This is a genomic window from Herbidospora solisilvae, assembly GCF_009901565.1.
GTDB classification, from domain to species: domain Bacteria; phylum Actinomycetota; class Actinomycetes; order Streptosporangiales; family Streptosporangiaceae; genus Herbidospora; species Herbidospora solisilvae.
Genome location: NZ_WXEW01000001.1, coordinates 115,344 through 572,099 on the forward strand (window position 1 = coordinate 115,344; position 456,756 = coordinate 572,099).

Genomic DNA, 456,756 nt, shown 5'->3' on the forward strand with positions numbered 1-456,756 from the left:
CCGGGGCTGGGCCCCAAGCGCACGAAGATGATCGCGGCCGCGTGGGAGGAGCAGAAGGTCATCAAGGAGGTGATGATCTTCCTGCAGGGGGTGGGCGTCTCGACGTCCATCGCGGTCCGCATCTTCAAGCAGTACGGCGAGACCTCCATCGACGTCGTGCGCGCCGAGCCCTACCGGCTGGCCGACGACGTGTGGGGCATCGGCTTCAAGACCGCCGACACCATCGCCCAGGCGGTCGGCATCGCCGCCGACAGCCCCGAACGCGTCAAGGCCGGCCTGCGCTACACCCTGTCCCAGGCGGCCGACGACGGCCACGTCTACCTCCCGGCCCCCAACCTGATCGCCGACGCCGTCAAGATCCTGTCGGTGCCGCCTGAGCTCGTCTCGGCCTGCCTGGAGGAGCTGGTCGCCGAGGAGGGCGTGGTCCGCGAGGAGGTCCCGGTCGCCGAGGGCGCCGTCCCGGCGGTCTACCTGGTGCCCTTCCACCGCGCCGAACGCTCGCTGGCCGCCACGGTGCTGGGGCTGCTGCGCTCCTCCCGCGACCGGCTGCGCGCCTTCGCCGACGTCGACTGGCCCCAGGCGCTGGCCTGGCTGAAGACCCAGACCGGCGCCGAGCTGGCCAAGGAGCAGGACCAGGCGGTCCGGCTGGCGCTGACGGAGAAGGTGGCGGTGCTCACGGGCGGCCCCGGCTGCGGCAAGAGCTTCACGGTGCGCTCGGTCGTCACGCTGGCCCGCGCCAAGCGCGCCAAGGTGATCCTGGCCGCCCCGACCGGCCGGGCCGCCAAACGCCTGGCCGAGCTGACCGGCCACGAGGCGACCACCGTGCATCGCCTGCTGCAGCTGCGGCCCGGCGGCGAGCCGACCTTCGACCGCGACAACCCGCTCGACGCCGACCTGGTGGTCGTCGACGAGGCCTCGATGCTCGACCTGCTGCTGGCCAACAAGCTCGCCAAGGCGGTCGCGCCCGGCGCGCACCTGCTGTTCGTCGGCGACGTCGACCAGCTGCCCTCGGTCGGCGCCGGGGAGGTGCTGCGCGACCTGCTGGCCGCCCCCGACGTGCCGCGGGTGCGGCTGACCCAGATCTTCCGCCAGGCCCAGCAGTCGGGCGTGGTCGTCAACGCCCACCGCGTCAACGCCGGCCAGCTCCCGCTGGTGCGCGACTTCCCCGACTTCTTCCTGTTCCCGGCTGAGGACCCCGAGGAGATCGCCGCCCTCACCGTCGACGTGGTCGCCCGCCGCATCCCGGCCAAGTTCGGGCTCGACCCGCGCCGCGACGTCCAGGTGCTGGCCCCCATGCACCGCGGCGCGGCCGGGGCCGGGGCGCTCAACGGGGCGCTGCAGGAGGCGCTCACGCCCTACCGGGAGGGCATGCCCGAACGCCGGTACGGCGGCCGGGTCTTCCGCGTCGGCGACAAGGTCACCCAGCTGCGCAACAACTATGACAAAGGCGCCGCCGGGGTGTTCAACGGGACGGTCGGCGTGGTGACCGCGATCACGCCCGACGACCACAAACTGACCGTCTCCACCGACGAGGACGAGAGCGTCGACTACGCCTTCGACGAACTGGACGAACTGGCCCACGCCTACGCCGTGTCCATCCACCGCTCGCAGGGGTCGGAATATCCGGCGGTGGTGATTCCGTTGGCGACATCCGCGTGGATGATGCTGCAGCGGAACCTGCTCTACACGGCGATCACCCGGGCCAAACGCCTGGTCGTCGTGGTCGGCTCCCGCCGGGCGCTCGGCCAGGCGGTCAGGGTGAAGGGGGCCGGACGCCGCCACACCGGGCTGACGCACCGGCTGCTCTGACACCGATCCGCAGATCGGCTGATCAGGACGTGAACCTTACTTGATCGTCAGACGTCTCAAGTGGCATCGCTACCGAATTGTGAGTCAAGTCAGGTGAAAGTGGCTCACAAGCCAGGTAAGCCCTAATAGGGTTTTAGATGCGCTTTGCCACTGTGGGGGAGTAGTTGTGAACAGCAAGTCTCGTCGCCGGAATCTGCCTTTCGTCACGGCCGCCGTCGTGATGTCGGCGGTCCTGACGGCATGCTCGGGGGGTACGACGCCGGCGCCGGCGCCGGGCGGCGGCGGGAACGTGACAGGCGGCGACAAGCCGTCCGTGGCGGCCCCCACCCTCAAGGTGTCGCCCGCCGAGGGGGCCCAGAAGGTCCGCCCCGACAAGAACGTCGTGGTGACCGCCGCCGGGGGCGAACTCGACGAGGTGACCGTCCAATCGCAGGGCGTCCCGGTCGAGGGCGAGTTCGACGCCACCCGCACCACATGGACCTCCAGCAAGCCGCTCAAGCCCTCCACCACCTACACGGTGTCGGCCAAGGCGACCGGCGCGGGCGGCCCGGCCGCGCTGACCAGCGAGTTCACCACGCTGAAGCCCAAGCGGGAGCTGCAGGTCATCGACATCACCCCCGGCATCAAGGGCGAGACCGTCGGCGTCGGCATGCCGATCATGGTGACGTTCAACAACGACGTCACCAACAAGGCCGCCGTCGAGGCCGCCCTGCACGTCGAGGCCGAGAAGAAGGCCGTCGGCGCCTGGCGGTGGATCTCCGACCGCCTGGTCATCTACCGCACCGCCAAGTACTGGCAGGCCCACCAGAAGGTCGTCTTCACCGCCGACCTGGCGGGCGTGCGCGGCGCGGGCGACATGTGGGGCACCAAGTCGTTCCGGCAGACCATCAAGATCGGCGCCGCCCAGATCAGCAAGGTCGACACCCGCACCCACCAGATGGTCGTCCGCGTCGACGGCAAGGTGAAGCAGCGCATGCCGATCAGCGCCGGCAAGGCCGACACGCGGGAGTACACCACCACCAGCGGCGTGCACCTGACGATGTCCAAGCACAACCCCGAGATCATGATCTCGCCCGGCAAGAAGGAGGGCGACCCCGGCTACTACAAGGAGATCGTCAACCACGCGGTGCGGATCTCCAACTCGGGCGAGTACGTCCACTCAGCCCCCTGGTCGGTCGGCTCGCAGGGCCGCGCCAACGTCAGCCACGGCTGCATCAACGCCAGCCCGACGCAGGCCAAGTGGTACTACGACAACTTCCAGCGCGGCGACGTCGTCGACATCGTCGGCACCGACCGCGAGCTGGAGTGGAACAACGGCTGGGGCTTCTGGCAGATGTCGTTCGCCAAGTGGAAGAAGGGCAGCGCCCTGGAGGCGTGAGGGGAGGCCTAGCGGACCCCCAGCTGCATCAGCAGCAGCGCCCCCGCGAACTTGACCACGACGACCCCCACGACGACGCAGAAGACGATGAAGGCGGGCCGGTGCTCGAAGTGCCGGCCCTCCTTCAGCGGAGGCCGCTTGGCGACACGGTCGGCGATCCGCTCTTCGAGGGGCTTACGCGCAAACATGACCCCAACGTTACCCTTGACCGCCACTATGGGGCGGTGAAGGTCCACCACCTCAACTGCGGCACGATGCGCCCTGCGGGCGGATTCACCATCGTCTGCCACTGCCTGCTCCTGGAAACCCCCCGCGGCCTGTGCCTGGTCGACACGGGCTTCGGCATCGGAGAGGCGGCCTTCGGCGCGCTGCCCGGCTACTACCGCCCCCTGATCCGGCCGGCGCTGCTGGATTCGGAGGCGGCCTACAACCAGGTGATCGGCCTCGGCCACGACCCGCGCGACGTGCGCGACATCGTGGTGACCCACCTGGACGCCGACCACGCCGGCGGCCTGCGCGACTTCCCGTGGGCCCGCGTCCACCTGCACGCCGCCGAGCACGCGGCCGCGACCCGCCCCGCCACCTCGGCCGACAAGGGACGCTACCGGTCGCGGCAGTGGGCGCACGGGGCCGACTGGATGACCTACGACGACCGCGGCGGGGAGACCCTGTTCGGCCTGTCGGCGATCCGGCCGCTGTGCGACCTGCCGGACCTGGCGCTGGTGCCGCTGGCGGGGCATTCGCGGGGACATTCGGGGGTGGCGGTCGACACCGGGACGGGATGGCTGCTGCACGCGGGGGACGCCTACTGGTACCACGGCGAGGTGGCCCCCTCCCCGCACTGCCCTCGGGCGCTGGCGCTGACCCAGCGGCTGGTCGCGACCGATCACCGGCAGCGGCTGGCGAACCTGGCCCGGTTGCGGGAGCTTCCGGCGGAGGTCCGGGTGTTCAGCGCCCACGACCCTCATGAACTGGACCTGGCGGTCGCGTAGGGGCCGTGGCGAGCAGGCGGCGCAGAGCGGCCCGGGCGGGCGGGCCCCACGTGGCCTTGCCGCCGGGACGGCCGTGCACACCGGCGTCGCCGATGAGGATCCCGCTGAGCGCCCGCGCCATCGCCCATCCGCGGGCGCGGCGCACCGTGGCGTCATCCGCCTGGTAGGCGGCCTGGACGTGGCCGGCCGCCCCGTCGGGCAGCAGCAGCCACGCGGCCGACAGGTCACACGCCGGGTCTCCCGCGCAGAGGTCACCGAAGTCGACGACGCCGCAGATCGTGCCGCCGGCGGTCAGGACGTTGGCCGGGTGCAGGTCGCCGTGCAGCCACACCGGCGGCCCCGCCCACGCGGGCGCGTCGAGCGCGTCGGCCCAGACGGCGCGGACGGCGTCCGGGTCGGCCACCGACCCCGACCGGGCCGCTTCGGCGAGCTGCCGGTCGAACCCGTCGGTGTATCCGGCGAGGGGTCCGCCGCGTCCCCGGCCCTGGGGGGCGTGGCCGGGAGCCGGCCGGTGCAGCGCCGTCAGGAAGGCGGCCAGGGCGCCGGCGCTTTGCACCCCGTCGGTGACGGGCGCACGGTCGGCGGGCTCGCCCTGCACCCAGGTGGTGACGATCCACGGGCGCGGGAACCGCGAGGAGGGCGCGCCGAGGCGTTGCGGGACGGGGACCGGGAGCGGCAGCCGCGCAGCGAGCCCGGGCACCCAGGTGTGTTCCTTGCGGAGCAGGTCGTCGGCGGACTCCGTCGCCCAGGGAAGGCGGACGGCCAGGTCGTCGCCGAGCCGCCACAGCTGGTTGTCCCAGCCGCGCGCACCGAGCCGGAGCGGGAGTTCGGCCAGGTCGGGGTGCTGGTCGCGGAGCAGATCCCGGACCAGCTCCGCGCTGACATCGGTTTGGGTGTGCGCCATGAAGATCAACAGTAGCCCCATTCGTGAACTCCCATGCCGTCACCGGCACCGGTATCCGGCCGCCGCGGTCGTGCGGTGGACGTCGGTCGGCGTAGGCTTGGGGGGCGCTCAGGGCGCGTCCGATCCGCGGGAAGGGCCGAGCCCACCTGATGCTCCTCCAACCACCCGGTCCGACCTCCTTTCCGGCCTGATCATGCGGATGCCAGGCCACACGGAAACGAGGTTGTGATGGTCGTCCGCCGTCTGCCCGACGATCCCAGCATCGCGTGGCTGCGCAAACAGGCCAAGACGCTCCTGCGGCAGGCGCGGTCGGGTGATTCCACGGAGCTGGTCGCCGAGTTCCATCCCCGCCCGCCCCGCACGCTCACCCTGTCGGACGCGCAGCTCGTCGTCGCGCGCATGTACGGTTTCGCGAGCTGGCCCCGCCTGAAACACCACCTCGACACCGTCGCCCGCTACTCCCGCTCACCGCACCTGGTCGAACCCACTGCGGACCTTGCGGCCGAGTTCCTGCGGCTGGCCTGCCTCACCTACGGCTCCGACCACCCGGGCCGGACGCGGGAGGCCGACCTGCTGCTGGCCCGGCATCCCGAACTCGCCACCGCGAACGTGTTCACGATGGCGGCCACCGGCTCGGCCGAGGCGCTCGCCGCCGTGCTGGCCGCCGACCCGGCGCTCGCGCGGGCCGAGGGCGGGCCCTTCGGGTGGGAGCCGCTGCTGTATCTCACCTACGCCCGGCCGGCGGCACCGGGTGACCCTGTCGCGGCGGCGCGGGTGCTGCTCCGGTATGGGGCCGACCCGGACGCCGGGTTCCTGTGGGAGGGGCTGACCTCGCCGTTCACGGCGCTCACCGGGGCGTTCGGCGGCGGGGAGTCCGATCAGCCGGCGCATCCGCGCGGCCTGGCGCTGGCGCGGGTGCTGCTGGAGGCCGGCGCCGACCCCAACGACGGCCAGACCCTCTACAACCGGGGGCTGGGCGGGTCCTTCTCCGACGACACCGCCCATCTGGAGCTGCTGCTGGAGTTCGGCCTGGGCCGGGGCGGCGGCGGGCCGTGGCATGCGCGGCTGGGGCCGACCCTGCAGTCGCCACGGCAGCTGATGCGGGAGGAACTGTCCACCGCGGCGCTGCGGGGCGGGCCGCGCCGGGCCCGGTTGCTGCTCGCGCACGGCGCCGAGGTGGACGGGCGGGGCGAGCATCCCGCCTACGGCGGGCACACACCCTATGAGCTGGCCCTGCTCAACGGGCACACCGAGGTCGCGGACCTGCTCACCGCCGCCGGGGCCACGGCGAACCTGGGGGAGCTGGACGCCTTCGTCGCGGCCTGCATGCGCGCCGACGCCGCGGCGGTCGCCGGTTTCGGGCCCGAGGTGCTCGCGCGGGCGCTGGCCCGGCATCCGGGGTTGATCAATCGTGCCGCGGGGCTGGGGAAGGCGGAGGCGGTGCGGTTGCTGGCGGGGCTGGGGTTCGACGTCGACCACCGGGGGCGGTCGACGCCGCTGCACGAGGCGGCGTGGAACGACGACGTGGAGACGGTGGGGGCGCTGCTCCAACTGGGGGCGGACCCGGCGATCACCGACACGCGGTTCGGGGCGACCCCGCTGGGGTGGGCCGAGCACGGCGGCAAACACCGGGCGGCGGCCCTGCTGCGCGAGGTGGGGGAGCGGCGGGAGACCTCGCCGGAACCGGGCTGAACGCGTCGGCTCCCGCCTGCGCCCAACTCCGTCTCCGCCGTGAGCGCGCGTCGACGTGGTCCCCCGGACATCATCCGGGCACCGGCGTCGTCGCGGCGGTTCGGGGCGCGGCCGGTTGGCGCCGGATGCGGCGCCCGGGCCGGGCGGGGGGCGGTGCCGGGTGGGCGGAGCCGTAACGGAAGGAAGGAAGCTAGCGCAGGGCGGCGCCCAGCGGGGTGTCCTCGGCGGGGTCGAAGTGGGGGTCGAGGGTGATCGGGAGCTGGGACATGAAGCGGGGGCGGGTGCCCTGGTGGGTCTGGGCGGCGTGGACGAGGAGCGGGTGGCAGATGTAGACGTCGCCCGGCTCGCCGGTCGCATGGGCCAGGGGGCGGTGGCGGCTGACCTCCTCCAGGCGGGGTCCGTAGGCCATCAGGTCGACCTCGTCGTCACCGAGCAGCGCGGCGACGTCGCGCTGGGAGCCGGCGCGGATGCGGGTGGGGGCGTCGTCGGGGCCGACCTCGGAGAACAGGGTGAGCAGCAGCAGGCTCCGCGACCGGACGGCGATCTTGGACCAGTCGGGGGCGGCGTTGAGGTCGATGTGCCAGCCGGTGTCGCCCGCGTCGGGCAGATTGGGGAACCGGACCGGGATGTTGCCCAGCGTGGTGCGCCTGCCCCAGCGGCCCTCGCCGGCGATCTGGTCGAGCCCGGCGGCCAGGCGGGGGGAGCCGATCATCTGGCCGAAGGGGCCGAAACCGGCGGGGTCGGCGGTCCACACGACCGTCTGGGTCCAGGAGGACGGGTCGTCGGGGGACAGGCCGATCTGCTGCCACAGCACGGCCCGGGCGGCGTCGGCGACCTCCCGGGGGACGATCGCGGGCAGTTTCAGGAAGCCGTCGCGGGCGAAGGCGTCGAGATCGGCGGCGGAGAAGGGCGCGGACATGGGGGCGACGGTAGCGAGGTGCCGCGCCGCCGACCATCCATTTAACTCGCCGTCGCGCCGGGGCGAGGGGCGCGATCGTGCGCTCAGACCAGGGTGAGCTGGCGGTCAGGGGAGCGGCGGCGTTTCCACTGCCGGGAGGTCTTGCCGATGCCGTAGGCGGCGGCCAGCGACTCGACCTGGGCGGCGATGCGGGCCCGGTAGTCGGCCGGGGTCAGCGGGCCGGTGCCGTACAGGTCGTCATAGCGCGGCACTAGGCCCGGGTGGTCGCGCCCCAGCCACGCCAGGAACGCCTCGCGCGCGCCCGGCGGCAGCCGCAGCACGCCCGGCACCAGGGAGACCGCGCCCGCCTCGGCGGCGCGGCGGACGGTCGCCTGCAGGCTGTCGGGCGAGTCGGTGATCAGCGGCAGGATGGGCGCCATCAGCACCCCGCACGGGACGCCCGCCTCGTTGAGGGCGGCGCAGACCTCCAGGCGGCGCTGCGGGGAGACCGCGCCGGGTTCCAGGCCGCGCCGCAGCCGGTCGTCGACGAAGCCGACCGACACCGCGACCGACACGCGGGTGACCTTGGCGGCCTCGCGTAACAGGGGCAGGTCGCGCAGCACCAGCGGGCTCTTGGTCAGGACGGTGAACGGGTTGCCGGCGTCGGCCAGCGCCTTGATGATCTTCGGCATGAGCCGGTAGACCTCTTCGGCGCCCTGGTAGCAGTCGCCGTTGAGGCCGAGCGCGACCGGTTCGCCCCGCCACCGGGGCGCGGCCAGCTCGCGGCGCAGCCGGGCGGCCAGGTCGGTCTTCACCACGATCTTGGTGTCGAAGTCGTCGCCGGTGTCCAGGCCCAGGTAGCGGTGGCCCCTGCGGGCGGCGCAGTAGCGGCAGCCGGTGCGGCAGCCGCGGTAGGGGCTGACGGCCCAGGCGTAGGGGAGCTCGGCGGCGGCCGGGACGGCCTCGATGGCGGTGCGGGCGCTCACCTCGTAGCAGGTGATGTCGCCGAACTCGCGGGTGATGGCCTGCCGCTCGACCCGGGGGCGCGCGGGCCCGGCCTCGTGCAGGGTGGGTGCGTCCCAACGCATGACGACCAGTAGAACACGCATTCGACCCTTCTCGCCAGTCGGACGCGCCCACCGATAACGTGTCACAAAAGGTGCAAATAACGTGAAAGGAACAGCTGTGGCGTGGATTTTCCTGGCGGGAGCCATCGTGTCCGAGGTGCTCGCCACCACCGCGCTGAAACTCAGCAACGGCTTCTCCCACCGGCTGTGGTCGGTCGTCGTCGTGATCGGCTACGTCGCCTCCTTCGCGCTGCTGTCGCGGGCGCTGAAACTCCAGATGCCCGTCGGCGTCGCCTACGCCGTCTGGGCCGGGGTGGGCACCGCCGTGATCGCCTCCATCGGCGCGCTGTTCCTCGGCGAGGCCATGACGATGGCCAAGGCGGGCGGGATCGCACTCATCATCGGCGGCGTGGTGCTGCTGAACCTGTCCGGATCCCACTGACAGAATCTCCCTGGCATAAGGTCGGAGAGTGATCTTTCATCTCGCGCTGGCCTCGGACTGGGCGCACGCCCAGAAAGACGGGGAATACCGCATCTCCACCCTGGGACGCACCCTGGAGCAGGAGGGCTTCATCCACGCCTCCCGCGACCTGCCGCAGGCCCGCGCCGTGGCGACCCGCTACTACGCCGACGTCACCGAGCCGCTCCTGCTGCTGCACATCGACGACACCCGGCTCCAGGTCCCGGTCGTGATGGAGACCCCCGAAGGCACCGCCGAGGAGTTCCCCCACATCTACGGCCCGCTCCCGGTCGCCGCCGTCGCGGCCGTCACCCCGTTCAGCCTCGCGACCTGACCCGATCGCACCCGATCTCACCCGATCTCACCCGTCGAAGGTGACCGCGCCCGCCTCGTAGGCGACGATCGCCGCCTGCACCCGGTTGGCCACCCCCAGCCGGGTCAGGATCGCGCTGACGTAGGTCTTCACCGTCCCCTCCGTCAGCCGCAGCGACCGGGCGATGGCCTGGTTGGACAACCCCGCCCCCACCAGCTCCAGCACCTCCCGCTCACGCGGCGTCAGCACCGCCACCCGGCCCCGCGCCGCCGCCGCCCGCCCCGAGTCGCGGTTGTTCAGCTCGGCGATCACCCGCGCGGCGACCTTCGGCGACAGGTAGGCCGCCCCGCCCGCCACCGCGTGAATGCCGGCCAGCAGCTCGCGCGGGTCGCCCGACTTCAGCAGGAACCCGCCCGCGCCGACCTTCAGCGCCCGCGCGATGTACTCGTCCTCGCCGAACGTCGTCAGCATCACCACCCCCGTCGCGGGGGAGACGCGGCGGATCTCGGCCGCGGCGGCCAGCCCGTCCATGACCGGCATCCGGATGTCCATCACGACGACGTCGGGCCGGTGCGACAACGTCCGCTCCACCGCCTCCCTGCCGTCGGAGGCCTCGGCGACCACCTCGATGCCCGCATCGGCGTCCAGGATCGCCCGCACCCCCGCCCGGATCAGCATCTCGTCGTCGGCCAGCACCACCTTGATCATGCGCGCGCCTCGTCGGGCAGGCCCGCGCTGATCTCGAACCGGCCCTCCTCGGCCCGCGCCGCGAACGTGCCGCCCGCCAGCCGCACCCGCTCCGACAACCCGACCAGGCCCGTGCCCGCCCGCGTCATCGGCCGCGTCATCGGCCGCACCGCCTCCGCGCCGGGTTCCAGGTCGTTGCGCACCGTCACCGTCATCCGCCCCTCCCGCCGGGTCAGCCGCACCACGACCGGCGCGCCCGGCGCGTGCTTGGCCGCGTTCGTCAGCCCCTCCTGCACGACCCGGTAGGCCGCCCCCAGCGGGTCGGCGCCCGCCGGATCCCCCTCCAACGTCACCGTCATCCCCGACGCGCGCGCCCGCGCCACCAGATCGGCGATCCCGCCCGCCCGCGCGTGGGGGAGCAGCGTCGCCGGTTCGTCCTCGGTCCGCAGCATCCCGATCACCCGCCGCAGCCGCTCGGTCGCGTCCCCCGCCGCCTCCCGCAACCCCGCCGCCGCCTCCCGATGCCGGGCCGGCAGGTCGGACGCCATCTCCATCGCCCCCGCCCGCAACGCGATCAACGCCAGCTCGTGCCCCAGCGAATCGTGCACGTCCTGCGCGATCCGCGCCCGCTCCCGCAGCCGCGCCTGCTCCTCGACCATCCGCCGCTCCCGCAGCCGCCCCTGCCGCCGATGCCGCACACTGCGCCCGGCCGTCCACGGCAGCAGACTGCAGATCAGCACCCCCGACAACCCCGACACCCACACGTTCGGCTCCAGCGACGGCGCCGGACCCAGCGTCGAGACCGCCGCGCACACCCCGCCCACCACGACGATCACCCCGTACAGCACCACCGCCGGCCGCGCCCGCTCCATCCGCAACCCGGCCAGGAAACTCAGCGTCACCACCGCCGGCGTGAACCCGTTCAGCGGGCCGATCTTCGCCGAATGGTTCATCGGCCACAACTGCACCGTCGCCAGCGCCTCACTGGACGCCCACGGCCCCAGCAGCAGCACCACCACCAGCGCTACAAGCGGCCGCGCCCGCGCGAGCGCCACCGCGCCCGCCAGCACCAGGCACCCGCCCGCCACCGACACCACCAGCGTGTTGCCCGACAACGGCCGCCAGTCATAGGGGTTGACCGGCGCGAACACCACCGGCACACACAACACCAGCCACAACGGCAGGTCTCTCAGGCGCAGCACCCCAGCACGCTACCCCGCCCCGCCACCACCCGCCCTCATCCCCAGGTCGCACCCCACCCCTGCCGAAAGTCAGCCCCGCCGGGCGACCATCGCCGGGGGCGCCCCCGCCCCGGGCCGCCCTAGGGTCGGCTGCCATGACCGATGCCATCATGACCCTCCTGCACGACGTGATGACATCCCCGTGGATCTACGCCGCCATCGCGGCCATCGCGGTGATCGACGCGTTCTTCCCCGTGGTGCCCAGCGAAACCGCCGTGATCACCGCCGGGGTCTTCGCCGCCTCCACCGGCGCCCCCCACCTCGGCCTGGTGATCGCCGCCGCCGCCGCAGGGGCGTTCATCGGGGACAACATCTCCTACCAGATCGGCCGCGCCGGAGGCGCCCGCTTCCAGAAGCGCGCCGCCATCCGCTGGGCCCACGCCGCCTTCGAGGAACGCGGCGGCCTGCTGCTCGTCGTGGCCCGCTACATCCCCGGCGGCCGCACCGCCGTCACCCTCACCACCGGCGTCGTCCGCTACCCGCTGCACCGCTTCGCCTTCTTCGACGGCCTGGCCGTCATCTCCTGGGCCCTCTACTCGGCCATGATCGGCTACATCGGCGGCGCCGCCTTCGAGGACAACCCCTTCAAAGGCCTCCTGCTCGGCCTCGGCATCGCCCTGACCGTGACGGCGATCGTGGAGATCGTCCGGTACGCCGTGCGCCGCCGCACCCGCCCCGCAACCGACGCCACCGAACAGCCGCGCGTCCCAGCCGGTCAGCCGTAGACGCGCAGGAACTCCGGCGGATCCTCCCGCCACTCGGGGATGTCGAGCCGGTTCAGCGCCTCGACGATCGTCCTCTCCTCGTACGCGAAATGCGAGGTCACGATCGCCGCCAAACCGGCCACCTCCCCGGCCAGCCGCTCCTCGCCCGGCCGCCCGGCCATCGCCGCCAGCCGCGCCAGAATGCCCGCGATCATCTCGTGGTCGCGGCGCAGCAACTCCAGCGCCGGCCCCAGCTCCGGGAAGTCCTCCTCCACCGCCGGGAAACCGCGCGTGTCCTCCCCGACGTGATGCCGCTCCAGCGCCGAACAGAAGGCCAGGCAGTGGGCCCGCAGATCACCACCCCCACCCTCACCGGCCACCAGCCGGTCAAGCTCCTCCCGCAACCACAGATGCACCTCGACGAGCTGGTTCCCGAACGCCGCCAACCGCCCCACAGGGCCTTCATGAGATGTATGCATACGGCCGCCCACTGTAGCCCGCCCCGACCAAAGTCACCCCCGGCCCCGCCTTCCGCCCGATCCGCCGAACCCGGCCCGCCCCCTACGGTTCCTGGACATGACCCGGATCGCCCTGGCCGTCGGGCTGTTCCTCCTGGCCCCGCTGATGGGCGAGTACCTCATCGGCAACATCCCCGCCACCCACCTGCCCGGCCTCATCGTCCTGGCCCCCATGTACGGCGGCGCCGCCCTCCTCATCCGCGAGGTCACCCGCCGCACCGGCCGAGGCTGGCCCACCCTGCTCACCCTCGCCACCGCCTACGGCCTCCTCCAGCCCGCCGTCATCGACCAGGCCCTGTTCAACCCGTCCTTCGACGGCCACGACTTCACCGCCGCCCCCACCCACCTGCCCGCCCTCGGCCTGGACCCGGGCCTGCTGCTCACCTTCACCGCCGGGCACGCCATCACGACCCTGGCCGTCCCGATCGCCCTCATCGAGGCCCTGGCCCGCCACCGCGCCGACCAGCCGTGGCTGGGCACCCCCGGCCTCATCGTGACCGCCCTGCTGTTCGCCGCAGGGTCATGGCTCATCTACGACGACCACCAGCGCACCTTCCAGGCCTCACCGACCCAGCTGACCATCTCCGCGCTCGCCGTCGTCGCACTGACCGCGGCGGCGTTCACCTTCCGCCCCGGGGGCGGCAGAAGAGACCACACGGGGGAGGGCCGCGGTCCGGCCGCCGCCAGGCACCTCAGACCGTCCGCCCCGAACCCAAGCACGAACTCCGTCCCCAGCACGGCCCCAAGCGTGAACCCGGGCGTGAACCCCGCGCCTGACCCGGCCCCCAGTCCGGCCCCAAGCCCCGACACGAGCCCAGCCCTCAGCCTTGGTGCACGCCCCGCGCCCCGTCCCTGGCAGGTCGCCCTGGCGGTGTTCGCCCTCGACACCGCCGAGACGCTGCGCCCCGAAACCTGGCCCGGCCTCATCGCCGGCGCCGGCATCCTGGCCGGCGCCGCCCTCGTCATCATCCGCTGGGCCGCACGCCCCGGCTGGTCACGCCGACACGTCACCTACCTGGCCGCCGGGGCCGCCCTCACCCCCATGTGGACCGGATTCCTCCTGCTCCACCTCACCGGCAACGCCACCCCCGCCAACCTCGCTGGGCAGTCCCTCGTCGCCGCCACCGCCCTGGCCGTCGTCACGGCGGCCGTGCGGGCCGCCCGCTAGACCAGCAGCAGCTTGCCGATCCGCCGCGACGCCACCCACAACCCGGCCACCGCCATCACCACCAGATAACCCGCGTGCACCAGCAGCATCCACCCCGCCGGCCCCACCGCCAGCCCCCGCACCAGCTCCACCGCGTGATAGAGCGGCGTCAGCGTCACGATCACCTCGAACACCACCGGATAGTCCTGCACGGGGGAGAAGGTCCCCGAGAACAGGAACAGCGTGAACTGCCCCGTCGTCAGCAGGTCGAAATCCTGCCAGCCGCGCAGGAACGTCGAGATCGCCATCCCCACCGCCCCGAACGCCAGCCCCACCAGCGCCGTCGCCGGAAACGCCGCCAGCGCCCCACCGGCCGACGTCAACCCCAGCACCACCATCACGACCAGGAACATGAGCGTGTAGAACAGGCACCGCACCAGCGCCCACGTCAGCTCACCCAGCGCGATCTCCACCGGACGCACCGGCGTGGCCAGCACCGCGTCATACGTCCTGGCGTACTTGAACTTGAAGAACACGTTGAACGTCGTCTCGGCCAACGCCCCCGACATCGCCGACACCGCCAGCATCGCCGGCGCCACGAACACCGCGTAATCGACCGGACGCCCCCCGACCGGCACCGCCCCCACCAGCGCCCCCACCCCGACACCGATCGACAGCAGATAGAGCAGCGGCTCGAAGAACCCCGACAGCAGCACCAGCCAGTAGGCCGGCCCCGACCGCAGCGCCCCCACGTTGCGGCCCAGCACCGCCCCCACCCGGCCCGCCGACACCCCGCCGAAAAGGCCACGCCGGACCGCCCGCCCGGCCGCCATCACCGTCATCATCAGCCGCTACACCGCCAACCGGCGGGCGAACCCGCGCATCGCGAACCAGCCGCCCGCCACCGTCCACGCCACCAGACACGCCACATGAGCCCAGACCGGCCACGGCGGCGCCACCCCCAGCGTCGCCGCCCGGCACAACTCCACCCCATGCCACAACGGCGACACCCACGCCAGCCACTGCGCCACCACCGGCAGCTGCGCCACCGGGAAGAACACCCCCGCGAACAACGTCATCGGGATCATCACGAACCGGAACAACAACGCGAAATAGCCGTCGTTGTCGATCCGCGCAGAAAACCCCATCACCGGCAGCGCCGAGGCCACCACCACCGCCGCGCACACCAGCGGCGTCACCACCGACCACCACGACCGCAACCCGCCGAACAGCAGCACCACCAGCAGGAACACCACCGCCTGCGGCAGCACCCGCACCACCATGACCAGCACCTGACCGGCCACCATGTCACCGATCCGCACCGGCGTCGCCCGCATCGCGTGATAGCCGCGCGTCCACTTGAAATCACCCAGCACCGGATAGGTCGTCTCACCGACCGCCATCTGGAACGCCGTGGACGCCATCACCCCCGGCACGATCCACTGCAGATAACTCACCCCGCCGAGGTCACCCACATAACCGCCGACCCCCAGCCCGATCGACACCAGGAACAGCACCGGCAGCAGAAACGACGACATCGCCGACGCCCAGAACAACCGCCGGTACAACGTCAGATGCCGCTCCAGCACCGCCACCGTCGCATGCACACCCGAACCCGCCATCAGTCGACCAGCGTCCGGCCCGTCAGATGCAGGAACACATCCTCCAGCGTCGACCGCCGCACCAGCACACTCGACGGCGCCAGCCCCCGCCGGTGCACCTCCGCCACCGCCGCGTCACCGTCACGCGCATAGACCAGCACCCGGTCGGGCAGCGGATCGACCCGCTCACCCACCCCATCCAGCTTCACCGCCGCGTCCGCGCCGCCCGCGAACCGCAACTCCACCACCTCCGGCGTCGAATAACGGGCGATCAGCTCCCGCGGCGACCCCTCCGCCACGATCCGCCCGCCGTCCATCACCACCAGCCGGTCGCACAACTGCTCGGCCTCATCCATGTAGTGGGTCGTCAGCACCAGCGTCACCCCCCGCCGCTTCAGCTGGTAGAGCCGCTCCCACAACAGATGCCGCGCCTGCGGATCGAGCCCCGTCGTCGGCTCGTCGAGCAACACGATCTCCGGATCGTTCACCATCGCCCGCGCGATCGTCAGCCGCCGCTTCATGCCCCCCGACAGCGGCTCCACCTTCCCCTTCGCCCGATCGGCCAGCTGCACGAACTCCAGCAACTCACCCGCCCGCCGCCGCGCTTCGGCCCGCGACAACCCGAAATAGCGCGCATACGTCGTCAGGTTCTCGAACACCGACAGATCGGTGTCGAGATTGTCCAGCTGCGGGCACACCCCCAGCCGCCCCCGGATCGCCACCCCGTCACGCACCGGATCCATCCCCAGAATCCGCAGCTCACCGGCCGTCGGCGCCGACACACAACTGATCATCCGCATCGTCGAGGACTTCCCGGCCCCGTTCGGCCCCAGGAACCCGAACGCCTCACCACGCTCCACCGACACGTCGATCCCGTCGACCGCCGTGAACTCCCCGAAACGTTTGACCAGCCCACGAGCGACAATCAACGGTTCCTCAGCCACGAGACCCGACCCTAGCCCCGCCCACCGACAGTTCCGCAACGCCTTTCCCCGCTTGACAACCGCGCCCCGCACGGCCACCCGAACCCCCCGGACACGGCCATGCCGAAAACGCCGCTAACTGTTCACCGTCCCGTTGATCGTCTTACATTGCACTTGACCACCCGCCAAGTGATCATCCGGATGACCACACCCCACCCCCACGGAGGCACCGTGCCCACCCCGCAGCGCCCCCACCTCACCTGGCCGGCCCGGCTCACCCTCATCCTGGCCACCCTGGTCTCCCTCATCGCCGTAAACGCCCCCGCCCCCGCCCAGGCCGCCGTCTACTCCACCTGCACCCAGACCCGCTGCGCCGACGCCCGCACCGCCAACACCATCTGGAAATCCAAGGGCTACCCGACCAGCGCCGGCTGGTACACCTGGACCGGCGGCCTCTACAACTACACCGGCGGCCGCCACTACAACCGCGAAGGCCAGCTCCCCACCAACGCCACCTACTACGAATACGACGTCTACCCCCGCCCCCGCGGCGCCGCCCGCGACGCCTACCGCATCGTCGTCAACCGCAGCACCGGCGCCACCTGGTTCACCCCCGACCACTACGCCAACTTCTACCGCCTCTAGGACCCGCCCATGACCGCCCGACCCCTGCCGACCTGGCTCACCCTCACCACCGGCCCGGCCCCGGCGGTCATCGACGGACGCGCCTGCCGCACCCGCGCCGCCCTCTTCGACGAAACGGCGCGGGTCCTGCGCTTCCCCGACTACTTCGGCCGCAACTGGGACGCCTTCGCCGACTCCCTCGGCGACGCCGTCCGCGCCGGCACCACCACCCTCATCGTCCGCCACGCCGAAGACCTCCTCAGCGCCGAACCCCCCGAGCAGTACGCCACCCTCCTCGACATCCTCGCCGTCGCCGCCCGCACCGGCCTCACCCTCACCCTTCACACCGACCCCGCCCACGAACCCCACCTGCGCGCCCGCACCACCGCCGCCCTCACCCCCTAGCCGCCAGCCGCGTCAACCGCTCCAGCGACACCTTCAACGCCACCGCCGCCACCGGCCGCGCCACCACCCACCCGACCCGGCCCACCACCCCGAACGGCAACTCCAGCTCCTCCACCCACTCCACCCGGCTGCGCCCATCCGGCAACGGCGACACCCGGAACACCCCTCCACCCCGCACCAGCGCCCCCGTGTGCCGCACCTCCACGATCGCCCCCGGCGTGTACGCCGTGATCTCCATCGTGTCGGTGAACCCCACCCGGCCCACCCCCGTGAACGCCGACAACCGCGACCCCACCCCACGCCCGTCACCCGACGTCACCCGCGCATCCGTCAGCACCATCCACTCCCGATGCCGCGGCCAGTCCGTCATCACCGCGAACAACCGCTCCGCCGGCACACCGGCCTCCGCCGCCACCCGCAACCGCACCACCGCCACGACGCCACCTCCACTCCGATGGCACACCCCTACCCACCACCTCCACGACCAGAAAACTGACACCCCTTGGCAGGAACCCCCGCCATCCTGGACCCCATGCACGCAACCGGAACCTTCGACATCACCAGCTGGGACACCCTCGCCACCGACGACCACCCCGGCGCCACCATCAGCCGCCACCGCCTCACCAAACACTTCACCGGCGACCTCACCGGCACCTCCACCACCGAGATCCTCACCGTCGCCACCACCGCCGGACCCGCCGCCTACACCGGCCTCGAACACGTCGACGGCACCCTCCACGGCCGCAAAGGCACCTTCGTCCTGGCCCACAGCGCCGGCGGGGGAGCGGACGGCACCCCCTGGATGCGCTGGGAGATCGTCGCCACCTCAGGAACAGGCGAACTGGTCGGCATCACCGGCTCCGGCCAGATCGTCAACGACGACGGCCATCACTACACCCTCGACTACACGCTGTAACCGACTGGTGCTTGAGTGCAGGTTCCGACTCGAACCGGGGGAGCAGCGGGTGTACGCCTCGATCGAGGCCTGAGCGGGCAATGCTCAACCGTGGGAGGGGAGTCCTCGAGCCGGACGTCGAGGAGGCCCAGACCTCCCACCACGGCTCACCCCCTCGACCGGCAGCGTTACACCGGGGGACGACACGCCAATGGGCCGTCGACTCGCCGTGTCGCCCCTCGGCGGCGCAGGAGCGGCCAGAGGGCGGTTGCGTCCCATCTGGACCCGACCTCCGGAAGCCGTGCATGCGCGGCTGAGACCCCAAGCGGGGGAGAGGCCCCACACCACCGAGTCGGGCGACGAACGGCGCGAGTTCTGGCAAAAGTCAAGATCCGCGCCGAACCCCGGACTCGTGACGGCGCGGCCCCCAGCGCCCGGTTGCGCCGGCCACCGGCCAGACCCCCTACGGCGGGAGGCGCCGGCCAGGCGGAGCCGTAACGGAAAAGGAGGAGCCCCCCTCCCAACAGACGGGAAAGAGGGCCCCTCATCACGCCACGGCACCGGCAGGCGACGGGGGACGGCACCGCGCGGGCCACCGCCGTAACCCGCGCCGCCGTCACCACCGGCGGCCCCGGAAGCAGGCGGTCGGCACCGCCGCGACCGACCACCACACCGGCGCCGCCCAATCCCGCCGACACGTCATGCCCGCCGAAAGCCGGACGAACGGCGATGTTCGTTCCCGCCGCCCACGCCGGTCAAAGCCGAGACCCGCTCACGACCGGCCCGGCACCCGCACCCACCAGCACAACCACGCCCGGCCGCGCCGCCCGGCGGGCTGAACCTTTCACCCCCGCCAGCCAACTTGACATAATGTTCATTATCGAGCAGGCAAAGCCGTCGTAAGATCACCGTCATGGGCACCGTCGGACCCGCCGAAATCCTGGTCCTGCTGATCCTCCTCGGCGTCATCGCCGGCATCGTCCTGCTCGCCGTCAGAGCCTCCGGCGGACGACCCCGCGCACAGGTCGCCTACTGGGCGCCCGGTGTCATCCCGCAGATCGCCGAACCCATCCGCGAACGCGTCCGCGAACTCGGCGCCGAGGGGCGTGTCGTGGAGGCGATCAAACTCGTCCGCCAGGAGACGGGCCTGGGGCTGCGCGACGCCAAGTTCGTCACCGAATCGATCATCGCCGGGCGCTACCTCCCCACCAGCACCGAACGCGCCCTGCAGACCGGCCCCGACCTGGCCGGCCGGGTCCGCGAGCTCAAGGAGGCCGGGCGGACCGAGCAGGCGGTCTTCCTGGTGCGTGGCGAGACCGGCATGAACCAGGAACAGGCCGAGGCGTTCGTCGACCTCATCTGAAACCGTCATACCGGGCAAAAGATGGCGATACCAGACAGAAGGTGAATTCTGTTTGGTATCGGATTTACTTCTCGTCGACCCAGAACGTGTCGTGCCGCACGAAGAACTCCTGGTCCTCACGCCCCGACGCGGCCCACTCGGCGATGCCCTCGAAGTAGCCCTCGCGCGGCGCCCCCGGCGAGAAGATCAGCAGCAGGCTGGCCGGTTCGCCCGATTCGTTGCGGAATCCGTGGACGCCGCCCTCCGGCACGTGCACGAAGTCGCCGGGCACCGTGGTGATCCACTCCTTGCCGTTGTAGATGCGGACCGTGCCGGTGAGGATGAAGAACGATTCGGTGAGGCTGCGGTGGAAGTGCGGGGCGGGCCCGCTGGGTTTGGCGCCCATGTCCCAGCGGTAGAGGCCGAACTTGCCGCCGGTGGTGGCGCCGGTGGCGAGGTAGGTGCAGGTGCCGCCGTTGGCGTAGGTGATGTCGGGCGGGGCGCCGTGCGGGAGGTAGGTGGCGGTGATCTCCCCGGTGTCCCCCAGGTAGCGCGGTTCCGGATATGTCATGTTATCGATCATGCCACTGAGCTGTGGAATTGTCGGTGGCCGGGGTTAGGGTCTGGGGTCATGCGTCCGGCGGAGCTGAATCGGTTGTCGGTGGAAGAGGCGGCGGATCGTTATGTGGAGCTGGTCCGCGCGAAGGTGGTGACGGGCGGTCTGTCGCGGGCGACCGCCGAGGTGTACGCGCGTGATGTGCAGACGTTCGTGCGGCTGACGCGGGTGTGCCGGCTGTCGGGGGTGCTCGACGATCTGTCGGGTGACGACGTCGACGCGGTGCTGCTGGCGTTCGCGCGTAAGCCCGACGAGCGGCGGCGGACGCCGTCGGAGGGCGGGGAGTTGCAGAGCGCGGCGTCGCAGGCGAGGTTCCGGCGGTCGGTGTCGGCGTTGTTCAAGCATGCGGCTCTGGCGGGGTGGGTGCAGCTGAATCCGATGGCGTCGGCGACGGTGGTGGCGCGGGAGCGGGGCGGGTTGCGGGCCGAGCGGCGGGCGTTGACGCGGGAGCAGGCGCAGGGGCTGGTGGGGGCGGCGGTGTCCCCTGCCGGTGATGAGGTGCGGGGGCGGCGTGATCAGCGTACGGAGGTGCGGGACGCGTTGATCGTGCTGCTGCTGACGATGGTGGGGCCGCGGGTGTCGGAGCTGGTGCGGGCGAATGTGGAGGATTTCTACACCAACGACGGGGAGCGTTACTGGCGGATCTTCGGTAAGGGCGGCAAGACGCGGGATGTGCCGCTCCCCCGGCTGGTGGCGCGGGTGCTGGCGGCGTATCTGGAGGTGCGTCAGCAGGCCCGTGAGGGGGATGACAAGGCGTTGTTGTTGTCGTGGCGGGGGCGGCGGCTGGCGCGGGGTGATGTGCAGGCGGTGATCGACCGGGTGCAGGCGCGGGTGGATCCGGAGCGGCGGCGGTCGGTGACGCCGCATGGGTTGCGGCATACGACGGCGACGCATCTGCTGGCGGGCGGGACGGACATGGACGCGGTGCGGCGGGTGCTGGGTCATGGGGATCTGAGCACGCTGGGCCGGTATCGGGATGAGTTGCCGGGTGAGCTGGAGGCGGCGATGCGGGCGCATCCGCTTGTGCACGATACGGGTGTCTAGGGCGGGCGGTAGAGGGCCGTATAGGGCTTGACTCTCACGTTACGGGAGGCCGCAGGCTGGGTCGCGTCAGGAAAGGAGGGGGAGGCGTGGCGGGTTATTCGGTGGGTCAGGTGGCGGCGTTCGCGGGTGTGACGGTGCGGACGTTGCACCATTACGACGAGATCGGCCTGTTGTCGCCGAGTGAACGGACGGCGGCGGGTTACCGCCGGTATTCGGAGCCGGATCTGGATCGGTTGCAGCAGGTGCTGTTCTACCGGGAGCTGGGTTTCCCCCTGGAGGAGATCACCACGATTCTCGATGATCCGGGGGTGGACGCCGCGACGCATCTGCGGCGTCAGCATGAGCTGCTGCTGCGGCGGATCGCCCGGCTGGAGGCGTTGGTGGTGTCTGTGGAGACCGCGTTGGAGGCGGCGAGGATGGGTGTGTCGTTGACGCCGGAGGAGCGTTACGAGGTGTTCGGGGAGTTCCGGCCGGAGGATCACGCGGCCGAGGCGGAGAGCCGGTGGGGTGGGTCGCCGGCGTGGGCGGAGAGCCGTCGGCGGACGTCGTCGTACACGAAGGCCGACTGGCAGGCGATCTCGGCGGAGGCCGGGGAGCTGGTGGAGGCGTGGCGGTCGTTGTTCGCGCGGGGGGTGGCGGCGGACTCCCCCGAGGTGACGGCGGTGGCGGAGCGGCATCGGGAGCACATCAGCCGGTGGTTCTATTCGTGCACGTCGGAGATTCATGTGGGTCTCGGGGAGATGTACGTGGCCGATGAGCGGTTCGCCCGCAATTACGAGGGGGTGGCGGAGGGGTTGTCGGTGTACATCCGGGATTCGATTGTGGCGAATGCCGGGGTCGTCCGGTAATTCCGGGTTTCGCCCGCGCGGGCCCGCGATCTTTGTCATGATGGGCGTGACTGGTTGTGGGTAAGCCCGGTTTCCCCTTTCACTTCGTGGAAACGCCGTCGTAATAGGGGTTCCGGAGGATGGGCGGCATGATCAGGGCCATTCTCTTCGACCTGGACGAGACGCTGTTCGATCATCGTGCGGCGGTGGCGCACGCGGTGACGGCGTGGACGGCCGAGCGGTCCCCGTTCCATCCGCTGCTGGCCGAGGGGCCGGGGTTGTGGTTGCGGCTGGAGGACGTCCACCTGCCGGCCTGGCACCGGGGCGAGTGCTCTTTCGGCGAGCAGCGGCGCCGGCGGTTGCGTGACTACTGCCGGCGGATGGGTGTGGCGGTGCCAGGTGACCTCGACGGGGCGTACGCGGAGTTCCTCGATCTGTACGAGCAGGCCTGGACGGCCTTCCCCGACGCCGCTCCGCTGATCGGGCGGCTGGCGGGCACGGGGGTGACGCTGGGGGTGCTGACGAACGGCCAGCCGGTGCAGCAGGAGGCGAAGCTGCGGCGGCTGGGCCTGCTCGACCGGCTGGACCCGGTGCTGACGCCCGACGCGCTGGGCGGGAACTTCAAGCCGTCGGCCGAGGTGTACACGGCGGCGGCCTCGAAGCTGGGCCTGGAGCCGGGCGAGGTGGTGCTGGTGGGCGACAACCTGAACCTGGACGCGATCGGGCCGACGCGGGTCGGCATGCACGGGGTGTGGCTCGACCGGTACGGGTCGGCTCCTCCCCCGGTGGGTGTGCCGACGATCCGCACGCTGGCGGAGTTGCCGGCGCTGCTGCCGACGCTGGCGGCGTCGCGGCCGTCGGCCCTGGTCTGAGGCCGGTCTGCGGCTGGTCTGAGGCCGGGTCGGGTGGTCAAGGTCCGCCGGGCGCTCTGACGGCGATGACACTGAGGGTGACCGGCCCCGACGCCCGGTGTGCATGACAAGCTGCTCAATGCGCCTTTTCAGCGGGCCGCGGCGGCCAGGTTGCGGGCTCTGCGGGGGTGGGTGAGGGCGTCGGTGTTGTCGGCGACCTGATCGACGGTGCCGACGAGGTCGAGGCGGGCGAGGGCGGGGTCGGTGACGGCGTCCATGAGGGCGCGGGCGAAGCGGTGGCCGCCGATGACCTGGAAGGGCCGGTCGTGGTAGGGGCGGGTGCCGGGTTCGACGGGTTCGGTGAGGTTCAGCCGGTTGTGGAGGGCGGCGACGCGGCGGTAAGCGGTGGACAGGTGGTGTTCGCGGCCCTGCCAGGTGGTCTCCCGCAGGGCGCCGGTGAGGGCGTCGCCGAGTTCGGCCGACCCGGACAGGCGGTTGAAGGCGCTGCCGAGCCACTTGGTGTACGGCGGGTAGCGGCGCCGCATGAGCAGGGTCAGGCGCATCAGGTCGCGGGCGATGCGGCCGGTGGCCAGGACCGACCCGAGGTCGTCGCCGACCTCCCCGGCGCGGCCGGGGAAGCTCTCCTCCTGGGCGATGCGGGTCCATTGGCAGGCCAGGACGTAGCGCCACACGTCGTCGGGGTACCAGCGCAGGCGGCGCCGGGCGGGGCACAGCTCGTCCAGGCCGTCGTGGAAGACGTCGCCGCCGGTGAACTCGGCCAGCCGCTGCCAGGGCACGCCGAGCCAGTCGTCGACGCCGATCGGGTCGCGGGGGTCGAAGCCGAGCAGGTCACGGGCCCAGGGGGTGAACTCGGTGACGGTGACGCCGGGCCGCACCGGATGGAGGTCGGATCCGAACGCGGTCGGGAAGCCGCCGTATTCGGCCGGCAGCCGCTTCCAGACGCGGTCGCGGATCTCCTCGGCGCGTCCGGCCGGGACGAAGACGATCGCGCGGGGGCCCCAGTCGTGGTCGGCGGAGCGGGCGGTGTCGAAGCCGAGCACCTCCGAGCCGGGGCCGATGAGCGCGGCGCTGTGGGGAACGGGATGGGGGCCGTCGTCGAGGAGGGGCCGCAGCACGTCGTGGTAGTAGGCGCGGCACAACTCCAGGCCGGGGACAAACGCGGACATCATTCCCTCACTGTGCATGGTCGGGCCGCGCCGCTCACCTGGTTTTATGTCTCCTGTACGGCCCGGGTCGCCGCCACCGGCCTGCGCGTGTAGCCGAGCCGCCGGTAGACGGCCAGCGCGGCGGCGTTGACGTCGTCGACCATGAGGGAGACCCGGCCGTGCCGGTCCAGGAGGTCCGCGGTGAGGAACCGGCAGATCGCCCCGGCCAGGCCGCTCCCCCGCGCCTCGGGCAGCGTGGCGACGCCGCCGACGAACCCGACGCGGGGCGCCGACCAGGCGTCGGCCCCGACGGCGACCAGCCGCCCCGCGTCGTCACGGACACCGGCCCAGCGGGTGACGCCGGGCATGCCGGGCCGGGCGTAGGCGTCGGGGTTGGCGACCGCCAGCACCGCGGAGACCTCGTCTTCTGCGCCGAGGGCGAGCCAGGCGACGTCGGGCTTCACCATCAGGGCCGCCACTCCTCCAGCCGGCTTTGAGGTGTCGGCCCCGATTCCGTCGGCCTGCACTCCGTCAGGTCTGCGGGCATCGGGTCTGCGAACGTCGAGGCGGACCTCGTCGGGGCCCACGGTCATCCACGTGAAGTTCCCGGCCGGGCCCAGTTCCCCCGGCATCGCCTCCACCAGCCGGTGGATCGTCTCCCGGTCGCCGAAGGGCCGGTAGCCGGTGCCCATCTCGCGCCACACCTGCCGCACGAGCCCGGCGTGCGCGGGATCCCCCGGAGCGCCGAAGACGGCCAGCCGGTCGTGTTTGGACACCGCCGGGCAGGCCACCACCACCGCCTCGCCGTGCGCCCACGCGCGCGCTCCCCCGAAGGGCAGCCGCTGGGCGGTCCAGACGACCAGGTCGTCGCCCCCGCAGGCGGCGGCGACCTGGTCGGCGTCGTGCAGTTCGATCACAGAATGGCGCCCGGGGTGTACCGGGCGGCCTGCGCGTACCGGGTGGTGATCTCCCCCACGCGGGCGACGACGGCGGCGACCTGGTCGGCGGCGGCGCCGGTGAAGGAGACCCGGTCGGCCAGGAGGGTGTCGAGGTCGGCGCGGGACAGCGGGAACCGGTCGTCGGCGGCCAGCCGGTCGAGCAGGGTGTTGCCGCCGCCGTCCTGGCGCATCGCGAGCGCGGCTGCGACGGCGTGTTCCTTGATGATCTCGTGGCCCGCCTCGCGGCCCAGGCCGGCCTTGACGGCGGCCATGAGCATCTTGGTGGTGCCCAGGAAGGGCAGGTAGCGGTCGAGTTCGGCCTCGATGACGGCGGGGAAGGCGCCGAACTCGTCCAGGACGGTCAGCATGGTCTCGACCAGGCCGTCGAAGGCGAAGAACGCGTCGGGCAGGGCGACGCGGCGGACGACCGAGCAGGACACGTCGCCTTCGTTCCACTGGTCGCCGGCCAGTTCCCCGGCCATGGAGGCGTAGCCGCGCAGGACGACGGTCAGGCCGTTGACGCGCTCGCACGAGCGGGTGTTCATCTTGTGCGGCATCGCCGAGGAGCCGACCTGGCCCTCCTGGAAGCCTTCGGTGACCAGTTCGTGGCCGGCCATCAGCCGGATCGTCTTGGCGAGGGAGGACGGCGCGGCGGCGAGCTGGACCAGGGTGGTGAGGACGTCGTAGTCCAGGGAGCGCGGGTAGACCTGGCCGACGCTGGTGAGGGCGCGGGTGAAGCCGAGGTGGGCGGCGACGCGGTTCTCCAGGTCGGCGAGCCGGTCGGCGCCGAGCAGGTCGAGCATGTCCTGGGAGGTGCCGACCGGGCCCTTGACGCCGCGCAGCGGGTAGCGGGCGATCAGGTCCTCCAGCCGCTCGTAGGCGACGAGGAGTTCGTCGGCGGCGGTGGCGAAGCGTTTGCCGAGGGTGGTGGCCTGGGCGGCGACGTTGTGGGAGCGGCCGGCCATGACGGTCGCCGAGTACTCCCCCGCCAGCCGCGCCAGCCGGGCCAGGAGGGCGACGACGCGGTCGCGGACCAGCAGGAGGCTGTCGCGGACCTGGAGCTGCTCGACGTTCTCGGTCAGGTCGCGGCTGGTCATGCCCTTGTGGACGTGTTCGTGGCCGGCCAGCGCGTTGAACTCCTCGATGCGGGCCTTGACGTCGTGGCGGGTGACGCGTTCGCGCGCGGCGATCGAGGGCAGGTCGACGGTGTCGGCCGCCTTCTCGTAGGCGGTGATCACGTCGGCGGGGACCGGGATCCCGAGGTCGGCCTGGGCCTTGAGCACGGCCACCCACAGCCGCCGCTCCAGCACCACCTTGTGGTCGGGAGACCACAGGCGGGCCAGGGCGGGCGAGGCGTAGCGGGTGGCCAGGACGTTGGGGATGCGCGGCTTGTCGGTCACGTTCCCCGAGCTTATCCAAGCCGCGCATCCATTCACGTTCACCGGGTGGGGGCCAGGGCCTCCTCGTCGTACACCTCAAGCCGGCGTTCGTGCTTGGGGGCGCGGCGGAAGCGTTCCTTGGTCCTCTCCACCATGACGTACAGCGTCGGGACCAGGATGAGCGTCAGCAGCGTCGAGGAGACCAGGCCGCCGATGACGACGATCGCCAGCGCCTGGGAGATGAACCCGCCCGAGCCGGTCAGGCCGACCGCCATCGGGGTGAGGGCGCCGATGGTGGCCAGCGCCGTCATCAGGATCGGCCGCACCCGTCGGCGGCCGCCCTCCATCACGGCCTCGGTGACGCCCATGCCCTGCTCGCGGTACTGGTTGATCAGGTCGATCAGCACGATCGCGTTGGTGACGACGATGCCGATGAGCATCAGCATGCCGATCAGCGCCGGCACGCCCAGCGCCGTGTCGGTGATCAGCAGCAGGCCGATGGCGCCGGTCGCGGCGAACGGGATCGACACCAGCAGGATGAGCGGCTGGACGAAACTGGAGAACGTCGCCACCATGATCATGAAGACGATCGCGATGGCCAGCGCCATCGCCAGCCCCAGGTCGGCGAACGCGTCGGCCTGGTCGGCCGAGGCGCCGCCCACGACGGCGGTGACCCCGGCGGGCAGCGTCAGGGCGTCGAGCCTGGTGGTGACCTCGGCGGTGACCGCGCCCAGGTTGGAGGCGTCGGCGTCACCCGAGACCGTCGCGGTGCGCTCACCGTCGAAGCGGCTGATCTGCGTCGGGCCGCCCTCCTTGACGACCTCGGCGACCTGCGACAGCTTCACCATGCCGGTCGCGGTCGGCAGCTCCAGATCCCTGACCGCCTCCAGGCTCTCGGGCGCGTCGCCCGTGCGCAGGACGATGTCGGCCGCCCGGCCGTCGATGTCGATCGACCCCACCGGCGCGCCGCGGAAGGCCGTGGCGACCTGCTGGCCGATCCCGGCCTCGGTCAGGCCACGCGCGGCGGCCTCCTCCCGGTCGACGTGGACCTCGATCCGCTCGCCGCTGTCGGCCAGGTTGGAGGTGACGTCCCGCAGGCCCGGCACCCCGGCCAGCGCCTGGATGACCGTCGCCGACGCGGCGCGCAGCTGGTCGACGTCGGGGCCCTGCAGCCGCACCTGGAACTGGTTGGACGACAGCCCGCCGCCTCCCCCGCCGCCGCCGACGGTGATCTCGCCCACGCCCGCGGCGAGCGCCGTCAGCTTCGCCCGCAGGCCGTCCTGCAGCGCCGTCGCGTCGACGTCCTCATCCAGCGTCACCGAGAACGAGGCCCGGTCGGCGCTGCCGCCCGCCCCGCCCATGAACTGGTTGCCGCCGCCGACGTTCACCTGGTAGGAGGCGACACCAGGTTCGGCGGCGATGACGTCCTCGACCTTGCGGGCGGCCGCGTCGGTCACCTCCAGGTTCGTGCCGACCGGCATCTTCTGGGTGACGTTGACGGTGTTCATGCCGGCCGAGTCGAGGAAGTTGGTCTTCAGGTTCAACCCCAGTGCCGCCGTCCCGGCGAAGATCACCAGGCCGATCGCCAGCGTGATCCAGCGGCGCTGGGTCGCGAACCGCAGCACCGGCAGATAGGCGCGCTGCAGCGGCGAGCGCAGCTCCTTGGCCTCGGCCTCCTCCCGCACCCGGCGCGCCTCCTCGGGCGAGAGCACCGGCGCCTTCAGGAACCAGTAGGCCAGCACCGGGATCACCGTCAGCGACACCAGCAGCGAGGCCAGCAGCGCGACCGTGACCGTCACCGCGAACGGGGAGAACAGCTGGCCGACCATGCCGCCGACGAACGCGATCGGCGCGAACACCGCCACCGTCGTCAGCGTCGAGGCCGTCACCGCGCCCGACACCTCGCGGACCGCGCTCAGGATCGCCTGCCGCTTCGGCTCGCCGTAGCCGAGATGACGTTTGATGTTCTCCAAGACCACGATCGAGTCGTCGACCACCCGCCCGACCGCGATCGTCATCGCGCCCAGCGTCAGGATGTTCAGCGAGTAGTCGCCCACCCACAACGCGATCAGCGCGATCACCACCGACAGCGGGATCGACACCGCCGTCACCAGCGTCGAGCGGATCGACAACAGGAACACCAGAATGATGATCACGGCGAACGCCAGGCCCAGCAGGCCCTCGGTCGTCAGGTCGTGGATCGACCGCTCCACATAGGGCGCCTGGTCGAACACCACCGTCAGCGCCGCGCCCGACCCCAGCGCCGCGGTCAGCTCCGGCATCGCGTCCTGGACGTCATGGGAGATCGCCACCGCGTTCCCATCGGGCTTCATCGTGATCGACACGCCCAGGCTCGGCTTGCCGTTGGTCCGGGTCAGCGTCACCGCCGTGTCGTCGACCACCTCGATGTCGGCCAGCGACCCCAGCGTCACCGGCTTGGGCGGCGCCGGCGGCCGCACCGCGGCGACCGGACGGCCCGGCACCTGCGGCTGCTGCGCCTGCGGCTGAGCGGCCGGCGCGGCCGGCGGGGTCAGGTAGAGGTTCTTCAGGTCCTCCACCGTGGCGACCCGGTCACCAATCTGGACGGTCAGGTTCCGGCCGTCCTCGGTGACCGACCCGGCCGGGATGGCCACGCCGTTGGCGCGCAGCAGCTCGGGGATCGCCGCCGGCGACAACCCCTTCTTCGCCATCTCGGCGATGTCGGGCGTGATCGTCACCTGCTTGCCGCGGGCGCCGGTGATCTGCACCTCCCGCACTCCGTCGATCCCCTGCAGCGACGGCACCACCGTCTGCTCCAGCCGGTCGAGCGTCGTCGCCTCGTCGCCGCCGGAGGCGGCCAGCACCACGACCGGGATGTCGTCGGTGCTGCCCGCGATCACCTGCGGGTCGACCGTGGCGGGCAGCGTCGCCTCGATCCGGGAGATCGACTGCTCCATCTGGCCGATGGCCTCGTCGATGTCGGTGCCGAACTCGAACGCCACCTGGATGGAGGCCAAGCCCTCACTCGACGTCGAGGAGATCTGCGTCACCCCGGCGATGCCCTGGAAGCTGTTCTCGATAGGCTTGGTGACCTGGTCTTCGACGATGTCGGGCGCCGCGCCGGCGTACCGCGCCACCACGAACGCCCCCGGGAACTCCAGCGACGGGAACAGCTGTTGTTTCAACGAGGGGATGGCGTAGGCGCCGAGAGCGCTGGCCACCACCGCAATCATGATCACCAGACTGCGGTTGGCGAGGCTCAGCCTGGCCAGGAAGGTCATGCGCGAAGGCTCCTTGACAGAAGGTGGGCCGGAAGATTAGTGCGGCTCACCCTAACACTTCGCGTCGCACGAATATTTAATGTCACATGGCGTTCCTGATAACCTTCTCAGGTTTGCGACCGCCCACCGAAGGCAAACGTGAGAAACCACGACACCACCGACGGCGCACCACCCGCCGATGAACGCGCCCAGCTCATCGACTGGATCGCCGACACCCAGCGCCTCCTCGGGCGCTTCTTCGCCCGCGACCGCTCCCTGCCCCTGCTCGCCACCACCCTCACCATGCAGCAGCTCAAGGTCATCGTCGCGCTGTCGTTCCAGGAATCGGCCTCCGGCCAGGAACTCGCCCGCGAACTCGGCATCGGCCTGGGCACCCTCACCGGCATCGTCGACCGCCTCGTCGCCCACGGCCTGGTCTCCCGCCGCGAAGACCCCGCCGACCGCCGCGTCCGCCGCCTCACCCTCACCACCGAAGGCCGCACCCTCACCGACGAGATGCTCGACGCCGGCACCGCCAACTGGCGCCAGCTCCTCACCCGCCTCGACACCGCCACCCTCCGCGACATGCGCCGCGTCATGCAACGGATCAGCGACGTCATGACCGAAGAACTCGGATCATCCGACGATAGAATGAGCGGTCATGAACAATGCGGCCGCCCCCTACCTCACTGACCTGTTCGGCCTCCACGGCCGCACCGCCCTCATCACCGGCGGAAGCAGCGGCATCGGCTACGCCATCGCCCGCGCCCTCGGCGGCGCCGGCGCCCACATCACCATCGCCGCCCGCCGCCAGACCCACCTCGACCAGGCCCTCACCCGCCTGCACGCCCACGGCGTCACCGCCACCGCCGTCCAAGCCGACATGGGCGACCCCGACGACATCACCCGCCTGTGCGAAACCGTCCCCGACACCGACATCCTCGTCACCAGCGCCGCCAACAACATCCGCCACCCCATGGGCGAACTCACCCCCGGCGACTACGAGCAGACCATCGCCGTCAACCTCACCGCCCCCTACCGCCTCGGCCAGCACCACGCACCCCGCATGGCCCGCCGCGGCTGGGGCCGCATCATCAACATCGGCTCCCAGCAGACCCACCGCGCCTTCGGCAACAGCGGCGCCTACGGCGTCGCCAAAGCCGCCATCGGCGGCCTGTCCCGCTCCCAGGCCGAAGCCTGGAGCCCCCACGGCGTCACCGCCAACACCATCCTCCCCGGCTTCGTCCTCACCCCCCTCACCGAAGCCGTCCAAGCCATCCCCGGCCGCGTCGAGGCCCTCGCCGCCCGCCACGCCATCGGCCGCAACGGCCTCCCCGACGACTACGCCGGCATCGCCGTCTTCCTCGCCTCCGACGCCGCCGCCTTCGTCACCGGCCAGAACATCTGCGTCGACGGCGGCTTCTCCATCACCTGACCCTCGACCACCCCGCACCCACCGGCCCGGCCGGGCAACCGGAAAACCAAACCCTCGGCACCCGGCAGGTCATCCCGGCGCCCGGTCAGGCCCGCTCCTCGAAAGCGGCCAGGCCCGCCTTGACGGAACCCGCACACCCCAGCAAAGAAACCCGGCCCACCGGCGAACGAACCCAGGCCGCCGGGCGAACGGACCCGCCCACCATCGGCGCATCGTCCCGGCCCCCGTCAGGCCACCCCGTCCCCGTAACCCGCCGAACCGGAACACGTCCGGTCGGCGCCGCCGGCGGCGCGGACCGGACACGGCCCTCGGCGCCGGCCAGGCGGAGCCGTAACGGAAGAAGAAAGACCCGTACCCATCGGCCGCCCGCAGGAGGGGAAGAACACGGGCGGCCGATGGGGCACTAGCGGCGGCGGACCACACTCACCCCACGGCCCGGCGCCCAGCTCTCGATCACCAGCATCGCGTCTTCGACCCGCGTGATCACCGCACCCTCGATCTCCACCCGGAACAGGTGCGACTCCCCCGGCTCCCCGCCCACCACCGACTTCACCACCAGCGGATCGGTCACCTCCACCGCGCGCCCCGACAGCTTCGCCTCACCCGGCCAGGTGCCCGACCCCTCCTCCCCCGGATCGGCCGTCGGGCCGTGGAGCGCCATGCGGCCGTCACGCAGCAGATCGGCCGCCTTCACCGCCTTGGTCATCGACCCCAGCCACAACTCCCCCTGCGTGAACTGCGTCTCGGTGCCGCTGATCCGCGGCGAGCCGTCGCGGCGCAGTGTCGCCATGGTCTTGTGCTTGCCCGCGTCGAACAGCCGCAGAAAGCGTGCTGCGAACTCCGGGGCGTCGTTCTCGATCTCCTGCCACGTGGCCATGCCCGCCATAGTGCACCCCGCCACCGACAAAATCGGCTCACCCGTCGTCGATAGGTTGTGGGGTGGGGGGTGGGTGAACGCTAACAGCCCACCGGCTTTACAAAGTAATGAAGGAGCAGACATGGAGACGCGCACACTCGGACGCCTCACCACTTCCGCCCTCGGGCTCGGCTGCATGGGCATGAGCGACTTCTACGGCCCCGGCGACGACGCCGAATCCCTCGCCACCATCCACCGCGCCCTCGACCTCGGCGTCACCCTGCTCGACACCGCCGACGCCTACGGCCCCTTCACCAACGAGAAGCTCGTCGGCCGGGCCGTGCGGGACCGCCGCGACCAGGTCGTCATCGCCACCAAGTTCGGCATCCAGCGCGCCGACGACGGCACCCGCCTGGGCGTCAACGGCCACCCCGACTACGTGCGCGCCTGCGCCGACGCCTCCCTGGCCCGCCTCGGCGTCGACCACATCGACCTCTACTACCAGCACCGCGTCGACCCCCGCGTGCCTGTCGAGGACACCTGGGGCGCCATGAAGGAACTCGTCAACGCCGGGAAGGTCCGCTTCCTGGGCATCTCCGAGGCCGCGCCCGAGACCGTGCGGCGGGCCCACGCCGTCCACCCGGTCACCGCCGGGCAGTACGAATACTCGCTGTTCACCCGCGACATCGAGGCCGACCTGCTGCCGACGCTGCGCGAACTGGGCATCGGCCTGGTCCCCTACAGCCCTCTCGGCCGCGGCCTGCTCACCGGCGCCGTCGACCTCGGCGACCTGCGCGAAGACGACTTCCGCCGCACCAACCCGCGCTGGGAGGACGCCAACCTCAAGGCCAACATGGCCCTGGTCGGCGAGGTAGCCGCCGTCGCCCGCGCCCACGACGCCACCGCCGCCCAGGTCGCCCTGGCGTGGGTGCTGGCCCAGGGCGACGACGTCGTGCCCATCCCCGGCACCCGCCGCGCCGCCCGCGTCGAGGAGAACCTCGCCGCCACCGGCCTCACCCTGTCGGGGGCCGAGCTGGCCACCCTGGGCGACCTGGCCGACCAGGTCGCCGGCGACCGCTACAACGCGGCCGGCATGTCAACCCTCAACCACTGAGATCGCCGAGCCGGTCCAGCAGCAGGCGCGTCACCTCGCCGGGCCGCTCGATCGACGGCAGGTGACCCGCCCAGGCGAGCTCCACCAGCTCCGCCGACGCCAGCCCCGCCGCGATCGTGCGGGCCGTGTCCTGGAAGTAGGGCAGGTCATGGGCGCCGGACACCACGACCGCCGGCGCGGTGATCGCCGCCAGGTCAATCGGCAGATGCCCGGCCGTGGGCTCCGGATCGGCGGCCAGCTGCAGCTCGAAAGCGGTGCGCTGCATCTCCGCCACCCAGATCCGCTCGGCCTCCCCCGCCTCGGGTCCCAGCCACGTGTCGACGTTCAGGCGCACGGCCCCCTCGACGTCGCCCGCCTCGATGAACGCGTCCTCGGCCTGGCCGAACGCGCGCAGCTCCGGCGTCGGCGGCAGGCCCATCCCGGCGGCCAGCAGCACCAGCCGCCCCACCAGGTCGGGGCGCGCGGTGGCCACCTCCAGCGCCACCCGGCCGCCGTGCGAGGCGCCGACCACGGCGGCCTCGCGCACGCCCAGCCCGTCGAGCACGTCGGCCACGTCACCGGCGTCGGTGTAGGGCTCCTGGGCCGCCCACGGGCTGCGGCCGAAGCCGCGGAAGTCCAGCCGGACCACGCGGAAGCGCGCGGCCAGCTCCGGCCAGAGCGGGTCCCACATGCGCGCGTCGGCGGCACTCGAATGCAGCAGCACGACAGGAGCCCCGGAACCGGCCTCCTCGAACCAGACATCCAACAGACGTCGGCCTCTCTGAAAAAGAGGCGCTCCGGCCCCCATGGCAGAGCGCCCGGCCCATCGTCGCCATCCGGCCCCGTCCGGAGCAAACCATTTACCGTCGGTGTGAGGCTTTTTGCAGGCAAAGGTTCGACCGCACTAACCCGCCACCTTTACAAAGTAAGTTCAGCGGTACATCTCCGCCATGCCGAGCGCCGCCTCGGCCATCATCGCGCGCAGGTCCGGCGGCCCGAGCACCTCGATCAGCGCCCCCATCCGCAACAGCGTCCAGCGCGCGCCGTTCAGCCCCTCGACGGGGATCTCCAGCACCGTCCACCCCGGCCGCCCGGGGTCGGGCTCGGCCAGGGCCAGCGCGGGGGCGGCCCGCTCCTCCCCGATCGTGTACGCCAGCAGCCCCTCTCCCCCGGGCGCGAGCCGGATGCGGGCCGTCCCGGTGTACAGGCGGGTGGCGAACTCGGCGGAGAACTTCTCCCAGAACGCCGGCAGGTCGAAGTCGGCCCGTTCGAAGCGACCCGGCAGCTCGGTCACCGACAGGATGCGGGCCACCCGGTAGGTCCGCATCGACCCCTCGCACTCGGCCGCCAGGTACCAGGACCCGCCCTTGAGCACCAGTCCGTAGGGCAGCACGTCCCGGGACACGTCGGCCGGCCCCCACCGCCGGTAGGCCAGCCGCAGCGGCCGCTGCTCCCACACCGCCGAGGCGACCTCGGCCAGGAACGGCGCGGCGTCGGCCCCCCGGTGCCAGCCCGGCACGTCCAGCAGGAACCGCTCGCGCATCCGGGCCGCCTGCGAGCGGGGGCCCGGCGGCAGCGCGGCCAGCAGCTTGAGCTCGGCGGCGGCCGCGACCTCGGCCAGCCCGAGTTCGGCGGCCGGGCCGGGGAGCCCGGCCAGGAACAACGACGACGCCTCGGCCTCGGTCAGGCCGTTCAGCCGGGTGCGGTAGCCGTCGAGGAGCTGGTAGCCGCCGGCGGGGCCCCGGTCGGCGTAGACGGGCACCCCGGCCGAGGACAGCGCCTCGACGTCGCGGTAGACGGTGCGGATCGACACCTCCAGCTCGGCGGACAACTCCGCCGCCGTCATCCGCCCCCGGGTCTGCAGGAGCAGCAGCAGGGAGAGCAACCGGCCGGCACGCATGGCGTCCAGTCTGTCCCATATTGCCGATCGAACATATCTCGTGTTCAAATGAACACATGGAAAGTGCCGAAAGGCTCAACGCGATCATGGGCACGCTGCGGTCGGCCGACAGCGTCACGGTGGCCGACCTGGCCGTCCACTACGGCGTGTCCGAGATGACCATCCGCCGCGACCTCGACGAACTCGCCCAGCAGGGCGTCGTGCGCCGGGTCAGGGGCGGGGCGCTCAGCCTGCTGCTGCGCGGCGAGGAACCGCCCTACGGGGCCCGCGAGCTGGAGGCGGTCGACGCCAAGAAGCGCATCGCCCAGGCCGTGGCCGGGTTGCTGGCCGACGGGGAGGCCGTCGTCCTGGACGGCGGCTCGACCCTGCTGGAGGTGGCGCGGGCGGTGCACGAGCGCCGGCTGACCGTGCTGCCGCTGGCCCTGCGGTGCGCCAACGAACTGGCCACCGCGCCGCGGGTGAAACTCGTCATGCCCGGCGGGGAAGTGCGGCCGGTCGAGCTCAACTTCGTCGGCCCGCTCGCCGAGGCGTCGCTGCGGGCGCTGCGGTTCGACACCGCCGTCATCGGGTGCTGCGGCCTGTCGGCCAAGCACGGCGTCACCGCCCACGACCTGGAGGACGTCGCGGTCAAGCAGGCCGCCATCGCCTCGGCCCGGCGCGTCATCGTGGCCTGCGACTCCGGCAAGTTCACCCGCACCGCCTTCGGCGCCGTCTGCTCCTTCACCGGGCTCGACGTCGTCGTCACCGACACCGGCGTCCCGCCGGACGAACACGACGCCCTCACCGGAGCGGGCGTCACCGTCATCACCGCCTGAGAGGGCAAACCCCCACATGTTGTTGCGCGCCCGCGTGGCCGTCTACGGGCTGTTCCTGATCTCCGGGGTCGCCCTGGGCACCTGGACCTCCCGCATCCCCGCCATCAAATCCGACCTCCACCTCAGCGAGGGCGAACTGAGCCTGGCCCTGCTGGGCATCGCCGCCGGCGCCATCGCCGGCATGCAGGCCGTCGGCCGCCTGGTCGACCGCTACGGCTCCCGCCGCGTCATGATCCCCGTCGCGCTGCTTCAAGGCCCCGTGCTGGTGCTGCCCGCCTTCGCGCCGGGCCTGATCGGGCTCGCCGCGGCGCTGCTGGCCTTCGGCGTCGTGCACGGCGTGCTGGACGTGTCGATGAACGCCAACGCGGTCATCGTCGAACGCCACTACCGCCGCCCGATCATGTCCTCCTTCCACGCCGTCTTCTCCGTCGGAGGGTTCCTCGGGGCCTCCACCGGCGGGCTGTTCGCGCACGCGGGCGCCGGTGTGGCCGCGACGTTCGCGACGGTCGGCGCCCTCATCCTGGTCGTCTCGATCGCCTGCGCCCGCATGGCGCTGCCCGACGAGCTGGACCTGTCGCGCGCCCCGGCGCAGCAGGCGCCCGGCAAGACCGGCAACGCGATGGCCGGATGGGTGCTGTTCCTGGGCGTGCTGGCCTTCTGCTGCCTGGTCGGCGAGGGGTCGATGGCCGACTGGAGCTCGGTCTACCTGGTCGAGGACCTGCTGTCGGACGAGAGCGTGGGCGCGGCCGGATACGCCGCCTTCTCGATCATGATGACGATCGGCCGGTTCGCCGGCGACCGGCTCGCGGCCTGGCTCGGCCCGGTCGTGCTGGTGCGCTGCTGCGGCGCGCTGGCCGGGACCGGCCTGCTGGCCGCGCTGCTGATCGGCCACCCGGTGGCGGGCATCGCCGGGTTCGGCCTGTTCGGGGCGGGGCTGTCGTGCATCATCCCGCAGGTGTTCTCCGCCGCCGGGCACCGCGACCCGGCCACCAGCGGCCGGGCGCTGGCCCGCGTCGCCAGCCTCGGGTACGCCGGCCTGCTCGCCGGCCCGGTCCTGATCGGCGGCCTGGCCGAGTTCACCGGCCTGCCGTTCGCCCTCGGGGTGCCCGCGGTGATGGCCCTGTTCGTGGCGCTGGCCGCGGGAGCGCTCCGGCCCGTCGCTACAGCAGATCCCAGCCCAGCCGCAGCACCAGCGCCGACACCACAGTCAGCAGAACGGCCCTGACGAAGCCGGCGCCCCGCTTGAGCGCCATCCGCGCGCCGAGCTGGGCGCCGGCGATGTTCGCCACGCCCATCGCCAGCCCCAGCGCCCACACCACGTGCCCCTGGGCGGCGAACACCGCGATCGCGCCCACGTTGGTGCCCATGTTGATGATCTTCGCGGTGCCGGAGGCGCGGACGAAGTCCATCCCGACGAGCGAGGTGAACGCGATGATCAGGAAGGTGCCGGTGCCGGGCCCGATCAGCCCGTCGTAGAAGGCGATCACCCCGCCCGCCGCCAGCAGCGCCGCCGCGAGCCGGCCCCGGGTCCGCAGCGCGGGGTCGGCGACCTCGCCGAAGGAGGGCCGCCAGGCCACGAACGCCGCCACCCCGACCAGCACCACGATGATCAGCGGCTTGAGCACCGCCGCGTCCAGCAGCCCCGCCAGCAGCGCCCCGCCGGCCGAGCTCAGCACCGCCGCCACCCCGGCCGGGACGGCGATCCGGTCGACGCCGGTCCGGCGGGCGTAGGTGTAGGCGGCGCTGGCCGTGCCGAGGACCGAGGCGCTCTTGTTGGTGGCCAGGGCCTCGACCGGGGTGAGCCCGGCCAGCAGCAGCGCGGGCAGCTGCAGCAGCCCGCCACCCCCCACCACGGCGTCGACCCATCCGGCCGCCATCGCGGCCACCAGCAGAAGTGCGATATGTCCCCAGGTCACGGCCGAGAACTATAGCCCCGCGTTCGCGATGATCTGCGCGCTGGGCAGGGCGGTCGACTGCGCGGCGGTCAGCCCGGTCGCCGCCAGGTGCGCCTCGACGATGCGGCGGCCGACCGGATATCCGGCCATGGCGGGCAGCCCGACGGGCGTGCCGCCGAACCGCGCCGCGGCCGCGTCGCCGTGGACGTAGGCGGAGAAGTTGTGCATCCCGGTCAGCGACAGGTTCTTCACGATCGTCGTGTACGCCCCCTCGAACTCCCCCTCGGGCAGCGGGCCCGCCCAGTAGCCGGGGGTCCCGCCCAGTTCGGCCACGAACGCGTCGGCCAGCCCCTCGGAGACGATCTGCTCGCCCAGCTGCACGGTCGGCGGGTCCCACGTCACGTTGGCGTAGCGCACGTTGTGGTGGAACTCGTGCACCGCGCAGTCCACGATCCCGGCCACGCTCTCCTCGGTCGGCCACACGGTGAGGTGGATCCAGCCGGGGATGCCGCCCATGCCGAAGTAGCCGTGGCTGGTCTCGGTCAGGTAGGCGTCGTCGGGGTCGCCGAGCACCAGCAGCACGTTCACGATGTCGGCGACCCTGATGCCGGGCACCGCGGCTGCCTGGTGGTCCCAGGCGCGGCGCAGGGCGGCCTCGATCCGGGCGGGCACGCCGTCGAGCCGGTCGAGCGCCGGCAGGTAGCGGTCGTCGTCGCGGTCGGTGCGGAACCCCGACCCCCGGTGGTGGAAGTCGGCCAGGTCCCCGGTGGTCAGCCACGGCATCGCGGCGGCCATCGGCCGCAGCAGCTCCCGCAGGCCGTCGGCCCGGCCGGGCAACGGGGTGGCGAAGATCTCGCGCATCCGCGTGAGGGTGTCGATCACGTTGAGTCTCATGCGGCCGACCCTAGGGACTCCCGTTACGTGAGGCTCAACGCATTAAAACCACCTGCCGGACGGCCTGGCCGCTCCTCAGCCGGTCGAAGCCCTCGTTCACCTGGTCGAGCCTCAGCCGGCCCGACAGCAGGCGGTCGACCGGGAGCACGCCTGAGGTGTACATGCCGATGAAGCGGGGCACGTCGCGGCGCGGCACGCACGACCCCAGGTAGCTGCCGCGCAGCGTCTTCTCCTCGGCGACCAGCGACAGGGCGGGGATGGTGAGCCCGGCGCCGGGGGCGGGCAGGCCGACGGTCACGGTGACGCCGCCGGGGGCGGTGGCCGCGTAGGCCTGCGCCAGTACCGGCGCGACGCCGGTGGTGTCGACGACCTTCACCGCTCCCCCGCCGGTCAGGTCCCGGACGTGCTCGACGGCGTGCTCTCCGCCCGGTACGGCGTGCGTGGCCCCCAGCGCCAGGGCCAGGTCGCGTTTGCCCTCCACCACGTCGACGGCGATCAGGGTGCCCGCCCCGGCCGCCTTCGCCGCCAGCAGCGCCGACAGGCCGACCCCGCCGAGCCCGAACACCGCCACGCTGTCACGCGGCCCGATCCCGGCGGCGTGCAGCGCGGCCCCCGCGCCGGTCAGCACGGCGCAGCCGAACAGCGCCGCCACCTCGAACGGCAGGCCCGCGGGCACCTTCACCGCCGAGCGGGCCGACACGACGGCGTACTCGGAGAAGGCCGACACCCCCAGGTGGTGGAACACCTCGCCGAGCCGCCGGCCGCCGCCCAGCAGGGAACCGGCCCGGTTGGCCGCCGCGCCCGGCACGCACAGCGCGGGCCGCCCGGACACGCACGGCGGGCAGGCGCCGCAGGCCGGGACGAAGGTGAGCACCACGTGGTCGCCGTCCGCGAACTCCGGCGAGCGCGACGCGGCGACGACCCCGGCCGCCTCGTGCCCGAGCGCCATCGGCAGCGGCCTCGGCCGTGACCCGTCGATCACCGACAGGTCGGAGTGGCACAACCCCGCCGCCTCGATCCGGACCAGCAGCTCCCCCTCGCCCGGCGGGTCGAGGGTCAGCTCCCGGACGTCCAGGGGCCGGCCCGTCTGCGCCAGCACGGCCGAACGGACCTTCACGCGACCACCAGCCTCTCCATCGCCGCCCGCATCCGGCCCTCGATCGGCGCGGGCCGGCGGGTGCGGCGGTCGACGAACACGTGGGTGAACTCCCCTTCGGCCAGCGCCCGACCGCCCTCGAACAGGCCCAGCTCGTAGCGGACCGAGGAGGTGCCGAGCCTGCCGACGCGCAGCCCGACGCGGATGACCGCCGGGTAGGCGGCCTCGGCGGTGTAGGTGCAGCGCGACTCGACGCAGAGCCCGATGGAGGGGCCGGTCATCGGGTCGAGGCCCGCCTCGGAGATCAGCCAGCGGTTGATCACCGAGTCCATCAGCTCGTAGTGGACGACGTTGTTCAGGTGGCCGTAGACGTCGTTGTCCCGCCAGCGGGTCGGCATCTCGTCCCAGTGCGCGTAGTCCATCTACAACCCCAGGTCCCGGCCGATGATCTCGCGCATGATCTCGCTCGACCCGGCCCAGATGCGGGTCACCCGCGCGTCGGCCCACGCCCGCGCGACCCGGTGTTCCCGCATGTAGCCGTACCCGCCGAACAGCTGCACGCACGCGTCCAGGACCCGCCACTGCACCTCCGACGACCACAACTTGGCCTTGGCCGCCTCGACGGCGCTCAGCTCGCGGGCGGCGTGGGCGGCGACGCACTGGTCGACGTAGGCGCGGGTCACCTCCAGTTCGGTGACCAGGCCGGCGAGGGTGAACTTGTTGTACTGGAAGGACCCGACCGGCTGCCCGAACGCCCGGCGTTCCCGCACGTAGGCGAGTGTCTCGGCCAGCGCCGACCAGGCGTGCGCCAGGTTGGCGACGGCCGCGCCGAGCCGTTCCTGCGGCAGGCGTTCCATCATCGCGACGAACCCGCCGTCGACCGGCCCGATGACGTTGGCGGCCGGGACGCGGACGTCGCGGAAGAACAACTCGGCGGTGTCGGCCTCGGGCTGGCCCATCTTGTCGAGCTTGCGGCCCCGCTCGAAGCCGGGCATGCCGGCCTCGACGCCGAACAGCGTGATGCCCTTCTTGCCGGGGCCGGTGCGGGCCGCGACGACCACCAGCCCGGCCTGGACGCCGTTGGTGATGAACGTCTTGGACCCGTTGAGCACCCAGTCGTCGCCGTCGCGTACGGCGGTGGTGGTCAGGGCCGCCAGGTCGGAGCCGCCGCCGGGCTCGGTCATGCCGATGGCGGTGACCAGCTCTCCGGAGCAGAAGCCGGGCAGCCAGCGCTTCTTCTGCTCCTCGGTGGTCAGGTCGACCAGGTAGGGGGCGACGATGTCGAAGTGGATGCCGAACCCGGAGGCCAGCGCCATCCCGTGGGCGGCCAGCTCCTCGTGCAGCACGGCGTTGAAGCGGTAGTCGCCGGCCGCGCCGCCGCCGTACTCCTCGGGGATCTCCAGCCCGAGCAGGCCCAGGCGGCCGGCCGCGCGCCACACCGGCGGCCCGATGAGCCGCTCCTCGGCGAACCGGGCGGCGTGGGGTTCGACCTCGCGGGCCACGAACTCCCTGACCGACTCCCGGAACGCCTCGTGGTCCGCCGTGTACACCGTCCGCCGCATGACACCCTCCCGCTAAGCGATCGCTTAGTCAGGGTAGCGCCCGGACCATCCGCAGGGCCAGATGGGCGTACAGCGCGCCGACGTCCTCGGGGCTGTCGGGGCCGCCGGGGCGGTACCAGCGGGCCACGTCCACGCACATCGACACGATCGCGCGGGCGGTGCCGGCGACGTCGGCCGCCTCGAAGACGCCCGCGGCGACCCCGGCGGCGACCTCGTCGCGGAACAGCGCCTCAACGCGGCGGCGCTCCACCCGGATCCGGGCCCAGTCATCGGGGGCCAGCGCGCCGAGCTCGTTCTGCACGACCCGGCATCCGCGCTGGTGAGCGGCGTGGAACCGGGCCAGCGTATAGACCAGGGCGCGGAGGCGGGCGGCCGGCGCGTCCGCCTGGGCGGCGGCCGCCGACACCGCCTGGAGGGCCGCCTCGTGCACGATCAGCACGATCCGCGCCAGCAGCTCGGCCTTGGAGGGGAAGTGGACGTACATCGCCCCCGGGCTCAGCCCGGCCGCCGCGGCGATGTCGCGCGTCGAGGCGCCGCCGAAGCCGCGCTCGGCGAACAGGTCCACCGCGCCCGCCACCAGGCGGCGCGCGGCCGGGGGCTCGACCGTGTCCCACAACTCCATGAGGAGTAAGCGTACGCTTAGATGGCGTCGCCGGGGTCGTCGGAGCCACCGGGAAGCGGCGTCGGGCTGCGTCCCTCGCTCGGACCCGGCGAGGGCGAGGGCTGCGTCGGCTCCGACTGCTCGGGCACCGGCGGCGGCGTCGGCACGAACACCGTCGGCGGCAGCGGCTGCGCCGGGATCGCCTCGTCGTCGCCCCGGAACAGGAACAACCACATCATCACCAGGAGCAGCAGCACCAGCACGGCCAGCACCGCCGAGGCCATCGCCACCTGACGCGGCGTCGCCGTCGGCGGCGGAGCCGGAGGAGGCGGCGCGGGCAGCGCCGGATTGCGGTCGCCCAGCCAGTAGGGCACGAAGTCGGGGCCGTGCCGGTCGCCGATCAGCATGCCCGACACCATGACCGGTTCGAGGAACTTCTCGGCCCCCGGCCCGCCCGGCACGAACGGCGTCGCCGCCCACGGCGCCTCACCGCCGTCCCACGCCACCACGAACGGCGTGGCCGGGCTCGCCCGCCGCACCCGCGACAGCAGGCCCCGCACCCCCGACCGGGCCGACTCGGCCTCCTTGATGCCGGTCACGAACCGGTCGCGGGCCGCCGCGTCGAGCGCCGCGCCGCGCGTCAGCACCACCACCGACACCGCCCGCCCGTCGGGCGCCTGCCCCAGGTAGACCAGACCCGCCGGAGCCGACTGCAGACGCGCCTGCAGGACGAACGGACCCAGTCGCGGCGGGTCGCCATACTGGAGAGGAGTGGCCACACCCCATCAAAACACAACGAGACGCGGACGGCCGAAGGCCGGTCGTGGCTCGTGCCGGAACCCGCCCAATGCACAGAGTGTTCCCGGCGATCGCAACGGGCAGGGTGAGACCATGGTCTTTCCCGCCAAGTCACGATTGAATAACACGCATGATGGTTGCTGATGAAGGGCCGGGCACGTCCGTCGTGCCGGCGAACATGCCCGCGGGTGGCGGCGCCTCGACCGACGCCGACATGGGCGCGCTGCGCGACGCCCTGGCCGAGGTGCGGCGGGTCATCGTCGGGCAGGATCACATGGTCGAACGGCTCCTGGTCGCCCTGCTCGCGCGCGGCCACTGCCTGCTGGAGGGCGTGCCCGGCGTGGCCAAGACGCTGGCCGCATCCACCCTGGCCACCGTGGTCGGCGGCACGTTCGCCCGCATCCAGTTCACCCCCGACCTGGTTCCCAGCGACATCGTCGGCACCCGCGTCTACCACCCCGGCACCGAGCGTTTCGACGTCGAGCTCGGGCCCGTGTTCGTCAACTTCCTGCTCGCCGACGAGATCAACCGCGCCCCGGCGAAGGTGCAGTCGGCGCTGCTGGAGGTCATGGCCGAACGCCAGGTCTCCCTGGCCGGCGTCACCCACCCGCTGCCGCGCCCCTTCGTCGTGCTGGCCACCCAGAACCCGATCGAGTCCGAGGGCGTCTACCCGCTGCCCGAGGTGCAGCGCGACCGGTTCCTGTTCAAGGTCCGCGTCGGCCACCCCACCGCCAACGAGGAGCTGGAGATCCTCCACCGCATGAGCGTCACCCCGCCGACGCCCGACCCGGTCCTCGACGCGCCGCGCCTGCTCGCGCTGCAGAAGTCGGCCGAGGCGGTGTCGGTCCACCAGCTGGTCGCCGACTACGTCGTCCGCCTGGTGATGGCCACCCGCGCGCCCGCCGACTACGGGCTGCGCGAACTGGAGGAGACCATCGAGATCGGGGTCAGCCCCCGCGCCACCCTCGGCCTGGTCGCCGCCGGCCGCGCCCTGGCGCTGCTGCGCGGACGCGACTACCTGCTGCCCGACGACATCCGCGACGTCGCCGTCGACGTCATGTCCCACCGGCTCATGCTCACCTTCGACGCGCTGGCCGACGGCATCGAACCCGAAGACGTCGTCCGCCAGATCCTCCACTCCGTGCCGCCGCCGCTGGTCGTCTGGAACCAGGGCCAGCGATGAAGGGCGCCGACTCCGCGCTGCGCAAACTGGAGCTGACCGTCGTGCGCCGGCTCGACGGTCTCCTCCAGGGCGGCCACCTGGGCCTGCTGCCCGGCCCCGGCAGCGAGTTCGGCGACACCCGCGTCTACGTCCCCGGCGAGGACGACACCCGGCGGATGGACTGGAACGTCACCGCCCGCACCACCGTGCCGCACGTCCGCGACCTCATCTCCGACCGCGAACTGGAGACCTGGGCGCTGGTCGACCTGACCGCCAGCATGGACTTCGGCACCGCCGACATGGACAAGCGCACCCTGGTCATCCACGCCGTCGGCGCACTCGGCTTCCTGTCCAGCCGCGTCGGCGACCGCTTCGGCGCCTACGTTCTGCACGGCGAGGAGGTCCACCGCTACCCCGCCCGGCCCGGCCGCGCCAACCTCTTCGGCCTGCTCCAGTCGCTCACCGACGCCCCGAGGTCCACGGGCAGCAGCAGCCTGGGCGGCGCGATCGAGATGCTCGCCGCCGCCCACCGCCGCCGCGGCATGCGCGTGGTCGTCTCCGACTTCCTCGACGACCCCGCCGACTGGGAACGGCCCGTCCGCCGCCTGGCCACCCGCCAGCAGGTGCTCGCCATCGAGGTCATCGACCCGCGCGAACTCGAACTGCCCGACGTCGGCCAGATCACCCTGCTCGACCCGGAGACCGGCCGCCACCGCGACATCCACCTCACCCGGCGCGTCCGCGAACGCTACGCCGAGGCCGCCGCCGAGCAGCGCGAGAACAACCGGGCCGCGCTGCGCCGCGCCGGCGCCGAACACCTCGTCCTGCGCACCGACCGCGACTGGATGACCGACATCGCCCAGTTCGTGCTCCGGCAGCGCCGAACCGCCCATCTGATGGCCCGGAGGGCCCGCGCATGATCTTCCTGTCCCCCGCGTGGCTCTGGTTGTTCGCCGCGCTGGCCGCCCTCGCCGTGGTCTACGTGATCATGCAGTACGTCCGGCGCCGCTACGCGGTCCGCTTCACCAACCTGGCCCTGCTGGCCCTGGTCGCGCCCGAGAAGCCCGGCTGGCGCCGCCACCTGACCGCGGGGCTGTTCCTGGCCATGATGAGCCTGCTCGTGCTCGGCGCCGCCCGGCCCGCCGACGAGGTGCGGGTGCCGCGCGACCGCGCCACCATCATGATCGCCGTCGACATCTCGCTCTCGATGGAGGCCGCCGACGTCGCCCCGACCCGCATGGTCGCCGCCCGCCAGGCCGCCGAACGCTTCGTCCAGGACCTGCCCGAACGCTTCAACGTCGGCGTCGTCTCCTTCGCCCGCTCCGCCGCCGTGGCCATCCCGCCCACCACCGACCACGCCGCCGTCATCAACACCATCCGCAACCTGACCACCCGGCCCGGCACCGCCATCGGCGAGGCCGTCTTCAACTCCCTCGACGCCATCAGGTCCTTCGACCAGCAGGCCGTCACCGACCCGCCGCCCGCCGCCATCGTGCTGCTGTCCGACGGCGACAACACCAGCGGCCGGTCGGTCAACGAGGCCGTCGAGGCCGCCGCCGGCGGCAAGGTCCCGGTCTCCACCATCGCCTACGGCACCCCCGAGGGCACCGTCGCCATCGACGGCCGCAGCGTCCAGGTGCCGGTCAACAAGCAGACCCTCCAGACGCTCGCCGACGGCACCAACGGCCGCGCCTACACCGCCGAGTCGGGCGACGAACTGCGCGAGGTCTACGCCCAGATCGGCACCAGCCTCGGCTACCGGGTCGTCCACCAGGAGATCACCCAGCGGTTCATCATCGGCGCCGTGATCGCCGGGCTGCTGGTGGCGGGGTCGGCGCTGGTGCTCGGCACCCGCATCCCCTGACGCGGGCGCCGAGCCCGGCTCACCCGCCCCGGCTCACACCCCGGCTCAGACCACGGCTCCGGTGCCCATCCGGCCCCGGCGGGGCGCGGGCGGCACGGGCGGCGGCTGCCCGCTGAAGCGTTCGAGCTCGACCGCGAGAGGACCGGCCACCAGCGACGAGGACGCGGTCCCGACCACGATCCCGGTGACGAGCGCGACGGCGAAGTCCCGCAGGGAGTCGCCGCCGAACACCGCCAGGGCCACCAGGATGAACAGCGCCCCCAGCCCGGTGTTGACCGTTCGCGGCACCGTCTGCAGGATCGCCGCGTTCACCACGTCGGGCAGCCGGGCCGCGGGGCTCGCCTGCCACAACTCGCGGACCCGGTCGAAGACGACCACCTTGTCGTTGACGGAGTAGCCGATGACGGTCAGCATGGCCGCCAGGAACACCCCGTCGACCGGCCGGCCCAGCCAGGCGAACAGGCCGACCACCGCCAGCGCGTCCACGACCAGCGCCGCCACCGACGCCGCGGCGAAGGTCCAGCGGAACCGGACCGACAGGTAGGCCAGCTGCGCCGCCAGCGCGACGCCGAGCGCGATCAGCGCGTTGCGGCGCAACTCCTCGCCCAGGCTGGGGCCGACCATCTCGTCGCGCTGCTTGGTCACCTCACCCACCCGCGCCTCCAGGGCCCGTTCGATCGCCGCGACGTCGTCCGGGCCGATCTGCCCGGCCCGCACCGACACCTCGGCGCCCGAGGCCTGGACGGAGGTCTGCACGGTGGCCGACGCGTGCCCCGCCTCGGCCACCGCCTGCCGGGCCACCTCCCCGCTCACCGGCCGCGCGGCGGTGAACTCGACCATCCGGCCCCCGGTGAACTCCACCCCGACGTTCAGCCCGTTCACGACCAGCCCCGCCACGGCCACCCCGGCCAGCAGCACCGATCCGGCCAGCCACCGCCGTCCGGCGGCCGTCAGCCGGGGGTCACGCCGCACGATCCACGTCCTGACCCGGCCGGGCGAGGCCAGCCCCGACCACCGCCCGCCGATCACGCCGGCGAGGGAGTGCGTCAGCACACGGGTGACGAGCATGGCCGAGACGAGCGCGGCGAAGACGCCGATCGCCAGGGTCACGCCGAAACCGCGCACCGGGCCGGACGCCAGCCAGAACAGCAGACCGGCCGCCAGCAGGGTGGTGACGTTGGAGTCGGCGATCGCGCTCCACGCCCGGGCGAAACCGCGATCCAGCACCGGCCGCAGGCCCCGGCCCGGCGCCCGTCCGTACTCCTCCCGGGCCCGCTCGAAGACCAGCACGTTGGCGTCCACCGCCATGCCGACCGCCAGGACGAACCCGGCCAGGCCCGGCAGGGTGAGCGTCGCCCCCAGAGCCACCAGCGCCGCGTAGGAGATCAACCCGTACGTCGCCAGCGCGACCGCCGCCATCAACCCCGACAGCCGGTAGACGACGACGATGAACAGCGCCGTGAGCAGCACCCCGGCGACGCCCGCCTCGGCGCTGGCCTCGATCGCCTCCGCGCCGAGCGTGGGCCCGACGGTCCGCTGCTCGATCAACGTCAGCGGGACGGGCAGGGCGCCTCCCTTGATCAGCATGGCCAGGTCACGTGCCTCCTCAGGGGAGAAGGAACCGGTGATCTGCGTCGAGCCGCCCGGGATGCCGGCCCGGCACCCCACGCTCGGATCGACCTGGGGCGAGGAGATGACCTCCTCGTCCAGCACGATGGCCACCCGCCGCCGGGGATCACCGGGGTCGTGGCACGCCGCCTCGGCCGTCAGCCGCCGCCAGGCGCCGGCGTCGTGGAAGTCCAGGCCGACGAACCAGCCGGGGCCCTGCGCCGGATCGGTGCGCGCGGCGGCGTCCCGCACGTCGCCGCCCGTGATCGCGGCCGGGCCGACGCTCAGCGGCTGACCCGACTCGTCGGCCAGGACCCGCCCGGAATGCCCGGCCGGTCCGAGCACGGGATGGAAGGTGAGCTGCGCCGTCCGGCCGATGACCTCGGCGGCCTGGCGGGGGTCGAGCACACCGGGCAGCTCGACGATGATGCGCCGCTCCCCGGAGCGGAGCAGGGTCGGGTCGACCACGCCGAGCGCGTCGGCGCGGCGGCGCAGCACGTCCAGCGCGGTCGGCGGCCTCGGCGTCGGCCTTGGCCGCCTGGCCGTCCCGGGTCTCGAACACGAGCTGGGTGCCGCCCCGCAGGTCCAGCCCGAGACGGGGCGAAAGGGTGAGCGTGAGCAGCAGAGCGGTGACGACGACGACACACGCCGCCACCGCGCGCCAAAAGGGCGCACGGAACATGAGAAAGCCTCCACGGCCATCGCAGAAGGGAAAAAGGGACCTCAGCGCGTCGTGGAAGGAGGGGCCCGTGCCGGAGCCCGGCCGGCCGCCGGTCGCGGCACGGCGGAGAAGGACGCGGCGACGGCCGCGACCACCCGCAGGACCGGAGCCGGCCACCCGGTGGACGGCACCACCGCCGACAGGAGCAGGGGCGCGGCCACACCCCACCCGGGCCGCAGCCGGGGCGGGGCGGTGTCACGATCGGCGTCCGGAACCGGATCGCCCCACTGGGCGAGCGGCGCGGAGCCGCCGGGCGCCACATTCGGGATCGCCACCGGGAGACCAGGGGCCGCGGTCGCCGGGGCCGGCCCCAGCAGGAAGGCCGACAGCAGCAGGAGCAGCGCGACGGGCAGTCTTCCGCGCACGTCTCCTCCTGCCGGCTCGGGGGGTTTGCGCCACCGTACCCCGCTACCGCGACCGGCGCGCTCCCCCGATGCGCTCGGCTATGGTCGGCATCATGACAGGACCGTGGAGAACACCACGAAGGCCCGTCGCGAGCGCCGCCGCGACGGTCCTGGTCCTGCTGTGCCTGATCGCGTCCTCACTGCTGACGACCGGCGCCTGGAGCGCGGTGAACGGCGGCTCCGGCCGGGTGTGGAGCCAGGGCGACGCGGGCGCCGACGTGTCGAGCCTGCCGCCGCAGACCGGCGCCGCCCGCGAGCACCACGCGCCGTCGTCGTGGCCGCTACGCGGCGGGTTCCACGACGCGCCCGCCTATCAGCCTCTCGTGACGCCGTCGGCCCCGGACACCGACGAGTTCCGTGATCCGCAGCGCCCGGCACACCGCACCGCGGGACCGCGCAGCCCGCCCAGCGCATAACCGGACCTTCACCGAGCCCCGTGGCCGTGAGCCGGGGCTCTTCTTCGGCGCGGCACCCGAGACGCCCCGTGCGGGCCGGTGCCGACGCCTCCCTGCGCGCGCAAAGGAACACACGATCATGAGCACTCGTCATCCCACCCCGATCAGCAGCGTCCAGATCCAGTCGCTGCGCGAGGAACTGCGGGACCAACTGGAGCAGCGCGGCCGCCACCTCGACGGGCTGCGCAGGCAGCAGCGCGACAGCAGCGGCGCCGACGACACCTGGCAGGAGCTGAGCGTCTCGATCGTCGTCGCCGAACGCGCCGTCGCCGAGTTGTCCCACGCCCTGGAGCGGCTGGCGGAGGGCACCTACGGCCGCTGCGCGGACTGCGCGGGCGTCATCCCCTTCGAGCGGCTCAAGATCCGGCCGCTGGCGCGCACCTGCATCGACTGCCAGCGGCGGCACGAGGCCGCCTGACCCGGCCGGCCCGGGGGCGGACCGCCCTCGGGCCGGCACCCGTGTCCGCGGAAGCTGGGGTAACGTTCCGGCCCGTGCACTACTTCGACGAGCGGCCGCAGGCCGAGAGCCGGCCCGCCACGGTCACGCTGGTGCTGCCCGACCTGCACCTGCGGCTGGAGACCGACCGGGGCGTGTTCTCCCCCGACCGCGTCGACACCGGCACCAAGATCCTGCTGGAGTCGGTGCCGCCCCCGCCGGCCTCCGGCGATCTGCTGGATCTGGGCTGCGGCTACGGGCCGATCGCGCTCACCATGGCGACCCGGTCGCCGCAGGCGACCGTCTGGGCCGTGGACGTCAACCGTCGGTCACTCGACCTCACGGCGCGCAACGCCGCGGCCGCCCGCCTTGACAAAGTAAGGTGCGTGCACGCCGACGAGATGCCGGGCGACGTGCGGTTCGCCGCGATCTGGTCCAACCCCGCCATCCGCATCGGCAAGCCCGCCCTCCACGCCATGCTCACCCGCTGGCTCGACCGGCTCCTCCCCGAGGGGGCCGCCTACCTGGTCGTGCAGAAACACCTCGGCTCCGACTCCCTGCAGAAGTGGCTCACCGAGCAGGGCTGGACCGCCACCCGCCACGCCTCCCGCGCCGCCTACCGCATCCTGAAAGTGACGCCCAACAGATGAGCACCCCGAACCCGCGCCGCCAGCTCCGCCCGACCGACGTCAAGCGGCTCAACCGCACCTGGCGGCGCAACACGGCCGGCCGCCTCGGGATGATCGTCGAATCGGTCACCGGGCCGTTCAACATCGGCTCCATCTTCCGTACGGCCGCCGCCTTCGGCGTCGACGTCATCTGGCTGGCCGGCAACGCCACCCCGCCGACCAACCCCAAGGCGCAGAAGACCGCCCTGGGCACCGACCGGCTGGTCGAGTGGCACGAGCCGGTCCCGGCCGCCCAGGCCGTGCGCGCGGCCAAGGACGACGGGTTCACCGTCGTGGCGATCGAGCTCACCGGCGACGCCCTCCCCCTCCACGAGGCCAAGCTGACCGGCGACGTGTGCCTGGTCGTCGGCAGCGAGGACCACGGCTGCTCCCCCGCCGTCCTGGAGTCGGCCGACGCGGTCGCCTACATCCCGCAGGTGGGCCGCGTCGGCTCCTTCAACGTCTCCGTCGCGGCGGCCATCGCCCTGGCCGAGGCCCGCCGTCAGGAGTGGTCGGCCCTCTAACCGGGACAACCCGCCACGCGGGCAGGTGAGTGGAACAGGGCTCGCACACCGGGCATACTCACGCTCGTGCAGCGACGGTTCGCCTTCCTCGACCATCCCGGGCCGCTGGCCTTCGCCCACCGGGGCGGGGCCGCCGAGGGGCGCGAGAACACGATGGCCGCCTTCGAGAAGGCCGTCGCGATGGGCTACGACTACCTCGAGACCGACGTCCACGCCACCGCCGACGGCGTGCTCGTCGCCTTCCACGACCACACCCTCGACCGGGTCACGGACCGGCGCGGGCGCATCTCCCGGCTGCCCTACCGCGAGGTCGCCAAGGCCCGCATCGGCGGGGTCGACGAGATCCCGCTGCTGGAGGACGTGCTCGGCACCTGGCCCGGGGTGCGGGTCAACATCGATGTGAAGGAGTCGCCGGCGATCGTGCCGCTGGCGCGGGTGCTGCGGCATACCGGCGCCTCCCACCGGGTGTGCCTGACCTCCTTCTCCGACATGCGGCTGGCGCAGGCCCGGCGGGCCTGCGGGCCCGAGGTGTGCTCGGCGATGGGTCCCCGCGCCGTCGCCGCGCTGCTCACCGCCTCGGCGCGCGCCGGCTCCGGGCGGCTGCTGGCGCGGCTGGCCCACTCGGGCATCCCCTGCGCGCAGGTGCCCGTCGGGTGGCGGGGGCTGCGCGTGGTCACCCCGGCGTTCGTCCGCACCGCCCACTCGATCGGCGTGCAGGTCCACGTGTGGACCGTCGACGACCGGCCGACCATGGAACGCCTGCTCGACCTCGGGGTCGACGGCATCATGACCGACAACATCACCGGGCTGCGCGAGGTGCTCACCGAACGCGGCCAGTGGCCCACTGGCTGAGAGCGAGTAGGAATGGCTTCCCCCCAGGTCATCGACGAGAGCCCGCAGGCCAGAACCCGCGAGCAAAAAGGCTGGTACTGGTACGACTGGGCCAACTCGGCCTTCCCCACCACGGTCATGACCGTGTTCCTCGGGCCCTACCTGACCGAGATCGCCGAGCAGGCCGCCAACGGGGCGCCGTTCGTCGACGTGATCGGGTTCGACGTCCGGCCCTCGGCCTACTACTCGTTCGTGGTCGGCGTCGCGGCGGTCTGCCAGATCGTCGTGATGCTGATCGCCGGCGCGCTGGCCGACCACACCGGGCGCAAGAAAGAGATCATGGGGTTCTTCGCCTACCTCGGGTCGGCGGCCACCCTGCTCATGTGGTTGGTCGCCGACGGGGCGTACCTGCTGGGCGGGGTGTTGTTCATCGTCGGCCAGACCAGCTTCGCGGCGGCCTTCGTGGTCTACAACTCCTTCCTGCCGCAGATCTCCACACCCGAGGAACGCGACAGCGTGTCGGCCCGCGGCTGGGGGTTCGGCTACCTGGGCGGCGGCCTGCTGCTGGTGGTCAACCTCGGGTTGTTCCTGAACGCCGAGGCGATCGGCATCTCGACCGGCACGGCCGTGCGCCTGGCGCTGGCCTCGGCCGGCCTGTGGTGGGGCGGCTTCACGATCATCCCGCTGCTGCGGCTGCGCAACCGGCGCGGGGAGGCCGCCGCCGACGAGGGGGCCGTCAGGGCCGTGGCGCTCAGTGTCCGCCAGCTGGGGCGCACCATCCGCGACCTGGTCACCCGCTATCCGCTGACGCTGGTGTTCCTGCTGGCGTACATCGCCTACAACGACGGCGTGCAGACGGTCATCAGCTTCTCGGCCACCTACGCCGACCAGGAGCTGCGCCTGGGCGAGACCGAGCGCATCGGCGCGATCCTCATGGTGCAGTTCGTGGCGTTCTTCGGCGCGATCCTGCTGGGCCGGATCGCGGTCCGGATCGGCACCCGCAAGACCGTGCTCTGGTCACTGGCCGGCTGGTGCGGGGTGGTGGCCGCCGCCTATTTCGTGCCGCCGGAGCGGCCGCTGCTGTTCTTCGCCCTCGGATTCGCCATCGCGATCGTGATGGGGGGAACACAAGCCCTGTCGCGGTCGTTGTTCTCCCACGTGATCCCAAAGGGGCGGGAAGCGGAGTATTACAGCCTCTACGAGATCAGTGACAAGGGTGCGACGCTCATCGGATCCTTCACCCTGGGCCTGGCCCTCCAGCTCACCGACAGTTACCGGTACGGCATCGTCTCGCTGGTGATCTTCTTCGTCATCGGCGGGGTGCTGCTCGCGTCGGTCAACCTGCCGAAGGCGATCAGGGCCGCGGGCAACGACGTGCCAGAACGGATTTGACGGCGAATCGGTTCACGAGCGCCGGAAAAAGCGCGATTGGATCACGTCTTGGGTGGGAATCCACACACGGTATCAGGCGTTGTACCCGGTGGAGACCAACCCCTCTATAGCTGTGTCGTATAGGGGGATCTCAGGAGGCTTAGAACATGGGCGAGCGTGCACTTCGCGGTACCCGGCTCGGCGCGACCAGCTACGAGAACGACCGCAACACCGATCTGGCACCCCGCCAGGAGGTGTCCTACACCTGCCCCAGGGGTCACCACACCACCGTTCCACTGGCCGCCGAGGCCGAGATCCCCGCGAGCTGGGAGTGCCGTCACTGCGGCTCCCCCGCCCTCCGGGTCGACGCCGAGCAGCCCCAGCAGAAGAAGGCCAAGCCCCCGCGCACCCACTGGGACATGCTGCTGGAGCGACGCTCGATCGAAGACCTCGAAGAGGTCCTGAACGAGCGGCTGGCCATCCTGCGGGCCCAGCGGCGCAAGAGCGCATAGGGACCCATCCCACCACCGACGCGAGGGCGCCCTCCGGACCATCCGGGGGGCGCCCTGTCGCGTCCGGTCCGGACGACGTCCGGCGGCTGGGGTCTCGCGTTTTACCCGGGCTATCGTGCCGTGGCCAGGCCGGCCACCCGCACGACGGTCACAGGAAGGCCGCGACCAGTTCGGCGAACTCCTCCGGTGTCGCCACCCGGACGCCCAGGGTCTCGGCCTTGGTGCGCTTGGAGCCCGCCTTGTCGCCCGCGACCACCAGCGACGTCTTGGCCGACACGCCCGACGACGCCTTGCCGCCCGCCCGTTCCACCAGTTCGTTGACCTCGTTGCGGGACAGCGCCGCCAGGGGGCCGGTCATCGTGCCGGTCACCACCACCGACATGCCCGACAGCGGCAGGTCGAGCGGCTCGCCCGCCGCTTCGGCCCCGTCGGAATCGCCGGCCGGGGGGCGGACCACGCCGGGCTGGGTCATGTTCACGCCCGCCTTGATCAGCTTGTCGATCAGGGGGTCGAGTTCGGCCAGTTCGGCGACGACCACGGGGGCCTTCTCCGGGCCGATGCCCTCGACCTGCTGGATCGCGGCGGCGTCGGCGGCGCGGATGGCGTCCATGGTGCCGAAGTGGGCGGCGATGCGGCGGGACATGCTGCGGCCGGTGCCGCGCACGCCGAGCGCGCAGAACACCCGGCTGAGCGGCTGCGCCTTGGCGCGTTCGAGGGCGGCCAGGAGGTTGTCGGTGCTGGTCTCGCCCATGCGGTCCAGGGCGAGCAACTGGTCGCGGGTGAGGAAGAACAGGTCGGCGAAGTCGGTGATGAGGTCGGCGTCGAGCATCTGCTTGATGCGGTTGACGGCCAGGCCCTCGATGTCGAGCTGGTCGCGGCCCACGGCGTATTCGATCGAGGCGATGGCGCGGCAGGCGCGGCCGCGCACGCACCGCCAGCGTTCCTGGCCGGCGTCGATGGCGTCGCCGCACGACGGGCAGACCTGCGGGATGTCGATCGGCGTCTCGTCTCCGGTGCGCAGGTGGACGACCGGGGCCTCGACCCGCGGGATCACGTCGCCGGCCTTGTAGACGGTGACCGAGTCGCCGATCATCAGGCCGCGCCGGGCGATGTCGGCGGCGTTGTGGAGGGTGGCGTAGGTGACGACCGAGCCGTCGAGCTCGACCGGCTCCAGCACGGCGCGCGGCGCGATGATGCCGGTGCGGCCGGTGTTCCACTCCACCGCCAGCAGCTTGGTGATCTTCTCGGTGGCGGGCAGCTTGTAGGCCACCGCCCACCGGGGGGCGCGCGAGCTGAAGCCCGCCGCCGCCTGGTCGGCGGCCAGGTCGCACTTGACCACGATGCCGTCGATGCCGAACTCCAGGTCGGCGCGGGCGGCGGCGATCTCCTCCACCCGCGCCTGCACCGCCGCCAGGTCGGAGACGAGCACCCCGGCGACCGGCGTCACCGCCGTGGTCTGCACGCCCTGACCGGCCACCCACTCCATGATCTGGCTGTGCGGCAGCTCCCGCAGCCGGACGGCCAGCGGCGAGTCGTCGCCGGGCGGCAGCGGCAGGGCGCCGTAGCCGAAGAACGTCAGCTCGCACACGTAGGGCCGGTCCTTGGTCCGCAACGTGCCCGCCGCCGCGCTGCGCGGGTTGGCGAACGTGGTGCCGTCGTGGGCCTGCCGTTTGGCGCACGCGTCGGCGAACTGCGCCGTGGTCATCATCACCTCGCCGCGCAGCTCCACGGTGACCGGCTCGGCCAGCCGCTCGGGCAGCCCCACGATCGTGCCGATGGAGTGGGAGACGTCTTCCCCCGCCTGGCCGTCACCCCGCGTGACCAGCTGCACCAGGCGGCCCCGCCGGTAGCGGGCCGAGACCGCCAGCCCGTCGAGCTTGGCCTCCACGCTCCACGCCGTCACGGGGCGGTCGAGCCGCCGCTCCAGCGACGCCGCCCACGCGGCCAGCTGGTCGGGGCCGAACACGTTGTCAAGGCTGAGCATCGGCACCGTGTGAGGCACGTCGCCCACGACCGCGCCGCCCGCCACCTTCCCGGTCGGCGACGTCGGGAGCACCTGGTCGGGATGCCCGGCCTCGTAGGCCTCGATCCCGCGCACCAGCCGGTCGTAGGCGTCGTCGTCAAGGGTGGAGGTGCCGTCGCCGTAGTAGGCGGCCGACGCGTCGACGGCCAGCTGCACGGCCTCGGCGTAGGCGGTCTCGTCGGCGATCGCCGTCATGGGGGGTGTCTCACTCATGTCCCTCATCATGGCGAACCCGACCGACAATCCCCGAAGGCCGCGCGGTAGGCCGTCGGCGTCACCCCGGCGACGCGTTTGAACCGGTCGCGGAAGGCCGCCGCCGACCCGAACCCGGACCGCGCCGCCACCCGCTCCACCCCCTCGTCGGTGCTCTCCAGCAGCAGCTGGGCCCGCCGCACCCGGGCCAGCAGCAGCCACTGCAGCGGGGTCGTCCCCGTCTGCTCGCGGAAGCGCCGGCTGAAGGTCCGCTCCCCCATCCCGGCCCGGCGCGCCAGCCGCGCCAGCGTCACCTCCCCGTCGAGGTTCTCCTCGATCCACGCCAGCACCGGCTCCAGCGACGACCCACGGGGCACGGCGGGCGGGGCGTGCGGGACGAACTGCGCCTGTCCGCCCTCCCGTTCCAGCGGCACCACCGACAACCGCGCCGTCGCCGCCGCCACCGCCGACCCGAAGTCGCGCCGGACCAGGTGCAGGCACAGGTCCAGCCCGGCGGCGGCCCCGGCCGAGGTGAGGATCTGGCCGTTGTCGACGTACAGGACGCCGGGGTCCACCTCCACCCGGGGGAACGACCGGGCCAGCAGGCCGGCGGCGGCCCAGTGGGTGGTGGCGCGCAGCCCGTCGAGCAGCCCGGCCGCCGCCAGCGTGAAGGCGCCCGCGCAGATCGACACGATCCGGGTTCCGGCGGCCGCCGCCGCGCGCAACGCGTCGAGCACCTCCGCAGGCGGCGGGGGCGCCCCTTCCGAACATCCCGGGACGACGACCGTGCCCGCCTCCCGCAGCGCCGACAGGTCGTGCGGCGCGACGATGGCGAAGGCCTCCCCGGTCACCTGCGGGGCGCGGGCGCAGACCACCACCCGGTAGGGGCGGCTCCCGTCGGCCAGCCGGACCCGCCCGAACACCTCCACCGGCGTCGCGAGATCGGCCACCACCACATGGTCCAGCGCCAGGACCGCCACCGTGTGCATTCCCCCACGCTAGTGCGGCGGGAACCCGGCGCAGATTGTCCGTTCACCCCATGGGGCGGCGTCGCCCGGCCGCCCTACCGTGGCGCTGCCACCCCGTAACCGCCGAGAACGGAACCCCACATGGCCGTCGTCATGCCGATCGTCATCGGGCTGATCTGCGCCGCCCTGCTGTCGCTGATCCCCGAACCGCACCGCCGCCCGGTCAACGCCGTGCTCGTCGCCGGCGCGGGCGCCGCCTACCTGGGCGGCGGCGGGCTCGGCTACGCCGAGTTCCTGATGCCCGCCGTCATGACCTACGTCGCCTACCGGGGCCTGACGAACTGGAACTGGATCGGGATCGGCTGGTTGCTGCACACCGCCTGGGACGTCGTCCACCACCTCCAGGGCGCGCCGATCATCCCCTTCTTCGCCGACTCCAGCTTCGGCTGCGCCCTGTGCGACCCCGTCATCGCGCTGTGGTGCTTCGCGGGCGGGCCGTCGATCACCCGCCTGTGGCGTCACAGGGGCCAGGACTCCCGCCGCCAGGCCGCGTCCCAGAACATCCACTCGTAACGGGCCGTCGCCGCGAAGTGCTCCGCCGCCCGCGCCCGCTGCGGCCCGGTCGCCTCCGCGCCCAGCCGGTCGGTCAGCGCCACCACCCGGCGCACCGTCTGCTGGAACTCCTCGTTCCCGTACGCCGCGATCCACCGCCGGTACAGGGGGTCGGGCGACGAGCGCGCCAGCAGGTCGGCCCCCACCCGCGCGTAGATCCAGTAACACGGCAGCACCGCCGCCAGCCCGTCGAGGAACGAACCGCCGTACACCGTGGCCAGCACGTAACTCGTGTACGCCCGCGTCGTCGGCCCCACCGGCTGGGCCGCCGCCTCCTCGGCCGACCCGCCCAGGTCGGCCATGAACGCGGCGTGCATCTCCCGCTCGGCCGCGATCGCCCCCACCGCGTCGCCGGCGAACGCGCGGGTGACCTCATCGTCGGGCGCCCTGGCCGCGCACACCGCCAGCGCGCGGGCGTAGTCGCGGAGATAGTGGGAGTCCTGGACGACGAAGTGCCGGAACGCCTCCCGGGGCAGCGTCCCGTCGACGAGCCCGGTGATGAACGGATGACGGAGGATCGCCTGGTAGACGGGGTCGACGGCGTCCCACAACCCGTCGCTGAACGTGGTGAGGGACGTCGGCTGATACGTCATGGTGAGACCTTCTCCCTACGCCGGCATGACCCGGTCAGGTTCAAGCGGTCTGCGGCCGTCCAGCCGCACTCTCAGCCCGGTCCGCCGGGCTCCCGCGATGTCATGATCAACCTAACCGACACGCCGCCCGCCGCAAAGAGGGTCAGCCGATGACGTCCCTCACCCACCCGAGGCTCACCAGGCCGCTCGCCGCCCCCGCCAGCTCCCCCGCCGCCGGACGCAACGCCTCCCGCGCCCGATCGAACACGACACCCTCGCCGCGCGCGCGGGCGGCCGTCGCCAGCAACGTCCACAACGCCTCGGCCAGCAGGTCGCCCGGCGGATCGGGCACCGCGCCCAGATCGGCGTCCGGCCGCAGAACCGTACGCACCCACGGCTCGAACGGGCCGTACACCCCCGGATCCGCCGGCTCGGGCGCACGGCCGTGCCGGAGCCGCAGGCACAACGACGCCAGCGCGGGCAACCCCTCGCTCAGTCCCGGCATCCCCGCGCCCTCCAGCAGCCCGGCCGCCTCCCGGTAGGCCGCCTCCTTGGCCGCGAACGCGGCCGCCGGATCCTCCGCCCGCCGCAGCGCCCGGTACCAGGCCGTGAAGACCGACGTCAGCGGCCGGTCATGCCGCGCCGCCAGCACGTCGAGACGCGCCGCCTGCCCGTCTGCCGCGGGGAAGTCGCCGACCGCGCACGCCGACTGCAGACCGATCAGCCGCCCCAGGATCTCGTAGTTCGCCAGACCGTGGCGGGCCGCCACCTCGACGATCTCGGCCCCGATCCGGGCCCGCCGCCCCGACAGGCCGGTGCGCCCGAACTCCTGCATGTAGGCGCCGTTCAGCGCGAACACCAGCAGCACCGGGTCCTCCAGCCCGCGCGCGATCTGCACCGCCTCGGCCGCCGCCGCCCGCGCCCGCGCCGACCTCCCGCCCCGCGACTCCACCGCGATGGTGGCCAGCAGCCGCGCCCGCGTCGCCGGCGCCGCCCCGGCCGCCAGCCGGTCGAGCGTGCGCGCCGCCGCCCCGGCCACCCGCGCGGCCTGCGCCGGGTCGTCGGACCGCGTCCAGATCGCCGGTACGTCGTAGGCGCCGATCACCCGCGCCACCAGTTCGGCGTCACCCAGCTCCTCGGCCGCCTCCACCGCCGCCGCCCGATGTTCCCGCGCCGCCACCAGCCCCTCGCCGCCGGTCACCGCCAGCCCGCGCATCAGCCCGACCGCCGCCTCCAGCCTCGGCCCGGCCCCCGGCGCGACCCGGTCGTGCGCCGCCGCCGCGCTCGCCCACACCCGCGCCGCCGCGTCGCCGAACGCCAGCCGGTCGTCGTGCCGCAGGATCGCCTCCTCCAGATCCCGCAACCCCGGCCCCGGATCGAGCCCCAGCCGCCCCGCCAGCTCGGCCCGCGCCGCCCGCAGCACCGCCAGCGCGTCGGCCTGCCGCCCCGACCGGTAGAGCGCCAGCGCCAGCAGCCGCCACATCTCCTCCCGCCACGGATGGGCCCGCGCGTGCGCGTCGAGATCGGGCACCGCCTCGGCGGCCCGGCCCAGCTCCAGCAACGCCTGCGCCCGCCGTTCCACCACCCGCAGCCGCACCTCCGCCAGCCGCGCCCGCTCCCCCTCGGCCCACGCCATCCCGGCGTACGCCGGCCCCCGCCACGACGCCAGCGCCGCATCGAGCCGGGCCAGCACGACCGACGGCGGCCCGCCCGCCCGGGCCGCCTCCTCGAACCGCCACACGTCCGCCTCGGCCCGCAACGCGTATCCCGGGCCCGCCGTCACGATCACCCGCGGCGGCGTGCGCGGCGGCCGGCCGGGCTCCAGCGCGCGCCGCAACGCCGCCACGAACGTCCGGATCGCCGCCACCGCGCCCTCCGGCGGGTCGTCCCACAGATCGGCGGCCAGCACCTCGACCGGCACCACCCGGCCCCCGGCCGCCACCAGCCGCGCCAGCACCTCACGATGGCGCGGCCCGCGCAACGCGATCGCCGCGCCCGCCGCGTCCCACGCCTCCACCGGCCCGAGGACCCCCACCACAACGGACACACCGCCACGCTAACGCTCATCGGATGCTCATCCGCACCCGGCAACCTCGACCCCGTGCTCGAGAACTTCACCCGCCACCGCGTCCCCGTCGCCGACGACGTCACCCTCACCGCCGCCGTCGGCGGCGCCGGACCCGCGATCGTCCTGCTGCACGGCTTCCCGCAGACCCGCCTCATGTGGCGGCACGTCGCCGCCGACCTCGCCACCACCCACACCGTCATCTGCCCCGACCTGCGCGGCTACGGCGACAGCGACAAACCCGCCACCGGATACTCCAAACGCGAGATGGCCGCCGACGTCGTCGCCCTCGCCCACGCCCTCGGCCACGAGCGGTTCGCCCTGGCCGGGCACGACCGGGGCGCCCTCGTCGCCTTCCGCGCCGCGCTCGACCACCCGGCCACGATCACCCACCTGGCCTGCCTGGACGTCCTGCCGACCCTCGACATGTGGGACGTCCTGCACGGCGCCTCCGCGGCCGTCGCCTGGCACCTCTACCTCATGGCCCAGCCGCCCGGCCTGCCGGAGACCCTCATCGCCGCCGACCCCCACGCCTTCTTCGGCCACTTCCTCGACGCCTGGGTCCGCGACCCCGAGGCCCTCCGCGACGTCCGCGACGCCTACCTGACCGCCGCACGGCACGCGATCCCCTCGATCGTCGCCGACTACCGCGCCTCCGCCGGCGTCGACGTCGACCACGACGCCGCCGACCGCGCCGCCGGAACCCGGCTCGCCATGCCCGTCACCGTCATCCAGCAGGACTGGGGCGCCGCCCTCGGCTACGACGCCGCCGCCCTGTGGCGGGCCTGGGCCCCGGACCTGCGCCACCACACCACCACGGCCGGCCACTTCATGGCCGAGGAGGCCCCCGCCGAGACCACCCGGCGAATCCGCGAACTGCTGGCCCGCTGACCAGGTGAAATTCCGGCAAACCCCGGCGCCCCCTGGCACGTCGGCAGGCCTCGCGGGCACCCGCCCGTGAACATCATGGAGCCCTTCGACAGAAGGGATGACCCATGCGTGCGATCCTGTGCGCCGCCGCCCTCGTGCTCACCCTCGCGCCGCTCCAGCCGGCCGCGGCCGACACCGGCGACATCACCTGCCACGGCGGCAGCCTCAGCCTGAACTACACCCCCGGGCTCACCTACCGGAAGGGTCCCGCCTGGATGGCCGGAACGGGTGACCTCGGCGTCTGCTCCTCCGCCCGCCACCCGGCCATCACCGGCGGATCCATCCGCGTCGAAGGCGGCCTCACCACCCAGTGCCCCGGCCCCATCGGCCCCGGCTACGCCCGCATCGCCATCACCTGGAACGACGGCACCACGACCACGGTCAACCACGTTCTCTACCGAGGCGACCTCACCGCGTACACCCTCGAAGGCGGCACCGCCCACCTCACCGGCCGCACCACCAGCAACCTCATCGACCTCGGCGCCGGCTGCGTCCTCAACGGCGTCGGCCACACCACCGCCACCATCGACCGGCTCACCACCGACCACGGGTGAACGGTCAGCGGCCGAACCGGCGGCCCCGGCCCGCGTACGAACGAAGCGCCCGCAGGAAGTCGATCTCCCGGAAATCGGGCCAGTAGCACTCGCAGAAGTGCATCTCCGCGTACGCCGACTGCCACAACATGAAACCCGACAGGCGCTGCTCGCCGCTGGTCCTGACGATCATGTCGAGCGGCGCCTGCGCCGCGGTGTAGACGTGCCGCGAGATCGACTCGGCGTCGAAGCCGTCCAGGATGTCCTCCAGCGGGACACCCGCCGCCAGCCGCTCACCGATCGCCGAGCGGACCGCGTCGGCGATCTCGCGCTGACCGCCGTAGCCGATCGCGACGTTCACCTTCGCCCCGCCCCGCCGGCCCGCCGTCCGGGCCGCCGCGTCCTTGATCGCCCGGGCGGTGGCGTCCGGCAGCAGGTCCAGGCTTCCGATCGGGGTGACCTCCCACCGGCGGCCCGGCGCGGCCAGCTCCTCGACGACGCCCTCGATGATGCCCAGCAGGGCGGCGAGCTCGTCCTTTCCGCGGCCCAGGTTGTCGTCGGACAGCAGGTAGATCGTCACCTGCTCGATCCCGTAGGCGTCGCACCAGCTCAGGAACGTCGGGATCTTCGCCCCGCCCGCCCGGTGCCCGTCGGCCGGATCACGGAACCCCGCCGACCGCGCCCAGCGGCGGTTGCCGTCGACCATGATCCCGATGTGCCGCGGCATCAGCTCGCGGGGCAGCCGCCCCGCCAGCCGCCGCACGTAGATCCGGTCGAGCACGCCCCTCAGCCGCCGTCGCATCCCCATCATGGGCTCATCGTCGACCGGTCCCGCTCCTCCGGACGCCTGCACCGAACCCCCACCGAAAAACGACAAGCGGTCCTCGCCGGTTGACGGGGGAAGGCCCGGCGGATCTAATGGGCCCCGATGTCGCGTGACTCCGGTCAAAGAGCAGTGGGCCGGCCGGTGATCGGGCGAACATCCTTCACGCGAAGGGTCTTCGGCACCCCGCCTCTCTTCTAGCACGCCCCCGGCACCGTTCCGGTGCCGCCTTCGGCGACCCCTTTTTCCCTTTCACCCCTTCGGAGACACGCATCCGCATGCCCACGTCATTCGACCAGTCCGTCATCGCCGAGTTCCGCGCCAACGGGGGAAAGGTCGGCGGCCCCTTCGCGGGCGGCGACCTGCTCCTGCTCACGACCACCGGCGCGAAGTCGGGAAAGGAGACCACCACTCCGCTGGGCTACGTCCGCCACGGCGGCTCGCTGCTGGTCGTCGGCTCCAACCTGGGCGCCGCGCGGCACCCCGGCTGGTACCACAACCTGCTCGCCCATCCTTCTGTACGGGTGGAGCTCGGCGCCGACACCTTCGAAGCCCTGGCGATCCCCGCCGAGGGAGCCCGCCGCGACGCGCTGTTCGAGCAGGTCGTGAAGGTCTCCCCCGGCTACGCCGACTACCAGGCCGCCACCACCCGGCTGCTCCCCGTCGTCGTCCTGGAACCGGCCCGGCCCGGCGAGGTCGCCACTCTCGCCGACAAGCTCCTGGAGGTCCACACCTGGTTGCGCGGGCAGCTCCGTAACGTGCGGGCGGAGGTCGAGGCGCACTTCGCCGCCGGGCCCGGCGACCCCCCGGGCCTCGGCCTGCAGATCCGCCAGCGCTGCCTGGCGTTCTGCCAGACCCTGGAGTTCCACCACGCCGGGGAGGACGGGCACCTGTTCCCCGGCCTGGCCCCGCACCATCCCCACCTGGCGGGCGCCTTCGCCCGGCTCGCCGCCGAACACCGCACGATCGCGCGGGTCCAGGGCGAGCTGGCCGCCCTCCTGGCCGACGTCGGCGCCGCCGACCCCCGGCGTTTCCGCGCCGAGCTCGACCGCATGTCGGCCGAGCTGAACGCGCATCTCGACCATGAGGAGGCGGTCGTCCTCCCGCTCCTGGCCGGGATCCCGTGGCCTCCGGCGCGCCCATGACCGCACCGTGAGCCGTCTCTGGGGTACTGTTCTAGAACAGCTACTGTTCTAGAACAGTCCGGAGGACGACGTACATGAGCGAACACGCCCTGATGAGCGACCCGGGAACCACCGGGCGGTTCGGCGACTACGGCGGGCGGTACGTCCCCGAGTCGCTGATCCCCGCCTGCCACGAGATCGAGGCCGCGTTCCGGGACGCCTGGGCCGACCCCGGCTTCCGCGACCGGCTCACCACCCTGCTCACCGTCTACGCCGGACGCCCCACCCCGCTGACCCCCGCCCGGCGGTTGTCGCGAGAACTCGGGATCACGCTGCTGCTCAAGCGCGAGGACCTCACCCACACCGGCTCACACAAGATCAACAATGTCGTCGGCCAGGCGCTGCTGGCCCAGCGGATGGGCAGACGGCGGCTGCTGGCCGAGACCGGCGCGGGCCAGCACGGCGTCGCCACGGCCACCGCCGCCGCCCTCCTCGGACTGGAGGCGACCGTGTTCATGGGCGAGCGCGACATCGAACGCCAGGAGCTCAACGTCCTGCGGATGAACGTGCTCGGCGCCGAGGTCGTGCCGGTCACCAGCGGCAGCCGCACCCTCAAGGACGCCTGCAACGAGGCCATGCGGCACTGGGTGGCCTCCGTCGGCGACTCCTACTACTGCGTCGGCTCGGTGATGGGACCGCACCCCTACCCGTGGATGGTGCGCGAGTTCCAGCGGGTCATCGGCGAGGAGGCCCGCGCCCAGTGCGCCGCCGAACTGCCCGCCGCGGTGCCCGACTACGTGGTCGCGTGCATCGGCGGCGGGTCCAACGCCGCCGGCACGTTCGCCGGGTTCGTCGGCACCACCGCCCGGCTCGTCGGGGTCGAGGCCCACGGCGGCGCGGCGGCCACCTCCGGCCGGTCGGGGGTCCTGCACGGCTTCCGCTCGCTCGTCCTCCAGGACGACGACGGCCAGGTCAGGGAGGCCCACTCGATCGCGGCCGGGCTCGACTACCCGGGCATCGGGCCCGAGCACGCCCACCTCCGCGACGACGGCCGCGCCCGGTACGCGACCGTCACCGACGACGAGGTCGTCAGCGCGCTCGTGCGTCTGGCCCGCACCGAGGGGATCCTGGCCGCGCTGGAGTCCTCCCACGCCCTGGCCTGGGTGATCCGGGCCGCCGAATCCGGCGGGATCGCGCCGGGATCGACCGTGCTGCTGACCCTCTCCGGCCGGGGGGACAAGGACATCGCCTCCATCAGGGAGCTGCTGTGACGCTCGAAGAGTTCCTGACCGCCCGCCGCGACGCGGGCCGTGCGCTGCTCGTGCCCTACGTCACCGGCGGGGTCGCCCCCGGGTGGACGGACGTCGTCCGCGCCTACGCCGACGCCGGGGCCGACGCCGTCGAAATCGGCCTGCCGTTCTCCGACCCGATGCTCGACGGCGTCACCATCCAGGAGGCCTCCGACCGGGCCATCGCGGGCGGGACCACGGTCACGCGCATCCTCGCGGAGCTCGCCGCGCTCGACGTGGAGGTGCCGCTGTTCGCGATGACGTACAGCAACCTGGTCTTCCAGAAAAGCGCCGCCGCGTTCTGCGCGGCGCTGCGGGCGAGCGGGCTGCGCGGCCTGATCGTGCCCGACTCGCCGCTGGAGGAGGTCGGCGAGCTGGCCGGCGCGGCGGCGGCCGAGGGGCTGGACCTGGCGCTGATGGCCGCGCCCTCGTCCTCCCCCGAGCGGCTGCGCGAGATCGCCGCGCGCAGCCGGGGGTTCGTCTACGCGGTGACGCGGATGGGCACGACCGGCGAGGACGGCGGCATCTCCGCGGAGGCGGCCCGGCTCGGCCGTGACCTGACGGCGCTCACCGACCGGCCGGTGCTGTTCGGCTTCGGGGTGTCCGACCCGGCGCGGGCCGCCGAGCTCGCGCGGCACGCCGACGGCGTCGTGGTCGCCTCGGCGCTGATGCGCCGGCTGCTCGACGGCGCCGGGCCCCGCGAGCTGGGAGAGTATGTGGCGAGCATCCGCCGCGCACTCGACCGCCCACTCGACAGGGAGCCCGATGAGCAGTACGCCCCGCTACCGCGCCATCGCCGACGACCTGATCGCCAAGATCCGGTCGGGCCACTACCGCGCGGGTGAGGCGCTGCCCGCGCAACGTGAGCTCAGCGCCTCCTACGGCGTGACGATGATGACGCTCCGGCAGGCGCTGCAGGTCCTCAGCGCCGAAGGGCTGATCGACCAGCGGGCCGGCCGCGGCACCTACGTGAGGCGGCCCAGCGCCGAATACCCCCTCGACACCCTGCGCAGCCTCGGCGACGACCTGCGCAGGCAGGGCCATCCCCTGCGGACCGAGGTGCTCTCGGCCGCGCTGCGACCGGCCCCCCGCGCGCTCACCCGGCTGCTCCCCGACGCGCCGGCCGGCCTGCGGGCCCTGCGGCTCGCCCGGGTGCGCCACCTCATGGAGCGGCCCGCCGTCCACCAGATCTCGTGGATCGTCGAGCCGTACGCCTCGGCGATCAGGGACGCCGACTTCACCGAGACCCCGCTCTACACCGCGCTCGCCGACGCCGGGGCGCGGGTGCACCGGGCGACCGAACGCATCAGGCCCGCCCTGCTCACCGCCCCCGTCGCGGCCCGGCTGGGGCACCCGGCGGGCAGCCCGGTGTTCGTCAGCGAACGGGTCACCTACGACGACCGGGGCGCGCTGATCGTCACCGACCACGCCACGATCCTCGGCGAGTGGATGGAGATCCGGGCCGAGCGCAAGGCCGCGGACCTGTCGTTGCACTGGTCCGGCGCCTTTACAAAGTAGATCCCGAGCGGGCTTGCGTCCGGGCGGGGCCGTCGGGTTATAGTTCCGGCGAAGGTCATGAGTGCCAGCGCACAGCCCCGGCTTGCTGGCCGGCAACCCTCGCGTCCGCGGCGGGGTGCCCCGGGTGAAGACCTGGTCCGTCGCGGGGTGCGACGGACAAGCGCGTGGCTCTCCTGGAGGCGTTGTGTCCCCTGTGTTGTCCCTTGACGTGCCCGTCCGCGACGGCGCCCTGGTCCCCTACGCCAACCTCGACTACGCCGCGAGCGCCCCCTGTCTCCAGGCGGTCAGCCAGGCCGTGGCCGAGGCGCTGCCCGCCTACTCCAGTGTCCATCGGGGCGCCGGGTACGCCTCCCAGCTCACCACCGCCCGCTACGAGCAGGCCCGCCACACGATCAAGGCGTTCGCCCGCGCCCGGCCCGACGACGCGCTCGTGTTCGTCCGCAACACCACCGACGCGATGAACCTGCTGGCCCGCGGCCTGCCCGAGGGCACCACCGTGGTGGTCTTCGACACCGAGCACCACGCCACCCTCCTCCCCTGGTCCGCGCCCGTCCGCCTGACGCCGCCCGCGCTCCCCGGCGAGGCCCTCCGCGCCGCCGACGAGGCGCTCGCCGCGATCGACGGCCCCGCGCTGCTGGTGGTCACCGCGGCCTCCAACGTCACCGGGGAACTGTGGCCGATCGCCGGGCTCGCGCACATCGCCCACCGGCACGGCGCCCGCATCGCGGTCGACGCCGCCCAGCTCGCCCCCCACCGCCCGCTGAACGTCGCCGCCCTCGACCTCGACTACGTCGCCTTCTCGGGCCACAAGCTGTACGCGCCCTTCGGCGCCGGCGTGCTGATCGGCCGCCGCGACTGGCTGGAGGGGGCCGAGCCCTACCTGAAGGGCGGCGGCGCGGTCGTCTCGGTCGGCGCGCAGGCCGAGTGGCAGACCGACGTCGAGGCCCGGCACGAGGCGGGCACCCCCAACGTGCTGGGCGCCATCGCCCTGGCCGCCGCCTGCGACCACCTGAGCCAGACCGGCTGGACCGGCCTGATCGCGGAGGAGGAGCGCCTGCTCACCCGCCTGCGGACCGGGCTGGCCGCCATCGAGGGCGTGCACGAGCTGGCCCTGTGGCCCTCCGACCACCCCCGGGTGGGCATCGTGTCCTTCGTCGTCGACGGCCACACCGCCCGCGAGGTGGCCGAACGCCTGTCGGCCGACCACGGGATCGGCGTCCGCGACGGCAAGTTCTGCGCCCACCCGTTCGTCCGGCACCTGCTCGGCGTGGGCCAGGGCGGCTGCGACGAACTCGGCGGCGCGGTCCGCGCCTCGATCGGCATCGGCAGCACCGAGGAACACGTCGACCGCCTGCTGTCGGCCCTCAGGAGCCTCCCGAAGCGGGTCCGGGCCGCCTGATCCGGCCGTCGACGGGGCTGAGCCCCGTTATGGCCAGGCCGAGGAGGCGGTTGGCCTCGGCCGCCGGGTCAGGGTGGTCTTCGGTCGCCAGGGCGATGCCGGTGATCAGGGCGAGCAGGTCGGTGACGGTGACGCCCGGCGCGAGGTCGCCGGCCGCCTGCCGGACCAGGGGTTCGCCCGCCTCCGTCAGCTGGGTCGTGGCGCAGTGTTCGTGTTCGGCGTCGGCCGTCCGGTCGCGGTTGAGGGCCATGGCCAGGCCGCGGATCGTCGCGGCCGAGGTGGTCACCGCGTTCAGCCACTCCAGGAGGGCCGCGCGGGTGTCGGGACGGCCGACGCGGTCGCGGGCGTGGGCGCACAGATTCTCCACGCGGTCGCGGAAGACGGCGGCCAGCAGGGCGTGCCGGTTGGGGAAGTGGCGGCGGACCGTGCCCGAGCCGACGCCGGCGATCCGGGCGATCTGTTCCAGTGACGCGTCGGCGCCGTTGAGGGCGATCTCCTCCTCGGCGACGGCGAGCAGGCGCGCGTAGTTGCGCTGGGCGTCGGCACGCATCGGTCCTGACCTCGGGGTTGCTAAACGGCGGGGGTCTCCGTATCGTACCGGAACAGAAACGGCGGGGTCCGCCGTTTTTGAGAGGAGTGTCATGTCCCACGTTCTGGTCACCGGCGCCACCGGGCAGCAGGGCGGCGCGACCGCCCGCGCCCTGATCGAGGCGGGAGTGCCCGTCCGGGCGCTGGTCAGGGATCCGTCGACCGCGAAGGCGAGGGCGGTCGAGGCGCTCGGGGCCGAGCTGGTGACGGGCGACCTCTACGACCGCGGCTCGCTGGTCGCGGCGGCGCAAGGGGCCAGGGCGGTGTTCTCGGTGCAGATGCCGCCGATGGACGAGAACGGCATCGACTTCGACGGCGAGCGTGTGCAGGCCGAGAACCTGGTCGAGGCCGCGCTGGCCGCCGGGGTGCCGCAGTTCGTGCACACGGCCGTGTCGGGGGCGGCGCAGAAGATCACCCGGGAGCGGTGGGCGCACCTGCAGCCCTACTACACCACCAAGTCCGGCATCCAGGACCGGGTCCGCGAGGCGGGGTTCACCCACTGGACGCTGATCAACCCGGGCTGGTTCATGGAGAACTTCCTGCCGTCGGCGGCCTACCTGCTGCCGCGCGGCGTCGAGGGCGGCCTGGTCACGGTGCTGAAGCCGCAGACCAGGTTGTCGCTCGTCGCGGTCGACGACATCGGGCGGGCCGCCGCCGCGGCCGTGCTCGACCCCGAGCGGTTCCACGGGATCGAGCTGGAGCTGGCGAGCGACTTCCTGTCGATGACGGAGGTCGCCGCGATCCTCTCCAAGGCGCTCGGGACCGAGCTGACCGCACCCGACCTGACCGAGGAGGAGGCGCTGGCCAAGGGCATGCCCGTGTGGGCGGGCGCCTCGCACGAGCGGACCGGGGCGGTCGGGCAGCCCGCGCGACCGGAGTACGCGCGGGCGCTCGGCATCCCGCTGACCACCTTCGAGGAGTGGACCGCGAAGTATCTCTAACCGGCGATCAGCTGGTCGCGCAGGGTGGTGCGGACGTCGCAGTTGGCCAGGGCGAACGAGTCGGCCAGGGCGATCAGCTCGTCGTCGGTGAGGCCGCGGAACAGCTCCGCGTACTCGTAGGCGAGCGGCTGGGCCACCGTCAGGTTGAGCAGCAGGGTGCGCACCCAGTCGTACTGGCCCCAGGGGTAGGGGTCGAAGCCGGGGAACTCCTCGGCGATCATCTGGTAGAACGGGCCGGTCACCTCGGCGACGCCCTTGCCGTCGCTGCCCCACTGGTCGGCGCCCAGGCGCACCTTCTTGGCGACGAAGTCGCCGAACCGCTTCAGGTACGGGGAGTCGGGACGCACCATGACCAGGCCCTGGCGGCCCAGGTCCTTGTACATCCAGATCGACCACCCGGCGCCGTCGCGCTTGAAGATGTCGAGCTGGTCGGCCAGCAGCCGGCGGAGTTCGGCGTCGCGGGGCTCGGAGCCGGTGTAGATGGGGCCGAACTCGCCGACCCACACGGGGGTGCCGGTGCGGGTGCAGTATTCGGTGCGCTCGGCGTACTTGGCCTCCAGGGCGGCCTTGTCCCAGTACTTCCCGGCGGTCTCGCCCGGGTAGGGGCCGCCGCCGCCCAGGCCGGGGGCGGCGTAGTCGTGGGCGACGTACACCGTGTTGTCCCACGGCTCGTCGAAGACGTCGAACTCGGTGGAGTAGGTGTTGCCGTCCAGGAACAGGATGTGCCGGTCGTCGATCGCGCGGATGGCCTCGACCAGGCGGGTGTAGAACGGGCCGACCACCTTGCGCGACTCGTCGGCGGGCTCGTTGATCGGGTTGTAGCCGGCCACCCAGGGGTTGTCCTTGTAGTGCTCGGCGATGTGCTCCCACATCTTCACCACACGGTCCTGGAAGTGGGGGTGGTCCCAGAACAGGGGACGGTGGGTGATGTTGTCGGAGTGCCAGTGGTGGTTCTGCGAGCCGGGCAGGGCGTGCAGGTCGATGACGGTGTAGATGCCGTGCCTGGCGCACGCCTCCACCGCCCGGTCCAGGTGTTTGAAGCCCTCGGGCTTGAACTCGAACGGCCGGGCGTCGTCCTCGAAGTGGCGGTAGTTGACGGGGAGGCGGACGCAGTTCATGCCCATCTCGGCCAGCAGCTTCGCGTCGTCCTCGTTGAAGAACGCGGTCAGCAGGCGGTCGAAGAACAGCTCGTACTTCTCGTCGCCGAGGACCTCGCGCACCAGGCTGCGCATCAGCGCCTCGTTGCCCGAGTAGCCGGTGATGAAGTTCTCCATGTTCAGCCAGCCGCCGACCGCGACGCCGCGCAGGCGGACGGGGGTGCCCGACTCGTCGACGAACTGGCGTCCTTCGACCCGGAGGAAGGTCATGTGAGGGGTTCCTTTACTTGATGGCACCGGCCGACAGGCCGCGTTCGAACAGGCCCTGGAGGCAGAGGTAGGCCACGATCTCGGGGATCGCGGTGATGACCGCGCTGGCCAGGACCTTGGTCTGGTCGTTGCTGAACTGGCTGACGAAGAACTGCGGCAGCAGCGTCACGGTCTGCTGGGCCGGGTCCTGGATGAGGACCAGCGGCAGCAGGTAGGCGTTCCACGAGCCGATCAGGGTCAGCACCACGATCGCGGCGGCGATCGGCCGCGTCATGGGGATGATGATGTAGCGGAAGGAGGTGAACGTGCTCGCGCCGTCGATGCGGGCGGCGTCGAACAGCGCGTCGGGCACGCCGTCGACGAACCGGCGGGCGATCAGCACGGTGAAGGGGATCTGCAGCGCGGCCAGCGGCAGCACGACCGCCCAGTAGGTGTCGTAGACGCCGAGGGCCAGCGTCGTGGCGAACAGCGGGGTGAGCAGGACGACCTCGGGCAGCGTGAGCGCGGCCAGGATCATCCAGAAGTAGACCTCCTTGCGGCGCACGCGCAGCTTGGAGAACCCGAAGGCGGCGAGCATCGTCAGGACGTACACGATGGCGATCGTCGAGACCGAGATGATGACGCTGCTCTTGAAGAACGTGCCGATCGTGCCGACCTCGAACACCGCCCGGTAGTTGCCCCAGCCCTCCCCCGCCAGCGAGCCCTGGACCATCACGACCAGGGGGAACAGGTAGGGGATGACCATCGCGGTGACCAGGATCTGCAGCAGCAGCCTGGCCGACGGGCGGCGGGCCTCAAACACCGCTCTCACCGTCCTTCCGGTTCGATCGGGCGGCGACGGCGATGGCGCCGAGCAGAGCCAGCACGAGGAGCATGATCGACAGTGCCGCCCCGTAGCCGACGTGGGCGCTGGGGATGCTGATCCGGTAGATGTAGGTGCCGAGGAACTCGGTGGCGTAGTTGGGGCCGCCGATCGTCACCAGGTAGGGGATGTCGAAGGTCTTCAGCGCGCCGATCACGCTGAGCATGGCGAGCGCCACCGTGGTGCTCCGCACGCCGGGCCAGACGATGCTGACCAGGGTGCGCAGGTTGCTGGCGCCGTCGGTGCGGGCGGCCTCCAGCACCTCGGGGTCGATCTGGCCCATCGCGGCGTAGTAGAGCACGAAGGTCAGACCGGTGAAGTTCCAGACGGTGATGAACATGATCACCGGCATGGCGGTGCTCGACTGGGCCAGCCAGGGCTGGGAGAGGAAGCCCAGGCCGACGTGGTCGAGGAACCAGTTGAGCTGGCCGTCGGCGGCGAACATCTGCCGGAAGACCGGCGCCATGGTCGCCGGCGCGATGACGACCGGGGTGAACACGATCACCTTGTAGACGGTGGCGAGCCGCACCTTCGAGTGCAGCAGCGCCGCGAAGGTGAAGCCGATCGCGGTCTGCGCGGTGAAGGTCACCAGGAAGAAGATCACGGTGTGCCAGATGGCCTGCCAGAAGATCGGGTCGACCAGGATGTCCTGGTAGTTCTGCAGGCCCACCGAGGTCGGGGTGGGGCTGGTGCCGTCCCAGTCGAGGGTGGACAGGTAGCCCGTCTCGCCGATGCAGTAGTAGAGGATGCCGACCACGAAGACGAACGCGGGCAGGATCCACGGAAGGCCGGAGGGGCGGATCGCCCCGCTCCGGGAACCAGGTCCCGGAGCGGAGGATCCGGAAGGACGGCGTGCCCCGGTCTTCGATGTGGTCGTGGAGGTCAAGGGTTCCGTCCTCGGGGGTTACTTGATCTTCGAAGCGGTGTCCTGCAGCGTGGCCGCGGCCTCCTCGGGAGTGGCCTCCCCGGCCGCCACCGTGGTGGACGCGACGCCGATCGCGGTCTGCAGGTCGGCGACCACCGTGGCGAGGCGCGGCTCGTCCGACTTGCCGGCGTCGGAGATCAGCTTCTCCAGCGCGGGCTTCTGCACCTCGGGGTTGACCAGCTTGACCGCGTCCCAGTTGGGCTGGGCGCTGACGAGGGCGGGGATGTCGTTGAGGATGTCGGCGACCGCCTGCTGGCCCTCGGCGGAGGTGCCGAGCCAGGTCGCGAAGGTGGTGGCGGCGGCGATGTTCTTCGACTTCTGGTTCACGGCCAGGCCGAAGTCGGCGTCGCCGTAGAGGGAGCCGACGTTGCCGGTGCCCGCGATGTCGGGGAAGGCGATGGGGAGCTGGGTGAACGGCTTGGGGTCGGCGACGCCGGCGCCGGAGATGGCGGCCGTCATGCCCTCGACGGTGGAGTACTGCATGTACCAGCTGCCCATCATGACCATGGCGTACTTGCCGGACATGAAGCCGTTGTTGGCGTCGGGGTACTGCTGGGTGCCGAGCGCGCCCTCCTGCATGATCCCGTCGTCGAACAGGCCCTTCCACAGGGTCAGCGCCTTGACGATCGTCGGGTCGGTCCAGGGCACCTCCTTCTTGAGGGCCTTCTCCCACACGCCCGGCTGGACGTTGTTGGAGATCGCCTGGAGGGTGTCCTCGTTGAACGCGGTCTGGGCGGCGCCCTGCACGAAGCAGCCGACGTTGTTGGCCTTGAAGGTCGCGCAGACCTTCTTCCACTCGTCGTAGTTCGTGGGGGGCTGCAGGTTGTACTTGTCGAACAGGTCCTTGTTGATCCAGACCGTGCCGGAGAACACCGAGCCGACCGACAGGGCGGCGAGCTTGTCGCCGTTCTTCAGGCTCGACACCCCGATCGGGGCCAGCTTCGACTCCCAGTCGGCGCCCAGCGCCTTCTCCACGGCGGGCTTCAGGTCGATGGCGTTCACGCCGTAGATGTCGACGGACCCGTTGGCCGCGCCGGGGGCGACGTCGAACACGTCGGGGCCGACCGACGAGGCGAGCGCGGGCCGGATGGCCGCGTCGTACCCGTCGATGGTGAGCTTCTTGAAGGTGACCTTGATGTTCGGGTAGACCTTGTTGAAGGCCTTGATGTATGCCTCGGCGGGCGCCGCGTCGGGGGTCCAGCCCCACCAGGTGATCTCGCCGGAGTCGGCGGATCCCTGATCCGCGTTCTGGGCGGCGTTCTGCCCCGGCGCCCCGCCGCCGGCGCACCCGGCGAGCACCAGCGCGCCGCTCATGAGCGCGGCGGCGAACCCGAGGGGACGACGCTTCCAGATTCGCGAAGATCCCAGCATGTGTCTCTCCTTGCGCGTGATAGGCACGCACCGTGGTACTGACGCCGTTCCGCGCCCTGTGAGAACTGTCGAGAGCCGGAGCAGGCAAGGCTTCCGAAAACTCCGAAAGTTTCGAAAGCGGTCTCGAAAGAGAGAAACACCGAGCTCTCGGCAGTGTCAAGAATTTCGGCTAAATTGTTTCCGTCGAGTTTCGAAACTCCGGATCTTGCCCAGTCGGCGGTCAGCACCGGTCCCTACGGACGGTCTGCGAATGCGACTAAGTCTTCGCAGTTCACAAGCGCTATGGACGGCACCGGCCCGGCCGGTGCTACGGTGAAGGAAAGTTTCGACAGATCGAATCTACGCATGATGAGGTGTCGTGCCGAAGCGGGTCGCAACCAGGCGCGCCGACCGGGTGACCATCGCGATGGTCGCCTCGGCGGCGGGGGTATCCGTGCCGACCGTGAGCAAGGTGCTCAACGGCCGTGACGCCGTGGGCCCGGAGACCCGACGACGCGTGCAGGATGCGCTGGAGGCCACAGGCTACCAGCGAAGGGCCAGGTCAGAGCCACGCAAAGTGGGTCTGGTCGACTTCGTGATCACCGAGCTCGACACCGCCTGGGCGAGCGAGCTGCTGCGCGGCGCCGAGCAGGAGGCCTACCGGCTGGGGGCCCGGCTGGTGCTCACCGTCACCCACGACCGGCAGGCCAATCCGCGCGAGTGGCTGGCGGCGATCGCCTCCCGGCCGACCGACGGCGTGGTCCTGGTCGGGTCGGGCACCCAGCACCTGGGGGCGGCCCGGCTGCGCACGATCGACGCGCCGTTCGTGGTCGTCGACCAGGTCGGCGGCTTCGACAAGGACATCCCGACCATCGGCGCGACCAACTGGGCCGGCGGTTTCGCGGCCACCGAGCACCTGATCGGCCTGGGCCACGAGCGCATCGGCATGATCACCGGGCCCGACGGCGTGCCGTGCAGCATGGAGCGCCTCGACGGCTACCGCGCCGCCCTGCGCCGGGCCGGGCTGCCGGTCGACGAGCGTCTGATCCGGCCGGGCGACTTCTATTCCGAGAGCGGCCGCCGCGGCGCGGCCGACCTGCTTGACCTGCCCGAACCTCCGACCGCCGTGTTCGCCGCCTCCGACCAGCAGGCCGCCGGCGTCTACGAGGAGGTGCACGCCCGGGGCCTGCGGGTGCCCGACGACCTCAGCGTGGTCGGGTTCGACGACACCGAGGTCTGCGAGTGGACGACCCCGAAACTGACCACCATCCGGCAGCCCCTGGCGCAGATGGCGATGCTGGCCGTCCGCAACGTGCTGGAGGCCGAGCACCCTGCCGAGGAGCCGTTGCGGCTGGAGCTGTCGACCAGCCTGGTGATCAGGGACAGCACCGCGGCGCCGTCCGAAACTTCCTCGAAACAGGCTTGACGTCCGGAAAAGTCAGCCCTACGGTGTCTCCGAATGCTCGGAGTTTCGGATAATTGCCGAAACTTTCTTTGAAGGAGTCCCCGGTGCCTCTCGTGCAGATCGACCTCGACCGTTCCCTCGCCGAACGGCTCGGCCCGCAGATCAGCGAAGGCGTCCACCAGGCTCTGGTGGACGGGCTCGGGATGGACCCGACCGACAGGTTCCAGATCTTCCGCACGCACGCCCCCGGCGAGCTGATCGCCGACCCCGGGTACAACGGCGTCGACCGCCGCGACCTGATCAGCATCCAGATCCAGATGGTCCACATGTACGACGTGACCACCAAGTGGGCGACCTTCGACCTGATCGCGAAGAACCTGGCCGACCTCGGCATCCGCAACGACGACCTGCTGATCAGCGTCGTCGAGAACGGCTTCGAGGACTGGTACGCCGGCAAGTCCCGCAACTAGGAGTACACAGTGAAGGTTCTCTACATCGGCGGCACCGGCACGATCAGCTCGTCGTGCGTGGCCGAGTCGGTCCGCCAGGGCCAGGACGTGTACGTCCTGAACCGCGGCCGGACCAGCAAGCGCCCCCTCCCCGAAGGGGTCACGCCCATCACGGGCGACGTGCAGGACCCCGAGTCGCTGAAGCGGGCGTTCGAGGAGACCGACTTCGACAGCGTCGTCAACTTCCTCAGCTTCGGCGCCGACGACGCCCAGGCCATGGCCGACCTGCTGGACGGCCGCGTCGGCCAGTACGTGCACATCAGCTCCGCCTCGATCTACCACAAGCCGGTGCGGCAGTGGCCGGTCACCGAGTCGACCACCCGGCGCAACCCCTACCTGGCCTACGCCCAGGACAAGATCGCCGCCGAGGTCGTGCTGGAGCGTGCCTACGAGGAGCGCGGCTTCCCGGTCACGATCGTCCGCCCGTCGCACACCTACGACGACGCCAACCCGCCGCTGCCCGGCGACTGGACCGCCTGGGACCGCATCGCGCGCGGCGACGAACTGGTCGTGCCCGGCGACGGCACCAGCCTGTGGACCCTCACCCACGCCCGCGACCTGGCCGTCGGCCTGGCCGGCCTGATCGGCAACTGGCAGGCGATCGGCGAGGACTTCCACATCACCTCCGACGAGTCGCTGACCTGGGACGAGATCTACGGCATCATCGCCAGGACCGAGAAGGTGCGGCCCCGGCTGGTCCACCTGCCCGCGGAGTTCCTGCCGAAGGTGGCGCCCGACTGGTTCTGGTCGACGCTGATCCTGGGCGACCTCGCCCACACGGCGGTCTTCGACAACAGCAAGATCAAGCGGTTCGTCCCGGCCTTCAACCCGACGACGACGTGGTCCGAGGGCGCCCGGCGGCTGCACGCCTGGCGGTCGGCCAACCCCGGGGAGACCCGCCCCGACGCGGCCACCGACGAGGTGCTCGGCCGGCTCGTCCGCGCCCACCACGCCGCCGTGGCGGCGATCACCCCGCTGGCTCCTTGATGGCGGACGTCTGGCTGGACGTCGGCGGCGTCCACCTGGAGGGCGTGACCTGGGACGACGTCGCGGGCCACCTGCGGTTCGTGGACATCCCCCGGGGCCGGGTCTTCGACGTGGGCGCTCCGGACGACGTCCACTGGGTCGACCTGCCGGCGCCGGTCACGGCCGTGCACATGACCACCGACCCCGGCACCCTGCTGATCGCCGACGGCGACGGCATGGCCCTGACCTCGGGCGGCGTCCTCACCGAACGGCTGGCCGCGCCGCTGGCCGGCCGGCCGGAGATCCGGATGAACGACGGCAACGTCGACCCGGCCGGGCGCTACCTGGCCGGGAGCATGGCCTACGCCTTCACGACCGGCGCGGCGGCCCTCTACCGGCTCGACGCCGACCGTTCGCTGCGCACCGTGCTGACCGGCGTGACGTGCAGCAACGGCATCGACTGGTCGCCCGACGGCACCCGCTGCTACTACGTCGACACCCCGACCCGGCGGATCGACGTCTTCGACGCCGACATGACCGGCCGCCGGACCTGGGCCGACACCTCCGACCAGCCCGGCATGCCCGACGGCCTGACCGTCGACGCCGAGGGCGGGGTGTGGGTGGCCTTCTGGGGCGGCGGCCGGGTGGTCCGATTCTGGGAGGGCGAGCCCGACGTGGTCGTCGAGCTGCCCGTCACCCAGGTCACCTCGTGCGCGTTCGGCGGGCCGGACCTCGACGTGCTCTACATCTCCACCTCCACCGAGGAGCTCTCCCCCGCCCAGCTCCGCGACCAGCCCGCCGCCGGTGCGATCTTCCGGGCCGTGCCCGGCCACCGCGGCCGACCCGCGAACAGGTTCGTGATCTGAGATGGACAGACGGCCCTTCGGCCGGACCGGCCTGCGCGTGACGCCGATCTGCGTCGGCACCAGCCCGCTGGCGAGCATGCCCGCCCTGTACGGCTACGCCGTCGACGACGCCCGCGCCGAGGCGACCGTGGAGGACGTGTTCGACGGCCCGGTCAACTTCCTCGACACCTCCAACAACTACGGCGCCGGCAGCGCCGAACGCCGCATCGGCGCGGTCATCCGCCGCCGCGGCCTGCCGGAGGGGTTCGTGCTGGCCACCAAGGCCGACGCCGACCCCGACACCGGGGACTTCTCCGGCGAGCGGGTGCGCCGCTCGGTCGAGGAGAGCCTGGAGCGCCTCGGCGTCGACCACGTGCCGGTCATGTACCTGCACGACCCCGAGTACCACATCACCTTCGAGGAGTCGATGGCCCCCGGCGGCGCCGTCGAGGCGCTGGTCGCGCTGCGCGAGGAGGGCGTGGTCGGCCACCTCGGCGTCGCGGGCGGCCCGGTGGACCTGATGCGGCGGTTCGTCGGCACCGACGTGTTCGACGCCGTGATCAACCACAACCGCTGGACGCTGGTCGACCGCTCCGCCGCCCCGCTCATGGACGACGCGGCCGCGAAGGGCGTCGCCTTCGTCAACGGCGCCCCCTACGGCGGCGGCATGCTCGTCAAGGGCCCCGACGTCCAGCCCCGCTACGCCTACCGGGAGACCGCCGAGTCGATCCGGGAGGCGGTCAGGGCCATGACCCGGGCGTGCGCCGCCCACGGCGTGCCCCTGGCGGCGGCGGCGCTCCAGTTCTCGCTGCGCGACCCCCGCGTGACCTCCACCATCGTCGGCGTCTCCGAACCCGGACGCGTCGCCGCGACGCTGGACCTCGCGGCCACCCCGATCCCCGCCGAGTTGTGGGACGAACTCGACCGCATCAACCGGAGATACACATGACCATCGTGACCACCCCCGCGCCCTGGAAAGACGCGGGACGGTCTCCCGAGGAGCGGGCCGAGGCGCTGATGGCGCGGATGAGCCTGCCGGAGAAGATCGCCCAGCTCTACGGGGTGTGGGTCGGCATCGACAACACCGACGGTGAGATGGCCCCCCACCAGCACGAGTTCACCGCGCTGCCGGTGCCGTGGGACGACCTGGTCAAGGACGGCATCGGCCAGCTCACCCGGCCGTTCGGCACCACGCCGGTCGACCCCGTCAAGGGCGCGGCCACCCTCGCCGCCGCGCAGCGTTCCCTCGTGACGGCCGGGCGGTGGGGCGTCCCGGCGCTCGTCCACGAGGAGATCCTGACCGGCGTGGCCGCCTGGCAGGCCGGCGTCTACCCCAACCCGCTGTGCTGGGGCGCGACCTTCGACCCCGACCTGGTCGAGGAGATGGGCGCCCAGATCGGCGCCACCATGCGCCGTCTCGGCGTCCACCAGGGGCTCGCCCCGGTCCTGGACGTCGCCCGCGACCTGCGCTGGGGCCGGGTCGAGGAGACCATCGGCGAGGACCCGCACCTGGTGGGCCTGATCGGGAGCGCCTACGTCAGGGGCGTGCAGTCGCAGGGCGTGGTCGCCACGCTGAAGCACTTCGTGGGCTACTCGGCGTCCAAGGGCGGCCGGAACCTCGCCCCGGTGTCGGCGGGCCGCCGCGAGATCGCCGACGTGCTGCTGCCGCCGTTCGAGATGGCCCTGCGCGCGGGCGCGGGGTCGGTGATGAACTCCTACTCCGACATCGACGGCACCCCCGTCGCGGCCGACGTGACTTTGCTGACCGACCTGCTGCGCGACGCCTACGGCTTCACCGGCACGGTCGTGGCCGACTACTTCTCGGTGGCGTTCCTGCAGACCCTGCACCACGTGGCCGAGTCGCCCACCGACGCGGCCCGGCTGGCGCTGACCGCCGGGATCGACGTCGAGCTGCCCACGGTGAACACCTTCGGGCCGGCGCTGGTCGAGGCGGTGGAGCGGGGCGAGGTCGACCTCGCGCTGATCGACCGCGCGCTGCGCCGGGTGCTGGTCCAGAAGGCCGAGCTCGGCCTGCTCGACGAGGACTGGGACCCCGAGCCGCCCATCCTGCACGAGGCCGACCCGGTGCTCGACGGGCCCGAGGTCCGGGAGCTGGCCGGCCGGCTGGCCCGCCGCTCGATCGTGCTGCTGCACAACCGGGACGCCGCGCTGCCGCTGGCCCCCGGCGTGAGGCTGGCCGTGGTGGGGCCGCGCGCCGACACCGCGCAGGCCATGATGGGCTGCTACTCCTTCCCGATGCACGTCGGCGTGCACCACCCGGAGACGGGCATGGGCGTCGAGATCCCCACGCTGCTCGACGCGCTCAGGGCCGAGTACGACGTGACGTACGCGCAGGGCGTGCCGGTGACCGGCGGCGACGACGAGGGCATCGCGGCGGCGGTCGCGGCCGCCGCCGGGGCCGACGTGGTCGTGGCCGTGCTGGGCGACCAGGCCGGGCTGTTCGGGCGCGGCACCTCCGGCGAGGGCTGCGACGCCCCCGGCCTGGCGCTGCCCGGCCGTCAGGAGGAGCTGCTGGAGGCGCTGCTGGCCACCGGCAAGCCGGTCGTGCTGGTGCTGCTGGTCGGCCGCCCCTACGAGCTGGGCCGGCAGATCGACCGGCTGGCCGCCGTGGTGTGCGGGTTCTTCCCCGGCGAGGAGGGCGCGGCGGCGCTGGCCGACGTCCTGTCGGGCCGGGTCGACCCGGCCGGGCGGCTGCCGGTGAGCTTCCCGCGTGACGGCGGCAACCAGCCGGCCACCTACCTCGGCGCGCCCCTCGCCCAGAAGAGCGAGGTCAGCAACGTCGATCCGACCGCGCTGTTCGCCTTCGGCCACGGCCTGTCCTACGCGCCCGTGACGTGGGGCGAGGTGACCGGCTCCGGAGCCTGGACCACCGACGGCACCTTCGACGTCACCGTGAGGCTGCGGAACGAGAGCGGGCGGGACTCCTCCGAGGTCGTCCAGGTCTACCTGCACGACCCGGTCGCCGAGGTGGCCCGGCCGGTGCAGACGCTCGTCGCGGCGCGGCGCGTGGACCTGGCCCCCGGCGAGAGCCGCGAGCTGACCCTCACCCTGCACGCCGACCAGACCTCCTACACCGGGGCGTCGTGGCGGCGGCAGGTCGACCCCGGCGACGTGGAGCTGCGGGTGGGCGCGTCCAGCGCCGACATCCGCGCCGTGCTCGCCGTGACGATGACCGGCCAGCGACGTTTTGTCGGTTTCGACCGAGTCATGGAAGCATCCGTCGTCTGACGGATCCGGGGGCGGTCCGTCGGCCGGGCCGCCCCCCTTTTTCTCTCCCTGGAGTTGTCATGACCTCTTCCCCTCCCCTGCGCTGGGCCGTCATCGGCACCGGAGGCATCGCCCGGCAGTTCGCCGACGACCTGCGCCTGTCGGAGTCCGCCGAGCTGGTCGCGGTCGGCTCCCGGACCGCGGCCCGCGCCGAGGCCTTCGCCGCCGAGGTGGGCGCGCCCCGCGCCCACGGCGACGTGGCCGCGATGCTGGCCGCCGACGACGTCGACGCCGTGTACGTCGCCACGCCCCACCCCGCCCACCACGCCGGCGCCCTGGCCGCGATCGAGGCCGGCAAGGCCGTCCTGGTGGAGAAGCCGTTCACCATCAACCGGCGGGAGGCCGAGGAACTGGTCGCGGCGGCCCGCGCGCGCGGCGTGTTCCTGATGGAGGCCATGTGGACGCGGTTCCTGCCGCACATGGTCCGCATCCGCGAACTGCTCGCCGAGGGGCGGCTCGGCGACGTCCGTCTCGTGGTGGCCGAGCACGGGGTGTGGTTCCGGCACGACCCCGTCCACCGCATGTTCGACCTGGCCCTGGGCGGCGGCGCGCTGCTCGACCTGGGCGTCTACCCGGTCTCGTTCCTGTCGATGGTCTTCGGCGCGCCCGCGACGGTGACCGCCTCGACGCAGTTCGGCGGCACCGGCGTCGACGGCCAGACCTCCGTCATCACGACGTACGAGGGCGGCCGGCAGGGGGTCGCGACCAGCAGCATGGAGGCGTTCCTGCCCAACCGGGCCTCCATCGCCGGCACCGAGGCGCACATCGACATCGACCCCTGGTGGTACCGCCCCACGTCGTTCACCCTGACCACCCGCGGCGGCGCGGCCGAGCGCTTCACCTTCGACGTGCCCGGAAACGGGCTGCGCTTCCAGGCCGAGGAGGTCGCCCGCTGCGTGCACGCGGGCCTCCTGGAGAGCCCGATCCTCACCCTTGAGGAGTCGTGCCGGATCATGGGCACCATGGACGAGGTCCGCGCCCAGGCCGGGCTGCGTTACCCCGGCGAATAGGGGGCGGTGCTGGCCCGCACCACCAGCTTGGTCGACAACTCGACCCGGCCCTCGGTCATCTCCGCGCCGTCCTGGTGGCCGAGCAGCGACCGGACCGCCAGCGCCGCCATCTTCGCGATCGGCTGCCGGACCGTCGTCAGCGGCGGGGCCATCCACTGCGCCATCGGCACGTCGTCGAACCCGACGACGCTCACGTCGGCGGGCACCCGCAGGCCGCGCTCCTGGATCGCGGCGTAGACGCCGAGGGCCTGCTCGTCGTTGCCCGCGAAGATCGCCGTCGGCGGTCCGGGCCGGTCGAGCAGGGCCTGGGTCAGCGAGAACCCGCTGTGGTAGTGGAAGTCGCCGTGCTGGACCAGGTCGTCGTCGAGCGTCAGCCCGGCCCGCTCGAGCGCCGCGCGGCACCCGGCCAGCCGCGCCTGGCTGCACAACAACCGCATCGGCCCGGTGATCATGCCGATGCGGCGGTGGCCCAGCTCGACCAGGTGTTTCGCGGCGGCCATGCCGCCGCCCCAGTTGCCCGCGCCGATGGACGGGATCGTGCCGTCGGCGTCGCCCACCGGGTCGACCAGCACCGCGGGCAGCCCCAGCTTCGCGATGCGGGTCAGGTCGGCCGGGGTCAGCTCCGACAGGGCCAGGATGATGCCGCCCGGCGCCCGGTCGGCGATGTCCTCCAGCCACTGCTGCCCGTGCCCCGGCGCGCCGTCGAACACCGACACCACGACGCCGACCCGGGCCGGCCGCGCCTCCTGCTCGGCCCCGCGGATCACCTCGGCCGCCCACGGCGAGTTCACGTCGCTCACCACCAGCTCCAGCAGCCCGCCCCGCCGGGCGGCGGGCCGGGGCAGCGGAAGGTGCAGCGGCCGTTTCGTGCGCTTGGTGGGCACGTATCCGCGCCGGGCCAGCAGCGTCTCGATCTGCGACCGGGTGGCGGGCGCCACGTCCGAACGCCCGTTGAGCACCTTCGAGACCGTCGCCCTCGACACCCCCGCCTCGGCGGCGATGTCGGCGACGGTGACGCGAGAATCTAACGAGTCGGACACCAACCGATCGTACCGAGGTCAGTGGGAGTCGCGCGGCACGTCGCTGCCACGACCACCCCGCAGGAAACCGAAGTCGGCCCCGTCGTCGGCCCCGAGCACGTGCTCCCGGTAGAGCCACCGGTAGCCGCCGACGTCCTCATGGAGCCGCGGCGTCCAGTCGGCCCGCCGCTTCTCCAGCTCCTCGTCCGGCACGAGCAGGGTCAGGCTCCGGTTCGGCACGTCCAGCGCCACGCGGTCGCCCGTGCGGACCAGCGCCAGCGGGCCGCCCACCGCCGCCTCCGGCGAGACGTGCAGGACGACGGTGCCGAAGCCGGTGCCGCTCATCCGGCCGTCGCTGATCCGCACCATGTCGGTCACCCCGGCGCGCAGCAGCTTGGCGGGCAGCGGCACGTTGGCCACCTCGGGCATGCCCGGGTAGCCCTTCGGCCCGGCCCCCCGGATGATCAGGACGTCGTCGGGGGTCACGTCGAGGTCGTCGTCGTCGCAGACCGCGTGGTAGTCCTCCGGCGAGTCGAACACCAGCGCCCGGCCGGTGTGGCGCATCAGCGCGGGCGAGGCCGCCGACTGCTTGATGACCGCCCCGTTCGGGGCCAGGTTGCCGCGCAGGATCGCGGTGCCGGTGCCGGCGGGCTGCAGCGGCTCGGTCATCGGGCGGATGACCTCGGTGTTCCAGTTGACCGCCGTCTGGACGTTCTCCCGGAGCGTGCGCCCGGTCACCGTGAGGGCGCCGGGGTTCACCAGACCGGCCTGGTCGAGCTGGTTCAGCACGACCGGCAGGCCGCCCGCGTAGCAGAAGTCCTCCATGAGGAACCGCCCCGACGGCATCAGGTCGACGATCGTCGGCACGTCGCGGGCCAGCGCGTCGAAGTCGTCGAGCGGCAGGTCGACGCCGAGCCGCCCGGCCAGCGCCGTCAGGTGGACGATCGCGTTGGTCGAACCGCCGATCGCCGCGTTGGCCCGGATCGCGTTCTCGAACGCCGCGCGGGTCATGATCTGGCTCGGCTTCAGGTCCTCCTCGACCATGGCCACGATCCGCTTGCCCGCCTCCTGCGCGACCTCGTAGCGGCGCGAGTCGACGGCCGGCCAGGTGGCCGACCCGGGAAGCTGCATGCCGAGCGCCTCGGCCAGGCACGCCATCGTCGAGGCGGTGCCCATCGTCATGCAGTGGCCGTTCGACCGCGCCATGCAGCCCTCGGCGACGTAGCCGTCCTCGACCGACATGCGGCCGGCCTTGATCTCGGCCTCGAACTTCCACACGTGGGTGCCCGACCCGACGTCCTGCCCCCGGAACTTCCCGTTCAGCATCGGCCCGCCCGTCACCATGACGGCCGGCAGGTCGACGCTGGCCGCGCCCATGAGCAGCCCCGGCGTCGTCTTGTCACACCCCGACAACAACACGACGCCGTCGAGCGGGTTGGCCCGGATCAGCTCCTCGGCCTGCATGGCCAGCATGTTGCGGTAGAGCATCGCGGTCGGCCGCAGCAGCGTCTCGCCGGTGGACATCACCGGGAACACGAGCGGGAACCCGCCCGCCATCCAGACCCCGCGCTTGACCGCGTCGGCGACCCGGTCGAGGTGGGCGTTGCAGGGGGCCAGCTCCGACCACGTGCTGGCGATGCCGATGACGGGCCGCCCGTCGAAGACCTCCGGCCCGAACCCCTGGTTGCGCATCCAGGAGCGGTAGAGCATGCCGGAGCGCCCCTCGGCCCCGAACCAGTGCTGACTGCGTCGCGTCACGTTCTCGTTCCCGCTCAAATCATCCACCCTGCGTCGACGATCCAGTTCTGTCCGGTGCACATGGCGCTGTCGTCGGCGGCCAGCCAGAGCACCAGGCGCGCCACGTCCGACGGCGCGAGGTTGTCGGGCAGGCACTGCACCTCCGCGAGTTTCTCGCGAACCTCCGGGGTGACCCAATGGGTGAGCTGGCGCTCGGTGAAGACCCAGCCGGGGATGACGCAGTTGACGCGGATGTGGTCGGGGCCGAGTTCGCGGGCCATCATCCGGGTCAGGCCCTCGATGGCCGACTTGGACGAGACGTAGGCGGGCAGGCCGAGCAGGCCGACGTGGGGGCTGACGGAGCCGAGGTTGATGATGGAGCCGCCGCCGAGCGCGCGCATGCCGGCCATCACGGCCTGGGCGGCGAAGAACTGGTGGCGGAGGTTGACCGCGATGCCCTGGTCCCATTCGGCGGGTTCGAGGGTCTCGATGCCGGTGCGGGTGTCGTTGGCGGCGTTGTTGACAAGGATCGAGACGGGGCCGAGGGCCTGCTCGACCATGACGATCGCGCCGCGGAGGGCGTCGATGTCGGTGACGTCGGCGTGGATGTAGAGGGCCTGGTCGGTGAGCTTCTGGGCGCCCTCGTCGTCGACGTCGACGAAGGCGACCTTGGCGCCCTGGGCGGCGAGCTGGGCGACGAACTCGGCGCCGAGGCCGGTGGAGCCTCCGGTGACGAGGGCGACCCGGCCGCGCAGGCTGGGGTAGACGGCGTACTCGCTCATGGCACGATCACTCCACGGCCGACGGCGCCGCCGGTGAGATCGGCGAACGCCTCGTTGATCTGGTCGAGCCGGTAGCGCCGGCCGACCAGGAGGTCGAGGGGCAGGCGTCCGGCGAGGTAGAGGTCGAAGATCTTCGGCAGGTCGACGAGGGGGTTGGCGGAGCCGTAGAGGCTGCCGACGATCCGCCTCTCGCGCTGGACCAGCAGGTTGACCGGCACGTTGAAGGTCTGGCCGACCTTGCCGAGGCCGACGGCGACGAGGGTGCCGCCGGGGCGGAGCGCCTCGAAGGCGGTCTCCAGGGTGTCGGGGCGGCCGACGGCCTCGATGGCCCATTCGGCGCCGCCGGGGCGGATGGCGGTCAGGGCGGCGGCGACGTGGACGGCCGAGGCGTCGACGACGTGGGTGGCGCCCAGGCGTTCGGCGGTCTCCAGGCGTTCGGCGACGACGTCCACGACGACGATGGGGTTGGCGCCCGCGAGCACGGCGCCGAGGACGGCCGACAGGCCGACGCCGCCGGCGCCGAAGACGACGATGCCGTCGCCGGCGCACTCGCCGATGGCGTTGAGCACCGCGCCGACGCCGGTGATGACGGCGCATCCGGCGATGGCGGCGACCTCCGGGGGGACCCCGTCGGGGACCGGGACGACGGCACGTTCGGACACCACGCAGTATTCGGCGAAGCAGGAGACGCCGAGCAGGTGGTGGACCTTCTCGCCGTCGGCGCTGAGCCGGGTGGTGCCGTCGAGCAGGCCGCCCGAGCCGACCATGACGCCGGCGGCCTCGCACAGGGCGGGGCGGCCCACCAGGCAGTTGCGGCACTGGCCGCACCGGGGCCGCCACATGAGGCAGACCCGGTCGCCGGGCCGGAACCGGGTCACCCCGGGGCCGACGGCCTCGATCACGCCGGTGCCCTCGTGCCCGGGGACGACCGGCAGCGGGCATCTGAGGTCGCCCGCGAGGTAGTGCTGGTCGCTGTGGCAGACCCCGGCCGCCTCGACCCTGACCAGCACCTCTTCCGGCCCGGGCGGCGCGAGGTCGAGGTCGCGCACGACGAGGGGCGCCCCGACCCGTTCCAGCAGCGCAGCTCTCATCTGACCCCGTCCCTCCGTCTGCCGTACTCGATCGCAGCAAACGTAGATGTAACGAACGTAGGGGTCAATAGTTTCGAAACTTTCACCTTCGCCCAGCCGCCGGTCAGCCCGGCCAACCAGGTCTCAGCTGCGGCGATCCGCCACTCAGGGGTTTCGGTAGCCCGCCGCCACATGACCGAAACTTTCCGTCAGGGCACCAGCACGACCTTCCCCCGGGCGTGCCGGGTCTCGACGAGTTCGTGCGCGGCGGCGACCTCGTCCATCGGGAACGCCGCCGCGACCGGCACCCGCAGCCGCCCCTCCCCGGCGAGGGCGACCGCGTCCGCGAGCCCGTGCCAGGCCAGGGGGTCGCCCGCGCCCACCTCGGCGGCGGGCGCGCCGTGGGACAGGTGCACCCCGTGGGCCCGCGCGGTGAAGTCGGCGATCGTCACCACCCGCGCGGGGTCGCCGGCCAGGGCGACGAGGTCGGGCAGCGCGCCTCCCGCGCAGTCGAGGACGGCGTCGACCCCGGCCGGGGCCAGCGCCCGGACCCTGCCGACCAGTCCCGGCCCGTACGTCGCGGGCACCACCCCCAGCGAGCGCAGGAAGTCGTGGTTGTGCTCGCTCGCGGTGCCGATGACCGTGGCCCCGCGCGCGACGGCGAACTGGACGGCGACCGCGCCGGTCCCCCCGGCCGCGCCCTGGACCAGCACGGTCTGCCCCGGGACGACGGCGAGCCGGTCGAGCACGCGGGTGGCGGTCTCGGCCGCGCCCGCCGCGCCGCCCGCCTCCTCCCAGCTCCACTCGACCGGTTTTGGGGCCCACGCGGTCAGCACCGCGAAATCGGCGTTGGCCCCGCGCCGGGCGGGGTCGGCCGCGCCAAACACCTCGTCGCCGGGGTGCACGCCGGTGACCCCGGCGCCGACCTCGTCGACCACACCGGCGGCGTCGAAGCCGGTCCGGAACGGGAGCACGACGGGCACCACCTCGCGCAGCCGGCCGGAGCGGATCGCGACCTCGCCGGGCGCGACCCCGGACGCCCGCACGGCGACGCGGATCTCCCCCGGCCCGGCGTGCGGTTCCGGGGCCTCGGTGACGTGGACGACGGCGGGCGGGCCGTATGCGGTGAACTGGACGGATCTCATGTCCGGGGACCGTAACGGAACACCCCGTCCGGTTGACTAAAGTGAGAGCGGTGACGGCGGAAGTGGGACCGAGGCGACGTTCCGACGCCCGCGACAACCGCGAGCGCATCCTCGCGGTGGCCCGCCTGGCGTTCGCCACCGAGGGCCTCGACGTGCCGCTCCGGGAGATCGCCCGCCGGGCCGAGGTCGGCGCGGCGACCCTCTACCGCCACTTCGCCACCAAGGACGCGTTGTTGTCCGAGGCGTTCGCCGAGCAGATGGAGACGTGCTCGGCGATCGTCGCCGAGGGGCTGGCGACGCCCGATCCGTGGCAGGGCTTCCGCCTGGTCGTCGAGCGGCTCATGGAGCTGCACGCCCTCGACCGCGGCTTCGCCCGCGTGTTCACCTCGCGGCTGCCCGAGGCCGTCTTCGCCGCCGACCGCGACCGCACGCTGCGGATGCTGCTCGAACTCGTCGGCCGGGCGAAGAAGGCGGGCCCGCTGCGCCGCGACTTCGTCATCGAGGACCTCAGCCTGGCGCTGATGGCCAACGAGGGCATCCGCGCCGAGTCGCCCGCGACGCGGGTCGCCGCCTCCCGCCGCTTCGCGGCCCTGATGCTCCAGTCGTTCATGGCCGACCCGGTCGCCGCGCCGCTGCCCCCGCCGGTCAGGCTGCCGCTGACGCGGGCTTAGGTCCCGATTTCGCATGTCGAGCCCGAGCGGAGGCCATTGGGCCTGCGCCTGGCGTTCGCGGCCGGCTGGCCTTCGCCCGGGCGCTCGTGCGCGAGCCCGACCTGCTCCTGCTCGACGAGCCCTTCGGCGCGCTCGACGCCCTGACCCGGCTGAAGATGCAGGCGCTGTTCGGCCGGCTGCGCGCCAGGCACGGCTTCGCGGCCCTGCTGGTGACGCATGACGTGGAGGAGGCGCTGCTCCTGTCGGACCGTCTCCTGGTGCTGGACCGGGGACGCATCGCCGAGGAGATCCAGGTCGATCTGGGCCGTCCCCGCGCGGTCGACGTACCGGGCTTCGGCGAACTGCGCCGCCGCCTGCCGGCCCTGCTCCACGTCCCGGCCGATCCGGAGGAGTAGCCGGGTCACTTCGGCACGAACAGGCCGCGGTTGAACGCCTCGGCGACGGCGGCGGCGCGGTCGTTGACGCCGAGCTTGGCGTAGACGTTCAGCAGGTGGCTCTTGACCGTGGCCTCGGTGATGAACAGCAGGGCCGCCGCCTCGCGGTTGGTGTTCCCGGCCGCGATCAGTTCGAGGACCTCCAGCTCGCGAGGGCTGAGCGGCGGCGGTGGCGTCCGCACCCGGCTCAGCAGCCGGGCCGCCACCGACGGCGACAACACGCTCTCGCCCCGGGCGGCGGCCCGCGCGCCGCGCAGCAGTTCCTCGCGGGGCGCGTCCTTCAGCAGGTAGCCGGTCGCGCCCGCCTCGATCGCGGGCAGGACGTGCGCGTCGGTGTCGTAGGTGGTCAGGACCAGGATCTTCGACGGCACACCCAGCCGCGCCAGCTCGGTGATCGCGCCCAGCCCGTCGAGCACCGGCATGCGCAGGTCGAGCAGGACGACGTCGGGCCGCAGTCCGGCCGCGAGCCGCACCGCCTCGGCGCCGTCGCCCGCCTCGCCCACCACCTCGAACCCGGGGGCCGCCGCGAACATGGCGCACAGCCCGTCCCTGACGACGGGGTGGTCGTCGGCGACCAGCAACCGGATCACGCGGACCTCCAGGGGACGCAGGCGGAGACGCCGGTGCCGCCGCCGGGCTCCGACTCGACGCGCAGGCTCCCGGAGAGCCCTTCGACCCGCTGCCGCATGATCGCCAATCCGAACCCCTCACGTCGGCGGGAAAGATCGAAACCCCGGCCATCGTCCCGTACGTCCAGCGCCACCTCCTCCTGCAGGTAGGAGAGCGTCACCCCGACTCGGGTGGCCCCGGCGTGCTTGGCCACGTTGGCCAGCGCCTCCTGGGCCGTGCGCAGCAGCGCGAGCTCGACGGCGGGGGCGAGCGGGCGGGCCGTCCCGGTGGTGGTGAACCGGACGGGGACGCCGTGCCGCGCCGACCACTTCCCCGAGACGGCCTCCAGCGCCTCGCCCAGCCGGGCGGTCTCCAGGTCGCCGGGCCGCAGCGCGTCGACCGACCGGCGGGCCTCGGCCAGGCTCTCCCGGGCCAGCCCCAGCACCGCGTCGAACGGCCGCCGCCAGGCGGCCGGCACCTCGTGCCGCTGCTCGGCGGCCTGGAGCTGGGTGATGATGCCGATCAGCCCCTGGGCGAGGGTGTCGTGGATCTCCCGGGCCATGCGCTGCCGCTCGTCGAGCACGCCGGCCTCCCGGGCCTGGACGAGGAGCTGGGCGTGCAGCCCGGCGTTCTCCTCCAGCGCGGCCTCCAGCCGTTCCAGGGCGGCCAGCCGCCGCTCCCGTTCGACGTCGGCGGTGTGCAGCACCCAGGCGGTGGTCACCATCATCACGACGTTGACGGTGATGATGACCCCCTGCAGGACGACCATCCCGGGCGCGGCCGACGCCTGCGCCACCCCGGCCACCACCGCCGTGAGGGTCACCCCGGCCAGCCGCCACGGCCAGGTCAGCACCGTGAAGGCGTAGACGTAGGGGACCGGGGTGAACAGCCCGTACAGCGGATTCTGGAGCACCATCACGGCGGTGATCACCAGCAGCCCGGCGAAGAACGTCGGCGTCGCGCGCCACCGGAACAGGACGATCATCCACGCCGCCGCCGGGAGCAGTTCGGTCACCGGGAAGCCCGCGGCCACGACCAGGACGGCGAGCCCGGCGAGCAGCGTGTACGGCACGACGGTGACGATGAGGACCGGCAACCCTACTCCCAGCGGAACCAGCGGACCGCGACGGCCGCGCACCCGACCGCGTAGGCCACCAGGATCACCAGCGGCGGCCACGAGGGAAAGCCGCCCAGGTAGGCGTCCTGGAAGGCGCCCATGCCCGCGCCGAGCGGCGTGTACGCGCTGATGTCCCGCAGCAGCGGCGGCATCTGCGCGATCGGCACCCACAGGCCGGCGAAGAACATCATCGGGAAGAACAGCAGCGTGCCGATCGCCGTGGCCGCCGACCGCGACGGCACCAGCGCGGTGACCAGCAGCCCGATCGAGAGCAGGGCGGCGGTGGCCAGCAACCAGGCGACCGCGAAGCCGAGCGGGTGGCGCGGCGGGTCGACCCCGAACCCGAGCCCGGCGACCAGAAGGAAGATCACCATCGCGATCAGCGCGATCACGAAGTTGGCGGCGAGCTGGGCGGCCAGGACCCGGACCGGCCCGACGGGGGTGGTCCGCATCCTCCGCAGCACGCCGTTCTCCCGGTAGCCCGCCAGGGTGGTGGGCAGCGCGGTCATCGCCAGGATGGCGACGTTGAACAGGATCAGGACCGGGACGTAGACGTCGAAGACGGTCAGGTCGGCGGTGAGCGGCTCCCGCAGCGCCGGGATGCTGCCCAGGATGACGAGCACCACCAGCGGACAGGCCACGCCCCAGACGGGGGCGACCTTGTCCCGGACGGTGAGCCTCCCCTCCACGGCGATCAGCCGCCAGGTCGCGTTGTTCACGGGAGGTCCTTCCTGGTCAGCTGGACGAAGGCCGCTTCGAGGCCGCCCTGTTCGACGCGCAGCCGCTCGGCCGTGATCTGGTTCCTGGCCAGCACGGCCATGACGGCGCCGACGACGGTGTCGTCGCCGGTGACGACGATCAGCTCGCCCCGGCGGGTGACGCCGGTGACGCCCGGCAGGTCCGCGAGCAGGGCGACGTCGAGCTCGCGCGAGGGGCGGAACTGGAGGCGCTGCTCGATCTGGGCCCGGTCGGCCAGCCCGGCGGGCGTGTCGACGACGACGACCCGGCCCGCGTCGATCAGGGCCACCCGGTCGCAGAGGCGTTCGGCCTCCTCCATGAAGTGGGTGACGAGCACGATCGTCACCCCGCGCGCCCTGACCCCCTCGATCAGCGCCCACGTGTCGCGCCGCGCCTGGGGGTCGAGGCCGGTGGTCAGCTCGTCCAGGACGGCGATGTCGGGATCGCCGATCAGGGCCAGCGCGATCGAGAGCCGCTGCTTCTGGCCGCCGGAGAGGGCGGCGTACCGGGACTTGGCGGGCAGGCCGAGGTCGTGGAGCAGGGCGCGCCAGTCGGCGGGGCGGGGGTAGAAGGAGGCGTACAACTCCAGGGCCTCGCCGACGCGCAGATTGTCGGGCAGCAGCCCGGCCTGCAGCTGCACGCCGACCCTGCGGGTCAGTTCGGCGCGGTCGCGCAGCGGGTCGAGGCCGAGGACGGACACGGCGCCCCCGTCGGGGGTGCGCAGGCCTTCGACGCACTCGACCGTGGTGGTCTTCCCGGCCCCGTTGGGGCCGAGGATGCCGAAGATCTCGCCTTGCTCGACGGTGAAGGAGACGTCGTCGACGGCGACCTTGTCGCCGTAGCGTTTGTGGAGGTGGTGCACCTCGATCACGGTGGACATGGCCCAAGAGTGCTCCGGCGGGCACGCCGCGCGGCACCGCCCGGCAGGCGGGAATCCGGCTCAGCCGATCGGTGGATTCCGCAGAGACTCCGGCCGTGCGACGCTTGACCGTCATGGACGACCAGCCGGCCCGCGTCGCGTTCGACCTCGACGGATACACCCGCCGGACGACTGAGGGGCCGTGCTTCGTCTGCTCCTTCGTCGCCGGCAGCTGCGCCTGCTTGCGGGTCCCGTGTCGAGCTCGACGCCGTCGCGCCACGGGCGGAGCGGGCCGAGGATGCGCAACCGCAGGGGCCCCTATGGCAGCACGGATTCGGGTGCCGAGTGTACTCAGGCTCGGGCATATCGCTCGGCCAGCCGGTGGAGGTGCTCCCTCAGTTCCGGCGGGTCGAGCACGGTGAAGTCGACGCCCAGGCTCCCGAGGAACGCCGCCAGGTCGCCCAGCGAGTCGCCGCCCGTCTCCAGCACGCCGTCGTCGGTGAGCACCCCGGCCGCCGGGGGGAGCAGTTCGGCCAGCCGCTCCATCGGGGCGTGCAGCCGGACCCGGGCCGGGTGGCGGTAGGAGGCCGAGCCGACCCCGCGCATGACGTGGGTCGCGGCGTCCGCCGGAGGTTCCCTCGGGACGAAGCGCGGCCCGTTCGGCACGCGGGGCCGCACCCGGTCGACGCGGAAGGTGCGCCAGTCGGCGCGGGCGACGTCCCAGGCGAGCAGGTACCAGCGGCGGCCGGTGTGGACGAGCCGGTGCGGTTCGACCTCGCGCACGCCGGGGGTGCCGTCGCGGAGCCGGTAGTCGAAGCGCAGGCGTTCGCGGTCGCGGACGGCGGCGGCGATGTGGGTGAGGACGTCGGCGTCGACGGTGGGGCCGCGCCGGGTGACCGACACCGTGGCCATGCCGACGGCGTCGATGCGGTGCCGCAACCGCGAGGGGAGCATCCGCTGCAGTTTCGTCAGCGCGCGCAGCGAGGTCTCCTCGATGCCGGTGACGGTGCCCCCGGCGGCGGCGTGCAGGCTGACCGCCACCGCCACCGCCTCCTCGTCGTCGAGCAGCAGCGGCGGCAGGGCCGCGCCCGCGCCGAGCCGGTAGCCGCCCGCGACGCCGGGGGTGGCGCGGATCTCGTAGCCGAGGATGCGCAGGCGCTCGACGTCGTTGCGGACGGTCCGGCCGGTCACGCCGAGCCGGTCGGCCAGCTCGGGGCCGCCCCAGCCGGGGCGTGACTGGAGGAGGGACAGCAGGCGGAGCAGCCTGACGGAGGTTTCCAGCATGGTCCCAGTCAATCGCGGAACCGCACGTTCCGCGATCGTCCCTAGTGTGCGAAGGGAGACGAAGGGAGCAACCCATGTTGCGCGGACCGGCCACCATCACGTTCTGGGCCGACGACCTGAAGGCCGCCACGGAGTGGTACACGGAGGTGCTCGGGATCGAGCCTTACTTCGCGGTGCCGGGGTACGTGGAGTTCCGGATCGGCGACCACCTGGCGGAGCTGGGCCTCGCCGACTCCCGGTACGCCCCCGGAGGCGCCCCGGCCCGGCCGGGCGGCGCGGTGGTCCACTGGCACGTCGACGACGTGGCGGAGTCGCTCGACCGGCTGCTGAAGCTGGGCGCGACGCCGCACCTCCCGCTGACCGAGCGCGGCGAGGGGTTCGTGACGGCGGCGGTCGCCGACCCGTTCGGCAACGTGCTGGGCGTCATGTACAACCCCCACTACCTGGAGATGCTGGGCCGATGATGCACTTTCCGGACGCGGCGGCGTGGGAGGCCTGGTTGTCGGCCAACCACGCCGGTGAGGGCGTGTGGTTGCGCATCGCCAAGAAGGGCGCGCCGCTGACGTCGGTCACGATCGGCCAGGCGCTCGACGTGGCGCTCTGCTTCGGCTGGATCGACAGTCAGCGCAGACGCCACGACGAGCACAGCTACCTGCAGCGCTTCTCCCGGCGGCGGCCGGGCGGCGCGTGGTCGCGGGTGAACGTCCGCCGGGCCGAGGCCCTCATCGAGGCCGGGCGCATGCGGCCGCCGGGGCTGGCGGAGGTGGAGGCGGCCCGCGCCGACGGCCGCTGGGACGCCGCCTACGCGGCGCAGAGCGAGTTCACGGTGCCCGCCGACCTGGAGGCGGCGCTCGACCCGGCCACCCGCGCGGCCTTCGAGGGCCTCGACCGGACCGCGCGCTACCTGCTGATCCTGCCGCTGCTCAAGGCGCGCGGCCCGCAGGCGCGGGCGGCGCGGCTGGAGAAGGCGCTCGGTGAACTCCGGACCCGTATGGCCGGCCAGGCGGAGCCGTAACGGAAGGAAGCAGTTCCCGGGTTGCGAAGCCGACGCTCACTCGTTATCGGGCGTTATAAAGGGACATTCGAAACCGGCGTGGCCTATGTGACCTGGTAATATGTCAGATACCACAGGTTCTGACAGTGTTTTGTTGAGTTTTCCTATCCCTTGTCCCTTTTTTACCGTTCCATTACCGTCCGCAGTGGCTTTCCACTCCCTCGGACGGGCTCCCTCTCCCGAGCGCCCCCGTCCCCTCCGCCCTGGAGGCGACATGCGGTTCCGCGCGTCAATGCGCAGAAAAACCCCCTACGTCGCGGCACTGGGCGCCGCGGCCCTGGTGGCGGCCGGCCTCACCCTGACGCCGACCGCCTCGGCGCAGTCGGCGGCGGCCGACTGCTCCAGCGACCCCACCGCCCACATCGCGTCGGTCCCGAGCCCTCAGCAGTTCTTCGGGTTCCCGCTCGGCACGGGCCAGACCCGGATCCTGACCACTCAGGAGCTCATCGACTACACCCACGCCGTGGGCGCCGCCTCCGACCGCGTGCGCCTGGGCGTCATGACGAACAGCGTGCTGGGCACCGAGATGCCCTACGCGATCGTCTCGAACGCGGCCAACGTCACCGACGCGCGGCTGAAGAAGATCGCGGACGACATCGTGTCGCTGCGGGACCCGCGCACCCTGACCGACGCCAAGGCCGCCAAGATCGCGCAGGACGCCCCCGCGATCGTCTACGTCGCCGGCAACGTGCACGGCGGCGAGAAGAGCGGCGCCGACGCCTCGCTGCAGACCCTCTACGAGCTCGCCTCGGGCCTGTCGTGCGACGTCAAGACGCGCAACGACAACCTGATCACGATCATCGTGCCGACCCAGAACCCGGACGGCCGCGACGCCAGCCGCCGGCAGAACGAGTACGGCTTCGACCTCAACCGTGACTGGTTCGCGCGCACCCAGAAGGAGACCGACGCCAAGCTGGAGCTGCTGCGGAGGTATCCGCCGCAGGTCTTCATCGACGCCCACGAGATGGGCGGGCGGCAGTACTTCTTCCCGCCGAACGCCGACCCGATCCACCACGAGATCGCCGACCAGCCGGTCGACTGGATCAACCGCATCGGCGAGGCCAACAAGGCCGGCTTCGGCTTCAACGGCGCCTGCGGCGGCTCGGTGACCGTCGAGTGCTACTTCAACTACGCCACGTACGACATGTTCTACATGGGCTACGGCGACACCGTCCCGGCCACCGGGTTCGGCGCCGCGGGCATGACGTTCGAGAAGGGCTCCTCCTCGGCCGTCCCCGACCGGGTGCAGCAGCAGTTCAACACCCAGTGGGCCACCACGGGCTGGGCCGCCGCCAACAAGCACGAGATCCTCGGCAGCTACTGGAACATCTGGAAGACCGCGCTGGCCGAAGGCGAGCAGGGCGTCCTGGAGCCGAACGAGGTCGTGCAGCCGACCAACACCGTCCAGTTCCCGGTCCCGGACGTCAAGATCCGCTCGTACTTCCTGCTGAACGACCGTCAGCTCGGCGACGTGCGCAAGCTGGTCGAGCGCCTGCGTCAGATGGACGTCGAGGTCTACCGCCTCACCAAGCCGCTCACGGTGCCCAACGCCAAGATCTTCGGCGGCCGGTCCGAGACGGACAAGGTGATCCCGGAGGGCTCGTACTACATCCCGATGGCCCAGCCGCAGAAGCACTGGATCCAGGCGACGCTCGGCGAGGACCCGTACGTGCCGTTCCCGTACTTCTACGACGTCTCCTCCTGGAGCAACCCGCTCCTGGCGGGCGTCGACACGGTCTACAGCGGTGACGTCGTGTCGCCGCAGGCCCAGCTGGTCCGCAAGATGGAGGGCGGCGTCGCCCAGGGCGCGTCGAAGAAGGGCTCCTTCTCCTACCCGCTCGACTCCGCCGCCGCCTCGGAGCTGACCTTCAAGCTCCTCGGCCAGGGCGTGGCGCTGAAGCGCGACCTGTCGACCGGTGTCGTCAGCTTCTCGCCCGGCGAGGTCGACCGCGCCGAGCTCGACGAGCTCGCCACCTCCCTCGGCGTGACCGTCGCCGGCAGCGGTGAGGCTCCCTCGGGCACCCTCCTGAAGACCCCCGACGTCGGCCTCTACAACGGCACGGGCGTCTCCACCACCTCCGGCTCCTACGGCGAGGCCCGCTTCGTCCTGGGCGCCAAGTGGGGCCTGACCCTCAAGCCGGTCACCACCGCCGACATCAACAACAACACCGCCGCCTTCACCGAGCGCGGCGTCCTGCTGATGCCCGACGGCAGCAACGCCACCGGCGGCCTGACCGCCCAGGGCCAGGCCAACCTCAAGGCGTGGGTCTCGAACGGCGGCACCTACATCGGCCTGCGCAACCAGGGCACCCGCGTCGCCCGCGCGGCCGGTCTGACCAGCACCACCGAGAAGACCAAGCCGACCGGCTACCAGGTCATCGGCTCGCACTTCCGCGTCGACACCGCGACGTCGGACCCGGTCGCCCTGGGCCGCCCGGCCGAGGACTTCCAGTTCAACAACGGCGACCCGATCCTCAACCCGTCGACCACCGGCGCCAACGTGCTGACCTACCCGAGCGACGGCACCTGGTGGGCCAACGGCACCACCAACGGCGCCGACGCCCTCAAGGGCTCGGTCGCACTGACCAACGAGCCGACCGGGGCCGGGCACGCGGTGCTGTTCGCCTACAACCCGCTGTTCCGGGCGTACAACGAGAACGGCATCCACCTGGTCGCCAACGCCCTGCTGATGCCGAAGGGCGCCGCCGCCCCCGCCGCGCAGAAGAGGGCGCTCGCCCGGACCGCCGCCCCCGCCGTCTCGGAGGAGACCCCGCTGATCGGCGGCGAGTGGCGTCCGTTCCAGATCCAGGTGGCCGACGCCGACCTCGCCCGCACCCAGGCCGTGGTCGCGAAGTACACCGACACCGCGACGGTCGCCAGCGCGGCCGGGTCGTCCTACCTGACGATCCCGAACCCGGAGGGGCTCGACATCCACGAGCACCCCTTCCTGCGTGACCTGGTCAACGAGCTGAACGTGGCGGGCATCCCGCTCCGCTCGGTCGTCGGCTGACCCATGGGAGACGGCCCGGCCGGGTGCCACCCCGGCCGGGCCTTTCCCTTTTCCTGTACGTCGCCTACGGGAGTCACATGATCACGCGGGGTTATCGTCGACACCATGATTCGTTTCGCCACCCTCGCCGGACTGATCGCCTTCGCCTCCCTGACCGCGGCCGCTCCCGCCGCCCACGCGAAGCCCGGTGACATCTGCATGTTCAGCGGCCGCGACTACAAGGGCTCGTCGTGGTGCTGGAACCCGGACAACGGCTACGTGGACATGCCCCCGGCCCTGCACGACAACGTGGGCTCCTTCCGGGCGACCTCCAACGGGTGCTTCATCAACTGGATCGAGGTGCCGTCGAAGAAGGAGACCCGGACCGTGCGCGGCGGCGACTTCCGCAGGGTCTACGACGACGACTTCGGCGCGAAGATCGACGCCGTCGCCCCCAAGTGCTGACGCTCAGGCCAGCAGCCGGTCGGTCAGCTCACACAGCCGCGCCCGATACTCCGGCCGGTACGCCTCCTCAGCCGCCCTGGCCTCCTTCTCACCCTCGAAGTAACGGCCGCTGACCCCGGCCAGGCCGGGCCCGTCCACCAGGCGGCGGGGGTCGCCGAAGTCGATCGGCTGCCGGCCGAGCGACGCCTGGAGCACGGTCGCGCCGGGCCTTCGCCTGGTCAGCTCAGCGCCTTCAGGAACTCGGCGGCGAGCGGGGCGGAGGAGGCGGGGTTCTGCCCGGTGTGGAGGTTGCGGTCGACCACCACGTGCGGCGCGTACGGCTCGCCCGGGACGAACTTCGCGCCCAGGGCGACCAGCCGGTCCTCCAGCAGCCACTTGGCCCGGGGGGCGAGCCCCGTCAGGGCCTCCTCCGCCTTGGTGAAGCCGGTGAGCCGGTAGCCGGCGAACGGCGAGCCGCCGTCGGGGGACTCGGTGGCCAGGACGGCGGCCAGGCCGTGGCAGACCAGGCCCACCGGCCTGCCCGAGGTGAGGACCGTGCCGAGCACGCGGGCCGAGTCCCGATCGGTCGCCAGGTCCTCCATCGGGCCGTGCCCGCCGGCGTAGAAGACCGCGTCGTACTCCTCCGGGTCCACGCTGCTCAGATCGGCCGGGTTCCGGAGCGCGGTCACGCCGGCGAGGGCGGCGGCCATCGCCCGTGCGCCCTCCGGCCCGCCGTTGAGATCCGGGGTGAGGCTCACCTGGTCGACCGTCGGCACGACGCCGCCGGGGGTGGCCAGGACCACCTCATGGCCGGCCTCGGTGAACGCCCGGTAGGGGGCCACCAGCTCCTCGGCCCAGAAACCCGTCGGGTGTTCGGCCCCGTCGGCCAGCGTCCAGTGGCGGGCGCCGGTCAGCACGAACAGAATCTTCGCCATCACTTTGGCCTTTCCGCGACCCCTCACGGGGCCGCCTGTCAGCGGAAACGTCCCGATCGTAGGATGCACATCCATAAGGGAACCAATAGCATGGCCTTTGTGAGCCATAGGCAGACCGATGTCTCAGACGGTGCGCCCCTCGATTTGATGCAGTTGCGGACGTTCCTGGCCGTCTACCGCGCCGGTTCGTTCACGGCGGCGGGCGCGCTGCTCGGCCTCTCCCAGCCGACGGTGACGAGTCAGATCCGGGCCCTGGAGGCGCGGCTCGACCACCAGTTGTTCGAGCGCCTGCCCCGGGGCGTGGCCGCCACGTCCGTCGCCGACGAACTGGCCGCCCGGATCGCCGCCCCGCTCGACGAACTGGCCACCGTCGCCGAACGGGGCCGCACCCACGACGAGCCCTCCGAGCCGGTGCACCTCGGCGGCCCGGCCGAGATCCTGAGCGTGCGGGCGCTGCCCGTGCTCGCCCCGCTGGTCGAGGAGGGGCTGCGGTTGCGGGTCACCACCGGCCTGGCCGACGACCTGCTCGACGGGCTGCGCGCCGGGCGCTTCGACCTGGTGTTGTCCGCGATCCGGCCACGCGGGCGCTCCGTCGTCGCCGTCCCTTTGATGGACGAGGAGTTCGTGCTCGTCGCCGCCCCCGCCTGGGCCGCCCAGCTCACCGGCCTGACCTGCGACGACCCCCGGCCTCTCAACGACGTCCCGCTCGTCGCCTACGCCGAGGACCTGCCCATCCTGCGCCGCTACTGGCGGCACGTCTTCCGCACCCGCCTGGCCGGGCCGCCCGCCGTGGTCGTCCCCGACCTGCGGGGCGTGCTCGCCGCCGTGACGGCGGGCGCGGGCGTCAGCGTGCTCCCCCGTTACCTCTGCGAACACGAACGGGGCAGCGGCGCGCTCGTGCCGCTGCTCGACCCCGACGACCCGCCGATCAACACCGGTTTCCTCGCCCACCGCGCCGGCGCCCCCGCGCGCCGCCACGTCACCCTCGTCCGTGACCGGCTCCTCCACGCGGCCCGGGACTGGTGACCCCTTAGCAGGAGCAGTCGCAGCAGCTACAGCAGTCGCAGCAGCCCGAGCACCCGTTGCAGCAGTTGGAGCACGCGTCGCACCCGCTGCAGTCGCAGCGCTCGGTGCATGACTTGTACCGCTCCTCGTCCCACGGCGGGCGGTAGAGCCCGCACGTGCAGCAGGCGGCCGACGTGCACAACAACGAGACCAGGCCACCGGGGTCCGGCTTGAGGCGGCGGTCCTTCTTGGGGGCCTCCGCCTCGGCGAAGGTGCGTTCGACGGCGCGGCCCGTCTCCCTGACGAGCAGCGCTCTGACCAGGCCGCGGCGTTCGAGGTCGAGGTCGGCCAGCGCCAGCCTCAGCCCGCCGACCGCGTCGTCGCAGTGCCGACGGGCGGTGGCGAGGTCGGCGCCGGAGGCGACGAGCGGGTTGTAGGCGCCCTGCGCGCGGTCCTGTTCGAGGTCCTCGACGGCGTCGAGCAGGTGGGCCAGCCGCCCGAAGTAGCGTCCGGCCTCCTCCAGCGTCTCCCTGTTGCCGGGCTTGCCGGCCAGGACGGCCGTGTGGCCGAAGGCCGCCGCGACGGCGTCCTCGGTCGGGGCGGTGAGCTGGAGCAGGGTTCTGTCCGGGAGACGTTCCACCCTCGTCTGTTCCTGTACGGCCGCCAGCAGCGGCCCCGGGTCGAACGCCAGCGCCCCGGCCGTGGCCGCGCCCGCGCGCGACCACCGCTCGGCGAGTCTCGTCCCGCCCGCGGCCACGAGGCGGCGGGCGAACGGGCCGTCGCCGTCCTCGACGTGGTCCTGGAGCTTGCCCGAGGCGAGGATCAGGGACACGGCGGCGGCCAGGCGGACGCCCTCCGCCTCGCTGATGTCGGCGCCCTTGAACCCGCGCAGGGCGCACGGGGCGGCGCGGCGGTGCCTGGTCTCCTTCGACTGGGCCTCGGTCAGCACCGAGACGAGCAGCCCGTCGTAGTTGGTGACGAGGCGGGCGGCGTGGCCGTGCTCGTCGCGGAGGGCCACGCAGAGGCCGCACAGGTGGGCCATCCACTCCGCGAACAGGCCGCCGCAGAGGTTGTGCTTGCAGGGGCGAACAATCCCGAACACCATGATCCTTCCCGAAATTCCGGGATCAGCATGCCAGCGCCGACTTGCACCCCGCTTGGAGATCGCCGGTCCGGAGGACGCGCGGGTCGTCCGAGATCAGGTCCGCCTTGTGATTCGCATGATTCGGGCCGGTACCCCGTTATGTCTATCGGTTTGGTAGGATATAGTCCGGTTCGTGACGATCACTACCGCACCCGCAGGGGTTTCGCTGCGCGGCGTCGGCCGGGCCTTCGGCGACCATGTCGTACTGCGCGACATCGATCTGGACATCGCCCCCGGCGAAGTGGTCGCCCTGCTCGGCGCCTCGGGGTGCGGCAAGTCCACGCTGCTGCGGATGGTCGGTGGGCTCGACCTCGCCACGTCGGGGACGGTGCGGGTCGACGGGCATGACGTCACCGGGATCGACCCCCGTTGCGCCGTCGTGTTCCAGGAACCCCGGCTCCTCCCCTGGCGCACCCTGGCGGGCAACGTCGCCCTCGGCCTGCCGCGCGACCTGCCGCGCAACCGGCGCGACGCCGAGAGCCGCCAGTGGCTCGCCGAGGTCGAGCTGCGCGGGTTCGCCGACCACCGGCCCCGGCAGGTGTCGGGCGGCATGGCGCAGCGCACGGCGCTGGCCCGCGCGCTGGCGCGGCGGCCCGGCGTGCTGCTGCTCGACGAGCCCTTCGCCGCGCTCGACGCGCTGACGCGGCTGCGCATGCAGGACCTCGTCGAGGACGTGCAGCGGCGGTCGGGCACCACCGTCATCCTCGTCACCCACGACGTCGACGAGGCGTTGAAGCTGGCCGACCGGGTCGTGCTCCTGGGCGGCGCTCCCACCGGAGTGAGCGTCGTCCTGGACGTGCCGGGTGATCGGCCCCGGGACCATCATCAGCCGGAACTGGCCGAGCTGAGGTCCGAACTGCTGGCAGGCCTCGGCGTGCCGCGACGTACCCCCCTGGAAAGAGAGACCCACGCACGATGAGCAGACTCCGGATCACGCTGACCCTCGCCCTGGCCGCGACGCTCGCCACCGCCTGCGTCAGCGGCGAGGACGCGACGGGGCAGCCCGCCACGGAGAACGCGGGCGGGCAGCAGACCGAACTGCGGCTCGACTACGCCTACTACAACCCCTCCAGCCTGGTCATCCGCGACCAGAAATGGCTGGAGACCGAGCTGGCCGCCAAGAACGTCAAGGTCACCTGGACGTTGTCGGCCGGCTCCAACAAGGCCAACGAGAACCTGCGCGGCAACGTGATCGACCTCGGTTCCACGGCGGGCGCCGCCGCGTTCCAGGCCCGCTCGAACGGGACGCCCATCAAGGCCGTCGGCATCTTCAGCCAGCCCGAGTGGGCGGCCGTCGTGGTGGCGAAGGACTCCCCCATCACCGACGTGGCGGGGCTGAAGGGCAAGCGGGTGGCCGCCACCAAGGGCACCGACCCCTACTTCTTCCTGCTCCAGTCGCTGCACGAGGCCGGCCTGGCGGCGACCGACGTCGAGGTGGTCAACCTCCAGCACGCCGACGGCAAGACCGCGCTGGAGCGCGGCGACGTCGACGCGTGGGCGGGGCTCGACCCGCTGATGGCGCAGAGCCAGATCGACGGGGGGTCCAAGCTCATCTACCGCAACGCGGGCTTCAACTCCTACGGGTTCCTCAATGCCCGCGAGGCGTTCATCACCGAGCACCCCGACCTCGTCCAGGCGACGATCAACGCCTACGAGAAGGCCCGCGACTGGATCCAGAAGAACCCCGACGCGGCCGTCGCGCTGCTGTCGAAGGAGTCGAAGGTGTCGCCCGAGGTCGCCAAGCTGGTGCTGACCGAGCGCACCAACCTGGCCGTCAGCCCGGTGCCGGGCGCCGACCAGCGCGCGGTGCTGGAGCGCATCCTGCCGACCCTCGTCGAGGAGAAGCAGGTCAAGACCGAGCAGGACGCGACGACCGCCCTCGACAGCCTCTTCGAGCCGAAGTTCGCCGAACAGGCGGCCAAGCAGTGACGGTCGCCGACGACGTGAAAACCGTCGCCGGCGCGAAGGACGGGCGACCGGCCCGGTCGCGGCGGTGGACGTCGGTCGCCGCCGCGCTGTCGCTGCCCCTCGTGCTGCTGGTGGTGTGGCAGCTCGCGGCGTCGTCCGGGGCGTACTCGACCGCGCAGCTCCCGCCGCCGCTGTCGGTGCTGGAGGCGCTGGGTGAGCTGGGCGGGGACGCGTCGCTCTGGACGCACATCGCCATCAGCGTGCAGCGGGTGCTCGTCGGCTTCGCGGCCGGGGCCGGGCTCGGGTTCCTGCTCGGGGCCGTCGTCGGCCTGTCGCCCGGGGTGCGGGCGGTCGTCGCGCCGAGCATCGCCGCGCTGCGGGCGGTGCCGTCGCTGGCCTGGGTGCCGCTGCTGGTGTTGTGGCTCGGCATCGGCGAGGGACCGAAGATCACGCTGGTCGCGATCGGCAGCTTCTTCCCCGTCTACACGACCATCTCGGCCGCCCTCGCGCACGCCGACCCGCACCTGGTGGAGGTCGGGCGCGCCTACGGGCTGCGCGGCGGCGGGCTGCTGGGCCGCATCATGCTGCCCAGCGTCGCTCCCGCGATCTTCTCCGGGCTGCGGCTCGGACTGGCGCAGGGGTGGTTGTTCCTGGTCGCCGCCGAGCTGATCGCGTCGTCGATGGGCCTGGGCTTCCTGCTCACCGACAGCCAGAACACCGGCCGGACCGACATCCTGCTACTGGCCATCCTGCTGCTCGCCACGCTCGGCAAGGTGTGCGACGCGATCCTCGGACTGGTCGAACGGCGGGTGCTGCGCACCCACACGTGACAGGTAGTCGCCGAGCCGCGCCGCCGCGCGGAGCGTGGCCAGCCCCTGGGCGGTGAGGCGGCGCCGCCAGTCGTCGAGGGCGCGGGCGAGCGAGCCGGCGCCGCCCCCTGTGCCGCCCCCTGTGCCGCTCGCCGTGCGCACCTGCCCGACGACCGTGGCGATGTGCGCCAGCGGGTAGCCGCCGCGCCGCAGCAGGTGGGCGAGTTCGGCGTCGCGGACGTCGTGAGGGCGGTAGAGGCGGTAGCCGGTGGCCGGGTCGCGGCCGGGGTCGAGGATCCCGGCCTCCTCCCATTTCCGCAGCGTGGCGGGGGTGGTCCGGAGCCGGCGCGCGAGCGCGCCGATGCTCCGCGCGCCCGGTCTTCCCGGCCCCTCCGTCAGGTGGTGGACGGCGCCGCGCACCGCGTCGAGGGTCTCCCGGTCGCGGACCAGCTGGACGTGGCCCGCGTCGACGAGGGCCAGCGCGTCGTCGAGCCGGCCGTCGTGGACGGCGTTCATGATCTGGACCGCGGTCGCGTGCCCGTACGCCGGGACGAGGGCCAGGAAGGCGCGCAGCGCCGCGGCGTGGACCTCGGTGTAGACGCGGTGGCCGCTGGGGGTGCGCCCGGCGGGCGGCAGGCACCCGGCCTGTTCGTAGTTGCGGACGGCCTGGGTCGAGATGCCGTGCTCGCGGGCGAGGTCGGTGGGACGCACGGTTGAGACTTCAGCCCCTTCGTCCTGCGGAAACACCGCGAAAGTCTCCACGGAGCCTTCAATGTTACGCTTGCGGCACATGAGTCAGGACATTCGCGACTTCGTCCCTCCGTCATGTGAACTCCTGGGCCTCGGCGAGCCGACCCACGGCGAGCCCGCCTTCGGGTGGTTGCGCAACGACCTGTTCGACCGGCTGACCGGTCTCGGCTTCCGCTCGATCGCCCTGGAGATCGACCGCGTCGCGGCGCTGGCCGTCGACGACTACGTCCAGGGCGGGCCCGGCTCCCTCGACGCCGTCATGCGCGACGGCTTCTCCCACGGCTGGGGCGCGTTCGCGCCCAACCGGGCCCTGGTCGCCTGGATGCGCGACCACAACGCGGCCCGGCCGCCGGAGGAGCGGCTGACCTTCCACGGCTTCGACGCCCCCACCGAGAACACCACCGCGCCCAGCCCGCGCGCCTACCTGGAGCACGCCCGCGACCACCTCGGCCTCGACCTCGACCTGGCCGGGCTGCTGGGCGACGACGAACGCTGGGGCCACACCGACGCCATCATGGACCCGGCCCGGTCGCCGGGCGCGACCCCGGAGGCCGACAGGGCGCGCGTCATCGCCGACGAGATGCTCGCCCGGCTCCACGAACGGGCGCCGGAGAGCCCGCGCGCGGCGTGGTTGCGGGCCAGGACCCATCTGACCGCCGGGATCGGCCTGCTCCGCTACCACCGGCAGGCGGCGATCCCGCTCGACCAGGGCGCGCGGATCTCCCTGCTGCTCGCCACCCGCGACGCCATCATGGCCCAGAACCTCTTCGACATCCGCGACGTCGAGGCCCGCCGCGGCCGGACCCTGGTCTTCTCCCACAACCTCCACCTGAAGAAGACCCCGAGCAGCTGGCACCTGGGCGACAAGGCGCTGACCTGGCACTGCGCCGGGGAGATCGTGGCCTCGTTGTGGGGAGACCGGTACGCCTTCATCGCCGCCGGCCTGGGTCGCAGCACCTCCCTCGGGCTCGGCGAGCCCGCACCGGACACCTACGAGGGCGACCTGGGACGCCGGTTCCCCACGTGGGGCCTGACCACCACGATGCCGACGGGCGTCACCCGCACCGACACGACCCCGCAGATGGGCTACTTCCCCCTGGCCGCCGACACCTTCGAGGGCGCGGACGCCCTCCTGCACATCGCCGACGGAACGTCTTTGGGAAGATAGCCCCCGAAGAACCACCCCAAAGGAGCAGATAGTGCACATCGTGCGGTTTATCGGCCCGGTCACCGGCCAGGCCACGATCGGTCTCGACGACGGCGTCGGCATCACCGAGATCGACGGGTCGATCGGCGAACTGCTCCGGCTGACCGTGGAGGAGCTGCGCGACCGGTGCGCCGCCGCCGGCGGTGCCCGCCACGACCGGTCCTCGGTACGCCTGCTCCCGCCGCTCGACGACCGCATGGAGGTGTGGGCCGCCGGGGTGACCTACGAGCGCTCCAAGGCGGCCCGCATGGTCGAGAGCGAGAAGGCGGCCGACGTCTACGACCTCGTCTACGACGCTGACCGCCCCGAGTTGTTCTTCAAGTCGGCGGCCTGGCGGGCGACCGGCCACGGCGGGCACGTGTCGGTGCGGCGCGACTCCGGGATCGACGTGCCGGAGCCGGAACTGGGCCTGGTCGTCAACCGGCACGGCGAGATCGCCGGGTACACCGTGGTCAACGACATGAGCTCGCGCACGATCGAGGGCGAGAACCCGCTCTACCTGCCCCAGGCCAAGATCTACCTGGGCGGCTGCGCGGCCGGCCCGGGGATCAGGCCGTCGTGGGAGGTGCCCGACCCGTACACGCTGGGCATCGAACTGACGATCACCCGCGACGGCGCGACGGCCTGGCACGGGCGGGCGAGCACCAGCCAGCTCCACCGCCGGCTCGACGACCTGGTCGGCTACCTGTTCCGCGAGGACGTCTTCCCCGACGGCGTGATCCTGGCGACCGGCACCTGCCTGGTGCCGGAGCTGCCGTTCACCCTCCGCGCGGGCGACGGGATCACCATCACGATCTCGGAGGTCGGCACCCTGACCAGCACGGTGGTGGCAGGAAAGGACGCGGTGCCCGGCTTCTGATCAGACGATCGACGGGAGCCGGTCGCCGAGGCCGGTGATCTCCAGCAGCCGGGCCAGCCGGGGCGAGACACCGGTCAGCGTCATCGTGACGCCCTTCGCCGTCGCCCGCCGCTGGGCGTGCAGCAGCACGCCCAGCCCGCCGGCGCCGCAGAAGTTCACCGCCGACATGTCGAGGACGAGCGGGCCGGCGCCGGCGTCGACGGCGGCGAGGATCCGGCGGCGCAGGGCGGCCGTGGTGAAGATGTCGATGTCCCCGGCCAGGTGGAGGACGGTGGGTGCCGTGGCGTCCATAACGGTCATGGCGGATCTTCCTTACTAGAGAAGGGTGAAGCGGAGATGCCTGCCGGCCGGAGATCGGCCCGCCGCCAGGACGGGCGGTCTCAGGGCCGCTCGATCCGGCCGGCAGGCGGTAGGTGGGGTGTCAGACCGCTGACTGGGCGGCCAGGAGGCGCAGCTCGTCGCCGGTGAGTTCCCCGGCGTCGAGCGCGGGCGCCGGGCCCGGCGGGGCGACCAGCAGGGTCACCTGCTGACAACCGTCGAGCGTGATTGTGATCATGCGCGGATCGGAGTGGCGCAACCAGTCGACGCGGACCTGCCGCCCACGGGCCGGGATGCGGCGGGGGATGTCGTCCCACGCGTCCGCGTGGAGGCCGACCCGCATGGTCGCGCGGCCCATCCGCTGGTCGACGGCGGCGATCAGGCCGGGCAGTTCGGCCGCGGCGTCGCGGGTGTACGGCCACCAGGCCCCGTCGGCCACCGACGTCCGGTTGAGCGCCGGGTCGAGGCTGAGCCGCTGGGCGCCGTCGGTATGCGGCATCGCCGACGCGACGGACTTGATCGGTGTTCGTCGAGTGGTCACTGAGGGCGTCATGTTCGCCTGGCCCGTCCAGCTCCCCTGAGGAGCCGTCATGGTTCGCCGGGGGCGACGCCGACCTGATGCCAACGCTCGAAATGTCCTCGGTTTCCCCAGCCTACCCCACCACTTCCGGAATTCCGCGTTTCCGGAAGTAATATGTACGAGTGACTCCTGGAAAGAGCCGGCCGGCGCCCCTCCCGCTGTCGGCCGCGCACACCCCCGTGCTCGCTGCGTACGCCGCCGCGCTCGAGACCGCCCCCCTGGCCGCCTCCACGAGGGCCAAATACGTTGCCCGCCTGCGCGGATACCTCGCCTGGCTGGCCGGACAGAGCTTCGACGGCGACCCGCTGACCGACCCGGCCACGGCGACCGGCGCCGTGCGCGGGTTCCGGCGGCACCTCAAGAACGCCCAGCGGGCGTCCACCACGATCGACACCTACCTTTCGGCCCTCGACGACTTCTACGCCCGCAGGGGCGTCGGGAAGCCCCGGGCGGGCCGCGAGCGCGACGCAGGGCGTCCGGCGCCCCGCACCCTCGACGCCCGGCGCGTGCGCCGTTACCTGGCCCAGGTCCGTCTCACCGCGACCCCGCGCGACAGGGCGATCGCCCTGCTGCCCTACCTCGCCGGCCTGCGCATCTCCGAGGTCGTCGGCATCGACGTGGCCGACGTGCGGCCCGACGGGCTGAGCGTGCGCGGGGCGCGGCCCCGGCTGGTGCCGATCCACCCCGACCTGCGTCCGGCGCTGACCGGCTGGCTGGAGGCCCGATCCGCCTGGAAGGGGGTCGACACCGAGTCGGCGCTGTTCGTCAACCACCGCGGCTTCCGCCTGAGCGACCGGGCGGCCCGCGACATCGTCACCGGGTTCACCGATCCCGCCGACCCCTCCAGCCCTCTGGTCCTGCGCCACACCTTCGCCACCCAGCTCATCCGCGACGGCGAGGACCCCGCCCTGGTCGCCGAGCTCCTCGGGCTCGAATCGCTCGACAGCACCCGCCGCTACGGCCTCGGTCCCACGGCCGGCCGGAAGGCCGTGCTGAACTCCCTGATCACCGACGCCTGACCCGCCGGTATGACATTCGTCATCCCGGCCGGGCTGATCGGCGGCACTACAGGCCGCCACCCCCTCCCGGCGAGGCTGGGCGCATGCTGGAACTCACCGGACTGAAGAAGAACTACGGGGAGATCACCGCGCTCGACGGCGTGAGCCTGCGCGTCGGCGAGGGTGAGAAGGTCGCGCTGCTCGGGCCCAACGGGGCCGGGAAGAGCACGTTGTTGTCGATCGCCCTCGGGCTGCTCACCCCCGACGCGGGCGCCGCCCGGCTGCTCGGACGGCCGCCCCGCGAGGCGCTGGCCGCCGGGCGCGTGGGGGTGCTGCTGCAGGACGCCGGGCTGCCCGACGACGTCCGGGTCGGCGACCTGGTCGCGGCCGTGGCCGGGATGTACCCGACGCCGTCGATCCTGGCCGACCCCGAGCTGGAGGCGCTGGCCGGACGCCGGGTGATGGGGCTGTCGGGCGGGCAGCGGCAGCTCGTCCGGTTCGCGCTCGCGCTGGCGGGCGACCCGGCGCTGCTGATCCTCGACGAGCCCACGGTCGGGCTCGACGTCGACGCCCGAAGGTCGCTGTGGCGGCAGGTCAGGGACCGCACCGTCGTGTTCGCCACCCACTACCTGGCCGAGGCCGACGACCACGCCGACCGGGTGGTGCTGCTGGCGGGCGGGCGGGTCGTCGCCGACGGCCCGGTCGGGGAGATGAAGGCGCTGGTCGGCGGCACGGAGGTGCGGCTCACCCTCGATACGATGGACGAACCCCGGCTGCGGTCGCTGCCGGGCGTGCACGACGTCCTGGTCGAGGGCGCCTCGGCCACCCTGCGGACCGGCGACTCCGACGCGACCCTCCGCGCGCTGTTCGCCGGGTTCGGCGACGCGCGGAACGTGCGCACGTCGGAGGCCGACCTGGAGAGCGTGTTCGTCAGCCTGACCGGGAAGGGGGCGTGATGCGGTCCTTCCTGCGCTTCGAGGTGCGGCGCGCCCTGTCCAACCCGGTCAACCTCGTGTTCCTGGCCGGCTTCCCGGTGCTGCTCTACCTGCTGTGGACGAAGGTGCTCGACCTGGCGTCCGGGCCCGTGTCGATGGTGTCGATGGCGACGTACGGCGCGATGGGCGGCGCGTTGTTCATCGGCGGGGCGATCGCCCTGGAGCGGTCGAGCGGGTGGTTGCGGCAGCTCGCCGTCACGCCGCTGCCCGCCCACGGCTACATCGTGAGCAAGCTGGCCGGCGGGATGCTGGCGGTGCTGCCGAGCGTGGTGATCGTGCTGGCGGCCGGGGCGCTGCTGGGCGGGGTGCGACTGCCCGCCGCCACGTGGCTGGCGCTGCCGCTGCTGATCTGGGCCGGGGTGGTCCCGTTCGCGGCGCTCGGGGTGGCGTTCGGCTACTCGCTGAAGGGCCAGTCGGCCACCATCGCCATGATGGTCGCCTACTTCGTGCTGGCGGTGCTCGGCGGGCTCTGGCTGCCGGTGTCGCGGATGCCCGGCGGGCTGCGGACGCTGGCGGAGTACAGCCCCGCCTACCAGGCGGGGTCGCTGGGGTGGCGGGCGCTCGACGGGCTGGCCCCGACCGGGACCTCGGTGCTGGTGCTCGCGGCGTGGGCGGCGCTGTTCGTCCTGCTCGGCGGGTGGCGCTATCGGAGCGCCGCGTGGAGGTGAGCCGCAGGGCACTGACCGCCGCGCGGCTGGCCTCCCAGGTCTGGCTGCTCGTGCTGGTCTGGCCGCTGTGGACGGCGTTCCGGACGGCCGGGCCCGCCGAGGTCGCCCTGATCGTGGCCCTCACCTGCGTGTTCGCCTTCTGCTGGGCGCGCGTCATGTGGCGGGTCATGGGCGTCGGCGGGCCCGACCTCCGGAGCGTGGCGCTGCTGCTGGGCTCGGCGGCGGCGCTCTATCCGCTGCTGGGGGCGCCGTGGGCGTACACCTCCTACGTGCTGGTGATCTCCGTGCTGGGCACGCTGCGCCCGGTGTTCTTCGCGGCCGGGCTGGTCGTGACCATGGTGGTGAACGTCGCGGTGCTGATCGCCCACGGTGAGGGGTTCGTGTGGTGGGTGCCGCTGGTGATGGCGCTGGAGGCGGGGGCGGTGCGAGGGATGGTCCACATGCGCGATCTGATCATGGAGCTCGGCCGGGCGCGGGCCGAGAGCGAACGGCTCGCGGTGGAGAACGAGCGGCTGCGGTTCGCCCGCGACCTGCACGACATCCTCGGGCACACGCTGACCTCGATCACCATCCGCAGCCAGCTCGCCGCCCGGCTGGCCGAGACCGACCCGGCGCGGGCCGCCGAGGAGATGGGCGGGGTCGAGCGCACCGCCCGCCAGGCCCTCGACGACGTGCGCGACGCGGTCGCGGGTTACCGCGCGGTGTCGTTGCCGGAGGAGCTGGGCAACGCGCGGGCGGCGCTCGACCTGGCCGGGATCCGGCTGACCGTCTCGGGCGCGGGTCCCGTCCCGCCCGGTTCCGAGTCGCTGCTGGCGTGGGTCGTCCGGGAGGCGGTGACGAACGTGCTGCGGCACAGCGGCGCCACCCGGTGCTGGATCACCCTCGGCCCCCGGTCCCTGGAGATCACCGACGACGGCCGGGCCGGCGCGGGGGCCGGGCCCGGCACCGGGCTGCTGGGCCTGGCCGAACGGGTCGAGGCGGCCGGTGGCACCCTGGAGGCCGGCGCCCGGCAGGCGGGCGGCTACCGGCTGCGGGTGGAGGTGCCGTGATCCGCGTACTCATCGCCGACGACCAGGACCTCGTGCGGGGCGGCCTGGCCGCGCTGCTCGGGCTCGAACCCGACATCGAGGTGGTCGCCGAGGTGGCCAGGGGCGACGAGGTGCTCGCCTCGGTGGCCGCCCACCGGCCCGACGTGGTGCTGCTCGACATCGAGATGCCGGGCCTGTCCGGACTGGAGGTGGCCGAGCGGCTCACCGGCGTGCGGGTCGTCATCGTCACCACGTTCGGCCGGCCCGGCTACCTGCGCCGTGCGCTCGACGCCGGGGTGGCCGGCTTCGTGGTGAAGGACGCCCCCGCCGCCGAACTGGCCGCCGCCGTCCGGCGGGTGACGGCGGGCGAGCGCGTGGTCGACCCCAAGCTCGCGGTGACCGCGCTGACGGTGGGGGCCAGCCCGCTGACCACGCGGGAGTGCGACGTCCTGCGCGCCGCCGACGGCGGGGCGAGCGTCGCCGACATCGCCCGGTCGCTGTTCCTCACCGAGGGGACGGTGCGGAACTACCTGTCGTCGGCCATCGGCAAGACCGGGGCGCGCAACCGCGCCGCGGCGGTGAGCACGGCCCGCTCTCGGGGCTGGCTCTGAGACCTGGTCCTATACCGCGCGTATACGCGGGTGCCGGATGCTCTGAAGTGCTCCCGCCCGGCGTTCCCACCGCCGGGCGGGGGCCTCAGCCGTCGAGCAGCCGTTCGGTCTCCCGCCACAACCGCGCCCGGAGCCCGGGGTCGTCCGCCGGGGGCGCGGGGCGGATCGGGCGCGCTCCCGGGACGGAGTAGTAGCCGCCGGTCCGGCCCGCGAAGGCGGGGTCGGCGGCGAGCGCGACGATGAGGGCCGCGCCGCGCGCGGGGTCGCCGATCGACAGGCGGGTGAGCAGCTTCTCCAGGGGCGCCGCGAAGCGCAGTTCGCGGCCCAGGCCCGTGGTGTTGAAACCGGGGTTGAGGCAGTTGGCGGTGACGCCCGTGCCGGTCAGGCGGCGGGCCAGTTCGAGGCTGAACATGATGCCGAGCAGCTTGCTCCGGCCGTAGTCCGCGGAGGATCCGCGTGCGGTGAACGGGACCGTCTCGGTCAGGTCCTCGGGGAGACGCAGAGTGCCGTGGCGTCGGGCGGCCTCGGAGGCGACGGTGACGACCCGCGCGGCCGGGGCCCGGCGCAGCGCGGGGAGCAGTTCACGGGTGAGCAGCCACGGGGCCAGGTAGTTGACGGCGACCATCTCCGGGAGGCCGTCGGGCGTGGTGCGGGACGTGAAGGCGTGCAGCCCGGCGTTGTTGACGAGCACGTCGACGTGCCCGTGCCGGTCGGTGATCTCGCGGGCGAGGCGGCGGACGTCGGCCAGGCGGCCGAGATCGGCGAGGAGGACCTCGACGCCGGCGCCGCCCTCGGCCCGGAGCCGTTCGGCCTTCCCGGGGTCGCGGGCGACGGCGACGACGTGGGCGCCCTTGCGGGCCAGGTCGAGCGCGGCCAGGCGGCCCAGGCCGCCGGTCGCGCCGGTGATGACAACAGTAGTTTGCATATGCCCATCACTTTAGGACGATATAGTTTGGATGTGCAAACTACTCCGGATGGACGGCGGGACCTCGAACTGGCGCTGGGCGAGCAGCTCAACGCCCTGCTGAGCGCCGGACGGGCGTTGAGCGAGCGCAGCGCCGCCCACTTCCATCCCGGGCTGCAACCGGCCGCGTTCCACATCGCGCGCTGGCTCTACGCGTTCGGTCCCGCCACGCCCAGCGCCGTCGCGGAGGCCGTCGGCATGGACCGCAGCTCCACCAGCACCCTGATCGGGAGGATGCGGTCACTCGGGCTACTGGAGAGCACACCCGCCCCCGGCGACCGGCGCAGCGTCATCGTCGGGCTCACGGAGAAGGGACGCGGGCGGGTGGCGGCGACGCTGGAGGAACGCGGGCGCGAGTTCCACGCCCGCACCGAGGACTGGTCCGACGACGATCTGGCCCGCCTCACCGAGCTGCTCGCCCGGCTCACCGGCTCCGGGCGCGGTAGCGCAGGCCGTCGATGAGCAGGGCGACCATGCGCCTGCTGTAGTCGACGCCCGTCTCGGCCGACGGGACGCACAGGGTGGCGACGGCGTAGAGCAGGTCTTGCGGGCTCACGTCGGAGCGGATCTCGCCACTCGCCGCCGCGGCGTCGAGCAGGGCTCCGAGGGTGGGGCGCAGGCGGCCCATGAAGTAGCCGGGCAGGGCGTCGAAGGCCGGGTCGCCCGAGTGGAGGGCGGCGGCCAGGCCCCGCTTGGTCGCGATGAACTCCGTGTAGCGCAGGACCCACCGTTCGAGGGCCCCCCCCGGCCCGTGTGCGGCGCTCAGGGCCGGGGCGGCGTCGGCGCAGGCGTCGACCTCACGCTGGAACACCGCCTTGACCAGGTCGGACCGCTGCGGGAAGTGGCGGTAGAGGGTGCCGACGCCCACGGAGGCCAGGTCGGCGATCTCCTTGGCGGGGGCGTCGACCCCGGACGTGCCGAAGACGGTCTTCGCCGCCTCCAGCAGGGCCTCGACGTTGCGCTGCGCGTCGGCGCGCAGCCGTCGCGGCGCTCCGTTCGTTTGCATAAGCGGAAAAACTTTCCATATAGTTCCGGAAAGGCGTTCCACTTAATCTACCGCCTGTCAGGAGAGACCGCATGCACTACCGCACACTCGGGCGCACCGGGATCAGGGTCAGCCCCTACGCGCTCGGCGCGATGATGTTCGGGGCCATCGGCAACCCCGACCACGACGACGCGATCCGCATCGTCCACAAGGCGCTCGACGCCGGGATCAACCTCGTCGACACCGCCGACGTGTACTCGCGCGGCGAGTCGGAGGAGATCGTCGGCAGGGCGCTCAAGGGGCGCCGGGAGGAGGTCGTCCTGGCGACCAAGCTCGGCCTTCCGATGAGCGACGACCCCAACCACCGGGGCGCCTCGCGCCGCTGGATCACGACCGCCGTGGAGGACTCGCTCCGGCGTCTCCAGACCGACCACATCGACCTCTACCAGATCCACCGGCCCGACCCCGGGACCGACGTCGAGGAGACCCTGTCGGCGCTGACCGACCTGGTCAGGAGCGGGAAGGTGCGGGCGGTCGGCTCGTCGGCGATGCCCGCCTCCGACATCGTCGAGGCCCAGTGGACGGCCGAGCGGCGCGGCCTGGAGCGGTTCCGCACCGAGCAGCCGACCTACTCGATCCTGAACCGGGGCATCGAGGCGGAGGTGCTGCCGGTCGCCCGGCGCTACGGGATGGGCACGCTGGTGTGGAGCCCGCTCGCCAAGGGCATGCTGACCGGCCGGATCAGGAAGGGCCAGGCGACCGATCTGCGGCGCGCGACCCGGTTCCGCAGCTTCGCCGACGAGCGGCGGCTCGACGCCGTCGAGCGGCTCGTCCCGCTCGCCGAGGAGGCGGGGCTGCCGATGACGCACCTCGCGATGGCCTTCGCGACCGCCCACCCGGACGTGTCCAGCGCCATCATCGGGCCGCGCACGATGGAGCAGCTCGACGACCTGCTCGCCGGCCTCGACGTGGTGCTCTCCCCGGAGATCCTCGACCGCGTCGACGAGATCGTGCCGCCCGGCACCGACGTCGGCGACCGCGACGAGTCGGCCTACCTGCCCCCGGCCCTCGTGGAGCCGGGCCTGCGGAGGAGGGCCGCCTAGGAGCCGGCCCGCGACGGCGGACCGGCTCCTAGGGTCGGGGATCAGTCGTCGTCGGTGACGACCAGGCGGGCGAAGCCGTCGCCGATGGTCGCGCCGGCCGAGACGCCGGCCACGACCTGGTACGACTGCGCGGCCGTCGCCTTCACCGTGTTGCCGGTGACCGGCACCGTGAACGTGCCGCCGGTCGACCCGGCCGGGATCGTGACCGACGCCGCGAGCGAGGTGATCACCGGGTTGGTGCCGCTCTGGAGCGCCTGCACCGACACGGTCACCGGCCGGTCGGAGACCCGCGACAGGGTCAGCGGGATCACCGCCGTGCTGGTCTCGTTCCCCTCGACCACGGTCACGTCGCCGACCGAGACCTGCGGCAGCGTGGCGATGGTCTCCTCGCCAACGCGGTAGCGGGTGAACGACAGGTCGGCCAGGTAGACGCCGCCGGTCGGCGAGGCGCCGGTCAGCGACACCTCCTTGACGTCCTTCTTGTCGAGGCCGCTGAGCCCGGACAGCGGCAGGCGGACCGTGCGCAGCCACGTCTTGGGCAGCGGCGACGCCAGGCCGGGCAGCGCCTCAAGGGCGGTGCTCAGCGAGGAGACCGGCACGCTGACGCTGCGGTCGCGGCCGTCGACCAGGGTGAGGGTGAGGTCGAGCGGCTGGGCGGCCGGGATCGTCTCGTCGCGGGCGACCCGGAAGGTCAGGTACTCGGCCTTGGAGATGTTCCGCTCGGGCAGCGTGACGGTCAGCTTCCCGGTGGTGTCGGTCCAGGCGAACCGCATGAGCGAGGTCGCCGTGGCGTTCGGCAGGTACGTCGCCGGGGTCCACGACGGCGCCTGCGAGGTGGTGAGCCGGGTCGCGCACGACGGCAGCCCGCTCTGCGGGGAACGGTCGAGCATGCTGGCGCAGACGACGCCGGTCGCGCCTCCGGAGACCGTGGAGATGGTGGAACCGGAGAAGGTGTCGACGTCGATCCGGCTGGAGGCCGGGGCCTGGGCGACCGAGTACACGACGGCGCGGCCGGCCGAGGCGACCGTCTTGTTGCTGCCGTCGAACAGCGGCAGCAGCGCCGTCTCCTGACCCTGGACCAGCCGGAAGAACCCGGCCATCAGGGCGGTGCCGACGGCGTACTGCTCGCCCGCCGACAGGCGGGAGGGCGCCTGGTTGCCGCAGACGGGGTCGTTGTTGTTCGACCAGTCGTCGGAGGCGGGGGCGGTGGCGACGCCGGGCGTCCACTCGGTGTTGAAGAAGTTGTGGTCGGTGCCCATGACCATCTGGACCGAGCGGAAGGCGGTGTCGCCGGGGACGGCGTACAGGGAGTCGTCGTAGAAGTGCTGGCCCTGCTGGTTCGACACGTCGCCGTCGCAGTACGGCAGGATCGTCAGCGTCGGGATGCCGGGCAGCGAGGCCCGCGCGAAGTCGGTCGGCGCGAGCGGCAGCACGGCGCGGATGCCGTACGGCCTGGCCCGGCCGGCGTTCATCAGCACGGCCTTGGCCACGCCCTCGCCGCCGCGCGAGTGGCCCATCAGGCCGACGTTGTCCAGGTCGACCCGGCCGGCGAACAGGGAGACCAGGCGGGGGTCGCCCTTGCCCTTCTCGGCCTCGTTGATGAGGTCGAGGTGGCGCATGACGACCTCGCCGCGCGCCAGCGCGCCCCGGTCCTCGGAGAAGTTGGCGTCGAAGGCGTTGACCGCGTTGGCGCTGACCGAGACGACGACGTAGCCGTGGCTGGCCAGCGCGTCGGCCGGGCCCTTGTAGCCGGTGTAGCTGTCGATCGGGATCTGCGGCGCGGGGCACGGCCAGGCGTTGTTGCTGGTCCGCCGCGTCGCCGCGTCGTAGCAGGCGGAGTGCCGCCCGTGCAGGAACAGCACCAGCGGACGCCGCCCGGTGGCACCCGACGGCGCGTAGACCCTGGCCTTCAGCTCGCCGAGCCGCCCGCCGAGCCCTTCCAGGGCGATGGCCTGCGAGCCCAGGTCGTAGTCGGTCTCGGTGACCGGGAACGGTCCCGGCACACCCGGGTCGGTGGGGATGGTCGACGGCTGCGGCTCGGCCGGCGGGGTGTAGACCGCCCGCGACCTGGCCTGCGCCGCCGACTCGACGACGCCGTTCCAGGCGACCTCGACGCTCTGCGCCCCGGCCGCCCGCGGGTCGTCGGTGAGCAGGGTCAGGGTGTGGCCGTCGGCGCTCTCGGTGGCGTAGCCGAGCGACTCTCCGTCGACCGCCAGCTCGGGGACGGCGTTCCGGACGGGCAGGGGCTCGTCGAGCGTCAAGGTGATCTTGTATCCGCCGTCGACCTCGACGACCGACCAGGTGTCGGCGGCGGCGGGAAGGGGCAGGGCGAGCAGCCCTGTCACCACCGCCAGGATCGCGGTGGCCCTAGAAAGCCTCATGGCATTCCTCTCGTGCATTTATGTCCCGCAAGCCACACAAAGCTCACGAAACAGCACGAGTTAAACTTTCAACTATTGTCCCGGCATTAACCTCCGTTGCGCGGACGTAAACGATCTAGCGCATCGGCGGATGCGATCAGGTGAAGACGCACTCCAGCGCCCGCCGGATGACGTCGGCGAAGGGCCGGTTGGCGGCCGGGGTGAGCCAGTGCCGTCCGGCGACCCTGATGGCGGCGACCACCGCCGCCGCCGTGACCTCGGGCCGCAGGCCGCTCTCCCCGGTGCGTTCGGCGATCGCCTCGGCGAGCGGGGTCTCGCCCACCGTGAAGGCGCGCAGCGCCTCGCCCTCAAGTTCGGGGGTCAGCATGATCATGCGCAGCCCGGCCCGGTCGGGCTCGGGATCGGTGAACAGGTCGACCATCGCCTCGGTCAGCGCCACGTCGAGGGGCTCGCCGGCGGGCCGGGCGCGGAGCGCGTCGCCCGCGCGCCGCGACTGGTCGGCCTGCCCGCCGCAGATGGCCTCCTCCCTGCTGGAGAAGTAGTTGTTGTACGTCCGGGGCGACACCCCGGCCGCCGAGGCGATGTCGTTGACGCGGACGAGGGCGAGGCCGCCGGGGCCCTGTTCGACGGCCAGGCGCAGCGCGGCGGTGGTGATCGCCTCGCGGGTGGCCTGCCGGTTGCGGGCCCTCAGGTCGGTCATGAGGGCAGCATATTCACGACACGTAGCGCCCGACGCAGTCGGTGAAGGCGCCGCCCGCGACCGCGCAGTCATAGGTGAACCGCTCCTCGCCGCCGGAGCCGGTCGTGAAGTCGTAGCGGGCGACCACCCGGTCGCCGTTGGGGGCGACGTCGAGCAGCGTGTACCTCCCGCCGGCCCCGATCACCTCCGGCACCAGGAAGCGGTCCATGATCTCGGCCCGGCCCGAGTAGATGCGCCCGACGCTGTCGAACCGCGCCGCCTCGGTGAACATCGCGCCCACCCGCTGGGCGTCGCCCGCGTTGATCGTCTTCACGAAGCGGTCGACCACCTCCCGGAGTTCGGGGGCGACGGCGGCCGGGGCCGTCGTCGCGGGAGTGGTCGTCGCGGGAGTGGCCGCCGAGGGCTGTTCGTCGCCGGAGCAGCCGGTCAGCAGGGTCGCCGTCAGGACGCCGATCATGAGTCTCTTCATGACCACGAGTGTGCGGAGACCGGCGGGAGGGCGTCCAAGACCTGCTTTCATAACCGGTGGTTATGGCAGGCCAGGAACTCGCGCACCGCCGGGCGGCGGTCGGCGGCCCGCCAGGCGATGACCAGTTCCGCCGGGGGCAGCCCGGCGACCGGGCGGCAGACCACTCCCGGCCGCCGATAGAGGTCGGCGTTGCCCTCGGCGACCAGGGCGATTCCGAGCCCGCCCGCGACCGCCTCGAACACCTCGTCGGCCGAGGCGACCTCCGTCCCGACGACGGCCGAGGCACGCCCGTCGAGGCCGAGCCAGAAGTCGCGCAGCGGCCCGGCCGACGCGGGCAGCGCGAGGAACGGCTCGTCGCGCAGGTCGTCGAGGCCGACCTCCTCCCGGGCGGCCAGCCGGTGGCCTTCGGCGAACGCGGCGAACCTGCGCTCCCTGGCCAGCACGCGGAAGTCCAGGCCGGCGGGCGCGGGGAGCCAGACGTAGGCGACGTCGCTGGTGCCGTCGGACAGGCCCGCGCTGGGGTCGTCCCAGGGCACCAGGCGCAGCGCGACCGACCAGCCGGGCATGCGGTCGCGGAAGCGGCGCAGCGTCGCGCGATGGAGGTCGCGGCCGACCGAGGTCTGCATGCCGATGACGAGCGTGCCCGCCGGGGCCGCCTCGCGGGCCGACTCCAGGCCCTCGGCCCAGCGGCCGAGCAGGTCGCGCGCGACCGGCAGCAGCGCGGCGCCCTGCGGGGTGAGGGTCACCCCGGCCGCGTCGCGGTCGAACAGGGGGAAGCCGAGTTGCCGTTCGAGCGCGCGGATCTGCTTCGACAACGCGGGCTGCGACACGAAGAGGCGTTCGGCCGCGCGGGTGAAGTGGAGGTCGTCGGCGACCGCGACGAAGTAGCGGAGGTCACGCAGGTGTGCGTCCATAGATGTGGGCGAGGGCGTGGAAGGACGCCTTCGGCTCCCACCGTAGACCGTCGTCGAGCACCTTCACCACACCGCCGCTCGCCACGTCGAAGCCGCCCCGCAGGTCCCACCGCGCGAAGGTGTACCAGAACGCCCCGTCGACCCCCTCCCCGTCGAGGACCGCCAGCACCTCGCGCAGGTAGCGGGCCTGCTCCTCCTCGTCGCGCACGACCTCCCTGTTCAGCCGCGCGGGCGCGCCGTGGTCGCTCCACTCGACGATCGCGTCGCCGCGCTCGCCCGCGTCGGCCGCGCCCCGGAAGGTCACGCAGCCGAACTCGTTGACCGAGACGGGCTTGCCGAGTTCCCTCCCCTGCTCGACCAGGGCCCGCACCGTCTCGCGGTAGGTCGCGGCGGTGGCGGCCGACCGGTATCCCGCGTCGGTCGCGACGATGTCGAAGATCGTCCAGTCGACCCGCTCGAACGGCAACGACGAGTAGGTCACGCGCCCGCCGAACCGTTCACGCACCAGCCGCACCGCCTCGGCAAGGAAGGTGTTCACCTTCTGCGGCACGTCCGCGACGCCCTCACGCATCCGCGCCACCCGCTCCCCCAACGTCTCTCCCGGCAGGAAGCCGGTGGTCATCAGGCTCACCTCCGACCCGGTGACCATGACGACCTCGGCGCCGTCCCGTCGCAGCCGCTCGGCGTGCTCAGCGCAGTCGGCGATGACGTCGAGCACCTCCTCGGGGGTGACGTCGCAGGTGAACGGGGACAACCAGACCTCCAGCCCGGCGTGGGCGGCGGCGGTGGCGGCGGCCTTCAGCCGGTCGGCGTACTGCCCGCTGATCCGGACGGCCGTGCAGTGCAGCTCGTCGCGGATGACCCGCATGTCGCGGGCGACCTCGGCGGGGTCGAAGGGTTCGTGGGTGCTGTGCCCGGCGGCGCGGGCGTGGACGTCGGCGAAGCCGGTGTCGTAGTTGATGCCTCTCGTGCGCATGCCGCCGAACCTACCAATAACTTGCGTGTCACGCACTATTTGCGCGATACGCAATCTACTTCGCCTCTGTCATCATGTCCCGACGAACGCGGAGATCCGGGGGCTGACGATGCTGTTTGATGTGCTGCTGGGGGCGGCCGACGAGGCGCCCGGCCAGGTCGTCGTGCACGTGCGCGGCGACGGGAGCGAACGGGTCGTCACCCACGCCGAGTTACGCGACGAGGCTCTCCGGGTGGCCGGCGCGCTGCTGCGGGAGGGCATCCCGCCGGGCACCCCGATCCCGCTGGTCGCCGACCGGAGCGAGGAGTTCCAGCCGCTCTTCTGGGGGCTGGTCGCCGCCGGGCTCGTGCCGGTTCCGCTGGCCCCCGATCCGCGCCGGGTCCGGCCGGTGTGGGAGTTCCTCGGCCGCCCGCCGACGGTGGCCGGAGAACCGCCGATCCCCGAGGCCCGCACGCTCTCCCCCGCCGCCCTGCTGCGCGGGGAGAAGGCCGTCGACCTGCCGGTACGGTCCCCGCACGACGTGGCCTTCCTCCAGTTCTCCTCCGGCAGCACCGGAGACCCGAAGGGCGTCGAGCTCACCCACGCCGCCGTCGAGGCGAACCTGGCGCAGATCCGGGCCGCCGCCGCGATCACTCCCGGCGACGTCTCGGTGAGCTGGATGCCCTACTTCCACGACATGGGGCTCATCGGCACCCATCTCGTGCCGCTGGCCGCGCGGATCAAGCAGGTCAAGCTGGGGCCGCTGGCCTTCGCGAAGCGTCCGGCGCTCTGGCTGGAGACCGCCGCGCGGCACCGGGCGACCGTGCTGACGGCGGCCAACTTCGCGCTGGCGCTGGTGGCGCGGCGGGTGCCCGACGAGGTGCTCGCCCGGCTCGACCTGTCGAGCGTGCGGCTGATGCTGGTCGGCGCGGAGCCGATCTCGCCGCGCGTCTGGCGGGCCTTCCTCGCCAAGACGGGGCTGCCGCCGCACGTGCCGCAGCCGGTCTACGGGCTGGCCGAGGCGACGCTCGCGGTGACCGTGCCGCCGCCGGGCTCCACGGCCGAACCACTGGTGCTCGACCGGCGGGCGCTGGCGGAGGGCCGGGTCGAGCTCACCTCCACCGGACCGCACGCGGTCGAGCTGATGGACGTCGGCGTGCCGGTGCCGGGCTGCGAGATCCGCATCGCCGGGGACGACCGGGTCGGGCCCATCCAGGTGCGGGGGCCGCAGGTCGCCCGGGGCTACCACCGCGACGTGCCGTTCGGGCCCTGGCTCGACACCGGCGACCTGGGCTTCCTGCACGAGGGCCGGTTGTGCGTCACCGGCCGGGCCAAGGACGTCGTGTTCGTCAACGGCGCCACCTTCCACGCCGCCGACCTGGAGGAGGTCGCGGCAGGGGTGGTGCGGGGATCGGTGGCGGTCGTCGGCTCGTCGGGGGCCGAGGGCGAGCGGGTCGCGGTGTTCGTCCAGGCGCCCGTCCCGGCCGAGGTCGCCGCCGAGGTGCGGCGGCGGGTCGCGGAGGCGTGCGGGCACGACGACGTCACCGTCGTGGCGGTGCCGTCGACCGCGTTCGCCCGCACGACCAGCGGGAAGCTGCGCCGGTCGGTGCTGCGGGCGCGGTTCGAGGCCGGGGAGTTCACCCCCGCCCCGCGCTCCCGGGCCGACGTCGAGGCGGCCGTCACGGCGATCTGGGCCGAGGTGCTCGGGGTCGAGGCGGTCGGGCCGCACGACCGGTTCGCCGCGCTCGGCGGGTCGTCGCTGAAGGCCATGCAGATGCTCGCCGCCGTCGAGGACCGGTTCGGGGTGACCCTGCGGCCCTCGGACGTGCGCGACCACGACACCGTCGCCGCCCTCGCCGCCCATCTGCTGGCCCCGCCCGCGCCCGACGACCGCCCGGCCCGGCCGGGCGGCGCGTCTCCGGTCGCCGTCGTCGGCATGGCCTGCCGGTTCCCCGGCGCCGACACCCCGGAGCGGTTCTGGGAGCTGCTCGAAAGCGGCTACGACGCCGTCACCCCGATCACCCGCTTCGACCACCCCGGCCACGGCGGGTTCCTCGACGACCCGGCCCTGTTCGACGCCGGGTTCTTCGGCCTGTCCGACGAGGAGGCCGCCGCCACCGACCCCCAGGCCCGGCTGCTGCTCGAACTCGCCCACGAGGCGCTCGAACGGGCCGGGTACGCGGGCCCGCGCCGCCACGGCCGCCGGGTCGGCGTGTTCGCCGCCGCCGGGGAGAGCGGCTACCGGGAGGTCCTCGAGGCCGCCCACGGCGCGGGCGGCCTCCCGGCCGAGGCGCTGACCGGGAACCTGCCGAACCTGCTCGCCGCCCGGGTCGCCCACACGCTCGACCTGACCGGTCCTGCACTGGCCGTCGACACGGCCTGCTCGTCGGCGCTGGTCGCCCTCCACCTGGCCCGGCGCAGCCTCCAGCAGGGCGAGTGCGACCTCGCGGTGGTCGCGGGCGTCAACCTCACCCTCACCCCGGCCGGCTACCGCGCCCTCGGCAAGACCCGGGCGCTCTCCCCGACCGGACGCTGCCGCGCGTTCGGGGCGGCGGCCGACGGCTTCGTGCCCGGCGAGGGCGGCGCGGCGCTGGTGCTGGCCCGGCTCGACGACGCCGGCCGGTCCGGCGACCCCGTCCTGGCCGTCGTCAGAGGCACCGCCGTCAACAACGACGGCAGGTCGCTGAGCCTGCTCGCGCCGAACCCGCTCACCCAGCGCGAGGTGATCGTCCAGGCCTACGCCGAGGCGGGCGTCGACCCCGCCGAGGTGACCTACGTCGAGGCCCACGGGACCGGCACCCCGGTCGGGGACCCGATCGAGCTGCGGTCGCTGCGGCACGCCTTCCCGTCCGGCTCCCGGCTGCTGGGCTCGGTGAAGACCAACGTGGGCCACCTGCTGAACGCCGCCGCGATGCCGGGCCTGGTCAAGGTCGTGCTGGCGCTGGGCCACGGGAGGGTGCCGCCGTCGCTGCACGCCGCTCCCCCCGCCGACGGCCTCGACGGGTTCACCGTCCCGGCCCGGCCGGTCGAGTGGCCCGGCCCGCGCACGGCGGGGGTCAACGCGTTCGGCTTCGGCGGCACGAACGCGCACGCCATCCTGTCCGAGGCCCCCGCCCGCGAGGTCGGGCGCACGCCCCACGAGGGGCTCAGCCTGCTCACCCTGTCGGCGTGGTCGGCGTCCGCGCTGCGCCGGGCCGCCGACGACCTGGCCGCGTTCCTCCCCGGCCACGACGAGGGCGACGTCTGCGCGTCGGTCGCGCTGGCCCGCGACGAAGGGCCGCACCGCCTCGCGGTCGTCGCGGACGGCGACCTGGCCGACCGGCTGGCGACCGCCGAGGGGCGGGTCGCCGGGCCGCGTCCCCGGCTGGTGTTCCTGCTGCCCGGCCAGGGCGCGCAGGGCTCCGGGGCGGACCTCTACGCGAACGCGCCGGTGTTCCGCCAGGTCATCGACGAGGCCTCCGACCTGGTCGGCCCGGTCGGCGGGCGCACCCTGAGGGACTGGTGCGCCGATCCCGCCGCCGACGTCGTGCGCACCGACGTGGTGCAGCCGCTCATGGTCGCGTACGGCGTCGCGCTCGCCCGCCAGCTCCGCGCCTGGGGCGTGCGGCCGGACGCCGTCGCCGGGCACAGCGTGGGCGAGCTCGCCGCCGCCTGCGTGTCCGGGCGGCTCAGCCTCGCCGACGCCGTCACGTTCGCGGCCGCACGCGGCCGGTCGATGCACGACCTCTGCCCGCCGGGCGCGATGGCGGTCGTGCCCGACGGCACCGATCTGCCCCCCGGGGTGACCGTGGCGGCGGTCAACGCGCCCGGCCAGGTCGTGGTCGCCGGGCCTCCCGAGGCGGTGGAGGCGCTCGGCGGGCGGCGCGTCGCCGTCACGCGGGCGTTCCACTCGCCGCTCATGGACCCGGCGCTCGGCCCGCTGGCGGAGGCCGCGGGCCGGATCACCGTACGGCCGCCGGAGATCCCGCTGCTCAGCACGGTCACCGGCGAGTGGAACCCGCCCTTCGACCCGGCCTACCTGCGCGACCACGCCGCGCGCCCGGTGCGGTTCGCCGACACGATCGCCCGGCTGGTGGCCGAGGGATATGACACGTTCCTGGAGCTCGGGCCGTCCCCCGCGCTCGGCGGCGCGGTGCGGGCCGCCTCGGGCGCGGTGACGACGATGGCGGCCGGGCACGCGGGCGGCGCGCGGGCGCTGCTGGAGACCGTGGGCACGTTGTGGCAGCGGGGCCTGCCGATCGACCGCACCGCCATGGACCGGGGGCGGACCCGGGTGGACGTGCCGGCGTACCCGTTCGAGCGCCGCCGCCACTGGCCGTCGTCACGGCTGCTGCACCGGCTGGTCTGGCGCGAACGGCCGGTCGACGGTCCCCGCGTCACCGTCGACGGACTGGCGCAAGCGCTCGACGCCCCCGGGGCGACCGTGCTGACCGGCGGCGACGTCACGATCCTCGTGGCCGGAGCACCCAAGCGGGCCGAGTCGGCCGACGCGCTCGACGCCGTGCACCGCGAGCTGGCGGAGGCGCTTCTCCCGCTCGCCGCGACGCGGGTGCTCGTCGTCACCCAGGACGTGCACGTCGACCGGCCCGAGCAGGCGGTGCTCGAAGGTCTGGCGGCGGCGCTGGCCGGGGAGACGGGCTTCGAGGTCAGGGTCGCCGACCTGACCTCCCGGGAGCCCGTGGAGCAGCGGGTGGCCGCGGTCGAGACCGAGATCGCCGCCCGGGGTTGCGGCCTGGTCAGGTGGCGCGGAGGCAGGCGGTCGGAACGAGAGCCGGAGTCGATCGTCCCGGGCCGGAGTGGCGGCTCAGGGTCGGAGCGGGAGCCGGAGGCGGTCGTCCCGGCTGGGCGGGACCTGCCCGCCGACGGGGTCTATCTGATCACCGGCGGCGCGGGCGGGGTCGGGGCCGCGCTCGCGCGGGAGCTGGCCGATCGGGGGCGGCCGACGATCGTGCTGGCCGGGCGGTCGTCCCGGCCGCCCGCCGGGCTGCTCGCCGACCTGCGCTCCCGGGGCGCGACCGCCGACTACCACGCCGCCGACGTGTCGCGGGAGGCCGACGTCGAGGCGCTGCTCGCCCGGCTGCCCCGGCTCGACGGGTTGTTCCACGCCGCCGGGGAGGCGCGTCCCGGACCGCTGCGCGGCGGGTCGCCCGAGGAGATCGTGGCGGGCATGGCGGCCAAGACCCGGGGCGGCCACCTGCTCGCCGAGGGGGTGCGCCGCCACGGGTTCACGCCGGTCGTGTGCGTCGCCTTCTCGTCGGTGTCGTCGGTGCTGCCCGGCCTGGCCGGGGGGCTCGGCGGGTACGCCGCCGCCAACGCCTACCTCGACGCGCTCTGCCGGGCCGAAGGGGGGCCGTGGATCGCGGTGAACCTCGCCGCCCTCGCGGAGGTGGGCCTGGCCGCCCGCGCCGGGCTGACCCGGGGCGCGCTCGACCCGTCGGCGGCGCTGGCCGCGCTGCGCGGCGCGATCGGCTCGGGGTCCGCGCAGGTGGTGGTGGCCGATCTGGCCGCCGTACCGGAACCGGCTCCGGCGCGGCCGCCGGGTGACGTCCGCACGGTCGTCAGACGGCTGGTCGGCGGCGCGCTCAAGCGGGACGACCTCGGCGACGACGAGTCGTTCCTCAGCCTCGGGCTCGACTCGCTGACCGCCGTCGACCTGGTCAAACGCCTGGAGAAGGAGCTCGGCCGCACCCTCCCGGTCACCCTGTTCTTCGAGTTCCGCACGCTGCGCGAACTGTCGGCCCACCTCGACGCCGACGGGTCGTTCCCGCTCACGCCGGTGCAGGTCGCCTTCCAGACCCAGCAGCGCCTCTATCCCGAGATCTCGGCGTACGGGCACGTCCGGCAGACGATCACCGGCCCCCTCGACCCGTCGCTGCTGGAGAAGGCGCTGGGCCACCTCGTCGACCGGCACCCCATGTTGCGCCTGCGCATCCACGCCGACGGCACGCAGTCGGCCGCCGCGTCCACGCCTCCCTTCCTGGAGGTCCGCGACGCCGACGACCTCGACGCCCTGGAGAGCGGCCTGCGCAACCGGCCGTTCGACCTCACGCGGGAGAGCCCGCTGCGGGCGGTCCTGGCCCGCACGCTCACCGGGACCCACCTCGTGATCGTGGTCAGCCACGTCGCCGCCGACGGCTTCAGCCTGAACGTGCTCGGCGAGGAGCTCTGGACCGTCTACACCGCCCTGTCGCGCGGCACGACCCCGGTCCTGCCGCCACCCGGCCCCACGTTCGCCGAGTACGCCGCCGCCGCGGAGCCCGCGAGCGCGGCCGATCTGGCGTACTGGACGAAAATCCTGAAGACCACCCCCGACCTGCGCCTCCCCTACGACGGCGACCCGGCGGGGCCGCCGCTCGACACCGTCCAGGTCGCGCTGACGGGCGAGCGGTCGGCCGCCCTGCGGGCGCTGGCCGCCGCGCACGGCGTCTCGCTGTTCCACCTGCTCCTGGCCGCCTACGTCCGCTGCCTGGCCCGGTGGACCGGCGGCGAGGAGGTCGCGGTGAACGTCGCCAGGGCGCGCCGCGAGATCCGCCTGCCGGGCGTCGACCGCCTGGTCGGCCCGCTCGCCGACACCCTGCCGCTGCTCGCGGCCGTGCGCCCCGGCGAGCCGCTGCCCGGGCTGGCCGCGCGGCTGCGCGACCTCTGGCAGGACGCCGAACGCCACGCCACCCCCGCCTCCGCCGACCTGGCCCGGCTGCTGCCCGCCGCGGACGGCCCCCGCACGGCGAGCCCGGCGTCGTTCAGCTTCGCCCGGTTCCCCGCCGCCGACGATCCGGACCGCCCGGTGGAGGTCACCGTGACCGCCGCCGGGACCGCGTCGGCCGCGACCCGGCTCGGCCTGCTGTGCTGGGAGTCCGGCGGTGAGCTGCGGTTCTCGTGGAACTTCCCGTCGCGGCTGTTCCACCGGGCGACCGTCGACCGGCTGGCCGCCGAGCACCTGGCCGAGTTGTCCGCCGCCGAGTCGTCCGCCGCCGAGAGGCCGGGGCTGGCCGCCCGGTTGCGCGCGCAGTTCAAGGCCACCCCCGACGCCGTCGCGGTCGACACCGGGACCACCCGGCTGACCTACGCCGAGCTCGACCGGCGGTCCGCCGCGCTGGCCGCCCGCCTGCGCGGCGCCGGCGACCTGATCGGGCTGATGACCGAACCCGGCGTCGACACCGTCGTCGGCCTGGTCGGCATCGTCCGCGCGGGCGCGGGCTGGGTGCCGCTCGACCCCGCCCATCCGGAGGCCCGCCGCCGCGACCAGCTGGCCCGCTGCGGCGTGACCACGGTCGTCACCGGCACCTCGGGCGAGGGCTCCTACGACGCCCCGGACGTCTCCCCGGACGCCACCGCCTACGTCATCTTCACCTCCGGCTCGACCGGCCGCCCCAAGGGCGTGCCCATCACCTGGCGGTCGCTGGAGAACTACCTCGACTGGGCGCTGGACACCTTCGGCTACCACGCGGGCGACCGGCTGGCCCAGACGGCGTCGATCTGCTTCGACGCCTCGGTCCGGCAGCTGCTGGCCCCGCTGCTGGCCGGCGCGACCGTGGTGACGTTCACGCGGGAGGAGGTGCGCGACCCCGCCCTGCTGGCCGGGCGGCTGCGCGACGTCACGGTGTGGAGCTCGGTGCCGAGCCTGTGGTCGCGGCTGCTGGACGCCGGGCCCGTCGAGCACCGGCTGCGCTGGATCCACGTCGGCGGCGAGGCGCTGCCGCCCGAGCACGTGCGCCGCTGGTTCGACCTGTACGGCACCGGCGCCCGCATCGCCAACCTCTACGGCCCGACCGAGTCGACCATCAACACCACCTGCCACGTCATCGACGAGCGCCCCGCCGACGACGTCACCACGATCCCGATCGGCCGGCCCGTCGCGGGCACCTTCGTCGACGTCGACGCGTCGGGCGAACTCCTCATCGCCGGGGCCGGGCTCACCCCCGGCTACCTCGACGACCCGGACACGGCGTTCGTCGAACGCGACGGCGTGCGGTGGTACCGCAGCGGCGACCGCGTCCGCCGCGAGGCAGGCGGTGACCTGGTCTTCCTCGGGCGGCTCGACGCGCAGGTCAAGGTGCGGGGCCACCGGGTGGAGCCGGGCGAGGTCGAGGCGGCCTTCCACGCCCATCCGGAGGTCGCGCGGGCGGCCGTGGCGCTCACGGGCGACCGGCTGACCGCCTTCGTCGAGCCGCGGCCCGGCCGCGACCCCGATCCCGTGGCGCTGCGCGGGCACCTGGGGACGACGCTGCCCGCGTACATGATCCCGGCCCGGATCGAGATCGTGCCCGCGCTCCCGCAGACCGGCACGGGCAAGATCGACCGCCGCGAGCTGCACGGGACGCCGCCCGCGACCCCGACCGAGGAGCTGGTCGCCGAGGTGTGGCGCTCCCTGCTGGAGGTGCCGCGCGTGTCGCGGGAGGACGACTTCTTCGCGCTCGGCGGCGACTCGATCCTGATCCTGCGGGTGTTCGCCCGGCTCGCCGAGCACCTCGACCCGCTGCCGCGCCCGACGGTCGTCTACGAGCACGGCACGCTGGCCGCCCTGGCCCGGGCGATCGACGAGGCCGAACCCGCCGCCTTCCTCCCGCAACCGGCCGGCGGGCCGTTCCCGCTGACGCCGGCGCAGCGCGGGTTCCTGCTGGCCGGCCAGACGTGGCTGGCGACGCTGCGGGTGCACGGGCGGGTCGACCGGGAGCGGTTCCAGCACGCGGTCGACGCCTGCGTGGCCCGGCACGGGATGCTGCGCACGATCTTCCCGGGCGACGTGCAGCAGGAGCTCCCGGACACCCTGCGGCTGCCGGTGATCTTCGAGGAGGCCGCCGACCCGGCCGCGTCGATCGCCGCCGAGCGGGCCCGGGTCCTCGAGCCGTGGGCGTGGCCGCTGCTCCGGCTCCGGCTGGTCACGCTGACACCCGTCGAGCACGTGCTGGTCGTGCACGCCCACCATCTGATCGGCGACGGCTACAGCGCCGCGCTCCTGGCGCGTGAGCTGCTCGATTCATACGACAGGGTCGACCCGCCCGCGCCGCGCAGCACCTTCCGCGACCACGTGGCCCGGCTGCGGCCCCCGGACGGCGCGCGGGAGGCGTACCGGAAACCCGTGGTGGCGGCCGGACCGGCCCGCACGACGGCGTTCACCGTCGGCGCGACAGCGCTGCGGCGGGCCGCCTCGGAGGCGGGCACGACGCTGTTCGTCGCGGTGCTGGCCGCCTACCACCGGGCGCTGACCGCGTTCACCGGCCACGACGACCTCATGCTCGGCGTCGCGCTGTCCGGCCGCGACGACGCGCCGCCGGACGCCCACCGGGTCTTCGGGCCGTACGCGCACGCGGTGCCGGTCCGGCCCGCCGCCGGAGACCCTCGGGCGGTGGCCGCCGCGGTGACGGCCGCCCGCGCGGCGAACGCCGAGGACATCAGGGCGGCCCAGTTCTTCTTCAGCCACCTCGACTTCACCGCCCTGGGCCCGCTGGAGGGCCGGGAGCTGCGGCTGACCTGGGACCTCGACGGGGAGATCGCCCCCGTGGGCGCGCAGACCTTCCTGTCGGTCCGGCCCACGCCCGGCGGCGACCTGCGGATGGTGCTGCGCACCGCCGTGGCGGACGCGGAACGTTTCGAGCGGCTGCTGCGCGCCGAACTCCCCGCGCCGGACGCGGCCCCGACCGCCCCGCCGCTGTTCGGCCGGGAGACCGCCGCCCTGGACGCCGCCCTGGTCGGCTACCTGCCCCCGTTCGACCAGGTGCGGGCCGTCGCCGGAGACGCCGCCCTGACCAGGGAGGACGTGCGCGCCCTGCTGTTCCCCGACGGCCGCCCGCGCCTGGCCGAGGAGCTGGAGACCCCGCTCGGCCGGTCGGGCTTCGTCTGCCTGCCGCTGTTCGCCGACGAACTGGCGGGCACACCCGACCTGGCCGCGCGGACCGCCGGGGCCGTCGAGCACGCCGCCGCGCTGGGCGCGCGGACCGTGTCGCTGGCCGGGATGATCCCGTCGCTGACCGGCTACGGCTTCGACGTGACGCGGCGGACCGGCGTGCCCGTCACCACCGGCCACGCCGCGACGGCCGTCTCGGTGGTGCTGACCGTCCAGAAGGCGCTGGCGGGCCGCCGGCTGAGCGAGCTGACCGTCGCCTTCGTCGGCCTCGGCTCGATCGGCCGCTCGGCCCTCGGCCTGCTGCTGACCGTGGCCGGACCGCCGGGACGGCTGCTGCTGTGCGACGACGCGGCCCCGCTCGACGGCCTGTACCCCGGCGCGGAGCGCTGCGCCGTCGACCGGGTCTACGAGGCCGGCCTGATCGTCGCGGCGGTGAGCGGCCACGAGATCGTCATCGACGTCGACCGGCTGCGGCCCGGCACGGTCGTCGTGGACGACTCCTTCCCCCACTGCTTCGACGTCGCCAGGGCGCGGGCCAGGCGGGACGTCACAGTGGTCGGCGGCGGCCTGTTGTCGATGCCGGGGATCGAGCGGCGGCTGGCCCAGGACGTGCCCGCGCCCTGGTTGCCCGGCACCATCGCCTCCTGCCGCCTGGAGTCCCTCCTGCCGGATCTGCCGCCCGTGCTCGGCCTGGTGGACACCGGGACGGCCCTGGCCTGCCTGCGCGCGATGACCGCCGCCGGGGTCGAGGCCGCGCCGCGCCACCTCGCCGGGGAATGGACCTAGACGGCCGTGACGGCCACGAGTTCCCGGTGGTGGACGGGCCGCTCGAACTCGTCGACCACCGCCGCCGCCAGGTCGGCGTAGCCGAAGGTCTCGTCGGCGGGCACCGCGCGCCCGCCGATCCGGTGCCGTCCGGTCGCCGGTTCGTCGTCCAGGAAGAGCGGCGGCGGGGCGAGCACCACCCAGTCGAGCCCCGACCCGCGCAGGACGCCGAGCTCCTCGACGTGGCCGAGGGTGAAGGCCCGCGCGTCCTCCGGGAAACCGGGCGTCTCGTACAGCGGCACACCCTCCGGCGTCTCCAGCGTCGTGCCGATGCCGACCGCCACGAGCCGGGTCACCCCGGCCTTCGCCATCCCCTCGGCCAGCGCCCCGGCCGCCCGGGGGAAGAAGCCCGGTTCGAACCGGCTCGCCGCCATCACGACCGCCTCCTGACCGGTGACCAGGGAGGCCACCGACGCGGGGTCGGTGACGTCGCCGACCGTCCAGTCGCCCGGACGGTGGGAGACGCCGGTCACCTCGTGCCCGCGCGCGCCCGCCTCGGTCACGATCCGGCGGCCCGCCCGGCCGCCCGCTCCGAAAACCACGATTCTCATGGGGCGTGACGCTAACCTGCGCACCCTTGGTTTCCGCAACGATACTGACGTACCCTCCCGAAGGTGGCAGAGCCTCTCGACCCCGACATGTTCGCCGGGTGCGCACCCGTCACCCCGCCCGTCCGGATCGGCGACAAGTGGACCGCGAAGATCATCCGCTGCCTCCAGGACGGCCCCCGGCGCTACTCCGAGCTCAAGGTCCCGCTGACCGGCATCACCCCGAAGGTGCTGACCGAGTCGCTGCGCTCGATGGAGCGCGACGGGCTGCTGACCCGGACCGCCCATCCGGGGATCCCGCCGAAGGTCGTGTACGAGCTCTCCCCCCTCGGCCACTCGCTGGTCGAGCCGCTCGACACCATGTGCGCGTGGTCCCGGGCCAACCTCCCGAAGGTGCTGTCGGCCCGGGACGCCTACGACCTCACCTGACGTACCGGGTGAGGACGGCGGCCCCCGCCCGTTCCGCGCCCGCGCACGTCAGGTGGACGGGCGGCCCGCCCGCCGGGAAGAGGCGCTCACCCTCGCCGAGCACCGTCGGGAAGACGAGCAGCCGGTACTCGTCGACCAGGTCCTCGGCCATCAGGGCGCGGACGACGCTGAGACTCCCCGCGACGACCACGTCGCGCGGCTCCCCTTTCACGCGGCCGGCGAGGTCCTCCCCGATCACCCATGAGTTCGCCCACGCGGACGTGTCGGTGAGCGTGCGGGAGGCGACCAGCTTCGGCACGGCGTTCATCCGCGCCGAGAACGGGTCGTCGCGGTGCGGCCAGAGCCGGGAGAACGACTCCCAGGTGGTACGCCCGAGCAGCAGGACCCCCTCGTCGAGGGTGCGGCCCAGCCGGAACTTGTCCCCGGCGACCGTCTCGGGGCCGTGCCGGAAGGCCCAGCCGCCCGACGGCGTGCCGCCGCGGCCGTCGGGGTCGGACACGATCCCGTCGAGGGTGATGAACTGGATGACGACGACGCTCATGGCGGAGGTCCTTTCGGTCGGATGCTCGCCCGTACGTACCGGCGGCGCCGCCTCCGCTCATCGCTCCCGGAGGTAGATCTCTTCCGGCAGGCCGAAGACCGTGAACACGTCCGGGTCGGCGAACACCACGTTGCGGGTGATCCGGCCCCCGGCGACGGTGAAGACCTGCAGGCTGTGCGGGCGGAGCCCGGCACCGGGCGCCGGCGCGTAGGCGGCGAGGGCGGGCTGGCCGTTGGCGGTCAGCCGCGTCATGGCCCAGCCGCCGCCGCGCAGCTCGAACACCCGGCGCATGAACGCCCCGTAGTCGCGGCGGCCCCGGAACCACAACGGCACCGGCGGCATCTCCATGGCGACGTCGTCGGCGAGCAGCCGCACCAGCCCCGGCACGTCGGCCGCCTCGAACGCCCGCATGTAGCGGTCGATCACCGCGCGGGTCTCCGGGTCGCCGGGCTCGGCGATCTCGGTGGCGTCCGCCATCCCGGCGAGCGCGGCGCGGGCCCGCTGCAGGGCGCTGTTCACCGCCGGCACGGTGGCGCCGAGCTGCGCGGCGACCTCGGCGGCGCTGAACTCCAGCACCTCGCGGAGCACCAGCACGGCCCGCTGCCGGGGCGGCAGCACCTGCAGCGCCGCCACCAGCGCGAGCCGCAGGTCCGCCCTGGCCGCCACGTCGTGGCGCGCGTCGGGGAACGGCTGCAGCCAGGGGACGTCGCGCGCCGGGATGAGCGGGGCCCCGGGGTCGCCCCCGGGCGCGCCGAGCCCGGAGGGCAGCGGCCGGCGCGCCCGCCCGTCGAGCGCGGTCAGGCAGACGTTGGTGGCGATCCGGTAGAGCCACGTCCGGACGGACGCCCGCGCCGGGTCGTACCGGTCGCGGGCCCGCCACGCCCGGGTCATCGTCTCCTGCACCAGGTCCTCGGCCTCGTGGAAGGAGCCCAGCATCCGGTAGCAGTACGCCACCAGCTCCGCCCGGTGAGGCTCGAAGTCCACGGGATCAGCCCCGGCCCGCCCCGGTGGACATGTCGGGCGTGCCGCCCTGGCCGGGCCCGCCGGGGCCCGGGTCGTCCGGGCCCTGGTCGCCGGGACCCGGGTCGTTCGGTCCCGGGTCGGCGGGCGGGTCGTTCTGGCCGGGGTCGTTCGGCCCGGGGTCGTTGGGCTTGGGGTCGTTCTGCCCCGGACCGTCGTTCCCGGGGTCGGTGGTGCCGGGGTCAGTGGTGCCGGGATCGGTCTGGTCCCAGCCGTCCGGGGGGCCGTACTGGTCCCACGGGTCCTCGCCGTAGGGGTCGTCAGACCACGGGTCGAAGCGCTCCACCGCGCCGAACCGCTCCTCGTTGATCGGGGTGAACGGCGTCGCCGGAACCCCTTCCAGCGCGGCCAGCATGGTCGCCTTCCAGATCGGGCCCGGCACCGTCGCGCCGAACACCGAGCCGTACCAGCGTCCGCCGATCGTCACGTTGTTCAGCTTGTGGGTGCTCGCCCCGCGCGGGTCGGCCAGGCTGACCGCGCCGGCCAGGTCGGGCGTGAAGCCGGCGAACCAGGCGCTCGACTGGTTGTCGTTGGTGCCGGTCTTGCCGGCCGCCGGGCGGCCGATGCCGCCGACGCCGCGCATCGTGCCCTTGGTGAACACCCCGGACAGGATGTCGGCGGCCGCGTCGGCGACCTCGGCGTCGATGGCCTGCGAGCACTCGGGCGCGAACGACGTCTTCTTGCCGTCGCGGTCGACGACCTCGGTGATGGCCATGGGCTTGCAGTACTTGCCGCGCGCGCCGATCGCCGCGTAGGCGTTGGCGACGGTCACCGGGTCCATCTCGTTGATGCCGAGCGTGAAGGTCTCGAACTCCTGGAGCTTCTTGCCGTCGGCGCGCTTGATGCCGAGCGACTTGGCCGTCTTGACCGTCTCGCACAGGCCGACGCGCTCCTCCAGTTCCATGAAGAACGTGTTGACCGAGCCCCACGTCCCGGTCTGGAGGGTGGTGTAGCCGGGCGAGCCCTCGTCGTTGGTCACCGCGTGGTTCGGGTCGCCGACGGCGTTGCCGGCGCAGTCGGTGAACGCCGAGGGCGACGGCGCGGTGTACGACCCGCCGACGTTGAACCCGTCGCTCAGCCGCATGCCCTGGCTCAGCGCCGTGAGCAGCGTGAACGTCTTGAACGTCGAACCCGCCTGGACGCCGCCGAGCCCGCCGTGGGCGCGGTCGGCGACCACGTTGTAGTCGAGGTCGTCCCGGCTGGCGGCCATCGCGCGGATCGCGCCGCTGCCCGGTTCGACGAGCGCCTGGGCGGCCACCGGGCCGTCCTTCTTGCCGACGTAGGCCGCGATGCCCTTCTGGGCGGCGTCCTGCATCTTCGGGTTCAGGGTGGTGCGGATCGTCATGCCGCCCTGCTTGAGGGCGCGTTCGCGGTCCGACCGCGTCTTGCCGAAGCGCTTGTCGGCCAGGACCTCGGCGGAGACGTACTGGCAGAAGTAGCGGTACTCGCTCGTCTCGCAGCCGCCGGGGATCGGCACGCCCTTGTAGCCGAGCTTGCTCTTCTTCGCCTTGGCCGCCTCGGCGGGGGTGATCTTGCCGAGTTCGGCCATCCGGTCGAGGACGACGTCGCGGCGGGCGACCAGCGCGTCGCGGTTGCTCTTGCCGCCCTCCGGGTCGGTCGCGGTCGGCAGCCGGACGGCCGCCGCCAGCGTCGCCGACTGGACCAGGTTCAGCTTGGCCGCCGAGACGCCGAAGAAGCGCTTGGCCGCGGCCTGGATGCCGTGGGCGCCCGCGCCGAAGTAGGCGATGTTCAGGTACTTCTCGAGGATCTGGTCCTTGCTGTACTTCTCCTCGACCGACAGCGCGTAGCGCAGCTCGTTGAGCTTGCGCACGTAGCTCGGCGCGAGCGCGGCCTCCTTCTGCTCGTCGGTGGTGGCGCTGTTGAGGAGGACCTGCTTGACGTACTGCTGGGTGATGCTGGAGCCGCCCTGGGCGACGCCGCCCGCGCTGAGGTTGGCGGCCAGGGCGCGGATGGTGCCCTCGATGTCGATGGCGCCGTGCTGGTAGAAGCGGTCGTCCTCGATCGCCACGATCGCGGTGCGCATGACGGGCGCGACCTTGTCGATGGTGACGTTCTCGCGGTACTGGTCGTAGAACTGGGCGATGCGCTTGCCGTCGGCGTCCAGGAGCGTGGTCTTCTCGGCGAGCGGCGGTTCGGCCAGTTCCATGGGGCTCAGGTCGATGGTCTCGGCCACCCCGCTGAGGGCGATCCCGGCGGGGAGGGCGAGGCCGGCGGTGATCACCCCGGCGGCGATCCCGGCGACGAGCAGGCCGGGCATGGTACGCAGGCGCATCACAGCTTCCCGAGGCCTCGTGCCGCGATCGTGGCGGCCCTGGCGATGACGGACTCGTCGGCGGCGGCGTTCCTGTCGGTGCGGTTGGTGTAGATCGCCATGATGATCGGTTTCTTCGATCCCTTCGGCCAGATGACGGCGTAGTCGTTGGCGGTGCCGTAGGTGCCGCCGGTCCCGGTCTTGTCGCCGATCCGCCAGCTCTTGGGCAGGCCGGCGCGGATGCGCTTGTCTCCGGTCTCGTTGGCGACGAGCCAGCCGGTGAACGTGCGGCGGTCGCCCGCGTCGAGGGCGCCGCCCACGGTGAGGGCCTTCAGGTCCGCGGCGATGGCGGCCGGGGTGGTGGTGTCGCGGACCTCCCTCGGGTGCCAGAGGTTGAGCCCGGGTTCGTTGCGGTCGAGGCGCGAGACGTGGTCGTCCAGGCTCCGGAAGTATCCGGTCAGGCCCTTCGGGCCGCCGATCTGCCGGAGCAGCAGGTTGGCGGCGGCGTTGTCGCTCTTGGTGACCGCCGCCCTGGCCAGCGCGGCCACGGTCATGCGGGAGCCGACGTGCTTCGCGGTCTCCGGCGAGTTCGGCAGCAGGTCCTTCTTCCTGATGAGGATGCGCTTGCCGAGGATGTCGGGCTTCTTGTCCAGCACGGCCGCCGCGAGCACGCCCTTGAAGGTCGAGGCCAGCGGGAAGCGCTCGCCCGACCGGTAGGCGACGGTCCGGCCGGTGGCGGTGTCGAGGGCGTACAGGCCGATCCGGCCTTTGAACGCGGTCTCCAGCGCGCGCAGATCCGCGACCGCCGAGGTCGGCGGCGCGGTGACGCCACCGGAGAGCAGGGCGAGGGACAACACGAGGGGAAGCATGCCGAAGAGTCTGTTCTGTCAGCGTAAATACCGTCAAAGACACTTGAAGCCTACATTATGCGTTCATGACATAATCACTGGTCGTGGACCTCCTCGCCGCCTGGAGAGTGTTCGTCAACGTGAGCGAACGCGGCAGCTTCACCGAAGGCGCCGCCGCCTCCCAGGTGCCCCAGCCCGTGGCCAGCCGCCGCATCGCCGCGCTGGAACAGCACCTCGGCGCCAAGCTCTTCGACCGGTCCGCGCGCGGCGCGCTGCTGACCGACTTCGGCCGTGACCTGCTGCCCTCGGCGCAGCGTCTGGTCCGGCTCGCCGACGACATGGAGTGGGAGGCGGGCCAGGCCCGGCTCAAGCCGCTGCGGCTGGCCGTCCCGGAGATCTGCGCGGTCCGCGACCTGGCCCTCCTGACGGTGGAGGCCCGGCAGGAGGGCGTGCACCTCGACGTGGTCGGCGCCGCCGCCGGGATCAGGGCCGAGCTGGCCCGCTCCCGCGAGGTCCGCGCGGCGCTGGTGGCCACGCCGGAGGACGGCGCGACGTGGGTGGTCGACCTGGGCCTGGCCGGCGTGGGGGGTCCGCCGGGTCCGGTCGTGTACGTCGAGAGCCTCCGGCCCGCCCGCGCCGACAGGTCGGCCCGCAGGCCGAGGATCTGGATCCAGCCAGAGGACGACGTCCCGCACATCAGGGACCGCCTCCTCCGGATCAGGGACGCCGCAGGCCTGCTCCCCTCCCAGGTCGCCGTCGCCCCCTCGCTGGTGACGGCCGCCGCCGAGGTGATGGTCTCGGCCGACCTGCTGCTCTGCTCCCCCCGCCAGGCCGCCGAGCTCGGGCTGGCGTGGCGGCCCGTCGGCGAGCTGCGCCTCACCCGCGGGTACGCTGTGGCCTCCGCCATCGGGGACGACGCCGAGCGGGTGCGGGGATGGCGTCGGGTGGCCGCCTGCCTGGGGGTTGACGCGTGATCCGTGACCTGCGCCGGATGCTCGACGACGGAGGGCTGCGAGGCTCGTTCCTGGTCCGCGACCTGCGTACCGGCGAGGAGCTCGGCATCGACCCCGACGACGAGTACCCGACCGCGTCCCTGGTCAAGGTGCCGCTGGCCGCGGCCACCCTCGACCGCATCAGGCGCGGCGAGCTCGACGGGGCCACCCGCCTGACGGTCGGCCCCGGCGCCCGTTTCTCGCCCGGCCCGACGGGCACCAGCCGGTTCCGGCACCCGGCCGAGATCGCCGTCGACGACCTGCTCCTGCTGACCATGACGGTCAGCGACAACACCGCGGGCGACGCCCTGTTCGAGCTGACCCCGCCCGCGATGGTGGCCGCCTTCCTGGAGGAGCACGGCCTGCGCGGCATCTCCGTCCGCCACACGCTGCGCCACCTGACCGAGAGCCCGGTGCAGGCCCTCGGCGGCCACCTGGCCCACGTGCTGGCCATCGAGGGCTCCACCGCCGGGCGCGGCCACCCGGTCCCCGAGCTCGACGTGACCCGCGGCTCGTCGGGGTCGGCCCGCGCCTTCGTCGACCTGCTGGCGGCGTTGTGGCGGCCGTCCAGGATCGACCCCTGGGTGGCCGGGCGGGTGCGCGAGCTGATGGGCGACAACGTGCTGCGCCAGCGCCTGGCCCCCGACTTCACCTCCGACCTGACGACGTGGTCGTCCAAGACCGGCACCATGCTCAACCTGCGCCACGAGGTCGGCGTGGTGGAACACGTCGACGGCCAGGTCCACGCGGTGGCGGCGCTGACGGAGTCGCGCGTCGCGGCGGTCCGCCAGCCGGGGGCCGAGGCGCTCATGGCTCAGGTGGCGCGGGCGTTACGGGACGAAATCCGGTCGCGCTGACCGTGCCCGCACTGCGACGATCACGGCAAATGAGCACCCGACTGCGGGCGGTCGCCCGCGAGACCATGGACATCGTCGCGAACGGCGGATACCGCGCCCCCTCCGGCCGCTGGGTCGAGGTGACGGTCGACCCGGCCCTGACCCGCCTCCACCTGCCCGGCGAGCGGCTCGACCGGCGCGGCGACCGCACGCCGCTGATCGACGTGCGCAACCAGACCACGCTCCAGGGGGCCCGCGAGCTCGGCGGCGAGCCGGCCTGTCTCGTCTTCGCCTCGGCCAAGAACCCCGGCGGCGGCTTCCTCAACGGCGCGAAGGCCCAGGAGGAGGACGTGGCCCGCGCCTCGGCGCTCTACACCTGCCTGACCGCCGCCCCCGCGTTCTACGCCTTCCACCGCGAACAGGGCGATCTGCGCTACAGCGACCGGGTGATCTACTCCCCCGGCGTGCCGGTCTTCCGCGACGACCGCGGCGACCTGCTCGACGAGCCCTACCGCGTGGCGTTCCTGACCTCCGCCGCCCCCAACGCGCGGGCCATGGGGCAGACGCGGCGCGAGTCGCTCGCGGAACTCCCGGAGCTGTTGCACGCGAGGGCCGCGCGGGTGCTCGACGTCGCGGCGGCGCACGGGCACCGGCGGCTGGTGCTCGGCGCGTGGGGCTGCGGGGTGTTCGGCAACGACCCCGCGATGGTCGCCGCCGCCTTCGCCACGGCCCTCGCCGGTCCGCAGCCGTTCGACCACGTCAGATTCGCCGTGCTCGACCGCCATCCGGGCACCCCGACCTTCGCCGCGTTCAGGGCGGCCCTCACCGGCTGAGCGGCACCGGCACGGGCACGACGACCCGTTTCCCGGCGGTTCCCGGAGCCGGTCATCGGTCAGCCGGACGGCACGACGTCGGTCAGCGCGGGCCGCTTGGCGTGGCGGCCGTTGCCCGAGGAGCGGCCGGTCAGGCGGCGGATCAGCCACGGCCCCAGGAAGGTGACCACCCAGACCACCTCCGCGCGGCACCGGGCCAGCCGGTTCGGCGGCTCCAGCGGCGGCAGCGGCGTGGTCCAGGAGTCGTCGGCGCCCGGCAGGCCCAGGGCGTGCGCGGCGCCCGCCGCGATCAGCGAATGGCCCAGCGGGGTCGCGTGCACGCGGTCGCGGCACCACAACCTCGGGTCGACCCCGATCGCGTGGGACTCCGTGTCGACCACGATCACCCCGAGGCGCAGGGCCGACTCGCGGATGCGCCGGTTGAACTCCAGCAGCCTCGGCCGCAGGTGCCGGGTCATCGCGGAGATCCGGGTCACGTCGGGATAGGTGAACGTCAGGACGGTCGCCCCGGCGCCGGCGAACGCGGCGTAGACGGCGTCGAGGTCGGCCATCACCGCGTCGACGTCGAACCCGGGGCGGACCAGGTCGTTCATGCCGACCATCACGGAGACCAGGTCGGGCCGCATGGCCAGGGCCGGGCCGAGCTGCGTCGCCCTGACGTGGCGGGCGCGGTGGCCGCGGACGGCGAGGTTGGCGTACCGGAGGCCGGGATGGTGGACGGCGAGCATCTCGGCGAACCGGTCGGCCCAGCCCCGGTAGCCCGCCGACTCGTCGCCGTCGTTGAGGCCCTCGGTCTGGCTGTCGCCGACGGCGACGTAACGGAGATAGCGCATGCCGGCTCCTGCGCTCAGGTGGTCGTGCGAAGTGATCGCACCAGTGCCGCCTGTCCGGTTCTCACCACCCAGATGACCGCCGTCTTAAGGCCGGGTGAGCCTTGCCCTCAGGCCACGTACTCCCGCAGATGCCGGGCCGTCAGGGTGTCGGCGTCGGCGACCAGGGAGGCCGGCGGGCCGGTGAAGACGACCTCGCCGCCGTCGTGGCCGCCGCCCGGCCCGAGGTCGATGATCCAGTCGGCGTGGGCCATGACGGCCTGGTGGTGCTCGATCACCACGACCGTGTTGCCGTCGTCGACCAGGCGGTCGAGCAGGCCCAGGAGCTGGTCGACGTCGGCCAGGTGGAGGCCCGTGGTCGGTTCGTCGAGGACGTAGACCGACGACTTCTCGGCCATGTGGATGGCCAGCTTCAGCCGCTGGCGCTCGCCGCCCGACAACGTGTTGAGCGGCTGGCCCAGGCGCAGGTAGCCGAGGCCGACGTCGACCATGCGGTCGAGGATGGCGCGGGCCTGGCCGGTGGTGAAGAAGTCGCGGGCCTCGGTCATCGACATGCCGAGGACCTCGTGGATGTTCTTGCCGCGCAGCGTGTAGCCGAGGACCTCGGCGGTGAAGCGCCTGCCCTCGCACTGCTCGCACACCGACGACACCCCGGCCATCATGGCCAGGTCGGTGTAGATCAGGCCGATGCCGTTGCAGCCGGGGCAGGCGCCCTCGGAGTTGGCGCTGAACAACGACGCCTTCACGCCGTTCTCCTTGGCGAAGGCGGTGCGGATCGGGCCGAGCAGGCCGCTGTAGGTGGCGGGGTTGCTGCGCCGCGAGCCCCTGATCGCGGTCTGGTCGGCGACGACCACGCCCTCGCGGCCGGACAGGTAGCCGTGGATGAGGGAGCTCTTGCCCGACCCGGCGACGCCGGTCACCACGGTCAGCACGCCGAGCGGGACGTCGACGGCGACGTTCTTCAGGTTGTGGAGCGTGGCCCCCGAGATGGAGATGTGGCCGCGCGGGGCGCGCACCCGGTCGCGCAGTCTGGCCCGGTGGTCGAGGTGGCGGCCGGTCAGGGTGCCGGAGGCGCGCAGGCCGGCGACGTCGCCGGTGTAGCAGACGCGGCCGCCGTTCTCACCGGCGCCCGGTCCGAGGTCGACGACGTGGTCGGCGATGGCGATGACCTCGGGCTTGTGCTCGACGACCAGCACCGTGTTGCCCTTGTCGCGCAGCATGAGCAGGATCTCGTTCATGCGGCGGATGTCGTGGGGGTGCAGGCCTACGGTCGGCTCGTCGAAGACGTAGGTGACGTCGCTGAGGCTCGACCCGAGGTGGCGGACCATCTTCACGCGCTGCGCCTCGCCGCCCGACAGGGTGCCCGAGGGGCGGTCGAGGCTCAGGTAGCCGAGGCCGATGCCGACCAGGGAGTCGAGCAGGTCACGAAGGCCGGTCAGCATCGGCCCGACGCTCGGGTCGTCGATCGTGCGCAGGAACGCGGCCAGGTCGTTGACCTGCATCGACGAGCACTCGGCGATGTTCAGCCCGTTGATCCTGGACGACAACGCGGCGCGGGTCAGCCGGGTGCCCTCGCATTCGGGGCACGGGGCGAACACCACGGCCCGATCGACGAACGCCCTGATGGCGCCCTGCATCGACTCACGGTCCTTGGTCAGGTAGATGCGGTTGACCTTGACGACCAGGCCCTCGTAGCTGAGGTTGTTCGAGCCGACCCTGACCTTGGTGAGCGGCTTGTGGAGGAAGTCGTCCCACTCCTGCTCGGTGAAGTCCTTCAGCTTCTTGTCCGGGTCGTAGAAGCCGGAGTTGGCCATGATCTGCCAGTACCAGCTGTCGACGTGGAACTGCGGGACGGTGATCGCGCCCTCGTTGATCGACTTCTCGCGGTCGACGAGCTCGTCGACGTCGATCGTCGAGACCTGCCCGAGGCCCTCGCACCGGGGGCACATGCCGTCGGGCAGGTTGAACGAGAACGCCGTCGACGGCCCGATGTGGGGCCGCCCCAGACGGCTGAAGACGACGCGGAGCATGGTGTAGGCGTCGGTGGCGGTGCCGACCGTCGAGCGCGAGTTGGCGCCCATGCGCTCCTGGTCGACGACGATGGCGGCGCTCAGGTTGTGGAGCGCGTCGACGTCGGGGCGGCTCTGCGACGGCATGAACGACTGGATGAACGCGGTGTAGGTCTCGTTGATCATCCGCTGCGACTCGGCCGCGATGGTGCCGAACACCAGCGACGACTTGCCGGACCCGGAGACCCCGGTGAAGACGGTGATGCGGCGCTTGGGGATGTCGAGGGAGACGTCGGCCAGGTTGTTCTCCCTGGCGCCCCGCACCTGGATCACGGTGTGGGAGTCGGCCGCGGGCGATTCGTTGAGGGGAGGCAGCACCCGGGAGAGCCTAGACGACCGGAGCGACGCTCCGGCCCGCCCGCGCCCAGACCGCCGGCACCGCCAGCCCGGCCCAGGGCCGACGGGCTCCAGCCCGCGCTTCAGGGGATGACGTCGAAGGTCGCCATCATGGCCATGTCCTCGTGTTCGAGGTTGTGGCAGTGGAAGACGTACCGGCCCGGATAGCCGTCGAACCGGGCGATCACCTCCACGGTCTGCGCCTCCCGCAACTCGACGGTGTCCTTCCACTCCGGGTTCGGCGTACCGTCGGCCATCACCTGGAAGTGCGCCAGGTGCAGGTGGATCGGGTGGCTGACGTCGCTGGTGAAGCGCCAGATCTCGGTCGCGCCCAGCTTCACCGTGGCGTCGACCCGGTCGGCGGCGTACGGCCTGCCGTTGATCAGCCAGCCGGTGCCGCCGTGCATGTTGCCGCTGGTGAACTCGAAGTCGCGGGTCACCGTGGCCGAGGCCGGGTCGAGCCGGTCGACCCGGGAGAGCACGGCCGGGACGGCGGAGTCGTCGGGGGCGTCGCGGTCGACGTCGAACCGCATGACGCGGCCGTCGCCGGCGAGGTCGCGCAGCTCGACGCGGTCGCCGATCCGGTGGGCGGCGAAGTCGACGACGAGGTCCGCCCGTTCGCCGGGCGACAGGCGTACCGAATCGAGGGTTCTCGGCGCGGGCAGCAGGCCGCCGTCGGTGCCGATCTGGACGATCGGGCCGCCGGTCGACAACTCGTAGGGCCGGGCGTTCGACGCGTTGACCACCCGCAGCCGGTAGCGGGCGCGGGCCACCTTCAGCACGGGCCACGGCGCGCCGTTGACCAGCGTGACGTCGCCCAGCACCCCGCCCATGTAGGCCTCCTTGGCGCCGGGCCTGCCCGGCACTCCCGGGTAGGGCATGGTGCCGTCGGCCGCGAAGGAGCGGTCGCAGATCACCAGGGGGATCTCGCGTTCGCCCTTCGGGAGCGGCAGCGCGTCCTCCTCGTCGTCGCGGACCAGGAAGAGCCCGGCCAGCCCGCGCCAGACCTGCGGGCCGGTGTAGTCCATGCGGTGGTCGTGATACCAGAGGGTGGCGGCGCGCTGCGTCATCGGATAGTCGTATTCGCGGATCGCCCCCGGGTGTACGAGGTCGGTCGGATGCCCGTCCGAGGCCGCCGGGGTGTGGCCTCCGTGCAGGTGCAGCACGGTCGGCGCGGCCAGGCCGTTCCTGAGCCGGACCACGGTCCTGCGGTCGCGGCGGGTCTCGATCGTCGGGCCGGGGAAGACGCCGTCGTAGCCCCAGATGGGCGTGCGCAGCCCCGGGAGGATCGTGGCGACCGCCTGGCGGGCGGTCAGGTCGTAGTGGTCGGCGTCGCCGCGCCGGACCGGGCGGGCCACCGGCGGGACGGGCAGCGGGACGGCGAACGGCCGAGGCAGTGGAGCGGTGCTGCGCAAAACCTGCGGCACCGGGGTGCCCGCGAGCAGCGAGCACCCCGTGACCAGAGCGAACCCGCCCAGGCCGATGGTGGCCAGGGCCTCACGCCGGGTGAGCCTCACGCCGCCGCCGACACGTTCCGCCGGGCCGGGTAGAGGTAGCCGAGCGAGTGGACCACACCGCCGAACATGAGCATGCCGATCGGCACGTGCAGCGCCTTGAAGTGCGCGAATCCCAAGTACATCTGCACGAAGACCAGCAGCAGCGTCAGCGCCGCCGGGACGATCACCTTCCGGTCCTTCGTCATGATCGAGACCACCAGCGAGGCCAGCGCCGCCAGCAGCACCAGGATCGCGCTGGCGCGGTGCATCCCGCGCCCGCCCGGTGAGGCCAGCAGCAGCCCTGCGGTGATGCCCTGGATGAGGAGTGCGGCCGCGAGGACCAGCGTCACGATCCGCCGCGCGCCCAGATATGCCGTGTTCATGGGCCGATCGTGGCGGCCGGGGGTGGTCGCGCGCGTCATGCCGGGGATGGCCGGTCGGCTACGTCCGCCGTGGTAGCCGCCGCGTGTCAGTGCCGCGACGGTTCCATGTCAGCGCCGCCCGCGACGGTTGACCCATCGATCACCGCGGATGCGAGGAGCACCCAATGACCACCACCACCGCCACCCTCCAGGCGACCATCGACGAGCTCGTCGGCGCCGGCGTCCTCAGCGCGCAGCTGCGCCTGCACGACCAGGGGGAGGTCTGGGTCGGCACCGCCGGGGTCGCCCGCCTGGGCGAGCCGGAGGGGCCCCCGGCCGACGGCCGGTTCCGGATCGGCAGCGCCACCAAGACCTTCGCCGCGACCGTGGTGCTGGGGCTGGTCGCCGAGGGCAGGTTCGGCCTCGACGACTCCGTCGCCGCCCATCTGCCCGGCTTCGGCCTCGACCCCCGGATCACGGTGCGCATGCTGTTGCAGCACACCAGCGGGGTGTTCGCCTTCACCGGCGAGTACTTCGAGGACGGCACCGTCGTCCCCGGCATCCCCGTGCTGGGCCAGGAGTGGGTGGAGGCCCGCTTCCGGTCGTACACGCCCGAGGAGCTGGCGCGGTTCGCGCTGAACAAGCCCGCGCGGTTCGAGCCGGGCGCCGACTGGAGCTACTCCAACACCAACTACGTGCTGGCCCGGCTCCTGGTCGAGAAGGTCACCGGCCGCTCGCTCGCCGAGGAGACGCACCGCCTGATCCTCGGCCCGCTCGGCCTGACCGGCACCTTCCTGCCCGGCGAGGACACCGCCATCCCCGGCCCGCACGCCCACGCCTACTACCGCTACGAGGAGGACGGCGTCGAGAAGACGGTCGACGTCACCCGGCAGAACCCCTCGTGGATCTCCACTGGCGGTGACATGATCTCCACCACCGAGGACCTGCACACGTTCGTCTCGGCGCTGATGGGCGGCCGCCTCCTGCCGGCCCCGCTCCTGGACGAGATGCGCACCCCCCACCCGAAGGCGGGCTACGGCCTCGGCCTGTTCGTCCTGCGGGACGGCGCGCTCCTCAACCACAACGGCGGCCTGTCGGGCTACGCGACGCTCATGTACAGCACCCCCGACGGCGGCACCACCCTGACCGGTTCGATCACCTTCGTGGACGACGCCGCGATGTCCCAGGCGGCGACCTTCCAGAAGTTCGTGGAGCGGATCCTGGACGAGGTCTTCAGTCGCTGATCCGGTAGTGGTAGGCGTGGGACCGGGTGAACCCGTGCTGCTCATAGAGGGCCCTGGCGCCCGGGTTGTCCTCCTCGACCTGGAGGTAGAGACGCCGGGCGCCCTCCCCCTCGGCCCAGGCGGCCCCGGCGGCCAGGATCCGCGACGCGATCCCCCGGCGGCGGTGGTCGGGGCGGGTGGCCATGCAGAAGACGCCCGCGTAGCCGTCGTCCACGGCGACGACCCCCATGCCGGCGACCTCGCCGCCAACGGTGGCGGCGAAGAAGGCGACCGGTTCGGGGATGCGCAGGATGACCTCGGCGGTGCTGACCCGGTCGTCGAGGGCCGCGAAGACCTCCGGCCAGCGGGCCCGGTCGCGGACCCGCGCCACCGAGGCGGCCTCGCCCGCGACGGCCGAGGCGGGGGCGGTGAGGATCAGCGTCGGGGCGTCGCGGCGGTAGCCCCGGGCGGCCAGCGCCCGGTCGAGGCCGGTGTGGACGTCCGCCGGACTGACCTGGACGCAGACGGCCCGGCCGCGATCACGGTAGTAGCGCTCGACCGCCTCGATCGACGGGGCCGATCCGGGCAGCGGCAGCGCCGAGTTCGTGCGGCGGCGCGGCACCGAAGGGGTGTGCCGGAGCAACCAGCCGTCCCGCTCCTCCACGTGGACGGCCGGCCAGGCGCGGGCCGCGCGGCGTTCGAGCCGCCACCATTCGGGCTGGTCCATGGGCGGCACCATACACATACCGGGAGGCGGGGAGTTCGCCCCGTATTGTCTAATGGCCAGCATGGAGATCGGGTGTGACGAGTCGGGGGCGGAGGGCGAGAAGCTCATCGGCGGGGTGACCGACGTGTTCGCCCACGCCGGCGTCGCGCTCACCCTCGGCGAGGCCGAGGCCTGCATGGACGAGGTGCGGCGGCGCGCCCCCTCGCCCATCACCGAGTACAAGGCCTTCGTGATCCGGCGGGCCAAGCACCGGCTGGCCCGCCAGTGGCTGCTGGGCCCGACGGGCCCGCTCCAGGGCCGCGCCCACGTCCACCTGACCGACAAGACCCTCCACATGACCCGCCGCGTCGCCGACCTGATCGGCGAGGACGGCGACCGCCTCTACCAGCTGGGCCCGGCCGCCTTCGGCGCCCGGTGGCGGGACCTGCTGGAAGGCTTCAACGACCTGATGCGCCCCTACGCCGACCGGTCGATCGACGCGGTGTTCACGCTGGTCGACGACCTGGCCCAGGCGCCCGGCGAGGCCGGCGACCTGCTGCGCCGCCTGGCCAAGACCCGCCCTCAGATCGAGGACCTGCGCGACCGGCTGGCCCGCGACCCGGGCACGGCCGCGCCCCTCGACCCGCTGCTGCCGGCGATCGTGCGGGCGGTGGAGTACTGGGGCCGCGGCCGTCCGGTGACGGTCGTCCACGACCGCCAGACCAGCCTCACCGAGGAGCGGATCGAGCTGCTGCGGCGGGCCTGTCCCCTGGAGGAGCTGCGGCTGGAGGAGTCCCACCTCGACGCCCGCATCCAGGTGGCCGACCTGCTGGCCGGGATCGCCCGGGGCATCGCCGCCGACGAGCTGCACGGCCGGGGCGACCGGCTGCTGTCGGGCCTGCTCGCGCCCTACGTCGACGAGCGGTCGGTCTGGGCCGACGGGTCGATGTGGATCTTGGGCGGCTGACCGGGATCCCGCTCCCCCGCCAGCGCTCCGGCCACCTCGTCGAGCCCGACCGTGGCGGCGATCAGCGGCGTCGGGTCGACCGCGCCGGAGGCGTAGCGCTCGATGGTCCCGGCCAGGCCGCCTGACGCGCTGAGCACGCCGGTCACCCGCAGGTCCTTCAGCGCGATCACGCGGCTGTCGACCAGGCTGGGCTCCCCGGCCAGGCCGATGAAGACCACCCGCCCGCCCGGCTCGACCTTCTCCACGGCCAGCGCGGGCAGGCGGGCGGCGTTGGAGGCGTCGATCACCGCGTCGAACGGCAGGTCGGGCACCTCCGTGTGGCAGGCGAAGCCGAGCGACCGGGCGAAGGCCGTCGACAACCCGAGCAGGTGCACCTCGGCGCCCTCGGCCCGCGCGAACATGGCCGCCAGCAGGCCGATCGTGCCCGGCCCGAGGATCAGCAGCCGGTCGCCGGGCCGCAGAAGGGCCGCCCGGACGGCGCGCAGCGCGTTCCCGCCCGGCTCGACCAGCGCCCCGAGGGCGGGCCCGACGCCGTCGGGCAGGGTGTGCAGGGCGAAGACGGGCACCGGCAGGAATTCGGCCAGGGCGCCCGGACGTCCGTGCCGGATCCCGATCTCGAACCGGTCGGCGCACAGGTGCTGCCGTCCGCCGCGGCAGCGGTGGCAGGTCTGGCACCCGAGCATGGTGTCGCCGGTGACCCGCCGGCCGAGCCACTCGCGGGAGACCCCGGCCCCGAGGGCGGTGACCACGCCGCACCACTCGTGCCCGATCCGGAGGGGATAGCTGGCCTGGCCGTCGTGCAGGTAGGCCATCTCGCCGGTGAAGAACTCGGCGTCGGTCCCGCAGACCCCGGCCCGTTCGACCCGGACGACCACCTCGCCGGGTGCCGGCACGGGCGGCTCGACGTCCAGGACTTCGCCCTGGAACGGACCGGTGATGACGAACGCGCGCATGATCCCCTTTCTCCCGGATCTTACGGTGACGTACCGTTTTCGGCCATCCCAAACCGCAAAGGGTTCTTTGCAAAGAGTTCTTTGCGGTTTATGGTGGCTCTCATGAACGAGTCCGTCTTCCTCGACGCCAAGGGCCTGCGCGCGCTGGCGCACCCGGTCCGCGTGCAACTGCTCGGCCTGCTGCGGCTCCACGGCCCCCAGACCGCGACCGGACTGGCCGACCGGCTGAGCCTGACCTCCGGCGCGACCAGCTACCACCTGCGCCAGCTCGCGGGCGGCGGGCTGGTCGAGGAGGACGTCAACCGGGGCAACGGCCGCGAGCGCTGGTGGCGGGCGATCCACCGCATCACCCACTTCGACGACACCGAACTGGCCGACCAGGAGCCGGAGGCCGCGTTCATGTACCTCCAGTCGGTGATCGACGTCCAGGGACAACGCGCCCATCGCACCCTGGCCGCCCACCAGACGATGCCCGGCCCCTGGCGCGACGTCTTCGACCTCAGCGACTGGGCGCTGCGCCTCACCCCCGAGGAGGCCCACAGCCTGATCGAGGAGCTGCACGCCGTCGTCGGCCGCTACCGCCTCGACGGCCCCGACGCCGAGGCCCCCGGCGGCGCGGAGCGTGTCGTGCTCGTCATCCACTCCCTGCCGGAGCCGTCATGACCCGCTCGTGGCGCCCGGTCGCGGGCCTGTTCGCCGCCTCCCTGATCGCCCACACGGGCACCCGCGTCTCCGCGATCGCCATCCCCTGGTTCGTACTGGTCACCACCGGCAGCGTCACCCAGACCGGCCTGGTCGCGTTCTGCGAGATGGCTCCGTACGTGCTGGTCAAAGCCCTCGCCGGCCCGGTCGTCGACCGGATGGGCCCCCGGCGGATGTCGTGGCGGGCCGACGCGGTCAGCGCCGTGGCGGCCACGCTGATCCCGATCCTGCACTTCTCCGGGGGGTTGTCCTTCCCCGTGCTGCTGGTCCTCGTGGCGGTCATCGGGGCGGTGCGCGGGCCGGGCGACCTGGCCAAGGAGATCATGGTCCCGGAGGCGGCGGAGCTCGGCCGCATCCCCCTGGAGCGGGCGGCCGGCCTCGCGGGCGTCGCCGAGCGCCTCGCCTCCACGGTCGGCCCGGCGGTCGCGGGCGCGCTGGTGGCCCTGACCGGCCCCATGGTCGCCCTGATCGCCAACGCCGTCTGCTTCGCCCTCGGCTCGGTGATCGTGGCGACCGTCCTGCCCAAGGACATGGGTCACCGCCCCGCCGAGACGGGCCCGAAGACCGGCTACTGGCGGCGCTTCGGCGAGGGCTTCGCCTTCCTGAGGAACGAGCGCCTCATGCTGACCATCACGATCATGGTCGGTCTCACCAACTTCCTGGACGCCGCCTTCTCCTCCCTGCTCCTCCCGGTCTGGGCCAAGGAGACCGGCGGCGGCCCGGCCGCGATCGGCCTGGCCACCAGCGTCATGGGCGTCTCGGCCGTGGCGGGCTCCCTGATCGCGGCGATGGTCGCGCACCGGCTGCCCCGCCGCCTGGTCTTCTTCCTCGGCTTCCTCGTCATCGGCGCCCCGAGGTTCCTGATCCTGGCGGTCGACGTGCCGTTGTGGGCGGTCATCGCCGTCTTCGCGGTCGGCGGCTTCGGCAGCGGCTTCCTGAACCCGATCATCGGCGCGATCTACTTCGAGCGGGTGCCGAGGCCGATGCTGGGCCGCGTCAACTCCCTCAGCGACGCGGTGGCCTGGTCGGGCATGCCCCTCGGCGGCCTTGCGGCCGGCGCGGCGGTGGCGGCGGCCGGCCTGGTGCCGGTGCTGGCCTTCTGCGGGGTCGCCTACTTCCTGATCACGACCCTCACGGGCCTGCGCCCCGAGTGGCGGGAGATGCGCTCAGCGCCAGTGACCGGGCCGGTCGAGGTCGAGCCGGGTCTCCCGGTCACCCCGGGCGGCGGCGACCTGCGGACGGGTCAGGAACAGCGCACCCCGTAGATCGGCGCCCCGCACGTCGGCCCCCCGCAGGTCGGCGCCCAGCAGGTCGGCCCCGCGGAGGTCGGCGCCCCGCAGGTCGGCCCCGATGAGCAGCCGCCCCCGGAGGCTGACGTTCCGCAGGTCGTGCCCGCGCAACCGGGCCCCCGCCAGGTCGCGGCGCACCTCCTTGGCCGGCCCGCGCGCCTGTTCGCTGATCTCCCCGAGCCGCGCCCCGACCCGCGCCCGCAACTCGCCGATCGCGAAGGCGTCGATCACCGGGGACGCGGCCAGCGCCTCGGTCTCCTCGCGCAGGTCGGCGGCGTGGCCGTACCGCCCGGCCTCGTCGAGGTACCAGAGCAGCTCGTGGAGCTGCCGCAGCAGCGGAAAGAGCGCGACGTCACGCTTCTCCTGGGTGACCCGCTGCCCCGCCCCGAAGCAGTCGAAGGTGACGCAACCCTGGTAACCGCTGTCGAGCAGCCGGTCGTGGATGCGGCAGCGGAAGTCCCCGGTCAGATTGACGCAGGGTTTCCCGGCGGGCTTGTCGACGGCGAAGTCGGCCGATCGGGTGAACGGCAACTCCACGCAGCACAGCCCCGCGCAGGAGGCGCAGTCGGAGCGCAGGTCGATCACACGTGCTCCATGACGATCACGGCGGTGGTCTCGGGTTCGAGTGCCCGGAAGACATGCGGCACGTCGCCAGGGTAGGTGATGTAGTCGCCCGGCCCGAGCTCGACGGGCCCCTCGGTCGGCCCGACGAGGGCCCGCCCGTGCCCGATGATCGCGTGCTCCGTCGTGCCCGGGTTGTGCGGATCGGACACCCGCGCCTCCCCCGGCTCGGCGTCGATCCGGAACAGGTCCCGCCGCGCCCCGGGCGGACACGAGGCGAGCAGCGTCGCGGCGTAGTCGGCCCGCTCGGAATGGGTCACCGGCCCCTCCCCCGCCCGGATCACCCGCACATGCGGCCGGGGCGGGTCGATGAGCCGGCTGATCGGCACCCCCAGCGCGACCGCGAGCGCCCACAACGTCTCCACGCTGGGATTTCCGGCCCCCGACTCAAGCTGCGACAGCGTCGACTTGGCGATCCCGGCCCGTTTGGCGAGCTCGGTCAGCGACAACCCGACCCGCTCACGCTCGCGGCGTATCGACGCGGCGATGAGGGTGATCAACGCGGCGGAGGTGTCCAAGCCTGTTCGCTCCATCAGTCCGATTGTTCGCCTTGACGAACATTGTCGTGTGTGTTCATTCTAGTGGCCATGCGTTCGATATCACGAACGGCTTTGCGCGACATAGCCCTCGTCTGCGTGGCCGACGCCATCGTCGGAGCCTCCTTCGGCGCCATCGCCGTGTCCGGAGGTTTCGAGCCCTGGGTCCCGGTGGTGATGTCATTGATCGTGTTCGCCGGAGGAGCCCAGTTCGCCGCCATCGGCATCGTGATGGCGGGCGGCGGCGCCGTGGCGGCCGTGGCGACCGGCCTGGTGCTGAACGCCCGCCTCCTCCCCTTCGGCTTCGCCGTCGCCGACACGGTGAAAGGCCGCCTGTACGGCGCCCAGCTCATCACCGACGAGACGGTGGCGTTCGCCCTGAAGGGGCGGGACGCGCGGGAACGGCACGACTACTTCTGGGTCAGCGGCCTGGCCCTCTTCGCGGCGTGGAACGTGTCGGTGGTCGTCGGGGCGCTGGCCGGGACCTTCATCGGCGACACCGACGCCCTGGGACTGGACGCGATGTTCCCGGCGGTGCTGCTGGCGCTGATCACGCCGGCACTGTCGGAGCGGGGGGTGCGGGCGCCGGTACTGGCGGGCGGGGCGATCGCCTTGGCGGCGTCGACGGTACTGCCGGCGGGGGTGCCGGTGCTGCTGTCACTGCTCGGGTTGCTGGCCCGCCCGAAGGAGGCCTGAGATGGACATGCCGATCGTCGCGATCGTGGTGCTGGCCGCCGGGACGCTGGCGTTCCGGCTGGCGGGCCCTCTTTTCCGGGATCGGGTACGGATTCCGCCCCGCCTGGAGGACCTGCTGTCGCTGGCCGCGCTCGTTCTGCTGTTCGCGCTGGTCGTGACCTCCTCGTTCGCCGGATGGGCGCGGCCGGCCGGGGTGCTGGTGGCGGGGGTGCTGGCCGTCCGGAAGGCGCCGTTCCCGGTGATCGTGATCGCGGCGGCGGCGACCACGGCCGTGCTGCGGCTCATCGGGGTGCCGTGACGCGGGCGTCGAACTCCTCGCGCGTCGGCAGGAACCACGTCTGGTCGCCGCGGTTGCATTCGCGGACCAGGTCGCGGAAGGCGTCACTGGCCGCGATGTGGCGGGAGACGTCTCCGATGACGGACAGGCGGAGGCCGTACTGGACGAACTTCTGCAGGATCGCGCCCGCGAGGCCCGTCCGCAGGGAGAAGAAGGCGTCGGGCAGCCGCTCGGCCGGGATGACCACCCAGGTCACGCCCTGCCCGAAGGTGGCGCCGATGACGTCGAGCGCGTCGGCCTCGCTGGCGATCGGCGGCCCGTCGGCGGGGAGGGTGAAGTGCACGGTCACTCCTTGGTGAGGGCGTCGACGATGGTGAGCAGCGCGGCGGTGTCGGCGACCCCGCCGATCACGACGATCTTCAGCGAGGCCCGGACCTCGTCGTAGATGGCCTCGACCCGGAGCTTTCCCTCGGCGCTGCCGCTGTTGGCCAAGGCGATCACCGCGTTCGAGATCCGATCGGTCTGCTCCCGGCTGATCGCGTCGACCTGGACCACACTGGAGACCTCGACCGCCCGATGCCGCCGCACCGTCTCGGGGACCACCGGCTGGCCGGTGAAGGCTTCGAGGTCCTCGCGGGTGATCCGGTACTGCTTGCCGATGCGGACGGCCTTCAGCTTGCCGTCCCGGACGTAGTTGCGCACGGTTTTGACGTGAAGCCCGAGTAGGTTCGCTACCTGTTCGACCGAATATGGCTGCATGTTCCCCATTATAGGGAACAATAGGGAATATCAGCGCCGGAGCGAGAACGCGACCAGCACGACGCCGACGAACGCGAGCGACAGGTTGGCGAAGACCTCGCGGCCCTCGAAGAGGTCCATCCGCTCGAAGATCCAGCGGTTGGGAGCGTTGAACAGTATGCCCATGATCGGCTGCGTGGCCAGGTGGTCGACGGTGCCGCTGACACCCATCATGAACAGGAGCAGACCCAGAAGCCGGGGACCTTTTCGCATGCCGCCGAGATTAGGGGCGGCGACGGTCGGGAGGACTCGGCCGAAGGTCTTCCCCGGTCCGACTTTGGGGTGGTGCGTGGCCGGCGACGACACTGGCCGCAACTGGGACGCCTTCGCCGACTCCCTCGGCGACGCCGTCCGCGCCGGCGTCGTCAGGCGAGGCGTGACCTGCTCGGGGACGACCGGGACGACGATGGTCACGATCCCGGTCAGCAGGGCCCGACCCGCTCCCAGGCGGCCTATGACGACGACGCCGTACCACCTGGTCAGCGGCCTCTGAGGTAGGCCAGCACGGCCAGCACCCGGCGGTGGTCGTCTTCGGCCGGAGGCAGGTCGAGCTTGGCCAGGATGCTGGCGATGTGCTTGGCGACCGCCGCCTCGGTGACCACCAACGCGCGCGCGATGGCCGCATTAGAGCGGCCTTCGGCGACCAGACCCAGGACCTCGTGTTCACGCGGGGTCAGCCGGGCCAGGGGTTCGCGGCGGCGGCCGAGCAGTTGCCGTACCACCTCCGGGTCGACGACCGTGTGCCCCTCCGCGACGCGTTCGACCGCCTCGACGAACTCGCGCACCTCGCCGATGCGGTCTTTCAGCAGATATCCGATGCCGGCGCCGCCGCCGGAGTCGAGGAGTTCGGCGGCGTAGGTCTGCTGGACGTACTGACTGAGCACCAGCACCGCGAGCCCCGGACGGGTGGCGCGCAGGGCGAGGGCGGCCCGCAGTCCCTCGTCGGAGAAGCCGGGCGGCATGCGGGCGTCGGTGACGACGATGTCGGGCTCGTGGGCGGTGACGGCCTCGACGAGCGCGGCACCGTCGCCCACGGCGGCGACGACCTCGTGGCCGAACCGCTCGAGGAGCCCGGCGAGCCCTTCACGCAGCAGCACGACGTCTTCGGCCAGAGCTACCCGGAGACGGGGCACACGACCTCCACGAGGACCTTCACCCCGGCTGCCCGGAGTGGGGACACGAGACCTCCACCACGGCCGCCCGAGAACGGAACGAACCGCTCCCCGGAGAGGGGAGGCCGTCCTCTAGAGATACGCGGCGGAAGCGGGCGACCACATCGCACGCCATCTCCCTCCCGACCGTTCGGCGACACGAGACGACAACCTCCGCCAGAGCCACCCGAGATTGCCCGAAGATGCTCATCCGAGCCTCCCGGGACTAACCGGGCGCGGGACACGGAATCTCCACACGTAACAAGGTCGGGCCACCACGCGGACTCGACAGGCTCATCACGCCGTCGGTGACGGCCACCCGGTCGGCCAGGCCGGCCAGGCCCGAGCCCGCCGCCGGGTCGGCGCCGCCCACTCCGTCGTCGCGGACCTCCAGGACCAGGGCGCCCTCGTGAAGGCGGCCGTAGACGTGCCCGTGCCGGGCTCCGCTGTGCTTGGCGATGTTCGTCATCGCCTCGGACACGACGTAATAGGCCGCCGCCTCGATCGGGGCGGGCAACCGCCCGGGCAGCGAGACGTCGACGTCGACGGGGACCGGCGACCGGCCCGCCACGTCTTCGACGGCCGCGCCGAGCCCTCGGTCGGTGAGGACCTGGGGATGGATGCCACGGATCAGTTCGCGCAGTTCCGCGAGCACACGTTTGGCCTCCTCGTGGGCCTCGGCGACCTGGGTCTCGGCGGGCGAGCCGGGCGGCAGGTCGAGGCGGGCCAGGCCGAGTTTCATGCTGAGGGACACCAGCCGCTGCTGGGCGCCGTCGTGGAGGTCGCGCTCGATGCGGCGGCGTTCGGCCTCGAACGCGTCGACCAGCCGGGCCCGCGAGCGGATGATCTCGGCGTCGCCGGGCGCGAGCACCGCCCGCGCGATCATGGCCCTCGTGCCCGCCCACGCGGCCAGCATGTAGGCCGACAGCGGCACCAGCAGCAGCCCGCCCGCGGCCAGCGGCAGGCCGTCGACCCAGTGCATGCTCGGCTGGAGCGGCGCCGACATCAACAGCACCGGCAACCAGAACGCCGACGAGACCAGCCCGAGGTCCATCCAGCACAACACCGACAGCGCGACGACCGTGAACCCGAGATCACGCCAGGTCGCCTGCTCCCGCACGCGTGTGGTGAGCCAGGCCCGCAGACCCGGGTTCGGCGGCTTCACATGCGGGTTGCCCGCGGGGGTGCGGTCGACCAGCCGCATCCGCGCACGCTCGAACGCCCCGACCGGCAGCGCCGCCACGATCAGGGTCAGCAGGGCGGCGGCGAACGCCGTTCCGGTGCCGAAGACGTAGGCCGTGTAGATGAGCAGGCACATGGCCACCGCGTAGACCGCGCTGCACAGCAGATAGGCGAGCGCGCGCCACGGCCACGACGAACCCAGGAACGCCAGTGGCCGGCGCGTCATCGCGGCCATCGCGGTTCTGGTCAGCACGCCCCGACCGTAACCGATCGACCCCGACCGGCACGGTAGTGCCAGGACTACTCTCACTCCTCGCCGCAGCACCAATGCGCCGGGCTGAGCCGGTCGGCTTCGCTTGACGCCATGAAGGTTCGATTGGAAGCGGTACGCCGCACCTACGGAACGGTGACGGCGCTCGACGGGGTGACGGCCGGCTTCGCGGCGGGCACCCTCACGGCGATCATGGGCCCGTCGGGGTCGGGCAAGTCGACGCTGCTGCACTGCGCGGCCGGTCTCGACCGCCCGACCGAGGGCACGGTCGTCATCGACGGCACCGACCTCGGCTCGCTGAACGAACACGGCCTGACCGTGTTGCGGCGCGAGCGGATCGGGTTCGTCTTCCAGGCGTTCAACCTGGTGTCGGCGCTGACCGCGGAACAGAACGTCGCGCTGCCGCTCCGCCTCGCCGGGCGGCCCGCCGCCCCCGAGCTGGTTCGCCGGGCGCTGGCGCAGGTGGGGCTCGCCGATCGGGCCGGTCACCGGCCGAGCGGCCTGTCGGGTGGCGAGCAGCAGCGGGTGGCGATCGCGCGGGCGCTGATCACCAAGCCCGCCGTGGTGTTCGCCGACGAACCGACCGGCCAGCTCGACACCCAGACCTCCCGCCAGGTGCTCGGCATGCTGCGCCGCCTGGTCGACGACCACGCCCAGACGATGATCATGGTGACCCACGACCCGGTGACGGCGTCCTACGCCGACCGGGTGATCTTCCTGGAGGACGGGCGCGTCGTCGACGAGTTCACCGGCGCCCTGACGGCCGAGACCGTCGCCGCCCGGATGGCGGGCACATGCTGAGCTTCGCGACGGTGCGAGAACGGTGGCAGTCGTTCGCCGGTGGTTTCGTCGTGTTGTCACTCGGCATGGCGCTGGTGTCGATGAGCGCCCTGGCGCTGGCCTCGGCGGGGCCGAGAGTGCCCGACCGGCTGGCGGGGACGCCGGTGTTCGTCTCGGCTCCGAGGCTCGATCGGGCCGACGGCAGCTTCGCCCCCGACCGCCCGTGGTCGCCCGAGACGGTCGCGTCACTGGTCGAGGAGCTCTCCGCGATCCCCGGGGTCGCGCAGGCCGTTCCCGACCGCGCGTTCTACGCCCAGCCCGTGATCGGCGGCAGACCCGCACCGTCCGAACGGGGTCACGCCTGGTCCACGGCGACGCTGGCGCCCTACCGGCTGACAGCGGGCACCGCACCCCGAAAAGGCGAGACGGTCGTCGACCGGTCCCTGGGGTTGACGCCGGGGACCGAGGTGTCCGTGCTGACGGCGCGCGGCCCGGTGACGTTCACGGTGTCCGGCACGGTCGACGGGCCGGGGGTCTTCCTGAACGACGCCGAAGCGGCCCCCCTCTCGACGGGCGTACGCGCCATCGGCCTGGTCGCCGAACCGGGGGCCGACGTCGCCGCGATCGCCAAGGCGGCAGGGAGGTTCGCCGACGTGCTCACCGGAGACGGCCGGAGCGTCCTGGAGTCCCGTGACGACGAGCGCACCCGCTGGATCGGCATGCAGATCCTCACCGGCATGGCCGTGCTCTCGGCGCTCGTGTCGGTGCTGGTGGTGGGGTCGACGTTCGCCGTCGGGGTGGCGCAGCGGCGCCGCGAGTTCGGGCTGCTGCGGGCCGTCGGGGCGACGCCGCGTCAGATCCGGGCCATGGTCTACGGCGAGGCCCTCGTGGTCGGCGTCGCCGCGACGGCGGCGGGTGTGGCGGCCGGTGCGCTGCTCGCGCCGGTGCTGGGCGCCGTGCTGGTCGACGTCGGGTTCGAGCCGGCGGGCTTCGCGGTCGCTCTGTCGCCGCTGCCGCTCGCGGGGTCGTTCGCCGGTGGGGTGGTCCTCACGCTGGTGGCGGTCTGGTCGGCGTCGAGGCGGGCGGCGCGGGTGGGTCCGCTGGAGGCGCTGCGCGAGGCCGAGGTCGACGACCGGCCGATGCCGCGGCTGCGGTGGATCACCGGGCTGGCGTCGTGCGCGCTGGGGGTGGCGTCGGCGGTGAGCTCGGACGGCGAAGGCGCGTTCGTGATGTCCGGTCTGGTCGCTGCGGTGGGCGTGATCGCCGGTCTGGCGCTGCTGTCCCCCGTGGTGGTCCCGCCGGTGGCGCACTACGCGTCGTGGCCGTTCACCCGGGGCCGGGGGGCGGTCGGCATGCTCGTCAGGGAGAACGCCAGAACCGCGGTCCGCCGGACCGCCGCCACGGCCACGCCGGTGCTGGTCACCATCGGGTGCGCGGTGCTGATCACCGGGATGGTGCAGACGACCGCCGCCGGTTTCGCGGCCGTCCGGGCCACGACGATCCGGGCCGACGCGGTCATCGTGCCCGACGGCACACCGGGCCTGACCGATGTGTCCGGTGGAGAGTCGTCCCTGTTCAGCGCGGTGTTCGAGGCCAACGGCGACCCGCTGAGCACCATCGGGGCGACGCCGGAGCTGCTGAAGACGGCCGGTGACACCTCCGGCCCGCTCGACGAGCTCCGCCACGACGACCGGGTCCTGATCGCCGAGTGGCTGGCCGAGGACCGGGGGCTGCGGCCGGGCGCGGTGCTGCCGGTGTCGTTCGAAGACGGCACCTCGGCGAGGCTGACCGTCGCCGGCACCGTCCGGAACGCCGACGCCGACGTGCTCGTGTCCCGTGACCTGCTGAGGAGCCATGACCCGGCGGTCCTCGCCGACGAGGCCTACGTCGTCGGCACCGCTCCCGATCCCGGTCCGGGGGCGCGGGTGGTCGACGTGGCGGCCTACGCGGCCGAGGCCGACGCCGAGGAGGACCGGCTGGTGTGGATCGCGACCCTGCTGCTGGTCGTGGTGTCCACCGCCTACGCGGGCGTGGCGATCGTGAACACGATGGTGATGTCGGCCGCCGGGCGGGTGCGCGACCTGGAGGTGCTGCGGCTGTCGGGGGCGACGCCACGGCAGGTGCGCGGCACCGTCGCGGCGGAGTCGGCGCTCGTGGTGCTGCTGGGCGCCGGGCTGGGGACGGTGGTCGCGTTGCCCGCGCTCTTCGGCATCCGCGGCGCGTTCGCCGAGGCCATGAACACCGACGTCCCTCTGGTGATCCCCTGGCCGCTCATCGGGGGGCTGGTCGCCGTCTGCCTGGTGCTGGCGGCCGGCGCGTCGGTGCTCGCGGCCACGACGAAAGTCGGGCGTTGACCGACCATCGTCGCGTAGCCGGGGGAAAGCCGGCGTGGTTACGCTCGAACGCGATGGACGTCTCCCCCCGCCGCCCCCGTGACTGGATCGTCGACTCGCTGCTGTTCGGGTTCGCGGTCGGCTTCGGGTTGTTCACCGCGTCCGTGCGGATGCCGATCCTGCATCTGATGCCGCATCCCGCCCTGTTCCACCTTGACCAGGTGCTCGGTGTGGCGGGCTGCGCGGCCATCTGGTGGCGGCGGCGGCACCCGACCGGGCTGGCGCTGGTGCTGGTGGTCGTCTCGGCCTGGTCCGAGCTGATCGCCGGGGCGACGATCGTGGCGCTGTTCAACGTGGCCGTGCACCGGCCGCCCCGCGTCACCGCGGGCGTGTTCGGGCTCAGCGTGTTGTCGTGTGTCGTCTTCGTCGTCCTGCGGCCCGATCCGGTCGATCCGGGCGGGGCGGTGTTCCTGCTGGGTACGTCCATCTACGGCATGGCGACCGGCTGGGGCATGGTGATCCATCATCGGCGGCAGCTGGCCGCCTCCCGCCGCGACCGGGAGGCCCAGATGGCGACCGAGGTCCGGCTGCGGGCCGAACAGGCGCAGTTGCAGGCCCGCGAGGCCATCGCGCGCGAGATGCACGACGTCCTGGGCCACCGGTTGTCGCTGCTCAGCGTGCACGCGGGCGCGCTGGAGTTCCGTCCGGACGCGCCGCCCGACGACGTCGCCCGCGCCGCCAAGATCATCCGCGAGAGCGCCCACCAGGCGCTCCAGGACCTGCGTGACGTGATCGGGGTGCTCCGTGCCCCCGTACGCGAACTGCCGCAGCCGACGCTCGCCGAGGTCGGCCGCCTCACCGAGGAGTCGGCGCGGGCGGGCATGCGGGTGACGCTCACGGAGCAGGTCGAGGGTGAGGTGCCCGGCCTGACCGGGCGGACCGGCTACCGCATCGTCCAGGAGGGCCTGACCAACGCGCGCAAGCACGCCCCCGGCGCCGAGGTGGCGGTGTCGGTCAGCGGCGCACCGGAGGCGGGTCTCACGGTCGAGGTCCGCAACACGCCACCACCCGGGGAACCGGCGGTTCATCCGGGCGGGCAGGGGCTCACCGGCCTGGCCGAGCGGGTGGCCCTGGCGGGCGGCACGCTTTCCCATGGCGGGCGGCCTGACGGAGGGTGGGTGCTGAGGGCTTGGCTACCCTGGCCGGCATGACCATCGCCGTGCTGATCGTCGACGACGACCCGCTGGTCCGCGCGGGCCTGACGATGATGCTCGGCGGCTCTCCCGACATCCGGATCGCCGGCGAGGCGGGCGACGGCTCCCAGGTCGCCGGTCTCGTCGAGACGCTGGCGCCCGACGTGATCCTCATGGACATCCGCATGCCGAACGTCGACGGCCTGGCCGCGACCGAACGGGTGCGCGCCCGGAAGGACGCGCCCGAGGTCATCGTGCTGACCACCTTCGACGCCGACGAGCACGTGCTGCGGGCGCTGCGGGCCGGCGCGGCCGGGTTCCTGCTGAAGGACACCCCGCCGGCCGAGATCGTCGAGGCCGTCAGAGAGGTGGCGCGCGGCAATCCGGTGTTGTCGCCGGGGGTGACCCGCCGCCTGATGGACCGGGTGGCCGAAAGCGGGCCTGACCGCCGCAGGTCGGCCGCCGTGGCGAAGCTGGAGGGCCTCAACACCCGCGAGCGGGAGGTCGCCGTCGCGGTCGGCCACGGCCGGTCGAACGCCCAGATCGGGGCTGAGCTCTATCTGAGCGTCCCGACGGTCAAGACCCACGTGTCGAGCATCCTGGCCAAGCTCGGGTTCAACAACCGGGTGCAGATCGCGCTGCTCGTCCACGACGCGGGCCTGATCAGCGAACCGCCTCGATGAGAATGCGCTGCGAGTGGGCCACGAACGGCCCGTGCCGCTCGATGAAGTCGTGCAGCGTCTCCAGGCGGTCGCGGTAGGCGTCGACGGTGAAACCGGGGACCGTCCAGATGACCTTGCGCAGGAACACCACGACGGCGGCGGCGTCGAAGAACTCCATCCGCAACGCCTCGTGCCGGACGTCGGCCACGTCGAGCCCGGCCCGTTCGGCGGCGGTGACGAGGGTGACGACGTCCACGCCGGAACGTGTGGTGCGGGGATCCACGTCCCGGCGTCCGCCGGTGACCGGGCCCATCATGAACTCGGTCAGTTCCCGCACCGTGCCCGACCCGACGTGCTGGGCCAGGTAACGCCCGCCGGGGGTGAGGACGCGGGCGACCTCGTCCCAGCGGGTGGCGACGGGGTGGCGGGAGACGACGAGGTCGAAGTGCCCGTCGGGGAAGGGCAGGTCGGCGTCGTCGGCGACGTGGGCGACGACGTCGCCGAGCCGCCGCCGGGCCAGGGCGAGATTCGGCTCCCACGATTCGGTCGCCGCCACCACCGGCGGCAGGACCGGGACGGACGCCAGCACCTCACCGCCGCCGGTCTGCACATCGAGCAGCGCCTTCGCCGAAGCGGCCCGGCCGGCGAGCAGCCGCGCATATCCCCAGGAGGGCCGCTGCTCGGTGGCCCGCCCCTCGAACCAGGAGAAGTCCCACCCTTCGACGGGAACGGCCGATCCTTCGGCCAGACGATCGGAGAACATGCCGTCCACCTTGCCGGTCATCAGGTGACCTTCCCACCGAATTAAACGCCCGCCGACCCTCCTCCAGCCCAACCGGCCCGGCCGTCAGATGAGGATCCACGGACGCCTAAGGTCCACCCCGTGTTGACGCAGACGACGGATCCGACCGCAGAGGCCTCCAGCCGACGCCGCAGGTCACAGGCCTCACCGCTCTCCCCGCGCCCGTTCCTCCGCGATCCGTTCGTCGAGTTCCGGCACCTCGAACACCTCCCGGATCTCCACCCCCTCCTCCCCGTCCTGGACATACGGCATCTTCAACGCCCAGGCCACCGCCTCCTCCTTCGACTCCACCTCGATGATCCAGAACCCGGCGATGACCTCCTTCGTCTCGGTGAAGGGACCGTCGATGACCACGGCCTTGCCCTTCCGGTACGAGATCCGCGCCCCCCGCGTCATCGGATGCAGCGCCTCGGCGGCCACCAGGACCCCGGCCTCCGTCATGGCGGCGTTGTAGGCGTGCATAGCCGCGATGAGTTCGTCGCTGGGCAGCACCCCGGCCTCGGTCGCCTCGTTTCCCAAGCCCATGATCATGAATCGCATCCGCCCAGTCTGGTGGAATGGCGCGGTGACCAACAAGGCGCACCACGTGGTGGAAGAGGTCTGGCGGAGCGAGGCGGCCCGCGTCATCGCCGGGCTGACGCGGCTCACCGGCGATGTCGGCCTGGCCGAGGAACTGGCCCAGGACGCCCTGGTGGCGGCCCTGGAACAGTGGCCCCGCGACGGCGTCCCGGCCAACCCGGGGGCCTGGCTGACCACGGTCGCCAAACGCCGGGCCGTCGACGTGTTCCGGCGGCGGGAACGCCACGACGAGAAGCTCGCCGAACTGGCCCGGACCGCCGTCGACGTCGAGGAGCAGCCCGATCCGGACGCCATCGAGGACGACGTCCTGCGGCTGCTGTTCGTGGCCTGCCATCCGGTGCTGACCACCCAGACGCGGGTCGCGCTGACGTTGCGGCTGCTCGGCGGGCTGAGCACCGACGAGATCGCCCGCGCGTTCCTCTCCCCTGAGGCCACGATGGCCCAGCGGATCTCCCGCGCGAAGAAGACCCTCGCCGTCGAGCGGATCCCGTTCGAGGTGCCGGCCCGCGAGGAGCTGGGCGAGCGCCTGGAGGCGGTGCTGGAGGTCGTCTACCTGATCTTCAACGAGGGTTACACCGCCACGGCGGGGGACGACTGGGTCAGGCCGCACCTGTGCGAGGAGGCGCTGCGGCTGGCCCGCCTCCTGGAGGACCTGCTGCCGAAGGAGCCCGAGGTGCACGGCCTGCGGGCGCTGCTGGAGATCCAGGCCTCGCGGCTGGACGCCCGCACCGACGAGCACGGCGACCCCATCCTCCTGCTCGACCAGGACCGCACGAAGTGGGACCGCCGCCGGATCGCCGCGGGGCTGGCGGCGCTGGAGCGGGCGGGCACGGGGCCGTACGCGCTCCAGGCCGCCATCGCCGCCTGCCACGCCCGGGCCGAGACGGCGGAGGCGACCGACTGGCGGCGCATCGCGGGTCTCTACGACCGGCTGGCCGAGGAGGTCCCGTCGCCGGTCGTCGAGCTGAACCGGGCGGTGGCCCTGGCGATGGCCTACGGCCCCGCGGCCGGGCTGGCCCTGGTCGACGAGCTGGCCGACGAGCCCGCGCTGCGGGACTACCACCTGCTGCCGAGCGTGCGGGGTGATCTGCTGGCCAGGCTGGGCCGCGACGAGGAGGCGCGGGCCGAGTTCCGGCGGGCGGCCGGGCTGACGCGCAACGAGCGCGAGAGGGCCCTGCTGCTGGCGCGTGCCGGAGTATCCTGACGATCATGAGTCTGCCCGAACGTGTGATCGACGGCGTGGTGGCCCGTGACGGCGAGGCGGTGCTCGACCGGCTCACGCAGGCGTGGTTGTTGTCGTTCTCCTCCCCCCACACACGTTCGGCCTACGGCTCCGACCTGGCGCAGTGGCTCGCCTTCTGCGAGCGGCACGAGATCCATCCGCTGCGGGCCGTCCGGGTGCACGGCGACGCGTTCGCCCGCTGGCTCGAACCGGTCTCGCCGCGCACCCTCGCGCGCAAGTTGTCGGCGATCTCGTCGTGGTACGCCTACGCGACCGACGAGGGCGTCCTGGAGTCCAACCCCTTCACGCGGGTACGCCGCCCCAAGGTCGAACGGTTCCAGTCGGAGACCGTCGGCCTCACCGAAGAGGAGGCGCGTGCCCTCGTGGCGGCGGCCGACGCCACGACGGGGCCCACCGCCCTGCGCACGGCCGCGTTCGTCCGGCTGATGATCGAGCTGGGGCCGCGTGTGTCCGAGGCGCTGGCGGCCACCATCGACGACCTGGGTCACCAGCGCGGCCACCGTACCCTCAGGATCGTCGGGAAGGGGCAGAAGACCCGCGTGCGCAACCTGCCGCCCGCCACCGCGGCGGCGCTCGACGCCTACCTCGACGACCGCGCCCGCCGGGCCGGGGTCACCAGAGACCGGCTGACCGGCCCGCTGTTCGCCACGGCGGGCGGCCGGGCGCTCGACCGCGCCGACGCCTACCGCCTGGTCGTGAAGGTCGCCAAGGCCGCCGGCCTGGAGTCGAAGGTGACCCCCCACGCGCTGCGTCACACGTTCGCGACGGTCGCCAGCGACCGGGGCGCCTCGGTCAAGCAGTTGCAGCAGGCGCTCGGCCACTCCAGTTCGTCGACCACCGACATCTACATCCACAGCCGCGACAACCTCGAACGCGACCCGTCCCAGATCGTCGCGGCGGTCATCGGATGACACCCGGCGAACACGACCTCGCCACCCTGCTGGCGACCCTCGACCCGGTCCTGCACGACGGCGTCCACGTCTTCGCGACCGCCGCCGAGCCGCCGCCCGGGCTCACGCCGGTGCTGACGTTCACCGAGCCCGAGGGCGTGACCCTGGTGGTCCCGGAGGGGCAGGCCGAGGGCGTCTTCCCGTGCCGCTGGATCACGTTGCGGGTGCACTCGTCGCTGGCCGCCGTCGGCATGCTGGCCGCGATCACGGCCGCGCTGGCGGCCGAGGGCATCCCGTGCAACGCGGTGTCGGCCTACTTCCACGACCACCTGTTCGTGCCGCCGGAGCGGGCCGGCGACACGATGCGGGTGCTGCGTCAGTTGTCGGCGAACGTCCAGGCCAGGTGGGACAGGCCCTCTTCGGCGTAGAAGCGGGCGCCCGGCCGGGTGAGGCCGTAGGCGATGTCCTCGATGATCGCGCAGCGCGCGTAGAACCGGGCGCGCGTCTCCACCGTCGGCCCGGCGTCGCCGCCGTGGTCGCGGTAGTGGCGCAGCGTCTCGGCGAACACCTCGGGGCCGAGGTCGCGCAGGACCAGCCCGAGGTCGTGGGCGGGGTCGGCGATGGCGGCGTCGGTCCAGTCGATGACCCCGGTGACGGTCGCGCCGTCGGTCAGCACGTGTTCGGCGCCGAGGTCGTTGTGGCAGAACGCCAGCGTCTTGGTCTCGTCGCGCGGCGGGTTCTCGCGGAGGAACCTCTCGACGGGCACCCGCAGGTCGCCGGGCACGTGCTCCTGGACGACCTCCTTGTACTCCTCGATGGTCCCGGCCAGCCAGGCGTAGAACGGGTCGTCGTCGACCTCGACCAGACCGGCGACCCGCTCCTTCGGCACCGCGTTCATCGCCGCGAGGAAGGCCCCCAGCGGCTTGGCGACCGCGAGCCCGAGCCGGCTGTCGAGGGGTTCTCCCGCCAGTTTCCGGTACGCCATCACGCCCGCCTCCCCGTCCACGAAGAGGACCTGAGGGGTGGGCACGGGCGAGACCTCCGCGACGACGGCGAGCAGCGCGGCCTCGCGGCGGACCTCCGCCGCGCCGCCCTCCTTGCTGCCGCGCACGATGAGGTCGCCGTCGACCTCGTAGGCGACGTTGTCCCAGCCTTCGCCGAGCTTGACCACCGACCGGGCCGGACGCCCCAGATGACGCGCCGCGACGGCGCCGATCTCGTCGATCACGGGCCTGAGGTTATCCGCCTCAGGTCGATGAACACCAACGTGTCGTCACCGGTCCGATGCACGCTGAGCATGTCCCGGTCGTCCGCGGTGAGGCCCATCGTGGTGTAGGACCGCTCGCCGCCGTCCAGGGTGACGTTCAGCTCCAGGCTGCCGGACCGCCCGGTGACCACGTCGACGACGTACTGCTCGACCTCGTCCCGGCCGGTGACCGTCACGGCCATGAACCGGTCGGCGGCCAGCCCCTGCGGCGCGAACGGCACCTCCCGTTCGCCCGACCCGTCCCGCGCGCGCACGAAGGACGCGCCGTCGGCGTGCTGCCCGGAGCAGGTGGTCACCCCGCAGACGACGTAGCGGTCGCCCGGGGTGAGGGCGGCGTGGCGGACCTCCCCGGTCTCCAGGTTGACGAGCCGCCGGAAGCGGACGTCCTTCTCGCCGTCGGCGGGCAGGTGGGGGTCGCCCGCCCAGGGCCACTCCAGCAGGTGCAGCCCCTCGCCGCCCGGCACCGGCGTGGGCGGCCCGCCGGTCACCGGGACGCTGAAGACGCCGGTGTCGCCCGCGGAGTAGACGAGGCGGTCACCGGCCAGGTCGGTGGCCCACGGCACGTGCGGCAGCGTGCCCGGCAGCCGCTCGGCGCTCCCCCCGGCCAGCGGCGCCCGCCACAGGGTCGCGGAGGTGTCGGTCTTGACGTGCCAGACCAGCCGGTCGCCCGCGACCACGAAGCCGTCGGCGATCTCGCCCTTGCGGGAGGGCACGAGCGTGACCTGGCGCAGCTCGCGGGTGCGCTGGTCGTAGGCGTAGACCGCGCCGGCCCTCTCGTGGGAGCTCCATGTCGTCAGCAGCGTGGTGTGGTCGTCGGCGATGAGCAGCGGGCGCAGCCGTTTGCCGTTCTCCAGGGAGGCGGGGGCGATCTGGACCGCGCCGGGCCACACCTCCTCGACCGGCGGCGACCCCGCCACCTGCTCCTCGGTGATGGCCGGCGGGGGCGGGGTGACCACCACGGGCTCGGGCCGCTCGTGCCGGACGGCCAGCATCGTCCCGGTCGCGACCAGCACGACGGCGGCCGCCGAGGCGAGCAGCCGGGACCGCGCCCGGCGGCGGCGACGGCGGGCGACCCCGTCGAGCAGGCCGGGCGGGGCGGGGGGAGCCTGGGTCGCGGCGCGCGCCAGCGTGGCCCGCAGGTCGTCTTCCAGCGTCATCGCGGGCTCCTGTCGGTCGCGGTGTCTCCGATGACGGTGCGCAGGCGGGCCAGGCCGTGGCTCGCGTGGCTGCGGACGGTGCCGCGCGCGATGCCCAGCACCCGGGCGATCTCGGCGTCGGTCAGGTCCTCGTAGTACCGCAGCACCAGCACGGCGCGCTGTTTGCGGGGCAGGTCCGCCAGCGCCCGCCACAGCCCTTGCTCGCGGTCGGAGGGACGCGCGTCCTCCCACGCGCCGTCGGGCGGGTCGACGGCCAGGCTCTCGCGGCGGCGCCGCCGCCAGACGCTGATGTGCAGGCGGGCCATGACGACCCGCACGTAGGCCTCCGGGTCGTCCTTCCGCCGCACGCGCGGCCACGCCCGGTGCAGCCGCGCCAGCGCCTCCTGCGTGAGGTCGGCCGCGTCGTGGGGGTCGCCGCTCAGGACGTAGCCGTACCGTAAGAGCGCGTCGGCGCGTTCGGCGGCGAACGCGGCGAAGTCGGGGTCGGGGTCCACATCACCTAGACGGCCGAGGGCCGCGAAGTGTTGAAGCCGGGCCGCTCACGCTCCGGCCAGCACCGTCAGCGTCTCGCCCAGGGGCGCGTCGAGCTTGAGGAGCGCCTGGTCGTCGCCGCCGGTCGGGCCCTGGTTGACGATCGCGATCGGGATGCCGAGCGCCTCGGCCCGGTCGACGAAGCGCCGGCCCGACCGCACGGTCAGCGAGGAGCCCAGCACCAGCAGCAGCCGGGCCGCGGCGACCATGCCGAAGCACTCGTCGACGCGCGGCTGGGGCACGTTCTCGCCGAAGAAGACGACGTCGGGCTTGAGCAGGCCGCCGCAGCCGTCGCAGTCGACCACGGTGAACCCGGCCACCAGCTCGTCGGGGACGACGGCGTCCCCGTCGGGGTTGATGGGGCCGACGGCCGCGTCGAAGCCGGGGTTGGCCGCCTTCAGCCGGTCGTCGAGTTCGGTGCGGGGGATGCGGGCCCGGCAGCGGAGGCAGGCGACCCGGTCGAGGCCGCCGTGCAGCTCGACCACGCGGCGGGTGCCGGCGGCCTGGTGGAGGCCGTCGACGTTCTGGGTCACGACGCCGTCGACCAGGCCGAGCCGTTCGAGGCGGGCGACCGCGTGGTGGCCGGAGTTGGGTTCGACGCGGCCCATGTGGCGCCAGCCGACGTGGCTGCGGGCCCAGTAGCGGCGCCGGGCGGCGGCGCTGGTGGTGAAGGTCTGGTAGGTCATCGGGTCGGCGCGGCGGGCCCGGCCGGTCTCGCCCCGGTAGTCGGGGATGCCCGACTCGGTCGACAGTCCCGCGCCGCTGAGGACCACCACTCCCCCGTCGCCGACCAGGCCGGCGAGTTCTCGCATCACCTGTCCATTCTGCGGTCCGCCTGGCGTGCCTTGTGCTCCAGGTAGCGCCGTTCGGGCTGGTTCGCGGTCTGGCGCGCGGCCTTGGCGTAGGCGGCGCGGGCGCCGTCGAGGTCGCCGGCCATGTCGAGCAGGTGGGCCCGGACCGCCTCCACCCGGTGGTGGCCCTTCAGCCGGGCGTCCCGCTCGACCTCGGCGAGCAGGTCGAGGCCGGCGGCGGGACCGTCGACCATGGCGACGGCGACGGCGTGGTTGAGCGACACCATGGGGCCGGGCCAGAAGCGCTTCAGGGTGGCGTACAGGACCAGGATCTGCCGCCAGTCGGTCTGGGCGGCGCTGGGGGCCTCGTCGTGCACGGCCGCGATGGCGGCCTGCACCTGGTAGGGGCCGAGCGAGGCCGAGCGCAGAGTCTCGGTGATCAGGTCGGTGCCCTCGGCGATGAGGGCCCGGTTCCAGCGGGACCGGTCCTGCTCGGCGAGCGGGACCAGGGTTCCGCCGGGGCCGGTGCGGGCCGGACGCCGCGCGTCGGTGAGCAGCATCAGGGCCAGCAGGCCGGACACCTCGCCGTCGCCGGGCAGCAGCGCGTGCAGCCGCCGGGTCAGCCGGATCGCCTCGGTGGTCAGCTCGACGTCGAGCAGGCCCTCTCCGGCGCTGGCGGCGTAGCCCTCGTTGAAGATCAGGTAGAGGACGTGCAGGACGACCGCGAGCCGGGCCTCCCACTCGGCCGCCGGAGGCGGCTCGAACCGGGCTCCGGCGGCCCTGACCGACTGCTTGGCGCGGCTGATGCGCTGGCCCATGGTCGCCTCGGGGACCAGGAACGCCCGCGCGATCTGCCCGGTCGTCAGCCCGCCCACGGCCCGGAGGGTGAGGGCGACCTGCGACGACGGCGAGATCGACGGGTGGCAGCAGAGGAAGAGCAGGGTGAGGGTGTCGTCGTGGTGCTCCACGTCGTCGCCGGGGCCGGGCATCGCCGCGACGCGTTCCTCGCGGCGTTCGCGCGCCTGCTCGCTGCGCGCCTCGTCGGCCAGGCGGCGGGTGGCGACGGTCACCAGCCACGCCTTCGGGCTCGCCGGCACGCCCTCCACGGGCCACTGCAGCGCCGCCGCCAGCAGGGCCTCCTGGACGGCGTCCTCGCACGCGTCGAAGCGGCCCCAGCGGCGGACCAGCACCGCCAGCACCTGCGGCGCCAGCTCCCGCAGCAGGCGGTCGGTCACCGCGTCGACGCCGGTCATGAGCCCTCGAACACCGGTCTCACCTCGACGGCGGAGAACTCGGCCTCGGGCAGCCCGGCCGCCAGTTCGACGGCCCGTTCGGCCGAGCACTCGACGATGTAGAGGCTGGCGAGGAACTCCTTGGCCTCCACGAACGGCCCGTCGGTGACGACGGGGATGCCGTCGCGCACCCGGACCGACCTCGCCTGGTCCTCTCCTTCGAGGCCCTGCGCGGCCACCAGCTCGCCGGTCTCGCGGAGTTTCGCGATCCAGGCGTCGTGGCGGTCGACCAGGGTCTGGAACTCCTCCGGCGAGAACGCCGCCCAGCCCGCCTGAGTGCCGTAGATCATCAGCGCGTACTTCATGGACCCGACCGTATCGCCCCCGATCAAAAAATCTTCAAAAACCGGTTGCCGCCCAGTTCAAGGGCTGTCTCACGATCGGTGCCCCCCCGCCACTTTCTGGCGTTTCCGCAGGTCAGACCGAATGTGAATGTACATTTCACGTTTGCCTGGGGCCGCCTGGGCCGGTCAGGATGGAGCGATCCCGAAACGCCCCCGACCAGGGGTTTCTTCGGTGTGCCCAAAACCTGGAGGGTTCATGATTCACGCCCGTGGCCTGACCAAGACGTACACCCTCAAGAAGACCTCCGTCGACGCCGTGCGCGGCGTCGACCTCGACGTGGAGCCCGGTCAGCTCGTGGCCTTCCTCGGGCCCAACGGCGCCGGCAAGTCGACCTGCCTGCGGATGCTGACCGGCCTGCTCCCGCCGACGTCCGGGACGGCCCGGGTGGCCGGTCACGACGTCACGACCGAGGCGGCGGCCGTGCGCGCCCGGATCGGCTACATCGGCCAGAAGGGTGGCGCCGGGGAGGCGTTCCGGATCGGCGACGAGCTGGTCACCCAGGGCCGCTGCTACGGCATGACCCGCCGCGCGGCCCGCTCGCGCGCCGAGGAGCTGCTGACGGTGGTCGGCCTCGACGGGATGTTCGCCCGTAAGCCGTCGACGTTGTCGGGCGGCCAGCGCCGCCGCCTGGACATCGCGCTCGGCCTGATGAACCGCCCGCCCCTTCTGTTCCTGGACGAACCCTCGACCGGCCTCGACCCGGCCAGCCGCGCCGACATCTGGTCGCACATCCTGCGCCTGCGCGCCGACCACGGGACCACCCTGTTCCTGACCACCCACTACCTGGAGGAGGCCGACGCGATGGCCGAACGTGTCGTCGTCATCGACCAGGGCCGCATCATCGCCGACGGCACCGCCCGCCGCCTGAAGGCCGACCTGGCCGGCGACCGCCTGACCGTCACCCTGCACGACCCGGCCGACGTCCCCCGCGCGGCCGAGATCGCGGCGGGTCTGCCCGGCGCGGCCGGCCTCGCCTCCGACGGCCCGAGGCTGACCCTGCGCGTGGCGGCGGCCGACCGCGCGCTGCCCGAGTTCGTGCGGGCCCTGGACGCGGCCGGGCTCAAGATCGACACGGCCGAGAGCTCCCGCCCGACCCTCGACGACGTCTTCCTGGCCCTGACGGGCCGCACCATCCAGGACGAGGAGGCCTGACCCGTGACCTTCCTCCGCGACACCGCCACGATCTTCAGCCGCGAGTTCGCCCCCGTCTGGCGCGATCCCCTCTCGCTCGTCTTCACCATGGCCCAGCCGCTGCTGTTCCTCTACCTGTTCGGCCCCCTGCTGGAGAACGGCACCGACACGCCGGGCCCGGCCTGGCAGTGGTTCGTGCCCGGCATCCTGATCATGATGTGCCTGTCGGGGCCGCTGATGGCCGGGTACTTCCTGCTCCTCGACCTCATCGGCGGTTCGATGGAACGCCTGCTCGTCACCCCGGTCAGCCGCACCGCCCTGCTGGTCGGCCGCACGCTCAAGGAGTTCGTCGTCCTGCTGGCCCAGGCGGTCCTGATCATCGGGCTGGCCGTGCCGCTCGGCCTCGACCCGCACGTGCCGGGCGTGCTGACCGGGCTGACGCTGCTGGTCGTGTTCGGGATCGGGCTCGGCGGGTTGTCGTTCGTGCTGGCCATCGTCTCGGCGCCCGGCGGGGAGTTGTTCTACGGCGTCACCCAGGTCGTCATGTTCCCGCTGCTGCTGCTGTCGGGCGTGCTGCTGCCGGTCGAGAACGGGCCGGGCTGGCTGCAGGTGGCCGCCGCCGTCAACCCGGTCACCTACGTCGTCGAGGCCGAACGCGCCCTGTTCGCCGGGAGGTTCCTCGACGCGCCGGTCCTGTGGGGCGCGGCGGCGGCCGTCGTGACCGCCCTCCTCGGGCTCCACCTGGCCCGCCGCCGCATGGCACGCGGGCTCTAGCCCCGGAACACCACCTCGTGGGAGGTCGCGGCGGGGTGGGCGAACTCCAGCAGCCGCTTGGCCTCGGCGACCAGCTCGGCCTTGGCCAGGATCGGGACCTGCTCCAGCGGGGTCAGCACCAGCGTCACCGCCCCGCCCTTGGCCGTCGTCATGGTCCAGAGCCCGGCGACCCTCCCGTCGACCAGGAACGACGGCTTGAGCTGGCCGTTGGCCTTCACGTAGACGTGGTCCCTGTGGGCGTCGGGCAGGATGCGGGTGCGGCGGCCGGGGGCGTAGGCGAGCAGGGTGCTGTCGAACCACGGCAGCAGCCGGACCGGCGCCTCGGCGTCCTCGCCCGGCCGGGGCGCGCCGGGCAGGTCGTAGAGGGTGCGGCCGTCCTCGTCGGTGAAGGTCACCAGGTCGGGCATGGCCTCCAGCGCCGCGCGGACCGGCGTGATGTTCCAGGCGATCCACGATGCGACGTCCTCGGCGGCGGCCGGGCCGAACGCCCTCAGGTGGCGGCGGACGACGAAGTCGAGCGCCTCCCGCAGCGGCGGGAACTCCTTGGCCGGGCCGAGCGCGAACAGCACCGGGGTGCGCTTGGACCACGTGCCCTCGGCCGGGACGCGGATGAACCCGACCCGCATCATCACCGACGTCCACCGATAGAGGCGCTGGAGCTCGATCTCGCGGTCGGACAACACGCCCGGGTGCGCGACCACCCATTCGTCGATCGCGGCCACCAGTTCGGCGGCCGGACGCGGGGTGGCGCCCATCTCGCGCACCAGGTCGAGCAGCTCGCCGATCTCGGGTTCAGGGCCGGCCCGGAACGCGCCCACCTTCGAGGCGGCCGACACCGCCGCGTAGGCCGGGTAGTCGGCCGGGGTGACGGTGTGGATGGTGCCGCGCAGCAGGGTGCCGGTGACCAGGTCGCCGGTGGAGTGGGCGTGCCAGGGCGACTCGGGCGCGAGCTCGTGGGCGCGGCTCCACAACGCCGGTCCCAGCGCGGGCCAGTACTGCATCTGCAGCGCGCCGATCCGCTCGGCCACATCCGGCAGCGGGAGCCGCATCCGCTCCAGCAGACCCTGGCGGGCGAGCAGGGCACGGTTGAGGGCGCGGGTGGTGATCGGCATGCGGCCAGCCTACGGGGCGGGAACACCGAGCCCCCGCGTGTGGTTAACTACGTAGTGCCGGTGTGGATGTGTCCCCCGGGCCGCATATACCGCCTTCACGGAATACCGTTCGGCTGGAACCGTGTTGTGCATCTCGCCGAGGAGGCGACCACCACACCGGCCTAAAACGTTCTCCAGCGATGCCCCGCCCGCGCGCGGGGCATCGTCGTCTCTCGGTCCAGGCGACATCTAGGCTTGGAGCGGTCAACCGAGGGAGGAGCCCCCTTGTCGTCGCTGTTCTACCGCGTCGCCAAAGTCGTCAGCGTCCCCGTGATGCACGCGCTCTGGCGTCCGCGCGTCGTGGGGATGGAGCACGTCCCGGAGACGGGCCCGGCGATCATCGCCGCCAACCACCTGTCCGCGCTCGACTCCTTCTTCCTGCCCGCGCTGATGCCCCGCCCGGTCACCTTCGTCGCGAAGAACGAATACTTCACCGGCAGCCCGATCACCCGCCTGATCATGAGCGGCAACATCGCGATCGACCGCGACAGCGCCGGCGCCGCCCAGGCGATGCTCGACGCCGCCGCCGGCGTCCTGAACGACGGCGGGTTGTTCGGCATCTACCCCGAGGGCACCCGCTCCCCCGACGGCCGCCTCTACAAGGGCAAGATCGGCGTGGCCTGGCTGACCCTGACGACGGGAGCGCCCGTCCTGCCGGTGGCGCTGGCGGGCACCGACAAGGTGCTGCCGCCGGGCGCGTCGGTGCCGCGCGTCCACCGCATCGACGTCACGATCGGCAAGCCGATGACCTTCGAGGGCGACGCCGCCAAGGCCCGCGACCGGCGCGAGGTCACCGACCAGATCATGGACGCCATCCGCGAACTCTCCGGCCAGGAGTACGTGCCCAGCTACGCCAAACGGCCCAATTCGTAACGAATTCGCTAAGCTCGTCGCCGTGCGGGGACGAACGATAGCGATCATTTCGGTGGCGTGCGTGGTCGCCGCCGCGGGCGGCGGGGCCGGCGCCTGGTGGGTGCTGCACACCCGCGGCACCCCTCAGGAGACCGCCCGCCTCTACGCCGCCGCCTGGGCGGCCGACGACCTGGCGGCGATGAAGACGCAGCTGGTGACCCCGGTCCCGGCGACGTTCGACACGGTGACCGCCTCGATCGCCAAGGATCTCAAGGCGACCGTGAAGAACGTCGAACTGGGCCAGGTGGCGCCCGCCGGCGACGACCGCTACGAGGCCTCCTACACGGCGACCCTCGACATCGCCGACGTCGGGCCCTGGACGTACACGGGCACCTTCGACCTGGTCGTGTTCGACCGGCACTGGAAGGTCGATTGGAAGCCGCAGGCCCTGCACCCCGGCATCGACGGCACCGCCAAGCTGGCGCTGAAGACCACCTGGCCGCAGCGGGCCGCGCTGACCGACGCCGACGGCAACCGCATCGACGGCACCGACGTCGGCGGGTCGGTGCAGCAGCTGGTCGGCTTCCTCGACAAGGCGAACGCCAAGGACGTCGCGAAACTCGGCCCCGCCTACCGGAAGAACCAGGCCATCGGACGCGGCGGCCTCCAGGAGACCTTCCAGAAACGCCTGGCCGGCACCCCCACCACCGACGTCATGGCCGGCGACACGCCCCTGGAGTCGATCAAGGGCAAGGAGGGCGAGCCGGTCAGGACCAGCCTGGACATGACGATCCAGAACGCCGCCGCGAACGCCGTCCGCGACCTCGACAAGCCCGCCTCACTCGTGGCCATCCGCCCCTCGACCGGCGAGATCCTGGCCATCGCCAACAACCGCGGCGACTTCAACCGGGCGCTCAACGGCCAGTACGCCCCCGGCTCGACCTTCAAGACGGTCACCGCCGCCGCCCTGCTGGCCAAGGGGGTCGGCCCGGGCGAGAACGTGACCTGCCCGGAGAACGCCGTCGTCGGCGGCCTGAAGATCCGCAACAGCGACAACGCCGAGTACGGCACGATCACCTTCAGCGACTCCTTCGCCTACTCCTGCAACACCACCTTCGCCCCGCTGGCGCAGGAGCACCTCGGCGCCGAGGGCCTCTACGACGCCGCGGGCGACCTCGGCTTCAACCAGCCGCTCAACATCGGCGTGCCGGCGAGCGAGGGCAGCATGCCGAAGGCCACCTCCGACGCCGAGCTCGCCGCCGAGTCGTTCGGCCAGGCGAAGATCATCGCCAGCCCGCTGATCATGGCCTCGGTCGCCGCGGCCGTCGCCGACGGCACCTGGCGGCCCCCGACGCTGGTCCCGGGCCTGAAGCAGAAGGCCAAGGAGAAGCCGCTGCCCGACGGGGTGGCCGACGACCTGCGCGCGATGATGCGGGCGGTGGTGTCGAAGGGCACCGCCAAGTCGGCCGGGCTGCCCGGCGGCGCCTACGGCAAGACCGGCACGGCCGAATACGGCAGCGGGCCCGAGCTGCCCTCCCACGCCTGGTTCCACGGCTACCGCGGCGACGTGGCGTTCGCGGTCGTGGTGGAGGGCGGCGGAGGCGGCGGCAAGGTGGCCGCGCCCGTGGCGGCCGACTTCCTGCGGGGCCTTTGACAATTTTTCTTGTCGGTGAGACTCTGAGGCCATGTTCGAAGTGGCGGTCATCGACGACCCCGCGGCCGCCGAGGTCTCCCTCGACCCGGTCCGCGCCCGCATCCTGGCCGAACTGGCCGAGCCCGGCTCGGCCACCCAGCTCGCCACCAAGATCGGCCTGCCCCGGCAGAAGGTCAACTACCACCTGAAGACGCTGGAGAAGCACGGCCTGGTCGAGCTCGTCGAGGAGCGCCGCAAGGGCAACGTGACCGAGCGGGTCATGCGCGCCACCGCCGGGTCCTACGTCATCTCCCCCGCCGCGCTGGGGGCGGTCGAACCCGACCCCTCCCGGCGTCCCGACCGCCTGTCGGCGGCCTGGCTGCTCGCCGTGGCGGCCCAGCTCGTGAAGGACGTCGGCACGCTGATCACCCGCTCCGAACGCGCCCGGCAGAAGGTCGCCACGTTCGCGATCGACGGGACCGTGCGCTTCGCCGGCCCCCGCGACCGGGCCGCCTTCGCCGAGGAACTGTCGGCCGCCGTGGCCTCCCTCGTCTCCCGCTACCACGACGAGCAGGCGCCGGGGGGCCGCGACCACCGGGTGGTCGTCGCCCTCCACCCGGCCATCACCCGCCAGGAGCCCTAGCCCGGCGCCTCGGGCACCATCGCCCGCACGATCGTCTCCACGCCCTCCCGGGTGACCGTCCCCTCGGGGGCCGTGACCAGGGTGAACAGCGCGCCGCCATAGAGCGCGATCAGCCCCGGCACCCGCTCGGGCGGGATCGCGAGCCCGAGCTGGGCGTGGTGCCCGGCCGTGAACACCGTCGCCGCCGCCTGGAGTCCCTCCAGGGCCCGGTTCAGCTCCGGGCGGCGGACGGCCTCCAGCCGTAGCTCGAAGATGGCCAGGTAGCGGTCGCGCAGCACGGTCGCCGCGCCCAGCAGCGAGTCGGTCAGCAGGCCGACCAGGTCGGGCTCGCCCGTCTGGCGCCCGGCGGCGGCGTCCATGTCGGCCAGGTGCAGCTCGACCACCCGTTCGGCCGCGGCCACCAGCAGGGCCTCGCGGTTGCGGAAGTAGTTGGACGCCGTGCCCGTCGGCAGGCCCGCCGCGCGTTCGGCGGTGCGGTGGGTCAGGCCGTGCACCCCCGACGAGGCGAGCAGCCCGATGGCGGCGTCGGTCAGGGCCCGGCGGCGGTCCGGATTGGTGGGCGGCACCCGGCCATGCTACCAATAACGGTAGTAGTACGACCGTAGTGAATGACGGGACCCCCATGCGAATCGCGATCATCGGAGCCGGGCTCGGCGGCGTCACCGCCGCCACCGGTCTCCACCTGACCGGCCACGACGTCACCCTCTACGAACGCGCCCCCGAGCTGCGTGAGACCGGCACCGGCATCGTCGTCATGCCCAACGGCCTGGCCGCCCTCGACACCCTCGGCCTGGGCGCGCCCCTGCGGGAGCACGCCGCGCCCACCGCCCAGGGCGGGCTGCGCGACCGCGCCGGCCGTCCGCTCCTGGTCACCGACGCCGCCAAGGCCCAGGAACGTTACGGCCCGACCGTCGTCGTCGACCGCGCCGTCCTGCACCAAACCCTGCGCGAGCGGCTGCCGGCCGACCGGATCCGGACGGGCGTCGCCGTCGGCGGCCTCGCCGAGGAGCCCGGCCGCGTGCTCGTCGACCACGTCGACGCCGCCGACGCCGTGGTCGTGGCCGACGGGATCGGCAGCCGCCTGCGCGCCCGCCTGTTCCCCGCCCACCCGGGCACCGAGCGGACCGGCCGCCTGGACCTGCGCGGCACGCTCGGCCGGATCCCCGGCGTCGACGACCTGCTCACCGCGATCCTCCTCGACCGGCACAGCGGCGCGATGTTCGGGCTGTTCCCGATGGGGTCCGGCGGCCTGTACTGGTTCACCGACACTCCTCTGCCCGCGACCGTCCCGGGGCCGGAGCAGGCCCGGGAGCAGGTGGCCGAGCTCATGGCGGGCTGGCACCCGGCCGTGCCGGCCGTCCTGCGGGCGACCGCCGTGGCCGACGTCCACGTCGATCCCATCACCCGGCTGGCCAAGCCGCTGGCGACCTACACGACCGGCCGGATCTGCCTGCTCGGCGACGCCGCCCACGGCATGCCCCCCGATCTGGGGCAGGGCGCGAGCCAGGCCTTCGAGGACGCCGCGGCCCTGGTCAGGCACCTTGAGAGCGCGACCCCGGCCGAGGCGGCCGAACGGCTCGGCCGCTACGACGCCGAAAGGCGGCCACGAGCCAACAGGCTCATGGCCGCCTCCAGCCGTCAGTCGCGGCTCACCACCCGCACCGGGCCGGCCGCGTGGCTGCGCGACACGCTGCTGCGCGCCACCCCGCCGTCGCTGGCCGCCCGGCAGCTCGCCTCGATCTGGCTCGCCTGAGCTCAGTGCAGGCACCGCCAGAGCGTGACCCACTGGTCGGGGTGGACGTGTCCCACGACGGCGTCGCGGGGCACCCCCGCGGCCGACAGGGCGGCGTCCACCCCCGCGTAGCGGGTCCTGAGCGACGCCCGCACCGAACCGCCGGTCCCGCCGAAGCCGAGCTCGACCAGCGCGCGGTAGGAGCGCCGGTCGGGCACCAGCGGCTCGGGCCTGCGCTCGATGCGCAGGATCGCCGAGTCGACCGAGGGCACCGGCCGGAACGACTCCCGGAAGACGGTGTGCCCGAGCCGCCAGTGGAACCACGGCCACGACTCGACCGTGACCAGGCTCCAGCGGCCGTAGTCGCCGGTGCGCTTGCGGGCGTACTCACGCTGGGTCAGTAGTGTCGCCGACGATAGATCCGGCGCCCGAAGACACCAGTCGACGATCTTCGAAGTGACCGAATACGGAATGTTCCCCACCACCGCGAACGGTTCCCGTGGTACCCGCGCACGCGTGAAATCACCTCTCACCACTTCGATGACGGAATCGTCCTTCGTACGGGAGGCGAGCCGCCCCGCGAGCCGGGGATCGATCTCGTAGGCGATCACCCGCGCGGCCACCTCGGCCAGCGCGAACGTGAGCGCCCCCTCCCCCGCGCCGGGCTCCAGCACGAGCCCCTCGGGCGCGGCGGCCTTCACCATCAGGTCGACGGCGTGCCGGTCGACCAGGAAGTTCTGCGAGAGCGTCCGGCGCGCGCCGTCGGCGGGCGTGCGACCGCCACCGCTGTTCCTGGCCTTCTTCTGGGTATGCGAATAGTTTCCGTGCGCGAAATTCTGCGCCACAGCACTGCCCTTCTGGGTCTTCGAGATTCATGGGGTCTCGAAGGGCCCTGGGCGCGCCCGGGACGCGAAATGCCCTCAGTTCAGAGAATGAATCGCGTCCGCTAGCGGGCCAGAGCCCGGCCGCGGCGGATGCGAATGAAGAAGGGGCAGCAGAATGCAGAAGCCATGCGGGTCACTGTAGACATCGGGGAATGGCGCGGACAAAGCATTTAACCCGTGACGGCGGGCCGCCGGGAGCGGGCGGCCGGCGCCGGTGGAGGGCCCGCACCGGGGGCGGCGGGCGGTGGCGGCCGGGCGGAGCCGTGACGGAGCTAGAAGGGAACCGCCGCCGCGTCGTTGTGGAAGGCCATCACCAGCAGCGTCGCGATCAACGTCGCGATCAGCAACCAGCTCACCGCGATCACCACCGTCGACCGCCGCCACCGGCGTCTCTTCTTGTCGGTGCGGCGGCGATTGCGCTCGCCCCGCTCCACCCGTTCGTTGAACGACTCTAAACGGGCGGCCAGCCGCGGATCCTCGTCTGTGAGGTGCCGCTCGATCATCGCCAGCATCCGCTCCTCGTCTTGCGACCAGGACATGGCGCACCTCCCAGGGATGCAAGGTGTGTGCGGACGTCGTTCCCCCTAAAGAAGATCGTTAGCCGTTTGGTGGGGTGCGATTTGCCCCCGCTTTCCGTTGCGATCATGATCGAACAGGTGTTCCAATCATGGAATGCGCTGGGACAACCTGCAACTCATCCCCGAACGGCCCGACAACGCCCTGATCACCAAGGGTGCGGTCGTCCGCACGATCGACACGCCCGAGTTCCGCGGCGTCACCTTCTACGAGATCCACGCCCGCTCGATCGTCAACCGCGTCCCCGGCGCCAGTCGCGTCCCGTTCGAGTGGACCCTCAACCCCTACCGCGGCTGCACCCACGCGTGCGTCTACTGCTTCGCCCGCAACACCCACACCTACCTCGACCTCGACGCGGGCCACGACTTCGACACGAAGATCGTCGTGAAGACCAACGCCGTCGAGCTGCTGCGCCGCGAGCTCGCCGCGCCGCGCTGGCGGGGCGACCCCATCGCGATGGGCACCAACGTCGACCCCTACCAGCGGTGCGAGGGGCGCTACCGGCTGATGCCCGGCATCATCCGGGTCCTTACCGAGTTCGCCAACCCCTTCTCGATCCTGACCAAGGGCACGCTCATCCTCCGCGACCTCGACCTGCTCGCCGAGGCGGCCCGGCGGACGCGGGTGTCCACGGCCATGTCGATCGGCACCACCCACCCGGCGGCCTGGCGGGCCACCGAGCCGGGAACGCCGAGCCCGCGCGCCCGGCTGGGCGCCGTGGCCGCGCTCAACGAGGCCGGCGTCCCGTGCTCGGTGCTGATGGCGCCGATCCTGCCCTACCTGACCGACTCCCCCGCCCAGCTCGAGGCGACCGTGAAGGAGATCGCCGAGGCGGGGGCGACCGGCGTGACCCCGCTCGTGCTCCACCTGCGCACCGGCGCGCGCGAGTGGTGGCTCGAATGGCTGGCGCGCGACCATCCGCGCCTGGTGCCGCGCTACCGCGAGCTCTACGGGCGGGGAGCCTACGCGCCCCAGGCCTACCAGCGGCGCATCACCGACCAGGTGGCCGAGTTGGCCCGCAGGCACGGCATCAGGGAGCGCGCGGGCCGCCCGGCCGCCCTTCCGGCGCGCGCGCCGGACGCGGAGCAGCTCGGGCTGTTCCGTTAGGACATTTGTCCCGCCGATCTCGGGATCCGGCTCCCTACGGCCGCGCGAGCGCCGCAAATAGCGTCGTCGTCATGACCGACGCCATCGTCATCCGGGGCCTGCGCAAGGCCTACCGGCACGTCCTCGCCGTCGACGACCTCAGCCTGACGGTCCCCCAGGGGCAGCGCCTGGCCCTGCTCGGGCCCAACGGCGCGGGCAAGACCACCACCATCAGCGTGCTGCTCGGGCTGCTCGCGCCCGACGCCGGCGCCACCTCCCTCTTCGGGCGCGACTCCCGCTCGGCGGTCAACGACGGGCTCGTCGGGGTCATGCAGCAGGAGATCGGGCTGCCGCCCCGCGTCACCGTCCGCGAGCTGGTGCGGTTCGCCCGCGCCGTCTTCCCCGCGCCGCTCCCCTACGACGAGATCGTCGCCCAGACCGGGCTCACCGGGCTCGACCGCGCCCGCGTCGACCGGTTGTCGGGCGGACAGCGCCAGCGGGTGCGGTTCGCCATGGCCCTGGCCGGCGACCCGAAGCTGCTCGTGCTCGACGAGCCCACCGCCGGGCTCGACGTCGAGGCCCGCCGCGACTTCTGGGACGGCCTGTCGACGAGCGGCCGCACCGTCGTCTTCTCCAGCCATCACCTCGACGAGGCCGACCGGTTCGCCGACCGCATCGTCGTGCTCAACCGCGGCCGGCTCGTCGCCGACGGCACCAGCGCCGAGATCAAGCGGGGCGGCGACCTGGAGGACGCCTTCCTGGCCCTCATCTCCGGGAGGATCGCATGACCGCCTACATCCGCCTCGAAGTCCGCAAGATGCTGCGCGACCACGGCTTCATCGTGATGAGCCTCACCCTGCCGGTCGTGCTGTACCTGATCTTCAGCAACCTCGCCATGGGCGCCCAGGGCGACGAGGCGCGGGCCGCCGCCGCCGCGTGGAGCATGGTGGGCATGGCCGCCTACGGCGCACTCGGCGGCGCGTTCAGCAACGGCACCGGCACGAGCGAGGACAAGGCCCTCGGCTGGCTGGCCCAGCTCGCCGTGCTGCCCATCGCGCCGTGGCGGGTCATCGCCGGGAAGGCCGCCACCGGCGCGATCATCGTGGTGCCCTCGATCCTGCTCGTCCTGACCGCCGGGGGGCTGGTCAACGGGGTGCCGCTGACGCCGTCCGCGTGGGTCGCGGTCACCCTGCTGCTCTGGGCCGGCACGATCCCGTTCAGCCTGTTCGCCCTGGGCAACGCCTACCTGCTGAGCCCGCAGAACGCGGCCGCCGCCAACCTCGCCGGTTACATCTCCCTGTCGGTCGTCGGCGGCCTGTGGTTCCCGGCCGCCGGCTTCCCCGGCTGGTTGCAGGCCGTCAGCGAGTGGAGCCCGGTGGCGGCGTACGCCAACCTGCCCTGGGCCGTCCTCTTCGGCGAGGCCCCCTCACCGCGATCGGTGCTGCTCCTGCTGGGGTGGACCGCCGTCTTCACCCTTTACGCTTTGTACGGTTTCCGCCGTGCCGGGAGGAGTGCATGACGAACCGTCAGGGAGGATTCGCCTTCTGGGTCCTCCTCATGGCCCTCCCCGTCCTGGAGACGGTCGCCCGGCCCTCGATCGTCCGCTGGGCGGCCGTGGTCGCGATCACCGCCCTCTACCTGTGGACCGCCCGCCGCCAGTCGCGCCTCACCCTGGCCCTGCTGGGCGTCACGAGTTCGGCGGCCGCCCTGGCCTTCGGCGGCGCCTTCACCTTCGCGCTCACGATGAGCGCCGTCCTCACCGGCGCGATCGTCCGCCGATGGCCGGGAGTGGCGCTGCTGGTGCCGCTCACCGCCGTCGCGGTCGCCGCCGCCGTCAGGAGCGACGTCGGCGGCCTGAACGTCGCCTTCTCCGGCTGGGGGGTGTTCGTCGCCGGGCTGGTGCCGTGGATCATCGTGCAGCTCTGGGACACCATCGCCGAACTCCGGGCCACCCGGAAGGAGCTCGCCCGGGTGGCCGTCTCGGAGGAGCGCCTGCGCTTCTCCCGCGACCTGCACGACCTGCTCGGCCACACCCTGTCCGTCATGGTCGTCAAGGCCGAGGCGGTCCGGCGGCTGGCCCCCCGCGACGGCGCGGCCGCCGCCCGGCAGGCCGCCGACATCGAGGAGATCGGCCGCCAGGCCCTCACCCAGGTCAGGGCCGCCGTCACCGGCTACCGGGGCCGGGGGCTCGACGCCGAGCTCTCCTCCGCCCGCGACGCGCTGGCCGCCGCGGGCATCGAGCTGACCGTGCGCGGCCCCGACAGCCCGCTCACGCCCGAGACCGACGCGCTGCTCGGCTGGGCGGTGCGCGAGGGCGTCACCAACGTGATCCGCCACAGCACCGCCCGGACCTGCGCCATCACCCTCGTCGTCGGCGACGGTGACGGGGCCGAGCTGACCGTCGCCGACGACGGCGCCGGGGTCACCGGACCCGCGTCCGGGAACGGGCTCGGCGGCCTGCGCGAACGCGTCGAGGCGGCGGGCGGCCGGTTCACCGCCGGGAACGCCCCCGCCGGGGGCTTCCGGCTCACCGTCGGCCTCCCGGAAGGAGCCACCCCCTGATGATCCGTGTGCTGCTGGCCGAAGACCAGGGCATGATGCGCGGCGCCCTGGCCCTGCTGCTCGGCCTCGAACCGGACATCGAGGTCGTCGCCCAGGTCGGCGACGGCACCCAGGTCGTGCCCGCCGCCCTGGAGGCGCGGCCCGACGTCGCCCTGCTCGACATCGAGATGCCCGGCCGCGGCGGCCTGGAGACCGCCGCCGACCTGCGCGACCGGCTGCCCGCCTGCCGGGTGCTGATCCTCACCACGTTCGGCCGCCCCGGCTACCTGCGCCGGGCCATGGACGCCGGGGCCCGCGGCTTCCTCGTCAAGGACGGCCCGGTCGAGGACCTCGCCGACGCCATCCGCCGGGTGCTGCGCGGCGAACGCGTCGTCGACCCCGCCCTGGCCGCCGCCGCCCTGTCGGCCGGGCCGAGCCCGCTGACCGAACGGGAACGCGAGATCCTCGCCATCGCCGGCGACGGCGCCACGATCGCCGACCTGGCCGCCCGCCTCCACCTGTCGGAGAGCACGGTCCGCAACTACCTGTCGTCGGCCATCGGCAAGACCGGCACCCGCAACCGGGTCGAGGCCGCCGGGGTGGCCCGCCACAACGGCTGGCTCTAGACCGGCGACTCCACCCGCTGGAACGTCAACCGGGCGATCGTCTTCTGCCCCTCGGCGTTGGGGTGGAAGAAGTCCCACTTGCTCACCATCGACACCGGGAACTGGTAGCGGAACACCTCGCCGTTGTCGTACCGGCAGAGCGGCCCGTACGCGGCGCAGGCCTTGGCCATCTCGTTGTTGTACGCCATCACCCGCGCCCGCACCCGGTCGCGCCGGGCCTCGTCCTTCGGCGCGGTCGAGGTCGGGTTGGCCAGCATCGTCTGGCAGATGCGCGCGACGCCCCAGAACGCCCGCGCGACGGGGTTGTCCTTGGCGACCCGCCACAGGCGCTTCAGGTCGGGGATGCTGGTGATGCGCACCTGCGCGCCCGTCGGGGCCAGTTCGGCCAGCGCCGCGTCGACGCGCGCCCGGTAGGTCGCCACCGGGGTCATCTGGCTCTCGGTGCGCACGCACGCGTCCTGCGCGCCGACGAGGATCGTCACGTAGGTGGCCTTGGCCTCGATGGCCTTCTCCATCTGTTCCATCAGGTCGTCGCTGGTCGCGCCGTTGTACGCGAAGTTGCGGTTGCGGCCCTTGACGTCGGCCCCGTCGGCCAGCAGGCGCAGGTAGTGACTGTTCACGTCCTTGTGGTCGCCGGCCGCCCACGAGCGCGACGTGCAGGCGACGTACCAGCCGCAGGCGTTGAAGCCCGCGGTGATCGAGTCGCCGAGCGCCGCGATGGTCATCGGCGGGGTTGCGGCCTGGACCGTTCCAGGCCACACGAGCAGCGCGACGGCAGCGGCCACCGGCGTGATCTTCTTGATCATGGACACCTCCGGGAGCCAAAGGTAGAGATCACGAACGCCAAGGCTCTATTACCGAGGCGGCAGGCGTCTCTTCCATGACCAAGCTGCTATCGGGGCTTGACACCGGCGTACCGACGAAAGGGACCCGATGTCGAACACGTTCAGTTTCTGCGTAAAGTGGGTCAGGTGAGCGTCGCCCTCGGACTTCATCCCCCGCTCGTGGTCCGCACGGTCCCGGTACGCGACCCCGGTGACCTCATCTCCCTGCTGCCGGGTCCGGCGTCCTACACGTGGGTGCACCACGGCGACGGGCTGGTGGCGTGGGGCGAGGCGCTGCGGGTGACCATACCGCCGGGGCCCGGCCGGTTCGCGTGGGCCCGCGACTGGCTGGCCGGCGCGTTCGGGCACGCCGACATCGACGACCAGGTCAGAAGGCCCGGCTCCGGGCCCGTCGCGTTCGGCAGCTTCACCTTCGACCCCGCCTCGGCGGGGTCGGTCCTCGTCGTCCCCCGGGTGGTGGTGGCCCGGCGCGACGGGCAGGCCTGGCTGACCACGGTCGGTGAGGAGAACCTGGGGCTGGTCACGCCCGCCGTCCCGCCGGGGCGCATCCGCTACTCCGACGGCGCGCTGACCGCGCCCGGCTGGGAGCACGCCGTCGCCACGGCCGTGCGGCACATCACGTCCGGGGAGCTGGAGAAGGTCGTGCTGGCCCGCGACCTGATCGCGACGGCCGACACCGACATCGACCCGCGGGTCCCGCTGGCCCGCCTCGCGGCCCGTTACCCCGAGTGCTACACCTTCTCCGTCGGCGGCCTCATCGGGGCCACGCCCGAGCTGCTCGTGCGGCACACCGGGCGGGCCATCGAGTCGCTCGTGCTGGCCGGCACCATCCCCAGCGGCGCCGACCCGGCCACCCTGTTCGACTCGCCGAAGGACCGCTACGAGCACACCTGCGCGGTGGCCTCGGTCGAGGCCGCGCTGAAGCCGCTGTGCGCCGAGCTCGACGTGCCGGCCGCACCCGAGCTGCTCTCGCTGCCCAACGTGCAGCACCTCGCCAGCCGGGTCACCGGCAGGCTCGACGACGGCGCGTCGGTGCTCGACGTGGTGGCCGCCCTTCACCCCACGGCCGCCGTCGGCGGCACCCCGACCGACGACGCGGTCGCCCTCATCCCCCGGCTGGAGCGCATGGACCGGGGCGGCTACGCCGGGCCGGTCGGCTGGATCGACGCCCAGGGCGACGGCGAGTGGGGCATCGCACTGCGCTGCGCCCAGCTCGACGGCCCGCGTGCCCGCCTTTTCGCAGGTTGCGGCATCATGGGCGGGTCCGACCCGGCCGCCGAGCTCGCGGAGGCGCAGTCGAAGTTCCGCGCCATGCAGTACGCCCTCGAAGGCTGACAAAGGGCGAAGTTACGCATTAGCGGACAATCCTGAAAGGCTGGGCCCGGACCGACCCATCGCAAGCACCACGCACGACCTCCTGGAGGGCCGACCCCTGATCTCCCCCGCCGACCGCCGTGCCCGGGTCGCGGTCGCCCTGCTGTTCCTGACCAACGGCGCGATCTTCGCCAACCTGATGCCGCGCTACCCCGCCATCATCGAGGCCCTCGACCTGTCCAACGCCCAGTTCGGACTGGCCGTCGCCGCCGTGCCCGCCGGGTCGCTCGCCTCCGGGCTGCTGGCGGGCATCCTCATCCGGCGGCTCCGGTCCTCCCGCGTCGCGGTCGGCGGCATGATCCTCACCAGCGGGTTCGTGCTGCTCGCCGGGCTCGCCCCCAGCTGGGCGCTGCTCGCCGGGGCGCTGTTCGCCGTCGGGGCGCTCGACTCGGTCGTGGACGTCGCCCAGAACACCCACGGCCTGCGCGTGCAGCGGCTCTACGGCCGCTCGATCATCAACTCCTTCCACGCCATCTGGAGCCTGGGCGCCGTCCTGGGCGGGCTCATGGGCGGCGGCGCCGCCGCGCTCGGCCTGTCGCTCGGCCTGCACCTGACCATCTCGGCGGTCACGTTCGTCATCGTCAACGTGGTCGCCTACCGCTTCCTGCTCCCCGGCCCCGAGCCGCGCGAGCCCGTGGAGGCCTCGAGCTCCGACCGGCCCGCCGCCCCGGCAAAGTCGGTCGCCTACGGCGCGCTCGCCCTGCTCGCCGTCATCGCGATCTGCGGCGCCACCGTCGAGGACGCCGGCGGCACCTGGGCCGCCGTCTACCTGTCGGGCTCGCTCGGCGCGGCCCCCGGCATCGCGGCGTTCGGCTTGGTCGCCGTGGTGGGCGCGCAGTTCGTCGGGCGCGCGCTGGGCGACCGGTTCGTCGACCGGTGGGGCCAGGCCGCCGTGGCGCGGGCCGGCGGCCTGCTGATCGCGTTGGGGTTCGGGCTCGCGCTGGCCTTCCCGAGCGTGCCCGGCACCGTCGCGGGCTTCGGCCTGGCCGGGTTCGGCAGCGCCACCCTCATCCCGGGTGCCATGCACGCCGCCGACCAGCTGCCCGGCTTCCGGCCCGGCACCGGGCTGACCCTGCTGTCGTGGCTGCTGCGGGCCGGCTTCCTGCTCACGCCACCGCTGGTCGGGCTCATCGCCGACGCGAGCTCGCTGCGGATGGGGCTGCTGGTCGTCCCGGTCGCCGGGATCATCGTGGTGGCCTGCTCAGGCGTCTTCCGCGCGCACGAACAGAAGGTCGCCCGCTGAGGCGGTCGCCCGTCCGGCCGTCGCGGTGGCCAGCCACTCCTCGAACCCGGCGGGGTCGGCCACCGCGACGTCGAAGGCCACTCCCGAGCCGTAGGTGACCCCGCGCACGTCGTAACGGCCACGCAGGTCGTTCTCCAGCCGGCCCGCGTGGGCGTGGTCGATCGACACCGTCACCAGGCGGGCCTCGACCATCGTGACCGGTCTCACCCGGTCGAGGGTCTCCCCCACCGCGCCGCCGTAGGCCCGCACCAGCCCTCCGGCGCCCAGCAGCACGCCGCCGAAGAAGCGGGTCACCACCGTCACCACGTCGGCGTAGCCGCGCCGGAGCAGCACGTCGAGCATCGGGGTGCCGGCCGTGCCGCCCGGTTCGCCGTCGTCGTCGGAGCGGCGCGCGCCGGCGCCGATGACGTAGGCGGTGCAGTTGTGGGTGGCGTCGGCGTAGAGGGCGCGGCGGGCCGAGATGAACTCGCGGGCGGCCTGTTCCGAGGGGGCCGGCGCGACGGCGCAGACGAACCGCGACCGCCGCACCTCCGTCTCGTGTTCGACCACGTCGTCGAGGGTCTTGTACGGCACCGCGACAGACTAGCCCCGCCCCGGCGCCTTTACAAAGTAGATCCCAATGACGGGAGATTGACCACGATCGCCTCCTGCGACGACCGCGCGATCACCACCACCGCCTCCTCGTCGGGCGAGGGGTTCTCCTCCCGGTGCGGCGTGAACGGCGGCACGTACACGTAGTCGCCCGGCGAGGCGTCGATCCGCCGCTCCGCGCCGTCGTCGCCGAGGAAGACGAACGACGGGTGCCCGCTGACGACGTAGATCGCGGTCTCGGAGTCGCCGTGGTGGTGGTCGGCCGATCGGGTGGACGGGGCGACGTGGGTCTGCCCCATCCAGAGCCGGGCCGAGCCGACGCTCTGCCCGCTGATGGCCGCCCGCCGGTACATCCCGGACGTCTGGGCCGTCTCGTCCGACAACCCGGCGGGCACGACGTGGTGCAGCGGTTCGTGGAAGGACAAACCGGGTCTCCTAGGTGAAGGATCCGAAAGTTCCGTCATGGTAGAGCAGCGGCCGCCGTCCGGGGATCGTCTCCCCCTCGGTGACCAGGCCGACCACCAGCCGGTGGTCCCCCGCCACGAACCGTTCCCTGATCTCGCACCGCAACCACGCCGCCACGCCGTGGAGCACGGGTTCACCGGTGTCGAGGACGTCGTACCCGGTCTCCGGGCCGAAGCGGTCGGCGCCGCTGCGCGCGAACAGCACGGCCAGGTCGCGCTGGGACTCGCCCAGGATGTGGACGACGAAGCTGTCCCGGTCGCGGATCGCGGGCCAGCTCGACGACCCCAGCCCGATGCCGAAGGTGACCAGCGGCGGTTCCATCGAGACGGATGCGAGGGAGGTGGCGGTGAACCCGACCGGCCCCGCCGTGGTGACGACGGCCACGCCGGCGGCGTGGCGGCGGAAGGCGCTGCGGAACAGGTCGCGGGTGTCGGTCTCGACGTCGGGGGGGATTCTCATGGTTCCACCTCTGAATGGTTCCGGCGCATCGCCGATCCGGGGGCGCGGCAAATCCGACACGGCCGTCACGGTGTTCCTCTCGTTCAGGTCCCTTCATCGTAGAAATACCCCTAATACCTGTCAATATTGTAGGGAATTGGCCCGCGCGTAATCCCGAAGAGACCGGCCCCCTACGAACGGGCCCGCCGCCGCACCCACACCATGGTCACCAGGCCGACCACGACCGCCACGGCCAGCGCCGCCCAGGACAGCTGCTTCAGCCACCGCTCGGCCGCGACGCCCACGTAGTAGACGACCGCCGTGGTCCCCCCGGCCCACACGATCGCGCCCAGCACGTTCGCGGCCAGGAACCGCCAGTACGGCAGGTGCAGCGCCCCCGCCAGCGGCCCCGCCAGGATCCGCAGCAGCGCCACGAACCGCCCGAAGAACACCGCCCACACGCCCCAGCGCCGGAACAGCGCCTTGGCCCGCCCGACGTGCTCGTCTCCGAAGTGCCGGGGGAACCGCCGCCCCAGCCGGTCGAACAGCCCCTGCCCGCCCCGATGGCCGATGGCGAAGCCGATGGAGTCGCCCACGATGGCCCCGGCGGTCGCGCACCCGCCGACCACCAGCGGGTCGACGATGCCCTGGGCCGCCATGAGAGACGCGCTGACCAGCACGATCTCCCCCGGCAACGGAATGCCGAGGCTCTCGATCCCGATGACCAGACCCACGACGACGTAGATCCAGAGATCCGGGATCGACTGCAGCCAGTGTTCGACGCCCATCCGACTCCCTCTAGCCGATCGCCGCCCGGACGGCGTCGCGCATCGCCACGTGGACCGCCGCGTTGGCGTTCCGGTCGGTGCGGGCCTCCACCAGGCGGGGCCCCTCGCCGCGGATCGCCTTGGCCAGGTCGTCGGGGTCGCTGACCACGCTGTAGGGCGTGCCCGTCGCGGCCGCGAGGTAGCCGAGGTCGACGCCGTGGGGCGTACCGAAGATGCGCTCGAACGAACCGCCGAGCGACGACTGCGGCAGCAGGGAGAAGATCCCGCCGCCGTCGTTGTTGACCACCACGACGCACAGGTCGGGCCGGGGCTCCCGGGGCCCGATGACCAGCCCGTTGTGGTCGTGGAGGAAGGACAGGTCGCCCATCAGGGCGTAGGCGCGGCCGTGGTGGGCCAGCGCCGCCCCGGCCGCCGTCGACACCAGGCCGTCGATTCCGGACGCCCCCCGGTTGGCCATCAGCCGCACCCCGCGCCGGGGCCGCATGGCCTGGTCGAGGTCGCGGACCGGCATCGAGGAGCCGCAGAACAGCAGCGACCCGTTCGGGATGATCGCGGCCAGGTCGCGGGCCAGCCGGGGCTCGCTCAGGCCGCCCGCGTCGAGCACGTCGTCGACGGCGTGGCGGGCCGCCATCTCGGCCCGCCGCCAGGCGTTCAGCCACTGGTCGCCGCCGGCCGCGACGGGGATCTCCACCGCCTGCGCCACCTGGGTGGCCGACCGCGTCGGATCGGGCCAGCGGGTCAGGTCGCGGGCGACCACGACGTGTTCCTGGGCCCGCTTCAGCCAGGCCAGCAGGGGCCGCGACAGGCCGGGCCGCCCGAGGGTGACCACCACGTCGGGCCGGTGGGCCTCGGCGAAACCGGGGGTGCCGAGCAGGAAGTGGTAGGTCGAGATCGCCGTGTCGCCGTAGCGGCCGCCGCCGTTGGGCTCCGAGAGCACCGGCCAGCCCGCCATCCCGGCCGCCGCGACGTAGCGCCGCACGTTGGTCGCGCCGTCGCCCACCACCAGGACCCCGCGCCGGGTCGCCGGGATGTGCAGCGCCGACGACGGCGGAGCAACCCGGGCCCGCACCCACGGCCCGTTCGCGTCGAGCGTCTCGGGCCAGTCGTCGTTCCCGTCGGGGACGAGCGGCTCCCGGAACGCCACGTTGAGGTGCACCGGGCCGGGGTCGCCCGGCCCCTCGGCCCGCTGGTAGGCGCGGCAGGCCAGCGACCGCCAGTAGGCCACCTGCCCCGGCCGCTCCTCGGGCACCCCGACCTCGGCGAACCACCGCACGGCCGAGCCGAACAGCTTCACCTGGTCGATCGTCTGGTTGGCGCCGGTCCCGCGCAGCTCCGGCGGCCGGTCGGCGGTGAGCAGCAGCAGCGGCACCCCCGACTCGCTCGCCTCGATCACGGCGGGATGCAGGTTCGCCGCGGCCGTTCCGGACGTCGTGACCACCACGACCGGCTTCTCCAGGCGCCGGGCCAGCCCGAGCGCGAGGAACCCGGCCGAGCGTTCGTCGGTGCGCACGTGGAGCCGGATCCGCGGGTCGTCGTGGAGCGCCAGCGCCAGGGGCGCCGACCGGGACCCGGGTGCGACCACCGCCTCGGTGACCCCGCACCACGCCAGTTCGTCGACGAGCACGGTCGCCAGCGCGGTAGCCGGATTCACGCGGCGGCCCCCTCCATCCGCCGAATCCACTCCGGCGACTCGATCTCGAAACGCGCCAGGGCGTCTTCGTCCACCTCGGGACGCCGCACGCGCAGGACCCCCTGCTCCTCTGCCAGCGGATCGGCCACGACATCCCCGGCCAGAAGCGACATGGTCCCGAGTCCGCAAGCGTACGGCAATTCGGGCAGCGCGGCGGCCAGCGCGAGCCCCGCCGCCAGGCCCACCGAGGTCTCCACGGCCGACGACACGACGGCCGGCAGACCGCACGCCTCCACCACCCGCAGGGCACTGGCGACCCCGCCGAGCGGCTGCACCTTCACGACCGCGATGTCGGCCGCCCCGGCGGCCCTGACCTTCAGCGGGTCCTCCGCCCTGCGGATCGACTCGTCGGCGGCGACCGGGACGTCGACCCGCCGCCGGACCCGGGCCAGCTCGTCGAGGGTCGCGCACGGCTGCTCGACGTACTCCAGGGCGAACCGGTCGAGTTCCTTGATCGCGCGGACGGCGTCGTCGACGTCCCAGCCGCCGTTCGCGTCGACCCGCACCTTCCCGCCCGGCCCCAGGGCGTCGCGCACCGCCTCCACCCTGGCCAGGTCGTCGGCGAGCGTCTGGCCCGCCTCGGCGACCTTGACCTTGGCCGTGGCGCAGCCCGAGGCGCGCACCATCGCGGCGGCCTTACCGGGCCCGACCGCCGGCACGGTCGTGTTCACCGGCACGACCGCGCGCACCGGTTCGGGCCAGCCCTCGAACGCGGCCTCCCGCGCGCAGGCCAGCCACCGGGCGCACTCGGCCGGACCGTACTCGGGGAAGGGGGAGAACTCCCCCCACCCGTGGGGGCCCCTGATCAGGATGCCCTCCCGTGCGGTCTGCCCCCGGAACCGGACCACCATGGGAATCCGGAACACCCGCAGCTCCACGCCGCCCTCCCCGCTCTCCGGCACCGGCCCGGCTACCCTGACCAGGTGGTCGATCGTCCGGTGCACGCACTCATCCTGCCGCCAGGTCCCGCCCTCGCCGAGGCGGTGGCCGCCGCGCTCGACGGCGGCGGCCCGGCGATCCTGCCAGTCGCGCCATCGTTGCCCGACCGGGCGGTCAGGGCCCTGTTCGACACGCTGCGGCCGACCCATGTCACCACACCCGACGGCACGAGCGTGCTCCCGGAGGGCGTGCCGGCAGAAGACGACACGGCCGTGATCATCGCCACATCGGGGTCCACCGGGGTCCCGAAGGGCGTCGAGCTCTCGGCGCGCGCCCTGCTGGCCTCGGCGCGGGCCTCGCTCGACCGGATCGGCGCCCGGCCCGGCGACCGGTGGTTGTGCTGCCTGCCGCCCTCCCACGTGTCCGGGCTCCAGGTCATCACGCGGGCGCTGCTGTGCGGCACCGACCCGATCGTCCACGAGTCCTTCGACCCCGGGAAGGTGCTGGCCTCCGGGGCCGACCACGTCTCGCTGGTGCCGACCCAGCTCCGCCGGCTGCCCGACGTGTCGGCGTTCACCACGATCCTGCTGGGCGGCGCCCCCGCGACCGCCGAGCTGAAGGCCCGGCATCCGCGGATCTTCCACACCTACGGCATGACGGAGACCTGCGGCGGCTGCGTGTACGACGGCCGCCCCCTTGACAATGTAGATCTCAAACTCGACGCGGAGGGCCGCGTCATGATCGCCGGCCCGATGCTCATGAACGGCCACCGTCTCGGCCCCCGCCTGACCGGCCCGTGGTTCACCACGAGCGACCTCGGCGAGATCGAGGACGGGGAGCTGCGCGTCCTGGGCCGGGCCGACGACGTGATCAACACCGGGGGCCACAAGGTCGTCGCCGGGGTCGTCCAGAGCGTGCTGGCGACGCACCCCAAGGTGCGGGAGGTCGTCGTGGTCGGGCGTCCCGACCCGGAGTGGGGGCAGATCGTGGTGGCGGTCGTGGCGGGCGAGGCGACGCTGGAGGAGCTGCGCGGCCATGCCAAATCGGAACTGCCCGCCTATGCCGCGCCGAAGGCGTTGGTGCAGGTCACGGCACTTCCCCTGCTCCCCAACGGCAAACCCGATATGGTTACCATACGGAACCAAGTATGACAATCATCCGTCATACGATCAGGTAGCCCGACGAAAGGAAGCAGACCATGATCCCGACCCCGAGGATGCTGATCTCCGCAGGGATCGTCGGTGTCATCGTCGTCGGTGGCGTGGCCGTGGCGGCCACCGCGTCGGCCGGGCGCATCGAATTCGAGCAGCAGCGCCTGCTCAAGACCGTCGGGGAGAAGGCCGAGGAGACCACCTCCGCGCCCACCCCGGAGCCGGTCCCCTCCAACGTCGTGGTCAGGGAGCTGGAGACCGACCCCGAAGAGGTCACCGGCTACTGGACGCCCGAGAACCTGGAGCAGGCCGAGCCCATGACCATCCCCCGCGTCGAGGTCGAGCTCAACTGAGGAGACCGCCCATTTCCGTGCGGTTTAGGTAACACGGGAACAAATATCCGGCGTTGGCGTTCTTACTAAGGCAGCCGTGTTGGCGCGAGGTCGCCCGGGCGTGCCTGAACCCATTGACGACGAATCTTTGATCTCCGCGAAGGAGGAGGTGTCCTCATGCCCCGAACCGCCGTGGCGTCTACCTCGCCCGCGCGCGAGGCCGTTCCGACGACTCTCGACCAGCTCCTGGAGCGGGGACGTAAGCAGGGCCGCCTTTCCCTGTCAGAACTGCGCGAGGCGTTCGTGGACGCCGGGGTGAGCGCGACGAAGGCCCGCGGGATCCTGCGCGGCCTCACCGAGGCCGGAGTGAGCCTCGCCGAGACCACCGACGACACTACGAAGGTTACGACCCCTGTCAAGGACGACGAGGAGATCTCCGAGACCGACATCGAGGCCGAGGCCGCCGCGGTCGACCTCGACGACACCTCCTCGGCGATGGGCGACTCCGTCCACACCTACCTGAAGTCGATCGGCCGCCGCACCCTGCTCACCGCCGCCCAGGAGGTCGAGCTGGCCCGCCGCATCGAAGCGGGCCTGTACGCCGAGTACAAGCTCGACCTGGCCGAGGAGACCGGCCGGCGACTGTCCGCCGTCGAGCGCGAGGACCTGGAATGGGTCATCGAGGACGGCCGGCGGGCCAAGGACCACATGCTGGAGGCCAACCTCCGCCTGGTGGTCTCGGTGGCCAAGAAGTACACCGACCGCGGCATGGCCCTGCTCGACGTCGTGCAGGAGGGCAACCTCGGCCTCATCAGGGCCGTGGAGAAGTTCGACTACACCAAGGGCTTCAAGTTCTCCACCTACGCCATGTGGTGGATCCGGCAGGCCATCCAGCGCGGCTTCGCCGACTCCGCCCGCACGATCCGGCTCCCCGTCCACGTGCTGGAGATGCTGTCCAAGCTCTCCCGCGTGGAGCGCGACATGCACCAGCGCCTCGGCCGCGAGCCCACGCCCGAGGAACTGGCCGTGGAGCTCGACAAGACCCCCGACCAGATCGAGGAGCTGCTGCGCACCAGCCGCCAGCCGATCAGCCTCGACAGCACGATCGGCGAGGACGGCGAGACCCGGATCGGCGACCTCATCGAGGACGTCGACTCGCTGGAGGCCTCCGAGGTGGTCGACCGGCAGCTGCTGGCCGAGCAGCTCAAGGGCGTGCTGAGCAACCTGTCCCCGCGCGAGGCCAAGATCATGGCCCTGCGCTTCGGCCTGGCCGACGGCAAGCCCCACACGCTCGACGAGATCGGCAAGCACCTGGGCCTGACCCGCGAGCGCATCCGCCAGCTGGAGAAGGAGTCCCTCTCCAAGCTCCGCCACCCCAGCAACGCCCGCCCGCTCCTCGACTGGGCGAGCTAGGAAACCTCCCGGTACGGGGTCTCGCTCCCGACCCGCACCGCCCCTTGGCCGGCCCGGCCGTCACCTCGCTCGACCGGGCCGGCTTTCTCATGACGTCAGCTCGATCAGCGACAGCACCGCGCCCGCCGGGTCGGTCACCACGGCCGCCCAGCCCGAGGGCAGGTCGAACGGCGGGACCTGGACGGCTCCGCCCAGGTCGGCCACGATCCGGCAGGCCTCCTGGCAGTCGGCGACCGCGAAGTAGACCATCCAGTGGGGCGGGATCTCCGGCGGCCACGCGTCGGTCATCTCGACCATCCCGGCCACCGTCGTCTTCGACCGCTTGAGGTCGAACTCGGTGTAGCTGCCGCTGCCGCTCAGGAACGGCGCCCGCCGGGCGTGCCAGCCGAACAGCCGGCCGTAGAAGGCCGCGGCCTCCTCGACGTCGCGGGCGGCCAGTTCCGTCCAGCAGAAGGCCCCCGGCGCCCCGCGCACCCCCGCCCCTTCGAGGGCGACCGGCTCCCACAAGGCGAACTCGGCCCCGGAGGGGTCGGCCAGCACGGTCCGCCAGCCCTGTTCGCGGCCCTCGTCGAAGATCTGCTCGGGTCCGGCGAGCACGCGGGCCCCGGCGTCGTCGGCGCGCCGTGTCGAGTCGTCGATGTCGTCGGCGGCGATGTGGACCAGCCAGGCCGGTCCGCCGGGACGGGCGGGCCCGAGCCCGGCGACCGGTTCGCCGCGCAGCAGCGCCGTGGAGTGGCTGCGTCCGCGCGGCTCGAAGTCCCAGGCGAAGACGCCGTGGTAGAACGCCTCGCTGAGCGCGAGATCGGCGGTGCCGACCTCGACCCAGCACGGCCGGCCCGCCGCGTACCTCACCCGTCCGGGCATCTCTCCGGCCTCCCTGACCCCAAGGTAATCCTTAGACGGCGCAGCGTGCCGGTCCGTTGACGCCCCGGACATGCCCGAAGGGTATTTGTCAGCGGGCCGAAGCGGTCACCGGCCGCGGCAGCCGCACGATACCGGTCAGCCGGTTCTCCTCGCGGAGCGTGCGCAGTTTGCTCACCTCGGTGGTCCACTTGGCGCCCTCGGGGGTCGCCCGGCCCTTGCGGCGGCGGATGCGGTCGTCGTAGGCCTTCACGCCGAAGGTGGCCCGCTGCGCCGCCTCGGCGGCCCGGAGGGCGGCGGTGAGCGCGTGGTCGTAGGCGAGGCCGGCCTCGCGCAGCTCGGGGCCGGACGCGTGGGCGGCCTGGCGGGCGCGCAGGTGGACCTCGGCCTGCCGGGCCTTGTCGAGCAGCTCACCGTAGCTCTTGGAGATCTCCTGGTCGGCGTGGAACCTGACCTCCGCCTCCCGGCTCACCCGCGGACGGAAAAACGCCATCGTCAACCTCTCAGTCCTGATTGAAACGCACTGGTCGACAGCGTAGACCCTCCCCTGTCCGGCCGGGATGGCAGGATGATCCGCATGCCTGCCAAGCGACCTCCGACCCCCCTCTCACGCGAACGCATCATCGACGCCGCCCTCCACATCGCCGACGGGCAGGGGCTGCGCCGGCTGACCATGCGGCGGCTGGGCGACGCGCTCCAGGTCGAGGCGATGGCCATCTACCACCACCTCCCCCGGGGCAAGGAGGCGCTCATGGACGCCCTGGCGGAGCACGTGACGGCCGTCCAGGTGGAACCGAGGGAGGCGCCCTGGCCGGAGATCGCCCGCGACTGGGCGCGGGCCGCCCGCGCCGCCCTGCTGGAGCACCCCGGCGTGTTGTCGCTGGCGCTGACCAAGCCACCCAAGGGCACCGCGCTGATGTCCGTGGCGAGCCAGGTCGAGCAACTCCGCGACGCCGGCCTCGACCGGGCCCAGGAGGCGGTGCACACCCTGCGCGCCTACGTCTACGGCGCGGTCGCGGTCGAGATGCAGGCCTCGGGCTGGGCCGACCCCGACGCCGACGTGGCCAAGGCGCGGGTGGCGACGGGCGACGCCGACTTCGAGCGCGGCCTGACCGCGGTGCTCAGAGGGCTGGAAGACTCGTAACGGCCCTGTCGTCTGAGGCAGATTCCGTGGCGCGAGACGCGGGCGGCCTTCGGCCGCCCGCGTCTCGCTTTGCCGAAGTGACGGCGTGTCGCGCTTGGGGTGTTATCGTGCATCGGGCACCCTTGTGTCGTAGGTCACACGCATGACCACACCCCCCTACCAGGGTGTGGGCGAAATCGTCCGAACGGGCTATGTCCTTGTGGAGTGACCTGGCGCACACTGGTGTAGGCCGACAGTGGTGTAGGCCAATTTGCGTCAACTCAACCCCATACGCTCGTCCCCCACATGGCTGGGCGGATCCACGTCACGAGCGACACGAGAAAGACACGGAGCCCCGGCGATGTGCCCTCATGAGCCCGGCTGTCCCAGCGCGGAAGCGCAGGACCGCGAAGCCGCCCGAACGGTCGCGGCCCACCCCGAACAAGGGTGGAGCCTCCTCTGCAACGGTGTCGTCCTCTTCGAGGACACCGGCGAGCTGCTCCCCAACGGGGCGATCATCGCTCCGCACCGGCCGACCGACATGGCCATCACCGCCGCCTGACGCGGCGTCCACGGGGGATCACCGGCGCGCGGTCAGCCAGCGCGCCACCTCCGCCCCGATCAGGGCGGGGTTCTTCCGGAGATCGTGATTCTCTCCGGGCAGCACGACCAGCCGTTCCGCGTCCGCCTCATCAGGCACCCCGAACGGATCACGGTCACCGTTGATGACCAGCACCCCCGCCTTGGCGCCGCGCAGCTCGGCGGCCCGTGACCTCTCCGGGTGACCGGGCGGATGCAGCGGAAACGCCAGCGCCACCACCCCGACGGCCCCGACGTCACCGGCCGTGCGGCAGGCGACCCGCGCCCCGTTGCTCCGCCCCCCTTGGGCGACCGGCAGACCCGGGAAGCGCTCCTTGACCGCCGCGGCGATGGCCACCCAGCTCTCGTCCTGCCGCACGGCCGACCCCGGCGCCCGCGCCCCCCGGAGCCGGAACGGCTGGGTGATCCGGGCGACGGCGATGCCCTCGGCCAGGCAGGCGTCGCGCACCGCGACCAGGTCGGGCGCGTCGACTCCCCCGGCCGACCCGTGGGTCAGCAGCAGCACCAGGCCCGCCGAACCGGGGTCGTCGATCTCCGCCAGCCCCGGCCCGTGAGGTGTGTCGATCCGCATAACCGCACGTTATCGCGGGTCCATCCGCCGCATGACCGCCGTGTCATCCGAATGGATGATGACGCCCCCGGGGGGTTGTGCCACATTTGTGGACGTGCCTGACACATCTCTTCCGCATGAGGACCTGCGCGCCACCCTGGCGGCCCGCCGCGATCTCGGCCCCGCCTACGAAGACGCGTTGGTCGACTCGTTCATCGAGAAACTCGACAACGAGATCACCGCGCGCGTTCAGGCCGAGGTGGCCCGGCGCGGCGAGACCAAGCCCGCCAAGCCCGACAACAGCCACATCCCGATCGCCCTGGGTTCGCTGGGCATCGGCGTCCCGCTGACGGCCATCGCGGTCAGCCAGGCGGGCAGCTTCGGCCTGATGCTGGCCTGGGGCGGCATCGTCCTGGTGAACATGGCGGCGGCGATCCGCCGCAAGCGCCCCTAGATCTCACCGACGGCTCAGGGCCGGTCCTGGCGCATCTGGACCTGGGCCGCCAGGTCGGCGTCCTGGTGGTCGAGGCCGTAGCGCCAGACCGTCTCGGCGTCGGCGTCGCGACCGCGCAGCGGCAGCGTGCGGGCCAGCAGTTCGATCGCCAGGGCCGCCGTGTCGGCGTCGGGGCCGGCCTCGACCGCGACCTCGAACTCGGCGCAGGCCATCTCCAGGTGGGCGATGCCCAGCAGGACGCGCAGCCGCGCCGCGTCGGCCACGCCCGGCACCGACAGGGCCTGCAGGAGCAGGTCGGCCGCCTCCGCCGGGGCGTTCTCCTCCAGGAGGGTCTGGGCCATGCGTTCGGCCGTGACCGACAGGCCGACGGCGGCGCTGGCCTGGTCGGGGGCCGCCGCGTCGGCGGCCAGTGTGGCGAAGATCGCCGCGGCGGCGTCGAGATTCCCGGCGTCATAGAGGCGCCGGGCCTCGTCGATCTGCCGTCCGGAGTCGATGGCCGTCATCTCGGGGGGCCTCCAGAGGGAACCGGGCCGAAAGGGTTGCGAAGATCCTAACGACCCGGTCCGCCCCACGGCGGCAGACATGCGGAAGGTGATGGGTTTCTGTCCCCTTCCCCGGGGAAGGGCCAGGCCGTTCAGTCCTCGTAGGAGGAGAGCGGCGGGCAGGCGCAGACCAGGTTGCGGTCGCCGTAGGCCTGGTCGATGCGGCGGACGGGCACCCAGTACTTCTGGTCCCGCAGCGTGGCCACCGGGTAGGCGGCCTCGGTGCGGGTGTACGGGTGGTCCCACGCGTCGGCGGTGAGCACGTCGGCCGTGTGGGGGGCGTTGCGCAGGGGGTTGTCCTTGGCGTCGTACCCGCCGGAGGCCACCTTGTCGATCTCGCCGCGGATGGCGACCATCGCGTCGACGAAGCGGTCGAGCTCGGCCAGGTCCTCCGACTCGGTCGGCTCGATCATCAGCGTGCCGGCCACGGGGAAGGACATGGTCGGGGCGTGGAAGCCGTAGTCGATGAGCCGCTTGGCGACGTCGTCGACGGTGACGCCGGTCTCCTTGGTGATCGCGCGCAGGTCGACGATGCACTCGTGGGCGACCAGGCCCTCGCGCCCGGTGTAGAGGACCGGGTAGTGCGGCGCGAGCCGCCGGGCCAGGTAGTTGGCCGACAGGATGGCCTGCTCGGTGGCGGCCTTGAGCCCGTCGGCGCCCATCATCCGCACGTACGCCCACGAGATCGGCAGGATGCCCGCCGAGCCGTACGGCGCGGCCGAGACCTGGCCCACGACGCCGCGTCCCGGCAGGAACTCGGCCAGGTGGGCCTTGACGGCGACCGGCCCGACGCCGGGGCCGCCGCCGCCGTGCGGGATGCAGAAGGTCTTGTGCAGGTTCAGGTGGGACACGTCGGCCCCGAACTCGCCCAGCTTGGCCAGGCCGACGAGGGCGTTGAGGTTGGCGCCGTCGACGTAGACCTGGCCGCCGGCGGCGTGCACCCTGGCGCACAGCTCGACGATGGTCTCCTCGTAGACGCCGTGGGTCGACGGGTAGGTGACCATGATCGCGGCGAGCCGGTCGGCGTGCTTGGCGATCTTGGCGTCGAGGTCGGCCATGTCGACGTTGCCGTCGGCGTCGCAGGCCACCACGACGACGCGCATGCCCGCCATGACGGCGGAGGCGGCGTTGGTGCCGTGGGCCGACGACGGGATCAGGCACACGTCGCGCCCGGCGTCGCCGTTCGCCCGGTGGTAGGCGCGGATGGCCAGCAGGCCGGCGAACTCGCCCTGCGACCCGGCGTTGGGCTGGATGGAGACCGCGTCGTAGCCGGTCACCTCGGCCAGCCAGCTCTCCAGGCCCTGGATCAGGTCGACGTAGCCGCCGGTCTGGCCGGCGGGCGCGAACGGGTGGATGGAGGCGAACTCCGGCCAGGTGATCGGCTCCATCTCGGTGGTCGCGTTGAGCTTCATCGTGCAGGAGCCCAGCGGGATCATCGACCGGTCGAGCGCGATGTCCTTGTCCTGGAGTTTGCGCAGGTAGCGCAGCATCGCGGTCTCGGAGCGGTGGGCGTGGAAGACCGGGTGGGTCAGGTAGTCAGTGGTGCGCTGGAGGTCCTGGGGCAGCGCGTCGTCGGTCGAGATGTCCAGGTCGTCCACCGACGGCCCCTCGACGCCGAAGGCCGCCCAGACGGCCTCCAGGTGCGCGGAGGTGGTCTTCTCGTCACAGGCGACCGCGACGTGGTCGGCGCCGTCCTGCCGCACGTTGACGCCGCGCCCGCGGGCCGCCTCGGCGATCTCGGCCGCGCGGCCGGGCACGTGGGTGGTCACGGTGTCGAAGAACTCGTCGTGGACGACTTCGACGCCCCCCGCGCGCAGCCCGGCGGCCAGCACGGCGGCGTGCCGGTGCACCCGCTGGGCGATCCGGCGCAGGCCCTCGGGGCCGTGGTAGACGGCGTACATGGAGGCGATCACCGCCAGGAGCACCTGGGCGGTGCAGATGTTGCTGGTCGCCTTCTCGCGGCGGATGTGCTGCTCGCGGGTCTGCAGGGCCAGCCGGTACGCCGCCCGCCCGTCGGCGTCGACCGACACCCCGACCAGACGGCCGGGCATCTGCCGCTGCAGGCCCTCGCGGACCGACATGTAGGCGGCGTGCGGGCCGCCGAAGCCGAGGGGCACGCCGAAGCGCTGCGACGAGCCGATCGCGATGTCGGCCCCGAGGGTGCCGGGCGCCTCCAGCACGGTCAGCGCCAGCAGATCGGCCGCCACGGTCACGACCGCGCCCGCGGCCTTGGCCCGGCCGGCCAGCTCGCGGAAGTCGGCCACCCGGCCGGAGGCCCCCGGGTACTGGACCAGGACGCCGAAGCACTCGGGCAGTTCGCCGGTGTAGTCGGACTCGACGAGGGTGATGCCCAGCGGCTCGGCCCGGGTGGCCAGCACCGCCTTGGTCTGCGGGAGGGCGTCGGCGTCCACGACGAAGACGTCGCTCTTGACCTTGGAGGCCCGGCGGGCCAGCGTCATCGCCTCGGCCGCGGCGGTGGCCTCGTCGAGGAGCGAGGCCCCGGCGACGTCGAGCCCGGTCAGGTCGCTGACCACGGTCTGGAAGTTGAGCAGCGCCTCCAGGCGCCCCTGCGAGATCTCCGGCTGGTAGGGCGTGTACGCGGTGTACCAGCCCGGGTTCTCCAGCACGTTGCGCAACACGACGCCGGGCGTGATGGTGTCGTGGTAGCCCAGCCCGATCATCGAGGTCAGCACGGTGTTGCGGGCGGCCAGCGCGCGCAGTTCGGCGAGCGCCTCCGGCTCCGACACGGCGGCCGGCAGGTCGAGGGCGCGGGTGGTGCGGATCGACTCGGGCACCGCCACGGCCACCAGGTCGGCGATCGTCTCGTAGCCGACGGCCTCCAGCATGCGCGCCTGAGCGGCGTCGGAGGGCCCGATGTGGCGGGTGGCGAACGGCGGGGCGTCCAGGTCACGGAGCGGTGTGCGATCGGTCATGACAGGAACTCCAGGGCAGGCGAGACCAGGGCGGTCTCCCCCTCTGTCATGGAACCTGAGAGCTTCACCGGACGCCTTCGGCCGGTTTTCCCCTTCGGTGAGGCGCCGCCTGGACGGCGGACCTGCTTTTCAGAGCTGCCTCGCCTGGCGGTACCGGGTGCCTGAGAGATTCCGGGGAGGTTTGCTCCTTCGGCGCCTCATCCTTCGGACGAGGACTCTCCCGCGCAGGGTCAGTGGCTGTGACAACCCTACCCGTACCCCGGACCTGGGGCCTCAACCGGTGCGGCGGGCCCGCCTGCGCTGGGCCAGTTCGTCGGAGGGGTGGTCGGCCTCGTCAGTGTCGGGGCCGACCGCCAGTTCCCCCGGCAGCTCCGCGAGCGATCCCTCGACCTCGCGCCAGACCCGGCCGAGGGCGATGCCGAAGACCCCCTGCCCTCCTTGGAGGAGGTCGATGACCTCGTCGGCGGAGGTGCACTCGTAGACGCTGACGCCGTCGCTCATGAGCGTGATCTGGGCCAGGTCGTTGACCCCGCGGTCGCGCAGGTGCTGGACGGCGGTGCGGATCTGCTGGAGGGAGACGCCGGTGTCGAGGAGCCGCTTGACGACCTTGAGCACCAGGATGTCGCGGAAGCTGTAGAGCCGCTGGGAGCCGGAGCCCTGGGCCGCCCGGATCGTCGGCTGCACCAGGTCGGTGCGGGCCCAGTAGTCGAGCTGGCGGTAGGTGATCCCGGCGGCAGCGCATGCCGTGGGGCCGCGGTAGCCGATGTCGTCGCGCACCGCCGCGGGCCGCTCGTCGAACAGCAGACCCTGCTCGCCGGCGCGCTCCCGCGCCGACTCACGCTGAGCCGAGTCGTGCTGGTCGGCCTTGTTACCCTCGCCGCTGCTGACCGCCACTGCGGACCTCCGGCTTTCTCTCATCCCACGGTCTGATCTGGGGGTACGCGAACTACAACCGTGGATTCCCTTGCACCGTAGGACTGGGGAAAGGCACAGTCAACGACCGCCCCCGGCGCGTCGTGAAGGTGAGATAACCCCTCAACTCAACCGGCACGGCCGAAATCCTCGGGGCTGATGTTGTCCAGGAACTCCCGGAACTTCTCGACCTCGTCCTCCTGGTCATCGGCCATGCTGACGCCGTTCTCCCGCATGACCTCCTCGCTGGCGAAGATCAGCGCGTCGGTCCGCAGAGCCAGCGCGATGGAGTCGGAAGGACGTGCGCTTACCTCTACGCCGTTGGAGAACACGAGGTCGGCGTAGAAGATTCCGTCACGCAGCGCGACGATGTTCACCCGTTCGAGTGACACCTTCAACGCGCCCAGCACATTGCGGAACAGATCGTGGGTCAGCGGCCGGGGCGGCGGTTCGTCGGCCTGGGCGAGCGCGATCGCGGTCGCCTCGGTCATGCCAATCCAGATCGGCAGGTAGCGGTCGCCGTTCGCCTCCTTGAGAAGGACGATCGGCTGGTTCGAGGGCATCTCCACCCGGACCCCCACGAACTCCATCTGCAACACAGGCGCTCACTCTCCGGGATGCGGCATTTCACCAGGTATTCAACTCACCAGGCATTCAACGTAACACCCGCGCGCCGGACCCGCGTCAACGGCCGAGAGAGCCGCGGACGGCCCCTTCCAGCAGCGCGGCGTGGATACGTAATAACAACCCGGAGATCTCCCGTGCCGATTCCCCGGCATGGTCGACGGCCCCCGGGGCCCGGCGGCGCAGCAGCGGCGCGACGGCCTGTTCGACCAGGCCCGCCTCGCGTTCGGCGGCGGCCTTGACCGCGCGCAGGTGACGGGCGTGGAGGCCGAAGGCGGCCAGCGCCCCGACGGTGCGGGCGATCTCGAGGGCGGCCTCGTCGTAGAGCCGGGCCGTCGGGGCGATCAGGCCGTAGTCTTCGAGCTCGGCCAGCGTCTCGTCGTCGATCTCGGCCGCGGCGAGCAGCTCCTCGCGGCTGAGCCGCACCGACACCGGCTCGGCGTCGACCGCCCGGGGGCGGGCCGACTCGTCGAGCTGGGATTTGATCACGCGCAGCGGCAGGTAGCGGTCGCGCTGTGCGGTCAGGATGAACCGCAGGCGCTCCACGTCGCCGGGGGTGAACTTGCGGTAGCCGGAGGGGGTGCGCTCGGGCTCGATGAGCCCTTCGCCCTCCAGGAACCGGATCTTGGAGATCGTCACGTCGGGGAACTCGCCCTGAAGCTGGGCGAGCACCTCCCCGATGCTCATGAAGGCCCTGGCCGCCTCGGCGCCCATGATCAGCCCCGGGTGAGGAACACCAGCCGGAACTTCCCGATCTGCACCTCGTCGCCGCCAGCGAGGGGGAACTCCTCGATGCGCTCCCGGTTCACGTAGGTGCCGTTGAGGCTGCCGACGTCGCGCGCGGTGAACTGGCCGCCGCGCCGGTAGAACTCGGCGTGGCGCCGGGAGACGGTGACGTCGTCGAGGAAGATGTCGCTCTCGGGGTGGCGGCCGGCGGTCGTGAGGTCGCTGTCGAGCAGGAACCGGCTGCCGGCGTTGGGGCCGCGCATCACGACGAGGAGGGCGGTGCCGGGCGGGAGCTGCTCGATCGCGGAACGGTCCGGAAGCAGGCCCTGGCCGGTGGCCTCCTCGATCGCCTCAAGCGAGATCGTGGAGGTGTTGTCGGGGACGAAGCCCTGACCGGTCGTGTAGGGGTTGGGAGGTGCCGGGGTGTGGGCCGCGGGGCTCAGCGGCGAACCGCATCGCGAACAGAAACGGGCATCCTCGGGGTTGGGGTGACCGCACTGCGTGCAGTAGACGCTGGGCATCGAACGGCTCGGCCTCTCTCACGACTAGCTCAAACTTGCGAATGCCGAAACTTACGCTGATCAGGCACAAAGGTCAAGGCAGACGCGCCGGACAATGGCCACCCAACGTTATCGTCAGGCACCGGCCACGGTCCATGGCGCCACACCAACCACATGTGATCACCGTTTCCCGGCCAGGCTATCGTTTCATGCCGACCCGGCGGCACGCTCGACCACGTCGGCCCATCGTTCGAGAAGCGACTGCGCGGTGTCCATGTCGTGTCCCTCGGCCCACAGATGGGTGACCGCCTCCGACGGGTCGGGCAGCACCAGCGCCCAGCTCCCGTCCTCTCCGACGACCCTGACCCCGTCGGTGGTGTCGATGCGGTCGCCCTCTGCGGCCTCGACGACCGAGCGCATGACGGTGCCCTTGTGGGCCCACGGGGTGGGCACGGTCCGGCGCAGCAGCTTGGTCTCGGGGATGCGGGCGTCGATCTGGCTGAGCGACAGGCGGGTGCGGGCGACCAGGCCGAGCAGCCGCAGGAAGACGGCCAGGCCGTCGACCGTGGGACCGAACTCGGGCACGATGAAGCCGCCCCGGCCGTCGCAGGCGAACACCATCTCGGGATGGCGGGCCGCCGTGGTCAGCGCGTCGGTGCTGGTGGCGGTCCAGTCGACGTGGACGCCGTGGAAGCGGCAGACCATCTCGGCGACCCTGGTCGTGGTGACCGGCAGGGCGACCCGCCCGCCGCGGCGTTCGGCGGCGACCAGGTCGAGGACGACCAGCAGGGCCCGCTCCTCACTGATGAGCTGGCCCTTCTCGTCGACGAGGGAGACCCGCTCCCCCACCGGGTCGAACCGCACCCCGAACGCGGCCCGCGAGGAGGCCACCAGCTCGGCCAGGCGCTGCAGGTCGCGGCGGCGTTCGGCGAAGGTCTCGGTGGGCGAGGCGTCGTCGAGCCGGTTGTTGACCGTGAGGACGCCGACCCCGACCCGGCCGAGCAGGCTGGGCAGCACGAGCGAGGCGGTGCCGCCGGCGCAGTCGACAACGACCTTCATCTCGGCGTCCTTCACGCCGGTCATGTCGACGCAGCGGACCAGGTCGCGGCTGTAGGTGTCGAGGGCGCGGGCCGGGAAGGACAACTCGGCGATCTCGCCGGGGAAGGCGCGGCGGTACTCCTGGCGGGAGAAGACGCGCTCCAGCTTGCGCTGCGCGGTCTGGGAGAGGTCGGCCCCGGTCTCGTCCATGAAGACGATGTCGACGCTCTGGGGGTCGCCCGCGGTGGTCCGGAGGGCGATGCCGCCCTTCACGGTCTCGCGGGAGGTGTGGAAGCGGGCCACCGGCATGGCGGCGGCCTCCAGGTCGACCACGTTGATCGCGCTGGCGTTGAGCGCGCTGATCACGGCCCGCTTGAGGGCGCGGGCGGCCCGGGAGCCGTCGCGGGAGGTGACGACGGTGTCGCCCTTGCTGAGGGTGGTGGCGTAGGCGCTGGCCAGGCGGACGCAGAGCTCGGGGGTGATCTCGACGTTGACCAGGCCGCTGACGCCCCGGGGGCCGAAGAGGCTGCGCTGGCCGCGCGACTCCCAGATGACGCTGGTGTTGACGACCGCGCCCGCCTCGACGGTCTTGAAGGGGTAGATCTTGACGCCGCTGGAGACGTAGGCCTCGGCCTCGATGACGCACTCGTCGCCGACGACCGCGTTCTCCTCGATGCGGGCGGCGGCCATGACGTCGGTGTTCTTGCCGATGACGCAGCCGCGCAGGTTGGCGGCCGGGCCGACGTAGACGTTGTCGTGGACGACCGCCCGGTGGAGGAACGCGCCCTCCTTGACCACGGCGTTGCTGCCGAGCACGGTGTATTCGCGCAACTCGGCCCCGGCCTCGACCTTGGCGTAGTCGCCGATGAACAGGGGGCCCTTGAGCACCGCCTCGGGGTCGACCGAGGCGCCCTCGGCGGCCCACACGCCGGGCGAGAGCTCGAACGCGTCGAAGTCGACCTTGACCCGGCCCTCCAGGACGTCGGCCTGGGCCTTCAGGTAGCTCTCGTGGGTGCCGACGTCCTCCCAGTAGCCCTCGGCGACGTAGCCGAACAGCCGCTCGCCGCGCTCCAGGAGCTTGGGGAACACGTCGGAGGACCAGTCGACCGACCGGCCCGAGGGCACCTCGTCGAGGACGGCCGGCTCCATGATGTAGATGCCGGTGTTGACGGTGTCGGAGAAGACCTGGCCCCAGGTGGGCTTCTCGAGGAACCGCTGGATGCGGCCGTGGTCGTCGACGATGATGATGCCGAACTCCAGCGGGTTGGGCACCCGCTTGAGGCCGATGGTGACCAGGGCCCGGTTCTCGCGGTGGAACCGCAGCATGTCGGTCAGGTCGATGTCGGTGAGCGCGTCGCCCGAGATGACCAGGAAGCGGTCTTCGCGCAGCCGGTCGGCGGCGTTCTTGACGCTCCCGGCGGTGCCGAGGGGGCTCTCCTCGGTGGCGTAGTGGAGGGTCATGCCGAGTTCGTCGCCGTCGCCGAAGTAGTTGCGGATCAGCGCCGCGAGGAACTGGACGGTGACGACGGTCTCGGTGAAGCCGTGGCGTTTGAGCAGCCGCAACACGTGTTCCATGATCGGCCGGTTGATCACGGGGAGGAGGGGTTTGGGCTGGTTGGCGGTCATCGGCCGCAGCCTGGTTCCTTCCCCGCCCGCCATCACAACGGCCTTCACGGGATGATCACCCTCTTCAGGAAACGCGTGCGAGCTGCCGCACCTGCACCACGTACAGCACCCCTGCCCACCAGTACAGACCCGTACCCCAGATGACGAACGCCCACCCGAAAACAGCGCAGATCTCCGCATACCAGCTGGGGTGAGAGGCCAGGAACAGGAGAGGGAAGGCGTACATGAGGTTGGCCGTGGCGGCCTTGCCGAGGAAGTGGACGGGCAACGCGTAGCCGTAGCCCATGCGGCGCAGGAACGGCACGGTGAACAGCAGCAGGACGTCGCGGCCGATCACCAGGGCGGCCAGCCACCACGGGATGATGTCGCGCAGCACCAGGCCCGCCAGGGTGGCCAGGATGTAGAGGCGGTCGGCGGCGGGGTCGATGAGGCGGCCCAGCTTGCTGGTCTGGTTCCAGGCGCGCGCGAGCTTGCCGTCGAGCCAGTCGGAGAAGCCGGCCACCATCAGCAGGGCGACGGCCCAGCCGTCGGCCTTGGGGCCGAGGATGAGCCAGAGGAAGACCGGCACGCCGAGCAGCCGCAGGAAGCTCAGCAGGTTGGGGATCGTGAAGATCCGGTCCTCGCTGGTTGTCACGACCCCGACCCTACATGTCGGCGGGACGGAAGTCGGGGCCGACCAAACCCAGACGGTGGGCGACCACGGCGACCTGGGTGCGGTTGCGCAGCCGCAGCTTCTCCATGAGCGCCGCCACGTGGGTCTTGACCGTCGTGACGCCGACGTGGAGGCGGGCGGCGATCTCCTGGTTGGACAGTCCGGTGCCGACCAGGGTGAGGACCTGGATCTCCCGTTCGGTCAGGAACGGGGGCCGCTCGGGCGCGCGCTGCTCCTCGGCCGCCAGGGCCTTGGCGACGACGCGGCGCAGCACCGAGGGGGCCAGCAGCTGCTCGCCGTGGGCCGCCCGGCGGACCGCCTCGACCATGCGGTCGGGCGGATCGTCCTTGACCAGGAAGCCCGTCGCGCCGGCCCGGAGGGCGGCGTACACGTTCTCGTCCTCGGCGAAGGTGGTCAGCACGACCACGCGGGCCGACGGGTGGGCGGCCAGGATGCGCCGGGTGGCCTCCAGGCCGTCGACGCGCGGCATGCGCAGGTCCATCAGCACCACGTCGGGGCGTTCCCGTTCGACGACGCGGACGGCGTCGCCGCCGTCGGCCGCCTCGCCGCAGACCGACACGTCTCCGGCGGCCTCCAGCATCATGCGCACCCCGGCCCGGACCAGCGCCTGGTCGTCGGCGACCACGACCCTGATCATCGGGCCGCCGCCTCGACCGGGAGGACGAAGGTGGCCACCAGGCGCCAGCCGCCGTCGGGGAGCGGGCCGGCGGTCAGCCGTCCGCCGAGCGCGCGGGTGCGTTCGCGCATCCCGGCCACGCCGTGCCCCGACGACGGCAGATCCGTCGGGGCCTTGCCGGGGGTGTTGCGGATCTCTACGACGAGCTCCTTCTCATCGGCCGTGACGCTCACCGTCGCCCGGCTTCCCTCTCCCGCGTGCTTCAGCACGTTGGTCAGTCCCTCCTGGACGATCCTGGCCGCCGACGCGCGGGCCACCAGGGCGGCCCTGGCGGTCGCGGGGGCGATGTCCAGGACCACCTCGACGCCCGCGGCGGTCACCCGGGCGGCGGCGTCACGCATGACCTCGTCGGGGTCGGCGACCGGCAGCGTCGTGTCGGGGCCCGGGTCGCGCAGCACCGCGAGCAGGCCGCGCAGGTCGTCGAGGACCTGGTGGCCGGTGTCGCGGATGTCGGCCAGCGCCTCGGCGGCCGGGCCGCCCGCGCCGGCGTACTGGGCGGCGCCCGCGCGCAGCACGATCGCGCCGACGTGGTGGGCGACGATGTCGTGCACCTCGCGGGCGATGCGCTCGCGTTCGGCCAGGCGGTCGCTGCGGGCCCGTTCGGCGCGCAGCTCCTCCTCCCTCCGGGCGGCGGTACGGCGGACGCCCACGTAGGCCCCGATCGCCGCCGGGGCCACGACCATGGTCGCGACGACGCCGTAGGTCAGGCCGGTGACGTCGCTCGTGGAGTCGATCACCGTGGCCAGGGTGACCCCACAGGTCAGCAGGTAGCCCGCGCCGAGCCACCGCCACGTGGCCTGGCTGGCGAACACGGCCAGCGCGACGAACAGCACGACCCGGAGGGTGTCGGCGACCGGCGGCACGAGGTTGTCGGCCAGCAGCACCAGTCCGCTCTCGAACAGCAGCACCGACCCGGGCAACCAGCGGATCGCGCCCAGCGCCAGCCCCGACAACACGGCCAGCAGGCCGACCCCGCCGACCCGCAGGTCGTGGCCGTCCCAGTACGACCAGGTGCCGAGGACGGCGTAGGCCACTCCCCCGGCGGCGAACAGCACGTCGAGCAGCGGGGCCGGCTCCTCCCCGTGGTCGCGCCGCCCGGCCGCGCCCCGGAGGTAGCGCCCGATCAGCACCGGCAGCAGCACGACGCCGACGACGTAGTACCAGTAGTTGCTGGTGAACGCGATGCCGGGATCGGCCAGGTTGACGCCCGTGGCCAGGCACGCCGCGACGGCGGCCAGGCCGGTCCAGAGGAGGGTGCGCTGCCGGGCCACGACGCCGACCACGATCGGCAGCAGGATCTGGATGCCGTCGACCAGGCCCGACCCGGCGTTGTCGAACACGACCAGCAGGGCGGCCAGCGCGAACGCGACCGCGACCGGCCGGTGGCGCAGGAAGACCAGCGGCAGGCCGGTGCAGACGGCGATCAGCAGTACCAGCGGGCCGGACGCGGGCGAGGCCCCCGCCCACGACTCGCTCGCGAGCACCGAGAGCGCGACACCGGCGGCGGCCAGGACGAGGTCCGGCCACCAGGTGACGTGCCACCGGAGGTATGACATGAATGCACGGTAGCGGCCCAAATAGACGCGGTGGTCCGCTTCGCCTCCGCCAAGTGGCCGGTCACTCGGGCCGTTTGGACGGCTCGGGCACTCCCCTCCGCCTCATACCTTGCAACCCATGGCCAACGAATCAGCCCTTTTCTTCGGGCAGTTCATGCGCTCCCCCGCCTCGGTCGGCGCGATCGCCCCCAGTTCCCGCCGGCTCGCCGAGGCCGTGTGCGCGCCCATCCCGGAGCAGGGCGACCCCGTCGTGGTCGAACTCGGGCCTGGAACGGGTTCCTTCACCGCGGAGATCCAGCGCCGGCTCGGCGGCCGGGGTCGGCACCTGGCCGTGGAGATCAACCCCGCCCTGGCGGCCCACCTGTCCGACCGCCACCCCGGGGTCGAGGTCGTCGTCGACGACGCGTGCGGGCTGCCGACGCTGCTGGCCGACCGGGGGCTGGCGCGGGCCGACGTGATCATCAGCGGCCTGCCGTGGGCCGCGTTCTCCCCCAAGCTGCAGGACAGCCTGCTGAACGGCATCCTCGGCTCGCTGAAGCCGGAGGGGGCGTTCACGATGTTCGCCTACGTCCACGCGATGATGCTGCCGCCCGCGCTACGGATCCGGCGGGCGCTGTTCGCCTCGTTCGAGGAGGTCGTGATGGGGCGGACCGTGTGGCCGAACCTGCCTCCGGCGTTCGTCTACCACGCCCGGCGGCCCCGCGACCGACGATAGAGAACGCGTTCTAGAATGCGGCATGGATTTCAGGCTGCCGGAGAGCGCGCAGGCCGTACGGGACGGCATCGGCGAGATCTGCTCCCACTACGACATGTCCTACTGGGAGCGGTGCGAGGCCGAGAAGCGGTGGCCTGAAGAGGTGTGGGCCGAGCTCGCCAAGGGCGGCTGGCTCGGCCTCGCGGTCCCCGAGGAGTTCGGCGGGGGCGGCCAGGGGCTGCTGGAGCTCACGGTGGCGACCGAGACGTTGTCGGCGTCGGGGTCGGCCGGAGGGTCGGCCTTCACCTACGTGCTGACGCCCGGCTTCGGGGCGATGACCATCGCCCGCCACGGCTCCCCCGAGCAGCGGGCCGACCTGCTGCCCCGGCTGGCGGCCGGGGAGATCGAGACCTGTTTCGCGCTGACCGAGCCCGACGCCGGGTCGAACTCGCTGGCCATCACCACCTCGGCCCGCCTCGACGGGTCGGAGTTCGTGGTGAACGGGCAGAAGATCTGGATCACCGGGGTGCAGCGGGCGACCTGGATGCTCCTCGTCACCCGCACCATCCCGGCCGCCGAGGCGAGACCCCGCACCAACGGGCTCACGGTGCTGCTGGTCAACGTGCCCGAGGCGGTCGCGGCGGGCACGTTGTCCTACCGGCCGATCCCGAAGATGGGGGCCAACACGACGCCGTCCAACATGGTGTTCTTCGACGACCTGCGGGTGCCCGCCCGCAACGTGGTCGGCGAGGTGCACGGCGGGGCGGTCGTGCTGTGGGACATCCTCAACCCCGAGCGCATCCTGCTCGGCGCCTCCGCGCTCGGCGGGGCCGAGGTCGCCCTGCGGGTCGGCGTCGAGTACGCCAGGCAGCGCGAGGTGTTCGGGCGGCCCATCGGCGCCAACCAGGGCATCGCGTTCCCCCTGGCGGCGGTCAAGGCCAAGATCGAGCTGGCCCGGCTGATGCTCTACAAGGCGGCGTGGCTCTTCGACCGGGGCGAGCCGTGCGGGACCGAGGCCAACATCGCGAAGCTGACCGCCTCCCAGGCGTTCTGGGAGGCGGCCGACGCGGCGTTCCAGACCCACGGCGGCATGGCCTACTCGCTGGAGTATCCGGTGGCCCGGCTGCTCGCCGACGCCCGGATCGGGCTGGTCGCCCCGGTGACCGAGCAGTTGCTGCTCAACTACCTGGCCACGCAGGTGCTGGGGTTGCCCCGGTCGTTCTAGAACGACGCCCTGAGGCGGTCGGCGGCGTACCTCCTGGCCTCGGCCGCCTCGGGGAAGAAGCCGGGCAGGCCGAAGAAGCCGTGCAGGGAGCCGGCGAAGCAGCGGTACTCCGCGCCCAGCTCGGCCGCGTAGCGCTCACACTCGGCGGTCAGCGGGTCGTGCTCGGCGGTGATGACCGTGGCGGGGGCCAGGCCCGTCTTGTCCGGCAGCAGGGCCGGGGCGAAGCGGGGGTCGGTGCGGTCGGCGGCGCCGGCGTACTGGTCGAAGAGCCAGGCCACGCGGGCGGTCTCCAGGTTGTGGTGGCCCTCGTCGGCGAAGCCCTGGGTGTCGGTACGCATCTCCGTGCAGGGATAGACGAGCATCTGGTGCGCGAGGCGCAGCCCGGCGTCGCGGGCCAGGGCGGCGCAGACGGTGGCGAGGTTGGCCCCGGCGCTCTCCCCCATGACCGCGACCGTCGGGTGCTCGCGCAGCACCGCCTCCACCACGGCCCAGCAGTCGTCGACGGCGGCCGGGAACGGGTGTTCCGGCGCGAGCCGGTAGTCGACCGAGACGACCAGCGCGCCCGTCTGGGCCGCGAGGTCGCGGCACATCGGGTCGTCGACGTCGGCGCTGCCGAAGACGAAGCCGCCGCCGTGGACGTAGACGACGACGGGGAGGTCGCCGGGCGCCGGGCGGAAGATCCGGACCGGCACCCCGGCGACGGCGGTGTCGGTGACCTCGTGCAGCGGGATGCGCGGGCTCCGGCCCTCGGCGTCGCCGTCGACGGGACGGCTCTCCTGGATCTCGGCGAGGGTCGGCGGGACGTAGTCGACGGCCGGGGGGAATCGGTCCAGGTACACGCGGGCGCGGTCGTGCAGTGTCATGCACCGCACCCTAGTTCCATGCTTTCCCTACTATGTTCCCGGAGAATGGGGGGGACATGGCGGAGATCGTGCTGGCGCTGGCGGCCGGCTTCCTGGTGGCGGCGCTCGGCACCCCGGTCGGGGTCTCCGGAGCGGTATTCCTGCTGCCGCTGCAGGCGAGCGTCCTGGGGGTGAGCGGGCCCGCGATCAGCGCGACCAACCTGGTCTTCAACGCGGTGTCGACCCCGTTGGCGCTGCTGCGCGCGCCGGCGTTCCGCGGGCGGGCGGCCGAGCTGCTCGTCGTCGCGGGCGCGTGCGTGCCGGCGGCGGTGGTGGGGGCGTACGGGCGGGTGACGCTGTTCGCCGATCCGGCGCGGTTCCGGCTGCTGGTGATCGCGGTGCTCGCGCCGCTGGGCGTCCAGTTGCTCGTGCGGGCGGTGCGTGGAGCGCGGGCCCGGGGCGGTGACTCCCGGCCCGTCCGGGCGCTGCCGCTGGCGGTGCTCGCGCTGGTGACCGGGGCGATCGGGGGCACGATCGGGATCGGCGGCGGGTCGATGCTGGCTCCGGTCCTGGTGGCGGCGGCGCACCAGAGCGTGGCGCGGGCCGCGCCGCTCGCCCTCACCTCGACCCTGTCGACGTCGCTGAGCGGGCTGGTGGCCTACAGCCTGTTCGACGCCTTCCACATCGGCACGCCCCCGGCCGCGCCCGTCTGGCACGTCGGGATCGCGACCGGGCTCGGCGGCGTCGCCGGGGCGCTGCTCGGCGCGGCGGTGGCCCGGCGGGCCGGGGAACGGGTGCTGACGCTGCTGCTCGGCACGACCGCGACGGTGACGGCCGCCACGTACGTGATCCAGCTGGCCCGGTGAGGGTCACCACCAGGCGGCGGACGGTCCCACCCGCCGCGCCCCCGCAGGCGGCAGGTCGAGCGACCGGTCGGCGTGCACCATCCGGTCGTGCACCTCGCCGAGGCCGCCCGTCGGTTCGAGGCCGAGCTCCCGGGCGAAGTCGCCCCGCGCCCTGCGGTAGGCCGCCAGGGCGTCGGGACGGCGGCCGTCGCGGTAGAGGGCCAGCATGTACGCGCGGATCAGCCGCTCCCGCAGCGGGTGCTGCCGCACCAGGTCGGCGAGCTCCGGGAGCAGCTCCCGGTGCCGCCCGCACTCCAGCTCGGCCTCCACGCACGACTCGACCGCCGACAGCCGCAGCTCCTCCAGGCCCGCCCCCAGCCGGTCGCGGACCCGGTCGGTGGCCGCGCCGGCGAGCAGCGGCCCCCGCCAGTGCGCCAGGGCGGCCCGGAGCAGGCGGGCCCGGCCGCCCGGACCCGCCAGGCCGGCCCGCCCGACCAGGTCGCGGAAGCGGTGCACGTCGACAGCGCCCGCGTCGGTCTCGGCCACGTAGCCGTCGCCCCGCAGCAGCAGCCGGAAGCCCCGCGACCCCGTGCGGTCGGGATCGAGGGCGCCGCGCAGCCGGGCGACGTGGCTGTGCAGGACGCCCCGGGCGTGCGCGGGCGGGTCGTCGTCCCACAGCAGTTCCAGCAACCGGCTCACCGGGACGACCCGGCCCGCCTCCAGCAGCAGCAGGCCCAGCAGGCAGCGCTGCGCGCGGCGGGGGAGCCCGATCCGCCCGCCGCCGTGCCACACCTCGACCGGCCCGAGCAGCCGGAACTCCCAACCCCGGTTCGACATGACCGGGAGCGTCCGGCACCTCGGTATAGGTGGGGTATAGACGCAGGTCGGAGCGGCAAGCCGGTGTCAAGACGGGCCGCCGACACTCGGCGGGTGCTGCGCATCCACTTCACCGCCGAGGACATCGCGCGGACCCGCCTGAGCACCGTCGCCGACCCCCTGTGGGAGGTCCTGCTGAGCCACTTCCGGCTGGGCGACCCGGCCCCGCCGGCCCACCTCCGCCCGTGGACCGCGCGGCTGCGCGCCCGCCCCGACCTGACGGACCTGATGCGGCCCGGCGCGGCGCTCCTCGCCGCGCTCGCCCCGCGCGGCCGCTACGTGCCCGACTTCCTCACCCCCGCCGAGTCGGCGGCCGGGCTCGACGCGGGCCTGGACGCCGTCCGCGCGACGGACCCCCGGCGGCTGCGGCGTGAACTGGACACCGCCGCGCGCCGGCTCCCCGCCGGCCTGCCCGAGCTGGCGCGCGCCCTGGGCGACTTCCACCGCGCCGCGGTGGGCGCCCACGACGACCTCGTCCGGGCGAGCGTCGAGGCCGACGTCGCGACGCGGACGGGCACGCTGCTCGCCGGGGGCGTCGAGGCGCTGCTGCGCGGCTTCGCGCCGATGATGCGCTGGCGGCGTCCGGTGCTGGAGGTGCGCCACCCCGCCGACCGCGACCTCCACCTCGGCGGCCGGGGACTGCGGTTCGTGCCGTCGTTCTTCTGCGACGGGACGCCGGTGTCGCTCGCCGACCCGGACCTGTCGCCGGTCGTGGTCTACCCGATCGCGGCCGAACACCGGGCCGCCGGGACCGGGACGGACGGCTCGCTGGCCGAACTGATGGGTCCGACCCGCGCCGCCGTGCTGGCCGCGCTGCGGCACAGCTCCTCGACCACCCAGCTCGCCACGCGGCTGCACGCCTCGCTCGCCTCGATGAGCCGCCACACCAAGACCCTCCGGCAGGCGGGCCTGATCACCAGCACCCGGCGCGGGCCCGCCGTCCTGCACGGCCTCACCCCGCTGGGCCGCCGCCTCCTCGACGGCGGCTGACGGTCCGCGCCGGTCAGAAGGGCCGGGCCGCCTCGACCAGGGCCTCCATGAGACGGTTGTCGGCGCCGCGCTCGGGGTGCCACTGCACGCCCACGCAGAAGCGGTGCCCCTGCAGTTCGACGCCCTCGACGATCTGGTCGTCGGCCCAGGCCACCGCGAGCAACCCCTGGCCGAGCTTCTTCACCGCCTGATGGTGCGGCGCGTTCACCTCCAGACGGTCGCCGACCGCCTTGCCGATCTTGCTGGACACGCTGATGATCACGGTGTGCCGGGCGCCGGTGTGCCGGTCGTGCGCCACCACGTCGGGCAACCACGGGATCAGCGAGCCGCCGAGCGCCACGTTCAGCACGTGCATGCCGCGCGACACCGCGAGCACCGGCTTGCCGGCCGCCACCGCCGCCTTGGCCAGGGCGATCTCAAAGCGGTCGCGGTGGGCCTGCGGCTCGTCGACGCGCGGCTCGCGCGGCTCGCCGTAGAGACCGGGGTCGACCTCGATGCCGCCGGCGAGCAGGACGCCGTCGAGGCCGCGCAGATGGTCGTCGACGTTGGCCGGCAGCAGCGCGGGCAGCACGACCGGGACGCCCCCGGCCTTCTCCACGGCCCGCGAGTATCCCTGCGGGGAGACCACGGCCTCCCGCACCCACGCGCCCCAGCGGGCGGCCTCAAGGTAGCTGGTGATGCCGATGATCGGACGGGCCATGGAGTCTCCAGTAGGTTGCGCGCGACGGCATGCCCATCATGGCGCACTTGATTTCGGTTTTGTCACGTATCCCACGTATCAGTCAGCGCCCCTCGTAACAACACGAATGACATTCGCGTTTCTTGTCCGAAAATGTCGAGACCTGAGCTCACGGAGGATGACGTACCGACTACCAACAGTCGCCTTTGGGGTGAATCAGTTGTGACGTGCATCTCAGAGTGGAAGACTCCCAAATGAGCGAAGGTTGTGCCGGGGGGCCGCCGCGCTCGTTCACCCGGAACCGTCAGGGAGGTGGATCGGCAGACCGGAAGAACCTATTCCGGTCACTCAGGGTGGGACCATTACATGTCGTTGAATCCGCGCCTCGTCAAAGAGAGTTTCTCCGTCGTCGAGCCTGTCGCGGAGCGAGCAGCCGCGTACTTCTACGGCCGCCTGTTCGCGCAGAGTCCGCATCTCCGGGGCATGTTCCCCCCGGCGATGGACATCACGCGAGACCGTCTTTTCGGCTCGCTGACCCGGATCGTCTGGATGCTGGACAGCCCGGACAGCCTGGGGGGGTATCTGGGACAACTCGGGCGTGACCACCGTAAGTACGGGGTCGTGGCCGAGCACTACACCGCCGTCGGCAACGCGTTGCTGGCGACGATCAAACGCTTCGCGGCCGAGATCTGGAACGCGGAGATCGAGGCGGCCTGGGTGGCCGCCTACACCGCCGCCGCCGACGCGATGATCGGGGCGGCCGACGCCGACGCGGGCAGGAACCCCGCCTGGTGGCTGGCCGAGGTGGTCGACCACGACCGCCGCGCGCCCGACATCACCGTCGTCACGCTCCGGCCCGGCCAGCGCATGGACTTCGTGCCGGGCCAGTACGTCAATGTGCAGGTCGCCCGCTGGCCCCGCGTCTGGCGGACCTACTCCATCGCCAACGCGCCCCGGGCCGACAACACCATCACGCTGCACGTGCGCACCCTGCCGGGCGGCTGGGTGAGCACCGCGCTCGCGCAGCACACCAAGATCGGCGACCAGATCCTCCTCGGCCCGCCGGTCGGCACCATGGCCCCGCCCGACGGCGAGCGCGACATCCTCTGCGTGGCGGGCGGCACGGGCCTGGCCCCGCTCAAGGCCATCGTCGAGCAGGTCATCTCCTCGGGACGGCGGCCCAACATCTCCATGATCGTGGGCGCCCGCCGGGCGTCCGAGCTCTACGACCTGCCCGACCTGCGCCGCCTGGAGTCGGGCTTCCCGTGGCTGAGCGTGCTGCCGGTGGTGTCGCACGACGACTCGTACACGGGCATGCGGGGCGATCTCGACGAGGTGGTGCCGAGGATCAACACGTGGACCGGCCACGAGGTGTACGTGTGCGGACCGGCGACCATGGTCAACACGACCGTGCGGCGGCTGCTCGACAGCGGGGTGCCGCTGTCGTCCATCCACCGGGACGCGATCCAGGGCGAACCCTGAACCGCGCCCGCGAACGCCGCGGGCCTGGCACGATGAACGGATGAAAGCCCGGCCGGTCACCCTGGTGACCTTCGTGCTGCCCACCACCCTGCGCCACTGGATCGGCGACGACACCCAGGTGCGCGTGTTCGCCGTGGCGCCCGGGGAGTCGGAGACCCCGACTCTCGGGGGCGCGCTCGACACGCTGCGCCGCACCCACCCGGACCTGGAGGGGCGGCTGCGCGACGAATACGGCGCGCTTCGGCGGCACATCGGCATCTTCGTGTGCGGGGAGAACGCCCGGCGCCTGGGCGGGCTCGACTGCGAGCTCCCCCCGGGCGCCGAGGTCTACGTGCTTCCCGCGCTGAGCTAGTACCGTTCCGCCACCCCGGCGTTGACCTCGGTGAGGACGACGCCGGTCTTGGCGTACCGCACCAGGTTCGGCACCGACGGCGGCTGGGCCAGCGTGGTCTGGGCGTAGCGGACGGTGTCGCCGACCGTGCCCAGGCCGAGGGCCCTGGTCGTGGGCGTGCTCACGACGGTGCCGGCGTTGATCCTGCGGGTCGCCGTGTTGAGCAGGGCGGCCAGCAGGTCGGCGCGCAGCGTGCGCGGCTGCGTGACCGGCAGGAAGAACACCGCGTCCGCCTCCTGCTGCGACAACCTGCCGTCGGGGGCCGATCCGTCGGCGCCGTCCCAGCGGGTGTCGGTCGCCTGCACCCGGGCCAGGACCTCGGCCGTGCGCAGGTCGTCGCGGAGCGCCCACAACGCCCGTACCATCGGGTTCCGGCCCGGCGCGACGACGGTGACCGTGGTCGACGACGAGGCGGTGACCGGGGCGAAGACGCAGGCCCCGCTTCCGTTCTTGTACGCCACCGACACGGTCGCCGTGAACACCGCGCCCTGGAGGGCGAGCAGGGTCGGCCGGGCGGTGAAGACGATCGCCCGGTCGCCCGAGTCCGCGGCGAGGTCGCCGGGGTTCCAGGTGAGGGTCCGGGTGCCGTCGGCGTTCAGGGTCACCGTGGCCGGTTTCGGCCCGGCGCCCAGGTCGAGCGGCGTGCTGTAGTAGACGTCCTTCGGCAGGGTCGCCGTGACGGCCACGTTCGAGGCGGCGTCACCGCCCGCGTTCGCGTAGGTGATCGTGTACGTGATCGCCTCGCCCGCGCGCACCGACGGGGTCGCCGTCTGGGCCACGGTGAGCTTGGGCGCCCGCGCGGTCGTCTCCACCGAGGCGGTGTTGTCGGTCCGCGACGGGTCGGGCACGCCCTCGGCGTCGGTGCCGGTGACCGTGGCGGTGTTGGTGATCACCGTGCCGTCGGTGACCTCACACGGCACCTGGTAGCTGAACGGCGTGGTCGTGGTCGCCCCGGCGGCCAGGTCGGGCAGCGTGCGGCGCTGGACCGTTCCGTCGGGCAGGGTGTCGGTGACCTCGATCGCCTTCGCCGGGCCGGGGCCGAGGTCGGTGACGCCGACGGTGTAGGAGATGGTGTCGCCGCCCGTCGCCGTCGCGCGGTCGGCGGTCTTGGCGAGCTTCAGGTCGGCCTGCTGCGCCATCGCCTTGTAGTCGGTCTCCGTCAGTTCCACGGGCAGGTTCCGCCGCAGGCCGTCGGCGAAGAAGCCGACGTGCAGGCGGGGGTTGTACTGGATGCCGGCCCAGTCGTCGTGGCCCTTGAGCTCGGTCTTCTCCTGGATGTTGCAGCCCTTGCCCGGGTCGCCGATGGAGTCGATCCAGTTGATGTCGGCATCGGCGTCGGTTTCGAGCGTCTTGTCGTCGTTCCAGTCGAGGGCCTGGTCGTTGGCGTCGTCGAGCCGCCACTTGCCGTTGAGGCCCCAGATCATCTTGCGGGCCGGGTTCGCCGTCGCGTGGAGGCGCTTGTTCTCGTCGAGTTCGGTCTCCTTCAGCGGCACGCCGAAGGCGGTGCCCTTGGCGGCGCTGCTGTAGTCGAGCGGACGGTTCGGGTCGCGGCGCGGGAACTGGAAGACGTAGCTCATCACGCTCAGGTAGTTGGGCTTGCAGTTGACGTGGTCGCCGCCGCCGTGGCCGAGGCTCAGCGTGTGGCCGAGCTCGTGCATGAACGTCGAGCCCTCGATCACCCGCCGCTCGGCGTCGTCGTCGAAGTCCCAGGTGGCGACGGTGACGATGAAGTCGTTGCCGCCTTCGAGGGTGACCTCGTCGATCTCGGCCTGGCCCGAGGAGTCGGGGTCGGCCTCGTACTGATGGCCGAAGATCATGTAGCGGTAGACCTGGCGGCGCGCGTTCAGGATGTTCGCGCAGTTCGGGCTCGCGCGATCGGCCGCGGTGCCGAAGTGGCCGTCGCAGGGGAGGTCGGGTTTGCCGCTCTTGAGGTCGTTGAAGTCGTCGAGGTCACCCGTCCCGGGGTCGTGGAACTTCACGACGTCGATCCGGGGCACCTCCTCCCCGCTGAGCACGTGCAGGTTGACGCCGCGGTACTTGCCGGGTTCGTACTGGTCGACCGGGGCGGCGGCGAACGCGTTCACCACGTCGGTGATCGCCCCCGCCACGGGAGCGGCGTCCTTCATGTGGTCGGCCTCGACGAACAGGTCCTTGCGGTAGGGCAGCGCGCCCATGTCGCCCAGGGGCAGGTCGACGGTGCCGTCGCCGTCGGCGTCGAGGCCGCGGCCGGGGGCCTCCCAGACGTCCATGAGGCCGTCGCCGTCGCCGTCGGTGGTCTTGGCCTTCTCCAGGCAGTCGGGGGTGGTGATGGTGAAGTAGCCGCGCGCCGAGTCGACGGCGCTCTGCTCGCTCTCCCCCGCCAGCGACGTGACGCCCGCGCCCTGTTGCGCCGTCAGGCCGCTGCCGGTGAACCGGCACGTGTTCAGGTCGAACTTCAGGTCGACGTGGTCGCCCGGCGCGCCCCAGTCGATGGCGTCGTCGGCGCTGAGGTCGTCCTGGTCCCACAGTTCCATGTGGATGTCGACCGGGTTCTGGCTGGTGTCGACGTCGGCGGAGTGGATCCAGTTGGTCCGGAAGTCGCCTCCGTGGGCGCAGCAGAAGTCGTCCTTGCCGTCGTAGAGCTCCTCATTGCCGATCTTGAACTTCGGGTAGTAGTCGTTGCCGCATGCCTCCCCCTCGCCCTCGTCGCAGGAGATCTCGACGACGCGGTAGAGGTGGACGGTGACCTTCACGGTCGCCGCGTGGGCGGGCGGGGCGACGAGAACGGCCGCCACGACCAGTAACCCGGTCAGGGCGGCCTGCAGTCTTCTCATTTCGGGGTGCTCCTTCCGCGATGTTCGTCATCGCAGGATGGAGCCGCCCGGCGGCGGGCGCCTGAGCACCCGGGTACTCAAATCAGGGGGAGACGCGCCCGTTGGCGTTGAAGGCGGCGTGGGTGAGCGGCATCAGCCCGGCCCACAGGGCCTCCATCTTCTCGGCCACCATCTCGATCTCGCGCTGCGGGAACGACGGGACGACGGCCCGTTCGTCCTTGGTGCGCAACGACAGGAAGTGCATCAGCGCGCGGGCGTTGCAGGTGGCGTACATGGAGGAGAACAGCCCGACGGGGAGCACGGCCCGCGCCACCTCGCGGGCCACCCCGGCCTCGAGCATCTTCTGGTACGCCGCGTAGGAGGCCCGGTAGGACTCCTCCATCGTCTCGGAGACGAGGGTGTGCTGCTCGGGGGTGCCGTCGACGAACACGTACTTGCCGGGGCGGCCCTCCTGCACCAGCTTGCGGTCGGGGCCGGGCACGTAGAAGACCGGCTGCAGCTCCCGGTAGCGGCCGCTCTCCTCGTTGTAGGACCACACGCGGTGGCGGTGGAACTCGCGGAAGACGAAGATCGGCGCGCTGATGAAGAAGGTCATCGAGTTGTGCTCGAACGGCGACCCGTGGCGGTCGCGCATCAGGAAGTTGATCAGGCCCTTCGACCGCTCGGGGTCTTTGTGGATCTCCTCAAGCGACTGCTCCCCCGCCGTCGAGACCCGGGCCGCCCACAGCACGTCCGAGTCGGACGCGCTGTGTTTGACCAGTTCGACGGATACATCACTCTGCAGCTTCACCATGGGCCATGAGCATAACGACCTCAGGTGATGTCTCTCCGGGTGGTGGTGAGGTTGGCGATGACGGCGAACAGCAGGGCGTAGCCGATCAGGACCAGCGCGCCGCCCCAGGCGGGCAGCAGGTTCGACTCCCCGAGGCCGGTGTCGAAGTCGATGCTCATCAGCGCCTGCGCCGCCCCGCCGGGCAGCCACTTGCCGACCGCCTGGAGGGCGGGGAAGGAGCTGAGGATCGACTCGATCACGAACGCCCAGACGACGCCGCCGATCAGCGCGGCCACCTGGTTGCGCACCAGCGCGCCCAGGCCGATGCCGAACAGGGCGTAGAGGATCATCGTGGCCAGCACCCCGACCGCGAGCTGCGGGATGCGGTTGGCCGTCAGGTCGACCGTGCCGCCGCCGATCAGCACGGCGGTGACGGCGACGACGGCGGTGAACAGCAGCGAGACGACCGCGAAGAACGCGCCGATGATCACGCCCGCGCCCAGCTTGGCGGCGATGACCCGGCCGCGCTTGGGTGTGGTCAGGAAGGTGCCGGTGATCGTCTGGTAGCGGTATTCACCGGTCATCAGCACGATGCCGAGGATCATCGTGAAGATGTTGCCGTTGGCGTTGCTGAGGGCCAGCGGCAACCACGCCGGGTCGTCGAGGGCGGGCAGCGCGGGCTGGCCGTTGGGCGCCGGGGCCCCGGCCTGGGCGATCAGGAACGCCAGGCCGAGCGTGGTCAGGGCGAGCATGACCAGGGCCATCGCCCACCACAGGCGGGTGGTGAAGAGCTTCTGGAGCTCCGCGCGGATCAGGTTCGTCATGCCGGGGCCCCCTCGCCGGTCAGTTCGAGGAAGACGCTCTGCAGGTCGGAGCGCTCCTGGGCGACCTCGGTGAGGAGCACCCGCTGGTCGAGGGCGAGGCGGCCGATCTCCTCGGCGTCCAGGCCCTTGACCCGCAGCACGCCGGGTTCGACCTCCTCGACCTCGGCGCCGGCGGCGCGCAGGGCCGGGGCGAAGTCGTCCTTGGTCTTCACGCGGACCGCGCCGCCGCCGTTGCCGGTGAGTTCGGCGAGGCTGCCCTGGCGGACCAGCCGGCCCTTGGCGATGATCACCACGTTGTCGACGGTCTGCTCGACCTCGGCCAGCACGTGGCTGGAGACCAGCACGGCCGCGCCCAGGTCGTGGGCCAGGTGGCGCAGGAAGCCGCGCAGCCACTGGATGCCCGCCGGGTCGAGGCCGTTGGCGGGCTCGTCGAGGATGAAGATCTTCGGCTGGCCGAGCAGCGCGCCCGCGAGGGCCAGCCGCTGGCGCATGCCGAGGGAGAAGCCGCCCACCCGCTTGCGGGCGGCGTCGGCGAGGCCGACCTGTTCGAGCGCCTCGTCGGGCCGGGAGGCCGGCAGGCCCGCCGCGGTGGTCATGATGCGCAGGTGGTCGCGGGCGGTGCGGCCGGGGTGGAAGCTGGTGGCCTCCAGGACCGCGCCGACCTCGTTCAGCGGGTGGTCGAGGCTGGCGTACCGCCGCCCGTTGACCAGCGCCTCCCCCGAGTCGGGGGTGACCAGGCCGAGCAGGGAACGCAGGGTGGTGGTCTTGCCGGCGCCGTTGGGGCCGAGGTAGCCCGTGACGGTGCCGGCTTCCACCGTGAAGGAGACGTCGTCGACGGCGCGGACGGCGCCGAACGACTTGCTGAGGTTGCGGATCTCTATGGCAGTCATGGCGTTTCAAGTCTTTCTGCCAAGATCTGCTGATTCCTCCTACCTGAAGACGATTTAGAGTCGGTAGATCCGACGAGCGTTCCCCGACCCGATCATCCCCGCGACCCGTTCCGCGTCTGCGCCCGACCAGTCGCCCGCGTCGATGCGGGCGGCCAGTTCGCGGGCCAGCACGGTGCGGTGCCGCAGCGCCCCCAGGTAGACGGTCTCGGCGACGCCCCACCCGCCCGAGCCGAACATGATCTTGTGGAACGGCGCCAGGCCGAGCACCTCGGGGAGCCCGTCGCGGACGTCGATGTGCACATGGGGGAAGGCGGCGGCCAGGAACGCGGCGGCGCGCTCGTACGGCGAGCAGTGCAGCAGGATGACCGGCACCCCGAGCGGGCCCAGCGCCCTGATGAAGGGGACCAGCGCGGTCGGGTCGGACCGGTGCAGCAGGCCCAGCTCGACCCCCGAGTGGCCGCACGGGATCTGCAGCGGCATGGCCCGCTCCCGCGCCACGTCGACGCCGGTCCAGAGCAGGTGGCGCAGCAGCACCGGGTCGGCGAGCGGCTTCTTCGGCTCGGCGGCCCGCCGCCCGGCCGCCGCCAGCACCGCCCCGCGCGCCGGCCGGACCGGATCGACGTCGAGCCCGCAGCGGTAGCCGATCACGGTCGACAACCCGACCGCCCGGGAGGCCCGCGCGGCCACCTCGCCCCGCAGCCGGTCGAGGTAGGCGGGCGCGCTCAGCCCTTCCTCCGCGACGTCCTGCTCGACCCGCTCCAGCCGGACGATCTCGTCGGAGGCCGCGCCCCCGAGCCGTCCGGTCTCGGCCACCGACAGCAGGTCGGGCGAAACATCGGTGCCGGTGTCGACCAGGAACGCGACGACCCCGGCGGCCCGCAGCAGCGTCCGGTTGACCTCGGCGGCGCCCAGTTCGGCCCGCCGGGCCAGGTAGACGGCGGCCGGGGTGTGCGGTTCGAGCCCCAGGACGGGCGCGCACCAGCGCCGGATCGCCACCCCCTCGGGGGTGTCGAAATGGGTCGTCCCGGGCGGCGCGGGATGGCCCGCCCGGGTGATCAGCGTCTCGAACTGGGCCCTGACCAGGTCGTCGCGGCGCACCCCCTGGCAGTGGTGGTCGACCAGGGGCGCCGCCAGCGCCGCCCGGACCGGACCCGGCAGCACCGGCGTCATTTCCCTCGTCCCCCTTTTACGACAGGGACAGGACTTTAGAGCCGGGGACGCCGGGCGGTCAGGCGATCGGTGCGATCTTTACCGGGTCAGCCGGAGCACGTTGGCGATGATCTTCGCGCCCGCGCCGCCCTCGGTGGTGAGGATCGACTCGGGGTGGAACTGCACCCCGAACCGGCGGTTGACGGGGTCTTCGATCGCCATGACGGCGCCGTCGGCGGTGGCCGCCGTGACCGTGAACCCCTGCACGCCCGGGTGCTTGGCGTGCACCGAGTGGTAGCGGGCCGCGGTGAACGCCTCGGGCAGCCCGTCGAGCAGCGCGCTGTCGCCCTCGCGCTTGATCTGCCCGCGCTTGCCGTGCTCCGGGTAGGGCAGCAGGTCGAGCTGCCCGCCCGCCTGCTCGACCATGGCCTGCAGGCCGAGGCAGACCCCGAAGACCGGCAGGCTCCGCTCGTAGAGGGCGGCGATCAGGCGGTCGGTGCCGAAGTCGCTCGGCCAGCCGGGGCCGGGCGACAACACGACCAGGGTCGGCGCGACCTGCTCGATCATCGCGAGCGGGAAGCCGTGGCGCAGCGTGACGACCCTGGCGCCCTGCTGGCGGAAGTAGTCGGCCAGGGTGTTGACGAACGAGTCCTCGTAGTCGACGAGGAGGACGGTGTGGCCCTCGCCCGGCTGCTCGGCCGCGACGGCCTCCTGGGCGACCTCGCCCCGGCCGACCGCGGCCAGCGCGCCCAGCAGGGCGCTGGCCTTGAGCTCGGTCTCGCGCTCCTCGGCGTCGGGGTCGGAGTCGAACAGCAGCGTCGCGCCCGCCCGGACCGTCGCCACGCCGTTCTTGATCTGGGCGGTGCGCAGGGTGAGGCCGGTGTTCATGGAGCCGTCGAAGCCGATGAAGCCGACCGCGCCGCCGTACCAGCGGCGGGTGGTGGCCTCGTGGTCCTCGATGAACTGCATCGCCCACGTCTTCGGCGCGCCCGTGACGGTCACCGCCCACATGTGGGTGAGGAAGGCGTCGAGGGCGTCGAACTCGGGGCGCAGGTAACCCTCGATGTGGTCGACGGTGTGGATCAGCCGCGAGTACATCTCGATCTGGCGGCGGCCGATGACCTTGACCGAGCCGGGCACGCAGATGCGCGACTTGTCGTTGCGGTCGACGTCGGTGCACATGGTCAGCTCCGACTCCTCCTTCACGCTGGACAGGAGGGTGCGGATCGCCTCGGCGTCCTCGACCGGGTTGGCGCCCCGGGCGATGGTGCCGGAGATCGGGCAGGTCTCCACCCGCTCGCCGGTGACCCGGACGTACATCTCCGGCGAGGCCCCGACCAGGTGCTCGCCGTCGCCGAGGCTGAGGATGAACTCGTACGGCGCCGGGTTGCTGGTGCGCAGCCCCCGGTAGAAGGCGGGCGGGTCGTCGCACGGGGCGTGGAAGACCTGGCCGGGCACGACCTCGAACAGGTCGCCGCGCTTGAACTTCTCCTTGGCCTTGGCCACGACGTCGGCGTAGGCGCCCCGGACGGGGTCGGCCGGGATGTCGACGGCCTTGACCAGCTCACGGGAGTCGCCGGTCCGCGGCAGGCCCTTGGTCTCGCGGCCCTCGTAGGCGAACTCGTAGGAGTACTCCAGCACGGTCTCCTTCACCCGGTCGATCACCACGAGGCGGTCGGGCAGGTGGAGGACCAGGTCGCGCTGGTCGTCGGGGCGGGTGAGCTGGTAGCGGATCGGCTCGAACTGGAAGGCCAGGTCGTAGCCGAACGCGCCGTAGAGGCCCAGGTGCTGGTCGTCGCCCTTGAACGCGGCGATGACCTCGCGGATCGCGGTGAAGACCGTGGGGCGGCGCGAGCGCATCTCCTCGGGCAGCCACTCGTCGGACTCGGGCACCTCGACCTCGGTGAAGGTGGCGGTGGGCGTGCCGACGACCTCACCGGCGGCGCGGAGACAGGCCGCGACGGCGGGGAGCACGACGGCGCCCCGGTCGTTGAGCGCGCGGGCCGAGATGCGCCGGCCCCGCGCGACGAGCTCCAGGCAGGGATCGGCGTAGCCGAAGGCCCATCGGCTGTACCTGCCCGGATAGTCCATCCCCGAGGAGAACGCCCCGCCCCGGCGAGTGCCGAGCGAGTCGACGATCTCGTCGAGGGCCGCCTCGGGGACGGCGCGCACCACGCGCTCGACCCCGATGCCGCCCGCCGTGGTGTAACCGCTGGTCTCCACTGTCGCCCCTTGATCCGTTCATGCCCCGGGGGCGGAAACGCAGAAGGCCGCCCAATCCCGGGGCGGCCTGTTTCGATTTCGCGAAAACCTGAGCTGAGGGCCGCCTGCTAGCGGCGCCACCACTGCTGCTGAGGAATTCGCATGCGGCACACAATAACACGCCGGACTCCACATGTCGGGCGAATGGCCGGGCACATGACCACTCGGCGCGTCCAGGCTGCCGCTCGTCGATGGGAGCTCCACCTGTGACACCCGTCACTTTACGCTCCAATCGACAACCTGTCGGAAGGAGAGTCCGTTGACGGATCCACGTTCCCCCAGATCGGACCGCAGCCGCTGGAACTGGGTGTTGCTGCTCGCCGTGGTCATCCCGCTCGTACCGGCCCTGTTCAACCATGAGGAGCCGCGGCTGTTCGGCGTTCCGCTGTTCTACTGGCTGCAGCTCGCCTTCCTCGTCGTCAGCGTGTCGGCGACCCTGATCGTCTACCGGGTGACCCGCCGATGAACGAGCACATCACCGAGATCGTCATCTTCACCGTCCTGTTCCTGCTGGTCAGCGGCATGGGCTTCGTGGCCGCGCGGTGGCGGCGGGCCGACAATCTGGCCTCGCTCAACGAGTGGGGGCTGGGCGGGCGCAACTTCGGGTCGTGGATCACGTGGTTCCTGGTCGGCGGGGACCTCTACACGGCGTACACGTTCGTGGCGGTGCCGGCGCTGCTGTTCGGGGCCGGGGCGACCGGGTTCTTCGCGGTGCCCTACACGGTCATCACCTATCCGCTGGTGATGCTGGTGCTGATCCGGCTCTGGTCGGTGTCCCACGTGCACGGGCTGGTGACGCCGGCCGACTTCGTGCGGGTGCGGTTCGGCTCGCCGACCCTGGCGCTGCTGGTGGCGATCACCGGGATCGTGGCGACGATGCCGTACATCGCGCTGCAGCTCATCGGCATCGAGGCCGTGCTGAAGACGATGGGCGTGACCGGCGACCTGCCGCTGATCATCGCGTTCGCCATCCTGGCGGCGTACACCTACCAGAGCGGCCTGCGCGCGCCGGCGCTGATCGCGTTCGTGAAGGACATCCTCATCTACCTGGTGATCCTCGTCGCGGTGATCTACATCCCGGCGCGGCTCGGCGGGTTCGGGTCGATCTTCGACGCGGCCGAGGCGAAGTTCGCCGGCACCCCCGCGCCCGGTGACGGGATCCTGCTGAACGCCAACAACCAGCTCCAGTACGTCACCCTGGCTCTGGGCTCGGCGATGGCGCTGTTCCTCTACCCGCACAGCGTGACCGGGGTGCTGGCCTCGCGGTCGCGCGACGTGATCAAGCGGAACATGTCGGCGCTGCCGGCCTACAGCCTGTTGCTGGGGCTCATCGCGCTGCTCGGCTACATGGCCATCGCGGCCGGGATCACCCCGATCGGGAAGGACGTGAACACGGTCGTGCCACAGTTGTTCGACCGGATGTTCCCCGACTGGTTCACCGGCGTCGCGTTCGCGGCCATCGGCATCGGCGCGCTGGTCCCTGCGGCGATCATGTCGATCGCGGCGGCGAACCTGTTCACCCGCAACATCTACAAGGAGTACGTCCGGCGCGACGCCACCGACGCGCAGGAGGCCCGGGTCAGCAAGCTGACCTCGCTGGTCGTCAAGGTGGGCGCGGTGTTGTGCATCCTGCTGATCGACCCCCAGTTCTCGATCGACCTGCAGCTCATCGGCGGGGTGATCATCCTGCAGACGCTGCCGTCGGTGGCGCTCGGGCTGTTCACGCGGTGGTTCCACCGGGTGGGGCTGATCGCCGGCTGGACGGCCGGGATGACGGCCGGGATGGTCCTGCTCTACAACATCGCGAACCCAGCCAACAACCACGCCCACTTCGGCGGCTCGGCGTTCCCGCTGAGCAAGCTCGGCTTCGACACGCCGATGACGATCTACGCCGGGTTCCTGGCCCTGATCGTCAACCTGGTGGTCGCCGCCCTGGTGACGGTGGTGGCCCGCCGCCTGGGGTCGTCCGAGGGCGTGGACGGGACCCGGCCGCGCGACTACACCGCCGACGCCGGGGACCCCGAGGTGAAGGACGACCTGGAGCCGGCGGGCTCGACCTGAATCCCTCTCCCCGTGCCGTCCTCGTGGCGCTCGTCCCGGCCACGCGGAAGCTGGCCCCTACCCCGTCATCTCTGCGATCATCGGCGAGCACCGAACGTCACGGGGAGGGACGCCGATGGCACATCCGGCGGAGGAAGGGGACGGCCTGACGAGGGCCGCCAAGACGGCGGGGCGGATCCTGATCCTCATCGCCCTGACAGCAGTGATCCTGTGGATGGTCTACCAGGTCAAAACCGTCGCCATCAGCATCATCCTGGCGGTCTTCATCACCACGCTCATGATGCCCCTGGCCCGCGCCCTGCGCGACATCGGCCTGAACCGGACCCTGTCCACCATGGGCGCCTTCATCGGCGTGATCGTCGTGCTGGCCGCCTTCATCGCGCTGCTGGTGCCGCCGACCATCGACGGGTTCGCCGAGCTCAACGCCAGCATCGGCCAGGTGGTCACCGACCTGCAGAAGACCGCCGCGGGGTTCGGCCTGGACCAGGCGAAAATCCAGGAGATCGTCGTCGACGTCCAGACATACCTGTCGGAGCGCGGCCAGGAGATCGCGTCGGGGGCGCTCACGGGGGTCCGCACCGCCGGCGAGATCGTGGTCGGCGGGGTGCTCGCCCTGATCCTGGCGGTCTACCTGGTCCACGGCGGCGACCACCTGGTCCACTGGGTGGCCGACCTGGCGCCGCGCGGCAGCCGCGGCCACATCCTGAACACCTGCCGCATCGTGTTCGACGTGATCGGCCGCTACGTCCGCGGCGTGGCGGCGGTCGGGTTCGTCGACGCGTTCTTCATCGGCATCACGCTGTGGGTCCTCGGGGTGCCGATTGCACTGCCACTGGCGGTGCTGACGTTCGTCGGCGCGTTCCTGCCGGTCATCGGGGCACTGTTCGCGGGCCTGCTGGCGGCCGTGGTGGCGTTCGTCGCCAAGGGGTGGATCGTGGCCGTGATCGTGATCGCGGTGACGATTCTCGTGCAGCAGCTCGAGGGGCATGTCCTGGCGCCGTTGATCTACGGGAAGGCGCTCGACCTGCCCGGGGCGGTGATCCTGGTGGCCTTGGCGGTGGGCAGTGTCGTCGCGGGGATCATGGGCGCGTTCCTGGCGGCCCCGGTGGCCTCGGTGATCGTGGCCCTCATCCGCAACGCCAAGGGCCGCTCCCCCGACGAGGGCCCGCCGGCGGCACCGCCGGAACCGCCGCCCCCCGCCAGGCCCGCGGTGACCTGACCCCGTCAGCGCCCGGTCAGCTCCCGCAGGGCGGCGGCGAGGCGGTCGACGTCGGCGGCCGAGGTGAACAGGGCCGGGGTCACCCGCACGCAGTCGCCCTTGGCGACGCCGTCGCGGTGCACGGTGAAGATGCGGTGCCGGGTGTAGAGGTGGTCGACGACGGCGGTGTTGTCGGCCTTCGACGTGCGCCCGGCGAGGCGGAAGGCGGTCATGCCGCCGTACATGGCCGGGTCGTCCGGGGTCAGGATCTCGATGGGCAGGTCGCGCATCTGGTGGACCCAGCGGTCGCGGAGGTAGCGCAGGCGGGCCTCCTTCGCCGGGGCGCCGAGGCTCTCGTGGAAGTCGAGGGCGGCGCCGACGCTGAGGATGGGGGCGACGTCCATGGTGCCCGAGTGCACCCGCGACCGGATGTCGGCCGCCTGCGACTCGTCGCCGAACACGGGGGCGACGTCGGCCAGACGCTCCCTGCGGATGTAGAGGAAGCCGCTGCCGAGGGGCGCGCCCATCCACTTGTGCAGCGAGAAGACGCCGAAGTCGGCCTTCAGCGCCGGCAGGGTGAAGTCGAGGTGGCCCCAGGAGTGGGCGGCGTCGACGATCACGTCGACGCCCCGGGCGCGGGCCAGGTCGACGATCTCGCCCACGGGCACGACCAGGCCGGTGCGGTTGTTCATGTGGCTGAGCAGCAGCAGCCGCAGCCGCGGGGTCGTCTCCAGGGCGGCGGCGTAGGCGTCCAGGACCGCCTGGCGGGTGGCCGGTTCGGGGATCACCAGGCGTTCGACGCGGGCGCCGTGCCGGTCGGCCAGCCAGTTCAGGGCCGACTGGCCGGTGTGGAAGTCGAGGTCGGCGTACATGACCGCGTCGCCGGGGGCGAGGCGGCGGTAGCCGGTGATCAGGTTCTGCAGGGCCTCGGTGCCGCCCCGGGTGAAGGCGATCTCCTCCTTCGTCACGCCCAGGAGCCCGGCGATCCGCGCCGCCGCCTCCTCCGCGTGCTGCCGGTAGGCCGTGCGCAGCAACCGGCTGTTCTCCGCGTTCAACCGGTCGGAGTGGGCGTGGTAGGCCAGCCTGACGGGTTCGGGCATGCTGCCGAAGTAGCCGTTCTCCAGGTTCACGAAGCCGGGGTCGACCCGGAACGCCGCCGCCACCGACCGCCAGAACACCTCGTCGTGGGCGAGCCGCCCGGGAGGGCCCGCGGGCGCCGCGAGAGCGGTCGCGGGGCGGGCCATGAGCGACAGCGGCAGGCCGGTGAGCATCGCGCGGCGTGACAGGGTCACGTCTCCCCCTTCGGTACGGCTGGGGGGCTGCTCGATTATGCGCCGCCCCGGCCGCCGGGACCGGCGGGGCACCACCAAACACGCGGAAAGTTCGGTTACTTTGCGTGACGACATGTCTTCTCAACTGGTGGGCGGCACCCCGGTACGCCTGATCACCGAGCCCTTCGCCCCCGCCGGGCGGGGCTTCTGGGCCAAGCTGGAGGCGGTCAACCCCGGCGGTCTCAAGGACCGGGCCGCCCTGCACATCGTCGGGCGGGCCAGGGAGCGCGGCGAGCTCGCGCCGGGCGCGATGATCGTGGAGTCGACGTCCGGCACGTTCGGCCTGGGGCTGGCGCTCGCCGGGATCGTGTACGGCCATCCGGTCACCGTCGTCACCGACCCCGGCATGGAGCCCCTCGTCCACCGGCTGCTCTCCGCCTACGGCGTGCGGGTCGAGACGGTGACCCGGCCCCATCCCGACGGCGGCTGGCAGCGGGCCCGGCTCGACCGGGTGGCCGAACTGCTGGCGGAGCACCCGGGGGCCTACTGCCCCGACCAGTACGCCAACCCCGACAACGTCGGCGCGTACGCGGGCCTGGCCGACGAGCTGGTCGAGCAGCTCGGGCGGGTCGACGTGCTGGTGTGCAGCGTCGGGACCGGCGGCCACTCGGCCGGGGTGACGCGGGCGCTGCGGCGGCGCGACCCGCGCGTCGGGCTGGTGGGGGTCGACGCGGTCGGGTCGAGGATCTTCGGCCAGCCGGCCCGGCCCCGGCTGATGCGCGGCCTGGGCAGCAGCATCCACCCGCGCAACGTCGCCCACGGGGAGTTCGACGAGGTGCACTGGGTGGCCGCCAACGAGGCGGTCTGGGCCTGCCGGACCCTCGCGGCCACCCACTACACGACCGGCGGGTGGAGCGTCGGCGCGGTCACCGTCGTCGCGTCGTGGCTGGCCCGCACCCTGCCGCCGGACACCCGCATCGCCGCCGTCTTCCCCGACGGCCCGGCCCGCTACGGCACGACGATCTACGACGACGGCTGGTGCGCCGCCCACGGCCTGCTGCACCGGCCGCCGGCCCGCGAACCCGACGAGATCAAGACGGCCGACGAGGCCGAGGTGACCCGCTGGACCCGGATGGTGATCCGGTGACGGCCTGGCGCTCCTTCGACCCGACGACGCGGCTGCTGATGGTCAACCAGTTCACCATCAACGTGGCCTTCTACCTGCTGATGCCGTTCCTGGCCGGGCACCTGTCCGGCGGGCTGGGCCTGGCGGGCTGGACCGTCGGGCTGGTGCTCGGCGTGCGCAACCTCAGCCAGCAGGGCCTGTTCCTGCTCGGCGGCACCCTCGCCGACCGGCTCGGCTACCGGCCGGTCATCATCGCCGGATGCCTGCTGCGCACACTCGGGTTCGCGCTGCTCGGGTTCGCGCACACCCTGCCGGTGCTGCTGGCGGCCTCGGCGATGACCGGGTTCGCGGGGGCGCTGTTCAACCCGGCCGTGCGCGCCTACCTCGCCCATTCGGCCGGGGACCGGCGGGTCGAGGCGTTCGCGCTGTTCAACGTCTTCTACCAGGCCGGGATCCTGCTCGGCCCGGTGATCGGGCTGGCCCTGATGGCGGCCGACTTCCGGCTGGTCTGCGCGACGGCCGCCGGGCTGTTCGCGCTGCTGACGGCCGTGCAGATGCTCGCGCTGCCGCCCGGCCCCGAGACGCGGACCGGGCCTGCGGGGGTGCTGGCCGACTGGCGGGCCGTGCTGGCCAACCGGCCGTTCGTGTTGTTCGCGGGGGCGATGACGGGGTCGTACGTGTTGTCGTTCCAGGTCTACCTGGCGCTGCCGCTGGCCCTCGGCGACCCGGGCGCGGTGACGCTGCTGTTCGTGGTGTCGGGCGGGATCGCGGTGCTCGGCCAGCTGAGGATCACCGCGTGGGCGCGGGCCCGGTGGACGCCCGCGCAGGCCATGACGTGGGGGCTCACCCTGATGGGGACGGCGTTCGTCCCGCTGACGCTGACGACCTGGCCGGGCGCGGTGCTGCTGTGCGCGGCGCTGCTCGGGGTGGGCACGGCGCTGACGTACCCGTTCGAGATGGACACCGTCGTGGCCCTGTCAGGCGGGCGGCTCGTCGCCACCCACTACGGCCTCTACAACTCGATCGCCGGAATCGGCATCACGGTGGGCAACCTGGCCGTAGGGGCGCTGCTCGACCGGGCGGCCCTGTTGTGGGTGGCGCTGGCCTGCCTGGGCGGGGGGTGCGCGGCGGGCGTCCACCTCCTCGGCCGCTCGGGACTCACCCGGCCGCTACCGTGGGCCCATGGCTGAGGGATGGCGCTGGGACGAGACCCTGTTCGCGGGCGCCGCGCCCCACTACGAGCGCGGCCGGCTGCCCTACGCCCCCGGCTACGCCGAGACCCTGGCGGCGGCGCTCGGCCTCGACGACCGGAGCCGGCTGCTCGACGTCGGCTGCGGCCCGGGGATCGTGACCCTCGCGGCGGCCCCGTTCGTCGGAGAGGCGGTCGGGCTCGACCCCGACCCCGGCATGCTGGCCGAGGCCCGTCGGCGGGCGGAGCGCCGGGGCGTCGCCAACGTCCGCTGGGTGGCCGGGCGGGCCGAGGACCTGCCCGGTGACCTGGGCGCGTTCCAGGCGGTGGTGTTCGCCCAGTCGTTCCACTGGACCGACCGCGACCGCGTCGCCGCGGCCGTCCTGCGGATGCTGCCGCCGGGCGGCGCGTTCGTGCACATCGGCAACGTCCAGAGCCCGCTCGCCGCCCCCTACGCCGAGATCGGCGACCTGGTGCGGCGTTACCTGGGCCCGGTGCGCCGGGCCGGGCAGGGCGTGCTCGTCGACGGGACGCCGGGGCGCGAGGACCTCGTGCTGGAGCGGGCCGGGTTCGGCCCGGCCGAACGTGTCGTCGTCCCGGCCGGGCAGACGGTCGACCGCACGGCCGACGACCTCGTGGCCTGGACGTTCTCCCGTTCCGACTCCGCGCCGCACCTGTTCGGCGACCGGCTCGCCGCCTTCGAACACGACCTGCGGGCGCTGCTCGGCGCGGGCCCGTTCCCCGAACGCCTTCCCGCGACCGAGATCAGGATCTGGCGCCCGGCCCGGCATACGTATGCTCATGTGCATACGGAGGAGGCCGACGATGCCCAACAAGACGATCTACGTCTCGGATGACGACCTGCCGCTCTTCCAGCGGGCCACCGAGCTCGCTGGCGGCAAGCTCTCGGCCGCGATCAGCACCGCCCTGCGGCGCTACGTCGAGATGGAGGAGGGCCGGCAGGAGGGCTACGACGAGGTCGTCGTGAAGGTCGGCCAGGGCACGGCGGTGCGCAAGCAGCGTTTCTCCGGCGTGCTGCTCGGCGAGTGGAGCCGCATGGTGGGCCAGCGGACCGAGACGTTCCGGGTCTACCGGTCCCGCAAGGGCAAGTACGTCCTCCACGTCGAGCGCTCCCCCGAGTGGACCGACAGCATGACCCGCGACGCCGACAACTGGTTGTCGGGCCTGTTCTCCCGCGAGGCGTTGCGCACCTACCTCGGCCTGGCCGACTCCGACTACGGGTTCATCCAGGGCGAGGCCACCCTGGAGGTCCTCGACACGTTCGAGGGGCTGCGCGGCCGGGTCCCCGACGAGTTCTACGACATGATCACCGGTCTCGGCCGGCCGCCCGTCGTCGAGGACCTCGACATCTAGCCCCGTCAGGCGTTCGGGCCCAGCGAAGCGGGGAACCGCGACCAGACGCGGTGGCCGCCCAGCAGGGTGACGACCTCGCCCAGCACCTCCGGTCCCGCCTCGCCGACGACCACGCCGGGCGCGCCGGGCGGGATGCCCGCCGAGGCGAACGCGTCGGCCGCGCCGTCCCAGCCGCCCAGCGGCTTGCCGTGGCGGTAGGCCTCGTTCAGCATCAGCGAGACGCGCGGGTCGACCGGGCCGCTCAGGCCCGCCTTGGCGTCGCGGGCGCCGACCGCGTCGGGTCCCGGCGCGGGCGCGCCCGCCACCACGATCGCGTCGAACTCGACGGAGCGGGCGGCGGCGAAGGTGCGCTGCACCGAGATCGGGTCGCCGGGGCCGGGCAGCACGCCGCCCGCGGGCGCGATCACCAGCGGCACCATCCCGCCGTCGAGCACGGCCTGGCGGACCGTCCGCAGGGCGTCGAGGTCGCCGCCCGCGACGATGCCGACGATCCGGCCGGTGGTCGGCCACTGGCGGCCGACCTGCGACAACGCGGGGCTCGGCTCGACGTACACCTCGGGTTTGCCCTCCGGGACCGGCAGGCCGAGGCCGAGCGCCACCTGCTCGCACAGGTAGGGGTCGACACGCGCCAGCACCTGGAGCTGGCGCTCCCTGATGGCCTGCTCGAACACCTTGCTCAGCTCGAAGGTGTACGCGGCGATGATGTGCGCCTGCTCCACCGGCGACATGCTCAGCCAGAACAGGCGCGGCTGGCTGAAGTGGTCGGCGTAGGAGGCGGGCGCGGTCCGGCCGCGGGCCGCCGCCTCGACCGGGACCGGCACCTCCACGTAGCCGCCGGGCGCCTGGAACGGGCAACCCCCGTCGAGCGAGTTCGGCCGGTAGGGCGCGACCCCGGTGTGCACGGCGGTCTGGTGCATGCTGTCGCGCAGCATGTCGTTGACCGGGGCGTGCGGCCGGTTGATCGGGAGCTGGACGAAGTTGGGGCCGCCCAGACGGGTGATCTGCGTGTCGAGGTAGGAGAACAGGCGGCCCGCGAGCAGCGGGTCGTCGGTCACGTCGATGCCGGGCACGAGGTGGCCGACGTGGAAGGCGACCTGCTCGGTCTCGGCGAAGAAGTTGGCCGGGTTGGCGTTCAGCGTGAGCAGGCCGATCGGCTGCACCGGCGCGAGCTCCTCGGGCACGATCTTCGTCGGGTCGAGCAGGTCGATGCCCTCGAACGTCTGGTCCGGGGAGTCGGGGAAGACCTGGATGCCGAACTCCCACTCCGGGTAGGCGCCCGCCTCGATGGCGTCGGCCAGGTCGCGGCGGTGGAAGTCGGGGTCGACCCCGTTGACGATCTGCGCCTCCTCCCACACCAGGGAGTGCACGCCCGCCTTCGGCTTCCAGTGGAACTTGGCCAGCACGGTGCCGCCGTCGGCGGCGACCAGGCGGAAGGTGTGGACCCCGAACCCCTCCATCATCCGGTACGACCGGGGGATGCCCCGGTCGGACATGTTCCACATCGTGTGGTGGGTCGCCTCGGTGTGCAGCGAGACGAAGTCCCAGAACGTGTCGTGGGCGCTCTGCGCCTGCGGGATCTCGCGGTCGGGGTGGGGCTTGCCGGCGTGGATGACGTCGGGGAACTTGATGGCGTCCTGGATGAAGAAGACCGGGATGTTGTTGCCGACCAGGTCGAAGACGCCCTCGGAGGTGTAGAACTTGGTCGCGAACCCCCGGGTGTCGCGGACGGCGTCGGCTGAGCCGCGCGAGCCCAGCACGGTGGAGAAGCGCACGAAGACCGGCGTCTCCACGTCCTTGGCGAGGAAGGCGGCCTTGGTGACCTTGGCGGCGGAGCCGTAGCCGCGGAAGACGCCGTGGGCGCCCGCGCCGCGCGCGTGCACGACCCGTTCGGGGATGCGCTCGTGGTCGAAGTGGGTGATCTTCTCGCGCAGGTGGTGGTCGCGCAGCAGCACCGGCCCGCGCGGGCCCGCCTTGAGCGAGTGGTCGGTGTCGGGCAGGCGCGTCCCGGTCGCGGTGGTCAGGTAGGCGCCGCCCTGCGCCCGCGTCTCGGTGGTGTCACCCGACGGCTGACCGGTCGCCGTGAACGGGTCGGGGCCGCGCTGGTCGGGTTTGGGCGGCAGCGGCCCGCGTGGCTCGACCGGTTCGGCGACCTGCGGAGGGGCGCTGCCCGGCCGGCCCGGGATCTCCTCCCCGCCGTTGTCGGAGATCGCGTCGATGACCTTGTCGACGGCCTTGGCGACCGGGTTTTCCTTCTTGTTCACGGTGTCCCCTCAGTGGCGGCGCCTGGTCCGGAGATCTTCCCGGTGCTGCGGAGTGGCACGCGACACAAGGGACGAAAATGACCATTTCACTGTCTGAGGACGACGTGGGCCGCCCGGAGGCGTTCGGCCTCGGGCCGGTCGGGGACGCCGCCCGAGACGTCGTCGGCCCAGCCGAGCAGGCGGTGCACGTGGGCGTCGGCGAGTTCCGCGGTCACGGCGGGCTCGCCCAGTGCCACCTCTCCGCTGGTCCCGTCGAGCGTGACCAGCGCGCCCTCGGGGATCGTGCGCCCGCCGGCCCGCACCGACCCCGGCGACACCACCAGCCCGGCCGCGCCGACCACGGCCGGTCTGCCCATCGCGCGGGCGACGACGGCCGCGTGGCTGGCCGGGCCGCCGCGGGCCGTGACGATCCCGGCGGCGGCCGCGATGCCGCGCAGGTCGAGGGGGGAGGTCTCCGGGCGCACCAGCACGACGGGCCCGGCGGCGGCCATCCGGACCGCCGCCTCGGCGCTGGTGGCCACCCGTCCGGTCGCCACCCCCGGGCAGGCGCCCAGCCCCCGGGCGACGACGTCGGCGGGGCCGGTGACGCGGGCCACCCGCCGGAGGTCCTCCGGGGCGACCCGCAGCAGCGCCTCGGCCCGCCCGATGACGCCCTCGTCGGCCAGGTCGGCGGCCACCACGACGGCGGCGGCGCCGGTGAACCGGCCGGGACGCACCTGGAGGAACCACAGGTCGCCGCTCTCGTAGGTGAACTCCAGGTAGCAGGCGTCGCGGTAGTGCGCCTCGACCCGCGCCATCGCGTGCGTCAGCCCGGCCCACACGGCGGGTTCGCGCCCGGCCAGCTCGCCGAGCGGCACGGTCGCCTCCCGGCCGGAGACCACCGCGTCGCCCCGCCGCCCGAACAGGACGTCGCCGAAGGGGGCGGGCGCGCCCGTCGTCGGGTCGCGGGTGAAGGCGACGCCCGTTCCGCTGCGGGGGTCGCGGTCGCCGTACACCATGGCCTGGATGGTCACGGCGGTGCCGAGGTCGTGGGGGACGCCGTTCAGCTCCCGGTACGTCCGGGCCCGGGGGGTGTGCCACGAGGCGAAGACCTCGGTGACCGCGTCGAGCAGGGGCCCGATCGGGTCGGCGGGCAGGCCGAGGACGGTCGTCATCATGCCGGGCATCGAGACGCCCGCGCCCGACCGCACCGCCACCTCGCCGTCGGGCAGCCCCGCGAGGGCGGCCGACACCTCGGCGGCCAGTCCGCCCGGCAGCCGGCCGTCGCGCAGATAGGCGCGGCAGGCGTGGGCGCCGATCACGAACCCGGCCGGCACGGCCAGCCCGAGCCGCATCAGGACGCCCAGCCCGTGGGCCTTCCCGCCGATCACCTCCACCGGCTCCCCGGACGGCAGGGGACGCACCCACCTCACCGCGGGATGCCGAGGGTGAGCAGCAGATCCTCGTGGAGCTGGAACCAGATGACGTGGTAGGACGCCATGTCGTCGGTCACGTAACGGGTCTCCCCCACCCGGACCCGCGCCAGCGCCTCCGCCAGCCGCACGCGGTAGCGCCCGAACCGGGGCAGCGCCCCGGCCAGGTCGGCGAGGACCGGCTCGGCCCGCCGGTCGAGATCGCCGAGCAGCGCGAGCACCCGCGCGTCGGGGCGCAGCTGCCACGCCTCGCACAGGTCGAGCAGCTCGGCGTTGAGCGGCAGGAACCGGTCGAGGGCCCCGGCCACGGCCGCCTCGGTCCCGGCGGCGGCCAGCTCGTCGGCGATCCAGGCCGCGTGGGCGGCCCGGCCCGCCGGGGTGATGCCCCATCCGCCGAAGGGGCCGGGCTCGAACGTCACCAGCCCGGCCACGGCCAGGTCGATCAGCTCCGACTCGACGTCGGGCTCGGCCCGCCCGGCGACCTCGGCCAGCCGCGCGAGCGTGGTGGAACCTGCGCAGCGGAGGGTGTGGAGGGTCAGCACAGAGGAAGCATACGCCGACCATCCGGATGTTATGAACATTCGGATCGGCCGTTAGGCGATCGAGGTCACGGGCACGGCAATAGGAGGGCCACGACCTTCCGTCGCCGAAGGAGGCAACCCATGAAGGCAGTCGTCTGGCACGACACCGGGAAGATCTCACTCGATCAGGTCCCCGACCCGAAGATCCAGGATCCCGAGGACGCGGTCGTCCGCATCACCACCAGCGCCATCTGCGGCACCGACCTGCACATGGTCCGGGGCACCATGCCGGGCATGCGCCCGGGCACGATCCTCGGCCACGAGGCGGTCGGCGTCGTCGAGGAGGCCGGTCCGAAGGTCCGCAACTTCAACGCCGGCGACCGTGTCCTGGTCTGTTCCACGATCAGCTGCGGACGCTGCGTCTACTGCCGGGCGGGTTACCACGCCCAGTGCGACGTCGCCAATCCCAACGGGCCGGCGGCCGGGACCGCGTTCTTCGGCGGCCCCGAGGCGACCGGCCCCTTCGACGGGCTGCAGGCGGAGTACGCCCGCATCCCCTACGCCCACACCGGCCTGGTCGCCATCCCGCCCGGGGTCAGCGACGAGCAGGCCATCACGGTCAGCGACATCTTCCCGACCGCCTGGTTCGGCGCGCGCCTGGCCGAGGTCGGCCCCGGGGACGTGGTGGTGGTCCTGGGAGCAGGCCCGGTCGGGCAGCTCGCCGCCCTGTCGGCGCGGATGCAGGGCGCGGGGCGCGTCATCATCGTGGACGGCAACGCCGACCGCCTGGAGACCGCCCGGCTCCAGAACGCCGAGACCGTCGACTTCAACGCCGAGGACCCGGTCGAGGCCGTCAAGGACCTGACCGGCGGCGTGGGCGCCGACCGGGTGATCGACGCGGTCGGGGTGGACGCCGAACCGCCCGCCCGCGACCGCGAACGTCCCGGCCACGATCTGTGGGAGCCCGGCGAGGCGCCCGACCAGGCGCTGCGCTGGGCCGTCGAGATGGCCGACAAGGCCGGCACCATCGGCATCGTGGGCGTCTACCCGCCGGGCTTCGGCAGTTTCCCGCTCGGGACGGCCATGAACCGCAACCTGACGGTCAAGATGGGCAACTGCCACCACCGGCGTTACGCGCCCGGCCTGCTCAGCAGGATCGCGGCCGGGTCCGCCGACCCGACGACGATCCTCACCCAGCAGGAGACGATGCCCGGCGTGCTGGAGGCCTACCAGGCCTTCGACCGGCGCGAGCCCGGCTGGACCAAGGTCGCCATCGAACTGGGCTGACCGGCTTACCCGAGGGCCTTCGGCGCACTCGTCCCGATTCGCGGCTATGGTCGGCACGTGATTCCCACGGATCGGGAGATCCGCGCGCTGCACCGCGCGCACGCCCCCTCGCCGGAGGCCTTCGAGGTCGTCTTCACCCACTGCGAGATCGTGTGGGCGATCGCCGAGCAGCTCCTCGCCCGCTGCCCGGAGGACCTCGACGCCGACCTGGTCCGAGCCGGCTGCCTGCTCCACGACATCGGCGTCTACCGGCTGCGCGGCGCCCCCTACGTGCGCCACGGGGTGCTGGGCCACGAGATCCTCGCCGAGGCCGGGTGGCCCGAGCCGATCCGCCGGTTCGCCTCCTGCCACACGGGCGTGGGCCTGCGCCGCGCCGACATCGTGGCGCAGAACCTGCCGATCCCGCTCGGCGACTACGTGGCCGAGACGGGCGAGGAGGCGCTCGTCATGTACGCCGACAAGTTCCACAGCAAGAGCGACCCGCCCACGTTCTACACCCCCGCCGCCTTCGCCGCCCGGATCGCGCGGTTCGGCGCCGACAAGGTCGACCTCTTCGACGCGCTGCGGCTGCGGTTCGGCGATCCCGACCTCGCGCCGTTCATCGATCGTTACGGGCACCGCCTGGTGTGAGCCCGGGTTCCACGACCACGCGATCTTGCCGCGCACCCCGCCGCCTTGAGCGCCGCCAGGCCCGCGTTGATCGCCTCGACGCCGCTGGCGACCGTCCGGCCGACGTGCGCACGGTCCATTGCGCCCGGGAAGGTCGCCGGAAGTGGTGCTGCCGGGCGAGGGCGCGGGATGGCTCCATGGATTCCATGAGGAGATCCATGAAGATCGTGAACGCCGGGCTCGTCCTGCTGTCCGGCCTGCTTCTCGCCGCGGTGCCCGCGGCCCCCGCCAATGCCCGCGCCGCGAAGTGCACCCTGTCCATCCTCGACCTCCCGGACGGATTCCACCGGATCGACGTCCGCTGCACACCGGTGCCGGGTGAGCAGCTCGACGTCATCCGGCTCATGGGCTCCGACGGCTGGAGCGGCGACGACCGGCTGTACACCTACTACACCCACCGGACGGTTTTCAGCCGGACCATTCACGGCAACTACCTGGACGAGGACCAGCCGGCGGCCCAGGACGACATCTACGCCAAGGTGTGGTTCAGGCGGCCCAACGGCTCGCTCTACACGGTGAACACCAACCAGTGGCACGGCTACTACGGCGGCTGGGGCCTGTGCTGCACCTACCCGGGCGAGTGGACCGAACCCGGCTACTGACGAACGGATCCGGCCGTCGCGACGACGCTGTCCGCCGACGGCGGGGGCGCGGTGGTCGTTCACCTGCTGGAGCGGGCAGGCTCACCGTTCCCGGTCCAGCGTCTCGCCAGTATCGCCCCTCGTGGTCGGGCGACGGCGAAAATGCGTTGCGGGGGCCGTCCCCCGCGACGGATCGTGGCTCGGTGGCCATCCTTGAAGCCCAATCCCTGACCAAACGCTTCGGGCCGGTTCAGGCCGTCGACGGGGTCAGTCTCACCGTCGGCCAGGGCGAGATCACCGCTCTGCTCGGGCCCAACGGGGCCGGCAAGTCGACCACCCTGCACATGCTGCTCGGGCTCGTCACCCCCGACTCCGGCGGGGTCACGATGTTCGGGCTCGACCTGCAGAAGCACCGGACCGAGGTGCTGAGCCGGGTGAACTTCTCGGCCAGCTATCTCGGGTTGCCGGGGGTGCTGCACGTCCGGGAGGTGCTGAACTCCTTCGCCCGGCTCTACGGGCTCCGCGACCCCCGTGCCCGGGTGGCCGAGGTCGCCGAGCTGCTGGAGATCGGGCCGCTGCTGAAGCGGCGGACCGCCGACCTGTCGTCGGGGCAGCACACCCGCGTCCAGCTCGGGAAGGCGCTGCTCAACGATCCCGAGCTGCTCATCCTCGACGAGCCCACGGCGGCGCTCGACCCCGACGCCGGGGAGCGGATCCGGCACCTGCTCGTCTCGGTCGCCCGGGAGACCGGGACGGCGCTGCTCATCACCTCGCACAACATGCGGGAGGTGGAGCGGATGTGCGACACCATCCACTTCCTGTCGGCGGGGCGGATCGTGGCCAGCGGGTCGGCCGCCGAGCTCGCCGCCCACTTCGGGGTGGTCGACCTCGAAGAGGTGTTCCTCAAGGTCGCGCGTGAGGGGGTGCCGGCGTGACGGCGATCGCGTTCGAGCCGCACAGCACACAGGCCCGGTGGCGGCGGGTCGCCGGCGTGGTCTACCGCGACCTGGCCGCGATGCGGCGCAGCCCGATCCGGGTGTTCGAGATCCTTTTCTGGCCGGTCATCGAGCTGGTGGTGTGGGGGTACGTCACCCTGTTCCTCCAGGCCAACAAGGTGCCGTTCATCGTGTCGATGCTGCTCGGCGCGGTGCTGCTGTGGCAGGTGCTGCACCGGGCCTCCAACGAGGTGTCGATCGGGTTCCTGGAGGACGTCTGGAGCCGCAACCTCATCAACCTGCACGTCACCCCGGTGAAGCCCGGCGAGTACGTCACGGGGCTGATCCTCTTCTCGCTCATCAAGATCGCGGGCGGGCTGGCGGTGATGGTGACGCTGGCGTACGTGCTCTACGGGTTCGGGCTGTTCAGCGTCGGGATCGGGCTGATCCCGTTCATGGCGGTGCTGCTCGTGCTCGGGTGGGCGCTGGCGCTGGTGGCGATCTCGGCGGTGCTGCGGTTCGGGGAGGGCGCGCAGGTCATCGCGTGGAGCCTGGTGTTCGTGTTCCAGCCGGTCGCCGGCGTCTTCTACCCCGTCTCGGTGCTGCCCGAGCCGTTGCAGTGGCTGGCGACCGCCGTTCCGGCCAGCCACGTGTTCGAGGGGATGCGGGCGGTGCTGGGCGGCGCCCCGGTGCCGTGGGACACGCTCGCGCTGGCCGCCGGGCTGGACGTCCTCTACGTCGGGGTGGCCCTGTGGCTCTACACCGCGACGTTGCGGCATGCCCGGTCCAAGGGCCGGTTGTCCCGCTTCGGAGAGTGAGCTTGTACGGTAATGTCCCGGATCATGAGTGAGGCGAGCGCCCCGCTCGTCCAGGGGTACGAGGTGCTCGGCATCCTCGGCCAGGGCGGGTTCGGCATCGTGTACCGGGCCCGGCAGCTCGCCGTCGGCCGCGAGGTCGCACTGAAGATCGACAACCGGGTCCTGGTCAACGACCGTGACCGGCGGCGCTTCATGCGCGAGGTCACCTCGGCCGGGGCCCTGTCGGGCCACCCCAACGTCGCCGACGTCTACGACGCCGGGGTGCTCGGCGACGGGCGTCCGTTCATGGTGCTGGAGTTGTGCCCCGGCGGCAGCCTGGCCGACCGGCTCAAGGACCGGGGTCCCTTCTCGCCCCGCGAGGTGCGCGACATCGGGATCAAGATCTCCGACGCCGTGGCCGCCGCGCACGCCAACGGGGTGCTCCACCGCGACATCAAGCCGGCCAACATCCTGATGAACGGATACGGCCAGGTGGCGCTGTCGGACTTCGGGCTGGCCACCATGCCGTCCAAGGGCGAGGGCGCCGAGTTGTCGGTCACCCGCGAGTCGCTGACCCCGGCCTACGCGCCGCCGGAGGCGTTCGAGCTGGTCGAGCCGACCGCGCAGGGCGACGTCTACTCGCTCGCCGCGACGTTCTACGCGCTGCTGAACGGGCGGCCGCCCCGGTTCCCCGCCAACGGCGTGGCGAACATCGCGGTCATCATGGCGCTGCACCGGCAGCCGGTCCCCGACGTGCCGGGGGTGCCGCAGGGGTTGCTGAACGTGCTCCGGCACGCCCTCGTCACCGACCCGACGCAGCGCACCCAGACCGCCGCCGAACTGCGCGACGCCCTGGCGGCGCTCGACGCCGACGGCAACGCGACCGCCGCGCGCCCGGTCGCGCCGGTGCCCCCTCCCCCGCCCTACCAGCCGCCGCCGCTGCGGCCGCCGTTCCAGGACGTCCGGGTCGGCGGGCCCGCCACCCTGAACCCGAAACACGGGCCGGTGCAGCACTACGCCTCCACCCGGCCGCCCGCCTACCGCCCGCCGTCGCCCCCTCCGGTACGGCGGACCTCGCCGGTCGGATTCATCATCGCGGCGGTGTTCTTCGCGTTGCTCCTGGGCGGCGGCATCGCCTACTGGGTCATCGAAGGTCGGACCGCCGACCCGCCGGCGACCTACGAGCCGACCGGCGCCGAGGGCGGCGCGCCGAAGGAGCCCGGCATCCCGGCCAACGTGGCGACGTTCACGGAGAACTGCGCGGCGGCCAAGGTGGCGGCGGGGGCCGCCTGCGTGCGGGAACCCGAGTGCTGGGAGAGCATTCTCAGCCTGGCGGGGGCGGTCAGCGCCCCCCGCGTGGGGTGCGAGGCGCACCACGCGTGGGAGACCTACGCCATCGCGCCGATGCCGTCGGACGCCGTCACCTGGAACGGCGACACGCTGGAGAAGCACCCCACGGTCGCCAAGCTCTGCTCGATGGCGACGCTGCTGGCGTCCCGGCAGGGAAAGGCGCGGAAGGTGACGGCCGACCAGTGGTCACCCAGCGTGCTGCCGCCGACCAAGGAGGCGTTCGCGGCGGGTGACCACTCCTACCGGTGTGTGGGCTCGGTCATCGGGAAGTCCGGCGACGGGACCTACTTCGCCTACTGAGGCCAGCCGGCGATGATCTCCGGCGTGATCTTGTCGGTGTGGCAGCGGGAGGTCTTCTTGTTCGCGTACAGGCAGACCTTCACGTCGACGCGCCTGATCCGCCCGTCTGAGCTCAACCGGAACGACGTCGCGGAGCACGTCGTCTTCGCCCGGCTCCAGCCGGTGCCGCCGCCCGTGTAGTGGAAACGCGCCCGGATGTAGGCGCAGTGCGACGACGACCGGTCGCGCAGTTTGCCGTACACGACGAAGGTCTCGGCCGTGAACGGGGTGATCCGGACGTCGGCCTCGGCGCGGCCGTCGGTGGACTTCACCGGGCCCCAGTGGATGCCGGCGGCGGCCTCGGCGGGGCTCCCGGCCGCGAGCGCGAGGGCGGTCAGACCGGCGGCGATCAGTGTCTTCTTCATGGATCCGACGGTAGAGATCGCGACTTGGAGCACCCTTGCGAGCGGCTTGGTCACGGGATTGGGCGATACTGCCCTGTGCACGTTGATCTGCTCGGGCCGTTCGAGGTCCGGAACGAGGCCGGTTCCCCGGTGGAGGTGCCCGGGGCCCGGTTGCGGGCCCTGCTGGCCGCGCTCGCCCTGGAGCCCGGCCGGATCGTGACCCGTTCGCGGCTGGTCGACTGGATCTGGGGCGAGCGGCCGCCGGCCGACGAGGTGAACGCCGTGCAGGCGCTGGTCTCGCGGCTGCGCCGGGTGCTGCCCGACGGGGTGATCGAGGCCGACTCCGGGGGCTACCGGCTGGCCGTGGCCCCCGACGCGGTCGACGTGGCCCGGTTCGAGCGCCTGGTCGTCCAGGCCCGGTCCGCCGAGCCCGCGGCGCGGGCCGAGCTGCTGCGGTCGGCCCTGGCGCTCTGGCGTGGCCCCGCCCTGGCCGACGTCGCGCCGCACGGCAGCGCGACCCTCGACGCCGCCGCCGCCCGGCTCGACGAGCTCCACCTCGCGGCGCTCGGCGACCGGATCGACGCCGACCTGCGCCTCGGCCACGGATCGGAGCTGGTCACCGAGCTGACCGGCCTGGTCGCCGCCCATCCGCTGCGCGAGGGGTTCGTCGGGGCGCTGATGCGGGCGCTCGCCGAGGCGGGACGCGGCGCCGAGGCGCTCACCCTCTACCAGCGCACCCGCGAGCGGCTCGCCGACGAACTGGGCGTCGACCCGTCGGCCGAGCTGACCGCCCTGCACACCGCCGTCCTGCGGGGCGAGGCGGGCGGCGAGCGGCGCACGACCAACCTGCGCGCCGAGCTGACGACCTTCGTCGGCAAGGACGACGAGATCGCCGCGGTCGCCGCCCTGGCAACCGGCCACCGGCTGGTCACCCTGACCGGCATGGGCGGCGCCGGCAAGACCCGGCTCGCCACCGAGACCGCCCGGCGCCTGCTGCCCGGCCTGCCCGACGGGGTGTGGCTGGTCGAGCTGGCCCCGCTCCGGCCGGGCGGCGACCTGGCCCAGGCCGCGCTCACCGCGATCGGCCTGCGCGACCAGGCCCTGCTCGGCGGGGTGCGCGCCGGGGAGCCCGCCGACCGGCTCGTCACCGCGCTGCGGGACCGCGAGATCCTGCTGGTGCTGGACAACTGCGAGCACGTCGTCGAGGCCGCCGCCGCGTTCGCCGACCGGCTGCTGGGCGAGTGCCGGCGGTTGCGGATCCTGGCCACCAGCCGCGAGCCGCTCGGCATCACCGGCGAGGTGGTGTGGCAGGTCGAGCCGCTCGCGCCCGAACCGGCGCTGCGGCTGCTGCGCGACCGCGCCGCGCTGGTACGCCAGGACGTCGGCGCCGACGAGCCCACCCTGGCCGCCATGGCGCGGATCTGCCGGGCGGTCGACGGCATGCCGCTGGCGATCGAGCTGGCCGCGGCCCGGTTGCGCACCATGTCGGTCGACCAGCTCGCCCGCCGCCTCGACGACCGGTTCCGGCTGCTGACGGGCGGCAGCCGGACCGCGCTGCCCCACCACCGGACGCTGCGCGCGGTCGTCGACTGGAGCTGGGACCTGCTGTCCGACGACGAGCGCCGCGTGCTGCGGCGGCTCTCGGTGTTCGCGGGCGGGGCGAGCCTGGAGGCGGCCGTGGAGGTCTGCGGCGCGGAGGACCTGCTGACCGCGCTGGTGGAGAAGTCGCTGGTGCTCGCCGACGGCGCGGGCGCGCCCCGCTACCGCCTGCTCGGCGTCATCGCGGAGTACGCCGCCGACCGGCTCGCCGAGGCCGGGGAGACCGAGGCGGCCCGCCGGGCGCACCTCGCCTATTTCACCGAGCTGGCCGAGACGGCCGACCCTCACCTGCGGCGGGCCGAACAGCTCGACTGGCTGGCCGCGCTGGAGGCCGAGCACGACAACATCGCCGCCGCCCTGCGCGGGGCCATCGCCGACGGCCGGCCCGAGGAGGCGATGCGCCTGGCCGCGGCGGCGGGCTGGTACTGGTACCTCAGCGGGCACCGGGCCGAGGGCACCGAGCTGAGCCTCGCGGCGGCGTCCCTGCCGGGCGAGGTGTCCGACGAGGTGCGGGCGCTGGCGTACACGATCGTCACGGTGTTCGTCACCTCGGGGCTCGGCGGCGACCACTTCCAGGCGGAGAAGTGGATCCTGGAGGCCCACCGGCTGGCCCGGCGCGGCGGCTACCGGCACCCCATGCTCGGGTTCATCGAGCCGCTGGAGCGCATGCTGCGGGAGCCGTCGGGGTTCCTGTCCGCGTTCGACCCGCTGATCCTCGACGACGACCCGTGGGTGCGCGCGCAGGCGCGGCTCAGCCGGGCCCGGCTGCGGCTGACGCTCGGCGGCGACGAGACCGGCGTCGACACCGACGGCGAGCTCGCCCTGGCCGGGTTCCGCGAGGTCGGCGACCGGTGGGGCGTCTCGTCGGCGCTGGCGTTCGTGGCCGACCGGCTCGCCATGCGGGGCATGTTCGAGCGGGCGTGCGCCCACTACGAGGAGGCGGTGACCGCGCTGACCGAGGTCGGCGCGATCGAGGACGTCGTGGGCCTGCGGGCCCGGCAGGCCCAGCTCTACTGGCTGCTCGGCGACGAGGCGCGCAGCGCCGCCGCGATGGCCGAGGCGCAGCGGTGCGCGGGCGGCATCGCCTGGCCCACCGTGCTGGCCGAGCTGGCCGTCGCCAAGGGCCAGCTGGCCCGCTGGCGCGGCGATTCGGAGGAGGCGCTGCGGCAGCTCGCCTCGGCCGGGGCGCTGCTGGGCGACGACGACCCGAGCGGCTGGGTCCGCGCGCTGGCCATGGACGCGCAGGGCGGCCTCGCCGACGACCTCGCCGAGTCCCGCCGTTACCGGGCGGAGGCCTTCCGTGTGGCCGTGACCGGCGGATACCCGCCGCTGATCGCCACCGTGCTGATCGGGATCGCCGACCTGGCGCACCGCCAGGGCGAGCACGCGCAGGCCGCCCGGCTGCTCGGCGCGGCCGAGGCCGTGCGCGGCACCGCGGACCACTCGCTGCCGGACGTCGCCAGGATCGCCGCCGCGACACGCGACCACCTCGGCGACGAGAAGTTCACCGAGGCGGTGGGCGAGGGAGGACGGCGCGACTGGCGGGAACTGGCAGAGGTCACCCTCGCTTCGTGAACGCGGCCCGCGCCCCACACATAGCCGACCACCGCGATGGCGAGGCACCATCAAGAAGATCGGGAAGACCAGCAGGAGCAGGGCGTTGATGACCGCCACTGGGTTCCGCACGAATGCCTCATCGCGCACCGCCGACGAGGAGGTCGTCGACCGAGGAACTGTCTGGTGACGCCGATCGCGGCGCGGACCGCCCCGGGTCTGGGTGGTCATGTCGTGCCCGGCGACGAGTACGGTGCCGGAGCCGAGGAGCAGCAGCGTGGTCAGGACGTTGACCGTGATGGTCTTGCCGTCGAGCACGACCTTTCATGGTCCTACATTCGCGGGCCGTGCTGACACGAGACCGTCGCCGTGCTGATAGCGGCGATCCTGGATCACCAGGCACTGCTGGCGCCCCCTAGCCGTATTGACGTCGTCCTCCCCAGGATCCACCGTGACACCAAGGGCTTGGCGAACACCCGGGCTGGGGGCGGACCCATGAGCCCAGGCAGTCTCATTCCACCGGGCGATCCGCACCGTGCCCGCGGCCCCGTCTTCTATGTGTGGTGCGATACGTGCGCTGCGGGCTCCGAAAGGGACCGCGACCTCGATACGTGCCCCTGGAACTCCAGACACCGCGCGCGACAAGTGCGGGTCCTTCTCAGATGCGATGTGTGCGATCGCACCTTCGAACGCCTCTTCCAGAAACTTCCCCGGTGCCCGAAAGCCGTCTCCGATTATGACCACCCGCTGACGGTTGTGGAATACTTCCCCTATGATTGAAGGGCTCTTCGACAGGGCGGCTTCAATCTTCGAGCGGCGATTTCTCAAGAATGCCTTCCTCCCCGTCCTTCTGCTCGGTCCTGCCGTGGCGGCGCCCATCTTGATGCAGGGAGACAGGCTTTCAGCTTTGGTTTCCTGGTGGAACGCCCAATCTCTCACCGTGCAGTTCATCGCGCTGGCGGGGTATTTCACCATCTCCTGGTTCGGCGCGGCGATCGTTTCCAGCCAATGGCGCAACATCATCCGGCTCTACGAGGGCTATCCGCTGACGCGCCTGCCCACGTTCTTCTTCGCCCGGCAGGCGGAGGAACGTCATCGCGCCGCGCGCCGCCGGATCATCGATTCCAGCGTCAACGCCGACCTCGCCGTTTATCGCGTCTATCCCGACGAGCAACATGTGTTGCCCACACGCCTGGGCAACGTCCTGCGCGCCGCGGAGCTCTACCCGATGCGGCGATACGGAGCCGACCTGATCATCGTGTGGTCGCGCCTCTATTACGTTCTCCCCCGAGACATGATCGATGATGTGGAGGACGCCCGTGCCACGCTGGAGTTCTCGCTCGTCCTGTCGCTGTGGTTCGCCGCATTCGGGTTCGGTGGCCCACTGGTCGCGTACACCACCGGGTCGTCGATGTCCGTTGGTTTTCTCTGCTTCTTCGGCGGGATACTGCTCGCCTATTTGCTATATCTTTCGGCCATCTCGGCGGCCACCGAATACGGTGAGCATCTCAGAAGCGCCTTCGAGCTCCACCGGTTCGACCTGCTCGCCCGTTACCGGCTGCCGTTCCCGAACAATCTGCAGGAGGAGAGGGCCCAGTGGCGTCACCTCATGAGTTTCATTGTGAGTGGCGCCGAGCCGAACTGGCGCTACATCTCCAACGACGCCGTCGCCTTCGATGACCGGCAACCACTTTGACCAGCCGATCGGCGAGAGCGAACCGATCCCGGAGGGCGCCATCGGCCACCGGGTGGCCCCCGGCGCATTCGCGAGACTCGCCCCAGAGGCCGCGCGTGAAGACCGCCCGGCCCGCCCTCGGGCGTTCGGCAGCAGAGCGGGCACCATCTCCGGCTACGTCCTGGTCGCGCTTGCCACCGGCATGGTGATGATGTTCCTTTGGCGAGACGCCGATGCCGGCCAGATGCCGGTGCTGGTGCTCAAGGAGGACCTTCCCGCCCACCGCATGCTCACCGAAGACGACGTGACCCTTTCGACTGCGACGTCCGCGGGAAAGGACGGCTACGTCTCCCTGCCAGTGACGGGGCGGCTCACCCTCAGAGCCGTCAAGAAGGACCAGCCCCTCACCAAGGCCGATCTCTCACCGGACGTGACCAAGGTCCTGGGGACTGCCCCCGTTGTCGTCGGCGTCTCGGTTCCGCATCCCGGTGGTCTCAACGGCGCGCTCCAGTCCGGCGACCGGGTCCGGTTACTGCTGTCCGGCGCGACCGGCGTGCGTGCCGAGGTCGACGCCTTCGTCTTGTCGGTCGCCTCCGGCGGCGCGGGCAGACAGGCCTCACTCGTGGTCGCGCTCCGGCGAAAGGACGCGGAAAGGCACGCCGCCGCTCTCCTCGAAGGAAACATCCTCGTCGTGAAGCGGGTCCGCGCGTAGCTAGAGCTCGGCCAGGGCGTCTTTCAGGTAGTCGATGAAGTCCCAGACGTCCGGGACCATCTCGCGGTCGACGACGATCCCCACGTCGAGGAACCCGTCGTAGGAGAACACCGTGATGTTCATGCCGCCGCTCACGTCGGTGATCACCGACAGCGGGTAGTGGGCGACGATCCTCGACCCGAGGATGTAGAGCGGCAACTGGGGTCCCGGCACGTTCGACACCATCAGGTTCATCGCCGAGACCGTCCCCGAGGCCAGCCGGAACGCCGCCCGGTCGGCCAGGCCGCTCAGCGCCGCGGGCATCGCCTGGCTGAAGTCGAGCAGCCAGCGGGCCGGGGCGACCGAGAAGCGCTCCTTGACGGTGGCCATGTTCGCGCTGATCATCCGCAGCCGGGTCTCGGCGTCGGAGACGTTGGTCGGCAGCGTCGTGGTGGCCAGCAGCACCTGGTTGCCCAGCTCGGGCCGCACGTTCGAGGAGAACGGGATGCCCACGACCAGCGGCTCGACCGGCAGTTCGTCACGCTGGGAGAGCCAGCGGCGCAGCGCCGTGGCGGCCACCGCCATGACGACGTCGTTGACGGTGACGCCGTACTCGTTCTTCACCTTCTTGACCTCGTCGAGGGGCAGCCGGCCGAAGGCGAACCGGCGGTGAGGCGAGATCGGGCCGGAGAACGGGGTCGCGGGCACGGTCACCCTCGGCAGGTCGGGCAGCACCGAGCCGGTGTCGCCCGGCCAGCCCGCGCCCCGGATGAAGCGCGACAACATGCCGGTGCCGGGGATCTGCGACACCACCGGGATCTCGTCGAGCCTCGGGATCGCGCCGGCCACGAACCGGAGCAGCGCCTGCGGGCTGTCGAGGAACCGTTCGACGCCCTTGCTCAGCATGATCGCCGGCTCGGGCGCCTTGACCGGGAGCTCCTCCGACGGCGGCACCTCCCGGGGTTCGGGGGTGAGGTCCATGAGGGTGGCCAGCACCTCTGCGCCGGCGATGCCGTCGATGGCGGCGTGGTGGACCTTGGTGTAGACCGCCGAGCGGCCGCCCTCCAGGCCGTGGATCAGGTACATCTCCCACAGCGGCCGGCTGCGGTCGAGCCGGCGGGCGTGCAGCCGGGCCACCTGCTCGGCGAGCTGGTGGTCGTCGCCGGGGGCCGGGAGGGCCAGTTCGCGTACGTGGTAGTCGAAGTCGACGTCCTTCGACTCATCCCAGTAGGGGTGGTCGAGCCCGAAGGGGACACGGACCAGCCGGCGCTTGAGCGGGGGCGCCAGGTGGAGCCGGGAGCGGAGCAGGCCGATGATCCCGGCGCGGGTCACCGACGCGTCCTCCAAAACCGCCAGGCTGGCGATGTGCGCCACGTTCGTGGCCGTTTCGAAGTTCAAGAACTGTGCGTCGAGCGCGCTGAGTTGCCGTCCCATGCTGGGATCATTGCCCATCCGGCGGCCCGGCGAGTCATGAAATGCACGACTCAGTGACGGTGTGTCGCATCCGGCTGACGCGGGTCGCCGGGATGCTCGAACCCGGGCATCAGCGTGACCTTCTCGCGGTGCCGCGCCTCCAGCCACCGGGCGAAGAGGATCTCTCGTCTGGTGTGGACGAGACGCGCCTCGATCCGGGGCGACTCGTCCTCGAACCGGCCGGGGTGGCGGTCGCGGTTGCGGTCGTAGTAGCCGCGCACCTCCTCCGGCGGCACGTCGGCGCGCACGCGGTCGAACAGCGCCCGGCCCGCCGGGGTGGCCAGGACGGCGGCGACGACGCCCCCGGTCCGCAGCGCGACCGGCAGTTCCACCGGCACCGCCTCCCCGCCGGCGTCGCACTCCTGGGCGACCACCCGTTCCATGGTCATGAGCTGCACCAGCCAGCGGCGCAGGTTGCGGCCCTCGGGCGAGGCGGGGTGCGGCAGGCGGGCGGCCAGCGGGCCGTCGTACAGGGCTGCCAGGCGCGCGTCGACCTCGGCGACCGAGACGACCTCGCCGCCCACGGTCGCGGCGATCACGGGAGCACCTCGACGGTCACCGGCTCGGTGTAGTGGACCCGTCCGGCGGAGGCGAGCTTGACCAGGGCCCACCACGTTCCGGGCAGGTGGCCGCCGACGACCGGGAACCGCAGTTCACGGCTTCCCGGGCCCACGCCGGTGTTCCAGACGGGGAGCAGGTCGTAGGTGTGCCACGGGCTGACGAGCTGGGCCTGGACCGGCGCGTCGCAGGTCAGCCGGATCACGATCTCCGCCCGCTCGCCCGCGCGCACGGCGACGTGCGGGGTGACGGTCGCCGCTTCGAGGGCCGCCGGGCCGAGGCGGTCTTCGAAGGTCTGGCCGTCGAACTCCAGGCGGGCCGTCGTCCAGCCCTCGTTGGGCCAGGCCCGGAACGCGCCCGGCTCCAGGGTGAACGCGCGCGTCTCGATGCCGTCGAGCGTGACCACCCCCTCGACCACCCCTTCCACCAGGGACGACGCCACGGTGACCGTCTCCTCGGTGAGGTGGACGGCGACCGGCAGGTTACCGACCGGGGCGGGTCCGGTGTTGTGCAGCCAGTAGCGGGTGAAGACCGGCTGGAACGGCTCGGCGCCGGGGGCCGCCCCGCCGCCCTCGGCGTCGCGGGTCAACGTCACCACGTCCATGCCGGTCACCGGCCCGCCGGGCAGCTCGCGGGTCTCCAGGAGGTCGGTGCGCCGCCATCCGGGCAGGTCGAGGTGTCCGGTACGCCCATGCGGCTCGTACAGCCGCATCGTCATGCCGGTGACCGGGCCCGGCAGCCGGCCCGTCGCGATCGGGTTGCCCGCGGGCTTCAGCGCGGTCAGCACCAGGCCGTCGGGCACCTCCAGCAGCGACCCGGCGGCGGGTTCGCCCCGCACGCCCTGGTCGCGCGCGATCAGCGGGTGGTTCACGTCGTGGCCCTCGTGGACCAGCCCGGTCTCGCGCCAGTCGCCGGGGCCGGCCACCAGGGCGTACTCGAAGCGGTGGGTCCAGTGCTGGAGCTGGAAGTTGCTGCCGTCGGGGACGGTCCGGCGGGGCGGGTCGATCCAGATGCCGGACGGCCAGCCCGTGCACGACCGGAGCAGCGACAGGTTGAGCGCCCCGTTGGGCTCGACCGCGAAGCCGGGCACGCCCCGGTTGATCAGCCCGACCGTGTAGGGCTCGTAGCTCTCCCCCGCGACCTCGACGACCGCGTCGGCCAGGTCGTCGATCAGCGCGTCGACGTCGCCGGCGCCGATCGACAACACCGGCAGCGCGTCGTGTGCCTTCAGGTCGGCGCTCGGCACCCAGACCTCGGTGAGCGGCCTGGCGGCCGGATGCCAGCCTTTCGGCCAGGCCGTCTCGCCGACGGCGATCCGGACGTCGGGCAGGTTGGAGTCGACCGCGAGGTCGCCGTACCGGGGGCCGTTGGCGCGCGAGACCGTGGCCGTGACGCCCTGCTTGACGAGGGCGACCGCGAGCGCGCGCAGGGCCGGCACCGGCACGTCGGGCCCGGCGACGATCTCGGCCACGCCGATGGGCCGTCCGCCGATCCGGCAGGTGGCGGAGAGGGCGAACCAGTTGTGGGCCGGGTTGTCGAGGGTCCACGGGTGCTCGGCGGTGTCCGCGTCGATGAGCGCGAACCCCCGTCCGACCACGGCGTTCCCGACCTCGCTGACCGGCAGCGCGTGGTCGATCGCGACCGGCCAGCGGAGCCGGACGAGCTGGTCGGCGCCGTCGAAGTCGAGGCGGGTGGCCAGGTCGACGCGCCGCAGGCCGTGCCAGAGGGTGATCTCCTGCACGTACCGGACCGGCCCGAACGCCCCGCGCACGACCAGCCGCTCCCCGGCGGCCGACCGCTCGGCCACGACCTCGGCGGCGCTCTCCGACGACCTCGTCCGGGTCCCTTTGGGCACCAGGTGCCAGGGGCCCTCGTGGAACTTCGGATGGGCCGGATATTCGTCGTGGACGACCAGCTCGTTGCCCACCTGGCCCGGCTGGAGCAGCTCACGGCCGCCGGTGACCCAGCTCGACACGCCGCCGCCCCGCGCCGGGTCGGCGGTGACGACGTGGGTCTCGTTGGCGATCGAGGTGCCCCCGGCGGGCAACCATCCGGCGTTGACGCCGGGGGTGAAGGAGAAGGTCCGGTAGCCGAGCGGCGGCACGTCCTCGGCCAGGAACACGACGTCGGCCTCGGTGACGAACCCGTCGGCGTCGACGACCGCGTTCTCGACCACCACGGGCTCGGCGATGCCCCGCCACCCGGGCGGGAGCGTCAGCCGCACCCGCACGACGTCGGTGCGCGGCCACGACGACGGGTTCCAGACCACCACCCCGCTCAGCTCCGCGCCGAGCACCCGCAACGCGCCGTCGAGGACCTGCGAGCCGATCGTGTACGCCTCCCGCCACCCCGTCAGCAGGTCGAGGTAGACCTGGTCGGACTCCGACCCGGTGATCGCGTCGTGGTGGGCCCCGTAGACGAGCTGCCGCCAGGCCTTGTCCATCAGCGCGAACGGGTAGCCGGCCCGGTCGCGGACGGCGGCGAGGGTGGCGAACTTCTCCGCGTCGGCGACCACGACCTCGGCCCGGCGCTGCACCTGCTTGGTGTCGACGAACGAGACGTCCTTGCCGGTGTAGACGGGGTTCATGTCACGGGTCTGCGGCAGGAAGTCGGCCCGCTCGGCCCGGACGGCGGCGAAGAACTGCTTCGGCAGCCCGCAGACGAACCGGGGCCAGACGTAGCGGGCGTTCCACTCCCGCTGGATGTCCATGATCCACTTGTTCGGCGGCGTGTAGTCGGTGCCGACCGGTAGCAGCACGTTGCGCGTCGCCGCGACCTGCTTGAGCGCCAGGAACCAGGTGTAGACCTGGGCCGCCGCCTCGTCGACGGTCGTCGAGGAGTCCATCCACCACCCGGCGCTGTAGTGGCCGGGCATGTAGTGGGTCAGCACCCCGTCGCCCGACGGGGCGACCCAGTCGAACTCGGCCGGGAACTGCATCCGGCGCGGGTCGCCGCCGCCCAGCATCGGCCCCCACTGGTGGAACGGCCCCCGGGCCCAGGAGCTCGACGTCAGCCCCGCCGCGGCGGCCAGCCCCGGGAACTGCGGATCGTGCCCGAACGCGTCGAGCTGCCAGGCGGTGTGCGGGTCGCCGCCCAGGACCTCCCGCTGGAACCCGGTGCCGTGGACGAGGTTGCGGATCGTCGACTCGGCGCTCGTGAGGTTGGTGTTGGGCTCGTTGTAGGTGCCGCCCATGATCTCGACGCGGCCTTCCCGGATGAGCCCGCGCAGGTAGGCGCGGTGCTCCGGGCGGGCGTCCCAGAAGGGCTTGAGGTAGTCGACCTCGGCCAGCACGAACGTGTAGCCGGGCTCCCTGCGCGCGGTCTCCAGGTGGAGCTCGACGAGCTCGAAGCCGGCGTGCTGGAAGGCCGACCGGCTGGCCTGGGCGGCGTCGCCGGCGGTGTCCCACGTCGTGGTGTAGGCGGCCTGGGTGTTCCACCAGACCGGGTCGTAGTGGAAGTGGGAGACCATCCAGACCGTCCAGCCGGGCTCGGCCACGACGAACTCCGCGGTCCTCTCGTCGCCGCCGGCCGTCACGGTGACGGCGGCGGTCTCGCCCGGCGCCCTTTCGGTCTCGACGGGCACTTCGACCACGCCCGTCCCCGTCGCGGACCCGGTCGCGTCGCCGGTGATCACCACCTCGGCGGGGGCTCCCTCTTCGAGGGTCACCCGCACGATCTGGCGCGGTCCCTCGGCGAACAGTTCCGTACCGGCGATCTCGGCGATCCGCATGCGCCAATGATCACACAAGGGGAGGATCCGGTCACGGGTCGCTCAGGGGCGCATGCGCATCAGCGTCTCGGCCACCGGCACGACGGGTTGGCCCAGGTCGTACTGGCTGAACAGGTGGACGTCGTCGCCGGTGTCGATCTCCAGGATGGTGGTCCGCAGGCCGTACCGGGCGCGCTCGTCGACCTTGATGCGCTCGATCTCGCCCCAGGCGATGCGACGGCGGCCGGCGAACCCCTCGACCACCGTGATGCCGCCCTGGTCGGCGCTCAGGCGGACGCGGGCGACGACGTCGCGGGCCGTGACGGCGGCCAGCACGACCGTGGCGACGCCCGCGAGGATCAGGGCGCGGAGGTCGTCGGCGAGCAGGCCGTAGAGGACCAGGAGCAAGCAGATCAGGGTCCCGGCGGCCTTCACGGCCACGACTTTGGCGGGGACCTGCCACACGTTCATCACCGCAGGTTACTGCGACGGCAGACTTTACCTGCCCTAGGTGCGAAGCGGGGTATACAGGGAAGAGCGTGATGAATGTGCGCGCCGCCCGGCGTGCGAGTCGATATTCCGCCCGCCGGAGGCACCATGAGCAGGCAGATCGCCAACGGGTACCAGCAGGTGACGCTCGCCGAGCTCGAAGCCCGCGTGAGGGGGCTGGAGACTCAGGTCGCCCATCTGACCGAGATGCTGGAGGTCCTGACCGAGGAGCGCGACTAGCGAGCCGTGATCAGCCGTCCGGAGCAGGCGCGGGAACCACGTGACGGAAGATCAGGCTCTCGGCTTCCACGGCGGCCTGCCTGATTCGCCGAGCCTCGTCCCCCCCATAGAGGCAACTCGCCGAATCGATCCAGGAGAACAACCCGACCAGCGCGTTCACCCCCGACTTGGGCAGGTGGCTCTCCGCCTCCCACGCGGCCCCGAAGGCTTTGATCGCGTCGGCCAGCCGGGCGAAGGCTGTCTCGTCCATCCCCCGGGCGAGGCGAAGCGCGCCGATGAACTCATCGGCGGCGTCCTGTAACTCCCGTCCGGCCTGAATCTTGTCCGCGTCACTCATGGTCACCTCACTACCCTGACGGAACCGCTGGCCCATACAACCGATGGGTGGTCGGATCTGACCTGCCGAAACCGCACATTTCCTCTTTTAGTGCGGGGCATTCATCCGATATCTCGTGACCGAATTGCCGACAAGCTCGGAAAATGCCGGGAAATGGCGTACTCGGTTAGGGTTGGCGTGGCACTATCTGCGGGTCCATTCAAGCCGGTCAGCATCTGGGGGAACACGAGCGATGCCGCCTGTTCACGGAGCCGGTGAGGATCTCGGCCACGCCGGCCCGACCGCGCTGCGCATGCTGGTCGGAGCCCAGTTGCGGGAGCTGCGCGAGGCGCGGGAGATCAGCCGGGAGGACGCCGGCTTCGCCATCAGGGCCTCCGCCTCGAAGATCAGCCGCATGGAGACCGGCCAGGCCACCTTCAAGCCGCGCGACGTGGCCGACCTGCTCACCCTCTACGGCGTCACCGACGACAGGGAACGGTCGGCGATCATGATTCTGGCCGGAAGGGCGAACGAGCCCAGCTGGTGGCATCCGCTGCGCGAGGTCGTGCCCCACTGGTTCGAGGCCTGCCTCGGCCTGGAGCAGGACGCGGCGCTGATCCGCACGTACGAGATCCAGTTCGTCCCCGGCCTCCTCCAGACGCCCGCCTACGCCCGCGCGGTCGTCTCCCACGCCCACCGCGTCTACGACGAGGACCAGGTCGCCAAGCGGGTCGAGCTGCGGATGCGGCGGCAGCGCATCCTGGTCGGGGCCGCGCCGGTGAAGTTGTGGGCGGTCGTCGACGAGGCGGCCCTGCGGCGCAGGATCGGCGGCCCGGCGGTGATGCGCGAGCAGCTGCGCCACCTCGACGAGATGAACCGGCTGCCGAACGTGACCCTCCAGGTGGTCCCGCTCGAATCGGGCTACGTCTCGCGCGGGATCGGGCCGGTCACCCTGCTGCGCCTGGCCCAGGGCGCCTTGCCCGACGTCATCTACCTGGAACGGCTCGGCGACGCGCAGTACCTGACCAAGGACCACGAGGTGCAGCCCTACCTGCACCTGCTGAACGAGGCCGGCACCGAGGCGGAGCCGGCCACCGCGACGAGCGAGATCCTGCGGCGCTGCATCGAGGATCTCTGAAACCGGGGCTCTAGGGCTTGCGGGCCACGCCCACCAGCGCGTCGACCGGCGAGGGCGGGCCGAAGGGGTCGGGGTCGGGCCGCCACTGGGTGATCGGCACGACGCCCGGCTCGACCAGTTCCAGGCCGTCGAAGAAGCGGCTGATCTCCTCGTGGTTCCGCAGCGTGTACGGCGCCCCCGGCCCCTCGTTGAGGTCGTCCTGGGCCTTGTCGAGGGCCTCGCCCGTGACCACGTTGGAGCCGTCCCAGACGGCCAGGTAGCTGCCGGAGGGCAGCGGCTCCATCAGGGTGCGGACGATCGCGTAGGCCTCCTCGTGGTCGCCGACGTAGCCGAGGATGCCCATCAGCATCAGCGCCACCGGGCGGTCGAAGTCGAGCGACTTGGCCGCGCCGGCCAGGATGCGGGCCGGGTCGCGCAGGTCGGCGTCCATGTAGTCGGTCACGCCCTCGCGCGTGCCCACTAGGAGGGCGCGGGCGTGGGAGAGCACCAGGGGGTCGTTGTCGACGTACACGACCCGGGCCTCGGGGTTGATCCGCTGGGCCAGGTCGTGGGTGTTGTCGACCGTCGGCAGGCCGGTGCCGACGTCGAGGAACTGGGTCACCCCCGCCTCCACGCTGACATGGCGGACGATGCGGGCCAGCAGGTAACGCGACAGCCGGGCGATGGCCACGATGTCGGGGAAGGCCGCGGCGAACTGGTCGCCCGCCACCCGGTCAACCTCGTAGTGGTCTTTGCCGCCCAGCCAGTAGTTCCACATCCGGGCCGAATGGGGGACGGTCGTGTCGATCTTGGGGTCGTTCACCGGTGCTCCTGTCAGGTCGGCTCCCCAAGAACCTACTGTTTTCCGGCGGTTTCAACTGGTGTCCGGATATTTCCCGATGACTGCGGCGGATGGGCACTTTCGTGCTCAGTGCCATCAGGGCGAGCCCCACCAGCATCAGCACGGAGATGATAAAAAGTGCCGCGATCGCCATCGCCAGAATCGATGCGAGCATGGCGGCGACACCCAGTAGCTCGATCATGCGGCCGTTTTGCCCGGTATGACCATTCTCATTCCTTACTCAGGGGCGAGGTCGGAACCCCCCAGGACGTCCAGCCGCCGGAAGATCACGCCCTCGCGCAGCGCCCAGGGGCAGATCTCCAGGGCCGGCACCTGGAACAGGTCCATCGTCGCATCCGCCACGAGTGCGCCCGCCAGCAGCTGACCGGCGCGGCCCGCCGACACCCCCGGCAGGGCGGCCCGGCGGTCGGCCGTCATCTCGCCCATCCGCGCCGCCCACGTCGAGACCGCCTCGTGGCTGAGGTTGCGCCGGACGTAGAGGCCCTCGCTCGACGGGGCGGCCCCAGCCATCCTGGCCAGCTGCTTGAAGGTCTTCGAGGTGGCCACGGCGTGGTCGGGGGGACCGTAGCGGGTGACCTCGCCCACCCGGCGGCCGATCTCGGTCCGGATGTGGCGGCGCAGGGCGCGGATCTCCTCGGGGCTGGGCGGGTCTTCGGTGAACCAGTCGCGGGTCAGCCGCCCGGCGCCCAGGGGCAGCGAGACGGCCGCGTCGGGGGCCTCGTCGATGCCGGAGGCGATCTCCAGGGAGCCGCCGCCGATGTCGAGGACGAGCAGGCGGCCGGACGACCAGCCGTACCAGCGCCGGACCGCCAGGAAGGTCAGCCGGGCCTCCTCCGCGCCCGACAGGACCTGGATGTCGACCTGGGTCTGGCCCTTGATCTCGGCGAGCACCTCCTCGCCGTTGCGGGCCTCGCGGACGGCGGAGGTGGCGAACGCCACCAGTTCCTCACAGCCCTTGTCCTCGGCGAAGCGCAGCGCCTCCTCGACGAAGTCGCGGAGCTTGCCGGCCCCCTGCTCGGAGAGGTGGTGGTCGTCGATGTGCTCGGCGAGTCTCATGTCGACCTTGTGGGAGAACGCCGGCTGGGGGCGGGCCCCACGGTGCGCGTCCATCACGAGGAGATGCACCGTGTTGGAACCCACGTCGAGGACACCTAGTCGCATGCCCATGACGGTATCGCCCTTTACGGAACGTTCCTGTCGCCGTTACCCCGTCGGAATGACGAAAAGTCACACTCTGGCCCGAAAAGCAGCGGTTTTCGTACGATTCTGACACGCCGTGGAGCAGAAGCGCCGGGTGCCGTTGCGGGAGACGTCCACGAAGACCCGGTCGCAGCGGTCGGCCGTGCAGACCCCCAGACGGTCGCGGAACTCCCCGCCCAGCACGATCGCGAGCGCCGTGGCCCCGGACGCGGCCCAGTTGGCCGCCCACGTGCCAGTCGTGCCGTGGAAGTGGAGATGCCAGGGCTCGCCGTCGTGGCCGCTCAGGTGGGGACGGGCGTCGGTGGCGTCGAGCACCCGGTTGATCACGGTGCAGGCGTGGTCGAGGTCGCCGGAGAAGGCCGCGCGCAGGTCGGCGGCGTAGCCGGCCAGCTCGGCGACGTCGGACCCGGCGATCTCGCCGCGCTCGCGCAGCGCCGCGGCCACCTCGGCGGCCAGCTCGGGCCCCGTCGGCACGAGATAGGGCCGCCCCCGCCGCTCCCCCGGGGTCAGCACGTTCACCAGGGTCACGAACATGGCCACAACGGCATCGGTGTGACTGTTGAAGTTCACTTGACCAGTTACATCCTTCGTGATTACGGTAACTGACATAAGCCTAGACGACAGTTACAAGGGAGATGGCCGTGACACTCACCCGTGACCACGCCCGGCAGTGGCTCGACCGCTGGGACGTCCAGCAGGAGGGCTACCACCCCGCCCGCGAGGAGCGCTTCGCGGTTCTCATCGACGCGGTCGTGGAGACGGCCGGGCGGCCCGATCCGCTCGTCCTGGACCTGGGCTGCGGGCCCGGGTCGCTCGGCGCCCGGCTCAAGGAGCGGCTGCCGGAGGCGACCGTGGTCGGCTTCGACACCGACCCGCTGCTCACCGCGCTCGGGAAGACGGCCTACGACGGGCTCCGGTTCGTGGACGCCGACCTGCGCGTCCCGGGGTGGAGCGCGGCCGCGGGTCTGCCCCGCCTCGCTGACGCCGCGGTCAGCACGACCGCGCTCCACTGGCTCCCGGAAGGGCCCCTGACCGACCTCTACCGGGAGCTGGCCACGGTGCTGCGGCCAGGCGGGGTGTTCCTCAACGGCGACCAGATGGCCTCCCCTGACGGCACCCGCCTGGCCGCGCTCGAGCGCGCCCTGGCCGGCCGTGCCACCGACCGGCGGTTTCCCGGGGAACGCCCGGAGAACTGGGCCGACTGGTGGGCGGCGGTGGAGCGGGACCCCGTGCTCACCGCCCTCCACGCCGACCGCGAGAAGCGCCGCGAGATGGCCGCGCACCACGGCTCGGAGTCGCTCCACCTGGAGACCCACGTGACCGCGCTGACCAAGGCGGGCTTCGCCGAGGTCGGCACGTTGTGGCAGGAGGGCGACGACCGGCTGCTCTGCGCGTTCCTACCGTAGGCATCGGCCCGTATAGCGGGCGTATTTCTCAGACCGTCCCGGTGTAGTTGAGTGCCAGCTCCGCCGCCGCGGCCTCGGAGGTCGCGATGCGGTGGAGCTGGGCGAGCTGCAGCCGGGTCTCGTAGTCGGACTGGCCGGGGGCCAGGTGCAGCATCGTGGTCATGAACCAGGAGAAGTGCTCGGCCCGCCAGACCCGGCGCAGGCAGATGTCGCCGTAGTCGTCGAGCAGGTCGTCCTTGCCGGTACGCCGCCAGTGCTCCAGCGCCCGCGCCAGCACCACCACGTCGGCGACGGCCAGGTTGAGGCCCTTGGCCCCGGTCGGCGGCACGATGTGGGCGGCGTCGCCGGCCAGGAACAGGCGTCCGTGCCGCATCGGCTCGGTGACGAAGCTGCGCATCGGGGTGACGGCCTTGGCGGTGATCGGCCCCCGGGCCAGCTTCCAGTCGCCGTCGATCGCGAACCGCAGGTCGAGCTCGTCCCAGATCTGCTCGTCGTCCCAGGCGGCCGGGTCGGTGTCGTTGGGCACCTGGAGGTAGAGGCGGCTGACCGTCGGGGAGCGCATGCTGTGCAGCGCGAAGCCGCGCGGCGAGTGGGCGTAGATGAGCTCGTCGGTCGAGGGGGCGACGTCGGCCAGCACGCCGAGCCACGAGTAGGGGTAGTCGGCCTCGTAGACCCGGCCCGAGGGCACGACGGCCCGCGAGATGCCGTGGAAGCCGTCGGCCCCCACGATGAAGTCGCAGGTCAGGGTCTTCTCCTGGCCCTCGTGGCGGTAGGTGACGTAGCCGTCGCCGATGGCGGTCGCCTGGGCCTCGAACAGGAGCGGGCCGCCCTCGTCGAGCTGGAGGGCGACCAGGTCCTTCACGATCTCGGTCTGGGCGTAGATCATGACGGAGCTGCCGCCGGTCAGCGCCGGGAAGTCGAGGCGGTGGGCCCGGCGGTCGAACCGCAGCTCGATCCCGTTGTGCGGGAGCCCCTCGCGGTCCATGCGGGCGCCCGCGCCGCACTCGCGCAGCGCGTCGACCGTGCCCTGTTCGAGCATGCCGGCGCGCTGGCGCTGCTCGACGTAGGCCCGGTCGCGGCTCTCCAGCACGACGGAGTCGATCCCGGCGTTGTGCAGCATCCGGGCCAGCAGCAGGCCCGCCGGGCCGCCGCCGATGACGGCGACCGTGGTGTGGGTCATTCCAGGCTCCCTAGCGTGCGTTGGGCGACGGCGAAGGCGGCGTTGGCGGCCGGGACGCCGCAGTAGATCGCGGTCTGGAGGAGGACTTCCTTGATCTCATCTGGCGTGAGACCGTTGCGGATCGCGGCTCTGACGTGCATGGCCAGCTCGTCGAGGTGGCCGCCCGCGACCAGTGCGGTGAGGGTGACGCAGCTGCGGGTCTTCCGGTCGAGACCCGGGCGGGTCCAGATCTCGCCCCAGGCGTAGCGGGTGATCAGGTCCTGGAAGTCGGCGGTGAAGCCGGTGGTGTTCGCGACGGCCCGGTCGACGTGCTCGTCGCCCAGCACGGCCCGGCGCACCGCCATCCCGTCGAGCCGGGGCAGGTGGGCGCGCATGGCCGCCACGACGGCGTCGGGCCGCTCGACCGGGGCCAGGTGGGCGGCGCCGGGGAGTTCCTGGAGGGCCGCGCCCGGGATGCCGTCGGCCAGTTCGCGCGCCACGGCCGGCGGTGCGGCGGGGTCGTCGCGGCCCGCGACGACCAGGGTCGGGGCGGTGATGGCCGGGAGTTCGGCGCGGACGTCGTACCCCGCCAGCGCCTCGCAACATTCGGCGTAGCCCTCGTCGTCGGCGGCCAGCAGGTCGTCGATCATGGCCTGGCCGGCGGCCTTGTCGGCGTTCCCGGTGAACCACCGGCCCCACGCCAGGTCGGCCAGGGCGCGGGTGCCCTCGCCCCGGACCAGCGCCGAACGCTCGTGCCAGCTCTCCTCGGTGCCGAACTTGGCGGCCGAGCAGACCATCGTCAGGGAGAGCACCCGGTCGGGGTGCCGCAGCGCCAGCCACGCGCCGATCGCGCCGCCCAGGGAGATCCCGCCGTAGTGGAAGGCGTCCGCCCCGGCCGCGTCGGCGACCTTGATCACGAGCGCGGCCAGCGCCTCCATCGAGGTCGCTCCCGGCACGACCGGGGAGTCGCCGTGGCCTGGGAGGTCGTACCGCACGATCCTGAAGTGCCGCGACAGGGCGGCGGCCGGGGCGTCCCAGACGCGGAGCGAGGTGCCCAGGGACGGGCCCAGGATCAGCGCGGGCGCGTGCGCGGGCCCGTCAACGCGGAAGTTCAACATCGGCGATCTCCTTGAGACGACGGTCGAGGGCTCGATCGACGAATTCCCCCGCCGCACCGGAATAGCCGGTCGGATCGAAAAGCGCGGGATCGATGCGAATCACCCCGGGCCGTCCATAAGGGCTTTCCGCCGCCGGATCTGGACGGATCGCACCTGCCGGTCCGCCTTGGTGATCGGGAGTGGCCGGATGGGGCTGCCCGTCTTCTTGATCGGTCGTGGCACCGGGCCGACGCACGGCCGACCCGGTGATCTCGACGGAGACTCCGGCATGCGCGCAGGCGAGCTCCAATGCCTGGCGGAGGGGCATGCGGAGGCGGGCCGCGTCGCGGGAGGCGGTTTCGAGCAGGTCCCGCGCGACCTTCTTGCCGATCTGCCGTGACAACTCGCCCATGACGCGTTCGGCCACGATCAGGCCGCCCGTGAGCGACAGGTTCTCCCGCATCCGGGCCGGGTGGACCCGGAGGCCGCCCGCCAGCGCGGCCGTGTGGAAGGCCGCTCCCCCGGCCAGGCGCAGCAGGGTGCGGAGCGGTTCCCATTCGGCGTGCCACGCCCCGGCGGGGCGTTCGTCCTCGGCGGCCATGGCGCCGTAGAGGATCGCGGCCAGCGCCGGGGCCTGGCGGGCGCAGGCGGCGACCAGGGTGGCGTGGACGGGGTTGCTCTTGTGCGGCATCGCCGACGAGCCGCCGCCCGATCCCTCGGCCACCTCGCCGATCTCCGTCCGGGACAGCACCAGGACGTCGGCCGCGATCTTGCCGAGCGCCCCGCAGCAGAACGCCAGCGCCCCGGCGAGGTCGGCGACCGGGGTGCGCAGCACGTGCCAGGGCAGCACCGGCACCGCCAGCCCGAGCTCGCGCGCGAACCGCTCCATGAGCGGCACCGAGAACGTGGCCAGGGTGCCCCCCGCGCCGCCGAGCTGGGCGGGCAGGGTCACCGCGCCGAGCCGCTCGTGGGCGTCGAGCACGAGCGACCGCCACCCCGCCGCCTTCAGGCCGAACGTCGTCGGCACGGCGTGCTGGGTGAGGGTGCGGCCCGGCATGGGGGTGTCGCGGTGCTCGCGGGCCAGCTCCTCCAGCGCCCCGGCGGCCGAGGCGAGGTCGAGCAGGACCAGCCGCCGGGCCCGCGCGGCGACCAGCATGAGCGCGGTGTCCATGACGTCCTGGCTGGTCGCTCCGTCGTGGGCGCCCTCGGGCAGCGCCTTGACCAGCGGGATCACGGGGTTCCCACCGCCGTGCCCGAGGTCCCCGGGCTCCGCAGAGTCGATGGCCTCGGCCAGGTCGGGGCGGTTCTGGGCGCGGGCCAGCGCCGCCTCCGCGTCGAGCAGGGCGCGCCGGACCGCCGGGTCGGCGGTCGCCCCGTCGACCGGGGCGCCCGACCAGGCCGGGCCCAGCAGCCCGTCACCCGTGATCACGAGAGCCTCCCGGTTCAGCCCAGGTCGAGGAAGACCGTCTCGCCCTCGCCCTGGAGGCGGACGTCGAACCGGAACACCCCGTCGCGCTCCGGGGCGGCGACCAGGGTCGCGCGCCGGTCGGCGGGCAGCGACGTCAGCAGGGCGTCGCCGGCGTCCTCCAGGTAGACGCGGGTGTACAGGTGGTGCAGCAGCCCCCGGGCGAACACGCACACCGCGATGTAGGGCGGCCCGCCGGGGCGGACCGTGCGGAGCGTCCAGTGCCCGCCGAGGTCGGTCGCCACGCGGGCGAACCCGGTGAAGGTGACCCCGTCGCGGCCGGCGAACGAGCCGTCGACGTCGTCGCGGCGCATCGAGCCGGGCCTGCCGTCGAGGTTCCCGGCCTCGTCGGCCTGCCAGAACTCCAGCAGCGCGTCGGGGACGGGGTCGCCCGCGCCGTCGTAGACGTACCCGTGGACGGAGACCGCGCCCGGGTGGCCCGGCGGGACCAGGTCGCCGCCGCCGCGGAAGGGCAGGGCGTAGCCGTAGAAGGGGCCCACGGTCTGCGAAGGGGTGGGTCTCATCGGCCTTCCTCCATCCAGGTCGCCGACGGTCCGTCGAGGACGATGTCCCATCTGTACCCCAGGCTCCACTCCGGCCGGGAGAGCTCGTGGTCGTAGGCGGCGACGAGGCGCTCGCGGGCCTTGTCGTCGGTCACCGACTGCAGGATCGGGTCGTACGGGAACAGCGGGTCGCCCGGGAAGTACATCTGGGTGACCAGGCGCTGGGCGAAGGCCGTGCCGAAGACCGAGAAGTGGATGTGGGCCGGACGCCAGGCGTTGACGTGGTTCTTCCACGGGTAGGCGCCCGGCTTGATCGTGGTGAAGGCGTAGCGGCCGTCGTCGTCGGTCAGGCAGCGGCCGGTGCCGGTGAAGTTGGGATCGAGCGGCGCGGGGTGCTGGTCGCGCTGGTGCGGGTAGCGGCCGGAGGCGTTGGCCTGCCAGACCTCCACCAGTTGCCCGCGCACCGGGCGGCCGTCGCGGTCGACCACCCGGCCGGTCACGGTGATGCGCTCCCCGAGCGGCTCCCCGGGGTGCTGGCGGGTGAGGTCGGCGTCCAGGGGCGTGACGTCGCTCGCCCCGAAGACGGGCCCGCGCAGCTCGGCGTAGGCCTCGGGCGGGGCGACGAGCGGGCGGTGCGGGTGCCGCAGGCCGCTGGAGCGGTAGGGCGGGTAGTCGCGCGAGGGGTGGTCGCCGCCGTCGGACCTGGCGGCCAACTCTGCGATCTCCCGGGAGATCGTCTCCTGGGACAGCGGTTCAGGCATCGGGTGCTCCTTGGGCGAGGCGGCGCAGGGCGGTCAGCTCGGCCTCCGTGGGGGGTTCGGTGACGCGCAGGCCGGGGGCGACGGCGAGGGGCCAGCCGGTGGCGGCGACGGCCTGTTCCGGGGTCGTGCCGGGGTGCACCTCGGTGAGGGTCAGCTCGGCGGTCTCCGGGTCGGGCCGCATGATGCCGAGGTCGGTGATCACGGCGACCGGACCCGCCCCGGGCAGGCCGAGCCGGGCGCGTGACCCGGGCCCGTCGCCGTGGCCGACGGTGGTGACGAAGTCGAGCCGCTCGACGAGGTTCCGGGTGGAGTGGCGCAGCACGAGCAGCACCTTCCCGCAGCTCGCGGCGATCTCCGGGGCGCCGCCCGCGCCCGGCAGCCGGCCCTCCGGCCTGCCCGGCCCCCGGTCGACGACGGTCGTGTTGACGTTGGCGAACCGGTCGACCTGGGCGGCGCCGAGGAAGCCGACGTCGATCCGCCCGGCCTGCAGCCAGTAGTTGAAGATCTCCGGCACCGACACCACCGCGTCGGCCGTGTCGGCCAGCTCGCCGTCGCCGATCGACAGGGGCAGCCGCGACGGCTTGGAGCCGAGGGTGCCCGACTCGTAGATGAGCACCAGCCCCGGTTCGGTGGTGCGCCGGGCCAGGTTGGCGGCGGCGCTCGGCAGGCCGATGCCGACGAAGCAGGTCCGGGCCCCGGCCAGGGCGCGGGCGGCGTTGACGGTCATCAGCTCGTCGGAGGTCCAGCTCATCGGGCGGCCTCCAGGACGTTCTCGTCCATCCAGCGCAGGAAGGCGTCGCGGTCGCGGGAGACGGCGTCCCACGCCTGGTAGAAGCCGTTGTCGCGGACGGTGTAACCGGCGGCGTAGGAGGGGTGGGCGCCGTTCGGGACCACGGCCACCGCGTCGACCGTCCACGACGGCAGCACCACCGCGCCGGGGGCGGGCGCCAGGTCGTCCACGATCTCCTCGACCGTCACGAGCACCCGCGAGGCGGCCAGCGCGGCCTCCTTCTGCACCCCGACCAGGCCCCAGAGCTGCACGTTCCCGTCGCGGTCGGCACGCTGGGCGTGGATCACGGTCACGTCGGGGTTGATCGCGGCGACCGCCGCCAGCTCCTCGCCGGTGAACGGGCACACCACGGTGGAGATCGTCGCCGACCGCGACGGCAGGTCGCTGCCCCGGTAACCGCGCAGCACGGCGAACGGCAGCCGGGACGCCCCGGCGACGTAGCGATTGGCCATGCCGGCGTGGCTGTGCTCGTCGAGTTCGAGCGGGCGCGGCCAGCCGTTCTCCACCGCGTCGCGGAAGCGGTGCAGCGAGCCCACGCCGGGGTTGCCACCCCAGGAGAAGACCAGTTTGCGGGCCGCGCCCATGCCGATGAGCTGGTCGTAGATGACGTCGGGGGTCATCCGGACGAGCGTGAGATCGCTCACCCGCTGCCGGATCATCTCGTGCGCGGCGGCGAACGGGATGAGGTGGGTGAACCCCTCCATCGCCACGGTGTCGCCGGAGTGCACCAGCCCGGCCACCGCGTCCCGCAGGGTGAGGATCTCCGCCATGTTCTCCCTGTTCGGAGTGGACTTGTTCGTCTGATGAACTATTGTTCACATTTAACGTAGTTCAGGAGTCTGCTACCCCCTTTGGACGTGTGTCAATGACCGAGGCAGTCGTGGGGCCGCTGGAGCGCGGGCTCGCCGTGCTGCGGGCGATGGCCGGCGGCGAGCCGTGCCGCCCGAGCGATCTGACCCGCGTCACCGGCCTGGCCCGCTCGACCGTCGACCGGGTGCTGGCCACCCTCGTCGCGACGGGCCTGGCTCGCCCGGCCGGGGCCGATCGGTCGGTACGGCTGACGCCCCGCGTCCTGGCCGTCGGGAACGCCTACCTGTCCGGCAGCGGCGTGCCCGACGCGCTGGGACCCGAGGCGAGCAGGCTCGCGGAGACCCTCGACGAGTCGGTGTCGCTGGCCGTGGCCGACGGCGCGGCGGTCCGGTTCGTCACCCAGCTCCCCCGGCGGCGCAGCCGCTCGCTGACGTTCCGGGTGGGCGACCTGGTGCCGGCCGAACGGTGCGCGGCGGGCGCGCTGCTGGCCGCCGAGTGGACCGAGGCGGGGTGGGCCCGCTGGCGGGCGGCCCGGCCGCACACCGTGGTCGCCCCCGACCCGGAGGCCGAGCCGGAGTTCCGCGACCGGGTCAAGGCCGCGCTGGAGGCGGGCTGGGCCCGCGACGACGAGCTCATCGAGCCGGGCCTGATCGCGGTCGCGGTGCCGGTGCGCTCGCGCGGCCGGGTGGTGTGCGCGGTCAGCGTGGTCTCCCACCGCAGCCGCCACACCGTCGAGTCGCTGGCCGCGCTGGCCCTCCCCCGGCTCGACGTCGCCCGGATGGAACACCTCCTGGCCGCCCGCACGCCCGCGCGACCGACGCCGATCGAGATCCCCGGCGACACCCCGGTCCAGTCGCTGGCCCGGGGGCTGGCGGTGCTCACCGCGCTCGGCGGCACGCTGTCGGAGATCGCCGAGGCGACCGGACTGGCGCGGGCGACGGCCCGGAGGGCGCTGCTGACCCTGGTCGAGCTCGGCTACGCGGTGAAGACGGGCAACCGGTTCGTCGCCCTGCCGAGGGTCCTGGAGCTGGGCTACGCCCGGTTGTCGTCGCTGACCCTGGGCGAGCTGGCCACGCCCCACCTCGCGGCGCTGGCCGAGGCGGTGGGCGAGTCGGCGTCGGTGGCGGTGCTCGACGGGACCGACATCCGTTACGTGGCGCGGGCGCCGGCGTACAAGATCATGAGTGTGGACATCACCGTCGGCACCCGGTTCCCGGCCTACGCCACGTCGATGGGCCGGGTCCTGCTCGCCGACGACGCCGACCTCGGCGACCCCGTCGCCCTGACGCCGCGCACCGTGACCGACCCCGAGCGGCTGCGGGCGCTGATCCGCCGGGCCCGCGCCGACGGCTACGCGATCGTCGAGGACGAGCTCGAAGAGGGCCTCCGCGCGCTGGCCGTGCCGATCCGCGACCGGGGCGGCCGGGTGGTCGCGGCGGTGAACGTCGCCATGACCGGCCAGGTCAGGCCGGGCCTGCTGGCCCATCTCCAGGCCACCGCGCACGCCGTGGAGACCGATCTGGCGCTGGTCGCGGAACGAACCGCGCCCCGCCCGGCCTGAACCGCCCCAGGCCGGGCATAGAGGGCGGCCATGAGGAGAGCGCTCGCGAGATTCCGGCTCGGGTCGACGGCCCGGCGCGTGTTCGGCTGGCAGGGGCTGCGGCCCGGGCAGAAGGAGGCGATGCGGCATCTGGTCGCCGGGCGCGACGTGCTGCTGGTGATGCCGACCGGGGGCGGGAAGTCGGCCGTCTACCAGGTGCCCGCCCTGCTGCTCGACGGCCCGACGGTCGTGGTGTCGCCGCTGATCGCGTTGCAGCGCGACCAGGTGATGAGCCTGCTGAAGGCGGGCACCGGCGCGGTGGCGGTCAACTCGACGCAGTCGGTCGACAAGGGCCTCGACCAGGTCACCGCCGGGACGGCCGAGTTCGTGTTCCTGTCGCCGGAGCAGCTCGCCAAGCCCGAGGTGGTGGAGCGCCTGGCGGCGGCCCGGCCGTCGCTGGTCGCGATCGACGAGGCCCACTGCGTGTCGTCGTGGGGGCACGACTTCCGGCCCGACTACCTGCGGCTCGGCCAGGTGATCGAGAAGCTGGGGCATCCGCCGGTGGTGGCGCTGACCGCGACGGCGGCGCCGAACGTGCGGGCCGAGATCGTGCGGTCGCTGGGGCTGCGCGACCCGGTGGAGATCGTGCGGGGCTTCGACCGGCCGAACCTGACCCTGTCGGCCCGGCGGTTCACCTCCGAGGACGACCGGCGCAGGGCCCTGGTGGAGCACGCCCTCGCGGGCGAGGGCCTGACGCTGGTCTACGTGCCGACCCGGCGGGACGCCGAGGAGTACTGCGCGCTGATGGAGGGCAAGCGGGCCGAGCCGTACCACGCCGGGCTGAAGACGGCCGACCGCAACCGCACGCATGCGCGGTTCGCGGCCGGGGAGCTGGACGTGGTCGTGGCGACCTCGGCCTTCGGCATGGGCATCGACCGCCCCGACGTGCGCCGGGTGCTGCACGCGGGCCCGCCGGAGTCGCCCGACGCCTACTACCAGGAGATCGGCCGCGCCGGACGGGACGGCCGCCCCGCCGAGGCGGTCCTGTTCTACCGTCCCGAGGACCTGGGCCTGCGCCGGTTCCAGGCCGGCGGCCGGGCCGACCCCGACCTGCTGCTGCGCATGGCGGTGCTGATCCGCGAGCACGGCGGGGTGGTCCCGGCCGGGGAGCTGCGCGACCTGCTCGGCGTCGGCACCACCCGGCTGACCGCCCTGGCCAACCTGCTGGAGCGCGCGGGCGCGCTGGTCCCCGGCGAGCTGCGCTGGGCCCGCCGGCGGCTCACCGCCGAGCGGGCGGCCGAGAGGGCCGTCGAGCTCGACGAGACCCGCCACCGCGTCGACGAGTCGCGCCTGGACATGATGCGCGCCTACGCCGAGACGACCGGCTGCCGCCGCCGTTTCCTCCTGGAGTACTTCGGCCAGCCCTACGGCCGTTCCTGCGGCACCTGCGACACCTGTCACGGGGTGGTCCAGGAGGCGGTCCAGGAGGTGGACGACGGCCCCTTCCCGCTCCAGTCGAAGGTCGAGCACACCGCCTGGGGCGCCGGGACGGTGATGAGCGCCGACCCCGACCGGGTGACCGTCCTGTTCGACTCGGTCGGCTACAAGACGCTGGCCCTGGCCGCCGTCGACGGCCTGTTGAAGAAGATTTAGAGAACTGTTCTAATTTGTCGCCATGAACGTGGTGGTGACCGGAGGAAACCGGGGAATCGGGTACGCCGTCTGCGCCGAGCTGGCGCGGCGGGGGCATCGGGTGGTCGTCGTCGCGCGCGACGCCGCGCGGGGAGAGCAGGCGGTCCGCTCGCTGCCGGGCGAGGCGGACCTCGTCGTCGGCGACCTGTCGGCCGTGTCGGGCATGCACGAGGTGGCCGGGCGGCTGGCCGAGGCCTGCCCCCGGATCGACGTGCTGGTCCACAACGCGGGCCTGTGGCCGTCGCGGCTCACCCTCACCGCCGACGGCCTGGAGGAGGCGTTCGCGGTCAACCACCTGGCCCCGTTCACCCTGAACCGCCTGCTCGAAGACCGCCTCACCCGGGTCGTGCAGGTCAGCGCGGGCCTCTACGTGAAGGGGAAGGCCGACCCCGACCGCACCCCCTACGGCCACGACTTCCACCCGCTGCGCACCTACGCCGACACCAAGCGCTGCAACGTGGAGACGCTGCCGCTGTTCGCGGAGCGCTGGCGGGAGCGCGGCGTGACGATCGACGCCGTCCACCCCGGCGTGATCAACACCGGCCTGGGCGCGCGGGGCGGGCCGGTCGGGCTGCTGCTCAAAGTGGCCAAGCGGTTCTGGAAGACTCCCGAGCAGGGCGCGGCCCCGGTGGTCGCGCTGACCGAGAGGTCCACCACGGGCCGCTACTACGACGAGCTGAAGGCGATCCCGATGAACGTCGACCGCGACCTCGGCCTGCGGTTGTGGGAGCAGGCCGGGAAGCTCTCGGGAGTCGCGTGAGGCAGGCCCGCAGCGAGGCCACGATCCGCCGGCTGCTCGACACGGCCCTGGAGGCGTTCACCGACGACGACTTCACCCTGCGCGCGGTGACCTCGCGCAGCGGCGTCAGCACGGGCAGCCTCTACCACCACTTCGGCAGCTTCGACGGGCTGGCCGCCGCCCTCTACTCCGAGTGCATGGACGACCTGCTGACCGGCCTGATCGAGGCGGTCGAGCGGGCCGAGGGCACCGAGGAGGGGGTGCGCGCGATCGTGCGCGCCTACCTCGCCTTCGCCCGCGACGAGACCGCCCGGGCCCGGTTCATCCACGCCGCGCCCTTCGTCGAGCCGCACGCCGCCGCCGTCGCGGCCCGGAAGGCGCCCCGCATGGACCGGCTGACGGCGTGGTTCGCGCCGCGCGTCGCCGCCGGGGAGATCGCCGACCTGCCCCCGGCGCTGATCGAGATGCTGCTCATCGGGCCGCTCGCCGAGACCACACGCCGGGTGCTGGCCGGCGCGCCGGGCCTCGATCTGGACGAGGCGGCCGCCGCGCTGCCCGGTCCGATCTGGCGTTCCCTGCGCGCCCATTGACGGGATCTGTGGCGCGGGTTACGTTCGCCCTAATTAAAAGGAAAGCTTCCTATTAGTTGGACGGGAACCCCCTGTTCCCGGCGCGTCCCGCCGCATTCCCCTTCCCCCCGGACGTGGAGTAGCACGATGAGAAGAGTCCTGACCCTCTTACTGGCGATCGGTGCGCTGATCCTGCCACTGATGTTCGCGCAGTCCGCGGCGTACGGCGCGGTGACCGTGCCCCTGCGGGCCAACGCCAACGGCCCGGCCCTGACCGACGGCGGCGGCAACGCCTGGCTCGCCGACAAGGCCTACTCCAGCGGCAGCTGGGGCTACGAGACGTCCTACGGCTCCGGCTCCACGGGCAGCGCGATCGGCGGCACCACCGACGACGCGCTCTACCAGAACTACCAGCTGTTCAGCGGCTGGGGCGGCTACAAGTTCGACGTGGCCAACGGCACCTACCAGGTCACCCTGAAGATGGTCGAGGACTGGGCGAACGCCGCCGGGCAGCGCAAGTTCGACATCCGGATCGAGAACACCGTGGTGGCCTCGGCGTTCGACGTGTTCGCCTCCTGCGGCGCGCTCACCGCCTGTGACCGCACCTACACCGCGACCGTCTCCGACGGCCAGCTCAACGTGCAGTTCAACATGAACGGCGGCGCCAACTACGCCATCGTCTCGGCGATCCAGGTCACCGGCGGCACCGGCGGCGGCGACACCACCGCGCCGAGCGTGCCCGGCAACCTCCAGGTGACCGGCGTGACCAGCAGCAGCGTCTCGCTGAGCTGGAACGCCTCGACCGACAACGTCGGCGTCACCGGCTACCTCGTCTACCGGGGCGGCACCCTGGTCACCACCGTGACCGGCACCAGCTACACCGACACCGGCCGGGCGGCGAGCACCGCGTACACCTACCAGGTGCGCGCCCGCGACGCCGCGGGCAACCAGTCGGGCCTGTCCGGCAGCGTCACCGGCACCACGTCCGGGACCGGCGGCCCCGACACCACCGCGCCCTCGACGCCCGGCGGTCTCCAGGTGACCGGCGTGACCAGCAACTCCGTCTCGTTGTCGTGGAACGCCTCCACCGACAACGTCGGCGTCACCGGCTACCTCGTCTACCGGGGCGGCACCCTGGTCACCACCGTGACCGGCACCAGCTACACCGACACCGGCCGCGCGGCGAACACGGCGTACACCTACCAGGTCCGCGCCCGCGACGCCGCGAACAACCAGTCGGGCCTGTCGAACAGCGTCACCGGCACCACCTCCCAGACCGGGACCGGCGGGAACAAGAAGCTGCTCGGCTACTTCGTCCAGTGGGGCGTCTACCAGCGGGCCTACCACGTGAAGAACATCGTCACGAGCGGCTCGGCGGCGAAGCTGACCCACATCAACTACGCCTTCGGCAACGTCCAGAACGGGCAGTGCACCATCGGCGACAGCTACGCCGACTACGAGAAGGCCTACACCGCCGCCGAGAGCGTCGACGGCGTGGCCGACACGTGGGACCAGCCGCTGCGCGGCAGCTTCAACCAGCTGCGCAAGCTCAAGCAGCAGTACCCGCACATCAAGGTCCTGTTCTCCTTCGGCGGCTGGACCTGGTCGGGCGGCTTCGGCCAGGCGGCGCAGAACCCGACCGCCTTCGCCAACTCCTGCTACAACCTCGTCGAGGACCCGCGCTGGGCCGACGTGTTCGACGGCATCGACATCGACTGGGAGTACCCGAACACCTGCGGCCTGTCCTGTGACACCTCGGGCTTCGCGTCCTTCAAGAACCTGATGCAGGCGCTGCGCAACCGCTTCGGCCAGAACTACCTGGTCACCGCGGCCATCACCGCCGACGGCACCACCGGCGGCAAGATCGACGCGGCCGACTACGGCGGCGCCGCGCAGTACCTCGACTGGTACAACGTCATGACCTACGACTACTTCGGCGCCTTCGCGGCGCAGGGCCCGACCGCCCCGCACTCGCCGCTGTACAGCTACACCGGTATCCCGACGGCCGGCTTCTACAGCGACAACGCGATCCAGAAGCTCAAGTCCAAGGGCGTGCCGGCGTCCAAGCTGCTGCTCGGCATCGGCTTCTACGGCCGCGGCTGGACCGGCGTCACCCAGGCCACCCCGGGCGGCACCGCGACCGGGGCCGCGCCCGGCACCTACGAGGCGGGCAACGAGGACTACAAGGTCCTGAAGAACACCTGCCCGCCCACCGGCACCATCGCGGGCACCGCCTACGCCAAGTGCGGCAGCAACTGGTGGAGCTACGACACCCCGTCCACGATCACCGGGAAGATGACCTACTCGAAGGACCAGAGCCTCGGCGGCGCCTTCTTCTGGGAACTCAGCGGTGACACGAGCAACGGCGAACTCATCACGTCCATGAAGAACGGCCTCGCATAACACCTCATAACCAGGAACCCCGGGCATTTCCGCCCGGGGTTTCTTTTTCTGATCTTTTGGTTGAAATATCTACTACGATCATCAGCTTCGGGACCCCCGGACACACTGGAGGAGAACCAATGCGCGCGGTGGTCGTCAGGAAATACGGGGGCCCGGAGGCCCTCGAGACCGTGGAGGTCCCGGCCCCCGAGCCGGGCCCCGGCCAGGTCCGCATCAGGGTCGAGGCGGCGGCGGTCAACCCCGTCGACCTGTTCATCCGCGGCGGCGGCCTGCTCATGCACGGCGCCCCGGCCCGGGAGCAGACCGGCATGGGCTGCGACGTCGCCGGCGTCGTGGAGGCCCTCGGCCCGGACGTCACCGGGGTCGCCGTCGGCGACCGCGTCCTGGCCGCCTCCACCTGGGGCGGCTTCAACCGCGACTTCGGCCCGTACGCCGACCAGGCGGTCATCGCCGTCGACGAACTCGCCCCCGCGCCCGCCGACTGGCCCGCCGAGCGGGCCGCCGGCCTCCCGCTGCCCGGCCTGACGGCCTGGCAGTGCCTCGACATCCTGAACCTGCCGGAGGGCTCGACCCTGCTGGTCACCGGCGCCGCCGGCAGCGTGGGCGGCATGCTGGTGCAGCTCGCCGCGCTGCGCGGCCTCACGGTCGTCGCCCTGGCGCGTTCCACCGACGAGGAGGAGCTGCGCGCCCTCGGCGCGCACTACGTGGTCGACGACGTCGCGAAGGTCCGCGAGCTGCTGCCCGAGGGCGTGGACGCGGCCGTCGACCCGGCGAAGCTGGTGGAGGCCGCCCACGACGCGGTGCGCGACGGCGGGCAGTTCGTGGCCGTGGTCGTCGACGGCGCGCCCGGCGACGGCCGGGGCATCACGTCGCAGGTCATGTGGGCCCACCCGGCCCGCGAGCAGCTCGACGCGCTCGTGGAGCTGGTGGACGCCGGCAAGGTCAGGGTCCGGGTGGCCGCCACCTATCCGCTCACCGAGGCCGCCGCCGCGCACACGCGGATGGCCGAGGGCGGACTGCGGGGACGGCTCGTTCTCCTGCCGTAATCCTGACAATCTGGAATGCTGCCGGTCATATGCGCCTACGAGTCACGCCCATCGGCGAACCGCTGACCGGCCATTCCGCCCCCGTCGCCGGGGTGGCCCTCCATCCCGGCGGCGACCTGGTCGCCACCTCCGACGACACGGGCCTCATCCGCTACTCCACGGGCGTGGAGATGAGCGGGTCCCCGTACACGATGACCCTGGCCTTCCACCCCGACGGCCACCTGCTCGCCTCCGGCGGCGAGGACGGCGTCGTCCGCCTGTGGGACCTGTCCGGGGTGCCGGCCGGCGAGCTGAAGGGCCACGACGACGTCGTGACCGCCGTCGGCTTCCACCCCGACGGCCACCTGCTGGCCAGCGCTGGCTGGGACCACACGATCCGCCTCTGGGACCCGGTGACCCGGATGCCGGTCGGCGACCCGCTGACCGGCCACACCGGCCGGGTCGTCGACCTGGCCTTCCATCCCGCGGGGCACCTGCTGGCCACCGCCGCCCAGGACGGCACGGTCCGCCTGTGGGACGCCGCCACCGGCCAGCCGGTCGGCGACCCCGTCCCCGGCGAGGGCGTCGCCTTCCTGGCCGGACGCCTGGTCATCGTCGGCCCCGACCGCCTCGCGCGGGCCGACGACGAGGTGATCGTCCCCGAGCCGGTGTCCGGGCTGGCCGCCCGCGGCGACGTGCTCGCCGCCGTGAACTGGGACGGCTCCATTTCCCTGTACGACCTGAGCGCCGCCCCCCTGGCCCGGGTGAGCGGCCACACGGGCGCCGTCCAGGCGGTGGCCCTCGGCCGGTCGTCCATGGTGAGCGTCGACGACCGCGGCGAGGTGCGGCGGTGGCGGGTCGACGGGCCGCCCGAGGAGGAGCCCTCCGACCACGTCGCCCGGCTGCGCCGCTCGCTGGTCACCCTCCAGCACACCCACGCGGTGGCCCGGCGGGTCCGCGACGACCTGCACCGCCGCCTCGAGGAACGCGACGACCTGGTGCGCCGGCTGACCGCCCGGGTCGACGAGCTCGAGGCCCGGATGACCTCGGCGGCCGTCGCCCGCCGGTTGACCGGCCACGACGCGCCCGTCCACGGGGTGGCGTTCCACCCGCGCGGCCACCTGCTGGCCACCGCCGACCGGGCGGTCCGGTTGTGGGACCCGGTGACCCGCGACCAGGTCGGCGACCCGCTGCCCGGCGGCCCCGTCGTGGCCTTCCACCCCGGCGGCCACCTGCTGGCCGCCGCCTGCGCCGACCACACCGTCCGGCTCTGGGACCCCGGCACCCGGCGCTCCTTCGGCGAGCCCCTGACCGGGCACACCGGCCCGGTGACCTCGGTGGCCTTCCACCCCTCCGGCGATGTCATCGCGACCGCGAGCGCCGACGGCACGGTCCGGGTCTGGGACACCGTCATGGGCCGGCAGCTGAGCGAGCGGCCCGGCACCGGCGCGGTCTTCGCCGGCGACGAGCTCGTGGTCGGGGCGAGCGCCGCGTGCGGCCATCTCGTGGCGACCGTCCTGCCGGGGGGCGCGGTGGCGCTGGAGAACCGGCGGACCGGCGCGACGCGCGAGCTGACCGGCCACACCTCCGACGTGCGCGCCGTGGCCTTCGACGGCACGGGCGAGCTGCTGGCCACCGGCGGCGGCGACCGTACCGTCCGGATCTGGGACACCGCGAGCGGCGCGGAACTGGCCGTCCTCACCGGCCACACCTCCGCCGTCAACGGCGCCGCCTTCCATCCCGACGGCCACCTGCTGGCCACCACCTCGGACGACTGCACCACCCGGCTCTGGCCGACCAGGCTCGGCGGGCACGCCGGTCCGGCAGAATGGGCCGGAGCCTAGGGAGAAGGAAGATCGTGATCCAGTCGATCAACCAGCGGATCGCCGAGGAACTCGGCGTACGTGAGCGGCAGGTCGCCGCGGCCGTCGATCTGCTCGACGGCGGCGCGACGGTGCCGTTCATCGCCCGCTACCGCAAGGAAGCGACCGAAATGCTCGACGACGCGCAACTGCGCGCGCTGGAGGAGCGGCTGCGCTACCTGCGGGAGATGGAGGAGCGCCGCACCGCGATCCTGGAGTCGATCCGGTCGCAGGGCAAGCTCGACGACGCGCTCGAGGCGCAGATCATGGCGGCCGACTCGAAGGCCCGGCTGGAGGACATCTACCTCCCCTACAAGCCGAAGCGCCGCACCAAGGCCCAGATCGCCCGCGAGGCCGGCCTCGAACCGCTGGCCGACAAGCTGCTCGCCGACCCGAACCTCGACCCGGCGGCCACGGCGGCCGGCTTCGTCGGCGAGAACGTCGCCGACGCCGCGGCGGCCCTGGAGGGCGCCCGCGCGATCCTGATCGAGCGCTTCGGCGAGGACGCCGACCTGATCGGCACCCTCCGCGAGTCGATGTGGACCCGGGGCCGGCTGATCTCGGCCGTGCGTGAGGGCAAGGAGGAGGCCGGGGCCAAGTTCTCCGACTACTTCGACTTCGCCGAGCCGTTCGCCAAGTTGCCCTCCCACCGCGTCCTGGCGATGTTCCGGGGCGAGAAGGAGGAGGTGCTCTCCCTCACGCTGGAGCCCGAGGAGCCCCAGGAGGGCCCCTCGACGTTCGAGGTGCGCATCGCGACCCGGTTCGGCATCTCCGACCAGGGGCGTCCGGCCGACAAGTGGCTCTCCGACACCGTGCGGTGGGCCTGGCGTACCCGCATCCTCGTGCATCTCGGCATCGACCTGCGCATGCGCCTGTGGCAGGCGGCCGAGGACGAGGCCGTTCGGGTGTTCGCGGCCAACCTGCGCGACCTGCTGCTGGCCGCCCCGGCCGGCACCCGGACGACGATGGGCCTCGACCCCGGCCTGCGCACCGGCGTGAAGGTCGCCGTGGTCGACGCGACCGGCAAGGTCGTCGACACCGCCACCATCTACCCCCACGAGCCGAAGCGGCAGTGGGACCAGTCGCTCGCCGTGCTCGGGGCGCTCTGCCAGAAGCACAAGGTCGAGCTGGTCGCGATCGGCAACGGCACCGCCTCCCGCGAGACCGACAAACTCGCCGGTGAGCTGGTCGGCCTGGTGCCCGGCCTGACGAAGATCATGGTGTCCGAGGCCGGGGCGTCGGTCTACTCGGCGTCGGCCTTCGCCTCGCAGGAACTGCCCGGCCTCGACGTGTCACTGCGCGGCGCCGTCTCCATCGCCCGCCGGCTCCAGGACCCGCTGGCCGAGCTGGTCAAGATCGACCCCAAGTCGATCGGCGTCGGCCAGTACCAGCACGACCTGGCCGAGCAGAAGCTCTCCCGCTCACTCGACGCGGTGGTCGAAGACTGCGTGAACGCCGTCGGCGTCGACGTCAACACCGCGTCGGCCCCGCTGCTGACCCGGGTGTCGGGCATCGGCTCGACCCTGGCCGACAACATCGTGCAGCACCGCGACGCCAACGGCCCGTTCCGCTCGCGGTCGGCGCTCAAGCAGGTGCCGCGCCTGGGCCCGAAGGCGTTCGAGCAGTGCGCGGGCTTCCTGCGCATCCCCGGCGGCGACGACCCGCTCGACGCCTCCAGCGTGCACCCCGAGTCCTATCCGGTGGTCCGCAAGATCCTCACGGCGACCGGCAGCGACCTGCGCACCCTGATCGGCAACACCGCCGCGCTGCGCTCGCTGAAGCCGGCCGACTTCGTCGACGGCACGTTCGGCCTGCCGACCGTGACCGACATCCTCGGCGAACTGGAGAAGCCCGGCCGCGACCCCCGCCCGGCGTTCAAGACGGCCGCCTTCAGGGAGGGCGTCGAGAAGATCTCCGACCTGCAGAAGGGCATGATCCTCGAAGGCGTGGTCACCAACGTGGCGGCCTTCGGCGCGTTCGTGGACGTCGGCGTCCACCAAGACGGGCTGGTCCACGTGTCGGCCATGTCCAACACCTTCGTGAAAGACCCGCGCGACGTCGTCAAGCCCGGCGACATCGTGAAGGTGAAGGTGCTGGAGGTCGACATCCCCCGCAAGCGCATCTCGCTGACGCTGCGCCTCCAGGACGAACCGGCCCGCCAGCAGGCCCCGCGCCAGGAACGCGGCGAGCGGCAGCCGCGCCAGGACCGGCAGGACCGCCAGCCCCGTCAGGGCCGTCAGGACCGCCGTCAGTCGTCGCCGCCGCCGGGCGGCGCGATGGCCGAGGCGCTGCGGCGCGCGGGCCTGACCGACGACGGCCGCAAGAAGCGCTGACTCCGCCGAAGGGCCGGCCATGGGTGATGGCCGGCCCTTCGTGTTCGATGCCTAGGCCGAGCAGGAGGCCTTCGAAGGGCGGTCTGTCCGGGTACACCTGCGCCGACGCCATTCCGGCGTGCGTGGCTCGTCCGCCGGAGGGTGCGACACCACCGACGAGCAGAACCGCCTGGAGGACATCACCGTCTTCGACACCTCCAACGTGGGAGCCGCCGGAGCGATCGTCTCCACCGCCGCGGGCGTCAACCGCTTCCTCCGCCTGCCGTACGGCCGGATCGTGCCCGGCCCCGGAGATGAAGCTCACGCTGCCCTGCGGCCGCCAGGTCTGGGGACACAAGGGCCACGTCCCCGGCTACGCCACCTACAGTTTCCACGAGGACCGGCGCAGTCTCACCGTCGCCGTCACCGCCCTGCGCTCCGGCACGCTGACGCCCTTTATGGGGCCCTCCCCTCGTGTGAACCCCTAGTCGACGGAGAAGCTCCCGGTGACGGGCGGAACACGGCTGCCGTGACCGGGCTGAACCGTGATGCTCGGGGTCAGGCAGAACGGATCGAGATAGACGCGGACAGGCCTGTCGGTCTGGTTGTTCAGCTGGGTGCTGGCGAGCGGCAGTTTGTGACAGCCTTCGGGGTCGTTGTAAATCGACAGCGGGGTGAACTCGGTGCTGAACACGACCACCTGGCCGGTGGCGGCGTGGGCCGGGATCGGCGCGCCCAGCACACTCATGACGGAACCCGCAGCCACCACAACGATGAACCCCAGCCGGGACTTCGAAGACATCCGTGCTCCAGTGAGAAGGGCCCGCGTATCGGGCCGGCACCACTGGTATTCCATGATCTTTTGCTCCGTCAGCCGGCTACTGGAGATCTTGGTCAAGTCAATACCTCCGACGAGGAGGCCGCCTGACGTGACGCGGATCAGGGGGCCACTTCACCCCGACGTGAGCCAGGCCCGCGCCTGCCGGAAGTGGGCGTCGCGGATGCCGCGGCTTGAGCCGACGTGCAGGAGCCGGAACCGGCCGACGTTCGGGTGGGCCTCCAGCCAGAGCCGGTCGGCCCGCCCGAGGTCGTCGTCGAACCAGACGAAGGGGCGGCGGTCGACGAACTCGGCGACGGCCGGGATCTTCCAGCAGCAGCCGGGGCCCTCCGCGCCCCGGCCCTTGTCGACCTCGATGACCGGCAGTGCGGGCAGCCCGAGGATCGGGCCGATGCTCGTGTTGGCGTCGTGCTGCCAGGTGGTCGCCCACACCAGTTCGGCCCCGGTCGCGTGGGCGAGCGCCAGCAGCAGCGGGCCGTGGGCCGGGTTCAGCCACAGCAGGTAGGGCTGCCCGGCGGCCGTGCACGTGTACGGCCCCCACTCCGGGCCCGGCCGCCGGAACGGGTTCAGCACCCCGTCGACGTCGAGCAGGATGAGGGGCCGGCCGGTCGTCAGGCGGCGCGCTCCGCCGTGGTGATCTCGGCGAGGACGTCGAGGGAGATGCCGAGCGCGGCGGCCAGGGCGGCGATGGTGAAGAACGCCGGGGTCGGCACGCGGCCGGTCTCGATCTTGCGAAGGGTCTCGGGGCTGATGCCGGCGGTGGCGGCGACCTCGGTCATGCTGCGGTCGCCGCGCGCCTGGCGGAGCAGGGCGCCCAGGCGGTTGCCGCGTTCGTGGTCGAGTTCGGTGAGCGGTGGTCGGACCATGCACGCGATCATAGCAACACGTGATAACAATACCGGTATAAGTATTGGATCCACGGGAGCAGACCATGGTTGAGATCAAGACCGCCACCGAACTGGACGCCATGCGCGAGGCCGGCCGCGTGGTGGCCAGAGCCCTGAAGGCCGTCCGCGAGGCCATCGTCCCGGGAGTGCGTCTCCTGGAACTGGACGAGGTCGCCGCGACGGTCATCAGGGAACACGGCGCCAAGCCCGCCTTCCTGCACTACCAGCCCCGCTTCGCGCCGACCCCCTTCCCCGCCGTCATCTGCGCGTCCGTCAACGAGGTGATCGTGCACGGCATCCCCGACCGCTACCGGGTGCGCCAGGGCGACGTGGTCAGCATCGACTGCGGCGCCTACCTCGACGGCTGGGCGGGCGACTCGGCGTTCACGGTGATCGTCGGCCCCGGTGACCCGGCGGACCAGGCCCTCGTCGCCACCGCCGAGAAGGCCCTGGCGGCGGGCATCGCCGCCGCCGTGCCCGGGAACCGGCTCGGCGACATCGGGGCGGCGATCGGGGCGGTCGGCCGGGCCGCCGGGTACGGCATCCCGCAGGACTTCGGCGGCCACGGCATCGGCCGGCACATGCACGAGGACCCCCACGTCGCCAACGAGGGCCGCCCCGGGCGGGGGCTGGTGCTGCGGCCGGGCATGACGCTGGCGATCGAGCCGATGTTCATGTCCGGGGGGAAGGACCGCTACCTGACGGCGGCGGACGGGTGGGCTCTGCACACCGTCGACGGCAGCCGGGCCGTGCACGTCGAGCACAGCATCGCGGTGACCGACGACGGGCCCCGGGTGCTGACTTCCCTCTGAAACCCGTCCGTTCCGGGCTCCGCTCCGAATGAGATGTCATGGAGAGCATGCCGTACACGACCGTCCATCCCGCCCGGGGCACGACGCGCCTCGTCACGTTGGTGCTGCACGGCGGCAGGGAGGTCGGGCCGGGGCCGACGAGCGCGTGGCAGCTCGCCGTCCTGCGGATGGTGCCCTTCGCCTGGGCGATCCGGAACGCGGGGGCGCGCCGGGGGGTCGCGGTGTGGCGGGTGCGGTACCGGGTGCGCGGCTGGAACGGGCCGGCGGCTTCTCCCGTCGGCGACGTGGAACGGGTCCTGGAGCAGGTGCGGCTCGCGCACGGGGACGACGTGCCGGTCGTGATGGTCGGCCATTCGATGGGCGGGCGGACGGCGTTGCGGGCCGCGGGGCACCCGAACGTGCGCGGGGTGGCGGCGCTGGCGCCCTGGTTGCCCAAGGGCGAGCCGGTGGAGCAGCTCAGGGGGCGGCGGCTGCTGCTGGCCCACGGGAGCGACGACCGGATGACCTCTCCCAGGGCGACCCACCACTACGCCGACCGGGTGCGGGAGGTGACGAGAGACGTCCGGGTGGTGGACGTGCCCGGGGAGAACCACGCGATGGTGCGGAAGCCGGGCTACTGGCATGACCTGTCGGCGGACTTCGTGCTCTCGTTCCTGCCCGGCTAGCTCGGCCAGGCCCGCACCGCACTTCGCGGGAGAAATCCGCGGAATGCCGTGATCGGTCGGACAGTGCCTGTGTATGGACATGTCACTGCGCACCCGAATACGTGACGGGGACGCCGAGGCGTTCGAGGCCCTGCTCGGGGAGATGACCCGGCCGGTGTTCAGCCACGCCTTCCGTTTGACGGGAGACTGTCGGCCGCCGAGGACGTGCTGTCGCTGGCCTTTCTCGAAGCGTGGCGGCTGCGACATCGGATCGACGCCGACGGCGGGTCCTTGCGGCCGTGGGTGCTGGGGATCGCGACCAACGTGGCGCGCAATCTGCGCCGGGCGGCGAGGCGGTACGACCTCGCACTGCTTCGGCGAGAAGGGGACCGTGACCACTTCAAGTAAGGATGAGTGAACCATGGCCGGTGGCGCGTGCGTAGGTGCCCAGTTCGTCGAGCGCGACGGCGGGGACGAGATCCAGTTGACGTGACACGCGCTCAAGGAAGCCGACGACATCGGCAGTGGCACGACGGCTGGCCGAGGCATAGGCCAGCGCCCGGGCGAGGGCGGCTCGACGCCGTACCTGCGGATCGGAGCACCACAACTGCAGGACGTGCCCACGTGGCGCGATGTAGGAGCCGACCTGGGTCAAGGAGAACATCCCTCTGGCTCTATTCGCAGGCGGGTCCGAGGGGAGACGGGAGGCGGGCAGACTGAGGCGAGCCTGCAGCGCATCGAGCCACTCAATCGACCGAGGGCTTATCTGCTGCTCACGCAACCAGTCCCCGAACATGTCACGGGGACTCTCGCTGTCGCCGAGTTCCAGAAGCCGACCCGTCGTCGGCCACTCCCCGACCATGGCCTCCACGTGCTCATCGCGTTGGCTGGCTACGGCGGAGTAGACAAGCGTGCGGAAGCCCCCAGACGTGCGGGCCCGGATGAGATAGCAGGGCAGGAACGCCAATCCGACTGCGTGTACGGCCACGTCGGTCAGTTCGTCGGGCAGGTCGTAGCTCCCGCGGTCGGGACGTCGCGCAAGGTCGTGCACGGCGTCGTTTCGGAAATCACAGGAATGACTGAGCAGTTTGAAGATGCGCTGCTGGTTGGCGTGTGCCTGATCCATGACGCGGACGCCGCGCGCGTAGTGCGCCGAGGTGAGCGGTCCGCATCGCACGCCATCGAAGTAGAGGCGGAGCTTCTCGGCCTTGGCGGTATATCGCTGATCATCACGAGCTGACCGCATACCCCTCTCTGTAAGCGCAAGAGCACCGTCCGCCCCAGTGAGGTGACCGATGCCTCCGAGGAACCGCAGGACCCGGTCGATCATCGGCTCGCTGACGCCCAGAAAGTCGGCGATGCCACTGACGGACCGGAAGCCGCCATCGCCGATGGCAAGTCCTACGTATCGGTCAAGCAGATCGAATGGGGCATGCTCCTCAATCGTCGCGGTCAACTGGGCGATGAAGAGGGGAAACCCGATGGGATGGATTCGGAGCGGAGTCACATCGTCGAGGGCGGCTGCGTGTTCCAGGGCGCGGCTGGTCGAATACAGCAGCCGCTCGGTCGTGGCCGTCACCGGAAGGTCTCCCCCGCCAGTTGGGTCATGACCTCGCTGGCGGCTCTCAAGTCGCCGTAGTCGCGGACATGGTCGATCAACGCCCGCGTCATGTCCCGGAAGGGTGGGTGGGTGGCATTGAGGAGCGTGCCGGCGTCTCCGACGAGGATCAACCGGTGCTTGGCACGGGAGAACGCCACGTTGGAACGGCGAACGTCGTCGAAGAACCCGATGTCGCCCTTGGCGTTGCTGCGCGTGAACCCGAAGAGGATCGTGTCGTGCTCTCCTCCTTGGAAAGAGTCCACGGTCGCCACCCGCCGTGCCACGTCCGTGTCATCACGGAGCCGCTTCGACAGCAGATCGCCGACCAGCCCTATCTGTGCCGAGTATGGAAGGATCACGGCCCAGTCGCCACCGCGTGCCTGGTAGTAACAGGCCAGTTCGGTGAGTATCGCGGCCTCCAGATCGTTCAGGGTGCTCTTCTGAGGCCAAGGTTCGTCGGGTCGTGGTCTGCGTTCCCGCCGCCGTGACGCCGCTACGGCAGAGGTGTCGACGAACGCCATCGGGGCTGCGAACAATTCGTCGCGGTGCGGACGATCCACGTCGGTCACCAGAAAACCTCCGTAGAACTGACGCGAGATGAACCGGGCCAGCATCTCGGGCATACGCCGCTGGTACCGCAGCACCTCACGATGGCCTGCCGGTACATACGGGAACAGCAGCTCGAACGCACTTTGCGTGACCAGGTGCGCGAGAGTGGGGTCATCCGGGCGTTCTCTTCGCACCCAGGCGAGCAGTTCCCGATCCTCCAGCGGAGGCAACTGGACGTGGTCCCCTACCAGCACCGCCCGTCGTGCCCGCACCAACGGAACGAGCAGGTCCTGGGTGGCGATCTGACCGGCCTCATCGGCGACCACCAGGTCGAAGCCGACGTCTCCGAGGTGTCCGGCGGTGGCAACCCCGATACACGTCGCCCCGATCACATCGGCATAGCGGACGAGTTCGGCGTACAACTGTTCAGTGCGCCGCTCCAGCGCGCCCCGCCATCGGGTCAGCAGGTCAAGTCGGCGCCGCATGAGGGCCAGGCAGTCCTGTGCGGCTCGGGCGAATGCGACGAGGGCGGCTTCGTCGGCTGTGACCGGCGGTAGAGGGGCCACGTCCGCCAGTTGCATTCCCAGCGCTTCGGCGACCTCTGCGGTCTTCCCGACCAGCACCTGGTGCCGGGCGACGTGCTCATCATGCCGCTTTCGCAGCCGCAGCAGTTCAGGGTGGCCTGCGCGCAGTGTGGCGATCTCTTCCTGCACGGACCGGCGGTCCCGGTCGATCGTTTGGAGCGTGCGCCGTATCCGTTCCAGGCCTGCGGCGACCTCACTCTGTTCGCCCCGCACACGCTCGGCGCGGCGCCGGAACAGCGCGCCGACCACCGGCCATTGCCCTGCCCGTGCGGCACGGGCCTCCGCCTGCCCAAGAGCTCGATGCCGACTATCGATCTCGGCAAATTCCTGGCGATATCTGTTACCGAGGTCTTCCATCTCGGCCAACCGGCTCCGTCGATCGAGGGTGATGACCGCGTCGTGCCGGGCCAGCGTGGCGGCGCTGCGGCGGGCCTGCTCAGCAGCGGCCGAAATGCCGTCGAGGTCATTCAGAAGCTGCCGCAGCAGGGCGTCGCCCGTGCCGGTCTCAGGGTCGGCGACCGCATACCTCGTGAGCTTCGGCTCCGTACGTTCGCGAATGCGCTGTTGCAGTTCGACGGCCCGCGCCTCCAACGTCAGATGATCACAGTCTGCGGTGACCCCCTCACCGATGCGCAGGATCAGCAGATCGGAGGGGAGCTCCTTGAGAACGTTGTCAACGCCCCGGTTGGTGTAGGAGGTGACCAAGACCTTCTGACCCTGGTCGGCGCAGCCGCGCACCAGCTGTCGGATCGTTCGTGTCTTGCCCGTCCCCGGAGGGCCCTGAATCACCGCGAGATCCGGCACCGTCAGTGCCTTGGCGAACGCGGCTCTCTGGCTGTCGTCCAACGGCTCTGCAGGTTCACAGTGGCTGTCGGGCTCGAATGGCTGGAACCTCCGGTCGACAAGAGCAGTCAGCAGTCGTGGATTGCGCGACTCACCCCGGCGCACCATCGCGATGGCCTCGGCCTGTTTGTCGAACTGGAGAGTGTTCGGAGACTCCACGAACGAGCCCATCTGCGGGATCCGCCCGAAGTCGACCGGCCGCTCAAACCGAATGGTCGCCAAGTCCTCCTCTATTTCCGCAACGCGGCCCCGCAGGTCTGGTTCACCCTCGATGTGAACACGTGCACCGACATTCAGCCTGCTCCTCCCAACAAGCTGGAAAGAGTGCACGGATCGGGCCGATTTGCGCAACGCCGCCACGGAGTTGACACTCCGGTAGGCCGAGAGCCGCGCAGACCCCTTACCGGACAGCTCAATGCGTCGGCCCTCTTCTACCAGCGTCTCCAGCCGATCAAGGAACTGGCTGTGCGGTCCGGGCATACCCGGGTCGTCGCCAGCACGGCCTTCGATCTCGGTTCGCCAGGCCTTCTCGATCCAGTCCCACCCTGAAGCGGCCCGCAAGTCGTTGGGATGGTCGTATACGGACCACCGGCCGGCCCGCACCAGAAGTCCACCACGCGCGATCTTGTCATGGTCATCGAAATGCATCGGGTGGATGCCACCGACCCAATACCCGCGTTTGTCCTTCGTCTCGTTCAGGGAGAGGCCGTACCGGCCGTCGATGTAGATCTTCAGGAAGTCGCCCCGCCCTTGCCTGCCACGCTCAAGCCGGGCAGGAATCGGCTGAGCGGCCAGTTCCCACAGGTCGCGGGCGATCCCGTTGAGGTCCGGCAGCATCGGATAACGTTCACGCTGCTTGAAAATCTTGGTCGGCAAGTTCTGCGACCAGACCAGGCCGACCTCCGGGCCTAGCTCCACGAACGTACGCGTCATCCACATCTCCTTGTCGTGGTAACGAGCCTGTTCCAAGTCGCGCCCGGATCAGCTCCGCATTCCGGCGCCGAACTCACGGATGTCAGGGCGGTCTCGGGGACGATCCACAACCGCACGGGCGAGCATCTCCGACACCGCCCGCGGTACGGCCGGATTCAAGGTGGACGCCGCCACAAACGGAAGCGACGGTCGCCCGGTGACCAACCGGTGGACGATTTCGGCGAGATCCCTCACGTCATCGGCAGGAACACCTGGGCACAGGATGGCGTCGCCGATGTCGCGCAACTGCCATCTGCCGTGCTCCCCGACGAGTATCGAGGCTGAGCTCAACCGCCCGTGTCCCCCGACCGCGTGCAGTTCTCCCAGCGCGGCGCACAACCCACCCAGGCCGGCGAGCAACGCGTGCACACCCTCCGGGGTACGGCCTCTACCGGCGAAGTAGGCTTCCACGGACGTCAGTGATGACGGCCCCGTGACCAGAACCGCAGCGTTCGGCGACATGCCCACGGCGACTGGGCGCGGCAACCCCGGTAGCCCTCCCGCCAGCAGATCCACCTCATCGGCAAGCGCGGCCCGCCACCGCGCACCCTCCGGCGAACCCCCACGATTGACGACCCCACGTAGCCAGACCAGATCACCGGACTGCTCGTCATGCGCATACGTCTCATATCGCACAGCGGTACGGTCAGCTGACCACCACGGCACGGACTCATGGCCATCGGCCGTCCGGTAACGACCTTCACCTGCTTCGATCGTCTGACCAGGTTTGATAATCGGCGGCATCGGATCTGACCCGGCAGGCCCGAATACAGGACGCGTCCGCTGCACGGCGATCCAGGCCTCGTGCTCGGCCTTGAGGTCAAGGAGCCTGCGCACCGGCCAAAGCTTCGGCCCCAAAGGCTCCTTGTCGATCAACGTATGATCGGAGGGGCACAGCAAGATAAGGTTGTCGACCCCATCGACATCCCCGGGCCTGATACCACCACTACGTGGGCCGGTCTCGGATGACGGCACGATGTGAGCCATCTCCGCAATGTGCATCGACGAGTTCGAGTTCTGTTGCGGATCGGGCAGGTCTGGATCCTGTATCCGCAGACTCCGCTGACACATCGCGCACTGCATACCGGCAGCCATGAACAACGCGTCTCTGGTTGCAGGAGCAATATTCCTGCGCCGTGCGGCTGACATCCCCAGAATGATAACGACAGCGTCGGGATTAGCTACGATAATCTGCGACAAAGATGCGCTACAGGCAGCACATTAGGAAATTTGAGTCGTACAGCGGCAGGAGCACGGAGACCCGTGCTGAGGTTTCGGCCAGCATGTGTGATCTCAGCCGATCATCCGAAAGACACCACCCCTATACGGAAGTTCAGGCGCTTCCTTGATCGCCGTTCACGCCCCGGGAGCACGGGACATCATCGAGCCGGCGCTGGTCGCACGCGTTGCCGAGCATCCGAACCTCCAACCGGCCTCCTAACCGCCCGCGCACACTCGACGCCTCGGTTTTGCACCACCGCCCGAAGTGATGGATTCCCCAGCAAGTCGCTGTCAGCCCTGCAAAACCGGTCAGATCATGGCAACAGCACCCACCTCTACCCAATTCACCCATGAGCGCCGCAGGTAAACTCACCAAGATCCCCTCAGTCCACGCGACGATCATAGACAGTGGGTGGAGCATGGACTCCCCATGATCACTTCACCCCGCCGAAAGCACGAAATGATCTCACCATGCCCATTCTGAACATCACGGTGCACTTCTCGAACCTTAGATTTCGGGAACTGTACCAGTTCGTGGACGCAGTCCGCGCCGCTGGAATCGATCCGTCGACAGCGGTTTCGAAACTAGTAGACGACGACTACGAATACTCGACAACAGGATTTCAACTATCCGTGGATGCGACCCATTTTCAGGGTTTTCTCGAACCGTTGACATTTGATGAGAGCCGACGACTCGCCAGCACGCTCGACAGCCTACTGACCGAAGAAGACCCCAGCCGCTTCTTTTCCGAACTCAAGGCTTGGCGAGATCGTCTTTGGACATTCAAACCATCGCCTCCACGTTGACGTCGCGCAAGGAATTCACACCTAGCGCGCGGTCGACATGCGGTTGCCGACTTCGCCTGGACGAAAAGCGGTCCAGCCGCGCGGATCATTCAGAAATTTCCCAGACGCACGGCCGGGCCTCCGCGAGCCCGGCTTCACTCTTCAGATTCATGATTTGGGCACGCGCTGATTCCATTTCCCAACCGCGACTTCGGGTGTTCCGGTAGTCGCCGGATCACAGCGGCGATTCACTGTGGACACATGGAAATCGCCGCCGCGCCGGATTCTCCTCGGCACGCGCGTTCGTGGGCGGTGAGGTGCAGTTCCCCCCGGGATCACATAATGCCGGCGTGGCCGAATAAGCCTTGGGCCACCCACTGCTCGTGCGACCAAGCCGGCGGCGACCACTTGCGATCACCAGCGTATGGAAACGGTGGATTAGGAGATTCGGGTGGTTCCCGAACCGCCGTTGTCGATTTAAACGATCTTGCCGACGGGCAGGCTCAGTTTTCGCTTCTGGCCCCGCTCGTGGTGCGCAGCAGTCGCGGCGTCTCTCTTTCCGGAGTCTGGCTGCCCTTCGTGTGGGGACCCCGACCGCCCACCCGAGTCACCTTGCGGGCTCTGTGGCTCTGCATGGCCTTCTTCGCCGTGCAGAGCCAGATGCATACCAACGTCACCACTTATCCGCGTCCGCTTGAAGTCGGCCCGGCCATCTGAGTCAACGGCGCCCGCGCCTTCCCACATCTTGATCCGCCACGGCGAGTCGTGGCGCATCCTCCTCGGCTACCTCGGACAGGGATTCCCCGGACCCTGAACAGGTGCCAGCACCCTGGGGGACACCGGTCGCGGCTGCCTATGGTTCCAGTGATCCTCTCGCAGCCAGGAGCGCGTCATGACTCAGGACAACCGGCCGCAGTCATGGCGGCCGACCGCCGCGGAGCGGAGCGCATGGACCCGCGACGCCTTCCGCGCCGCCGCCGGCCTGATCGCGGGCCCCGGCGGCTTCTTCCTCTACCTCGCCGGAGAGTACTTCTACGACCGGCGGCACCTGCTGTTCGGAACCGGCGGGACTCCCCAGCGGGCGATGAACCCGGAGGGCGAGTCGATCGCCCTGCGTGGCGGGATCACCAACCTCGACGCCGTCCCACTGCTCGGCGGACGAGGCCGGGCCACGCAGGTGCTCTCCATCACGCCGAGCCTGACCCCCTCCACCCGGGCGATGGGCCTGCGCGACGGCGACCCGGTCTCGGTGGCGCTGTCGAGCCGTACGGTCAGCTCGACGAGGAGCGGGCTGATCGTGCCGGGGCGGATCGGGACCACGACACGCATCACCGTGCCGAGCGACGACTACTCGGTCGCCGCTCTGGGCACCCGCGCCTCGGCGCTGTTCACCAGCAAGGATCCGGTCATCGGCACCGGGACGGGCACGGTGATCGGAAGCGGCCTGCAGGTCGACGCCCTGCGGCGGGGCGGCATCGTCGTTCCGGGAGCACGCCAGGTGAATCTGCCGCTGGCCGGGCGCACGCCGTTCCCGTCGCCGCAGCGGCCGAACATTTTGGTCGCGCCTCGGTGCCCGTGGTGCGGGGAGAGGGTGACCGGTTCGGCGTTCGTCGCGATGGCCGACTGCCCGAACCGAGCGGGGACGGCGCAGGCCCTTCGGTCGCTCAACGGCTACCGGCCTCCCGCCGTCGCCACGGTCACCCGCCGGTACTGCTCGGACTGCCACCGCTATACGTCCAAGCCCGAGGATCACAGCCTGTGGTGCCGGTTCATGACCTTCATCGGCGACTTGTGAGGCTCGCGAGCCGCGACCGCCACGGCGTCAGGTGCGGCTCGGGACCGCGTCGAGCAGTGCCTCGTAGGCCTCCGGCGCCGTCGTCTCGCAGCCCAGCCGGTGCCCCGTCAGCTCCCCATGGTCGTCGCTCGACCCGGTCACGACCAGGCCGAGATCCTTCGCCAGGCCGCGCAGCTCCTCGCGCGCCGTCGTGGTGTGGTCGCGGTGGTCGACCTCGATCCCGGTCAGCCCGGCCGCCGCCATGTCGGCGATCCACTCGTCGGGGACCACCCGGCCGCGCTTGGCCGACCGCGGATGGGCCAGCACCGCCACGCCTCCGGCGGCGCGGGTGAGTTCGACGGCGCGGACCGGGTCGAGGGCGTAGCGGGCCACGTGGGCGCGTCCGCCCGATCCGATCCAGCGGTTGGAGAAGGCCTCTTCGATGTCGGCGACTGCGCCCACGGCGAGCATCGCGCGGGCCACGTGGGGGCGGCCGACGACGCCGCCGCCCGCGATCCGCTCGACCATCTCCATGGTGATCGGGACCCCCAGGTCGATCAGCCGGGCCACCATCTCGGCGGCCCGGCCGTCTCTGGCCTCGCGGATCAGCGCCGTCTCCCGGGCCAGGCCCGGGTGGTCGGGGTCGAACAGGTAGGCGAGCATATGGATGCTCATCCCGTCGCGGCGGCACGACAACTCCATGCCGGGCACCAGGGTCAGGCCGTCGGGCAGGTTCGCCAGGGCCTCGGCGTGGCCGCCGACACCGTCGTGGTCGGTGAGGGCCAGCACGTCGAGACCGGCCTCGCGGGCCCGCCACACCACCTCGGCGGGGCGGCTGGTCCCGTCGGAGGCGGTGCTGTGGCTGTGGAGGTCGATCCGCACCCGCTCAGCTTTCCACGGGCTCCCGCTGCGCCGCCACGAAGGCGTCGATGACGTCTTCGGGCAGTTTCCCGCGTGCGGGGACCTCCATGCCCTGGGCCTTGGCCCAGTCGCGGACGTCGGTGTTGGTGAAGCCCTGCAGCTTGCTCGGCTCGGCCGGCTTGCGGCCCCGTCCGGCCTGCTTGACCTCACGGCCCTTCTCGATCGCCAGCTCGATCAGGCCGACGGCCTCGGCGAGGCGTTCGTGGTTGGCCTCGGACAGGTCGATCGCGAACAGCTTGTCGAGCAGGCGGAACTCCCGCCGCGAGACGTCTTCCCCTTCGGACGCGTCGAGATCATCGATCAGGACGACCTTCTCGGCCACGTGGCTACTCCCCCGGTCTTCACTTTTACGGAAGCCGACAGCCTATTCGATCTGCTGCCACCACCCGTCCACAAGCGGAGGCTCGTCGACCGCGAACCGCTCGCCGGGCCTGGGCACGGCCAGGTGGACGCCCCGGCCCTTCGCCTCGCGCCACAACCGGTCGACCGGCTCGCCCCACGAGTGGAAGGCCAGCGTGAACGTGCACCAGTGGACCGGCACCAGCAGCCCGGCGTTCAGGTCGAGGTGGGCGCGGACCGCCTCCTCGGGCGTCATGTGGATGTCGGGCCAGCTCTCGCTGTAGGCGCCGATCTGCACCAGCGCCACGTCGAACGGGCCGTGGCGGCGGCCGATCTCGGCGTACCCCTCGAAGTAGCCGGAGTCCCCGGTGTAGAAGACCTTGCGGCGTTCGCCTGCCACCACCCACGAGCCCCACAGGGTGGTGTTGCGGGTGAAGGAGCGGCCGGAGAAGTGGCGGGCCTCGGTGACCGTGAGGGTGAGGCCGCGGACGGTGACGCTCTCGTTCCAGTCGAGCTCGACGATCCGCGACTCGGGCACGCCCCACCGCTCCAGATGGGCGCCGACGCCGAGGGGGACGACGAAGGGCGCGTCCTGGAAGCCGGTGAGGGCCTGGACGGTCCGCATGTCGAGGTGGTCGTAGTGGTCGTGGGAGATCACGATGGCGTCGAGCCGGGGCAGCATGTCGATCGGCTGCGGCGGCCTGTGGTTGCGCCGGGGGCCGGCGAACGGCACCGGCGAGCATCGGTCGCTCCACACCGGGTCGAACAGGACCCGGCGGCCCTCGACCTCGGCCAGCACGGTCGCGTGGCCGTACCAGATGATGTCGAGGTCGCTGATCGGGTCGGGCGCGGGCGTGACCACGGGGATGACGCCGCGCGGGCGGCGCTGCTCGCGGCCGAAGAGAAGGTCGCGGAGGATCTTGGTGGTCTCCTCGCGCGGGGTGACGACCGCGGGCGCCGAGTTGGCGAACGCGGTGCCGCGGAACTGCGGGGAACGGCGGACCCTGTCGGCGCGCGCGCCTGTGGGGTCGGCGCCCATCGCCTCGGGGACGTCGCGCAGCTTCCACGCGACTCCAGCGGCCAGTGCCCCCGCGACAAGCCATCCGGTTTTTCGCATACGAGGAATGGTGTCACAGCACCTTGATCAGCCGGTCGGGAGACACCGTGTCGCGGCGCGAGTGGCTACAGTGCCAAGGGATGAACCAGGAAAAATCCCGCCACGTCATGTCGACGGCGCCCTACGCGTGCAGTTGCGGGGCCGACCTGCCCGACCAGATGTCGGCCGAACTCCACGCCTCCGAGGCCAATCTGTGTACGGTCTGCCTCGGCACCCTCGAAGAGGAGCCCTTCCCCGGCTGGCGGCGGCGCTGCCTCGCCTGCGCCGGAACCGGCCGCCGCGGCCCGCAGCTCGTGTGGGAACTGGCGCACGCCGAGGCCGAGACCGCCATCCCGGTCCGGGTCGTCCTGGCGCTGCTGCCCGGACGGCCGTTCCGCCTGTCCGAACTCGCCGACCTGGTGCGCGAACGCCTCAACCTGCCGCCGGGCCGGTTGCCGGTCGGCCCCCGGGTCCGGGACATCCTGCTCCAGCTCCAGCAGGAGGGCGAGGTCGCCCTGATCTCGGCCCCCGAGCAGCTCCTGGACGATTCGGGAGCGGTCCTCTATGACGACCCATACTGGGTGAAGACCGTCCGATAGGGTACCTATCGTGCGTGATCATGGAGAGGACCCGCGCCCGTCGCGGGGCGCCGTCCGCGAGGTCCACCGGATCGACCGTGCGGCCCGCATGGAGTACTCGCCCGACCTCGACGGCATGGCCGACCCCGGTGAGGTCGTCTGGACGTGGGTCCCCTACGAGGAGGACCCGTCCCGGGGCAAGGACCGCCCCCTGCTCGTCGTGGGGCGCCACGGCCGCCGCCTGCTCGGCATGATGCTCTCCAGCAAGGGCGACGAGTCCGCCGACTGGCTGCCCCTGGGCGTGTGGGGCGGGGATTCCCGGCCGTCTTACCTGCGCCTGGACCGGGTCTTCGAGATGAACGAGGACGACATCCGGCGGGAGGGCGCGGTGCTCGACCCGATGCGCTTCGCCAGGGTCGCGGCGGTGCTGAAGAAGACATGGAGCTGGGCGGCCGACGGCTGACTTCCACCCGCCTTGGGGACGGACGATCCTTCCCAACCTGACCGGTGGTGCCGGCCACAGCGGCGCGGCCTCAAGACTTTAATCCGTAGGTCAGGTTCGAATCCCTGGCGCCCCACCATTTATGACCCGATTTGACCGGTGGTTTTGCGCCGGTTTCGGGGCCTCGGCGGCGAGGCGAGATCGGCTGTGGTCGCTCGCCGATTGCTCATTGGTACGTCCCCACACCGGGCGAAGATCGCCAAGTTGGCCGACGTCATGTCCGGCCCTGTGGGTTGCGAAAACCGGAAGCCGGCCTCTGACCTGTGATCATCTCTACTTCGTCTATGCGGCCCGCCGGTACTGGTTGATCAGGCCGCCAAGTAGCTCACTGCGTTGCAGGCTTACCTGATCGAGATCAGTGGGTGTAGCCGGTCATGTGGTGGTTGAGGTGGCCGGCGGCCTCGTGAGCGATGAGGACGGTGCTGGTTGTAATGCCGTTGATATCCCTGCAGGACTTGACGGAGATGGCCTTCGTCGTAGATCAGCAGCCGGTCGATGCATTCCCTTCGAACGGTGCCGACCCAACGCTCGGCTATCGCGTTGGCCCGCGGGGCGCGCACCGGCGTCATGATGACGCGGGCACCGAGTGAGGTGAACACCTCGTCGAAGACCGCAGTGAACATGGCGTCGCGGTCGCGAATGAGGAATTTGATGCCTTCGGCTCGATCCGTCAGCTTCATGACCAGGTTGCGGGCCTGCTGAGCAACCCAGGCTCCAGTCGGAGGCGCCGTGACGCCCACGACGTGAACCGCGCGGGTGGCGTGCTCGATGAAGAACAACGTAGAGCCGCTTGAGAAAGACGGTGTCGACGTAGAACAGATCGCACGCCCAAATACCCTCGGCCCGCGCCTTAAGGAACTGACTCCAACTCGGGCCGATACGACGTGACGCCTGATGGAGCCCCGGCTCTTGTGTACGGTGCTGGGCGGTACCGACGCCGGCCAACTCTCCGCTGATGCGTTGATAGCCCCACGTGGAATTCTCCCCGCCAGGTCGCAACACTGCCTCCCGGATGTCCGCACGGGTGGAGGGACGACCTGGGCCTTTGGACGGGTAGGTCCATCGGCGCGTCACCAGTGCACGGTGCCAGCGCAGCAACGTCGCGGGGGTGACGAAGAAGACGTCCCCACGACGAGCGGGGAAGCAGGCGCGAGCACGACCCGATCCCCAGGTTGAAGATCGGGACGGTTCGCCTGACGGCGCAACACGACGATCTGATGACGAAGCACCACAATCTCGGCCGTCTTGGCCCGATCACCGCAACCCAGCAAGACCAAAAGCTGAAATACACGCCCGAGGACGAGGTAGAGGAAGGATCACAACACCGTCAGGAGGAAGCCCGAGACCTCATCATGCTCAAGCCACGAACCCCCAAGTCAACCCTGGCAGCTGAGTTTCCGCATCCCCACAGGCACCTTCCGCCAGCGCGCCGAACTGACCAAGCCCCAGCGCGACATCCTGGCCAAACTCGACATCCCGACCCCGAAAGAAGATCGTCGAGGCTACACCCGCCGCAGACGCCGGACCAGGCACAACACCTACGCCTAGTGACACGCCGCATCAGCGCGCCCCGACAACCTTCCGCAGCTCACAGCCCAGATTCATGTGCTTTTCCACTACACATCTGCGGAACGCAGGTCCCCCGGCCATGCTGGCAGTTCGCCGGATTTGCCCTACTCACGCCGAGTTGATCAGGTACGTATTGGAGCGTGTCCTCTCCCTTACCTCGGCGCAAAATCACCTTCCCGGTAGCCTCCAGCCGTAAAGAAGACCCAGCCGCCCGCGTTGTCTCCTGGTGGGCCATGGTCGGCACGATGATGGCAGGAATTTCCGCCATGGCGGCCCTTGCTGTTTCACTGTTGGCTCTCGACCTCCAACTTCGACAGCAGAGCGAGCAGCAGGGAATGCGTAAAGCTCGCTTCGCGTCGAAGGTTACCTGGTGGGGCGAGAAATCAAAAGACGGAGTTCGCGTCATCGCAGTTCAAAACAGCAGCTCCGAACCCATGCGAGCCACCATCGTTCTGCATGCTGTCAAATTCACCGAAAACTCATCAAATCCTACGTCATCTACCAGCACAATAACTCAGTCCGAAAAATCCAGGGACGTAAAAATCGATCTCGGCACGCTCTCCCCCTGCGCCATAAGTCGCTATAACATTGGAGCGTTCATGTCACGCCGCGTCGGAGAAGATGGCAACTTCAGGTTTACAGGTTACGGACCATCCACCTTGACGATCATCGACCCTTCCGGAACGGCATGGGCACGCAAATCCTCAGGCGAGCTCGCACTGGCGGATACATCTTCAGATAAACCGATTATTGATTTACGCGACGAACTCGACGATCCACGAATTGTGGACTCAAGCGATACTGCAGCCAGAGAACCATCTCTGGCTTGTTCAAGCGATTGATGGGGGATTCGCCGCGACGCCAACCGGACCAAGATCACCGAATGGGCCGACTTCTCCGGTGTAGGCAGTGATGGTTCTGCCCAATGGGCGACTTCGTGTACGTCATCGAAGCCCTTACAACCGAAGACGGAATTCGACTTGAGTGTTGTTCGCATCTACGGCCCGTTCTGGCTGGTTCATCACACTCCAGCCCGCCGGGCGCCCGGTAAGATCGTCACCATCCCCACGCGTAACGCGTGGAGCCTTGGATCCGCACAGGTAAGTCCTTACACTCCTCCAGAGAGGCACGCCAACCGCGCGTATACAAACGTCTACGGAGCTCGGGTCCAGGCCCGGATCCACTTTTGGATGACAGCAGAGTTGTTGTCTCATATACCGTTAGCACAAGAGCACGAACTTGAGCTGCTGGACACGCGGCTTCTATAGTCCAGACAACCAGCATCCGCGTTTCTTCGACATTCCCGTCACTAAGTTCTTCAGCGCGATGGCCCCATGAACTCTGAAACTGTCTACGCTGGCACTGGGTTGGCGCGCGAGAGTAGAAGTGCTGCCTCGTCGCGCCTACCTAGAGTGCAACCATGTCGACAGGATCCGATCAAAGAATGGAGGTGCTGAGTAATGAGTGAATTAGTCCTTAGGACGGTTGCAGCGATCACGGCGGGCGCGATCGCCTTGAGCGCCTGCCAGCCCCGGCGAGACGAAGAGTTCCAGATCGTCAACAGGACACAGGAGACGATCGCGGTGAGATGGAAATCAAACGACACACCACTCGCTACGCTCACTCCTGGAAGCAGTACGTCCATGGGCGCCCCTGATGGCTGGTGCGATGGAAAATCGGATACGGCGCTGATCGCCACCAGCGAGAAGGGAAATACATACTTCTACGGCCCGAAGATCTGTGGAGGGGAAGACTGGTTTATAGAAGGGTGATGTTCCTTCGATGGAATCGTTTTACTTGACACGTCTGCCGTGCACCCCATCTAGTCCCATATATCTCTCACACCTGTCCGAGAACAATTGCACCACCATCATTGCGTTCTTCGGGTCCGGGCATGCCGAGGACGCCCCGAAGGCACGGGTTCACCCTCGCCATCGGCAAGCAGGAGCAGGGAAGGTCGAGGCCCCCCGGGCGGCCTACCAGCTCGTCATCGAGTCCGGGCACCCCGATCACGCTCCGGCCGCGGCCCTGAACCTCGGCTGCCTGCTCGCGGGTCAAGGGGATCGGAGGGCGCGCGGGCGGCCTTCCAGATGGCCGCCGACGAGTCGCCGTGGGCGGAGTTCAACCTGGCCCTCGTGCTCGCGAAGATGGACGACTTGAGGGAGATCGCGGCATACCGGCGGGTGATCGACTCCGGGCATGCCGAGGACGGGCCGAAGGCGGCCTACAACCTGGGGTAGGTGCTCCGCGAGCAGGGCGATCACGACGGTTCGCGGGCGGCCTACCAGATTTCCATCGACTCCGGGCATCCACAGGCGGATGACGCCAGAGAGGCGATGGGCAATCTGCCCCGGTTGTGAGCGGACCAGCGCGGCGTGGGGTGCTCACTCGACACGGCAGTCTCCTGAGGAAGGGCAGCCCCACGGCTACTCGTACGGCCGGGAGCGCCGACGCGGCACCGTCTCCCCCGGCGCCGACGACGATCTGATCGCCACGGCGGCCAGCGGCCGCTCCTCCGGTTCCACCGGAGGCTCCGGCGGGGGCGTCGATCTGCGGTGCTTGCCCACCGAGAAGGCGAGCTTGCGCACGTGGAACCCGCCGAAGATGAGGCTCACCCCCACCGCCACCACCAGCACCCCCGTCGCCATCGCCGCGACCGGGTCCACTCCGGTCGCGTGGCTCGTGGTCGCGCTGACCGCGTCGGGCCGTAACGCCAGTGTCACGTCGGCCGGTTCGACGGTCAGGTCGGGCTTGACCATCCGGGGGATGCCGTAGCCGACGACCTTGCTCTCGTCGCGGACCTTTCGCTTCAGCCAGACCTTGTCGACGTTCGCCTCGATCGTGTGGATCTTGTCGCCGTCGACCCTCTCGACGATGCCCACGTGGTCGATGCCCTTGATGTCGTCGCCACCCGCCCAGTCGAAGAAGACCAGGGCTCCCGGCTCGGGTTCGTCCGTCCACGCCTGGCGCTGTTCGAACCAGCGCGCGTGGGAGGGCGTCCAGGCGAAGGCGCCGACGTAGTCGGTGACTCCGGCCTTGTCCGCGGCCCAGGCGATGAACATGTCACACCACGCGGCGTTGCGGTACTGGGGATCCTTGACGGTCTGGGCGTACCACGCGCCGTATTTGGTGTGCTGTCCGGGCTTCTCCCGGTATCCGAGCTCTCGGGTGACGACGGCTAAAAGGTCGTTGGTGATCGTCTCTGGGGAACGTTCCACCCGCTCTGTCCTCCATGCCTCCCGATACCTGGACTGTAATTCGGAAATCGGAAGTACGCCCCCGATTCACCAGAAAGGGCGAGCAATACCCCCCAACCGTAACTGTGCGGATGATCTCCTCCCGTATGATCACGTTCAGTTCGTTTTGGGAGGGTCGTGAACCACCGTGTCCTGTTCGCGGCGGCCGGGATCGCCGTGGTGGGCGCGGTGACCTGGGGTTTCGCGCTGCCGTCCGAGGAGGTCCCGGAACCGGTGGCCCAGGTCGGGACCGTGCCACCGCCGGCCTCCCCCCGGGCGACGCTGCCGTACATCCCGCCGCCCGCCCCGACGCCGCCGCCGAGCACGCCGAAGAAGGTCAAGGTGCCGGAGAAGGGCTCGGGGAAGTACCGCGTCGCCGCGGGCGAGGCCGAACCCCGCGCGGGCAGGGCGCAGGTGATCAGGTACATGGTCGAGGTCGAAAAAGGGCTCCCCTTCGACGTGGACGAGTTCGCGACGGCCGTGCACGAGATCCTGAACGACCCCCGGGGCTGGGGGCGGTTCGAGCGGGTCTCCAACGGCTCGGCCCGGCTCCGGGTCACGCTCGCCACTCCCGGTACGACCAACCGCGAGTGCCTCCCGCTGCGCACGTTCGGCCAGCTCTCCTGCTGGAACGGCCGCCGGGCGGTGATCAACGCGCGCCGCTGGGCCTACGGCGCCGACACGTACAAGGACCTGGAGCTCTACCGGAAGTACGTCATCAGCCACGAGGTCGGCCACGGCCTCGGGCACGGCCACCGCGACTGCCCCGGCCGGGGGCGCGCGGCCCCGGTGATGGTCCAGCAGACGATCTCCCTGCGCGGCTGCAAGCCCAACCCGTGGCCGAACCCCGGGCGCGAGCCCTGATGAACGTTTCGCGGGCGACCTCGGACACTGACAGCGGAGCTTGACGGCCCGTCCACAACCCCCTGACACTGAGCCCCCCGCGGGCCGATCAAGAACGCTCCCGGCGGTCTGCGCCCAACGGACGAGCGGGAGGATCTGCGATGAAGCGTGTCCGGTTACTGGTGGTGACGGTGCTCACCGTCGCCCTGCTGGGGGTCACGCCGGCCCTCGGCCAGGGCAGGCCCGACTGGGTGCACAGCTGGACGTCGATGCCGCAGCTCACCGAGCCGCACAACCTGCCCCCGGCGCCCTTCACCCAGGACAATCTGGTGATGGACGACACGACCCTGCGGCAGACGGTCCGGGTCACCACCGGCGGCCGGCAGGTGCGGCTGCGGTTCTCCAACGCCTTCGGCGGGGTCGCGCTGCCCATCACCAAAGCCGCGGTCGCCCTTCCGGCGGACGGCCGGGCGGGTGTGGCGGCGATCCGGCCGGGGTCCTCGCGGCCGGTCACCTTCCAGGGGCGCGCGTCGGTGAGCGTGCCGGTCGGCGCGCAGGCGGTCACCGACCCGCTGAACTTCCCGGTCGCCCCCGGGACCAACCTCACGGTCACGCTCTACCTGGCCGAGGGCCAGGCGAGCAACCTCGTGACCTCCCATCCCGGCTCCCGCACGACCTCGCACCTGCTCGCCGGCGACCACGTCGCCGACGCCGACCTGCCGGGGGCCACCCCGACCGACCACTGGTACTTCCTCAGCGGCGTCGAGACCGTCTCCGACGCCAGGGCCCTCGTCATCGTCGGCGACTCGCTGACCGACGGCCGCGGCTCCACGACGAACGGCAACGACCGCTGGCCCGACGTGCTGGCCGACCGGCTGCGCGGCACCCCCGTGCTGAACCAGGCGGCGGGCGGCAACCGGGTGCTCAACGACGGCCTCGGCCCGAACCTGCTGGCCCGCCTGGACCGCGACGTGCTGGCCGTCAGCGGCGCGGCGTGGCTGCTGGTCTTCGAGGGCGTGAACGACATCGGCACCGCCGAGGCGGCTGAGGCCGCCCAGAACCAGGTCGGCGCCGACCTGATCGCCGCCTACGAGCAGATCGCCGTCCGGGCCCGCGCCCAGGACCTGCGGGTGTACGGCGCCACGATCACCCCGTTCGGCGGCAACACCGGCTATGACGACCCCGCCGGCCTGCGCGAGGCCACCCGGCAGCGGGTGAACCACTGGATCCGCACGAGCGGCGTGTTCGACGCCGTGCTCGACTTCGACCGGGTGACCCGCGACCCGGCCGACCCGCGCCGCATGCTGCCCGCCTACGACACGGGCGACCACCTGCACTTCAACCCGGCGGGTTACCGCGCCATCGCCGACGCGGTCCCGGCCCGGCTGTTCCGCTAGGCCGACTCGCGGACGACCAGTTCCGGTTCGAAGATGACCGACTTCGGGCGCCGGGACGGGTCTTCGATCTGGGCCAGCAGGAGCCGGGACATCTCCGCCGACATGTCCTCGACCGGGTGCCTTATGGTCGTCAGCGGCGGGCGGCAGGCCAGGGCGGCCGTGCTGTCGTCGAAGCCGACGACCTTGAGGTCGGCGGGGATGCGCAGGCCGCGGGCGGCGGCGACCTCCAGGGCGCCCTGGGCCATCAGGTCGTTGGCGACGAACAGGCCGTCGATGTGGGGGTGCTCGTCCAGCAGCCGGGTCATCGCCGCCGCACCGCTCTCCTTGGTGAAGTTGCCCGCGACGCTGGGCACGTAGGCGTGGCCGTGACGGGCCATCGCCTCGCGGAAGCCCGACAGGCGTTCCATCGAGGCGAGCACGTCGAGGGGGCCCGAGATGGTGGCGACCCGTTCGCACCCGCGCGCGACCAGGTGGTCGGCGGCCATGCGCGCGCCGGCGCCGTGGGCGAGGTCGACGTACGAGATGGGGATGGGCTGGTCGGGGCGGGCGAACAGGACGACGGGGGTGCCCGACTCGGCCAGCATCGCCGGGAGGGGGTCGTCGGCGTGGGTGGTGACCAGGATCGCGCCGTCGACGTGGCCCTGCCGGACGTAGTCGACGACCTGGGCCCGCGCGTCGGCGGCCTCGGCCAGCATCAGCACGAGGTGCACGCCGAGCGGGCGCAGGTGGCCGCTGATGCCCTCGACGACGCGGCCGAAGAAGGGGTCGGTGAAGACGCGGGCGAAGAACTGGCCCGCCCCGGAGACGATCAACGCGATCGAGCCCGTCTTGCCGGTGACGAGCTGGCGGGCGGCCCGGTTCGGCACGTAGCCGACCTCGGCGATGGCCCGGCGGACCACCTCCTGGATCGACGGGTCGACGTTGCGGATGCCGTTGATCACGCGGGAGACCGTCGCGCGGGAGACCCCGGCGGCCCGTGCCACGTCTTCCAGCGTGGGCGAAGCCACCCGATCTTCCCTCATATCCGCCACTTTAGCGGAGAGCGCTCTCCATCAGAGGGGTAAGAGGCGCACGGCGTCCAAGGCGAGGGTGAGGTCCACGATGTCGCGCGGGCGCGACAGGGAGCGGCCGGTGAGCTGCTCGATGCGGCGGATCCGGTTGATGATCGTGTTGCGGTGGCAGTAGAGCCGCCCGGCCGCGCGGGCGGCCGAGCCCTCGCAGAGCAACCAGGTCTCCAGCGTCGTCAGCAGCACGTCGCGGTCGGCGCCCTCCAGCGCCAGCAGCGGTCCCAGCACTCCCCCGACCAGGTGGCCCGACAACTCGGGCTGGCAGATGACCAGCACGGTGGCGAGCCGCTGGTCGAGGCGGGCGATCTCGGGGCCGGCGTCGGCGCAGGTGCGCATCGCCAGTTCGGCCAGGCGGTGGGCGTCGCCGAGCTCGACCAGGCTCTCCACCACCGGGCTCACCCCGGCCACGCCGCTGACGACCAGGCGCAGCGCCTGGGTCAGGTCGTCGAGCGAGGCGTCGCCCAGGGCGACCACGCCGACCTCGTGGCCGGTCCGCATGCGCCACATGAAGCGCATCTGGCCGATCTTCTCGGGCAGCCGCGTGCCCTCGTGGTCGTGGCGGATCGGGAAGCGCACCGTCACCACCGCGAAGCGGGCCCGTTCGGGCAGGTCGAGCGCGGCCGAGGCGCCGCGCACCACGCCCGCGTCGGCGGTGCCGTCGAGGAGGGCGTCGAGCAACGCGTTCACGCGTTCGTGGTTGCGGCCGAGCAGCTCCTGCTCCCTTCTCCGGTAGGTGTTGCCGGCGACCAGCGCCTGCCGGTCGATGGCGTGCCAGACGTGACCGGCCACCCGGACCAGCACGCCGATGCGTTCGGGCTGCTCCCGCTCGACGTACTCGACGATGGCCGACCACATCACCTGGGCGGCCAGCCGGTACATGCGCATCAGGGAGTCGACCGGGAGGCCCTGTTCGGCCCGGCGGCGGGCCATCGACTCGGTGAACGGCAGGTCGCGGCGCTCGTGCCGGTCCTGCAGGATCGTGGTGATGCCGATCCGCAGGCCCTCGCGGGTGCTCTGCCAGTGGTCGTCGGCCGGTACGAACGTGCAGTAGGCCTCGTCGCCGCCGCGGACCCGGGTCACCAGTTCGTCGGTCAGCTCGGGGAGCCGGGCCAGGAGGGCCCCGGCCGCGCCGCGCAGCAGCTCACGGACCTCCGCGTCGTGGTTGGACTGCGTAAGGGAGCGCATCTCCCCAACCTGCCACCCACCTCGTTCCGGAACAAGGTTCGGTTTCGTTTCGTGACACGCCGTTGTGCGGGTGCACAACCGGGTCCCGTCATGAGTGGGCAGGGGTCGCGACTTCACCGGACGCTCTGGACGGCCGTGCGAGCGCGGGGTTTGGTGTGCACCACCGACGCTCTTGGAGGAATCACGTAATGGCCGATCTCGCTGTCAGCGATCTGGTGGTGGGCTACGGGCCGGTGCGGGCGCTGCGCGGGGTGTCCATGCGGGTGCCGTCCGGGTCGATCGTCGCCGTGCTGGGCGCGAACGGCGCGGGCAAGTCGACCCTGCTGCGGGCGATCTCCGGCACGCTCCGCTTCCACCGGGGCGCCTGCCAGGGCGCCGTGACGCTGGGCGACCAGCGGCTGACCGGGCTCGACGCCGCCTCGGTGGTGGCACGCGGGGTCGTGCAGGTGCCCGAAGGGCGGCGGGTGTTCGCCCGGATGACCGTCGAGGAGAACCTGCGGGCGGGCGGCCTGGGCCGGTCGCGTCGCGAGAACGCCAAGGCGCACGACCAGGTGGTCGAGCTCTTCCCCGTGCTGAGGGATCGCGCCCGCCAGCGGGCCGGGCTGCTGTCCGGCGGCGAGCAGCAGATGCTCGCGATCGGGCGGGCGCTGATGGCCGGGCCGACGACGCTGCTGCTCGACGAACCCACCCTGGGACTGGCCCCGCTGATGGCCGCCCGCATCGCCGAGACGATCAAGGAGATCAACAGTTTGGGCACCTCGGTCCTGCTCGTGGAGCAGAACGTGGCGATGGCCCTGTCGCTGGCGTCGCACGCCTACGTCCTGGAGGTCGGCGAGGTCGCCCTGGAGGGCACCGCCGCCGAGCTGCGGGACAGCGACGAGGTGCGCCGCCGCTACCTCGGCGTCGCCGACGCCGTGGAGGGCACCCTTGAGACACGCACCCTCTCGAGGTGGTCGTAGCATGACGACGGCATACCAACCGGACGGTATGGAACCGCTCGAAGTCCGCGACGTGACCGTCCGGTTCGCCGGGCTCACCGCCCTCGACGGCGTCAGCTTCACCGTGGCTCCCGGGACCGTGCACGCCGTCATCGGGCCCAACGGGGCCGGCAAGTCGACGTGCTTCAACGTGTTGTCGGGGGTCTACAAGGCGACCTCCGGCTCGGTCAGGTTCGGCGGCGCCGAGCTCACCACGCTCCGGCCGCACCGGATCGCGGCTTTGGGCGTGGCCCGCACGTTCCAGAACATCGCGTTGTCGCCCCGGCTGCCGGTGCACGACAACCTGATGCTGGGCCGGCACCGGCTGACGTCCTCGGGGTTCGTCTCGGCGGGGCTGCGGCTGCCGCGCGCCCGGCGCGAACAGCGACGGCACGTCGCGCGGGTGGCGGAGATCGCCGAGTTCGTCGGGCTGACCGGCAAGCTGGCGTTCCCGGTGGGGCTGCTGCCCTACGGCGTGCAGAAGCGGGTGGAACTGGCCCGCGCCCTGTGCATGGAACCCCGGCTGCTGCTCCTGGACGAGCCGGTGGCCGGGATGAACAGCGGTGAGCGCCAGGAGATGGCCGAGCTCATCCTGTCGGTGCGCGACAGCCTCGGCATCTCGATCGTCCTGGTCGAGCACGACATGGGCATGGTCATGCGGCTGGCCGACCGGGTGACCGTCCTGGACTTTGGCAGGCGCATCGCCGACGGGACCCCCGCCGAGGTGCAGGCCGACCCCGCCGTCATCGGCGCCTACCTCGGGACGGAGGGCACGTGACCACGTTCGTGGAGCTGCTGGTCAACGGCATCTCGATCGGAGCCGTGTACGCGCTCATCGCGCTCGGCTTCGTCATCATCTTCAAGGCGACCGAGGTGGTGAACTTCGCGCACGCCTCGCTGCTGCTGGCGGGCGGCTACCTGGTGGCGCGGTTGTGGCCCCTGGTCGGCTTCTGGGCGGCGCTGCTGATCGGTGTCGCGGCGGCGGCGCTGGTCGCCGCGGCCATCGAGTTCCTGGTCATCCGCCGGGCCAACGTGGCCTCCCACAGCGTGCTGGCGATCGTCACGATCGGCGTCGACATCGTCATCACGACCGAGCTGACCCGGCAGATCGGCACCGACGTGCTGGCCATGGGCGACCCGTGGGGCAGCGAGGTGGTGCGGTTCGGCGGGGTGACGCTGGCGGAGACCCGGATCGTGGCGCTCGTGACGGCGGCGGCGCTGATCACCGTGTTCCTGCTGGCGTTCAAGTACACCGGCTGGGGCGTCGCGATGCGGGCCGCCGCCGAGGACGCCGAGACGGCCGCGCTGATGGGGGTGCGGCTCGGCCGGGTGTCGATGAGCGCGTGGGCCGTGGCGGGCGGCCTGGCGGCGGTGGCCGCGCTGTTCCTGTGCGTCTTCCCCACCCCCGGGCTCGACCGCAGCACCTCGCTGGTGGCGCTGAAGGCGTTCCCGGCCGCGATCCTCGGCGGGCTCGACTCGACCACCGGAGCGCTGGTCGGCGGCCTGGTCATCGGCGTGACCGAGTCGATGATGAGCGGCTACCAGAACGACATGGCCTTCCTCGGCCGCGGCATCGGCGACGTGGCGCCGTTCCTGGTGATGCTCGTGATCCTGCTCATCCGGCCCGCCGGGCTGTTCGGGACGAAGGAGCTGGCCCGTGTATAGGTACCTCGCCTGGACCGGCGTCGCGGCGGTGCTCTGCCTGGTGCCGTTCTACCTCGACGGCTTCTGGCTGCAGACCGGGCTGTTCGCGATGTCGGCCGCGATCGGGGCGATCGGCATCAACCTGCTCACCGGGGCGACGGGCCAGCTCTCGATGGGCCACGCGTTCTTCCTCGCGGTCGGGGCCTACGCGTACGTGTTCTTCTCCGCCGAGCCGACCGCGCGGCTGGGCGGGCTGGGCCTGCCGACGGGGCTCGCGGCGGTGCTGGCGGTCGTCGTGGCGGGGGTCGCGGGCGGGTTGTTCAGCCCCATCGCGGGCCGGCTCAAGGGCGCCTACCTGGGCATCGCCACGTTCGCGCTGATCTTCGGGGGCCAGCACGTGCTGTTCAACGCCGAGCACCTGACCGGCGGCTTCAACGGCCGGGCGGTGCCGGAGCTCAACCTGTTCGGCTTCTCCTTCGGCGACACCCCGGAGCTGATCGTGCTCCAGGTGCCGTTCGGGACGCTGGAGCGCCTGTGGTTCCTCGGGCTGGCCCTGGTGGCGCTGTCGATGGTCTTCGCCCAGGGCGTGCTGAAAGGGCGGCCCGGCCGGGCCATGAACACCATCCGCGACCACGAGATCGCGGCGGGCGTGATGGGGGTGCCGGTCGCGCGGTACAGGGCCGGGGTCTTCGTGCTCTCCAGCATGTACGGCGGCCTCGCCGGCGTCCTGCTGGCACTGGTCTTCCAGCGGACGGTGCCCGAGTACTTCGGCGTGCTGCTGTCGCTCGACTACCTGGCCATGATCGTCATCGGCGGCCTGGGCTCGGTCGGCGGCGCGGTCGTGGGCGCCCTGTTCGTGTCCCTGCTGCCGCAACTGCTCACCAAGTACAGCGACTCGATCCCGCTGGTGGCCGCTCCGGGGACGCCGGGGGGCGTCTCCCCCGCCGAGGCGGCCCGCATCCTCTACGGCGCGGCCGTCGTGACGGTCGTGCTCTTCCTGCCGGGCGGCCTGCTCGGGCTGATCCGGAAGATCCGCCTGAGACCGCCGCGCCTGCGGCTGCCCCTCTCCTCCCCCTCCCCCTCACCAGAAACCAGGAGTCCGCATGTCCCTTAACCGGAAGGCCGCGATCGTCATCGCGGCCCTGGCGCTCGCCGCGTCGGCCTGCGCCAGCGACAAGGCCACCGGCGGGGCGGCCCCGGCCACCGCGACCGGCGGCGACGGGGTGAAGACCGGTCCCGGCGTGACCGAGACGACCATCACGCTGTCTCTGCTCACCGACCTGACCGGGCCCTACGCCTCGCTCGGCAAGAGCGTCACGCAGGCCCAGCAGATGTACTTCGAGCAGCTCAACGCCGCCGGGGGCGTCTGCGGCCGGACCATCGAGACGGTGGTCCGCGACCACGGCTACGACGTCCAGAAGGCGATGGCGGCCTACGCGGAGGTCGCGCCGCGCACCGCCGCGATCCCGCAGTTCATCGGGTCGCCGATGGTGACGGCGCTGAAGGAGAAGATCACCGCCGACAAGATCCTCACGCTCCCGAACGCCTGGGCGACCAGCCTGCTCGGCAGCGACGCGATCCAGGTCACGGGCACGACCTACGACGTCGACATGATCAACGCCGTCGACTTCCTGACGAAGGAGAAGGGCATCAAGTCCGGCGACAAGATCGGGCACCTGTACTTCGAGGGCGACTACGGCGAGAGCGCGCTCAACGGCTCGAAGTTCGCCTCGCAGAAGGTCGGCCTCGAACTGGTCGAGCAGAAGATCAAGGCCACCGACCAGGACATGACCGCGCAGGCCACCGCCTTCAAGAAGGCCGGCGTGAACGCGATCCTGGTCTCGGTCGGCCCCCGCCAGGCCGCCTCGCTGGTCGGCGTGGCGCTCGCCTCCGGCCTCGACGTGCCGTTCGTGGGCAGCAACTCCGCCTACAGCCCGCTGCTCCTGGACACGCCCGCCGCGCCCGCCCTGCTGAAGGACTACTACGTGGCCACGGCGGGGGCGCCGATCTCGGCGCCGCTGCCCGTCTACCAGAAGCTCATCAAGGACTACGAGGCCAAGTTCCCCGGCGAGCCCCTCGACAGCGGCGTGGCCTCCGGCTACACGCAGGCCGTCATCATCGGCGACGCCCTGAAGGCCGCCTGCGCGGCCAAGGACCTGAGCCGTGAGGGCATCATCACGGCCCACCGGTCGCAGAACGCCTGGGAGGGCGGCTTCGGCGGCACCCCGATGGACTTCTCCGTGTACGACAAGCCGGCGTCGCTCTCGACGTACATCGTCAAGCCCGACAAGGAGGCGATCGGCGGAGCGGTGATCTTCAAGGAGCACACGATCTCCGACCTGGCCAAGGAGTACCAGGTCCCGCCGCCCGCGTAGGTCAGCCGCCCTCCTCCGCCACGAGGTCGCGGGCCAGCTCCGGGACGGGCTCCCCGGTGAGCTCCCGCCACCGGTCGCCGATCTCGCCGGGCCCGGCCGGGGCGACGCAGCGCACGACCCAGTCGAGCGCGGCCTCCGCGTCGCCCCGGATCTCGGCGACCCGGACGAGCTGGCGGTAGGTGGCGGTCGTCATCCGCCGGTCGCCGAGAGGCCCGTTGGCGTCCAGCGACCGGCGCAACCACCGGTCGGCCTCGTCGAGCCGCCCGCGTTCGCAGGCCACCCGGCCGAGCCCGTGGCAGCTCCCGGCCATCACGGGCCGGTAGTCGATCTCCTCGCCGGTGGCCAGCGCGGTGCGGTACCACGTCTCGGCCTCGTCCCACTCCCCCCGCTCCTCCGCCACCCGGCCGAGCTGGTGCTGGACGGCGGCGAGCTGCGCGCCGGCGGGCCGCTGCGGGAGCGCGGCGAGCAGGTCGCGGTAGCCGCGGCCCGCCTCGTCCAGGCGGCCCGCGGCGAGGTGGCGTTCGGCGTCCCCGGCCACCAGGGAGAACCACAGTTCCCCGGCGGGGCCGTCGAGGGCCGGGGCGATGCCGCCCGCGAACTCCAGGGCGCGGCGGCCCCTGGCGGTCCACATCCGCCCCTCCTCGTCGAGGTCGCCGGACCATCGGGTGGTGAGCACCGTCGCGATGCGCTGCGCGGTCCGCCACTGTCGGCCGTCGAGGGCCGCGCCGAACACCCCGGCCAGGCTGTCGTACTGGACGCGCAGCACGCGGGCGGCCAGTTCGGCGTCGCCCTCGGTGAGCTGGTGGTGCAGCCGTTCGGCGAACTCGGCGGTGGCCTCCATGAGGGCGAACCGGGTGGTGGCGTACTCCTGGTCGAAACCGCGCTGACCGGCGGCCCGCCACTCCTCGACGAGGTGGGGGCGCAGGGCCGGGTGGAGGGCGTACATGCCGAGCGCCATGGCCAGCGCGGGGCCGGTGCCCAGGCCGTCGGCGGTCTCGGTGCTGACGCGCACGCGGGTGAGCAGCCCGGTCGCGACGGCGCGGTCGAGCTCCGCGCGCCAGGCCGCGGGACCGAGGCCGCGGAAGGCGTCGGGGGCCGACCAGAACCGCGACACCACGGCGAGGACGTCGGTGATCACGACCCCGGGGAACAGGGCCACGGCGCCCAGCCGCCGCCGCTCGTCGGCCGACAGGTAGGTCAGGGCGTGGTGCACGCCCGCGCCGAGCAGGTCGCGGCCGAGGCCCCGGTGGCGGAGGGCGTCGAGCAGTTCCTCGGGCTCGGTGTCGGCCAGCCGGGGCAGGGTCAGCCGCATGGCCAGGGGGTGCCCGGCCAGGGCCGCCATCAGGTCGGAGAAGACCCACCGCCGGCGGCGCGGCGCCGCGCCCGGCACGGCCGCCAGCAGCCGGTCGGCGTAGCCGGTGGCGTCATCGGCGTTCAGCCCGGCCACCTCGATCCTCGGCAGGTCGCCGAGCCGGGTCTCGGAGGTGCGGCTGGTGATCAGCACCGCGCCGCGCGCCGACGCGGCCACGTCGGCCACCAGGTCGCGCAGGGCGGCCGGTCCGTCGTCGTCGGGGGAGCCGAGGGAGTCGAGGGTGTCGAGGCCGTCGAGGATCAGCAGCAGCCGCCGTTCGCCGAGGAGCCGCCGCACCAGGTCGCGGCGCCGGTCGCGGCCGGCGCGGGCGAACTCGGGACCCAGGCGGGGCAGGCCGAGGGCGGCGACGATCGTGTCGGGGCCGGCGGCGGCGTGCCGGACCACGTCGGCGGGGTCGGCCCCGCCCGTGCGGGCCCACCAGCGGCCGAACGCCTCGGCCAGCTCGGTCTTGCCGATCCCGGGAGGACCGTGCAGCAGGGCGGCCCCCCGGTGGTGGAGGTGGTCTTCCAGGTCGTGGAAGAGGTCGTCGCGGCCGACGAACGTCTCCCGCGAGGTGACGGGGTCGCCCTTGGGGTCGAGCAGGTCGGGGAAGCGCGCGTCGTGGCGGAGGTGGTGGACGGGGACCAGCCAGTCGTCGAGGCGCAGGGGCCCACGGAGGCTGGGGCGTTCGGGCCGTCCGGCCAGGCGTTCGCGGCCGGCCGTCACGGCGGCGGTGACGGTGTCGCCGGCGATCAGGCGGTCGTACAGGCAGGCCAGGAACCCGGCGGCGGCGGCCGCGTCGAGGCGGTGGGGCAGGGCCACCGCCGACCCGGCGGCCCCGGCCAGCACGGCCGCGGCCTCGGGCGGGCACGCGCCGGCGATCACCAGCGGCACGTCGCACCCGCCGAGCGCCTCGGCGACCTCCTCGGGCGGTCCGGGCAGGCCGCCGCCGTCGAAGTGGACGACGTGGCAGCCGGACGCCTCCTCGCGGAGCCGGGCCAGGGTGGGCGGGCGCAGGACGACGAGGTCGACGTCGCCGCCGAGCCGGTCGAGCAGCGGGCGGGTGACGATCGGATGGTCCCCCCGGGAGAGCACGACGAGCACCCGCAGCCGTTCGCCGGGCACGCACACCGGCTCGCCCGGCTCGGTTCCGGGCGTGGCGCGCACCACCGCGACCTGGTCGAGGACCAGGAACCGGCCGCGCACCGGGTCGCGCAGCAACTCCCACGGCAGGCCGGCCTCCCCCCGGATCACCAGCTCGACCGGGCCCTCCCCGGCCCGTGCCGCCTCGTAGGCGGCCCGCCGGTCCTCCGCCGCGAAGAGGGCCGCGAACAGCGCCTCGCCCCACGCGGCCATCTCGGCGGAGAGCTCGGCCCCCCGCGCGGCGCCGACGCCGTAGGGCACACGCCGATAGTCCTCCAGGTACCACCGGAGGTCGGGCGGGTCAGGCGGGCACGCGAAAGCGGCGTCGCCGACGTCGAACAACAACCGATCAACCACCGCGGCTCAGTTCGCGAACTTCCGGGCCGTCTCGCGCGCCCGCTCGGCGGCCTCGCCGGCCTGGGCGGGGGTGATGACCGAGCCCGTCATCCGGCTCAGGCGCGTCACCTGGTCGGCGTAGCGCAGGTGCTCGGCGGCGGCGTGCTCCCGGCAGGGCAGGCAGGTCACGCTCTCGGGCCGGACCGACGTCTGCGCGTAGGGCACCCGGGCTCCGCAGCCCGTGGTCACGACCGTCGGCTCGTCGGGCACCAGGCCGGTCGACGACACGAGCAGGTTGCGGTAGGCCGCGCCCGCCTCCAGGATCTTCCGGTCAACGTGAATGTGAGACATCGCAAGTCCGATTAAACCGCCTCCCACCCCGAGTCGCCGAACCGGAACACGCGCAGGTCCTCCACCGGATAGGGGTCGCCGGGGCCGGTCGAGACGGTGATGCCGGGCAGCAGCGTGCCGATCTCGACGTCCCGCAGATCCCGGGCCGCCGCCATCAGGCCCTCCCGCGACGGGCACTCCATCCGCTCCAGCGCCGCCGCGAAGGCCGCCGCCGACGTCCAGCCGAACATCACCTGCGAGCTCGACGGGTCGGCGCCGGGCACGTGCCGCCGGACCGCGTCGGCGAACGTCCGCACGGCCGGGTCGGTCTCCCACGTGACCGGGTCCTTGTAGAAGCCGGTCGTCAGCACGCCCCGCAGCGCCGACGGCCCGAGCGCGGCGATCAGGGAGGGCGTGTTGGCGACGCCGTTGAGCAGGTGGAGCGGGTTCCACGTCGTCATGGCGGCGTCGGCGGCCAGGGCCTGGGCGGCGAACTTGGGCGTGCCGACGTTGAGGAAGACCCCCGCCTTCGACTCGGCCAGGCTCGCCATCTGCGCCTGGACGTCGGCGTCCATCACCTCGTAGCTGCGCCGGGCCACCACCTGGACCCCCGTCCCGGCGACGGCCTCCTCGAAGGCGGTCAGCAGCTCGTGGCCGAAGTCGTCGTTCTGGTAGAGCACGGCGACCGTCGCGTGCGGGCGGGTCTCCAGCAGGTGGCGCGCGTAGACGCGGGCCTCGGCGGCGTAGGTGGGCTGGAAGCCGATCGTCCACGGATAGGCGGCGTCGCCCCATTCGGAGGCGCCCGAGGCGACGAAGAGCTGCGGCACGCCGCGCTGGTTGGCGTAGGCGCGCACGGCGGCCGTCGACGGCGTGCCGAGGGTCTGGAACAGCGCGAAGACGCGGTCGGAGTCGACCAGCCGCCGCGCCTCCTCGACCGCGCGGGCGGGCTGGTAGCCGTCGTCGCGCACCAGGAACTCGACCTGGCGTCCGGCCACGCCGCCGCGCGCGTTCGCCCAGGCGAAGTAGGCCGAGACGCCCTGCGCGACCGCCGCGTAGGCCGAGGCGGGCCCGGACAGCGGGTACACGCCGCCCACGAGCACCTTCCCGGGGGTGAGGCCGTCGGCGCGCTGCCCGGCGCACTCGGCGGGGCTGCTCACGGTCACCTCCGCCGAGGTCAGCCGGCAGGCCGAGACCAGGAGGAGCGCCACCAGCACCAGTCGTCTCATCGCCGGTCCTTCCTGAGGAACGCCGGCGCGCGGCGCGCCAGTCCGGTCACCCCGCTGGGCGCGACCGCCAGCACGAGGATGAGCGCCAGGCCGGAGACCAGCCCCGGCGCGGGGAGGAAGGTCACCACGACCGCCCCGATCACCGCGCCCGAGACGGTCCCGAGGCCGCCGATGACGATCCCGGCCAGCAGGGTGATCGACAGGGTGACGGTGAACGACTCGGCCGCCACGAACCCGGTCGTCCAGGTGAACAGGCAGCCGGCCAGGCCGGCGTACAGGGCCGAGCACGCGAAGGCGTGCGCCCGGATCGCCGCGGGCCGCATCCCGAGGATCTCCGCCGCGCCGGCGTCGCCCCGCAGCGCCACCAGGGCCCGCCCCCAGCTCGACCGCACCACCGAGCGCATCAGCGTGAACGCGGCCGCCGCGACGGCGAGCACGAGCAGGTAGACCCACTGGTCGTCGGCGAGGCCGGTGAGGGAGGGCGCGGCCGGGGTGCGCACCGGCAGCCCCATCGCACCGCCCGGGGCGAGCCGCCGGATCAGCGGCGGCACGGCCACCGCCACCGCGAACGTCACGACCGCCAGGTAGACCCCGCTCAGCCGGACCGCCGGCCGGCCGAAGGCGTGCCCGAGCCCGTAGGCGACCAGCCCGGCCACCGGCAGCGTCACCGGATAGGGCACGCCGGAGGAGAGCAGGATCGCGGCGGCGTACGCGCCGACGCCGAAGAAGGCCCCGTGCCCCAGCGAGATCAGCCCGCCGTGCCCGGCCACCAGGTCGAGCCCCAGCAGCGCCACGACGTAGACCAGCACCAGCGTCACCTGGTGCAGCGGGTAGGGCGGCACCAGGAACGGCACCGACACGGCACCGGCGACGGCCACGCCGAGCGACCACCGGGGGTAGGGCCAGGCCCTCCGCCGGTCGCCCGCGTACTGCCCGACGGCCGGGCGGCGGTGCCCGGTGCCCGGGTCGTGACCCGTGCTGACGCCCGCGCTCATGTCCGCACCCGCGCGAGCCCGCCGCCCCGGACGACCGGCAGCGCCAGCAGGACCGCGAGCGGCACCAGCACCCGCAGGTCGGCCCACAGGTAGGTGCCGGCCAGCGTCTCGGCCACCCCGATCAGCAGCCCGCCCGCGACGGCCGTGACGGGGTCGGCGAACCCGCCGGCGGCCGCGGCGGCCAGGGCCGCGACGAGCGCGCCGCCCATCATGCCCGGCTCCAGGAACACGACCGGGGCGACCAGCACGCCCGACACCGCCCCGGCCACGGCGGCCAGGCCCCAGCCGAGGGCGTGCACGCGGCCCACCCGGACGCCCGACAGGCGGGCCGCCCGGGGGTCGGCGGCGACCGCGCGCAGCGTCAGCCCGGCGCCGCTGTGCCGGATCACGAGGTAGAGCAGCGCCAGCACGGCCCCCACCACGGCCAGCGGTCCGGCGACGCCGAGCGGCCCGGCGGGGAAGGGGTTGGGGAAGGCGCGCAGCGCCGAGGTCCAGATCTGGTCGGCCAGGGCGTGCACCAGGACGTACAGGCCGATCGTCATGATCAGCGCCGCGTCGGCGGCCCGGCGCGTGACGAGCCGCTGCGCCAGCGCGCCCGCGGCGAAGGCGGCGGCCATGGTGAGGGGCAGCGCCAGCCAGTAGGACAGTCCGGCGTCGACGAGCTGCCAGGCCACGTAGGCCGACACCATCGCGAGCTCGCCCTGGGCGAAGTTGACCACGCCGGTGAACCGGTGGACGAGCACCAGCGCCAGCGCGAGCGCGGCGTAGACCGCGCCGGTGCCCAGCCCGTGGAAGACCTGCCCGATCATGCGACCAGCCGCCCGCCGTCGAGGGTGTGCACACGGTGCGCGACCAGCGTGGCGGCCCGCGCGTTCTGCTCGGCGACCACGATCGTGCCGCCCTCGCGTCCGGCGATGGCCGCGAGGGTCTGGAACAACCGGCCGGTCACGCCGGGAGACAACCCCCGCGACGGCTCGTCGAGCAGCAGCACCCGGGGCCGCCCCATCAGCGCCCGCCCGATGGCGAGCATGCCCTGCTCGCCGCCGCTGAGCGTGCCGGCGGGCTGCCGCAGGTGGGCCTGGAGCACGGGGAAGTAGGTGAACACGCGCGCGAGGTCGTCGTCGATCCCCCGGCGCGGCCACCGCCGCGCGAACGCGCCCACCCGCAGGTTCTCCTCCACGGTCAGCGGCCCGAACACGCCGCGTTCCTCGGTCACGTGGCCGAGCCCCCGCCGCACGATCTCCTCGGGCGCGAGCCCGAGCACCGGCGTGCCGCCGACCCTGACCACGCCCCGGGCCGCCACCAGCCCCGACAGGGCCCGCAGCAGGGTCGTCTTCCCAGCGCCGTTGGGCCCGAGCACGACGACGACCTCCCGCTCCCCCGCCACCAGGTCCACCCCGTGCAGCACCCGCACGGCCCCGTATCCGGCCCGCAGGCCGCCGACCTCCAGGCCGCTCATCGGGCCCCCAGGCAGGCCGCGATCACGGCCGGGTCGCGGCGCACCACATGCGCCGGGCCGTCGGCGATCTTGTGGCCGAGGTCGAGGCAGACGATGCGCCCGCACAGGCCCAGCACGAACTCCATGTGGTGCTCGACCACCACGACGGTCATCCCCGTCGCCCGGTGCAGGTCCCTGATGAGGCCCGCCAGGGCCGCCGCCTCCTCCGGGCCGAGCCCGCCGGCCGGTTCGTCGAGCAGCAGCAGCGTCGGCTCGGCGGCGACCGCGCGGGCGATCTCCACCCGTTTCAGCACCCCGTAGGGCAGTCCGGCGGCCGGGTGGTCGCCGAGGCCGAGCAGGCCGAACAGGTCGAGCACCCGGTCGGCGTGCGCGCGCAGCCGCCGTTCGCCGTCCCGGGCGAAGGCGGCCCGCCAGAAGCCGGCGGGCGCGAACCGGTACGCCCCGGTCATGACGTTCTCCCGGACCGACAACCCGGGGAACACCGCCGGGTGCTGGAAGGTGCGCGCGATGCCGCATCCGGCCACCTGGTGGGGTGGTCGCGCGAGCACGTCGTGCCCGGCGAAGCGGATGACGCCCTCGTCCGGGGCGCGGCGGCGGGTCACGCAGTCGAACAGGGTGCTCTTCCCGGCGCCGTTGGGGCCGATGAGGCCCACCACTTCGCCCGGGCCCGCCGTCAGGCCGACGGCGTCGAGTGCGGTGACCCCGCCGTAGCGCACGGTCAGCCGGCCGATTTCCAACATGGGCACCATCGCCTTGTCGCATGCCGACGGAACGGTGCACGAGTCTTGGCAGCGGCGACCGGGTCGCGCATCGGTGAAATCACCAGTCTTGCCCTGCGCGCCGCAGGTGGCGAAAGGTGTCGCGACTTTTCCGGCATGTCCCTCTTTCAGCGATGTCATGCGGCCGTAACACTGAGGAGATGCCGGCAGCCCATCACGTCACATCCGTCCCCCTGCGGGGCCGTGCGGCCGAACTCGCCGCCTTGCGGGACGTGCCGGCCGCCGCGCGGGCCGGGTCGGGTGGCGCCCTCCTTCTCGTCGGCGCGGCGGGAACGGGCAAGTCGGCGCTGCTCGACCTCGCCGCCGCCGAGGCCGGCGACCTGCTGGTGCTCCGCGCACGCGGGGTGGCGTGCGAACACGACCTGCCCTACGCCGGGCTGCACGGCCTGCTGCGCCCGCTGCGCGACCGGCTGGCGGCGCTGCCGAAGGCGCAGGGCGAGGCGCTGACCGAGGCCCTGGACCTGGGCACGCCGACGGGCCGCCTGGTCGTCCCGGCCGCCGTGCTCACGCTGCTGTCGCTGGCGGCGGCCGACCGCCCGGTCGTCGCGGTCGTGGACGACCTGCACCGGTTCGACGCGCCCAGCCGCGAGGCCCTGCTGTTCGCCGCCCGGCGCCTGGCCGGCGAAGCGGTGGCCCTGCTGGCGGCCGCGCGCTCCGACGTCTGGGCGGGGGCGGTGCCGGTCCGGCAGCTCGACAACCTCGACGAACGGGCCGCCAGGGAGCTCACCGACGACCTGGTGCCCGGCGGGCTGCCCGACGACCTGCGGGCCGCGCTCGACCAGATCGCCCGGGGCAACCCGCTGGCGCTCACCGAACTGGCCGCCGCCCTCACGCCCGAGCAGCTCGCCGGGACGGCCGCCCCTCCGGCGACCCTGCCGCGCGAGGGGCGGTTGTGGCGGGCGTACACCGACCAGATCGGCGACCTGCCCCGCCCGACGCGGGACCTGCTGCTCCTGCTGGCCGCCGATCCGCGCCTGGACACGGCCACGCTGGTGAAGGCGTTCGACGGCGACCCGTTCACCGCGCTGGAGGCGGCCGAGGAGGCCGGGATCGTCGAGGTCGCCGGTGACCGGTTCCGGTTCCGCGACCCGGCGGCCGGGCCGGTGGTCTACCACGACGCGTCGCTGCTGGCCCGCCGCGGCGCTCACCGGTCGCTCGCCGGGGCGCTGGCCCACCACCGGCTCCGGCGGGCCTGGCACCGGGCCGCCGCCCTCGACGGGCCGCCCGAGGAGCTGGCCGACGAACTGGAGGCCGCCGCCACCGCGACCGGTTCGCCCTGCCCGTTCCCGGAGTTGTCGCTGGCCTACGAACGGGCCGCCGAGCTGAGCACCCGCGGCGACGTCAAGGCGACCCGGCTGGCCGCCGCCGCCCAGTACGCCCGCCTCGAAGGCCGTCCCCACCGCGCGCACGCCCTGCTCGACCGGCTGCGCAGCGGCGCGGTCTCGGCCGAGCTGCGGCAGCAGGCCGAGAGCATCCGGGCCCGGCTGGAGTTACGCGGCGGCGAGACCAGCTTCGCCCGCGACGAGCTCCTCGCCGTCGCCGCCTCCCTGCTCGACCGCGACCGCACGATGGCGGTCCGGGCGCTGGTGCGGGCCGCCGAGGCCAGCTACCTGGCGGGCGACCACCACCGCTTCGTCGGCATCGCGCGCGACGCCCTGACGCTGCGGCGCGACGACGACCCGCCCGCGATCCGGCTGATGTTCGAGTATCTGACCGGCATGGCGGCCTCGTTCCGGGGCCGCCACGACGAGGCGGCCGGTCCGCTGCGCCGGGTCGTCGAGCTGGCGCCCCACGTGCACAGCCCGTCGGTGCTCGTGTGGGCGGCCGTGTCGAGCCTGATGCTGGGCGACGACGCGCAGGCCTTCCGGCTCTCCACCCGCGCGGTCGAGACGGCCCGCGCGCTGGGCGCGGTCGCGACCGTGCCGCAGGTGCTGGAGTTCGCGATCAACAGCGAGTTCTGGCTCGGCCGGTTCGCCTCGGCCGCCGCCAACGCCTCGGAGGGCCTGCGGCTGGCGCAGGAGACCGGCCAGCGCGGCAGCGCCGGGCAGCATCTCGGCTGGTTGTCGATGATGGCGGCCGTCCAGGGAGACGAGGAGACCGTGCAGACCCGGGCGCGGGCCGCGATCGAGGTGGCCGGCGCGCACGGGGTGAGCATCGCCGGGGCCCTGGGCAACTGGGCGCTGGCCCAGATCGACCTGGCCTCGGGCCGCCCGGCGGCGGCGGTGCAGCGGCTGCGGCCGACCGCGCGGGCCGACGTGCGCAACACCCATCTGGTCGTCCAGGTGACCGCGACGCCGCACTTCGTCGAGGCCGCCGCGCGGACCGGCGACCGCGACCAGGCCGCCCGCGCCCTGCGCGTCTTCGAACGCTGGGCCGAGAGCACGGGCAGCCCCGACCGGCGGGCGCTCGCCGTGCGCTCCCGCGCCCTGCTCGCCCCGCCGGGCGAGGCCGACGACCTGTTCCGCGCCGCGCTCGACCTGCACCATCAGGGCTTCTCCGAGTTCGAGACGGCCAGGACCGAGTTGTTGTACGGCTCCGCCCTGCGCCGCGACCGCCGTCCGGGCGCCGCGCGGGAGCACCTGTACAGCGCCCTCGACACCTTCGAGCGTTACGGGGCCCGGTTGTGGGTCGACCAGGCCCGGAGCGAACTGCGCGCGGCCGGCGAGCCGGTGCGCACGACCCGGCCGAAGGCGGCCGAGGAGCTGACCGCCCAGCAGTTCCAGATCGCCCGCATGGTCGCCGACGGCGCGACCAACCGGGAGGTCGCGGCGCAGCTCTACCTGAGCCCCCGGACGGTCGAGCACCACCTGCGCAACATCTTCGCCAAGCTCGACATCCGGTCGCGGGTCGAGCTGGTGCGCCTGCTGACCTGAACGGCCCGCGCGCGGCGACCAAGACGGGAGCGGGTGGGGGGCTCCTCCTTCGCGCACGGGCCGTCCGCTCAGGCGCCCGCGTCCAGCACGTAGTGGTGGTCGCGGGCCAGATGGAGGAAGCCGTCGGCGTCGAGGCGGCCGCGCTCGCCCGTGCGCAGCACCCCGCGCAGGTCGTCGCCCCGGGCCAGGTCGCGCGCCGAGCGGGCCGGGCCCATGCCGACCGTGTCGCCCTCGTAGACGACCTCGCCGCGCACGACCGACAACCGCCCGCCGGGCAGCGCCGGGCCCACCGAGCCGGGGCGGGCCTGGCCGGGCGGGGTGGCGGCGACTCCGTACAGGAGAGAGGCGAAGCCCTCCGGCGGGGCGCCGCCGACCATGGTGAGCGTGCGCAGGGAACGGTGCCGGACGGGCGCCCAGCCGAGCCGGTGCAGCAGCGCGAACACCCGCGGGGAGGCGGCGAACGACCCGCACGCCCACCGTTCGGCGGCGGCCCAGAACTCCGCGCCCGCGACCGAGCCCTCGGCGGCGACGACGGCCGCCCCGGCGGCGAGGTGGGCGTTGAGGAGCGCGAGCCCGGCGCCGGTGAACAGGGGCGGGCTGGTCAGCGTGGCCTCGCCGGAGCGGATGCGCAGCGCCCGCGCCACCGCCTCCCCCTCGGCCTGCACGGCCCGGCGGGACAGCCGCATCCCGCCGGGCCCGTCGAGGAGCACCACGGCCAGGTCCGGGTGGACCGGGGCGCCGGGGTCCGTGCGCACCCATGCCCGCCCGTCGGCGCGGTATCCGGGCGGCGGTGCCCCCGGCGCCCCGAGCAGGGCGGCCGGCGTGAACCGGGTCACGAGGTCGCCCGCGCGGGAGCGGACGAGCCGGGGATCGAGCGGCGCGACCGGCCGCCCCGCGCGCAGGGCGGCCAGGTAGGTGACGATCACCTCGGCGGTCGCCGGCGCGGCCAGCATCAGCAGCCCGCCGGGCAGCCGCGCCAGCCGCAGCGCGGCCCGCTGGACGGCCCGCCGCAGCACGGGCCCGTAGAGGATCTCGTCGGTCCGCGCGTCGATCACCCGGGTGTCGCGCGCGCCGGGCGCGGGACCGTCCTGACCGGGCCCGCCCGGCCGCGCGGATGCCCGGCCGCGCGAAGGGGTCGGGGCGGGCCCGGACAGGAGCCGGGGGTGGGGAATCGCTGCGCAGATCCGCTGCGGAGGCATGGGACGCTCCTCGGTCGGAGAGGGGGGCGTGCTCTCGGGCCGAGAGCGTAAGCCGGGCTTTTTCCGGGATGCCACGACATGTTCCAAATATTGGAACAAATGGCCTCTAAGCCGGCGGCGGCTCATCCGGCCAGCCGGGCCGTCCGCAGCGTGACCGTGAGTTCGTGGCCGGCCCGCCGCACCGCGGCCTCCGCCGGGCCGGCCTGCAGGAGCGTGATCGGGCCGGACACGCCCACGGCCACCACGCCGAAGTTGGGCACGCCCAGAACCGGGACCGCGATGGCGCTGAGCCCCGGGACGTACTCCTCGACGCACCACGCCACCCCCTGCCGACGGACCACGGCGAGCCGGCGTTCGAGCACGCCGGGGTCGGTGATGGTGCGGTCGGTGTGGCGGCGCAGCGGGATTCGCAGGTCGGGCGGGCCGCCCTGGTAGGCCAGCAGGACCTTCCCGGCCGCCGTGCAGTGGGCGGGCGCGAGTTCGGCGGTCCGCCACAGCGCCTTGGTGTGGGTGCGCGGGCAGAGCGTCATCACGTACTCCGCCTGGCGGTCGGTCAGCACCGCGATGGAGACGATCTGGCGGGTGTTCTCGTACAGCTCCAGCAGGTGGGGCGTGGCCATGCGGCGCAGCCACTGGAAGTGGCGGGCCCGCTCGGGCTGCGCGTAGGGGCGCAGCGTGGCGGCGACGCGGTAGTCGGCTCCGGTACGGCCCACGAGGTCGTCGGCCTCCAGGGCGGCGAGCAGCCGGTGGACCGTCGACTTGGGCATCTGGACCTGGCGTGCCAGGGTGGTGAGGCTGACCGGCTCCGACGACGTGGCCAGAGTGCGCAGCACGATCATGGCTTTGGCCAGCGTGCCGATCCGTTCCATGACGGCTCCTTCAGCGCGTTAGACGTCCCCGAAAAAAACCGACCGGAATGTATTTTTATAGGGCCGGCTCGGGGCGAACTGAAGGGGGGACAGCAGAACCTGTCGCTCAGGTGAGGGCGAGCGCCTCGGCCCGGCGGACGGTGGTGCGGGGCGAGGGTTCGGCCTGGATGCCGAACAGCACGACGCGCCACATCTCGCGCAGCCGCTCCTCGGTGTCGGCCCGGCCGAGCGTGTCGCTGACCTGGAAGACCCCGAAGAACGAGCTGACGACGACCCGCGCCGCCTTCTCGGCGGTGACGCCCTCGGCGAGCTCGCCGGCCCGCTCGGCCGGGTCGAGCACCTGGGTGAACGCGGCCTCCCAGGCGCCGACGTTGCGGTCGAGGGCCAGCCGGGCCCCCGCGCGCATGACCGGTTCGTCGCGGAAGGCCCGGGTGATGGCGAAGGTCAGCGCGACCACCACCACGACCGGGTCGGACTCCTCGGCGCAGAAGCGTTTCACGAGGGCGGGCCAGCGTTCGAGCTGACGCTCGACGATCGCCTCGGCCACCGACTCCTTGTTCGGATAGTGGAAGTAGATCGCGCCCTTGGTCACCCCGGCCCGCTCGTGGATCTCGGTCAGGCTGGTCCCGGCGTACCCGTTGGCCGCGAAGATCTCGGCGGCCGCGCGGAGCAGCCGTTCACGGGTCGCCAGTGCACGCTGCTGCACGGCCCTCGCCTCCTACGGGCCCCGACCCCACAGACGCGGCCCTTTCAGAGGTTAACACGGGAAGAATCTACCAAATCGGGTAACGGACCCACTACGGATAATCACCGTCTATTTCGGTGTTTTATGGCCGGGTCATTCGAATGCAAACTCGTAATTGACACTCCGAAGATCGCCCCTGCATTATTGATCCGTTCGGCCAGCCCAATGAGGTTTCTCGCGCGGGCCCCCCTGAATTTCTTTCGCTTCGCCGCAGGAACAGGAGTCGAGTTGACCGTTGAGAACGAGCAATTGAGCCTGGGCACGGCGGCGGCCAGGAAACTGGCCACCACCACCAAAACCGTCCCCCAGATGCAGGGCATCAGCAGCAGGTGGCTGCTGAAGGTGCTGCCCTGGGTCCAGGTCTCCGGCGGCGCCTACCGCGTCAACCGCCGCCTGTCCTACGCCGTCGGCGACGGGCGGGTCACCTTCACCGTCCAGTCGGGCCAGGTGCGGGTCATCCCCGCCGAGCTCACCGAACTCCCCCTCCTCCGCGGTTTCGACGACCCCGACACGCTGACCGCCCTGTCCGAGCGCTTCACCCAGCGCGACTTCTCCTCCGGCGACGTCATCGTGGAGGCCGGCCAGCCCGCCGACCAGGTCATATTGGTGGCCCACGGCAAGCTGACCAAGATCGGCACCGGCCCCTACGGCGACCAGGTCGCGCTGGGCCTGCTGGCCGACGGCGACCACATCGGCGACCAGTCCCTCCTGGCCTCCGGCACCTGGGACTACACGGTCAGGGCCACCACGGCGGGCACCGTGCTGACCCTCCCCCGCAGCGAGTTCGAGCGGCTCGTCGACCAGTCCGACGCGCTCCGCGCCCACGTCGAGTCCTACCAGGCCGGCTCGGGCCGCCCGCAGGACGAATACGGCGAGGCCGCGATCGAGGTCTCCTCCGGCCACCACGGCGAGCCCTCGCTGCCCGGCACGTTCGTCGACTACGAGACCTCCCCGCGCGAATACGAGCTGAGCGTCGCCCAGACCGTCCTGCGGGTGCACTCACGCGTCGCCGACCTCTACAACGACCCGATGGACCAGATCGAGCAGCAGCTCCGCCTCACCATCGAGGCGCTGCGCGAACGCCAGGAACACGAGATCGTCAACAACCGCGAGTTCGGCCTGCTCGCCAACGCCGACCTCAAGCAGCGCACCCACACCCGGTCGGGCCCGCCGACCCCCGACGACGTCGACGAGCTGCTGTCGCTGGTGTGGCGGGAGCCGTCGTACATCCTGGCCCACCCCCTGGCCATCGCGGCCTTCGGTCGGGAGTGCAGCGCCCGCGGGGTCTACCCGACCAGCGTCGACGTCGGGGGGCACCACTTCCCGTCGTGGCGCGGGGTGCCGATCCTGCCCTGCAACAAGATCCCGGTGACCGACACCCGCACCTCCTCGATGATCGTGATGCGGCTCGGCGAGGAGAAGCAGGGGGTGGTCGGCCTCCACCAGGTCGGCATCCCCGACGAATACCAGCCGAGCCTGTCGGTGCGCTTCATGGGCATCGACGAGAAGGCCATCATCAAATATCTGGTGAGCGCCTACTATTCGGCCGCGATCCTCGTCCCCGACGCACTCGGAATTCTGGAGAACGTCGAAGTCGGTCATTGACGAATGGTTCCCCCAGGGCGGCCCGTGCGGAAATTCTCGGGCCGCCCTTTTTAATTCCCACCAGTAAGGGAGTGGCGTGAACGATCAACTCAGCCTGGGCACGGCGGCGGCCAGGAAACTGGCCACCACCACCAAAACCGTCCCCCAGATGCAGGGCATCAGCAGCAGGTGGCTGCTGAAGGTGCTGCCCTGGGTCCAGGTCTCCGGCGGCGCCTACCGCGTCAACCGCCGCCTGTCCTACGCCGTCGGCGACGGGCGGGTCACCTTCACCGTCCAGTCGGGCCAGGTGCGGGTCATCCCCGCCGAGCTCACCGAACTCCCCCTCCTGCGCGGATTCGACGACCCCGAGGCCCTCGAGGCGCTCGCGGGCCGGTTCGCCCAGCGCGACTTCGCCGCCGGCGACGTCATCGCCGGGCAGGGCGACCAGGCCGACGAGGTCATCCTGGTCGCGCACGGCAAGCTCACCAAGGTCGGCACCGGCGCCTACGGGGGCGAGACCGCGCTCGGCCTCCTCGCCGACGGCGACCACGTCGGCGACCACGCCCTGCTCGCCCCCGGCACGTGGGACTTCACCGTGAAGGCCACGACGGCGGGCACGGTGCTGACGCTGGGCCGGCGCGCGTTCGAGGAACTGGCCGACCGGTTCGAGACGCTGCGGGCCCACGTGGAGGCCTACCGCAGCAGTCCGGAACGACCGCAGGACCGGCACGGCCAGGCGGAGATCGCGCTCGCGGCGGGCCACCACGGCGAGGCGGCGCTGCCGGGCACGTTCGTCGACTACGAGACCTCCCCCCGTGAATACGAGCTGAGCGTGGCGCAGACCGTGCTGCGGGTGCACACGCGCGTCGCCGACCTCTACAACGACCCGATGGACCAGGTCGAGCAGCAGCTCCGGCTCACCATCGAGGCGCTGCGCGAACGCCAGGAACACGAGATCGTCAACAACCGCGAGTTCGGCCTGCTCGCCAACGCCGACCTCAAGCAGCGGCTCCAGTCGCGGTCGGGCCCGCCGACCCCCGACGACATGGACGACCTGCTCTGCCGCCGCCGCAAGACGCAGTACTTCCTGGCCCACCCCCAGGCCATCGCCGCGTTCGGCCGCGAGTGCACCAAGAGGGGCGTCTACCCGACCACCGTGGAGGTCGAGGGGGCCCGCCTGACGGCCTGGCGGGGGGTGCCGATCCTGCCGTGCAACAAGATCCCCATCAGCGAGGCCCGCACCACCTCGATCATGGCGATGCGGCTCGGCGAGGAGAACCAGGGGGTGGTGGGCCTGCACCAGACCGGCATCCCCGACGAATACCAGCCCGGCCTGAACGTGCGGTTCATGGGCATCGACGAGCGGGCGGTGATCAACTATCTGGTCAGCGCCTACTACTCGGCGGCGATCCTGATCCCGGACGCGCTCGGCGTCCTGGAGAACGTGGAACTCGGCCATCGATGACGACGACCGAGACGGGGGCTCGCGACGTCGCGGAGGTGCTCGCCTGGAGCCGCGACCTGGTGCAGCCGGCGATCCGCGAGGCGGCGGCCACCCTGCCGGCCTCCATGCGGCACATCTCCGGCTACCACATGGGCTGGTGGGACGAGCGGGGCCGCCCGATCACCACCGGCTCCGGCAAGTCGGTGCGGCCGGCGCTGGCGCTGCTGGCCGCCGAGGCGGTGGGCGGGACGGCCGAGGGGGCGCTGCCGGCCGCGGTGGCGGTCGAGCTCGTCCACGACTTCTCCCTGCTGCACGACGACGTGATGGACGGCGACGCCACCCGGCGCCACCGCCCCACGGCGTGGCGGGTGTTCGGGGTGAGCCAGGCGATCCTGGCCGGTGACGCGCTGGTGTCGCTGGCGTTCGCCCGGCTGGCCGAGAGCGGCCAGCCGCTGGCCCACGAGGCGGCGCGGCTGCTGAACGCGACGGTGCTCGACCTGCTCGACGGGCAGAGCGCCGACGTCGGGTTCGAGGACCGGTCCGACGTGACGCTGCCCGAGTGCATCCGGATGGCGGGGTCGAAGACCGGCGGGCTGATCGCGTGCGCCTGCGCGCTCGGGGCCCTCTACGGGGGAGCCGACGCACGGGCGATCGAGCACCTGCGGACCTTCGGCGCCGAACTGGGGCTGGCCTTCCAGCTCGCCGACGACCTGCTGGGCATCTGGGGCGACCCCGAGGTGACCGGCAAGCCGGTGTTCTCCGACCTGGCCAACCGGAAGAAGTCGCTGCCGGTGGTGGCCGCGCTCACCTCCGCGACCGGGGAGGCCGCGGAGCTGGCCGAGATCTACCGGTCGGGCACGGTGTTGTCGGACGCCGAGCTGGCCAGGGCCGCCGACCTGGTGGAGCGGGCCGGAGGCCGCGACTGGTGCCGCGAGACCGCCGACGGCCTGCTGGCGCGGGCCCCCGCCCACCTGGCGGAGGCGGGCTGCGCGGCCCGCCCGGCGGCCGAGCTCACGGCGCTCTCGACGCTGATGGCCCGGCGCACCCTCTGAGACGGCGGTGCCGGGCGGTGACGAGGACGCCCGGCACCCGCTTCCTCACGTGTACGTGTCGAACGCCAGCTTGACCGCCACGATCAGCCCCGCCACCGCGGTCAGCACCCGCAGCGACCGGCCGGGCAACCGCCGGGCGATCAGCGGCCCGATCCAGCCGCCGACGACCATGCCGGCCGCCAGCGGCACGACCACGTCCCACCGCACCGGCCCGAACAGGGCGAACCCGAGGGCCGCCACGCCGTTGGAGGACATCGCGATCACGTTCTTGACCGCGTTGACGCGGGCCGGGCTCTGGTCGAGGGCCGCCGTCAGGACGGCGAACATGATCACCCCGCCGGCCGCCCCGAAGTAGCCGGTGTAGATCGCGACGGCGTACACGCCCAGATGGAACGCCCACCCGCGCAGCGCCGCGGATCTCGGGGCCCGCAGCAGCACCAGCGACGCGCCCGCGACCAGCACGGGCGCGACCAGTTCGAACGCCCTCGGCGGGGTCAGCAGCAACAGCGCGGCCCCGGTGGCGCCGCCGAGCGCGGTCACCGCGCACAGGCGCAGCACCAGCGGCGCCTGTCCCTTGAGCTCGGGCCGCGACGCCGCGGCCGATCCGACCCCGGTGAACGTGAGCGACACCGTGTTCGTGACGTTGGCGGCCAGCGGCGGCAGCCCGAAGGCGAGCAGGGCCGGGTAGGACACGATCGACGCCAGGGACACGACCGTGCTCACGATCCCCGTCGCCACCCCCACGAGGGCAAGGACGAGGATCTCCACGCACCGAACTCAACCACAAGATCGTTTCAGTACGCGGCCGGGGCGGACGGCACCGCCTTCGGGGTCACCCGGTGGTCGCTGAGGTGCAGGTCGCCGCCGAGATCGGGGCGCAGCTTGTCGAGGGTCTCCCGGGTCCCGAGCACGGTCCAGAGCCGGCCCACGAGATGGGGGTTGTACTCGGGCGCCTGGTCCATCCAGGCGTCCTTGCCCTTCTCGGTGGCGAAGGTGTTGACGAAGAAGTCCCCGGCCTCGGTCGAGCAGGCGCCGGTGCGCAGCTCCTCGGCGTCGACCTGGATCTTCACGTCGCACCCGACCTTGGCGGCGAGCTCCTCGACGGTCGGGGCGGGCCCGGCCTCGACCGGGGCGGCGGCCGCGGCCGGAGCCGGGTCGGACACCTGGTAGGCCCCTTCTCCGGGGGCCGGAGAGCCGCCCGAGCAGGCGGACAGCGACACGACGGCCAGAGCGGCGGCGGCGAGGGCGGCATGGCGCGAAACAGTCAGCACGCCCGGGGATACGCGGCGGGGACGGAGGAGGTTCAATCCGGTGAACCGAAGTGACCCCTGGGGCGTCATGTCTGGCAAGGGAGGCCCGTATGGACGTCCTGGACAACCTCCTCGACGGAGATCTCCGGCTGGAGCTCGTCCTCGTGGAGGCCCTCCATTGGGAAGCCGATCGGCTGGCCGCCCCGGCCGATCGCGAAAGGCACCACTGAAACTGCGGTCCCGCCCCTCGATCAGGTGAGGGGCGGGGCTCGTGCATGCGGGCCCCTTTTGCGGGAAGTTCCGCACCATTCGCTTTGAGGAGGTCGTCGTCGATGGCGCAGCATGCCGATGTCGTCGTGGTGGGGGGAGGCGTCGTCGGTCTCACGACCGCGATCGCCCTGAACGAGGCCGGGCTCCGGGCGGTCGTGTGGACCGCCGAGGTCCCCCGGCTGACCACCTCCGCCGTCGCGGGCGCCCTGCTGGGCGGCCCGGTCATGACCGAGCCCCGCGACGACGCGGTGCGCTGGCAGCAGACGGGTCTGGAGATCTTCGGCGAGCTCGCCACCCACCCGCACACCGGCGTCACCACCGCGCGCGGCCGGCTGGTCACCCGCCTCGACGGCGGCACCCCGCCGTGGGCCCGCGACCTGCCTGGCTTCGCCGAGTGCTCCCCCGAGGAGCTGGCCGGGTTCAAGGCGGGCTTCTGGATCACCAGCCCGATCGCCGACATGCCGTGCTACCTCGACTACCTCGTCGACCGGTTGTGCCGCTCGGGCGGCGACATCGAGGTGTGCACCGTGGCCTCCCTGGAGCAGCCGAGCTCCCACGCGCCGATCGTGGTCAACTGCGCCGGCGTGGCCGGGGGCACGCTGGCCTGCGACGACTCGGTGACCCCGGTACGCGGGCAGCACGTCGTCGTCGAGAACCCCGGCCTGACCGAGTTCTTCTACGAGGGCGGCGCCGACGACGACTGGACGGGCTTCTTCCCGCACGGCGACCGCGTCGTCCTCGGCGGCAACGCCCGCAAGGGCGACTGGAACCTCGAACCCGACGAGACGCAGACGGCCGACATCCTCCGGCGCTGCGCCGAGGTCGAGCCCCGCCTGGCCGACGCCCGCGTGGTCAAGGTGGACGTCGGCCTGCGGCCCGGCCGCCCGTCGATCCGCGTGGAGGAGCAGCAGGTCGAGCAGGGGCGGCTCATCCACAACTACGGGCACGGGGGCGTGGGGGTCAGCATGAGCTGGGGCTGCGCGCTCGACGTGGTGAAAATGGTGTCCGCCTGAAGCGAGCGTTCCGGACGCCCGCCTGTTACCGCAGCCGTCAATTGGCGACCGCACCGGCGCGAGTTTCGGCTTCCCCTCAAGGGCGCAGGTCAACGACCTGAGCCGCCTTTCCGCGTGGAACTCTGTCCGCTCCCGCTATCTGGTGGCGGATTTCCACCGCGCCAGAGACGATATACGCGGGGAAAGCCGGAATGCGGTCCATGGGGATGGGTTCATGTCGGTCGAGCACAACGGGGGCGATCCGCGCAGGCAGTCGTGGGCGGAACGGTTCTCCTGGCTGCGCGACGAGCCCGAGGTCGTCATCGCGTTCCTGGTCGCCGTGGGCGTCGCCGTCTACGGCCTCACGGACAACGTGAACCAGCCGGTCCAGGAGGCCACGCTCGTGGTCCTCGCCCTGATCGCCAGCACGCTGGTCCGCAGCCGGATCCGCACCGGCGCCGTCGAGACCGAACTGCGGAGGGCGCTGACCGACTCCGGTGAGGCGCTGCACCAGGTGCCCGAGCGGCTCGCCGAGGTGACCGAGCTGCTGGAGAGGTCGCGGCAGGCGATCGACCAGATGTCGGTCGTCTCGCTGCTGCCCGGCGCGCAGGTGCGCACCGAGCTCGTGGCGGCGACCCAGCACACCAACACCTGGATCTTCAAGGGCGGCACCGGCACCTTCATCCGCGCCTTCACCCTGCCCGAGTGCGTGGAGAACTCCCGGGCCGCCCGCCGCCAGCTCCAGGTGCAGCTGGAGATCATCGACCCGGAGAACGACACGGCCTGCGCGGTGTACGCCCGGTTCCGCCAGTCGCTCGTCACCGGCCGCGCCGACCCCTGGACGGCCGACCGCGTCCGCAAGGAGGCGTACGCGACCATCCTGGCCGCGAGCTGGTACCGGCGGCACAACGACTTCCTCACCGTCCGGGTCGGGTTGTCGTCGACGATGACGACCTGCCGGTGGGACATGTCGGCCTCGCGCGTCATCGTCACCCGGGAGGATCCCACCGCGCCGGCGCTGGTGGCCTACCAGGGCAAGCTCTATTACTCCTGGTGCGAGACCGAGCTGAACAGCAGCTACGCGCAGTCGAGGAGGCTGCCCGTGGAGAACGTGCTGATGGTTCCGCTGAGCGACGAGCCGACGGTCGAGGAGGTGCGCGAGCTGTTCGAGGTGCTGGGGTTGTCGCTCGACGCCCTCGACGACTCCGAGGTGGCCGACGTGACCCGCCGCGCGCTGCGGCCCGCGGAGCCCTACCGCTGAGACACCACAGAGGGGCGACATGCGCTACTCCGATCTACGGCACGAGATCGACCAGGGCACCGCCGCCTCGACGATTCCGGCGTGGGCCGGATCGGTGCTCCGGGCGGTCGCCGCCGGGGCGGTGCGCATCCCCGCGGTGCGCCATCCGCTCGGGTTCTTCTGCCTGCCCGTCGAACGCGACGGCGACCTGGGCGTCTGCCTGCACGTCTGGTCGCCGCAGCTCACCACCTCGGGCAGCACCACCTCGCTGGTGCACTGCCACAGCTGGGACCTGCTGAGCTTCGTCCTGTACGGCCGGATCTCCAACGTGCTCGGCCGGATCTCCGACGGGGCCGTCCACCGGCTCTTCGAGGTGACCGGCCGCGGCGACGAGGACGCCGTCACGGCCACCGACCGGCTGGTCGACTACCGGCCCGAGCGTCTGGAGCGGTTCGGCGCGGGCGAGAGCTACTCGCTCGCGGCGGGCCTCTTCCACAGCACGGTGATCGAGGGCTCGGGCGAGGCCGCGACGGTCGCGCTCGGGCGGATGATCCGCACGGGCGCCGACCTGTCGCTCGGGCCGCTCGACACGCCCAGCCACACCCAGCGCCGCCACGTGTGCGGCGCGGCCGAGTCGGCCAGGGCCGCCGCGGTCGCGGCCGCCGGCCTGGCCGCCCGGTACGACACCTACTGAAGGGGCGCGCGGTGGACGTCTCGGCGGAACTGGCGGTGGCCGTGGCCGCCGCTGAGGCGGCGGGCGCGCTGCTGCGGCGCGAGCCCGCCTGGATCGGCGCCAAGGGCGCGGACGGCGATCTCAGCACCGACCTGGACCTCCGCTCGGAGGAGCTGATCGTGAGCCGGGTCAGGGCCGCCTACCCCGGCGACCGGATCGTGGCCGAGGAGTCAGGCGGGGAACCGGCTGGGGACGGCGACCGCGTCTGGTTCGTCGACCCGCTCGACGGCACCAACAACCTGGCGATCGGCCTGCCCGTCTACGCCGTGGGCATCGCCTTCTGCGTCGCCGGGCGGCCCGTGGCCGGAGTGGTGCACGACCCGGTCAGCGGCGGCACGTGGTCGGCCGTGCGCGGCGGCGGCGCACGCGGGCCGGGCCTGCCCGCCGCGGTGGCGCCGAGCGGGCGGCCGTTGCTGCTGGCCTGGACGCAGGGGCACGGCCTGGCCGCCGATCCGGTCGCCGGCGCGCTGCGGACCGCCCTGGAGGCGCGGGCCGGCCGCCTGCTGCAACTCTGGGCGCCGCTGGTCGCCTGGATCCTGCTGGCCCGGGGGCGGATCGACGGCCTGGTCGGCTACCGGGCCGAGCTCGTCGACTTCCCGGCGGGCGCGCTGATCGCGGCGGAGGCGGGGGTGGCGATCCACCGGTTCGACGGCGAGCCGTTCGACCTGCGGGTCGACCTGCCGGAGTCGGAGCGCAACTTCGTCGCCTGCCGGGCCGGCCGGTTCGCCCGGATCTGGCCGTCAGGCGGCTGAGCCCAGCCCGACGGCCTCGACGACCTCGACGCAGGTGCCGTGCTCACCCATCACGCACAACGCGAGGGTGCGGTAGACCTCGTCGAACGACCGGGCCGGCGGCAGCAGGTCGGCGGGCACCTGCCGGCCGCGGTCGCGGAACCGGGTCATGGTGATGTGGGGGCGGAACAACCCGCCGATCTCGTCGTAGCCGTGGCGGTCGAGGTTGGCGCGGACCTCCGGGGGCGCGACGAGGCGGTGGTCGGCCAGCACCCGGCCGACCGGGTCGCGTTCGCGCAACCCGGTGCGCAGCGGGCCGAGCCCGGCGACGAGGTCGTCCTGGAGCCGGGTGACGGCGGCGGTCTTCCGGTAGAACAACTCGAACATCCCCTGGTCGTTGGCGGCGAAATGGCCGCCCTCCAGCGGGATTCCAGGGGTTCGCGCCGCGACCCGGCGGAGCGTCTCGCACACCTGGCCGAGGCGGGCCGATTCGAAATTCGCCATGTAAAGCGAGATGTGCGGATAGAGCGCGCCGCTCCGCAGCGTGAATTCGACCGGGGCGAATTCCGCGCACCACGCGCTCAACCGCACCGAACGCTCCTCGACATCGGCGCCGGGTAACAGCACCGCGTCGTAAACCGGAAGACCCGACATGCGGCCACTCTATTTCAGGCGAGCGCCAGCACCCATACGACCGAGGGGAGCAGGAGAATGGCGAGCACCGCGCCGGTCAGCACGAATTTCCCCAGGGGCACCCGGACGCCCCGGCGGCGGCACCATTCGAACCAGAGCAGCGTGGCCAGTGACGCCCACGGCGTGATGACCGAGCCCACATTGGTGCCGACCAGAAGGGCCAGCAACTGGTCGAGATTGGCGGCCGGCACGACCTGTTCGCCCGCGACGTAGGCGGGCAGGTTGTTGACCGTGTTCGACAGGCCGGCGCCGGCCGCGGCCGTGCGCAGCAGCCCGGCGAACCCCTCGCCGGTGCCGACGAGCCAGGTCATCAGGTCGCCCAGGCCGTGGCGCATCAGCGTCGGCACGACCAGGAACAGGCCGGTGACGAACACCAGGAGCTGCCAGGGGATCAGCGAGGGACGCAGCGACCGGCGGTCGCGGACCAGGTAGGCGGCGACGGCGAGCGCGGCGGCGACGATCGCGGCGACCTCGATCTGGAGCCCGGCCAGGATGGCCGCGATGAACAGCAGGCAGGCCGCGCCGGTGCCCCAGAACAGCACCGGGTCCCTGATCGGCTCGGGCGGGGCGGGCTCGTAGCGGTCGGCCCCCCGCACCCCCCGCCGCCAGTAGAACACCCAGAGCAGCGCCATCGTGCCCGCGATCGCGACCGTCTGCGCGAGCCACATGCGGACCGCGAACTCCGGCGCCGACAGGCCCAGCTTGTTCAGCGCCAGCAGGTTGGTCAGGTTGCTCACCGGGAGCAGCAGGCTGGCGGTGTTGGCCAGCCAGACCGTGGTCATCGCCAGGGGCAGCGGCGCGATCTTCGCCCGGGGCGCGAGCGCCAGCATGACGGGGGTGAGCAGGACCGCCGTGGTGTCGAGGTTGAGGAAGATCGTGGTGGCCGAGGCGAACGCGACGCACAACAGGAAGAGCGCCGGATAGGCCCCCCGGCCGAGCAGCGCCAGCCGCGCCGCGATGACGTCGAATACCTGCGCCTCTTTGGTGAGTTCGGCCAGCACGATAACGCTGACCAGAAACAGCATGAGCGGAGCTATTCGCTCGACGCTCGCCCGCGCCTCGGCAATCGGCAGCAGACCCGTCAATACGCAGGCGACCCCGATGAAAAGCAGGCCGATGCGAATCCAGTCGAGTACACTCGGTGCTCGTACGGCCCGTTTCCACAACGGCACGGACGGTGACCCCTTGTCGCCCACGGTAGAAAATATCATGGCTTCATTCCGGCGAGGCGGGTGATACCGGCGTCATGGAGCGGCCGATCGACATTTTCATCAGCTACTCTCCGGCCGACGAACGGTGGGCGTCATGGCTGGGCTGGGAACTCGAGGCAGCAGGATACCGCACCATGCTGCAGGCCTGGGATTTCGTCCCCGGCACCAATTTCGTCGACTTCATGGACCGGGGCGTCCGGGAGGCCGCGGTCGTACTGGCGCTGCTGACCGAGAACTATTTGGGTTCGCGTTACGGGAAACTCGAATGGCAGGCCGCGCTCCGCGCCAATCCGGATAATCCAGAAAACAAACTCGTCACCGTGCGGATCGAGGACTGCCGGGTCGACGGGCTTCTTTCGACCATCACCTGGGTCGACCTCGTCGGGGTGACCACCCCCGACCACGCGCGGGGGCTCGTGCTCACCCGCATCCGCGAGGCGCTGGCCGGGCGGGCCAAGCCCGAGTTACGCCCCGCCTTCCCCACCGGCTCCGAGGCCCGGCCGCCCGCGCCGCTCACCTCGCCCCGGCCGGCCGTGCCGACCGGGCAGCGCCGGGCCCGCCGGGTGCCGGTGGTGCCGCCGGGATATCCGGCCGACTTCGAGCCGCCCGCCCGGCGCGACAGCCTGAGCGTGCTCCACGTGGCGGGCCCCCGGTTCGGCCGGACGATGGGGGCCGAGCCGCCCCTGAGCCCGGCCGGTCTGCAGTCCCACATCTTCGCCGAGCTGACCCGGCTGACCGACGCGGGGGTGCCCCGGCCCGAGCTGATGGTGGTGGCCGGAGACCTCACGGCGGCGGGCAGCCGCAAGCAGATGACCGACGCGCTGACCTTCCTCACCGGGCTGCGCGCGCTGGCCGGGCTCGAACCCCAGCGGGTGGTGCTGGTGCCGGGCGCGCGCGACGTCAACCTGGCCGCCTGCGAGGCCTACTTCAACGACTGCAAGGCCGACGACGAGCGCCCCGAGGCGCCCTACTGGCCGAAGTGGCGCCACTTCGCGTCGTTGTTCCGGGAGTTCTACCAGGGCGTCGACTCGGTGATGTTCGACAGCGCCCAGCCCTGGACGCTCTTCGCGATCCCCGAGATCAAGGTCGTGGTCGCCGGGCTCAACTCCACGATGGCGATCAGCCACCGCACCGAGCACCGGTTCGGGCTGGTCGGCGAGTCGCAGGCCGCGTGGTTCGCCGAGCGGGTCCGCGCCTTCGAGCGGGAGGGCTGGTTGCGCCTCGGCGTGGTGCACCACGGCCTGACGCCGGGTCACCCCGAGTCGCTCACCGACGCGGCCGTCGTCGAGGGGCTGCTCGGCGGCAAGCTCCACACGATCCTCCAGGGCGGCGGCCGTGCCGGCGACCCGTCGGCACTGGGGGCCGGGGCGCTCGTGCTGCCCCCGCTGGAGCCCGGCCGCCAGCAGGTGCTGGAGTTCACGCCCGACGGGCTGGTCGTCCATCGCACCTCCGCGCCCCCCGCCACGATCGAGCGGCGCTGGATCTCGGCCGGCGGGATCTTCCCCGAGCCGGGGGCCGTGCCGGCGCCGCTGGCCGTCGGCGGCCCCGAGCCCGACCGGCAGCCGCCGGCGCGGGCGCAGGGGCCGCGGGGCCAGCTCCTCGACCGGGTCGCCGAGGCCTGCGAGACCCGTTTCGACCACGCCGTCATCCGGACCGTCGACGACGACCCGCCCCACCTGCGGGTGAGCTACCGCGACGGCGGGTTCGTGCGGGAGTTCTGGGTCGGCGTGATCGTCGGCGAGCCGACCGCGGGCGAGGTCGACGAGTTCGTCCGCCATGTCCACGCGGGCCACATGGGGCAGTCGGCCGAGCTGGTCTACCTCGGGCCGACGCCGCCGCGCAGCCTGCGCGAGGACGCCGCCCGGCGGGGCGTGCGGCTGCGCAGCCTGATCGAGTTCCAGGGCCTGGTCGACCTGTCGGGCTACGTCGCGGCCCAGACCCGGCGGCTCGACGCCGACCCGACCTACCCCGCCCGTCTCTACGTCACCCAGGACTACCGCGAGCTCGACCCGACCGGCGGCGAGATCCGCCACGACCTGGCGGGTGAGCTGATCTCCCAGCTCCACGGCGACCAGGGCAGGTTCGTGCTGGTGCTGGGCGACTTCGGCCGCGGCAAGACGTTCGTGCTGCGCCAGGTCGTGCGGCGGATGGCCACCGAGACCCCCCACCTGACGCCGGTCCTGATCGACCTGCGCACCCTCGACAAGGCCCACTCGGTCGAGACGCTGATCGCCGCCCACCTGGCCAACCACGGCGAAGACCAGATCGACCTGAAGGCCGTCCAGTACATGCTGCGGCAGGGCCGGATCGTGTTGTTCTTCGACGGGTTCGACGAACTGGTCACCCGGGTGACCTACGACCGGGCCGCCGACCATCTGGAGACCCTGCTCCAGGCGGCGCAGGACCAGGCGAAGATCGTCGTGGCGAGCCGGACCCAGCACTTCAAGTCCGACGCCCAGGTGTTCACCAAGCTCGGCGAGATGGTCGGCGTCCTGCCGCAGCGGCGGGTCTTCAGCATCGAGGGCTTCTCCAGCGAGCAGATCCTGGCCTACCTGATCAACGCATACGGCGACCGGGCGGCGGCCGAGGAACGGCTGCGGCTGCTGCGCAGCATCCAGGACCTGAGCGGGCTGGCCCGCAACCCCCGCATGCTCACCTTCATCGCCGACCTGGCCGACGACCGGCTGCGCGCGGTCGCGCACGCCCACCGCACGGTCAGCGCCGCCACGCTCTACCAGGAGATCCTCGGTTCCTGGTTGCGCTACGAGCAGCGGCGGCTGGGCGACCAGCGCGGCGCGCAGGCCGGGCTCGACGAGGCCGACCTGTGGCACGCCGTGCGCACCCTGGCGATGCGGTTGTGGGAGACCAACGAGCCCTACCTGCGGCTGGCCGAGCTGGCCGAGGTCGCCGAGACGCTCTCGGGCCTGGCCGACGGGCGCATGTCGGGCGAGCAGGCCACCCACACCGTGGGCACCGCGAGCCTGCTGGTGCGGACCTACGACGGCCTGTTCGGCTTCATCCACGGGTCGGTGGCCGAGTGGCTCGTCGCCCACTTCATCGCCGACGAGTTCGGCCGCGACCGCGCCGACCCGACCGCGCTGAGCCGCCGGGAGTTGTCGCAGCTGACCGTCGACTTCCTGTGCGACCTGGCCGAGGCGCACGACTGCCAGCTCTGGGCCGACCGGGTGCTGGCCGACCCGGAGGCCGGGAACACCGCGCGCAAGAACGCCCTCAAGATCATCACCCGGCTGCGCACCCCCGCCCAGACGAGCCTGCGCGGCGCGCGGCTGCGGGGCGAGGACCTCTCCCACCGCGACCTCCAGGAGGTCGACCTCACCGACGCCGACCTGACCGACGCCCGGCTGGTGGGCACCAACCTGTCGCGGGCGATCCTGCGGGGCACCAAGCTGGCCGGCGCCTGGCTCGACGAGGCCCGGCTGACCGGCGCCGACCTGCGCGGGGCCGACCTGACCCGGGCCCGGCTGGCCCGGACCGACCTGCGCGACGCCGTGGTCTCCGGCAGCCGGTGGACCCGCGCCACGCTGGTCAACGTGGCGGCGGGCGAGCGGGTGCTGCGCGCCCCGGAGCTGCGCGACGCCGCCGTGGTGCCGGGGTCGTCGATCGAGGTGCAGGTCGCTCCCCCGGCGGTGGGCGTGCCCTACGGGTTCGACCCGCTGACGACGCGGTTGCCCAACCCGATCGCGTACAACACCGACGGGCAGATCTTCGCGGTGGGCTGCGACAACGGCGGGGTGATGGTGTTCGAGGCGCCCTCCGGGCGGCCGATCCGCACCCTGTGGGGGCACCGCGACCGGGCCTACGCCCTGGCCTTCGGCGCGCAGGACCTGCTGGCCACCGGGTCGGCCGACGGCGACGTGCGCATCTGGGACACCGCGACCGGGGAGTGCGCCCACGTGCTGCCGGTGCATGCCAAGGGGGTCTGGCCGCTGCTGTTCGACGAGAGCGGCACGCTCCTGGCGGCCGGTTCGCCCGACGGAACGGTGCTGGTGTGGGAGACCGCGACCGGCACGCTGCGCTGCGCGCTGCCGGGGCACACCCCGCCGGTCTACACGGCGGTGTTCGGGCCCGACGGCACCAGCCTGATCACCGGCGACGCCTCGGCCAACGTCCGCGTCTGGGACCTGACCACCGGCGAGTTGCGGGTGGTGCTGTCGGAGGGCACCGGCCCGGTCTACCGGCTGGCGCTCAGCCCCGACGGGTCGCTGCTGGCCGCCGGCGACCACTACGGGCTGATCCGGCTGTTCGAGACGGCGAGCGGGCGGGTCGTGCACGAGCTGCGCGGCCATCCCGGGCGGGTCTACGCCGTCGACTTCCATCCCGAGGGCACCCACCTGGCGACCGGCGACACGATGGGCACGATCCGGGTCTGGAACCTGCGCGCCCCGCTGGTGCCGCGCCAGCTCGCCGGGCACACCGGGGCGGTCTACCAGGTGTCGTACACCCCCGACGGGAAGAACCTCGTCAGCGTCGACAGCAACGGGTCGCTGCGCATGTGGCAGGGCGAGCTGGGGCAGCCGAGACCGGGGCTGGCGGGGCACCGGGGGTCGATCTGGCCGTTCGCGATCCACCCCGACGGCGCCCAGCTCGCCACCACCAGCAACGACGACTCGATCCGGTTGTGGGACCTGGGCACCGGCCAGCTCACCCGCACCCTGCGCGGGCACGGCCGCCGGGTCACCTCGGTGAACTTCAGCCCCGACGGCACGATGCTGGCCAGCAGCGGCAACGACGGGGCGGTCCGCATCTGGGAGCCGCCGACCGGCCGGCTGATCAAGGAGTTCAGCGGGGTCAACGACCAGCTCACCTCGGCGGTGTTCAGCCCCGACGGCGAGCGCATCGCCACCACCACCAACGACGGCGCGGTGCACCTGCGGCAGACCGCGGGCTGGGACTTCGAGCGCGAGCTCGACACCAACACCGAGTCGGTGTGGGCGCAGGCCTTCAGCCCGAACGGCAAGGTGCTGGCCACCGCCAACGACGACGACACACTCCAGCTCTGGTACCGCACCAGCAACACCCACGTCACCCGGCCGGCCCCTCACCAGGGCCGGGTGCGCTCGATCGACTTCAGCCCCGACGGCCGCCTGGTGGCGACGGGCTGTGACGACCGGCTGGTCCGGATCTGGGACGCCGCCACGGGCGAGTGCCTGCGCATCATGCCGGGGCACACCGACCGGGTCTACCGGGTGGTCTTCAACCCGATGGGCACGGCGCTGGCCAGCATCGGCAACGACGGCGTGGCCCGGATCTGGGACCACACCACCGGCCGTGAGCTGCAGGCGCTCGACGCCGGTTCGGGCCGCCTGTGGACGGGCGACTTCAGCACCGACGGCTCGATCCTGGCGACGGCGGGCGACGACCGGCTCATCCGTCTCTGGGACGTCGCCACCGGCCGCCACCTGCACACCCTGTCGGGCCATTCCCGCCGGGTCGTGTCGGTCGCGTTCAGCCCGGCCGGGCCGCTGCTCGCCTCGGCCGGGAACGACGGCATGATCATCCTGTGGGACCTGTCGGGCCCCGAACCGGCCCGCAAGGTCACCCTGCTCGGGCTGCCCGGCGGGTGGGCCGCCTTCGCCCCCGACGGGCGTTACAAGCAGGAGGGCAACGTGCACGGCGAGTTCTGGTTCGCCATCGCCATGTGCCGCTTCGACCCGGGCGAGCTCGACCCCTATCTCGACGACGTGCGGCTCATGGTGCCGCAGGAGGAGTTCTGAGTCAGGCGAGGTGGCGTTCGACCGACGCCACCTTCGCCTCCATCCGCCCGGGTTCGCCGGTCCGGATGTCGGCCTTCAGCACCAGGCTCACCCGGTCGCACCGGGCCTCCACGGCGGCCACCGCCGCCTGGACGACGGCCATCACCTGATCCCAGCTCTCCCCCTCGACGGTGGTGAACATCGCGTCGGTCCGGTTCGGCAGGCCGGAGGCCCGGACCACCCGGACCGCCTCGGCGACGTACTCCCCCACCTCCTCGCCCTTGCCGATGGGGGTGACGCTGAAAGCGACGAGTACGGACATGGCCTGACCTGCTTCCTTTGGTACCGTGGACCAACGTGGGCGATCTTGGGCATGAGCTGTGGTTCGGAGTGGGGCCGGAGCCCCGGACGGACGGCGCCGCGAGGCTGGTCGACGTCGCCGTCCTCGCGGAGGAGGCCGGGCTCGACCTCGTCGCCCTCCAGGATCATCCTTATCAGCCCCGCCATCTCGACGCGCTGACGGCCCTGGGCCAGATCGGCGCCCGCACCCGGCGGATCCGGCTGCTGCCCGACGTGGTGAACCTGCCCCTGCGCCCGCCGCAGGTGCTGGCCAAGGCCGTGGCCAGCCTCGACGTCATGACGGGCGGCCGGGTCGAGCTGGGGCTCGGGGCCGGGTTCTTCTGGGACGCCGTCGCCTCCTACGGCGGCTCCCGGCGCTCCCCGAAAGAGGCGGTGGACGCCGTCGCGGAGGCCCTCGACGTGATCCGGTTGTTGTGGACGCCGGGCGGCCCCGTCTCCTACGACGGCGCGCACTACCGGCTCGACGGCGCCCGGCCGGGGCCGTTCCCGGCTCATCCGATGGGGATCTGGGTGGGGGCCTACCGGCCCCGGCTCCTGGAGGTCACCGGGGCCAAGGCCGACGGGTGGATCCCCTCGAAGGGGTACGTGACCCGCGAGGAGCTGCCCCGCCTCGGCCGGATCGTCGACGAGGCGGCCCGGGGGCGCCCGATCAGGAAGGCGTTCAACGTCAGCGGCAGCTTCGACCCGCACGGCACCGGCTGGTTCGAGGGCCCGCCGGACCTGTGGGCCGAGCAGCTCGCCGAGCTGGTGCTCGACGTGGGGATGAGCGTCTTCGTCCTCGGCACGTCCGACGAGCGCCAGATCAAGGTCTTCGCCGCCGAGGTGGCCCCGAGGGTGCGCGAGCTGGTCGCGGCCGAACGCCGCGCGCCGGCTCCCCCGGTCGCGGCGGTGATCGACGACGCGTCGCGTCCCCGCTCGGCCAAGCGCGACGTCGCCTCGTTGTCGCCGCGCCAGCGGGAGATCGGCAACCGGCTGGTGCTCATCCACGACCACCTCCGGCAGGAGCTCGCCCGCATCGGCGACGCCGTCGAACAGGTCGCGCAGGGGCGGGCCGAGGCGGCGGCGGTCCGGTCGATGATCAACGACCTGACCATGCGGCAGAACTACTGGACGCTGGGCGGCTTCTGCGCCTCCTACTGCCGGGTGCTGACCGCCCACCACTCGATCGAGGACGCCCACATGTTCCCCGGCCTGGTCGCGGCCGAGGCGTCGCTGGCCCCGGTGATCCGGCGGCTGGAGGAGGAGCACGAGGTCATCGCGGAGATCCTCACCGGCCTCGACGCGGACCTGGTGGCGATGGTGACCGACCCGTCGGGCCTCGACGAGGTGCGCCGCCGGGTGGCGACCCTGACCGAGGCGCTGCTGTCGCATCTGGCGTACGAGGAGGAGGAGCTGGTCGAGCCGCTGTCGCGCCTGGAACTCGACGTCTGACCTCAGGCGCCCGCCGCCCACGCCGCCAGCAGCACCAGGGCGGCCACCACCAGGACGACCGCGCTCGCCCGCTGCCACAACGGCCCGAACCCGCGCGAGGGCCGGGCGATCCGGGCGAGCATCTCCTCCCGCATCGCCGGGAGCAGCACCGGCACCAGGCCGGGCAGGTGGCGGCGCACCGCCTCCTCGGCCGTCTTCTCACAGGCGTCGCACGCCCTCAGGTGCCGTTCGACGGCCAGCCGGACCTGGCGCGTGAAGGCCATGCGGTCCCAGCCCGCGACGGGCAGGCAACCGGGGGCCTCGCGGGCCAGCAGGAGGAGCCGCAACCCGCCGGTCAGCGCCCCGCGCAGGTCGCGCAGCAGCATCCCCGCCCGGGGCAGGTCGACGCACCGGGCCTCGGCGACCTCGCGGCCACCGGCGCCGCGCCGGACCACCAGGTCGTAGAGCCGCCGGTCGCGCCCCGGCAGCCCCGCCGCGACCTGGTCGAGGAGGCGGCGGACCTGGTCGTCGGACGGCCCCCGCGACGGCGGGCAGCCCGCGTGTCCCCGCGACGGGCCCCAGGGGGCGTGGTCGTGGTAGGCGGCGATCAGGTGCTCGTGGAGGTCCTGGACGTCCACCTGGCCGCAGCGGCAGGCGGCGATCCCCCGGACCTGCCGGTCGTAGATCGCGGTGAACGCGCGCTCGCGCGGGGATCGGTCCATCCCTGCCAGCGTGCGGCCCCCGGACCGGGGGTTTCCGTTCCTGTACGAATCTTTCCGCCGCCAAGTGGGAGCGAAAGGAGGAAGATTGCGTCATACCCGCATGAAAGGAGTTTCCATGGAGGTCACACTTCGCCCGGTCCGGGCCAAGGATCTCGAGCTCTTCGAGCGGGAGCGCGCCGACCGGGAGGGCACCGGCCCCCACCAGTGGTTCGGGCACCGGCCGCCGCAGCCGTTCCACCGCGAGTTCGCCGAGAACGGGTTCCTCGGGCCCGACTCCGGCCGGATGACCATCGAGGGCGACGGGGTGCCGGTCGGGTGGGTGTCGTGGTGGATGAACTCCTGGGGGCCCGATCTGACCTCGTGGTGCTGGTCGACGGGGATCTGCGTGTTCTCCGGCTACCGCGGCAAGGGCATCGGCACGCAGGCGCAGGCCCAGCTCGCCGCCTACCTGTTCGCCCACACCCGGGCCGAGCGCATCCAGTCGTTCACCGACGCCGAGAACGTGGCCGAGCAGCGGGCGCTGGAGAAGGCCGGGTTCGTCCGCGAAGGGGTGATCCGCCGGGGGCAGTGGCGCGAGGGGGCCTGGCACGACCAGGTGCTCTACTCGGCCCTGCGGCCCTGAAAGGCCCCGATCAGCGTGTACGGCACCGCGAGCACGGCGAACAGCACCCACGGCGGCGCGAACTCCGACCCGAACCCGTAGGAGGCGAAGGTCAGCACCGCCACGACCTCGGTGCCCAGGCCCGACATCGAGGTCACGGTCGCGCGTGACCGGTCCGACAGGCCGTGCTGCAGGCGGGTGTCGGCCGCGGTGATCGCCCACTGGATCACCCCGAACGCGGCGGCGACGAACACGAACCCCCACGGGTGGCGCACCGCCGCCCCCGCGATCAGGAGCAGGCCCCCGGCGCAGGTGACCGGGCCGGTCCACCGCAACCCGCGCCCGGCCAGGAAGCCGCCGGCGGCGAACCCGGCCGAGACGAGCACCATCAGCGGAGGCACCCACGCGTCGCCGACGCCGGTGCCCTGGGCCAGGAGCGGCAGGTACTCGTCGAACGCGCTCAGCCCGGTCACGGCCGAGACCAGCAGCAGCCGCCGCCCGAGCGTCTTCGATCCCCTGACCTCGCGGAAGCCCGCCTTCAGCACGTCGAGGTAGCCGCCGTCGTCCTCGCCGGGCTCCTCCCTCGTTTCCGGGAGGGTGCGGGCGACGAGGGCGGCGGCCACGAGGGTGGCCACGGAGGCGACGCCGACCGCCTGGTAGCCGCCCCAGGCCATGGCGGGGGCGGCTATGCCGCTGGCGATCATCATCGCGGTGGTGCCGACCGCCTCGGCGCGTCCGGTGACGCGAGGGTAGGCGTCGGCGGCGTCGAGGCGGGCGAGTTCCTCGTAGACGAGGGCCTCGGCGGTGCCCGAGCTGATCGCGGTGGCGACTCCCCAGAGCACGAAGCCGGCCACGAACGACCAGTAGCCCGGGACGAGGGTCCACAGGCCGAAACCCGTGGCGGTGAGCAGCGGCGAGGCCACCAGCAGGCGGCGGCGCGAGAACGTGTCGGCCCACGCGCCGGAGGGGATCTCCAGCAGGAAGGAGGTCAGCGACCAGATGACGAAGAGCGTGGAGATCTGGCCCGCTGAGAGCCCGTGGTCGGCGAACAGGAGCGCGTAGACGGGGTAGAGGAGGACGAACTCCTCGAAGAACGCCAGGGCGTAGAGACGCCGGGCGAATCGGGACGCAGGTGTGGATCAATGTCGCCAGGTCATGTCCCCGACCATAACGGGTCAGGGCGAACGGCCGCACGCGGGTTTCCGCCGACGGCGGCCGTCGCGGTGCGGGACCCGAGCGGCCGGTTGGCGCCGGGTGCGGTGGGGGCTCCGGGCGGTGGGCGGTGCCGGGGTGGGCGGAGCCGTAACGGAAAGTGCTTATCGGGGGCCGGGTGCGCGGCGGAAGGTGAAGGGTTCGCTCTCCCGGCCGGGGACGACGAACCAGCACTCTCCGGTGCCCTCGCTCGCGACGACCTTCTCGAAGGCGTCGACGACCTGGTCGACCTCCATGATGGGGAAGCCCTCGGCTTCGAGGAGGACGCGGGCGTCGCCCAGGATCGCGGTGTCGGCGAACGACGGGCACAGGGCCTGGACCTTGATGCCGTCGGGGGCCAGGGTCACGCCCAGGGAGCGGACCAGTCCGACGACGGCGTGTTTGTTGGCCGCGTAGATCGGGTCGAGCGGGATGCCGACGATGCCGGCCATGGACGCGGTCGCGACGATGACGCCGCCTCCCGAGGCCCTCAGCGCGGGGATCGCGGCGTGCGCGCCGAAGACGACGCCGTCGAGGTTGACGCCCATCGCGCGGCGGTAGAGGGCCGGGTCGAAGTCGTCGCCCACGCCGCAGCCCGAGGCCACGCCGGCGTTCAGGAAGGCCAGGTCGAGGCGGCCGTGCTCCGTCATCACGAAGTCGACGGCCCGCAGGTTGTCCTCCAGGACGGAGACGTCGCACCGCACGTCGGCCGGTTCGGCGACGTCGGCGACCACGACCTTCACGCCGGACGCGCGGAGGCGGCGGGCGACCCCGGCGCCGATGCCGCTGCTGCCTCCGGTCACCAGTGCTACTTTCACAGCGGCAGTCCTCCGGTCGCGGCCCGCGTCGAGCCGGTGTCACGATAGGCGGCGATGGTGCGTTCGGCGATGCGCATCTGGTGGATCTCGTCGGCGCCGTCGGCGAAACGCGCCCAGCGGGCGTGCTGGAACATGCTCGCCAGCGGGGTGTCGGTCGAGTAGCCGAGCGCGCCGTGGACCTGGATCGCCCGGTCGACGATGCGGTTCAGCGAGTTCGCCACGAAGTGTTTGGCCATGGAGACCTCGGTGCGGAAGTCGTCCCCCTTGTCGATCTTCGAGGCGGCGTGCAGCACCATGAGCTTGCACTGGTAGAGCTCCATCGCCGAGTCGGCGATCAGCCACTGCACACCCTGCTTGTCGGCCAGCAGCGACCCGTGGCTGTAGCGGTTGAGCGCCCGGTCGACCATCATGTCGAGCGCGGTCTCGGCCTGGGAGATCCACCGCATGCAGTGGGCCAGCCGCGCCGGTCCGAGACGGTACTGCCCCAGGCGGTGGCCGTTGCCCCGGCCGCCGAGGATCTGACCGCCGGGCAGCCGCAGGTCCTCGATGAGGATCTCGCTGTGCCCGGTCGAGCCGTGCATCGTCTCGACCTCGCGCACGTCGGTCCAGCCCGGCGAGGGGATGTCGACCAGGAACGCCGTGGTGGCCCCTCGTTGCCCTTCCGGCACGTCGGGTTCGGTGCGCGCGATGAGGATCGCGAAGTTCGCGCGGCGGGCGTTGGAGATGAACCACTTGTGGCCGTTGACGACCCATTCGTCGCCGTCCTGTACGGCCGTCGTCCGGATCAGCGTGGGATCCGACCCGGCCACCTCGGGCTCGGTCATCGCGAAGCACGACATGGCCCGCCCCTCCAGCAGGGGCCGCAGGTACTTCTCCTTCTGCTCCTCGGTGGCCCAGTGGTGCAGCGTGTGCATGTTGCCCTCGTCGGGCGCCTGGCAGTTGAGCACCCACGGCCCGAGCCGCGTCTTGGCCGCCTCCGACTGCACCATCGCGAGCGCGACGTGCCCCAGCCCCATGCCGCCGACCTCGACGGGCATGTGCGGCAACCACAACCCCTCGGCCTTGGCCCTCTCGCGCAGGCCGAAGATCGTGCGCAGGTAGTCGTCGCGCGGCATGCCCTCGGTCGTCGCCGGGACGATGACGTCCTGGACGAACGCGCGGACCCGGCGGCGGATCTCCTCGTGCTCGGGAGCGAGCGTGAAGTCGATGGCCATGGGCCGTATATTAATGCGATCGCCTTAATCCGCCCAGGGGGTGCATCGTGGACGGCCGCCTGCGGCTGGTGCTGGCCGCCGAGGAACTGTTCGCCGACCGGGGCATCGACGCCGTGTCGCTCCGGGAGATCAACGCCGCCGCCGGGCAGCGCAACTCCTCGGCGCTCCAGTATCACTTCGGCGACCGGGAGGGCCTGCTCAGGGCCGTCATGGCCCGGCACCACCCGTCGGTGGAGGCCGCCCGGCACACGCTGCTCGACGCCTTCGACGCCGACCCGCCCGCCGAGCCGCTGCGGCCCCTGGCCGGGGCGTTCGTGCGCCCGCTCGCCGCCCACCTGGCCGAGCCCGGCGGGCGGCGTTATCTGCGGCTGCTCGACCAGGTGGTCCGCCGGGCCTCACCCGGCGCGCTGCGGGCCTCGACTCAGGAGCCGACCAGCGTCAACCGGTGGCGGGAGACGGTCGGGCCGCTGCTGCCGGAGATCGCCGTGACGCGGCTGCACCGGCGGTTCACGGCGATCCGGGTGACGTACACGGAACTGGCCCGCCGGGCGGAGAGCGGCGAGGGCCGCGACGAGCGGCTCTTCACCAGTCACCTGGTGGACGTCGTCGCGGCCGTGCTCGCCACCCCGGTGTCGGCCGAGACCGCCGCGCTCATGAACCCGTGACCCACGTCTTCAGCCAGGCCAGCTGCACCGGCAGGTGGGCGTCGGCGCCGCCCTCGTGGTCGTTGAAGGCGTACTCCTCCATGTGCTTGGCCGCCCCGGCGTAGGCGTTGTAGGCGGCGTAGACGGTGGAGGGCAGGCAGACCTCGTCCATGAGCCCGACCGAGAACAGCGCCGGGGCGGCGGCGCGCTTGGCGAAGTTGACGCCGTCGAAGTAGGACAGGGTGCGCTCGACCCGCTCGACCTCGGTGCGGCGGATCTTCAGGTAGCGGGCGATCTCGGTGTACGGGTCCTTGCCCGTCACCCGGATCGAGCGGGGGAAGTCCGACAGGAACGGCACGTCGGGCATGGCCGCCGCCACGTCGGGGAGCAGCGCCGACACGGCCAGGGTGATGCCGCCGCCCTGGCTGCCGCCCGTGATCGCGACCTTGGCCGGGTCGACGAGCGGATGTTGCCGGACGGTCTCCACGGCCCGCACCGCGTCGCTGAACACGCGGCGGTAGTAGTAGGTCGCCGGGTCGCCGATGCCCCGGGTCATGTAGCCCGGATGCGCCGGGGCCGAGCCCTCGGGGTCGGGGGTGTCGCCGAGGGACCATCCGCTGCCCTGGCCCCGGGTGTCCATGACGAGCAGGGCGTATCCGGCGCTCGGCCAGTAGAGCCACTGGTGCGGCAGCCCCCGGCCGCCGCCGTAACCCTGGTACTGCACCACGCACGGCAGCGGCCCCTCGGCGCCGGCCGGGACGAGGAACCAGCCCCGCACCGGCTGCCCGCCCCACCCCTGGAACGCCACGTCGAAGACCTCGACCGTGGTCAGGCCCGTGGCGACCGGCGAGAAGACGGGGGCGAGCTCGTGGGAGCGGGTCTCGGACAGGGTCGCGGCCCAGAAGTCGTCGAAGTCGTCGGGCTCGGCGACGGCGGAGACGTAGGTGCGCAGTTCGGGCAGCGGCAGATCGAAGTACGGCATGAGCCCATCATCTGGGGTTTCGTCCCCGATTGGCGATCGATCTCGCCATTTGGGCGGCGGTGCCGCCGCTAGGCTTCCTGGCCGTTCCGGTGGTCCCGGGCCGCGCGCATGATGGCGCGGCGGATGGGTTCGTAGCCCGTGCAGCGGCAGAGGTTGGAGCCGACCAGGGCGGCCACCTCCTCTTCGCCGAGCGCCGGATCCCGTTCCAGGGCTCCGGCCGCGAGCATCAGGAAACCCGGGGTGCAGAAGCCGCACTGGAGGCCGCGTTCGGCGGAGAAGGCGCGTTGCAGGGGGTGGGGTTCGCCGTCCGCGCCGGCCAGGCCCTCGACGGTGCGGATCGGGACGCCGTCGCACTGGACGGCCAGCAGCAGGCACGACCGCACCGCCTCGCCGTCGACCAGGACCGTGCACGCGCCGCAGACGCCCTGTTCGCAGCCCAGGTGGGTGCCGGTGAGGCCGCAGTCGTCGCGGAGGGCGTCGGCCAGCACCCGGCGGGGTTCGACGTCGAGCGGGTAGGCCTCGTCGTTCACGGTGAGGGTGATCTTCATACCGGGGCGGCCTCCCTCAGGGTTCGCGCGACCAGGACGGCGATGACGTGGCGGCGGTAGTCGACGTCGGCGTAGGGCTCGGGCACCGGGGCGGCGTCCTGCTCGGCGGCGGTCTCGCCCGCTCTGGCGAACACGGGCGAGGAGGGGCCGGAGCCGACGAGGGCCCGTTCGGCCGCGTGGGCCCTCAGGGGGCGGTCGGCGCAGTTGGCCAGGCCGATCCTCGCCTCGGTGATCACTCCGTCCCGGATCGTGAGGGCCGCGCCGACGGCCACCTGGGCGAAGGAGAAGCCGGTGCGGCGGTGCTCGGTGAAGGCGACGCCGGTGTCCGGGGCGAGCAGGGGGTAGCGGACGGCGGTGAGGAGTTCGTCCGGTTCCCTGGCGGTCCGGAAGGGGCCCAGGAAGTAGTCTCCGGCCGGTACCTCGCGCGTGCCCCGGGTGCTGCGCAGTTCGACGACCGCGTCCAGGGCGACCGCCAGGGCGCACCACTCCGAGGCCGGGTGGGCCCACGCGAGGCTGCCGACCATGGTGCCCCGGGCCCGGATCGGCGGGTGGGCGATGTTGGCCACGGCCCGCCCGAACAGGTCGCCGAGCGGGCCGGGGACCGCGCCGGGCGATTCGAAGGTCTTGTGGCGGACCAGCGCGCCGACCGTCAGGGTGCCGTCGGCGACGGTCAGCGCGTCCAGGCCCGGGATGTGGTTGATGTCGGCGACCAGGTTCGGGTGGACCCGCTGGAGGTGCATCTCCAGGAGGAGGCTCTGCCCGCCGGCGAGCACCTGGGCCCCGGCGGCGAGCGCGTCGACGGCCTCGCCGACCGTGCCGGGCGCGAGGTAGTCGAACGCGGTGGGCTTCATGCCGCCGCCCGCCAGACCACGTCGGGGGTGAGCGGCATCTGGAGCCGGTCGGGGTGGTCGAGCCGCAGGGCGTCGGCCACGGCGTTGACGATCGCGGGCGGGGTGCCGATGCAGCCCGACTCCCCCGCGCCCTTCGCGCCCAGCGGGGTGCGCGGGGTCGGGGTGCGGGTCTCCCCCAGTTCGATGGGCGGGATCTCGGCGTACGTCGGCAGCAGGTAGTCGAGCAGCCCGTTGCCCAGCACCGGGACGCCGTCGTCGCCGAACGGCACGCCCTCGTAGAGCGCCTGGCCGAGACCCTGGACGACGGAGCCGAACGCCTGTCCCCGGACCACGGCGGGGTCGAGGGCGCGGCCGCAGTCGTCCACGGCTACCAGCCGCAGCACGCGGACGGTGCCGAGGTCGGGGTCGACCTCCACCACGGCCGCGTGGGTGCCGAACGGGAAGGCCATGTCCGCCTCGTAGCGTTCGTCGATCCGCAGCGGGCCGGTGCGTTTGACCAGTTCCGACAGGCCCATGGCGGCGGTGCCCCGGACGGGGTGGACGGCCCCGTCGGACCAGGCGGTCTCCTCCACCGGCAGGTCCCACATGCGCGCGGCCCGTTCCCTGGCCTCCTCGATGAGGAGGGTGGCGGCGTGCTGGAGGCCCGCGCCGTCGATCTGGGCCGACCGGCTGCCGAAGGAGCCGACGCCACCGGGCAGTTCGTCGGTGTCGCCCTCGACCAGGCGGACCCGGGCCGGATCGACGCCGAGCGTCTCGGCGACGAGCGCGGGGAAGACGGTCGCGTGACTCTGGCCGCTGGAGGAGGCGCCGCAGCGGGCGACGACACCGCCGTCCTCGCCCGCCTCGACGCCGACGTAATCGTGGAGGGAGCCGCGTTCGCCGCCGGACCGCTCGACGTAACAGGACAGGCCGACGCCCACGGGCAGGGCGCCCGGGTCGGCGCGGCGGCGGGCCTGCTCGGCGCGCCAGCCGTCGTAGTCGAGGGTGCGCAGGGCCAGGTCGAGGGCGGCGAGGTGGTCGCCGCTGTCGTAGACGCGGCCGGTGGGAGTGCGGTAGGGGAACTGCTCGGGCGGGATGAGGTTGCGGCGGCGCAGCTCGGCCGGGTCGAGGTCCAGCCGCCTGGCCAGCACGTCCATGGTGCGTTCGAGGGGGCTGGTGGCCTCGGGCCGGCCGGCGCCCCGGTAGGGGTAGGTCATCATGGTGTTGGTCAGCACCGAGCGGACCGTGGCGTGCACCTGCGGTGTGGTGTACGGACCGGTCGCCATCCACGCGGTCTGCATCGGGAAGGCGACGCCGAGGTGGGGGTAGGCGCCCACGTCGGCCTCGACGGTCAGCTCGTAGGCGACCAGCCGCCCGTCGGCGTCGGCGGCCAGCCGCACGTGCTGGTCCTGTCCCCGGCCCCGGGTCGCGACGAGCAGGGACTCCCGCCGGTCCTCGATCCAGCGGACCGGACGGCCGAGCCGCTCGGCGAGCCAGGCGACGACGATGAATTCGGGGAACACGGCGCTCTTCGAGCCGAATGCCCCTCCGGTGTCGGGCACGACGACCCGGATGCTCTTCTCCGGCCGGCCGAGCAGCCGGGCCAGATCGCTCCGCAGCCGGTGGGGGGCCTGGTGACCCGACCAGACGGTCAGCCGGTCGCCCTCGGGCACGCACAGGATGGTCCGGCACTCCATGGGCGAGGGCATCAGCAGCTGCTGCCGATAATCGCTCTCGACCACGACGGCGGCCCGTTCCCACACCTCGTCGTCGATCGGCTGCCCGGCCTCGCCGTGCAGGGCGACGTTGCTGAGCCCGTCGAACAACCGGACCTCGTCGCCGGCCGCCTCCTCCGCCGTCACCACGGCGGGCAGCGGGTCGATCCGCACCAGGACCCGCCCGGCGCCGTCCTCGGCCCGGTAGCGGTCGTCGCCGAGGACGACCGCCAGCGCCTCGCCGGGGTAACGCACCCGGTTCTTCACGAGCGAGGGCCACTCGCGGGTGGCCTCCCCCTGGCGGGTGTCCGGCATCGGCGGCAGGCCGGGCAGGTCGGCGGCCGACCAGGCCCCGGCCACCCCCGGCGTCTCACGGGCGGCCGAGCAGTCGGCCTCCCGCAGCACGCCGTGCGCGACCTCGCTCCGGACGAAGACGGCGTCGAGGCATCCGGGCACCCGCAGGTCGGCGACGAAGCGGCCCGCACCGGTGAGCAGCCGCTCGTCCTCGCGTCTCAGCCAACGATCCACCATTCGGACACTAGCTGGCCGAAATATCCAGGAAGAGTGGCCTTTAGGGGGATTTTCAGGCGGTGAGTGCGGCCGAGACCACACTCTTTGCCTCCTGCTGAACCTGGGCCAGGTGCTCCGGTCCGAGGAACGACTCGGCGTAGATCTTGTAGACGTCCTCGGTGCCCGACGGCCGGGCCGCGAACCACGCGCTGGCGGTCTCGATCTTCAGGCCGCCCAGCGCCGCGCCGTTGCCGGGGGCGTGGGTGAGCACGTTGGTGATCGGCTCGCCCGCCAGGCTGCCGGCCGTCACCTGCCCGGGCGAGAGCCTGGCCAGGATCGCCTTCTCCTCCCGCGAGGCGGGGGCGTCGACCCGGGCGTAGGCGGGGTCGCCGAAGCGGTCGGTCAGGTCGCGGTAGTGGGCGCTGGGGGACTTGCCCGTGACGGCGGTGATCTCGGAGGCGAGCAGCGCCAGGATGATGCCGTCCTTGTCGGTCGTCCAGACCCGGCCGTCGCGGCGCAGGAAGGACGCGCCCGCGCTCTCCTCGCCGCCGAAGCCGAGCGAGCCGTCGAGCAGGCCGGGGACGAACCACTTGAAGCCCACCGGGACCTCGACCAGGCGGCGGCCCAGCCCGGCCACCACACGGTCGATCATGCTGCTGCTGACCAGGGTCTTGCCGACGCCCGCGTCGGCCCGCCAGCCGTCGCGGTGGGCGTACAGGTAGGAGATGGCGACGGCCAGGTAGTGGTTGGGGTTCAGCAGGCCGCCGTCGGGGGTGACGACGCCGTGGCGGTCGCTGTCGGCGTCGTTGCCCGTGGCGATGTCGTAGCCGTCCTTGGACGCGATCAGCGAGGCCATGGCGTACGGCGAGGAGCAGTCCATGCGGATCTTGCCGTCCCAGTCGAGCGTCATGAAGCGCCACGTCGGGTCGGTCAGCGGGTTGACGACCGTCAGGTCGAGGTGGTGGCGGTCGGCGATCTCGCCCCAGTAGGCGACGCTCGCGCCGCCCAGCGGGTCGGCCCCGATCCGGACGCCCGCGGCCCTGATCGCGTCGAGGTCGACCACCGAGGGCAGGTCGGCGACGTAGGAGCCCATGAAGTCGTAGCGCCCGGTGGTGTCGGCCTTCAGGGCGCGCTCGAACGGGATGCGGCGGACCTCCTTCAGCCCGCCGGCGATCAGCTCGTTGGCGCGGTTCTGGATCCAGCCGGTCGCGTCGGTGTCGGCGGGGCCGCCGTTGGGCGGGTTGTACTTGAAGCCGCCGTCCTGCGGGGGGTTGTGCGACGGGGTGACGACGATGCCGTCGGCCAGGCCCGAGGTCTTGCCCCGGTTGTGGGCCAGGATGGCGTGCGAGATCGACGGGGTGGGGGTGAAGCCGTCGTGCACGTCGATGAGCACCCGCACCTCGTTGGCCGCCAGCACCTCCAGCGCCGACACCCGCGCGGGCTCCGAGAGCGCGTGGGTGTCGATGCCGAGGAACAGCGGGCCGTCGACGCCCTGCGCGCGGCGGTATTCGCAGATGGCCTGGGTGGTGGCCAGGATGTGGTCCTCGTTGAAGGCTGTGTTCAGCGACGAACCCCGGTGGCCCGAGGTGCCGAAGGCGACCCGCTGAGCGGGCTGCTCCACGTCGGGGCGCAGCGCGTAGTAGCTGGTCAGAAGGCGGGGGACGTCGACCAGGTCGGTCGGCAGCGCGGGCTGCCCAGCTCGCTGATGCACCATAGGCCTAAGTTTGCCGCACTATGCCCCACTAACAGATCACCAGGGGCTCAGAAATGGTCCACGAGTTCGGTGAACCGTCCCAGGGTCAGCACGCCGTCGTCGAGCGGGTCGAGCTCGGCGTGCTCCAGCACCCAGGTGTGCTCGTGGGGGATGAACACGGCGCCCATCCCGGCCTGGCGGGCCGGCCGGATGTCCGACTTCGGGGAGTTGCCGATCATCCAGGTGCGGTCGACGGCGAAGCCCGAGTCGGCCGCCAGCCGCCGGTAGACCTCGGCGTCCTTCTCCCGCACGATGTGGGTCTTGCGGAACCACGCCGCCAGCCCCGAGGCGTCGATCTTGCGCTGCTGCTCCTCGGGGTCGCCCTTGGTCAGCAGGAACAACTCGTGCCGCGAGGCCAGCTCGGCCAGGGTGTCGTCGACGCCGGGGATCAGGTCGACCTCGCCCCGGACCAGCCGGCCCGCCAGAGCGTCGATGCGCTCCCGTTCCGCGAGGGAGGCGGGCCGCTCCTGGAGCCGTTCGAAGGTCTCGTGCAGGTTGCGCAGGAAGACCCGGCTGCCGTAGCCGTGGGTGACGGCGTTGGCCCGCTCGATGTCGTTCAGGATCTGCCGGATCTGGACCCGGTCGAGCGTCGGATGGGCCGCCCAGTCGAGGAAGTCGTCGATCACCCGCTCGAAGAAGACGTTGTTCTCCCACAAGGTGTCATCCGCGTCGAAAATCAAGGTCTGTCCGGTACGTCGCATTGGCACAGCCTCCCATGACAGAGATACTTGCGGCGCGGAATAAGTTGGTGCCGGACCACGCTACAGCGGCCATAACACGAGACCGAGGAGGATGAGCAGAGATGCAGTTCGGGATCTTCACCGTAGGTGACGTCACCACGGACCCGACGAACGGCACCACCCCCACCGAGGCCGAGCGCATCAAGGCCATGGTGACGATCGCGCTCAAGGCCGAGGAGGTCGGGCTCGACGTCTTCGCCATGGGCGAGCACCACAACCCGCCGTTCGTGCCCTCGTCGCCGACCACGATGCTCGGGTACGTCGCCGCCAAGACCGACCGGCTCATCCTCTCGACGTCCACCACGCTGATCACCACCAACGACCCGGTGAAGATCGCCGAGGACTACGCGATGCTGCAGCACCTGGCCGACGGCCGGGTCGACCTGATGATGGGCCGCGGCAACACCGGCCCGGTCTACCCGTGGTTCGGGCAGGACATCCGCAACGGCATCGCCCTGGCCATCGAGAACTACGCGCTGGTGCACCGCCTGTGGCGCGAGGACGTCGTCGACTGGGAGGGCAACTTCCGCACCCCGCTCCAGGGCTTCACCTCGACGCCCCGGCCGCTCGACGGCGTGCCGCCGTTCGTGTGGCACGGCTCGATCCGCAGCCCCGAGATCGCCGAACAGGCCGCCTACTACGGCGACGGCTTCTTCGCCAACAACATCTTCTGGCCGAAGGAGCACTTCGCCCGGCTGATCGAGCTCTACCGCACGCGGTTCGCCTACTACGGGCACGGCACCCCCGACCAGGCGATCGTCGGCCTCGGCGGCCAGGTGTTCATGCGGAAGAACTCCCAGGACGCGGTCCGCGAGTTCCGCCCCTACTTCGACAAGGCCCCCGTCTACGGCAACGGCCCGTCGCTGGAGGACTTCACCGAGCAGACGCCGCTGACCGTCGGCAGCCCGCAGCAGGTCATCGACCGCACGCTGACCTTCCGCGAGTCCTTCGGCGACTACCAGCGCCAGCTGTTCCTGATGGACCACGCCGGGCTGCCGCTGAAGACGGTGCTGGAGCAGCTCGACATCCTCGGCGAGGAGGTCGTGCCGGTGCTGCGCAAGGAGTTCGCCGCCCGCCGCAAGCCGGGCGTCGCCGAGGCCCCCACCCACGCCGCGCGCGTCGCCGCCCGCGACGCGGCCCTCGTCGCCGGTTGATCCCCGGTTAGGAGACCCCATGACCGTCATCGCCGTCGTCTCGGCCGGGCTGAGCCAGCCCTCGTCCACCAGGCTGCTGGCCGACCGCCTGGCCGAGGCCGCCGGCCGCCACCTCGCCGGCCCTGCGGAGAACACCGAGATCCGCGTCGTCGAACTGCGCGGCCTGGCCGTCGACATCGCCAACAACCTCGTGACCGGATTCCCCTCCCCCGCGCTGAAGGAGGCGCTGGAGACGGTGGAGCGGGCCGACGGCCTGATCGCGGTCACGCCGATCTTCACGGCGTCCTACAGCGGGCTGTTCAAGTCGTTCTTCGACGTGCTCGACAACACCGCGCTCCAGGGCACCCCGGTGCTGATCGCCGCGACCGGGGGGACCGCCCGCCACTCGCTGGCCCTGGAGCACGCGCTGCGGCCGATGTTCACCTACCTGCGCGCGGTCGTCGTGCCGACGGCCGTCTACGCCGCCTCGGAGGACTGGGGCGCCACGTCGGGCGACGGGCTGGCCTCCCGGGTCGACCGGGCGGCGGGCGAGCTGGCCGCCCTGCTCTCCCGCACCCCGCCCAAACGGCCCGCCGAGGAGCCGCTCATCCCGTTCGAGCAGCAGCTGGCCGCGCTGCGGCCGTTCACAACCGGCTGAACGGCTCGGCGTAGGTGAACGGGCCCTTCTCTCCCTTGTACGCCGACAGCGGCCGGGCCTGGAAATACCGGCCCCACTGCGGGTCGGGAGAGACGATCCCCAGGTCGGAGGCGGCGCGGAAGCCGTACCGCGCGTAGTAGTCGGGGCTGCCCAGCAGCACCACGACGGGCTCCCCGAGCGCGTCGGCGGCCCCGAGGACCGCGTGCATCAGCGCCAGCCCGACGCCCTGGCGCTGCCGCTCCGGCGCGACCGCGAGGGGGCCGAGGCCGAGCGCGGGAGTCCCGCCGAGGTCGGCGCGGGTGCAGACCACGTGACCGGCCACCGCGCCGTCGATCTCGGCGACCATCGACAGGGCCGGGATCCAGCCCGCGTCGGCACGCAGCCAGTCGACCAGCGGGGACTCGACCGGGTCGGAATCGTCGGGTTTGGCGAAGGCCCGCCTGACGACCTCGCGGATCGCGGCCACGTCGTCCGGGGCCTCACGTCGGATCAGCATCAGGTCAGTGTGGGCACGCGAGCCGACCCCGGCAACCCGTTTATCCTCGGCTACGCTCGGTGACATGCCGGCCGACACGCCCTATGTGGTCGCCCACCTGGGCGTCTCGCTCGACGGGAAGACCGACGGGTTCCCCCTCGACAGCGTCCGCTTCCACCAGCTCGTCGGCACCACCTGGCACGAGGACGTCACCCTCGCCGGATCCGACACCGTCCTGGCCCTGGAACCCGCCCTCGTCCACGGCCCCGGCCCGCGCGACCCCGGCCCGCTGCTGGCCGTGGTCGACGGCCGGGCCCGGGTCACCCGCTGGGAGGAGCTCCGCGACGCCGGCCACTGGTCGGAGGTGCTCGCCCTGCGCTGCCACGCGACCCCGCCCCATCCGCACGGCCGCCACGTCCCCGAACTCGTCGTCGGCGACGACCAGGTCGACCTGGCGGCGGCGCTGCGCGCGATCGGGCGGCGGCCGGGCGCCGAGGTGGTGCGGGTGGCGAGCGGCGGGCGGCTCGTCGGCCGGCTGCTGGCCGCGGGGCTGGTCGACGAGATCAGCCTGCTGGTCCACCCGGTCATGGGCGTGGGCTCCCGCGACTGGTGGGGCGATGCCCCGCCGCCGCAGCGCTCGCTCCAGGTCATCGACAGCGACACGTTCGGCGGGGGCCTGGTCTGGCTGCGCTACCGTGTCGCATGAGCGACATCCTGACCCTCGGGGTGCCGGTCTGGGACAAGGTGGTCCGGACCGTCGCCGTCTACCTGTGCGTGGTGGTCCTGCTCCGGCTGGTCGGGAAGCGGGACCTGGCCCAGCTCAACACGTTCGACCTGGTGGTCATGCTGCTGCTGTCGAACGTCGTGCAGAACGCCGTCATCGGCCCCGACAACTCGCTGCTCGGCGGGATCATCGGCGCGGTGGTGCTGGTGACGGGGAACGCGATGCTGACCCGCGCGGCGGCCCAGTGGGGCTGGCTGGCCCGGCTGTTCGAGAGCAGGCCGACGGTCCTGGCCCACGACGGCCGCTACGACGACCGCAACCTGAGACGTCTCGGCCTGCGGCACGCCGACCTCGACGTGGCGATCAAACGCCAGGGCGGCACCCGGGTCGAGGACGTCGCCGAGGCGACCCTCGAACCCGGCGGGACCGTGGTGGTCCGGCTCCGGCCCGAGGAGGAGAACGCGACCTTGGCCGACATCGCCCGGCTGGACGAACGCCTGGCCCGCATCGAGGCCCTGCTCACCGAACGCCGCGTCTGACGCGCCTCAGATCCACCTCAGCCAGGAGCCGTGCGGGTCGGTGACCGCCTTCGGGACGCCGTCGAGGGCGGTCACGAAGGCCAGCCGGTCGTGCGGGACCACGCCGTCGGGGATCGCCAGCCGGGGCAGGCGCACGGCGCCCTCGTTGGAGATCCACCGCACGCCGAGACCGGTGACCACGTCGACGAACCGGTCGCGCGCCTCGGGGGTCAGGTAGGGCAACATCGCCGAGTGGAAGACGACCACGGTGCCGTGCGCCCTGGCCTCCTCGACCAGGCCGGGCAGCGCCTCGGCGGCGTCGCCGCGCACCAGCCGGGGCGGGCTTGCGGCGGCCAGGGCCAGGGCGGCGCGCAGGCGGTCGCGGCGGGCGTGCTCGCCGGGCCAGACGAGGCATTCGAGCCAGCGGCGCTCCTCGGGGTCGGTGACGTCGACCGGGGCCAGGTCGACGCCCGCCCGCCAGGCGACGCCGGGGACCGCGCCGGGAAGGGGCGGGTCGCCCTCGGTGGCGCAGGTCAGGGTCACGGGGCCGGTTCCGAAGGGCTCGCGGTCGTCGTAGGCGTACCGGTAGCGGTCGAGCTGGAGGCAGAGACCGGCCGAGGCGCCGACCTCGATGAGGGCCAGCGGCCCGGGAATCCGGGCGAGCACGGGTAAGAGGCTGGCGCAGCGACCGGCCTCGTTGGTCTGGGTGCGGCGGGCGAGCACGGTCCGCTCGACGCGCGGCCAGTGGTCCCTGGCCCACGCGCGGAAGCCGCCCTCTTCGGTCTCCGGGCCCCCTTCGTACCGGACCGCCGCCAGCACCAGGTTCGGCTGGCGTTTCCCCGGCGGGAGCGTGTCGATGAGGGCGATCAGGTCGCGGTCGGCGGCGATCGCGGCGGCGAGCTCCCGGTACGCGCCCCGGGCCTCGCGCATGCCGAAGATTCGGTAGACGTCGGCGGTGTCCATACCCGCATCCTCTCCGTGCGGCCGGGGTGCGGTTCACTGGGGGTGTGGGAGAGCAGATCGTCATCGGCGCCCGGTTCAACGGGCCGCCCGCCTCGGCCAACGGCGGTTACGCCGCCGGGCTGGCCGCCGCGTTCGTCGACGGCCCGGCACGGGTGTCGCTGCGCCGGCCGCCGCCGCTGGAGACCCCGCTCGACGTGGTGCGCGACGGCGCGGGAGTCCGCGTCCTGCACGACGGCGTGCTGGTCGCCGAGGCGGGGCCGTCGGACGCGGAGTTCCCCGACCCGCCGGTCCGCCCCGACCTCGCGGCGGCGGCCGAGGCCAGGGAGCGGCATCCGTGGATCGGCGTGCGGAACATGCTGACCGGCTGCTTCGTCTGCGGGCACGGCCGCGCCGACGGCCTGCGGGTCACCCCGGGGCGGCTTCCGGACGCCGACGTGTGCGCCGCGCCGTTCGAGCCCGACGCGACCGTCACGGAGAACGGGGTGGTGCGGCCGGAGATCCTCTGGGCGGCGCTCGACTGCGTCGGCTATCCGCCGTTCGCCCAGGGCACCGAGGTCATCGCCCTCCTGGGCACGCTGGAGGCCGAGATCGTCCGCGAGGTGGCGGCCGGGGAGCGCCTGGTGGCGGTGGGCTGGCCGCTGGGGTCGTCCGGGCGCAAGTCGTTCAGCGCGTCGGCTCTGCTGTCGGCGGACGAGGTCGTCGCGCGGGCCCGCGCCACCTGGATCACGGTGCCCGACGCCGTAGGGTGACGCCCATGGATGCCCTACCTCTGGCCTGGAAAGAAGGCGGGCCGCCGGGAGACGTCCCGGTCGTCCTGATCCACGGGCTGACCGGTACCTCCGGCACGTGGGACCGGATCGCCCCGTTCCTCGGGCGGCACTGGCTCGCCCCCGACATGCGCGGCCACGGCGCCAGCCCGCGCCACGCCGACTACAGCCTCGACCTGATGGCCGCCGACACCCTGGCGTTCCTCGACGCGCGGGGCCTCACGAAGATCGACCTGGTCGGCCACTCGATGGGCGGGCGGGTCGCCCTGCTGGTGGCGCGGGAGCGCCCCGGGCTGGTCCGGCGGCTGGTGCTGGAGGACTCGTTCCCGGCGCCCCACGAGCCGCAGGTCGTCGAGCCCACCGTCGTGACCGGCGACGAGATCGACCACGACCCGGCCGTCGTCGACGTGATCAGGGCGGGGGTGCGCGAGGTCGACCCGGCGTGGTGGGCGCGGCTGGGCGAGCTGACCATGCCGGTGCTGGTCGTCGGGGGCGCGTACAGCGAGCTGGTGCCGCAGGAGGCGCTGGCCGAGTTCACCGCGGCGCTGCCCGACGGGCGGCGGGTGGTGCTCGACGCGGGGCACAGCGTGCACGCCGAGGAGCCCGACGGGTTCGTGAAGGAGGTCGCGGCCTTCCTCAACCGGTGAGGCCGCGGCGGTGGCGGCGGGCCTTCTCGCGGTTGCCGCAGACGCTCATGCTGCACCAGCGGCGGCGGCCGCCGCGGGAGGAGTCGAGGAACAACCAGCCGCACCGGCCGCAGGCCCTGATCCGGCCGGGCGGCAGGGTGAACACCGCCTCGACGGCCGAGAGGGCGAGCGCGGCGGGGATCGCCCCGGGCGCCGCCCAGCCGGCGTCGGCCCGCCCGGCCCGCAGGCCCTTCCCGGCCCGTTCCAGCAGCGCGCCGAAGGGCGCGGGGGGCACGGCCGCGCCCCGCGCGATCGCGTCGAACACCTCCCACGCCTGCTCGCGGACGGCCCGCGTCTCGGTGACGAGACCACTCGCGGGCGGCTCGGGCGCCTCGTCGAACAACCCGGCCGAGAGGCACCAGCTCAGCACGTCGGAGGGGGATCTGAGCAGTTCGACGTCCTCTCCGGCCGGGAGCGTCCGGTCGAAGACGGTGTTGGTGAGGTCGAGCACCAGGTGGCCGCCGACGAAATGGGCGTCCTCCCAGGGCGGCCTGACGCGCGAGGTCAGAGTAACCATTTAAGCCACTATATCTGGTTCCCCCTTGAGCCGTCGCCGGAGCAGGACCGTCACGACGGCCGCCACCGCCGCGAACGCCACCGAGCACCAGAGTGCCCAGCGCCAGCCTGCCACCTCGCCCCCGGTGGCGAAGTGGGCGGCCACCGAGGTCACGACGCCGACCCCGACGGCCAGCCCGAGCTGCTGCGAGACGTTGATCAGGGCCCCGGCCGTGGCCCGGCGCCCCTCCTCCGCGCCGTTCGTGCCGGCGATGCTCGTCGTGATCAGGGCCAGGATATGGCCGAAGGCGTTCACCGAGGTGCCGACCAGCACGAGCGCGAGCCCGCCGTCGTCCGGCAGGCCCACCATGACCAGGATGCCGATCGTCTCGACGACGATCCCGGCCAGCAGCACGCGGTACAGCCCGAACCGCTCGACGAGCCGGCCCGCGTAGATCCCGGTGACGACCGCGACCGCCCCCGAGACGGCGAACGCCAGGCCGGTCGCGAGCGCGCCCAGGCCGAGGTGGGTCTGCAGGTAGAGCGTGAGGATGAAGAGCATGCCGCCGTACGAGCAGATCAGCAGGACGGTGATCAGGTTGGCCGGGCCGATGGCGGCGGTGCGGAAGATCGAGATCGGCACGAGCGCCTCGCGCCGGCGCGACTCCACCCACACGAACAGGGCCACGGCCGGGACCGCGACGGCGGCCGACAGCAGGATCGGGGCCGACGTCCAGCCGTACCTCTCCCCCTCGGTCAGGGCGAACACGAAGGCGACCATGCCCGCGGCCGCCAGGACGACCCCCGCCAGGTCGAGGTGGCGGGAGGCGTGCGTGTCGCGGCTCTCGCCCACATGGATCCTGGCCAGGACGCCGAAGAGCACCACGAGCGGCACGTTGATCAGGAAGACCGACCGCCATCCGGCGTACTCGGTGAGGATCCCGCCGAGCACCATGCCGGAGACGAAGCCGGCCGACAGCGCCGCCCCGTAGACGCCCAGCGCGCGTTCGCGATGCGGCCCCTCCGGGACGGTCGACTGGAGCAGCCCCAGGCCCGCCGGGGCGATGAACGCCGCGGCCACCCCCTGCAGGGCGCGGCCCGCGATGAGCGCGGCCGGCGACCAGGCCAGGCCCGCGAGGAGCGAGGCCAGGCCGAAGGCGGCCAGGCCCCAGACGAACACCCGCCTGCGGCCGTAGAGGTCGGCGACCCTGCCCCCGAGGAGGAGGAAGCCGCAGAAGGTGAGCGGGTAGGCCGACAGCACCCACGCGACGCCGCCGCCCGGACCGAAGTCCATGCCCTCGCGGATGCTCGGGGCGGCCACGTTGATGATCGAGTAGTCGACCGCGATCAGGAACTGGGTGCCGCAGATGACGGCGAGCGGCCAGAACCGCCCGGATCGGGTCGTGCCGGTCTCGTGCGTCGCCAGGTTCATGCCCATGCCTTTCGGTTCAGCCGGGGGTCAGAAACAGGCCGTGCAGTCGTGTCACCGCCGTGAGGACGTCGGGCTCCGCGCAGGTGACGGAGATGCGCCGGGGGCGGACCGTCAGGTCCCGCACCCTGACGCCGCAGGATCGGAGCGTGTCGGGGAGCAGGCGCACCTGCGGGTGGTGCGGGCGGAAGCCCCGGCCGACCAGCGACACCATCCCCATGGGGGGCGACCAGTGGCAGCCGGCGCAGGCGCCGCCCGCGCGCAGGCCGGCGAGCAGTTCCTCCACCTGGTCGCGGTCGGCGGCGTCCACCGTGAACCGCAGGGAGTAGCCGGTCCCGGCGGCGAGGTGGTCGAGCACGTCGACGGGCGCCGGGAGCTCGGCCAGGGCGGCGGCGATGGTGGTCAGCGCGGCCGGGTCGACCCGGTCGACCCGGCAGCGGAGCCGGCCGGTCCGGTGGGCGACGCCGACGGCGGCGAACCGCCCGTCGTCCGGCGGGTCGTCCGGCGGGTCCGAGGTCACCCAGGTCCCCGTGCCGTCGGTCGTGCTCGACCGCACGTGGACGGGCACGCGGTGGGCGCCGGCGAGTTCGACGCTGGAGTGGGCGAGCACGCCGGCTCCCCCGGCGGCCAGTTCGGCCATGTCCTCATAGGAGAGGCGGTCGAGCTTGCGGGCGTCGGCGACGTGCCGGGGGTCGGCGGTGAAGACGCCCTCGACGTCGGTGAAGATCTCGCACGCCTCGGCCCGCAGCGCCGCCGCCAGGGCGACGGCGGTGGTGTCGGAGCCGCCCCGGCTGAGCGTGGTCAGCTCGCCGCTCCCGGCCGCGATGCCCTGGAACCCGGTCACCACGGGCACGTAGCCGGTCTCGACGCACTCGCGGATCAGTCCCGGCCGGACGGTCACGATGTTCGCGCAGCCGTGGACGCCGTCGGTGACGATGCCGCCGTCGCGGGCGTTGAACGAGCGGGCCGGCACGCCCAGCTCGTGCAGCGCCATGGCGAGCGCGGCGGCGGAGGCCTGCTCGCCGGTGCTGAGCAGCAGGTCCAGTTCCCGGGCGTGCGGGTTGTCGGTGAGCTCGCGGGCCAGGCCCAGCATGGCGTCGGTGGTGCCGCCCATCGCGGAGACGACGGCCACCACCGGTCCGGGCGCGGCGGCGATGCGCTTCGCCACGTGGCCGATCTTGTCCACGTCACCCAGTGATGTGCCGCCGTACTTCTGGATCACCAGGTCCATCGGTCACCCCCGCGGCTGCGGGAGCCGGACCGACTCCGCCGCCGCCCTCCGGTAGTAGAGCTGCGCGTCGTCGTCGGACCGCATGCCCGCCGCACCGTGGATCTGCATGGTCTGGACGGTGACCGTGCGGGCCAGGTCGGCGACCTCGGCCAGGGTTCCCGCCGCGTGCGCGGCGGCGTCGCGGTCGTGGACGAGCAGGCGGGCCGCGTCGACGCGCATCGACAGCTCGGCGAGCCGGAAGGACAACGCCTGGTTGGCGCCGATGGCGCGGCCGAACTGGCGGCGGGTCTTGGCGTAGCCGACGGCGTGGTCGAGCGCCGCCTGGGCCAGGCCCACGAGGTAGGCCGCCTGGCGCACCCGCGCCGGCTCCCAGTCGACGGGGCCCGCCCAGGTCGTCACGGGCGTGTCCGTGAAGTCGACCCGGTAGAGCTCGCCCCGCCCGGTCTCCTCGTGCCGCCGCGTCGTGATGGACGGATGGCCGGCCCGGACGAGCGCCGACCGGTCACCGCCGACGACGGCGAAGTGCTCGACCTCGTCCGCGAACCCGACGAAGTCGCATCGGGCGGTGATCGTCTCGTCCTGGCCGGAGTAGGACCCCGCCGCGAGCGCCACCGGGGCGTGGCCGAGATCGGCGTCGGGGAACAACTCGCGCGCGGTCAGGGTGTCGAGGAGCGGGCCCTGGTAGAGGACCGATCCGAGGAGCTCGGCCAGGCCGACTGCGTCGTCGTCGTCGAGGGCGCCGAGGCCGGTCAGGCCCTCCCACACCATCGCGCGGGTCTCGCGGCGGTCGTCGTCGGTGTCCCCGCCCTCGCCGCGCGGGCGGTCGGCCATCCGCCGGACCAGCGGGGCCAGGTCTCCTTCGAAGAACTCGGCGATCGTGGTGGTCATGACGGCAACCCCAGTTTCGATGTGGCGACGAAGTAGAGCATGATCTCCGAGGAGCCCTGGGCGAGCGTGAGCCCGGGCGCCTCCCGGAACGCGGCGTCGAAGACGCCGTCGGCGATCGCGTCGGGGTCGCGCGCGTCGAGCAGCGCCTGCGGTCCGAGCAGCTCGACCGCGGCCACCGACACCTCCTTGGCCGTCTCGGACGTGTACCACTTGGCGGTCGCCGAGTGGATCTCGTCGGGTTTCCCCTCGTGCAGGTTGGCGATGCACCGCCAGGCCAGCAGCCGTGCCGCGCGCACCCGGGTCTCCAGCCGCTCCAGGCGTTCCGCGCTCCCCGGCGGCGCGTGCTCGCGCAGCGCGGCCAGCGTGCGTTCGGCCTTGGCGGAGTGGTCGAGACCGGTGCGCTCGAACGGCAGCACCCGGTTCAGCACCTGCCAGCCGTCGTCGACCTCGCCGAGCACGTCCTCGCGGCCGATCCGGATCCCGTCGAGCGTGATCAGGTCGAAGCGCTCCTCCGACAGGTTCCACACCGGCTCGATCACGGTGCCCAGGGTGTGCAGCGGGACCAGGAACAGCGTGATCCCGGCGTAGTTGACCGGGCCGGTCGAGGTGCGGGCCGCGCACAGCGCGAAGTCGCTGTGCTGCGCCTTCATGTTGTAGATCTTCCGGCCCGTCAGGCGGTAGCCGTCGCCGTCGGGCTCGGCGCGGGTGGCCAGGGAGCCCAGGTCGGACCCGACGTCGGGCTCGCTGAACAGCACGTTGGCCGTGGTCTCGCCGCGGGCCAGGCCCGGCAGGTAGCGCTCCTTCTGCTCGTCGGTGCCCATCAGGTTGATGGCGTTGCCGACGATGTCGACGCCCAGGGAGTGCACGTTCTCGGGGATGCCGTGGCGGATCATCTCCTCGGTGACGATCGCCTTCTCGACGATCGTGGCCCCCGAGCCGCCGTACCGTTCCGGCCAGTTGATCGCGAGCCAGCCCAGCTTGCCCAGCCGCCGGTGGACGTCGAGCAGCCCGCTCTCCTCCCCGTACGGCGTCCGCCGCGACTGGGCGATCTCCGCGCGCACCACGTCCTCGCACAGCAGCGCGCAGACCTTCTCCCGGAAGCCCTCCTGTTCGGGCGTGAAGACCGGCGTCATCGCACACTCACCTCGCTGAACCTCTCGCGCATCACGGCGGCGAGCGCCTCGGCGCGCGCCGCCTGGAGCATGGTGTAGTGGTCACCCGCCACCACCTGGACGTCGTCGGCGTAGGGCCGCCACCGGTCGAGCTTGGCCGGTTCGCAGTCCTCGGCGCAGAGCAGGACCACCCGGCCCTCCACCCGCGTGGGGCGGAAGGCCAGGAGCCCGCGGACGTTCGCCGCGAACACGGGGAACCGCCGGGCCCGTTCGGCCTCGTCGAGTTCCGCGCCCATCGCGGCGAGGTCGGCGTCGAACCACGCGGCCAGCTCGTCGTCGCCGGGCCTCGACGGCTCGTCGGCGACGCCGGTGTCGAGCAGGAACGTCAGCGCGGCCCCGCCGTCGAGGCGGGCCATCTCCAGCGCCACCGCCCCGCCGACCGACCAGCCGCCCAGGTACAGCGGCCCGTAGGGCCGGACCGCGCGGACCTCGGCCAGGTAGACGGCCGCCAGTTCGGCCAAGTCCCGGTCGCCGGGCACGCCGTCGTGCAGGCCCGAGTCCTCCAGGGCGTACACCGGCCGGTCGCGGCCCAGGACCGCGGCCAGCGCGACGTAGGGCGCGACCGAGCCGCCGGCGGCGTGCACCAGGAACAGCGGCGGCTCCTCCAGGCCCATGCCGCCGAGCGGGACCAGCGGGGACTCCGGCCGCCGTTCGGGACGCGGCAGCCGGAGGGCCTCCTCCCGCCTGCGCCGCAGCTCGACCCGCAGCAGCGCCTGCCGTTTCTCCTCAAGGGTGGCGTCCATCAGCTCTGCTCTTTCAGCAGCCGGTCGAGTTCCTCCTCGGACAGGTCGGCGACCTGCGCCTCCAGCTTGGCCACCTCGTCGTCGCCGAGCAGCGCGCGCTGCGCGTCGTCGACCTGGGCGGAGAACTGGCTGAGCAGCGGGTAGCTGAACAGCCGCCGGGGGTCGAGCGTCACCTGGAAGGCGTCGCGCACCCGGGAGATCATCTGGGTCACCTGCAGGGAGTTGCCGCCCAGGACGAAGAAGTTGTCCTGCGCGCCGACGCTGCCGGGCTCCAGGCTCAGCAGGCCGGTCCAGATCTCGGCGATGCGGCGCTCGGTGTCGGTGGTCAGCTCGACCTTGCCCGCGCCGCCCTCGGGCCGGGGGTCGGGCAGCTTCCGGTGGTCGATCTTCCCGGCGGAGGTGAGCGGGAGCTGGTCGAGCGCGACGTAGTCGGTGGGCACCATGTGCATGGGCAGCCGCCCGGCCAGGTGCTCGCGCAGGGCGTCCGGCTCGAACTCGCCGACGACGTAGGCGGCCAGCCACGCCGAGGGGGTGCCCTGGTCGCGCACCGTCACGACGCACTGCCGCACGCCCTCGAAGCCCTCGATGGCGTGCTCGATCTCGCCGAGCTCCACGCGCAGGCCGCGCAGCTTCACCTGGCGGTCGGCCCGGCCCAGGAACTCCAGCTGGCCGTCGGCGTTCCAGCGGGCCAGGTCGCCGGTGGCGTACATGCGCTCGCCGGGCCGGTTGGCGAAGGGATCGGGCCGGAACCTCTCGGCGGTCTGGTCGGGCCGGCCGAGGTAGCCGACGGCCAGGCCCGCGCCCGCCATGTAGAGCTCGCCGGGCACACCGACCGGCACCGGCCGCAGGCCCTTGTCCAGGACGTAGGCGCGCTGGTTGTCCATCGCCCGCCCGATCGGCGGGGTGCCCTCGATCGGCTCCGGCGGGCACAGGTAGTCGACGCAGGTGACCGTGACCTCGGTCGGGCCGTAGCCGTTGTGGAACTCGCGGCCCGGCCGGCTCCACTTGTTGACCAGCTCGGGGCCGAAGGGCTCCATGCCGATGAAGCAGACCCGCAGGTCGTCGAGGTTCGACGGGTCGAGCAGCCCGAGCACGGCGGGCGGGATGTCCACCATCGTGACCCGTTCGCGGGCCAGCAGGTCCTGGAGCGAATCGGGGTCGAGCAGCTCGGCGCGCGGCGCGCCGACGATGGTGCCGCCGGCGGTCAGCGTCGAGAAGACGTCCGAGACGCTCACGTCGAAGGCGGGGTTGGAGAACTGCAGGATCCGGTCGTCGGACGTGACCTGGAACATGCGCTGGAAGGCGGTGCAGAAGTTGACCACCGCGCGGTGGGGCACCATGACGCCCTTGGGCGTGCCGGTCGAGCCCGAAGTGTAGATGACGTAGGCGGTGTCCTCGTGCGACACGGTCACCGACGGGGGCGTGCCGGGCCGGCCGTCGAGCGCGTCGGTGTCCAGCAGGACGCGGGCCACCTCGGAGGGCACCCGGTCGGCGAGGCCGGAGGTGGTCACGACCACCGGCACCTCGGCGTCGCCGAGCTGGTAGGCCAGCCGGTCGGGCGGGTACTGCGGGTCGAGCGGCAACCACGCGCCGCCCGCCTTGAGCACGCCGAGCTCGGCGGCCGGCAGGTCGAAGCCGCGCTCCACCAGCACCCCGACCACCGTCCCCGGCGTCACCTTGTGCTCCTCGACGAGCACCTGCGCCAGGCGGTTGGACCGCTCGTCGAGCTGCGCGTACGTCAGGTCCTCACCGGCGAAGCGCATGGCGACCGCGTCGGGGGCCTCGGCCACGCGCGCGGCGACCAGCTCGTGCAGCAGGCGCTCGTCTCGCTCGCGGGGCTCGGGGTTCCAGGCGGTGAGCACCCGCAGGTACTCCTCGTCGGACATGATGTCGAGCTCGTCGATCCGAGCGCCCGGCCGCGACAGCGCGTCGGCCATGACCGTGGTGAAGTGCTCGACGAGGCCCTCGACCCGTTCGTGGTCGAACAGCTCGGAGGAGTACTCGATCCACACGCCGAGCCCGCCGTCGGGCAGGTCGTTGATCTGGAACGTCAGGTCGAACCGGGTCGTCTCGGGCTGCGGGGTGAGCATCTCGACGTCCAGGCCCTGGAACTCCCAGCGCGCGATCATCGGCTCGGGCAGCAGCGTGAACAGGTGGGCGACCAGCGGGTTGCGTCCCGGCACCCGCTCGGGGCTGAGCTCCTCGATCATCCGGCCGAACGGCATGTCCTGGCGGGCCATCGCGTCGAGCACGGTGTCGTTGGTGACGTGCACCAGGTCGCGGAAGACCGGGTTGCCCGCGAGGTTCCCGCGGACCGCCACCGTGTTGGCGAAGAAGCCCATCATGGGTTCGGTCTCCGAGCGGGTCCGGCCGGAGAAGACGGAGCCGAGCGCGATGTCGTCCTGGCCCGTGTAGCGGTTGATCACGATCTGGTAGCCGGTCATCGTCAAGGCGAGCAGCGAGACGTTCTCGGACTGGGCCAGGTCGCGGATGCCGCGGGCGAGGTCGTCGGGCAGGCGGCCCTCGTAGATGCGGCCGGCCCCGGTCGGCGCCGAGGGCCGCTCCCGGTCGCCGCGCCACTCCAGCGGCTCCATCCCGTCGAGCGCCCTGCGCCAGGACTCGATCTGCTTGGCCGGTTCCTCGCTGAGCAGCCAGAGCCGCTGCCAGGCCGCGAAGTCGGCGGGGTGCAGGGTCAGCTCGGGGAACTGCGCGCCCGGGTCGGCGTAGCGGGTGCTCAGCTCCTCGGCGAACTGGCGCGACGACCATCCGTCGATGACGATGTGGTGCCAGACGATGGACAACACGTGGTCGTCGGGGCCCAGGCGCAGCAGGCCGAACCGGTATGGCGGATGGTTGCGCAGGTCGAACTCCTCGCGCACCTGGCCGTCGATCCAGTCCTGGATCCCGTCCTCGGCCCCGTCGGTGACCGGCAGTTCCCAGTTCTCGGGCGGCGGGTCGACGGTCTGGAACGGCACGCCGTGCTCGTCGCCGAACCGGGTGCGCAGGCTCTCGTGGCGGGTCACGATGCCGCGCAGCGCCCCGGAGAGGGCGTCCACGTCGAGCGGCCCGCGCAGCCGCATCGCGAAGGGGACGTTGTAGACGGGGGCGCCGGCCACCATCTGGTGCAGGAACCACAGGAAACGCTGCTGCTCGGCGATGGCCATCTTGCCGGTGCGGGGCACCGGGACGATCTTCTCGCGTTCGGCCTTCTCGGCCACGCGCTGGCGGACCTTCCGCTCCAGCAGGGCCCGCTTGATGTCGCCGACGTTGCGCTCTTCGGGGGTGGACATGATCTCCTTCTCCTTCACCGTCGGACGCTCAGCGGACGCAGATCCGTCCACACGCTCGCGATGTGCGCCAGGCACTCGTCCTTGCCGCCTTCGAAGCCGGCCTCGCGCCAGCCGTTCGGGATCTCGCGGCCGGCCGGCCATATCGAGTACTGCTCCTCGTGGTTGATCACCACGGCGAACTGCTCTTCCATTGCGCCTACCTTTCTTGAGGGACGAAGGCGGAGGTGTCGGACAACGAGCTGAGGTAGCGGTCGAGCGCCCCGAGCGCGTCGGTCTCCGGGCGGGCGAGCGCGGCCCCGTGGCGGTCGAACCGCCGGATGTCGAAGTGCCGGGATCCGTCGGTGAACATCTCGTCGAACTCGGCGGGAGCGGCGTCGCCGTCGCCGGACGGGGGCGGCAGCAGCAGGCGGAGCCCGGTGAGCCTGTCGTCGGGCTCGGCGACCGCCTCCAGCCGGTCGCGGAACTCCGCGTAGCCCACCCGGTCGAGGCCGCAGCGCGCGGCGAGCACGTCGAAGGCGTCGGCGAAGCGCAGCCCGACCGGCCACAACACGTGCATCGCGCCGTCGGGCACGTCGACCTCGCCGGTCGCGGCGCCGGCCAGGAACCGGGCGACCACGTCGACCGGGGTCACGTCGGTGGCGGCCCCGGTCGGGAACACGCACCCCGTGCGGGCGCAGGCGTACAGCAGGTTGTGGGCCAGCGAATCGGGATTGGGCACGCCGGTCTCGCGGTGGGGCCAGACCTCGCCGAGGCGGTAGACCACCGAGGCGACGCCCTGGCGGTGCGCCTCGGCGACGAGGCTCTCGGCGACGTACTTCGACCGGTTGTAGCCGTCGGCGGCGACCTCGTCGGGCACCGGGATGCGGTCTTCGGTGATGGGCGGGCCGCTCCGCCCGGCGGGGGCGAAGATGCTCAGGGTGGACAGCAGGTGCAGGCGGGCGCCGCCCGTGGCGAGCTTGATGAGCTCCTGTACGCCCAGCACGTTGGCCGGGCGGTGGTCGAGGTAGCCGGACAGGAAGTTGACCGCGCCGGCGGCGTTGACGATGCCCGACACCGTCGAGGCTAGGGCGTCGAAGCGCCGCTGGGTCAGCCCGAGCAGGTCCCCGGCCAGGTCGCCGGGGAGGACCTCGACGCGTCCCGACGTGATCGCCATGGGGAGCTGCCGCCAGGCGGAGGTCAGGCCGTAGCGGTCGAGGACGCCGGTCAGCCGCCGGGCGCCGTCGTCGGCGTCGGCGCACCGGACCAGGCAGACGACCTCGGCGGTGGAGCGGGTCAGCAGCTCGGCGAGGACGTGCGCGCCGATGAACCCGGTCGCGCCGGTCAGCAGCAGCGTGCGGGGCGGGCGCCACGCGAGGTCCTGCCGGACGTAGGCCAGCTCGGCGCTGTCGTCGTCGACGCCGCCCTCCAGCCGCGCGGCCTGGGCCCGCACGGTCGGCTCGGCGAGCAGATCGCGTGGCCGGACGGGCCGGCCGAGCCGTTCGCCGACGGCGGTGACGACCCGGTAGGCCAGCAGCGAGGTGCCTCCGTAGTCGGAGAAGGGCACGACCACGGAGATCCGGTCGCGTTCGAGCACCTCGCGCCACGCCGCGCAGACCAGCTCCTCCATGGGGCCGGACGGCGGCTCCACGGGCTCGTCCGAGCCGTCGGCGACGACGAGCGCGGCCAGCGCCTTGCGGTCGGCCTTGCCGTTGTGGTTGAGCGGGAGCTCGTCGAGCACCACGATCCGGTGCGGGACCTGCTCGGCCGGGAGCTTCCCGGCCGCGTAGCCGCGCAGTTGCTCCGCCGACGGCGTCTCGCCGGGTGAGCGCGGCGTGACGCAGCTGACCAGCGTGGTGTCGGGCGGCTCGCCGAGCACGACCGCCGTGGCGTCGCCGACGAGCGGATGCCCGGCCAGGGCCGCGGCGACGTCGCCGAGCTCGACCCGGACCCCGCCGAGCTTGACCTGCTCGTCGATCCGGCCGGCGAAGTGCAGCAGCCCGTCGTCGCCGGCCCGCGCGAGGTCGCCGGTCCGGTAGAGCCGGGGGCCGGGGATCTGCGGGAACGGGTTGGGCACGAACGTCCGGGCGGTCCGCGCGGGGTCGCCGAGGTAGCCCGCGCCGACGCACTCGCCGCCGAGGTAGAGCTCGCCGGGGGTGTCGTGCGGGACGGGGTTCAGGTCGTCGTCGAGCAGGATCGCGGCGGTGTTGTCGATGGGCAGGCCGATCGGGATCCGGTCGGCGTCCGCGTCGGTGACGTCGTGGAACACCGACCCGATCGAGCACTCCGTCGGCCCGAAGGTGTTGGTGACCGCGAGGCCCGGCAGCAGCGCGCGCAGCCGGTGGACCACGGCGGGACCGGCCGGTTCGCCGCCGATCAGCATGCGGCGCAGGCCCGACGTGGCGGCGCGCAGGTCGTCGCGCTCCTCCAGCAGGGCCACGAACGCCGCCAGCACCGAGGGCACGAAGTCGGTGGTCGTGACGCCGTACCGGCCGATGGTCGTCGCGGTCTGCTCCAGGTCGAGGATGCCGTCGCGGTCGGGCAGCACGACCTGCCCGCCGGACGTCAGCGGCCACAGCACCTGCCACATCGAGGAGTCGAACGTGGACCGGCTGTTCTGCAGCGTCACGTGGCCGGCGCCGTCGCCGAACCGGCGCGACATCGTGGTCAGCCGGTTGACCAGGCCGCGGTGGTGGTTGAGCGCGCACTTGGGCGTGCCCGTCGAGCCGGAGGTGTAGAACCCGTAGATCAGGTCGCCGGGACCGGGCCGGCGCTCGTCCGGCGGCGGTTCGGCCTCGCCCGGCCCGGCGCAGTCGGCGACCACCGCCGGGACGGCTTCCCGCAGGCCGGCGAGGATCGTCTCGGTCGCCGGGGACACCACGACGGCGGGCGGCGACAGTTCCGCCATGATCGCGTTGAGCCGGTCGGCGGGCCAGGCCGGATCGAGCGGCACGAACGCCGCGCCGGTCTTCATCACCCCGAAGAGCGCGGCCGGGAATTCGCGTCCGTCCGCCACCAGAACGGGGATCAAATGGTGTTTCTCCACCCCGCCGCGGATCAGCCGGCGGGCGGTCGCATTGGCCGCCGCGTCGAGGTCGGCGTAGCTCATCGTCAGGTCGCGATAGCGAACGGCGGGACGGTCCGGCGCGTTCTCCACCTGTTCACGGAAAAGGTCGAGGACGGTGCTTCTGGAAGGGAACTCGCGCGGAGGGCCGAGGAATAAGTGAGCGGCGGGATCGGCGTTTTCGTTCACGTGCGTCTGCTGATGGCGTGGCATCGTGCTTCCATGGTCAGGTCAGACAGATCAGACACTATTCAGATGGGTGCGAAAATGCTTTTGAGCGTGACCGCATGCTCCCTTCGCGGAACGATTGAGTAACCCTCATTCGGGGGGTTACGGGTTACTCCATACTGTGTCAGCCGGACCGGATCCGCAAGCCCAGACATGGGGCGACTTGCCTGAAGTGCTGGCTCTACCTGCGTGAACCGTGCTCCTAGCCGCACCGGGAGGGCGTGGTGCGGCGGCAGGCGTCCGAGCGCCCCGATACCCGAGCCCGCGAGGGCTAATCCAGGATTCGCGTTTTCCGTGCGAAATTCCTCGAAAAACGCCGATGACCAGCGGAGAATCGGATCGACGATCATCGGGCCGATTCGGCCCGCACCTCATCAGTAACAGGAGACGACTTACGGACCATCAGCGCTCAGGGCGTGCGGACTTGATTTCCATGGGTATGGTGGGCAAGGCTTGACATATCGCCAGTAATCCCCCAGCGCAAGGAGGAGGTCGTGGTAATAACCGATGGCACACCCACGACGGGGTTATTCCAATCAGGAGGACTTTCCTCGCTGGCCGTCGGAGTATGGCTCCGTGAGACGTCCACTCCGGCGAGGCACTACATCGCCGACATCGGCCAGTCGGACCCTGCGGAATTGCAGGAGCTCGCGACTTCCCTGCGCCATTCCGGCGCGGAGGTCGTCACCGTGGACCTGCGCGCGCCGATGGCCGAGGTCGCATCCGATCTGCTGCGCTACCGCGCCCGCCACGACGGCGGCTACTGGAACACCACCGGCGCGTCCCGCCTGGTGCTCACGAGCGAACTGCTGCCCCGGATGCGGGCCGACGGGTGCGAGACGTTCGTGCACGGCTGCGTGGGCGGCGGCAACGACCAGCGCCGGTTCGCGCGCTACGGCGCCCAGCTCGCCCCGGAGATGTCCCGCGTCGAGCCGTGGACCGACCACCGCGCCCTCGGGCGCTTCCCCGACCGCGCCGCCATGATGAAGGCGGTCGCCGACCACGGGCTGCGCCTCGACCGGGGCAGCTCCGCCGACCGGTCCACCGACGCCAACCTCGCCGGCGCCTCCCACGAGTCGGCCGAACTCGAAGACCTGGAGACCCCGGTCACCCGGCTCCGGCCCCGCTGGAGCGCCTGGCCCCATGAGGCCCCGCCCGAACCCCAGACCGTCACCGTCGTCGTCCGCGACGGGCGCATCGCCGACGTCGACGGCAGCGGCCCCGACCCGGTCGAGTGGATGGCCCTGGCCAACACGATCGGCGCCCGCCACGGCGTCTGGCTCCGCGACGTGGTCGAACGGCGCATCGTCGGCACCGTCTGCCGGGGCATCTACGAGTCGCCCGGCCTGGAGCTGCTCGAACGCGCCTGGACCCGGGTCCTGCAGGCCGGCCTCGACGCGGCCGGACGCGAGCTCTACGACCGGCTGTCGGCCGTCCTCGGCGCCGCGATGTACGAGGGGCGCTGGCTCGAACCCGCCGCACGGGCGGCCCGCGAGGCGGCCGACCGGCTCGTCGGCGACCTCAGCGGCACCGTGACCCTGTCGGTGCACCGGGGCGTGGTCCGGCCCGAAGGGATGAAGGTGGCGAGCCACGTGGTGCGGCAGACCCGGTTCGGCTCGGGCGGCAACCGCTGGAGCGGGGAAGGAGGCGGCGATGCGTGAGCGTCGGTTCGGCCGGCTCGGCTGGACGGTCGGCGAGGTCGGCTACGGCATGTGGGGCATCGCCGGAGGTGAGGGCGGCTGGACCGGCGCCGACGACGCGACCGGCGACGCCGCGCTCGACGAGGCCGTGGGGCTCGGCTGCGACTACTTCGACACCGCCTGGATCTACGGGCGCGGCGAGAGCGAGCGCATGCTCGGCCGGCTGGTGCGGCGGCATCCCGGCCGCCGTCTCCGCATCGCGACCAAGCCCCCGCCCAAGGACCTCGCGTGGCCGTCCACCCGCGACTCCAAGCTCGCCGACGTCTACCCGCCCGACCACCTCTGGGAATACCTGCACCGCAGCCTCGAAGGGCTGGGCACGCCGTCGGTCGACCTGTTCCAGTTCCACGTCTGGGAGGACTCCTGGGCGCACGACCCGACGTGGCAGGACACCGTCGTCGAGATGCGCGAACGCGGCCTGATCAAGGGCGTGGGCATCAGCGTCAACCGCTGGGAGCCCTGGAACGTGCTGGAGACGCTGCGGACCGGGCTGATCGACGCGGTCCAGGTGATCTACAACGTCTTCGACCAGGCCCCCGAGGACGAGCTGTTCCCGGCCTGCCGCGAGCTCGACGTCGCGGTGGTCGCCCGGGTGCCCTTCGACGAGGGCACGCTCACCGGCACGCTCACGCACGACACCCGCTGGCCCGAGGGCGACTGGCGCAACACCTACTTCGTGCCGGAGAACCTCGGGCCGAGCGTCGACCGCGCCGAACGGCTCAAGCGCATCCTGCCCGAGGGCATGACCCTGCCCGAACTCGCCCTGCGCTTCATCCTGCACAATCCCGACGTCTCCACCGTCATCCCCGGCATGCGCAAGCCCGCCCACGTCCACGCCAACATCGCCGTCAGCGACGCCGAGCCGCTGAGCGAGGCGCTGGTGGCGGAGCTGCGGACCCACCGGTGGGACCGCCGTCCGACGGAGTGGTCGCAGTGACCGCCGCGCCGAAGCCGATCATGTTGTGGGCGGTGCCCCGGTCGCGGTCGACGGCGTTCCTGCGCGTCATGATGGAGCGCGGCGACCTGGAGGTGGCCCACGAGCCGTTCTCCTACCTCCAGGACGACGGCCGGTTCTCCTTCGCGGGCCGGACCGTCACCTCTCCGGTCGAGCTGCTCGACGTCATGCTGGAGGTCAGCGCCTCGGGACGGCGGGTGTTCGCCAAGGACACCTCCGACTACACGTACACGCCGCTGTTCGAGGACGAACGCCTGTTCACCGACGTCATCCACACGTTCATGATCCGGGAGCCGGAGAGCGCCATCGCCTCCCACTACGCCATGAACCCCGAGGCGACCCTCGACGAGTACGGCTTCGAGTACCTGCACGCCATCTTCGAGGCCGTGCGCTCGGCCACCGGCGAGACCCCGCTGGTGATCGACGGCGACGACCTGGTGGCGCGTCCCGAGGTCACGGTCCGGGCCTACTGCGAGCACGTCGGGCTGGAGTTCGTGCCCGAGGCGCTGCGCTGGGACCCCGGCGAGCAGGCGGGCTGGCGGCGCACCAACCGGTGGCACGCGGAGGTGGCCCAGAGCAGCGGGCTGGTGGCGAGGGCGCCCACGCGGCGCGAGACGCCCGCGACCAACGAGCACCTGCGCCGCGTCGCCGACCACCACCGGCCCTACTACGAGGCGCTCGCCCGGGCTAGACCTTCCGCCGCATGATCGGCCGGTCGGCGCGCGGGCGGGCCACCTCGGAGAACCCGGCGTCGAGGAAGGCGCTGGCGATGCCCGTCATCGCCGTGTCGGCCCCGGCCCGTCTCCCCTCGCGGGGTTCGACCGGATAGCCCTCGGCGTGGGCGTAGCCCGCGGACGACGCCCAGTCGCAGACCGCCTCCAGAATCCCCGGCAGCAACCCGGAGCCACGATGACTCTTCTCGACGTACACGCACGCGATCGCGCAGACCCCCTCGTCGTCGTCGGCCTTCGCGAGGAGCGGCGAGCGCTCCAGCCGGGGGAACGACGACCGCGGCCCGAGCGAGCACCACGCGACCGGGGTGTCGTCGTCGTAGACGACGAGGCCGGGCGCCGGTTCGCGCCCGGCGAGGCGCCTCATCGCCTTCTTGTTGCCCTCGCCCTTCCCCTCCGTCCACTCCTTGATGGACAACCGCCAGTGCATGCACCAGCACCCGCGGGCGCCTCCGTTCGCTCCGAGAACCGACTCGAAGTCGCCCCAGGTCTCCCTGGACAGCTCTCTGACGGTCAGGGAACTCATCGCGCCACCTCCAGATAACCGATGTACAGCTCATTACAGGTTACTCCAACCAGAAACCGGAGGGCCGGGACATGGCCGGAGAAGACGCCGTCCTCGACATGCTCGAAGCCGAGGCGGTCCACATACTGCGCGAGGTCGCCGGGGCGTTCCGGCGGCCGGTGCTGCTCTATTCGATCGGCAAGGACTCCTCGGTCCTGCTGCACCTGGCGCTGAAGGCGTTCGCGCCCGGCCGGATGCCCTTCCCGGTCGTGCACGTCGACACCGGCTGGAAGTTCCGCGAGATGATCGCCTTCCGCGACGCGACGGCCGAGCGGCTGGGGCTCGACCTGCGGGTGCACACCAACCCGGACGAGGCCACGCCGTTCACCCACGGCACCCACGAGTACACCCGGATCAAGAAGACCCTCACCCTGCGCAAGGCCCTCGACGACGGCGGGTTCGAGGCGGCGATCGGCGGCGCGCGGCGCGACGAGGAGCGGTCGCGGGCCAAGGAGCGCATCTTCTCGCTGCGCGAGCCCGGCCACCGCTGGGAGCCCCGCTCGCAGCGCCCCGAGTTCTGGTGGCAGGCCAACACCGAACTCGCCGACGGCCAGACGATGCGGGTGTTCCCGCTGTCGAACTGGACCGAGCTCGACGTCTGGCGCTACATCAGGCGGGAGGACATCCCCGTGGTGCCGCTCTACTTCGCCGCGGACCGCCCGGTCGTCGAGCGGAACGGCTCACTGATCATGGTGGACGACGACCGCTACCCCCTGGAGCCCGGCGAGCGGCCGGTGCAGCGCCGGGTGCGCTTCCGCACCCTCGGCTGCTACCCGCTGACCTCGGCCGTGGAGTCCAAGGCCGAGAACATCGACGAGATCATCGACGAGATGGGCCGCGACCGCCGGTCCGAACGCGCCGGCCGGCTGATCGACGGCGAGGGCGGCACGTCCATGGAGAGCAAGAAGTCGGAGGGGTACTTCTGATGGTCGCGGTACTGAGAGTCGTGGCGTGCGGCTCGGTCGACGACGGCAAGTCCACCCTCATCGGCAGGCTGCTCGCCGCCACCGGCGGCGCCACCGACGACCAGCTCGACTACGCGAGGACGACACGGCGCGGCGGCTCCACCGTCGCGGCCGGGGCGGTCGACTACTCACTGCTGACCGACGGGCTGGAGGCCGAGCACGAGCAGGGCATCACCATCGACGTCGCCCACCTGTTCATGGACCTGCCGTCGGGCCGCCGGGTGATCGTCGCCGACGCGCCGGGGCACGAGCAGTACACCCGCAACATGGCGGTCGCCGCCTCCACCGCCGACGTCGCGGTGCTGCTCGTGGACGCCACCAAGGGGGTGCGCGAGCAGACCCGCCGCCACCTGGCGATCTGCGCGCTCATGGGGGTGCCGTCGGTGGTCGCGGTGGTCAACAAGCTCGACGCCGTGGGGTGGGACCGGTCCGTCTTCGACGAGCTGGCGGGCGAGGTGCGCGCGGCGGCCGACGGCTTCGGCATGCGGGCCGACGTCATCCCGGCCAGCGCGCTCGACGGCGACAACGTCGCCGAGCCCTCCCCCAACCTGCCCTGGTACGACGGCCCGACCCTGCTGGGCGCCCTGACGGCCTGGGAACCGGCGCAGGAGCCGCAGGAGGCCGGTTACCGGCTGCCGGTCCAGTACGTGATCCGCGCCGACGGCTTCCGCGGCCTCGCGGGCACCGTGGTCGGCGGCCCGATCCGCCCCGGCGACGCCGTCGGGGTGGCGGGCGGCGGGAGGACGTCCACGGTCGGCCGCCTGCTCGGCCCCGGCGGCACGGACCTCGACCGGGCCGCTCCGGGCACCGCGGTCACGGTGACGCTGGCCGACGACGTCGACGTGCGGCGCGGCGACCTGCTGGCCGCGCCCGAGGCCCTCCGCGACGGCCTGTCCCCGGCCGGCGCCTTCTCCGTCACGCTCATCTGGACCGCCGAGGAGCCCCTGCGGAACGGCCGCTCCTACCTGCTGCGGGCCGGGGGGCGCACCGTGCCCGCCGTGGTCACCGCCGTGCGCGACCGGCTCGACGTGGTGAGCGGCGGGAGGCTCGCCGCCCGCACCCTCGACCTCAACGACATCGGCACGGTCGAGCTGACCACCGACACGCCGGTCAGCCTCGACGCCTACCGGGAGTCGCGGCACACCGGCAGCCTGCTGCTCGTCGACCGGGTCACCAAGGAGACCGTCGCGGCCGGCATGGTCCGGCACGCCCTGCGGCGCGGCCGCACCGTCGCCCCGCGCGCCTACACCGTCGACCGCGAGGCCCGCGAGCGCCTCAAGGGCCAGCGGGCGAAGGTGGTGTGGCTGACCGGCCTGCCGGGCGCCGGCAAGTCGACCCTCGCCAACACGCTGGAGCGGCGGCTGCACGGCATGGGCCTGCACACCTACGTGCTCGACGGCGAGAACGTGCGCGGCGGGCTCAACAAGGACCTCGGGTTCACCCCGCAGGGCCGCGCCGAGAACGTGCGCCGCGTCGCCGAGGTGGCGCGGGTCCTGGTGGACGCCGGCCTGATCGTCGTCGTGGCGCTGGTGTCCCCGTTCCGGACCGACCGGGCCGCGGCGCGGGCCCTGTTCGCCGAGGGGGACTTCGCCGAGGTCTTCGTCGACACCCCGGCGGAGGAGTGCGCCCGCCGCGACCCGAAGGGCCTCTACGCGCAGGCGAGGGCCGGGCGGCTGCCCAACATGACCGGCCACGGCCAGGCCTACGAGCCGCCCGAGCACCCCGACCTGGTCGTCGACGGCGCCGGTTCCCTCGACGAGGCCGCCGACGCGCTGTGCGCCCTGCTACGCCCCTGAGACGTCGGCGACGAAGGCCGCGATCGCCGCCGCGCTCTCGTCGGCGTGGGTCTCCAGCAGGTAGTGGCCGGCGTCGTAGACGTGCATCTCGATCCGGTCGAGGTCACGGGCGTAGCCCATGATCTCGGCCAGGTCGAAGAACGCGTCGTGGCGGCCCCACAGCAGCAGGCACGGCGGCTGGTGGGTGCGGTGGTATTCGGCCAGGTCGCCGAAGCGGGCGACGTGCGCGCCGTAGTCGCGGAAGAGCTGGAACTGGACGTCGAGGTCGCCCGGCCGCGACATCCGCTCCCAGTCGAGGTGCCAGGTCTCGGGCGGGTGCAGGATCCGCAGCCGCTCGGGCAGCCCGTCCAGGTACTGGCCCCGGGTGCCCTCGAAGTTGAGCCACTCGGGCAGCCTGGCCCGGTTCTCCTCCGTGGGGTCGGCCCAGTAGTCGCGGGCGCCGTCCCACTGCTCGCCCAGGCCGTCGTCGTGGGCGTTGCCGTTCTGCACGACCAGCCCGAGGACACGCTCCGGCCGCCGCATCGCCAGGTGGTAGCCGACCGGGGCGCCGAAGTCGTGCAGGTAGACGAAGAACTCCTCGACGCCGATGCGCTCCAGGAAGCGCTCCATCGTGTCGGCCAGGTTGGCGAAGGTGTACTCGTAATCACCGATCTTGGGCGCGGAGGAGAACCCGAAGCCCGGCAGGTCGGGGGCGACGACCCGGCTGACCTCGCTCAGCGGCGCGAGCACGCGCCGGAAGCAGTGGGAGGAGCTGGGGAAGCCGTGCAGCAGCAGCAGGCACGGCAGGTCCGGCGTGCCGGCCTCCCGGTAGAAGATCTCGATCCCGTCGACGTCGACGCTCTGGTGGCGTGCCTTGGCGGTCGCTCGCATCCGTGGGGTCCCCTCGGCTGGACGGTGTCGGCCGTGGTTGCCCCTGCCCCGTCGCGAAGGGTTGATGACCGCATGGAGACCGACGTGCCCGAGCACGAGGAGCTCGTCCGCGACCTGGCCGCCCTCCGCGAGCGCGGGCTGGTGTAACGGGGCCACCGCGCTGCGAGAACGTGCCGCCGAGCGGCCGCGGCCCGTCCTGCGCCGGATGTTTCGGTTGCCCGCATTGGACGCCTCCTGGTCCGCCGGTGAGTGGTGCCTCCAGAGAAGCGGCATCCTTGGTGCGGTGGCCGGTCGCGAGGCGGGCGAGGTCAGGGCGTTTACGGGTTGCCCCTTGCAAGAGTCAGCTCATCTCACTAAGGTTCGCCCAACCTTAGTGAGATATATTCGCAAGCAATGAGCTCATATAGGGGGAACCAAGCGGTGCTAGCCCAGGAGCGAAGGCTTGCCGCGATCGCCGCGGCGTCCGCCGCCGCCTTCCGGCACAGCGACTACCACCAGGTGCGTGCCGAGGACGTCGCCGAGCGGGTCCGGCTGCCCCGGGGCGGCGAGAAGGACACCGGCCGGTCCGCCGTATGGCTCTACAACGAGGTCCGCAGCCGCCGCGTCCTGGTCGCGCTCGCCGCCAAACACGCCTTCGACGAGTTCACCAGCGGCGAGAACACCCCCGAGCCGGTCACCTCGATGCTCGGCGCGGCCGAGTCGGTGGCCGCCGCGCTGCGCCGCATCGCCCGCTTCCACCAGGTCGAACGTTTCCTGCTCGCCCAGGTCAGGCTGGGCATCGGCGACATCTCCACCTCCGAGAAGCGCCCCTCGGCGGCGCAGACCCCGCCCGTCTGGCTCACCGGCACCTACGGCTCGGCCGCCGCCGCGGGCTGGGAGGGGCGCGTGACGGCGTACGCCGAATATCTCGCCCCCCGCCTCGACCAGGCCGCCCGCGCGGTCGCCGTGCCGCCGGAGAACTGGGCGAAGACCAGCGCCGAGCGCCTGTCCGAGCTGGCCTTCCGCGCCATGTCCGACGACGCCGACGCCCCCGCCGACCGCCAGGCCGAGGGACTGGCGGCCTACTGGCTGGCCCGCGACCTGATCCCGCTGACCGGCGAGTGGGCCGACCGCCTCCACGCCGCCGAGCGCACCGCCGAACTGGTCGAGAAGATCGGCCCCAACGGCCGTTCGCGCGCGAACGCGCTGGTCGTGGTCTTCCAGGTGCTCCTCGACAGCAGCCCCCTGCTGGCCCGCGCCGCCGAGGTCGGCGCCGAGCTGATCCCCCTGCTGGCGGGCTCCCCCGCCGACGCCGTGACCCTGTGCGACGTGACGTCGCGGCGCGGCCTGGCCCTGCTGCGGCTGGGCGACACCGCCGCCGCGCGGGGCTGCTTCGAGGAGTCGCGGCGCATCGCCGAGAAGCTGCCCGACTCGGCCGACCCGTCGTCGCTGATCGCCCGCGCCGAGCACAACCTGGCCGAACTCCTCGTCGACGAAGGCCACGCCGAGCAGGGCCGGGCGATCCTCGCCGACGTGGCCGGACGCCGCAGCGCCGGGGTGCCGACGACCGGCGCCGGCCCGGCCTGGCGCCGCCACACCCTGACCCGGCAGGCCCTGGCCCGCGCCACCACGAGGGCGGGCCGGGTCGTCGAGGGCGTGCGGCTCGCCGAGGCCACCCTGACCGACCGCGAAGACCGCCTCGGCCAGGACAACGTGAACACCGCCTCGGCCCGGGTCACCCTGGCCGAGGCCCTGCTGGCCGCCGCCCACCCCGCCCAGGCCCGCCACCACCTGAGCGAGGCCATGCGCCTGCGCTCCCTCTACCTCCCCGGCGAGGGCTACTGGCCCCAGTACGACCTGGTCCGCCTCGCCGAGATCGAATTGCACGCCGGCTTCCCCGCCCAGGCCGTCCGCCTCCTCGACGACGCGACCGTGACCACGACGTGGTTCGCCGACCGCGTCTCCCCCCGGCTGCACGAGGAGGCCGTGCTGATCCGCTCGCTGGGCCTGACCGCCTCCGGCGAGGCCCTGACGGCCCTGTCCGACCTGGCCGAACTCCCCCAGACCAGGGCGGTGCTCCGCGCCCAGGCGACGGCCCGCCTGACCGTCGGCGACCCCGCCTCGGCCGCCCGCGTCCTCGACGCCCTGGACCCCGGCGAGCCCGCTCCCGAGCAGGCCGAGACCCTGCTGATCCGCGCCCGCGCCGCCGCCGCCCTGGGCCGCGAGCAGGCCGCCGAAGAGGCCTGCCAGGCGATCCTGGCGCTGGCCGGCGACCAGATCGACGCCACCCACCCAACAGTGCTTGGCGCCCGCCTGGGCCTCGCCCTGCAACGTGTCCGCTCCGACCGGGCCGCGGAGGTCGGCGACCTGCTCGCTCCGCTGCTCGACCGCCGGGCCCTCGCGCACGGCAAACCGGCGCTGGGTGACGGGCATCCGCTGCTGGCAGAGGCCATGGCCCTGGCGGCACGGGCGGGCGCGCCGCCGGCGCGTGCGCCGGAGGACCAGCTGTGGGAGAACTTCTAGTTGAGTCAGCTCTCTATGAGTTGTTGAGCTGAGTAAAGTTCGCGTTGACGGCGTCGATCGGATCATGCACCTCGGCCCTCGAATTCAGCCGGACCGTGAACCTGGCGTCGGAGCACGGTTCGGTGGCGGCTGAACCGTTCTCAGGGGAGTGGTCGGGTTCAACCCTGGTTATAGCAGGCGGAATACTGCGGGGCGTGGAATCCACGTCCCTGATCTCGCCGACCCCCGCGCTCCCGATCGTGCTGGTTCTGATGGTCGCGGGTGGTGCCGTCGTGGCGGCGGCGGGAGGGCTCGGGCTGGGGTGGGCGGTGGTGCGGGCCTGCGTGCGGGCCGTGGTGCAGCTCGGGGTGGTGTCGCTGGTCATCGCCTGGGTGGTCGCGAACGGGTTCGCCGTCGCCGGGTTCATCCTGCTCATGTACGTCTTCGCCGTCCACACCGCCGCCCGCAGGATCGGCACCCATTGGGCGGCGGTCCCGATCGCCGCGGGCAGTGCCCCGGTCCTCGTGCTCCTCACCGCCACCGGCGTCGTCTCGCTGGACGGGATCGTGGTCATCCCGGTCGCCGGCATCGTCTTCGGCGGCTGCCTGATCGCCACCAGCCTGGCCGGGCGGCGGGCCGCCGACGAGCTGACCACCCGCCACGGCGAGGTGGAGGCGGCCATGGCCCTCGGGTTCACGCCCCAGGAGGCCCGGCTGGAGATCTGCCGGCCCGCCGCCGCCCAGGCCCTGGTGCCCGCGCTCGACCAGACCCGGACGGTCGGGCTGGTCACCCTCCCGGGCGCGTTCGTCGGCATGCTGCTCGGCGGGGCGGGGCCGATCGAGGCGGGGATCGTGCAGCTGGTCGTCCTGGTGGCGCTGCTGTCGGCGGAGGCCCTCGCCGTCGTGCTGACCGTCGAACTGGCCGCCCGAGGGCGGCTGATCAGGCCGTAAATTTCTGCCCCATATCGTGATATGTCCCGAATTCGGGATCTTCGGAGCGGGCACGCCCAACCCGGAACCGAAGGGGGTACGCAAGTGATCAAGAAGCTGCACCGTATGGGTCTCAGGTCCAGTCACATGTACACCGCCGCCGCGGCGTCGGTGGGCCTGTCCTTCTGCACCTGGATGATCTCCAGGCAGGTGGAGCACGCCGGCCTCGACCGGGCCGACCGCTGGGGGATCTTCATCGGCCAGTGGGCGCCGACGCTCATGGCCATGGGCGTGGCGCTCCGCGTCGAGGAGACCCACATGACCGACGACGAAATGCGGAAGATGGACTCCGACATGGAGATGGGCTCCCGCACCTCGGGCAGCTCCCGGGTCCACGCGCCCGCCAGGTAGGAGACCACTGGGGCCGCCCCGGCACGCATCCGACCGGGGCGGCTCCAGACCGCGACGTCCACCGCCCACCGTTTCCGACCATTCGGCACTGACGCCGTTCCGCGTCCGCCGCCCACCCTTTCCGACCATTCGGGCGCCGACGCCGTTCCGCGTCCCGAGGGGCCACGAACCGTCGCCCGTACCCATCGATGTTCCAGCCGACGGAAGTCAGGCCCGCGACACCAGATAGGGCACCAGTTCGCCGACGCCCCGGACCACCTGCAGGCTTTCCGCCCGCAGCCCGAAGCGGGGATGGTCCTCCAGTTCCCCCGCGATCGCCGGATCGGCCAGCACGCCTCCCGCCGGAGCCAGTGAGGTCAGCCGCGACGCCAGGTTCACCGTCGTCCCGAAGACGTCGCCCATGCGGCCGATCACCGGGCCGATCGCCAGGCCCACCCGCAGCTGGGGCATGCCCTTGACGCGGGCGTGCGCGCCGACCAGGGACAGGGCGATGTCGGCGGCGTGGGCGGCGGTGTCGCTCACCCACAACACCGAGTCGCCCAGGGTCTTGATCATGCGGCCGCCCGAGGAGGCCACGATGTCGGCCGAGCGGCTCTCGAAACGTTCGACCAGGCGGGCCAGTTCGGTCTCGGAGATCTGGCGGCTCAGCCGGGTGAAGCCCACCAGGTCGGCGAAGCCGACGGCCAGGCGGGTCGAGGCGGTCTCCTGGTCGACGATGCGGCCGGCGGAGGCGGCGAGGTGGCGGCGCCAGGCGTACACGAGCAGGCGTTCCAGGTCGGGGACGACGCGGTCGGCGCGGCGCTGCCACGCGTGGCTGCGCCGGGACAGCGGGACCCCGGCCAGGTCGAGGGTCTCGGCGCCGAGTTCGGCCTGGGACTCCGCGAGGCGGGCGGACGCCCGGCCGAGCGAGCGCGCCATCAGCATGATGTGCTCGTCGTCGTAGGTGCCGTCGGCGAGCAGGCCCATGAGGGTCTTCAGGGCCTCGACGTCGGCGTCGGTGAACTCGATCGCGTCGTCGGCGACGTTGGCGAAGCCGAGCGCACGCCAGAAGCGGCGCGCCCGGTGGAAGGGCACGCCCGCCAGTTCCGCGACCTGGTGACTGGTATAGCGACGATGCTGGCGGAGGAAGGCCTCCGTCAGCCCGTCGACTCGCGGGTCGTCAATCGTCATGCGGAAACCGTTCTGCGACCCATTCCGGAGAACGCACGATACCCGCGCTTTCGGTGGGGGAAAAGTCTTGCCACCAGCCACTTTATCCGGCAATTTGCCCAAATGCTCAGTGTTCGCGGGCCACGCCCCCGTACTGGTAGACCTCCCGGTCCCGGTAGTCGGTCAGCGTGTCGGGCCGCCACTGGGGCAGCGACACCACGCCGGGATCGAGCAGTTCGAGGTCGTCGAAGAAGCGGGCCAGGTGCTCGGGCGAGCGCAGCACCAGCGGGGCGCCGCCGCGGGCGTGCCAGACGTCGACCGCCCGCTGCATCCGGGTGCCGATGTCGAGGTGTCGAGGCGCTGCCGCGGTGTGCCGGCCATCTCCCTCCCTCCTCTCCGGCCAACATAGCCGCGGGGTCCTCCCGGCACGGCGAAGCGGAGCCCGTGATCTGGTCACGAACCCCGCTTACGGCGGGGAATCGGGGCTAACGGCGCGGCAGGGGCCGTACCGCCGACGTGCCGAGGCCCGAGGGGAGCAGCACCAGCCGGGGCGGCGGCGCGAACGACTCCGCACGCAGCCGGAGCAGTTCGGGCTCGGTGTAGCGCACGCAGCGGCGGTGCCACTCCATGATCCCGGCCATCCAGTCCTTGAGCAGGGCGGCGTGGCGCTCCAGCACCCGGCTCACCTCGGGGTCGCCGATCATGGCGAGCATGGCCGGGAGGCCGTTGGCCAGGATGTGCTCGAACTGGCGCATGCGCTCGTTCATCAGGTCGGCCACGATGGCGCGGGCGGTGACCCGGTCGACGTCGAGGAAGTTCTCGACGACGAGGACCATGTTGTGCAGCTCCCCCTCGAACTCGATCTCCTTCTGGTAGGAGAACAGGTCGTTGGTGAAGCAGGCGTAGTCCTGCGCCGCGGTCTCCAGTTCCCGCATGACCCGCGACTGGTAGACCGCGTCGTCGACCACCTCGGCCGCCGCCAGCCGGGCCAGGCTCGCCGTCAGGTCGGAGCCGAAGGTCCGGCGGCGCATCTCGATGTAGTCGACGGGGTCGGGGATCCGGCCGGCGGCCTCGTTGTCGAGCTCCCACACCCAGCTGTCGATCATGTCCTCGACCGCGGTCCGGAATCCGGCCCGCGCCCGTTCGGGCAGGCTCGCGGCGGTACGCCGCCACAGGTCGGCCAGTCCCCGCTCCATCGGCGCGCCGGGCTCGGGAGCGAAGTCTTCCCGCATGATCGCCTTGAGCCGCGTGTTCAGCGCCCGGGCCCCGGAGAGGTCGCGCGTGGCGCCGAAGGCCACCGGATAGTAGTCGTCGCCGTAGGTGCCCCAGATCAGCCAGTCGGTGGTCAGGAAGACCTCCTCGGAGGCGCCGTCGGCGTTGATCATGGCGGCGCAGTGGGCCAGGTCGATGCCCGAGAAGCGGCGTTCGTCCCAGATCGCCTCGTCGAGGAAGCCCATCTCCCGCGCCCAGACGGCCGCGTGGCGGCGGGCCGCGTCGAGGTGGGGGCTCATCCGGAGGGGGTAGGGCAGGTGGAGCTCCGGCACGGGCTGCGGCCCGACCCGCTCGAACGGCACGTGGGAGTGTTGCCGGGCGCGCTTCTCCGCGCCGATCCGCAGGGTCGCCGTGCCGAGGCCGTGAGGTTGCCGCACCTTGCCGGAGACCATGCCCTCGTTCATGTAGCGGCTCGACCGCATGTGCCACTCGTGGCCGCCCGACTGCCAGTCCTGCAGGCCCTTGGCGTAGAGGGCGACGGCGGCCTGCTCGTGGGGCGGGACCGCCCGCTCGGCCAGCAGGGCCGGGAGCTCGGTCAGCGCGGTCGTCTCGAACTGCTGCAGCCGGGAGGTCAGCAGGTCGTTGACCCGCTCGGCGGCCTCCTGCGTGGTGACGCCGAGGAACTTCTCCAGCACCAGCACGGCGTTCGAGTTCTCCCCCTCCTCGGCCACCTCGCGCTGGTAGGAGAACAGGTCGTTGCGCAGGTGGACGGCGTCGGAGAAGGCGTCGGAGAGCACCCGCAGCGGCCGGGTCGCGGCCAGGTGGCCGGGCACCTCGGCCCCGGCGGCGAACTCGACCAGGTTGGCCGACCAGGGGGCGCCGCCGACGCGGCGGCGCATCTGGACGTACTCGATGGGGTTGGCGATCCGTCCCCGGTCGATGTTCTCCAGTTCCCACATCGACTCGACCATCAGGTTGTGGGTCGACACGACGAAGCGCTCGCGCCAGCCGGCCGACATGTGCGGGACGGTGCGCTCCCACAGGTCCTTCAGGCCGGCCTCGGCCGGGTTCTCGGGCTCGGGCGGGTCGTCGCCCATGAACAGCTCCAGCCGGTCGAGGTAGTGCTGCGCGCCGGCGAAGTCGCGGGAGTGCTTGAACAGCTCCAGGAAGTGGTCGTCGAAGAAGAACACCCACACGTACCAGTCGGTGACCAGGTCGAGCGCCGGGCCGTCGCAGTCGGGGTGGGTGTACGCGCACATCAGCGCGTAGTCCATGCGGTCGAGTTCCTCGGCGGTCCACACGACGCCTCCCCCGGGCCGGGGGGCGTCGAGCATGCCCATCTCCTTGGCCCACGCCATGGTGTGGGCCCGGGAACGTTCCAGATGGGGGTTGAGCCGCGCCGGATGCGGCACGTAGAACTCGGGCATGGTGAAGGCCTTCAAAGAGGCTCCTCTCCTCGGGGAGGGTACTCGCCGTGACGACATTGACACTTTCCGTGGGATCACCGCAAGACCCGAAAGATCTCACCCTTGCGGCGGACCCGCCGGGTATGTCGCGCTCTGTACGCTCCCCCGGTGACGATCAGGGTGCTCATCGCCGACGACCAGGCGATGATCCGCGTGGGGCTGCGCCTGATGGCCGAGACCGAGCCTGGAGTCGACGTGGTCGGCGAGGCCGCCGACGGCCGGGCGGCGGTCGCCCTGGCCCGCTCCCTGCGGCCCGACGTCCTGCTGCTCGACATCGCGATGCCCGTCATGTCGGGCCTGGAGGCCGCCCGGATCCTCCTGGACGAGGGCGGCGCGCCCCGGATCGTGATGCTCACGACGTTCGACACCGACGAGAACCTGCACGCCGCGCTGCGCCTGGGCGTGGGCGGCTACCTGCTGAAGTCGTCTCCCCCTGAGCAGCTCGTCGAGGCGATCAGGACCGCCGCCGCCGGAGACGGCCTGATCGACCCCGCCGTCACCCTGCGGGTGATCGCCGCCTTCGCCGCCGCGAGCCGCCTGGCTCCCCCGCCCGAGTTGTCCACGTTGACGGCCCGCGAGCGGGAGGTGCTCACCGGCCTGGCCCGGGGCCGTTCCAACCGCGAGATCGCCGCCTCGCTCTTCGTCGGGGAGGCGACGGTGCGCAGCCACGTCGCCCAGGTGCTGCGCAAGCTTGGTCTGCGTGACCGCGTCCAGGCGGTGGTGTTCGCGTACGAGACCGGGCTGGTCAGGCCGGGTGAGGGCCGATGAGCCGGGTGGCGGCCGTCCTCGTGGCCGTCGCCGGGCTGGCCGAGGTCCTCGGGCGTCCCGAGGCGGTCGGCGACCCGGTCCCGCTCGCGCTGGGGGCGCTGGCCGCCGGGGCGCTGGTGTGGTTCCGCACCCGCTTCCCCGCCGCGCTGCTGGTGGCGCTGGTCGCGGTGGGCGCGGTGTCGGCGGGCGGCGCGTACTACCCGTTCTGGCACCTGTACGCCACGCTCGTGCTCGTCCACACCATCGGGTGGGCCTACGAGCTGCGCTCGCGCGCGGGCCTGCTGGGCCTGGCGGCCGTGGTGGCGGCGTGGGCGCACCTGCAGACGCGGCTCTGGACCGATCCGCCCGAGGTGCTGATCTCGGCGATCTTCTACGTGGCGGCGTACACGACCGGAGTGGCCCTGCGCCGTCAGATCGACCGCACCCGGATCATGGCCGAGCGGGCCGTCCGCCTGGAGCTGGAGCGCGAATACGCGGTGCGGCAGGAACGCGCCCGCATCGCGCGGGAGCTGCACGACGTCGTGGCCCACAACGTGAGCCTGATGACGTTGCACACCGGCGGCGTGCGCCGGCTGCTCGGCCCCGCCTTCCCCCGTGAGGTGGAGCTGCTGCACGGCGTCGAACGGGCCGGGCGGGAGGCGATCGAGGAGCTGCGGCTGATGCTCGGCATGCTCCGCGAGCCCGGCGAGCCGTCCCCGCCCGGAACCCTGGAGGACCTGGTCGCGGCCGCGGGCCCCGGCGTCGGCCTGACGACGGTGGGCGAGCCCCGGCCGCTGCCGCCGGGGGCCGGTCTGTCGGTCTACCGGATCGTCCAGGAGGCGCTGACCAACGTCCGCAAACACGCCCGCGCCACCCGGGCCGAGGTGACCCTGACCTACGCCCCCGGCTCCGTCACCGTGACGATCACCGACGACGGGACCGGCGGCGGCGCGGACGACGCCGCCGGGACCGGGCACGGCCTGATCGGGATGCGCGAACGCGTCGCGATGCACGGCGGCATCCTGACGGCGGGCCCCACGGCCACGGGCTACCGGGTGACGGCCGTGCTCCCCACCGGCTGAGCCCATTCCCCGTCGCTCATCCTGAGCATCCGCAGGCCGACGACCCCCGCTCCGGCCAGGTAGAGCGCCCCGGCCACGATCGTCCCGACCGGATAGATCGGCCCGGCGAGCGCCCCCGCCAGCATCGCCGGCCCCGCCCACCAGGGCGCCTGCTTCGTGTACGCCAGCACCAGCGCCAGCAGCAGGACGCCCAGCAGCCCGAGGAAACCGGGGTTGCGAAAGCCCCAGGCGAGCCCGGGGTCGGCGCCGATCAGGTCGCCCAGGGCCGACCCGGCGTGGGGCTCCATGACCCGCTCCAGCCGGGAGTAGACGAAGTCGCTCGTCATCAGCGCCGAGAAGTTGATCACGCCCAGCACGGCGACGGACCCGGTGACGTGGGCGGCGACCGGCGCGCGCTTGGCGGCCAGATGCGTCATGCCGAGCAGGCCCGGCACGAGCAGCACCCACGACCAGTGCAGCAACGTGGCGCTGACGGAGACCTGGCCCGGGTTGGCGCCGTAGTGCCCGATCCCGCCACCGGCGCGGAGGGCGGGATCGACGACGAGCCCGGCGATGTAGAGGACGGGGGCGGCCAGGAGACTGCTCCCGGCGACGACCCGGAAGAACCTCACGGGATCACGAAACATGACAACCTTCCGACAAGCCGCGAATGACGTGCGGGAAGGCTAGGGACCGGACACGGGCCGGGGCGTCCCCCGGGACGCGGAAGGCGGGTCCCCCGAGACGCTGAGCCGGCCCGCGCGGCGGCTACTCCGCGAGCTGTTTCACCAGCGTTCTGGCCTCCATGGTCACCCGGCTGGACCCCTTCCTGGCCGCCAGTTCGGCCAGCCCCGGCACCTTGCCCTTCGCCCCGCACACCCGGGCCGCCTTCACCGCCACGCCCAGCAGCTCGCCCAGCCCGGAGCGGGGCTTGGCGCCCTCGTCCGGCAGCAGGCCGGGCAGCGCGACCGACAGCACCTCCCACACGGCGGCGTGGGCGCCCGCGTCGGCCGACTGACCGAGGACCTCGGTGATGCGGCTGAGTTTCAGGACGTCGCCCGTCACCAGGCGGCGGATCGCGTCGCCGACGCCCTCGGCCGGGAAGTCGGGACGGCCCGCCAGGGCCAGGAAGGCCTCACCGGCCGCCGAGCGCTGGACCGCCCGCTGGTGGCCCATCGCGCCGACGACGGCCGCCGCGACCACGGGACCGACCGGGCCGGGGGCCACGGCCAGCGGGATGACGGCCTCGCCGGCGGGGTCGCTCTGGTCGGCCCAGACGCAGATCCAGCGGAGCAGGTAGGCGGCCGTGGCCTCGGGGTGGTTCGGAAGGGTGCCGGCCCAGATGTCGCGGGACCGGACCCAGTAGTCGAACTCGTCGTCGGGCGACAGGGTGACCAGAGTGCTGATGTGGTCGGGGAGGCGCCGGCCCGGGTCCATCGTGACGACCGGCTGCCGCTGGATCCAGCCGTGGCGCTCGGTGACCTTGACGGTCCACTCGACGACGGGGTCGGGCAGGCCGCCCTCGCGGATCCACTCGGCCACCATGCGCCCCCCGTGACCGCCGATCTTCTCGGCGCGGTCGGCCACCGAGGCGTCGACGTCGCGGGGCAGGCGGAGCAGGGCCTGGGTGAGGTCGGCCGGGAGGGGCTCGCGGTCGCCGAGGGCTTCGAGCCGGGTCAGCAGGGTCTCGGGGTCGACCAAGTGACCGGGCAGCGTCGGGGTGGCGAGCAGGCAGGGGCGGGTCTCCCCCTCGGCGGCCATGCGGACGAGTTCGAGGGCCCGCTGCCGGAACAGGCGGGCGTGAGGGGTCGTCCTGCCGCGGTCGGGGTCGCGCGGCGGCAGCGCCAGGTGTTTGAGCCGATCGAGGAACGACGGGTTCAGCCCGAGGAGCTTGCGGGCCTTGGCGCGGAAGCCCTCGTCGGCGTGTTCGCCGATCAGCGCGGCGGCCCAGAACAACAACCAGCCCGGGTCGTCGGGGACGTAACCACTGGTCCGGAAGTACTCCCAGGCGGTGGGCTGGAAGTCGGCCTTGAAGCCGGCGACCACGGCGGCGCGGTCGTGGTGGCTCAGCTCCACCAGGGCGGCCATGACCCGCTCGAAGGTGTCCATGTCGTCGGTGTGCTGGACGTCGTGCAGCTCGATCACGAGTTCCGGCACGGTGCGGATCGGCGGCTGGAGCGGCGGCGCGCCCACCAGGGGGACGCCGGTGAACACCTCCTCCTCGGCCGTCTCGGTCACGCCGAACCTCTCGGCCAGCGGCGCGCGTTCGTCGGCGGGCAGCCGGACGGCCGCGTCGGCGACGGCCGCGCGGGCGGTCTCGGTCGACGGGCCGAGCTTGACCGCGAGGCGGATCGCGCGGGCGCGGGTCGCGGAGCTCTCGGCGGAGAGGACGTCGGCCAGCGCGAGCAGGGCGCCCTCGGCCCTGACGGGGTCGGCCGCGGTGACCTTGAACGTGTCGGAGATCCACTTGAGCGCGGCCCCGACGTGCTTCTTCTCGGCCCGCAGGGCCAGCGCGCCGACGGCCTCGCCGAACAGGCCGGCGTCGAGGCGCCCGGCCACGTCGAGGGCGCGCAGTTCCCCGACGGCGAGGTCGGCGACGTTGGCGGCCCCGGCGGGCAGGCAGCGGACCAGGTCGCGGGCGGGTGTCTCGTCGGGGCCGGGCTCGAACCGGCGGCGCAGCTCCACGAACATGCCGAGGTCGCGGGCCTCGCCGCCGATCAGGAACCGGCCGATCGTGCCGTCGAGGACCGTCGCCCGGTCGAGGCGGCCCCTCTTCACCTCGGCGTGCAGCCCGTCGACGAACGCCGTGACGGCGGCGCTCTCCCAGGTGCTCCGGAAGGGGGCGGAGGCCCCTTCGGTGTCGAACAGGCGCGGCACCATCGTCTCGGCGATCGGGTCGTTCCTCAGGTCGCCCGTGACGAAGGCGTGCCATGCCCAGCAGACGGTGAACGCGTCGCCCTCGGGTTCGACGCCGGTCTCGAGCAGCATGGTCCGGGCCAGCGCGAATCCGGGCGGCCCGCCCTCCCGGCGCCACGACCAGCTCGACCCGCGGGGCGGCCGGAGCGCGGCCGTCAGCCGCCGGGCCAGGTCGGCCCGCCATTCGAGGGGACGCCCGCGCAGCGCCCCGGCGACGGTCTTCGCGTCGGCCCACGCGTCGGCGGGCTCGCGCAGCTCACGCCGGTTGAGCCAGGTGGCGACCTGACTGGCCCCGCCGTGGCAGAGGGCGCCGGCGACCCGCAGCCCGGTGATCTCGTGGCGGTGGTCGGTCGCGAACCGCCACTCGCCGAACCTGCGCACCCGCGCGGTCAGCTCGGCCTGGAGCTCCTTGCGCCCGGCGGCGTCGAGCCACTCGATCGCGGCGGGGATGTGGGTGTGGCGGCTCTGCGCGATCAGCTGGAGGACGGTGCTCACGCCGTCACCTCGGCCAGGGACACGACCTTCTGGGCGGCCAGCACGTGTTTGCACGGCCCTCGCGACCCCCGGTAGTCGATCCACCAGGGACAGGTGCAGGTGGGCGCCGCACCGGGGGTGAGCCGGACGGTCCGTTCGTTCACCTGGGCCACGCCCGGGCCGGTGAACCGGACGGCCCCCCGCTCGACCAGGTCGAGCGCCGACTTCAGGCGCGGGTTCATGGCCAGGACGCGGCCGGCGTCGTAGGGCAGCTCGCGGTGGAAGTGGGCGGCCTCGGCGACGTCGTAGCCGACGCGGCCGCCGGTGCCCAGGCGGGTGAGGGCCGCGCCGACGCGGGCGCGGGTCAGGCCCGACTGCTCGGCGAGCAGGTCGGCGTCAAGGCGGGGCTCGAACCGCAGCAGCGCGCCCACGAGGTCGGCGTCGTCGGCCACAGTGTCGCCGTTGAGATCGTCGAGGACGGCCCCCTCTCCGGAGAACCCGCGCCGCGGCTCGGGCGACAGGGTGAGCGTGAACCGCATGCCGGGCAGCTCCAGCTCCCACGCGGACGCCATCGGCAGCCCGCCCTCGACGAGGGGACCGTAGACGCGCAGCCCGGTCGCGAACCGCAGCAGCGGCGCGAGCACGGCCAGCCGCTCGGGCCCGGCCAGGCAGACCGCGCCGGGCGCGGGGCGCGCGGTCAGCCGCAGCGACCGCCCGGCCGGCACCGCCCACAACACGCCGCGTTTGGGCAGGTCGCGTACGAACTTCACGGCCTCGGCCCGGCCCAGCGAGGCGCGCAGGTCGAATCTGGAGGCGATCACCTGGACCTCGGCGAAGCCGCGTAACCAGCGCTCGGGCAGCGGCACCTTCTTCTCCACCACCGCGCCGTCGAGCGTGGTGGCGACCACCTCGTCGTCGCCCACGGCCAGGTGGAGGGGGTCGGTGCCGCCGACACGGGCCAGCGCCCTGCGCAGCGGCACGTTGACGTCGACGTTGGTGGTGCCGACCTCGACCACGTCGCCGTCGAGCGCCTGCTGCAGCACGTCGAGCCGGGCGTAGACGCCGCCGCACGCGGAGAACGACTCGAACCGCAGCCGGTCGCCGTTGCAGGTCACCACCGGGTCGCGCATGAACGTCACGGCGCGCAGATCGAAGTAGCGGGTCTTGGCGACGTCGGCCAGGCCGATCAGGGCGGCCGCCGCGGGGGCGGCGTTGGTCAGCACGCCGCTGAAGAAATGGGGGCGGGCGACCAGGCCGGAAGGGGTGAACCCGCCGGAGGTGGACAGGCCGAGAAGGCCGGCGGCGAGGTCGAGTTCGGAGGCTCGCGAATAGGAGTACGCGATCTGCGCGTCAGACATGGCGGGGACTCTAACGGCGTCGACCGACATTCACGGAACTCGATATAGTCGAACACATGAGCGATCTCCAGCGTGACGTGCAGGCCGCGATCGACGAACTCGTCGAGAAGGGCGTCGAGCGGGGCCTCCAGGTGTCGGTCTACCTCGGCGGGGAGCCCGTGGTCGACGCCGTGGCGGGGGTGGCCGACCCGGCGACCGGGCGGGCGGTGACGCCCGAGACGCCGTTCTACAACTACTCCGTCGGCAAGGGCGCCACCTCGGCCGTGCTCCACGTGCTCGCCGAGCGGGGCCTGATCGGCTACGACACGCCGATCGCCGAGGTGTGGCCCGAGTTCGCCGCCCACGGCAAAGAGCGGGCGACGGTCCGCATGGCCCTCGACCACTCCGTGGGCGTGCCGGGCATCCCGCTCACCACGACCGCCGAAGACCTCTGCGACTGGGACGCGATGTGCGCGGCCGTCGCCGACGCCGAGCCGTGGTGGGAGCCGGGCACCGCGATCGGCTACCACGCCTACAGCTTCGGCTACATCGTCGGCGAGATCGTCCGGCGGGTGACCGGGAGGAAGATCTCCGAGGTCCTGCGCGACGAGGTCGCCGGTCCGCTCGGCGTGGCCGACGAGCTCTACTTCGGCATGCCCGCCGACCAGCACCACCGGCTGGCCGTGCTCGAAGACGCCCCCTCGCCCGAGCCGCCCCCGGGGCTGCCGGCGGAGCTGCCCGACCTGCCGATGTTCAGGGCGGCCCCCATGGCGCTGATGCCGACCGCCGCGTTCGGCAACCGGCCCGACATCCTGGCGGCCGACATCCCGGCCGGGGGCAAGATGTCGGCCCGTGCGATGGCCCGGCTCTACTCGGCGCTGATGACCGAGGTCGACGGCGTGCGGCTGATCTCCCCCGAACGCCTCCGCGCGATCTCGGCGATCTCCTTCGAGGGCGTCGACGCCGTCTTCGGCAACCCGGTGCGGTGGGGCCTCGGCTACGGCATCGGCCACCCGGGCGCCTTCGACGACCCCGGCCCGACGACGTTCGGCGTCCCGGGCGCGGGGGGCGGCAGCGCCTACGCCGACACGAAGACCGGCATGGCCTTCGCCCTCACGAAGAACGTGCTCAGCACCGACTTCACCACCGCCACCACCATCAGCGACCTGGTCCGGCGGCGACTCACCGGGTGACGGCGAGCGGCTCGCAGGTGGATTTTGGGGGTCGAGGTCGGAGAGACTGCCCGTTATGACATTTCTTCTGGCGATCAGCGATGTGCACGTCGGTTACCCCGAGAACCGGGAGATCGTCGAGCGCATCCGCCCCCGGTCGGAGACCGACTGGCTGCTGCTGCCCGGAGACGTGTCCGAGAAGGTCGCCGACTTCGAGTGGGTGCTCGGCACCCTCGCGAGCCGCTTCGCCAGGGTCGTCTGGGCGCCCGGCAACCACGACCTGTGGACCCACCCGAGCGAGACGCTCCAGCTCCGCGGCGTCGAACGCTACGACCACCTGGTGAAGGTGGCCCGCGACCTGGGCGTCGTCACCCCCGAAGACCCCTACCCGACCTGGGAGGGCCCCGACGGCCCGGTCACGGTGGCGCCCCTGATGGTCCTCTACGACTACAGCTACCGCGTGCCCGGCGTCACGACCAAAGAGGCGGCGCTGAAGCTGGCCTACGACAAGGGCGTCGTCTGCACCGACGAGATGGTCCTCCACCCCGACCCCTACGACGGCATCGACGAGTGGTGCGCCGCCCGGGCCGAGGAGACCGAGCGCCGCCTGGCCGAGCGCCCCGGCCGCCTGCCGACGGTCCTGGTCAACCACTATCCGCTGGTCCGCGACCCCACGTTCGTGCTGCGCCACCCCGAGTTCGCGATCTGGTGCGGCACCGACCGCACCGCCGACTGGCACATCCGGTTCGGCGCGGTCGCCATGGTCTACGGCCACCTGCACATCCCCCGCACGACCTGGCACGACGGGGTGCGGTTCGAGGAGGTGTCGCTCGGCTACCCGCGGGAGTGGCGTCCGAGGAGCACGACACCGGGCGAGCTGCGGCAGATCCTGCCCGTGATCTGACGGCATGATCGACACCGTGCTGATCGACACCGTGTTGTTCGACGTCGGGGGGGTGCTGACGGTCGACCCCTGGCAGGCCTTGTGGCTGACCGGCGGCGACGGCCTCGCCGACCGGCTCGGGCTCGACCACGAACGGGTCGACGCGATCGGCGAGCGGCTGTGGCCCGACTACTCCCTGCGGGTGCGCGACGAGGCCGACTACTGGCGCGACTTCGGGCGGGCCCTCGGCCGCGAGATCCCGGCCGAGGCCGTCGCGGCGGCGGAACACTCGACCCTGCGGAGCGACCCGGCGGCGGGGCGGGCCGTGGGGCTGCTCGCCGGCCACGGCGTCACGGTCGGATTCATCAGCGACAACACGTCGTTCTGGTTTCCCAAACAAATGCGCCTCATCGGCGAAGTCGCGGAAATCCGGTCGGACCACGTGTTCCTGTCCTATCTTCTCGGTGTGTCCAAACAGACCCCCGGAACCGGCCTCTTCGAGATCGCCGCCCGAACGCTCGACCCGTCGCGCACCCTCGTCGTCGACGACCGGGCGCACAATATCGGCCGCGCCGCGAGCGCGGGTTTCCGGACGCGGTTCCACGCCCTCGGCGGCGATATCGGGCTGCTCGACGCCGTCAGGGAGAGCGTGGGAATGTAGCGTGCGATTCTTACGCCGCGCACCCTCGCCGCCGCCCGTCGAAATCCAGGAACTGGGCGATCAGACGCAGGCCTTCCAGGCCATGCTGGTCGAGTACAACTGGCTCCGCCAGGAGAGCCTGAACGCCATCAGCAACCGGGTGACCATCGCCAACTTCATGTTCGGCGCCATGGCGATCATCCTGGCCGCCCTGATCGGCCAGCCCACGCCGAGCACCGGAACCGCCCTGGTCAGCCTGATCGGCGTTCCCCAAATCGCCAAGGTCGGGCTGATGATCTGGCTCGGCGAGTACAACCGCTCGCAGCGTGCCGGAAAATGGCTGGCCGAACTCGAGGTGCGCATCAACACCGCCGTCGGGCGCAAGAACGTGTTGTCGTGGGAAAGCACGCTGCTGAGCAATTCCCTGCACATGTCCTATCCCTATTCCTCGGTGCTGCTGCTGTTGCTCGGCGCCGGCTGGGCCGGGATATTCGTCGGCGTGATGCAATTGCGGGTCACCGCCGGCCTGCCCGCCGGCCAGGTGCCGTGGCTCATCGGCGGGGTGCTGGTGGTGGCGGTCGTCATGGAGGCCTGGTTCCTCGTCTTCTTCCGCCGGAAATGGCTGCAGATAAAACGGAACTACTCCAAGTCCGGCCCGTCGATGTGGACGGTCTGAGCCTCAGAATCCCGCCGTCTCGCGCACCAGCACCACCACGCTCCGGCCCGGCATGAACTCGTTCTCGATGATGAGGATCCGGCTGATGAACGACTCCTGCCCGACGAGCTCCCGCAGCCGCCGCCCCTCCAGCACCAGGCTGTGCTCGCGCATGGGGGGAACCACGTGACGAGCGGTTGTGCCGGGCGCGGCAGATGCTCGACCGGGTCTCCGGCAAGTGGACGCTCAACGTCATCCACGTCATCGGCACGGAGACCAAGCGCTTCACCGTCATCAAGCGGGAGATTCCGGGCCTCAGCCAGCGCATGCTGACCGTCACGCTGCGCAACCTCGAACGCGACGGCCTGGTCACCCGGACGGTCCATCCGATCGCCCCGCCGCGGGTCGATTACGAATTGACACCGCTGGGTCACACTTTGCGTTCGGCGGTTTGCGGTCTGTTGGACTGGTCCATGACAAACGTGGACGCGATCGACCGGGCCCGCGAGGCCTACGACGCCCGGCAGGCCGACATGTAGGGGAGGAACCCATGCATCCGAGCCCGGTTACGTGGCGTGACCAATTCCTGTACTTCCTGCTCCCCGACCGGTTCAGCGACGGCCGCGAGGAGACCCGCCCGAAGTACGACCGCACCGACGCCCACCGGGCCCCCGACCCGATCGCGTGGGCCGACTCGGGATCACGTTTCCAGGGCGGCACGATCAAGGGGATCACCGGAAAACTCGGCTACCTGCGCGACCTCGGCGTCACCACCCTGTGGCTCGGCCCGGTCTGGAAGCAGCGCCCCGACCTGGAGACCTACCACGGCTACGGCATCCAGGACTTCCTGGACGTCGACCCCAGGTTCGGCAGCCCCGACGACCTGCGCGCCCTCGTCGCCGCGGCCCACGACCGGGGCATGTACGTGCTCCTCGACGTCGTCTACAACCACACCGGCGACAACTGGTTCTACGACGACGGCGGCTCCCCCGTCTCCCAGCTCCCCTACCGGTCCGCCCCGCCCTACCCGATGCACGGCTGGCGCTCGGCCGAGGGCGCCAGCGTCCGGCACATCGCGGGCCGGGGCGACGGCGTCTGGCCGGAGCCGTTCCAGAACCCCGAGTGGTACACGCGGGCCGGGGGCATCGGCCGCTGGGACCCCGAACCGTGGGAGAACCCGCTCCACCCCGACGTCGAGTTCCGCCGGGGCGACTTCCAGACGCTGAAAGACCTGGCCCTCGGCCGCGACGAGGTCCTGTCGGCGGTGGTCGACGTCTACCGGCACTGGATCGCGTTCACCGACTGCGACGGGTTCCGGATCGACACGGTGAAACACGTGCCGTGGGAGGTGTCGCGCAACTTCTGCGGGGCGATCCGCGAGTACGCCGAGTCGGTCGGCAAGGAGAACTTCCTGCTGCTCGGCGAGGTGACCGGCGGGGCGGCGATGGCCCGCGACTACCTCGACGTCTTCGGCCGCAACATCGACGCCGTGCTCGACATCGGGCAGCCGGCGGCGCTGATCGCCGGGCTGGTCAAGGGGTTCGCCGACCCGCGGGCGTTCTTCGCGCAGTACCGGGGCCACGACGTCCTCGGCGGCCACCGCGAGACCGGCCGCTACCACGTCACGATGTTCGACGACCACGACATGGTCGGGCGTGAGCGCCGCCGTTTCTCGGCGGGGAACAGCGGGCCCCACTCCGACACCCAGGTGGCCCACGCGGTCGGCGTGCAGCTCACCACGCTGGGCATCCCGTGCGTTTACTACGGCACCGAGCAGGGCTTCGACGGCGCGTCCCCGGCCGGGGGCGACGACCGCTACATCCGCGAGACGATGTTCGGCGGCACGTTCGGGGCCTTCGGCACCCAGGGGTGTCACTTCTTCGACCCGGAGCATCCGGCGTACCGGCGGATCCGGGCCCTGGCGGCGGTCCGCAACCGGGCCGACGGCGTGGGGCTGGCGCTGCGGCGTGGCCGCATGTACCTGCGGGAGATCTCGACGGGCGGCCCGTTCCGGCTCCCGGCGACCGGCGAACTGACCGTGTGGTCGCGCATCCTGCACGACCGGGAGGTCCTGGTCGCCCTCAACCCGACGCTGCACCCGCTGACGGCCCTGGTCACCGTCCACCGCCCGTTCCATCCGGAAGGGTCGGTGCTGTCGGTCCTCTATGGGGAGACGGCCCCGCCCTCGGTCGTCCACCACGAGGACCGGGCACTGGTGCGGGTCAGCCTCCCACCGGCGGGCATGGCGATCCTGGGCTGAAGGCCGAGGACTCGGCCGGGCCGGAAGGCGGGCCGGCCCGCACGGCGCTCTCCCCGAGCGTGACATGCGACCGGGTCGATCGAGACGGACCGGCCCGAGCAGCCTCACCCCCGCCGAACGGCCGTCGAGGCTGAACGCCCCATCCCGTCAGCCTGGTTGCGACCCCGACGTGAACGCCCCCTGCAGTAAGGCCTCCGCGTCGTCCAGATACCTCGACAGGTACTGCTCCGCCTCGGCCAGCCGGCCCTCTTCCAGGAGCCCGGTCAGCAGGCGGTTGCGGGCGACGAACGGCGCGTGGAACGCGCCCGGGTTCTCCATCACGTGGAAGACCAGCCGCAGCTCGGCGAGCAGCTGGCCCATCAACTCGTCGAGGCGGGAGCTTCCGTGCAGGGCGACGAGGGCCTGGTGGAAACGCAGGTTCGCGGTGCCGACGTCGCGCCAGCGGTCGTCGGCGGCGGCGCGTTCGCCCTCGTCGACCGCCTCACGGCAGGCGGCCAGGTCTCCCCCGGCCGAGTTGCGCACCGCCGCGCACTCGATGACGCGCCGGACCAGGTAGAGGTCTTTCACGTCGGAGGCCGACAGCACCCGGACGAACACGCCCCGGTTGAGCTTGTGGACGAGCAGCCGCTCGTGGCCGAGCAGGCGGAAGGCCTCGCGCAGGGTGTTGCGGGAGATCTCCAGTTCGGCGCCGATGGCCTCTTCGGAGAGGCGTTCGCCGGGTGCGTAGACCGCCTGGGCGATGCGGTCGCGCAGCACGCCCGCCACGAGTTCGGCGGTGCTGGCGCGCAGGAGATGGGGCCCGGTCGTCTGTTCACGCACGGTAACCAGCAAAACATGCGAACAAACCCCTTGTCGAATTGTTCAACAATTCTTATGTTGAAAATGGCCCACCTCCCCACGAAGGAGCGTCATGGCAACCTCCCAGTCCCGCCGGGTGATCGTCGCGAGCCTGATCGGCACGTCCCTGGAGTGGTACGACTTCTTCCTCTACGGCACCGCCGCCACCCTGGTCTTCGGCAAGGTCTTCTTCCCGACGTTCGAGCCGCTCACCGGCACCCTGCTCGCCCTCACGACCTACGCGGTCGGCTTCGTCGCCCGCCCGCTCGGCGGCGTCGTCTTCGGCCACTTCGGCGACCGGGTCGGCCGCCGGGGTGTGCTCGTCGCCACGCTCCTGCTGATGGGCATCGCGACGTTTCTCATCGGCCTGCTGCCCACCTACGCCGCCGTCGGCGTGGCCGCGCCGGTCCTCCTCGTGACGCTGCGTTTCCTCCAGGGGCTCGGCCTCGGCGGCGAGTGGGGCGGCGCGGTGGTGATGACGATGGAGCACGGCGACCCCGCCCGGAAGGGCTTCAACGCGAGCTGGCCGCAGGTCGGGGTGCCGGCCGGGAACCTGCTGGCGGCCGGCGCGCTCGGGGTGCTGTCGGCGGTTCTGCCCGAGCAGGCGTTCCTCGACTGGGGGTGGCGGGTCCCGTTCCTGCTGTCGGGCGTGCTCGTGGGGGTGGGGCTCTGGATCCGGGTGCGGGTCTCCGAATCCCCCCTGTACGCCGAGATGCCCGCCAAGGCCCGCATGCCGCTGATCGACGTGATCACCACGCATCCGCGCGCCCTGCTGTCGGCCATCGCCGCCCGCATCGGCGTCGACGTCGCGTTCTACACGTTCACCCTCTACATCCTCACGTACGTCACCGGCACGCTGAACCTCGACCGGCAGACGGGCCTGAACGCGGTGCTGATCGCGTCGGCGTGCCAGCTCTTCCTGATCCCGCTGTTCGGCGCGTTGTCCGACCGGGTCGGCCGCAAGCCCGTCTACCTGGCCGGGGCGGCGAGCGCGGCGCTGTGGGCGTTCGTGTTCTTCCCGCTGCTCGACACCAAGTCGTTCGCCCTGATCGTGTTCGCGACGGTCGTGGCGCTGGCCTGCCACGCGGCCATGTACGGCCCGCAGGCCGCGTTCATCGCCGAGTTGTTCAGCACCCGCCTGCGCTACAGCGGGGCGTCGATGGGCTACCAGCTCGCGGGCGTGCTGGGCGGGGCGCTGGCGCCGATCATCGCGCTGGCGCTGCTCGACCGGTTCGGCAGCACCCTGGCCATCTCGCTCTACGTCCTGGTCGCGCTGGCGATCACCGCCGTCGGCGTGGTGGCGGCGCCCGCGAGGGCGGAGGCGCGAGTGTGACGCGCCGAGATCCGCGTCGCCACGTCACAGGACAAGGTCGAGTTCACGCGAAGGCCGCCGGCGAGGCCGGCTCGGGGACCGGAATGGAGGCGCTCGCGCGCGGCGGGGACACCGGCCTCGACGGTCCCCGTCCCGGCGTGCGGGCGTCCACCGCGTCGGTGTGGCTCCCTCTTCTGGAGCACCGCGCGAAGGGCACGGGGGGCGTCGCTGCCACGGCGCCACCCGTGCCGATCTCACCTCGCCGCCGACGATCGCGATGCCGTGCCCGATGGCCGAGGCGCTGAACTGGCCCGCGCCATCTGGTTAGTGTAGCCTTACCTAAGTTTTACTCGGGCGAGGCGGAGGGTGACGGGTGAGGGCTGTCCTGTGGCGGGCGATCTCGGGGCAGCGCCGTGACGTCGTCACCGGTGCCGTACTGGGGGCCGCCCACCAGGCCGGTGAGGTCATGGTCCCGGTGCTGATCGGCGTCGTGATCGACCAGGGGGTGGCGGCGGGCGACCTGCCCGCGCTGGCCCGGTGGCTCGTCGTCCTGGCGGTCGTCTACGTCGCGTTGTCGTTCTCCTACCGTTTCGGCGCCCGCGCCGGGGAGCGCGCCGCCGAGCGGGCCGGGCACGCGCTGCGCATGGAACTGGTCGAGCGGGTGCTCGACGCCCGGGGCGGCGCCGAGGAGGGCCGGCTCCCGGGCGCGCTGACCAACACCGCGACCGAGGACGCCAAGCGGGTCGGCGCGGTCAACATGTCGGTGATGCTGGCCTTCTCGGCGCTGATGGGCATCGTGGTCGCGGCGGTCGTGCTGCTGCGCGTCTCCGTGCCGCTCGGCCTGGTCGTGCTGGCCGGCACCCCCCTGCTGCTGTTCCTGGGCCACCTGCTGAGCAAGCCGCTCGAAAAAGCCAGCGAAGACCAGCAGGACCGCGCCGCGCACGCGTCCGGCGTCGCGGCCGACCTGGTCAAGGGGCTGCGGGTGCTGAAGGGCATCGGCGCCGAGACGGCCGCGGTCGCCCGCTACCGGGTGACCAGCGGCGACTCCCTCGCCGCGACGCTGCGCGCGGCCCGCGCCGAGGCCCTGCAGACGGGCCTGGTCGTCGCGCTCACCGGCGTCTTCATCGCCGTCGTGGCGCTGGTCGGCGGTCGGCTGGCCGCCTCGGGTGAGATCACGCTCGGCGAGCTGGTCTCGGCCGTCGGCCTCGCGCTGTTCCTGATCGGCCCGCTGGAGGTCTTCGCCTGGGTGAACGCCCAGTTCGCGATGGGCCGGGCCTCGGCGGCCCGGATCGCGGAGGTGCTCGCCGCCCCCCACGCCATCGCCGCCGGCACGTCGCCGATGCCTGTTCCGGTACGCGGTTCGCTGCGCCTCCGGGGGGTCTCCCACGACACCCTCAAGGGCGTCGACCTGGAGGTGGCCCCGGGTGAGGTGCTCGGAGTCGCGGCCGTCGACCCGGCCGACGCGATCAGCCTGCTGCGCTGCCTGGGCCGGACCGCCGACCCGTCGTCCGGGACCGTCGAACTCGACGGGGTGGCGCTGGCCGACCTCGACCCGGCCGCGCTGCGCGAGGTGTTACTGGTCGCCGACCACGACGCCGACCTGTTCGAGGGCACGCTGCGCGAGAACGTCGGCGGCGCCCACCCCGAGGCGATGGCGGCGGCCGGCGCCGACGAGGTGGCCGGCGAACTGCCCGGCGGCATCGACGGCCACGTCGCCGAACGCGGCCAGTCGCTCTCGGGCGGCCAGCGGCAGCGGGTCGCCCTGGCCAGGGCGCTGGCGGCCGATCGCGCCGTCCTGGTCGTCCACGACCCGACCACGGCGGTCGACGCGGTGACCGAGGCGCGCATCGCCTCCCGGTTGCGCGACGTCCGGCGCGACCGGACCACGATCCTCGTCACCACCTCCCCCGCGCTGCTCGCGGTGGCCGACCGGGTGGTGCTGCTCGACGGCGGCCGGATCACCGACGCCGCCCCGCACGCCGACCTCGTGACCCGCAACGCCGCCTACCGGACGGCGGTGCTCGCGTGAACCGCGAACTGCTCCCCGTCGCCACGGCGGCCCGCACCCGCGCGGTGCTCCTCGACCTGGTCCGGCCCTATCGCGCGCTCGCCCTCGGCGGGTTCGCCGTGATGGTGGTGGCCACCTCGATCGGCCTGCTCACCCAGCCGCTGCTCGGCGCCGTCGTCGACCTGGTCGCCTCCGGTGAGCCCGCCGCCGCGATCACGACGCCGGTGCTGGCGCTGGTCGCGGTCGCGGTCACCCAGGGCGGCGCGATGACCCTCGGGCTCGCCCTGGTGTCGCGGCTCGGCGAGACGGTGCTGGCCCGGCTGCGCGAAAGGTTCGTCGACCGGGCGATGCGGCTGCCGCTCGAACAGGTCGAACGGGCCGGGTCGGGCGACCTGACCGCCCGGGTGACCGGCGACGTCTCCCTGATCGCCGAGGCCGTCAGGGTCGCGCTGCCCGAGATGGCCCGCTCGGGCCTGGCGATCGTGCTCACGCTGGGCGCGCTGGCGATCCTCGACTGGCGGTTCCTGCTGGCCGCGCTGATCGCGGTGCCGGTCCAGTGGCACACCGCGCGCTGGTACGTCCGCAACGCCGGCCCCCTCTACGCCCGCCAGCGGGTGGCCGGCGGCGCCCAGCAGCAGCAGCTCCTCGACACCATCGGCGGCGCGACGACCGTGCGGGCGTTCCGGCTGGAGGCCGACCACACGGCCAAGGTCGCCGAACGCTCGAACACCGCCGTCTCGCTGACCCTCCAGGGCGTCAACCTGGTGCTGCGCTTCTACAGCCGCCTCCACGTCGCCGAGTACGCGGGCCTGGCCGCCGTGCTGGTCGCCGGGTTCCTCATGGTGCGTTCGGGCGCCGCGTCCATCGGCACGGCCACCGCCGCCGCCCTCTACTTCCACTCCCTGTTCGCCCCGGTGAACACCGCGCTGGTGCTGATCGACGACGCCCAGTCGGCGGGCGCGGCGCTGGCCCGCCTGGTCGGCGTCATCGACCAGCCCGAACCGCCCGCCCTCGACCGGCCGAAGGCCCCGCAGATCGAGGTCTCCGGGCTCGGCCACGCCTACGACGAGGGCCGGCCCGTGCTGCACGAGGTCGACCTGACGATCCGCGCGGGCGAACGGGTCGCCCTGGTCGGCGCGAGCGGCGCGGGGAAGACCACCCTGGCGAGGCTGATCGCCGGCATCCACCGGCCGTCGACGGGCACGATCGCCGTCCCCGGCGAGGTCGGCATGGTCACCCAGGACGTGCACGTCTTCGCCGGCCCGCTGGCCGACGACCTGCGCCTGGCCCGGCCCGACGCCACCGACGCCGACCTGCGCGAGGCGCTGACCAGGGTCGACGCGCTCACCTGGGCCGAGACGCTGCCCGAGGGCCTGGCCACGGTCGTCGGCGAGGGCGGCCACCGCCTCACCGCGACCCAGATCCAGCAGCTCGCGCTGGCCCGGCTGATCCTGGCCGACCCGCCCGTGGCCGTGCTCGACGAGGCGACCGCCGAGGCGGGCAGCGCCGGGGCGCGGGTGCTGGAGAAGGCAATCGAGACCACCGTCGAGGGCCGCACGGCCCTCATCGTCGCCCACCGCCTCACCCAGGCGGCGGCGACCGACCGGGTCGTCGTCATGGACGGCGGCCGAATCGTGGAGAGCGGCCCGCACGACGAGCTGCGCTCCTCCGGCGGCCGCTACGCCTCCCTCTGGGAGGCGTGGTCGGGTGTCCGCACCACCAGTGAAAACCCCCTCGAATAAGGAAATTCGATGCTCGGCATTACGAGAGGCATCCGGTTCGCCGCGGTGCTCGCCTCCTCCCTCCTGCTCGGCACCGTCGCCGCCTGCGGGTCGTCGTCGGAGACGGCAACCCCCGCCGCGTCGGCTTCGGCCGCCCCTCCGGCCGGCACGACCGCCCCCGCCGCCGCCTTCCCGGTGACGATCGAGCACAAGTTCGGCTCCACGACCGTCCCGGCCGCCCCGCAGCGGATCTTCACCGTCGGCCTGACCGACCAGGACGCCGCCATCGCGCTCGGCGTCGTCCCCGTGGGCACCACCAACTGGTTCGGCGGCTTCCCCGGCGCGATCGGCCCGTGGGCCACGCCGAAGCTGAACGGCGCCCCCGTCCCGACCCTGCTGGAGGACCCGGGCACCGGCCCGCAGGTCGAGAAGATCGCCGCCCTCAAGCCCGACCTGATCCTGGCCCTGTACGCCGGCCTGACCAAGGAGCAGTACGAGACCCTGTCGAAGTTCGCCCCGGTCGTGGCGCAGCCCGCGGCGTACAACGACTACGGCATCCCCTGGCAGGAGCAGACCCTGATCACCGGCAAGGCCCTCGGCAAGGAGGCCGAGGCCAAGGCGCTGGTCGACGAGGTCGAGACCAAGTTCAAGACGATGGCCGCCGAGCACCCCGAGTTCGCCGGCAAGAAGGCCGTCGTGGCCACGCCCTACGAGGGCTTCTTCGTGTACGGCAGCCAGGACACCCGCTCCCGCAACCTCGTGTCGCTCGGCTTCGGCCTGCCGGAGGACCTCGACGCGGTGATCGGCGACAAGTTCGGCGCCAGCATCTCCAAGGAGCGCAGCGACCTGCTCGACCAGGACCTCATCATCTGGACGGTCCCCGACACGAAGAAGGACGTCGAGACGCTGCACAAGGACGCCGTCTACAAGGACATGAAGGTCGTCGCCGAGGGCCGCGAGGTCTTCATCGGCGAGAGCACCAACTACGGCGTGGCGTTCTCGTTCGTGACGGTGTTGTCGCTGCCGTACGTGCTCGACCGGCTGGTGCCGCAGCTGGCGCAGGCGGTCGACGGCGACCCCGCGACCAAGGTCGAGCCCGCCGCCGACTAGCGGCCGTCGCTTCGAATGAACCGGAGGCCGGGCCCACACAGGGGCCGGTCTCCGTTCTCACGGGCCGCAGGTCAGTCGATGGTCCACCGGCGATGTGCTGCCGTCATTCCCGCGCCCCGCGATGGCGCATACCGCGCCGAGCAGGTCGGCCAGGATTCCGACGTCCCAAATCCGGATGGTCGAGTCGGTGTTCGCCGTGGCGAGCAGCATGCCCTCCGGACAGAACGCCATGTCGCCGGCGGGGGCCGTCTCCAGGATGCCGACCTCCCGCTGAAGGTGCTCTCCCACGACAACGCCTACACGTAGGCGGCGAACGGCGCCAGCCCCATCCGGCTACGACCGGCCCCCGCCGGAGAAAGAGCAGGGGCCGTCGCAGTCCGACGCCGCGAAGATGAGCCGATCTCCGCCTGACGAGTGCGACCAGCCGCGTCGTCAGTCGGACCGCCCACTCACGATTCGATCGTGAAGCGCGGAGATCTGCGTCTTGTACTCGGCAAGTTGCTTGGACTCGGCGAGATACAGGCTCTCCGGCGATCCTGCCAATAGTGGCTCCAGGCCCTTACACAGCTCCTTCGCGTAGCTTGGTTTACCTTGATCGATCGCGTGGCCGATCAAATCGATGTACGCGGAGATCTTTTGCCTGACCGCCCTGTGCGAGTGCCGGGATGGTTTCGTCGTAGCTGACCGCCTGGTCTGAAGCACCGTTGGCTGGCTGGTCAGGGCCCGCTGAAGACTGTTCAACAGCTCCTGGAATGCGCCAACGTGAGCAATGGGTACGGATCGAAAGAGTTCCAGCGCCTGACCGTGCAAGCGCCTCGCCTCGGGCACGTCTCCTGCCCTGGCCTTATCGAAGGCGAGATCGAGGATCCGGCCAAGTTCCCGGACCGATTGCGACGACGCAGCCGGTGGGGCTTCAGCTCTGTTGTCTGCCCTTCGCCGACGGTTGAGACGCTTGCGAGCCCGTTTCTGCTCCGTAGCGCCCAGCGTCGCGATGAGGGCCTCAGCTTCCCCATTGAGCCGTGTCGAGGCTTTGACGTCACGAGCCCGACGCGCTTCGGTAAGTCCATCAAGAATGCTCTCTAGCCTTCCCCACGCCGATGCTTCGGGCGATACCTCGTCCGTTCTGGTCGGGGTAGGTTCTGCGAGGGGTTCAAGTTCCCCTTGGGGGAAGGCCTGTAAGCCTTGCGCGTGTATCCTCCACGTCACCCCTGTCTGGGTGCCCTCAGCTGAAATAAGCGCCGGACCTATCACTCGATGATCACGGCCGATCACCACGTCGGCTGTCTGCTCCGGCAACACGATGCGGACTTGCTGTGTCGGGAGCGTCACGACTTCGCTCTTGATCTCCGCCTCTATGACGCAGCCATTTGTCGAACAGGGCACCACGGCCAGCAGGCTGATGCTCAGCGGGAAACCTATGATCGACCCAACGCCTGCCTCCACCGCCCTAGATTCAGGTGGTGGCTCCATCACCTTCGCATGCTCCACCTCGGCGGGTGCCCCGGGCAGCCGGACGCTTCGACGGCGATGATCGGCCACGTGAGGCGTCCAGATGCGGCCTTGCTCGTCGAGCTTGCAATCCTCAAGGTTCGCCCAGAGCGGGATCTTGCCGCCGATCTTCGTCCCGATCCGGACTGTACGGCGGAGCCCATCGCTCTCACAATCGACCACAAGGGCGTACCCCTGCCGCCGGGTCATGTGCTTGACCATCGGCACGGTTGGAGAGAACAGCCAATCGACCTTCTTATGAGAGCGCCGGAGCGCAGCATCTCGCTGGGGCCAGGGTCGATCAGAGTCCCAACGCAGGTCGGGCCGGAGCGCGATGGCGATCAACAATCCCTTTGTCGTCTCGATCGTCATGCCGGTGCAGGTGCCACCCTGGCGCGGAATGGTGCCTTCCCAGCTGAACTCCCTGATCTGGTGGTCCTGCTTCGTCAACCAACGGGTCAGCGCCTGCCTGATGTAGAGGTGGTCGGCGCTGCCGACATCGTTGCTGGAACGGCGACAGGTGATGGGACGGCTGGTGCCCTCGGGATGGTGCGCGAAGTGCGGCACCTTCTGGGGTCCGATGCGGGTGTACAGCTCCTTCCCACAGCCTCCCAGCCATTCACCGCAGAAGAACCTTCGAGCGCTGTGGCGCTTGCGCAGCAGCTCTGCGTCGATGCGCCCGAACGGCATCAGGATCGGCTCGTGAGATTTGGGCGATCCGAGCACGGCGGTCTAGACCTTGCGCTTGTCCGTCATCTGCACCTGCCCCAACGAGGCCCGAGAGTGGCGACAGGCTACAAGATCGGGGCACTACCCAACAGACCGTAACTCTCAGTAGTAGGCGGCCGAACGGTACATGATCCGGCCCTCCTCTCCGGCCGGACAGCGGCGGAACAGGCCGGGTTTCATGATCCATTATCAGCCGGTGAAACGCACCCGAAGGAGATCGTCGAAGCGTTCAAGCTCCTCCGCAGGACGATCGAGACCACGCAGAGGACCATGATCAACCAATTGGGCCTCGACATAGAGCTGGGCCACCAGAGCCGGCCAGCACCGGCGTTGCCGCCTCGCCGATGCCGTCGAGAACCGTGGCCGGCAGCGCGACGGGGTGGCTCACCCAGTAGAGCCGAAGGCTGTCGGTGATGAGGTCGGCCTGGGACAGGGTGCTGATCGAGGCGACCAGACCCTGCGAGGCCCGCCCCGAGCGGGGCGGTCTCGCCGCAGGCGGCGTCCACCCAGTCGGTTTCGTCGGCACTGGTGCAGCCCCGCCGCACGGCACCGTGCCAGCGCGGCCACCACCTCGGCGTAGTCGCCGGCCGTCGCCGCAACCACGGCGGCCCCGACCCGCAGCGGTAGTTCGACCCGGTTTCGAACCACCAGCGGCAGTGGCGTCGGTCGCGGCCGTCACCTCCCGCCGGGGGTTGTGATCAAGGTAGCCAGACTGACCGGCAACCGTGCTTTCGTGACATGAGCCAGCCGGCCAGCCCTGTGGCCGGCCGGCAGTCTCCAGGCACCGGATCAGGAACGCAGGCTCGTGGGGCGCATGTCCGTCCACGTCGCCTCGATGTGGTCGAGGCAGGCCTGCCGGGCGGCCGGGCCGAAGGTCACCGTCCAGCCCGCGGGCACGTCGGCGAACTCGGGCCACAGGCTGTGCTGGCCCTCCTCGTTCACCAGGACGGTGTACACGCCGTCGGGGTTCTCGAACGGGTTGGTGCTCATGCGGGGGTTCCCTTCTCTAGCGCGTCGCGCCACTTGTCGGCCAGGTCGGGCGCCCCGGGGGCGCGCGTCCAGGTCGCGGTGAAGACGCCGTCCACGGCGACGGCGTCGATGGTGTACGGGTGGGTCAGGGGGGCGTCGGGATGGTCGGGGGTCTCCTCGGCGGAGGGGTCCACGGTCCAGTCGCCCTCCTCCGGGGTAAGGCGGCCCAGGTAGTTCAGCAGGACCTCCGGTTCGCCGTCGCCGTGCACGGTGATCTTCGTGAACCAGCCGACCGTACGCGACAGGTCGCGGTCGCCGTCGCGGCCGTGGCCCTCGACCTCGATCGTGGCGTCGCGGCCGAAGGCCTCGCGCAGCGTCGCGACCAGGAACGTGTCGGTCACGTCGAAGGCGGGGACCTTGGTCACCGAGGTGACCGCGTCGCGGACGAGGCCGTGCACGCCGGTCTCCGGCAGGTCGTCGCCCGCTGCGGCCCACTGGTGGAACTGCACGGGGACGGGGGGCAGCTCTTCGCCGCGCCAGGCCGCCGCCAGGTCGTCGAGGATGACGCCCCACGAGACGGCGTCGACCGCCAGGTGGTGGATCGACAACCGGACGCGGTCGCCGAGCCAGTCGACGTCGACCATCCGGCCGGCGCGCGGGTCGAGGTCGCCGACCGTGAACTCGCCGATGTGGAGGCCGTCGTCGGCGAGCCGGGAGCGGAGCATCGGATGGTGGGCGGCCACCTTCCCCAGGAGTTCCGCGAACCGCTCAGGTGTCAGGCCGGCCGGGACGCGGAGCACGGCCGACTGGCAGAACGACTCCATGTGGGGACGCCGGACCAGGCGGCGCATGATCGGGGTCAGCGGGACGGTCTCCCGGCGGGCCGCCTTGGCGAGGGCCTCGACCGTGCGGGACTCGAAGATCTGGCGGGTGGTGACCGTCCAGCCCGCGGCGCGGGCGCGGGCGAGGACGCGCATGGCGACCAGGCTGTCGCCGCCGAAGGCGAAGAAGTCGTCCTCGACGCCGATGCCGGGCACGTCCAGCACCTCGGCGAACACCGCCAGCAGCGCCCGCTCGGCCTCCCCCGACGCGGGACGGCTCTGCGAGGGCGCGAACGACGGGGCCGGGAGCGCGGCCCGGTCGAGCTTGCCGTTGGGCAGCACCGGCAGCCGGTCGAGGGCGACGAAGGCGCTCGGGACCATGTAGCCGGGCAGCTCCCGGGCGGCCAGGTCGCGCAGGCCCTCCACCGCGCCGGCGACGTAGGCGACCAGCCGGCCGTCGACGACCTGCACCGTCACCTGCGCCGCCCAGCGGCTCAGCACCGCCTCGATCTCGCCGGGTTCCACCCGGTGACCCCGGACCTTGACCTGGTCGTCGGCGCGGCCCTGGTAGTCGAGCCGTCCGTCGGCGGTCCAGCGGGCCAGATCGCCGGTACGGTACATGCGCTCCCCCGCCGCGAACGGGTCGGCCACGAACCGTTCGGCGGTCAGGCCCGGCCGGTTGAGGTAGCCGCGGGCCAGGCCCGCGCCCGCCAGGTAGAGCTCGCCGGTGACGCCGGGGGCGACCGGGCGCAGGCCCGCGTCCAGGACGTAGGCCCTGGTGTTGGCCACGGGGCGGCCGACCAGCGGCGTCGCGCTGTCGCCCGTGTGGGCCACGAGCGCGTCGACCGTGGCCTCCGTCGGGCCGTAGAGGTTGACGCCGTGCCGCATCCGCGACCACAACGTGTCGGTGACCGCCTCGCCGCCGACGCCGACGAGCGCCAGCGGGCCGTCGTCGAGCAGGCCCGGCATCTGGGCCAGGAACGACGGGGTGACCTCGATGAAGTCGATCGCGTGGGCGCGGACGAACCGCTCCAGCAGGACCGGGTCGCGCCGCGTCTCGTCGTCGGCGACGTACAGGGTGTGGCCGTCGACCAGCCACAGTTGCGGCTGCCACGACGCGTCGAACGAGAACGACCAGGCGTGCCCGACGCGGAGGTGGCGGCGGCCGGTGGTGGCCTTCACGCGGTCGTAGAGGTCGGCGCGGTGACTGTGGAACAGGTTCGCCAGCGAGGCGTGGGTGACCACGACGCCCTTCGGGCGGCCGGTCGAGCCGGAGGTGTAGATCACGTACGCCGGGTGTCTCGGGTCGTAGGCCTCCGGGAGGTCACCGGAACCGTCGAGGCCGTCCAGGGTGTGCAGGACCAGCACCGGTTCCGCGTCGGCGAGCATGCCGGCGACGCGGGCCTCCGGCAGCGCCGGGTCGATCGGCAGGTAGGCCGCCCCCGACCGCAGCACCGCCAGGATGGCGATGACGTGGTCGGCCGTGCGCGGCAGCGCCAGCGCGACGGTCTTCTCCGGGCCCGCTCCCCGGCTGACCAGGGCCCTGGCGACAGCGTCGACCGACGAGGCCAGTTCGGCGAACGTCCACGACCGGCCGCCCGCGACCAGCGCCACCTCGGCGGGGGTGGCCGCCGCCTGGGCGGCGAACAGTTCGGGGACGGTGCCGCCCGTTTCCAGAACCACGCCGGTGCCCTGGTCGAGCAGCCACGCGCGCTCGCCCGGGACCAGGCCGTCGAGGGAGCCCACGACCGGGTCGTCGGCGACCCGCCTCAGGATCTCCGCCAGGGCGTCCGCGACGCGTTCGGCCCCGGCCCGGTCGCCGTGGAACTCGGCCGTCAGCACCAGTTCGTCGCCGGGCTCGACCGCCCAGGTCAGCGGGTAGTGCGTGGCGTCGTGGTGGGCGATCGGGGTGAACCGGTCGTGGCCGCCCGCGTCGGGGTAGGACTCGAAGACCATCAGGGTGTCGAACAGCTCGCCCGTCCCGGCGGCCTTCTGGATGCCGGCCAGGCCGAGGTGCTGGTGCTCGATCAGCGACGCCTGCCGGTCCTGGAGTCTCGTCAGGTACGCCGTCATCCGCTCCCCCTCGCGCGGGGTGGCCCGCACGGGGACGGTCGTGATGAACAGGCCGACCATCGAATCGGCGTCCGCCATGTCGCGGCCCGAGACCGTGGCGCCGAAGACGACGTCGTCGCGGCCGGTCAGGCGGGCCAGCAGCAGGCCCCACGCGCCCTGGGCGACCGTGTTGAGTGTCAGGCCGTTCGACCGGGCGTAGGCGGTGAGGCGCTCGGTCTCGGGCCGGGTCAGCCGCACCTCGTGGAGCCGCGGGAGCGCCGGGTGGTGGGCGCCCTGGCCGAGCAGGGTGGGTTCGGCGCCGTCGAGCGCCTCGGCCCAGGCCCGCGCGGCGGCGTCGGCGTCCTGCCTGGCCAGCCACTCCAGGTGGTCCCGGAACGGGCGGGCCGCCGGCAGGGCGCGGCCCTCGTAGAGGGCGGTGAACTCGGCCATCAGGGCCGGGAGCGACCAGCCGTCGAGCAGGACGTGCTGGTGGGAGAGCACGAGGCGGTTCCCGGCCAGCATCAGGCGCAGCAGCGGCGGGGCGTCGAGCCGGAACCCGCTCCGTTCCACGGCCAGTTCGGCGTCGAGGTCGTCCGCGGGGATCTCCCGCCAGGGCAGCTCGACCCGCGGCGGGATCACCGCCACCGGGCGGCCCGACGACAGGTGGCGGAACCCGGCGCGCAGGTTCTCGTGGCGGTCGAGGAGGGCCTGGCCCGCCGCGCGCAGCCGGCCGGGGTCGACCTCTCCGGTGATCTCGTAGACGACCTGGACGGTGTAGACGTCCTCCTCGTCGTGGGAGGCGTGGAAGAGCAGCCCGGCCTGGAGGGGGGTGACCGGGAGGATCGGGTCGGCGGACTCGGCGCGCTCCTCCGGGGTGAAGAAGGCGACCGACCGTTCGTCGGCGGACGCCTCCGCCGAGACGGCCGCGAGGCCGCGTACCGAACGGAACCGGAAGACGTCGCGCGGGGTCAGCTGGAGACCCGCCGCCCTGGCCCGGCTGACCAGGCGCATCGCCACGATGCTGTCGCCGCCGAGGGCGAAGAAGTCGTCTTCCGCGCCGACCCTGTCGAGGCCGAGCACGTCGGCGAACACCCCGGCGAGCGTCTCCTCGCGCGGCGTCGCCGGGAGCGCCTCGCCCGCTGTGAAACCGGGCGCGGGCAGGGCGTCGCGGTCGAGCTTGCCGCTGGTGGTCAGCGGCAGCGCGTCGAGCCAGACGACGGCGGCTGGCACCATGTACTCGGGCAGCGTCCGGGCCAGGTCGAGGTCGCGCGGCTCGCCGGCCACGTAGGCGACGAGCCGGTCGTCGCGGGCCACCACGACGTTGACGCCGCCGATGGCGGCCTCGATCTCGCCGAGCTCGATCCGGAAACCCCGGATCTTCACCTGGTGGTCGGTGCGGCCCAGGTAGGAGAGGGTGCCGTCGCGGTTCCAGCGGGCCAGGTCGCCGGTACGGTACATGCGCTCCCCCGCCGCGAACGGGTCGGCGACGAACCGCTCGGCGGTCAGGCCGGGCCGGTCGAGGTAGCCGCGTGCGAGCTGCACGCCCGCGAGGTAGAGCTCCCCGGCGACGCCGGGCGGGACCGGCCGCAACCACCGGTCGAGCACGTAGGTGCGGGTGTTCCAGATCGGGCGGCCGATGGTGACCTCGTCGCCGGGCACCGCGACGGCGGTGACGTCGACCGACGCCTCGGTGGGGCCGTAGAGGTTGTGCAGCTCGGCGTCGACCTTCCGGTGGAACGCGGCGGCCAGGTCCGGCGGCAGCGCCTCACCGGAGCAGAGCACCCGCTTCAGGCCGCGCACCTCGACGTCGAGGAAGGCGCGCAGCATCGACGGCACGAAGTGCACCGTCGTCACGCCCTCCCGTTCGATGAGCGCGGCCAGGTAGGCGGGGTCGCGGTGGCCGTCGGGCCGGGCCACGACGAGCGCCGCGCCGGTGATCAGCGGCCAGAAGAACTCCCACACCGACACGTCGAAGCTGGCGGGGGTCTTCTGGAGCACCCGGTCGTCGGCGGTCAGCGCGTATTCGGCCTGCATCCACTGGAGGCGGTTGGCGATGCCCTCGTGCGGGACGACGACACCCTTCGGGCGGCCCGTCGAGCCGGAGGTGTAGATCACATAGGCCGGGCTCTTGCCCGGGTAGGCCGTGGGCAGGTCGCCGTGCGGGCCGGCCGGAAGCGGGCCGTCGACGACGAGGACCGGCTTGGCCTCGGCCAGCATGTACGCCCGGCGCTCCTCGGGCAGGTCGGGGTCGAGGGGCAGGTAGGCGGCTCCGGCGCGCTGGACGGCGTACAGGGCCGTGACCAGCTCGATCGAGCGGGGCAGCGACACGGCGACGGTCGTCTCCGGGCCCGCGCCGAGACCGGCCAGCACCCGGGCCGTCTCCTCGACGCGGGCGTCGAACTCGGCGTAGGTGAGCCGGGTGTCCCCGAAGACGAGCGCGAGCGCGTCGGGGGTGCGGCGCACCTGCTCGCGGAACAACTCGGGCAGGGTGGCCGCCGGGACCGCGACGGTCGTGAAGGCCGGGGGCTCCTCGATGTGGACGTCGAGGTCGCGTACCCGCGTCGCGGGGTCGGCGGCCACCTGGCGCAGCAGCCGCACGAGCCGGGCGGCGAGCAGGTCGGCGGTCTCCTGGTCGAACAGGTCGGCGCTGTACTCGATCCACCCCTCGATGCCGCCGTCGCGCTCGACGAAGTCGACGCTCAGGTCGAACTTCGCGGTGTCCTGGCCGGTCTCGACCTCGGTGACGGTGAGGCCGTCGAACGCGGGCGGGGCCGCCTGGCCGGTCAGGTAGACGACCATCACCTGGAACAGCGGATGCCGGGCCAGCGAGCGCGGCGGGTCGAGCACCTCGACGAGCCGTTCGAACGGCACGTCCTGGTGCTCGTAGGCGGCCAGCGCGGTCGCCCTGACCCGGCCGAGCAGCTCGGCGAAGGTCGGGTCGCCGCTCAGGTCGGTGCGCAGCACCAGCGTGTTGACGAAGAACCCGACGAGGTCTTCGAGGCTCTCGTCGGCGCGGCCGGAGATCGGGGTGCCGAGAGGGATGTCCTCCCCCGCGCCGAGCCGGTTGAGCAGGGCGGCGACGGCGGCCTGGGTCAGCATGAACATGCTGACGCCGTGCGCCCGCGCGACCTCGCGGAGGCCGCCGAGCAGGCCGGCGTCGAGGGTGAAGCCCGCCAGGCCGCCCCGGAACGAGCTCTCGGCCGGGCGCGGCCGGTCGGCCGGGAGGGCCAGCTCGTCGGGCAGGTCCCGCAGCGTCTCCTCCCAGTAGCCGGTCTCCCCTTCGGGAGCCCAGAGGGTGTAGTCGGCGTACTGGACCCGCAGCGGCGTCCAGTCCGGGGCCTCGCCGCGCCGGCGGGCGTTGTAGGCGGTGGCGAGGTCGCGCCGGAGCGGGGCGTCCGACCACTCGTCGGTGGCGATGTGGTGGACGACCAGCGTCAGCACGTCGCCGTCGAGGTGCGCCCGGACGGGGATCTCGCGGTCGAGCGCGAACCCCGGCGTGACGGGGCCCTCGACCAGCGGGACGGTGACGTCCTGGAGGACGAGCTGGTAGGGCTCGCCGTCGCGGTCGGGGAAGACGGTGCGCAGCGCCTCGTGCCGTTCCGCGACGTCGTTCAGGGCGTGCCGCAGCGCCGCGACGTCCAGGGCGCCCTCCAGGCGCCAGGCCATGGTGATCTCGTAGGCGCTCGTGTCGTCGATCCGGTCGAGCAGCCACATGCGGCGCTGGGCGTAGGAGAGCGGGAGGAACTCCGGCCGCTCGACCGGGACGGGACCCGGCCGGACCGCGTCGCCCAGCCGCAGGGCCAGCCGGGCCGGGGTGGGCGCGTCGAAGACCGCCCGGAGCGAGACCTCGGCGCCCAGCGCGGCCCTGATCCGGCTGACCAGGCGCATGCCGAGCAGCGAGTGGCCGCCGAAGGCGAAGAAGTCGTCGTCGGGGCCGATCTCGGCGCCGAGCACGTCGGCGAAGACCGCGCACAGCACCTCCTCGCGGGCGTCCCGGGGGCGGCGCGACGCGGCGGCCCGCCGCTCGGGGGCGGGGAGCGCGCGGCGGTCGAGCTTCCCGGCGACCGACCTCGGCAGCGTGTCCATCGGCACGAACGCGGCCGGGACCATGTGGTCGGGCACCTGCGCCGCGACGTGGGCGCGCAGCTCGTCCTCGGTCGCGGCCGAGACGACGTAGGCGACGAGCGTGTCCTCGCGCACGATCACCGCCGCCTGGCTGACGGCGGGGTGGGCGCGCAGCACGGCCTCGATCTCGCCGGGCTCGATCCGGAAGCCGCGCAGCTTCACCTGGTCGTCGGCGCGGCCGAGGAACTCGAGCGTGCCGTCGGGGCGGAACCGGGCCAGGTCGCCGGTACGGTACATGCGCTCCCCGGCCGCGAAGGGGTCGGCGGTGAAGCGCTCGGCGGTGAGGCCGGGCCGGTTGAGGTAGCCGCGCGCCAGGCCCGGTCCGGCCAGGTAGAGCTCGCCGGGCACGTTGGCGGGCTGGGGGCGCAGGCGGGCGTCCAGGACGTACACGCGGATGTTGGCGACCGGGGCGGCCCAGCCGTCGTGCCAGCCGTAGGCGTCGACCGCGCACTCGGTCGGGCCGTAGAGGTCGTGCACGACGACCCCGGGCAGACTCTTGAGCCGCTCCCACAACGCGGGCGGGGTGGCCTCGCCGCCGACCGAGAGCACCTTGGGCACGTAGCCGTCGAGGAACCCGTGGTGCATGAGTTCCCGCAGGTAGGTCGGGGTGAGGTCGACGTAGTCGAGCCGCTCGCGCTCGATCAGGGCGAGCAGCGCGGCCGGGTCGGTCATGGTCTGCTCGTCGGCGACGTGGAGCGTGTGCCCGGCCAGCAGCCAGAGCAGCGGCTCCCACGAGCCGTCGAAGCTGAACGACGCGGCGTGCAGCGCCCTGACCGGTTCGGCGGTGATGAGGTCGGCGGCGTGCGCGGCGAACAGGTTGGCGATGCCCCGGTGGGTGCCGACGACGCCCTTGGGCGTGCCGGTCGACCCGGAGGTGTAGATAACGTAGGCCGCGCCGTCCGGCTCGACGTCGGCGACCTCGGCGTCACCGGTCAGCCCGTCGAGGGAGGTCAGCACGCAGACGGGCTTGGTGTCGGCGATCATGTACGCCAGCCGGTCGGCCGGATGACCGCGGTCGATCGGCAGGTACGCGGCCCCGGAGGCCAGCACCCCCAGGATCGCCGGCACCATCTCGGCCCGGGAGACCGCCAGGCCCACCACCTTCTCGGGTCCCGCGCCCTTGGCGGCGACGTGCGCCGCCACCGCCCGCACCCGCTCGGCCAGCTCGGCGAAGGTGTAGGCGCGGTCGGCGGTGACCAGAGCGGGGTGGGAGGGCCTGGTCACGGCCAGCTCCTCGACGATCGACGGGATCGACCGGAACGGGAACGGCCGGGGCTCGCTCCGGACGGCGGTGTCGCCGTCGAGCAGGACGGGCAGCTCGCTGACCCGGGTGCCGGGCCGCAGCCCGTCGAGGAGTCTCAGCGCGCGGGCCGCGATGTCGGCGGCGGTCCGCTCGGTGAACCGGCCCTCGGCGTACTCCAGCAGCAGGGTCATGCGGGGGCCGTCGACGAAGGTGAAGTCGAGGTCGAACCGGGCCGTCTCGATCGGGCTGTCGATCCACTCGGTCTCCAGGCCGAGCACGTCGGGGTCGCCGCCGGGCCGGTAGTGGTAGCCCATCATGACCTGGAACAGCGGGTTGCGGCCGGGCACCCGCGGCGGGTTGAGGTCCTCGACGAGCCGCTCGAACGGCAGGTCCTGGTGGTCGAAGGCGGCCAGGTCGGCCTCCTTCACCCGGTCGAGCAGCTCCCCGAACGTCGGGTCGCCGGACAGGTCGGCCCGCAGGACGAGGGTGTTCACGAAGAACCCGACGAGGTCGTCGAGCCCCTCGTCGGTACGGCCCGCGATCGGCGCCCCGATCGGGATGTCGTCGCCCGCGCCCAGCCGGTGCAGCAGGGCGGCGACCGCCGCCTGCAGGACCATGAACACGCTGGTCCCGGTGGCGGCGGCGAGCTCCCTGACCGCGTCGGCGTTCGGGACGTCCAGGCGGATCAGGCCCGAAGGACCGCCGGGGACCCGCGGGCCGTCGTGCGGCAGGGCGATCTCGTCGGGCAGGCCGTCGAGCCGGTCACGCCAGAAGGCGAGCTGGCGCTCGCCGTCGCGGGCCAGCAGGCGGTCCTGCCAGAGGGTGTAGTCGGCGTACTGGACCGCGAGCGGCTCCCAGCCGGGGGCCCTACCGAGCGATCGTGCCCGGTAGGCGGTCTCCAGGTCGCGCAGGAACGGCCGGTCGGACCACTCGTCGGTGGCGATGTGGTGCAGGATCATCGCCACGAGGTGCTCGCCGGGCGCGGTCTCCCGGACGGAGACCCTGATGGGCGGCTCGCGGGTCAGGTCGAACGGGCTGCGGTCGTCGACGGAGCCCACCGAGACCGTCTGGTCGGTGACGACCTGGTAGGGCTCGCCGTCGACCTCCTCGATGAGCGTCCGGAGCACCTCGTGCCGCCGGACCACGTCGTTCACGGCCTGCTCGAAGGCGGCCGGGTCGAACGCGCCGCGCACCTTCACGACCAGCGGGAAGTGGTAGGCGTCGCCGCCCGAGAGGCGTTCGGCCAGCCACAGGCGCCGCTGCGCGGCCGAGGCGGGCACCCGCTCCGGTCGCGGCCCGGCCGTCAGCGCCGGACGGGCCGGCGCGCCGCCGGCGACGCGTTCGGCCAGCAGCGCCGGGGTCGGGGCCTCGAACAGGTCCCTGATGGCGAGTTCGGCGCCGAGGTCGGCGCGGGCCCGGCTGACCACCCGGGTGGCCAGCAGCGAGTGGCCGCCGAGCTCGAAGAAGGTGTCCTCTGCGGTGACCGCCTCCAGGCCGAGCACCTCGGCGAAGATGCGGCAGAGGGTCTCCTCGACGGGCGTGCGCGGCGCGCGGCCGCCGCCGCTCGCGACCGGCTCGGGTGACGGGAGGGCGGTGACGTCGAGTTTGCCGTTGTCGTTCATCGGCAACCTCGGCAGCACCACGAACGCGCCCGGCACCATGTAGTCGGGCAGCTCGCGCTTGACGTCCTCCCGCACCGCCGCGACCAGCGCGCTCGACCGGCGGGCGTCGCCGGGGTCGTTGGCGAGGGGCACTCCCCCGGTCGGGCGGTAGACGCCGTCGAGGGCACGCGGCACCTGGGGCAGGAACACGGCCTCGAAGCAGCCCGGTTCCGGCGACCAGGTGGTGACGGCCGGGCCGAAGGTGTGCAGGAACTCCGGCTCGACGCCGCCTTCGACGATCCGGCCGTCGGGGATGCCGGTGACGCGGACGGGGCTCCCGTCGAACCCGGTGAAGTCGGGCCAGGCGACGGCCGGAACGTTTTGTACCGAGATTTCGGCGTCCGTCTTGTGGAGCACCACGTCGTAGCGGTACCTGGTGAGCTCGTTGTGGTGATGGCCGCGCTTGGTGCGCAGGTCGACGGGGTGGCCGAGACCCGTGAAGTAGTCGGGGTCGACGAGGAGCTCCTTCTCCAGGGCGAGGCCGCGGTCGACGTCGCCGCCCTTCACGGCCTGGATCGCCTCGTGGAAGTGCCGGTTCAGCCGGAGGTTGCGGACGTCGCCGACGAACAGCGCGCCGCCCGGCCGCAGCAGCGCCATCGCGCCCTCGACGACCTCGGTCAGGTGGTCGAGGCTCGGGAAGTACTGGATGACGGAGTTGATGACGATCGTGTCGAAGAAGTCGCGCGGCAGGCCGTCGGTGACGTTCGCCGCCTGGTGCCGCAGCGTGACCTTCGCGGCGAGCGCGGGGTCCCTCTTGAGGTCCTCGCCGATCTTGCGGATGACGGGGGCGGCGAAGTCGGTCGCCCAGTAGCTGTCGGCCTCGGGGGCCAGCTTCGACAGCAGCAGGCCGGAGCCGACGCCGATCTCCAGGACGTTGCGCGGGTTCAGCGACCTGATCCGGTCGACCGTGGCCTCGCGCCATTCGCGCATGTGCTCCAGCGGGATCGGCGTGCCGTCGTAGGAGCTGTCCCAGCCGGCGAAGTCCTCCGTCCAGACGGCGGTGCCGATCTCCTCGTACTCGTCGGAGTAGATCTCCTGCCACTCCCCGATCTGGGCGCTCTCGGTTTCGCGGCGGTCTCCCGGGACGGGCACGAGATAGGCCACCAAGCGGTCGTCGCGGACGACCACGGCGGCCTGGGCCACCTGCGGCAGGCGGGTGAGCGCGCTCTCGACCTCGCCCGGCTCGATGCGGTAGCCGCGGATCTTCACCTGGTCGTCGGTGCGGCCGAGGAAGTCGATGTTGCCGTCGGGACGCCGCCGCACCAGGTCGCCGGTCCGGTACATGCGCTCGCCGGGCAGCCCGAACGGGTCGGCGACGAAACGTTCGGCGGTCAGGCCGGGACGGCGCAGGTAGCCGCGGGCCAGGCCGATGCCGGAGATGTAGAGCTCGCCCGCGACGCCCTCGGGCACCGGCCGCAACCAGCCGTCGAGGATGTGCGCGCGGGTGCCCCGGATCGGCGTGCCCACGGTCGGGGTGTCGCTGTCGTGGGTGCCGCCGCCGAGCGTGTTGATCGTGTACTCGGTCGGCCCGTAGAGGTTGTAGCCGTAGGTGCCCTCGGTGTCGCGCAGCACCGACCACACGTGGTCGGAGACCGCCTCGCCGCCGAGCAGCACCAGCGGCGGCCGGTGCCCCTCCAGCAGGCCCTCCTCGATCAGCACGTGGGCGTAGGTCGGGGTGACGTTGACGACGTCGATGCGGTTGGCCTCGCAGTAGGCGACCAGCGCGAGGGCGTCGCGGCGCAGCTCCTCGTCGCAGACGTGCACCTCGTGGCCCTCGACGAGCCAGAGGAGCTCCTCCCACGACATGTCGAACGCGAACGACACGGTGTGCGCGATGCGCAGCCGCCGCCCGCCGGCCGAGGCGACGGCCGGGTCGAAGATCTCGCTCTGGTGGTTGAGCTGCATGTTCGTCAGGCCCCGGTAGGGCGTGACGACGCCCTTCGGGCGGCCGGTCGACCCGGAGGTGTAGATGACGTAGGCGGGGTGGTCGAGGCTGAAGGAGACGGTGACCGGGTCGGCCGCGAAGTCCTCCAGCCGGTCGAGGTGGACCCTCGGCGTGGTGGTCGCGATGCGGGCCGAGACCTCCGGCGTGGTGACCAGGACGACCGGCCGGGCGTCGTCGAGCATGGCGGCCAGGCGGTCGTCGGGGTGGTCGAGCTCCAGCGGCAGGTAGGCGGCGCCGGTCCGGAGCACGGCGAACAGCGCGGCGACCATGTCGATCGACCGGGGCAGGCCCAGGGCCACGACGGCCTCGGGCTCGGCGCCGTGGGCGATCAGCAGGCGGGCGATGCGGTTGATCTTCGCGTCGAGCTCGGCGTAGGTGACGGTGACGTCGCCGAAGACCAGCGCGGTGGCGTCGGGGGTGCGTCCGGCCTGCCGGGCCAGCAGGTCGGCGATGGTGTCGGCCGGGTCGTCGACGCGGTTCGCGCCGGGGTCGACGGCCTCGGACGGCAGCGAGGCGTCGAGGCGGCCCGTGGGGGCGGTGACGTCGGCGGCCAGCCGCGTCACGACGAGGGCGAACCGGTCGAGGAGGTCGGCGGCGTACCGCTCGGAGACCAGGTCGGGGCGGTAGGCCAGGGTGACCCTGGTCGGGTCGCCGGGGGTGACGATCAGGTTGACCGGGTAGTGGGTGGCGTCGACGTTGGCGACCGCGGTCGCGCCGTGGCGCTCGCGCAGGTCGGCGAGGCGTTCGCGGGTGTCGCCGTCGCGCATGACGAACAGCGTGTCGAACAGCCTGCGGTGGCCCGTCTCGGCCTGGACGACGCCGAGGCCGAGCCACTCGTGCGGCATCAGCGCGAGGCGTTCGTCCTGCACCCGGCGGAGCAGCGCGCCGACCGGCTCGGCGGGGTCGAAGGCGATGCGGGCCGGGACGGTGTTCAGGAACAGGCCGATGACGTTCTCGACGTCGGGGACCTCGGCCGGGCGGCCGGCGACCGTGGTGCCGAACACGACGTCGCTGCGGCCGGTCACGCTCGCCAGGGTGAGGCCCCAGGCCGTGGTGAACAGGGTGTTGAGGGTGAGGCCGTGGCTCCGGGCGACGTCGCGGAGCGTGCCGGGCAGGTCGCGGTCGAGCTGCTCGGGGATGACCGGGTCGTGGTCGCCGGGGGCGAGCAGGGTCGGCTCGTCGAGGCCCTTGAGCGCGGCGCGCCAGGCGGCGGTCGCGACGGCGGTGTCCTGGGCGTCGAGCCAGGTCAGGTAGTCGCGGTAGCCGCTCGTGCCCAGAGGCGCGGCGGGGTTCTCGTACAGGGAGAAGAGCCGGTCGAGGAACAACCACGCCGACCAGCCGTCCCACAGGAGCAGGTGGCGGCCGATGACGAGGCGGTCGCGGTCGGGCAGCCGGATCAGCAGGACGCGGAACAGGATCGGCCGGTCGAGGTCGAACCGCTTGAGGCGCTCGGCCCGCATGAGGGCGTCGAGGTCCTCGGGGTCGTCGTGCACCTCCAGCGGGATCTCGTAGTCGGTCGCGATGAACTGGACCGGCTGGCGCAGGCCGTCGCTGGTGAACCCGGCCCGCAGGCCCGGGGTGGCGGCCAGCAGCGCCCCGATCGCGGCGCGCAGCCGCTCGGGGTCGAGCCGGCGGTCGAGGTCGAAGGTCTCGTGGACGGTGTAGACGTCGAGCTCGCCCGCGTCGAAGTTGGAGTGGAAGAACAGGCCCTCCTGGAGCGGCGCGAGCGGCCAGACCTCCAGGTCGCCCAGTTTCGCGCGCTCCTCCTCGGTGAGGCGGAACTCCCGCCGGGCCGCCGTCGTGCCGGTCACCGCCTCGGCGGTCGCGGCGAGGGCGGCCGGGGTGCGGTGCACGAAGACGTCGCGCGGGCTGACGGCCAGCCCGGCCGCGCGGGCCCGGCTGGAGACGCCGATCGAACTGATGCTGTCGCCGCCGAGCAGGAAGAAGTCGTCGTCGGCGCCGACCTCGCCGAGCTTCAGCACCTCGGCGAAGATCGCGGTCAGCAGCTCCTCGCGCGGGTCGCCCGCCGCGCGGGCCGCCGCCCGCCGCGCCGTGGGCTCGGGCAGGGCGTCGCGGTCGAGCTTCCCGCTCGGGGTCAGCGGGAGGGCGTCCAGGATCACGTACGCCCCGGGCGTCATGGCGGCCGGGAGCCGTTCGGCGACGGCCCGGCGGACGTCGTCCTCGGTGACGTCGCCGACGACGTAGGCGACCAGGGTGTTCGCCCGGACGGTGACCGCCGCGCGGGTGACGCCGTCGACGGCGGCGAGCGCGGCCTCGACCTCGCCGAGCTCGATGCGGTTGCCCCGGAGCTTCACCTGGCGGTCGGTGCGGCCGAGGTAGTCGACCGTGCCGTCGGGGCGGCGCGAGACGAGGTCGCCGGTGCGGTACATGCGCTCGCCGGGCAGCCCGAACGGGTCGGCGACGAACCGCTCGGCGGTCAGGCCGGGCCGCCCGTGGTAGCCGAGGGCGAGCTGGACGCCGGTCAGGTAGAGCTCGCCGGGCACGCCGTCGGGCACCGGCCGCAGGCACGTGTCGAGCACCCGCAGGCCGGTGTTCCAGACCGGCTTCCCGATGGGCACCGTGAGGTCGTCCTGGCCGGTCGTGTACGGGTGGAAGGTGACGTCCACGGCCGCCTCGGTCGGGCCGTAGAGGTTGTGCAGCGGGACGCCGGTCAGCTCGGTCCAGCGGCGGGCGGCCTGGCCGGGGAGGGCCTCGCCCGAGGAGAAGACCCGCCGCAGCGAGCCCGCCCACGACGGGTCGGCGGTGATCTCCGGGGCGGCGAGGAACGCCTCCAGCATCGACGGCACGAAGTGCATCGTGGTGACGCCCTCGGCCGCGATGAGCCCGGCGAGGTAGGCGGGGTCGTGGTGACCGTCGGGCCGGGCGAACACCACCGCCGCGCCCTCGCAGAGCGCCCAGAAGAACTCCCAGACCGACACGTCGAAGCTGGCCGGGGTCTTCTGGAGGATCCTGTCGTCGGCCTGGAGCGGGTAGGCGCCCTGCATCCACTCCAGCCGGTTGACGATGGCCTCGTGGGAGACGAGCGCGCCCTTGGGACGGCCGGTCGAGCCGGAGGTGTAGATCAGGTACGCGGGGTCGCCGGGCCGCGCCCCGGCCGGGTCCGGGCGGTCGCCGCCGCCGCGCGTGGTCTCGACGCGCAGCTCCCGGCCCCGGATCACCGTCGTCGCGCCGCTGTCGGCCAGCATGTGGGCGATCCGGTCGGCCGGGTAGCCGGTGTCGATCGGCAGGTAGGCCGCGCCCGACTTCAGCACCGCCAGCAGGGCGATCATGAGCTGCTCCGAGCGCGGCACCGCCACCGCCACGACGTCGCCGCGCCCGGCGTGCAGCCGGCTCGCGAGTTCGGCCGCGCGGGCGTCGAGTTCGGCGTAGGTGAGCCGCGTGTCCTCGTACACGACCGCGAGCGCGTGCGGGGTCCGGGCCACCTGTGCCGTGATGCGGTCGGTCAGGGTCGCCGGTTCGATCGGCACGGTCTCGCCCTGCTGCGGGCCGAGGTCCTCGGCCAGGTCGACGCGGGCGACACGCTGGCCGGGGTCGGTGGCGACGGCGGTGAGCAGGCGGGCCAGCCGGTCGGCGATCCCCTCGGCCTCGGCGCGCGGCACCCGGCCCTCGTGGAACTTCAGCCGCAGGTCGAGGCGGCGGCCCGGCTTGACGATGAGCGCGAGCGGATAGTGCACGGTGTCGTGGAACTCCGCGCCCGCGATGCGCAGCCCGCCCGCCGCGAGGCCGCTGCTGGACGGATAGTTCTCGAACACGACCAGGGTGTCGAACAACTCTCCGCCCCCCGCGCGCCCGGCGGCCCGCTGGACGGCGGCCAGCCCGAGGTGCTGGTGGTCGAGCAGCGCGGCCTGCTCGCCCTGCAGCGTGGTGAGCAGGTCGGCCAGCGTCGCCGACGGGCTCCACCGGAACCGGGTCGGCAGCGTGTTGATGAACAGGCCGACCATGTCCTCGATCCCGGCCACCTCGGCGTCGCGGCCGGAGACGGTGGTGCCGAAGACGACGTCCTCGCGCCCGGTCGTGCGGCCGACGAGGAGCCCCCAGGCCCCCTGCACGACCGTGCTCAGCGTCACGCCGAGCCGGCGGGCCCGCGCGGTGAGCCGTTCGGTGACGTCCTCGGCGAGCTCGACCCGCACGTGCGCCGGGACCACCGGGACCGGTGGCGCGGCGACCATGCGGGTCGGCTCGTCGAACCCGGCCAGGGCCTGCGCCCAGGCCGCCCGCGCGCCCTCGCCGTCGCGCCCGGCCAGGCCACGCAGGAACTCGCGGTACGGGGTGACCTCCGGCAGCGCCGCACCCGCGTAGAGCGCCAGCAGCTCACGGTGGAGCACCGGCAGCGACCACCCGTCGGCGACGATGTGGTGGAACGTGAGGACCAGCCTCCGGCCGCCGATCAGCGCGCAGCGCAGCAGCGGCGCGCCCGCCAGGTCGAACGGCCGGGCCCGCTCCTCGGCGGTGACGTCGTGGTCGGCCTCCCGCCACGGCAGCGCCACCGCGCGCCGGATCACCTGCACGGGACGGCCGTCGGCGCCGGGCCGGAAACAGGCCCGCAGCGGCGCGTGCCGGGCGACCAGCAGCTCCGCCGCCCGGCGCAGCCGTTCGGGGTCGACCCCGCCGTCGAGCTCGACGACCTGCTGCACCACGTAGGCGTCGTGGTCGTCGGCCAGCGAGTGGAAGTAGAAGCCCTCCTGGAGGGGGCTGAGCGGCAGCAGCTCCTCGACGTCGAGCCCGGCGACGTCGGCGCCCCCGGGCACGTCCAGGACGCCGGCGGCCTGCGCCCGGACGTCGGCCACGACGCCCGCCAGCCCGGCGACACTCCGGTGCCGGAAGACGTCGCGGGAGGTCAGCCGCAGCCCGGCGGCGCGCGCGCCCGCGAGCACGCGGATGGCGGTGATGCTGTCGCCGCCGAGGGCGAAGAAGTCGTCGTCGATCGTCACGCCGGAGACCCCGAGCGCCTCGGCGAACAACCCGCAGAGCAGCTCCTCGCGCGGGTCGCGCGGGGCGCGGCCGGAGCTGAGGGCGGCGTAGTCGGGGGCGGGCAGGGCGGCGGCGTCGATCTTGCCGCTGGCGGTGACGGGCAGCCGGTCGAGCGGGGTGAAGGCGGCCGGGACCATGTAGTCGGGCAGCCATTCGGCGGCGTGCGCCCGCAGGACGCGCATGAGCGCCGACACGTCCCGGAAGGGGGCGGGCCGGTTGGCCAGCGGGAAACCGCCGGAGGGCCGGTAGATGGGGACGGCGGTGGCGCCCGGCCGGGTGAAGACGGCCTCCAGCGAGCCGTCGTCGGCCTGGGCGTCCCAGGTGACCGTGGCCCGGAAACCCTGCTCGGCGGCGAGGGCGTGCAGGTCCTCGGGGTCGACGCCCTCGGCCGCCGCCGGGCGGCTGGTGTCGTCGACGGCGTACAGGGCGGTGAGGTCGGCGGTCAGGCGGGCGTTGGGGATGCCGGTCACGCGCAGGCCGTCGGTGAGGGTGAGGCCGGGGCCCGTCCACCGGACGGCCCGCTCCCCGGCGGGCGCCGGCCCGCCGGGGCGCAGCACGACGTCGTAGCGGTAGCGGGTGAGCTCATTGTGGAAACGGCCCCGCTTGACCTGGACGTCGGCGGTGAAGCCGCCGAGGGTGGCGAAGAAGTCGGGGTCGAGGAGGAGCTCGCCCTCCCATGCCACCGAGCGGTCGGTCGCCGCCCGGATCGCCTGCTTGTCGTCGGGGTGGCGGCGGGTCTCCACGGCGGCCCGCAGCGTGCGGAGGAGCCGGAGGTTGCGCACGTCGCCGACGAAGACCGCCCCGCCGGGGGCCAGCAGCGTCGCCGCCTTCCGGATGACCCGCTCCAGGTAGGCGGCGTCGGGGAAGTACTGCGCGACCGAGTTCAGCACGACGACGTCGAAGTGGCCCTTGGGCAGGCCGGTGACGTCGTCGGCGGGCTGGGCCCGCAGGCGCACCTTGGCGGCCAGCGCGGGGTCGAGCCGGTCGCCGAGCGCCCGGACGGCCTCCTCCGAGAGGTCCGTGGCCCAGTAGGCCTCGGCCGACGGCGCGATCCGGTCGAGGATCAGGCCGCTGCCCACGCCGAGCTCCAGGACCTTCCTGGGCTTCAGGTCCTCGATGCGCGCGACGGTGGCCTCGCGCCACTCGCGCATCTCCGCGAGGGGGATCGGGAGGCCGTCGTACATGCTGTTCCACCCGGCGAAGCCGTCACCGGCCGAGGCGGAGTAGAGCAGCTCGTGCAGGTCCTTCCACTCCTCGACCCGCGCCCCCTCGGCGAGCGAGGGCACGACGTAGGCGGCCAGCCTGCGGTCGCCCGGCCGGTCCTCGCGCACCACGACGGCGGCCTGGTCGACGGCCGGGTGGGCGCGCAGCACCGACTCGATCTCGCCGGGTTCGATGCGGAAACCGCGGATCTTGACCTGGGAGTCGACCCGGCCGAGGAACTCCAGGCGGCCGTCCGACCGCCATCTGACCAGGTCGCCGGTGCGGTAGAGGCGCTCTCCCGGCCCGCCGAACGGGTCGGCGACGAACCGCTCGGCGGTGAGCGCCGGGCGGCCGAGGTAGCCGCGCGCCAGGCCCTCGCCCGCCAGGTAGAGCTCACCCGGGACGCCCGCCGGGACCGGCCGCAGCCGGTCGTCGAGCACGTAGGCGCGGGTGCCCGGGTCGGGAACGCCGATCGGCACGATCGAGCCGGGCGCGATGTCGGGGTCGCACAGGCCGAGCGTGGAGTTGGTGGTGGCCTCGGTGGGGCCGTAGGCGTTGAACATCATCCGGCCGCGCGCGTAGCGGTTGACCAGCTCGGGCGAGACGCGTTCGGTGCCCGCGAGCAGTGTCGCCGGGGGCAGCACGACGTCGGCGGGCATCGCGTCGAGCAGCGCGGGCGGCAGGATCATGAAGGTGATGCCGTGGGCGTGCGCGTAGTCGGCCAGCGGCCGTCCGGGCACCCGGAGTTCCGACGGCACCACGACCAGGCGCCCGCCCGACAGCAGGCCGAGGCACAGGTCCCAGAAGGCGACGTCGAACGACGGCGAGGCGAACTGCAGCACGCGGCTGTGCGGCCCGATCCCGAACCGCTCGACCTGGGTGGCGACCAGTTTGGCGACCCCGGCGTGCGACAACACCACGCCCTTGGGGCGGCCGGTGGAGCCGGAGGTGTAGATGACGTAGGCGGCGTTGTCCACGCGGAGATCGGTCACCGGATCGGTGGCCGGCCTGCTCTCCAGTTCCCGTACGGTCTCCGCGGCGTCGAGCACCAGGCTGCCCGGTTCGGCGGTCTCGGTGGTGGTCACCGTGCAGACGGGCCGGGCGTCCTGGAGCATGTAGGCGACGCGGTCGGGCGGATAGTCGGTGTCGACCGGCAGGTAGGCGGCGCCCGCCTTGAGCACCGCGACCTCGGCCACGATCAGGTCGAGCGACCTCGGCACCGCGAGCGCGACGACCTTCTCCGGTCCCGCGCCGCGTGCGATGAGGGCGTGCGCGATGCGGTTGGCCCGCGCGTCGAGCTCGGCGTAGGTGAGCGACTGGTCCTCGAAGACCAGGGCGGTCTCGTCGGGGCGGGCGGCGACCTGGTCGGCGAACATGGCCGGCCACGTGCGCAGTGGCACGGCGTGCGTGGTCGGGTTCCAGCCGTCGAGGATCAGGGTCCTCTCGTCGGCGGGGAGCAGGTCCAGGTCGGCGACGGGGGTGCCGGGGCGGGCGAGCGCGTCGGCCAGCAGGGTGGCGAGGTGGGCGGCGTCGCCGGGGCCGTCGAAGGCGACGTGGCCGTCGTCGAAGGTCACCGTGAGGGCGACGTCGGCGGGCCACGGCCCCACCGCGACGGCGACCTCGGGGAGCTCCTCGGGGCGGCCGTGGGCGCGGGCCTCCTCCAGGGTGGCGGTGACGCTGCGTACAAGCTCGGAGAAGGGGGTGGCCCCGGTGACCGCCAGGCGGAGCGGGAGGGTGTCGTACCCGATCAATAAGTCGGTCGCGCCGCCGTAGCGGTGCAACAGGGCCGCGACGGCGGCCAGCCGCGTCGCCTCCGGGGCGGCCGGCACGGCCCGTCGGCCGCGCGGGGGTCCGGGCGGGGTCGCCGTGTCCACCGGGAGAGTGAGCCGCTGAGGAAGAGGGGTCAGGCGCTGGCGCCAGAAAGCCGCCGACTGATCGATAGCGGACACGAAAGACCGAGCCTCCCAAACCGTAAACACCACTACTAAGGTAAGCATTACCTAAGTTCTCCGGAAAGGCTACCGAAGCCGGAGCGCTAGAGTTAAGGGCTGCCTAACCTAAGATGAGGATTCGTGGCGATCGGTTCAGTTACTCCCAGTAAGTCACCCCCCGGGGTCCGGCCGATGTTGCTGCTGACGCTGCTGGTCGCCGTGCTCGTCCTCGTCTGCCTGCTGTCCCTGGCACTGGGCGCCGTCGCGCTCCCCCTCGGCCAGGTCGTCGCCGCCCTCACCGGAGACCCGGTGTCGTCGAACGTCGAGAACATCGTCTGGTCGGTCCGCGCGCCCCGCACCGCCATCGGCCTCACCACCGGCGTCGCGATCGGCCTGGGCGGCACCCTCATGCAGGCGCTCACCCGCAACCCGCTCGCCGACCCCGGCCTGCTGGGCGTCAGCGCGGGCGCGTCGTTCGGCATCGTCGTCTCGATCGTGGCCTTCGGCGTCGGCACCCTGTACGGCTTCATCTGGTTCGCCCTCCTCGGCGCGGCGGCGGCCAGCGTGGTCGTGTTCGTGCTCGGCCGCATGGGCCGCTCGGGCCTGACCCCCGTGAAACTCGCCCTGGCCGGCATCGCCGTGACCGCGTTCCTCGGCTCGGTGACCAGCGCGATGGTCCTCATGGACGTCGAGGCCCTCGACCGCTACCGCTTCTGGTCGGCCGGGTCGCTGGCCGGCCTGAACGGCGACGTGGCGGTCCAGATCCTCCCGTTCGTGGTGGCCGGCGCGGTGCTCGCGTTCGCCTCGGCCCCCGCGCTCAACAGCCTCGCGCTCGGCGACGACGTGGCCACCTCGCTGGGGCGCAACCTGGCCCTGGTCCGCACGCAGGGAGTGGTCGCCATCATGCTGCTGACCGGCGCCGCCGTCGCCGCGATCGGCCCGGTCGTCTTCATCGGCCTGGTCGTGCCCCACGTCGCCCGCACCCTCGCCCAGTGGGCCGGCCTCGGCCCCGACCACCGCTGGCTGCTGCCGCTGTCGGCGCTGGTCGCCCCGGCGCTGCTGCTCATGGCCGACATCACCGGCCGCCTGATCGCCAAACCCACGGAGGTGCAGGCGGGCGTGCTGATCGCGTTCCTCGGCGGCCCGTTCTTCATCATGCTGGTGCGCCGCCGCAAGCTGGCGGAGGTGTGAGGTGGCGGCCAAGACCCTCACCCCCAAGCCGGGCGCGCACTTCCGGATCGCCCTGCCGCCCCTGTCCGGCCGCCTGCGCCCCCGCCTGATCACCGTCTGCGCCGCACTGGCCGCCGCCACGTTCCTGGTGGTCGCCTGGGCGGTGTCGATGGGCGACTTCCCCATCACCTTCACCGAGGCGCTGCGGGCCGTCGTCGGCGTCGGCGACCCCGGCACGCTGCTCATCGTGCAGGAGCTCCGGCTGCCGCGCGCCGTCGTCGGCCTCCTGGTCGGCTTCGCGTTCGGCCTGTCCGGCGCGATCTTCCAGACGATGACCCGCAACGCGCTCGCCAGCCCCGACATGATCGGCTTCACCCAGGGCGCCGGCACTGCCGTCGTCGCCGGCATCGTCTTCGGCTGGACGAGCACCCTCAGCACCCAGGCGCTCGGCCTGCTCGGCACGTTCGTCATGGCCGCCCTCGTGTACGTGCTGGCCTGGCGGCGCGGCACCACCGGCTACCGCATCATCCTGGTCGGCATCGGCCTCCAGTGGATGGCCACCTCGGCCACCGACTACCTGGTGGCCCGGGGCATGCAGTTCCAAGCGCACGCCGCCCTCGGCTGGCTGACCGGCAACCTCAACGGCCGCGACTGGTCGCAGGCCCTGCCGCTGGCGCTCACCATGGCGGTGCTGGTGCCGGCGGCCCTGGCGCTCGGCCGCCTGACCCGCACCCTCCAGCTCGGCGACGACGTCGCCGTCGGCCTCGGCACCCGCGTCCAGGTCGTCCGGCTCGCCCTGCTCGTCACCGGCGTCGGCCTGGTCGCCTTCGGCACGGCCGCCGGAGGGCCCATCGCGTTCGTCGCCCTGGCCGCGCCCCAGATCGCCCAGCGGCTGGCCGGCACCGCCTGGCCTCCCCCGCTGGCGGCGGGCCTGACCGGCGCGTTGTTCGTCACCGGCTCCGACCTCGCCGCCGCCCGGCTCTTCCCGATGGAACTCCCCGTCGGCATCGTCACCGGCGTCCTCGGCGCCCCGATTCTGCTCTGGCTGCTCATCCGCGCCAACCGCGCGGGCTCAGGAGGCTGAGAACCCATGATGACCCCCGAACTCCAGGCCGGCGGCCTCCAGCTCGCCTACGACCAGCGGGTCGTCGTCGACGACCTCGACGTGAAGGTCCCCCCGGGCCGCATCACCGCCATCGTCGGCGCCAACGCCTGCGGCAAGTCGACCCTCCTGCGCGCCCTGGCCCGCCTGCTCGCCCCCCGCAGGGGCGCGGTGGAGCTCGACGGACGCGCCCTGCACTCCATCCCGACCCGGGAGCTGGCCCGGCGGCTCGGCATCCTGCCGCAGGGCCCGACCGCGCCCGAGGGCCTGACCGTGCTCGACCTGGTGACACGCGGCCGGTCGCCGCACCAGACGTGGTGGCGGCAGTGGTCGCAGGCCGACGAGTCGGCCGTGCACGGCGCCCTGGCGGCGACCGGCATCACCGACCTGGCCGGCCGCGCCGTCGACGAGTTGTCGGGCGGCCAGCGCCAGCGCGCCTGGATCGCGATGGCGGTGGCGCAGGGCACGCCGGTGCTGCTGCTCGACGAGCCGACGACGTACCTCGACCTCGCGCACCAGATCGACGTGCTGGACCTGATCCACGACCTGAACCGCAACGAGGGCCGCACGATCGTGATGGTCCTGCACGACCTGAACCAGGCGTGCAGGTACGCCGACCACGTGATCGCCATGAAGGGCGGGCGCATCGTGGCGGAGGGCGACCCGGCCGACGTCATCACGGCGGAGAACGTGGCCGAGGTCTTCGACCTGCGCTGCCAGGTGACGACCGACCCGGTGAGCGGGACCCCGCTCGTCATCCCGATGGGCCGCCACCACACGTCGCAGCGTCAGCCGAGGTAGCCGCCCATCGTGCGGAAGTAGTCGGTCGCCGCCAGTTCGGTCCCGTCGTCGAGCCGCACCTTCCTGATGACGAGACCGGGGAGCCGGCCGCTGCGCGCGTCCGCCCCCGACACGATGACGATGCCGTCGCCCTCGCGGATGAACACCCGTCCCGGCGTGCCGCCGTAGTTGCCCTCGGAGACCGACGCCTCCAGCACGCGCACGCGCTCGCCCTTGTGGAAGGTGAAGGCGTTCGGATAGGGGTCGGACTGCGCGCGCACCAGCCGCTCCAGGTCCTCGGCCGGCCACGTCCAGTCGATGCGGCTGTCCTCGATCGCCCGCTTGTGGAAGAAGGACGCCTTGGTCCGGTCCTGGGGCGTCCAGACCGCCTGGCCCGACTCGATGAGGTCGAGGCCCTCGTGCACGATCGGGGCGATGAGGTCGACGGTCGCGAAGAACAGGTCCGTGGCCGTCGAGGTGGGGGTCACGGGAACCGAGCGCTGGAGCAGGACGTCGCCCGCGTCCAGTTCCTCGGTCATGCGGTGGGCCGTCACGCCGACCTCCGGTTCGCCGTTGATGAGGGCCCAGATGATGGGCGAGAACCCGGCGTACTTCGGCAGCAGCGAGTCGTGCACGTTCAGGGTGCCGTGCGGGGGCAGGTCGTAGATCTCGGGCGGCAGCCACGTGCGCCAGTTGTTGGCCACGATGACGTCGGGCCGGGCGTCCTTCACGGCCTGCAGTAACTCGGGGTCGGTCGGGCTTTTGCGCAGCAGGACGGGCACGTCGTGCTCGGCGGCCAGGTCGGCGACGCTGTCGTCCCAGATCTTCTCGTACGCGTGGTCGCTCTTCGGATGGGTCACCGCCAGCACGACCTCGTGCGACGACTCCAGCAGCGCCCGCAGGGTGCGGTGCCCCCAGGTCTGGTGTCCGAACATGACGACCCGCATGGCTGGGGTTCCCTCTCCGTCGGCCGATATTGCAAGGTAAGGCTAACCTTATTTACCATACGAGCGACAAGGGAGGCGATCGCGTGACCACGATGGTCTACGACGTTCTGGGGATCGGATTCGGGCCGTCGAACCTGGCACTGGCCATAGCCATCGAGGAGCACAACGCGCAGGCCGCGCCATCGGATCGGATGACCGCCGTCTTCCTGGAGAAACAGCCGCGTTTCGGCTGGCACCGGGGCATGCTCATCGACGACGCGACGATGCAGGTCTCCTTTCCGAAGGACCTGGTCACGATGCGGAACCCGGCCAGCGAGTTCAGCTTCCTGTGCTACCTGCGGGACAAGGGCCGCCTGGTCGACTTCCTCAACCAGAAGACCCTGTTCCCGCTCCGCGCCGAGTTCCACGACTACTTCGAGTGGGCGGCGGCGCGCATGGCCCACACGGTGACCTACTCGTCCGAGGTGACCGAGGTGAAGGCGGTCAAGGAGGACGGCGAGATCCGCTACTTCGACGTCGTCACCGCCGACGGCCGGGTCCGCCGGGCCAGAAACCTGTCGGTCGCGGTGGGCCTGGAGCCGCACCTGCCGCCCGGCACGGTGTTGTCCGACCGGGTCTGGCACACCAGCGGGCTGGTCCCGAAGGTGGCGGAAAAGGTGGCCGGAGGTGACCCGATCAGGCGCGCGTTAGTGCTCGGGGCCGGGCAGAGCGCCGCCGAGGCGGTCGACTACCTGCACCGCACCTTCACCGACGCCGAGGTCTGCGCGGTCTTCGCCAAGTACGGCTACACCCCCGCCGACGACAGCCCGTTCGCCAACCGCATCTTCGACCCGGACGCGGTCGACGTCTACTTCACCGCCCCCGCCGAGGTGAAGCAGTCGCTCGTCGACTACCACCGCGGCACCAACTACTCCGTGGTCGACATGGACCTCATCCAGGCCCTGTACGCCACCATGTACCGCGAGAAGGTGCACGGCCACCAGCGGCTGCGCATGCTCAACGTCTCCCGCATCCGCGACGTCGAGGAGGGCCCCGACGGCCTGCGGGTGACCGTCGAATACCTCCCGACCGGCGAGCACGTGACCATCGAGGCCGACGTGCTCGTCCACGCGACGGGCTACCGCCCCCACGACGTGGCGGCGCTGCTGGGCGAGGCGGGCAAGCTCTGCCTGCGCGACGACGAGGACGCGCTCAGGGTGAGCCGCGACCACCGCGTCCAGTTCGCCCCCACGGTGACCGCCGGCGTCTACCTCCAGGGCGGCACCGAACACTCCCACGGCCTCACCTCGACCCTGCTGTCGACCACGGCGATCCGGGCGGGCGAGATCCGCGACTCAGTGATCGCCCACCGCGCTGCGGTAGTCGCGGGGTGAGAGCCCGTAGGCGGCCTTGAACAGGCGGCTGAAGTGGGAGGCGTCCGGGAAGCCCCACTGCGCGCCGATCGCGCTGACCGGACGGGCCGCCTGGAGCGGGTCGCGCAGGTCGCGGACGCAGCGTTCCAGGCGGCGGGTGCGGATCCAGGCGGCCACCGTCGTGCTCTCGGCGCTGAACAGCTTGTGCAGGTAGCGGGTGGAGATGTGGTGCGCGGCCGCGATCCGGGCCGGGTCGAGTGCGGGGTCCCCCAGGTGCCCTTCTATGTACGACGTGATGCGCAGCAGCATCGCCCGCCGCGCGGCGTCGGGGTCGGCCGGGGGCAGGTCGAGCCGGTCGGCGAGCATGGTCGCGACCAGGTCGACCACGTTGCCGGCCAGGCGGGCGCCGTCGCGGACCTCGACGTCGTCGAGTTGCGCCGCGAGGCGGAGCAGGAAGGGCGCGACCAGGGCGCCGAGGCCCCCGGCGCTGGGGATCGACCGGCCGGTCACCTCGTCGACCCGGTCGTGCGGCAGCCCCAGCATGGTGCGCGGGAACAGCAGCACGACCATGCGGGTCGGTTCGTCGAAGTCGAGCCAGTAGGGGCGGTCGGTGTCGTACACGGCCATCTCGCCGGTCCCGACGACGGCCTGGCGGCCGTCCTGCTCCAGCCGTCCCCGGCCCTTCACGAACAGGCCGAGCTTCAGGCTGTCGGACGGGGCGGCCGAGACCAGCCGGGGCGTCCGGCGGGCCTGGTGGGCCGTGGTGTCGACGTCGATGACGTCGAGCGGTCCCAGTGAGGTGGACCGGAGTTTTCCCTCGAACCGCTTTGTCGGAAAAACCGCTTCAAGCGGCACAAATGCCGAAGAAACGACATCTTGCCAGAAATCCTGACGCTCCTCGGCCGGGACGCCCGCGGTATGGGCGATATAGAGCATGTGTGCAGATTGGGACCCGGTGCGCTGTGCGTCAAGTCATGTGCCGCCAGGTGCAAGACGAATGCCCGCCGGGATTTCCACAATTGACGGCAAATGAAGGCCGTACTGGAAGTCACCGCACTGTCCGCCGGTTATGGCGCCGCGCGCGCGATCCGCGCCGTCACGATGCGGGTTGAGCAGGGAGAACACCACGCCATCGTGGGCGGCCCCGGCTCGGGCAAGACGACGCTGCTGCGCACGCTCGTCGGCCTGCACCCCGCCGCGAACGGGACGATCCGTTTCAACGACACCGACATCACCCGGGAACGTCCGGAATGGCGGAAAGCCCGTGGGCTCTGCCTCATGCCGCAGAATCATCGTTTGTTCACGTCGCTCACCGTGGAGGAGAATCTCCTGGTCGGCGCACGCTGGGCGGCCCCCGGGCCGTGGACCCTCAGCAAGGTCTACGACCTCTATCCGAACCTGCGGGAAAAGCGCCGCGCCCACGCCGCGGCCCTTTCCCTCACCGAGCACCAGGCCGCCGCCGTCGGCCGCGCCCTGATGGCCAACCCCCGGATCCTGCTCCTCGACGCGCCCGCCGACCTGGCGGCCCTCGACCGTCTCACGAAGGAGGGCCTGGCGGTCGTGGCGGCCACCCGCGAGGTGCCGGCCGGGGCCTGCCACGTCCACCGCCTGGTCGACGGGACGGTCACGACCACCCGGACGGAGGTCCGCTGCCGCCGCTGAGCCGCGGCGCGCACCGTCCGTCCGGATGCGCCCTGTCAGGTACGGGTCCAGCGCTGGTTGGCGGCGCCGTTGCAGGACCAGATCTGCAACGGCACCCCGTTGGCCGTCGAGTAGTTCGGGACGTCCAGGCATTTGCCCGCGCCGACGGCGGTGATGGTGCCGTCGGCGTTGAAACGCCACTTCTGGTTGTTCTGACCGTTGCAGTCCCAGATGATCACGGCTGCGCCGTCGGCGGTGGAGCCGCCGTTCACGTCCAGGCACTTGTTGCCGTAGACCCGCAGCTCGGACGCGGACGTGGCGGTCCACCGCTGGTTGGCCTGCCCGTTGCAGTCCCAGATCTGCGCCCGTGCGCCGTTGGCCTGGGAGACCCCCGCCACGTCCACGCACCGGTTCGAACCGACACCGCGGATGGAACTCGTCGTCGACGGGGACGGCGACGGGGTCGGGCTGGGGGTGGTGTTCGGCTGGCCGATGCTTCCGGGGATGGACTGGAGGGCCGCGTACCAGGCGGCGGCCATCTTGTCGTAGCCGCCCGCCGTCGGGTGGATGCCGTCGATCAGGTCGGCGGTGGTGAGCTTGCTGTACATGTCGACCAGGTGCACCCGCTTGCCGGCGGAGACCTTGCTCCAGACGATGTCCGGGATGGCCGCGTTGAAGGTGCGGGCCGCGGCCGCCTGGCCGGCCGACGACAGCGGGATGATGGTCGCGACGAGGACGTCGGCGTTCGGGACCGTCGCGGTGATGCGGTCGATCAGCGCGGACAGCCGCTGGGGCGCGGTGGACACGTTGTAGTTCTGCAGGATGTCGTTGGTGCCGATGTGCAGCAGCACGGTGCGCGGGTTGTGCGTCCGCAACCAGCCGGTGACGTTGGCGTCGATCTGGTCGATGCGCCAGCCGGGATGTCCCTGGTGATCGTGGTCGCCGAGCGAGCCCGGCCCGTTGAACTGGGTGCCGACGAAGTCGACCGTGTACCGGGCGGCGGCCAGCCGCTGCCACAACCCGATGCGGTAACCGCCGGGCACCTGGGTGCCCTCGGTGATGGAGTCGCCCAGGGGCATGACGCGCACCCCGCCGTTGGACTCCGCCTGGGCGGCGGTCGCCCGGACGGCCACCAACAGGGCGAGCACGGTCACCGCTCCGAGCACCAGGGTGAGTAATCGTTTCCCAGCGGACATGGCCAACCTCTCATCGTGCAGGTCAGGAGGATGTGAGCGCTAACATCTCCACCCGTGATCTACGTGGTGAATCATGCGAAGCAAACAGGAAACAAATGGCGACCGTCAAGAGTATGAAACATCGCGGCACGTCTTCCTGCGGCGGGGCCGCCCCCGCCCGCCGGGGCACTGAAACTTTCCTCACGGGCGGCGCCTCCGGGGTTGGAATACCTCCCCGTCAGGCACGGTTTCCGCCGGTATGACGACAACCAGAGGCCGGGTCCGGCTGGAGCCGACGGCCAAGCGTTTGCGCGTTTATCTCGGTGGCCAGCTCGTGGCCGACACCACGTCGGCGCTCATGGTCTGGGAGGCGCCCTACTATCCGACCTACTACATCCCGATCAAGGACGTCGTGCCCGGGGTGCTCAAGGAGGCCGGTCCGGGGCCCCATTCGCCCTCCCGCGGCGACGCCACCCTCTACACCGTCACGTCCGGCGGCAAGGAGGCCCCGGCGATCGTCTACGCCGACTCGCCGATCGAGGAGATCCGCGACCACGTCCGGTTCGAGTGGGACGCCATGGACTCCTGGTTCGAGGAGGACGAGGAGGTCTTCGTCCATCCGCGTGACCCGTACACGCGGGTCGACATCCTGCCGTCGTCCCGGCACATCAGGGTCGAGGTCGACGGGCAGACGGTCGCCGACTCGCGGCACGCGCGGATCCTGTTCGAGACCGGGCTCCCGGCGCGCTACTACCTGCCCAAGACCGACGTGCGGTTCGACCTGCTGGAGGCGACCGACACCGTCACGCACTGCCCCTACAAGGGGTCGGCCGAATACTGGTCGGTCAACGGGAACAGGGATCTCGCCTGGTCCTACCGCACGCCGCTGCCGGAGAGCCAGAAGATCGCCGGGCTGGTCGCGTTCTACAACGAGAAGGTCGACGTCTACGTCGACGGCGAGCTGGAACAGCGCCCGAAGTCGAAGTTCTCGAAGTAGCCGAGCCCGGACGATCTAGGCGGCGAACAGGAGCATCAGGCCCGTCACCGTGTAGACGACCATCAGCACCAGCAGGGGCACCTGGCCCGCCACGGCCGTGCGCCTGGGGAACAGCACCAGGGCCCGGTCGTGGGCCAGGGCCGTGCCGAGAACGTGGCCGATGACGATCAGGGTCACCTGGAGCATGGCCACGGCGGCGGGGGTCAGGAAGGCCGACTGGACGGTCCAGTTCGCCGTGCCGAGCCAGTTGGCGCCGGTCATCAGGGGGTCGGAGAGCAGGGCGACGGTGCGCTGGCCCTCGTACACGAGCAGGGTGAAGTAGTGGGCCACGACGTAGCCGATCGCGATCGGCACGATCGAGTGGGCGATCTCGCCCGCCGTGCGGTCCTGCTCCCCCATGCCGCGCCGACCGGCCAGCCGGGTCGCCAGCAGGTAGGCCCCCAGGACGAGCAGGATGACCGACAGCAGGCCCACGGTGCCCAGCACCGGTGACGGCAGGCTGTTCTCCTGGACGAACCTGACCCAGACCGGCGCGTTGGAGACGCTGTCGTACATGGTCGAGCCCAGCAGGACGATGACCAGCACGACCAGGCCCGGCGCGGGGCGCAGCGTGGTCATGCCGTCGAGCGGGTTGCGCCAGACCAGCACGCCGTCGTCGCGGCGGGCGATCGGGGACAGCCGCCCGGCCAGGTCGCTGTAGACCTCGAACGCGTCGCCCTTGTCGAACCACCGCACGCCGTAGACGAATCCGCCGGCCAGCATCGCGACGGCGTACAGGGCCAGCCATCCGCCGATGACCGGCAGGGTCACCCGCCCGGGGGCGACCAGCTCCAGCCAGACGAAGGCGAGCAGCCCGGCGGCGGCGGGCCAGTAGCCGAGCCGCTCGGGCAGCGGGCGGACCGCGCGCCGGCCCCGGACCAGCAGGACGACGGTCCGCAGCGGGTTGAACAACCGCCACACCCCGCCGAAGACCAGCGACAGCGGCACCAGGCCGACCCAGAACAGGACGTAGACCACCCCGGCCGTGGGGTTGTCGGCGTCGTCGGGGCCGAAGAAGCCGATCAGGAAGTACGCCGTCGCGACCAGGCCGACGGCCCGCCACACCCGCTCCGGCACCCGCCACTGGAGGAACCTCGGCAGCGGCCGGGCGTCGTCGAGGCCGACGCCGAGCCGGGGCTCCCGCCACAGGAACCCCAGCGCGGCGAACGACACCACGAGGCAGACGATCGCGCCGATCAGGGCGGCGGAGAACGGGATGGGCAGGTCCTGACGGCCGCCGACGCCGTGGGCCAGCAGCATCAGCTCACCACGAGCTGGAAGAGCTGGAGGTCCTGGTCGTGCGTCTCCACCTCGAACAACCCGGTCGTGTCGGCCAGGAACGAGATGACCGAGGGGTGGTTCGGCAGCAGCGTCGCGGCCTTGTCGTACCCGTGGACGTGGGCCTCGTCGGCGACGTCGCTGGTCACGGTGATCTTGACACCCTGGTTGAGGCGGACCTCGATCCGGCCCGGGGGCGGGGTGACCTTCTTGCCGGAGATCGTGATCGTGATCTCCTTGATCGGGCCGACCGCGGCGGCCGGTCCCCCGGTGGCGCAGCCCGACAGGGCCATGACCGCCACGAGCAGAGCGGCGAGGTGTCTCATCGGTTCTCCAGTCAACGTTTCTTCGCGCCGGCCTTGGGCCGGTTGTTCTTCGCGGGGTTCCCCGACCTGCCGGTCTTCTTGGCCGGTGGACGTCGCATCGCCCGCGCCAGCAGCACGACGACCCCTGCGCCCAGCACGACCGGGATCAGCCAGACCAGCGGGCTGTCGTCGCCCGTCTCGGGCGCGGCCACCGGCGACGGCGCCACGCTCGGCGCGGCCGTCGTCACGGTCTGGGTGTCGGTGGTCGGCAGGGTCACCGGCTGACTGTCCTGCGAGTGGGCCGCCTCGATCGTGGCGAGCAGGCCCGGGTCGGGGCCGTGCGTCGGCTCGGTCCAGTCGGCGGGCGCCTTGCCGGTCTTGCCCGCGTAGGTGAACTGCAGCTTGCCCTTGACCTCTTCGCCGTCGCTGGCGATCGACAGGTACTCGACCGTGTACTCGCCGACCTTCGGCCAGTAGGCCACGGGGACCTCGACCGAGTAGCCCTCGTGGTAAAGGCGGGGCTCCCACTTGCCGTCGATCAGGAACAGCTCCGTGACCGGCTCGTCGAGGCGCTTGGTCGCGCCGGTGAGCCACTGCCGCTCGACGCGCTTGCCGTCGGGGCCGGTTACGGTGAAGTGGGCGTTGCCCGGCGGCGCCTCGGTGAACCAGAGCGTCACGGTCTGGCGCGGCTCGGCGAGGGTGCCGCCCTTCTCCGGGGACGACTCGACGAGCTGGCCGTGGGCGAACGCCGGGCCCTCCAGGAGGACCGTCGTCGTGCCCAGGCAGAGCACCGCGATCAGCAACCGGGCCAGCCATCTCGTCATCGGGACAGGTCCTCCAGTCCGAGCGCGACCAGGCGGTCGCGCGTCCAGGCGAGCTCGGCGGCCAGACCCGCCACCAGGCCCGCGTCTCCCTGTGGGCGGCGGTCCTCGGGCAGGACCTGCCAGGTGTAGGTCTCGACCTCCACGTGGTCGGTCACCGCCCGCTCCCCGCCGAAGAGCGCTTCGAGGGTGGCGTTCAGCACGCCGCTCGTGCTCGCCAGCGGCGGCTCGGGGTCGGCGTGCAGCGGCAGGTGGAAGTGCACCCGCCAGGCGTCCTCCCCGGGCAGGCCGGCGAGGGCCTCGTCGAGGTCGTCGCACGACCCGCCGCCGCGCTCCCGGGTCTGGTGCAGGAACCGCTCCTCGTGGAAGGCTGCCAGCTCCTCCCTGGCGGAGGCGGGGTCCTCGACGTGCAGGGCGCAGGAGGCCTGCGTCTTGACGACCGGCAGCCCCGCCGACTCCAGCGAGGCCAGCGCCTCGGCCGGGTCCTCGAACTGCACCGCCAGGTGGCAGACGTCGAGGCAGACGCCGAGCCAGTCGTGGTCGAGCGCGGCGAACTCCTCGCACGCCTGCCCGATCGTCTCCACGACGCAGCCGGGCTCGGGTTCGAGCGCGACCCGGATGGTCCGGCCGCTGGAGGCGGCCAGCTTCGAGAGCCCCTCCGCCAGTTCGCCCAGCCTGTTCCGCGCCTCCGCCGCCTTGGCCGGGTCCCAGTCCGTCCGCCACGCGAGCGGGAGCGTCGAGACGCTGCCGCGCGCGGCGTCCTCGGGCAGCAGCCCGGCCAGCACCGAGGCGCAGTCGAGCGTGTAGCGCAGCCGGTCGTGGGTGGTCCAGTCGGGGACGTACACCTTGCGCTTCACCACCGGGTCGTGGAAGCCCCGGTAGGGGAAGGCGTTGAGCGTCACCACCTCCAGGCCGCGGGCGGCGAGCTCGCGGCGCAGCCGCACCACCTGGACCGGGTCCTCGACCAGGGCGGTCGCGACGTCGCGCGCCAGCCACAGGCCGAGGCCCAGGCGGTCGACGCCGAGGGCCTCCCGGACCGGCTCGCCGAAGCGGGCGAGCTGGCCCAGGACCCCCTCCAGGCTTTCCGCGGGGTGGACGTTGGTGCAGTAGGCGACGTGCACCGTCGATCCGTCGGGATGCCGGAGCCGCATGTCAGGCGTCCTTGCGCACGCCGCGCAGCACCGAGTTGCCCTCGAAGGTCTCGTCGGTCTTCAGGTCCTCCAGGTCGAGGCGGCCCGACTGGCCGTAGAACTCGACCGGGTTGCGCCACAGCACCTTGTCGACGTCGTCGGCGCTGAACCCGGCGGCCAGCATCGCGTCGCCGGTCTTGCGGGTCTTCAGCGGGTCGCTGCGGCCCCAGTCGGCGGCGGAGTTGACCAGCATCCGGTCGGTGCCGAACTCCTGGAGGATGCGGACCATGCGGTCCTCGTCCATCTTGGTGTCGGGGTAGATCGAGAACGCGGCCCAGCTGCCCGACTCGACGACCATCTTCACGGTCATCTCGTTGAGGTGGTCGACCACGACCATGCCCGGGTCGATGCCCGACTCGCGCACGACGTCGAGGGTCCGCTTGGTGCCGGCGGCCTTGTCGCGGTGGGGGGTGTGGACCATGATCGGCAGCTCGTGCTCCTTCGCCAAGTCGAGCTGACGCGTGAAGGCCTCGTCCTCCTCCTTGGTCATCGAGTCGTAGCCGACCTCGCCGACCGCGACCACGCCGTCCTTGGCGAGGTAGCGCGGCAGCTCGTCGAGGACGTCCACGCAGCGCGGGTCGTTGGCCTCTTTCGGGTTCAGCGCGATCGTGCAGTGGTGGCGGATGCCGAACTGCGCGGCCCGGAAGGGCTCCCAGCCCACGAGGGAGTCGAAGTAGTCGAGGAACGAGCGCACCCCGGTGCGCGGCTGGCCCAGCCAGAAGGCGGGCTCGACCAGGGCGCGGACGCCGGCCTCGTACATGGCCTCGTAGTCGTCGGTGGTCCGCGACGTCATGTGGATGTGCGGGTCGAAGATACGCATGTTCAGGACTCCTGGTCGGCGAGTTGGAGCACGAGGTGCACGTCGTCGGGCACCACGCGGCCGGCCGCTTCGCGCTCCTTGGCGAAGTCGGTCAGCATGCGGGCCAGCTCGGCGTCGGCGCGGTCGGCCAGGCCCGCGACCGCGGCCACGGGAACGCCCACGAAAACGCACTTGAGCACGCCGTGCCGCCAGCTCTCGTCGTCGAGGTGGGCGGCGGCGTAGGGGCCCATGGCGGCGGCCACGAGCCGGGTGTCGTTGGTGCGCAGGGCGTCGCGCACCAGCGGCAGCCCCTCGTCACCGAGGCCGAGGATGGGCAGCGCGCGCAGCACCGCCCGCTTCTCGGCGTTGTCCCCGTCGGCGTACGCCCGGGACACCGCCGCGGCCCGGGGCCGCGGCAGCGCGTCGAGCAGCAGGGCGCGGGCGGCGTCGTCGGCCGTCCAGCCGGTCAGGTTCTCCAGGGCGCCCCGGCCGACCTTCCGCCCGGCCGCCGGGAACAGCACGGCCAGTTTCGCGGGGTCGTCGGCGATCTTCCTGCGGGCGTCCTCCAGCCACGCCGCCGCCTCGGGGGTGAGGTCGAGGGCGGCGCGCAGGTCGTCGGGCGTCATCGGGCCGCCCACTCTCGCAGGGTGTCGTACTGGGCGAGCAGCCGGTGCTCGTCGGTGCCGACGGGGTCCTTGAAGAAGAAGCCGAGCGCGGTCAGCGCGCCCGACTCGCCCTGCTCGTGCGCCCACGACGTGAACCGGGCCAGGTCGAGCACGAGCGGCGCGGCCAGCGCCGAGTCGCACCCCTGCCAGGTGAACTGCATCGTCATCCGGACGCCGAGGAAGCCCTCGAACAGGATGTGGTCCCAGGCGGTCTTCCAGTCGCCCAGGTCGGGGACGTAGTCGATGTGGACGTCGCCCCCGGCGGAGTACCCGAGCATCTTCGCCATGCCGCGCTGCTTGGAGGCCGTCTTGCTGGCCGCGGCGGCCGGGTCGGCCAGGGTCGCCCCGTCGCCGCCGCCGAGTAGGTTGGTGCCCGACCACGACAGCACCCGCAGCGCCCGGGTGGTGAACATCGGCGCGAGCGCCGACCGCATGAGCGTCTCCCCGGTCTTGCCGTCGCTGCCGGCGTACGGGACGCCGCGCGACCTGGCCAGCTCGTCGAGGGCCGGCAGGCGGGCGCCGGTCGACGGGGTGAAGTCGACGAAGGCGCAGCCGGCCTCGAAGGCGGCGTAGGCGTACACGGAACTGGGCGGCAGCACGTAGGCGTCGGTCTCCATGGCCTTCGTGAGCGCCGTGAGGTCGTCGTGCTCGGGACGGTAGGCGCTGGGCGGCTCCGTCGACGAGACGTTGATCACGACGACCCGGTCGAGCCCGTGCCGCTCGCGGAACCCCGCGATGTCGGCGGCCAGCCGGGCCACGACCTGGAGCTGCGGCACCGCGTCCTCGACGTGCACGCCGTCGCGGATCTCCGCCTCGACCGCCGTCACCTCGGGCAGCACCGCCGCCGCGATGTCGCGCGGGACCACCCCCGAGGTGGTCAGCTGCTCCACGCGCTTGGCGAGGGGCGTGGCCACGATGTCGTGGCCGCCGAACACGAGCTCCCCGAATCCGGCCAACGGAAGCTGGGCGAAGTCCGGCAGTTCCGAGACCAGGCCCACAGGGGCGGCAAGCCCTAACCGCACGGCGGTGGCACCCGCCATCGCGGTGGTCGCCACCGATCCCCGAACCCCAACGAACCAGACGCCTGTCCGACTCTGCTTCACCATCACCGGCTTCCCTTTCGATATATATCTCCGAAGGGACGGCTGATGAGGTCGGGTGGAGCCGGCCTATGGCACGCTGAGTCCCCGGTCGGAGGACGCGCACGCCGAACGCGTCTACGGTTCAAAAACCCTGCTTGACCTATGGCGTGCCACCGCCGCCAAGCCCGAGACGTCCATATTGTTACGGTCCGGTACAGGTCGGGTCAATGCCGCGAACCACCCCGTCACGCTCCGTGATCTCTCGAAGCCAGAGCCACACCACCGCCGCGCCTAACGTTTCCATAAATGTCAAATAAAGAATGGAATAAGCATATAAACATATCCCTGGAGCGGCAGTTCTTCCGGAATCGGCGACGAAGATAGCCTGCGAATCAGCCGAATACGGAGAATTCAAATGAGATCAAGATTACGGCTGATTCCCGCTCTCGTCCTGGTTCTGGCGTCCATCGGTTTCGGGGCCCGTCCGGCCACCGCCGCCGAGGACATCCAGGGCGACATCCGCACCGCGGTGTCCGTGACCAGGGCTTTCTGGGCCTCGCACTGGTATGACTATTTCCGCGTCCGCTATCTGCCGCCGCGCGTGCTCGGCGGCTACAACGGCTACAGCCCCAATCGCCCGGCCTGCGGCGGGCAGCCGCTCCGTCCCTACAACGCCGGCTACTGCGCGGCCGGGCATTACATCGCCTGGGACGTCAACCTCATGCGACTCGGTTACGAGTACGGCGACGGCTGGATCTACCACGTCATCGCCCACGAATGGGGCCACGCGGTTCAGGCCAACCTTCCGCCCGGCCTGCACTGGGGCCGGCTCGAACTCCAGGCCGACTGCTTCGCTGGCGCCGCGCTCCAGGGCGCCGCCGACGACGGGGCCCTGGTCTGGGAGCGGGGCGACACGGCGGAGATCCAGAGGATCCTGCGGCTGCTCTCGGGCGACACCCCGTGGACCCGGCCGGGTGACCACGGGAGCGTGTCGCAGCGCATGTGGGCGTTCCGGCTGGGGGTGCGCGGGGGCGTGCCGGCCTGCGTCCCCTAGAGGGCGCCGTCCTCGTGTTGGACCAGCGTGCAGTAGTGGGCCAGGCGCGACGTCGTCCGGCCCACCATCCCCGCGTCGGCACGGCCGAACCACGTGTAGCCGGCCTGCGCGAAGATCCGCAGCCCGTCGTCGTCGGCGGAGGCGATGCGGTTGACCGTCCGGGCGACCGTCAGCCAGTGCCCCCGGTCCATGTCGAGCACGTCGGCGGCGCGGGTGCCCCGGTAGGCGGCGAGAACGTCGCGGCAGGCGCCCGGCCGGGGCAGGGTGCGCTCCCTGATCGGCTGCCGGAGCGCCTCGATCACCTCGGGGCTCCACCGGGCGGGCGACTCGGGGAGGACACGGAGGTACCACGCCCACTGGGTCACCGCTCCGACGATCCCCGTGGCGGCCACCACGGCGACCACCGCGATCGCGGCGATCCGGACCGTCAGGGGCCGCGGGGCCGGGACCGCGGTCGCGGGCGGCCGGACGGCCCGGACGAGGGCGGCGACCACGGCCAGGAGCAGGCCGGGGAACAGGGCGTAGGCGAAGGTGAGGACGTAGTAGTTGCCCAGCGTGGCCGGGAACGAGGCGCCCTGGGTGTAGCAGGACAGGGCGCGCGCCGGACCGCACTCCGCGAGGGTGATGTGGCCGAGCAGCACGAGCGCCATCGGAACCCCGGCCACCGCGAGTGCCGGGGCCGTGTGGGCGGCGGCCCACATGATCCGCCGCCGGCCGCCCGTCACGGCGCCGACGACCAGGGCGGCCACCCCGAAGAGGGCCACGGCGACGCCGATCAGGACGTACACCGAGGTCAGTTGCCGGCCGGTGCGGGCCGCCTCGGAGAGCGAGGGCTGCAGGGCGAAGCCCGCCGCGAGCATCACCAGCACCGAGGCGGAGGCGGCCGCGAGGGCGGCGAGGAACCGCGAGTGCGCGCGGGCGAGTGGCGCCGGCGGCGCGCCGTCGAGATGGAGGGCGAGCGGCCGGGCGGGCCGGCCCCGCCGCGCGCCCGCCGCGACCAGGAACCCGCCGGCCAGCACGATCGTGAACAGGTGCACGGGATGCCGCGCGGCGAACAGGGCGAGGATCGCCGGCAGCTGACGCGAGTCGGCGACCTCGCCGATCAGCTGGACCCCGTGGTGCCACAACCCCAGCCAGGGCCCGATCACCAGGGCGCCGACGGCCACCGCCGTCAGCGTGACCACCCGGACCCGGTTCGCCATGGGCAACCAGGCGGTCGCGCACGCCTTCGCCCACGACAGGAAGAGCCGGACGAGCACCAGCAGACCGGCCGCCATCAGCGCCGCCGCGAGCGGGTCACGTTCGAGCCCGGTCCAGAAGTTGCGGCTCTGGGACTGCACGAACCACTGCCCCAGGAGGAGCCCGGCCGTCATGGCCGCCGCCGACACCCACAACCGCCCGCCGCCCGCCAGACCGGCCGGGACCGCCCGCCACACCGCCACGAGCGCGGTGCCCGACAGCAGGGCGCCGAAGAGGACACCGGGCAGGAAGGCCTTCGCGTCGGGCCCGGACTCGAAGTTGACGTAGGCGAAGGAGTCGAAGACCGGCCCGAAGCACATGCCGGAGAGCAGGCCGACGGTGAGCAGTTCCCCGGCGCCCGGCCGCGACAGGCGGCCCGGGTCGGTCAGCACCGTCGTCCTGCGGCCCGGCCCCGGATGGTTGCCGAGCCTGCGGTACCAGCTCAGTGGCCGGGCCCGCTCGACGGCCGCCTTCACGCCCTCCATCCGGGCGGGGGTGTCCCCCGCCCGCACGTCGGCGTGGTGCTCACGGGATCGCAGCACGGCGGTGCGCGACGACCACAACAGGAGCAGGATCACCGCGAGGAAGAGGACGACCGCGGTCAGCCCCGCCGGGTTCCACACGGCCGTCGCGACCACGAACGGCAGCGCCCCGGTGAGCAGGAAGGCCCACCAGACGGCCACGGTGACGTGGGCGACGCCGACGTCGCGGTTGCGGATGTGCGCGAGCTCGTGCCGCAGCAGCGCCTCGGCGACCTGCGGCTCCTCCTTGTACGCCAGCACCGTGCCCATGCTCAGCACGACGGTGTGCCTGCCGGGCAGCCCGAACGTGCGCCCCGACAGGTCGGAGCGGGCCGGGTCGACGAGCAGCCGGACCGTCCGGCGCGGCGTCTCCTCGGCGAGGATCTGCGCGAACCGGGCCAGGACCGCGTCGTGATGGGGCCCCGCGCCCGCCTCCGCCAGCGCCATGGGCCGGTGGCGGGCGGCGAACACCGGGTGCAGCAGGTAGAGGACGACCGTGGCGACCAGGGGCGCGGCGAGCATCGCCACGGGGATCAGCGAGTCGATCATGGTGACGCGGACGGCGCAGGCGGCGTACCGGTCGGCCACGGCCGCCGCCTCCTCCAGCCGGCCGGAGCGCAGGGCCGCCAGGCAGTGCCCGGCGCGCACCTGCTCGGGCGTGTTCGCCACCGTCCACCACAGGGTGCGCAGGTAGAGGTCGACGAACAGGGCCCCGGCGACGGTCGCGAGGATGAGGACGAGGAACCGCGACGTCGTGGACGAGGGCAGCAGGAAGGGGTTGAGCCGTGGTGCGTCCCGGGTCTCCGGGCCGGTCACCGCTCCCCCGACAGGTGCCCGAAGAGCGCCTGCCGGAGTCGCAGCGCGACCGTCTCCTCGACGCCGATCGAGACCGCGATCCGCTCGACCGCCTGCGTGACCTCCTTGACCTGCTCGGGGGTCAGGTCGAGCACGGTCTCGGGCGGAGCGATCTCGGGCGCCCTCTTCCGGCGCAGGAACCCCCGCACCCGTTTGGACGTGCCCTTGGCCGCCGTCTCGACGAAGGTGGTCAGCGTGTTGGTCGCGGCGGCGCTGAGAGCTCCGAGCACGATCGGGGTGAGCAGGGCGACCGCCTCGGCCAGCCCGAAGGCGAGCGGCTCGTCGCGACCGGGCCCGAAGGCGCGTGCGGGGTCACGCCGCACGGCCTGCGCGATGGCGGGGAAGTACTCCGCCTCTTCTGGCGACACCTCGGCGACGATCGCGGCCGCCACTTCGTCAAGTCGCATGATTTCCCTCGGGGTCGAACGGCGACGTGACCGGAGTTTAAATGCCGTTTTCCCGAGAGAAAATGAATTCCATAAATGTCGAACGCTTTGTGGAATCGATTAGCCTTCCAGGTCGGGAGGGGGCGCGGACCCGTTGTAGAAGGGGTTCTCACCGAGCCGCCGCTCCGTCACCAGCAGCCGCACCACCCCTTCACGGACCTGCCACGCGTTCCAGACGGTCCACCGGTCGCCGGGGGTGACGTCGGCGAACGACAACCCTCCGTCGGCCGCGATCTCGATTCTCTGGTACGTCACCCGCAGGCCCCGCCGCTCCGCCTCGGCCCTGACGTCCTTCACCGGCGCGCCGTGCCGCAGTCTGACCCCGTGGAGCGGCCCGCCGGGCGCGAGGGCCCTGTCGAAGTCGGCGTAGTCCTCTCCCGGCCGGGCGGGCCGGCCGAGGCGGATGTGGACGGAGCCGGGGAAACCCTCGGGCACCCGGACGATCAGGGAGCAGCCCGGCCGGGCGGGTTCGCAGCCCTTCGGCTCCGGATCGGCGCTCAGCACGACCCCGTCGTAGGCGAACTCGCCGCCGATCTCGCCGGGACGGTCGAAGGTCCCGCCGATCATCATGCCGAGCGACCTGCCCGCCGACAGCGGCGAGACCGGCAGCGGCCGGATCCGCACGTCGAGCCCGACCGCCCGGAAGGCCTCGGTGAACCGCTCGTGGTCGGCGAAGGGGTCGAGGATCCGGGCGACGTACTGCCTCCCCTCCAGGTGGATCTCGACGGCCGCGTTGGCGTAGGAGGTCACGATCTGCGGCGGCGTCAGCGTCACGACGAGCCCGGCGGCGACGGCCACCAGCGCGGGACGCAGGAGGCGGCGCCGCCGGACCGGCGCGGGCTCGCTCATCACCTGGGCCAGCAGCGCGCGGGCGCCCGGCGCGTCCGGGTCGCCGCCCCGGGCGGACGGGTCGAGGGTCGTCAGCAGGTCGGTCATCGGATCTCTCCCAGGGGTGCCAGGGCGAACGAGGTGGGCACGCCGTTGGCGGCCAGCGCCTGCGCGAACCGGCGGCGGGCGCGGTGGAGGCGGACGCGGACGTTGTTACGGGTGATGCCGAGCGTCACGGCGATCTCGTCGTGGCCGAGCCCTTCCCAGGCGACCAGGGCGAGCAGTTCGCGGTCGCCGTCGGGCAGCGCGCGGAAGGTCTGCCCGATCACGCTCATCTCGACGCCGGGCGTCTCGGCGTACAGGTCGGCCATCTCGGCGTCGAGCAGCGCGTCGCGGCGGCCGCTCCTGCGATGCTCGGACAGGACGCGGCGGGCGACGGCGTAGAGCCAGAGGATCGCCTCGTCGCCGCGTGGGATCTTCTCGCGTTTGCGCCAGGCCACGGCATAGGTGTCCGCGACGACGTCGGCGGCGTCCTGCGGCGACGCGCAACGGCGCACCGCGTAGCGGGTGAGCCGTTCGTAGGTGTCGCGGAAGACGGCCTCGAAGGTTTCGGGGGTCACGTCCCCCTTATGACGTTCCGGGCCCGGGCATTACCCGATGAGGCGGGAGAATTCCTCGAAGGAGTAGCGGCCGTCGCCGTCGGCGTCGAGACCGGTCGCGTAGGCCCCCAGAGCCTCGGCGGGAAGCTGGGGGAAGTGGGCGACGATCTCGGCCTCGGTGACGAATCCGTCGCCGTCGGCGTCGATGGCGTCGAACGTAGCCTTCAGGTCCACCTGGTCTCCTTATCCTCGGGCCACACCATAGTGCACAGTCCGGGCGACTTGGGCGAACCCTATCGAACGGTACAGACGCGCCGGAATCGGCCACGCATCGTCACCCCGGGGGCTGACCGTGGCGATCTCGGCGCCCAGGTCCCTCGCGGCGTGGAGGGCGGCCAGGCAGACGTCTCTGGCCAGCCCCTTCCCCCGGTGGTCGGGGACGGTGCCGACGGGCTCGATCAGCACGGCCTTGCGGGCGTCGTCGAGCCAGGCCAGGCAGTAGGCGGCCGTCTCGCCGTCCACGTCGGCGACGACGTCGAGCTCTCCGCGGTACGGCGGGGTCTTCTGGACGTTCCGGTAGCTCTCCTCGGTGACGCGCGAGGGGTAGAAGGCCTCCCGGTGGGCCCTCACCCGGCCCGCGACGTCGGTGACGGGATGGCAGGCGGCTCGCGGCTCGGGCAGGTCCTCCAGGTCGCGTACCAGATGCAGGAAGAACGGCCCTTCCATCTGGACGAACCCGCGCGCCTCGACGGCGCGCACCAGGTGCGGCTCGGCGCTGGAGACCACGACGCTCTCGGGCTCGGTGATCTCCCCGAACCAGTCGAGGACCGCACCGGCCCAGTGCTCGTCGACGGCCTGGAGGTTGAGGTGGCCGGGCAGCTCGGCCCATCCCCACGCGACGACCTGGCCATTCGAGCGCCAGACCTTCGTGGGCCACTCGTGCTCACGGCCGGTGTGCTGGCGCAGCCCCCAGGCGAGGTCGCCGACGTGCCACCGGGCACCGGGGAACCACAGACGGGAGGTGAGGCCCTGCATGGCGTCGATGCTCATCGCCCGATCCTGCCGCAAAGAGATCAAGCTTCCGGCGCATCCGGTCCACCGGGTGACCACTTTCAGCCTTGGAGGGCTCGGCGGCGGGCGTCGAGGCCGTCGAGGAGGCGTTGGAGGCCGTACTCGAAGACGGTGTCGAGGTCGAAGTCGAACTCCTCGCCGACGACGTGACCGAGACCGGGATGGTCCGGCGAGGCGGCCCAGCGGCGCAGGCCGCGGCCCTGGTGGCGCATCCAGTCGTCGGCGGTCATGCCGGTGTCCTCCTCCGCGCGGGTCTCGGCCAGGCGGACCAGGGCCATGCCGCGGACGTGGCCGAACAGGTTGATGTGGGCGCAGAGCATGTCGTGGGCGTCGAAGCCCATCGCCCTCAGCGTGGTGAGCGACCATTCGGCGAGGGGCAGCACGTTCGGCATCACCTGGGGGCGGCTGAGCGAGAACACCTCGGCGGCCCAGGGGTGGCGGCCGAAGGCCGTCCAGAACAGGCGGGCCACGGCCTCCAGGCGGCGGCGCCACTCCGCCGGCGGGATGTCGGGGAGCAGGGCTCCGGCGAAGACGTGGTCGGCCATGCGGAGCGTGAGGTCGTTGCGGTTCGGCACGTGGCGGTAGAGGCCCATCGTCGACACGCCCAGCGACACGGCCACCCTGCGCACCGTGACCAGCGGCAGCCCTTCGGCGTCGGCGATCTCGATCGCCGCCTCGACGATCTCGGTGACCGACAGTCTCGGCCGCTGACTCTTGGCGGCGGTTGGGCGTCGGCGCACGATGGTGCCGCTGCCGGGGACCGTCTCGACCAGGCCCTCGGCCCTCAGCGCGCCGATCACCTTGGTGGCGGTGGCCATCGCGACGCCCCAGTCGCGGACGATCGCCCTGGTCGACGGCGCGGGCCCGCCCTCGGCGAGGCGGCCGCCGCGGATGTCGGCGGCGATCACGTCGGCGATCTGAAGATAACGGGGGCGGTCGGACACGGGCACCTCCAGTGCACTAGTGCGGTCTCTGCACTGTACTACTCGCTCTATTGCGTTATCCGGCTAGTGCGTACGTTGTAAGCATGACGCAATTTGCCATGTCGGCGGATGGCACGCCGATCGAGTACACCACCGTGGGGCAGGGGTCCCACGTCATCGTCGTCCCCGGGGCGCTCGCCCTGGCGGCCGACTTCTCCGGGCTCGCCGGGCTGCTGGCCGAACGGCACACCGTCCACGTCGTGCAGCGGCGCGGCCGTGGCCTCAGCGGGCCGCAGGGGGAGCACTACGGGATCGAGCGGGAATGCGAGGACGTCGAGGCCGTCCGGGCCGCCACCGGGGCCCGGCTGATCTTCGGGCACAGCTTCGGCGGGCTGGTGGCGCTGCGGGCGGCGTGCGGGAACCCGGAGTTCGACGCGGTGGCCGTCTACGAGCCCGGGGCCTCGGTCGGCGGGTCGATCCCGGCCGGCTGGATCGGCCGCGCCCGCCGGGAGATCGCCGAGGGGCGGAATCTGGAGGCGTTCCTGACCTTCGTCGGCGGGACCGGCCCCTCGCTGGTGAGACGGCTGCCCCGGTGGTACCTGAAAGCCGTGCTGCGGATGGCGATCCCCCGCGCCGAGATGCGGCAGAAGCTCGCCCTCATGCCCCAGGCGGTCGCCGAACACGCGGAGGTGGGCCGCCTCGACCCTCACGTGGCCGACTACGCCGCCGTCGGAGCGGCCACCCTGATCATGCGCGGCAAGGGACGCCCCGGCGACCCCCAGGACCTCGCCCACACCCGCCTGGCCGAGACGATCCCCGACGCCCGGAGGGCGGCCTTCCCCTCCCTCGACCACTTCGCCCCCGAGAAGAAGCCCGGAGCGCTCGCCGACACGATCCTGACGTTCTTCGCCACGCACGCGCAGCAGGACGCCCAGATCGAACGGTGACCCGGGAGAACGCCGCGGAAGCCGTGGCCCGGGGATGGCCACGGCCCCACGGCCATCAGACCGCGCGGAACCGGGCGTTCCCGGCCGAGGCGCCGGCGTACACGAGGGCCGGGGCTGATCAGAGCATCGTCGGATTACGGCGGATGCGTCAGTTCGGGCCGACCTCCCGGACTCCGGGCAACCTGATCAGGCGGTAGAGGAGCTCCGTCAGGCCTGTCGTGTCGTCCAGGTCCACCCAGAACATGGTGCTGAAACAGACGTCGGTGGGCAGTTTCCACCGTGGGCCGAGGCGGCGCAGATAGGTGAGGTAGTTTCACCGGGCATGCGCCGGGGTCTCCTCGTAGACGATCGGATCGCCGGGCAGGGCCCGCAGGTGGTCGGCGACCGCCGCCAGCTCCGCGCCCGTGGCGGCGCCGCGCCCCGCGCAGCTGAGATCCTCCTCGGTCGCGGGTCCGCACATCTGGACGCGGACATCCGCACGGCCGCTCCAGTACATGACCGGCCAGACGTAGACGTTGGTGACCGCGGGGATCTTCTCGAAGTCCTCGATCAGGACCTCGGGGACGACCTCGGCCACCGCCTCGGCCTCGATGGAGTACGGGAGGTCCTTCGCGGCGATGAAGGATGACCAGTCGGTCTTGTCGGGGGCGTTCGACCATTCGGCCGTGTGCTCGAAGCCTTCGGCTCCTTCCTCCGGACCGACGAGACGTGCCTCGGTGATCCTCGGATCGGAGGCGACCGCGACGGTCGCGGCGTCGATCTGCGACGGTGTCGCCGCGCCCTCCGGGCAGTGTTCTTCGACGCCGAGCCCGGTGCCGCCGCAGAGGTAGACCGACACGGTCCACTTGTGCGGCCAGGGGTCCCTGGCCGCCGCTCCCCCGCTCGCCGACGCACCGGCGAGCACCAGGGTCGCGGAGATCAATAACCGGAGCATCGTCGGATTATGCCGTGAAAACAGGGCCATCCCGGGACCCGGGCGAAATGCCGGGGGTGCGGGTCCCGGGATGGCGGTCCTGCCGGATCGGAGTGGCTAGCGGGGCAGCGCCTGGAAGGCGCGGCCGACCGCGGTCGGGGTGCCGTTGTCGCGGAACAGGCCGCTGTTGACGCCGCTGGCGCCCGCGCCGATGCCGAACCAGGCGTAGCGCTCGACGAACGGGAGGGACTGGAGCATCTTGGCCGACTCGGTCACGAACGCCGCCTGCTGGGCCTCGGTCGGGTAGCGGACGCCGTTGCTGAAGTCGATCAGGGCGAACTCGGTCAGCCAGATGGGCTTCTTGTAGCGGTCGTACACGGCCTGGAGGTAGCCCTTGAGCTGCTGGACGGCGCGCTCGGTGACGAAGTCGCCGCCGTACCAGTGCAGCGGGATGAAGTCGACGCGGTAGCCGCGCTGCTTCGCGCCGGTCATGAAGCGGTCGAGCCAGCCGCCCGCGCGGTCGCCGCCCCACGCCACGGCGGGGGCGCCGAGGATCTTGCCGGCGTCCTGGAGCCTCGGCCACAGTTCGAGGGCCTTCTCGACCGTCATGTTGGCCTGGTCGGCGAAGTCGGGCTCGTTGAAGCCGAGCAGGTAGGGGCCGGCCGCCTTGGCCTTGGCCAGATTGGCGTCGGTGACGCTGTTGGCGCCCCAGATCATCGGGACGAACTGGCTGTCGGCCGGGGTGGTGATGTTGGCGTGGTCGACGGCCCAGGTGTAGTACCAGCTCGCCTGCGCGTTGGCGACGGCGGCGTTGACTCCGGGGATCTGCCAGACCGCGACGCCCTTCTTGCCCTTGGCGGTCGCCGGAGGCGTGCTCGGGCTCGACGAGGGGGTCGGCTTCGGGGTCGTCGTGGGCGTGGTGGTCGGGGTCGTGCCCGGAGTGCCGTCGCCGAAGACCTGGAACTCCCACAGGGAGACGCCGTACTGGCTGGACCGCTTGGTGGCGTGGAGGCGCACGTAGCGGGCGCTGGCCGACGCGTCGATCGTCTGCACGCCGCCCTTGCCGGCGGTGGTGGTGTGGATGGTCCGCCACGTCGCGGCGTCGTTCGAGGTCTGGATCTGGAAGGCGGTCGCGTACGCGCGCTCCCAGTTGAGCACGATCCGGCTGATCGGCGTGACCTTGCCCAGGTCGAGGCGGATCCACTGCGGGTCGGCGAACTTGCTGGACCAGCGGGTGCTCGTCTTGCCGTCGAAGGCCGCGGCCGCCGACAGGTCGCCCCGCTCGACCGACGAGGCCACCGCGGGACGACCCTGCGAGACCAGCGTGTCGGCGGCCTCGGCGGGCCCGACACCGGTGATCAGGGACGCGCTCAGGGCGGCCACGAGGGCGCCCCCGAGCGCGGCGCGCCGGCGGGGAACTGTCGTCAGAGTCATGGTTGTCCTTCGTAGGGGATGTCTGAACCGGAGACCCCGCGACGACCTGCGGATAACGAAAATCGAGAAGACGGCGGCATGTTTTTCCGGCCACACTCGACGACCATGGACGAACGGCGCATGGTGCGCATCTCGAAATACCTGGCCAAGCACCTGCGGCACCAGCCCGAACGCATCGGCCTGGTCCTCGACGAGCAGGGCTGGACCCCCGTCGACGACCTGATCGCGGCCGCCGCCGCGCACGGCTTCCCCTTCGACCGCGCCGAACTCGACCAGGTGGTCGAGGCCAACGACAAGAAGCGGTACGTCATCGAGGGCGGCCGCATCAGGGCCAGCCAGGGCCACTCGATCGAGGTCGACCTCGACCTGCCGGTGGTCGAGCCGCCCGAGGTGCTCTACCACGGGACCGCCCCGGCGGCGCTGGCCGCGATCCGGGCCGAGGGGCTGGTGCGGATGGCCCGGCACCACGTGCACCTGTCTCCCGACGTGGCCACGGCCGAGCGGGTGGGGGCGCGGCGGGGGCGTCCGGTGGTGCTGACCGTGGAGGCCGGGCGCATGCACGCCGAGGGCCACGAGTTCCGGGTGAGCGCCAACGGAGTGTGGCTGACCGATCGGGTGCCGCCGGGCTTCATCGACTTCCCCTAGATATACCGGCTATAAGATCGCCCGGCGAAGCACGTTGACAAACCCTCCTGCCCCGAGTTTTGCTCATAAGCAAAACGTTTTGCGAGAGGGTGATCGAATGGCCGACACACCCCGCCGGGTGCTGGTCACGGGGGCCGCGGGCAGGCTGGGCAGGGCCACGCTCGCGCTGCTGGCGGAGCTGGGGGTCGAGGCGACCGCGCTCGATCGGGAACCGACCGACGCCGACCGGGCCGTGGTGGGCGACGCGGGCGATCCGGCCACGGTCCGGCGGGCGCTGGCCGGGGTCGAGGCGGTGCTGCACTTCGCGGCCATCCCCGCGCCCACGCTCGGCACGCCCGCCGAGGTCTACTGCGGCAACACCC

General features: G+C 72.4%; 425 protein-coding genes and 4 riboswitches (2 of these 429 running past the window's edge). Of the genes, 203 read left to right on the forward strand and 222 right to left on the reverse strand.

Going from position 1 to position 456,756, the window contains the following annotated elements; all coding sequences use genetic code 11:
* Together recD2 and GT755_RS00460 are read left to right on the forward strand one after the other, a co-directional pair.
* Positions 1-1,809, forward strand: partial view of an SF1B family DNA helicase RecD2 gene (recD2, locus tag GT755_RS00455; RefSeq protein ID WP_161477696.1) — the 3' portion only. 381 nt of this gene lie to the left of the window's left edge; only the last 1,809 of its 2,190 coding nucleotides appear in the window; its start codon lies off the left edge, out of view; its stop codon occupies positions 1,807-1,809.
* A gap of 313 nt (positions 1,810-2,122) precedes the next feature.
* A complete protein-coding gene (locus GT755_RS00460; protein WP_328794098.1) occupies positions 2,123-3,187 on the forward strand; it encodes a L,D-transpeptidase in 1,065 nt (354 codons plus the stop codon).
* A gap of 8 nt (positions 3,188-3,195) precedes the next feature.
* Here the strand turns inward: GT755_RS00460 and GT755_RS00465 are convergent, their stop codons facing one another.
* Positions 3,196-3,375 (reverse strand): hypothetical protein, encoded by a 180-nt coding sequence (locus GT755_RS00465; RefSeq protein ID WP_030453809.1) that lies wholly within the window; start codon positions 3,373-3,375, stop codon positions 3,196-3,198.
* A 36-nt stretch (positions 3,376-3,411) separates the two neighbouring features.
* Between GT755_RS00465 and GT755_RS00470 the strand changes: the two genes are divergently transcribed.
* Positions 3,412-4,179: an MBL fold metallo-hydrolase gene (locus GT755_RS00470; protein ID WP_161477697.1), complete on the forward strand. Its 768-nt coding sequence runs from the start codon at positions 3,412-3,414 to the stop codon at positions 4,177-4,179.
* On the opposite strand, the gene GT755_RS00475 is transcribed toward GT755_RS00470, so the two are convergent.
* A complete protein-coding gene (locus GT755_RS00475) occupies positions 4,136-5,083 on the reverse strand; it encodes an aminoglycoside phosphotransferase family protein (protein ID WP_161477698.1) in 948 nt (315 codons plus the stop codon). The two genes, GT755_RS00470 and GT755_RS00475, sit on opposite strands and share 44 nt — an antisense overlap.
* 228 nt (positions 5,084-5,311) lie before the next feature.
* Here GT755_RS00475 and GT755_RS00480 point away from each other — a divergent pair, with 228 nt between their 5' ends.
* Positions 5,312-6,775 (forward strand): ankyrin repeat domain-containing protein, encoded by a 1,464-nt coding sequence (locus GT755_RS00480; protein ID WP_161477699.1) that lies wholly within the window; start codon positions 5,312-5,314, stop codon positions 6,773-6,775.
* Positions 6,776-6,965: 190 nt separating this feature from the next.
* On the opposite strand, the gene GT755_RS00485 is transcribed toward GT755_RS00480, so the two are convergent.
* Entirely contained in the window at positions 6,966-7,694 is a 729-nt protein-coding gene (locus GT755_RS00485) for a phytanoyl-CoA dioxygenase family protein (protein ID WP_161477700.1), read from the reverse strand.
* Between the two features lie 83 nt (positions 7,695-7,777).
* Complete coding sequence (locus GT755_RS00490; RefSeq protein WP_161477701.1) at positions 7,778-8,761, reverse strand: radical SAM protein; 984 nt, start codon at positions 8,759-8,761, stop codon at positions 7,778-7,780.
* A gap of 97 nt (positions 8,762-8,858) precedes the next feature.
* On the opposite strand from GT755_RS00490, the gene GT755_RS00495 reads away from it, so the two are divergent.
* Together GT755_RS00495 and GT755_RS00500 are read left to right on the forward strand one after the other, a co-directional pair.
* Positions 8,859-9,182 (forward strand): DMT family transporter, encoded by a 324-nt coding sequence (locus GT755_RS00495; protein ID WP_161477702.1) that lies wholly within the window; start codon positions 8,859-8,861, stop codon positions 9,180-9,182.
* A 28-nt stretch (positions 9,183-9,210) separates the two neighbouring features.
* Entirely contained in the window at positions 9,211-9,534 is a 324-nt protein-coding gene (locus GT755_RS00500; protein ID WP_030453802.1) for a DUF952 domain-containing protein, read from the forward strand.
* Between the two features lie 27 nt (positions 9,535-9,561).
* Here GT755_RS00500 and GT755_RS00505 read toward each other — a convergent pair whose 3' ends face one another.
* Together GT755_RS00505 and GT755_RS00510 are read right to left on the reverse strand one after the other, a co-directional pair.
* Positions 9,562-10,221 (reverse strand): response regulator, encoded by a 660-nt coding sequence (locus tag GT755_RS00505; protein ID WP_161477703.1) that lies wholly within the window; start codon positions 10,219-10,221, stop codon positions 9,562-9,564.
* On the reverse strand, positions 10,218-11,402 hold the full coding sequence (locus GT755_RS00510; RefSeq protein ID WP_161477704.1) for a sensor histidine kinase: 1,185 nt from the start codon (positions 11,400-11,402) through the stop codon (positions 10,218-10,220). The genes GT755_RS00505 and GT755_RS00510 overlap by 4 nt, the downstream gene beginning before the upstream one ends.
* Before the next feature lie 134 nt (positions 11,403-11,536).
* Here GT755_RS00510 and GT755_RS00515 point away from each other — a divergent pair, with 134 nt between their 5' ends.
* A complete protein-coding gene (locus GT755_RS00515) occupies positions 11,537-12,166 on the forward strand; it encodes a DedA family protein (protein ID WP_161477705.1) in 630 nt (209 codons plus the stop codon).
* Here the strand turns inward: GT755_RS00515 and GT755_RS00520 are convergent.
* Positions 12,157-12,600, reverse strand: a complete 444-nt coding sequence (locus tag GT755_RS00520) for a hemerythrin domain-containing protein (protein ID WP_202609504.1) — start codon at positions 12,598-12,600, stop codon at positions 12,157-12,159. The genes GT755_RS00515 and GT755_RS00520 overlap by 10 nt on opposite strands.
* Before the next feature lie 121 nt (positions 12,601-12,721).
* Here GT755_RS00520 and GT755_RS00525 point away from each other — a divergent pair, with 121 nt between their 5' ends.
* Positions 12,722-13,831, forward strand: coding sequence for a hypothetical protein (locus GT755_RS00525; protein ID WP_161477707.1), 1,110 nt, complete (start codon positions 12,722-12,724; stop codon positions 13,829-13,831).
* Here the strand turns inward: GT755_RS00525 and GT755_RS00530 are convergent.
* From GT755_RS00530 to GT755_RS00540, 3 genes are read right to left on the reverse strand one after another with little or no spacing between them, the layout of a single operon-like run.
* On the reverse strand, positions 13,828-14,655 hold the full coding sequence (locus GT755_RS00530) for an ABC transporter permease (protein ID WP_161477708.1): 828 nt from the start codon (positions 14,653-14,655) through the stop codon (positions 13,828-13,830). The two genes, GT755_RS00525 and GT755_RS00530, sit on opposite strands and share 4 nt — an antisense overlap.
* Positions 14,656-14,661: 6 nt before the next feature.
* A complete protein-coding gene (locus GT755_RS00535) occupies positions 14,662-15,417 on the reverse strand; it encodes an ABC transporter permease (protein ID WP_202609505.1) in 756 nt (251 codons plus the stop codon).
* A 14-nt stretch (positions 15,418-15,431) separates the two neighbouring features.
* Positions 15,432-16,340, reverse strand: coding sequence for an ABC transporter ATP-binding protein (locus tag GT755_RS00540; protein ID WP_235965752.1), 909 nt, complete (start codon positions 16,338-16,340; stop codon positions 15,432-15,434).
* Between the two features lie 225 nt (positions 16,341-16,565).
* On the opposite strand from GT755_RS00540, the gene GT755_RS00545 reads away from it, so the two are divergent.
* Positions 16,566-16,979, forward strand: a complete 414-nt coding sequence (locus GT755_RS00545; protein WP_202609506.1) for a ribonuclease domain-containing protein — start codon at positions 16,566-16,568, stop codon at positions 16,977-16,979.
* A 9-nt stretch (positions 16,980-16,988) separates the two neighbouring features.
* Positions 16,989-17,363, forward strand: a complete 375-nt coding sequence (locus GT755_RS40360) for a barstar family protein (protein WP_161477711.1) — start codon at positions 16,989-16,991, stop codon at positions 17,361-17,363.
* Here the strand turns inward: GT755_RS40360 and GT755_RS00555 are convergent.
* Positions 17,353-17,799, reverse strand: a complete 447-nt coding sequence (locus GT755_RS00555; protein ID WP_235966146.1) for an SRPBCC family protein — start codon at positions 17,797-17,799, stop codon at positions 17,353-17,355. The genes GT755_RS40360 and GT755_RS00555 overlap by 11 nt on opposite strands.
* A gap of 96 nt (positions 17,800-17,895) precedes the next feature.
* Between GT755_RS00555 and GT755_RS00560 the strand changes: the two genes are divergently transcribed.
* Both GT755_RS00560 and GT755_RS00565 read left to right on the forward strand, forming a co-directional pair.
* Positions 17,896-18,279 (forward strand): DUF3224 domain-containing protein, encoded by a 384-nt coding sequence (locus tag GT755_RS00560; RefSeq protein ID WP_161477712.1) that lies wholly within the window; start codon positions 17,896-17,898, stop codon positions 18,277-18,279.
* Between the two features lie 892 nt (positions 18,280-19,171).
* Positions 19,172-19,621 carry a hypothetical protein gene (locus GT755_RS00565; protein ID WP_161477713.1) on the forward strand — a complete coding sequence of 150 codons (450 nt, stop codon included), beginning with the start codon at positions 19,172-19,174 and terminating at the stop codon, positions 19,619-19,621.
* Positions 19,622-19,685: 64 nt separating this feature from the next.
* On the opposite strand, the gene GT755_RS00570 is transcribed toward GT755_RS00565, so the two are convergent.
* Positions 19,686-20,171: a cupin domain-containing protein gene (locus GT755_RS00570; protein WP_161477714.1), complete on the reverse strand. Its 486-nt coding sequence runs from the start codon at positions 20,169-20,171 to the stop codon at positions 19,686-19,688.
* Between the two features lie 60 nt (positions 20,172-20,231).
* Between GT755_RS00570 and GT755_RS00575 the strand changes: the two genes are divergently transcribed.
* The 3 genes from GT755_RS00575 to GT755_RS00585 all read left to right on the forward strand — a co-directional run bounded on the left by GT755_RS00575 (position 20,232) and on the right by GT755_RS00585 (position 22,959).
* On the forward strand, positions 20,232-21,260 hold the full coding sequence (locus GT755_RS00575) for a tyrosine-type recombinase/integrase (protein WP_161477715.1): 1,029 nt from the start codon (positions 20,232-20,234) through the stop codon (positions 21,258-21,260).
* An 86-nt stretch (positions 21,261-21,346) separates the two neighbouring features.
* Entirely contained in the window at positions 21,347-22,108 is a 762-nt protein-coding gene (locus GT755_RS00580) for a MerR family transcriptional regulator (protein WP_161477716.1), read from the forward strand.
* Between the two features lie 128 nt (positions 22,109-22,236).
* Positions 22,237-22,959: an HAD family hydrolase gene (locus GT755_RS00585; RefSeq protein ID WP_161477717.1), complete on the forward strand. Its 723-nt coding sequence runs from the start codon at positions 22,237-22,239 to the stop codon at positions 22,957-22,959.
* A 128-nt stretch (positions 22,960-23,087) separates the two neighbouring features.
* Here the strand turns inward: GT755_RS00585 and GT755_RS00590 are convergent, their stop codons facing one another.
* The 4 genes from GT755_RS00590 to GT755_RS00605 are packed head-to-tail and all read right to left on the reverse strand — an operon-like array spanning position 23,088 to position 29,681.
* Entirely contained in the window at positions 23,088-24,125 is a 1,038-nt protein-coding gene (locus GT755_RS00590) for a DUF4037 domain-containing protein (protein WP_161477718.1), read from the reverse strand.
* A 44-nt stretch (positions 24,126-24,169) separates the two neighbouring features.
* Positions 24,170-25,021 carry a GNAT family N-acetyltransferase gene (locus tag GT755_RS00595; RefSeq protein ID WP_202609508.1) on the reverse strand — a complete coding sequence of 284 codons (852 nt, stop codon included), beginning with the start codon at positions 25,019-25,021 and terminating at the stop codon, positions 24,170-24,172.
* Positions 25,018-26,442, reverse strand: a complete 1,425-nt coding sequence (gene purB / locus GT755_RS00600; protein WP_161477719.1) for an adenylosuccinate lyase — start codon at positions 26,440-26,442, stop codon at positions 25,018-25,020. Before purB ends, GT755_RS00595 begins: the two co-directional genes overlap by 4 nt.
* Before the next feature lie 38 nt (positions 26,443-26,480).
* Entirely contained in the window at positions 26,481-29,681 is a 3,201-nt protein-coding gene (locus GT755_RS00605; RefSeq protein WP_161477720.1) for an efflux RND transporter permease subunit, read from the reverse strand.
* A 138-nt stretch (positions 29,682-29,819) separates the two neighbouring features.
* Here GT755_RS00605 and GT755_RS40365 point away from each other — a divergent pair, with 138 nt between their 5' ends.
* Together GT755_RS40365 and GT755_RS00615 are read left to right on the forward strand one after the other, a co-directional pair.
* The gene (locus GT755_RS40365) at positions 29,820-30,353 is read left to right on the forward strand and encodes a MarR family winged helix-turn-helix transcriptional regulator (protein ID WP_161477721.1); all 534 of its coding nucleotides are present in this window, start codon (positions 29,820-29,822) and stop codon (positions 30,351-30,353) included.
* Positions 30,322-31,095, forward strand: a complete 774-nt coding sequence (locus GT755_RS00615; protein ID WP_161477722.1) for an SDR family NAD(P)-dependent oxidoreductase — start codon at positions 30,322-30,324, stop codon at positions 31,093-31,095. Before GT755_RS40365 ends, GT755_RS00615 begins: the two co-directional genes overlap by 32 nt.
* Before the next feature lie 403 nt (positions 31,096-31,498).
* Here GT755_RS00615 and GT755_RS00620 read toward each other — a convergent pair whose 3' ends face one another.
* Positions 31,499-31,972 carry a pyridoxamine 5'-phosphate oxidase family protein gene (locus GT755_RS00620; protein ID WP_030453777.1) on the reverse strand — a complete coding sequence of 158 codons (474 nt, stop codon included), beginning with the start codon at positions 31,970-31,972 and terminating at the stop codon, positions 31,499-31,501.
* 121 nt (positions 31,973-32,093) lie between these two features.
* On the opposite strand from GT755_RS00620, the gene GT755_RS00625 reads away from it, so the two are divergent.
* Complete coding sequence (locus GT755_RS00625) at positions 32,094-33,065, forward strand: aldo/keto reductase (protein ID WP_161477723.1); 972 nt, start codon at positions 32,094-32,096, stop codon at positions 33,063-33,065.
* Here the strand turns inward: GT755_RS00625 and GT755_RS00630 are convergent.
* Entirely contained in the window at positions 33,055-33,810 is a 756-nt protein-coding gene (locus tag GT755_RS00630; RefSeq protein WP_202609509.1) for an alpha/beta fold hydrolase, read from the reverse strand. The genes GT755_RS00625 and GT755_RS00630 overlap by 11 nt on opposite strands.
* 165 nt (positions 33,811-33,975) lie before the next feature.
* A complete protein-coding gene (locus tag GT755_RS00635; RefSeq protein ID WP_161477725.1) occupies positions 33,976-34,944 on the reverse strand; it encodes a helix-turn-helix transcriptional regulator in 969 nt (322 codons plus the stop codon).
* Between the two features lie 56 nt (positions 34,945-35,000).
* Here GT755_RS00635 and GT755_RS00640 point away from each other — a divergent pair, with 56 nt between their 5' ends.
* Positions 35,001-35,759 (forward strand): DeoR/GlpR family DNA-binding transcription regulator, encoded by a 759-nt coding sequence (locus GT755_RS00640; RefSeq protein ID WP_161477726.1) that lies wholly within the window; start codon positions 35,001-35,003, stop codon positions 35,757-35,759.
* A 16-nt stretch (positions 35,760-35,775) separates the two neighbouring features.
* Positions 35,776-36,984: an MFS transporter gene (locus tag GT755_RS00645; protein WP_161477727.1), complete on the forward strand. Its 1,209-nt coding sequence runs from the start codon at positions 35,776-35,778 to the stop codon at positions 36,982-36,984.
* Here the strand turns inward: GT755_RS00645 and GT755_RS00650 are convergent.
* From GT755_RS00650 to GT755_RS00680, 7 genes are read right to left on the reverse strand one after another with little or no spacing between them, the layout of a single operon-like run.
* A complete protein-coding gene (locus GT755_RS00650; RefSeq protein ID WP_161478605.1) occupies positions 36,920-37,636 on the reverse strand; it encodes a sulfite exporter TauE/SafE family protein in 717 nt (238 codons plus the stop codon). The two genes, GT755_RS00645 and GT755_RS00650, sit on opposite strands and share 65 nt — an antisense overlap.
* A 48-nt stretch (positions 37,637-37,684) precedes the next feature.
* Complete coding sequence (locus tag GT755_RS00655; protein WP_161477728.1) at positions 37,685-38,548, reverse strand: DUF2268 domain-containing protein; 864 nt, start codon at positions 38,546-38,548, stop codon at positions 37,685-37,687.
* Between the two features lie 34 nt (positions 38,549-38,582).
* The gene (locus tag GT755_RS00660) at positions 38,583-39,665 is read right to left on the reverse strand and encodes a zinc-binding dehydrogenase (protein WP_161477729.1); all 1,083 of its coding nucleotides are present in this window, start codon (positions 39,663-39,665) and stop codon (positions 38,583-38,585) included.
* Entirely contained in the window at positions 39,662-40,066 is a 405-nt protein-coding gene (locus GT755_RS00665; RefSeq protein WP_161477730.1) for an acyl-CoA thioesterase, read from the reverse strand. Before GT755_RS00665 ends, GT755_RS00660 begins: the two co-directional genes overlap by 4 nt.
* A complete protein-coding gene (locus GT755_RS00670) occupies positions 40,067-41,206 on the reverse strand; it encodes an acyl-CoA dehydrogenase family protein (RefSeq protein ID WP_161477731.1) in 1,140 nt (379 codons plus the stop codon). It lies immediately after the preceding gene.
* Between the two features lie 28 nt (positions 41,207-41,234).
* Positions 41,235-41,828, reverse strand: a complete 594-nt coding sequence (locus tag GT755_RS00675; protein ID WP_161477732.1) for a TetR/AcrR family transcriptional regulator — start codon at positions 41,826-41,828, stop codon at positions 41,235-41,237.
* A 17-nt stretch (positions 41,829-41,845) separates the two neighbouring features.
* Complete coding sequence (locus GT755_RS00680; RefSeq protein ID WP_161477733.1) at positions 41,846-42,586, reverse strand: hypothetical protein; 741 nt, start codon at positions 42,584-42,586, stop codon at positions 41,846-41,848.
* 197 nt (positions 42,587-42,783) lie between these two features.
* On the opposite strand from GT755_RS00680, the gene GT755_RS00685 reads away from it, so the two are divergent.
* From GT755_RS00685 to GT755_RS00695, 3 genes are read left to right on the forward strand one after another with little or no spacing between them, the layout of a single operon-like run.
* Entirely contained in the window at positions 42,784-43,788 is a 1,005-nt protein-coding gene (locus GT755_RS00685) for an AAA family ATPase (protein ID WP_235965855.1), read from the forward strand.
* A complete protein-coding gene (locus GT755_RS00690) occupies positions 43,785-44,687 on the forward strand; it encodes a DUF58 domain-containing protein (protein ID WP_161477735.1) in 903 nt (300 codons plus the stop codon). The genes GT755_RS00685 and GT755_RS00690 overlap by 4 nt, the downstream gene beginning before the upstream one ends.
* A complete protein-coding gene (locus GT755_RS00695) occupies positions 44,684-45,631 on the forward strand; it encodes a VWA domain-containing protein (RefSeq protein WP_161477736.1) in 948 nt (315 codons plus the stop codon). The genes GT755_RS00690 and GT755_RS00695 overlap by 4 nt, the downstream gene beginning before the upstream one ends.
* A gap of 45 nt (positions 45,632-45,676) precedes the next feature.
* Here GT755_RS00695 and secD read toward each other — a convergent pair whose 3' ends face one another.
* Positions 45,677-47,737: a protein translocase subunit SecD gene (gene secD / locus GT755_RS00700; RefSeq protein ID WP_328794100.1), complete on the reverse strand. Its 2,061-nt coding sequence runs from the start codon at positions 47,735-47,737 to the stop codon at positions 45,677-45,679.
* A 225-nt stretch (positions 47,738-47,962) separates the two neighbouring features.
* Positions 47,963-48,325, reverse strand: a complete 363-nt coding sequence (locus tag GT755_RS00705) for a hypothetical protein (RefSeq protein WP_161477737.1) — start codon at positions 48,323-48,325, stop codon at positions 47,963-47,965.
* 92 nt (positions 48,326-48,417) lie between these two features.
* Here GT755_RS00705 and GT755_RS00710 point away from each other — a divergent pair, with 92 nt between their 5' ends.
* The 7 genes from GT755_RS00710 to GT755_RS00740 all read left to right on the forward strand — a co-directional run bounded on the left by GT755_RS00710 (position 48,418) and on the right by GT755_RS00740 (position 53,161).
* The gene (locus tag GT755_RS00710; protein ID WP_161477738.1) at positions 48,418-48,780 is read left to right on the forward strand and encodes a hypothetical protein; all 363 of its coding nucleotides are present in this window, start codon (positions 48,418-48,420) and stop codon (positions 48,778-48,780) included.
* Positions 48,781-48,898: 118 nt separating this feature from the next.
* Complete coding sequence (locus GT755_RS00715; protein WP_161477739.1) at positions 48,899-49,237, forward strand: TraR/DksA family transcriptional regulator; 339 nt, start codon at positions 48,899-48,901, stop codon at positions 49,235-49,237.
* A 74-nt stretch (positions 49,238-49,311) separates the two neighbouring features.
* Positions 49,312-49,905, forward strand: coding sequence for a class I SAM-dependent methyltransferase (locus tag GT755_RS00720; RefSeq protein ID WP_161477740.1), 594 nt, complete (start codon positions 49,312-49,314; stop codon positions 49,903-49,905).
* Positions 49,902-50,447 (forward strand): TrmH family RNA methyltransferase, encoded by a 546-nt coding sequence (locus tag GT755_RS00725; protein WP_161477741.1) that lies wholly within the window; start codon positions 49,902-49,904, stop codon positions 50,445-50,447. The genes GT755_RS00720 and GT755_RS00725 overlap by 4 nt, the downstream gene beginning before the upstream one ends.
* A 66-nt stretch (positions 50,448-50,513) precedes the next feature.
* Positions 50,514-51,299: a glycerophosphodiester phosphodiesterase gene (locus GT755_RS00730; RefSeq protein WP_161477742.1), complete on the forward strand. Its 786-nt coding sequence runs from the start codon at positions 50,514-50,516 to the stop codon at positions 51,297-51,299.
* 12 nt (positions 51,300-51,311) lie between these two features.
* Positions 51,312-52,670, forward strand: a complete 1,359-nt coding sequence (locus GT755_RS00735; RefSeq protein WP_161477743.1) for an MFS transporter — start codon at positions 51,312-51,314, stop codon at positions 52,668-52,670.
* Between the two features lie 146 nt (positions 52,671-52,816).
* On the forward strand, positions 52,817-53,161 hold the full coding sequence (locus GT755_RS00740) for an RNA polymerase-binding protein RbpA (RefSeq protein WP_030453745.1): 345 nt from the start codon (positions 52,817-52,819) through the stop codon (positions 53,159-53,161).
* Positions 53,162-53,309: 148 nt separating this feature from the next.
* Here the strand turns inward: GT755_RS00740 and ligA are convergent, their stop codons facing one another.
* Together ligA and GT755_RS00750 are read right to left on the reverse strand one after the other, a co-directional pair.
* Positions 53,310-55,397, reverse strand: coding sequence for an NAD-dependent DNA ligase LigA (ligA, locus tag GT755_RS00745; protein WP_161477744.1), 2,088 nt, complete (start codon positions 55,395-55,397; stop codon positions 53,310-53,312).
* Between the two features lie 8 nt (positions 55,398-55,405).
* Positions 55,406-56,365: a GlxA family transcriptional regulator gene (locus GT755_RS00750; RefSeq protein ID WP_161477745.1), complete on the reverse strand. Its 960-nt coding sequence runs from the start codon at positions 56,363-56,365 to the stop codon at positions 55,406-55,408.
* A 120-nt stretch (positions 56,366-56,485) separates the two neighbouring features.
* Between GT755_RS00750 and GT755_RS00755 the strand changes: the two genes are divergently transcribed.
* Complete coding sequence (locus tag GT755_RS00755) at positions 56,486-56,917, forward strand: DUF6010 family protein (protein WP_161477746.1); 432 nt, start codon at positions 56,486-56,488, stop codon at positions 56,915-56,917.
* On the opposite strand, the gene tenA is transcribed toward GT755_RS00755, so the two are convergent.
* The gene (gene tenA, locus GT755_RS00760) at positions 56,863-57,549 is read right to left on the reverse strand and encodes a thiaminase II (protein WP_161477747.1); all 687 of its coding nucleotides are present in this window, start codon (positions 57,547-57,549) and stop codon (positions 56,863-56,865) included. The genes GT755_RS00755 and tenA overlap by 55 nt on opposite strands.
* A riboswitch (TPP riboswitch) is annotated at positions 57,545-57,655 on the reverse strand. (Overlaps the previous gene by 5 nt.)
* 36 nt (positions 57,656-57,691) lie before the next feature.
* Complete coding sequence (locus GT755_RS00765; RefSeq protein ID WP_161477748.1) at positions 57,692-59,575, reverse strand: BTAD domain-containing putative transcriptional regulator; 1,884 nt, start codon at positions 59,573-59,575, stop codon at positions 57,692-57,694.
* Positions 59,576-59,629: 54 nt separating this feature from the next.
* Between GT755_RS00765 and GT755_RS00770 the strand changes: the two genes are divergently transcribed.
* Positions 59,630-60,484 (forward strand): alpha/beta fold hydrolase, encoded by an 855-nt coding sequence (locus GT755_RS00770; protein ID WP_328794101.1) that lies wholly within the window; start codon positions 59,630-59,632, stop codon positions 60,482-60,484.
* A 104-nt stretch (positions 60,485-60,588) separates the two neighbouring features.
* The gene (locus tag GT755_RS00775) at positions 60,589-61,077 is read left to right on the forward strand and encodes a hypothetical protein (RefSeq protein ID WP_161477750.1); all 489 of its coding nucleotides are present in this window, start codon (positions 60,589-60,591) and stop codon (positions 61,075-61,077) included.
* 4 nt (positions 61,078-61,081) lie between these two features.
* On the opposite strand, the gene GT755_RS00780 is transcribed toward GT755_RS00775, so the two are convergent.
* Positions 61,082-61,858, reverse strand: coding sequence for an isoprenyl transferase (locus GT755_RS00780; protein ID WP_161478606.1), 777 nt, complete (start codon positions 61,856-61,858; stop codon positions 61,082-61,084).
* 299 nt (positions 61,859-62,157) lie between these two features.
* Between GT755_RS00780 and GT755_RS00785 the strand changes: the two genes are divergently transcribed.
* The 5 genes from GT755_RS00785 to GT755_RS00805 all read left to right on the forward strand — a co-directional run bounded on the left by GT755_RS00785 (position 62,158) and on the right by GT755_RS00805 (position 67,209).
* Positions 62,158-63,024 (forward strand): nitroreductase/quinone reductase family protein, encoded by an 867-nt coding sequence (locus GT755_RS00785; RefSeq protein WP_161477751.1) that lies wholly within the window; start codon positions 62,158-62,160, stop codon positions 63,022-63,024.
* 74 nt (positions 63,025-63,098) lie between these two features.
* A complete protein-coding gene (trpB, locus tag GT755_RS00790) occupies positions 63,099-64,274 on the forward strand; it encodes a tryptophan synthase subunit beta (RefSeq protein WP_202609510.1) in 1,176 nt (391 codons plus the stop codon).
* The gene (trpA, locus tag GT755_RS00795; protein ID WP_161477752.1) at positions 64,271-65,137 is read left to right on the forward strand and encodes a tryptophan synthase subunit alpha; all 867 of its coding nucleotides are present in this window, start codon (positions 64,271-64,273) and stop codon (positions 65,135-65,137) included. Before trpB ends, trpA begins: the two co-directional genes overlap by 4 nt.
* On the forward strand, positions 65,058-65,810 hold the full coding sequence (locus tag GT755_RS00800) for a GntR family transcriptional regulator (protein ID WP_161477753.1): 753 nt from the start codon (positions 65,058-65,060) through the stop codon (positions 65,808-65,810). Before trpA ends, GT755_RS00800 begins: the two co-directional genes overlap by 80 nt.
* Positions 65,811-65,863: 53 nt before the next feature.
* A riboswitch (SAM riboswitch) is annotated at positions 65,864-65,979 on the forward strand.
* A 15-nt stretch (positions 65,980-65,994) separates the two neighbouring features.
* Complete coding sequence (locus GT755_RS00805) at positions 65,995-67,209, forward strand: aminotransferase class V-fold PLP-dependent enzyme (RefSeq protein ID WP_328794102.1); 1,215 nt, start codon at positions 65,995-65,997, stop codon at positions 67,207-67,209.
* Here the strand turns inward: GT755_RS00805 and GT755_RS00810 are convergent.
* Positions 67,175-67,759 carry a TetR/AcrR family transcriptional regulator gene (locus GT755_RS00810; protein ID WP_161477755.1) on the reverse strand — a complete coding sequence of 195 codons (585 nt, stop codon included), beginning with the start codon at positions 67,757-67,759 and terminating at the stop codon, positions 67,175-67,177. The two genes, GT755_RS00805 and GT755_RS00810, sit on opposite strands and share 35 nt — an antisense overlap.
* Before the next feature lie 91 nt (positions 67,760-67,850).
* Here GT755_RS00810 and GT755_RS00815 point away from each other — a divergent pair, with 91 nt between their 5' ends.
* On the forward strand, positions 67,851-68,738 hold the full coding sequence (locus GT755_RS00815; RefSeq protein WP_161477756.1) for an NmrA/HSCARG family protein: 888 nt from the start codon (positions 67,851-67,853) through the stop codon (positions 68,736-68,738).
* Here GT755_RS00815 and GT755_RS00820 read toward each other — a convergent pair.
* Genes GT755_RS00820 through GT755_RS00835 form a run of 4 tightly spaced genes read right to left on the reverse strand, consistent with a single transcriptional unit; the run spans position 68,735 to position 73,263 of the window.
* Positions 68,735-70,105, reverse strand: a complete 1,371-nt coding sequence (locus GT755_RS00820; protein ID WP_161477757.1) for a glycoside hydrolase family 5 protein — start codon at positions 70,103-70,105, stop codon at positions 68,735-68,737. The genes GT755_RS00815 and GT755_RS00820 overlap by 4 nt on opposite strands.
* 13 nt (positions 70,106-70,118) lie before the next feature.
* On the reverse strand, positions 70,119-70,916 hold the full coding sequence (locus tag GT755_RS00825) for a carbohydrate ABC transporter permease (protein WP_197038681.1): 798 nt from the start codon (positions 70,914-70,916) through the stop codon (positions 70,119-70,121).
* The gene (locus tag GT755_RS00830; protein ID WP_202609511.1) at positions 70,900-71,853 is read right to left on the reverse strand and encodes a carbohydrate ABC transporter permease; all 954 of its coding nucleotides are present in this window, start codon (positions 71,851-71,853) and stop codon (positions 70,900-70,902) included. The genes GT755_RS00825 and GT755_RS00830 overlap by 17 nt, the downstream gene beginning before the upstream one ends.
* 18 nt (positions 71,854-71,871) lie before the next feature.
* Complete coding sequence (locus GT755_RS00835) at positions 71,872-73,263, reverse strand: ABC transporter substrate-binding protein (protein WP_161477758.1); 1,392 nt, start codon at positions 73,261-73,263, stop codon at positions 71,872-71,874.
* A gap of 358 nt (positions 73,264-73,621) precedes the next feature.
* Here GT755_RS00835 and GT755_RS00840 point away from each other — a divergent pair, with 358 nt between their 5' ends.
* The 7 genes from GT755_RS00840 (at position 73,622) to GT755_RS00870 (ending at position 81,265) form a co-directional block, all read left to right on the forward strand.
* Positions 73,622-74,668: a LacI family DNA-binding transcriptional regulator gene (locus tag GT755_RS00840; protein ID WP_328794103.1), complete on the forward strand. Its 1,047-nt coding sequence runs from the start codon at positions 73,622-73,624 to the stop codon at positions 74,666-74,668.
* Positions 74,669-74,751: 83 nt separating this feature from the next.
* Entirely contained in the window at positions 74,752-75,117 is a 366-nt protein-coding gene (locus tag GT755_RS00845; RefSeq protein WP_161477759.1) for a tautomerase family protein, read from the forward strand.
* Positions 75,118-75,126: 9 nt separating this feature from the next.
* Positions 75,127-76,143, forward strand: a complete 1,017-nt coding sequence (locus GT755_RS00850) for an NAD-dependent epimerase/dehydratase family protein (RefSeq protein ID WP_161477760.1) — start codon at positions 75,127-75,129, stop codon at positions 76,141-76,143.
* A complete protein-coding gene (locus tag GT755_RS00855) occupies positions 76,143-76,988 on the forward strand; it encodes an SMP-30/gluconolactonase/LRE family protein (protein WP_161477761.1) in 846 nt (281 codons plus the stop codon). The genes GT755_RS00850 and GT755_RS00855 overlap by 1 nt, the downstream gene beginning before the upstream one ends.
* 1 nt (position 76,989) lies before the next feature.
* Positions 76,990-77,916 carry an aldo/keto reductase gene (locus tag GT755_RS00860; RefSeq protein ID WP_161477762.1) on the forward strand — a complete coding sequence of 309 codons (927 nt, stop codon included), beginning with the start codon at positions 76,990-76,992 and terminating at the stop codon, positions 77,914-77,916.
* On the forward strand, positions 77,913-80,216 hold the full coding sequence (locus tag GT755_RS00865; protein WP_161477763.1) for a beta-glucosidase family protein: 2,304 nt from the start codon (positions 77,913-77,915) through the stop codon (positions 80,214-80,216). Before GT755_RS00860 ends, GT755_RS00865 begins: the two co-directional genes overlap by 4 nt.
* 59 nt (positions 80,217-80,275) lie before the next feature.
* Positions 80,276-81,265 carry a Gfo/Idh/MocA family protein gene (locus GT755_RS00870; protein ID WP_161477764.1) on the forward strand — a complete coding sequence of 330 codons (990 nt, stop codon included), beginning with the start codon at positions 80,276-80,278 and terminating at the stop codon, positions 81,263-81,265.
* On the opposite strand, the gene GT755_RS00875 is transcribed toward GT755_RS00870, so the two are convergent.
* The 5 genes from GT755_RS00875 to GT755_RS00895 form a co-directional block, all read right to left on the reverse strand.
* Positions 81,250-82,305 (reverse strand): LacI family DNA-binding transcriptional regulator, encoded by a 1,056-nt coding sequence (locus GT755_RS00875; protein WP_328794104.1) that lies wholly within the window; start codon positions 82,303-82,305, stop codon positions 81,250-81,252. The two genes, GT755_RS00870 and GT755_RS00875, sit on opposite strands and share 16 nt — an antisense overlap.
* Before the next feature lie 18 nt (positions 82,306-82,323).
* A complete protein-coding gene (locus GT755_RS00880; protein WP_161477766.1) occupies positions 82,324-84,042 on the reverse strand; it encodes an IlvD/Edd family dehydratase in 1,719 nt (572 codons plus the stop codon).
* Positions 84,043-84,056: 14 nt separating this feature from the next.
* On the reverse strand, positions 84,057-84,803 hold the full coding sequence (locus GT755_RS00885; protein WP_161477767.1) for an SDR family NAD(P)-dependent oxidoreductase: 747 nt from the start codon (positions 84,801-84,803) through the stop codon (positions 84,057-84,059).
* A complete protein-coding gene (locus tag GT755_RS00890) occupies positions 84,800-85,894 on the reverse strand; it encodes an alcohol dehydrogenase catalytic domain-containing protein (RefSeq protein WP_202609513.1) in 1,095 nt (364 codons plus the stop codon). Before GT755_RS00890 ends, GT755_RS00885 begins: the two co-directional genes overlap by 4 nt.
* A 188-nt stretch (positions 85,895-86,082) precedes the next feature.
* A complete protein-coding gene (locus GT755_RS00895) occupies positions 86,083-87,018 on the reverse strand; it encodes an NADP-dependent oxidoreductase (RefSeq protein WP_161477768.1) in 936 nt (311 codons plus the stop codon).
* Positions 87,019-87,068: 50 nt separating this feature from the next.
* On the opposite strand from GT755_RS00895, the gene GT755_RS00900 reads away from it, so the two are divergent.
* A complete protein-coding gene (locus tag GT755_RS00900; protein ID WP_161477769.1) occupies positions 87,069-87,689 on the forward strand; it encodes a TetR/AcrR family transcriptional regulator in 621 nt (206 codons plus the stop codon).
* An 86-nt stretch (positions 87,690-87,775) separates the two neighbouring features.
* Positions 87,776-88,084 carry a hypothetical protein gene (locus tag GT755_RS00905; RefSeq protein WP_202609515.1) on the forward strand — a complete coding sequence of 103 codons (309 nt, stop codon included), beginning with the start codon at positions 87,776-87,778 and terminating at the stop codon, positions 88,082-88,084.
* A 5-nt stretch (positions 88,085-88,089) separates the two neighbouring features.
* Here GT755_RS00905 and GT755_RS00910 read toward each other — a convergent pair whose 3' ends face one another.
* From GT755_RS00910 to GT755_RS00930, 5 genes are all read right to left on the reverse strand, one after another.
* Positions 88,090-88,713, reverse strand: coding sequence for a response regulator (locus GT755_RS00910; RefSeq protein WP_161477770.1), 624 nt, complete (start codon positions 88,711-88,713; stop codon positions 88,090-88,092).
* The gene (locus GT755_RS00915; RefSeq protein WP_235965754.1) at positions 88,710-89,828 is read right to left on the reverse strand and encodes a sensor histidine kinase; all 1,119 of its coding nucleotides are present in this window, start codon (positions 89,826-89,828) and stop codon (positions 88,710-88,712) included. Before GT755_RS00915 ends, GT755_RS00910 begins: the two co-directional genes overlap by 4 nt.
* A 2-nt stretch (positions 89,829-89,830) precedes the next feature.
* Positions 89,831-90,568: an ABC transporter permease gene (locus tag GT755_RS00920; protein ID WP_161477771.1), complete on the reverse strand. Its 738-nt coding sequence runs from the start codon at positions 90,566-90,568 to the stop codon at positions 89,831-89,833.
* On the reverse strand, positions 90,565-91,467 hold the full coding sequence (locus GT755_RS00925; RefSeq protein WP_161477772.1) for an ABC transporter ATP-binding protein: 903 nt from the start codon (positions 91,465-91,467) through the stop codon (positions 90,565-90,567). The genes GT755_RS00920 and GT755_RS00925 overlap by 4 nt, the downstream gene beginning before the upstream one ends.
* Positions 91,468-91,797: 330 nt before the next feature.
* Positions 91,798-92,730 carry a helix-turn-helix transcriptional regulator gene (locus tag GT755_RS00930; RefSeq protein ID WP_161477773.1) on the reverse strand — a complete coding sequence of 311 codons (933 nt, stop codon included), beginning with the start codon at positions 92,728-92,730 and terminating at the stop codon, positions 91,798-91,800.
* A gap of 74 nt (positions 92,731-92,804) precedes the next feature.
* Between GT755_RS00930 and GT755_RS00935 the strand changes: the two genes are divergently transcribed.
* The 4 genes from GT755_RS00935 (at position 92,805) to GT755_RS00950 (ending at position 97,238) form a co-directional block, all read left to right on the forward strand.
* Positions 92,805-93,194, forward strand: coding sequence for a VOC family protein (locus tag GT755_RS00935; RefSeq protein WP_161477774.1), 390 nt, complete (start codon positions 92,805-92,807; stop codon positions 93,192-93,194).
* Entirely contained in the window at positions 93,191-93,745 is a 555-nt protein-coding gene (locus GT755_RS00940) for a YdeI/OmpD-associated family protein (RefSeq protein WP_161477775.1), read from the forward strand. The genes GT755_RS00935 and GT755_RS00940 overlap by 4 nt, the downstream gene beginning before the upstream one ends.
* Before the next feature lie 271 nt (positions 93,746-94,016).
* Positions 94,017-96,794 carry a M14 family zinc carboxypeptidase gene (locus GT755_RS00945; RefSeq protein WP_161477776.1) on the forward strand — a complete coding sequence of 926 codons (2,778 nt, stop codon included), beginning with the start codon at positions 94,017-94,019 and terminating at the stop codon, positions 96,792-96,794.
* A gap of 105 nt (positions 96,795-96,899) precedes the next feature.
* Positions 96,900-97,238 (forward strand): peptidase inhibitor family I36 protein, encoded by a 339-nt coding sequence (locus GT755_RS00950; RefSeq protein ID WP_161477777.1) that lies wholly within the window; start codon positions 96,900-96,902, stop codon positions 97,236-97,238.
* Positions 97,239-97,241: 3 nt separating this feature from the next.
* On the opposite strand, the gene GT755_RS00955 is transcribed toward GT755_RS00950, so the two are convergent.
* Positions 97,242-97,433: a hypothetical protein gene (locus GT755_RS00955; RefSeq protein ID WP_161477778.1), complete on the reverse strand. Its 192-nt coding sequence runs from the start codon at positions 97,431-97,433 to the stop codon at positions 97,242-97,244.
* A gap of 23 nt (positions 97,434-97,456) precedes the next feature.
* Positions 97,457-98,152, reverse strand: coding sequence for a type 1 glutamine amidotransferase domain-containing protein (locus tag GT755_RS00960; RefSeq protein ID WP_161477779.1), 696 nt, complete (start codon positions 98,150-98,152; stop codon positions 97,457-97,459).
* Positions 98,153-98,299: 147 nt separating this feature from the next.
* On the opposite strand from GT755_RS00960, the gene GT755_RS00965 reads away from it, so the two are divergent.
* Positions 98,300-99,178: a LysR family transcriptional regulator gene (locus tag GT755_RS00965; RefSeq protein WP_235965756.1), complete on the forward strand. Its 879-nt coding sequence runs from the start codon at positions 98,300-98,302 to the stop codon at positions 99,176-99,178.
* Between the two features lie 4 nt (positions 99,179-99,182).
* On the opposite strand, the gene GT755_RS00970 is transcribed toward GT755_RS00965, so the two are convergent.
* Positions 99,183-100,262 carry a DUF5685 family protein gene (locus tag GT755_RS00970; protein WP_202609516.1) on the reverse strand — a complete coding sequence of 360 codons (1,080 nt, stop codon included), beginning with the start codon at positions 100,260-100,262 and terminating at the stop codon, positions 99,183-99,185.
* Positions 100,263-100,434: 172 nt separating this feature from the next.
* Between GT755_RS00970 and GT755_RS00975 the strand changes: the two genes are divergently transcribed.
* The 3 genes from GT755_RS00975 to GT755_RS40875 are packed head-to-tail and all read left to right on the forward strand — an operon-like array spanning position 100,435 to position 103,039.
* Complete coding sequence (locus GT755_RS00975) at positions 100,435-101,220, forward strand: ABC transporter ATP-binding protein (protein WP_161477781.1); 786 nt, start codon at positions 100,435-100,437, stop codon at positions 101,218-101,220.
* On the forward strand, positions 101,217-102,230 hold the full coding sequence (locus GT755_RS00980; protein WP_161477782.1) for an aliphatic sulfonate ABC transporter substrate-binding protein: 1,014 nt from the start codon (positions 101,217-101,219) through the stop codon (positions 102,228-102,230). The genes GT755_RS00975 and GT755_RS00980 overlap by 4 nt, the downstream gene beginning before the upstream one ends.
* The gene (locus GT755_RS40875; RefSeq protein ID WP_161477783.1) at positions 102,227-103,039 is read left to right on the forward strand and encodes an ABC transporter permease; all 813 of its coding nucleotides are present in this window, start codon (positions 102,227-102,229) and stop codon (positions 103,037-103,039) included. The genes GT755_RS00980 and GT755_RS40875 overlap by 4 nt, the downstream gene beginning before the upstream one ends.
* On the opposite strand, the gene GT755_RS00990 is transcribed toward GT755_RS40875, so the two are convergent.
* Entirely contained in the window at positions 102,947-103,729 is a 783-nt protein-coding gene (locus tag GT755_RS00990; protein ID WP_328794105.1) for a MerR family transcriptional regulator, read from the reverse strand. The genes GT755_RS40875 and GT755_RS00990 overlap by 93 nt on opposite strands.
* A gap of 79 nt (positions 103,730-103,808) precedes the next feature.
* Between GT755_RS00990 and GT755_RS00995 the strand changes: the two genes are divergently transcribed.
* Positions 103,809-104,936 carry an erythromycin esterase family protein gene (locus GT755_RS00995; protein ID WP_328794106.1) on the forward strand — a complete coding sequence of 376 codons (1,128 nt, stop codon included), beginning with the start codon at positions 103,809-103,811 and terminating at the stop codon, positions 104,934-104,936.
* 40 nt (positions 104,937-104,976) lie between these two features.
* Positions 104,977-105,834, forward strand: coding sequence for a fumarylacetoacetate hydrolase family protein (locus GT755_RS01000; protein ID WP_328794107.1), 858 nt, complete (start codon positions 104,977-104,979; stop codon positions 105,832-105,834).
* On the opposite strand, the gene GT755_RS01005 is transcribed toward GT755_RS01000, so the two are convergent.
* Both GT755_RS01005 and GT755_RS38360 read right to left on the reverse strand, forming a co-directional pair.
* Positions 105,835-106,134, reverse strand: coding sequence for an STAS domain-containing protein (locus tag GT755_RS01005; protein ID WP_161477787.1), 300 nt, complete (start codon positions 106,132-106,134; stop codon positions 105,835-105,837). It lies immediately after the preceding gene.
* 121 nt (positions 106,135-106,255) lie between these two features.
* Positions 106,256-106,693 (reverse strand): DUF5994 family protein, encoded by a 438-nt coding sequence (locus GT755_RS38360; RefSeq protein ID WP_202609517.1) that lies wholly within the window; start codon positions 106,691-106,693, stop codon positions 106,256-106,258.
* 161 nt (positions 106,694-106,854) lie between these two features.
* Here GT755_RS38360 and GT755_RS39100 point away from each other — a divergent pair, with 161 nt between their 5' ends.
* The 5 genes from GT755_RS39100 to GT755_RS01030 all read left to right on the forward strand — a co-directional run bounded on the left by GT755_RS39100 (position 106,855) and on the right by GT755_RS01030 (position 111,032).
* Positions 106,855-107,751, forward strand: coding sequence for a tyrosine-type recombinase/integrase (locus tag GT755_RS39100; RefSeq protein WP_161477788.1), 897 nt, complete (start codon positions 106,855-106,857; stop codon positions 107,749-107,751).
* 83 nt (positions 107,752-107,834) lie between these two features.
* Positions 107,835-108,686 carry an ABC transporter ATP-binding protein gene (locus tag GT755_RS01015; RefSeq protein WP_161477789.1) on the forward strand — a complete coding sequence of 284 codons (852 nt, stop codon included), beginning with the start codon at positions 107,835-107,837 and terminating at the stop codon, positions 108,684-108,686.
* The gene (locus tag GT755_RS01020; RefSeq protein ID WP_161477790.1) at positions 108,686-109,393 is read left to right on the forward strand and encodes an ABC transporter permease; all 708 of its coding nucleotides are present in this window, start codon (positions 108,686-108,688) and stop codon (positions 109,391-109,393) included. Before GT755_RS01015 ends, GT755_RS01020 begins: the two co-directional genes overlap by 1 nt.
* Positions 109,390-110,442 carry a sensor histidine kinase gene (locus tag GT755_RS40880; protein WP_161477791.1) on the forward strand — a complete coding sequence of 351 codons (1,053 nt, stop codon included), beginning with the start codon at positions 109,390-109,392 and terminating at the stop codon, positions 110,440-110,442. The genes GT755_RS01020 and GT755_RS40880 overlap by 4 nt, the downstream gene beginning before the upstream one ends.
* Positions 110,439-111,032, forward strand: a complete 594-nt coding sequence (locus GT755_RS01030) for a response regulator (protein WP_161477792.1) — start codon at positions 110,439-110,441, stop codon at positions 111,030-111,032. The genes GT755_RS40880 and GT755_RS01030 overlap by 4 nt, the downstream gene beginning before the upstream one ends.
* A gap of 85 nt (positions 111,033-111,117) precedes the next feature.
* Here GT755_RS01030 and GT755_RS01035 read toward each other — a convergent pair whose 3' ends face one another.
* Entirely contained in the window at positions 111,118-111,957 is an 840-nt protein-coding gene (locus tag GT755_RS01035) for an SDR family NAD(P)-dependent oxidoreductase (protein ID WP_161477793.1), read from the reverse strand.
* Positions 111,958-111,990: 33 nt separating this feature from the next.
* On the opposite strand from GT755_RS01035, the gene GT755_RS01040 reads away from it, so the two are divergent.
* Positions 111,991-112,458 (forward strand): MarR family winged helix-turn-helix transcriptional regulator, encoded by a 468-nt coding sequence (locus GT755_RS01040; RefSeq protein ID WP_202609518.1) that lies wholly within the window; start codon positions 111,991-111,993, stop codon positions 112,456-112,458.
* On the opposite strand, the gene GT755_RS01045 is transcribed toward GT755_RS01040, so the two are convergent.
* Positions 112,421-113,002, reverse strand: a complete 582-nt coding sequence (locus tag GT755_RS01045; RefSeq protein WP_161477795.1) for a TetR/AcrR family transcriptional regulator — start codon at positions 113,000-113,002, stop codon at positions 112,421-112,423. The two genes, GT755_RS01040 and GT755_RS01045, sit on opposite strands and share 38 nt — an antisense overlap.
* A gap of 71 nt (positions 113,003-113,073) precedes the next feature.
* Between GT755_RS01045 and GT755_RS01050 the strand changes: the two genes are divergently transcribed.
* A complete protein-coding gene (locus GT755_RS01050; protein WP_161477796.1) occupies positions 113,074-114,084 on the forward strand; it encodes an aldo/keto reductase in 1,011 nt (336 codons plus the stop codon).
* A 41-nt stretch (positions 114,085-114,125) separates the two neighbouring features.
* On the opposite strand, the gene GT755_RS01055 is transcribed toward GT755_RS01050, so the two are convergent.
* The 5 genes from GT755_RS01055 to GT755_RS01075 all read right to left on the reverse strand — a co-directional run bounded on the left by GT755_RS01055 (position 114,126) and on the right by GT755_RS01075 (position 119,524).
* The gene (locus GT755_RS01055) at positions 114,126-116,465 is read right to left on the reverse strand and encodes an alpha/beta hydrolase (RefSeq protein WP_161477797.1); all 2,340 of its coding nucleotides are present in this window, start codon (positions 116,463-116,465) and stop codon (positions 114,126-114,128) included.
* 136 nt (positions 116,466-116,601) lie between these two features.
* Positions 116,602-117,165 carry a TetR/AcrR family transcriptional regulator gene (locus GT755_RS01060; RefSeq protein WP_161477798.1) on the reverse strand — a complete coding sequence of 188 codons (564 nt, stop codon included), beginning with the start codon at positions 117,163-117,165 and terminating at the stop codon, positions 116,602-116,604.
* Positions 117,166-117,178: 13 nt separating this feature from the next.
* Complete coding sequence (locus tag GT755_RS01065; RefSeq protein WP_161477799.1) at positions 117,179-117,634, reverse strand: nuclear transport factor 2 family protein; 456 nt, start codon at positions 117,632-117,634, stop codon at positions 117,179-117,181.
* A gap of 47 nt (positions 117,635-117,681) precedes the next feature.
* Entirely contained in the window at positions 117,682-118,548 is an 867-nt protein-coding gene (locus GT755_RS01070) for a LysR family transcriptional regulator (protein WP_161477800.1), read from the reverse strand.
* Positions 118,529-119,524: a hypothetical protein gene (locus GT755_RS01075; protein WP_161477801.1), complete on the reverse strand. Its 996-nt coding sequence runs from the start codon at positions 119,522-119,524 to the stop codon at positions 118,529-118,531. Before GT755_RS01075 ends, GT755_RS01070 begins: the two co-directional genes overlap by 20 nt.
* A 109-nt stretch (positions 119,525-119,633) precedes the next feature.
* On the opposite strand from GT755_RS01075, the gene GT755_RS01080 reads away from it, so the two are divergent.
* Complete coding sequence (locus GT755_RS01080; RefSeq protein WP_161477802.1) at positions 119,634-130,133, forward strand: non-ribosomal peptide synthetase/type I polyketide synthase; 10,500 nt, start codon at positions 119,634-119,636, stop codon at positions 130,131-130,133.
* Here the strand turns inward: GT755_RS01080 and GT755_RS01085 are convergent.
* The gene (locus tag GT755_RS01085; RefSeq protein ID WP_161477803.1) at positions 130,130-130,723 is read right to left on the reverse strand and encodes an NAD(P)-dependent oxidoreductase; all 594 of its coding nucleotides are present in this window, start codon (positions 130,721-130,723) and stop codon (positions 130,130-130,132) included. The two genes, GT755_RS01080 and GT755_RS01085, sit on opposite strands and share 4 nt — an antisense overlap.
* A gap of 63 nt (positions 130,724-130,786) precedes the next feature.
* Between GT755_RS01085 and GT755_RS01090 the strand changes: the two genes are divergently transcribed.
* Entirely contained in the window at positions 130,787-131,149 is a 363-nt protein-coding gene (locus GT755_RS01090) for a winged helix-turn-helix transcriptional regulator (RefSeq protein ID WP_285581681.1), read from the forward strand.
* Here the strand turns inward: GT755_RS01090 and GT755_RS01095 are convergent.
* The 4 genes from GT755_RS01095 to bla are packed head-to-tail and all read right to left on the reverse strand — an operon-like array spanning position 131,142 to position 135,851.
* Positions 131,142-131,690, reverse strand: coding sequence for a dihydrofolate reductase family protein (locus GT755_RS01095; RefSeq protein ID WP_161477804.1), 549 nt, complete (start codon positions 131,688-131,690; stop codon positions 131,142-131,144). The genes GT755_RS01090 and GT755_RS01095 overlap by 8 nt on opposite strands.
* A gap of 57 nt (positions 131,691-131,747) precedes the next feature.
* A complete protein-coding gene (locus GT755_RS01100; protein WP_161477805.1) occupies positions 131,748-132,674 on the reverse strand; it encodes an RNA polymerase subunit sigma-70 in 927 nt (308 codons plus the stop codon).
* 4 nt (positions 132,675-132,678) lie between these two features.
* Entirely contained in the window at positions 132,679-135,003 is a 2,325-nt protein-coding gene (locus GT755_RS01105; RefSeq protein WP_161477806.1) for a transglycosylase domain-containing protein, read from the reverse strand.
* Entirely contained in the window at positions 135,003-135,851 is an 849-nt protein-coding gene (bla, locus tag GT755_RS01110; protein ID WP_161477807.1) for a class A beta-lactamase, read from the reverse strand. Before bla ends, GT755_RS01105 begins: the two co-directional genes overlap by 1 nt.
* Before the next feature lie 83 nt (positions 135,852-135,934).
* Here bla and GT755_RS01115 point away from each other — a divergent pair, with 83 nt between their 5' ends.
* From GT755_RS01115 to GT755_RS01125, 3 genes are read left to right on the forward strand one after another with little or no spacing between them, the layout of a single operon-like run.
* Positions 135,935-136,804 carry a LysR family transcriptional regulator gene (locus GT755_RS01115; RefSeq protein ID WP_161477808.1) on the forward strand — a complete coding sequence of 290 codons (870 nt, stop codon included), beginning with the start codon at positions 135,935-135,937 and terminating at the stop codon, positions 136,802-136,804.
* Positions 136,805-136,821: 17 nt separating this feature from the next.
* Positions 136,822-137,679: a serine hydrolase gene (locus tag GT755_RS01120; RefSeq protein ID WP_161478614.1), complete on the forward strand. Its 858-nt coding sequence runs from the start codon at positions 136,822-136,824 to the stop codon at positions 137,677-137,679.
* 29 nt (positions 137,680-137,708) lie between these two features.
* Positions 137,709-138,491, forward strand: coding sequence for a TIGR02452 family protein (locus GT755_RS01125; protein WP_161477809.1), 783 nt, complete (start codon positions 137,709-137,711; stop codon positions 138,489-138,491).
* Positions 138,492-138,550: 59 nt separating this feature from the next.
* On the opposite strand, the gene GT755_RS01130 is transcribed toward GT755_RS01125, so the two are convergent.
* The 4 genes from GT755_RS01130 to GT755_RS01145 form a co-directional block, all read right to left on the reverse strand.
* Entirely contained in the window at positions 138,551-139,324 is a 774-nt protein-coding gene (locus GT755_RS01130; protein WP_161477810.1) for an SGNH/GDSL hydrolase family protein, read from the reverse strand.
* Between the two features lie 107 nt (positions 139,325-139,431).
* Entirely contained in the window at positions 139,432-141,708 is a 2,277-nt protein-coding gene (locus tag GT755_RS01135) for an excinuclease ABC subunit UvrA (protein WP_328794108.1), read from the reverse strand.
* Positions 141,709-141,809: 101 nt separating this feature from the next.
* Positions 141,810-143,243, reverse strand: a complete 1,434-nt coding sequence (locus GT755_RS01140; RefSeq protein ID WP_161477811.1) for a multicopper oxidase family protein — start codon at positions 143,241-143,243, stop codon at positions 141,810-141,812.
* Positions 143,240-143,605 (reverse strand): hypothetical protein, encoded by a 366-nt coding sequence (locus tag GT755_RS01145; RefSeq protein ID WP_161477812.1) that lies wholly within the window; start codon positions 143,603-143,605, stop codon positions 143,240-143,242. Before GT755_RS01145 ends, GT755_RS01140 begins: the two co-directional genes overlap by 4 nt.
* A 164-nt stretch (positions 143,606-143,769) precedes the next feature.
* Here GT755_RS01145 and GT755_RS01150 point away from each other — a divergent pair, with 164 nt between their 5' ends.
* Entirely contained in the window at positions 143,770-144,828 is a 1,059-nt protein-coding gene (locus GT755_RS01150) for a serine hydrolase domain-containing protein (protein WP_161477813.1), read from the forward strand.
* On the opposite strand, the gene GT755_RS01155 is transcribed toward GT755_RS01150, so the two are convergent.
* Positions 144,818-145,534: a GNAT family N-acetyltransferase gene (locus GT755_RS01155; protein WP_161477814.1), complete on the reverse strand. Its 717-nt coding sequence runs from the start codon at positions 145,532-145,534 to the stop codon at positions 144,818-144,820. The genes GT755_RS01150 and GT755_RS01155 overlap by 11 nt on opposite strands.
* A 61-nt stretch (positions 145,535-145,595) precedes the next feature.
* On the opposite strand from GT755_RS01155, the gene GT755_RS01160 reads away from it, so the two are divergent.
* Complete coding sequence (locus GT755_RS01160; RefSeq protein WP_235965758.1) at positions 145,596-146,480, forward strand: DUF3800 domain-containing protein; 885 nt, start codon at positions 145,596-145,598, stop codon at positions 146,478-146,480.
* Here the strand turns inward: GT755_RS01160 and GT755_RS01165 are convergent.
* Positions 146,423-147,433, reverse strand: a complete 1,011-nt coding sequence (locus tag GT755_RS01165) for a zinc-dependent alcohol dehydrogenase (protein ID WP_161477816.1) — start codon at positions 147,431-147,433, stop codon at positions 146,423-146,425. The genes GT755_RS01160 and GT755_RS01165 overlap by 58 nt on opposite strands.
* Before the next feature lie 102 nt (positions 147,434-147,535).
* On the opposite strand from GT755_RS01165, the gene GT755_RS01170 reads away from it, so the two are divergent.
* Both GT755_RS01170 and GT755_RS01175 read left to right on the forward strand, forming a co-directional pair.
* On the forward strand, positions 147,536-148,096 hold the full coding sequence (locus tag GT755_RS01170; protein ID WP_202609519.1) for an ArsR/SmtB family transcription factor: 561 nt from the start codon (positions 147,536-147,538) through the stop codon (positions 148,094-148,096).
* On the forward strand, positions 148,093-149,400 hold the full coding sequence (locus GT755_RS01175; RefSeq protein WP_161477818.1) for an MFS transporter: 1,308 nt from the start codon (positions 148,093-148,095) through the stop codon (positions 149,398-149,400). The genes GT755_RS01170 and GT755_RS01175 overlap by 4 nt, the downstream gene beginning before the upstream one ends.
* Here the strand turns inward: GT755_RS01175 and GT755_RS01180 are convergent.
* Positions 149,302-150,009 (reverse strand): pentapeptide repeat-containing protein, encoded by a 708-nt coding sequence (locus GT755_RS01180; protein ID WP_161477819.1) that lies wholly within the window; start codon positions 150,007-150,009, stop codon positions 149,302-149,304. The genes GT755_RS01175 and GT755_RS01180 overlap by 99 nt on opposite strands.
* Positions 150,006-150,578 carry a helix-turn-helix domain-containing protein gene (locus GT755_RS01185; RefSeq protein ID WP_161477820.1) on the reverse strand — a complete coding sequence of 191 codons (573 nt, stop codon included), beginning with the start codon at positions 150,576-150,578 and terminating at the stop codon, positions 150,006-150,008. The genes GT755_RS01180 and GT755_RS01185 overlap by 4 nt, the downstream gene beginning before the upstream one ends.
* Before the next feature lie 78 nt (positions 150,579-150,656).
* Here GT755_RS01185 and GT755_RS01190 point away from each other — a divergent pair, with 78 nt between their 5' ends.
* Complete coding sequence (locus tag GT755_RS01190; RefSeq protein WP_235965760.1) at positions 150,657-151,277, forward strand: AzlC family ABC transporter permease; 621 nt, start codon at positions 150,657-150,659, stop codon at positions 151,275-151,277.
* 1 nt (position 151,278) lies between these two features.
* A complete protein-coding gene (locus GT755_RS01195; protein WP_030453650.1) occupies positions 151,279-151,575 on the forward strand; it encodes an AzlD domain-containing protein in 297 nt (98 codons plus the stop codon).
* On the opposite strand, the gene GT755_RS01200 is transcribed toward GT755_RS01195, so the two are convergent.
* The 3 genes from GT755_RS01200 to GT755_RS01210 are packed head-to-tail and all read right to left on the reverse strand — an operon-like array spanning position 151,559 to position 152,565.
* Positions 151,559-151,897: a DUF4180 domain-containing protein gene (locus tag GT755_RS01200; protein WP_328794109.1), complete on the reverse strand. Its 339-nt coding sequence runs from the start codon at positions 151,895-151,897 to the stop codon at positions 151,559-151,561. The genes GT755_RS01195 and GT755_RS01200 overlap by 17 nt on opposite strands.
* Before the next feature lie 2 nt (positions 151,898-151,899).
* A complete protein-coding gene (locus GT755_RS01205; RefSeq protein ID WP_328794110.1) occupies positions 151,900-152,322 on the reverse strand; it encodes a helix-turn-helix domain-containing protein in 423 nt (140 codons plus the stop codon).
* A 21-nt stretch (positions 152,323-152,343) separates the two neighbouring features.
* On the reverse strand, positions 152,344-152,565 hold the full coding sequence (locus GT755_RS01210; RefSeq protein ID WP_161477824.1) for a hypothetical protein: 222 nt from the start codon (positions 152,563-152,565) through the stop codon (positions 152,344-152,346).
* A gap of 76 nt (positions 152,566-152,641) precedes the next feature.
* Here GT755_RS01210 and GT755_RS01215 point away from each other — a divergent pair, with 76 nt between their 5' ends.
* The gene (locus tag GT755_RS01215) at positions 152,642-152,845 is read left to right on the forward strand and encodes a hypothetical protein (protein ID WP_161477825.1); all 204 of its coding nucleotides are present in this window, start codon (positions 152,642-152,644) and stop codon (positions 152,843-152,845) included.
* On the opposite strand, the gene GT755_RS01220 is transcribed toward GT755_RS01215, so the two are convergent.
* Positions 152,832-153,485, reverse strand: a complete 654-nt coding sequence (locus GT755_RS01220) for a response regulator (RefSeq protein ID WP_161477826.1) — start codon at positions 153,483-153,485, stop codon at positions 152,832-152,834. The genes GT755_RS01215 and GT755_RS01220 overlap by 14 nt on opposite strands.
* 244 nt (positions 153,486-153,729) lie before the next feature.
* On the reverse strand, positions 153,730-154,938 hold the full coding sequence (locus tag GT755_RS01225) for a sensor histidine kinase (RefSeq protein ID WP_161477827.1): 1,209 nt from the start codon (positions 154,936-154,938) through the stop codon (positions 153,730-153,732).
* Positions 154,939-155,049: 111 nt separating this feature from the next.
* Between GT755_RS01225 and GT755_RS01230 the strand changes: the two genes are divergently transcribed.
* The 4 genes from GT755_RS01230 to GT755_RS01245 are packed head-to-tail and all read left to right on the forward strand — an operon-like array spanning position 155,050 to position 159,945.
* Positions 155,050-155,757, forward strand: a complete 708-nt coding sequence (locus GT755_RS01230; RefSeq protein ID WP_161477828.1) for an ABC transporter ATP-binding protein — start codon at positions 155,050-155,052, stop codon at positions 155,755-155,757.
* Complete coding sequence (locus GT755_RS01235; RefSeq protein WP_161477829.1) at positions 155,751-158,090, forward strand: ABC transporter permease; 2,340 nt, start codon at positions 155,751-155,753, stop codon at positions 158,088-158,090. Before GT755_RS01230 ends, GT755_RS01235 begins: the two co-directional genes overlap by 7 nt.
* 53 nt (positions 158,091-158,143) lie before the next feature.
* Positions 158,144-159,280, forward strand: coding sequence for a sensor histidine kinase (locus GT755_RS01240; RefSeq protein ID WP_161477830.1), 1,137 nt, complete (start codon positions 158,144-158,146; stop codon positions 159,278-159,280).
* Positions 159,277-159,945 (forward strand): response regulator, encoded by a 669-nt coding sequence (locus GT755_RS01245; RefSeq protein ID WP_161477831.1) that lies wholly within the window; start codon positions 159,277-159,279, stop codon positions 159,943-159,945. The genes GT755_RS01240 and GT755_RS01245 overlap by 4 nt, the downstream gene beginning before the upstream one ends.
* On the opposite strand, the gene GT755_RS01250 is transcribed toward GT755_RS01245, so the two are convergent.
* Both GT755_RS01250 and GT755_RS01255 read right to left on the reverse strand, forming a co-directional pair.
* Positions 159,926-160,708, reverse strand: a complete 783-nt coding sequence (locus GT755_RS01250; protein ID WP_235965762.1) for a class I SAM-dependent methyltransferase — start codon at positions 160,706-160,708, stop codon at positions 159,926-159,928. The genes GT755_RS01245 and GT755_RS01250 overlap by 20 nt on opposite strands.
* A gap of 162 nt (positions 160,709-160,870) precedes the next feature.
* Positions 160,871-161,266 (reverse strand): YciI family protein, encoded by a 396-nt coding sequence (locus GT755_RS01255; RefSeq protein WP_161477832.1) that lies wholly within the window; start codon positions 161,264-161,266, stop codon positions 160,871-160,873.
* Between the two features lie 25 nt (positions 161,267-161,291).
* Between GT755_RS01255 and GT755_RS01260 the strand changes: the two genes are divergently transcribed.
* Genes GT755_RS01260 through GT755_RS01270 form a run of 3 tightly spaced genes read left to right on the forward strand, consistent with a single transcriptional unit; the run spans position 161,292 to position 163,866 of the window.
* On the forward strand, positions 161,292-162,509 hold the full coding sequence (locus tag GT755_RS01260) for an RNA polymerase sigma factor (protein WP_328794111.1): 1,218 nt from the start codon (positions 161,292-161,294) through the stop codon (positions 162,507-162,509).
* Positions 162,510-162,514: 5 nt separating this feature from the next.
* Complete coding sequence (locus GT755_RS01265) at positions 162,515-163,459, forward strand: tyrosine-type recombinase/integrase (protein ID WP_161477834.1); 945 nt, start codon at positions 162,515-162,517, stop codon at positions 163,457-163,459.
* A complete protein-coding gene (locus GT755_RS01270; RefSeq protein ID WP_161477835.1) occupies positions 163,456-163,866 on the forward strand; it encodes an ACT domain-containing protein in 411 nt (136 codons plus the stop codon). The genes GT755_RS01265 and GT755_RS01270 overlap by 4 nt, the downstream gene beginning before the upstream one ends.
* Here the strand turns inward: GT755_RS01270 and GT755_RS01275 are convergent.
* Genes GT755_RS01275 through GT755_RS01300 form a run of 6 tightly spaced genes read right to left on the reverse strand, consistent with a single transcriptional unit; the run spans position 163,815 to position 168,781 of the window.
* Positions 163,815-164,666 (reverse strand): phosphotransferase family protein, encoded by an 852-nt coding sequence (locus GT755_RS01275; RefSeq protein ID WP_161477836.1) that lies wholly within the window; start codon positions 164,664-164,666, stop codon positions 163,815-163,817. The two genes, GT755_RS01270 and GT755_RS01275, sit on opposite strands and share 52 nt — an antisense overlap.
* On the reverse strand, positions 164,663-165,862 hold the full coding sequence (locus GT755_RS01280; RefSeq protein WP_161477837.1) for a TolB-like translocation protein: 1,200 nt from the start codon (positions 165,860-165,862) through the stop codon (positions 164,663-164,665). The genes GT755_RS01275 and GT755_RS01280 overlap by 4 nt, the downstream gene beginning before the upstream one ends.
* A complete protein-coding gene (locus GT755_RS01285; protein WP_161477838.1) occupies positions 165,859-166,356 on the reverse strand; it encodes a SigE family RNA polymerase sigma factor in 498 nt (165 codons plus the stop codon). The genes GT755_RS01280 and GT755_RS01285 overlap by 4 nt, the downstream gene beginning before the upstream one ends.
* A 45-nt stretch (positions 166,357-166,401) precedes the next feature.
* Positions 166,402-167,205, reverse strand: a complete 804-nt coding sequence (locus GT755_RS01290; RefSeq protein WP_161477839.1) for an NAD-dependent protein deacetylase — start codon at positions 167,203-167,205, stop codon at positions 166,402-166,404.
* Complete coding sequence (locus tag GT755_RS01295; protein ID WP_161477840.1) at positions 167,205-168,437, reverse strand: RNA polymerase sigma factor; 1,233 nt, start codon at positions 168,435-168,437, stop codon at positions 167,205-167,207. Before GT755_RS01295 ends, GT755_RS01290 begins: the two co-directional genes overlap by 1 nt.
* Positions 168,434-168,781 carry a YciI family protein gene (locus GT755_RS01300; RefSeq protein ID WP_161477841.1) on the reverse strand — a complete coding sequence of 116 codons (348 nt, stop codon included), beginning with the start codon at positions 168,779-168,781 and terminating at the stop codon, positions 168,434-168,436. Before GT755_RS01300 ends, GT755_RS01295 begins: the two co-directional genes overlap by 4 nt.
* Before the next feature lie 235 nt (positions 168,782-169,016).
* Here GT755_RS01300 and GT755_RS01305 point away from each other — a divergent pair, with 235 nt between their 5' ends.
* A complete protein-coding gene (locus tag GT755_RS01305) occupies positions 169,017-169,973 on the forward strand; it encodes an ATP-binding cassette domain-containing protein (protein WP_161477842.1) in 957 nt (318 codons plus the stop codon).
* Between the two features lie 3 nt (positions 169,974-169,976).
* Complete coding sequence (locus GT755_RS01310) at positions 169,977-170,726, forward strand: ABC transporter permease (RefSeq protein ID WP_161477843.1); 750 nt, start codon at positions 169,977-169,979, stop codon at positions 170,724-170,726.
* On the opposite strand, the gene GT755_RS01315 is transcribed toward GT755_RS01310, so the two are convergent.
* Positions 170,723-171,838, reverse strand: a complete 1,116-nt coding sequence (locus tag GT755_RS01315; protein ID WP_161477844.1) for a winged helix DNA-binding domain-containing protein — start codon at positions 171,836-171,838, stop codon at positions 170,723-170,725. The two genes, GT755_RS01310 and GT755_RS01315, sit on opposite strands and share 4 nt — an antisense overlap.
* 264 nt (positions 171,839-172,102) lie before the next feature.
* Between GT755_RS01315 and GT755_RS01320 the strand changes: the two genes are divergently transcribed.
* Genes GT755_RS01320 through GT755_RS01330 form a run of 3 tightly spaced genes read left to right on the forward strand, consistent with a single transcriptional unit; the run spans position 172,103 to position 175,005 of the window.
* On the forward strand, positions 172,103-172,750 hold the full coding sequence (locus GT755_RS01320; protein WP_235965764.1) for a lysophospholipid acyltransferase family protein: 648 nt from the start codon (positions 172,103-172,105) through the stop codon (positions 172,748-172,750).
* A gap of 22 nt (positions 172,751-172,772) precedes the next feature.
* Positions 172,773-174,383 (forward strand): penicillin-binding transpeptidase domain-containing protein, encoded by a 1,611-nt coding sequence (locus GT755_RS01325; RefSeq protein ID WP_161477845.1) that lies wholly within the window; start codon positions 172,773-172,775, stop codon positions 174,381-174,383.
* 31 nt (positions 174,384-174,414) lie between these two features.
* Positions 174,415-175,005 carry an ArsR/SmtB family transcription factor gene (locus tag GT755_RS01330; RefSeq protein WP_161477846.1) on the forward strand — a complete coding sequence of 197 codons (591 nt, stop codon included), beginning with the start codon at positions 174,415-174,417 and terminating at the stop codon, positions 175,003-175,005.
* Here the strand turns inward: GT755_RS01330 and GT755_RS01335 are convergent.
* Positions 175,002-175,571: a TetR/AcrR family transcriptional regulator gene (locus GT755_RS01335; RefSeq protein WP_161477847.1), complete on the reverse strand. Its 570-nt coding sequence runs from the start codon at positions 175,569-175,571 to the stop codon at positions 175,002-175,004. The two genes, GT755_RS01330 and GT755_RS01335, sit on opposite strands and share 4 nt — an antisense overlap.
* 56 nt (positions 175,572-175,627) lie before the next feature.
* On the opposite strand from GT755_RS01335, the gene GT755_RS01340 reads away from it, so the two are divergent.
* Positions 175,628-176,758 (forward strand): FAD-dependent oxidoreductase, encoded by a 1,131-nt coding sequence (locus GT755_RS01340; protein WP_161477848.1) that lies wholly within the window; start codon positions 175,628-175,630, stop codon positions 176,756-176,758.
* Positions 176,759-176,760: 2 nt separating this feature from the next.
* Here GT755_RS01340 and erm read toward each other — a convergent pair whose 3' ends face one another.
* Together erm and GT755_RS01350 are read right to left on the reverse strand one after the other, a co-directional pair.
* Entirely contained in the window at positions 176,761-177,582 is an 822-nt protein-coding gene (erm, locus tag GT755_RS01345; protein WP_161477849.1) for an ErmE/ErmH/ErmO/ErmR family 23S rRNA (adenine(2058)-N(6))-methyltransferase, read from the reverse strand.
* Between the two features lie 311 nt (positions 177,583-177,893).
* Complete coding sequence (locus GT755_RS01350; RefSeq protein WP_030453621.1) at positions 177,894-178,160, reverse strand: DUF3040 domain-containing protein; 267 nt, start codon at positions 178,158-178,160, stop codon at positions 177,894-177,896.
* A 133-nt stretch (positions 178,161-178,293) separates the two neighbouring features.
* Here GT755_RS01350 and GT755_RS01355 point away from each other — a divergent pair, with 133 nt between their 5' ends.
* From GT755_RS01355 to GT755_RS01375, 5 genes are all read left to right on the forward strand, one after another.
* Entirely contained in the window at positions 178,294-179,304 is a 1,011-nt protein-coding gene (locus tag GT755_RS01355; protein ID WP_161477850.1) for an Rv2578c family radical SAM protein, read from the forward strand.
* A gap of 71 nt (positions 179,305-179,375) precedes the next feature.
* Entirely contained in the window at positions 179,376-180,071 is a 696-nt protein-coding gene (locus tag GT755_RS01360; RefSeq protein ID WP_161477851.1) for an ABC transporter ATP-binding protein, read from the forward strand.
* Positions 180,068-180,802: an ABC transporter permease gene (locus GT755_RS01365; protein WP_161477852.1), complete on the forward strand. Its 735-nt coding sequence runs from the start codon at positions 180,068-180,070 to the stop codon at positions 180,800-180,802. The genes GT755_RS01360 and GT755_RS01365 overlap by 4 nt, the downstream gene beginning before the upstream one ends.
* Positions 180,799-181,845 (forward strand): sensor histidine kinase, encoded by a 1,047-nt coding sequence (locus GT755_RS01370; RefSeq protein WP_161477853.1) that lies wholly within the window; start codon positions 180,799-180,801, stop codon positions 181,843-181,845. The genes GT755_RS01365 and GT755_RS01370 overlap by 4 nt, the downstream gene beginning before the upstream one ends.
* Positions 181,845-182,450, forward strand: coding sequence for a response regulator transcription factor (locus GT755_RS01375; protein ID WP_161477854.1), 606 nt, complete (start codon positions 181,845-181,847; stop codon positions 182,448-182,450). Before GT755_RS01370 ends, GT755_RS01375 begins: the two co-directional genes overlap by 1 nt.
* On the opposite strand, the gene GT755_RS01380 is transcribed toward GT755_RS01375, so the two are convergent.
* Positions 182,447-183,256 carry a GDSL-type esterase/lipase family protein gene (locus tag GT755_RS01380; RefSeq protein ID WP_161477855.1) on the reverse strand — a complete coding sequence of 270 codons (810 nt, stop codon included), beginning with the start codon at positions 183,254-183,256 and terminating at the stop codon, positions 182,447-182,449. The two genes, GT755_RS01375 and GT755_RS01380, sit on opposite strands and share 4 nt — an antisense overlap.
* A 165-nt stretch (positions 183,257-183,421) precedes the next feature.
* Between GT755_RS01380 and GT755_RS01385 the strand changes: the two genes are divergently transcribed.
* Together GT755_RS01385 and GT755_RS01390 are read left to right on the forward strand one after the other, a co-directional pair.
* Positions 183,422-184,630 carry an isochorismate synthase gene (locus GT755_RS01385; RefSeq protein ID WP_161477856.1) on the forward strand — a complete coding sequence of 403 codons (1,209 nt, stop codon included), beginning with the start codon at positions 183,422-183,424 and terminating at the stop codon, positions 184,628-184,630.
* Between the two features lie 100 nt (positions 184,631-184,730).
* On the forward strand, positions 184,731-185,912 hold the full coding sequence (locus GT755_RS01390; RefSeq protein ID WP_328794185.1) for an MFS transporter: 1,182 nt from the start codon (positions 184,731-184,733) through the stop codon (positions 185,910-185,912).
* On the opposite strand, the gene GT755_RS01395 is transcribed toward GT755_RS01390, so the two are convergent.
* The 6 genes from GT755_RS01395 to GT755_RS01420 all read right to left on the reverse strand — a co-directional run bounded on the left by GT755_RS01395 (position 185,871) and on the right by GT755_RS01420 (position 190,756).
* Entirely contained in the window at positions 185,871-186,485 is a 615-nt protein-coding gene (locus GT755_RS01395) for an IMPACT family protein (RefSeq protein ID WP_161477857.1), read from the reverse strand. The two genes, GT755_RS01390 and GT755_RS01395, sit on opposite strands and share 42 nt — an antisense overlap.
* A gap of 29 nt (positions 186,486-186,514) precedes the next feature.
* Entirely contained in the window at positions 186,515-186,928 is a 414-nt protein-coding gene (locus tag GT755_RS01400) for a cupin domain-containing protein (RefSeq protein ID WP_235965766.1), read from the reverse strand.
* A gap of 10 nt (positions 186,929-186,938) precedes the next feature.
* Positions 186,939-187,427: a flavin reductase family protein gene (locus GT755_RS01405; protein WP_161477859.1), complete on the reverse strand. Its 489-nt coding sequence runs from the start codon at positions 187,425-187,427 to the stop codon at positions 186,939-186,941.
* Between the two features lie 170 nt (positions 187,428-187,597).
* Positions 187,598-188,194, reverse strand: coding sequence for a DedA family protein (locus tag GT755_RS01410; protein ID WP_161477860.1), 597 nt, complete (start codon positions 188,192-188,194; stop codon positions 187,598-187,600).
* A gap of 10 nt (positions 188,195-188,204) precedes the next feature.
* Positions 188,205-189,845: a 2-succinyl-5-enolpyruvyl-6-hydroxy-3-cyclohexene-1-carboxylic-acid synthase gene (gene menD, locus GT755_RS01415; RefSeq protein ID WP_161477861.1), complete on the reverse strand. Its 1,641-nt coding sequence runs from the start codon at positions 189,843-189,845 to the stop codon at positions 188,205-188,207.
* Positions 189,842-190,756 (reverse strand): o-succinylbenzoate synthase, encoded by a 915-nt coding sequence (locus tag GT755_RS01420; protein WP_202609628.1) that lies wholly within the window; start codon positions 190,754-190,756, stop codon positions 189,842-189,844. Before GT755_RS01420 ends, menD begins: the two co-directional genes overlap by 4 nt.
* Before the next feature lie 51 nt (positions 190,757-190,807).
* On the opposite strand from GT755_RS01420, the gene GT755_RS01425 reads away from it, so the two are divergent.
* The 3 genes from GT755_RS01425 (at position 190,808) to GT755_RS01435 (ending at position 193,659) form a co-directional block, all read left to right on the forward strand.
* On the forward strand, positions 190,808-191,914 hold the full coding sequence (locus GT755_RS01425) for an AMP-binding protein (protein WP_285581548.1): 1,107 nt from the start codon (positions 190,808-190,810) through the stop codon (positions 191,912-191,914).
* 47 nt (positions 191,915-191,961) lie between these two features.
* Positions 191,962-192,267: a hypothetical protein gene (locus GT755_RS01430; RefSeq protein ID WP_161477864.1), complete on the forward strand. Its 306-nt coding sequence runs from the start codon at positions 191,962-191,964 to the stop codon at positions 192,265-192,267.
* A 156-nt stretch (positions 192,268-192,423) separates the two neighbouring features.
* Complete coding sequence (locus GT755_RS01435) at positions 192,424-193,659, forward strand: RNA polymerase sigma factor (protein WP_161477865.1); 1,236 nt, start codon at positions 192,424-192,426, stop codon at positions 193,657-193,659.
* A gap of 87 nt (positions 193,660-193,746) precedes the next feature.
* Here the strand turns inward: GT755_RS01435 and GT755_RS01440 are convergent, their stop codons facing one another.
* Together GT755_RS01440 and GT755_RS01445 are read right to left on the reverse strand one after the other, a co-directional pair.
* Positions 193,747-194,523: a VOC family protein gene (locus GT755_RS01440; RefSeq protein ID WP_161477866.1), complete on the reverse strand. Its 777-nt coding sequence runs from the start codon at positions 194,521-194,523 to the stop codon at positions 193,747-193,749.
* A gap of 88 nt (positions 194,524-194,611) precedes the next feature.
* On the reverse strand, positions 194,612-194,992 hold the full coding sequence (locus tag GT755_RS01445) for a hypothetical protein (RefSeq protein ID WP_328794112.1): 381 nt from the start codon (positions 194,990-194,992) through the stop codon (positions 194,612-194,614).
* Between the two features lie 105 nt (positions 194,993-195,097).
* Between GT755_RS01445 and GT755_RS01450 the strand changes: the two genes are divergently transcribed.
* Both GT755_RS01450 and GT755_RS01455 read left to right on the forward strand, forming a co-directional pair.
* Positions 195,098-195,664, forward strand: a complete 567-nt coding sequence (locus GT755_RS01450; RefSeq protein ID WP_161477868.1) for a TetR/AcrR family transcriptional regulator — start codon at positions 195,098-195,100, stop codon at positions 195,662-195,664.
* Positions 195,665-196,004: 340 nt separating this feature from the next.
* Positions 196,005-196,205, forward strand: coding sequence for a DUF5999 family protein (locus tag GT755_RS01455; protein ID WP_062347661.1), 201 nt, complete (start codon positions 196,005-196,007; stop codon positions 196,203-196,205).
* Between the two features lie 18 nt (positions 196,206-196,223).
* Here the strand turns inward: GT755_RS01455 and GT755_RS01460 are convergent, their stop codons facing one another.
* Complete coding sequence (locus GT755_RS01460; RefSeq protein ID WP_161477869.1) at positions 196,224-196,814, reverse strand: alpha/beta hydrolase family protein; 591 nt, start codon at positions 196,812-196,814, stop codon at positions 196,224-196,226.
* 94 nt (positions 196,815-196,908) lie between these two features.
* Between GT755_RS01460 and GT755_RS01465 the strand changes: the two genes are divergently transcribed.
* Positions 196,909-197,247 carry a hypothetical protein gene (locus GT755_RS01465; protein ID WP_161477870.1) on the forward strand — a complete coding sequence of 113 codons (339 nt, stop codon included), beginning with the start codon at positions 196,909-196,911 and terminating at the stop codon, positions 197,245-197,247.
* 14 nt (positions 197,248-197,261) lie between these two features.
* Here GT755_RS01465 and GT755_RS01470 read toward each other — a convergent pair whose 3' ends face one another.
* From GT755_RS01470 to GT755_RS01515, 10 genes are all read right to left on the reverse strand, one after another.
* Positions 197,262-197,750 carry a hypothetical protein gene (locus GT755_RS01470; protein ID WP_161477871.1) on the reverse strand — a complete coding sequence of 163 codons (489 nt, stop codon included), beginning with the start codon at positions 197,748-197,750 and terminating at the stop codon, positions 197,262-197,264.
* A 131-nt stretch (positions 197,751-197,881) separates the two neighbouring features.
* On the reverse strand, positions 197,882-200,722 hold the full coding sequence (gene gcvP, locus GT755_RS01475; RefSeq protein WP_161477872.1) for an aminomethyl-transferring glycine dehydrogenase: 2,841 nt from the start codon (positions 200,720-200,722) through the stop codon (positions 197,882-197,884).
* Positions 200,723-200,758: 36 nt separating this feature from the next.
* A riboswitch (glycine riboswitch) is annotated at positions 200,759-200,860 on the reverse strand.
* Positions 200,861-200,955: riboswitch (glycine riboswitch) on the reverse strand.
* Between the two features lie 40 nt (positions 200,956-200,995).
* Positions 200,996-201,616: a MerR family transcriptional regulator gene (locus tag GT755_RS01480; protein WP_030453595.1), complete on the reverse strand. Its 621-nt coding sequence runs from the start codon at positions 201,614-201,616 to the stop codon at positions 200,996-200,998.
* Positions 201,617-201,762: 146 nt separating this feature from the next.
* Positions 201,763-202,233 (reverse strand): bifunctional nuclease family protein, encoded by a 471-nt coding sequence (locus tag GT755_RS01485; protein ID WP_156045686.1) that lies wholly within the window; start codon positions 202,231-202,233, stop codon positions 201,763-201,765.
* A gap of 85 nt (positions 202,234-202,318) precedes the next feature.
* Complete coding sequence (ftsR, locus tag GT755_RS01490) at positions 202,319-202,945, reverse strand: transcriptional regulator FtsR (protein ID WP_235965767.1); 627 nt, start codon at positions 202,943-202,945, stop codon at positions 202,319-202,321.
* Between the two features lie 29 nt (positions 202,946-202,974).
* Complete coding sequence (locus GT755_RS01495) at positions 202,975-203,505, reverse strand: FHA domain-containing protein (protein ID WP_030453592.1); 531 nt, start codon at positions 203,503-203,505, stop codon at positions 202,975-202,977.
* 186 nt (positions 203,506-203,691) lie between these two features.
* Entirely contained in the window at positions 203,692-206,196 is a 2,505-nt protein-coding gene (locus GT755_RS01500) for a sugar phosphate nucleotidyltransferase (protein ID WP_161477874.1), read from the reverse strand.
* A 16-nt stretch (positions 206,197-206,212) separates the two neighbouring features.
* The gene (locus GT755_RS01505) at positions 206,213-206,782 is read right to left on the reverse strand and encodes a CDP-alcohol phosphatidyltransferase family protein (protein ID WP_062332225.1); all 570 of its coding nucleotides are present in this window, start codon (positions 206,780-206,782) and stop codon (positions 206,213-206,215) included.
* Between the two features lie 10 nt (positions 206,783-206,792).
* Positions 206,793-207,458 (reverse strand): response regulator, encoded by a 666-nt coding sequence (locus tag GT755_RS01510; RefSeq protein ID WP_161477875.1) that lies wholly within the window; start codon positions 207,456-207,458, stop codon positions 206,793-206,795.
* Positions 207,455-209,053, reverse strand: a complete 1,599-nt coding sequence (locus GT755_RS01515) for a sensor histidine kinase (protein WP_161477876.1) — start codon at positions 209,051-209,053, stop codon at positions 207,455-207,457. Before GT755_RS01515 ends, GT755_RS01510 begins: the two co-directional genes overlap by 4 nt.
* 118 nt (positions 209,054-209,171) lie before the next feature.
* Here GT755_RS01515 and GT755_RS01520 point away from each other — a divergent pair, with 118 nt between their 5' ends.
* Together GT755_RS01520 and GT755_RS01525 are read left to right on the forward strand one after the other, a co-directional pair.
* A complete protein-coding gene (locus GT755_RS01520; RefSeq protein ID WP_161477877.1) occupies positions 209,172-209,768 on the forward strand; it encodes a class I SAM-dependent methyltransferase in 597 nt (198 codons plus the stop codon).
* Between the two features lie 22 nt (positions 209,769-209,790).
* Complete coding sequence (locus tag GT755_RS01525) at positions 209,791-210,972, forward strand: acyl-CoA dehydrogenase family protein (RefSeq protein WP_161477878.1); 1,182 nt, start codon at positions 209,791-209,793, stop codon at positions 210,970-210,972.
* On the opposite strand, the gene GT755_RS01530 is transcribed toward GT755_RS01525, so the two are convergent.
* Positions 210,969-211,835 carry an alpha/beta hydrolase gene (locus tag GT755_RS01530; RefSeq protein ID WP_161477879.1) on the reverse strand — a complete coding sequence of 289 codons (867 nt, stop codon included), beginning with the start codon at positions 211,833-211,835 and terminating at the stop codon, positions 210,969-210,971. The two genes, GT755_RS01525 and GT755_RS01530, sit on opposite strands and share 4 nt — an antisense overlap.
* Positions 211,836-211,891: 56 nt before the next feature.
* Here GT755_RS01530 and GT755_RS01535 point away from each other — a divergent pair, with 56 nt between their 5' ends.
* Entirely contained in the window at positions 211,892-212,680 is a 789-nt protein-coding gene (locus GT755_RS01535; protein ID WP_161477880.1) for a TSUP family transporter, read from the forward strand.
* A 3-nt stretch (positions 212,681-212,683) separates the two neighbouring features.
* Here GT755_RS01535 and GT755_RS01540 read toward each other — a convergent pair whose 3' ends face one another.
* A complete protein-coding gene (locus tag GT755_RS01540) occupies positions 212,684-213,496 on the reverse strand; it encodes an AfsR/SARP family transcriptional regulator (RefSeq protein ID WP_161477881.1) in 813 nt (270 codons plus the stop codon).
* 93 nt (positions 213,497-213,589) lie between these two features.
* On the opposite strand from GT755_RS01540, the gene GT755_RS01545 reads away from it, so the two are divergent.
* A complete protein-coding gene (locus tag GT755_RS01545; RefSeq protein WP_161477882.1) occupies positions 213,590-214,525 on the forward strand; it encodes an ArsR/SmtB family transcription factor in 936 nt (311 codons plus the stop codon).
* Positions 214,526-214,538: 13 nt separating this feature from the next.
* Here GT755_RS01545 and GT755_RS01550 read toward each other — a convergent pair whose 3' ends face one another.
* Complete coding sequence (locus GT755_RS01550; RefSeq protein WP_161477883.1) at positions 214,539-215,225, reverse strand: gamma-glutamyl-gamma-aminobutyrate hydrolase family protein; 687 nt, start codon at positions 215,223-215,225, stop codon at positions 214,539-214,541.
* A gap of 345 nt (positions 215,226-215,570) precedes the next feature.
* On the opposite strand from GT755_RS01550, the gene GT755_RS01555 reads away from it, so the two are divergent.
* Positions 215,571-216,686, forward strand: coding sequence for an FAD-binding oxidoreductase (locus GT755_RS01555; protein ID WP_161477884.1), 1,116 nt, complete (start codon positions 215,571-215,573; stop codon positions 216,684-216,686).
* A 40-nt stretch (positions 216,687-216,726) separates the two neighbouring features.
* Positions 216,727-217,038, forward strand: coding sequence for a ubiquitin family protein (locus tag GT755_RS01560; RefSeq protein WP_030453580.1), 312 nt, complete (start codon positions 216,727-216,729; stop codon positions 217,036-217,038).
* Here the strand turns inward: GT755_RS01560 and GT755_RS01565 are convergent.
* From GT755_RS01565 to GT755_RS01590, 6 genes are all read right to left on the reverse strand, one after another.
* Positions 217,035-219,890: a DUF7507 domain-containing protein gene (locus tag GT755_RS01565; protein WP_161477885.1), complete on the reverse strand. Its 2,856-nt coding sequence runs from the start codon at positions 219,888-219,890 to the stop codon at positions 217,035-217,037. The genes GT755_RS01560 and GT755_RS01565 overlap by 4 nt on opposite strands.
* An 82-nt stretch (positions 219,891-219,972) precedes the next feature.
* Entirely contained in the window at positions 219,973-220,683 is a 711-nt protein-coding gene (gene thyX, locus GT755_RS01570; protein WP_161477886.1) for an FAD-dependent thymidylate synthase, read from the reverse strand.
* A 20-nt stretch (positions 220,684-220,703) separates the two neighbouring features.
* The gene (locus tag GT755_RS01575; RefSeq protein ID WP_161477887.1) at positions 220,704-221,486 is read right to left on the reverse strand and encodes an ABC transporter permease; all 783 of its coding nucleotides are present in this window, start codon (positions 221,484-221,486) and stop codon (positions 220,704-220,706) included.
* A complete protein-coding gene (locus GT755_RS01580) occupies positions 221,483-222,376 on the reverse strand; it encodes an ABC transporter ATP-binding protein (protein WP_161477888.1) in 894 nt (297 codons plus the stop codon). The genes GT755_RS01575 and GT755_RS01580 overlap by 4 nt, the downstream gene beginning before the upstream one ends.
* Before the next feature lie 54 nt (positions 222,377-222,430).
* On the reverse strand, positions 222,431-223,546 hold the full coding sequence (locus tag GT755_RS01585) for an amidohydrolase (protein WP_161477889.1): 1,116 nt from the start codon (positions 223,544-223,546) through the stop codon (positions 222,431-222,433).
* Between the two features lie 78 nt (positions 223,547-223,624).
* On the reverse strand, positions 223,625-225,748 hold the full coding sequence (locus tag GT755_RS01590) for an anthranilate synthase component I (RefSeq protein ID WP_161477890.1): 2,124 nt from the start codon (positions 225,746-225,748) through the stop codon (positions 223,625-223,627).
* Between the two features lie 298 nt (positions 225,749-226,046).
* On the opposite strand from GT755_RS01590, the gene GT755_RS01595 reads away from it, so the two are divergent.
* From GT755_RS01595 to GT755_RS01605, 3 genes are all read left to right on the forward strand, one after another.
* Entirely contained in the window at positions 226,047-226,253 is a 207-nt protein-coding gene (locus tag GT755_RS01595) for a DUF3311 domain-containing protein (RefSeq protein WP_161477891.1), read from the forward strand.
* A complete protein-coding gene (mctP, locus tag GT755_RS01600; RefSeq protein ID WP_161477892.1) occupies positions 226,250-227,848 on the forward strand; it encodes a monocarboxylate uptake permease MctP in 1,599 nt (532 codons plus the stop codon). Before GT755_RS01595 ends, mctP begins: the two co-directional genes overlap by 4 nt.
* A 115-nt stretch (positions 227,849-227,963) precedes the next feature.
* Positions 227,964-229,067, forward strand: a complete 1,104-nt coding sequence (locus GT755_RS01605; RefSeq protein WP_161477893.1) for an AI-2E family transporter — start codon at positions 227,964-227,966, stop codon at positions 229,065-229,067.
* A gap of 5 nt (positions 229,068-229,072) precedes the next feature.
* On the opposite strand, the gene GT755_RS01610 is transcribed toward GT755_RS01605, so the two are convergent.
* Positions 229,073-230,338 carry an aminotransferase class V-fold PLP-dependent enzyme gene (locus tag GT755_RS01610; protein WP_328794113.1) on the reverse strand — a complete coding sequence of 422 codons (1,266 nt, stop codon included), beginning with the start codon at positions 230,336-230,338 and terminating at the stop codon, positions 229,073-229,075.
* Positions 230,339-230,450: 112 nt separating this feature from the next.
* Between GT755_RS01610 and GT755_RS01615 the strand changes: the two genes are divergently transcribed.
* From GT755_RS01615 to GT755_RS01630, 4 genes are read left to right on the forward strand one after another with little or no spacing between them, the layout of a single operon-like run.
* Positions 230,451-231,464 carry a PLP-dependent cysteine synthase family protein gene (locus GT755_RS01615; protein WP_161477894.1) on the forward strand — a complete coding sequence of 338 codons (1,014 nt, stop codon included), beginning with the start codon at positions 230,451-230,453 and terminating at the stop codon, positions 231,462-231,464.
* On the forward strand, positions 231,461-232,633 hold the full coding sequence (locus GT755_RS01620; protein ID WP_328794114.1) for an MDR family MFS transporter: 1,173 nt from the start codon (positions 231,461-231,463) through the stop codon (positions 232,631-232,633). Before GT755_RS01615 ends, GT755_RS01620 begins: the two co-directional genes overlap by 4 nt.
* Complete coding sequence (locus tag GT755_RS01625; RefSeq protein WP_161477895.1) at positions 232,626-233,489, forward strand: class I SAM-dependent methyltransferase; 864 nt, start codon at positions 232,626-232,628, stop codon at positions 233,487-233,489. Before GT755_RS01620 ends, GT755_RS01625 begins: the two co-directional genes overlap by 8 nt.
* Complete coding sequence (locus GT755_RS01630) at positions 233,458-234,006, forward strand: EXLDI protein (protein ID WP_161477896.1); 549 nt, start codon at positions 233,458-233,460, stop codon at positions 234,004-234,006. Before GT755_RS01625 ends, GT755_RS01630 begins: the two co-directional genes overlap by 32 nt.
* Positions 234,007-234,011: 5 nt before the next feature.
* Here GT755_RS01630 and GT755_RS01635 read toward each other — a convergent pair whose 3' ends face one another.
* The 3 genes from GT755_RS01635 to GT755_RS38365 form a co-directional block, all read right to left on the reverse strand.
* Positions 234,012-236,267, reverse strand: a complete 2,256-nt coding sequence (locus GT755_RS01635) for a catalase (RefSeq protein ID WP_161477897.1) — start codon at positions 236,265-236,267, stop codon at positions 234,012-234,014.
* A gap of 86 nt (positions 236,268-236,353) precedes the next feature.
* Positions 236,354-237,670: a PEP/pyruvate-binding domain-containing protein gene (locus tag GT755_RS01640; RefSeq protein ID WP_328794115.1), complete on the reverse strand. Its 1,317-nt coding sequence runs from the start codon at positions 237,668-237,670 to the stop codon at positions 236,354-236,356.
* Positions 237,671-237,675: 5 nt separating this feature from the next.
* Positions 237,676-238,221 (reverse strand): transcriptional regulator, encoded by a 546-nt coding sequence (locus GT755_RS38365; RefSeq protein WP_328794116.1) that lies wholly within the window; start codon positions 238,219-238,221, stop codon positions 237,676-237,678.
* Positions 238,222-238,341: 120 nt separating this feature from the next.
* Between GT755_RS38365 and GT755_RS01645 the strand changes: the two genes are divergently transcribed.
* The 6 genes from GT755_RS01645 (at position 238,342) to GT755_RS01670 (ending at position 244,119) form a co-directional block, all read left to right on the forward strand.
* A complete protein-coding gene (locus tag GT755_RS01645; RefSeq protein ID WP_161477899.1) occupies positions 238,342-239,487 on the forward strand; it encodes a zinc-dependent alcohol dehydrogenase in 1,146 nt (381 codons plus the stop codon).
* 57 nt (positions 239,488-239,544) lie between these two features.
* Complete coding sequence (locus GT755_RS01650) at positions 239,545-240,117, forward strand: HD domain-containing protein (protein ID WP_161477900.1); 573 nt, start codon at positions 239,545-239,547, stop codon at positions 240,115-240,117.
* Positions 240,118-240,314: 197 nt separating this feature from the next.
* Positions 240,315-240,758 carry a hypothetical protein gene (locus tag GT755_RS01655; RefSeq protein ID WP_161477901.1) on the forward strand — a complete coding sequence of 148 codons (444 nt, stop codon included), beginning with the start codon at positions 240,315-240,317 and terminating at the stop codon, positions 240,756-240,758.
* A gap of 182 nt (positions 240,759-240,940) precedes the next feature.
* The gene (locus GT755_RS01660; protein ID WP_161477902.1) at positions 240,941-241,672 is read left to right on the forward strand and encodes an ABC transporter ATP-binding protein; all 732 of its coding nucleotides are present in this window, start codon (positions 240,941-240,943) and stop codon (positions 241,670-241,672) included.
* On the forward strand, positions 241,669-242,490 hold the full coding sequence (locus GT755_RS01665; protein WP_161477903.1) for an ABC transporter permease: 822 nt from the start codon (positions 241,669-241,671) through the stop codon (positions 242,488-242,490). Before GT755_RS01660 ends, GT755_RS01665 begins: the two co-directional genes overlap by 4 nt.
* A 24-nt stretch (positions 242,491-242,514) precedes the next feature.
* Positions 242,515-244,119, forward strand: coding sequence for a serine/threonine-protein kinase (locus tag GT755_RS01670; protein WP_161477904.1), 1,605 nt, complete (start codon positions 242,515-242,517; stop codon positions 244,117-244,119).
* Here the strand turns inward: GT755_RS01670 and GT755_RS01675 are convergent.
* A complete protein-coding gene (locus tag GT755_RS01675) occupies positions 244,113-244,523 on the reverse strand; it encodes a hypothetical protein (RefSeq protein WP_161477905.1) in 411 nt (136 codons plus the stop codon). The genes GT755_RS01670 and GT755_RS01675 overlap by 7 nt on opposite strands.
* 75 nt (positions 244,524-244,598) lie before the next feature.
* Between GT755_RS01675 and GT755_RS01680 the strand changes: the two genes are divergently transcribed.
* The 4 genes from GT755_RS01680 to GT755_RS01695 all read left to right on the forward strand — a co-directional run bounded on the left by GT755_RS01680 (position 244,599) and on the right by GT755_RS01695 (position 250,042).
* Positions 244,599-247,676 (forward strand): BTAD domain-containing putative transcriptional regulator, encoded by a 3,078-nt coding sequence (locus tag GT755_RS01680; protein WP_161477906.1) that lies wholly within the window; start codon positions 244,599-244,601, stop codon positions 247,674-247,676.
* A 165-nt stretch (positions 247,677-247,841) separates the two neighbouring features.
* The gene (locus GT755_RS01685; RefSeq protein WP_161477907.1) at positions 247,842-248,009 is read left to right on the forward strand and encodes a hypothetical protein; all 168 of its coding nucleotides are present in this window, start codon (positions 247,842-247,844) and stop codon (positions 248,007-248,009) included.
* Positions 248,010-248,427: 418 nt separating this feature from the next.
* On the forward strand, positions 248,428-249,351 hold the full coding sequence (locus GT755_RS01690) for a hypothetical protein (RefSeq protein ID WP_161477908.1): 924 nt from the start codon (positions 248,428-248,430) through the stop codon (positions 249,349-249,351).
* Complete coding sequence (locus GT755_RS01695; RefSeq protein WP_161477909.1) at positions 249,332-250,042, forward strand: SAF domain-containing protein; 711 nt, start codon at positions 249,332-249,334, stop codon at positions 250,040-250,042. The genes GT755_RS01690 and GT755_RS01695 overlap by 20 nt, the downstream gene beginning before the upstream one ends.
* Here the strand turns inward: GT755_RS01695 and GT755_RS01700 are convergent, their stop codons facing one another.
* Genes GT755_RS01700 through GT755_RS01715 form a run of 4 tightly spaced genes read right to left on the reverse strand, consistent with a single transcriptional unit; the run spans position 250,043 to position 256,232 of the window.
* Positions 250,043-251,455 carry a WS/DGAT/MGAT family O-acyltransferase gene (locus tag GT755_RS01700; protein ID WP_161477910.1) on the reverse strand — a complete coding sequence of 471 codons (1,413 nt, stop codon included), beginning with the start codon at positions 251,453-251,455 and terminating at the stop codon, positions 250,043-250,045.
* A 50-nt stretch (positions 251,456-251,505) separates the two neighbouring features.
* The gene (locus GT755_RS01705; protein WP_202609524.1) at positions 251,506-252,033 is read right to left on the reverse strand and encodes a DUF7158 domain-containing protein; all 528 of its coding nucleotides are present in this window, start codon (positions 252,031-252,033) and stop codon (positions 251,506-251,508) included.
* On the reverse strand, positions 252,030-255,782 hold the full coding sequence (locus GT755_RS01710; RefSeq protein ID WP_161477911.1) for a glycoside hydrolase family 38 N-terminal domain-containing protein: 3,753 nt from the start codon (positions 255,780-255,782) through the stop codon (positions 252,030-252,032). Before GT755_RS01710 ends, GT755_RS01705 begins: the two co-directional genes overlap by 4 nt.
* 42 nt (positions 255,783-255,824) lie before the next feature.
* Complete coding sequence (locus GT755_RS01715; RefSeq protein ID WP_161477912.1) at positions 255,825-256,232, reverse strand: PH domain-containing protein; 408 nt, start codon at positions 256,230-256,232, stop codon at positions 255,825-255,827.
* A gap of 126 nt (positions 256,233-256,358) precedes the next feature.
* On the opposite strand from GT755_RS01715, the gene GT755_RS40370 reads away from it, so the two are divergent.
* Entirely contained in the window at positions 256,359-256,490 is a 132-nt protein-coding gene (locus GT755_RS40370) for a hypothetical protein (RefSeq protein ID WP_268903063.1), read from the forward strand.
* Positions 256,491-256,500: 10 nt separating this feature from the next.
* Here GT755_RS40370 and GT755_RS01720 read toward each other — a convergent pair whose 3' ends face one another.
* Complete coding sequence (locus GT755_RS01720) at positions 256,501-256,827, reverse strand: hypothetical protein (protein ID WP_161477913.1); 327 nt, start codon at positions 256,825-256,827, stop codon at positions 256,501-256,503.
* 232 nt (positions 256,828-257,059) lie between these two features.
* On the opposite strand from GT755_RS01720, the gene GT755_RS01725 reads away from it, so the two are divergent.
* Positions 257,060-257,944: a helix-turn-helix domain-containing protein gene (locus tag GT755_RS01725; protein WP_161477914.1), complete on the forward strand. Its 885-nt coding sequence runs from the start codon at positions 257,060-257,062 to the stop codon at positions 257,942-257,944.
* Positions 257,945-257,954: 10 nt separating this feature from the next.
* Here GT755_RS01725 and GT755_RS01730 read toward each other — a convergent pair whose 3' ends face one another.
* From GT755_RS01730 to GT755_RS01740, 3 genes are all read right to left on the reverse strand, one after another.
* On the reverse strand, positions 257,955-258,746 hold the full coding sequence (locus GT755_RS01730; RefSeq protein ID WP_328794118.1) for an SAM-dependent methyltransferase: 792 nt from the start codon (positions 258,744-258,746) through the stop codon (positions 257,955-257,957).
* A 255-nt stretch (positions 258,747-259,001) separates the two neighbouring features.
* Positions 259,002-259,946: a Ppx/GppA phosphatase family protein gene (locus GT755_RS01735; protein ID WP_161477915.1), complete on the reverse strand. Its 945-nt coding sequence runs from the start codon at positions 259,944-259,946 to the stop codon at positions 259,002-259,004.
* A gap of 66 nt (positions 259,947-260,012) precedes the next feature.
* Positions 260,013-260,555 carry a CGNR zinc finger domain-containing protein gene (locus tag GT755_RS01740; protein WP_161477916.1) on the reverse strand — a complete coding sequence of 181 codons (543 nt, stop codon included), beginning with the start codon at positions 260,553-260,555 and terminating at the stop codon, positions 260,013-260,015.
* Between the two features lie 71 nt (positions 260,556-260,626).
* Between GT755_RS01740 and GT755_RS01745 the strand changes: the two genes are divergently transcribed.
* The gene (locus tag GT755_RS01745; protein ID WP_328794119.1) at positions 260,627-261,391 is read left to right on the forward strand and encodes a class I SAM-dependent methyltransferase; all 765 of its coding nucleotides are present in this window, start codon (positions 260,627-260,629) and stop codon (positions 261,389-261,391) included.
* A 28-nt stretch (positions 261,392-261,419) separates the two neighbouring features.
* On the opposite strand, the gene GT755_RS01750 is transcribed toward GT755_RS01745, so the two are convergent.
* The 7 genes from GT755_RS01750 to GT755_RS01780 are packed head-to-tail and all read right to left on the reverse strand — an operon-like array spanning position 261,420 to position 267,936.
* On the reverse strand, positions 261,420-262,571 hold the full coding sequence (locus GT755_RS01750) for a 4-hydroxybenzoate 3-monooxygenase (protein ID WP_161477918.1): 1,152 nt from the start codon (positions 262,569-262,571) through the stop codon (positions 261,420-261,422).
* Entirely contained in the window at positions 262,568-263,668 is a 1,101-nt protein-coding gene (pcaDC, locus tag GT755_RS01755) for a bifunctional 3-oxoadipate enol-lactonase/4-carboxymuconolactone decarboxylase PcaDC (RefSeq protein WP_161477919.1), read from the reverse strand. Before pcaDC ends, GT755_RS01750 begins: the two co-directional genes overlap by 4 nt.
* Complete coding sequence (locus tag GT755_RS01760) at positions 263,649-265,076, reverse strand: lyase family protein (protein WP_161477920.1); 1,428 nt, start codon at positions 265,074-265,076, stop codon at positions 263,649-263,651. Before GT755_RS01760 ends, pcaDC begins: the two co-directional genes overlap by 20 nt.
* 14 nt (positions 265,077-265,090) lie before the next feature.
* A complete protein-coding gene (gene pcaG, locus GT755_RS01765) occupies positions 265,091-265,636 on the reverse strand; it encodes a protocatechuate 3,4-dioxygenase subunit alpha (protein WP_202609526.1) in 546 nt (181 codons plus the stop codon).
* Positions 265,633-266,376 (reverse strand): protocatechuate 3,4-dioxygenase subunit beta, encoded by a 744-nt coding sequence (gene pcaH, locus GT755_RS01770; protein ID WP_161477922.1) that lies wholly within the window; start codon positions 266,374-266,376, stop codon positions 265,633-265,635. Before pcaH ends, pcaG begins: the two co-directional genes overlap by 4 nt.
* Positions 266,369-267,127 (reverse strand): CoA-transferase subunit beta, encoded by a 759-nt coding sequence (locus tag GT755_RS01775; protein ID WP_161477923.1) that lies wholly within the window; start codon positions 267,125-267,127, stop codon positions 266,369-266,371. Before GT755_RS01775 ends, pcaH begins: the two co-directional genes overlap by 8 nt.
* Positions 267,124-267,936 carry a CoA transferase subunit A gene (locus tag GT755_RS01780; protein WP_161477924.1) on the reverse strand — a complete coding sequence of 271 codons (813 nt, stop codon included), beginning with the start codon at positions 267,934-267,936 and terminating at the stop codon, positions 267,124-267,126. Before GT755_RS01780 ends, GT755_RS01775 begins: the two co-directional genes overlap by 4 nt.
* A 95-nt stretch (positions 267,937-268,031) precedes the next feature.
* Between GT755_RS01780 and GT755_RS40885 the strand changes: the two genes are divergently transcribed.
* From GT755_RS40885 to GT755_RS01825, 9 genes are all read left to right on the forward strand, one after another.
* Positions 268,032-269,537, forward strand: coding sequence for an IclR family transcriptional regulator domain-containing protein (locus GT755_RS40885; protein ID WP_161477925.1), 1,506 nt, complete (start codon positions 268,032-268,034; stop codon positions 269,535-269,537).
* A 30-nt stretch (positions 269,538-269,567) separates the two neighbouring features.
* Complete coding sequence (locus GT755_RS01790) at positions 269,568-271,169, forward strand: RecQ family ATP-dependent DNA helicase (protein ID WP_161477926.1); 1,602 nt, start codon at positions 269,568-269,570, stop codon at positions 271,167-271,169.
* Between the two features lie 22 nt (positions 271,170-271,191).
* On the forward strand, positions 271,192-271,968 hold the full coding sequence (locus GT755_RS01795) for an SDR family NAD(P)-dependent oxidoreductase (protein ID WP_161477927.1): 777 nt from the start codon (positions 271,192-271,194) through the stop codon (positions 271,966-271,968).
* Positions 271,965-272,537 (forward strand): TetR/AcrR family transcriptional regulator, encoded by a 573-nt coding sequence (locus GT755_RS01800; protein ID WP_161477928.1) that lies wholly within the window; start codon positions 271,965-271,967, stop codon positions 272,535-272,537. Before GT755_RS01795 ends, GT755_RS01800 begins: the two co-directional genes overlap by 4 nt.
* Before the next feature lie 126 nt (positions 272,538-272,663).
* Positions 272,664-274,919, forward strand: a complete 2,256-nt coding sequence (locus GT755_RS01805; protein ID WP_161477929.1) for a glycosyl hydrolase family 18 protein — start codon at positions 272,664-272,666, stop codon at positions 274,917-274,919.
* A gap of 119 nt (positions 274,920-275,038) precedes the next feature.
* Positions 275,039-275,965, forward strand: a complete 927-nt coding sequence (locus tag GT755_RS01810) for an NADP-dependent oxidoreductase (RefSeq protein ID WP_161477930.1) — start codon at positions 275,039-275,041, stop codon at positions 275,963-275,965.
* Positions 275,966-275,994: 29 nt separating this feature from the next.
* Positions 275,995-277,788 (forward strand): WD40 domain-containing protein, encoded by a 1,794-nt coding sequence (locus GT755_RS01815; protein ID WP_161477931.1) that lies wholly within the window; start codon positions 275,995-275,997, stop codon positions 277,786-277,788.
* A complete protein-coding gene (locus tag GT755_RS01820) occupies positions 277,773-280,139 on the forward strand; it encodes a Tex family protein (RefSeq protein ID WP_161477932.1) in 2,367 nt (788 codons plus the stop codon). Before GT755_RS01815 ends, GT755_RS01820 begins: the two co-directional genes overlap by 16 nt.
* A 293-nt stretch (positions 280,140-280,432) precedes the next feature.
* Positions 280,433-280,606 carry a hypothetical protein gene (locus GT755_RS01825; RefSeq protein ID WP_161477933.1) on the forward strand — a complete coding sequence of 58 codons (174 nt, stop codon included), beginning with the start codon at positions 280,433-280,435 and terminating at the stop codon, positions 280,604-280,606.
* Here the strand turns inward: GT755_RS01825 and GT755_RS39120 are convergent.
* From GT755_RS39120 to GT755_RS01840, 3 genes are read right to left on the reverse strand one after another with little or no spacing between them, the layout of a single operon-like run.
* Positions 280,603-281,016: a hypothetical protein gene (locus GT755_RS39120; protein WP_235965771.1), complete on the reverse strand. Its 414-nt coding sequence runs from the start codon at positions 281,014-281,016 to the stop codon at positions 280,603-280,605. The genes GT755_RS01825 and GT755_RS39120 overlap by 4 nt on opposite strands.
* A 54-nt stretch (positions 281,017-281,070) precedes the next feature.
* On the reverse strand, positions 281,071-281,571 hold the full coding sequence (locus GT755_RS01835) for an HAD domain-containing protein (RefSeq protein ID WP_268903081.1): 501 nt from the start codon (positions 281,569-281,571) through the stop codon (positions 281,071-281,073).
* The gene (locus tag GT755_RS01840; protein ID WP_202609527.1) at positions 281,568-281,822 is read right to left on the reverse strand and encodes a helix-turn-helix domain-containing protein; all 255 of its coding nucleotides are present in this window, start codon (positions 281,820-281,822) and stop codon (positions 281,568-281,570) included. Before GT755_RS01840 ends, GT755_RS01835 begins: the two co-directional genes overlap by 4 nt.
* A 65-nt stretch (positions 281,823-281,887) precedes the next feature.
* On the opposite strand from GT755_RS01840, the gene map reads away from it, so the two are divergent.
* The 3 genes from map to GT755_RS39125 all read left to right on the forward strand — a co-directional run bounded on the left by map (position 281,888) and on the right by GT755_RS39125 (position 283,707).
* Complete coding sequence (gene map / locus GT755_RS01845; protein ID WP_161477935.1) at positions 281,888-282,655, forward strand: type I methionyl aminopeptidase; 768 nt, start codon at positions 281,888-281,890, stop codon at positions 282,653-282,655.
* Between the two features lie 38 nt (positions 282,656-282,693).
* Entirely contained in the window at positions 282,694-283,320 is a 627-nt protein-coding gene (locus tag GT755_RS01850) for an alpha/beta hydrolase (RefSeq protein WP_235965773.1), read from the forward strand.
* A gap of 204 nt (positions 283,321-283,524) precedes the next feature.
* Positions 283,525-283,707 (forward strand): sigma factor, encoded by a 183-nt coding sequence (locus GT755_RS39125; RefSeq protein WP_328794122.1) that lies wholly within the window; start codon positions 283,525-283,527, stop codon positions 283,705-283,707.
* Here the strand turns inward: GT755_RS39125 and GT755_RS01860 are convergent.
* The 3 genes from GT755_RS01860 to GT755_RS01870 are packed head-to-tail and all read right to left on the reverse strand — an operon-like array spanning position 283,700 to position 288,996.
* The gene (locus GT755_RS01860; protein WP_161477936.1) at positions 283,700-284,878 is read right to left on the reverse strand and encodes a hypothetical protein; all 1,179 of its coding nucleotides are present in this window, start codon (positions 284,876-284,878) and stop codon (positions 283,700-283,702) included. The genes GT755_RS39125 and GT755_RS01860 overlap by 8 nt on opposite strands.
* On the reverse strand, positions 284,875-287,808 hold the full coding sequence (locus GT755_RS01865; protein ID WP_161477937.1) for a DEAD/DEAH box helicase: 2,934 nt from the start codon (positions 287,806-287,808) through the stop codon (positions 284,875-284,877). Before GT755_RS01865 ends, GT755_RS01860 begins: the two co-directional genes overlap by 4 nt.
* Before the next feature lie 48 nt (positions 287,809-287,856).
* Positions 287,857-288,996, reverse strand: a complete 1,140-nt coding sequence (locus GT755_RS01870; RefSeq protein WP_161477938.1) for an HNH endonuclease — start codon at positions 288,994-288,996, stop codon at positions 287,857-287,859.
* Between the two features lie 543 nt (positions 288,997-289,539).
* Between GT755_RS01870 and GT755_RS01875 the strand changes: the two genes are divergently transcribed.
* Both GT755_RS01875 and GT755_RS01880 read left to right on the forward strand, forming a co-directional pair.
* On the forward strand, positions 289,540-289,875 hold the full coding sequence (locus GT755_RS01875) for a hypothetical protein (RefSeq protein ID WP_161477939.1): 336 nt from the start codon (positions 289,540-289,542) through the stop codon (positions 289,873-289,875).
* A gap of 871 nt (positions 289,876-290,746) precedes the next feature.
* Positions 290,747-291,649 (forward strand): hypothetical protein, encoded by a 903-nt coding sequence (locus GT755_RS01880; RefSeq protein WP_161477940.1) that lies wholly within the window; start codon positions 290,747-290,749, stop codon positions 291,647-291,649.
* Positions 291,650-291,676: 27 nt separating this feature from the next.
* Here the strand turns inward: GT755_RS01880 and GT755_RS01885 are convergent, their stop codons facing one another.
* Genes GT755_RS01885 through GT755_RS01895 form a run of 3 tightly spaced genes read right to left on the reverse strand, consistent with a single transcriptional unit; the run spans position 291,677 to position 294,005 of the window.
* Positions 291,677-292,510, reverse strand: a complete 834-nt coding sequence (locus GT755_RS01885; RefSeq protein WP_161477941.1) for a PHP domain-containing protein — start codon at positions 292,508-292,510, stop codon at positions 291,677-291,679.
* 4 nt (positions 292,511-292,514) lie between these two features.
* Positions 292,515-292,871, reverse strand: a complete 357-nt coding sequence (locus GT755_RS01890) for a histone-like nucleoid-structuring protein Lsr2 (RefSeq protein WP_030453512.1) — start codon at positions 292,869-292,871, stop codon at positions 292,515-292,517.
* 42 nt (positions 292,872-292,913) lie between these two features.
* Complete coding sequence (locus GT755_RS01895) at positions 292,914-294,005, reverse strand: MBL fold metallo-hydrolase (protein WP_161477942.1); 1,092 nt, start codon at positions 294,003-294,005, stop codon at positions 292,914-292,916.
* Positions 294,006-294,085: 80 nt separating this feature from the next.
* On the opposite strand from GT755_RS01895, the gene GT755_RS01900 reads away from it, so the two are divergent.
* Together GT755_RS01900 and GT755_RS01905 are read left to right on the forward strand one after the other, a co-directional pair.
* Positions 294,086-294,583 carry a hypothetical protein gene (locus GT755_RS01900; protein ID WP_161477943.1) on the forward strand — a complete coding sequence of 166 codons (498 nt, stop codon included), beginning with the start codon at positions 294,086-294,088 and terminating at the stop codon, positions 294,581-294,583.
* 10 nt (positions 294,584-294,593) lie between these two features.
* Complete coding sequence (locus GT755_RS01905) at positions 294,594-295,025, forward strand: type II toxin-antitoxin system PemK/MazF family toxin (RefSeq protein ID WP_161477944.1); 432 nt, start codon at positions 294,594-294,596, stop codon at positions 295,023-295,025.
* A 380-nt stretch (positions 295,026-295,405) separates the two neighbouring features.
* Here the strand turns inward: GT755_RS01905 and GT755_RS38370 are convergent, their stop codons facing one another.
* Complete coding sequence (locus GT755_RS38370) at positions 295,406-295,843, reverse strand: integrase core domain-containing protein (RefSeq protein ID WP_202609528.1); 438 nt, start codon at positions 295,841-295,843, stop codon at positions 295,406-295,408.
* 930 nt (positions 295,844-296,773) lie between these two features.
* On the opposite strand from GT755_RS38370, the gene GT755_RS01915 reads away from it, so the two are divergent.
* The 3 genes from GT755_RS01915 (at position 296,774) to GT755_RS01925 (ending at position 298,873) form a co-directional block, all read left to right on the forward strand.
* Complete coding sequence (locus GT755_RS01915; RefSeq protein WP_161477945.1) at positions 296,774-297,475, forward strand: hypothetical protein; 702 nt, start codon at positions 296,774-296,776, stop codon at positions 297,473-297,475.
* Positions 297,476-298,093: 618 nt separating this feature from the next.
* On the forward strand, positions 298,094-298,405 hold the full coding sequence (locus tag GT755_RS01920; protein WP_161477946.1) for a hypothetical protein: 312 nt from the start codon (positions 298,094-298,096) through the stop codon (positions 298,403-298,405).
* 318 nt (positions 298,406-298,723) lie between these two features.
* Positions 298,724-298,873 (forward strand): hypothetical protein, encoded by a 150-nt coding sequence (locus tag GT755_RS01925; protein WP_161477947.1) that lies wholly within the window; start codon positions 298,724-298,726, stop codon positions 298,871-298,873.
* 186 nt (positions 298,874-299,059) lie between these two features.
* Here the strand turns inward: GT755_RS01925 and GT755_RS38375 are convergent, their stop codons facing one another.
* Positions 299,060-299,851, reverse strand: a complete 792-nt coding sequence (locus GT755_RS38375; RefSeq protein WP_328794123.1) for a CHAP domain-containing protein — start codon at positions 299,849-299,851, stop codon at positions 299,060-299,062.
* Between the two features lie 156 nt (positions 299,852-300,007).
* On the opposite strand from GT755_RS38375, the gene GT755_RS01935 reads away from it, so the two are divergent.
* Both GT755_RS01935 and GT755_RS01940 read left to right on the forward strand, forming a co-directional pair.
* Positions 300,008-300,733, forward strand: coding sequence for a DUF3152 domain-containing protein (locus GT755_RS01935; protein ID WP_328794124.1), 726 nt, complete (start codon positions 300,008-300,010; stop codon positions 300,731-300,733).
* Between the two features lie 140 nt (positions 300,734-300,873).
* Positions 300,874-302,109, forward strand: a complete 1,236-nt coding sequence (locus GT755_RS01940) for an SGNH/GDSL hydrolase family protein (protein ID WP_161477948.1) — start codon at positions 300,874-300,876, stop codon at positions 302,107-302,109.
* Here the strand turns inward: GT755_RS01940 and GT755_RS01945 are convergent.
* Together GT755_RS01945 and GT755_RS01950 are read right to left on the reverse strand one after the other, a co-directional pair.
* Positions 302,106-303,131, reverse strand: coding sequence for a LacI family DNA-binding transcriptional regulator (locus tag GT755_RS01945; RefSeq protein WP_161477949.1), 1,026 nt, complete (start codon positions 303,129-303,131; stop codon positions 302,106-302,108). The genes GT755_RS01940 and GT755_RS01945 overlap by 4 nt on opposite strands.
* A 30-nt stretch (positions 303,132-303,161) precedes the next feature.
* The gene (locus GT755_RS01950; protein WP_161477950.1) at positions 303,162-304,361 is read right to left on the reverse strand and encodes a helix-turn-helix domain-containing protein; all 1,200 of its coding nucleotides are present in this window, start codon (positions 304,359-304,361) and stop codon (positions 303,162-303,164) included.
* A 188-nt stretch (positions 304,362-304,549) separates the two neighbouring features.
* On the opposite strand from GT755_RS01950, the gene GT755_RS01955 reads away from it, so the two are divergent.
* Genes GT755_RS01955 through GT755_RS01975 form a run of 5 tightly spaced genes read left to right on the forward strand, consistent with a single transcriptional unit; the run spans position 304,550 to position 309,357 of the window.
* Positions 304,550-305,320 carry an ABC transporter ATP-binding protein gene (locus GT755_RS01955; RefSeq protein WP_161477951.1) on the forward strand — a complete coding sequence of 257 codons (771 nt, stop codon included), beginning with the start codon at positions 304,550-304,552 and terminating at the stop codon, positions 305,318-305,320.
* 1 nt (position 305,321) lies between these two features.
* Positions 305,322-306,116, forward strand: coding sequence for an ABC transporter ATP-binding protein (locus tag GT755_RS01960; RefSeq protein WP_235965775.1), 795 nt, complete (start codon positions 305,322-305,324; stop codon positions 306,114-306,116).
* Positions 306,113-307,003, forward strand: a complete 891-nt coding sequence (locus GT755_RS01965) for a branched-chain amino acid ABC transporter permease (protein ID WP_161477952.1) — start codon at positions 306,113-306,115, stop codon at positions 307,001-307,003. Before GT755_RS01960 ends, GT755_RS01965 begins: the two co-directional genes overlap by 4 nt.
* A complete protein-coding gene (locus GT755_RS01970) occupies positions 306,996-308,096 on the forward strand; it encodes a branched-chain amino acid ABC transporter permease (protein WP_161477953.1) in 1,101 nt (366 codons plus the stop codon). The genes GT755_RS01965 and GT755_RS01970 overlap by 8 nt, the downstream gene beginning before the upstream one ends.
* A complete protein-coding gene (locus GT755_RS01975) occupies positions 308,086-309,357 on the forward strand; it encodes an ABC transporter substrate-binding protein (RefSeq protein WP_161477954.1) in 1,272 nt (423 codons plus the stop codon). The genes GT755_RS01970 and GT755_RS01975 overlap by 11 nt, the downstream gene beginning before the upstream one ends.
* A gap of 1 nt (position 309,358) precedes the next feature.
* On the opposite strand, the gene GT755_RS01980 is transcribed toward GT755_RS01975, so the two are convergent.
* Genes GT755_RS01980 through GT755_RS02010 form a run of 7 tightly spaced genes read right to left on the reverse strand, consistent with a single transcriptional unit; the run spans position 309,359 to position 316,937 of the window.
* Positions 309,359-312,208 carry a tetratricopeptide repeat protein gene (locus GT755_RS01980; RefSeq protein WP_161477955.1) on the reverse strand — a complete coding sequence of 950 codons (2,850 nt, stop codon included), beginning with the start codon at positions 312,206-312,208 and terminating at the stop codon, positions 309,359-309,361.
* 6 nt (positions 312,209-312,214) lie between these two features.
* Complete coding sequence (locus GT755_RS01985) at positions 312,215-312,538, reverse strand: hypothetical protein (protein ID WP_161477956.1); 324 nt, start codon at positions 312,536-312,538, stop codon at positions 312,215-312,217.
* Between the two features lie 11 nt (positions 312,539-312,549).
* The gene (locus GT755_RS01990) at positions 312,550-313,743 is read right to left on the reverse strand and encodes an ABC transporter substrate-binding protein (RefSeq protein ID WP_161477957.1); all 1,194 of its coding nucleotides are present in this window, start codon (positions 313,741-313,743) and stop codon (positions 312,550-312,552) included.
* Positions 313,740-314,738: a branched-chain amino acid ABC transporter permease gene (locus GT755_RS01995; RefSeq protein WP_161477958.1), complete on the reverse strand. Its 999-nt coding sequence runs from the start codon at positions 314,736-314,738 to the stop codon at positions 313,740-313,742. The genes GT755_RS01990 and GT755_RS01995 overlap by 4 nt, the downstream gene beginning before the upstream one ends.
* Positions 314,735-315,547, reverse strand: coding sequence for a branched-chain amino acid ABC transporter permease (locus GT755_RS02000; RefSeq protein WP_161477959.1), 813 nt, complete (start codon positions 315,545-315,547; stop codon positions 314,735-314,737). The genes GT755_RS01995 and GT755_RS02000 overlap by 4 nt, the downstream gene beginning before the upstream one ends.
* Positions 315,544-316,197, reverse strand: a complete 654-nt coding sequence (locus GT755_RS02005) for an ABC transporter ATP-binding protein (protein WP_161477960.1) — start codon at positions 316,195-316,197, stop codon at positions 315,544-315,546. Before GT755_RS02005 ends, GT755_RS02000 begins: the two co-directional genes overlap by 4 nt.
* Positions 316,194-316,937, reverse strand: coding sequence for an ABC transporter ATP-binding protein (locus GT755_RS02010; protein WP_235965777.1), 744 nt, complete (start codon positions 316,935-316,937; stop codon positions 316,194-316,196). Before GT755_RS02010 ends, GT755_RS02005 begins: the two co-directional genes overlap by 4 nt.
* Positions 316,938-317,116: 179 nt before the next feature.
* Between GT755_RS02010 and GT755_RS02015 the strand changes: the two genes are divergently transcribed.
* Positions 317,117-319,849 (forward strand): helix-turn-helix transcriptional regulator, encoded by a 2,733-nt coding sequence (locus GT755_RS02015; protein ID WP_161477962.1) that lies wholly within the window; start codon positions 317,117-317,119, stop codon positions 319,847-319,849.
* A gap of 68 nt (positions 319,850-319,917) precedes the next feature.
* Here the strand turns inward: GT755_RS02015 and GT755_RS02020 are convergent, their stop codons facing one another.
* The 3 genes from GT755_RS02020 to GT755_RS02030 all read right to left on the reverse strand — a co-directional run bounded on the left by GT755_RS02020 (position 319,918) and on the right by GT755_RS02030 (position 322,623).
* Positions 319,918-321,048, reverse strand: coding sequence for an acyl-CoA synthetase family protein (locus GT755_RS02020; protein ID WP_161477963.1), 1,131 nt, complete (start codon positions 321,046-321,048; stop codon positions 319,918-319,920).
* A gap of 122 nt (positions 321,049-321,170) precedes the next feature.
* Positions 321,171-321,917: an IclR family transcriptional regulator gene (locus GT755_RS02025; protein ID WP_161477964.1), complete on the reverse strand. Its 747-nt coding sequence runs from the start codon at positions 321,915-321,917 to the stop codon at positions 321,171-321,173.
* Between the two features lie 106 nt (positions 321,918-322,023).
* Complete coding sequence (locus GT755_RS02030; RefSeq protein WP_161477965.1) at positions 322,024-322,623, reverse strand: ScbR family autoregulator-binding transcription factor; 600 nt, start codon at positions 322,621-322,623, stop codon at positions 322,024-322,026.
* A gap of 267 nt (positions 322,624-322,890) precedes the next feature.
* On the opposite strand from GT755_RS02030, the gene GT755_RS02035 reads away from it, so the two are divergent.
* The 3 genes from GT755_RS02035 to GT755_RS02045 all read left to right on the forward strand — a co-directional run bounded on the left by GT755_RS02035 (position 322,891) and on the right by GT755_RS02045 (position 326,742).
* Positions 322,891-324,267 (forward strand): family 2B encapsulin nanocompartment shell protein, encoded by a 1,377-nt coding sequence (locus tag GT755_RS02035; RefSeq protein WP_235965779.1) that lies wholly within the window; start codon positions 322,891-322,893, stop codon positions 324,265-324,267.
* 76 nt (positions 324,268-324,343) lie between these two features.
* Positions 324,344-325,711, forward strand: coding sequence for a family 2B encapsulin nanocompartment shell protein (locus GT755_RS02040; RefSeq protein ID WP_285581276.1), 1,368 nt, complete (start codon positions 324,344-324,346; stop codon positions 325,709-325,711).
* The gene (locus GT755_RS02045) at positions 325,708-326,742 is read left to right on the forward strand and encodes a family 2 encapsulin nanocompartment cargo protein polyprenyl transferase (RefSeq protein WP_161477967.1); all 1,035 of its coding nucleotides are present in this window, start codon (positions 325,708-325,710) and stop codon (positions 326,740-326,742) included. The genes GT755_RS02040 and GT755_RS02045 overlap by 4 nt, the downstream gene beginning before the upstream one ends.
* A 45-nt stretch (positions 326,743-326,787) precedes the next feature.
* Here GT755_RS02045 and GT755_RS02050 read toward each other — a convergent pair whose 3' ends face one another.
* Both GT755_RS02050 and GT755_RS02055 read right to left on the reverse strand, forming a co-directional pair.
* Entirely contained in the window at positions 326,788-327,510 is a 723-nt protein-coding gene (locus GT755_RS02050; protein ID WP_328794126.1) for a sulfite exporter TauE/SafE family protein, read from the reverse strand.
* Between the two features lie 26 nt (positions 327,511-327,536).
* Positions 327,537-328,013, reverse strand: a complete 477-nt coding sequence (locus tag GT755_RS02055) for a hypothetical protein (RefSeq protein WP_202609529.1) — start codon at positions 328,011-328,013, stop codon at positions 327,537-327,539.
* A 311-nt stretch (positions 328,014-328,324) separates the two neighbouring features.
* On the opposite strand from GT755_RS02055, the gene GT755_RS02060 reads away from it, so the two are divergent.
* The 4 genes from GT755_RS02060 to GT755_RS02075 all read left to right on the forward strand — a co-directional run bounded on the left by GT755_RS02060 (position 328,325) and on the right by GT755_RS02075 (position 331,979).
* Complete coding sequence (locus GT755_RS02060) at positions 328,325-329,275, forward strand: FAD-dependent oxidoreductase (protein ID WP_161477968.1); 951 nt, start codon at positions 328,325-328,327, stop codon at positions 329,273-329,275.
* Between the two features lie 214 nt (positions 329,276-329,489).
* Entirely contained in the window at positions 329,490-330,515 is a 1,026-nt protein-coding gene (locus GT755_RS02065; protein ID WP_161477969.1) for a hypothetical protein, read from the forward strand.
* A gap of 19 nt (positions 330,516-330,534) precedes the next feature.
* Entirely contained in the window at positions 330,535-331,188 is a 654-nt protein-coding gene (locus tag GT755_RS02070) for a hypothetical protein (RefSeq protein ID WP_161477970.1), read from the forward strand.
* Positions 331,189-331,199: 11 nt separating this feature from the next.
* Positions 331,200-331,979 carry an inositol monophosphatase family protein gene (locus GT755_RS02075; RefSeq protein ID WP_328794127.1) on the forward strand — a complete coding sequence of 260 codons (780 nt, stop codon included), beginning with the start codon at positions 331,200-331,202 and terminating at the stop codon, positions 331,977-331,979.
* Here GT755_RS02075 and GT755_RS02080 read toward each other — a convergent pair.
* Together GT755_RS02080 and GT755_RS02085 are read right to left on the reverse strand one after the other, a co-directional pair.
* Positions 331,968-332,612, reverse strand: coding sequence for a hypothetical protein (locus tag GT755_RS02080; RefSeq protein WP_161477971.1), 645 nt, complete (start codon positions 332,610-332,612; stop codon positions 331,968-331,970). The two genes, GT755_RS02075 and GT755_RS02080, sit on opposite strands and share 12 nt — an antisense overlap.
* Positions 332,613-332,626: 14 nt before the next feature.
* Entirely contained in the window at positions 332,627-333,862 is a 1,236-nt protein-coding gene (locus tag GT755_RS02085; RefSeq protein ID WP_161477972.1) for an ArsB/NhaD family transporter, read from the reverse strand.
* Between the two features lie 35 nt (positions 333,863-333,897).
* Between GT755_RS02085 and GT755_RS02090 the strand changes: the two genes are divergently transcribed.
* A complete protein-coding gene (locus GT755_RS02090; protein WP_161477973.1) occupies positions 333,898-339,597 on the forward strand; it encodes a WD40 domain-containing protein in 5,700 nt (1,899 codons plus the stop codon).
* 1 nt (position 339,598) lies between these two features.
* Here the strand turns inward: GT755_RS02090 and GT755_RS02095 are convergent, their stop codons facing one another.
* Positions 339,599-339,898: an MTH1187 family thiamine-binding protein gene (locus tag GT755_RS02095; RefSeq protein WP_030453471.1), complete on the reverse strand. Its 300-nt coding sequence runs from the start codon at positions 339,896-339,898 to the stop codon at positions 339,599-339,601.
* A 35-nt stretch (positions 339,899-339,933) separates the two neighbouring features.
* Here GT755_RS02095 and GT755_RS02100 point away from each other — a divergent pair, with 35 nt between their 5' ends.
* Positions 339,934-341,367: an LLM class flavin-dependent oxidoreductase gene (locus tag GT755_RS02100; protein ID WP_161477974.1), complete on the forward strand. Its 1,434-nt coding sequence runs from the start codon at positions 339,934-339,936 to the stop codon at positions 341,365-341,367.
* 2 nt (positions 341,368-341,369) lie between these two features.
* Here GT755_RS02100 and GT755_RS02105 read toward each other — a convergent pair whose 3' ends face one another.
* Positions 341,370-342,068 (reverse strand): hypothetical protein, encoded by a 699-nt coding sequence (locus GT755_RS02105; RefSeq protein ID WP_161477975.1) that lies wholly within the window; start codon positions 342,066-342,068, stop codon positions 341,370-341,372.
* 115 nt (positions 342,069-342,183) lie between these two features.
* On the opposite strand from GT755_RS02105, the gene GT755_RS02110 reads away from it, so the two are divergent.
* Positions 342,184-342,690: a GNAT family N-acetyltransferase gene (locus tag GT755_RS02110; protein WP_202609531.1), complete on the forward strand. Its 507-nt coding sequence runs from the start codon at positions 342,184-342,186 to the stop codon at positions 342,688-342,690.
* Here the strand turns inward: GT755_RS02110 and GT755_RS02115 are convergent.
* The 3 genes from GT755_RS02115 to GT755_RS02125 form a co-directional block, all read right to left on the reverse strand.
* Positions 342,669-343,769, reverse strand: a complete 1,101-nt coding sequence (locus tag GT755_RS02115) for an MFS transporter (protein WP_161478631.1) — start codon at positions 343,767-343,769, stop codon at positions 342,669-342,671. The genes GT755_RS02110 and GT755_RS02115 overlap by 22 nt on opposite strands.
* Positions 343,770-343,985: 216 nt before the next feature.
* Positions 343,986-344,678: an SDR family NAD(P)-dependent oxidoreductase gene (locus GT755_RS02120; protein ID WP_161477977.1), complete on the reverse strand. Its 693-nt coding sequence runs from the start codon at positions 344,676-344,678 to the stop codon at positions 343,986-343,988.
* The gene (locus GT755_RS02125) at positions 344,675-345,892 is read right to left on the reverse strand and encodes an acyl-CoA dehydrogenase family protein (RefSeq protein ID WP_161477978.1); all 1,218 of its coding nucleotides are present in this window, start codon (positions 345,890-345,892) and stop codon (positions 344,675-344,677) included. Before GT755_RS02125 ends, GT755_RS02120 begins: the two co-directional genes overlap by 4 nt.
* Positions 345,893-345,939: 47 nt before the next feature.
* On the opposite strand from GT755_RS02125, the gene GT755_RS02130 reads away from it, so the two are divergent.
* On the forward strand, positions 345,940-346,557 hold the full coding sequence (locus GT755_RS02130; protein ID WP_328794128.1) for a TetR/AcrR family transcriptional regulator: 618 nt from the start codon (positions 345,940-345,942) through the stop codon (positions 346,555-346,557).
* Here the strand turns inward: GT755_RS02130 and GT755_RS02135 are convergent.
* The 6 genes from GT755_RS02135 to GT755_RS02160 all read right to left on the reverse strand — a co-directional run bounded on the left by GT755_RS02135 (position 346,544) and on the right by GT755_RS02160 (position 353,575).
* Entirely contained in the window at positions 346,544-347,518 is a 975-nt protein-coding gene (locus GT755_RS02135; protein WP_161477979.1) for an acetylxylan esterase, read from the reverse strand. The genes GT755_RS02130 and GT755_RS02135 overlap by 14 nt on opposite strands.
* Positions 347,519-347,586: 68 nt before the next feature.
* Positions 347,587-348,066: a (2Fe-2S)-binding protein gene (locus GT755_RS02140; protein WP_161477980.1), complete on the reverse strand. Its 480-nt coding sequence runs from the start codon at positions 348,064-348,066 to the stop codon at positions 347,587-347,589.
* Positions 348,063-348,917: an FAD binding domain-containing protein gene (locus tag GT755_RS02145; RefSeq protein WP_161477981.1), complete on the reverse strand. Its 855-nt coding sequence runs from the start codon at positions 348,915-348,917 to the stop codon at positions 348,063-348,065. The genes GT755_RS02140 and GT755_RS02145 overlap by 4 nt, the downstream gene beginning before the upstream one ends.
* Positions 348,914-351,139, reverse strand: a complete 2,226-nt coding sequence (locus tag GT755_RS02150; RefSeq protein WP_202609532.1) for a xanthine dehydrogenase family protein molybdopterin-binding subunit — start codon at positions 351,137-351,139, stop codon at positions 348,914-348,916. Before GT755_RS02150 ends, GT755_RS02145 begins: the two co-directional genes overlap by 4 nt.
* A 55-nt stretch (positions 351,140-351,194) precedes the next feature.
* Positions 351,195-352,835, reverse strand: a complete 1,641-nt coding sequence (gene pgm, locus GT755_RS02155; RefSeq protein WP_161477983.1) for a phosphoglucomutase (alpha-D-glucose-1,6-bisphosphate-dependent) — start codon at positions 352,833-352,835, stop codon at positions 351,195-351,197.
* Between the two features lie 47 nt (positions 352,836-352,882).
* Positions 352,883-353,575 (reverse strand): HAD family hydrolase, encoded by a 693-nt coding sequence (locus tag GT755_RS02160; RefSeq protein ID WP_161477984.1) that lies wholly within the window; start codon positions 353,573-353,575, stop codon positions 352,883-352,885.
* 101 nt (positions 353,576-353,676) lie between these two features.
* Here GT755_RS02160 and GT755_RS02165 point away from each other — a divergent pair, with 101 nt between their 5' ends.
* Together GT755_RS02165 and GT755_RS02170 are read left to right on the forward strand one after the other, a co-directional pair.
* The gene (locus GT755_RS02165; RefSeq protein ID WP_161477985.1) at positions 353,677-354,768 is read left to right on the forward strand and encodes an LLM class flavin-dependent oxidoreductase; all 1,092 of its coding nucleotides are present in this window, start codon (positions 353,677-353,679) and stop codon (positions 354,766-354,768) included.
* 19 nt (positions 354,769-354,787) lie between these two features.
* The gene (locus GT755_RS02170; RefSeq protein ID WP_161477986.1) at positions 354,788-355,405 is read left to right on the forward strand and encodes an FMN reductase; all 618 of its coding nucleotides are present in this window, start codon (positions 354,788-354,790) and stop codon (positions 355,403-355,405) included.
* Here GT755_RS02170 and GT755_RS02175 read toward each other — a convergent pair.
* The gene (locus GT755_RS02175; protein ID WP_161477987.1) at positions 355,392-355,901 is read right to left on the reverse strand and encodes a GNAT family N-acetyltransferase; all 510 of its coding nucleotides are present in this window, start codon (positions 355,899-355,901) and stop codon (positions 355,392-355,394) included. The genes GT755_RS02170 and GT755_RS02175 overlap by 14 nt on opposite strands.
* Positions 355,902-355,965: 64 nt before the next feature.
* On the opposite strand from GT755_RS02175, the gene GT755_RS02180 reads away from it, so the two are divergent.
* Complete coding sequence (locus GT755_RS02180) at positions 355,966-356,586, forward strand: dihydrofolate reductase family protein (protein ID WP_161477988.1); 621 nt, start codon at positions 355,966-355,968, stop codon at positions 356,584-356,586.
* Positions 356,583-357,143: a DUF421 domain-containing protein gene (locus GT755_RS02185; protein WP_161477989.1), complete on the forward strand. Its 561-nt coding sequence runs from the start codon at positions 356,583-356,585 to the stop codon at positions 357,141-357,143. The genes GT755_RS02180 and GT755_RS02185 overlap by 4 nt, the downstream gene beginning before the upstream one ends.
* A 6-nt stretch (positions 357,144-357,149) precedes the next feature.
* On the opposite strand, the gene GT755_RS02190 is transcribed toward GT755_RS02185, so the two are convergent.
* The gene (locus tag GT755_RS02190) at positions 357,150-358,085 is read right to left on the reverse strand and encodes a DUF2332 domain-containing protein (protein ID WP_161477990.1); all 936 of its coding nucleotides are present in this window, start codon (positions 358,083-358,085) and stop codon (positions 357,150-357,152) included.
* Positions 358,086-358,129: 44 nt separating this feature from the next.
* Between GT755_RS02190 and GT755_RS02195 the strand changes: the two genes are divergently transcribed.
* Together GT755_RS02195 and GT755_RS02200 are read left to right on the forward strand one after the other, a co-directional pair.
* A complete protein-coding gene (locus GT755_RS02195; RefSeq protein ID WP_202609533.1) occupies positions 358,130-358,834 on the forward strand; it encodes a hypothetical protein in 705 nt (234 codons plus the stop codon).
* A 5-nt stretch (positions 358,835-358,839) separates the two neighbouring features.
* Positions 358,840-359,499, forward strand: a complete 660-nt coding sequence (locus GT755_RS02200) for an alpha/beta fold hydrolase (RefSeq protein ID WP_161477992.1) — start codon at positions 358,840-358,842, stop codon at positions 359,497-359,499.
* Here the strand turns inward: GT755_RS02200 and GT755_RS39130 are convergent.
* From GT755_RS39130 to GT755_RS02245, 9 genes are read right to left on the reverse strand one after another with little or no spacing between them, the layout of a single operon-like run.
* Entirely contained in the window at positions 359,489-360,055 is a 567-nt protein-coding gene (locus GT755_RS39130; protein ID WP_161477993.1) for a CGNR zinc finger domain-containing protein, read from the reverse strand. The genes GT755_RS02200 and GT755_RS39130 overlap by 11 nt on opposite strands.
* Positions 360,056-361,465, reverse strand: coding sequence for an MFS transporter (locus GT755_RS02210; RefSeq protein ID WP_161477994.1), 1,410 nt, complete (start codon positions 361,463-361,465; stop codon positions 360,056-360,058).
* A 16-nt stretch (positions 361,466-361,481) separates the two neighbouring features.
* Positions 361,482-362,693 (reverse strand): aspartate kinase, encoded by a 1,212-nt coding sequence (locus GT755_RS02215; RefSeq protein WP_161477995.1) that lies wholly within the window; start codon positions 362,691-362,693, stop codon positions 361,482-361,484.
* A 3-nt stretch (positions 362,694-362,696) separates the two neighbouring features.
* On the reverse strand, positions 362,697-363,581 hold the full coding sequence (locus tag GT755_RS02220; RefSeq protein WP_161477996.1) for an acyl-CoA dehydrogenase family protein: 885 nt from the start codon (positions 363,579-363,581) through the stop codon (positions 362,697-362,699).
* A complete protein-coding gene (locus GT755_RS02225) occupies positions 363,578-364,714 on the reverse strand; it encodes an acyl-CoA dehydrogenase family protein (protein WP_161477997.1) in 1,137 nt (378 codons plus the stop codon). Before GT755_RS02225 ends, GT755_RS02220 begins: the two co-directional genes overlap by 4 nt.
* Entirely contained in the window at positions 364,711-365,496 is a 786-nt protein-coding gene (locus GT755_RS02230) for an alpha/beta fold hydrolase (RefSeq protein WP_161477998.1), read from the reverse strand. The genes GT755_RS02225 and GT755_RS02230 overlap by 4 nt, the downstream gene beginning before the upstream one ends.
* Positions 365,496-368,786: a non-ribosomal peptide synthetase gene (locus GT755_RS02235; RefSeq protein WP_161477999.1), complete on the reverse strand. Its 3,291-nt coding sequence runs from the start codon at positions 368,784-368,786 to the stop codon at positions 365,496-365,498. The genes GT755_RS02230 and GT755_RS02235 overlap by 1 nt, the downstream gene beginning before the upstream one ends.
* 14 nt (positions 368,787-368,800) lie before the next feature.
* The gene (locus tag GT755_RS02240) at positions 368,801-368,977 is read right to left on the reverse strand and encodes an MbtH family protein (RefSeq protein ID WP_030453438.1); all 177 of its coding nucleotides are present in this window, start codon (positions 368,975-368,977) and stop codon (positions 368,801-368,803) included.
* 5 nt (positions 368,978-368,982) lie between these two features.
* Positions 368,983-371,919, reverse strand: coding sequence for a non-ribosomal peptide synthetase (locus tag GT755_RS02245; protein WP_161478000.1), 2,937 nt, complete (start codon positions 371,917-371,919; stop codon positions 368,983-368,985).
* Positions 371,920-372,548: 629 nt separating this feature from the next.
* Here GT755_RS02245 and GT755_RS02250 point away from each other — a divergent pair.
* From GT755_RS02250 to GT755_RS02260, 3 genes are read left to right on the forward strand one after another with little or no spacing between them, the layout of a single operon-like run.
* On the forward strand, positions 372,549-373,715 hold the full coding sequence (locus tag GT755_RS02250; RefSeq protein ID WP_161478001.1) for an argininosuccinate synthase domain-containing protein: 1,167 nt from the start codon (positions 372,549-372,551) through the stop codon (positions 373,713-373,715).
* The gene (locus GT755_RS02255) at positions 373,708-374,691 is read left to right on the forward strand and encodes an aldo/keto reductase (RefSeq protein ID WP_161478002.1); all 984 of its coding nucleotides are present in this window, start codon (positions 373,708-373,710) and stop codon (positions 374,689-374,691) included. The genes GT755_RS02250 and GT755_RS02255 overlap by 8 nt, the downstream gene beginning before the upstream one ends.
* Positions 374,688-375,416 (forward strand): sulfotransferase-like domain-containing protein, encoded by a 729-nt coding sequence (locus tag GT755_RS02260; RefSeq protein WP_161478003.1) that lies wholly within the window; start codon positions 374,688-374,690, stop codon positions 375,414-375,416. Before GT755_RS02255 ends, GT755_RS02260 begins: the two co-directional genes overlap by 4 nt.
* Here the strand turns inward: GT755_RS02260 and GT755_RS02265 are convergent.
* On the reverse strand, positions 375,397-375,966 hold the full coding sequence (locus GT755_RS02265) for a GNAT family N-acetyltransferase (RefSeq protein ID WP_161478004.1): 570 nt from the start codon (positions 375,964-375,966) through the stop codon (positions 375,397-375,399). The genes GT755_RS02260 and GT755_RS02265 overlap by 20 nt on opposite strands.
* Before the next feature lie 71 nt (positions 375,967-376,037).
* Between GT755_RS02265 and cysD the strand changes: the two genes are divergently transcribed.
* On the forward strand, positions 376,038-376,931 hold the full coding sequence (gene cysD / locus GT755_RS02270) for a sulfate adenylyltransferase subunit CysD (RefSeq protein WP_161478005.1): 894 nt from the start codon (positions 376,038-376,040) through the stop codon (positions 376,929-376,931).
* Positions 376,931-378,766 carry an adenylyl-sulfate kinase gene (gene cysC / locus GT755_RS02275; protein WP_161478006.1) on the forward strand — a complete coding sequence of 612 codons (1,836 nt, stop codon included), beginning with the start codon at positions 376,931-376,933 and terminating at the stop codon, positions 378,764-378,766. Before cysD ends, cysC begins: the two co-directional genes overlap by 1 nt.
* Here the strand turns inward: cysC and GT755_RS02280 are convergent.
* The gene (locus GT755_RS02280; protein WP_161478007.1) at positions 378,755-379,636 is read right to left on the reverse strand and encodes an alpha/beta fold hydrolase; all 882 of its coding nucleotides are present in this window, start codon (positions 379,634-379,636) and stop codon (positions 378,755-378,757) included. The genes cysC and GT755_RS02280 overlap by 12 nt on opposite strands.
* 420 nt (positions 379,637-380,056) lie before the next feature.
* Between GT755_RS02280 and GT755_RS02285 the strand changes: the two genes are divergently transcribed.
* The 3 genes from GT755_RS02285 to GT755_RS39135 all read left to right on the forward strand — a co-directional run bounded on the left by GT755_RS02285 (position 380,057) and on the right by GT755_RS39135 (position 383,457).
* A complete protein-coding gene (locus tag GT755_RS02285; RefSeq protein ID WP_161478008.1) occupies positions 380,057-382,138 on the forward strand; it encodes a hypothetical protein in 2,082 nt (693 codons plus the stop codon).
* Between the two features lie 194 nt (positions 382,139-382,332).
* Complete coding sequence (locus GT755_RS02290; protein WP_328794131.1) at positions 382,333-383,067, forward strand: ABC transporter permease; 735 nt, start codon at positions 382,333-382,335, stop codon at positions 383,065-383,067.
* A 126-nt stretch (positions 383,068-383,193) separates the two neighbouring features.
* Positions 383,194-383,457, forward strand: coding sequence for a hypothetical protein (locus GT755_RS39135; protein WP_235965781.1), 264 nt, complete (start codon positions 383,194-383,196; stop codon positions 383,455-383,457).
* A 207-nt stretch (positions 383,458-383,664) separates the two neighbouring features.
* On the opposite strand, the gene GT755_RS02300 is transcribed toward GT755_RS39135, so the two are convergent.
* The 3 genes from GT755_RS02300 to GT755_RS02310 form a co-directional block, all read right to left on the reverse strand.
* Positions 383,665-384,627, reverse strand: coding sequence for an adenylate/guanylate cyclase domain-containing protein (locus tag GT755_RS02300; protein WP_161478009.1), 963 nt, complete (start codon positions 384,625-384,627; stop codon positions 383,665-383,667).
* Between the two features lie 106 nt (positions 384,628-384,733).
* Entirely contained in the window at positions 384,734-384,937 is a 204-nt protein-coding gene (locus tag GT755_RS02305; RefSeq protein ID WP_161478010.1) for an SAM-dependent methyltransferase, read from the reverse strand.
* Positions 384,938-385,091: 154 nt separating this feature from the next.
* A complete protein-coding gene (locus GT755_RS02310) occupies positions 385,092-387,260 on the reverse strand; it encodes a terpene synthase family protein (RefSeq protein ID WP_161478011.1) in 2,169 nt (722 codons plus the stop codon).
* A gap of 132 nt (positions 387,261-387,392) precedes the next feature.
* Between GT755_RS02310 and GT755_RS02315 the strand changes: the two genes are divergently transcribed.
* On the forward strand, positions 387,393-388,052 hold the full coding sequence (locus GT755_RS02315; RefSeq protein WP_161478012.1) for a response regulator: 660 nt from the start codon (positions 387,393-387,395) through the stop codon (positions 388,050-388,052).
* Positions 388,049-389,113 carry a sensor histidine kinase gene (locus GT755_RS02320; protein WP_161478013.1) on the forward strand — a complete coding sequence of 355 codons (1,065 nt, stop codon included), beginning with the start codon at positions 388,049-388,051 and terminating at the stop codon, positions 389,111-389,113. The genes GT755_RS02315 and GT755_RS02320 overlap by 4 nt, the downstream gene beginning before the upstream one ends.
* Here GT755_RS02320 and GT755_RS02325 read toward each other — a convergent pair.
* From GT755_RS02325 to GT755_RS02335, 3 genes are all read right to left on the reverse strand, one after another.
* Positions 389,080-389,724: a hypothetical protein gene (locus tag GT755_RS02325; protein WP_161478014.1), complete on the reverse strand. Its 645-nt coding sequence runs from the start codon at positions 389,722-389,724 to the stop codon at positions 389,080-389,082. The two genes, GT755_RS02320 and GT755_RS02325, sit on opposite strands and share 34 nt — an antisense overlap.
* A 136-nt stretch (positions 389,725-389,860) precedes the next feature.
* Positions 389,861-392,503 (reverse strand): DUF6493 family protein, encoded by a 2,643-nt coding sequence (locus tag GT755_RS02330; RefSeq protein WP_161478015.1) that lies wholly within the window; start codon positions 392,501-392,503, stop codon positions 389,861-389,863.
* The gene (locus tag GT755_RS02335; protein ID WP_161478016.1) at positions 392,500-393,840 is read right to left on the reverse strand and encodes an SWIM zinc finger family protein; all 1,341 of its coding nucleotides are present in this window, start codon (positions 393,838-393,840) and stop codon (positions 392,500-392,502) included. Before GT755_RS02335 ends, GT755_RS02330 begins: the two co-directional genes overlap by 4 nt.
* Before the next feature lie 56 nt (positions 393,841-393,896).
* Here GT755_RS02335 and GT755_RS02340 point away from each other — a divergent pair, with 56 nt between their 5' ends.
* The 4 genes from GT755_RS02340 to GT755_RS02355 are packed head-to-tail and all read left to right on the forward strand — an operon-like array spanning position 393,897 to position 397,190.
* Positions 393,897-395,012 carry a serine hydrolase domain-containing protein gene (locus GT755_RS02340; RefSeq protein ID WP_161478017.1) on the forward strand — a complete coding sequence of 372 codons (1,116 nt, stop codon included), beginning with the start codon at positions 393,897-393,899 and terminating at the stop codon, positions 395,010-395,012.
* A 55-nt stretch (positions 395,013-395,067) separates the two neighbouring features.
* Positions 395,068-395,895: a metallophosphoesterase family protein gene (locus GT755_RS02345; RefSeq protein ID WP_161478018.1), complete on the forward strand. Its 828-nt coding sequence runs from the start codon at positions 395,068-395,070 to the stop codon at positions 395,893-395,895.
* A gap of 4 nt (positions 395,896-395,899) precedes the next feature.
* Positions 395,900-396,535 (forward strand): HAD family hydrolase, encoded by a 636-nt coding sequence (locus GT755_RS02350; RefSeq protein ID WP_161478019.1) that lies wholly within the window; start codon positions 395,900-395,902, stop codon positions 396,533-396,535.
* Between the two features lies 1 nt (position 396,536).
* Positions 396,537-397,190 (forward strand): hypothetical protein, encoded by a 654-nt coding sequence (locus tag GT755_RS02355; RefSeq protein ID WP_161478020.1) that lies wholly within the window; start codon positions 396,537-396,539, stop codon positions 397,188-397,190.
* A 3-nt stretch (positions 397,191-397,193) separates the two neighbouring features.
* Here the strand turns inward: GT755_RS02355 and GT755_RS02360 are convergent, their stop codons facing one another.
* Entirely contained in the window at positions 397,194-397,343 is a 150-nt protein-coding gene (locus GT755_RS02360) for a hypothetical protein (RefSeq protein ID WP_161478021.1), read from the reverse strand.
* Between the two features lie 41 nt (positions 397,344-397,384).
* Here GT755_RS02360 and GT755_RS02365 point away from each other — a divergent pair, with 41 nt between their 5' ends.
* Together GT755_RS02365 and GT755_RS02370 are read left to right on the forward strand one after the other, a co-directional pair.
* Positions 397,385-397,708, forward strand: a complete 324-nt coding sequence (locus GT755_RS02365) for a winged helix-turn-helix transcriptional regulator (protein WP_161478022.1) — start codon at positions 397,385-397,387, stop codon at positions 397,706-397,708.
* Between the two features lie 11 nt (positions 397,709-397,719).
* Entirely contained in the window at positions 397,720-399,429 is a 1,710-nt protein-coding gene (locus tag GT755_RS02370; RefSeq protein WP_161478023.1) for an alpha-amylase family glycosyl hydrolase, read from the forward strand.
* 147 nt (positions 399,430-399,576) lie between these two features.
* Here GT755_RS02370 and GT755_RS02375 read toward each other — a convergent pair whose 3' ends face one another.
* A complete protein-coding gene (locus tag GT755_RS02375; RefSeq protein WP_328794133.1) occupies positions 399,577-400,248 on the reverse strand; it encodes a GntR family transcriptional regulator in 672 nt (223 codons plus the stop codon).
* 91 nt (positions 400,249-400,339) lie between these two features.
* Between GT755_RS02375 and GT755_RS02380 the strand changes: the two genes are divergently transcribed.
* The 4 genes from GT755_RS02380 to GT755_RS02395 all read left to right on the forward strand — a co-directional run bounded on the left by GT755_RS02380 (position 400,340) and on the right by GT755_RS02395 (position 406,417).
* Entirely contained in the window at positions 400,340-401,599 is a 1,260-nt protein-coding gene (locus tag GT755_RS02380; protein ID WP_161478025.1) for an MFS transporter, read from the forward strand.
* A 352-nt stretch (positions 401,600-401,951) separates the two neighbouring features.
* Positions 401,952-403,607: an ABC transporter ATP-binding protein gene (locus tag GT755_RS02385; protein ID WP_328794134.1), complete on the forward strand. Its 1,656-nt coding sequence runs from the start codon at positions 401,952-401,954 to the stop codon at positions 403,605-403,607.
* A complete protein-coding gene (locus GT755_RS02390; protein ID WP_161478026.1) occupies positions 403,604-405,328 on the forward strand; it encodes an ABC transporter ATP-binding protein in 1,725 nt (574 codons plus the stop codon). Before GT755_RS02385 ends, GT755_RS02390 begins: the two co-directional genes overlap by 4 nt.
* Positions 405,329-405,337: 9 nt before the next feature.
* Complete coding sequence (locus GT755_RS02395; RefSeq protein WP_161478027.1) at positions 405,338-406,417, forward strand: iron-siderophore ABC transporter substrate-binding protein; 1,080 nt, start codon at positions 405,338-405,340, stop codon at positions 406,415-406,417.
* 57 nt (positions 406,418-406,474) lie between these two features.
* Here the strand turns inward: GT755_RS02395 and GT755_RS02400 are convergent, their stop codons facing one another.
* The 4 genes from GT755_RS02400 to GT755_RS02415 all read right to left on the reverse strand — a co-directional run bounded on the left by GT755_RS02400 (position 406,475) and on the right by GT755_RS02415 (position 429,642).
* The gene (locus tag GT755_RS02400) at positions 406,475-406,705 is read right to left on the reverse strand and encodes a WD40 repeat domain-containing protein (protein WP_161478028.1); all 231 of its coding nucleotides are present in this window, start codon (positions 406,703-406,705) and stop codon (positions 406,475-406,477) included.
* Between the two features lie 144 nt (positions 406,706-406,849).
* Positions 406,850-408,631, reverse strand: coding sequence for a competence protein CoiA family protein (locus tag GT755_RS02405; protein ID WP_161478029.1), 1,782 nt, complete (start codon positions 408,629-408,631; stop codon positions 406,850-406,852).
* Positions 408,632-409,423: 792 nt separating this feature from the next.
* Positions 409,424-409,624 carry an MbtH family protein gene (locus tag GT755_RS02410; RefSeq protein ID WP_161478030.1) on the reverse strand — a complete coding sequence of 67 codons (201 nt, stop codon included), beginning with the start codon at positions 409,622-409,624 and terminating at the stop codon, positions 409,424-409,426.
* Positions 409,621-429,642, reverse strand: coding sequence for a non-ribosomal peptide synthetase (locus tag GT755_RS02415; protein WP_202609534.1), 20,022 nt, complete (start codon positions 429,640-429,642; stop codon positions 409,621-409,623). The genes GT755_RS02410 and GT755_RS02415 overlap by 4 nt, the downstream gene beginning before the upstream one ends.
* 126 nt (positions 429,643-429,768) lie before the next feature.
* On the opposite strand from GT755_RS02415, the gene GT755_RS02420 reads away from it, so the two are divergent.
* The 3 genes from GT755_RS02420 to GT755_RS02430 are packed head-to-tail and all read left to right on the forward strand — an operon-like array spanning position 429,769 to position 432,649.
* Positions 429,769-430,767, forward strand: coding sequence for a FecCD family ABC transporter permease (locus GT755_RS02420; protein WP_202609535.1), 999 nt, complete (start codon positions 429,769-429,771; stop codon positions 430,765-430,767).
* A 1-nt stretch (position 430,768) separates the two neighbouring features.
* Entirely contained in the window at positions 430,769-431,830 is a 1,062-nt protein-coding gene (locus tag GT755_RS02425) for a FecCD family ABC transporter permease (RefSeq protein ID WP_161478032.1), read from the forward strand.
* A 6-nt stretch (positions 431,831-431,836) separates the two neighbouring features.
* Positions 431,837-432,649 carry an ABC transporter ATP-binding protein gene (locus GT755_RS02430; protein WP_161478033.1) on the forward strand — a complete coding sequence of 271 codons (813 nt, stop codon included), beginning with the start codon at positions 431,837-431,839 and terminating at the stop codon, positions 432,647-432,649.
* On the opposite strand, the gene GT755_RS02435 is transcribed toward GT755_RS02430, so the two are convergent.
* Positions 432,637-433,575 (reverse strand): methionyl-tRNA formyltransferase, encoded by a 939-nt coding sequence (locus GT755_RS02435; protein WP_161478034.1) that lies wholly within the window; start codon positions 433,573-433,575, stop codon positions 432,637-432,639. The two genes, GT755_RS02430 and GT755_RS02435, sit on opposite strands and share 13 nt — an antisense overlap.
* Before the next feature lie 92 nt (positions 433,576-433,667).
* Between GT755_RS02435 and GT755_RS02440 the strand changes: the two genes are divergently transcribed.
* Positions 433,668-434,948: a lysine N(6)-hydroxylase/L-ornithine N(5)-oxygenase family protein gene (locus tag GT755_RS02440; RefSeq protein WP_161478636.1), complete on the forward strand. Its 1,281-nt coding sequence runs from the start codon at positions 433,668-433,670 to the stop codon at positions 434,946-434,948.
* On the opposite strand, the gene GT755_RS02445 is transcribed toward GT755_RS02440, so the two are convergent.
* Positions 434,910-435,863 carry an AraC-like ligand-binding domain-containing protein gene (locus GT755_RS02445; protein WP_161478035.1) on the reverse strand — a complete coding sequence of 318 codons (954 nt, stop codon included), beginning with the start codon at positions 435,861-435,863 and terminating at the stop codon, positions 434,910-434,912. The two genes, GT755_RS02440 and GT755_RS02445, sit on opposite strands and share 39 nt — an antisense overlap.
* Positions 435,864-435,956: 93 nt before the next feature.
* On the opposite strand from GT755_RS02445, the gene GT755_RS02450 reads away from it, so the two are divergent.
* Positions 435,957-436,589 (forward strand): ATP-binding cassette domain-containing protein, encoded by a 633-nt coding sequence (locus tag GT755_RS02450; RefSeq protein WP_161478036.1) that lies wholly within the window; start codon positions 435,957-435,959, stop codon positions 436,587-436,589.
* A gap of 35 nt (positions 436,590-436,624) precedes the next feature.
* Here GT755_RS02450 and GT755_RS02455 read toward each other — a convergent pair whose 3' ends face one another.
* Positions 436,625-437,764 (reverse strand): lectin, encoded by a 1,140-nt coding sequence (locus tag GT755_RS02455; protein WP_161478037.1) that lies wholly within the window; start codon positions 437,762-437,764, stop codon positions 436,625-436,627.
* A gap of 238 nt (positions 437,765-438,002) precedes the next feature.
* On the opposite strand from GT755_RS02455, the gene GT755_RS02460 reads away from it, so the two are divergent.
* Entirely contained in the window at positions 438,003-438,740 is a 738-nt protein-coding gene (locus tag GT755_RS02460; RefSeq protein WP_161478038.1) for a DUF427 domain-containing protein, read from the forward strand.
* A 15-nt stretch (positions 438,741-438,755) separates the two neighbouring features.
* Here the strand turns inward: GT755_RS02460 and GT755_RS02465 are convergent, their stop codons facing one another.
* From GT755_RS02465 to GT755_RS02495, 7 genes are read right to left on the reverse strand one after another with little or no spacing between them, the layout of a single operon-like run.
* On the reverse strand, positions 438,756-440,039 hold the full coding sequence (locus GT755_RS02465; protein WP_161478039.1) for a hypothetical protein: 1,284 nt from the start codon (positions 440,037-440,039) through the stop codon (positions 438,756-438,758).
* Entirely contained in the window at positions 440,039-440,383 is a 345-nt protein-coding gene (locus tag GT755_RS02470) for a hypothetical protein (protein WP_161478040.1), read from the reverse strand. The genes GT755_RS02465 and GT755_RS02470 overlap by 1 nt, the downstream gene beginning before the upstream one ends.
* An 11-nt stretch (positions 440,384-440,394) precedes the next feature.
* Positions 440,395-441,186, reverse strand: a complete 792-nt coding sequence (locus GT755_RS02475) for a copper resistance CopC family protein (RefSeq protein WP_161478041.1) — start codon at positions 441,184-441,186, stop codon at positions 440,395-440,397.
* Entirely contained in the window at positions 441,183-442,334 is a 1,152-nt protein-coding gene (gene eboE / locus GT755_RS02480; RefSeq protein ID WP_161478042.1) for a metabolite traffic protein EboE, read from the reverse strand. The genes GT755_RS02475 and eboE overlap by 4 nt, the downstream gene beginning before the upstream one ends.
* 1 nt (position 442,335) lies before the next feature.
* Positions 442,336-443,193, reverse strand: a complete 858-nt coding sequence (locus GT755_RS02485) for a TatD family hydrolase (RefSeq protein WP_161478043.1) — start codon at positions 443,191-443,193, stop codon at positions 442,336-442,338.
* A gap of 2 nt (positions 443,194-443,195) precedes the next feature.
* Positions 443,196-443,810: an EboA domain-containing protein gene (locus tag GT755_RS02490; RefSeq protein ID WP_328794136.1), complete on the reverse strand. Its 615-nt coding sequence runs from the start codon at positions 443,808-443,810 to the stop codon at positions 443,196-443,198.
* Positions 443,795-444,943: an inositol-3-phosphate synthase gene (locus GT755_RS02495; RefSeq protein WP_161478044.1), complete on the reverse strand. Its 1,149-nt coding sequence runs from the start codon at positions 444,941-444,943 to the stop codon at positions 443,795-443,797. The genes GT755_RS02490 and GT755_RS02495 overlap by 16 nt, the downstream gene beginning before the upstream one ends.
* A gap of 391 nt (positions 444,944-445,334) precedes the next feature.
* Here GT755_RS02495 and GT755_RS02500 point away from each other — a divergent pair, with 391 nt between their 5' ends.
* Positions 445,335-445,973, forward strand: a complete 639-nt coding sequence (locus GT755_RS02500) for a neutral zinc metallopeptidase (RefSeq protein WP_161478045.1) — start codon at positions 445,335-445,337, stop codon at positions 445,971-445,973.
* Here GT755_RS02500 and GT755_RS02505 read toward each other — a convergent pair.
* From GT755_RS02505 to GT755_RS02535, 7 genes are all read right to left on the reverse strand, one after another.
* Positions 445,970-448,549: a M48 family metalloprotease gene (locus GT755_RS02505; RefSeq protein WP_161478046.1), complete on the reverse strand. Its 2,580-nt coding sequence runs from the start codon at positions 448,547-448,549 to the stop codon at positions 445,970-445,972. The genes GT755_RS02500 and GT755_RS02505 overlap by 4 nt on opposite strands.
* Entirely contained in the window at positions 448,546-448,995 is a 450-nt protein-coding gene (locus GT755_RS02510) for a hypothetical protein (RefSeq protein WP_161478047.1), read from the reverse strand. Before GT755_RS02510 ends, GT755_RS02505 begins: the two co-directional genes overlap by 4 nt.
* A gap of 99 nt (positions 448,996-449,094) precedes the next feature.
* Complete coding sequence (locus GT755_RS02515) at positions 449,095-449,970, reverse strand: hypothetical protein (protein ID WP_161478048.1); 876 nt, start codon at positions 449,968-449,970, stop codon at positions 449,095-449,097.
* Positions 449,967-450,482: an RNA polymerase sigma factor gene (locus tag GT755_RS02520; protein ID WP_161478049.1), complete on the reverse strand. Its 516-nt coding sequence runs from the start codon at positions 450,480-450,482 to the stop codon at positions 449,967-449,969. The genes GT755_RS02515 and GT755_RS02520 overlap by 4 nt, the downstream gene beginning before the upstream one ends.
* A gap of 30 nt (positions 450,483-450,512) precedes the next feature.
* Positions 450,513-450,695, reverse strand: a complete 183-nt coding sequence (locus GT755_RS02525) for an EF-hand domain-containing protein (protein WP_161478050.1) — start codon at positions 450,693-450,695, stop codon at positions 450,513-450,515.
* Positions 450,696-450,704: 9 nt separating this feature from the next.
* Positions 450,705-451,511, reverse strand: a complete 807-nt coding sequence (locus GT755_RS02530) for a GNAT family N-acetyltransferase (protein WP_161478051.1) — start codon at positions 451,509-451,511, stop codon at positions 450,705-450,707.
* A gap of 62 nt (positions 451,512-451,573) precedes the next feature.
* Positions 451,574-452,476 carry a TetR/AcrR family transcriptional regulator C-terminal domain-containing protein gene (locus tag GT755_RS02535; protein WP_161478052.1) on the reverse strand — a complete coding sequence of 301 codons (903 nt, stop codon included), beginning with the start codon at positions 452,474-452,476 and terminating at the stop codon, positions 451,574-451,576.
* Between the two features lie 83 nt (positions 452,477-452,559).
* On the opposite strand from GT755_RS02535, the gene GT755_RS02540 reads away from it, so the two are divergent.
* Positions 452,560-453,402: an alpha/beta fold hydrolase gene (locus GT755_RS02540; protein WP_161478053.1), complete on the forward strand. Its 843-nt coding sequence runs from the start codon at positions 452,560-452,562 to the stop codon at positions 453,400-453,402.
* A gap of 313 nt (positions 453,403-453,715) precedes the next feature.
* On the opposite strand, the gene GT755_RS02545 is transcribed toward GT755_RS02540, so the two are convergent.
* Positions 453,716-454,336 carry a hypothetical protein gene (locus tag GT755_RS02545; protein ID WP_161478054.1) on the reverse strand — a complete coding sequence of 207 codons (621 nt, stop codon included), beginning with the start codon at positions 454,334-454,336 and terminating at the stop codon, positions 453,716-453,718.
* Between the two features lie 96 nt (positions 454,337-454,432).
* Positions 454,433-455,749 (reverse strand): glycosyl hydrolase, encoded by a 1,317-nt coding sequence (locus tag GT755_RS02550; RefSeq protein ID WP_161478055.1) that lies wholly within the window; start codon positions 455,747-455,749, stop codon positions 454,433-454,435.
* A 105-nt stretch (positions 455,750-455,854) separates the two neighbouring features.
* On the opposite strand from GT755_RS02550, the gene GT755_RS02555 reads away from it, so the two are divergent.
* Positions 455,855-456,394: an RNA 2'-phosphotransferase gene (locus GT755_RS02555; protein ID WP_161478056.1), complete on the forward strand. Its 540-nt coding sequence runs from the start codon at positions 455,855-455,857 to the stop codon at positions 456,392-456,394.
* A 97-nt stretch (positions 456,395-456,491) separates the two neighbouring features.
* Positions 456,492-456,756, forward strand: the 5' end (the start) of a protein-coding gene (locus GT755_RS02560; RefSeq protein WP_161478057.1) for an NAD-dependent epimerase/dehydratase family protein. The gene runs 590 nt beyond the window's last position; the window shows 265 of its 855 coding nt (coding positions 1-265); it begins with the start codon at positions 456,492-456,494; the stop codon falls past the right edge of the window.

Coding starts and splice junctions, on each gene's coding strand:
- GT755_RS00465 (WP_030453809.1), bottom strand. CDS start 3,375: ATGTTTGCGCGTAAGCCCCTCGAAGAGCGGATCGCCGACCGTGTCGCC.
- GT755_RS00475 (WP_161477698.1), bottom strand. CDS start 5,083: ATGGCGCACACCCAAACCGATGTCAGCGCGGAGCTGGTCCGGGATCTG.
- GT755_RS00480 (WP_161477699.1), top strand. CDS start 5,312: ATGGTCGTCCGCCGTCTGCCCGACGATCCCAGCATCGCGTGGCTGCGC.
- GT755_RS00485 (WP_161477700.1), bottom strand. CDS start 7,694: ATGTCCGCGCCCTTCTCCGCCGCCGATCTCGACGCCTTCGCCCGCGAC.
- GT755_RS00490 (WP_161477701.1), bottom strand. CDS start 8,761: ATGCGTTGGGACGCACCCACCCTGCACGAGGCCGGGCCCGCGCGCCCC.
- GT755_RS00505 (WP_161477703.1), bottom strand. CDS start 10,221: ATGATCAAGGTGGTGCTGGCCGACGACGAGATGCTGATCCGGGCGGGG.
- GT755_RS00515 (WP_161477705.1), top strand. CDS start 11,537: ATGACCGATGCCATCATGACCCTCCTGCACGACGTGATGACATCCCCG.
- GT755_RS00525 (WP_161477707.1), top strand. CDS start 12,722: ATGACCCGGATCGCCCTGGCCGTCGGGCTGTTCCTCCTGGCCCCGCTG.
- GT755_RS00530 (WP_161477708.1), bottom strand. CDS start 14,655: ATGATGACGGTGATGGCGGCCGGGCGGGCGGTCCGGCGTGGCCTTTTC.
- GT755_RS40360 (WP_161477711.1), top strand. CDS start 16,989: ATGACCGCCCGACCCCTGCCGACCTGGCTCACCCTCACCACCGGCCCG.
- GT755_RS00560 (WP_161477712.1), top strand. CDS start 17,896: ATGCACGCAACCGGAACCTTCGACATCACCAGCTGGGACACCCTCGCC.
- GT755_RS00565 (WP_161477713.1), top strand. CDS start 19,172: ATGGGCACCGTCGGACCCGCCGAAATCCTGGTCCTGCTGATCCTCCTC.
- GT755_RS00570 (WP_161477714.1), bottom strand. CDS start 20,171: ATGACATATCCGGAACCGCGCTACCTGGGGGACACCGGGGAGATCACC.
- GT755_RS00575 (WP_161477715.1), top strand. CDS start 20,232: ATGCGTCCGGCGGAGCTGAATCGGTTGTCGGTGGAAGAGGCGGCGGAT.
- GT755_RS00585 (WP_161477717.1), top strand. CDS start 22,237: ATGATCAGGGCCATTCTCTTCGACCTGGACGAGACGCTGTTCGATCAT.
- GT755_RS00590 (WP_161477718.1), bottom strand. CDS start 24,125: ATGTCCGCGTTTGTCCCCGGCCTGGAGTTGTGCCGCGCCTACTACCAC.
- GT755_RS00605 (WP_161477720.1), bottom strand. CDS start 29,681: ATGACCTTCCTGGCCAGGCTGAGCCTCGCCAACCGCAGTCTGGTGATC.
- GT755_RS00615 (WP_161477722.1), top strand. CDS start 30,322: ATGAACAATGCGGCCGCCCCCTACCTCACTGACCTGTTCGGCCTCCAC.
- GT755_RS00620 (WP_030453777.1), bottom strand. CDS start 31,972: ATGGCCACGTGGCAGGAGATCGAGAACGACGCCCCGGAGTTCGCAGCA.
- GT755_RS00625 (WP_161477723.1), top strand. CDS start 32,094: ATGGAGACGCGCACACTCGGACGCCTCACCACTTCCGCCCTCGGGCTC.
- GT755_RS00635 (WP_161477725.1), bottom strand. CDS start 34,944: ATGCGTGCCGGCCGGTTGCTCTCCCTGCTGCTGCTCCTGCAGACCCGG.
- GT755_RS00640 (WP_161477726.1), top strand. CDS start 35,001: ATGGAAAGTGCCGAAAGGCTCAACGCGATCATGGGCACGCTGCGGTCG.
- GT755_RS00645 (WP_161477727.1), top strand. CDS start 35,776: ATGTTGTTGCGCGCCCGCGTGGCCGTCTACGGGCTGTTCCTGATCTCC.
- GT755_RS00650 (WP_161478605.1), bottom strand. CDS start 37,636: ATGGCGGCCGGATGGGTCGACGCCGTGGTGGGGGGTGGCGGGCTGCTG.
- GT755_RS00655 (WP_161477728.1), bottom strand. CDS start 38,548: ATGAGACTCAACGTGATCGACACCCTCACGCGGATGCGCGAGATCTTC.
- GT755_RS00665 (WP_161477730.1), bottom strand. CDS start 40,066: ATGGACTACGCGCACTGGGACGAGATGCCGACCCGCTGGCGGGACAAC.
- GT755_RS00670 (WP_161477731.1), bottom strand. CDS start 41,206: ATGCGGCGGACGGTGTACACGGCGGACCACGAGGCGTTCCGGGAGTCG.
- GT755_RS00675 (WP_161477732.1), bottom strand. CDS start 41,828: ATGGAGTTGTGGGACACGGTCGAGCCCCCGGCCGCGCGCCGCCTGGTG.
- GT755_RS00685 (WP_235965855.1), top strand. CDS start 42,784: ATGCCCGCGGGTGGCGGCGCCTCGACCGACGCCGACATGGGCGCGCTG.
- GT755_RS00690 (WP_161477735.1), top strand. CDS start 43,785: ATGAAGGGCGCCGACTCCGCGCTGCGCAAACTGGAGCTGACCGTCGTG.
- GT755_RS00695 (WP_161477736.1), top strand. CDS start 44,684: ATGATCTTCCTGTCCCCCGCGTGGCTCTGGTTGTTCGCCGCGCTGGCC.
- GT755_RS00710 (WP_161477738.1), top strand. CDS start 48,418: ATGACAGGACCGTGGAGAACACCACGAAGGCCCGTCGCGAGCGCCGCC.
- GT755_RS00715 (WP_161477739.1), top strand. CDS start 48,899: ATGAGCACTCGTCATCCCACCCCGATCAGCAGCGTCCAGATCCAGTCG.
- GT755_RS00725 (WP_161477741.1), top strand. CDS start 49,902: ATGAGCACCCCGAACCCGCGCCGCCAGCTCCGCCCGACCGACGTCAAG.
- GT755_RS00735 (WP_161477743.1), top strand. CDS start 51,312: ATGGCTTCCCCCCAGGTCATCGACGAGAGCCCGCAGGCCAGAACCCGC.
- GT755_RS00740 (WP_030453745.1), top strand. CDS start 52,817: ATGGGCGAGCGTGCACTTCGCGGTACCCGGCTCGGCGCGACCAGCTAC.
- ligA (WP_161477744.1), bottom strand. CDS start 55,397: ATGAGTGAGACACCCCCCATGACGGCGATCGCCGACGAGACCGCCTAC.
- GT755_RS00750 (WP_161477745.1), bottom strand. CDS start 56,365: ATGCACACGGTGGCGGTCCTGGCGCTGGACCATGTGGTGGTGGCCGAT.
- GT755_RS00755 (WP_161477746.1), top strand. CDS start 56,486: ATGGCCGTCGTCATGCCGATCGTCATCGGGCTGATCTGCGCCGCCCTG.
- tenA (WP_161477747.1), bottom strand. CDS start 57,549: ATGACGTATCAGCCGACGTCCCTCACCACGTTCAGCGACGGGTTGTGG.
- GT755_RS00775 (WP_161477750.1), top strand. CDS start 60,589: ATGCGTGCGATCCTGTGCGCCGCCGCCCTCGTGCTCACCCTCGCGCCG.
- GT755_RS00780 (WP_161478606.1), bottom strand. CDS start 61,858: ATGCGACGGCGGCTGAGGGGCGTGCTCGACCGGATCTACGTGCGGCGG.
- GT755_RS00785 (WP_161477751.1), top strand. CDS start 62,158: ATGCCCACGTCATTCGACCAGTCCGTCATCGCCGAGTTCCGCGCCAAC.
- trpB (WP_202609510.1), top strand. CDS start 63,099: ATGAGCGAACACGCCCTGATGAGCGACCCGGGAACCACCGGGCGGTTC.
- GT755_RS00800 (WP_161477753.1), top strand. CDS start 65,058: ATGAGCAGTACGCCCCGCTACCGCGCCATCGCCGACGACCTGATCGCC.
- GT755_RS00810 (WP_161477755.1), bottom strand. CDS start 67,759: ATGCGTGCCGACGCCCAGCGCAACTACGCGCGCCTGCTCGCCGTCGCC.
- GT755_RS00815 (WP_161477756.1), top strand. CDS start 67,851: ATGTCCCACGTTCTGGTCACCGGCGCCACCGGGCAGCAGGGCGGCGCG.
- GT755_RS00820 (WP_161477757.1), bottom strand. CDS start 70,105: ATGACCTTCCTCCGGGTCGAAGGACGCCAGTTCGTCGACGAGTCGGGC.
- GT755_RS00835 (WP_161477758.1), bottom strand. CDS start 73,263: ATGCTGGGATCTTCGCGAATCTGGAAGCGTCGTCCCCTCGGGTTCGCC.
- GT755_RS00855 (WP_161477761.1), top strand. CDS start 76,143: ATGGCGGACGTCTGGCTGGACGTCGGCGGCGTCCACCTGGAGGGCGTG.
- GT755_RS00860 (WP_161477762.1), top strand. CDS start 76,990: ATGGACAGACGGCCCTTCGGCCGGACCGGCCTGCGCGTGACGCCGATC.
- GT755_RS00865 (WP_161477763.1), top strand. CDS start 77,913: ATGACCATCGTGACCACCCCCGCGCCCTGGAAAGACGCGGGACGGTCT.
- GT755_RS00870 (WP_161477764.1), top strand. CDS start 80,276: ATGACCTCTTCCCCTCCCCTGCGCTGGGCCGTCATCGGCACCGGAGGC.
- GT755_RS00885 (WP_161477767.1), bottom strand. CDS start 84,803: ATGAGCGAGTACGCCGTCTACCCCAGCCTGCGCGGCCGGGTCGCCCTC.
- GT755_RS00890 (WP_202609513.1), bottom strand. CDS start 85,894: ATGAGAGCTGCGCTGCTGGAACGGGTCGGGGCGCCCCTCGTCGTGCGC.
- GT755_RS00895 (WP_161477768.1), bottom strand. CDS start 87,018: ATGAGATCCGTCCAGTTCACCGCATACGGCCCGCCCGCCGTCGTCCAC.
- GT755_RS00925 (WP_161477772.1), bottom strand. CDS start 91,467: ATGTCCACCGTGATCGAGGTGCACCACCTCCACAAACGCTACGGCGAC.
- GT755_RS00930 (WP_161477773.1), bottom strand. CDS start 92,730: ATGCTGGAAACCTCCGTCAGGCTGCTCCGCCTGCTGTCCCTCCTCCAG.
- GT755_RS00935 (WP_161477774.1), top strand. CDS start 92,805: ATGTTGCGCGGACCGGCCACCATCACGTTCTGGGCCGACGACCTGAAG.
- GT755_RS00940 (WP_161477775.1), top strand. CDS start 93,191: ATGATGCACTTTCCGGACGCGGCGGCGTGGGAGGCCTGGTTGTCGGCC.
- GT755_RS00945 (WP_161477776.1), top strand. CDS start 94,017: ATGCGCAGAAAAACCCCCTACGTCGCGGCACTGGGCGCCGCGGCCCTG.
- GT755_RS00950 (WP_161477777.1), top strand. CDS start 96,900: ATGATTCGTTTCGCCACCCTCGCCGGACTGATCGCCTTCGCCTCCCTG.
- GT755_RS00960 (WP_161477779.1), bottom strand. CDS start 98,152: ATGGCGAAGATTCTGTTCGTGCTGACCGGCGCCCGCCACTGGACGCTG.
- GT755_RS00965 (WP_235965756.1), top strand. CDS start 98,300: ATGCAGTTGCGGACGTTCCTGGCCGTCTACCGCGCCGGTTCGTTCACG.
- GT755_RS00970 (WP_202609516.1), bottom strand. CDS start 100,262: ATGGTGTTCGGGATTGTTCGCCCCTGCAAGCACAACCTCTGCGGCGGC.
- GT755_RS00980 (WP_161477782.1), top strand. CDS start 101,217: ATGAGCAGACTCCGGATCACGCTGACCCTCGCCCTGGCCGCGACGCTC.
- GT755_RS00995 (WP_328794106.1), top strand. CDS start 103,809: ATGAGTCAGGACATTCGCGACTTCGTCCCTCCGTCATGTGAACTCCTG.
- GT755_RS01005 (WP_161477787.1), bottom strand. CDS start 106,134: ATGACCGTTATGGACGCCACGGCACCCACCGTCCTCCACCTGGCCGGG.
- GT755_RS01015 (WP_161477789.1), top strand. CDS start 107,835: ATGCTGGAACTCACCGGACTGAAGAAGAACTACGGGGAGATCACCGCG.
- GT755_RS01020 (WP_161477790.1), top strand. CDS start 108,686: ATGCGGTCCTTCCTGCGCTTCGAGGTGCGGCGCGCCCTGTCCAACCCG.
- GT755_RS01035 (WP_161477793.1), bottom strand. CDS start 111,957: ATGCAAACTACTGTTGTCATCACCGGCGCGACCGGCGGCCTGGGCCGC.
- GT755_RS01045 (WP_161477795.1), bottom strand. CDS start 113,002: ATGCAAACGAACGGAGCGCCGCGACGGCTGCGCGCCGACGCGCAGCGC.
- GT755_RS01050 (WP_161477796.1), top strand. CDS start 113,074: ATGCACTACCGCACACTCGGGCGCACCGGGATCAGGGTCAGCCCCTAC.
- GT755_RS01055 (WP_161477797.1), bottom strand. CDS start 116,465: ATGAGGCTTTCTAGGGCCACCGCGATCCTGGCGGTGGTGACAGGGCTG.
- GT755_RS01060 (WP_161477798.1), bottom strand. CDS start 117,165: ATGACCGACCTGAGGGCCCGCAACCGGCAGGCCACCCGCGAGGCGATC.
- GT755_RS01065 (WP_161477799.1), bottom strand. CDS start 117,634: ATGAAGAGACTCATGATCGGCGTCCTGACGGCGACCCTGCTGACCGGC.
- GT755_RS01070 (WP_161477800.1), bottom strand. CDS start 118,548: ATGGACGCACACCTGCGTGACCTCCGCTACTTCGTCGCGGTCGCCGAC.
- GT755_RS01075 (WP_161477801.1), bottom strand. CDS start 119,524: ATGCGCACGAGAGGCATCAACTACGACACCGGCTTCGCCGACGTCCAC.
- GT755_RS01080 (WP_161477802.1), top strand. CDS start 119,634: ATGCTGTTTGATGTGCTGCTGGGGGCGGCCGACGAGGCGCCCGGCCAG.
- GT755_RS01085 (WP_161477803.1), bottom strand. CDS start 130,723: ATGAGAATCGTGGTTTTCGGAGCGGGCGGCCGGGCGGGCCGCCGGATC.
- GT755_RS01095 (WP_161477804.1), bottom strand. CDS start 131,690: ATGAGCGTCGTCGTCATCCAGTTCATCACCCTCGACGGGATCGTGTCC.
- GT755_RS01105 (WP_161477806.1), bottom strand. CDS start 135,003: ATGCGCCTGCGTACCATGCCCGGCCTGCTCGTCGCCGGGATCGCCGCC.
- bla (WP_161477807.1), bottom strand. CDS start 135,851: ATGCTTCCCCTCGTGTTGTCCCTCGCCCTGCTCTCCGGTGGCGTCACC.
- GT755_RS01120 (WP_161478614.1), top strand. CDS start 136,822: ATGCTCGACGACGGAGGGCTGCGAGGCTCGTTCCTGGTCCGCGACCTG.
- GT755_RS01125 (WP_161477809.1), top strand. CDS start 137,709: ATGAGCACCCGACTGCGGGCGGTCGCCCGCGAGACCATGGACATCGTC.
- GT755_RS01130 (WP_161477810.1), bottom strand. CDS start 139,324: ATGCGCTATCTCCGTTACGTCGCCGTCGGCGACAGCCAGACCGAGGGC.
- GT755_RS01145 (WP_161477812.1), bottom strand. CDS start 143,605: ATGAACACGGCATATCTGGGCGCGCGGCGGATCGTGACGCTGGTCCTC.
- GT755_RS01150 (WP_161477813.1), top strand. CDS start 143,770: ATGACCACCACCACCGCCACCCTCCAGGCGACCATCGACGAGCTCGTC.
- GT755_RS01155 (WP_161477814.1), bottom strand. CDS start 145,534: ATGGACCAGCCCGAATGGTGGCGGCTCGAACGCCGCGCGGCCCGCGCC.
- GT755_RS01160 (WP_235965758.1), top strand. CDS start 145,596: ATGGAGATCGGGTGTGACGAGTCGGGGGCGGAGGGCGAGAAGCTCATC.
- GT755_RS01165 (WP_161477816.1), bottom strand. CDS start 147,433: ATGCGCGCGTTCGTCATCACCGGTCCGTTCCAGGGCGAAGTCCTGGAC.
- GT755_RS01170 (WP_202609519.1), top strand. CDS start 147,536: ATGAACGAGTCCGTCTTCCTCGACGCCAAGGGCCTGCGCGCGCTGGCG.
- GT755_RS01175 (WP_161477818.1), top strand. CDS start 148,093: ATGACCCGCTCGTGGCGCCCGGTCGCGGGCCTGTTCGCCGCCTCCCTG.
- GT755_RS01185 (WP_161477820.1), bottom strand. CDS start 150,578: ATGGAGCGAACAGGCTTGGACACCTCCGCCGCGTTGATCACCCTCATC.
- GT755_RS01195 (WP_030453650.1), top strand. CDS start 151,279: ATGGACATGCCGATCGTCGCGATCGTGGTGCTGGCCGCCGGGACGCTG.
- GT755_RS01205 (WP_328794110.1), bottom strand. CDS start 152,322: ATGGGGAACATGCAGCCATATTCGGTCGAACAGGTAGCGAACCTACTC.
- GT755_RS01210 (WP_161477824.1), bottom strand. CDS start 152,565: ATGCGAAAAGGTCCCCGGCTTCTGGGTCTGCTCCTGTTCATGATGGGT.
- GT755_RS01230 (WP_161477828.1), top strand. CDS start 155,050: ATGAAGGTTCGATTGGAAGCGGTACGCCGCACCTACGGAACGGTGACG.
- GT755_RS01235 (WP_161477829.1), top strand. CDS start 155,751: ATGCTGAGCTTCGCGACGGTGCGAGAACGGTGGCAGTCGTTCGCCGGT.
- GT755_RS01240 (WP_161477830.1), top strand. CDS start 158,144: ATGGACGTCTCCCCCCGCCGCCCCCGTGACTGGATCGTCGACTCGCTG.
- GT755_RS01245 (WP_161477831.1), top strand. CDS start 159,277: ATGACCATCGCCGTGCTGATCGTCGACGACGACCCGCTGGTCCGCGCG.
- GT755_RS01250 (WP_235965762.1), bottom strand. CDS start 160,708: ATGACCGGCAAGGTGGACGGCATGTTCTCCGATCGTCTGGCCGAAGGA.
- GT755_RS01255 (WP_161477832.1), bottom strand. CDS start 161,266: ATGCGATTCATGATCATGGGCTTGGGAAACGAGGCGACCGAGGCCGGG.
- GT755_RS01265 (WP_161477834.1), top strand. CDS start 162,515: ATGAGTCTGCCCGAACGTGTGATCGACGGCGTGGTGGCCCGTGACGGC.
- GT755_RS01270 (WP_161477835.1), top strand. CDS start 163,456: ATGACACCCGGCGAACACGACCTCGCCACCCTGCTGGCGACCCTCGAC.
- GT755_RS01280 (WP_161477837.1), bottom strand. CDS start 165,862: ATGACGCTGGAAGACGACCTGCGGGCCACGCTGGCGCGCGCCGCGACC.
- GT755_RS01290 (WP_161477839.1), bottom strand. CDS start 167,205: ATGCGAGAACTCGCCGGCCTGGTCGGCGACGGGGGAGTGGTGGTCCTC.
- GT755_RS01295 (WP_161477840.1), bottom strand. CDS start 168,437: ATGACCGGCGTCGACGCGGTGACCGACCGCCTGCTGCGGGAGCTGGCG.
- GT755_RS01300 (WP_161477841.1), bottom strand. CDS start 168,781: ATGAAGTACGCGCTGATGATCTACGGCACTCAGGCGGGCTGGGCGGCG.
- GT755_RS01305 (WP_161477842.1), top strand. CDS start 169,017: ATGATTCACGCCCGTGGCCTGACCAAGACGTACACCCTCAAGAAGACC.
- GT755_RS01315 (WP_161477844.1), bottom strand. CDS start 171,838: ATGCCGATCACCACCCGCGCCCTCAACCGTGCCCTGCTCGCCCGCCAG.
- GT755_RS01330 (WP_161477846.1), top strand. CDS start 174,415: ATGTTCGAAGTGGCGGTCATCGACGACCCCGCGGCCGCCGAGGTCTCC.
- GT755_RS01340 (WP_161477848.1), top strand. CDS start 175,628: ATGCGAATCGCGATCATCGGAGCCGGGCTCGGCGGCGTCACCGCCGCC.
- GT755_RS01350 (WP_030453621.1), bottom strand. CDS start 178,160: ATGTCCTGGTCGCAAGACGAGGAGCGGATGCTGGCGATGATCGAGCGG.
- GT755_RS01355 (WP_161477850.1), top strand. CDS start 178,294: ATGCGCTGGGACAACCTGCAACTCATCCCCGAACGGCCCGACAACGCC.
- GT755_RS01360 (WP_161477851.1), top strand. CDS start 179,376: ATGACCGACGCCATCGTCATCCGGGGCCTGCGCAAGGCCTACCGGCAC.
- GT755_RS01365 (WP_161477852.1), top strand. CDS start 180,068: ATGACCGCCTACATCCGCCTCGAAGTCCGCAAGATGCTGCGCGACCAC.
- GT755_RS01370 (WP_161477853.1), top strand. CDS start 180,799: ATGACGAACCGTCAGGGAGGATTCGCCTTCTGGGTCCTCCTCATGGCC.
- GT755_RS01375 (WP_161477854.1), top strand. CDS start 181,845: ATGATCCGTGTGCTGCTGGCCGAAGACCAGGGCATGATGCGCGGCGCC.
- GT755_RS01380 (WP_161477855.1), bottom strand. CDS start 183,256: ATGATCAAGAAGATCACGCCGGTGGCCGCTGCCGTCGCGCTGCTCGTG.
- GT755_RS01405 (WP_161477859.1), bottom strand. CDS start 187,427: ATGAGAATCCCCCCCGACGTCGAGACCGACACCCGCGACCTGTTCCGC.
- GT755_RS01410 (WP_161477860.1), bottom strand. CDS start 188,194: ATGGGCGTCGAACACTGGCTGCAGTCGATCCCGGATCTCTGGATCTAC.
- GT755_RS01430 (WP_161477864.1), top strand. CDS start 191,962: ATGATCCCGACCCCGAGGATGCTGATCTCCGCAGGGATCGTCGGTGTC.
- GT755_RS01435 (WP_161477865.1), top strand. CDS start 192,424: ATGCCCCGAACCGCCGTGGCGTCTACCTCGCCCGCGCGCGAGGCCGTT.
- GT755_RS01440 (WP_161477866.1), bottom strand. CDS start 194,523: ATGCCCGGACGGGTGAGGTACGCGGCGGGCCGGCCGTGCTGGGTCGAG.
- GT755_RS01450 (WP_161477868.1), top strand. CDS start 195,098: ATGCCTGCCAAGCGACCTCCGACCCCCCTCTCACGCGAACGCATCATC.
- GT755_RS01455 (WP_062347661.1), top strand. CDS start 196,005: ATGTGCCCTCATGAGCCCGGCTGTCCCAGCGCGGAAGCGCAGGACCGC.
- GT755_RS01460 (WP_161477869.1), bottom strand. CDS start 196,814: ATGCGGATCGACACACCTCACGGGCCGGGGCTGGCGGAGATCGACGAC.
- GT755_RS01470 (WP_161477871.1), bottom strand. CDS start 197,750: ATGACGGCCATCGACTCCGGACGGCAGATCGACGAGGCCCGGCGCCTC.
- gcvP (WP_161477872.1), bottom strand. CDS start 200,722: ATGACCGATCGCACACCGCTCCGTGACCTGGACGCCCCGCCGTTCGCC.
- ftsR (WP_235965767.1), bottom strand. CDS start 202,945: ATGAGCATCGGGGAGGTGCTCGCCCAGCTTCAGGGCGAGTTCCCCGAC.
- GT755_RS01495 (WP_030453592.1), bottom strand. CDS start 203,505: ATGCCCAGCGTCTACTGCACGCAGTGCGGTCACCCCAACCCCGAGGAT.
- GT755_RS01510 (WP_161477875.1), bottom strand. CDS start 207,458: ATGATCAGGGTCGTGGTCGCCGACGACCAGGCGCTGGTCCGGGCCGGG.
- GT755_RS01515 (WP_161477876.1), bottom strand. CDS start 209,053: ATGTCATACCTCCGGTGGCACGTCACCTGGTGGCCGGACCTCGTCCTG.
- GT755_RS01520 (WP_161477877.1), top strand. CDS start 209,172: ATGGCCAACGAATCAGCCCTTTTCTTCGGGCAGTTCATGCGCTCCCCC.
- GT755_RS01525 (WP_161477878.1), top strand. CDS start 209,791: ATGGATTTCAGGCTGCCGGAGAGCGCGCAGGCCGTACGGGACGGCATC.
- GT755_RS01530 (WP_161477879.1), bottom strand. CDS start 211,835: ATGACACTGCACGACCGCGCCCGCGTGTACCTGGACCGATTCCCCCCG.
- GT755_RS01535 (WP_161477880.1), top strand. CDS start 211,892: ATGGCGGAGATCGTGCTGGCGCTGGCGGCCGGCTTCCTGGTGGCGGCG.
- GT755_RS01540 (WP_161477881.1), bottom strand. CDS start 213,496: ATGTCGAACCGGGGTTGGGAGTTCCGGCTGCTCGGGCCGGTCGAGGTG.
- GT755_RS01550 (WP_161477883.1), bottom strand. CDS start 215,225: ATGGCCCGTCCGATCATCGGCATCACCAGCTACCTTGAGGCCGCCCGC.
- GT755_RS01555 (WP_161477884.1), top strand. CDS start 215,571: ATGTCGTTGAATCCGCGCCTCGTCAAAGAGAGTTTCTCCGTCGTCGAG.
- GT755_RS01560 (WP_030453580.1), top strand. CDS start 216,727: ATGAAAGCCCGGCCGGTCACCCTGGTGACCTTCGTGCTGCCCACCACC.
- GT755_RS01565 (WP_161477885.1), bottom strand. CDS start 219,890: ATGAGAAGACTGCAGGCCGCCCTGACCGGGTTACTGGTCGTGGCGGCC.
- thyX (WP_161477886.1), bottom strand. CDS start 220,683: ATGGTGAAGCTGCAGAGTGATGTATCCGTCGAACTGGTCAAACACAGC.
- GT755_RS01575 (WP_161477887.1), bottom strand. CDS start 221,486: ATGACGAACCTGATCCGCGCGGAGCTCCAGAAGCTCTTCACCACCCGC.
- GT755_RS01580 (WP_161477888.1), bottom strand. CDS start 222,376: ATGACTGCCATAGAGATCCGCAACCTCAGCAAGTCGTTCGGCGCCGTC.
- GT755_RS01585 (WP_161477889.1), bottom strand. CDS start 223,546: ATGACGCCGGTGCTGCCGGGTCCGGTCCGGGCGGCGCTGGCGGCGCCC.
- mctP (WP_161477892.1), top strand. CDS start 226,250: ATGAACGAGCACATCACCGAGATCGTCATCTTCACCGTCCTGTTCCTG.
- GT755_RS01605 (WP_161477893.1), top strand. CDS start 227,964: ATGGCACATCCGGCGGAGGAAGGGGACGGCCTGACGAGGGCCGCCAAG.
- GT755_RS01615 (WP_161477894.1), top strand. CDS start 230,451: ATGTCTTCTCAACTGGTGGGCGGCACCCCGGTACGCCTGATCACCGAG.
- GT755_RS01625 (WP_161477895.1), top strand. CDS start 232,626: ATGGCTGAGGGATGGCGCTGGGACGAGACCCTGTTCGCGGGCGCCGCG.
- GT755_RS01630 (WP_161477896.1), top strand. CDS start 233,458: ATGCCCAACAAGACGATCTACGTCTCGGATGACGACCTGCCGCTCTTC.
- GT755_RS01645 (WP_161477899.1), top strand. CDS start 238,342: ATGAAGGCAGTCGTCTGGCACGACACCGGGAAGATCTCACTCGATCAG.
- GT755_RS01655 (WP_161477901.1), top strand. CDS start 240,315: ATGAAGATCGTGAACGCCGGGCTCGTCCTGCTGTCCGGCCTGCTTCTC.
- GT755_RS01670 (WP_161477904.1), top strand. CDS start 242,515: ATGAGTGAGGCGAGCGCCCCGCTCGTCCAGGGGTACGAGGTGCTCGGC.
- GT755_RS01675 (WP_161477905.1), bottom strand. CDS start 244,523: ATGAAGAAGACACTGATCGCCGCCGGTCTGACCGCCCTCGCGCTCGCG.
- GT755_RS01690 (WP_161477908.1), top strand. CDS start 248,428: ATGATTGAAGGGCTCTTCGACAGGGCGGCTTCAATCTTCGAGCGGCGA.
- GT755_RS01695 (WP_161477909.1), top strand. CDS start 249,332: ATGACCGGCAACCACTTTGACCAGCCGATCGGCGAGAGCGAACCGATC.
- GT755_RS01700 (WP_161477910.1), bottom strand. CDS start 251,455: ATGGGACGGCAACTCAGCGCGCTCGACGCACAGTTCTTGAACTTCGAA.
- GT755_RS01710 (WP_161477911.1), bottom strand. CDS start 255,782: ATGCGGATCGCCGAGATCGCCGGTACGGAACTGTTCGCCGAGGGACCG.
- GT755_RS01715 (WP_161477912.1), bottom strand. CDS start 256,232: ATGAACGTGTGGCAGGTCCCCGCCAAAGTCGTGGCCGTGAAGGCCGCC.
- GT755_RS40370 (WP_268903063.1), top strand. CDS start 256,359: ATGAGCAGGCAGATCGCCAACGGGTACCAGCAGGTGACGCTCGCCGAG.
- GT755_RS01720 (WP_161477913.1), bottom strand. CDS start 256,827: ATGAGTGACGCGGACAAGATTCAGGCCGGACGGGAGTTACAGGACGCC.
- GT755_RS01725 (WP_161477914.1), top strand. CDS start 257,060: ATGCCGCCTGTTCACGGAGCCGGTGAGGATCTCGGCCACGCCGGCCCG.
- GT755_RS01735 (WP_161477915.1), bottom strand. CDS start 259,946: ATGCGACTAGGTGTCCTCGACGTGGGTTCCAACACGGTGCATCTCCTC.
- GT755_RS01750 (WP_161477918.1), bottom strand. CDS start 262,571: ATGACCCACACCACGGTCGCCGTCATCGGCGGCGGCCCGGCGGGCCTG.
- pcaDC (WP_161477919.1), bottom strand. CDS start 263,668: ATGTTGAACTTCCGCGTTGACGGGCCCGCGCACGCGCCCGCGCTGATC.
- pcaG (WP_202609526.1), bottom strand. CDS start 265,636: ATGAGACCCACCCCTTCGCAGACCGTGGGCCCCTTCTACGGCTACGCC.
- pcaH (WP_161477922.1), bottom strand. CDS start 266,376: ATGCCTGAACCGCTGTCCCAGGAGACGATCTCCCGGGAGATCGCAGAG.
- GT755_RS01775 (WP_161477923.1), bottom strand. CDS start 267,127: ATGAGCTGGACCTCCGACGAGCTGATGACCGTCAACGCCGCCCGCGCC.
- GT755_RS01780 (WP_161477924.1), bottom strand. CDS start 267,936: ATGGCGGAGATCCTCACCCTGCGGGACGCGGTGGCCGGGCTGGTGCAC.
- GT755_RS40885 (WP_161477925.1), top strand. CDS start 268,032: ATGACCGAGGCAGTCGTGGGGCCGCTGGAGCGCGGGCTCGCCGTGCTG.
- GT755_RS01790 (WP_161477926.1), top strand. CDS start 269,568: ATGAGGAGAGCGCTCGCGAGATTCCGGCTCGGGTCGACGGCCCGGCGC.
- GT755_RS01795 (WP_161477927.1), top strand. CDS start 271,192: ATGAACGTGGTGGTGACCGGAGGAAACCGGGGAATCGGGTACGCCGTC.
- GT755_RS01805 (WP_161477929.1), top strand. CDS start 272,664: ATGAGAAGAGTCCTGACCCTCTTACTGGCGATCGGTGCGCTGATCCTG.
- GT755_RS01810 (WP_161477930.1), top strand. CDS start 275,039: ATGCGCGCGGTGGTCGTCAGGAAATACGGGGGCCCGGAGGCCCTCGAG.
- GT755_RS01815 (WP_161477931.1), top strand. CDS start 275,995: ATGCGCCTACGAGTCACGCCCATCGGCGAACCGCTGACCGGCCATTCC.
- GT755_RS01820 (WP_161477932.1), top strand. CDS start 277,773: ATGGGCCGGAGCCTAGGGAGAAGGAAGATCGTGATCCAGTCGATCAAC.
- GT755_RS01825 (WP_161477933.1), top strand. CDS start 280,433: ATGAAGCTCACGCTGCCCTGCGGCCGCCAGGTCTGGGGACACAAGGGC.
- GT755_RS01840 (WP_202609527.1), bottom strand. CDS start 281,822: ATGGTCCGACCACCGCTCACCGAACTCGACCACGAACGCGGCAACCGC.
- map (WP_161477935.1), top strand. CDS start 281,888: ATGGTTGAGATCAAGACCGCCACCGAACTGGACGCCATGCGCGAGGCC.
- GT755_RS01850 (WP_235965773.1), top strand. CDS start 282,694: ATGGAGAGCATGCCGTACACGACCGTCCATCCCGCCCGGGGCACGACG.
- GT755_RS01865 (WP_161477937.1), bottom strand. CDS start 287,808: ATGACGCGTACGTTCGTGGAGCTAGGCCCGGAGGTCGGCCTGGTCTGG.
- GT755_RS01870 (WP_161477938.1), bottom strand. CDS start 288,996: ATGTCAGCCGCACGGCGCAGGAATATTGCTCCTGCAACCAGAGACGCG.
- GT755_RS01875 (WP_161477939.1), top strand. CDS start 289,540: ATGCCCATTCTGAACATCACGGTGCACTTCTCGAACCTTAGATTTCGG.
- GT755_RS01880 (WP_161477940.1), top strand. CDS start 290,747: ATGACTCAGGACAACCGGCCGCAGTCATGGCGGCCGACCGCCGCGGAG.
- GT755_RS01895 (WP_161477942.1), bottom strand. CDS start 294,005: ATGCGAAAAACCGGATGGCTTGTCGCGGGGGCACTGGCCGCTGGAGTC.
- GT755_RS01900 (WP_161477943.1), top strand. CDS start 294,086: ATGAACCAGGAAAAATCCCGCCACGTCATGTCGACGGCGCCCTACGCG.
- GT755_RS01920 (WP_161477946.1), top strand. CDS start 298,094: ATGAGTGAATTAGTCCTTAGGACGGTTGCAGCGATCACGGCGGGCGCG.
- GT755_RS01925 (WP_161477947.1), top strand. CDS start 298,724: ATGGCCGCCGACGAGTCGCCGTGGGCGGAGTTCAACCTGGCCCTCGTG.
- GT755_RS01940 (WP_161477948.1), top strand. CDS start 300,874: ATGAAGCGTGTCCGGTTACTGGTGGTGACGGTGCTCACCGTCGCCCTG.
- GT755_RS01945 (WP_161477949.1), bottom strand. CDS start 303,131: ATGAGGGAAGATCGGGTGGCTTCGCCCACGCTGGAAGACGTGGCACGG.
- GT755_RS01950 (WP_161477950.1), bottom strand. CDS start 304,361: ATGCGCTCCCTTACGCAGTCCAACCACGACGCGGAGGTCCGTGAGCTG.
- GT755_RS01955 (WP_161477951.1), top strand. CDS start 304,550: ATGGCCGATCTCGCTGTCAGCGATCTGGTGGTGGGCTACGGGCCGGTG.
- GT755_RS01960 (WP_235965775.1), top strand. CDS start 305,322: ATGACGACGGCATACCAACCGGACGGTATGGAACCGCTCGAAGTCCGC.
- GT755_RS01975 (WP_161477954.1), top strand. CDS start 308,086: ATGTCCCTTAACCGGAAGGCCGCGATCGTCATCGCGGCCCTGGCGCTC.
- GT755_RS01985 (WP_161477956.1), bottom strand. CDS start 312,538: ATGTCTCACATTCACGTTGACCGGAAGATCCTGGAGGCGGGCGCGGCC.
- GT755_RS01990 (WP_161477957.1), bottom strand. CDS start 313,743: ATGAGACGACTGGTGCTGGTGGCGCTCCTCCTGGTCTCGGCCTGCCGG.
- GT755_RS01995 (WP_161477958.1), bottom strand. CDS start 314,738: ATGAGCGCGGGCGTCAGCACGGGTCACGACCCGGGCACCGGGCACCGC.
- GT755_RS02000 (WP_161477959.1), bottom strand. CDS start 315,547: ATGATCGGGCAGGTCTTCCACGGGCTGGGCACCGGCGCGGTCTACGCC.
- GT755_RS02005 (WP_161477960.1), bottom strand. CDS start 316,197: ATGAGCGGCCTGGAGGTCGGCGGCCTGCGGGCCGGATACGGGGCCGTG.
- GT755_RS02010 (WP_235965777.1), bottom strand. CDS start 316,937: ATGTTGGAAATCGGCCGGCTGACCGTGCGCTACGGCGGGGTCACCGCA.
- GT755_RS02015 (WP_161477962.1), top strand. CDS start 317,117: ATGCCGGCAGCCCATCACGTCACATCCGTCCCCCTGCGGGGCCGTGCG.
- GT755_RS02020 (WP_161477963.1), bottom strand. CDS start 321,048: ATGCCTCCGCAGCGGATCTGCGCAGCGATTCCCCACCCCCGGCTCCTG.
- GT755_RS02025 (WP_161477964.1), bottom strand. CDS start 321,917: ATGGAACGGATCGGCACGCTGGCCAAAGCCATGATCGTGCTGCGCACT.
- GT755_RS02045 (WP_161477967.1), top strand. CDS start 325,708: ATGACGACGACCGAGACGGGGGCTCGCGACGTCGCGGAGGTGCTCGCC.
- GT755_RS02060 (WP_161477968.1), top strand. CDS start 328,325: ATGGCGCAGCATGCCGATGTCGTCGTGGTGGGGGGAGGCGTCGTCGGT.
- GT755_RS02065 (WP_161477969.1), top strand. CDS start 329,490: ATGTCGGTCGAGCACAACGGGGGCGATCCGCGCAGGCAGTCGTGGGCG.
- GT755_RS02070 (WP_161477970.1), top strand. CDS start 330,535: ATGCGCTACTCCGATCTACGGCACGAGATCGACCAGGGCACCGCCGCC.
- GT755_RS02080 (WP_161477971.1), bottom strand. CDS start 332,612: ATGTCGGGTCTTCCGGTTTACGACGCGGTGCTGTTACCCGGCGCCGAT.
- GT755_RS02085 (WP_161477972.1), bottom strand. CDS start 333,862: ATGATATTTTCTACCGTGGGCGACAAGGGGTCACCGTCCGTGCCGTTG.
- GT755_RS02090 (WP_161477973.1), top strand. CDS start 333,898: ATGGAGCGGCCGATCGACATTTTCATCAGCTACTCTCCGGCCGACGAA.
- GT755_RS02095 (WP_030453471.1), bottom strand. CDS start 339,898: ATGTCCGTACTCGTCGCTTTCAGCGTCACCCCCATCGGCAAGGGCGAG.
- GT755_RS02105 (WP_161477975.1), bottom strand. CDS start 342,068: ATGGACCGATCCCCGCGCGAGCGCGCGTTCACCGCGATCTACGACCGG.
- GT755_RS02110 (WP_202609531.1), top strand. CDS start 342,184: ATGGAGGTCACACTTCGCCCGGTCCGGGCCAAGGATCTCGAGCTCTTC.
- GT755_RS02125 (WP_161477978.1), bottom strand. CDS start 345,892: ATGGCCATCGACTTCACGCTCGCTCCCGAGCACGAGGAGATCCGCCGC.
- GT755_RS02135 (WP_161477979.1), bottom strand. CDS start 347,518: ATGCCGTACTTCGATCTGCCGCTGCCCGAACTGCGCACCTACGTCTCC.
- GT755_RS02140 (WP_161477980.1), bottom strand. CDS start 348,066: ATGAAGATCACCCTCACCGTGAACGACGAGGCCTACCCGCTCGACGTC.
- GT755_RS02145 (WP_161477981.1), bottom strand. CDS start 348,917: ATGAAGCCCACCGCGTTCGACTACCTCGCGCCCGGCACGGTCGGCGAG.
- pgm (WP_161477983.1), bottom strand. CDS start 352,835: ATGGTGCATCAGCGAGCTGGGCAGCCCGCGCTGCCGACCGACCTGGTC.
- GT755_RS02160 (WP_161477984.1), bottom strand. CDS start 353,575: ATGCGACGTACCGGACAGACCTTGATTTTCGACGCGGATGACACCTTG.
- GT755_RS02165 (WP_161477985.1), top strand. CDS start 353,677: ATGCAGTTCGGGATCTTCACCGTAGGTGACGTCACCACGGACCCGACG.
- GT755_RS02170 (WP_161477986.1), top strand. CDS start 354,788: ATGACCGTCATCGCCGTCGTCTCGGCCGGGCTGAGCCAGCCCTCGTCC.
- GT755_RS02175 (WP_161477987.1), bottom strand. CDS start 355,901: ATGCTGATCCGACGTGAGGCCCCGGACGACGTGGCCGCGATCCGCGAG.
- GT755_RS02180 (WP_161477988.1), top strand. CDS start 355,966: ATGCCGGCCGACACGCCCTATGTGGTCGCCCACCTGGGCGTCTCGCTC.
- GT755_RS02185 (WP_161477989.1), top strand. CDS start 356,583: ATGAGCGACATCCTGACCCTCGGGGTGCCGGTCTGGGACAAGGTGGTC.
- GT755_RS02190 (WP_161477990.1), bottom strand. CDS start 358,085: ATGGACACCGCCGACGTCTACCGAATCTTCGGCATGCGCGAGGCCCGG.
- GT755_RS02200 (WP_161477992.1), top strand. CDS start 358,840: ATGGATGCCCTACCTCTGGCCTGGAAAGAAGGCGGGCCGCCGGGAGAC.
- GT755_RS39130 (WP_161477993.1), bottom strand. CDS start 360,055: ATGGTTACTCTGACCTCGCGCGTCAGGCCGCCCTGGGAGGACGCCCAT.
- GT755_RS02210 (WP_161477994.1), bottom strand. CDS start 361,465: ATGAACCTGGCGACGCACGAGACCGGCACGACCCGATCCGGGCGGTTC.
- GT755_RS02215 (WP_161477995.1), bottom strand. CDS start 362,693: ATGGACCTGGTGATCCAGAAGTACGGCGGCACATCACTGGGTGACGTG.
- GT755_RS02220 (WP_161477996.1), bottom strand. CDS start 363,581: ATGACCACCACGATCGCCGAGTTCTTCGAAGGAGACCTGGCCCCGCTG.
- GT755_RS02225 (WP_161477997.1), bottom strand. CDS start 364,714: ATGACGCCGGTCTTCACGCCCGAACAGGAGGGCTTCCGGGAGAAGGTC.
- GT755_RS02230 (WP_161477998.1), bottom strand. CDS start 365,496: ATGGACGCCACCCTTGAGGAGAAACGGCAGGCGCTGCTGCGGGTCGAG.
- GT755_RS02235 (WP_161477999.1), bottom strand. CDS start 368,786: ATGTCCACCCCCGAAGAGCGCAACGTCGGCGACATCAAGCGGGCCCTG.
- GT755_RS02240 (WP_030453438.1), bottom strand. CDS start 368,977: ATGGAAGAGCAGTTCGCCGTGGTGATCAACCACGAGGAGCAGTACTCG.
- GT755_RS02255 (WP_161478002.1), top strand. CDS start 373,708: ATGCGTGAGCGTCGGTTCGGCCGGCTCGGCTGGACGGTCGGCGAGGTC.
- GT755_RS02265 (WP_161478004.1), bottom strand. CDS start 375,966: ATGAGTTCCCTGACCGTCAGAGAGCTGTCCAGGGAGACCTGGGGCGAC.
- cysD (WP_161478005.1), top strand. CDS start 376,038: ATGGCCGGAGAAGACGCCGTCCTCGACATGCTCGAAGCCGAGGCGGTC.
- cysC (WP_161478006.1), top strand. CDS start 376,931: ATGGTCGCGGTACTGAGAGTCGTGGCGTGCGGCTCGGTCGACGACGGC.
- GT755_RS02280 (WP_161478007.1), bottom strand. CDS start 379,636: ATGCGAGCGACCGCCAAGGCACGCCACCAGAGCGTCGACGTCGACGGG.
- GT755_RS39135 (WP_235965781.1), top strand. CDS start 383,194: ATGTACACCGCCGCCGCGGCGTCGGTGGGCCTGTCCTTCTGCACCTGG.
- GT755_RS02300 (WP_161478009.1), bottom strand. CDS start 384,627: ATGACGATTGACGACCCGCGAGTCGACGGGCTGACGGAGGCCTTCCTC.
- GT755_RS02305 (WP_161478010.1), bottom strand. CDS start 384,937: ATGCAGCGGGCGGTCGACGTCTGGCACGCCCGCGGCGGCGCCCCGCTG.
- GT755_RS02320 (WP_161478013.1), top strand. CDS start 388,049: ATGAGCCGGGTGGCGGCCGTCCTCGTGGCCGTCGCCGGGCTGGCCGAG.
- GT755_RS02335 (WP_161478016.1), bottom strand. CDS start 393,840: ATGTCTGACGCGCAGATCGCGTACTCCTATTCGCGAGCCTCCGAACTC.
- GT755_RS02340 (WP_161478017.1), top strand. CDS start 393,897: ATGAGCGATCTCCAGCGTGACGTGCAGGCCGCGATCGACGAACTCGTC.
- GT755_RS02345 (WP_161478018.1), top strand. CDS start 395,068: ATGACATTTCTTCTGGCGATCAGCGATGTGCACGTCGGTTACCCCGAG.
- GT755_RS02350 (WP_161478019.1), top strand. CDS start 395,900: ATGATCGACACCGTGCTGATCGACACCGTGTTGTTCGACGTCGGGGGG.
- GT755_RS02360 (WP_161478021.1), bottom strand. CDS start 397,343: ATGCGCGAGCACAGCCTGGTGCTGGAGGGGCGGCGGCTGCGGGAGCTC.
- GT755_RS02365 (WP_161478022.1), top strand. CDS start 397,385: ATGCTCGACCGGGTCTCCGGCAAGTGGACGCTCAACGTCATCCACGTC.
- GT755_RS02370 (WP_161478023.1), top strand. CDS start 397,720: ATGCATCCGAGCCCGGTTACGTGGCGTGACCAATTCCTGTACTTCCTG.
- GT755_RS02380 (WP_161478025.1), top strand. CDS start 400,340: ATGGCAACCTCCCAGTCCCGCCGGGTGATCGTCGCGAGCCTGATCGGC.
- GT755_RS02395 (WP_161478027.1), top strand. CDS start 405,338: ATGCTCGGCATTACGAGAGGCATCCGGTTCGCCGCGGTGCTCGCCTCC.
- GT755_RS02410 (WP_161478030.1), bottom strand. CDS start 409,624: ATGAGCACCAACCCGTTCGAGAACCCCGACGGCGTGTACACCGTCCTG.
- GT755_RS02415 (WP_202609534.1), bottom strand. CDS start 429,642: ATGCTTACCTTAGTAGTGGTGTTTACGGTTTGGGAGGCTCGGTCTTTC.
- GT755_RS02420 (WP_202609535.1), top strand. CDS start 429,769: ATGTTGCTGCTGACGCTGCTGGTCGCCGTGCTCGTCCTCGTCTGCCTG.
- GT755_RS02430 (WP_161478033.1), top strand. CDS start 431,837: ATGATGACCCCCGAACTCCAGGCCGGCGGCCTCCAGCTCGCCTACGAC.
- GT755_RS02435 (WP_161478034.1), bottom strand. CDS start 433,575: ATGCGGGTCGTCATGTTCGGACACCAGACCTGGGGGCACCGCACCCTG.
- GT755_RS02440 (WP_161478636.1), top strand. CDS start 433,668: ATGGTCTACGACGTTCTGGGGATCGGATTCGGGCCGTCGAACCTGGCA.
- GT755_RS02445 (WP_161478035.1), bottom strand. CDS start 435,863: ATGCTCTATATCGCCCATACCGCGGGCGTCCCGGCCGAGGAGCGTCAG.
- GT755_RS02450 (WP_161478036.1), top strand. CDS start 435,957: ATGAAGGCCGTACTGGAAGTCACCGCACTGTCCGCCGGTTATGGCGCC.
- GT755_RS02455 (WP_161478037.1), bottom strand. CDS start 437,764: ATGTCCGCTGGGAAACGATTACTCACCCTGGTGCTCGGAGCGGTGACC.
- GT755_RS02460 (WP_161478038.1), top strand. CDS start 438,003: ATGACGACAACCAGAGGCCGGGTCCGGCTGGAGCCGACGGCCAAGCGT.
- GT755_RS02465 (WP_161478039.1), bottom strand. CDS start 440,039: ATGCTGCTGGCCCACGGCGTCGGCGGCCGTCAGGACCTGCCCATCCCG.
- GT755_RS02470 (WP_161478040.1), bottom strand. CDS start 440,383: ATGAGACACCTCGCCGCTCTGCTCGTGGCGGTCATGGCCCTGTCGGGC.
- GT755_RS02475 (WP_161478041.1), bottom strand. CDS start 441,186: ATGACGAGATGGCTGGCCCGGTTGCTGATCGCGGTGCTCTGCCTGGGC.
- eboE (WP_161478042.1), bottom strand. CDS start 442,334: ATGCGGCTCCGGCATCCCGACGGATCGACGGTGCACGTCGCCTACTGC.
- GT755_RS02485 (WP_161478043.1), bottom strand. CDS start 443,193: ATGCGTATCTTCGACCCGCACATCCACATGACGTCGCGGACCACCGAC.
- GT755_RS02495 (WP_161478044.1), bottom strand. CDS start 444,943: ATGGTGAAGCAGAGTCGGACAGGCGTCTGGTTCGTTGGGGTTCGGGGA.
- GT755_RS02500 (WP_161478045.1), top strand. CDS start 445,335: ATGAGATCAAGATTACGGCTGATTCCCGCTCTCGTCCTGGTTCTGGCG.
- GT755_RS02510 (WP_161478047.1), bottom strand. CDS start 448,995: ATGCGACTTGACGAAGTGGCGGCCGCGATCGTCGCCGAGGTGTCGCCA.
- GT755_RS02515 (WP_161478048.1), bottom strand. CDS start 449,970: ATGACCGACCTGCTGACGACCCTCGACCCGTCCGCCCGGGGCGGCGAC.
- GT755_RS02530 (WP_161478051.1), bottom strand. CDS start 451,511: ATGAGCATCGACGCCATGCAGGGCCTCACCTCCCGTCTGTGGTTCCCC.
- GT755_RS02540 (WP_161478053.1), top strand. CDS start 452,560: ATGACGCAATTTGCCATGTCGGCGGATGGCACGCCGATCGAGTACACC.
- GT755_RS02545 (WP_161478054.1), bottom strand. CDS start 454,336: ATGCTCCGGTTATTGATCTCCGCGACCCTGGTGCTCGCCGGTGCGTCG.
- GT755_RS02550 (WP_161478055.1), bottom strand. CDS start 455,749: ATGACTCTGACGACAGTTCCCCGCCGGCGCGCCGCGCTCGGGGGCGCC.
- GT755_RS02555 (WP_161478056.1), top strand. CDS start 455,855: ATGGACGAACGGCGCATGGTGCGCATCTCGAAATACCTGGCCAAGCAC.